Origin of the sequence: Nocardioides sp. CPCC 205120 (assembly GCF_048654585.1) — a bacterium.
Classification (GTDB): Bacteria; Actinomycetota; Actinomycetes; order Propionibacteriales; family Nocardioidaceae; genus Nocardioides.
The window spans coordinates 676,675-1,134,237 of sequence record NZ_JBMCYY010000001.1 but is presented as its reverse complement, the minus strand read 5'-3'; the positions used below and the strand labels follow the sequence as shown (position 1 = coordinate 1,134,237).

Here is a 457,563-nt window from a genome sequence, read left to right as displayed (position 1 = left end):
CGAGCGCGGTGACGCCGGCGCCCGCGCCCGCGACGACGAGCGGGCCGGCCCGGCGGCGGGGCTGCGACGCACCACCCGCGCCGTCCATCCCGCTCCCGACCCCACCACCGAGCCGCGGCCGCGACGGCGCCAGCAGCAGCACGGCCGCGCCCGCGGCGGCGCCGGCGACGAGGCCGCTCACGGCTCGCCGTCCTGGGCGCCGAGGAGCTCCTCGAGCCGCTCGGCCCCCGGGCCGAGGCGGACGCCGCCGGCCGCGTCGAACTCGACCGCGGGCCAGGCCTCGACGAGGCCGTCGGGGCGGCGCACCGGCACCGCGACCTCGGCGAGCCGGCGCCGGCCGTCCCGCCCGCGGGCGAGGTGCAGCACGACGTCGAGCGCGGCGGCCAGCTGGCTGTGGGCGGCGTCGCGGGGCAGACCGGCGGCCTGGGCGAGGGCCTCCACCCGGGGGACGACGTCCCGCGCGCTGTTGGCGTGCACGGTGCCGCACCCACCCTCGTGCCCGGTGTTGAGCGCCGCGAGGAGCTCCACCACCTCGGCGCCGCGCACCTCGCCGACCACGAGCCGGTCGGGGCGCATGCGCAGGGCCTGGCGCACCAGCGTCCTCAGCGTGACCTCGCCCGCGCCCTCCACGTTGGCCGGCCGCGCCTCCAGCGCCACGACGTGGGGGTGCTCGGGCCGCAGCTCGCTGGAGTCCTCGACCAGCACGATGCGCTCGTGCCGCGGCGCCAGCGAGAGCAGGGCGCCGAGCAGCGTCGTCTTCCCCGACCCCGTGCCACCGCTGACGAGGAAGGCGCGGCGCCGCGCCACGAGCCGGTGGAGCAGCCGGGCGCCCTCCGGGGTCACCGCCCGGCGCTCGAGCAGGTCGTCGAGACCGAGCCGGCCGGGGCGGGGCACGCGGAGGCTGACCAACGTGCCGGGCCGGGCCACCGGGGCCAGCACGGCGTGCAGCCGCGTGCCGTCGGGCAGCCGGGCGTCGACGTGGGGCACGGCGTCGTCGAGCCGGCGCCCGGCCCGGGCCGCCAGCCGCTGCGCCAGCCGGCGGACCGCCGCCTCGTCGACGAACCGGACGTCGGTGCGCTCGAGCCCGGCGCCGACGTCGATGAAGACGTCGTCCGCCCCGTTCACCAGCACGTCGGTGACGTCCGGCAGACGCAGCAGCGGCTCCAGGGGACCGGCCCCGCCGACCTCGCGCCGCAGCTCCTCGTGCACCGCCAGCACGGTGGCGTCGCCGACCGGGCGGCCGAGGTCGCGCAGGGCGGCCGCGACGCTGCGCGGCGTGAGGGCACCCGGCTCGGCCAGCTCACCGGCGAGGCGGTCGCGGACGGCGTCGACCAGGTGCGGCACGGCGCTCACGCCGCACGCCCCGCGGCGACCCCGACGGCGTCGAGCACCTGGGCCGCGACCGTCGCCAACGGGCCCCGGACGCGCAGCGGGCCCACACCGAGGAGCACGGGCTCGACCAGCCGCGGACGCGTGCGGAGCTCACCCAGCAGCGGTGCGTCGACCGCCCGGGCCACCTGCTCGGGACGGGCACCCGGGCCGCGCACGACGACGCCGACCGGCGTCGCGCCCCCGAGCCAGGCGACCACCCGGGCCGCCGAGGAGACTCCGGTGAGGGTGGGGTCGACGACCACGACCACCAGGTCGGTGCGGGCGGCGAGCTCAGCGGTGCGGTCGTCGGCCCGGCGCGGCAGGTCCAGCACCACGGTGTCGTGACCGCGGCCCGCGGCGGCCAGCACCTCCCGCACCACCTCGAGCGGAGGCTCGTCGTCCCCCGCCACCGGCAGCACCCCGCCCGCAGCCCCGCCGCCCCGCGGCCCTCCCGGACCTGCCGGACCTCCCGGGCCGCCCCACGTCAGGACCCCCAGGTCGTCCCTGCGCGGGAGCGCCTCGCGCAGCGCCCGCCCGCCGATGCGGCCGAGCGTGCCGGCGAGGGCCTCCCACCGCACGCCGTCCGCGTCGTCGAGACCGAGCACGCGGTCGGTGCCGGGGCCCCAGGGGTCGAGGTCGACCACGACGGTGGGGCCGGCCGACGCGGCCACCGCGCCCACGGCGCACGCCAGGACCGTCGCGCCCGCTCCCCCGCTGCCCCCGACGACGGCCACCGCCCGCGAGCCCCCGCGTGCGTCCTCCTGGTCCCCGAGCTGCTCGGCGAGCCACTCCGTCGCCCCGGGCAGCGCCGCGACGCTGCACGCGCCGAGCTCGACCGCCGCCCGGTAGGTGGCCGGCGGCGGGTCCGCCGCCGCGAGCAGGTGCACCGCGTCGCGGCGCGCCGGGCGCAGGTCCCCCAGGGCCGGCGCCAGGTCGGTACCGACCAGCACCAGCGGCGCCGACTGCCACCGCGCCAGCGCCGCCACCGCGTCGGCCACCACCTCGAGGCCGGCGCCCGTCGCCGCGGCCAGGCGCTCCACCGCCGCGCGCAGGTCGGGGTCGGCCGTGGCCAGCAGGGGCGGCGCCCCCGGCTCCCCGGTCTCCGTCGGGTCGGGTCGGGCCGCGCCGCTCCTCGCTCGTGTCCACATAGGGCCCACGGTGGCGGCCGCGACGGGGCCTCGGCCCCCGCACCTGCCGACCTGGGGACGACTGCGCCGCCGCCCCGACCTGGGGACGAGAAGCGGCGCGCGGGGAGCGCCGTACCCGGGGTCCCGACGTACCGGAACGTTCCACCTCCCGCACGCGCCCCGCAGGCGCCACGGTGGAGGCCACGCGTCGAAAGGGGTCCCCCGTGTCCACCGCCTCCTCCCCGCCGGGCGACCCCGGCAGCCCCGTCCCACCCGCCACACCCCCCACGCCCGGCCTGCCCGGCGTGCCCGGTCTGCCGCCGGACGCGCCGCACGTCGCCGTGCGCGTCGCCGTCACCACGGGCACGCGTACCGTCCGCAGCGACCTCGTGCTCCTCGGCAGCCGCGGGGCGCTGCGCACCCCCGTGGCCGCCGCCGCCGGCGGGCCGACCGAGCGGCCCGGCGCACCCGGTCCCCGCACGACGACGTTCCCCACCGCCGCGCTGTGGCCGACGGTCCGGGGCCTCCTGCCCGACCTGCCGCACGTCGTGGCGGATCCCGCGATCAGCCGGCCCGAGGACCGCACCGAGCCCCCGGCCGACCTCGCCGCGACGGCGCTGCACGTGGTGACGACGAGCGTCGGGGCCCACGCTCCCGCCGCGCCCGGCGCCACCCCGCCGCCGGACTCCCTCGCCGTCCGCACCTGGCTCGTCACCGCCACCGGCCTGTACGGCGTGACCGAGGGCCCGCTGGGCACGACGATCGTCACCGGCGAGCGCGCCGGGGCGCTCGCCGCGACGCTGCAGTGGGACGTCGCCGGCGCGCTCGACCACCTCGTGCGCCTCCTCGAGCAGCGGCCGGGGGCCGCGTGATGACGCTCGTGACGCACGGCATGGACGTGGCGGCGGGACTCGCCGCGGCCGACACCATGACCGACGGGGCGAGCGCCGTCCGCGACCTCGCCGCCCGTCTCGACGCGGCGCTCGAGGGCTTCACCTGGACCGGTCCGGACGCCGAGCGCGTGCGGGGCGAGTGGTCCTTCACCCGGCGGCCCCAGCTCGTGCTCGTCGCCGAGCACCTCTCCGAGCTCGCGGTGCGCCTGCGCGCCGAGGCCGACGCCCAGGAGGTGGCGTCCGGCGGGGACGGCGCGCCCGGCGGCGCGGCCGGCACCCAGGGAGGCCCGCAGGGCGAGCCGCCCGAGCCCCAGGGCCTGCTGGGCCGCATCGGCGACTGGATCGGCGACCGGCTCGTCGCCGGCGGGCAGGCGCTCGGCCGCTTCCTCGGCGCGCAGCTCGACCTCCAGGGCAAGGTGCTCGACGTCCTCCTGGGGCGCGGCGACCACAGCGTCGCCTCGATCGCCGCCAGCGCGATCACCGGCCTGGGCGCCCTCGCCGGTGTCGGCGTGAACCTGTGGACGGGCGAGGACCGGCGCTGGTTCGCCGAGGGCGGGGGCCGCGCGGGCGACCCGGTCGCCGTGCCCGCCCGGGACGGCGGCCCCTCGTCACGCCCCGCCCTGGAGCAGCCGCGCAGCCTCGACGCGATCATGCAGTCGGTCACCGACGCCTACACGAACGGCACGACCCCCGGCAGCGACGGCGAGGTGCGCATCGTCAGGGTCGACAACGGGGGCACCCCGGCGTACGTCGTCGCCGTGCCCGGCACCGAGACCTGGAGCCCCAGCGGCGGCACCATGCCCCGCGACCTCACCGCCAACCTGCAGCTCATGGCCGGCAACCCCACGGCCGCGGCCGAGTCGGTGCGGGCCGCGATGGAGCGCGCGGGCATCCCGGCCGGCGCGCCGGTCCTCATGGTCGGCCACTCCCAGGGCGGCATGATCACCGGCCACCTGGCCGCCGACCCGGCCTTCCGGGAGCGGTTCAACGTGACGAACATGGTCACCTACGGCTCGCCCGTCGACCACCTGCGCATCGAGGGCGTGAACGTCCTGCAGATGGGCCACTCCCTCGACCCCGTGCCGCGCGCCGACCTGGGCGGCTGGCAGCCCGGCGGGCTCCCGTCCGTCGGCCAGCAGGTCGAGCTGCCCAGCCCGGGGGCGTGGAGCGACGTGCTCGGCAACCACAGCCACGAGGCCTACATCCGCACCGTGCACGACGCGCTCGCGAGCGACTCCGCGCTGGGCGACCGGCTGCGCGCCTACCAGTCGGACCCCTCGATGGCGCCGTTCCTCGTCGGCCCCGACGGGTCGGCGTCGGCGGTCGACGTGCCGATCGGGCGCGACGTGCCCCGCCGGGAGGGCACGTGAGCGGGGCAGCCACGACCGCGCCATGATGGCCGGGTGACGGGAACGCGACGATGGGCTGGCTGACGCGGCTGCTCGGCGGCTCCGGCCGCTCCCCCGAGCAGGTCGAGGCCGAGCTGGCCAGCGCCCTGCTGGGGGTCGAGGGCGTGGGCCCCGTCGACCTGGCCTACCGCACCGACGCCAGCGGCGGCGGCTCCCTGCGGGGGTACGTCGAGGTGGCCGGGCCCGAGGCGTTCCGCGCCGCGCTCGGCGTGGTGGGCCGCGTGCTCGGCACCGACGGTGTCCGCGTGGCGGTCTACGTCGTCGGCCGCCTGCCCGACGGCGGCGAGGTCACCCCGTCCGACCTGGGTTTCCGCCCACGTCCCTCCGGCGCCGAGCTGCGCGAGGCTCAGTAGCGACCGGCGGTGGCCGAGAGCCACTGCTGCGTGCGACCGATCAGCGCGTCGACCTCCGCCGCGGGCCGCCCGTCGAGGACGGCGGACAGCGGGAGCTCGAGGCCGAACGTCGCCTGCCACGTCCGTGCCCGGGCGTACGTCGCCGGGTCCACGACCGCGCGCACGACGTGCCACCCGAAGGAGGCCAGGCACGCGGCGTCGACCGCCGGGTCGAAGGGCTGGGCGAGGTCCCAGTCGACGACCCCTGCCAGCCGGCCCTCGCGCCACAGCAGGTTCGGCCCGGCCAGGTCGCCGTGCACGAGCACGGGCTCGACGGGCGGGAGGGCGAGCGCGGCGTCGATGCGGCGGTGGGCCTCCCCGCGCCACGACGGCGGCAGGCGCTCCACGACGTGCCGGTCGAGCAGCTCGGCCCACTCGCCGCGGCCGGCGTACTCGTGCGGCTCGCCCAGCACGTCGGCCAGCGGCTCCAGGTCGACCGCGGCCAGCTCGCGCAGCAGTGCGGCCACGGCGGGCACGGGCGCCCGCGTCGACGGGGTGCCCTCCACCCAGCCGATCGCGACGGCGCCGTCGACCACGTCGCCCAGCACCGCGGGCGCCCCGAGCGCGGGGTGCCGCTCGCCCAGGCGGCGCAGCAGCTCGGTGCGCCGGGGCAGCAGCGCCGCGGCGCGCTCGGTGCGCGCGACGCGGACCACCGCCGTACCGGGGAGCAGCACCACGTCGTGCGACTCGCCGGACCGGTCGACCCGGGCGGCCTCGACGTCGGCGGCCGGCAGCAGGCGGGCGGCGATCTCCAGCAGGTCGGCGTTGTCCACCGTCCGACCCTAGGCGCCGGTCGAACCGGCCCCGGCCTCGCCCCCGACGCCTATCCTTGGACCCATGCCAGCCGGCCCCGCGCCCACCGCGGCGTTCTTCGACCTCGACAAGACGATCATCGCGAGGTCCAGCACGTTGGCGTTCAGCAAGCCCTTCCAGGCCGGCGGCCTCATCTCGCGGCGGGCGGTGCTGCGCTCGGCGTACGCCCAGTTCGTCTACCTCGTCGGCGGCGCGGACCACGACCAGATGGAGAAGATGCGGCAGTTCCTCTCCGCGCTCACCGCGGGCTGGGACGTGGCGACGGTGCGCGAGATCGTGGCCGACACCCTCCACAACATCGTCGACCCGCTGGTGTACGACGAGGCCGTCACCCTCATCGACGAGCACAAGCGGGCGGGCCGTGAGGTCGTCATCGTCTCCACCTCGGGCTCCGAGGTCGTCGAGCCGATCGGCGCCATGCTCGGCGCCGACCGCGTCGTCGCGACCCGCCTCGTCGAGGAGGAGGGGCGCTACACCGGCGAGATCGCCTACTACGCGTACGGCGAGGAGAAGGCCAACGCCGTGCGTGCGCTCGCCGAGGAGCGGGGCTACGACCTCACCGCCAGCTACGCCTACAGCGACTCCATCACCGACGTGCCGATGCTCGAGGCGGTCGGCCACCCCTCCGCGGTCAACCCGGACCGCGAGCTGCGCCGGTTCGCGGTCGCCAACGACTGGCCCGTCCTCGTCTTCGACGAGCCCGTCGCGCTGCGCGCCCGCCTGCGTCTCCCCCCGCCGGGCCCGACGTTCACCGCCCTCGCGCTGGGCGGTGCCCTGACCCTCGGCGGCGTCGCCTGGTCGCAGGTGCGGCGGCGCCGCCGTACCGCCTGAGGGGCGTCCTCGCCGGGGCGCGAAGTTACCGTCGAGGAACCCTTGCGTGACCCAGGTCACAGGCGTAGACAAGGAAGCACGCCGGACGCGGCGGAGGCGCACCTCGCAGGACGGTCCAGCAGGACAACTCAACAGAGCCCCACGCACCACCGGGTACCCACGCGGCGATCCACCCTTCTCACAGGGCGCCTGTCAGCGGGATCTCCCGAGGCAGCAACCAGATGCACGCTTGGTAGCCATCGGAGGTGCGTGTCAGCAACGGCCCCCGGATCTACGCGACTCCGGGGGCCGTTCGCTGCGCCCGTGCTCTGCGCCCGTGCTCTGCAACCGTGCTCCGGACCCACGTCCGCCCGAGCCCCGAGGCCCACGCGGCGCCGGTATCAGTCCGTCGCCTCGCGCCGCAGGGGGCTCGCCTCGGCGCCGGCCGCGAAGGCCTCCGCGCCGTAGAGCAACCACGCGTGCACGCCGGCCTGCCCGCCGTCGCGGTAGCCGCGCAGGTTCGACTCGTACTCCCGCCGCAGGGCCAGGTGGCCTGCCTCCGGCACGACCAACGACTTCTCGTCGAGACCGCGGGCGACGAGCACCAGCCGCTCGGCGGCGCGCGCCACGATGCCGTTGTGGGAGGCGAAGGGCGCCGACGCGGCGAGCTCGGCGTGCACCACCGCCGCCACCACCAGCGCCGGCGTCTCGCGCGAGCCCAGCAGCAGGTCCGCGATGCCCCGCAGCCGCGCCGCCGCCTCCTCGTCGCGCGGGCGGCCGAGCCGCTCGTCGGGCAGCGAGCCCGCCGCGGCCAGCGCGTGCAGCCGGGCGAAGACCATGAGGGGCGCGTGCCGCAGCTGCGGCGCCAGCCCGAGCAGCGCCGCGGAGAGCCGCAGCGCGTCCTGGGCGACGTCGTCGCCCTCCCCCTCGCGCACCTGGGTGAGCGAGGAGACCGAGCCCTCGAGCGCCGCGCTGGCGTGCGCGCCCCGCAGGAGCGACTCGGCGGTGGTCTCCGGGGAGGTGCGGCGCAACCCGCGGTCCCGCAGCATGACGTCGATGCCGTCGCGCGCGGCTGCGTACGCCGACCCGACCCCCTCGAGGGCGAGCAGGTGGGCGAGCGGGTCGGGGCTGGACGCGGTCACCCGCGCAGGCTACCGAGGCGGACGTCCCGGCCCGAACGCGCCGACCGCGACCGGGGGCCGCGGGAACGGGTGCCGCGGGAACGGCGACAGGGAGCCGACCCCCTGCGGGGCCGACTCCCTGTCGGTGGTGGAGCGGGTGGAGCGGGTGCGTCAGCGGCGGACGGGGACCTTGATCTCCGTCGCGGCGGGCGCGATGAGGCGCGTGCCCTCGGTCCACACGGCGAGGCGGTGCCAGCCGGTGGCCTTCGGCGGCAGGGTGACCCGGGCGAAGCCACGGTGCACCCAGACCTCCATGCCGGTGCCGGCGTACGACACGAACGCGCGGCCCGTGTACGGGGCGCCGCTCGAGTTGCCGACCTCGATGCCGAGCGTGCCCGTGCGGCCCGTCGGGATGGGCTGCGGCCACGCCGAGATCTTCAGGACCGAGCGGGCCTTGTTGATCGTCACGACGACGCCGACGCTGGAGGGCGCCGTGTTCCGGTCGCCGCCGTAGTAGACGCCGACCCGGTAGGTGCCCGGGGCGAAGGTCTTCGGCAGCGCGAGGACGGCGCGGCCGTTCGCGTCCACCGCGGCGCGGTGGACGTAGTTCCCCCAGCGCAGCTCGACGGTGCCGGTGCCCGTGCCCTCGGCCGTGTCCACCTGCACGGGGATCGCCGTGTACTGGTTGTAGAAGCCCGTGGCGGTGCCCGGGCCGACCAGCGTGGACGCGGGGCGGTTGTCGACGACCTCGATCGGGCCGACGACGGTGCCGCTGGCGTCGGAGACGAGGTAGACCAGGTCGCCGGCCTCGGCCTCGACCGGGATCGTCAGCTCGACGGCGGCGGAACCGCCCTCGACCGGGGACGACCCGATCTCACCGAGGTACTCGCCCTCGGCGTCGAAGAGCTCGGCGGTGAGGGCCTCGTTGGCGGGGGCGCCGCGCGAGGTCATGTCGAGGCCCGCGACCGTGAACTCGGCGGTCTCGCCGACGCCCAGCTGGGTCGGCACCGCGGGGGCGTCGACCTGGCGGACGGCGTAGTCGGGCTCGATCGGGCTGTTGTCCTCGAGGTAGGACAGCCACAGGTCGCGGTCGACGAGGCCGGTGTCGCGGCTCGTGCCGTTGGTGAAGGCCGTGAAGCTGTCACCGCCCTGCGCGAGGAAGTTGAACGTGGAGACCGTGTAGGTGTCCTCCGGTCCGACCAGCTCGCCGTCGATCCAGATGTTCTTGATCCGGTCGCCCGCGGCGCCGGCCGGGTCGACCGTCACGGAGATGTTGTCCGAGAGACCGAGGCGCAGCGTGGTGCTGCGGCCCTCGACGGGCCACTGCTGCTCGAGCACGGCCTTGAGGTCCGCGCCCGTCAGCTCGACGAGCCAGATGTTGTTGAGGAACGGCAGCACGTTGTTGGCCTCGGCCACCGTGACCACGCCGTCGGTGTTGCCCGGGACGGACGCGTTGCCCGCGAAGAGCAGGTCGTCGCGCAGGCCGCCCGGGTTGACGATGCCGATGTCGGCGGTGCCCAGGTTCGACGGGATGCCGTCGCGCAGCGCGTTGCCGACGAGGCCGCCGAGGCTCGACTGGGCGTCGCGGACCGCGGCGCCCGCGGAGTTGTAGGCACGGGTGATGTCGCCGGTGATCTCGCCGACCGGCTGGTTGCCGACCTCGGCCGCGTAGTCCAGGGCCTCGTCGGTGATCTCCTTGACCGCGGCCACGCGCGGCAGCGCGAGGTTCTCCGTGGCCGAGCGGGCCACGTTGGCCTGCTGGTAGGACACCACGTCGCCCGTCTCCGGGTCGACGCTGAGCAGGACCTGGCCGACGTTCTCGCCGTACTGGCCCGTCTGGAGGACCGGGCGCGTGCCCTCGCCACCGGGGACCGGGGCGTCGTAGGCGTACTTCTGGTGCGTGTGGCCGGTGAAGATGACGTCGACCGCGGCGGACGTGCCGTCCACGATGTCGGCGAACTCGGGCCGGTCGGCCTTGGCGGCGTCGAGGCTCGCAGCCGCGTTGGCGCCCTCGTGGTACTCGGCCACGATGACGTCGGCCTCGCCGTTGCTCTCGTCGCCGTCGCTCAGCTCGGCCGCGACGCGGTTGACCGCCTCGACGGGGTCGCCGAACTCGATGTCCGCGATGCCGGCCGGCGACACGATGTCGGCCGTCTCCAGCGTGACGGCGCCGATGACGGCGACCGACTGGCCCTGCACCTCGAGCAGCTCGTACTCCGGCAGGGCGGGCGTCGTCGTGCCCTTGTCGTAGACGTTGGCGCCGAGGAACGGGAACTCGGCCCGGTCGGCGACCCGCCCGGTCAGGTCGTCGTAGCCCTGGTCGAACTCGTGGTTGCCCGCGGCCGACGCGTCGAGGTCGAGCGCGTTCAGCACGTCGATGGTCGGCTCGTCCTGCTGCACGGCGGAGGCGAAGAGCGAGGCGCCGATGTTGTCGCCGTTCGACAGCAGCAGCGTGCTGTCGTCGCCGTGCTGGGCGCGGAGGCTCTCGACGGTCGTGGCGAGCTTCGTCGTGTTCGCGTCGATGCGACCGTGGAAGTCGTTGATGTTGAGGAGCTGGATCGTGACGGGGTCGGCCGCGGTGGCGGACGGCGCGACGGCGACCGGCACGACGACGCACGCGGTGGCGGACGCGACGGCGAGCGCCGCGAGACGGCCGACGCGCGATCGGGCGCTCGTCGGGGGGACCTGGTGAACGGACAACGCGGTACCTCTCGAGGGTCAAAGGGTGGCCTCGGCACGCTATCCCGAGAATTTCCTGAGAGCCCCGTCCCGACGGGTGAAAGTTCTGTGACGAACGGGCGTCGGGGCGGCATCGGTGGCGGCGTGGCGAGGCCGCCCGCGGGCACCGCGCCGGTAGCCTCGGCCGCACCATGGACCACCTGTCCGCGCAGACCCGTACCTCCCCGTTCCCCCCGGACGCCGCCGCCTGGCTGGCGGGTCAGTCCGGGCGCACCGTGGTGCTCGTCGGCGACCCCCGCGGCACGGCCACGCTCGCCGAGGCGCTGGCCGCCCTCGGGTACGACGTGCGCGCCAGCGAGGACGGCTCGATGAGCCTCCCGGACCGCTCCGTCGACGCGATCGTCGCGGTCGAGGAGCTCCCCGACCTCGAGGTCGCGGCGCGCGTCCTGCGCCCGGGCGGCCAGGTCGCGGTGCTCGCGCAGGAGCACGACCAGCGCATCCCGTGGGTCCGCAAGCTCGGCGCGGCGCTCCGCCTCGGCGGGGCCCCCGACCCCACCGGCCCCCTGGTCGACTCTCCCTTCTTCGGCTCCGTCGGCACGGAGTCGTTCCGCCACTGGCAGGTCGTCACCCGCGACGGCCTGGCCGAGGTCGTGCGCCGCCTGCCCGCGGTGCTCGCCCGCAGCCACTCGGAGCGGGAGCGCGCCGTCGCCGACGCGCTCGCGCTCTACGACGACTACGGCCGCGGCCCCGACGGCATGCAGCTGCCGTGGATCAGCCACTGCCACCGCGCCCCGGTGCTCGCCGAGGCCTGGGCCACCGTGACCGAGCGGGCCCGTGCCGCGGCCGAGGCCGCCGAGCTGTCCGAGCGCGCCTCGCGCGCCGCCGCCCGCCGGGCAGCCGAGGGCGACGGCACCGACACCCACGCCGCGACCGACGCCGCGACCGGCACCGACGAGCCGGGGGTCCCGGGCCCCTCGGACGAGGCGGCCGGACAGGCCACCGGGCAGTACCCCGGCGAGGACGCCGCCGCGGGCGAGGGTCGCCGTACCCTGCCGCGCCCGCAGCCCACGTTCGACATCGGCGACACCGCCGAGGGCGTCATCACCTACGTCGTCGACACCGGCGAGATGCCCCCGGTCCGCGCCCCGCTGGGCGACGACCGCGCGCGCCCGGCGTCGCGGCGCGCACCCGCCGCCCCCGCTGCCGAGGTCGACGAGCCCGACGAGGGCGACGGCGACCTGCTCATCCGCTTCCGCTGACGTGGCGCGCTGGAGCAGGCGCCGCACCCACCTGGGCACGGAGGCCGACCGCGCGACCTTCCGCACGCTCCACAACGCCTCGCTCGCCGCTCCCGCGCTGCGCGAGGGCCTGCGCGCCGACAGCGCCGAGCGGGCCGTGCGCCACCTGCGCGCCCTGCTGGGCACCCCGGCCGTCGCGCTCACGGGCGCCGGCGGCGTGCTCGCCTGGGACGGGATCGGCGCCCACCACGCCGAGCAGTGCGCCGCGCTGGCCCGCCGGGCCGTCGACGCGGGCGTCACCCTCCTCGCGGACGCCGACGAGCTGCCCTGCACGACCGACGGGTGCCTGGCGCGGGCCGCGATCGCGAGCCCCCTGGTCGTCGAGGACGACGTCGTCGGCACCCTGACCGTGCTCGCGCCCCGCTCGACGGGACGGCTGGTGCGGGCCACCGACGAGGTGGCCGTCTGGGTCTCGGGGCAGCTGGCCCTCGCCGAGCTCGACGCCTCGCGCAACCGGCTCGTCGAGGCCGAGGTGCGGGCGCTGCGGGCCCAGATCAGCCCGCACTTCGTCTACAACTCCCTCGGCGCGATCGCCAGCTTCGTGCGCACCGACCCCGACCGGGCCCGCGAGCTGCTGCTCGAGTTCGCCGACTTCACGCGCTACTCCTTCCGCCGCCACGGCGAGTTCACGACGCTGGCCGACGAGCTGCGCGCCATCGAGCGCTACCTGCTGCTCGAGCAGGCCCGCTTCGGCGACCGGCTCGCGGTGCGGCTGCGGATCGCCCCGGAGGTGCTCGGCGTGACCGTGCCGTTCCTGTGCCTGCAGCCGCTGGTGGAGAACGCCGTGCGCCACGGGCTGGCCGGCTCCCCGCGGCCCGTCACCACCGTCACGATCGTCGCCCGCGACGTGGGCCGGCTCTGCGTCGTCGAGGTCGAGGACGACGGGGCGGGCGAGGACCCCGAGCGCATCGCGCGGGTGCTCGCCGGCGAGGACGTCACGAGCAGCGGGCCCGGCGGGCGCGCGGGCGGCGAGGGCGCGCACCCGTCGGTCGGGCTCGGCAACGTCGACGCCCGGCTGCGCGCGACGTACGGCGACGAGGCCGGCCTCGTCGTGGAGACCGCGCCGGGCGCCGGGACGAAGGTGACGGTGCGCGTGCCCAAGTTCGCGCCGGGCGTGCACCCCTGAGCGGGCGCGCTCGCGCTACGGTCGTGCGGTGATCCAGGCCACTCCTCCCGGGCCGACCTCCGGGCCGACGTCGGGGACGGCTGCCGGGACGGCCCCCGGACCGGCCCCCGGCGCAGCGCCCCTCCCCGTCGCCCTCGTCGTCGACGACGAACAGCCGGCCCGCGACGAGCTGGCCTGGCTGCTCGGCCGCGACCCGCGCGTCGGTGAGGTGCGGGTCTGCGCGTCGGCGACCGAGGCGCTGCGGGTGCTGCACGAGGGCGGCGTCGACGTGGTCTTCCTCGACATCGCCATGCCGGGGCTGAGCGGCCTCGAGCTGGCCGGTGTGCTCGCGGCCTTCCGCGAGCCGCCGCCGGTGGTCTTCGTGACCGCGCACGAGGAGCACGCCCTCGAGGCCTTCGACCTCAGCGCCGTCGACTACCTGCTCAAGCCGCTGCGCGAGGAGCGTCTCGCCGAGGCGGTACGGCGGGTGCTCGCCCGCAGCGCGCCCGCGCCGGGCCCGCTCCTCGACGAGCAGGTGCGCGTCGAGCGCGGCGGGGTCACCCGCTTCCTGCCCCGCTCCGCGATCCGCTACGTCGAGGCGCAGGGCGACTACGCCCGGCTGCACGCGCGCGTCGACGGCGAGGCGGCGTCGTACCTGGTGCGGACCCCGCTGACGACGCTCGAGGAGGAGTGGGCCGACGCGGGCTTCGTGCGGGTCCACCGGTCGCTGCTCGTCGCGCTCGCGCACGTCGCCGAGGTGCGCATGGAGGCGGGCCGCTGCACGGTGCTCGTCGACGGCACCGAGCTCGGCGTGAGCCGGCGGCACACCCGGGCGCTGCGCGAGGTGCTCGCCGGGCGCGTCGGGGCCCGCTGAGCGTGGAGCCCCACGACCTGCCGGAGCCGCCGCGCCCGCTGCCGCCGTCGGCGCGCGTGCGGGTGACCGGCCCGCCGCGCCGCACGGTCCGTCGTACGACGGGGGCGGAGCAGATCGACGCGGGCACCGCGGTCGGCGAGGTCTACCTCCGCTCGCTGCTGCGCGAGCAGCTGCGCCTGGGGCTGCTGACCGTCGGGACGCTGGTGGTGGGGCTCGGCGGGCTGCCGGCGCTGTTCTACCTCGTGCCGTCGCTGGCCGACGTGCGCGTGCTCGGGGTGCCGCTGGCGTGGGCGGTGCTCGCCGGCGCCGTCTACCCGCTGCTCTTCGGCCTCGGCTGGCTGCACGTGCGGCGCGCGGAGGCCAACGAGCGTGACTTCGCCGAGCTCGTGGCCCGCCGGGCCGGGGAGGAGCAGGGGTGAGCGGCGACCTCGACCCCACGTGGGGCGCGGGGGCCGTCGCGCTCGTCGTCGTCGCGACCCTCGTGATCTCGACGTGGGGCCTGCGGTTCTCCCGCACCACGAGCGACTTCTTCGTCGCCTCGCGCAGCGTGAAGCCCGGGCTCAACGCCTCCGCGATCGGCGGGGAGTACGTCTCCGCCGCCTCGTTCCTCGGCGTCGCCGGGCTGGTGATGGCGTTCGGGGCGGAGATGCTCTGGTACCCCGTCGGCTGGACCGCGGGCTACGTCGTGCTGCTCGCCCTCGTCGCCGCCCCGCTGCGCCGCTCGGGGGCCTACACGCTGCCCGACTTCGCCGAGGCGCGGCTGGCGTCGGGCACCGTGCGCGCGGCCTGCGCGCTGCTCGTCGTCGCCGTGGGCTGGCTCTACCTGCTGCCGCAGTTCCAGGGCGCCGGCATCACGCTGACCGCGGTGACGGGGGCGCCCCGCTGGCTCGGCGGGCTCGTCGTGGCCGTCGTCGTCCTCGCCGGCGTCGCCTCCGGCGGGATGCGCTCCATCACCTTCGTCCAGGCGTTCCAGTACTGGCTCAAGCTGACCGCGCTGCTCGCCCCGCTCGCCGTCCTCGCCGTCGTGTGGCTCGGCGACGGCCGGCCCCTGCCCGACGACCTCGCGACGGGCTCCGGCACCGGCGACGACGGCTGGTCGACGCCGTTCGGCGGCGGCACGAGCGGGCTGAGCGACGGGCCGGAGGGCCTCTACCTGACCTACTCCGTGATCGTCGCGACGTTCCTCGGCGCGATGGGGCTGCCGCACGTCGTCGTGCGGTTCTACACCAACCCCGACGGCCGGGCCGCCCGCCGTACCACCCTCGGGGTGCTGGGGCTGCTGGGCCTCTTCTACCTGTTGCCGCCCGTGTACGGCGCCCTCGGCCGCGTGTACGGCGCGGACGACGGGGCCGGCGGGGCGGACACGGTCGTGCTGCGCCTGCCGGGCCTGATGACCGACGGCACGACGGCCGACGCGCTCACCGCCGTGCTGACCGCGGGGGCGTTCGCGGCGTTCCTGTCGACGTCGTCGGGCCTGACGATCGCGGTCGCCGGGGTGCTGAGCCAGGCCGTGACGCGCAGCCGCCACGCCACCCGGGGGCTCGGCCCGGTCGCGGCCTTCCGCGTCGCCGCCGTGCTGGCGGCCGGCGTGCCCTGCCTCGCCGCGCTGGCGGCGCCGGGGCTGCCCGTCGCGCGCTCCGTCGGGCTCGCCTTCGCGGTCGCCGCCTCGACGTTCTGCCCCCTGCTCGTGCTGGGGATCTGGTGGCGCGGGCTGACCGCCGCCGGGGCGCTGGCCGGCCTCGTCGTGGGAGGGATCGGCTCGTTCGTCGGCGTGGTCGCGGCGCTGGTGCTGGGCTCCGCCAGCGGGGAGGGCTGGGGCGTGGCGCTCGTGACCCAGCCGGCCGCGTGGAGCGTGCCGCTGGCCTTCGCCACGATGGTCGCCGTCAGCCGCGCGACCCGGGGGCGGGTGCCCGAGGGCGTCGACCGCTTCATGGTGCGGCTCCACACCCCCGAGGCCGTCGAGCTCGACCGGGGCTGAGCGCGGGCTCACCGGACCCGGTTCGTGGCCGGGCGCTCAGACCTCGGCGTCGACGGGCAGCTGGCGGGGGTCGTGCGCGGTGACGACGGTGACGGCCGGGTCGGCGTCGAGGCGGCGCAGGGCGGCGTGGTTGCGCCGCAGCCGCCACGGCTGGCGGCAGGCGACCGTCTCGAAGGCCCGCAGCGCCGGCAGCTTGCCGAGCACCTCCCCCGTGCCCGGGTCGCACGCCCCGAACGTGCTGGCGTCGAAGGCCGCGTCGCCCGCGTGCACGACGAGCCCGGCGTCGCCCTCGACGGCGACCGCCGCGTGGCCCCGGGTGTGCCCGGCCATCGGCACGAGCACGATGCCCGGCAGCACCTCGTGGCCGCTGAGCCCGTCGCGCCACGGCTCGCCCGGGCCCGCGTGGCGGCGTACGTCGCTCGTCGTCGCCCACTGCACCGGGCGGTAGCGCAGCCGCTCGGGGGCGTGCGTGGCGACGGTCGCGGCGGCCCACTCGGTCGCGGTGGTGTGCAGCACCGCCTGCGGGAAGTCCGACAGCCCGCCGGCGTGGTCGAAGTCGAGGTGGGTCACCACCACGTGGGTGACGTCGGTGGCGCTGTGGCCCAGGGCCAGCACGGCCGCCAGCGCCGTCGTGCTGGGGTCGCGGTCGGGCCGCAGCATCCGCCCCACCGGGCCGAGCCGGCGCGGGTCGGCGAGGTCCGCCGTACCCAGGCCGGTGTCGACGAGCACGAGGCCGGCCTCGTGCTCGACGACCAGGACGTGGCAGACCGCCGGCGCCGCGAACCGGGGACGGAGGACGCCGGCGACGGCGTGGTGCACGCGCATGCCCCGATCTTGGCACCCCGGCCCGGGGAGCCGGGGCGCGAACCGCGGAGACGGCCGCTCGGCGACCGTTCGTCGCGCGCGGGCGACCGCTCGGCGCCCGCCCACGGCCGCCCACCGACCCGCGCCGGTCGCGGGATCCCCCGCGAGCGCGACCCCACCTAGCGTGACGGTGCTCACATCCCCGCCGAGGAGGCAACGATGCCCGAACCGTCCGAGCAGAGGTACCGCTCGACGTCCGAACCGATCTACGCCGAGCTGCACTCGACGGCGCAGTTCGCCGAGCTGCGCCGGCGCTACCGCGGCTTCGCGCTGCCGTGGACCGTCGCGTTCCTCGTCTGGTACCTGACCTACGTCGCGCTCTCCAACTGGGCGCCCGACCTGATGAACGCCGAGGTGGTCGGCAACATCAACGTCGCACTCATCTTCGGCCTGCTGCAGTTCGTCACGACGTTCGGCATCGCCTGGCTCTACTCGCGCCACTCCACCCGGACCCTCGACCCCCTCGCGGCCGAGCTCCTCGACCGCTACGACACCCGCGGTGCCGCCGGCGGCTCGCACCTCCGGAAGGACGACCCGCGATGAACCAGCAGTTCCTCACCAGCGCGCTGTTCCTCGGCGTCGTCCTCCTCACCGTCGGGATCACGTTCTGGGCCTCGCGCCAGACGAAGTCCGCGACCGACTTCTACTCGGGCGGCCGCTCGTTCTCCGGCTTCCAGAACGGCCTCGCGATCGGCGGCGACTACATGTCGGCCGCCTCGTTCCTCGGCATCTCCGGAGCCATCGCCCTCTACGGCTACGACGGCTTCCTCTACTCGATCGGCTTCCTCGTCGCCTGGCTCGTCGCGCTCCTGCTCGTCGCCGAGATGCTGCGCAACGCGGGCCGCTACACGATGGCCGACCAGCTCGCCTTCCGCATGCGCCAGCGCCCGGTGCGCACGGCCGCGTCGGTGTCCACCGTCGTCGTCTCGATCTTCTACCTGCTCGCGCAGATGGTCGGCGCCGGCACGCTCGTGGCCCTGCTGCTGGGCGTCTCGAGCGAGGCGGTCAAGAACCTCACCATCGTGGGCGTCGGCCTGCTGATGATCTTCTACGTCGTCGTCGGCGGCATGAAGGGCACGACGTACGTCCAGATCGTCAAGGCCGTGCTGCTCATGCTCGGCTCCGCCCTCATCGTCTTCCTCGTCATGCTGAAGTTCGACTTCAACCTCTCGGCGCTGCTCGGCGAGGCGGCGGACAAGTCGGGCAAGGGCGACGCGTTCCTCCAGCCCGGCCTGCAGTACGGCTCGACCCTGACCTCGCAGATCGACTTCCTGTCGCTCGGCCTGGCCCTCGTGCTCGGTACGGCGGGACTCCCCCACATCCTCATCCGCTTCTACACGGTGCCGACCGCCCGGGACGCCCGGAAGTCGGTGCTGTGGGCCATCGGCCTCATCGGCGCCTTCTACCTGATGACGCTGGTGCTCGGCTTCGGTGCCGCGGCGCTCCTCGACACCTCCGAGGGCTCCACGGTCGGCGACAACTCGAACCTCGCCTCCCCGCTGCTCGCGGAGGCGGTCGGCGGCGGCGACGGCTCGACCGGCGGCGCGATCCTGCTCGCGCTCATCTCGGCGGTCGCCTTCGCGACCATCCTCGCGGTCGTCGCCGGCCTGACGCTGGCGTCGTCCTCGTCGGTGGCGCACGACCTCTACAAGGGCGTGTTCAAGAAGGAGGGCACCGTCACCGAGAAGGACGAGGTGCGCGTCGCCCGCATCGCGGCCTTCGCCATCGGCGCCGTCGCCATCGTGCTCGCCATCCCGGCGCAGCGCCTCAACATCGCCTTCCTCGTGGCGCTGGCCTTCGCGGTCGCCGCGTCGGCCAACCTGCCGGCGATCCTGTTCAACATGTTCTGGAAGCGCTTCAACACCCGGGGCGCGACCTGGAGCATCTACGGCGGCCTCATCACCAGCGTGGGCCTCGTGCTGCTCTCGCCGGTGACCTCCGGCGCCGAGACGTCGCTGTTCCCGGACAGCGACTGGGCGATCTTCCCGCTCAACAACCCCGGCATCGTGTCGATCCCGGCGGGCTTCCTGCTCGGCATCATCGGCACCCTGTCGTCGCGGGAGTCGACGTCGGAGCAGCTGTACGCAGAGCTCGAGGTCCGCGCGCTCACCGGCGCCGGCGCCGAGGGCGCGAGCCAGCACTGAGCCGAGCGGTGGGGATCCCCCGGGCGACCGGGGGGTCCCCACCGTCACGCACCGCAGCAGACCCGCAGACCCGTCGCACGACCGCAGCACCGGCCTAGGCTGACGACGACCAGCCGCCCAGCACCGACCGCCCCCGTGGCGGAGGAGGAGAGAGACGTGAGCGAGAACCTGTCGAACCTGCTCAAGGAGGAGCGGCGCTTCGCCCCGCCCGCCGAGCTGGCCCGCAACGCCAACGCCACGGCGGCCACCTACGAGCGGGCCGCGGCCGACCGCCTCGGCTTCTGGGCGGAGCAGGCCGAGCGCCTCACGTGGGGCGAGCCCTTCACCGAGGTGCTCGACTGGAGCGACCCGCCCTTCGCGAAGTGGTTCGTCGGCGGCAAGCTCAACGTCGCCTACAACTGCGTCGACCGCCACGTCGAGGCCGGCAACGGCGACCGCGTCGCCTTCCACTTCGTCGGCGAGCCCGGCGACACCCGCGACATCACCTACGCCGAGCTCAAGGACCTCGTGTCCCAGGCGGCCAACGCGCTCACCGACCTCGGCGTCCGGGCGGGCGACCGCGTCGCCATCTACATGCCGATGATCCCCGAGGCCGTCGTCGCGATGCTGGCCTGCGCGCGCCTCGGCGCCCCCCACACCGTCGTCTTCGGCGGCTTCTCCTCCGACGCCCTCGCGTCGCGGATCGAGGCCTGCCAGGCCGAGGTCGTCGTCACCGCCGACGGCGGCTACCGCCGTGGCGCCCCCTCCGCGCTCAAGCCCGCCGTCGACGACGCCGTCGCCAAGCTCCCCGACGGTGCGGTGCGCAGCGTGCTGGTGGTGCGCCGTACCGGGCAGGACCTGCCGGACGGCTCGTGGGTCGAGGGGCGCGACGTGTGGTGGCACGACGTGGTCGAGGCCGCGTCCACCGAGCACACGCCCGCGCTGTTCGACGCCGAGCAGCCGCTCTACGTCATGTTCACCTCGGGCACGACGGGCAAGCCCAAGGGCATCCTGCACACCTCGGGCGGCTACCTCACCCAGTGCGCCTCCACCTTCTGGTCGACGTTCGACCACAAGCCGGAGACCGACGTCTACTGGTGCACCGCCGACATCGGCTGGGTCACCGGGCACTCCTACATCGTCTACGGCCCGACCGCGAACGGCGCGACCCAGGTGCTCTACGAGGGCACCCCCGACTCGCCGCACAAGGGCCGCTGGTGGGAGATCGTGCAGGAGAAGAAGGTCACGACGCTCTACACGGCGCCGACCGCCATCCGCACCTTCATGAAGTGGGGCGACGACATCCCCGCGCGGTACGACCTCTCCTCCCTGCGCCTGCTCGGCTCCGTGGGTGAGTCGATCAACCCCGAGGCCTACGTCTGGTACCGCGAGAACATCGGCGGCGGCACCGCGCCCATCGTCGACACCTGGTGGCAGACTGAGACCGGCGCCCACATGATCAGCCCGATGCCGGGCGTCACCGAGGGCAAGCCCGGCTCGGCGATGCTCGCCGTGCCCGGGATCGAGGTCGCGGTCGTCGACAACGACGGCAACCGGGTCGGCAACGGCGAGGGCGGGCTGCTCGTCATCACCGAGCCCTGGCCGGCCATGCTCCGCACCATCTGGGGCGACGACCAGCGCTACAAGGACACCTACTGGTCGCGCTTCCCCGAGCACGGCTACTACTTCGCCGGCGACGGCGCGAAGCTCGACCAGGACGGCGACATCTGGCTGCTCGGCCGCGTCGACGACGTCATGAACGTCTCGGGCCACCGCCTGTCGACGACCGAGATCGAGTCGGCCCTCGTGTCCCACCCGAAGGTCGCGGAGGCCGCCGTCGTGGGCGCCGCCGACGAGACCACCGGCCAGGCCGTCTGCGCCTTCGTCATCCTCCGCGAGGAGGCCGGCGACGGCGGCGCCGACATCGTCGAGGAGCTGCGCACCCACGTGGCCAAGGAGATCGGCCCCATCGCCAAGCCCCGCCAGGTGATGGTCGTGCCCGAGCTGCCCAAGACCCGCTCCGGCAAGATCATGCGGCGCCTGCTGCGCGACGTCGCCGAGCACCGCGAGGTCGGCGACGTGACCACGCTGGCCGACTCCTCGGTGATGGACCTGATCTCGAAGGGCCTGTCGACCGACAAGGCGGACGGCTGAGCCTGACGGGCGCCACCCGCACGACCCCGCGGCCCGGCCGCGCGGCGTACCCGCTCCACGGGGTGCGCCGTGCGCGCCGGGCCGTGCCACGCCTGCGTTGTAGGGTCGGGCGAGACGCAGCTGCGCCGCCGCCCGCACCACCACGAGCCACCAGGGGATGACTCCATGACGACCGACCCGGTCAACCAGGTCAAGGACACCGAGCCCACCATCGGCCAGCTGGTGGCCGACGCGAGCCGCGACGTGTCCACGTTGCTGCAGAAGGAGATCCAGCTCGCCAAGGCCGAGCTGAAGGTCAGCGTCAGGAACGGCGGCACGGGCGCCGTGCTCTTCGCCGTCGCCGGCTTCCTCGGCCTGCTCGCGATCATCCTGCTGTCGATCGCCTTCGCGTACCTCATCCACTGGAACGGCGACGGCCTCGCCCTGCACTGGGCCTACCTCATCGTCACGGGCGCGTACCTGCTGCTCGCCGGGCTGCTCGTGCTCCTGGGCATCCGCAAGGTCAAGAAGGTCCGCGCCCCCGAGCGCGCCATCCGCCAGGGCAAGCAGATCCCCCCGGCCCTCAAGGGCAAGGTCGGCTGACCTCCCGCTCCCCTGCAGACCCCGCAGCACCCGGGCAGCCCCGCTGCCCCCGACGCGCCCCGCCGGCCCTGGCCCGCGGGGCGCTGGCGTCCCCGCCGTCGTACGACGGGAGGCTCAGGCCGCGCAGGCCCCCGTGCCGACCTCGACGGAGGAGCCGATGCCGGCCTCGCCGGCCCGCGCCACCTGCGCGGCGGTGAGCGCGTAGCCCGTGTCGGTGTCGGTCACCGACGCCGCGAAGATGACGCCGACGACCTGGCCCGCGGCGTCGACGACCGGGCCGCCGGAGTTGCCGGGCCGCACGAGGCCGCGCAGCGAGAAGACGTCGCGCACGGTGCGGCCCTCGCCGTAGATGTCGGGCGAGCGCAGCTGCTGCTGGGCGCGGATGCGGGCGGGCTGCACGTCGTACGGCCCGTCCTGGGGGTAGCCGAGGATCGCCACGCTCTCCTCGGTCGCCCCTTCGCCGAACGCGAGCGGCGCGAGGCCCTGGTCGTCGAGGGCGAGGACGGCCACGTCGACCTGGGGGTCGTAGTGCACGACGCGGGCCTCCACCCACTCGCCGTCGAGCTCGACGCGCGGCTCGTCGACGCCGGCGACGACGTGGGCGTTCGTCATGAGTCGGTCGTCGGCGTAGAGGAAGCCCGTGCCCTCGACGCCGCGGCCGCAGTCGTTGTCGCCGCGGATCTTCAGCACGCGGCTGCGGGCGTCGACGACCCCGGCCGCCTGCAGGGTGGCCCGGTCGCCCGGGGAGACCTCCACGATGCGCTCGGGCGCGAACGGTTCGAGGTAGCGCGGGAAGAAGGACGTGCCCACCACGCCGTTGAACGCCTCGAGCGCACGGTCGGCCTGCCCCGGCAGCACGGTGTCGACCTTGGCCAGCACCGCAGAGCTGCGCACGGCCTCGGTCACGCCGGCGATGCGGGTGCCCGAGACCGCGACGCCGAGCGCCCAGGCGACCAGCAAGACGGCGAGCGCGCTGAGCGCCGCCCCGCCGACGGCGTCGACGACACGCGCCGGCTGCCAGGTGACGTGGTCGCGGGCGCGGGAGCCCAGGTACTGGAAGCTGGCCTGCCCGATCGAGGCGAGCAGGATGACGATGAAGAGGGCGCCCAGGGAGACCCACAGGCCCGGCTCGGCGTCACCCAGCACCAGCGGCGCCAGCACGATGCCGGCGAGCCCGCCGACGAGCAGCCCGGCCGTCGCGAACGCACCGGTGATGAACCCCTGCCAGTAGCCCGACAGGGCGTAGGTGCCCACGAGCAGGAGCAGCACCCAGTCCAGCCAGTTCATCCGTCGCTCTCCTCGATGTCGGCCATCGGCCCCTCGATCGGGGCCTCGACCGGCTCGTCCGTGCCCTCCGTGGCCGTCAGCGGCCCGGCGCGCTCGGCGCCGCCCAGCATGTACGACGGGAGCCCCGTCGTGAGCGTGTCGTCCCAGGGCTCGCTCCACCCGAGGAAGTCGAGCAGGCGGGCGACGATGCCGCCCGTGAAGCCCCAGAGCACCACGTCGTGGTCCTCGCCGATGAGGAAGCCGGGCGAGGACCAGCCCGAGGGTCCGCGGACGGTGCGCCGCCACCGGGGGTCGACGAGGTCGGCGACGGCGACCCGGTGGATCGCGTGCACCTCGTCGGCGCTGCGCACCGACACGGTGCCGGGCGAGGCCCACCAGGCGACGACCGGCACGACGGCGAAGTTGCTGGGGGGCAGCCACAGCTCGGGCAGCCGCCCGACGACGTGCACGGAGGCCGGATCGAGCCCGATCTCCTCCCACGCCTCGCGCAGCGCGGCCTGCTCGTGGGTCTCGCCGGGGTCGAGGCTGCCGCCCGGGAACGACACCTGCCCGGGGTGCGAGCGCATGTGGTGGGCCCGCTCGGTGAGCAGCAGCTCGGGGCCGCGCTCGCCCTCGGCGAACACCATGAGGACCGCGCCGGGGCGGGCGTCGCCGCCGGGCGGGGGCGTGAACGCCGTGAGGTGCTCGGCCCGGATCGTGGCGAGCGCGTCGGTGATGGGGCGCAGCCAGTCGGGGGCACCCGCCGGGGCGACGGTCCCGTCCGTGCCGTTCCCCTCCTCGCTGCCGGGTCCCCCGCCGCCGGGCCCGCTCACCGCTGCAGCTCCAGGTGCTCGTCGACGAGGTCGAGCAGCTGCTCCGGGGACTTCAGCGCGATGGCCTCGCTGAACACGACCTGCCCGGAGGCGTCGACGAGGGTGGTGACCGGCAGGCCGCGGTTGAGGGCGAGGAACGCCTCCTGCGTGCCGAGGTACTCCTGGGTGTCGACGAGCAGCGGGTAGGTCACCCCGGAGTCCGCGACCAGCTCCATCGCCCCCTCGGGGTCGAGCTCGTTGTAGGCGACCCCCACGGTGGCGACCTGGTCGCCGTACTGCTGGTGGAAGGCCTGCAGCAGCGGCATCTCCTCGCGGCACGGGCCGCACCAGCTGGCCCAGAAGTTCAGCAGCAGCGGGCCCTCGAGCGAGCTGAGGTCGACCGGCTCGCCCCCGCCGAAGCACGGCAGCACGGCGCTCGGCAGGCCGCCGTCGACCGGCTCGCCGGTCCCCGGCACGCACGGCTCGACGCCCGCGTCGGCCTTGAGCTCGCGCAGCTCGGGGCTGTCGACCACCAGGTCGCGCGGCCCCACGCTGGGCACGACGTACGTCTCCCCGTCCCGCGCCCCCTGCTCCGCGGGCGCGCAGCCGGCGAGCGCGCCGGTGAGGGCGAGCAGGGCGGCGGCCGCCGCCGTACCCCTCACGCGCGACCCTCGGTGCGCACCAGCGCCTCCGCGAGCACCGGGTCGGTCGGGCCCTCGCCGAACGCGGGGCACCACTTGGCGACGGGGCAGGCGCCGCAGGCGGGCTTCTTCGCGTGGCAGCGGCGCCGGCCGTGCCAGATGAGGTGGTGCGACAGCATGGTCCAGTCGCTGCGCGGGAAGAGGGCGCCGATCGCGTGCTCGACCTTCACCGGGTCGGTCTCCTCGGTCCAGCCGAAGCGGCGCACGAGGCGGCCGAAGTGGGTGTCGACCGTGATGCCGGGGACGTCGAACGCGTTGCCGAGCACGACGTTGGCCGTCTTGCGGCCCACGCCCGGCAGCGTCACGAGGTCCTCGAGGCGGGCCGGCACCTGCCCGTCGTACCGCTCCACGAGGGCCTGGCTGAGCTTGAGCAGCGCGTCGGTCTTGGCGCGGAAGAAGCCGAGCGGGCCCACGATGCCCTCGAGCACGGCGCGGTCGGCGGCGGCCATCGCGGCGGGGTCCGGGTACGCCGCGAACAGCGTGGGCCGCACCGCGTTGACCCGCTTGTCGGTCGTCTGCGCGGAGAGCACGGTGACGACCAGCAGCTCGAAGGGGTTGTCGAAGTCGAGCTCGCACCGGGCGTCGGGATAGGTGTCCGCCAGCACCCGGTTGATCTTCCGGGCACGGCGGACCAGGGCGACGTCGGGCACCCCGACAGGGTACGGGTCGCCACCGACCGGCGTGCCGTGCCACGGCCTGGCGGCGCTGGAGGCGCGTCGCCGCTAGGATGCGGGGTGGTCGTGGCGCGCGCCACGACCGACACCGTCTCCCCGGGAGGATCTTGTGGACATCGACGTGCTGCGTCAGGCGCCGCTCTTCAGCGCGCTCGACGACGAGGCGATCGAGTCTCTCGTCGAGTCGCTGGCCGAGACCCGCCTGCGGCGCGGCGAGGTGCTGTTCCACGAGGGCGACTCCGGGGACAAGCTCTACGTCGTGCTCGACGGCAAGGTGAAGCTCGGCCGCACCTCCGCGGACGGCCGCGAGAACCTGCTGGCGATCCTCGGCCCCGGCCAGATGTTCGGCGAGCTGTCGCTCTTCGACCCGGGCCCGCGCTCGGCGACCGTCACCGCGGTGACCGAGTCGACCTTCGCGTCGCTCTCCCACGACGACCTGCAGGGCTGGATCGAGGGCCGCCCCAGCGTCGCCCGCGGCCTCCTGGCCCAGCTGGCCGCGCGCCTGCGCAAGGCCAACGACGTCGTGGCGGACCTCGTGTTCTCCGACGTGCCCGGCCGCGTCGCCAAGGCCCTCATCGACCTCGCCGACCGCTTCGGCCGCACCGCCGACGACGGCGTGCACGTGCACCACGACCTCACCCAGGAGGAGCTGGCGCAGCTCGTCGGCGCCTCGCGGGAGACGGTCAACAAGGCGCTCGCGGACTTCACCTCGCGCGGCTGGCTGCGCCTGGAGCCCCGCTCCGTCGTCATCATGGACATCGAGCGGCTCTCGCGCCGCGCGCGCTGAGCGAACCTCATGATTCCCCGCCTAGGTGGGGAATCATGTGCTCTACGAGCAATGCCTAGGTCGTAAAGCACATGTTTCCCCGCCTAGGCGGGGAAACCTCAGAGCCCCAGGTACGCCAGCTGGGCCCGCACGCTGAGCTCGGCGGCGCCCCAGAGCACGGGGTCGACGTCGGCGTAGACGACCTCGACCACGCGGCGCGGCAGCGCGTCGGCGTCCACCTGCTCCACCTCGCGCAGGCCGGCCACGGCCGTCTCCACCTGCTCGAGCCGGGAGCGCCGGTGGGCGATGTAGTAGTCCAGCGCGGCCAGCGCGTCGTCGATCACCGGGCCGTGCCCCGGCCACACCACGCGCGTCTCCTCGCGCTCGGCGAGCGCGTGGAGCCGGTCGAGGGAGTCGAGGTAGGCACCGAGCTGCCCGTCGGGGTGCGCGACCACCGTCGTGCCCCGCCCCAGCACCGTGTCGCCCGTCAGCACCGCCCGCTCGGCGGGCAGCACGAAGGACAGCGAGTCGGCCGTGTGGCCGGGCGTCGCCACCACGCGCACCTCCAGCCCGTCCACCTCGACGACGTCGCCGTCGCCCAGCCCCTCGGCCCCCAGCCGGTACGCCGGGTCCAGCGCCCGCACGCCGCAGCCGACCCGCTCCGCGAACGCCTTGGCGGCCTCGGAGTGGTCGAGGTGGTGGTGGGTGAGGAGCACGGCGCCGACCCGGCCGCCGGCGGCCTCGAGGACCGCGTCGAGGTGGGCCTCGTCGGGCGGACCCGGGTCGACCACCACGGCGCGGGCGGCGCCCGGCTCGCTCAGCACCCACGTGTTGGTGCCGTCCAGCGTCATCGTCCCGGCGTTGGGGGCCAGGACGCACCGGGCCCGCTCGCCGAAGGTGCCGCCGTGCCACGCCTCCACGCGGGGCCCCTCAGCCGCGGTGCGCCGCGAGGACGGGACGCATCCGGTCGGGCATCGACATGGTCCAGCCGCCGTCCGGGAGCGGCTCGACGTCCGGCTCGAACATCTCCACGGTGCGCCGGCCCGCCTCGGCGAGCACGGCCGCGGCGCTCGACTGCTGCGCGACGTCGAGGCACGTGAGGTACGTCGGGGGCATCATCGCGGTGCTCCCGGTCTCGGCAGCCGCGACGGCGTCGGCGGCCGGCACCCACTCGACCGAGGACGACTCGGTGGAGACGTCACGGGTGCGCTGGCCCGCGGGGAGCGCCGCGGTGAAGAACCAGGTGCGGTAGCGCTTCGGCTCGAAGCGGGGCGTCACCCAGGCGTCCCACACGCCGAGCAGGTCGGTGCGCAGCACCAGCCCGCGGCGGGCGAGGAAGTCGGTGAAGGCCAGCTCGTGGGTCTCGAGCGCGACGCGGTCGGCCTCCCAGTCGTCGCCGGTGGTGTCGGCGACGACCTCGTCGGCGGACGCGCCGGCCAGCAGCACGCCGGACTCCTCGAACGTCTCCCGCACGGCGGCGCAGACCAGCGCCGCGGCGCGGTCCACGTCCACGCCGAGGCGATCGGCCCACGCGGCGGGCGGCGGACCGGCCCAGCCGCCGTCACCCAGGTCGGCGTCGAAGTCGCGCGGGTCGACCCCGCCGCCGGGGAAGACCGCCATGCCGGCCGCGAACGCCATCGAGGTGTGGCGCCGCAGCAGGTAGAGCTCCGGACCGCCGGCGCCGTCGCGCACGAGCACGACCGTCGCGGCGTCGCGGGGCTCCACGGGCGTGCGCCGCCCCGCGGCGTACTCCTGCGAGAGCGCGACGACCTCGTCGGGCACGGGCACCGGCGGCAGCGGGATGCGCACGCTCAGACCTCGACGACGATCTCGACCTCGACGGGCGCGTCGAGCGGCAGGACCGGCACGCCGACGGCGGAGCGCGCGTGCACCCCGGCCTCGCCGAAGACCCGGCCCAGCAGCTCGGAGGCGCCGTTGGCGACCTGCGGCTGCCCGGTGAAGTCGGGCGTCGAGGAGACGAACGCGACGACCTTCACCACCCGCTTCACCAGCGCGAGGTCACCGATCTCGGCCTTGACGGCGGCGAGCGCGTTGAGGGCGCACTGCTGCGCGCAGGCGACGGCGTCCTCCGGGCTCACCGCACCCCCTACCTTGCCGGTCGCCATCAGCTCGCCGCCCCGCATGGGCAGCTGGCCCGACGTCATCACGTGGATGCCGGACCGGACCGCGGGCACGTACGCCGCGACCGGCTTCGCGACCTCGGGCACGGTCAGGCCGAGCTCGGCCAGGCGCTCCTCGGGGTGCGCCACGGCTCAGCCCTGGCCGGGACGCTTGAGGAAGGCGACGAGCCCGCCCTGGGCGTTGGTGTGGATGGCCACCAGCTCCCAGCCGTCCTGGCCGAAGTTGTTCAGCATCAGTGCCTCGTTGTGGAGCGGAATCGGCGCCACCTGGTACTCCCACTTCGTCATGCGGGCACCCTACTCGGCGCGCTCACCACCACCCGACGTACGGCTCCAGCGCCTTCTTCAGCTCGTTGACGGCGAGCGCCACGAACAGCGCCGCGCACACCGCCATGGCGAGGTTGGAGAACCAGCGGTTGCGCCACTCGCGGGGCACGACGGCGCCCACCACGCCGCCGGGGTCCGCCCGGCCGCCGCCGGTGCGGTTGAGCAGCACCAGCAGGGTCACGGCGAGGAACGGCATGAAGAACGCGCCGAGCACGCCGTAGGCCAGGATCAGGCCGACGGGCTCGTCGAGCAGCAGGAGCAGCATGGGCGGGAAGGTCAGCCACAGCATGTAGGCCTTGAAGTACTTGCCGCCGGTGCGCGTGTCGGGGTGGCCGGGCTCGAGGCCCCGCAGCGTGCCGACGAAGTCGGCGAACATGAGGCTCACGCCGCTCCACACGCCGATGAGCGAGGAGAACGACGAGGCCCAGAACCCGAGCAGGAAGACGTGGCCGAACACGTCGCCGTACCGGTCGGTGAGCACCTCGGAGAGGTCGAGCAGGCCCTGGTCGCCGGTGCTGATGGCGATGTTCGCGGAGTAGAGGAGCTCGGCACCGACGACGAGCATCGAGATGACGAAGATGCCGGTCACGGCGTAGGCGACGTTGTTGTCGATGCGCATGACCCGCATGAAGTGCGGGGTCGACCAGCCCTTCTCGCGCAGCCAGTAGCCGTAGGCCGCGAGCGTGATCGTGCCGCCCACGCCGCCCGCGATGCTCAGCACGTAGACGATCGAGCCGTCCGGGATGATCGGGCGCAGGCCGAGCAGCACCTCGCCCAGGTTGGGCAGCGTCAGCACCGCCGCGCCGACGACCGCGACGAACATGATGCCGACGAAGATGGTGACGACCTTCTCGAAGGTCGCGTAGCTGCCGAACCACACCAGCGCCAGGCCCAGGAGGCCGCTGGCGATCGCCACCCACCGCAGCGACAGCTCGGGGAAGAGCGCCACCACCGGCAGCGCCGACGACGACATCGCCGTCGCGCCGTAGATGATCCCCCAGACCATGATGTAGGGCGCGAAGTACCACATCGTCCAGGCGCCGAGGCTGCGCCAGCCGTCGAAGATCGAGCGGCCGGTGGCGAGCGAGTAGCGGCCCGCGCCCTCGACCAGCACGACCTTCATGATCGTGCCGAGCACCGCCACCCACAGCAGCGTGTACCCGTAGCGCGACCCCGCGACCAGCGTCGCGACGAGGTCGGCCGCGCCGACGCCCGTCGCCGCCACCACGAGGCCGGGCCCGATCACCCGCCAGCGGGGCGGTGAGCCGTCGACGGCCGCTGCGGGCCTGCCGGTCTCGGGGGTCTGGTCGGGCTGGTGCTGCTCGGCCACGGGGGGTGCTCCTCGTCGTCGGGGTCCCGGGACGCTACCAAGTGGTCCGGTCCGGCCCGACGCCCGCCGGTGTGGTCGGGGGGACGTGCCGCGGGGGCCGAGGTGACCGATGGCGCGAGGTGGCCGCGGATCCACCCGCAGGTGGACGCGGGGCGGGTGGGGCGCGCCGTACGCTCACCGGTCATGACGACCGTCGCCGTGCTGCCGCGACAGCCCCGGCGCCTCGGGCCGAAGGGGGCCGCGCTGCTCGACCTCGGGGTCGTGGGCGGCATCGGGTTCCTGGCCCTCGTGGGCGGTCTCGGGCTGGCGTCGCTGGTGGCGCTGGTGCTCGGCGTGCTGCAGACCGTCCCGCTGCTGTGGCGGCGTCGCTACCCCGTCGCGACCTTCGCGGCCGTGGCGGCGGCGAGCGCGCTGCAGGTGCCGACGTACGGCGAACCCCTGGTCAGCCAGCTCGCGTTCCCGGTGGCGGTCTACTCCGTGGCGCGGTTCTCGTCGGCGACGATGGGCTACGTCGCGCTCGGCACGGGGCTCGTGGCCGGCGTCGTGGCGGCGCTGGACTGGACGGCGACGTACTCGGCCGGCGGCGGCGCGGCCCGCAGCTACGCCGTGACGATCGGTCTCATCGTCCTCGCCGCCTGGGCGCTGGGAACCCTGGGGCGCACCCGGGCGGCGTACGTCGACGCCCTCATCGCCCACACCCAGCACCTCGCCCGCGACGCCGAGCAGCGCGCCGAGCTGGCCGCCTCCGACGAGCGCGCCCGCATCGCCCGGGAGATGCACGACGTCGTCGCCCACGGCCTGTCGGTGATCGTGGTGCAGGCGGACGGGGCGCGCTACGCCGCCGCCAAGGACCCCGACGTCGCCACCCGCACGCTGGAGACCATCGCCGCCACCGGCCGCGAGGCCCTCACCGAGATGCGGCGCCTCCTCGGCCTGCTGCGCTCGGACGACACCGGCACCGCCCCGCAGCCCGGCCTCGCCGACCTGCCCTACCTCCTCGACCAGGCCGCCGCCGACGGCCTGCCGATCGTCGCGAACCTCCCCGACCCCGCGCCCGCCGTTCCCGACGGCACGGCCCTGGTCGTCTACCGCGTGGTGCAGGAGGCCCTCACGAACGTGCGGCGGCACGCGGGCCCCGTGGGCACCGTCGAGGTCGTCGTCGCGGAGGCTCCGGGCGAGATCGTCGTGCGGGTCACCGACGACGGCCGCGGCGCCGCGGCGACCCCGGGCCGCGACGCCTCGACGGGCGGTCTCGGCCTCGTCGGGATGCGCGAGCGGGTCCGCGCCGCCGGCGGCAGCGTCACCACCGGCCCGCGCCCCGGCGGCGGGTTCGAGGTCGGTGCGAGGATCCCGGTGTGAGCGTCACCGATCCGATCCGCGTCTTCCTCGTCGACGACCAGCAGATGGTGCGGGCCGGCTTCCGCATGCTGGTCGAGAGCCAGGACGACCTGACCGTCGTCGGCGAGGCCGGGGACGGCGAGGAGGCCCTGCGCCGCCTCGGCGCGGTCGCCGCCGACGTCGTGCTGATGGACGTGCGGATGCCCCGCATGGACGGCGTCGACGCCACCCGCCGGCTCGCCGCGCAGTCCGCCGCCGGCCAGAGCGTGCCGCGCGTCATCGTGCTCACCACGTTCGACCTCGACGAGTACGCCTTCGCCGCCCTCAAGGCCGGCGCCTCCGCGTTCCTCCTCAAGGACGCCGCCCCGCCCGAGCTGCTGGAGGCCGTCCGGCGGGTCCACGCCGGCGACGCCGTGGTCGCGCCGTCCACCACCCGCCGCCTCCTCGACCACTTCGCCGCGACGCTGCCCGACGGCGACGGGTCCGGCGGGTCCGGGTCGGCGACGGGCGCACCGGCGGCGGGGGCCGCCGTGCCCGACCCGCGGCTCGCCGCCCTCACCGACCGCGAGGCCGAGGTGCTGGAGCTCGTCGGCCGCGGCCTGTCCAACGGCGAGATCGCCACCACGCTCGTCGTCGGCGAGGCCACCGTGAAGACCCACGTCAGCCGCCTGCTGGCCAAGACCGGCTCGCGCGACCGGGTGCAGCTCGTCGTCCTCGCCTACGAGACCGGCGTCGTCTCCGCCGGCTGAGCCGGGGCCCGGCGCCGGGCCCCGTCATCCCCCGGGTGGACGAGCGGTCGCCGCGGCGTCCACCCCCCGTCGTACGACGGCACCCGCCGCCCGCCGCAGGATCAACCGGTCGCCGGACGACGCGGGGACCCCGCCGTACCTAGCGTCCTGGTCATGTCCACGACACCGTTCACCGACCTCGTCCACCCGGCACCGACGGGCCCCGCGCCGGCCGCGAGCGCCCGCGGCCTGACGAAGACCTACGGCCGCGGCGACGCCGAGGTGCACGCCCTGCGGGGCGTCGACGTCGACCTGCCGGCCGGCCGCTTCACCGCCGTCATGGGCACGTCCGGCTCCGGCAAGTCCACCCTCATGCACTGCCTCGCCGGCCTCGACCAGCCGACGTCGGGCACCGTCAGCATCGCCGGCAAGCGGCTCGAGGGGCTCGACGACGACGCCCTCACCCGCTTCCGCCGCGACCACGTCGGCTTCGTCTTCCAGGCGTTCAACCTCCTGCCGATGCTGACGGCGGGGCAGAACATCCTGCTGCCGTTCGAGCTCGCGGGCCGGCGCGTCGACGCGACGGTGCGGGCCCGCTACGACGAGGTCGTCTCCACCCTCGGCCTCACCGACCGGGTCGGCCACCGGCCCGGCGAGCTCTCCGGCGGCCAGCAGCAGCGCGTCGCCATCGCCCGCGCCCTCGTCGCGCAGCCCGAGATCGTCTTCGCCGACGAGCCGACCGGCAACCTCGACTCCGACACCTCCGCCGAGGTGCTGGGGTTCTTGCGCCGCTGCGTGCGCGAGCTCGGCCAGACCGTCGTGATGGTGACCCACGAGCTCGACGCCGCGGCGTACGCCGACGACGTCGTCGTGCTCGCCGACGGCTCGGTGCGCGCCCACCTCGTCGACCCCACGCCCGAGGAGCTCGTCGCCACCCTGCGTCCCGCCGCCGCGGTCCGCACCGACGGGGGCACCCGATGAGGACCGTGCTGCTCGCGTCGCTGCGCACCCACACCCGCCGCTACGTCGCAGCGGTCCTCGCCGTGGCCATCGCGGTCGCGTTCGTGGTCGTCACCGACGCCCTCGCCTCCTCGGCCCGCGGCGGGCTGACCGGCGAGGTCGGCAAGCCCTACGAGAAGGGCGACCTCGTCGTCACCGGGGGCGGGATGGACGGCTGGCCGAACAACACCGGCGTCGAGGCCGTCGTGGACCTCGCCGAGGAGCGCGGCGACGCCGCCGTGCCCCTGGCCGAGACGTGGCTGACGATCGCGCGCCCCGACGGCTCGACCGTCGCAACGGACGCGGCGATCGGCACGTGGGCCGACGACCCGTCCCTGGTCTGGCAGAGCGTCGTCGAGGGCCGCGGTGCCGAGGCGCCCGACGAGGCCGTCGCCGGCGCGTCGCAGGCCCGCGCCCGCGACATCGCCGTCGGCGACGAGGTGGTCATCGGCAGCGGGGAGTCCGCGACCACCGTCACCGTCGTCGGCCTCGCCGACGGCACCACGCTGGCCTCGAGCGCCCTGTGGGTGCCCTTCGAGACCCTGCGCACCCTCGAGGGCTGGTGGGCCGAGACGGTCACGTACGCCGTCGCCCCCGGCGGCGACGTCGGCGCGGCCGCCGACGCGATCGCGGCGCTCAGCGACGACGGGACGGGGAGCGGCGCGAGCGCCGACGTCGAGCCCGCCGGCGTGCTGGAGACCTTCACCCCGGCCGAGGTCGCCGACGACCGGCTGCAGAAGGTCAACCAGCAGGTCGACGTCATGGCGATGCTCGTGCTGCTCTTCGCCGCCATCGCGGCGGTCGTGTCGGTGATGGTCATCGCCAACACGTTCTCCATCCTCTTCGCCCAGCGCCTGCGCGACCTCGCGCTGCTGCGCTGCGTCGGCGCCACCCGCCGCCAGGTACGCCGGGCGATCCGCGTCGAGGCGCTCGTGGTCGGGCTCCTCGCCTCGCTGGCCGGTCTCGCCCTGGGTGCGGCGCTCGGCTACGGCGGCGTCGCGGCGCTGCGGGCGAGCGTCGACTTTCCGCTCGGCGCGGTCGACCCGTCGCTGCTCTGGTGGGGCGCGGCCTTCCTCGGCGGTGTCGTGACCACCGTCGTCGCCGCGTGGGTGCCGACCCGGACGGCGACGCGGGTGAGCCCGCTGGCCGCGCTGCGCCCGGAGGCCGCGCCGTCGGTGCGCACGACCGCGGGCCGCGCCCGCATCGCGTTCGGCGGTCTCGTGCTCGCCGCGGGCTGCGCCGGGCTCGCCCTCGCGGTCGCCACCGAGGCCCTCCTCGTGATGGTCGCCGGCGGCACCGCCTTCTTCGCGGGCGTCGTGCTGCTCGGACCCGTCATCGTGCCGGCGCTGCTGCGGCTCGTGGGGCTCGCGGTCCGTCGTACCGGCCCCTCCGCCCGCATCGCGGGCGACAACGCGGTGCGCAACCCCCGTCGTACGGCGGCGACCACCGCCTCGCTGCTCATCGGCGTCACCCTCACCACCGCGGTGCTGACGGGGATGGCGAGCGCCCGGGCGGCGACCGCGGAGGAGCTCGACCAGCAGTACCCGGTCGACGTCACCGTCGCCGCCGACTCCGGCCCGCTCGCCGCGGACCTCGTCGAGCGGGTGAGCGGCATGCGCGGCACCGACGCCGCGGTCGTCGTGCCCGGCGGCCTCGCGGCCGTGGCCCCGGCGGCGGGCAGCGACACCGGCGGCCTGCCGCCCGAGGAGGTGTGGGCCAGCGACTCCCTCGCCATCGCGGCCCCGGCCGCCGCCGAGGACGCCGACCGGGCCCTCGACGAGGTCGTCCGCGGCGACCGCACCATCGCGGTCCCCGGCGACGACGAGATCGCGGTCCCCTACGACCTCGTCGGCACCGCCGGCGTGCCCGAGCGGGTCGAGGTCACCACGGCCACCGGCACCCGCACGCTCACCCCGCGGCTGGTCGACGGCGGCTGGGGCGCGGCGGCCCTCGTCTCCCCCGCGACGCTCGAGGCACTGGTCGGTGAGGGCACCGAGCCGTACGCCGTGTGGTTGCGCGCCGAGGACGGCGTCGACGTCGACGACCTCGTCGCCGACCTGGAGGCGGCCGCCAGCGGCAGCGGGGCCAGCGTCACCCCGCTCCTGCAGCAGCGGAACTGGGTCGACACGCAGCTCGACGTCGTCGTCATGGCCGTCGTCGGCCTGCTCGGGGTCGGTGTGCTCATCGCGCTCGTCGGCATCGGCAACACGCTCGGCCTCTCGGTGCTCGAGCGGGCCCGGGAGAACGCGCTGCTGCGGGCGCTCGGCCTGACCCGCCGCCAGCTGCGCCGCACCCTGGCGGCGGAGGGCGTGCTGCTCTCGGTGGTCGCGACGCTGCTCGGCACGGCCGTCGGGGTGTTCTTCGCGGTGATCGGCGTGCGGGTGATGGTGCAGCCGAGCATCGGGGACGCGGCGCTCGTGCTGCCGTACGGCCAGCTCGCCGCCGTCGTCGCGGTGGCCGCCCTGGCCGGGCTCGTCGCCTGCGTGCTGCCCGCCCGCCGGGCCGCGCGCGTCAGCCCCGCGGCGGGGCTGACGGCGGACTGAGCCCCGCGCCCCGCCGTACCCCACCCGGGGGCGGCCGGTGGGGGGTGCACCTGCGTAGTCCCTGACGTTCCCGACGTACCGACCGGCGTGTCGTGACGGGAACGTCAGGGACTACGGCGTTCCGGGGCCCGTACGGCGTTCCGGAGCGAGGGCCCGTTCGGCGTTCCGGGACTGAGGCTCAGCCCGCGAAGACGTCCTTGCCGGGGCCGAGCACGGGCTCCCAGGCGCGGACGGTCTGCTCGACGACGACGCCGACGGTGACGAAGGGGTCCTCGGCCGTGAGGGCCCGCACCTCGTCGGCGGAGGAGCCGCGGAAGAGCAGGAGGGCGCCGGGGGCCTCGTCGGCGCCCCACGGGCCGGAGACGACCATCTTCTGCTGGTCGGCGAGGCCCGCGAGGTACTCCCGGTGGGCGGCCCGGTGCTCGTCGCGCAGCGCGGCGTCGTCGGAGTAGGTGTAGGTGACGGCGTAGATCGAGGTGGACATGCCCCGATCCTCACACGCCCCCGGGCGCCCCCGGGCCCGTCCCGCAGCCCGTCCCGCAGCCCGTCCCCGCCACCCGGCCCGTGGCTAGGATCGCGGCGTGCCCCCCGCCAAGGTCCCGGACGCCACGCACTGGCGCGACGTGCAGCTCCACGTCGTCACGGGGAAGGGGGGCACGGGCAAGTCCACGGTCGCCGCGGCGCTCGCGCTCGCGCTGGCCTCGACCGGCCGCAGCGTCCTGCTCTGCGAGGTCGAGGGCCGCCAGGGCATCGCCCGGATGTTCGACGTCGACCCGCTCCCCTACGAGGAGCGCCAGATCGCCAAGGGACTGCCGGCCACGCCCGGTGCCGCCGCCCCCGACGGCTCGCCCCGCGGCCCCGCGGGCACGGTGCACGCCCTCCACATCGACGCCGAGTCGGCGCTGCTCGACTACCTGGCGATGTACTACCGCCTCGGCCGCGCCGGCCGGGCCCTCGACAAGTTCGGCGTCATCGAGTTCGCCACCACCATCGCGCCGGGCGTGCGCGACGTGCTCCTCACCGGCAAGGTCTTCGAGGCCGCGAAGCCGGGCCGCCGCGGCAAGGGCGCCCGCCAGTACGACGCGGTCGTCCTCGACGCCCCGCCGACCGGCCGGATCACCCAGTTCCTCAACGTCTCCGACGAGCTGGCCGGCCTGGCCAAGGTCGGCCCGATCAAGTCGCAGGCCGACCTGATGATGACGCTGTTCCGCTCCTCGCGCACCGCGGTGCACTTCGTGACCGTGCTCGAGGAGATGCCCGTGCAGGAGACGGCCGACGGCATCGCCGACCTGCGCCGCACCGGCCTGCCCGTGGGCGGGGTGGTCGTCAACCTGACCCGGCCCGAGGAGCTCGACGCCGACGACCTCGCGCAGGTGACGGCCGGCACCGCCGACCCCGCCGCCCTCGCCGGGGACCTGGCCGCCGCCGGGCTCGAGGGCTCCCCCGACGAGCTGGGCGCGCTCGCCGAGCACCTGCTCGCCCAGGGCCGCGACCACGCCGAGCGCCGGGCGCTGGAGGACTCGCAGCGGGCCCTCGTGGCCGGGTACGGCGTGCCCACCTACGAGCTGCCCCGCCTCGCCGGCGGCGTCGACCTCGGTGGTCTCTACGAGCTCGCCGCCCACCTGCGCCGCCAGGGCATGGCATGAGGCACGGCCGGCGACACGGGACGAGGGAGGACGCATGACGGTCAGCAGCACCGACCCCGGCGGGGCCGCCGGGCGCGCCGCGTCGCACCGCCGCAGCAGCCACCGCGTCGGCCCGCTGGCCGCCGAGGAGGGCCCCGCGCCGTACCTCGACCTCGACGCGCTCCTCGACGACCGGGGCACCGGGATCATCGTGTGCTGCGGCTCCGGCGGGGTCGGCAAGACGACGACCGCTGCCGCGCTGGCGATGCGGGCCGCCGAGCGCGGCCGCAAGGTGGTCGTGCTGACGATCGACCCGGCCCGCCGCCTCGCGCAGTCCATGGGCATCGAGGAGCTCGACAACACCCCCCGCCCCGTGACCGGTCTCGACACCTCGGCCGGCGGCAGCCTCGACGCGATGATGCTCGACATGAAGTCGACCTTCGACGAGGTCGTCGAGAGCCAGGCCAGCCCGGAGAAGGCGCGGGCGATCCTGGAGAACCCGTTCTACGTCGCGCTGTCGAGCTCGTTCGCGGGCACGCAGGAGTACATGGCGATGGAGAAGCTGGGCCAGATCCACCGGCAGGCGGAGGCGGAGGGCACCTACGACCTCATCGTCGTCGACACCCCGCCGTCGCGCTCGGCGCTGGACTTCCTCGACGCCCCGGAGCGGCTCTCCAGCTTCCTCGACGGCCGGTTCATCAAGCTCCTGCTCGCGCCCGCCAAGGGCCCGGCGCGCGTGATGAGCATGGGCTTCGGGCTCATCACGAACGCGCTGACGAAGGTGCTGGGCGCCCAGGTGCTCACCGACCTGCAGACGTTCGTGGCCGCGTTCGACACCGTCTTCGGCGGGTTCCGGCAGCGGGCGCAGCAGACCTACTCGCTGCTGCAGGACTCCCGTACGGCGTTCGTCGTCGTCGCGGCGCCGGAGCGCGACGCGCTGCGCGAGGCGGCGTACTTCGTCGAGCGGCTGGCCGACGACCGGATGCCGCTGGCCGGGCTCGTGGTGAACCGGGCGCACCCGCACCCGCCGGTCGACCTCAGCGCCGAGGAGGCCCTGGCCGCCGCGCAGCGCCTGGAGCGCCGCCGGGACGCCGGGGAGCTGCACGACCCCGAGCTGGCCGAGGGCCTGCTGCGGCTGCACGCCGACCACGTGCGCATCACGGAGCGCGAGGCGGCCCTGCGGGCACGGTTCGCGGCCACGCACCCCGAGGTGCCGACGGCTGTCGTGCCGGCACTGGCCAGCGACGTGCACGACCTCGACGGCCTGCGCCGCGTCGGCGAGCTCCTCGCCCCCGGCTGAGCCGGGCCACCGGGGGTCCGGCGGCTACCGGCGGCTACCGGCGGCTCAGACCGCGGCGGTGGTGTGCTCGTTGCGCGCCGACTCGAGCACGTCGCGCCACGACGCGGCCGGCCGGCGGCGCAGCAGGGCGCGGCGCTCGCGCTCGGTCATGCCGCCCCAGACGCCCCACTCGATCTGGTTGTCGAGCGCCTCCGCGAGGCACTCGGTGCGCACGGGGCAGCCCTGGCACAGCTGCTTGACGCGGTTCTGCTCGGCTCCACGAACGAAGAGCTCGTCCGGCTGCGCCTGACGGCACACGGCCTTCGTCGTCCAGTCCTCGACCCACATGTGACGTCCCCGCCCGTTCGCGTCAGGTGCACGGCCCCACGCCCGCACCCGACTCTCCAACCCAACGGGACCAAGGTAAAGAATCCGCGAGGTCCGCGGCAGACCCATTTGCGTCAAGACTGGTAGTCGGAAGGGACTAGGCCATAGGTCCCGGGTGGTCCCGTGACCGGGACCCGGCGCTCGTGACGGGGGGTGCGCGCGGCCGGCGGACGCGGCCGGCGACGGCGGCGTCGGGAAAGGCCCCGGGCCCGGCACGGTCCCGTACCCTTGGGACCCATGTCCCCCTCTGCACCCGAGCGTCTCACGGCGGGACGCGTCGTGAAGCACCTTCTGGTGATGCTCGCGGCCTCCGTCGTGCTGGGCGTCGTCGTCTCCGGCCTGGCCCTGCCCTTCGCGGGCATGGCCGGCATCTCGGCCCGCAACGTCTCCGAGAGCGTCAAGGAGCTGCCGGCCGAGCTGGAGACCCAGACCCTGCCGCAGCGCAGCCGCATCCTCGACGCGAACGACCAGGTCATCGCGACGATCTACGACGAGAACCGCGTGAACGTGCCGCTGACCCAGGTCAGCCCGCTGATGCGCCAGGCCATCGTCTCGATCGAGGACTACCGGTTCTACGAGCACGGGGCGCTCGACCTGCAGGGCACCCTGCGCGCGCTCATCGTCAACCAGGCCAACAGCGGCGTCGTGCAGGGTGGTTCCTCCATCACGCAGCAGATGGTGAAGCTGACGCTGGTGCAGCAGGCCGGGGACGACGAGCAGGCCCGTGCGGAGGCGACGGCGGAGACGTTCAGCCGCAAGATCCAGGAGCTGCGCTACGCCATCGCGATCGAGAACACCTACTCCAAGGACTGGATCCTGGAGCGGTACCTCAACCTCGCGTACTTCGGCAACGGCGCCTACGGGATCCAGTCCGCGGCCCGCACCTACTTCGGCACCGACGCGGCCGACCTGACCCTGCCGCAGGCCGCGATGCTCGCCGGCCTCGTGCAGAACCCGGTCGGCCTCGACCCGACGATCAACCCGGAGCGCGCACAGCAGCGCCGCAACGTGGTCATCGACCGCATGGCCCAGCTCAACGTGATCGACGACGGGGCCCAGCAGTGGGCGCGTTCCCTGGACCTCGGCCTCAGCATCAACGCGCCGTCCAACGGCTGCGTGTCGTCGGTCGCCCCGTTCTACTGCGACTACGTCCTGCGCTACCTGCTCGCCGACCCGTCCCTGGGCGAGAGCGAGGAGGCGCGGCGCTCGCTGCTCTACGAAGGCGGGCTGTCGATCAAGACGCCGCTCATCCAGACCTACCAGACGTCCGCCGACGAGGCCGTCGCCGACGCGGTGAACCCGACCGACAACGCCATCGGCGGGCTCGCCATGGTCGAGCCCGGCACGGGCTACGTACGAGGGCTCGCGCAGTCGCGCCCCATGGGCACCAACATGGAGGCGGGCCAGACCTACCTCAACTACGCGGTGCCCGAGCGCCTCGGCGACTCGAACGGCTTCCAGGCCGGCTCGACCTTCAAGACCTTCGTGCTGGCCGCCGCCATCGAGCAGGGCGTGCCGCTGAGCTGGGGCATCAACTCCCCCGAGCAGGTCGCCGTGCGCGAGTCGACGTTCCGCGACTGCGACGGCGAGCCCTACGGCGGCTCGGTGGCGTGGGAACCCTCGAACTCCACCGACTCCGGCTACATGACGATGGTGACCGGCACGCGGCTGTCGGTGAACACGTTCTACGCGCAGCTCACGCAGCGCACGGGCCTGTGCCAGCCGTTCGAGCTCGCCCGCCAGATGGGCGTGGAGCTCGACAACCCGACCGGTGAGGAGCAGCCGGGCCGCCTGGCCGAGCGGGTCCCCTCGTTCGTGCTCGGCGTCGCCGACGTCAGCCCCGTCGAGATGGCCGAGGCCTACGCGACCTTCGCGGCCCGTGGCAACCACTGCGCGGCGCTCCCCGTCATGCAGATCGCCGACTCGGCCGGCAACGTCATCAAGACCTACGACCCGACGTGCAACCAGGTGCTGACCCCTGAGACGGCCGACGCGATCAACTACGTGCTCCAGGGCGTCATCGAGGGCGGCTTCGCCCAGCGCCAGCGCCTGGGGATCGACGCTGCCGGCAAGACCGGTACGACGCAGAACGGCCGCTCCGTGTGGTTCGTCGGCTACACGCCGAACCTCGCGACGTCGGCGATGATCGCGGGCGCCAACGAGTTCGGCACGCCCATCTCGCTCGGTGGCCAGCGGGTCGGCGGCCGGCGGTTCAGCAACAGTGTCTCGGCCTCGGCGTTCGCCGCCCCGATGTGGGGCGACGCGATGCGCGGGATCCGCGACGAGCTGCCCGGGGACGACTTCACGGCGTACAGCGCATCGGCTCTGCGCGAGGCCGTGGGTCCGACCGACCTGCAGGGCTCTGTCGGTCTCGGCAGCCGCGCCACCACCCGCATCGGCGGCGGGAACGACGACTGACGGCGATTGACGCCGTACGACGACACGAGGCGCCCGTCCCCCTCGGGGGGCGGGCGCCTTCGTCGTCCTGGACCTGTCGTTGCGGACCCTGCGGCCGAACCATGTGCTCTGCGAGCCAGGCATTGGCCGTAGACCACAGGTTTCCCCGCTTAGGCGGGGAAACCTCACCAGCCCGGGTGCTGGCCCACCAGGTTGACCGAGCCACCGACCTCGCCGTCGGCCAGGGCGCGGACCTCGCCGGCGACCCAGGCCTCGACGCCGTGCTCGGCGAGCATCCGCAGCGCGGTGTCGACGGAGCCGGGGTCGGTGAGCGCCACCATGCCGACACCGCAGTTGAGCGTGGCCTCGACGTCGGCCTGGGGCAGGTCGCCGACGCGGCGCACCAGGTCGAAGACGGGCTGCGGCGTCCAGGTGCCGCGGTCGATCGTCGCGGTGAGCTCGGCCGGCATGACCCGCTCGAGGTTCGCCGCGAGGCCGCCGCCGGTCACGTGGGCCATCGCATGGGTCGCGGTGCCGCGGGCCAGCGCGAGGGCGGGCTTCGTGTAGATGCGCGTGGGCGTCAGCAGCTCGGCCCCGAGCGTGCCGCCCAGCTCGTCCACCTGGCGGTCGAGCTCCCAGCCGGCGCCGGCGAGCAGCACGTGCCGCACGAGGGAGTAGCCGTTGGAGTGCAGGCCGCTGGAGGCCATCGCGATGACGACGTCACCGGGGCGCACGCGACCGGGGCCGAGCATCTGCTCCGCCTCGACGACGCCAGTGGTGGCGCCGGCGACGTCGTAGTCGTCGGGGCCCAGCAGGCCCGGGTGCTCCGCGATCTCGCCGCCGACCAGCGAGCAGCCGGCCTCGACGCACGCCTCGGCGATGCCCTTGACGATGGCCGCGATGCGCTCCGGCACGACGCGGCCGGTGGCGATGTAGTCGGTCATGAACAGCGGCTCGGCGCCGCACACGACGAGGTCGTCGACGACCATGCCGACGAGGTCGAAGCCGATGGTGTCGTGCTTGTCCATCGCCTGGGCGATGGCCACCTTGGTGCCCACGCCGTCGGTCGACGTGGCCAGCACGGGCCGGTCGTAGGCCTTGAGCGCGCTCGCGTCGAACAGCCCGGCGAAGCCGCCGAGACCCCCGATGACCTCGGGGCGCCGGGACTTCTCGACCCAGCCCTTCATGAGGTCGATGGCGCGGTCGGCCGCCTCGATGGAGACGCCGGCGGCGGCGTACGCGTTCTCGGCGGGGTCGGTCACGTCAGCTGCTCCTGGGGGGCCGGGGGTGCGGGGGTGCAGGTGGTGCGGGTGGTCGGTCGGGGCGCGGTACGGCGGGTCAGGGCCGGCGCAGCGCGTCGGCGGCGCCGCCACCCGCGAGGGATGCGGCGAGGCCGTCGACGTCGGTCGTCGTCGCGGCCGGCGTGGCCGGGGCGGAGCGCCGGACCTCGAGGACGTCCTTGCCCAGGTGGGCGGAGTCGGGCAGGTCGATCGGGTAGACCCCGTCGAAGCAGGCCCGGCACAGGTTGTCCTTCGGCACGGCGGTGGCGTCGACCAGGTCGTCGAGCTCGATGTAGCCGAGCGAGTCGGCGTCGATGGAGCGGCAGATCTCGTCGACCGTCAGGCCGTTGCCGATGAGCTCGGCGCGCGTCGCGAAGTCGATGCCGTAGAAGCAGGGCCACTTCACCGGCGGCGAGGAGATCCGCACGTGCACCTCACGGGCGCCGGCCTCGCGAAGCATGCGCACGAGCGCGCGCTGGGTGTTGCCGCGCACGATCGAGTCGTCGACCACGACGAGCTTCTTGCCCTCGATGACGTCGCGCAGCGGGTTCAGCTTGAGGCGGATGCCGAGCTGGCGGATCGTCTGCGACGGCTGGATGAAGGTGCGCCCGACGTAGGAGTTCTTGACCAGGCCGGTGCCGTACGGGATGCCGGACGCCTCGGCGTACCCGATCGCGGCGGGGGTGCCGGACTCGGGGACGGGGATGACGAGGTCGGCGTCGACGGGGAACGTCTTCGCGAGGCGGCGGCCGATCTCGACGCGCACGCTGTGCATCCGCTTGCCCGTCATCACGGTGTCGGGGCGGGCGAGGTAGACGAACTCGAAGAGGCAGTGCTTGGGCGCGGGCTCCGCGAAGGTGCGGCTGCGCAGGCCGTCGGCGTCGACGGCGATGAGCTCGCCGGGCTCGATCTCGCGGATGAACGACGCGCCCACGATGTCCAGCGCGGCGGTCTCCGACGCCACGACCCAGCCGCGCTCGAGGCGGCCGAGCACCAGCGGGCGGATGCCCTGGGGGTCACGCGCGGCGTACAGCGTGTCCTCGGTCATCCACACGAAGGAGAAGGCGCCGCGCACGTGGGGCAGCAGCTCGACCGCGCGCTCCTCGACCGTGGTGTCGGGGTGGTCGGCGAGCAGGGCGGTGACGACGCTCGTGTCGTTCGTCGAGTTCTGCTCGGGGCGGTGGACCTTGAGGTCCAGCTCGCCGTCGAGGACGCTGCGGTCGCGCACCATCTCGGCCAGCTCGGCGGTGTTGGTCAAGTTGCCGTTGTGGGCCAGCGCGATGGAGCCGTGCGCCGTCGGGTGGAAGGTCGGCTGCGCGTTGTGCCACGTGCTCGCACCGGTGGTGGAGTAGCGCGAGTGGCCGATCGCGACGTGGCCCTGCAGCGCGTCCAGCGTCGACTCGTCGAAGACCTGGGAGACGAGACCCATGTCCTTGTAGACGAGGATCTGGCGCCCGTTGCTGACCGCGATGCCCGCCGACTCCTGGCCGCGGTGCTGCAGCGCGTAGAGGCCGTAGTAGGTCAGCTTCGACACGTCCTCGCCCGGCGCCCACACCCCGAAGACGCCGCACGCGTCCTGCGGACCCTGGTCCTGGGGGTCGAGAGCGGCGGTGAGTCGACCGTCGCCCCCCTTGCGTGTGCTCACGGAGTTGGCCACCCGTCCATGGTACGGCGCGGCGCACCGACCGGGCGACGTCGCGCCGTACCCGGACGGGTCACATCCGACGCTCGCCGGCCCGCACGGCCTCGCGGATGCGGGTGTAGGTGCCGCAGCGGCAGATGTTGCGGATGCCGTCGAGGTCGGCGTCGGTGATGGCCCGGCCCTCCCGCTTCACCTTCTTCACCAGCGCCACCGCGGCCATGATCTGGCCGGGCTGGCAGTAGCCGCACTGGGCGACGTCGCGCTCCAGCCACGCCTCCTGCATGGGGTGGAGGTCGGCGCCGACGGTCGCCGGCAGGCCCTCGATGGTCGTGACCTCGTCGTCGGGGCCGAGGTCGCCGACGGGGACGGCGCAGGGGTTGAAGGCGCGGCCGTTGACGTGCGAGGTGCACGCCTTGCAGACGTTGATGCCGCAGCCGTACTTGGGGCCGACGACCCCCAGCAGGTCGCGCAGGACCCACAGGAGGCGGACGTCGTCCTCGACGTCGACGCTGACGGTCTCGCCGTTGAGGCGGAAGGTCTGACGGGGCACGGGAGGCTCCTCGGTGGCAGTGCGGGGCGGGGCGGGGCGGGGCGGGGCGGGGTCAGTACGTGAGTCGCAGGCCGTTGGTCGGCGACGCCGGGACCGGCGGCTCGAACGACTTGGGCTCGAAGGCCAGGTCGTGGTGGTTGACCGGGAAGTGGGTCGGCATCGTGCCCGTGGCCCGGGCGTAGGCGCAGGCGACGGCCGCGAAGGTCGCCGCGACGCCGGCCTCGCCCGCGCCGCCCGGCTGCGGGCTGTCGGACGGCATGACGTGCACCTCGACCTCGGGCGGGGTGTTCCACTGCCGCGTGTAGAAGTAGTTGTCCCAGCTGGCCTCGAGGAAGTGGCCGTCGCGCAGGTGGAGGCTGGAGGTCAGGGCGAGGGCGATGCCGTCGTTGATGCCGCCCTGCATCTGCGCCTCGAGGCCGCGCGGGTTGATCGCGAGGCCCACGTCGATGGCGAAGACGACCTTCGTGACCCGGGGCCCGGTGACGGCCTCGCGGACCTGGCGGCCCACCGTCTGCGGCCGGCAGTCGGTCTCGACCAGGCAGGCCGAGGCGCCCTTGTACTCCTTGTGGATGGCGATGCCCTGTGCGGTGCCCGGCTCCATCGCCCGCCCCCAGCGCCCGGCCTGCGCCACCCGGTCGAGGACGGCGGTGACACGGGCGTTGCGGGAGAAGGCGCGGCGGAACTGGTAGGGGTCGCGCCGCATGTCGGCCGCCAGCCGGTCGACCACCAGCTCGGAGGCGGCGCGCACGTCGGGTGAGTAGATGTTGCGCATGCTGCCCGTGTTGAACCGGCCGTCCGACTCGGTGAGCGTCTGCACGACCGCGCCGAAGTTGTAGGGCATCTCTTGCGTCAGGGTGAACACCGTCTCCGCGAAGCCGAGGTTGCCGAGGCCGGCCGGCAGGTCGGCGGCGAAACCGGTGAGGGCCTCGCCCAGGCCGTGGCGGAAGTCGGTCTCGACGCTGGCGTGCGACTGCTGGAAGGCGACGACCTGGCCGCCCACGTGGGCGGCGCGGATCTTCGAGGTGCACATCGGGTGCGTGCGCCCGGCGCGGGCGTCGTCGGCGCGGTGCCACATCAGCTTCACCGGCACGCCCATCTCCTTGCTGATGAGCGCGGCCTCCCTCGCGCCGTCGAAGAACAGGCGGCGGCCGAACGACCCGCCGCTCTGCGTGACGTTGACCCGCACCTTCGAGACCGGCAGCCCGATGGCGGCGGCGATCTGCTCCTGGGCGATGACCGGGGACTTCAGCCCCGACCAGATCTCGGCGCTGTCGGCGCGCACGTCGGCGATCGCGGAGTTGGTGTCCATCGCCGAGTTGCTGCGGAAGTAGAACGTGAAGTCCGCGTTCACGGTGCGCAGCAGCGGCAGGCTCGGCAGCGACGGCAGGGGCAGCTGGTCGCGTTGCAGGCGGGCGAGCACTGTCTCGTCGGACTCGCCCGTGACGGTGCCCGGGTCCCAGTCCGCACGGACGGCGCGCACGGCGTCGATGCACTGCCCGAACGTGCGGGCGCGGACGGCGACGCCGAAGTCCATGTGCGCGACGTGGGTGACGCCCGGCATCCGTCGCACCTCGGCAAGGTTGTGCACCCGCAGGGCGCGGCCGTTGAGCTTCGGCGCGCGGCAGACCATCGTCGGCAGTGCGTCGGGCACCTGCAGGTCGGTCGTGAACTGCTTGCGGCCCGTGACGGCCTCGAGGGCGTCGATGCGGTTCTGCGGACGGCCGATCACGGGGTGGGAGGTGCGCTCCGGCAGCTCGACCTCGACCCCGCGGCTCTGGGCGGCCGCGGCAGGGCCGGCGAGCTCGCCGTACGTGACCCGGCGGCCGTCGGGGGCCTCGATGACGCCGCCGAGCTTGACCACGAGCTGGTCGACCGCGTCGCCGAGCTGCACCGACGCCGCCTCGAGGAGCGCGCGGCGCGCGACCGCGGCGGCCACCCGGATGGGGGTGTACGTCGAGATCGTCGTGTTGGAGCCGCCCGTGAGCTGGTTGAGGAGCAGCTCGGGGCGCGCGGGGGCGAGGGTGACCTCGACCTTGTCGACGGGCAGGTCGAGCTCCTCGGCGATGATCATCGCCGTCGAGGTCGTGATGCCCTGGCCCACCTCGGCGCGCGGCAGGGCGAACGAGGCCGTGCCGTCGGCGTTGATCGTGATGGAGATGAGGTTGCTCGTCGCCGCACCCGCGAGGGTGAGGAAGTCGTTGAGGTCGAGGATCTCCGGCGGCTGCGGCAGCGTCGGGATGCCGTCGGCGCTCGCGGGCGCAGCACCCACCCCGAGCGGGGCCGCGGCCACCAGCGTCGAGCCGCTGAGCACGAAGCCGAGGAAGGTGCGACGGCGCACGCCGTCACCCCCGGTGCTGCTCCCCTCCCCTGCTGCGTCGTGCGTCTGGTCGGTCGTCGGTCGAGCCACTGCGTCCTCCGGAGTGTCAGCCGGCCGAGGCCGGTGCGGTCACTCCCTCCCGCAGACCACGTTCGCATCCCGGGGAGCCGGCCCCAACCCGAGCGCGCCCACGATGTGACGGCGATCACTGGGCAGTCTGCACACCGCCGCGCTGGCGAGCGCCCCAGCGGAGTCCGCGCCCCACCAGCAGGCCGGTCGCGACGACGGCGACGCAGACGAGCTGCGCCAGCGCCGTCGCCAGGAACACACCCAGGTGGGGCAGGTGGAGGAGCGACAGGAGGAGGAGCAGGCAGAGGCCTGCCGCGACGCGCACGCACGCCGAAGCCGCTACCACCAGGAGACGGTGCGCGCCGCTCCTGCGCAGGCGACCACACCCCCACGCCACCCACGCTGCCAGGGCCAGGTGGAGCACCCCCCACCCCAGTCCCACGGCCGCGAGGAGCACCCCCGCGAGGAGGTCGCCCACGACCGCGTGAGGGCCCGGGAACCACCACATCCGGAGGCCGCACACCACGGTCACGGCGCCCACACCGGCCGAGACGACGAGCCAGCGCCACAGCAGCCGGGCCCGGGCGAGGAGGAGGAACCGCGCCTGGCGATCCGAGGAAGGCGTCGTCCGGGCCGAGATCACGGGTCGAACGGTCCTCCTCGGCCGCGCCGTCGGCCATGAGCACGGGTGCTCAGGCTCGCCTCAGCCCGCGGCGCCCAGCCGGTACGCCGCGAGCGCCAGCGACAGCTCGACCGGGGGCGTCGCGGCGCCGACGCGGCCGCCCGTGACCTGCCGGACGCGGCGCAGCCGGTTGAGCACCGTGTTGCGGTGGCACGGCAGCGCCTGCGCGGTCGCCGTCGTCGATCCGCCCAGCCGCACCCACACCTCGAGCGTCTCGACGAGCGCGCGCCCCTCGTCGCCGGGGAGCTCGAGCAGCGGGCCGAGCCAGCGGTCGACCAGGCGGGCGGCGATGTCGGGCGAGGCCAGCACGAGCGCGTCGGGCAGGGCGTCGTCGAACGCGACGGTCGGCACGCCGCGGCTCGCGGCGATGCGCTGCGCGGCGAGCGCGTGGCGGAACGCCTGCTCCACCTGCGCGAACCCCACCGCCACCCCCGACGTGCCCACCGGGCCGTCCACCAGCACGCGCAGCCCCGCCGACAGGTCGGGAGCGACGAGCGAGCCGGCCTCGACGAGACCCACGACGCCGACGGCGCGCCGTACCCAGCTGGAGCGGTAGCCCGCCGCCCGCAGGCCCGCCTCCGCGCTGCGGGCCGCGGCCGCCGTGGTGTCGCCGTGGGCGACCACGACGATGCACGGGGCTCCCGGGTGGAGGTCGAGCAGGCGGCCCGCCTCGGCGGCGAACACGGGGTCGGCGCCGCGGCCGGCGAGCAGGTCCTCCCACAGGGCGGTACGGCGCTGCTCGTGCGCGCGCAGGGCGCCGGCCTCGGTCTCGTGGTACGCCGCCGCGACCGCCGCCGACGTGCGGTCCACGACCGCCCACAGCGAGGTGCCGATCTCCCGAACGTCGTGGGCGTCGAGGGTGTCGCCGGCCTGGTCGAGGAGGTCCTCCCAGATCAGGCGACCGCCCATGCGGAACGAGCGCAGCACGTCGTCGAGCGGCAGGCCCTGCTCGGCGCGCCGGTGCCCGGTGGCGCGGGCCGCGTCGTACCGGTCGGGCCCCCCGGCGCGCGCCGGGTCGAGCTCGACCTCGAGCAGCTCGAGCACGCGGGCGACGTTGTCGAGGCAGGAGCGGCGCAGGTCGTCGTCGGCGAGGACGGGCACCTCGGCGTACCCCACGTTCTCGGCGCGGATGACGGCGAGCAGCGCCTCGGCGAGCACGGTGACCCGCTCGGCGCGGTGGCGCTCCAGGAACGCCGCGGTCGTCGCGCGCACTCCCCGCCTCCCGGCCGCCGCTCCGGAGCCGCCGTCCTCAGGCCCCCCGCTCGGCCAGGCGGGCCAGCAGGAGCGTCTCGGCGAGCAGCACGCGCTCGAACTCGGCGAGGTGCAGGCCCTCGTTCGGGCCGTGGGCGCGGGTGTCGGGGTCCTCGACGCCCGTGACGAGCACGGCGGCCTCGGGGAAGGCCTCGAGGAACTCCGCGATGAACGGGATCGAGCCGCCCACGCCCATGTCGACCGGGACCGTGCCGTCCCAGGCCTCGGCGAACGCGGCGCGGGCGACGTCGTACACCGGCCCGGTCGCGTCGATCTGCGTCGCCTCGCCGGTGTCGACGACGGTCACCTGCAGCTGGGCGCCCCACGGCACGTGGGCCTCGAGGTGGGCGCGCAGCGCGGCCAGCGCGCTCTCGGCGGTGTCACCGGGAGCGATGCGCATCGACAGCTTCGCGCGGGCGGCCGGGACGAGGGTGTTGGAGGCGCCGTCGACCTTCGGGGCGTCGAGGCCGGTGACGCTGAGCGACGGCTTGGTCCACAGCCGCTCGACCGCCGAGCCGGTGCCGACGAACGCGACGCCCTCGGCGACGCCCGACTCGGCGCGCAGGCGCTCCTCGGGGTAGTCGACGTCGGCGGCCGGGCCGGCGTGCAGCCCGGCGACCGCGACGTCGCCCGCGTCGTCGTGGAGCGTGGCCAGCAGCCGCGCCAGCGTCGTGATCGCGTCGGGGACGAGGCCGCCCCACATGCCGGAGTGCACCGCGTGCGTCAGCGTGCGCACCTCGACGTCGACCCGCACGAGGCCGCGCAGGCTGGTGGTCAGGGCGGGCACGCCGATGTCCCAGTTGGTCGAGTCGGCGATGACGATGACGTCGGCCCGCAGCGTCTCGGCGTGCTCGGCGAGCAGGGCCGGCAGCGTGTCGGAGCCGACCTCCTCCTCGCCCTCGACGAACACCGTCACGCCGACGCCCAGGTCGTCGCCGAGCGCACGCAGGGCGCCGAGGTGGGCCACGACGCCGGCCTTGTCGTCGGCGGCGCCGCGCCCGAAGAGGCGCCGGCCGCCGGGCGAGTCGGCCTCGGTCGCCTCGAAGGGGGGCGTCGCCCAGTCGGCGTGGTCGCCCTCGGGCTGCACGTCGTGGTGGGCGTAAAGCAGCACCGTCGGCGCACCCGCGGGGGCCGGTCGGGTCGCGATGACGGCGGGGGCGCCGCCGTCGGCGCTGACGATCCGGGTGTCGAGGCCCTCCGCCTCCAGCAGCGCGGCGACGGCCTCGGCGCTGCGCCGTACCTCGCCGGCCCGGGCCGGGTCGGCGCTCACCGACTCGATGCGCACGAGCGCCTCCAGGTCGCGGCGCACGCCGGGCAGGACGGCGGCCACCCGGCCGCGCAGGTCGTCGGTGGTGAGGTCAGCCATGGGTCGACACTAGCCAGCGGCGCACGCGGCGGCGGGTGGGGAACGGGCGGTGCCGCGAGGCGCGGCACCGCCCGCGGCTCACCCGGCGGACGCGGTGAAGCGGTCGAGGTCGGCGACGTGGTCCTCGTGGGAGGTGGGCACGATGCCGGAGTACACCGCCGTGAGGCACCCGGGGCACGACAGCTGCCGGAACACGATGGGCTCGTCGACGTAGATCTCGGGGTCGGACGTGACCTGGGGTCCCGCCGTGCTCGACGGTCCCTCGAAGACGGCCAGCCGGAGCTGCGCGTCGCGGGTGGTGTCCGCCAGCTCGAGCCCGCAGTGCGCGCACCCCACCTGGGTGCCGTCGACCACGAGGTTGTCGTCGACGGCCCGGGCGCGAGAGAGGTCGACACGACCGTCCCCGACCTCGGGCGACGACGACCGCTCACGGCGCTCGGCCCGCATCCGTTCGCGCGTCTCCCGGGTGCCGGGGTCGTCCACGGCACCGTCGGCGCCCAGCACCACCCCGTAGACCCGCTCGGCCCCCTCCCGGGTCACCTTCAGCTCGGCCAGGTCGTGCGCGACCGCGGCCGGCTCCCGCAGCAGCGGGTCGCCGTACCCGCCGCCGCCCTGCCAGTGCATGTACAGCACCTCGCCCGGGGCGACGTAGGACTGCGCGTAGCAGTGACCGACCTCGACCTCCGCTCCGAAGTCCTCGACGGAGGAGGGGATCCGGCCCTCGGCCAGCAGCGCGTGGGCGTCCACGCCGCGCACCACGGCGTCCAGCCCGGTGTTGCCCGGGTAGCCGCCCGCCAGCCCGCTGTTCTGCGCGACCGCCTTGCCCGCCGAGGCGAGCACGAGGCCCGCCGGGACGCTCGACCCGTGCAACGTCACGGCGAGCGAGGCGCTGACGCCACCCCGCTGCCGCCCCGGGCCACCCGAGTCGGGCTCCTCCCGGCGCCACAGCGTGAGCAGCGGGTACAGGAACTCGGTCATCTCGACGTCGGGGATCCGTCCCATCGGGATGCAGAACAGACCTCCGGTGTCCATGCCGTCCGCCTGCGGCCGCGCGCCGTACCCGCCGGCCATCGGCTCCATCATGATGTTGAGGAACGGCTGCGGGACCTCCCCTCGCTCGTCGAGCCCGGCCACCACGGCGGTGTCCCACGTGCCGCAGCACGCGGCCTGCGCGGTCGTCCCCAGGTCGGGCGAGCGATCCAGCATCTGCGAGAGGCACTCGGCGACCAGGGTGCCGGTCAACCAGGCCGGCCCGATCGGTCCCCGCCCGACCGCGGCGGGGAACGAGGCGTTGTTGATGGTGCCCTCCTCGGACACCAGGTCGAAGCAGCGCATCAGACCGCCGGCCGACCACGGGATGTCGTGGGCCAGCATCGGCAGCAGCGCGAGCATGACGCCGCCGCGCATCCCGGCGTACGTGCAGTTGATGAGGCCGGTCTGGGCGTCGGTGCCGGTGAAGTCGAAGACCAGCCTGTCGTCGGCCTTCGTCATGGCGACGGTGATCTTGTGGACCCCGCGGTCGCCCTCGTGCGACTGGTCCTGGTAGCCCGTCGCCTTCCACGTGCCGTCCGGCAGGCTGCGGAGCTTGCCCCGCAGCCGGCCCTCCGCGTCCGTCATCATCCGCTTCATCACGGCCTTGACCGTGTCGGCGCCGTACTGCCGGATCACCTCCTCCAGGCGCTTGCGACCCACCGTGTTCGACCCGACCTTGGCCCGCAGGTCCAGGTTCACGAGCATCGGCACGCGGGAGCGGCGTACCCACACGTCGGCGACGTCGTCCTGGATCTCGAAGTCCTTCACCACCTTGATCGGCGGGGTCGGCAGGGCCTCGGCGAAGACGTCCTGGGCCGCCGGGCTGAACGACCCGAGACCGACGCCCCCGAGGTCCGGCTCGTGGCAGATCGCGCTCGTCCAGGCGAACAGCTCGCCGTCGTGGAAGACGGGTTGGAAGACGATGACGTCGCTCTGGTGGAGGCCACCCCCCACCCACGGGTCGTTGCAGAGGAACATGTCGCCCTCCCGGATGCCCGGGTTGGTGGCGCGGTTCTGCAGCGTCCAGTAGATGGCGAGGTCGACGGCGCCCACCAGCATGGTGTTGTAGAGACCGACCTGCACCTCCTGCCCGACCTCGTCGCAGATGGCGAAGTCGAAGTCGTTGGCGTCGGTGACGATCGGGGAGCCCGACATGCGCTTGAGCGCCTCGCCCATCTCCTCGGTCACCGACCACAGGCGGTGGCGCACGACCTCGTAGGTGAGCGGGTCGAGGGCGTCGACCTGCTCCTGTGTGACGGTGTGGACCGGGAGGTCCGCCGGGAGACCGGCAGCCACGACCTGCGGGTCGACGGGGCGGCTCGAGAAGCGCTCGGAGCCGGGGATTGCCATGACCATCTTCTCGTCCTCAGTCCCTCGTGTGGATGTTCAGGTTGCCCAGGTGGTCGACGGTGCCGGTCATCCCCGGGGGTACGACGACCGTCGTCGTCGGCACCTCGATGACGGCCGGGCCGGCGATGCGATGCCCCGCCCGTAGCGCGCGGTAGTCGTAGACGGGGGTGTCGACGTAGCCGTGCCGGGCGTCGAGGCAGACGCTGCGCGTGGCCAGCAGCGCGTCGGCGGGGTCGGCGCTCTCCGCGTCGGCCAGCTTCGGCATCTGCGGGTCGAAGGGCAGGATGCCGGTGGCCCGCACGCGGAAGGTGATGGCCTGCACCCCCGCCGCGCTGAACCCGGTGCCCTCGCCGTACAGCTCCGCGTAGCGGCGCTCGAACGACTCCGCCACGCCGACCATGTCGGCCGGCTCGAGCTCGCCCCCGGGGACCTCCACCGACACCTCCGCGAGCTGGGCGGTGTAGCAGAGGTCCATCGAGCGCGCGTACTCGACGCGGTCGAAGCTCAGCTGCTGCCGCCCCAGGGCGCCCGCGAGCTGCGCCTCGAGCGCCCCGAAGTGCGCCGCCGCACGCTCGGGCGGCAGCGGCATCAGGCCGGGGTCGGACACCTCGGCGGTCAGGACGATGTCGGAGGAGGCCAGACCGTACGCCGAGAACGCGGAGGCCACGGGGCCGAGCGGCACCACGACCTCCTTCACGCCGACCTCGGCGGCGTACGACGCGCAGTACGCCGGACCCGCACCGCCGAACGCGTAGAGCACGAACTCGCGGGGGTCGTGCCCCGCCTCGACGACCGTCTTGCGCAGCAGGTCGCCGGTCTGGGCGTTCTGCACGGCGTAGATCGCGGCCGCCGCGTCCTCGACGCTCAGGCCGAGCGGCTCGGCGATCCGGGTGCGGATCGCGTCGCGGGCGGCATCGAGGTCGAGGGCCTTCCGGCCGCCGAGGAGGCCCGAGGTCGGCAGGATGCCGAGCACGAGGTTGGCGTCGGTGTTCGTCGGCTCCGTGCCCCCGGCCGCGTAGCAGGCCGGGCCGGGCACGGACTGCGCGCTGCGCGGGCCCACCTGCAGGTTGCCCCCGGCGTCGATCCACGCGATGGCGCCGCCACCGGAGCCGATGGCGTGCACCTCGAGGGTCGGCACGTTGATCGGGTGGTGGTTGATGATCGTGGTGCTGGTGCGGACCGGCTCGCCGTCGACCACCAGGCCGACGAGGAAGGTCGTGCCGCCCACGTCGGTCGAGATGACGTTGCGGTGGCCCAGCTGCTCGGCCAGGGACACGGCACCGACGACGCCGCCGGTGAGCACGGACCCGACGGTGCTGATCGCCGTCGCCGGCGCCTCGGCCGCCGCGATCGCGCCGCCGTTGCTCTGCATCACCAGCAGCGGCCCGGCGAGCCCGTCCGCGCGCAGCTGCCCCTCGAGGGTGCCGAGGTAGTCGCGGAGGCCGGGGCCGATCTGGGCACTCATCACGGTGGTGGCGCTGCGGGCGAACTCGCGGATGCGCGGGCTGACCTCGCTGGAGAGCGAGACGAACACGTCGGGGTCGAGCTCGTGGACGATCTCGCGCACCCGCTGCTCGTGCGCCGGGTTCTTGAACGCCCAGAGCAGCGAGACCGCGATCGACCGGATGCCCTCCGCGAGAAGCGGCGCGACCGCATGGCGTACAGACTGCTCGTCGAGGGCGACAACCACGTCGCCGTTGCGGTCGAGCCGCTCCACCACCTCGACCGCGTGGCGCTTGGGCAGCAGCGCGTGCTGCTTGCTCTGCCCGAGGACGTTCTGCAGCACCTCGGGCGAGGCGCCGAGGTAGCGGCCCTCGACGTTCATGATGAACAAGGAGTCGCGGTGACCCTGGGTGGTCACGAACCCCACGGGCGGGACGTTGCCCATGACGAGCGCGTTCAGCGACGAGGTCGTGCCGTGGGCGATGTGGTGGGTCTTGGCGAGCATCTCCCCCAGCGGCTCGCCCAGCTGCTCGGCGAGCGCGGCCAGGACGTCCATGACCCCTTGGGAGTAGTCGGGCGGCGTCGACGGCGCCTTGGCCGCAACGAGGTTGCCTGAGTCGTCGTCGAGCACGGCGTCCGTGAAGGTTCCGCCGACGTCGACCCCGATGACGTAAGCCATGTCGTCCCGTCCTTGTTGTCGGTGTGGCTGGGCTCACACACCCTAGGAGCGACCGACGTAAGCGTCAATAGATCAACACCATCGTAAATCGCCGGCAGCGAGAACGAGGCCGCCCCGCCCCGGCAGCAGCCGGGGCGGGGCGGTACGGAGCAGGTCGGGCGACACGAGCGGTCGGCGATCATCCCTCCAGCAGCCGCTGGAGACGGTCGAGCTCGGCGCGCAGCGCGCCGACGGCCTCCGCCGGCGTCGTCGCCACGGGTCGCGCCGGGTCACCGCGCAACCCGCCGACGGCGAGCCCGGCCAGCTCCTCGCACACGGCGTCGAGGTCGTCGCGCCCCCCTGGCTGGTACCACCAGGCGACCCAGTTGCTCATGCCGATGATGCCGAGCGCCGCGACCCGCGGATCGACGTCGCGGAACGACCCGTCGGCGACACCTTCGGCCACGACGCCGGCGAGCAGGCGCAGCACGGCGCGCCGTCCCGCGGCGTGGGCCGCCGCGATCTCCTCGGGGAGGTCGGCCTCGGAGCGCACGAGCAGCTGGAAGCGTGCAGCGTGCGAACCCTGGCGTCGCGCGATCGTGGCCGCGATGCCGTGCACCCGGTCGGCCGGAGAGAGGTCTGCGCGCTCGGCGACGGCGGCGATCTCGGCCGCCGCGCTCTCGGTGATCTCCGAGACCAGGCGGGCGAGCAGCTCGTCCTTGCTCCGCACGTAGTGGTAGAGCGCGGGACGCGTCAGGCCGACGGCGTCGGCGATGTCCTGGAAGCTCGTCCCGGCGAAGCCGCGCTCGGCGAACAGCCGGGTGGCGGACTCGTAGATCTCCTGCTCGACGAGCGAGCGCCGCGTGTTCGTCCGGGGGCGGCTGGGCTGGGTCTCGTCGGCGCTCACGTGCCCACGCTAGCGACCGCGGGTCGTGACGCCGCACACCACCGGGCCACGCCAGGCACCCGACGGTAGACCTGTGGCAATGGCCATCTTACGCATCCGTTGACTTTCCATCACCGGCGTTGAATGCTGGAGTGGTCGAAAGGAACCCAATGGCACCAGTACGCGTGGGGCTCGTCGTCCCCAGCTCCAACGTCACCGTCGAGACCGAGATGCCGGCCCTCCTCGGGCGGCACGCCGACGCCACGTTCTCGTTCCACTCCACCCGCATGCGGATGGCGCGGGTCTCCCCCGAGCAGCTCGCCGCCATGAACGCCCAGCGCGAGCGCTGCGTGCTCGAGATCGGCGACGCCTCGCCGGACGTGATCCTGTACGCCTGCCTCGTCGCCCTCATGGCCGTAGGCCCGGGCGAGCACCAGCGCGTCGAGGCCCTCGTCGCCGAGCAGCTCGCCACGGGCGGCAGCGACGCCAAGGTGCGCTCCAGCGCCGGCGCGCTCGTCGAGGGCGTGCGGGCCCTGGGCGCGTCCCGGATCGCGCTGGTCACGCCGTACGTGCGGCCCCTGGCCGAGAAGGTCGTCGCCTACCTGGAGGCCGAGGGCCTCGAGGTCGCCGACTGGCGCGCCCTCGAGGTCGAGGACAACCACGCCGTGGGCCGTATCCCCGGCGACCAGGTCATGGCCGCCGCACGGTCGCTCGACCTCACCGGCGTCGACGCGCTCGTGATCTCCGCCTGCGTCCAGATGCCCTCGCTCGACCTCGTCGAGACGGCCGAGCAGGAGCTCGGCCTGCCCGTGCTGTCCGCCGCGACCGCGGGCGCCTACAGCATCCTGCGCGCCACGGGCCTCCCCGTGGCGATCCCCGGCGCGGGCTCGCTCCTGCGCGCCGACCTGGCCGTCGGCGTCTGAGCCGCCCGCCCCCACCAGCCCACCCCCACCGGAAGGACATCCGATGAGCGACCTCGGTGACCAGCACCTCGTACGGGGCGTCGACCACGCCGCGTTCCCGACCTTCGACCCCGCCGGGACGGTGCGCTTCTACCGCGACACCCTCGGCTTCCCGGTCGTGCACTCGATCTGCGCAGCGGGCTGGGGTCCGGAGAACCACCCGGACTTCATCCACTTCTTCTTCGACATCGGCGGTGGCGACCGCATCGCCTTCTTCTACTACTTCGGCCTGGAGCCGCCGCAGTCCGGCGCCAAGGGCGACGTCTACGCCCGCTTCGACGCCGACGTGCCCGAGTTCTTCGTCCGCTCGCGCCACCTCGCGCTCCACGTCGACACCGAGGACCACATGCTCGAGTACCGCCGCCGCCTCGACGCCAGCGAGTGGCCGGTCGAGATGCAGATCCAGCACGAGACCATCGAGTCGATCTACACCCACGACCCGAACGGCTACATGGTCGAGATCACCCGGGCGATGCGCCCGGTGATGCCCCAGGAGGACCTCGACGCCACCCTCACGATCGACGCGCTCGTCGACATCGTGCAGCGACCCGGCGCCGGGATGGATGACCTGCTGGTGCGGAAGGCCGAGCTCATCGTCGAGCGCGCCGAGCGCTGGGAGCGCGAGCGCGTCGGCGCCACCGGCGCCGGGCACGGGATCACCGCCCCCGACGGCGCCGCCGCCCCCGGTCTCGCCGTCTCCCCTGAGGGGCCGGTGTCGTCGTGACCCACCGGCTCTTCATGCTCGACGTGCCCGAGAACGTGCCCATCGCGGGCGTGGCCGCCGACCTGCCCGACGTCGAGGTCGCCAAGGTCGGCCCCTACTTCGCCCTGACGTCCGCTGCGCCGATCTCGATCGACCGGCGCTCGACGGGAGCGCGGCACGCCGTCTGGTACAGCTGCGTCGCCGGCCTCGACGGGTGGCGGATCGCGCAGTGGGACAAGGACGCCCTGCGCACCGAGGCCCGCGCCGGAGCGGACGCCGACGCCGGGACCGACACCGACACCGACACCGACACCGACACCGACCGAGGATCGGGGGCCCGGTGAGCGCCGTGACCACCACCGTGCACGAGCTGGCCACCGTCGACCGCGCGAAGGTGACCGGCGTGCTGCGCGCGCCGGGCGGCGCGCGCACCGTGGTGACGATCATGCACCCGCGCCAGGACGTCACCCACCACGCGATGGTGCCCCACCTCCTGGAGGCCGGCCACGCCGTCTGGACGCAGGGCTCGCGCTCGCCAAACAACGACCTGAACCTGCTCCACGAGCAGGCGATCGTCGACTTCGCCGCCGGCCACGCGTTCCTGCGGGACCAGGGCTTCGAGCGGGTCGTGAGCCTGGGGCACTCCGGGGGCGCGACACTCGCCGCGTTCTACTGCGAGCAGGCGTCCCTGCCCCCGGGCGAGCGGCTGGTGGCGACCCCCTCGGGCCGGGCCGTCGCCCTCGCCGAGGCGGTGATGCCCCTGCCGGACGGCATCGTGTTCATGGCCCCCCACCCGGGCCAGGGCGCGCTCCTGGAGCGCGTCATCGATCCGTCCGTGACCAACGAGGGCGACCCGCTCTCAGTCGACCCGTCGCTCGACCCGTTCTCCCCGGCCAACGGCTTCGTGCCGGCGCCGGCCAGCTCGTCGTACGACGTCGAGTTCGTCGCGCGCTACCGCGCGGCGCAGACCGCGCGGATCCGGCGGATCGACGCCGTCGCGCGCGCCCACGTCGAGGCCACCGCGGCCGCTGCGGACGCGTACGACACCGCGCACGACGTGGCGGACCGCCGGGCGGCGCTGGTCCCGCGGGTCATCCCGGTGCACCGCACCGACGCCGACCTGCGCAACGTCGACCTGTCGCTGGACCCCAACGAGCGGCCCTACGGCTCCTTGTTCGGTCGCCGACCCGACCTCGGCAACTACGGGCTGCCGGGGTTCGGCCGCCTGTCGACCGCCGAGGCGTGGATGTCGACATGGAGCGTCACGACGACGCGCGCGGACTTCCTGCGCAACGCGCCGGCCGTGACGGTGCCGAGCATGCTGGTCGAGTTCACCGGCGACCAGGCGTCCTTCCCGGCCGATATCGCCGCGATGAGCGATGCCCTCGGCAGCGACGACCTGACGGTGACGAGCGTTGCCGGCACGCACTTCGGCGGTTCGGTCCGCAAGGGCGAACCGACCGGCAGCGAGCTGGCGGCGGCGCAGATCCGGACGTGGCTCGACGAACGGTCCTGACCCCCCGCGAGCCCCGGGCGGACGAGACGCACGCGACGCACGAGAGGGCCGCCCGACCGGGGCGGCCCTCTCGCGTGCGTGTCGGCGCTGCCTGCACCGGATCACCCCTCGGGCACCAGCTCCACCAGGTCGGCCCGCCCGCTGGCGAGCGCCGCGGCCGCCACGGACCGGTCGGCGGGGGCGACCCGCACCACCGTGAGGGCGCCGGCCTCGCGGCGCACCCGCTCGGCCAGCTCGCACACGTCGAGCGCCGCCGAGCGCGTCCCGGTGCCCGGGGCGGGCTCGACCGCCACGGCGCGACCCGCGGCGGCGGCGCCCGACGCCGCCGCCACCGCCGCGTCGCCGCCCGCCCCCCAGGCGTCGGGGACGGCGCTCAGCACCCACGGGTCGAGCCCGGCGGCGGCGGGGGCGTCGACCAGCCGTCCGGGCAGCCGGACCGGGTCGCGCCGCAGGGGCTGCTCGAGCACCCAGTCGTCGAGCCGGGCGTCCGGCACCCCGGTGGGCGCGACGCCGGCGTACTGCTCCAGCCCGGCGCGCGCGACGGCCGGCGCGAGAGCGGCGAAGCGCTGCAGGTCGACCTTGCCGGCCCGGGTCATGTACGCCACCAGGAGCCGCTCGACCGGCAGGTCCAGCCGCTCCGGGAAGGCGTCCCACCAGCGCATGCTCCGCTCTGCGGTGTCCTGGAGGTGCTCCACGGCCGGGCGGCGGCGCTCGTCGTACGCCGTCAGTGCCGCCGCGACGCTCGCGTGCTCGGCGAGGGCTGCGACGAGCGCGATGCCGTCCTCCATGGCCAGCTTGGTCCCCGACCCGATGGAGTAGTGCGCCGTGTGGGCGGCATCCCCGAGCACCACGAGGTCGTCGAGGTGCCACCGGGCGCACCGCACCGTGCGGAACCGCAGCCAGCGGGTGCGGTTGCCGACGAGCGGGCGACCGTCGAGGTCGTCGTCGAAGACCTTCGACAGGAAGGCCAGCGACTCCTCGTCGCTCGCGTCGAGGGGCGTGCGCCCCGTGGTGGCGTCGAAGCCGGCCCGCCGCCAGGTCGCGGCGTCCGTCTCGACGAGGAAGGTGCTGCGGTCGGCGGCGTAGGGGTAAGCGTGCGCGACGAACGTCCCCACCGGGGTCTCGACCGGGCGAAAGACGGCGCTGGGCAGCGCCTGCTCGGTGCCGGCCCAGAGGTAGAGGTTGTCGTGCGTCGTGACGCGCGCACCGAGCTCCGCGGCGTACCGCTCGCGCACCGTGCTGCCGATCCCGTCCGCGGCGACAACGAGGTCGACGGCGGGGTCGGAGCGCAGCTCCTCGACGTCGACCCGGCGGCCGTGCTCGATCCGCACCCCCGCTGCGAGGGCGTGGTCCCGGAGCACCTCCAGGAGCGTCGACCGGCCGATCGCGATGAGGTTGCCGACCGACAGCTGCACGCGGCTGTCCCCCACTGCCATCGCCATGTCGTGGGGGTGCGAGCGGGCGACGATGTCGTCGAAGGTGGCGGGATCGGCCGCGGAGAGGTTGCGCTGCGTGCGCGTGGCGAGCCCGACGCCGAAGCCGAACGTCGTCGCCGGCGGCGACTGCTCGTGGACCCGCACGTCGCAGTCCGGCCAGCGCAGCTTCAGCAGCCGCGCGACGTACAGACCTCCGGGCCCACCCCCGAGAACGGCCACAGATCGCAGGTCCATCGACGGTCTCCTCTCCTCTTCGAAAGCCCGACCGTACGATGGACCGACAGGTGCGTCAATCTTTTGACACCGACGTCCAGCGATGGCTAGCGTCACACTTGACCACGAGGTGCGCACGCTGTCCACGCCCACCGGACCCCGCACCACGACGAGACGACGGAGGTCCGCCATGGATGCCACCACCGACTGGGCCCGACGTGTCACCAGGCCACCCGCGGACGAGGTCGCACGGCTCCGCGAGGTCGGCGTGCTGGGACGCAGGACGATCGCCGACGAGCTGCGCGCCGTCGCCGACGCCTTCCCGGACCGCGAGGCCGTGGTGACGCCCGACGCCCGGCTGCGCTACCGCGAACTGGACCGCGCGGCCGACCGGGTGGCCGTCGGCCTGATGGACCGAGGCCTCCGGCCGGGGCAGACGGTGCTGCTCCAGGTCGGCAACCGCATCGAGGTCGTGGTGGCCTGGTACGGCCTGCTGAAGGCCGGCCTCGTGCCCGTCTGCACGTTGGCGGCGCACCGCGCCCACGAGATCGGCGCCATCTCCCGTCGTACCGGCGCGGTGGCCCACCTGGTGGAGGCCGGCGGTTCCGCCGACCTCGTCGCGTTCGCCCGGGGACAGGCCGTCGACCACCCGACCCTGCGGCACCTGCTGACCGTGGGGGCCACGGGAGACACCCCCGGTGCGCGGGTCGAGGACCTCGGCGCTGACGTCGACGCCGCCGAGGCGCGGGCACGGGTCGACCGCGTCCAGGCGACGATCAACCCCGACGACGTGGCCGTGCTGCAGCTGTCGGGCGGGACCACCGGCGTACCGAAGGTCATCCCGCGGATGCACGCCGAGTACTGGTTCAACGCGCGGGCCTACGCCGCCGGCTGGGGATGGGATGCGACGACGCGCAACGGGCACATGATCCCGCTCGTGCACAACGCCGGCATCGTCTGCGGGCTGCACGGCCCGCACAGCGTGGGCGGGTGCCTCCTGCTGACGCCCGCCGACCTCGACGTCGCCCTCCCCGTGCTTGCCGCGGAGGGCGTGACCGACCTGCTCGTCGGTCACGGGCACTACCGGGCCGTGCCGCGCGACGACTTCGCCGCCCTGGCCCCGACGCTGCGCACCGTGGTGCTCTCCGGGGCCAAGGTGCCCGACGCCCTCTTCGAGCGGCTCGAGCAGCTCGGCGTGTGGAGCGGACAGCTGTTCGGGATGGGTGAGGGGTTCTTCGCCATCACCCACCGCGACGCCCCGCGGGAGGCCCGGCTGCGCACCGTCGGCTCCCCGCTGTGCCCCGACGACGAGTACCGCGTCCTCCACCCGGGCACCGAGGAGGAGGTGCCGCCCGGCGAGGTGGGCGAGCTCGTCTGCCGCGGGCCGTACACGCTGCGCGGCTACCTGGACGCTCCGGAGCACAACGCCCGTGCCTTCACGCACGACGGCTTCCTCCGCACCGGCGACCTCGTGGCAGAGCGCACCATCGACGGCCGGACCTACCTCGGCGTCGAGGGCCGCATCAAGGACGTCATCAACCGCGGCGGGGAGAAGGTCAACGCCGAGGAGGTCGAGCTCGTCCTGCTCCGCCACCCCGCGGTCGCGGCTGCTGCCGTGGTCGCGATGCCCGACGAGCGCCTGGGCGAGCGCACCTGTGCCTTCCTCGTGGCGACCGACGCCCCGGTGGGACTCCCCGACGTACGGCACCACCTCGCCGAGATCGGCCTCGCCAAGTTCAAGTGGCCCGAGCGTCTGGAGTGGGTCGACCGGCTGCCGACGACCGCCGTCGGGAAGCTTGACAAGAAGCGGCTCGCCGCCGAGATCGCGGCACGGGTCGCGGCCGAACGGCCCCCCGCCGCCGAGCCCCACGCGGGCCTGACCGCCCCGGCGGTGGGCCCCGCCTGAGGCGGGGGGTGTCGGGCTGGCCCGACACCGGACCGTCCGGCTCACCGGCTGCCGGGCGGGGCGACGTTTCCCTAGCGTCGTCGTCATGACCGAGACTCTCGACGTGCCCCTCGCCGTGCCCCCCGACGCCGCCCTCCCCGGGGCGGCCGCACCCGCGGGGCCGGCGGGTCCTGCGGGCGCCACAGGTGCCGCCGCGCCGCCTCCGCGCGGCTGGGGCGCCCGCCTCGCCGCCGAGACCGGGTACGCCGCCTCCGCCCTGCCGCTGGCGGTCGTCACGTTCACCCTCGTGCTCGCCGGCCTGGTCGCCGGGATCTCGCTGTCGTGGCTCGTCGTCGGGCTGCCGGTCCTGGCGGGCACCGCGCTGCTGGCCCGCGGGCTCGCCCACGTCGAGCGGGTGCGCCTGCGCACGGCGCTGGGGCGCCGGGCGCCCTCACCGGCCTACGCCCGGGCGCGCGAGGACGTCGGGTGGCTGCGGCGGGTGCTGACCGTGCTGCGCGACCCGCAGTCGTGGCTCGACGTGACGTGGGCGCTGCTGTCGTCCGTCACGGGCGTGGCGATGGCCGCCGTCGTGCTCGGCTGGTGGGCGGGCGTGGCCGGCGGGCTCACCTACTGGTTCTGGCAGCGCTGGCTGCCGGACACCGAGGGCGCGACCCTCGCCGAGCTGCTGGGGATGGGCGAGGGCCGCGGCCCCGAGACCGTGCTCAACACCGTCTTCGGCGTGGTCGCGCTGCTCCTCCTGCCGTGGGTCGTGCGGATCGCCGTGGCCGCGCACGCCGGCCTCGCGGAGGCGCTGCTGTCGAGCCGCGCCAGCCTCCAGGACGAGGTACGTCGGGCGACCGGCGGCCGCGACGCCGCCCGCGACGCCGAGGCGCGCTCCCTGCGCCGCCTCGAGCGCGACATCCACGACGGCCCTCAGCAGCGCCTCGTGCGCCTCGCCATGGACCTCGGCCGCGCCCGCCACCAGCTCGACCAGGACCCGGAGCGGGCGCGCGACGCCCTCGACGCGGCGTACCAGCAGGCGCGGGACGCGATCGACGAGCTGCGGGCCCTCTCCCGGGGCATCGCCCCGCCGCTCCTCGTGGACCGGGGCCTCGGGCCCGCGCTCGAGGAGCTCATCGCCCGCGCCGACGAGCACGTCGACCTCGTCGTCGAGCCCGCCCTGGCCCACGGCCTCCCGCCGCACGTGGAGACCGCCGTCTACTTCGTGGTGGCCGAGCAGATGACCAACGTCGCCAAGCACAGCGGCGCCGGCGTGGTCGCCGTCGACGTGCTCACCGTGCCGACCCCCGACGGCGACGCCGTGCGGGTGCAGGTCGCGGACGACGGTGTCGGCGGCGCGCACCTCGGCAAGGGCTCCGGACTCGCCGGCCTCTCCCAGCGCGTGCGCGGGCTCGGCGGCACCCTGGTGCTCGACTCGCCCGCGGGCGGCCCGACGGTGCTGCGGGCGGAGGTGCCGCTGCGTGGGTGAGGTGGGCGGTCGCGGGGACGGGGCGCACGGCCTGCGGGTCGTCGTCGCCGACGACTCGGTGCTGCTGCGCGAGGGCCTGCAGCTGATCCTCGCCGACGCCGGCCACACCGTCGTCGCGACGGCGGGCGACGGCCCGGGCCTCGTGGCCGCCGTGCTCGAGCACTCCCCCGACCTCGCCCTCGTCGACGTCCGCATGCCGCCCTCCCACACCGACGAGGGCCTGCGGGCCGCGGTCGAGGTGCGCCGGCAACGGCCGGGCGCGCGGATCCTGGTGCTCAGCCAGTACGTCGAGGTGTCCTACGCCGACGAGCTGCTCGCCGCCGGTGAGGGCGGGGTGGGCTACCTGCTCAAGGACCGGGTCAGCGAGCTCGGCGCGTTCCTCGACGCCCTGGGCACGGTCGCCGGTGGCGGCACCGTGCTCGACCCCCTCGTGGTCGCGCAGCTGATGCGCCGGCGCCGCGACCCGCTCGCGGCGCTCACCCCGCGCGAGCGGGAGGTGCTCGCGGCGATGGCCGAGGGCCTCTCGAACGCCGCGGTCGCCGAGCGGCTCGGCGTCAGCGAGGGCGGGGTCGAGAAGCACACGCAGCGGATCTTCGCGAAGCTCGGCCTGCACGCCGACGACGGGCAGCACCGGCGGGTCAAGGCCGTGCTGGCGTTCCTGCGCTGACGGCTCACCGGTACGCCGCGGGGTCGGCGCCCAGGGCCGCGACCTGCTCGACGAACCACGGGCTGAGCGCCCACGGCGCGCGCTCGACGGTCGCCCAGACGTCCTCGACGCGGGCCCAGGCGTGCTCCGCCACCTCGTCGGGGTCGGGGCGCAGCGCGTCGTCGGTGCGCGCGACGAAGACGGGGCAGATCTCGTTCTCGACGACCCCGCTGGCGTCGACGGCCCGGTAGCGGAACTGCGGCAGCACCGGGCGCACGTCGTGCACGTCGACGCCGAGCTCGCGCCGGCCGTAGCGCCGCACCGCGTCGGCGACGTCCTCGCCCGGACGCGGGTGACCGCAGTACGAGTTGGTCCACACCCCGGGCCACGTCCGCTTCACCAGGGCCCGCCGCGTCATCAGCAGGCGGCCGTCGCGGTCGAGGAGGTGGCAGGAGAACGCCAGGTGCAGCGGGGTGGTCGTGCTGTGCACCCCGACGCGGGGGGCGGTGCCGCGGGGCGTGCCGTCGTCGTCGACGAGGACGACGAGGTCCTCCTCGACCGGGCTCTGCGGGGACGGGGAGACGGGCACCCTGCCATCGAACCAGGCGGGCCCAGCGGCCCGCATGCGGGCGGGCGGACGGGGGTACCGGCCACCTGATCGCGGGACGGCGCCCCGGCCGGCCGCTCGGACCGCTCCCCCTACCACCGGTCCCGCAGACTGCCAGGACGAGAGGAGAGCGATGAGCGCCTGGTTGCAGGGACCGCGGCGGGGGACGGTGCCGCGCCCCCACCTGCAGTACGACGAGGTGGCCGACGCGAGCGCGTCGCTCGTCATCTCCTCCTACTCGTCCTCCTTCGGCCTGGCGTCCCGCCTGCTCGCCGAGCCGGTGCGCGGCGACGTCCGCAACGTCTACGCCCTCGTGCGGGTGGCCGACGAGATCGTCGACGCACCCCGCCCGGACCAGGACGCCGACCAGCAGCGCGCCGCCCTCGACACCCTGGAGGACGAGCTGCACACCGCGCTCGCCTCGGGGTCGAGCAGCAACCTCGTCGTCCACGCCTTCGCCCGCACCGCCCGCCGCTGCGGCGTCGACGCCTCGCTGACCACCCCGTTCTTCGCCTCGATGCGCACCGACCTCGAGCGCACCGAGCACGACGAGGCGAGCCTCGCCGACTACGTCTACGGCTCCGCCGAGGTCGTCGGCCTCATGTGCCTGCGCGCCTTCCTGGCCGAGGACCCGCACCGCCGCGCCCGGTACGACGAGCTCGCCCCCGGCGCGCGACGCCTCGGCGCGGCCTTCCAGAAGATCAACTTCCTGCGCGACCTGGGCGAGGACAGCGACGACCTCGGGCGGCGCTACCTCGTGGGCCTCGACCCCGACCGTCCGGCGGACGCCGACCGCGACCGCTGGCTCGACGACATCGACGCCGACCTCGAGGCCGCCGCCGCCGTCGTCCCGGCCCTGCCGCGCAGCAGCCGCGTCGCGGTCTGCACGGCCCACGACCTCTTCGCCGAGCTGTCGGCCCGCCTGCGCCGCACCCCCGCCGAGGCGCTGCGCCACCAGCGGGTGCGGGTCCCCCCGGTGGTGAAGGCCCGGCTCGCCGCGGCCGCCGTGGCGCGGCGCGGCCGGCCCCGCACGCCGAGCGCCGTCGTGGCCCCGTGAGCGCCGACCCCCGCCGCGTCGTCGTCGTGGGCGGCGGCGTCGCCGGCCTGGCGACCGCCGCGCTGCTGGCCGCCGACGGCCACGACGTCGAGCTCGTCGAGAAGAACGCGGAGCTCGGCGGCCGCGCCGGCTCGTGGGAGACCGACGGCTTCCGCTTCGACACCGGCCCCTCGTGGTGGCTGATGCCCGAGGTGTTCGACCACTTCTTCCGCCTCCTCGGCACGACGACGCAGGAGCAGCTCGACCTGGTGCGCCTCGACCCGGGCTACCGCGTCTTCTTCGAGGGCGAGACCGCGAGCGTCGACGTGGCCGCCGACGAGGAGCGCAACCGCGCGATCTTCGAGGGCATCGAGGAGGGCGCCGGCGCCGAGCTGGCGGCGTACCTCGCCACGGCCCGCGAGACCTACGCGATGGCCGTCGAGCGCTTCCTCTACACGAGCTTCGACACCCCGGGCGCGTACGCCGCCCCCGCCGTGCTGGCCCACGGCCCGCGCCTGGCGGGGCTGCTGACCCGCAGCCTCCAGAGCCACGTCGCGTCGCGGTTCACCGACCGCCGGCTGCAGCAGGTGCTCGGCTACCCCGCGGTGTTCCTCGGCTCGTCGCCCGAGCGCACCCCGGCGATGTACCACCTCATGAGCTGGCTCGACCTGGCCGACGGCGTGCGCTACCCCGACGGCGGCTTCACCCGCCTCGTCGAGGCGCTCGCCCGACTGGCCCGCGAGCGCGGCGCGCGGCTGCGCACCGGGGCGACCGTGACGCAGGTGCTGACCGCGCGCCGTCGTACCGGCTCCCCCCTCGACCGGCGCCGGGCCGAGGTCACCGGCGTGCGGCTGCGCGACGCGGACGGCGAGGAGCACGTGCTGCCCGCCGACGTGGTCGTCGGTGCGACCGACCTCCACCACGTGGAGACCACGCTGCTGCCGCGTGCCCTCCAGACCTTCCCGCAGTCGTTCTGGGACAAGGCGGTGTCGGGGCCGGGCGCGGTGCTCGTCTACCTCGGCGTGCGCGGCGGGCTGCCCGAGCTGGCGCACCACTCGCTGTTCTTCACGAGGGACTGGAAGAGCAACTTCGACGCGATCTTCGAGCAGCCCACGCGGGTGCCGACGCCGGCGTCGATCTACGTCTGCAAGCCGTCGGCCACCGACGACTCGGTGGCCCCGGACGGCCACGAGAACGTGTTCGTCCTCGTGCCCGTGCCGCCCGACCCCGGGCTCGGCCGCGGGGGCGTCGACGGCGCGGGCGACCCCGAGGTCGAGGCGACCGCGGACCGCGCGATCGCCCTCGTCGCGGAGTGGGCCGGAGTGCCCGACCTGGCCGAGCGCGTCGTCGTGCGCCGCACCGTCGGCCCGGCGGACTTCGTGGCCGACGTCAACGCGTGGTCCGGCGGCGCCCTCGGCCCCGCCCACACGTTGCGACAGAGCGCGTTCTTCCGCGCGGGCAACCGCTCGCGCAAGGTGGAGGGGCTCTACTACGCCGGGCACAGCACGGTGCCGGGCATCGGGCTGCCCATGTGCGTCATCAGCGCCGAGCTGGTGCTCAAGCGCCTGCGCGGCGACCGCTCGGTCGGGCGCTCGCCCGAGCCGGCGCCCGAGCCCGCGCCCCGCGTGGGCGACCGGGTCTGAGGCCCGCTCCCCGATGGGGACGAGAGGCGAGCGCGCCGAGGAGGCCTACGCCCACTGGTCGCGCCTGCACGGCGGCCTCGACCCGCGCGGCTCGGCCTGGGTCGCGGGGTGGGTGCGCCTCACCCACGCCTGCGCGCGCCCGCTGGCCCGGCGCGGCGTGCACCCCGACGTCGTCACGCTGGCCGGGGTGCTGCTGACCGCCACCGTGCCCGCGCTGGCCGCCCTCGGCGCCGCGTGGCCGCTGGTCGCCGTGGTGCCCCTCGTGGCGGCCGCCGTGCTCGACGGCGTCGACGGGGCGCTCGCCGCGCAGACCGGCACCGACTCGACGTGGGGGCGCGTGCTCGACGCGCTCGCCGACCGCTGCGCCGACCTGCTGCTGCTCGCCACCCTCGGGGTGCTCGGCGCGCCCTGGTGGCTCGTCGCCTCGGTGGCGGGGCTGACGCTCCTGCTCGAGTACGCGCGGGCGAGCGCCCAGGCCGCGGGCATGACCGGGCCGGGGGCGGTCACCGTGTGGGAACGCCCCTCCCGGGTGCTCGTCGCCGCGTTCACCGCGGCGTCCTGCGCGGCCGAGTGGGCGGCGCGGACGACGGGGGTCGACGTGCTGCCGCGTGTCGACGGCGCGGTGCTGGCCACGACCGGCGCGGCCGTCGGGCTGGGACTGGCGCTCGTGGGCACGGGGCACGTGCTCCGCGCCGTGCGGCGCGCGCTGGTCTGAGGCCCGGCTCGCTCGGCGCCGGTCGAGACCGGATCAGCGCCGGGGCGGCCCGACGAGCCCGGCGACGATCCGCGCGGAGAGCACCACGAGCGGCAGCCCGCCGCCGGGGTGCGCGGAGCCCCCGACGAGGAACAGGCCCGGCACCGGCGAGGCGTTCGCCGGGCGCAGGAACGCGGCCCGCGCCCCGTTCGAGGAAGTGCCGTAGATCGAGCCGCCGGGCGTGAGCGTGCGGCGCTCGAGGTCCGCGGGGGTGAGGACCGTGCGGTGCCGCAGCCGGCGTCGTACGTCGAGACCGCGCTCGGCGAGCAGGTCGAGCACCGCGTCGGCGTGGGCGGCGGCGAGCCCCGGCGCGTCCCAGTCGGTGCCGTGCCCCGGGTCGTGCGGCGGGGCGTTGACGAGCACGAACCAGGCGCCCGTGCCGGGCTCCGGCACGACGCTCGGGTCGTCGGGCGCCGCGACGTACACGGTCGGGCGCTCGACCGGGCGCGGCCGTCCCCTCCGGCCGAAGACGGCGTCGAACTCGGCGTCGTAGTCCTCGGTGAAGAACACCTGGTGGTGCGGCGTGCCGACGGGCGGGTCCTCCACCCCGAGGAGGAGCGCGACGCCGGACAGCGACGGCGTGGTGCGCCGTACCCGGGTCGCGGCCCGGCGCGCCGTGGCACCGCGCACGAGGCGCTCGTAGACCTGGCGGGCGTCGGCGTTCGCGACCACGACGTCGGCCGCGCGGCGCGTGCCGTCGGCGAGCACGACCCCGTCGGCGCGACCGCCCGCGCCCGTCGTCACCTCGACGACCTCGGCGCCGGTCTCGACCTCGCCGCCGAGCGCGACGAGGCGCTCGACGAGGGCGGTGGCGATGCGGCCGAGCCCGCCGGGGACGTACCAGGAGCCCCACGCCTGCTCCGCCCACGGCACCGAGGCGAGCGCGGCCGGAGCGCGGCGGGGGTCGGAGCCGGTGTACGTCGCGTACCGGTCGAGCAGCATCACGAGCCGCGGGTCGTGCAGGTAGCGCCGCCCCAACCCGCGCAGCGAGGCCCACGGCGCGACGGTCGTGACGTGGGAGAACCGCCGCGACAGCCGCACCATGTCGCCGACGCCGATGGGCGACTCGAGGAACGGCTCGTGGGTGACGTCCCAGATCCGGCGGGCCCGGTCGAGGAACGCCGACCACTCCTCGCCGCGGCCCGGCCCGAGGGCCGCGTCGAGCGCGGCCGGCACGGCGGCGACGTCGCCGGGCAGGTCGAGCACGGTGCCGTCGGGGAACGTGTAGCGGCACGCCACGTCGAGGCGCTCGAGCGGCAGCACGTCGCGCAGCGGCGCCCCCGTGTCGGCGAACAGCTCCTCCAGCACGTGGGGCATCGTCAGCAGCGAGGGGCCGGTGTCGAAGAGGAACCCGTCGGCCTCGAGCACGCCGAGCTTCCCGCCGACCGCGGGCGCCTGCTCGAGCACGGTGACCCGGTGGCCCAGCGCCTGCAGCCGCACGGCGGCCGCGAGCCCGCCGACGCCGGCGCCGACCACGACGACCCGGCTGGTGGGGCCCGACGGGGTGCCGGTCGGGGTGTCCGTCACGCCGGCACCTCGACGGGACGGCCCTTCCAGCGCAGCACGCCGCGCCGGCGGGCCACGACCGAGTCGGCGGTCAGCGCGCCGAACGCGACCACGGAGACCGGGTGCGCGAGAGCGTCCGCGACCCTCCCGCCGGTACGACGCGCGACGAGCGCCCGGGAGGCGACGCCCGCGGCGTACCCGACGAGGCCCGCGCGCGAGCCGCCCAGCGCCGCGACCGGCGGCACGACGTAGGCGAGCGCGAAGAGGGCCGTGACGGCACCGGCACCGGCGGGCGAGCCGAACGCCGCCCACAGCGACTTGCGGTAGCCGGCGCGCACCTCGGGCCACCCGTCGTACATGCGGCACGTGGCGACCGCGCTGCCCTCCGCGACGACGCCGCGGCCGCCGGAGCGCTTGACTGCGCGGAGCAGCCCGATGTCCTCCAGCACGTCGCCGCGCACGGCCTCGTGGCCGCCGGCGCGGGCGTAGGCGCGGGCGTCGACGACGAGGAGCTGGCCGTTCGCCGCGGCCAGGGACGGGCGCGGGGAGGTCTCGGCGAGCCCGAGGGGCAGGGTGCTCATCCACGACCACTGCAGCAGCGGCTGCACGAGCCGCTCGCCGACCCCGCCGACCTCCTGGCGGGGGTAGGGGCAGACGAGGTCGAGGCCGGTGGCGCGGAGCAGGGCGACGGTCGCGACCAGGGCGTGGGGCGCGAGGCGCACGTCGGCGTCGACGAACACGAGGACCCCGTCGGGCAGTCCCGTGCCGGCGTCGGACCCGGCGCCCGCGGCGCGGGCCAGCTGGTGGCAGGCCCACGGCTTGCCCAGCCAGCCGGGCGGCGTGGGCTCACCGGCCAGCACCTCGAGGCGCGGGTCGGTCGCGGCGAGGCGGTCGAGGACCGCGCGCGTGCCGTCGGTGGAGCCGTCGTCGAGCACGAGCACCCGCACCGGGCCGGGCCAGCGGTCGGCCGCCGCGCGGACAGCGACGAGGCAGGACGCGACGGCGTCGACCTCGTCGCGCACCGGCAGCAGCACGGCGAGCGGCTCGGGCGTCGCCGTCGCCCCCGGGTCGGGCGCGCGCAGGCGGCGGAGGTTGTCGAGGGTGAGGCCCAGCGAGGCCACGGCGACCCCCGCGCCGGCGCGGACGAGCACGCGGCCCGCACGGGCCCGCCGTACCCCTCGGGTCGGGCCCGTCACGACGGGTGGCCCTGACGCGTCCGGGGGCCCTGGGGCTCCGCGACCGCCCGGGCGGCCCGCAGCTCGCGCACGACCCCGACGGCGAGCGGCACGGCGACGAGCCCCATGACGATCCCGCCGACGAGCGCGACCGGGGGCCGGCCGAAGAAGGCGAGGTGGGCGAGGACGGAGGAGAAGTAGGTCCACAGGTAGACCACGACGGGCACGGCGTCGTCGCGCAGCGGCGCCCGGTCGCCCGCATCGCGGCGGCCCGCGTCGCCGTGGCCCGCGTCGCGGCGGCCCGCGTCGCCGTGGCCGGGCAGGAGCCGGTCGAGCACCGCCACCATGAGCAGGGAGACGAGCAGCCAGCCGGCGAAGTTGGTCAGCGGGATGCCGGTGACCCCGGGGAGCGTCGGGTGCGGGTCGGCCCAGACCCAGTGGCCCGCGTCGACCATCTGCGGGTCGAGGAAGACGTCCCACGCGGTGAGCGCGAGCGCACCCACGAGCGCCGTGGCGACCGGGCCGCGGGAGCCGGCGAGGCGGCGGGCCACGACGAGCGCGGGCCACGCCATCATCACCCAGGCCAGCGGCACGAGGGCGGGCACGTCGAGCACCTCGAGCCCGAGCGTGCCCGTGTACTCGTAGGCGCCGAACGGGTAGCCCGTGCGCGTCCCGACCGCCTCGGCGACGAGGCCGCCGCCGCCCGCCACGACGAGCAGCACCAGCGCCGCGCCCGGGCCGCGGGTCGCGGCGGCGTGCACGAGCGAGGCCGCCGCGAGGAGCAGCACGCTGCCCGTCGTGAGGGCCAGCGTCCCGCCGTCGGTGAACGGGAACGCCATCTGCACCAGCACCGTCGCACCGGCCAGCACCCAGGCGAGCCGGGTCAGGGGTCGGGTCACGGGGTCCTCCCCTCGTAGGTGCCCACGACGTCGCGCACGGCGAGCCGCGCGAACAGCTCCTCGGCGTACCAGCGGGCGGGTTCGGTACGGCGGACCGCGGCGCGGTGGGCCGCCGAGCCGTGGGCGAAGCGGGTGAGGGCCTCGGTGGAGTCCCACAGCGAGAAGGTGCCCTGCAGCCCGATGGGGGCCTCACCGACGCCGAGGGCGAGCCGCAGGCCGGGCGTGCCGGTGAGGTCGGCGACGACGGGCGGGACGGCCCGCCAGAACGACGGCGCGCGCGTGGGCCGCAGCCGGGCGCGGGTGATCGAGGCGACGGGGGCGGCGGACCCGGCGTCGGGGTCGTCGCCGCGGCCGTCGTGCGGGGCCTGGAAGGGGCCGGGGCCGAACGGCTCGACGCCCGACCACAGCCCGCGCGAGGACAGCGGCGTCATCGTCACCCGCAGCTCCTCGTGGCTCGCGTCGCGCCACGACCGCAGGGGGCGGGCGTCGGCGCCCGCCGCGGCGGCCGCGGCGTCCTCCCAGACGGTCAGCAGCGCCCAGTGCCGCGGGTCGGCGTCGCGCGGGGTGAAGGTGCGGGCCGAGCCGGTGCCGAGCAGCTTCGCGAACCGCAGCCCGGGCAGGCGGCGCACGGCGCGGGGACCGACCGCCATCCGTCCGAGCGCGGGCAGCACCCGGTCGACGCCCCACACGCGCAGCTCGACGACGGGGCCGGAGCGGTCGGGGCTCACACGATCGCCTCGCGGCCACCGCGGACGCGGAGGTCGAGGGCGCGGGTCACGGTCCAGCCGAGGAGCACGACGACGTGGAGCACGTAGAGCCACAGGCCCACCGCGACCACGCCACCGACGACGCCGAGCCCGCCGAACGGGACCCCGACGTCCACGGGCAGCGCGAGGAACAGCTGGAAGCCGTGGAGGAACCCGGCGAGGAACGACCCGGTGCCGAGCGCGCCGGCGATCGCGACCCAGGTCAGGGGACGCTCGGGCATCACGACGAGGAACACCCAGGCCAGCAGCACGGCGAGCACCAGCCAGACGGCCACGAAGCCGAGCACGATCCGCAGCACGCGGTCCACCGGGCCTCCTCCGCCACCCTCGGGTGCCAGCGGCACCAGTGCGTCCCCGGTTGCCAGGAGCGCCCAGGCCAGCACCGGCAGCGCGAGGAGGGCGGGCATCAGGGCGAGGCGTGCCCGCCAGCCCGTGAGCCGGTCGGGGTGCGGGGCGAGCGCGAGGCCCGCGCGGCGCAGGCCCTCGCCGTAGAAGGAGGCCGGGAACAGCACGATGACCGCGCCCAGCAGGCCCAGGTGGGCGGCGGCGTGGACGAGGGCGTCGTACGACGGTCGCGCCCCCATGTCGGGCGGCACCAGCACCCGCAGCTCGAGGAGGCGCTCCTCCGCCGCGCCCGCGCCCGAGCCCCAGGACGACGTCCACAGCGCGAGCAGGAGCCAGGGCACGACGGCGATGCCGGAGAAGTAGGTGAGCGTGGCGGCGGCGCCCGAGAGGTCGCGGCCCTCCAGCAGGCGGCCGGTGCCTCGCAGCAGGCCACGGGTCTCGGCGACCCCGCTGCTCCAGACGCTCATCCCGCCCCTTCTCCCGGCCTCCACGACACCCGCAACAATGACGACATGGGCCAACTGACGTACGCCGCGATGCTCGTGTTCGTCCTCGTGGTCACCCTCCCACTGGAGCTGGTGCTCCGCACCCGGGTGTACGCGCGGGTGGTGCGGCTCGCGCTCACCCTGCTGTGCGTGGCCGTGCCGTTCGCGATCTGGGACGTCGCGGCGGTCCACGCCGGGCACTGGGAGTTCGACGTCGCGCAGACCCTCGGCATCGAGATCGGCCCGCTGCCGCTGGAGGAGTGGGCGTTCTTCCTCGTGGTGCCGCTCGCGTCGGTCCTCACCATCGAGGCGGTGCGCAGCATGCGCCCCGGCTGGCGCATCGGCGACGAGCGGGAGGAGCAGGCGTGACCCACACCGAGGCCTCCCTGCTGGGCATCGCGGTCACCGTCGTGCTGGACCTGTGGGTCCTGCGCACGCGGCTGCTGACCCGCAAGGCGTACTGGGCGTCGTACGCCATCGTGCTGTTCTTCCAGCTGCTGACGAACGAGTACCTCACGTCGCGCGGCGTGTTCATCTACGACGAGGACGCGATCCTCGGCTGGCGCATCGGCCACGCGCCCGTGGAGGACTTCCTCTTCGGCTACTCGCTCGTGACGCTGTCGCTGGTGTTCTGGGTCTGGTGGGGCCGCCGCGGCGTCCAGCCCGAGCCCGGCCCGGGCCCGATCCCCGCCGTCACCCGCCTGCTCGAGCGCACCCGCCGCGGCTGAGAACCCGCCGCGACCGGCCGTGGTTTCGAGGGGTGCTAGCGCACCCACCTCAACCACCAGGACGGCAGCGCACCCGCCGCGGCTGAGAACCCGCCGCGAGGCACGCCGCGCCACCGATCGGTGGTTGAGGTGGCTTGCCCTGGCAAGCCCTCGAAACCACGACCCGCCTCTCAACCACTGGTCCCTGGCGGCTGCTGCTCCGGTGGTTGAGGTGGCTTGCTCTGGCAAGCCCTCGAAACCACTGCTCCCGCGCGCCTGTCCGACCCGGTGGTTGAGGTGGCTTGCTCTGGCAAGCCCTCGAAACCACTGCTCCCGCGCGACCGGCCGTGGTTTCGAGGGGTGCTAGCGCACCCACCTCAACCACCGGGACGGCAGCGCACCCACCTCAACCACCGGGACGGCAGCGCACCCGCCGCGGCTGAGAGCCCGCCGGCCTGTCCGGCCCGGTGGTCGAGGTGGCTTGCTCTGGCAAGCCCTCGAAACCACTGCTCCCGCGCGACCGGCCGTGGTTTCGAGGGGTGCTAGCGCACCCACCTCAACCACCGAGACGCCGCGCCCTCAACCAGCGGGACGCCGCAGGCCCTCCAGCAGGTCGAGCGTGGTGAACCACGCGGGCGAGGCCTCGTCGATGACGACGAAGTGGTCGCCGTCGACCTCGGTCAGGGTGGCGTCGTCGCCGGCGGCGACGGCGCGCTCGACGTACCGCAGCGATTGCGTGATCGGCACGACCTGGTCGTCGGTGCCGTGGACGCAGCGCACGGGCACGCCGAGCGGGAGGTGCAGCGTCGGGTCGGCCTGCGCGTAGGCGTCGGGGGCGGACGCGGCGTCGCCGCCCACCAGGGCCAGCACGTGGGGTCGGGCCGTGGCGTCGTCCGCGGCCCCGGTCAGGTCGAGCACCCCGGCCTGGCTGACCGCGCCGGTGACCGGCACCCGCTCCGGCGCCCACCGCTCGAAGCGGCCGCGGGCGGCGGCCCAGACGGCGAGGTGCCCGCCCGCGGAATGCCCGAGCGTCAGCACCGTGGCGCGCTCCTCGTCGGTGAGCTCGTCGACGTCGGCGAGCGCGTCGATGCCGGCCGCGACGTCGTCGAGCGTGGTCGGGAACCCACCGCCGCCGCCCTCGCCGGAGCCGACGCGGCGGTACTCCAGGTTCCAGGCCGTCCACCCGTTCTCGGCGAGGCTGAGGGCCAGCGGGGCGCCGAGCGTGGCGTCGTACTCGGCCCGCCAGAAGCCGCCGTGGATCACCACGACGACCCCCTTCGAGGCGCGCCCGTCCACGGAGGTGCCGGGGGCGGGGCGGTAGAGGTCGGCGTACTGCGCGGGGTCGTCGCCGTACGTCACCCGGCGCGGCGTCAGCACGTCGCTGCCCGGGATCGGGGTCGCGTCGTCCGGCGGCGGCTCGTCGGCCGCCCCGGGCAGGCCGTCGTCGGCGCAGCCGCCCAGGAACGCCGCCCCGACGCCGCCCAGCGAGCCCGCCAGCACGCCGCGCCGCGACACCCACCCGGGCACCCTGCTCGCCCGCCGGACCCCTCGTTCAGTCCCACCTGCCCTGCCTCCCACGCTTGACCTCCGACCGTCGCGTCTTCGCCGCCAGGCGCCGACGCTGCGACCCCCGGGTGGGCTTCGTCGCCCGACGCGGAGCGGATGGGGGTGCCGCGGCGTCGCGCAGCAGTGCCAGCAGCCGCTCGCGGGCGGCCCGGCGGTTGTCGCGCTGCGAGCGGTGCTCGCTCGCGACCACGACGACGGCCCCGCCGACGAGGCGGGTGGCGAGCCGCTCCAGCACCCGCTCGCGCAGGTCGTCGGGCAGCGACGCGGCCCGCTCGACGTCGTACGTCAGCTCCACCCGGCTGTCGGTCGTGTTCACGCCCTGCCCGCCGGGGCCCGACGCGCGCGAGAACCGCTCCGCCAGCTCGCGGGCCGGCACCCGCCAGCGGCGGGTCACCTCGAGGTCCTCGTCCAGGTCCATCGCGGGCTCAGCGCAGCGGGAGGTACGGCGACAGGTCGGTGCGCTCGCCGCTCACCGACACGCGGGGCTCGCTGCCCCAGGGGCTGTCGCCGGTCGCGAGACGCAGCCAGGTGTCGGCGTCCGTCTCGACGACCGCCGGTGGCGTGCCCCGGGTGTGGCGGACACCCTCGATCACCTGCACCGCGGCGTACGGCGGCACGCGCACCTCCACGGACGCTCCGGGGGCGCGCTCCTGCAGGAGGGCGAGGTAGTGCTTCACCAGCAGCTTCAGGTCCGCGCGGTCGGCCCCGCCGGCGCGCCAGCGCCCGAGGGCGTCGGAGACGGCGGCGGGGTCGGCGGGCACGAGACGACGGGGCACTCGCCCATCGAAGCACGCGCCGCCGACCCCGCCGAACCCGCTCGGGCCGCCGCGGACCTCGGAGGTCAGTTCGGCTCGTTCTCCGGGTTCGGCTTCGCGTTCGGCCCGGCGGTGCCCTCCTGGGCATGGCCGCTCTCGGCCTCCGGGTAGCCGGCGGTCGCCTGGTCCGGGATGATCGGCGTGTCGGCCTCGGCCGGGTCCATGGCGCCGACCTCGGACACCTGGCCCTCGCTCTGGGCGTTGTCCTCGGGGCGGTTCTTGCTGTCGCTCACGGGTTCTCCTCGGTGGTCGACCTCGCCGCCCGCGGACGCGGACGACACCGCCCATCGTCCGGGGCGGGGGCAAACCCCCGGCCCGGCGTCAGCCCAGCGCGGCCGGCAGCGTCGCCGCCCAGGCCTCGCGGGCCTCGGCGACCGGCACCGAGAACGAGCCCTCGACGACCAGCTCGTCGCCACCGGTCCGGCCGATGACCGCGGTCGGCACGTCGTGCACCGTCGCGCGGGCCAGCAGCTCGGTGAGCCCGTCGGCCGGCACCGAGACCAGCACGCGGCCGGTCGACTCCGCGAAGAGCGCGACGAACGGGTCCTCGTGGACCGCCGCCACGTCGACGGTGGCGCCGATGCCGCGGTGGAAGGCCGACTCGGCGAGCGCCTGGGCCAGGCCGCCGTCGGAGAGGTCGTGGGCCGAGCCGGCGACACCGACGAGGTCGGCGAGCAGGGCGGCGAGCCGCTTCTCGCCCGCCAGGTCGACCTGCGGGGGCCGGCCGCCGAGGTGGCCGTGCACGACGTGCGCCCACTCCGAGCCCGACAGCTCCGCGCGGGTCTCGCCGAGCAGCACGAGCACCTCGCCCTCGGCGCCGAAGCCGGTCGGCGTACGACGCGTGACGTCGTCGATCACGCCGAGCACCGAGACCACCGGCGTGGGCAGGATCGCCGTCTCGCCGGTCTGGTTGTAGAGGCTGACGTTGCCGCCCGTGACGGGCACGCCCAGCTCGAGGCAGGCGTCCTTGAGGCCGCGGCACGCCTCGGCGAACTGCCACATGACCGCCGGGTCCTCCGGCGAGCCGAAGTTGAGGCAGTCGGAGACGGCGAGCGGCACGGCGCCGCCGGTGGCGACGTTGCGGTAGGCCTCGGCGAGCGCGAGCTGCGCGCCGGCGTACGGGTCGAGCTTCGCGAAGCGGCCGTTGCAGTCGGTGGCGACGGCGACGCCGAGGTTGGTCTCCTCGTCGACGCGCACCATGCCGGAGTCAGCGGGCTGCGCGAGCACGGTGTTGCCGCGCACGTAGCGGTCGTACTGGTCGGTGATCCACGACTTGTCGCACAGGTTCGGCGAGGCCACGAGACGCAGCAGCGTCTCCCGCAGCGCGTCGCCGCCGCTCGGGCGCTCCAGCGTCTCGGCGGCGTCGGCCTGCAGAGCGTCCTGCCAGTCCGGGCGCGCGAACGGACGCTCGTACGTCGGACCGTCGTGCGCGACCGAGCGCGGGGGCACGTCGACGACGCGCTGCCCGTGCCAGTCGATCTCGAGCCGGCCCGTGCCGGTGACCTCGCCGACGACGGTGGCCTCGACGTCCCACTTCGCGCAGATCGCGAGGAACGCCTCGACGTCGTCGGGCTCGACGACGGCCATCATCCGCTCCTGGCTCTCGCTCATGAGGATCTCCTCGGGAGCCAGGGTGGAGTCGCGCAGCAGCACCTGGTCGAGGTCGACGTGCATGCCGCCGTCGCCGGCGCTCGCCAGCTCCGACGTCGCGCAGGAGAGCCCGGCGCCGCCGAGGTCCTGGATGCCCGCGACGACGCCCGCGGCGAAGAGCTCGAGCGTGCACTCGATGAGCAGCTTCTCCATGAACGGGTCGCCCACCTGAACGCTCGGGCGCTTGGCCGGGCCGTCGGCGTCGAACGTCTCCGAGGCCAGCACCGAGACACCGCCGATGCCGTCGCCGCCGGTGCGCGCGCCGTACAGGAGCACCTTGTTGCCCGTGCCGCTGGCCTTCGCGAGGTGGAGGTCCTCGTGGCGCAGCACGCCGACGCACAGGGCGTTGACGAGCGGGTTGCCGAGGTAGGTGGCGTCGAAGACGGCCTCGCCGCCGATGTTGGGCAGGCCGAGGCAGTTGCCGTAGCCGCCGACGCCCGCCACGATCCCGGGCAGCACGCGGTGGGTGTCCTCCGCGTCGAGCGGGCCGAAGCGCAGCGGGTCCATGACGGCGACGGGGCGCGCGCCCATGGCGAGGATGTCGCGGACGATGCCGCCGACACCGGTCGCGGCGCCCTGGTAGGGCTCGACGTACGACGGGTGGTTGTGCGACTCGACCTTGAAGGTCACCGCGTAGCCCTGGCCGATGTCGATGACCCCGGCGTTCTCGCCGATGCCCGCGAGCATGCGGCCGGCCCGCGTCTCCTGGGGGATCTCGGAGAACTGCTTGAGGTGCACCTTCGAGCTCTTGTAGGAACAGTGCTCGCTCCACATGACGGAGTACATCGCCAGCTCGCTCGACGTGGGGCGGCGCCCGAGGATCTCGCGGATCCGCGCGTACTCGTCCTCCTTGAGGCCGAGGTCGGCCCACGGCTGGTCGCGGTCGGGGTCACCGGCGGCGCGCTCGACCGTGTCGAGGTTCTGCAGGGGCACGGCGGGGGCGGCAGCGTCCGTCACGCCCGGCATCGTATCGCCGCGCGGACCGGTGCCGTGCCGCCGTCCCGCCACGGGCGCTCAGCGCAGGAGCACCAGCCGGCCGTCCTCGGGGTACGTGAGCAGCCCGCCCTCGACGGGGACCGTGCCGCCGGGGCTCTCGACGGTCCACTCGGGCTCGCCGCCGAGGTCGTCGTGGAAGGAGACGTCGCCCTCGTCGTACGCGTAGAACCCGTCCGCGACGAAGCGCACCGGGCCCGGAGCAACCTCCTCCAGGTCCTCGTCGAGCACCACCGAGCCGGCGCGGCCCTGCGGCACCTCGACGACCCACCGGCCGTCGACCCGCCCGCCGAACACGGCCATCCCGGACTGGCGCTCCACCTCCGAGTCCAGGGTCGTCCGGGCCACCTCACCGTCCTCGCCGAGGAGCACCGCGGTGTCGTCGGCGAGCACCAGCACCCGGTCGGGCGCCGTCCGGGTGACCGTCGCCCGCTCCAGCCCGGCCTCCTCGAACACCTCCTCGCCGTCCTCGCCCGCGTACGCCGTCACGCCGTCGGCCCCCGCCACGACGACGACGCCGTCGGCGACGGCCACGAAGAGGCCCTCCTGGGGCCTGTCGACCCGCCAACGCTCCTCGCCGTCGGCCGCGTCGAGGGCCACGACCTCCCCGTCGAGCGAGCGCACCACCACGAGGTCGTCGCCGACCGTGGCCCCGCCGACCGCCTCCGCCCGCCAGCGCACCTCCCCGTCGTCCTGCCCCACGGCGACCAGCCCGGCCACGTCGCCCCCCTCGCCCTGCGGCGTGCCGGGACGCACGTAGACCACGTCCTCGTCAGTACCCGTCACGAGGCCGTCGACGGTCCAGGTGACCTCGCGCTCGGCGATCGAGAACCAGCTCACCGTCATCTCCTGGCCGTCGACCAGCACGAACCCGTCGGGATCGGCGTGCGGCGCGACCGTCTGGGTGCCCTCCGGCAGGTCGGCGCTCCACAGCTCCTCGCCGTCGTCCATGGAGAGCGCCCGCACCGTGCCGTCGTCGTGCACCAGCACCTCGTCGGCGTCGGAGCCGATGACCGTGCCGCCGCCCTCGACCTCCCACGCCTGCTCCGGCTCCTCCTCCACCGGCGCAGGAGCCGGGATGGCACGCCCGGCGTGGTACTGCACCGCTCCGCCACCGTCGCGTCCCCACAGCCACCACGCACCGGCTCCGCCCGCCACGAGCAGGAGGACGACCGCGACGACGGTCGGCACGACCCACCGGCGACGGCGCGGCGGGGCGCCCGGGTGGTGGGGCGGTCCGGGGTACGGCGCCTGCTGCTGCGGGTACGGCGGCTGCTGCGGGTGGGGCTGGGAGGGAATCACGCCCGAGCGGCGTACCCCCCGCGGGCCCCGCCGAACCCCCCGCCGAACCCCGGGCCGAACCCCGGGCCGGACCCCGGCGCCCGACAAGTCGACCGCCCCGCCATGCATAGACGCGCACGCACCTGGGAAAGGGAGGTCGCCGGTCCCCGGGTGGGGGGCGTCGTCACAGGGCTCGGGGGGCTCTGCGCCGCGCCCTCGACGGGGGGCCGGAATGCTACGTTGCCGAACGCACGGCTGTCGCCGCCCGCGTCCGATCCGAGGAGTGCTCGCATGTCGAACCCGTCCGATCCCTATCCGCAGCAGGGTGGGTACCCCCAGCAGCCGCCCCCGGGCGCGCCGGGGTACGGCGCACCTCAGGGCCAGCCGGGCCAGCCGGGCTACCCCCAGGGCCAGCCCCAGGGCCAGCCCCAGGGCCAGCCGGGCGGGTACGGCCAGCCCGGCCAGCCGCCGTACGGTCAGCCCGGGTACGGCCAGCAGGGCTACGGGCAGCAGCCGTACGGGCAGCAGCCCGGCTACGGCGCGCCGTCGGCCCCCGCCGTGCCCAAGGTCAACCCGCTGAAGGGCTGGCCGATCTCGGACTACGTCCGCGACGCCGGCGCCTTCCTCGCGCTCCTCGCCCCCCTGTGGATGCAGTGGGACGCGGACGACGACGGCCACGACCACTGGTGGGTCTGGATCTCCGTCATCGTCGGCATCTTCTCCCTGGCGATCCCCTACCTGGCGAAGGCGCGGATCCTGCCGCTCGCCCCGCAGCAGGTGTTCCTGGCGAAGGCGGCCCTCCTCCTGCCGTTCGCCGGCAGCGTCGTCGCGGCGCTCGTCAACGAGCTCATCTCGGGCGGTGACGCGAACGAGGGCGGCCTCGGCGTCGGCATCGCGATGGGTCTCGCGGGTGCCGTGCTCGCGCTCTCCCCCCGCGCCGCGCAGGAGAACGACGGCGCCCCGTCGCAGCCCTCCGACGGCCTGTGGTGGCGCATCACCACGATCACCGCGTTCGTCGCGATCGGCCTCGCGGTCCTGACGACCCTGCTGTGGATCGTGAAGGGCCTCATCGACGACGCGGACCTGTTCGCCTCCGTCCTCGGCTTCCTCGTGATCCTGCTGCTCTGGGTCGCGATCCCGCTCGTCTGCCTCGTGTGGCCGACCCTGGGGCTGCTCAAGCGCTCCGACGAGTCGCGCCTCGTGCTCGCCACCCTGGCCTTCACGGGCCTGGTCTGCGCCATGTTCACCGGCGACGGCGACGGCATCTTCGGCGCGATCCACGAGAAGTGGTTCTTCCCCGGCTCCAGCGTGCTGGTGCTCGGTGCCCTCGCGGCGCTGCTCGTCTCGCGCCCGGTCGTGCGCGCCACCCGCCCGCAGGAGCCCTTCTGGAGCTGGGTCGGCACCGCCAAGCTGGCGCTGCTGATCTCGGGCACGGTCATCGCCATCACCGTGGTCGCCACGCTGCTCGGCCTCATCGAGGACGACGCGTTCGGCGGCGGGACGGTCGTTCCGCTGGTCCTCGGCGTGATCGCCGCGGCGCTCGCCTTCATCCCGGCCCTCACGATGCTGTCCGACCCCCGCAAGGGCCGCCTCGTCGTGCTCGGCATGGCCGCCGGCGTCTTCGTGCTCGGCATCATCTTCATCGCGGTCCTCAACGGCTCCGACGACGCCGACGCCACCGGCATCGCCGCCCAGCTGTCGCACGCCATCTCCGGCGTCCCCGACGACTTCCGCGGCGACGTCGAGCTCAACGGCTTCGTGCAGACGTTCTTCACCGTCTACCAGGCCGGCGCCTGGCTGGGCCTGCCCCTGCTGGCGATCGTGGCGCTGACCGTGCCGCCCGCCATCCGCAGCGTGCTCGGCTCGGTCGTCCCGCAGAGCAGCGGCTCGCAGGCCCCGTACGGCGCTCCCCAGCACGGCCAGCCCGGCCAGCCGGGCTACGGCCAGCCGGGCCAGCCGGGCTACGGCGCCCCGCAGCAGGGTGGCTACGGCCAGCCCCAGCACTACGGCCAGCCGGCTGCCCCCGGCGCGCCGCAGGGCCAGCCCGGTCAGCAGTACGGCGGCGCCCCCCAGGGCGGCTACGGCCAGCCCGGTTACGGCCAGCCCGGCCAGCCCGGTCAGCAGCAGTACGGCGCCCCCCAGGGCGGCTACGGCCAGCCCGGCCAGCCCGCCCCGTACGGCGCGCCCCAGGGCCAGCCGGGCCAGCCCGGCCTCCCGGGTCAGCCGGGTCAGCCGGGTCAGCCGGGTCAGCCCGGTCTGCCGGGTCAGCCGGGTGAGGACGAGGCGACCGACCGCACGATGGTCCGTCCGCCGAACGACACCCAGCAGTTCTCGCGGCCGCAGGACCCGCCGCAGCAGCCCTGACGCAGCAGCTGCTGCACGCAGCACCGCACGACCCCGACGCGGGCCGGCGGCACCACCACGGTGACGTGGGGTGCGGCCGGCCCGCGTCCGTCGTACCGGGGGGTGCGACACGCGTCTCCCGGGCGTGCGGCGACGGCGGCCACCCCCATCCGGGACACTGGGCGGGTGAGCGACCTCTTCTGGCCGGGTGACGAGCGGGCGGGTGCCCTCTTCACCGATGCTGCGCTCCTCGAGGGGATGGTGGCGATGGAGGCGGCGTGGTCGGCCGCCCTCGCCGCCCGGGGCCTGGCGCCCGCTGCCGCGGTGGTGAGCGCCGACGAGCTGCTCGACGGCCTCACGCCCGACGACATGGCCGGCGTGGTGGTCTCCGCGGAGGCCGGGGGCGACCCGGTCGTGCCGCTGGTCGCGATGCTGCGCAACCGGCTGGTCGCGGCGGGCCGCGACGAGGCGGCGCACTGGCTCCACCAGGGCCTGTCGGGGCAGGACGTGGTCGACACCGCCCTGATGATCTGCGCCGGCACCACCCTGCGGCGCCTCGAGATCGAGCTCGGCGTGCAGGTCACCGCGATCACGGCGCTCGCCGGCGCCCACCGCGGCACCCTCATGGTCGGCCGCACCGTGACGCAGCACGCCGTGCCCACCACCTTCGGGGCGCGCGCGGCGGGGTGGCTCGCGGGGGTCAAGGACGCCCGCGCGTCCGTCGCGTTCGCCCACTCCATCCTGCCCGCGCAGGTCGGCGGCACGGCCGGCACGCTGGCCGCCACCGTCGAGCTCGCCCGCCTCCGCGGCGTCCGCGACCCGGTCGACGTGGCGTCGAGGGTCGCCGCCGACGCCGCGGCGACCCTGGGCCTGCAGCCCTCGCCGCCGTGGTTCACGAGCCGCTTCCCCGTCACCCGCGTCGGTGACGCCCTCGCGACGGCCTGCTCCGCGATGGGCCACGTCGCCGCCGACGTGGTGACCCTGACCCGTCCCGAGGTCGCCGAGGTGTCGGAGCCCGTGGCCCCGGGCCGCGGCGACTCCTCGACGACGCCGCACCAGCAGGTGCCCGTGCTCGCGACGCTGGTACGGCGGGCCGCGATCACCGCCCCCGGGCTGGCCGCGACGCTGCACACGGCGGCCGGCATGGCGAACGACGAGCGCTCCGACGGCGCGTGGCACGCCGAGTGGGCCACGCTGCGCGACCTGGCCCGCCGCACGGTCGTCGCCGCGTCCCACCTGGGCGAGCTCGTGTCCGGCCTGCGCGTCGACGTCGTGACGATGGGTGAGCGGGTGCGCGGGGCGGAGGGCGTGCTCCGCGAGCGCGACGCCGTCCGCCTCCTGCTCGAGGGCGGTGACGGCGCCCCGGCGAGCGTCCCGGACGACGCCCCGGCCGACGGCGACCCCGCGGCGTACCTCGGGATCATCGACCCCGTCGTGGACCAGCGGATCAAGCCGTGAGCGTCCCGGTCCTCGCCCCCACCGAGCTCGGCGGGTCCGGCAGCGGCCCCCTGCTGCTCCTCGGCCCGGCGCTCGGCACGTCGGCCGCGGTGCTGTGGGAGCCGTGCGCCCGACTGCTCGCCAGTGACTTCCACGTCGTGGCCTGGGACCTGCCCGGCCACGGCGCGAGCCCCGCGCCGGGCGACGCGTTCACCGTCGCCGAGCTCGCGCGGGGCGTGCTCCACCTCGCCGAGCGGCTGCTCGTCGGCCGCGGCGAGGGCGACGGCACCTTCGCCCACGCGGGCGCCGGCGTCGGCGGGGCCGTCGGGCTGCAGCTGCTCCTCGACGCGCCCGGACGCGTGTCGTCGGTCGCGACGCTCGGCGCGGCCGCCCGGATGGGCACCCCCGACGGCTGGCAGGAGCGGGCCGCGATGGCGCGCGCGTTCGGCACCGGGACGATGGTGGAGGAGGCGGCGAAGCGCTGGTTCGCGCCGGGGTTCGCCGAGCGGGAGCCCGGGCGCACCGCGGCGCTGCTGGCCTCCCTGGAGGGCGCGGACGCGCACGGGTACGCCGCGGCCTGCCGCGCGCTGGCCGCGCTCGACCTGCGCGACCGGCTCGCGGGCGTGGCTGCACCGGTGCTGGCCGTCGCGGGCGCCGAGGACCAGACCGTCCCCCGCGCGGACGTCGAGGCGGTGGCCGCGGCAGTGCCGCACGGCCACGCCGTCGTGCTCGACGACGTCGCCCACCTCGCGCCCGTCGAGGCGCCCGCGGCGGTCGCGGAGCTCCTGCGCGACACGCTGCTGACCGGACCCGTCGTCACCGAGTCCCAGCGCCGCGCGCTGGGCGCCACGGTGCGCCGCCAGGTGCTCGGCGACGCGCAGGTCGAGCGGCTCGAGGCCGCGACGACCTCCCTCACCGCCGACTTCGAGGACCTCGTCACGCAGTACGCCTGGGGCGGGGTGTGGAGCCGGCCCGGGCTGGACCGGCGTACCCGCTCGCTGGTCGCGCTCTCGGCGCTCGTGGCCCGCGGCGCCCACGACGAGCTGGAGGCCCACGTGCACGCGGCCCTCGGCACCGGGGTGAGCGTCGACGAGCTGACCGAGGTGTTCCTGCAGAGCGCCGTCTACTGCGGCGTCCCCGAGGCGCGCGCCGCGTTCCGGGTCGCCCAGCGGGCGCTCGCCGACGCCGGCGTCGAGCTCTGAGCGCGGCGGCCGCCCGCACCGGCGGCCGCCGCACCCGTCGTACCCGTCTGCCCCGTCTGGGCCTCAGTCGGGGCCTCAGTCGAGGCAGAACTCGTTGCCCTCGGGGTCGGTCATGACGATGAACCCGCCGCTCGTCGGCGGGTCCGGCTCGTGGCGCTGGACCCGGGTGGCGCCGAGGGCCACCAGCCGCTCGCACTCCGCCTCGAGCGCGGCCATCCGCTCGTCGCCCTCGAGGCCCGGCGCGGCCCGCAGGTCGAGGTGCAGCCGGTTCTTGGCGCTCTTGCCCTCCGGCACGCGCTGGAAGTAGAACCGCGGCGCCGACCCGTCGGGGTCGTGGCAGGCCGAGGCGTCGTTGCGCCGCTCGGCCGGCACGCCCCACGCGTCGAGCGCCTCGTCCCACGTCGCGAACCCGCCCGGCGGCGCGTCGAGCTCGTAGCCGACCGCGGCGCACCAGAACCGGCTCAGCGCTGCCGGGTCGGCGCAGTCGAAGGTCACCTGGATCGTCCGTGCCACCGTGCACCTCCCGTCCTCGGGGCCCGGCGCCGCCGCGGGCGCCAGTCGGCCGTGCGTCGCGCGGGCGCCGGGCCGTCCGTGGGGTCGGACGGTGGCAGCACCCCCGCCCACCACGTGTACCGCTCGTCGTAGTCCATGACCCCACCGTCGCAGGGATGCAGGACTGTTCCGGTCCGCTACCCGTGGCAGGATCCGGGCATGGCCGACGGCACCACCCACCGCGTGCTGCGGCTCCTCGGCCTGCTGCAGGCGCGGCGCACGTGGACCGGCCCGGAGCTGGCCGCCGAGCTCGGCGTCACCGACCGCTGCGTGCGGCGCGACGTCGCCCGGCTCCGCGAGCTGGGCTACCCGGTGAACGCGTCGCAGGGGGTGGGTGGCGGCTACCAGCTGGGGGCGGGTACGGCGCTCCCCCCGCTGCTGCTCGACTCCGACGAGGCGATCGCGACGACGCTGTCGCTGCTGCTCGCCGCCGGTGGCACCGTCACCGGGGCGGCCGACGCGACCCTGCGCACGCTGGCGAAGCTCGACCAGGTGCTCCCGCCGCGGCTGCGGGCGGAGGTGCGGGCGATCGCGGAGACGACGGCGATCCTCGACCGCGGCGGCACCGGCGTGGACGGGGGCGACCTCATGCTGCTGGCCCGGGCCACGCGGGACCGCGTGCGGGTGCGCTTCGCCTACGAGCGGGCCGACGGCAGCCGCGCCGAGCGCGACGTGGAGCCGTCGGGGCTCGTCGCGACCGGGCGGTGGTGGTACCTGCTCGCCTGGGACATCGACCGCGACGACTGGCGCACCTTCCGCGTCGACCGGCTCTCGGCGCTCGTCGTCACGACGTGGCGCTGCGCGCGGCCCGCCCACCCCGACCCCGCGACGTACGTGCAGGGGGCGGTGACCACCGCGCCGTACCGCCACCGCACCCGCACCCGCGTCGCCCTGCCGCCGGAGCGGCTGCGCGCGCTGGTGGGGCCGGGCACCGCGAGCGTCGAGGCCGATCCCGAGCCCGGCTGGTCGCTGCTCGTCGCCGGGGCCGACGACCTGGAGTGGATGGCGCTGCGGCTGGCGGAGATCGACGCCCCGCTCGAGGTGCTCGAGCCGCCGGAGCTGCGCACCGCTGCGGCGCGGCTGTCGGAGCGGCTGGCGGCGATGGCGGACCCGGGGAGCGCTCCGGGGGGCTCAGCGGGCTGAGCCGCCGCGCCCGTCGCCGGGGAGCCACGGTCGGTCGCAGCCGTGCCACGCGGGCCGCCGCACCTCGCGGACGCGCCGGGCGCCGGGGTGCCGCGGCGCGGGGCACCGCGGCGGGACGGCCGACGGCCGGCGGGTCCGCGGTCGACGCCGGTGGATCACGCCTGCGTCCCGTCCTCCGCGACGGTGCCCTCGGCCCGCACCACCGTCGTACCGGCGCCCGACCGCTCAGCCGGGCCCGTCTCCGCGCCGACGACGCCCGTCGCGACGGCGGCCATGACGGCGGCCGAGGCCGCCCAGCGGGAGGTGACGAGCACGGTACGGCGACGCCTCCGCCCGGCGGGACGCTGCGGGTCGGGGGTGCTGGGGTCGGTCATGCTCACCGAGGGTGCCGGGTGATCCTGAGGCGGCCCTGAGGCGCGGCTGTGCGCGTCAGCCGACCGGCGGGCCGACGACCAGCGCGACGCCGGTGAGGACGGCCACGGCGACGACGCCGGCACCGAGGCCCTGCAGCGGCTTGCGGACCAGCCACGAGACGAGCTTCTCGCCCGGGCCCGCCGGCGCGGTGCTGCGCAGGCGCCACTCGTCGGGCAGCGCGCGGCGCTTCTCCATCGCCAGGTCGAACCAGATCGTGAAGAACGGCGGGATCGCCGCGGCGAGGCCGAGCAGGGTGCGCCCGACCGACCAGCGGGCGTCGACCGCCACGACGATGGTGGTGAGGACGTAGGCGATGAACGCGACGCCGTGCACCATGCCGCCCACGCTGACGACGGCCTCGGTCGTCTCCGTGACGTACTTCAGGAACATCCCGAACAGCAGCAGGGCCCACGTGCAGGCCTCGGCGACGGCGACGACTCGGAACAGGCGACGGGGCGACATGCCGGCGATCCTACGACGCTGTGTCGTAGACAGGCCAGGGCGGGTGAGCGGCCACCAGCACGGATCGCGGCGATCCGGGGCCGAACGGGCCGATCCGGGGGCTCCGGGCGCCGGATCGCCGCGATCCGGGTCAGGCGGCGGCGCGCTCGGCCGCCCGCCGTACGCACTCCCGGACCCAGCCGGGATGGTGCATCACCTGCCACCAGGTGAACCGCAGCACCACCCACCCGTGCGCGACCAGCACCGTGTAGCGCCAGCAGTCGCGCTGGAACGCCTCCTTGTCGGAGTGGAACTCCCACGAGTCCGCCTCCAGGGCGATGCGGCGCCCCCGGTCGACGACGTCGGGGTGGACGACCTCGGGGTCGCCGCCCACCAGGTGCAGCCCGCCCACCTCCACCGCGCCCTGGGGCACCGCGTCCAGGCCCGCCTCGAGGGCGATGCCGCGCAGCACGGACTCGAACGGGTTGGCCGCGAGCGGCGAGGCCGCGGCGACGACCCGGCGTACGGCGGGCCCTCCCTTGCCCCGCACCTCCCGGCCCGCTCGCTCCAGGACCCCCCGCTCCATCCCGTGGCGCAGCGCGGAGTCGGCGACCGCCAGCGCGGTGGGAACGGGAGGCGTCGCCCGCAGTCGACGACGGTGCGCACCGGGCTCGTGGCCGGGCCGCGCTCACCGGTCAGGTCCGCGCAGAAGAGCTCGACGCCCCCGGCCGGCCCCAGCGCGTGGCGGCCGCGGTGGACCGTGACCCAGCACCGCTCGTCGGGCGGCACCTCCCAGCCGTGGGCCCGGGCCGCACTGAGGTGGGAGAGGAGGCCGCGCAGGCGCGCCGCCTCGCGACGGTCGCGGTCGAGGACCGGCAGGCGGTACACGCCGCGGCGCACCTCGACGAGGCTCCCGGCGACGATGGCGGTCTGCAGACGGTGCCGGGTCGTGAGGGTCAGGAGGTCGGGCCGCGTCGCGACGCCGCCGCGCACGGTCAGCGCCTCCACGGCGTCGAGGCGGGGTCCGTCGCTCACGCACCGAGCCTCGGTCAGCCGGGCAGCACCGCGCGACCCGTCATCCACAAGCACGGATCGCGGCGATCGAGCGCGGAGAACCCCTCCGAGAGGCTCCTCCAGGCCCGATCGCCGCGATCCGTGTCGTCGGGTGGGTCGGCTCAGGCGAAGACGCGCTCGGCGAGCGAGGTGAAGAACCCCAGCCCGTCGGTGCCGGGGCCCGTGAGGGTCTCGACGGCGTGCTCGGGGTGCGGCATGAGGCCCACGACGTTGCCGGCCGCGTTCGTCACGCCGGCGATGGCGCGCTGCGAGCCGTTGGGGTCGGCGCCGAGGTAGCGCGCCACGACCTGGCCCTCGCCCTCGAGGCGGTCGAGCGTGGCGTCGTCGGCGACGAAGGAGCCCTCGCCGTTCTTCAGCACGACGGTGATCTCCTGGCCGACCTCGAACGCCGACGTCCAGGCCGTGCTCGCGTTCTCGATGCGCAGGCGCTGGTCGCGGCACACGAACTTCTGGTGGTTGTTGCGCACCAGCGCGCCGGGCAGCAGGTGCGACTCGCACAGCACCTGGAAGCCGTTGCAGATGCCGAGCACGGGCATGCCGCGCTCCGCCGCCTCGACGATCGTGGTCATGACGGGCGAGAACCGGGAGATCGCGCCGCAGCGCAGGTAGTCGCCGTACGAGAACCCGCCCGGGAGCACGACGGCGTCGACGCCCTGGAGGGACTCGTCGCCGTGCCACAGCGCGACCGCCTCGTTGCCGCCGATGCGCACGGCGCGCTGGGCGTCGACGTCGTCCAGCGAGCCGGGGAAGGTGACGACGCCGATCCTCATGCCTGGTCCTCCACGCGCACGGTGTAGTTCTCGATCACGGGGTTCGAGAGCAGCGTCTCCGCCGCCTTCTCGATGTCGGCGAGCACCGCGTCGGTCACCTCGGCGACCTCGAGCTCGAACCGCTTGCCCTGGCGCACCTCGGTGATGCCGGTGAAGCCGAGGCGCGGGAGCGCACCGGCGACGGCCTTGCCCTGCGGGTCGAGGATCTCGGGCTTGGGCATGACGTCGACGACCACACGGGCCACGGGGCGCTCCTCGGTTCACGGGATGGGGTGCGGACCGATTCTAGGCCGGACGGGCCCGATCCCCCGCAACCGGACCATCCCGTGGAGCGCCGCCCGCGCACCCCGGGGACACGCCCGGGAGGCCGTGGCGACGTCCGCGCGCTGTGCGAGACTCGGCCGGGTCCTCGCCCCCGATCCAGGTGCTCCGACCGCTGCTCATGACGCCTCCCACCGTCACCCTCCCGCAGCCGGCCCGCCCGGCCGTGCCTCCGCGACCCCTCCCGCCGGGGCCCGGCACCGGTCCTGCCCCGGGCGGCCCCGCCGGCGACGCCGAGGCCGCCCGTCCCCGCCGCGTCCGCGCGATCGACGGGCTGCGCGGCCTGGCCGTCGCGGCCGTCGTGATCTACCACCTCTCCCCGGGCCACGTGCCGGGCGGCTACCTGGGCGTCGACGTCTTCTTCGTCATCTCGGGCTTCGTCATCACGGCCGCGCTCGTGCAGCAGCGCCGGGTCGAGGGCCGCGTGCGCCTGGGCCGCTTCTGGGTACGGCGGACCCAGCGCCTCCTGCCCGCCCTCGGCACCCTGCTCCTCGTCGTCTCGGCCGGCGCCGCGCTCGTGGGGCCGTCGGTCAGCGGGCGGCTGCGCGAGCAGGTGCTCGCGGCGCTGACGTTCACGGGCAACTGGTTCCAGGCCCGCGCCGAGTTCTCCTACTTCGACCACACCGACCCGCCGCTGCTGCAGCACCTGTGGTCGCTGGCGGTCGAGGAGCAGTTCTACCTGGTGTGGCCCCTCGCCCTGCTGGCCCTGCTCGCGCTCGTGCGCCGCCCGCGCACCCGGGTGCTCGTCGTGGCCGCCGGGGCGCTGGCGAGCGCCGGCGCGATGGCGGTGCTCCACACCCCGGGCGAGGACCCGAGCCGCCTCTACTTCGGCACCGACACCCACGGCTTCGGCCTCCTGCTCGGCGCCGCCGCCGCGCTCGCCGTTCCCCTGCTGACCGGGCCGCCGTCGTCGCCCCGGGTGGCGGCCGTGCAGCGGGCGGTGACCTCGCCCGTCGTACCGGTCGTCGCGGCGCTCGGCGTCACGGCCGCCGTCGTGCGGCTGCCCGACGACCACCCCGTCGCCTACCAGGGCGGGATCGCCATCGTCTCCGCGCTGACCGCGCTGCTGCTCGTCGGCCTGGTGGTGCGCCGCGGCGGGCCGGTGCGGGCGGTGCTCGCCACCGCCCCGGTGGTGTGGCTGGGCGAGCGCAGCTACGGCGTCTACCTGTGGCACTGGCCGCTGCTCGTGCTGCTGCGGGCCGCGTTCCCCGACGCCCCGGCGGCGCTGCGGGCGGCGCTGGTCGTCGCGCTCACCCTGCTGGCGGCGACGCTGAGCTGGCGCTACGTCGAGCGGCCCGTGCTGCGGCACGGCTTCCGCGGGGCCGCGCGGCGGGGCTGGGCCGTCCTGGCGCGCGACCTCCGCGTGCGCGGCTCGGTGGCCGGCGTCGTGCTCGTGACCCTCGTCGTCGTCGCCGGCCACGGCCTGCGCACTGCGCCCGAGCGCGGCGAGGTCGAGGACCTCGTGCGCGCCGGCCAGGAGGCGCTCGCGGGGGCGGGCACGTCGGGCGGGAACCCGGTCGGCGCGGTGCCCCTGCCCCCGTCGCTGGCGGGGGCGACGCCCGCGGAGATGGGTGCGCAGACGATCGTCGTCGGCGACTCGGTGACGCTCGCCGCGGCCCCCGGCCTGCTCGCCGAGATGCCCGGCGTCGGGGTCGACGCGGCGGTCGGCCGGCAGCTGGCCGAGGCCCCCGCGATCGTCCGTGCGCTGCGGGAGGCGGGCCGCCTGCGGCCCTACCTCGTCGTGGCGCTCGGCACGAACGGGGAGATCAGCACCGCCGACCTCCTCGGCGTGGTGCGGGAGATGGGCGAGGGTCGCCGGCTCGTGCTGGTGACCGCCCACGGCGAGCGCGACTGGATGCCGGGCGTCAACGAGACGCTGCACGCCTTCACGCAGGCCCACCCCTGGATCGGGCTCGCGCGCTGGGACGCGGCCGTCCCGCAGGTCACCGACTTCGCCGCCGACGGCATCCACCCCGGCGAGCAGGGCGGCACCGTCTGGGCCCGCACCGTGGCGGACACCCTGCGCGCCCTGCCCTGACCCGCGCCGGGGGTGCTCGCGGCCCGGCCCCCCGCTGGGACGTTCCGGGCACACTGGGTCCATGTCCCAGTCCGTGCCCCCGGTCGCCGCAGGCCGGCTCGCCCTCGAGTTCCCGCAGTCGCTGGCGGTCTACGACGACTACGCCGCTGCCCAGAAGGCCGTCGACTTCCTGTCCGACCGCGAGTTCCCGGTGCAGAACTGCATGATCGTCGGCACCGAGCTCAAGCAGGTCGAGCGCATCACGGGCCGGCGCACCTACCCGAAGGTGGCCGCCGCCGGCGCCGCCTCGGGCGTGTGGCTCGGCCTGTTCCTCGGCCTGCTCTTCTCGTTCTTCGTCGAGGAGGACCTGCTGTCGATCCTGCTCTCGACGGTGCTGCTCGGCGTCGCCTTCAGCGTCGTCTGGGCGGTGCTGGGGTACGCCGCGACCGGCGGCCGCCGCGACTTCAGCTCGGTCAGCACCGTGGTGGCCACGAAGTACGAGGTGCTCGTCGAGCACAAGCACGCCGGGCAGGCCCGCGAGATCCTCGCGGAGCTGCCCGGCGCGCTGCCGAACCCGTTCGCCTGAGCGGGCCGCTCAGCCCAGCTCGCGCTTGAGGATCTTGCCGGTCGCCGTCATCGGCAGGGTCTGCACGACCTCGACCTGGCGCGGGTACTTGTAGGCCGCGAACTGCTCCTTGCCCCAGGCCACGAGCTCCTCGGACGTCACCGAGGCGCCCTTCTCGAGGATGACGTAGGCGCGGATCTCCTCGCCGTGCGAGTCGTGGGGGACGCCGATGACCGCGGCCAGCGACACGGCCGGGTGGCTCATCAGCACCTCCTCGAGCTCACGGGGGTACACGTTGTAGCCGCCGCGGATGATCATGTCCTTGGCGCGGTCGACGATGTAGTAGAAGCCGTCGGCGTCCTTCTTCGCGAGGTCGCCGGTGCGGAACCAGCCGTCGCGGATCGCGTCGGCCGTCGCCTCGGGGCGCCCGTAGTAGCCCTTCATGACGTTGGGGCCCTTGATCGCGATCTCGCCCACGGCGTCCGGGTCGGCCGCGAGGTCGACGTCGGACCAGTCGGCGTTGACGAGCTTCATCTCGACGTCGGGGATCGGCACGCCGATCGAGCCGACGCGCGGCTCCTGGCCGTAGACGGAGAACGAGGCGACCGGCGAGGTCTCCGAGAGACCGTAGCCCTCGAGGATCGTCACGCCGAACCGCTCCTGGAACGACTTGTGCACCTCGACGGGCAGCGCGGAGCCGCCCGCGACGGCGACACGCAGGTTGGCCGCGATCGTCGCGACGTCGACCGAGTCGTCGAGCGCGCCCAGCAGGCCCCAGTACATCGTCGGCACGCCGCCGAAGAACGTGACGCGCTCCTTCAGCATCAGGCCCAGCGCCGGCGCGGCCTCGAAGCGCGGGAGCATCACGACGGTGCCGCCGTACGCGAACGCGCCGTTCTGGATGACGGTCTGGCCGAAGGAGTGGAAGAGCGGCAGCACGCACAGGTAGGTGTCGGGGTTCTCCGCGTCCGCCCCGAACAGCCGCTCGCCCGTGAGGGCGTTGGACAGCATGTTGGAGTGGCGCAGCTCGGCGCCCTTGGGCTGGCCGGTGGTGCCGGAGGTGTAGAGGATGACGGCGGTGTCGTCGTCGTCCGCCGCGTGCGACGCGAAGGTCGGCGCCTGCCCGGCCAGGCCCGCGCCCAGCGTCTCGGTGCCCTCGATCGGGGACGGCGCCGCCGGGTCGGCGGTGATGACGAAGAAGTGCTCGCAGGCCTCGGCGGCGTCGAAGCCGGCCTTGCCCTCGGTGCCCATGGGCAGCTCGGGCGTGCCCTGGAAGCAGAAGTAGGCCTTCGCGTCGGAGTCGTCGAGGTGGTAGGCGATCTCGCGCGACTTCAGCAGCACGTTGAGCGGCACGACCGTCGCGCCGGTCTTGAGGATGCCGAAGTAGACCATCGAGAAGTACGGCAGGTTGGGGCAGGTGAGCGCGACCTTGTCGCCGGGGCCGATGCCCCGCGAGGCGAGCAGGTTCGCCACCTGGTTGGCGGCGCCGTCGACCTGGGCATAGGTGAGGCGGGTGTCGCCGAGCACGATGGCGTCACGGGTCGGGTAGCGCTGCGCGGATCCCTCCAGCACGGAGGACAGGTTCGTCATGCGTCACAACCTACTGGGAGGTAGTGAGCCGCGTCACCGGGTCCGGGCGAGCACCTTCGCCGCGCGGCGCAGGTCCGAGCGCAGGGCCGCCGGAGCGACGAGCCGCAGGGCGAGGGCGACCGGCTTGAGCGCGCCCGGCACCTCGACGTGGGCGACGGCGCGGGCGTCGGTGCCGCCGTCGGGCCGCTCGACGTACGTCATGGCGAGCGTCGCGCGCACGAACCGCCAGGTGCCGCTCTCCACCCAGCGGTACGGCGGCTCGCTCGCCTCCACGCGCATCAGCGGCGCGACGCCGGGCACGGCCGTGACGTCGCGCCACGTCGTGCCCTCCGCGCCGGGGTGGTCGCCGCGGGCCTCGACCCGCTCGACGCGGCGCAGGCTCGACTGCCAGCCCGGGCGGTTCGCGGGGTCGGCGAGGTAGGCGTGGACGACGTCGACGGGGGCGGCGACCGGCACCGTCACGTCCGCGACGAGCGCCAGCTTCTCCCCCGCCACGTCAGAACCGCTCGCCCGTGAGGCGCTCGTAGGCCTCGACGTACCGCGCACGCGTCAGCGCGACGACCTCGGCGGGCAGCGGCGGCGGCTGCTCCCCCGACGTCTTGTCCCAGCCCGCGTCGGGGCCGGTGAGCCAGTTGCGCACGACCTGCTTGTCGTACGACGGCTGCGTGCGGCCCGGCTGCCAGTCGTCGGCGGGCCAGTAGCGCGAGGAGTCGGGGGTCAGCACCTCGTCGGCCAGCACGATCGTGCCGCGATCACCCTCGCCGGCGGCCCGGCCGAACTCGAGCTTGGTGTCGGCGAGCAGGATGCCGCGCTCGCGGGCCAGCTCCTCGGCGCGGGCGTAGACACGGAGCGTGAGGTCGCGCAGCGCGGCGGCGTCGTGGGCGCCGACGGTGGCCACCACCGCGTCGTACGACACGTTCTCGTCGTGGTCGCCGAGGTCGGCCTTCGTCGCGGGGGTGAAGATCGGCTCGGGCAGGCGCGAGCCGTCCTCCAGCCCCGGGGGCAGCGCGATGCCGCAGACCTCGCCGGTGGCGCGGTAGTCGGCCAGGCCCGAGCCGGTGAGGTAGCCGCGGGCCACGCACTCGACGGGGAACATCTCGAGGTCGGCGCAGATCACGGCCCGGCCCGCGACGGCGGCCGGGACGTCGGTGGACACGACGTGGTGCGGCACGAGGTCGGCGAGCTGGTCGAACCACCACAGCGACATGCGCGTCAAGATCTCGCCCTTGTCCGGGATGGTGGAGGACAGCACGAAGTCGTAGGCCGAGATGCGGTCGCTCGCCACCATCAGCAGGCGCCCGGCGTGCTCGCCGGCGTCGATGCGGTAGAGGTCGCGGACCTTCCCGGAGTGGACGTGCGTGGCGCCCTCGACGACCGGGGCCTGCGGGATGTTCGCGATCACGAGGCCCGAGCCTAGTCGGCCGGGGCCGCGCCGCGGCGGCCGCGACCGGCACGCCCGGACGACCGCCAGGGCGCGGGCCGCCCGTGCAGCCACCACTCCAGGCGGCGGGTGATCCACGGCAGGCCCAGGTAGACCATCAGCGGCGTCGCGACGAGCGTCTGCAGCAGGACGCGCCAGGCCGGCGCCACGTCGGGCAGCCACCGGGCGCCGGCGAGCGACAGCACCAGGCTGAGCGGCAGGAACACGACGAAGATGGAGACCGCCTGCTTCCAGCGCGGCGGCGGGGCCGGGGGCAGGCCGGGGTAGGCCACGTCGTGGTGCTCCGGCGGGTCGAACCAGCCCTCGATGCCCGTCATCCGCTGCACCCGGAACTCCCCCACCAGGCCCTGCGCCGCCCCCAGCCACCAGCGCCGCTGCTCCGAGGCCTCCCAGGCCGCGAGCGCCTCGGCGTCGGCGAAGCGGTAGAGCATGTGCCACGCCTCGTCGTCCTCCGCGGAGCGGACGAACCCGTGGCCGAGGAAGCCGGGGAACTGCTCCGCCAGCGCCGTCCCGGCCCGGATCCACGCCGTCATCTCCGCCGAGCGGGCGGGGTCGACGTACCGCGTCGCGGCGACCGTCACCGGCTGCGGGGCTGCGGGGGCGCTCATGGCCGCCCATGCTCCCAGGGCCCGGCACGCCGTAGGCTCGCGGCATGTCGGTCGTGAAGATCAACGCCATCTCCGTGCCGCCGCAGGCCGGTGCCCAGCTCGAGGAGCGGTTCGCCGCCCGCGCCGGATCCGTGGAGGGCCAGCCCGGCTTCCTCGGCTTCCAGCTGCTGCGGCCCACCGCGGGCGAGACCCGCTACTTCGTCGTCACCCACTGGGCCGACGAGGAGTCGTTCGCCGCGTGGCGCGACGGCGACGCGCGCACGGCGCACGCCACGCCCGAGGGCGAGGCGCCGCGCAAGCCCGTCGCCACGGGCGCCGACCTGCTCGAGTTCGAGGTCGTGCTGGACGTGGCACCGAAGGGCTGAGCCCCCGGCGCCCGGGTCCGGCGCAGGTCGGAGCCGGGTGGGTCTCAGACCGGTGCGTCAGAGGATGGCGCCGGGCACGTACGCCGCGGCGTCGGGGTGGGCCTCGACGACCCGCTCGACCTTGGCGACGACCTCGGCGACCTGCGCGACGGCGGCCCCGGTGAACTCGATCGGGTCGGCCACGAGGCCGTCGATCTGCTCGCGGGTCAGGCCCAGACGCGCGTCGGCCGCGAGCCGCTCGTAGAGGTCGTTGACGGCGAGCCCCTGGCGCATCTCGAGCGCGACGCCCACGGCGTGCTCCTTGATGGCCTCGTGGGCGCTCTCGCGGCCCACGCCGTTGCGCACCGCGCTCATCAGGACCTTCGTGGTGGCCAGGAACGGCAGGTAGCGGTCGAGCTCGCGCTGGATGACGGCCGGGAACGCGCCGAACTCGTCGAGCACCGTGAGGAACGTCTGGAACAGCCCGTCGGTGGCGAAGAAGGCGTCGGGCAGGGCCACGCGTCGTACGACGGAGCAGGAGACGTCGCCCTCGTTCCACTGGTCGCCGGCGAGCTCGCCGACCATGGAGAGGTGGCCGCGCAGCACCACCGCGAGGCCGTTGACGCGCTCGCAGGAGCGGGTGTTCATCTTGTGCGGCATCGCCGAGGAGCCGACCTGGCCCTCCTTGAAGCCCTCCGTCACCAGCTCGATGCCCGCCATGAGCCGGATCGTCGTGGCCAGGTTCGACGGCGCGGCGACGAGCTGCACGAGGGCCGAGACCACCTCGAAGTCGAGCGAGCGCGGGTAGACCTGGCCGACGCTGGTCAGCACGTCCTCGAAGCCGAGGTGGGTGGCGACGCGGTCCTCCAGCTCGGCGAGGAGCGCGGGGTCCCCGCCGAGGAGGTCGAGCATGTCCTGCGCCGTGCCGACGGGGCCCTTGATGCCGCGCAGCGGGTAGCGCGCCAGCAGCTCCTCGACCCGGCGGACGGCGACGAGCAGCTCGTCGGCGATCGTCGCGAACCGCTTGCCGAGGGTGGTGGCCTGGGCGGCGACGTTGTGCGAGCGCCCGGCCATGACCGTCGTCTCGTGCTCGGTCGCCAGGCGGGCCAGGCGGGCGAGGGCGGCGACGGCGCGGTCGCGCACCAGCTCCAGCGAGAGCCGCACCTGCAGCTGCTCCACGTTCTCGGTGAGGTCGCGCGACGTCATGCCCTTGTGCACGTGCTCGTGGCCGGCCAGCGCGCAGAACTCCTCGATCCGCGCCTTCACGTCGTGGCGGGTGACCCGCTCGCGGGCGGCGATCGAGGCGAGGTCGACCTGGTCGACGACCGCCTCGTAGGCCTCGACGACGCCGTCGGGCACGTCGACGCCGAGGTCGCGCTGCGCCTTCAACACCGCGATCCACAGACGTCGCTCGAGCACGATCTTGTGCTCGGGCGACCAGATCGCGGCGAGGTCCGCCGCGGCGTACCGGGTGGCGAGGACGTTGGGCACGGATGCGCGGGTCACGCGCCCGATCCTCCCACGACCACCCGGGACCTCCGTCCCGACGTCCCGCCCGGATGGGGGGTGACGGGCGCCGCGCCCACGGTCAGGATGGAGGGAGGTCATCGGGGACCCGCCCTCGATGACGCCCCCGGCGCACGAGGTGGTCCCATGCGGAAGTTCCTGTCCGGTCTCGTCCTCTCCCTGTCCCTGGTCACAGGGGTCCTGCTCGTCGCTCCCCCGCCGGCGAGCGCGGCGACCGCCACGACCACCCTGACCTTCGTCCCCGCGACCGTGGCGGTCGGGCAGCAGACGACCGTCGAGGTGCGCTCGTCCTTCGTCCCGGTGCGGGGGAACTTCCGGCTCCAGGAGCTGCGCGGCTCCTCGTGGGTGACGGCGGCCGAGCTGCCGTCGTACAAGAACTACGGGTTCAAGATCGCCGCGGGGACCACCCCCGGCACCCGCACGTTCCGCGTGGCCGCGAAGGCGGACTCGCGCACCTGGGTGTTCAGCCGGAACGCCACCCTGACGGTGGCCCACGGCACCACGGCGCTGACCACCACGACGCCGCGGGTGCAGCGGGGCGGCACCATCGGGTTCGAGGCGCGCTCGACGTTCCTGCCGGACCCGGGCTCGTTCCGCCTGCAGGAGCGGCGCGCCGGCACCTGGACCGACGTGGCGTCGCTGCCGTCGTACCGCAACTACGGCTTCACCCGCCCGGCCGGCTCGACCGCCGGGGTGCGCACCTTCCGCACCGTCGCGACGCTCGGCGGCACGTGGGTGGGCAGCTCGTGGGCGAACGTCTCCGTCGAGGACCCGGCGCCGCCGCCGGCCGACGACCTCACCGAGGCGCGCAACCGCATCGTGGCCGACACCAACGCCGCCCGCGCCGAGGCCGGGCTGCGCCCGCTGGGCCAGCTGGCCGGCGCCACGAACGTCGCCCAGGGCTGGGCCGGCGAGATGGCGCGCACGGGCCGCTTCGAGCACAACCCGGACTTCGCCCGGCAGATGCCGGCGGGCTGGACGCGCGTCGCGGAGAACATCGCCTACGGTTACAACGTGACGGGCGTCGTCGACGCGTGGATGGGCAGCCCGGGCCACCGGGCCAACATCCTCGGCGACTTCACCCACATCGGCGTCGGCATCGCCGCCGACAGCAACGGGCGGCTCTACTACGTGCAGAACTTCGGGAAGTACTGACGCGAGGGGCCCCGCTCAGGCCCCGACCTCGCCGCGCTCGGCGGCGAGCCCGATGTCGGTGCGGTGCTGGGCCCCGTCGAAGCCGATGCGCCCCACGCCGTCGTACGCCGCCGCGCGGGCCCCGGCGAGCGAGTCGCCCACCGCGGTCACGGCGAGCACGCGGCCACCGGCGGTCACGACCTCGGCGCCCTCGCGGGCGGTGCCGGCGTGGATGACGTGCACGCCCTCGACGGCCTCGGCGTCGGCCAGGCCGTGGATGACGTCGCCCGACGAGGACGTCTCCGGGTAGCCGCCGGAGGCCAGGACGACCGCGACCGCGGCGCCCGGCTTCCAGCGCGGCGGCTCGACGTCGGCGAGCGTGCCGGTCGCCGCGCCCATCAGCAGCGGGGAGAGCGGCGAGTCGAGCAGCGCCATCAGCGGCTGGGTCTCGGGGTCGCCGAAGCGGGCGTTGAACTCGACGACGCGGGTGCCGCGCGAGGTGAGCGCGAGCCCGGCGTAGAGCAGCCCGGAGAACGGGGTGCCGCGGCGGGCCATCTCGTCGACGGTCGGCTGCAGCACGTCGCGCAGCACCTCGTCCACGAGGTCGTCGGGCGCCCAGGCCAGCGGCGTGTAGGCGCCCATGCCGCCCGTGTTGGGGCCCTCGTCGCCGTCGAAGATGCGCTTGAAGTCCTGCGCGGGCTGCAGCGGGTAGACGCGACCGCCGTCGGTGATCGCGAACAGGGAGACCTCGGGGCCGTCGAGGAACTCCTCGATGACGACCCGCTCGCACTGCGCGGCGTGGGCCAGCGCGGCCGCGCGGTCCTCGGTCACGACGACGCCCTTGCCGGCGGCCAGCCCGTCGTCCTTCACGACGTACGGCGCGCCGAACTCGTCGAGGGCGGCCGCGGCCTCCTCGGGGGTCGTGCAGACGCGGGCCTGCGCGGTGGGCACCTCGGCGGCGGCCATGACCTCCTTGGCGAACGCCTTCGAGCCCTCGAGGCGCGCCGCCTCGGCGGACGGTCCGAAGCAGGCGATGCCGGCCTCCCGGACGGCGTCCGCGACACCCGCCACGAGGGGGGCCTCGGGGCCGACGACCACGAGGTCGACGGCGAGGCGCTGGGCCAGGGCGGCGACGGAGGCCGGGTCGAGGGGGTCGACGTCGTGGAGCGCGGCCACGGCGGCGATGCCCGGGTTGCCCGGCGCGGCGTGCACCTCGGCGACCCCCGGGTCGAGCGAGAGGGCCCGGGCCAGCGCGTGCTCGCGCCCGCCGGTGCCGATGACCAGAACCTTGAGGGGGGTCGTCACGGGCGTCGATCCTAACGGCACCCCGCGGGTGCTCCCAGGTGTGCCGCGGGGCCCGCACGGGCAGGGAGGGGCCCGTGCGCCTCGCCCCCCGCCGTACCGCCCGCCGCGACGACCGCCGGCGGGCGCCGGCGCTCCTCCTGCCCGCCGCCGCGCTCTCCCTCGTGGTGGGGGCGTGCGCCGGCGTCGACGAGGAGGCCGTCGCCGCCCTGGAGGGGCTCGACGGGGTCGAGCGCGTCGACTCCCACTGCGTCCTCGGCGAGTGCACCCTCACCGTCGACGTCGCCGACGCCGCCGGTGCCGACGACCTGGAGGAGGTGGTGGCAGCGGCGCGGGCCACGGAGGCGACCCTCGTCCGGATCCGCTCCGCGGTCGACGAGCACGACGGTCCTCCCGGCCTCGCGTTCCTGGTGGACGAGGCGAGCGACCCCGACGTCGATGACGACGTCGTGGCCGTCGGCCTCGCGGCGCGGGACACCGGCGGCGTGGACCGGGTCACCGTCGCGCACGAGGACTCCCGTACGTCGGTCGAGGTCGCCGTCGGCGGCGCCCGGCCGGTCTGGGACGTCGCGGAGGAGCTGTGGACCGACGTCGCCGAGCTCCCGGCGCCGGAGCTCGTCGCGACCCACGGCGGTGAGGAGGACGGCGGTGGCGAGCACGTCAGCCGGCTGCTGGCGGTCGGCGAGCTCCCGGCGGACGGCGTCGCGACGGTCCGCACGATCGAGGCGGAGGTCCCGCCGGGGTACACGGGCGCGCTCGTCGAGGCGGACCGGGTGCTCCTCGGCGCCCGCGACCTCGCCGCTGCGGAGGCGCTCGAGGCGCAGGTCGCGGCGCTACCGGTGGTGGACGGCCTCGACGTGAGCGTGGTGGTCGCCACCGACGTGCTCGCCTACGCGGACCAGGAGCGGCGGCGCGAGAGCGGCAGCGCGCTGCAGACCGAGGAGAGCGGCGACGACGTCGACCGTCGCGCCCTGCTCGCGGCGCTCACCACCTCGCCCGACGTGCGCGGCACGGTCGAGGGAGGGACCGTCGTGGTCCTGGCGGCCGATCTCAACGCGGCCGCGGACGCCGTCGACGCCGCCCGCGCGGCGGAGCCGGAGGCGTCGGAGAGGGTGCCCCTCGTCGTCCGGGAGGACGGCGGGGCATCGGCGGCCGCCGTCGAGCTCCGCACCACCGGCAGCGCCGACCTCGTCCGCCTCGCGGCCGCGCTGCGGACCGTTCCCGCCGTCGGCCGCGTCGAGGTGGAGGCCCCCCGCCCCAACCCGTCCCTGGAGGGCCGGGTCGACGCCGAGGTGGCGGTCGACGTCGAGGCGCCCGACCTGTCCACCGGCGTGCGGCAGGTGGCGGCCGCGGTCGGGGCGTGGCCGGGAGAGGCCGGGTCGTTGTCGATCACCACCACCGCGACCGACCCGGAGGGCCGCTCCTCGTCGGTCTCCCTCCTCGTCGAGCGCCGGGCCGGCACGTGGGTCGCGACCGGCTCCGGCGCCGCCGCGGAGACCGCGACGGGCATCGCCGCCTGGGAGGCGGGCATCGCGGGTCGGTAACGGACGGGCACGCCGCCAGGTGTGCCGGCCCGTGCGGGCGGGCATGGAGGGGCCCGTGCGCCCCTCCTCCCGCCGTACCGACCGCCGCCGGGCGGCCGCCCTCGCCATCCCCGCGGCCCTGCTCGGCGTGCTCGCCGCGGGGTGCGCCAGCGTCGACGAGGAGGCGGTCGCGGCCCTCGAGGACCTCGCCGGCGTCGAGCGCACCTCCTCCAGCTGCGACCTCGGCGGGTGCCACGTCGACGTCACCGTGGTGGGGGACATCGGGGCCGAGGACCTCGAGGTCGTGCTCACGGAGGCGCGCACCACCGACGCCGACGGCATCACGGTCCGCCTGGACCGCGACGAGGACGCCGACGACCCCGCCGTGTCGCTGTCCCTGTCGGACGAGAGCGACCCGGACGCGGACGGGGACGTCGCCGCGCTGGCGGTCGCCGCACGCGCGACCGCAGGGGTCGGGACCGTGCAGGTGGCGCTCGGCGAGGACGGCTCCGGGGTCGACGCGTCCACCGACGGCGAGCGCCCCGTGTGGGACGTCGCCGAGGACCTGTGGCGGCAGGTCGAGCCGCTGCCCGCCCCGCGGCTGGTCACGAGCGGGGCCACCCCGGACACCGGCGAGCGGAGCCGGCTGGTCGCGGACGGCGAGCTGCCCACCACAGCGCTGGAGCTGGTGCGCTCCGTCGAGGCGTCGGGGACCCCGGGGTACACCGGCGCCCTCGTCGACGCCGACAGCGTGCTCGTCGGGGCCCGCGGCCTCGACGCGGTCACCGCCCTGGAGTCCGCCGTGGCCGCGGCGCCGGGGGCGGGCGAGGTCGACGTCGAGGTGGTCGTGGCCGACAACGTGCTGGCCTACCGCGGTGACGAGGAGAGCGGCTCCGGGGGTCCCGACGGCTCCGGTCCGGGTGGGGGTGCGGGCCCGGAGGGCGCGACCGAGGAGGATCGCCGGACCCTGCTCGCCGCCCTCGGCGCCAGCCCCGAGGTGCAGGCCGGCGTCGACGGCAGCACGGTGGTGGTGCGCGGGGACGACCTCGCGACGGCCGCCGACGCCGTGGACGCCGCCCGCGCCGCCGAGCCGGAGGTGGCCGCCCGCGTGCCCGTCACCGTCGAGGTGGACGGCGACGTCGTCGAGCTCGGTACGGCGGGCAGCGCCGACCTCGTCCGCCTCGCCGCCCTGTTGCGCGCCGATCCCGCCACGACCACGGTCGAGGTCGAGGCCAACGCCCCCGAGGACGAGCTCGAACCGCCCTACGACACCGAGGCGCAGGTGATCGTCGAGGTGGCCGCGCCCGACCTGACCACGGGCGTCCGGCAGGTCGCGGCCGTCGTCGCGTCGTGGCCGGGCGAGGCGGAGTCGTTGTCCGTCGCCATCCGCGCCGTCGACCCGGAGGGCCGTTCCCCGTCCGTCCCGCTGCGCGTCGACCGCCGCGACGGCACCTGGGTCGCCACGGGCACCCGCGGCACCGAGGAGACCATCGCCACCGGCATCGCCGCCTGGGAGGCGGGCGTCGCGGGTCGGTAGGCCCGGGCGCCGTCCGTGGCCGGTGGTCGCGGTGGTCGCGGTGGTCGCGGTGGTCGCGGTGGTCGCGGTGGTCGCGGTGGTCGCGCCGCGAGGCTTGAGGTCCGGGTGGCAACCGCGTCACGCTCGGCGCATGGAACCCTCCGCGACGCCTGAGCCGGGCCTGCTGACCCTCACCGAGCTCGCCGAGCTCGGTGGGACCACGACCTCCGCGGTCCGGTACTACGAGCGCACGGGGCTCATCGAGTCCCAGCAGACAACCGGTGACCGGCGCGGCTACCCGACACGGATGGTGTTCGTCGTCCGCGCGGCCCGCCTGATCCAGCGAGTGGGGTACTCCGCCAGCGAGGCCCGCGACATGCTCGACCGGCTCCCGCAGGACCCCTCGCCGGAGGACTGGCAGGGCCTGACCGACTTCCTCGTCAGCGATGCCGAACGCCGGGTCTCGGAGCTGCAGGACGTCCTCGCCGAGCTGCGGTCAGACCGCAGGATCCACGACCTGCCCTGACCCCTCGGTGGTCGGGGTGGGTTGCTCCGGCATCCCCTGGAAGCCACGCGCGGGGTCACTCGTGGTCTCGGGGGCCGCCGGCGCGGCCACCTCGACCATCCAGCACCGCGGGGCCACCTCAGACGGCTGCGCCTCCGGCGACGGGCTCGGTGTCGAGGTCCTCGTCCGGCGCGGTGCCGCGCACGCGCAGGCCCAGGACGCCCGCGGCGGTGCAGGCGAGCGCCACGAGCACCATGAACGGGGCGAAGATGTCGGCCGCGCCCCACACCGTGGCCGCCCAGCCGGCCAGGATCGTCGGCAGGGCCATGGCGGAGTAGGCGAGCACGTAGAACGCCGACATCACCTCGCCGCGGTGCGCGGCGGGCACGACCTGGCCGAGGTGGCGCAGCGACGAGCCGAACGCCAGCCCGAAGAAGAAGCCCAGCACCGCGGACGTCACCACCAGCACCACCGGGTCGCCCCAGGCGACGGCGCCGATGCAGGCGAGCAGGCTCACCGCCGTACCGAGGTCACCCACCACGGCCGCGTGCCGCGCCGGCCAGCGCGCGCCCGCGAGCTGGCTGACCGCCGCCGTCGCCGCCGACACCGCGACGACGCTGCCGCCGAACAGCAGGTTCGTCGTGCCCGCGGCGTGCGAGGCGATCGTCGGGAACAGCGACAGGAAGACGCCCAGCACCGACCACGACGCCATGACGCCGAGCGCCGCGAACCGGAAGTCGGGCGCGATCGCCCGGGGCACCTGCGGGCGCGCGACGTGCAGCTTCGCCGCGCGGTCATCGGCATGGGGCTCCGGCATGGCCAGCACGGCCACCCCGCCGAGGGTGATGAGCACCCCCAGGGTCACGTACGGCGTGACGAGGGGCGCGAGGTCCAGCTGCGCGTCGACCGCGACGAGGAAGACCACCGACGCGATGCCGACGTTGAAGGCGACCCCGGAGTGCAGCCCCGCGCGGGCACCGGCGCCGGGGCGCAGGTCGAGCAGCGCGGCGGACCCGGCGACCACGATCGCGCCGACCCCCAGGCCGTGCAGCACCCGCGCCACCACGAGCGCGGCCACCCCGCCGGCGAGGGCGAAGACCGCGAGACCCACCAGCACGAGGCCGATGGCGCCCAGCAGCACGGGACGCCGCCCGTACCGGTCCGACAGCGACCCCGCGACGAGGACGCTGACGAGCGCGGCCACGGCGTACGCCGCGAACACGAGCGTCGTCGTGATCGGGGCGAAGTCCCACGCGTCGGCGTAGATGCCGTAGAGCGGCGCCGGTGCGGCCGAGACCCCGAGCGCGACCGCGGCCAGGCCGAGGAGCGCGGCGTACGGCCAGCGGGCGGGGGTGCTCATGCGGTGCTCCTGTAGATTCGATGACGGTCGAACGAGGGCGACAGTAGCCTACGTTCGACGAACATCGAACCCCCTGACGGAGGACGGACGTGACCGACCAGGCGACCCGCAGCACGGGCAGTTCAGGCAGCACGGCGACCGACCCCTGCACCCCTGTCCCCGGCCTGCCGTCCGTCGCCGAGGTCGCGCCCGTGCAGGTGGTGCTGGCCGCGCTCGCCGACCCCGTCCGCCTCGAGATGGTGCGCCGGATGGCCGTCGCACCCGAGCGCACGGAGCGCTGCAGCGCGCTCTACGACGACATCGGCAGGTCCACCGCGAGCCACCACTTCAAGGTGCTGCGCGAGGCCGGCCTCACGGAGCGCACCTACGTCGACGGGGCGCTGCACCAGCGCCTGCGCCTCGACGAGGTCGAGGAGCGCCTCCCCGGCCTGCTCCCCTCGGTGCTCACCGGTCTCGGCTGAGCAGCCACGGCCGCCGGTCGAGCGACCGGCTCAGCGACCGGGGTTGACGACGATCGTCTGCTCGCGGCCGGGGCCCACGCCGACGCCCCAGAACGGCGCGCCGGAGAGCTCCTCGAGCGCCTTGACGTAGGTCTGCGCGTTGGCCGGCAGCTCCTCGAACGTGCGGCAGCCGGAGATGTCGGTCTGCCAGCCGTCGAAGTACTCGTAGACCGGCGTCGCGTGGTGGAAGTCGGTCTGCGTCAGCGGCATCTCCTCGACCCGCTGGCCGTCGACCTCGTAGGCGACGCAGACCGGGATCCGCTCCCAGCTGTCGAGCACGTCGAGCTTGGTCAGGAAGAACTCGGTGAGGCCGTTGACGCGGGTCGCGTAGCGGGCGATCACGGCGTCGTACCAGCCGCAGCGCCGCGTGCGCCCGGTCGACACGCCGACCTCGCCGCCGATGCGCTGCAGGGCCTCGCCGTCGGCGTCGAACAGCTCGGTCGGGAACGGGCCCGAGCCGACGCGGGTCGTGTAGGCCTTGATGACGCCGATGACCCGGTCGATGCGCGTCGGACCGACACCGGCGCCGACGCAGACCCCGCCCGCCACCGGGTTCGACGACGTGACGAAGGGGTACGTGCCGTGGTCGACGTCGAGCATCGTCGCCTGCGCGCCCTCGAAGAGCACGGTCTCGCCGGCGTCGAGCGCCTGGTTGAGCAGCAGGGACGTGTCGGCGACCATCGGCCGCAGCCGCTCGGCGTACGACGTCAGCTCCTCGACCACCGCGGCCACCTCGATGGCGCGGCGGTTGTAGACCTTCGTCAGCAGGTGGTTGCGCGTCTCGAGCGCGGCCTCGACCTTCTGGGTCAGGATCTTTTCGTCGAACAGGTCGGCGATGCGGACGCCGACGCGGTTGACCTTGTCGGCGTAGGCCGGGCCGATGCCGCGCCCGGTCGTGCCGATCTTCTTGCTGCCGAGGAACCGCTCGGTGACCTTGTCGATCGTGGAGTGGTACGACGCGATGACGTGCGCGTTGGCGCTCACCACGAGGTCCGCCACGTCGACGCCCTGGCCGACCAGCTCGTCGAGCTCGCGGAACAGCGCCTCGGGCGAGACCACGACGCCGTTGCCGATCACGCAGGTCGCGCCCTTGGTGATGATGCCGCTGGGCAGCAGGTGCGTCGCGAACTTCTGGCCGTTGACGACGATCGTGTGACCGGCGTTGTGGCCGCCGCTCGTGCGCACGACGTAGTCGATGGAGTCGGTCGTGGCCAGCAGGTCGGTGGCCTTGCCCTTGCCCTCGTCGCCCCACTGGGCTCCGAGGATCATGATCGCGGGCATCGCAGCCCCTCTCGTCGTACGGGTGCCTGGCAGCGCCAGAGCCCCGGCCTCGGCAGCAGCGGCTCCGAGTTCACCAGGGCTCTTGCGGCGTCACGCTACCAGGCACACCGGGGCCCGATAGGGTCACCGACGATGGACCCCCTCCTGGTGATCACGAACGCGACTGCCGGCACCTCCGACGAGGAGACGCTGGAGCAGGCGCTCGCCGTGCTGCGCGCGGAGGCCTCCGTGGAGGTCCAGGCGACCTCCAACCCCGGCGAGCTCGACGGGGTGCTCCACCGCGCCGGGTCGCGCCGCATCGTGGTCGCGGGCGGGGACGGCTCGCTCCACGCGGTCGTCACGGCCCTGCACCGCCGCAACGAGCTGGGTGACCGCGTGCTCGGCCTGCTGCCCCTGGGCACGGGCAACGACTTCGCCCGCGGCGCGGGCATCCCGCTCGACATCGAGGACGCCGCCCGCGTCGTGCTGCAGGGCGAGGTGCGTCCGGTGGACCTGCTCGTCGACGAGCTCGGCGGCGTGGTCGTCAACAACGTGCACGTCGGCGCCGGCGCCCAGGCGAGCCGCCGCGGCGCCCGCTGGAAGGAGCGCCTCGGCTCCGTCGGCGTCGGCAAGGTCAACCTCGGCAAGCTGGGCTACCCGATCGGGGCCGCCCTCGCGGCCGTCAACCCGCCGCACCTGCGCCTCCACGTCGAGGTCGACGGCCGCACCGTGGCCGACCTGGACAACCCCGTCCTCATGGTGGCCGTCGGCGTGGGCAGCAGCGTGGGCGGCGGTGCCGCGCTCACCCCGGAGGCCGAGGTCGGCGACGGGAAGGCCGACGTCATGGTGGCCTACAACACCGGCGCCTTCGCCAAGGTCGGTTACCTCGCGTCGCTGGCCCTGCGGCGCCACCACGAGCGCGACGACGTGCTCTACGAGCGGGCGACCACGGTCTCGGTGGCCGGCGAGTCGTTCTGGTGCGCCGCCGACGGCGAGATCTCCGGCCCGGAGCGCCAGCGCACGTGGCGCCTCGAGCCTGCGGCGTACCGGATGACGCTGCCGCACGGCGCCACCCCCTCCCCCTGAGCGCCCGGCCCCGCGGTCGCGAGCCCGCGCCTAGAGCCAGCCGCGGCGGGCCGCCTCCACGCCCGCCTGGAAGCGCGAGTCCGCCCCCAGCTCGATGAGCAGGTCGGCGACGCGCCGCCGTACCGTCCGCAGGCTGACGCCCAGCGAGCGCGCGATCTGCTCGTCGCCGGCACCGGCCGCGAGCAGCTGGAGCAGCAGGCGCCGCCCCTTGTCCCGGGTGCCGCGCAGGTCGAGGTCGGGCACGGGAAGGGCCCGCTCCCACAGCTGCTCGAAGAGGCGGGCCAGCATGAGGACGAGGCCACGCTCGTGCACGACGAGCAGGCGGGGGGAGGCGTAGCCCGGCATGTAGGGCACCAGGGCGTGCGTGCCCGGGACGACGAAGAGCCGCGTGGGCACCTGCGCGAGCACGCGGATCTGCTCCCCCATCCGCGCCCGTTCCGCGAGGGTCCCCGGCGCGTCCTCCAGGGCCCGGGCCGGGTAGATCGCGCGGGCCGTGCGCCCCTCCGCCAGGGCCTCGGCCAGGGCGCCGACGAGGACGTCGGGCTGGCGGGTGCGCCACTGGTCGGGGCGCAGGAACATCAGCTCGCCCGACGACTCCTCGATCCACTTGGCCATGAGGTGCGGGGCGGAGACGCCCTCGACCCGCGCGCCGCTCAACGGGGTGCCGTCGGCGGCGACCTCGGGAGCGGGCGGCGAGGCGTACGGCACGGCCGCGGCCAGCTGCTCGACGCGCCGCGCGGACGCCTGCATCCGGGCGGCCTCGGCGGCCAGCAGGCGGCTCGTCGTCACCGCCATCTCCGGCACCACGAGGCGGTCGTCGGCGTCCACCTCGACGGCCTGCAGCGCCACGAGCGGCGCCAGGTCGGCGCGCAGGCGCTCGGGGGTGGTCGTGAGGAGGGCGGCGACGTCGGCCAGGGCCTCGCCGGTGCGCCCGTGCACCCGCCAGTAGAGGTCCTCCGCCTGCGGCGTCAGGCCGAGCTCGGCGAGGAAGGCGGGTCGACGGGCTGCCACCGCCCCACCGTAGACCCGGTGGCAACTTGCTGCCACTGGCTTCTCGGAGCCAGGTGACCCGATGAGGTCAGTGGGAGGATCGGGCTCGACGCACGCGTCGCGCCGCGGGGGATGCGACGAAAGCCTGTCGGGGGACGGGCGGATGTGTCACGAGGGCGCCCACCGGAAGCGGTGAGGCGCCCTCGCTCGTTCCCGGCGCCGCGGGCGCCCTCGACACGGCCCCCGGCCGCGATCACCGGTACCGTTTGCCGCGGCCGACCCGGCCCCGCACGACCCCGAGCGCGATCTCCGGACGCGACCCCCGAGCGACGAAGCAGGCGACGAAGCAGGCATGGCACGACGAACCGACTCCCCCGCCACCGAGCCGACCGACTGGGTGACGCGCGCCGCCGACGACGCGGTGCGTCACGCCGGTGGGGACCCGCGCGACCCGGGGGTCGCCGCCGCGCTCACCGAGGCCGGCACCGTCGTCACCTGCGCGTCCGGCATCAGCCCCTCGGGGCCCATCCACCTGGGCAACCTGCGCGAGTTCCTCACGGTCCACTTCGTGGTGGAGGAGCTGCGTCGCCGCGGGGTGCCGACCCGCCACCTCCACAGCTGGGACGACTTCGACCGCTTCCGCAAGGTGCCCGCCGGGGTCGACCCGTCGTGGGCCACCCACGTCGGCAAGCCCCTGTCCGCCGTGCCCGACCCGTGGGAGTGCCACGCGTCGTGGGCGGAGCACTTCAAGGCCCCGCTGCGGGCGGCACTGGCCGAGATGGGCTGCACGATGGAGGAGGTCGACCAGACCGAGCGCTACACCGCCGGCGCCTACACCGAGCAGGTCCTCCACGCCATCGAGCGCCGCGACGCCATCGAGGCGGTGCTCGCGCGCCACCGCACGAAGAAGCCCGCCGCCGGGGACGTCCCCGACGACGTGCCCGCCGAGGAGGCCGCCGTCCTCGAGGACTCGGTGGCGCAGGACGACGAGCCCACCCAGGGCGGCGACCTGGCCCGGTTCCCCTACAAGCCGTTCTGCCGCACCTGCGGCCGCGACACGGTGACCCTCACGTCGTACGACGACGACACCACCGACCTCGCCTACACCTGCGACACCTGCGGCGACTCCCACGTCACGAACGTGCGCACGCAGCCCGAGGGCAAGCTGGTCTGGAAGGTCGACTGGCCGATGCGCTGGTCGGTCGAGGGCGTCGACTTCGAGCCGGGCGGCGTGGACCACGCGTCGCCGGGGTCGTCGTACACCGTCGGCAAGGAGATCGTGAAGCTGTACGGCGGCCGCGCACCGTCGTTCGTCGGCTACTCGTTCGTCGGGGTCGCCGGCATGGCGAAGATGTCGTCCTCGAAGGGCGGGGTGCCGACCGCGGCCGACGCGCTGCGCGTGCTGGAGGCGCCGGTGCTGCGCTGGCTCTACGCCCGCCGCCAGCCCAAGCAGGCCTTCACCGTCGACTTCGGGCCCGAGGTCGTGCGCCTGTACGACGAGTGGGACGCCCTGGGCCGCAAGGCCGCCGACCCGGCGAAGCGCGACGCGCAGGTGCTGGCCTTCGAGCGGGCCTCGGCCACCTCGAGCGCGGGCACGCTGCCGACGCCGCCCGTCGTCGTGCCCTTCCGCACGCTCTCGTCGATCGCCGACGTCACCGCGGGCAGCGCCGACCAGATCAGCCGCCTCGTGGGCGACCTCGGCCACGCGCACTCCTCCGTCGCGGACCTCGAGCCGCGGCTCAGCCGGGCCATCACGTGGACCCACGAGTTCGTGCCCGCCGAGGACCGCACCACGGTGCGCACCACGCCCGACCGCGAGCTCCTCGCCGGGCTCGGCGACGACGAGCGGCTGTGGCTCCACCTTTTCCTCGAGCACCTGCCGAGCGCGTGGACCGACCGCGGCCCGGACCTCGACCGGGTCACCACGGTCGTGTACGGCGTACCCAAGCTGGCCCGCGGCCTCGCCCTGGAGGACCAGCCGACCGACGAGGTCAAGGCCGACCAGAAGGCGTTCTTCCGGCTGCTCTACCGCCTGCTCGTCGGCGCGGAGCGCGGCCCGCGCCTGCCGACGCTGGTCGTGGCCCTGGGCCCCGAGACGGTCAGCAGCCTCATCCAGGGCGCCTGAGCGGCGCCGTACCCCCGGACGCACCGGACGCACCCGGACGCGCACCACGGGACGCACACCACCGGGGGTAGTCCCTGACGTTCCCGACGCGACACGCCGTGCGGGGCGTCGGGAACGTCAGGGACTACGCGACCGGGGTCAGGACGTGGACGGTGCCGCCTCAGGCGTCGCCGAGCAGCGCGTCGTACGCCGCGGGGCTGGAGTCGCGCAGGAACTCGCTGCAGCGCTCCCACTCCTCGGTCTCGCCGATCGCCCGCGCCATGCGCGCCAGCAGGGCCAGCGAGCGGAGGAAGCCGCGGTTCGGCTCGTGGTCCCACGGCACCGGGCCGTAGCCCTTCCAGCCGTTGCGCCGCAGCACGTCGAGGCTGCGGTGGTAGCCCACCCGCGCGTACGCGTAGACGGTGACGTCCTCCGCGCCGGCCTCGTGGGCCTGCTCGGCCAGCGCGGCCCACGCGAACGGCGAGGCCGGGTGGCGTCGTACGACGGTCGCGGGCGCGTCGGCGGCCAGCTCGGCGGCGGCGGGGTCCTCGGGCAGGCGGGTCGGCGGCGGACCGGCCATCAGGTCGACGGGGCTCATGCGCCCCAGCCTCCCACGCCCGCCACGGGACCCGCGCGGGGCGGTCCGGACGCGGACGGGGCCCGGCACACGCACGACGCGCGCCGGGCCCCGTCGGGGTCGCGGGTACTCCCGCGGACGCGTCAGCGCGCCGCGGCCACCAGCTCGGCGATCTGCACCGTGTTGAGCGCGGCGCCCTTGCGCAGGTTGTCGTTGCTGACGAACAGGGCGAGACCCCGGCCGTCGTCGACGCCCTCGTCGGCGCGGATCCGCCCGACGTACGACGGGTCCTTGCCGGCCGCCTGCAGCGGCGTGGGGATGTCGGTCAGCTCGACACCGGTCGCGCCGGTGAGCAGCTCGGTCGCGCGCTCGGGCGAGAGCGGCCGGGCGAACTCGGCGTTGATCGACAGCGAGTGGCCCGTGAAGACGGGCACGCGCACGCAGATGCCGGAGACGCGCAGCTCGGGGATGCCGAGGATCTTTCGCGACTCGTTGCGCAGCTTCTGCTCCTCGTCGGTCTCGTTGAGACCGTCGTCGACGAGGTTCCCGGCGAAGGGCAGCACGTTGTAGGCGATCGTGCGGCGGTAGACGCCGGGCTCGGCGAACGCCACGGCCTCCCCGTCGTACGCCAGCTCCCGCGCCTTGTCGCCCGCCTGGGCGATGCCCGTCGCGAGCTCCTCGACGCCGGCGACGCCGGAGCCCGACACGGCCTGGTACGTCGAGACGACGAGCCGCACGAGGCCGGCCTCGTCGTGCAGGGGCTTGAGGACGGGCATCGCGGCCATCGTGGTGCAGTTCGGGTTCGCGATGATGCCGCGCCCGGCCTCGATGACGCCGGCGGCGGCCTCGGGGTTCACCTCGGAGACGACCAGCGGGATCGCGGGGTCCTTGCGGAACGCGCTCGAGTTGTCGACGACGATCACGCCCGCGTCGACGAAGCGCGGCGCCTGGGCCCGCGACGTCGTGGCCCCGGCGGAGAACAGCGCGATGTCGAGCCCCGAGGGGTCGGCGGTCGCGGCGTCCTCGACGGTGATCTCGCGGTCACCGAAGGGCAGCACCGTGCCCGCGGAGCGCGCCGAGGCGAAGAAGCGGACCTCGTCGGCCTCGAAGCCGCGCTCGAGGAGGATCTGACGCATGGCGACGCCCACCTGGCCGGTGGCGCCGACGACGCCGAGTCGCACGCCCACGTCAGCGCCCCGTCCCGGCGTAGACGACGGCCCCGCCGTCGGTGTCGTCGAGGTCGAAGGCCGTGTGCGTGGCGCGCACGGCGTCCTCGATCTGCGTGCCGTCGATGACGACCGAGATGCGGATCTCCGAGGTGGAGATCATCTCGATGTTGACGCCCGCGGAGGCCAGCGACGCGAAGAACTTCGCGGTGATGCCCGGGTGGGAGCGCATCCCGGCGCCGATGAGCGAGACCTTGCCGATCTGGTCGTCGTACAGCAGCTTCTCGAAGCCGACCTGCTCCTGCAGGGCGGCGAGCGCCGTGACGGCGGTCTGGCCGTCCTCGCGCGGGAGCGTGAACGAGATGTCGGTCAGGCCCGTCGAGGCGGCCGAGACGTTCTGCACGACCATGTCGAGGTTCGCGCCCGTGCTCGCCAGCGTCTCGAAGATGCGGGCGGCCTCGCCGACCTTGTCGGGCACGCCGACGACCGTGATCTTGGCCTGGCTCTTGTCGTGGGCCACGCCCGAGATGATCGCGTCTTCCATGGGGGCTCCCTGCTGCTCGGGGACGATCCACGTGCCCTCCTTCTGCGAGAAGGTGGAGCGCACGTGGATGGGCATGTTGTGGCGGCGCCCGTACTCGACGCACCGCAGGTGGAGGATCTTGGCGCCGTTCGCGGCCATCTCGAGCATCTCCTCGGTGGAGACGCGGTCGAGCTTGCGGGCCTTCGGCACGATGCGCGGGTCGGCGGTGAAGACGCCGTCGACGTCGGAGTAGATCTCGCAGACCTCGGCGCCGAGGGCGGCCGCGAGCGCGACGGCCGTCGTGTCGGAGGCGCCGCGACCCAGGGTCGTGACGTCCTTCGTGTCCTGGCTGACGCCCTGGAAGCCGGCCACGATCGCGATGTCGCCCGCCTGGAGCGCCTGCTCGATGCGCCCCGGCGTGATGTCGATGATCTTGGCCTTGCCGTGGGCCGAGTCGGTGATGACGCCGGCCTGCGAGCCGGTGAACGAGCGCGCCTGGAACCCGAGCTGGTTGATGGCCATCGCCACCAGCGCCATCGAGATGCGCTCGCCGGCCGTCAGGAGCATGTCGAGCTCGCGCGGCGGCGGCATCGGCGTCACCTGCTCGGCGAGGTCGCGCAGGTCGTCGGTCGTGTCGCCCATCGCGGAGACGACCACGACGACGTCGTGGCCCTTCTTCCTCGTCGCCACGATCCGCTGGGCGACCCGCTTGATGCCGGCCGCATCGGCCACGGACGAGCCGCCGTACTTCTGCACGACAACGCTCACGAGTGAATCCCTCCCGGCTGTACGACGCAGCGCGGCGTCGTCTCGACGCCTCCGCTCCTGACCGGCGCCGATCCTACCGGCGCACGGCCCCGCGCCGCCCCCGCGTCTCAGGCGGGAGGCCCGACGCTCAGCCGCGCCGCTCGAGCATCTCGTCGGCGGCGGCCACCCGCTCGACCTCGCCGGCGAAGTCCGCGTCGAGGCGGTCGTGGGCCACGATCGACTGCAGGGCCCGCAGCGCGCCCGAGGCCTCGCTGCCCCAGCTCGCGACGTACGAGAACTGCCACCACCACAGCGCCTCCATGACGCGGCCGGCCCGGAAGTGCAGCAGGCCGTGCGCGAGCGCGGAGGCGACCGACGTCAGGTCGTCGGAGAGGCTGGCCTCGACCAGCTCGGTGCGGCCCTCCGCGTCGAGCGTGTAGGGGTCGAACACCTCGGTGAACAGGTCGACGCCGTCGAGCAGGCGCGCGAGGCGCAGCCGCAGCTCGTCGAGGTCGGGGTCGGGCCCGGCGTCGGGCTCGAACTCGTCGGCCGGGTCGAAGTCGCGCTGCATGCCGAGGCGCGCGCCGGCGAGCAGCACCTGCGAGACCTCGAGCAGCAGCAGGGAGACGGCGCGACCGGCGTCCTCCTCCTGCGCGATGGCGCGCAGCGCGAGCAGGAAGCTGGCCACCTGGTCGGCGATCTGCTGGGCGAACTCGGCCGCCTCGGGGTCCACGGCCGGCGGGGCGCCGCCGGCCAGGTCGAGGACGGCGTCGCTGCCGTCACCGTCACCGGGCACGACGCCCGTCAGGTCGAAGACGACGCCGTCGCCCGCGTGCACGTCACTCATCTGCCGATCGCCTCCCAACGAACGCCCGGCCGAGGGTCACCTCGTCCGCGTACTCCAGGTCCCCGCCCACCGGCAGTCCACTCGCAAGTCGCGTCACGCGCAACCCCAGCGGCTTGAGCATGCGGGTCAGGTACGTCGCCGTCGCCTCGCCCTCGAGGTTCGGGTCGGTCGCGAGGATGACCTCGGTGACCGCCCCGTCGGCGAGGCGCACCATGAGCTCGCGGATGTGCAGCTGCTCCGGCCCGATGCCGTCGATCGGGCTGATCGCGCCGCCGAGCACGTGGTAGCGGCCGCGGAACTCACGGGTGCGCTCGATCGCGACGACGTCCTTGTACTCCTCCACGATGCAGATGACCGCGGGGTCGCGCCGCGGGTCGCGGCAGATGCGGCACTCGTCGTCGGAGGAGACGTTGAAGCAGATGCGGCAGAACTTCACCTTCACGGTGACCTCGACCAGCGCGTCGGCGAGCCGCCGCACGTCGGTCGGGTCGGCCGCGAGCAGGTGGAACGCGATGCGCTGGGCGCTCTTGGGCCCGACGCCCGGCAGGCGGCCGAGCTCGTCGATCAGGTCCTGGACGACGCCTTCGTACACCGAGGGGTTCCGCCGGTCAGAAGCCGATGCCGCCGGGCAGGCCCGGCATCGAGCCCGGCTCCTGACCGGGGGCACCGAGCCCGCCGAGGCCGCCCGCGAGCGGGCCGAGCTTCTCCGCCGCCATCTGGTCGGCCTGGGCGCGGGCGTCGCGGTAGGCCGCCACGATCGCGTCGCCGAGGTCCTCCAGGCTCTCGGCGTCGCCGCCGTCGAACGTGCCCGCGGGGATGGTGACGCCGCGCAGCTCGCCGGCGCCGGTGACGACGGCGCTGACGCCCATCGCCGTCCCGGTGACCTCGGCCGCCTCGAGCTCGGCCTGCGCCGCGACCAACTGCTCCTGCATGGCCTGCGCCTGCTGCAGCAGGGCGCCCATGTCGAGGCCGCCCATCGGGTTGCCGCCGCCGGCGGGGTCGAACGGGTTCTGGCTCATGGCGCTCTCCTCGGTGCTGGCCCCTGCACGGGGTCCGGGCTGGTAGGTGGGCTGGTCGGTGGGCTGGTCGGGACGTGGTCGCGGGCGACCCCGGTCGGGGACGCGCGGTGTCGAGCGTACGGCGGCACGCCCGCGCTCAGTCGTGGCGGATCTGCTCGATGACGGTGGCGCCGAGCTCGCGCTGCAGCAGCTCGGTGCCGGCCAGCTCGGGCGTGTCGTCGTCGGGGTCGTCGGGCGAGGCCGCCTCGTCGGGGTCCTCGTCCATCCACGCCGGCGGTTCGGGGGCCGTGCCGGCGGCGGCGCGGGCGCCGCCGGGCGACGGGAAGTCGGCCGGTCGCCGGGCGCCCCGGGTGGCAGGGGCCTCGCGCTGCGCGCCGGCGCCGTCGTCGGACCGGTCGTCGGACGCTTCCTTCGCCCGGCCCTCCGCCTGCGACCCCGTACGGCGCTCCGCACCCTGCACGGGCGCGGCGTCGGCCGGACGGGCCCAGGGGTCGTGGCCGCCGTCGGCCGCGGTGCCGCCGGCCGGGGCGCGGTCGGCGGGACGGTCCGGGGCGGAGCGGTCCGGGCCGCCGGGGGCGCCCGCACCGGCCCCGTCGGCGGGAGCGGCGGGGGCGGGCGGAGCCGGGGCGGGTGCGGCCGGGGCGGGCGGCGGGCTCGCCGGACGCTGGCCGCCGCCACCGCTCGCCCCCGGGTCGACGATGGCCTCGATGCGCCAGGTGACGCCGAGGACCTTCTCCGCCGCCTCCCGCACGATGTCGACGCTGCCGCCGGACTCGAACGAGGCGCGGGCGCCCGGGTTCTGGAACCCGAGGGTGAGCACGCCCCCGTCGAACGCGACGACCTGCGAGTTCTGGGCGAGGTGGATCCACGTGACCCGGCGCATCGCCTTCGTGGCGTCGACGACGTCCGGCCACAGACGGCGCACGTCGGCCAGCGTCATGCCACCGGCCTCGGACTGCGCCGGAGCCGCCGCGGCGGGCCGGGCCGGCGCAGGTGCGGCCGGGGCAGGTGCGGCCGGAGCCGCGGGTGCCGGCTCGGGGGTCGGCGTCGCCTCGGGCGTCGGCTCGGGGGTCGGCGTCGGTTCCGGCGTCGGCTCCGGGGCCGCCGCGGCGGGGCGGGCGGGCTCGGCAGCGGGCTCCGGCGCCTCCGGGGCGGTCTGCCGGGCGGGCGTCTCGTCGGCCCGGGCCGCGGGCGCCGGAGCCGGCGCGGGAGCAGCGGACGGCGCGGGGACAGGGGGCGGGACCGGCGCGGCCGGGGCGGGGGCGGCGGGCGGGAGCACCGGCGTACCCCCGTCGGGACGACCACCGGGCATGGCCAGGCGCCGCTCGAGGCGGTCGAGGCGGGCCATGACGCCGTCGCTCGTCGAGTCGGCGCCCGGCAGCAGCACGCGGGCGCAGATCAGCTCGAGCAGGAGGCGGGGCGCGGTGGCGCCGCGCATCTCGGTGAGGCCGGCCGCCACGAGGTCGGCGGCGCGGCTGAGCTCGACGCCGCCGAAGCGGGCGGCCTGGGCCGTGAGGCGCTCCCCCACGTCGGGCGCGACGTCGAGCAGGCCGGTCGTCGCCGCGTCGGGCACGGCGGCCAGGATCACGAGGTCGCGCAGGCGGCGCAGCAGGTCCTCGGTGAAGCGGCGGGGGTCCTGCCCCGTCTCGATGACCTTGTCGACGACCCCGAAGACCCCGCCGCCGTCACCGGCGGCGAAGGCGTCGACGACCTCGTCGAGCAGCGTGTCGGGCGTGTAGCCCAGCAGCGCCGTCGCCAACGCGTGGGTGACCCCGTCGGGACCCGATCCGCCGATGAGCTGGTCGAGCACCGAGAGGGTGTCGCGGGCCGAGCCCGCACCGGCACGCACCACGAGCGGCACGGCGGCCGGCTCGATCGGCACGCCCTCCTTGGCGCAGAGCTCCGTCAGGTACGACGACAGCAGCCGCGGCGGGATGAGGCGGAACGGGTAGTGGTGGGTGCGCGAGCGGATGGTCGGGATGACCTTGTCCGGCTCGGTGGTGGCGAAGATGAAGCGGAGATGCGGCGGCGGCTCCTCCACCAGCTTGAGCAGGGCGTTGAAGCCCTGCGTCGTCACCATGTGGGCCTCGTCGATGACGTAGACCTTGTAGCGGCTGTGCACCGGCGCGAAGAACGCCTTCTCGCGCAGGTCGCGGGCGTCGTCCACGCCGCCGTGGGAGGCGGCGTCGATCTCGATGACGTCGATCGAGCCCGGGCCGCCGCGGGCCAGGTCGGTGCACGAGCGACACTCGCCGCACGGGTCGGCGATCGGTGCGCACTCGCAGTTGAGCGCCCGGGCCAGGATCCGCGCGCTCGTGGTCTTGCCGCAGCCGCGGGGGCCCGAGAAGAGGTAGGCGTGGTTCACCCGGTTGCTCGCCAGCGCGGCGCGCAGGGGCTCGGTGACGTGGTCCTGGCCGATGACCTCGGCGAACGTCTCCGGGCGGTAGCGCCGGTACAGCGCGAGCGGTGAGTCCACGACCAGCACCCTAACGATGAGCGCCGACAACGACGACGGCGGCGACGGGCCGCGGCGACCGCGGGGGCGGAGGAGAGGCGTCCGGGGACGAAAAGGCCCCCCGCGCACCCGGTAGAGCTCGCTTGCCCTTGCTGCCTTCCGGCCCTGGGGGGATTGGGCGAGGTGCCGCCGCACGGGGGGTTGCGGGCGAGTGTAGGCGAGGCGCTCGGGCCGGTCCAAGACGGCCCCCGTCGCCGCGGCGCCTCCCCGACCCGATTTCCACGGCCCGGCCGCCACCCGCTACCCTCCTCGCGGAGGATTCGCCTAGTGGCCTATGGCGCTCGCTTGGAAAGCGGGTTGGGTTAACAGCCCTCAGGGGTTCGAATCCCCTATCCTCCGCCATCGCGCAGGACCCGGACGCCGGGACGGACCACGGTCCGTCCCGGCGTTCTGCGTTCTCGGACGGGCCGTGCGGCCCCGACGGCCCGACGGCCCGGGCGTCCCGATCCGGCTCAGCTGACCCCTGCGTCCACGATCTGCCAGCGTCCGTCGTCCCCGCGCTCCAGGAAGTAGCCCCACACGCCGTCCTCGAGGGTGCCGTCCCCGCCGGAGAAGTCCGCGGAGAAGAAGACCCACGGCCGGGTCGGGGTGCCGACCGTCTCGTGGAACTCCTGGATGTCGATGCCGCCCGCCCGGCTGAACCGGTCGTGGTCGTCGTGCGGCGCGATGGCGTTCGAGGTCGCGAAGTCGCGGGCGCTGATCGCCTCGGCGTAGGCCGCGACGACCTCCTCCGGCGTCGCGTCCGGTCCGGGGAGGGGCACGTCGTCCAGCGGCGACGTCACGATCCACACGATGCCGGCGGAGAGGGCGACGGCGAGCGCCCCGGTCTGGAGCCGCCGCGGGCCACGCCGCGTGGCGGCGAAGGGGTCGTGGCGGTCCTGCATCTGCGACAACGGTGCTCCTCGGGCGCGCGTTCGAGCCTGCAGGCTCCCACGCCGACCGGCGGTCCGGGGTCGTTTCGAGCACGCTGTGACGAGCGCGGCGGCCGCTCGGCGCTCAGCGACGCCGCAGCCGGCTGGTCGCCGGCCGCAGCACGAGCGCGAGCACCACGCCCGCGCCGGCGACGAGGCCCCACCACAGGAAGTCCTGGCGCGAGTCGTCGAGGAGGTCCTCCTGCGGCGTCGGCGCCTCGGCCTGGGTCGTCGAGCGGGGCGCGGACGCGCTGCGGGTCACCTCCCCCGTCACGGGGTCGACCTGCAGCGTGCGGGTGAGGGCGTCGTACGGCTGCACGACCCCGGCGCCGCCGTAGGCGTTCGGGGCGTCGGTGACGCCGCCCGCCGTCTCGACCAGGCGCGTGCGGACCTCGGCCGCGGTCCAGTCGGGGTTGCGCTGGCGCAGGAGCGCGGCGACGCCGCTGACGACCGCGGTCGAGTACGACGAGGCGAACCCGAGCGCGCAGGAGCTGCCGTCCGGGAGGTAGGTCACGGCACCGTCGCTCGGCGCGACGACGTCGGTGAAGTACGACGGGCGCGTCCCCGACGACGGGTCCGCGTCGACGAACGGCATCGACCCGACCGACAGCACGTTCGGCAGCACCTGGCTGTAGCCCGCCGGGTAGGCGACGACCTCGGCCGGGTCCTCGGTGGGCGGGTCGCCCAGCGTGGCTCCCTGCTCCTCCCCCTCCCCTCGCGGAGGGACGTTGGGGGCGGCCGCCACGACCAGCACGTCGAGCGCGGCCAGCGCCTCGAGCCGCGGCCGCAGGACGTCGACCCCCGCCACGCCCGGGTCGACGCTCAGCGACACGTTGACGACGCCGATGTCGTTGCCGCCGCGCACCTGCGCCGCGACCCAGTCGAGGGCCTGGGCGACCGCCTGCGGGGTGAGCGTCGTCTGGCCCTGCTGCCGCGCCTGGGCGATCTGCTGCTCGCCCTGCGCGTCGACGTCGAGCACCTTCAGGGAGATGATCTCGGCGCCCGGGGCGACCCCGACCGGCCGCTCGGCCGCGCCGCCGACCGGCGCGCCGGCGATGATGCCGGCGACCACCGACCCGTGGGGCGAGGCGAAGTCGTTCGGGGCCGCGCCGCCGAAGGCCTGCGCCGCGACCAGGTCGACGGGGACACCGGCACCGACGCCGCTGTCGACGACCGCGACCCGCACGCCGCTGCCGTCGACGCCGACCTCCTCGACGACCTGGGCGAGCCCGAGCTGCTCGACGAGGGGCGAGCCCTGGTCGGCGGTGACCGGCTGGCCGTCCTGGAAGGCCTGGCCGCAGTCCGCGGTCTCCGCGGACGCGGGGCCGACGGGTACGACGGCCGGCAGTGCCAGGCCGAGCGCGACGGCCCCGGCGGCGGTGCCCCACCTCACCCGGTGCCTCCGGACCCACCCGGTGCGGCGCCGGCCGCAGCCGCCTCGTCCTCCGGCGCCGGGCAGGACTGGGCCACCTGCCGGTCCGGGCTCAGCGTCTTGAGCGCCTCCTCGCGCGCCAGCGCGACACCGCAGTCGAAGCCCTCCACCCAGGAGGCGGGGACGGTGCGGGTGGCCCCCACGTCGTACCCCAGCTGCTTCAGGGCGTTGCCCTGCAGGGCGTAGCGGATGCCCTGGGCGTCCACGAGGAAGGCGTCGCCGGCCTCGCCACGGCCGAACCCGCCGCTCAGCACGACCGCTCCACGTCCCTGCTGCACCGCCGGGGCGACGGTGCCCACGGGGACACCGTCGGCCGCCACGGCCTCACCGGGTCGCACGGCCAGCTCCACGGTGGGCGGCAGGTCGTCGTGGGTGCGCAGCACGGCGCAGAAGGTGTCCGCGCGGTCGTTCGTCGCGACCTCGGGCAGCTCCGTGGGCCACCGGTCCTCGTCACCGGCGTACTGCCCGCGGGTGCCGGCGTCGCCCTGGATCTCCACCGGGGCGGCGCCTCCCCGGACGGCCCGGTAGGCGGCGGCCGCGAACGGCCGCAGCGGCCGGTAGCCGTCCGCGTCGAGGACGACGGGGGCGCCCTCGTAGGTCGCGAGCGTCCCCACGACCGGGGTCGAACCGTCGGCCAGCCGCGCGCCCGTCGCCACCGGGGCGGGCGGCAGCCCGGCGACGCCGAAGGTCTCGGGCGCCAGCGGGTCGGCCGCGGGGAACAGGTCGAGCCAGTCCCGGGAGACCTCGGGGAGCTCACCGGAGGTCGGACCCTCGAGCAGCCGGAGGAGCTCGTCGACCACCCCCTCGCCCGGGACCTGCATGCGGAAGACCCGCGGGTGGCCCTCCTCGTCGGTCTGGCCGAGGGCGAGCAGGTGGTACTCCTCGCCCACCCTCACGACCTGGGCCGACCCCTCGACCGTCACGTCCGGGTCGTCCTGGACCGCGAGCCGCACCCCCTGCTCGCGACCGGTGCACGCGGTCCAGCCCGAGTCCACGAGGCGGTTCGGCGACGGCAGCGACGGCGGGGCGTTGAGGATGCCGACGGACTCCGTCAGCGCGTACCGGTCGACCTCCTCCTGCGGCACCGTCGTCGGGTCCAGCTCGGGACCCAGCACGAGCCGGGCCGAGGTGGTGTTGACGACCGGCACGAGCACCGTGTCGCCCCCCTCCTCGTCGACCTGCACGAGGAACTGCTCGCCGCTCTCCTCGACGATGACGAGGCCCTCGGTGTCCGCCCAGCCGGCGTCGGCGCGCGGCTTGAGGAAGCCCACGACCGCCGCGGCGGCGAGCACGAGCACGGTGAGGGCGATGCCGCCGATGATCGCGCGGCCGGGGCGGCTGGGCTCGACCTCGCGGCCGCCCGGGGCCCCGCTGACGAAGGCGGTGACGAGGCGGCGCCGGCTGAAGCCGTAGGCCTCGACGAGGTCACGCTTGGTGGCCACGCTCAGCCCCCGACGACGTCGAGCACGTCGATGGCCAGGACGAGCAGCGGCAGCAGCGCCACGAGGGCGAGCGTCTCGGCGACGTCGCCGAGGCGGCCGCGGCGCAGCGACGGGGTGGAGGGCACGAGGGTCGTGGCGAGCACGACCCCGCCCGCGGCCGCGAGGACGACGGCGGTGGTGGGCCGCCAGTCCGGGTGGAGCACCAGCACCGCAGCCGCCGTGACGAGCAGGCCGACGATGCCGGAGGCCAGCCCCACGAAGACCTCGAGACCGGTGCGGTACTGCCGCGTGCGCAGCATGAGGGCGAGGCACGACAGCGCCGCCACGATCGTGCCGAACAGCCCCAGCGACACCTCGAACGGGATGGCGACCACGAGGAGGAGGCCCACCGAGGCGGAGACGCCGACGAGGATCTCGTGGGCCGTGCGGGCGTCGGCGAGCACGCGGTCGGCGTCGATCTCGTCGGGATCGTTGGTGATGTCCTCGACCGTGACGACCTGGTCGACGCGGGTGCTGGTCGCGCTGAGCGCCAGCCAGGGGAAGACGCTGCCGGCGATGACGACGAAGGTGGTGACGACGGTCAGCACGACCGCCGCGTCGAGGTCGGTGACGTCGACGAACCAGCCGCCGACCGCGAGCAGCGCACCCACGAGCACCGGGGGCGCCAGCAGGGGGCGCCCGTCGTCGATGCCGATGAGCACGGCCAGGGCCACGGCGAGCACGCCCACCCCGACGTACGCCGCCCCCGGCCCGGTCAGCGCGCCGTCCTCCCCGAGGAGCGCGCCGGCCACACCGCCGAAGACGGAGCCGACCAGGCCCAGCACGACCGCCGCCTGGCGCTCGCGCTGCACGCGGGAGAGCACGACCGCGCCGGCCGCGAGGACGACGGCGACCACCGCCGCCCCCACCCCCGCCAGCAGGTCGTCGGTCTGGATGAGCAGCGACCAGGCACCCACCAGCAGCAGGAGGGCCGCGGCCCCCAGGGCGGTACGACGACCCGCCTCCGGCTGCCACGGCTTGAGCTCGCGCTCCACGACGTCCGTCATGGCCTCGACGATGTCGTCGTAGACCCGCGGGGGCTCCTCGTCGACACCGGCGCTGACGGTGAGGAGGGTGCCGTCCTCGACGCCCTGGATGGTGAGGCCGGCGTCGGCGGCCAGCTGGCGGCCGTCCTGCGTGACGACCTTGTAGCCGCCGTACACGGTCGCGGCGTCGAGCAGGCCGACGCTGCGCGCCAGCTCCGGCACCAGCTCGGCGACCGGGACGGCGGCCGGGAGGACCAGGTCCACCCGTCGGCGTCCGGACGCGACGGTCACCCGGACCAGCCCCGAGGCACCGGTCTGCAACTGGCTCATCGAGCGTCTCCCCCTCTCGCGCCCGCCGCGGCGACCCCGCCGGCTCCGAGCGACCCGCATGCTACCGGTCGTGACACGGCCGGGCCGGGGAGGCGATCGCCCCTCCCCGGCCCGGCCCTCGGCGTCCCCGCCGACGTCACCTCAGGACGTCGGGCCCGGTCGCCTCGTCGTCGATCCAGTCCTCGTCGATGAGCAGGTGGTCCCGGTCCTCGGCGTTCTGCCGACCCGACCGGCCACCGCGGCCACCGGCGCCGCCCGCGGCACCCGTGGCCCCGGACATGCCCCCGCGACCGCCACGGCTGCCCACCGCTCCGGCACCGCGGCCGCCGGCACCAGCGGCTCCTCCGCGACCGGCGGCGCCACCGCCGCCACCGGCGACCATCGCACCGCCGCGGCCACCGAGCGCGCCCGGACCGGCCGCGCGGCTCGTCGCGCCGATGGCACGACCGCCCGCGCCGGCACCGCCCGCGCCGCCGGCGGAGACGAGTCCCGCGCCGCCGCGCACGGCCGCTGCGCCGAGCGCACCGCCGGCCACCCCGGCCGCCGGCGCCACGGCGCCGAGGCCACCGCCACCGCCGCCCGCTCCACCGCTGATCGGCATGCCCGGACCGCCCGCGCCGTCGGGGCCCCGGCCGAGGAGGCCGGTGTCGCCGGGCGAGGGGGACGGGAGCACACCCGGCACCGGAGTCCCGGTGATGGGCGGGTGGGGGTTGGGGACAAGGCTGCCGTTGTCGACGTCGTCCCCGTCACCGATGATCACGTGGTCGTCGCCGTCGTCGGGGCGCACCGGGTGGAAGTCGACGCGCGGCGGGTCGGCGACGACCTCGCCCCACCGGGCACGGTCGATGACGCCCGCGCTGTTGCGCCCGGCCCCGGGGGAGCTGACCGCGCCCGGCGTCGGGCTGGAGGGCCCGTCGGAGGGGCCGCGGCCCTGGTCGTCGCTGTGGTAGTCGTTGATCTGCGACCACAGCACCTGGCTCTCGCCCATGCCCCCGCGGAGGCCGGCGAGGATCTGCGCGCACTTGTTCTCGCGCTCCTGCAGCGCCTGCTGGTGGCTCGCCACGGCGGCGCTGTGCTGGCGGTCGGCCTCGGTGCGCTGGGCCTGGTCCCACTCCGGGTCGTACGGCGACTGCGTGGGCGACGACGGGATGGATGCGCCGGCGATCGGCAGGTAGGCGGCATGGGCCGTGGTGACGCTGCCGTCCGCGGTGTGGAGGGCGTCGACGCCGATCCGCATGTTCTCGGCGAGCCTCTTGAACTGGACGTCGATGCCCTCGAGGGCGGCGATCATCTTGTTGCGGCTCGCCTCGCCCAGCTGTTCCTCCGCGTCGAGCCGGACCCGCGCCGCGCGGAGGGCGTGGGCCGCGTCGGCGGCCATCTGCGAACCGGTGCGCCACCCGTTGCGCTGGTCCTCGAGCACGGCTCTGCGGGCGCGGAGGGCCTGGATGAGCTGCTGCTCGTTGGGGCCGGGAGCGCTCACGTCACACCACCATCGGTCGGTTCGGGCCGCCGGAGAGGCGGTGGACGGCGGCGACCATCGCGGTCGCGGCCATCTCGTCCGTCGCCTCGACGTCGGCGGCCATCTGGTCGAGGGTGTCGCGCAGGCCCACGAGCATCTCGTGGTGGGCGACCAGGCCCTCGGCCAGCGTGCGCTGCGCTCCCGCGTGCTCGGTGCGCACGGCGTAGCCCGGCTGCCACTCGCCGTACAGGTCCGGGTCCACGCTCACGGTGTCGACGAACGTCGACTGGTACTGGGCGATCAGCTCGATCTGCTTGTCGATGCTCTTCAGCGTGAGGTCGATGACCTCGCGCGAGACTCTGGTGGTAGCCACGTCGTCCCCTCGTGTCTGCTCGTGCGGCTGCCGCGCTCCGGTGGCGCGGTGGGTGCTGCGGCTGCAGCACGTGTCGTGCGTCGGGGGCCCGGCGGCGCGACGCCGCCCGGACCCGCAGCCGCCCCGACCACGTGGAGGCGTCGGGGCGGCTGGTGGGTGGATCAGCCCGGGAAGCGGTTCGCGCCCCGCAGGTCGGCGGCGCGGTACTCCTGGTTGGACTGGCTGACCGAGGTGCTGGTCTGCTGCAGCAGCTCGATCATCTCGGTCATGGCCGCGTCCCAGCGGGCCTTGGCGACGCGGTAGGCCTCCTGGGCCTGGCCGCTCCACTCGCTCTGCAGGGGGGCGAGCTCGCCCTCGAGGCGGTCGAGGCGGGCCTCGATGCCGCGGGCGGCGCCGACGAGATCGGCCGACGCGGTCTCGAGCGCGCCGTGGTCGACTGTGATTCCGGAGGTGTTCATGTTGTCTGTGCTCCTTCGACGTCGTGGGTGGCGCTCAGCCGAGGCGGCTGAAGCTGGAGGAGAAGGTGTCGGCCTGCGACGAGTCCGTCGAGGTCGTGTCGCGCTCGGTGTCGAGCAGCGAGCGCTCGAAGTCGTTGAGCGCGTCGTTGATGGTGCGCTGCTTCTCCTGCCAGGCCACGTGCAGCCGGTGGAACGCCGCGGCGCCCTGGCCGCCCCAGCGGGCGCCGATCCCCTGGATCTGGCCCTCGAGGCTGCGGCACTTCTGGTCGATCTCGACCTTGGCGTCGGCCACCATCTGCGCCGCGTTGGAGAGGGTGCCCTCTCCCATCTGCATGTTGTCAGCCATGCTCTTTCCCTTCTTCCCCCGGTAGCGGCGAGCAGGCCGCCCGAGAACGTCTCGTGGATGTTGTCGTGAGCCGGCTGACGTCCCGTTCACCCGGCGCGATGGGCTGTGTACCCGGGTGGTACAGGGGCGTAAACACCCTCAGCTGACGATTTCCCAGATCCGCCGGAAGAGGCCCACCGTCACCACGAACGCGGGCACCGCGAACGCTCCCGTCAGCGCCTCGGCCACCTCGGCGCGGCGCGACCACCACACCGAGCGCCAGCCGCGGCCCAGCGCCACCGCGACGGGCACCATCGCGGCGCCCAGCACGAGCGCGGCGACCCCGAGGCGGCCGGACCAGCCCTGGTCGGCGACCGTGCCGACGAGGACGCACGCGAGGCACCAGAGGCCGGCGGCGCGCAGCAGCAGGCGGGCGGCCACGTGGCGGTAGCTGCGGGCGACGAGCAGGTGGGTGGCCCCCACCAGGGCGACGAGCAGCGGCGCGCCGACGCGGTCGAGCGGGAGCCGGGTCGTGGCCAGGACGAGGGGGGCGGCCACGAGGGTGGTGGCGAGGACCGCCACGCACGCGGCGGTGACGACGCGGGCGCCCCGGGCCACCACGGCCTCGACGGCGCTGCGGCGGATCACCGTGCGCGAGCGCCGGCCCCCCGCCCGGTCGCGCGCCGACCACGCGGAGACCGCCAGCCGCTCGATGTCGATGAGGGCCTGGTCGGGCACGTCGACGGCGGAGCCGGGCACGAAGCGCCCGGCGAAGACGGTGAGGAGCAGCAGGGTCGCCCACGCGACGCGCTCGTGCCAGCCGAGCACGGCGACGACGCCCGCGACGACGAAGACGAGGATGCCGACGACGACCCACACCCGCAGGCCCTCGTCCTCCTCCTCGGTGAGGGCGCGTCCCACCGCGGCGGTGACGGCCGCGGCCAGCGCGGCCACGCCCAGCACCATCGGCAGCCGCGCGCTGGCGGTGTCGGCGACGACCACGAGCGCGGCGGCCGCCCCGAAGGCCGGCGCGGCCAGCACGCGCTGCCGGGCCGCCCCGCCGAGGGGCAGGACGCCGAGCACCGCGCAGCCCAGCAGCACGCCGCCCACGAGGCGCTCGTCGGCGGCGCCGGTGACCGCGACGCACAGGGCGGCGAGCAGGCCCGCGACGGCGGCGAGGACGAGGGCGGCCGCGGTGAGGACGGGCCCCCGCGGACCACGCTCCGCCCGGTCCGTCTCCGTGCGGTGTGCGGTCGGGGCGCCGGGGGCATCGTCCGCGACCACGACGAGCCCTCCGGTGCGCACCCCGAGGTCCCCCAGGGCGGTGGTCGGGGGCAGGGCCCGGCCGCGTCCGTCGTACAGGCGCCGGGAGGCGGGGAGGCCGGTCTGCTTCGCGTACTCCCGCAGCACGTCGGACGCGGAGGCACCGTCGGGCACCAGCAGGTCGAGGACGCCGGCCTCGCCGTGCACGCTGAGGGCGAGCGTGCCCACCGGCGCCGCACCCGCCGTGCTCTGGCTCATCGACCCGTCCCCCTCGTGCCCTGGAGCCGCGGGCCGCGGGGCCCGGGGCTGTGCCGCCGGTCAGGGTAGTCCCTGCCGGTCGGCGGCACCTATCATCGCTCGCACCGCGGTGGAGCAGCCGGGGCGAGCACGAGGGGGAGCTCTTGAGCACGACGCTGCGCAGCAGCCACCGGATCGACGCACCCGAGGTGCCCACCGGGCAGATCGTCCTCCAACCCCCGCCGCAGCTCGCGGAGCACGAGGGCGCCGGCGGCGTGCTGATGAACGCGATCCCGATGCTCGGCAGCATCGGCTCGATCGTCGTCATCGCGTCGCTGAGCAGCCAGGGCGGCAGCACGGGCGGACGCAGCATGCTGGCGGCGGGCATGTTCCTCTTCGCCACCATCGGGTTCATCGGCGTGCAGATCGACCGGCAGCGCAAGCAGCGCAACCAGCAGGTCACGGGCTCGCGCACGGAGTACCTGCGCTACCTCGCCGGGGTCCGCAAGGCCGCCCGCGACTCCGCGGACCGCCAGCGGCGCGCCCTGACCTGGCACCACCCGGAGCCCGCGGCCCTCCCGGCGGTGGCCGAGGACCGCACCCGCCTGTGGGAGCGCTCCTCCTCCGACCCCCACTTCCTGCAGGTGCGCTGGGGCAGCTGCGCGCAGCCGCTCTCGGTGGAGCTGGTGCCGCCGGAGAGCGCGCCGATCGACCAGGTCGACCCGGCCGCGGCCTCGGCCCTGCACCGCCTGCTGGTCGTGCACCGCATCCAGCCCGACCTGCCGGCCTCCGTCGACCTGCGGGCGTTCGACCGCGTCGAGGTCTGCGGCCCCGAGGACCAGGCGCGCTCGCTGGCCCGCGCGATGATCACCAGCGCCGTCGCGTTCCACAACCCCGACCAGCTCGTCGTCGCCGTGCTCAGCTCCGACGCCCACCTCGAGCACTGGGACTGGTTGAAGTGGCTCCCCCACGCGCAGAGCGCGCAGCGCGCCGACGCGGTGGGGCCGATGCGCATGGTCTCGACCTCCATCGACGACCTGGCCTCCCTGCTGCCGCCGGACCTGTCGGAGCGGCCGCGCTTCGGGGCGGACGAGCGCCCCGCCACCCCGCACGTGCTCCTCGTCGTCGACGGCGGCGCCCTGCCGCCGGGCAACCACGTCATCCCGCCCGACGGCCTCCACGGCGTCACGGTCCTCGACCTGCCCGAGCAGTGGGAGGAGCTGGAGGACCCCACCCGCCTGCGGCTCGAGATCGTCGGCCTCGACGGCCGCGGCCGGCCCCGCGTCGAGGCGTTGCGCATGCGCACCGACACCGTGCAGGGCACCGGCGACCAGTGCTCCCTGGCGACCGCGGAGGCCATGGCCCGCCGGCTCACCCCGCTGCACACCGTGACCGCCGGCGACGCGGGCGAGGGCGTCAACCCGGCCGAGATGGCCGGGCCCGCCGACTTCATGGAGCTGCTGGGCCTCGGTGACGTGCACGCGTACGACGCGACCACCGCCTGGCGGCCCCGGCCCGCCCGCGACCGCCTGCGCGTGCCGATCGGCATCGGCGACGGCGGCATGGTCCACCTCGACATCAAGGAGTCCGCCCAGCAGGGCATGGGCCCCCACGGGCTCGTCATCGGCGCGACCGGCTCCGGCAAGTCGGAGTTCCTGCGCACGCTGGTGCTCGGCCTGGCGATGACCCACTCCTCGGAGCAGCTCAACATGGTGCTCGTCGACTTCAAGGGCGGCGCGACCTTCGCCGGCATGTCCGAGATGCCCCACGTGTCGGCGGTCATCACCAACCTCAGCCAGGAGCTGACGCTGGTCGACCGCATGCAGGACGCCCTGTCCGGCGAGATGGTGCGCCGCCAGGAGCTGCTCCGCGAGGCCGGCAACTACGCCTCGATCCGCGACTACGAGAAGGCCCGGGCGGCCGGCGAGGACCTCGCGCCGCTGCCCTCGCTCTTCGTCGTCGTCGACGAGTTCTCGGAGATGCTGTCGGCCAAGCCGGAGTTCATCGACCTCTTCGTCGCGATCGGCCGGCTCGGCCGCTCGCTGGGGCTGCACCTGCTGCTCGCCTCGCAGCGCCTCGAGGAGGGTCGCCTGCGCGGCCTGGAGTCGCACCTGTCGTACTGCGTCGGCCTGCGCACCTTCTCGGCCGGCGAGTCCCGCGCCGTCCTCGGCGTGCCCGACGCGTACGAGCTGCCCGCCGTACCGGGTCTGGGCTACCTCAAGCCCGACCAGTCCACGCTGCTGAAGTTCAAGGCGGCGTACGTCTCCGGGCCGCCCGCCACGGGCAACCGGGCGCAGGTGCGCCGCGACGAGGGCGGCAACGTGCGCGGGATCCTGCCGTACACGATCTCCGAGGTGCAGACCCTCGACCCCGTCGAGGAGGAGGCGCCCGCCGAGGCCCCGCGTCCCGTCTCCCAGCAGGGCGAGCAGCCCTCGCTGCTCGACGTCGCGGTCGGTCGCATGATCGGCCGCGGCCCCGCCGCGCACCAGGTGTGGCTGCCGCCGCTCGACGTGCCCGACACGCTCGACCAGCTCATGCCCGACCTCACGACGACCCCCGAGCTGGGCCTGGTGTCCCCGCGCTGGCGCCAGCTCGGCGGGCTCACCGTCCCCCTCGGCACGGTGGACCGCCCGCGCGAGCAGCGCCGCGACACCCTGACCATCAACATGGCGGGCGCCGGCGGCCACGTCGCCGTCGTCGGCGGTCCGCGCAGCGGCAAGAGCACGCTGCTGCGCTCCATCGTCACGAGCACGGCGCTCACCACGACGCCGCTGGAGTCGCAGTTCTTCGTGCTCGACTTCGGTGGCGGCACGTTCGCGCCGCTCGCCCGCCTCCCCCACGTCAGCGGGGTCGGCACGCGCTCGGAGCCCGACGTCGTGCGGCGCATCATCGCCGAGATCCGCGGCGTCGTGGACCGGCGCGAGGCCTACTTCCGCTCGAACGGCATCGACTCGATCGAGACCTACCGCAGCCGGCGCCGCGAGGGCCGGGCCGACGACGGGTACGGCGACGTCTACCTCGTCGTGGACGGCTGGAGCACGCTGCGCTCCGACTTCGACGACCTCGAGATGGAGATCCAGCAGATCGCGGGCCGCGGCCTGACGTTCGGCCTCCACATCATCGTGGGCGCCTCGCGCTGGCCCGACTTCCGCGCCGCCATGCGCGACGTCTTCGGCACCCGTCTCGAGCTGCGCCTGGGTGACCCCATCGACTCCGAGATCGACCGCAAGGTCGCGGCGCTCGTGCCGACGGGGCGTCCCGGCCGCGGCCTCGTGCCGGGCAAGCTGCACTTCCTCGCGGCGCTGCCGCGCGTCGACGGCTCCGGGGACCCCGCCACCATCGGCGACGGCGTCGACGACCTGGTACGCCGGGTCGCCGCGGCCTGGACGGGCCCCACCGGCCCCAAGCTGCGCCTGCTCCCGGAGCGCATCGAGGTCGACCAGGTGCTGGCCCAGGCCCGCGGGGTCGTCGGCGAGGACGGGCGCTCGCTGCTCGACTCGGGCCGCATCGTGCTCGGTGTCAACGAGAAGGAGCTGGCCCCCGTCGGCCTCGACGTGGACGCGGAGCCGCACCTGCTGCTCTTCGGCGACGGGCGCTCGGGCAAGAGCTCGCTGCTGCGCACCTACGTGCGCGAGGTGATGCGCACCCGCACGCCGCAGCAGGCGCAGATCGTGGTGGTCGACTACCGCCGCTCGCTGCTGGGCGAGGTGCCCGAGGACTACCAGCTCAACTACCTCACCAGCGCCGCGCAGGCCACCCCGCTGCTGCGCGACCTCGCGAAGTACCTGGAGAACCGCATCCCCGGTCCCGACGTGACGCCCGAGCAGCTGCGCAACCGCTCCTGGTGGACGGGCGCGGAGGTGTTCGTGGTGGTCGACGACTACGACCTCGTCGCGACCGCGCAGAGCTCCCCGGTGCAGCCGCTGCAGCCGCTGATGGCCCAGGCCCGCGACGTCGGCCTGCACGTCGTGATCGCCCGGCGCTCGGGCGGCGCCTCGCGCGCCCTGTACGAGCCGGTGGTGCAGTCGATGCGCGACCTCGCGATGCCGGGCATCGTGCTCTCCGGCTCGCCCGACGAGGGCTTCCTCATCGGCAACGTCAAGCCGCAGAAGGCGCCGCCGGGCCGGGGCCGTCTCGTGACGCGCGACCGCGGCACCGAGGTGGTCCAGCTCGCCTGGTCGAGCCCGGCGGACCTGTGACGCGCGGGGACGGCCCCCGGCACGGGGCGCGGCTCGTCCGTATGATCGGCCCGTGATCTTCAAGCGCGTCGGCAGTGGACGGCCCTACCCGTCCCACGGGCTCGACGCCGCGGCGTGGGCCGCGGTCCCCCCACGGCAGATCCGTCTCGACCAGCTCGTGACCACGAAGGACACGCTCCAGCTGACGGCGCTGCTGGACGAGGACTCGACCTTCTTCGGCGACCTCTTCGCGCACGTGGTGCTCTGGCGCGGCGAGCTCTTCCTCGAGGACGGGCTGCACCGCGCACTGCGGGCGGCCCTCCAGCAGCGCAACGTGCTGCACGCACGCGTGGTGGTGGTGGAGCAGTGAGCGACCGGACCTCGGAGGGCATGTCGGCCCACACCCGCTCCGCGATCACCCTCGCGGTGCTCGTCGTCGTGCTGCTCGTCGGTCTCGTCCTGGGCTGGAACCGCGTGACGGCCCCGGTGCCGAGCGCCTCCCTGGGCGGCGGCGGCAACGACGTGTGCACCCTGCGCTCGTTCGAGCCCGGCGACGCCCTCACGACGGCGGACGTCACCGTCAGCGTCTACAACGCGAGCGGCCGCTCGCGCCTGGCCAGCCAGACGATGGGCCAGCTCACCGACCGCGGCTTCGTCGCCGGCCGGGTGGGCGACGCCCCGGAGGGCACGGCCGTCGACCGTGTCGAGATCCGCGCGGCCGAGCCGAGCTCGGCGGCCGCGATCCTCGTGCGCGAGAACGTGGGGAGCCCGGCGGCCGTGGTCGCCGACCCCGACGTGGAGGGCATCGTCGTCTACGTCGGCCCGTCCTGGCAGGGCCCGACCGGCGACGCGCGGGGCGACATCACGGTCGCCAACGCCGAGGAGGTCTGCGGTCCGCAGGAGGCCCCGCTCCCCTGACCCGGTCCGGTAGGACGGGCGTCAGTGCCGCCGTACCGCCGGGGGCCGGCTCCCCCAGCGGGCCAGCCGGCCGTTCTGCGAGACCAGCCGCAGGCGCGCCTCGGTGGCCTCGCGCTGCGCGCGGGGCGTGACGAGGATGAGGTCGTCGCCGCGCCGCAGCGCCGTCGTCGGCTCGGGCACGAGCACGACGTCGCCGCGCACGACGAGCGAGATGGACGCCCCGACGGGCAGGCGCAGCTCGGCGACCTCGACGCCGTGCAGCCGCGACTCCTCGCTGATGCGCACCTGCAGGAGGTCCGCCGCCACGCGCTCCAGCGGCGCCGCCTCGACCTCGAGGTCCCGGGCCTCCCCGTCGTCGGCCAGCCCGAGGCGCCGGGCGACCCACGGCAGGGTGGGCCCGGTGAGCAGGGTGTAGACCACGACGAGCACGAAGACGATGTCGAAGAGCTGCTCCGAGCCCGCCACCCCGCCCGCGAGCGGGATGGTCGCGAAGACGATGGGCACGGCGCCGCGCAGGCCGGCCCACGACAGGAACGCCTGGTCGCGCCACGGCGTCCTCGGGCGGGCGACCGAGCTGACCACGACCGAGACGGGCCGGGCGACCACGGTGAGCAGGAGGCCGGCCGCGAGGGCGATGCCGATGGTCTGCCACGTGAGGCGCCCGGGGCTGAGCAGCAGCCCGAGCATGACGAACAGCCCGATCTGGGCGAGCCACGCGACGCCCTCGGAGAACGACCGGGTGGCCGCGCGGTGGGGCAGGTCCGCGTTGCCGAGCACGAGCGCGGCGACGTACACCGCCGCGAAGCCCGACGCGTGCGCCGCGGCGCCCAGCCCGTAGGCGAGCACCGTCAGGCACAGCACGGCGATGGGGTAGAGACCGGAGGCGGGCAGCGCGGCCCGGCGCATCGTCCACGCGCCGCCGAGGCCGACGGCGAGACCCAGCACCAGGCCCAGCAGCAGCTCGTAGAGGATCTCGGCGACGAGGAGCAGCACCCCGTGCTCGAGCGCCGCCCCCGAGCTGACCAGCACCACGAGCACCACCGTCGGGGCGTCGTTGAGCCCCGACTCGGCCTCGAGGACACCGGTGATGCGGCGCGGCAGCGGCACGACGCGCAGCACCGAGAAGACCGCCGCCGCGTCCGTCGCCGAGGTCGCCGCGCCGAGCAGCACCGACAGCTGCCACGACAGGCCGAGCAGGAAGTGGGCCCCGAGCGCGACGACGAGCACCGAGACGCCCATCCCCACCGTCGCCAGGGTCAGCCCGAGCCGCATGCTGGGCCGGATCTCGCGCCAGTCGGTCGTCAGACCGCCCTCGGCCAGGATCACCACCAGCGCCCCGAAGCCCAGCGCGTGCGCGAGACCGGCGTCGGAGAACTGGATGCCGAGGCCCGCGTCGCCCAGGGCCACGCCCATCAGCAGGTAGAGGATGAGGCTCGGCAGGCCCGCCCGTGTCGAGACCCGGACGGCGAGGATGGCGAGCAGGGTGACCGCGGAGCCGACGAGCAGGAACCTGTCGAGGTCGTGCGCGTCGAAGGTCACGTGCACCTCGGGGGCGTCGGCGGTGGGGGCGTGGGCCCGATCCTAGTGCCCGGGGGGCCGGCGGTTCTCCACAGGAACGGCGCACCGGGTTTGGGCCACCGTGACGTCCGGGGCACCCCCGGGTCGAGGCGGGCGCGCACGGCGCCCGAGCGCACCCGAGGAGGAGACATGCTGCTGCCCGATCCCCAGGCCCTGCGGCGCCTGGCGACGACGTACGACGCACGCGCCACCGCCATCCGCACCGAGGCCGACGCCCTGCAGGGCCGGGCCGAGGCGACGCCGTGGCTCGGCGCCGCCGCGGTCGCGATGCTCGCGGGCACGTCGTGCGCGGCGGACGACCTGCGCCGTACCGCCGACGACCACGCCGAGGTCGCCCGGGCCCTGGCGGCCCACGCCCGCGACGTGGAGTCCGCGCTGGTGCTCGTCGAGGCGGCGCGCCGGGAGTTCCTCGAGGTCGCCTCGTCCGTCGGCGCCCGCGTCGTCGACGTCGGCGGGGCGGTCGTGGACCTGGCCCAGGACGTCGCCGGCGGCGTGGCCGGCGGGCTGGCCGACCTCGTCGGCCTCGGCGACGACGCAGCCGCGGCGGCCGACGACCTCCGGGAGCGGATCGAGCGCATCGACGTGCCCGCGCCCGGCGACCCCGCGTGGCTCACCTTCGACGTGCCGGGCCTGCGATGAGCGCGCTCACCCAGCCGGTCCCGCCGTACGGGCCGGTCGCACCGGGCCACGTGCCGGGCGCCGCGCAGCCCGTCGTCCCCGCCGACGGTCTGCGCACCGCGGGCGGCACGGGCAGCCTCGCGGCCACCTACGCCTCGGTGGAGCAGCTCGGCGGTCTGCTGCAGGACGCGGGCGAGCTCGTGCTGTTCTGGGGCGCGGCCGCGACGGCCACGCTGGTCGACGGCGACCTGCTGCAGTCGGCGCCGTACTCCCCCGTCTCGTTCGCCCGCGTCGAGTCCCTGCTCGTGGGGCTGACCACCGGCCGGCGGGGCCTCGCGGCGCAGGCAGCGACCTGGATGGCGCTCGGCGTCGCGGTGCGGGAGGCGGTCCGGCTCGTGCGCGCCGCCGACGAGGCCGTCGCGGTCACCATGAACGCGACCGACTACCTCTGCGCCTACGTCAACGGCTGGGCCCTGACGCGGGGCGCCCGCCTCGTCGGGTACGACGGGCCGATCCCTGGCGGCCCGGGGGACGACCTGCGGTGGCTGCGCGACGACCTCGAGGGCGGCGGCGCGGGCGCCGACGACCCCCGGGCTGCGGTCCTCGCGCGGCTGGCGGAGCGGTTGGCGCAGGACAACCCCACGGTGGTCGAGGGCCTCCTCGGACGCAGCGGCGGGTTCGTCGAGGGCGCGTGGGACGCCGACGACTCCTGGTTGCCGACCCCCTTCGGCGGGGACACCTTCGTGCCGCACGTCGGCGAGGCCGCGGCCGTCCTGTCGGACGCGTACGTCGACGGGGTCCCCGTCGTGGAGCAGGTCGGGGCTCCCCGCACGGGGGCCGCGGCCGTCGGCACGGGCGGCCTCGTCGCGGCCCTCGCGCGCACGGCCACGCTCTCGGGCCGGCCGTCGGCCGGCGGGACGATCGAGATCCAGCGCGTCGGCACGGGCGAGGGCGCGCACCACGTGGTGCTGCTGCCGGGCACGGACGACCTGGGCACGCTGCCGTGGACGCAGGACGCCGACGCGCGGGACCTCGGCACCAACCTGCGCTCGATGGCCGGGGAGAGCACCGTCTACCAGCGCGGGATCGAGGAGGCCATGCGCGCCGCCGGCATCGGCCCCGACGACCCCGTCACCCTCGTCGGCCACTCCCAGGGCGGGATGGCCGCGGCGCAGGTGGCGGCGAGCGGGCACTTCCGGGTCGAGGACGTGGTCACCCTCGGCTCCCCCGTGGCACTGATGCCGGAGACGCCGGACGGCACCCGCGTGACGTCGCTGGAGAACACGCGCGACCTCGTGCCCCTGCTCGACGGCAGGCCCAACCCCGGGGCGGTGCACCACCTGACCGTCACCTTCGAGGGCGGCGGCGACGACGTGGTGGAGGCCCACTCCCTCGACGCCTACGCCCGCGGGGCCGCGGCGATGGACCGCTCCGACGACCCGGCGGTGCGGCAGCGGCTGGAGGGCCTGCGGGCCAGCGGCGCCATCGACGGGGACGGCCCCGTCGACGTCACGACCTACCGCATCACCCGCGGCGCGCCCCCGGACCTGCCGTTCGGGCCCGACCCGGCGTGGCTGGAGGAGCCGGGTCAGGCGGGGTAGCCCTCGGGGTTCGCCTGCTGCCAGCGCCACGTGTCGGCGACCATGTCGTCGATGGTGCGGCGGGCGCGCCAGCCGAGCTCCTCGGCGGCGCGCGTCGTGTCGGCCCAGTACGCCGGCAGGTCGCCCGGGCGGCGCGCGACGACCTCGTGCGGGAGGGGGCGGCCGACGACCGCGCAGAACGCGTCGAACAGCTCGCGCACGCTCGTGCCGCGCCCGGCGCCCAGGTTGAAGGCGCGCACGGGCGTGGCCATGGTGTCGAGGTGCTCGAGGGCGGCGACGTGGCCCTCGGCCAGGTCGAGCACGTGCACGTAGTCCCGCAGGCAGGTGCCGTCGGGGGTGTCGTAGTCGTCGCCGAAGATGGCAAGCCGCTCGCGACGCCCGACCGCGACCTGCGCGACGTACGGCATCAGGTTGTTGGGCACGCCCTGCGGGTCCTCGCCCATGCGGCCGGACGGGTGCGCGCCGACGGGGTTGAAGTAGCGCAGCAACGCCACGCGCAGCCCGGGCGTGGCGGCGGCGACGTCGGCGAGCACCTGCTCGGTCATCACCTTGGTGCGCCCGTACGGGCTCGCGGCCGCCAACGGCTCGTACGTCTCGACGTACGGCACGGGGGCGTGGTCGCCGTACACGGTGGCCGACGACGAGTAGACGAGCCGCCGCACCCCGTGGCGCTCCATGGCCGCCAGGAGGCTGAAGGTCGAGTCGAGGTTCGTGCGGTAGTAGTCGAGCGGGCGCTCGGCGCTCTCGCCGACGGCCTTGCGGCCGGCGAAGTGCACGACCGCGTCGGGCGCGGCCGCCGCGACGACGGCGTCGGTGCGCCCGGCGTCCGTGAGGTCCACCACCTCCAGCGCGGCGCGGCGCCCCGCGAGCTCCGCGACGCGGTCCAGCACCGCCGGTCGCGCGTTCGAGAAGTCGTCGGCGACGACGACGTCGTGGCCCCGTTCCAGCAGGGCGACCACCGTGTGGGAGCCGATGTAGCCGGCTCCGCCGGTGACGAGGATGCGCACCTCGTCATCCTAGGGACGCACCAGGGCCTGCGTACTCAGATGTTTCGTCCTCCTGGCCACCGGGCAAGGGATCGGCCGGACGGGGAACGACCGGGAGGACGAGGAATGTACGGCGACGCCGCAGTGATCCGCAGACGTGCCGCGCAGCTGCGCGAGCAGGCGGTCGACGTGCGCGCCCTGGCGGACCGCCTGGTGGCGGGCGCGGACGGGATCGACTGGAACGGGCGCGCGGCCGAGGACCTGCGGCTGCGGATGCGGGACCGGGCCGCGCAGCTGCGGCAGGTCGCCGCGCTGCACGAGACGGCCGCCGAGTCCCTGGCCCGGCACGGCGCGGAGGTGGGCGACCTCAAGGACGCCATCGCCGACGCGGAGCGCAAGGTGGGCGCGCTCGTCGCCGAGGCCCGCAACCGCCAGGCCGAGCTGTCGTCGTACGACGACGCGGCCGGTGTCACCCGCACGCTGAGCCAGGAGGACCAGGAGCTCGTGGACGCAGACCTTCCCCCCGCCGGTCACAAGGACTGGCTCGAGCTGACCCTGCAGGGCCGCTGACATGACGACCATCGACCTCGGCACGCCGCCCGTCGCCGCGCTGCCCCTCCTCGACGGCCTCCCGCGCAGGGTCGCGCTGACCCTCCCCGAGCTGCAGCACTGCGCGGTCGCCGCCGGCGGCGCCCCGCTCCCCTTCCTCCTCGGCGGACCCGCGGCCGGTGACGCGCCGGCCGACCTGCTGGCGGACCGCCTCGGCGCGCAGCGCGCCGACACCGACGTGCAGGCGTACGTCGACGCGCTCGCCTCGCTGCACGACCCGGCGGGCACCCTGGCCCGGCGCGGGCTGCTCGGGGAGGACGGCGTGGACCCCGGCGTGCTCGGCGCGATCGGTCTGCTCGCCGCGCCCCGCATCGGCATCGACCTCGACGTCGTCGCCGGCGGCGTGCGCGCCAAGGCCTGGCACCGCCAGGCGGGCGGCGCCGTGGCCACGCTCGCCACGACCGACGGCATCGTCTTCGACCTCGCCTGGTTCCCCAGCGAGGGGTGGGCCGACGAGCTCGGCCGCGTCGCCGTCCTCCCGGAGGACGTGACGCTCGCGCCGTCGTCGGTGCCCGAGTGCGTCGACCTCCCCTACGAGCTGGTCGACGCCGCCGGCGAGGCCCTGCGCACCCACCGCGCCGACGTGCTGCCCGCCCTCGTGGCCCAGCACCTCGGGGCCGTGCACGACCAGGACGGGCGCGCCCTCGGCGAGGGCGAGGTGCTCACCGTCGTGCAGGCGCTGCACACCGAGACCCAGGGCCGGGTGCGCGCCATGCTCGCCGACATCGCCGCCGAGGCCACGACGGTCGGCGTCGTCTCCTGGCTCCTGCTGGCCGACGGCTGGCACCAGCTCCGTCCCCACCGGGACGGTGACACCCACCGGGTGGAGGTGCGCCGGGTCGACCCCGGTGACTTCCCCACCGCTCTCGCACCCGTCCTCGCGGAGGTGACCGCATGACCGTCCCCGAGACCGCACAGGACGGCACGGCCGACACGGCCGCGCCCGACGCCGAGGCCACGGAGCCCACCGACACCGCCGCCGGCCCCGCCGCCGGTCCCGACCCGGTCGCCGCCGCCGCGAAGGCCGAGGAGCGCTACGAGCGGATGCTCGCGCTGGCCGACCTCTTCGACGGCACGGGCGACGAGCTGCGGGCCCGGGCCCGCCTGGGCAGAGAGGTGCTCGAGGACGAGGCGGTCGCTGAGTCGGCCCCCCTGTCCCCGCGCACGTTCGAGACCGCGGAGGCCGACGTCCGCGCCGCCACGACGGGGCGCCACGGCCTGATGAGCCGGTCGGTCGAGCTGGACGCCGACGCCCTCGTGGTGCGCGCGACCGTGCTGACCTACCAGTGGATCGACGAGCTGCAGGACGTCGCGTTCCGCACCCTCGGCTCCGTCGCGGGCCGGGCGATCGGCTACCTGGCGCCCGAGGTGGCGCTCGGCGGCGCGATCGTCTCCGCCGGGCTCATCGAGACCGACGCGATGGACCGCGACGGGCTGGCGGCGTACCTCGGGGAGCTCGCCGAGCAGAACCCGGAGCTGCTCGACCACGTCTCCACCGGCGGCGGCGGCCTGCTCGAGAGCCTGCAGATGCGCTCCCTGCTGACCGCCTCGTTCCTCGCGGGCGACCGCGGTCCGGCGGCCGGGCGGGCCGGTCTCGCCGCAGTCGGTGCGGGTGACTTCGAGGTCGACTCGGGCGCCGCCTTCCGCGACATCGCCGTCGGGCTCGCCGACGTCGAGCAGCCGGGCGCGCCGGCGACCGTCGACGCGGACGGGCTCACCGTCCCCCGCTCGATCGAGGACCTCATGACCTCGCTGGCCACGCTGACCCGCCGCGTGCAGGTGCAGCGGGTGCGCGAGGGCCGCTACATCGCCTACCTGCCCGGCCCCGACGGCGGGGCCCGCGGCCGGCTGCGGCTCGTCGGCGGCGACCACGCGGCGTACGGCGACGAAGTCGTGGCCGCGATCGAGCGTGCGGTGGGCGACGAGCCGGACGCGCGGGTCATGCTCGTGGGCTCGGCCCAGGGGGGCCTGACGGCGGCCGAGGTGGCCGCGGCGGCCTCCTCGGAGGCGTTCACCATCGACCAGGTGGTGACGGCCGGTGCGCCCTCCTCGCAGGTGCCGCGGATCCCCGAGGGCACCCGCGTGCTGTCACTGGAGGACCGCACGGACCCCGTCGCGCTGCTCGGCTCGCTCATCAACCAGGGCCTGGCGAACCGCATCACCGTCGTGTTCGACGGCGAGCACGCGCGCCGCGAGCGCAGCGACCTCTACGTCGCCGGCGGGCGCGCCGCGGACGCGGCCACCCACCCGGCGCTGCGGGCGGAGATCGACCGGATCACGCAGCTGGGCTACCTGGCGGGCTGAGCCCGCCGGGTCACAGCACCCGCTGCACGAACTCCTCGAGCTGCACGAGGTTGCGGCACTCCACCATCGGCACCACCGCGGCGTACCGGGAGGCGGCCGAGTCGCCGCTGTCCCAGTGCCGCGGGTGCTCGGGGTTGAGCCACCACGCGGCGCGGATGCCGCTCGTCATGGCGCGCAGCTCGTCGAGGGCCAGGTCGGAGTAGTTGCTGCGGGCGTCGCCCAGCACGAGCAGGGAGGACGACGGGCCCAGCGCGTCGCCGTACCGGCTGCGGAAGCTGCGCAGCGCGGCGCCGTAGCTGGTGCGCCCGACGAGCGCGGCGTGCTGGGTGCTCGCCACCAGCTCCTCCATGACCTCCGCCGGGTCGCGGCCGGGGCGCAGCACGTGGGTGACCTCGGTGGTGCGGTCGACGAAGGTGAAGGCGCGCAACCGGCCGAGGTTCTCGCGCAGCGCGTAGGTGAGCAGCAGCGTGAACTGGGCGAAGTGCGCCACCGAGCCGCTCACGTCGCAGAGCACGACGAGGTCCGTGCGGTGGGGCCGGCGCGGCCGGTGCAGCGTGCGGATCGGCACACCGCCGGTGGACATCGAGGCCCGGACGGTGCGGCGGAAGTCCAGCGGCCCGCCGCGCTGCGCCGCCCGCTGCTTGGCCAGCCGGGTCGCCAGGCGCCGCGCGAGGGGGGCCACCTGGCGGCGCATCTCGTCGAGGTCCTCGCGCCGGGCCGCGGTGAAGGCGAGCCGGTCGATGCTGGGGCGCACGGCGACGTCGGCGACGTACTCCGGCGACTTGCGCTCGGCGATGCGGCGCCGCGCGTCGTCCTCGACGAGCCGCGCGAACCGGCCCACGCCCCGCGCGACGCTCCGCTCCGCCCGCTCGCGGGCCGCCGGGTCCATCGCGTCGGTGTCGAGGTGGCCGAGGAGCCCGGCGACGACCCGATCGGTCAGCTCGCCGGGGGCGAGGCGCCGCAGGGTCTGGTACGCCGAGTACGCCGTCTGCCCGGCGGTGCGCCCGGGCATGGCGCCGAACCGGCCGACGGCCTCGGCGGCGAGGCGGGCCAGGTCTTCCCCGGGCGGGGCGGCGTCCCCGTCGGGCTCGGCACGCTCCCCCGCCTCCGCGGCGAGCGCGTCGGCCATCGTGGTGGCGAGGCGGTCGCGGAAGGCGGCGACGGCCTCGGCGTTGTCGCGGCTCAGGTCGACGGCGCGGCTCGCCGCCGGGTCCTCCGCCGCCGGATCGAGCGTGGGCAGGCCCTCGCCGACGAGGTGGGGGAAGAAGAGGTCGAAGAGGGTGTCGAAGGTGGTCCGCTGGCCCGCCTTCTTGACCAGCGTCGCGGCGTACCCCGCGCGCACCGCGGAGCGGTCGGTCCAGTCGAGCCGGCGCAGGGCGGCGGTGGCGTCGAGCCCCTCGGCCAGGCTGACCGGCAGACCGGCCCCGCGCAGCGCCTCGACGAACGCGATGTGGCGGTCGATCAGCCCGCTGCGGGCGGCGGGCTCGGCGGGCTCGGCAGGCGGCGTGGCGGGGGGCACGGGCTCAGGCCCTCAGCCGCAGCTCGCGCACGGCGCGGTCGTGGTCGGTGGAGTGCTTGAGCACGGCGCCCAGGGTGGCGCTGATCGCGGCCTGGTCGAGCTCGCGCACCTCGAGGGCGACGAGGGTGCGGGCCCAGTCGATGGACTCGGCGATCGAGGGCGCCTTCTTGAGCTCGAGCTCGCGCAGCCGCACGACGGTGGCGACGAGCTGGCGGGCGACCGCGTCGTCGAGGTCGGGCACCTGGGCGGCGACGATCTCGCGCTCGCGCTCCGCGTCGGGGTAGTCGAGGTGGAGGTAGAGGCAGCGGCGCTTCAGCGCCTCGGAGAGCTCGCGGGCGGCGTTGGAGGTGAGCACGACCAGCGGCTTGCGAGTGGCGACCACGGTGCCGAGCTCGGGGATGGTCACCTGGAAGTCGCTCAGCACCTCGAGCAGGAGGCCCTCGACCTCGACGTCGGTCTTGTCGACCTCGTCGATGAGCAGGACGGTCGGCTCGTCGCGCCGGATGGCGGTGAGCAGCGGCCGGGTGAGGAGGAACTCCTCGGTGAAGATGTCGTCGTGCGTGGCGTCCCAGTCGGGGGCGGCGCCGTCGCCGCCACGCGCGGTCTGGATGCGGAGCAGCTGCTTGGAGTAGTTCCACTCGTACAGCGCCCGGGCCTCGTCGAGGCCCTCGTAGCACTGGAGCCGCACGAGGCCGGCGCCCGTAGCGCGGGCGACGGCCTTGGCGAGCTCGGTCTTGCCGACCCCCGCCGGGCCCTCGAGCAGCAGGGGCTTCTCCAACGCCCCCGCGAGGTACGCCGTGGTGGCCGTGGCCGTGTCGGCCAGGTAGCCGGCGTCGCCCAGGCGGGCGGCAGCGTCGGTGGGCGAGGAGAACCAGGTCATGGCGTCATCCTCACCCACCGCGCTCACCGGTGGACGGTGGGTCAGGCGTGGGTCTTGCGACGACCCATGATGCCCTCGACGAAGCCCACCAGGACGACGGCGGCGATGATCGCCACGATCGCGCCGATGATGTTGAGCTCGCCGAAGTCACCCGTGCCGAGCAGCGTCGCCACGACACCGCCGATGAGCGAGCCGATGACGCCGAGCACGAGCGTGCCGACGAGGCCGAGGTTCTGGCGGCCCGGCTTGATGAGGCGTGCGACGACGCCGACGAAGAGACCGAAGACGATGAAACCGATGATTCCCATGCCCTGACGGTACCCACGAGCCCCGCCTTGAGCGCTTCGTCGCGGGTAGCGCCCGCCACACGCGCCGAGTCGCGCTCAGCAGCGGGGTGGTGTAAGGCGGGGTGTGGCCGGCGGCGGCCGGTTTGACGTGCGCCGAGGACCCCACCAGGGTTGCACGGTTCTTCGTCGAGACCAGGAGAGGGCAAGCCGACCGTGAGCGAGACGTCCCGCACCACCGTGCCACCCACCTCAGCACCGCCCGACGACGGCCGTGCGTCGTCCATCCGCCCCACCGTGTTCTGGCCCGCGCTGCTCGTCCTCGTGGCGGTCGTCGCGGCAGCGATCGTCTTCCCCGACCGGACCGGCGAGGCGTTCGCCGCCGCCCAGGACAAGGTCATCGGGACGCTCGGCTGGTACTACACGCTGGCCGTCACCGGCTTCGTCGTCTTCGCCGTCTGGATGGCGGTGGGCCGCTTCGGCGACCTGCGGCTGGGCCCGGACGACGAGGCCCCCGAGTACCGCTTCCCCGTGTGGTTCAGCATGCTCTTCGCCGCCGGCATGGGCATCGGCCTCGTCTTCTGGGGCGCGGCGGAGCCCCTGACCTTCTTCAGCGACCCGAAGCCCGGCGTCACGGGCGACGACGCCCGCCTGGCCGACAGCGCGATGGCGCAGACCCTGCTGCACTGGGGCTTCCACGCCTGGGCCATCTACGTGGTCGTGGGCCTCGCGCTGGCCTACGCGATCCACCGCAAGGGGCGTTCGGTCTCGCTGCGCTGGACCCTCGAGCCGCTCCTCGGCAAGAGGGTCGAGGGCGGCCTCGGTGACGTCATCGACGTCGTGGCCATCGTCGGCACCGTGGCGGGCGTCGCGACCTCGCTCGGCCTCGGCGTCTCGCAGATCTCGGCCGGCCTCGTGCACCTCGGCGTGATCGAGGAGGCCACGGACCCGGTGAAGGTCGGCCTCATCATCGGCATCAGCATGCTGGCCACGCTGTCGGTGGTGTCCGGGCTCGACGTCGGCATCAAGTGGCTGTCGAACATCAACCTCGGCATCGCCGGGCTGTTCGCGCTCGCCGTCCTCGCGCTGGGCCCGACCCTGTTCATCCTGCGCAGCCTCGTCGAGAACATCGGCAGCTACCTGTTCAACATCGTGCCGCTGAGCTTCGACACCACCGCGTTCCTCGGTGCGGAGGGCGCGGCCTGGCAGGCGAGCTGGACCACCTTCTACTGGGGCTGGTGGATGTCCTGGGCCCCGTTCGTGGGGCTCTTCATCGCCCGCATCTCCCGCGGACGCACCGTGCGCGAGTTCGTCGCGGGCGTGCTGCTCGTGCCCACGGCCGTCTCGGCGGTCTGGTTCTCCGTCCTGGGCGGGGCGGCCATCCACCGCCAGATGTTCGGCGAGGGCGGCCTCGTCGGCGAGGACGACACCATCGACTCCGCCGGCGCGCTCTTCTCCCTGGTGGGCGACCTCCCCGGCGGGACGATCCTGGCCGGGGTCGCGATCGTCCTGGTCACCATCTTCTTCATCACCTCCTCCGACTCCGGCTCCCTGGTCGTCGACATGCTCGCCTCCGGTGGCGACACCGACCCGCCGCGGTGGAGCCGGGTCATGTGGGCGAGCATCTCCGGCCTCGTCGCCATCGGCCTGCTGCTCGCCGGCGGGCTGGACGCCCTGCAGACCGGCGCGATCCTCACCGCCCTCCCGTTCAGCGTCGTCATGATCGCCATGTGCGTCGCGCTCCACCGGGCGTTCAAGGCGGAGTACAACGAGATCCGTCGTCTCGACCTGAAGGCGCGGCGCAAGGTGCTCTCGGAGGAGATCAGCGAGTCCGTGACCAACGACCTCGTCGAGAACTTCGACGACCACTTCGGCCAGCCGGTCGACGACCGGATCGAGACCGCGCTGCGCAACAGCGACGAGGTGGACGAGCACCGCTGAGGGCCCGCCGTCCCCGGGACCTGATTTCTGCCCCGGGGCCGGGGTCCGATAGTGTTCCCCGCGGTGGCGTGTCCGAGCGGCCTAAGGAGAACGCCTCGAAAGCGTTTGTGGGTGCAAGCCCACCGAGGGTTCAAATCCCTCCGCCACCGCCACACCTCCCGGAAGCCCGGGCCCCACGGGGCCCGGGCTTCCGGCATCTCGCGCCACCCGTCGACGCGACACCCGGGCGAGGAGCATCATGGTCCTGTGACCCCGGTCACGGGCCGTCGCGTGCTCGCGCGCCGGCCGCGGGCAACGGTGCCCCCGGGGTCGACGGGACGGACGGGTGAGCGACGCGTGGGCATGACGAGACACCTCCGCCCGCGGCGCGACGGCGGGATGCGGTCGGCCGTGGTGGACTCCTGGCACCGTTCGGCCTCGGCGGGCGTGCGGCCCGACGACGCCACGGCGCCCATCACGCTGCCCGAGGACGCGCTGCGCGACCAGCGCGAGGCCCACCCGTTGGCGCGCGTCTTCCCGCTGCTCGACGACGTGCTCGGCCACGCCGCGCGCGACTGCGGGGCCGTCATGGCGGTGTCGGACGCCGACGGCCAGCTGCTGTGGGTCTGCGGCACCCCGACGACGCTGCGCAAGGCCGAGGCGATCGGCTTCGTCGAGGGGTCGAACTGGGACGAGCGCCTCGCCGGCACCAACGCGCCCGGCCTGGCCCTGGCCCTCGACCAGCCGGTGAGCATCGTGCGCGACGAGCACTTCCGCTCCGCCGTGCAGGGCTGGAGCTGCGCCGCCGCCCCCATCCACGACCCCGGCACCCACGCGCTGCTGGGCGTCCTCGACATCACCGGCGGCGACCAGATCGTCGTGCCCCAGACCATGGCGATGATCCGCGCCGCGGCCCGCATGGCCGAGCTCGAGCTGGCGCGCGACCTGCTGACCCGGCAGACGCCGGCGCCGGCCCCGGCCGCGCCCGGCACCCACCTCGTGCTCGAGGGGCTGGGGCGCACCGACGCGCTCCTCACCGTCGAGGGCGCCGGCGGCACGCCCCGGACGCTGCGGCTCTCGCGGCGCCACAGCGAGATCCTCCTGCTCCTCGCCTCGGCGCCGCAGGGCCTGTCCGGCGACGAGCTGGCCGTGCTGCTGTACGCCGACGAGGGCGGCGGGTCCTCGACGCTGCGGGCGGAGCTCAACCGCCTGCGCCACCTGCTGGGCGAGGACCTGCTGGCGTCGCGCCCGTACCGCCTCACCGCCCAGGTCACCGGTGACTGGCTCACCGTCGAGGCGCTGCTGGCGACGGGCGACCTGCGGGCCGCCATGCGGGCGTACGGCGGACCCGTGCTGCCCCGCTCGACCGCTCCGGGCGTGACCCGGCTGCGGGAGAACCTCGAGTCGCAGCTGCGCGGGGCGCTCCTGCGCAGCTGCGAGGCCGACCTCATGTCGCAGTGGACGCGCTCGACGTGGGGGGCCGACGACTACGAGATGTGGCAGGCGCAGCGCCGCGCGGTCGGGGCGGCGTCGCCCATGCTGCCGCTCATCGACGGCCAGCTCGCCCGGCTCGACCGCGAGCTCGGGGTCTGAGCGGGCGCCCGGTCCAGACCAGCAATCCGCGGCTCCGGGCGGGCCGAACGTGGGGTGGGACACACGTCCCCCGACCCGAAGGAACCGCCATGGCCCCCTCCCGCCGTCCTCGCCTCCCCCGCGTCGCCCTCCCGGCCCGCCTCCGCTCGGTCCGCCCCACGCCCGCCCTCCTCGTCGCCTCGCTCGCCCTCGCGGTCGCCGCCGGTGGCGGCACGGCGTACGCCGCCAGCCAGATCGGCGGGGAGAACATCCGCAACGGCTCCATCACGGGGTACGACGTGCGCGACGGCTCGCTCTACCGCGCGGACTTCGCGAAGAACCAGCTGCCGGCCGGTCCCCGCGGGGCGACGGGCGCGACCGGTCCCCGGGGCGCGACCGGTGCGCCGGGCGCCCGCGGTCCGCAGGGCGCGCCCGGCACCCCGGGCACCCCCGGGACGCCGGGCCAGCAGGGCCCTCAGGGCGACCAGGGACCGCAGGGCGAGCAGGGTCCCGCCGGCCCGGGCGTGCGCTGGTTCCTCGTCGACGCCTCCGGCGCGATCGTCGACCAGTCGGGCGGCTTCACGGTGGCCGCGGCGTACCCCGAGCTGGCCGACACCGCCGCGGCGGGCGCCCCCTCGAACGCGCTCCGGGCGGCCGGCAACGTCTACGTGGACGCGGGCGAGGACCTCACCGGGTCGGGCATCGTGGCCACCATCGCGCTGCAGAACCAGGCCGACCAGAACGGCGACGGCGTCACCAACGGCCGGGCGGCCGGCGCCGACAGCAACCCCGAGTTCTCCGGCGAGATCACCGCGACCACCTGCGGCCTGGCCGGGATCGTCGCCTGCGCGCCGACCGGCACGAACAACGCCAACCACCTCGTCGTCAGCCCGCGCCTCAGCGACGGGTCGGTCACGACCGCGACGAACCGCAAGCGCTTCTACGTCATCGTCACCGACGGCGGGATCACCATCGGCTGAGCGCCGGAGTGCGCAGGTTCAGTCCCGGCGCGCGTGCGGGGCTGGATCCACGCACTCGGCCGGGAGCGGCACGCAACGGTCCTGCAACGTGGGCGCACCTAGCGTGTGAGCGCAGTCACACACCGCCTCACGCACCGAGGAGAGCACCGCCCATGACCGTCTACGCCGCTCCCGGCTCCGCCGACTCGCTCGTCTCCGTCGAACCCCGCTACGACCACTTCATCGGTGGCGAGTGGGTCGCTCCGGTGAAGGGCAACTACTTCGAGAACATCTCCCCCGTCAACGGCAAGCCGTTCACGGAGGTCGCCCGCGGCACGAGCGAGGACATCGACGCCGCCCTCGACGCCGCCCACGCGGCCGCCGACAAGTGGGGCGCCACGTCGCCCACCGAGCGCTCGAACATCCTGCTGAAGATCGCGGACACGATCGAGGCCAACCTGCCGGCCCTCGCCGTGGCCGAGACCTGGGACAACGGCAAGCCGGTGCGCGAGACGCTGGCCGCCGACCTGCCGCTCGCGGTCGACCACTTCCGCTACTTCGCCGGCGCGCTGCGCGCCCAGGAGGGCGGCGTCTCGGAGATCGACTCGGAGACCTACGCCTACCACTTCCACGAGCCGCTGGGCGTCGTCGGCCAGATCATCCCGTGGAACTTCCCGATCCTCATGGCCGTGTGGAAGCTCGCGCCCGCCCTGGCGGCCGGCAACTGCGTGGTGCTCAAGCCCGCCGAGCAGACCCCGTGGTCGATCCTCAAGCTCGTCGAGCTGGTGGGCGACCTGCTGCCGGCCGGCGTGCTCAACGTCGTCAACGGCTTCGGCGTCGAGGCCGGCAAGCCGCTGGCCTCCTCGCCCCGCATCGCGAAGATCGCGTTCACGGGCGAGACCACCACGGGCCGGCTGATCATGCAGTACGCCAGCCAGAACATCATCCCGGTCACCCTCGAGCTGGGCGGCAAGAGCCCGAACATCTTCTTCGAGGACGTCGCCGCGGAGCGGGACTCGTTCTACGACAAGGCGCTCGAGGGCTTCGCCATGTTCGCGCTCAACCAGGGCGAGGTCTGCACCTGCCCGAGCCGCGCACTGGTGCAGCGCTCCATCTACAGCGACTTCGTGCCGGAGGCGATCGCCCGCGTCGAGAAGATCACGCAGGGCAACCCGCTCGACGACTCGACGATGATCGGCGCGCAGGCCTCCAACGACCAGCTGGAGAAGATCCTCAGCTACATGGACATCGGCAAGCAGGAGGGCGCGAAGATCCTCACCGGCGGCGAGCGCAACGTGCTCGAGGGCGACCTGGCCGAGGGCTACTACGTGCAGCCGACGATCTTCGAGGGCGACAACTCGATGCGCGTCTTCCAGGAGGAGATCTTCGGCCCCGTGGTCGCGCTGACCTCGTTCGACGACGAGGCCGACGCGCTCAAGGTCGCCAACGACACCCTCTACGGCCTCGGCGCCGGCGTCTGGTCGCGCGACGGCAGCCGCGCGTTCCGCATGGGCCGCGGCATCAAGGCCGGTCGCGTCTGGACGAACTGCTACCACGCCTACCCGGCCCACGCCGCGTTCGGCGGCTACAAGCAGTCGGGCATCGGCCGCGAGAACCACAAGATGATGCTGGACCACTACCAGCAGACGAAGAACCTCCTGGTGTCCTACTCGCAGAACGCCCAGGGCTTCTTCTGATGACGACGCCCGACACCGGCTCCGGCGGCACGCCGCTGCCGCCCGAGCCGGTGCGGGTGGCGGTCACCGACGCGGCGGCCGAGCTCGTGCGGCGCCTCACCGACATGCACGGCCCGGTGATGTTCCACCAGTCCGGCGGCTGCTGCGACGGGTCGGCGCCCATGTGCTACCCCGACGGCGACTTCATCACCGGCGACGCCGACATCCACCTCGGGGACCTCGACGTCGGCCTGGAGCGCGGCGTACCCGTGTGGATGTCGCGGGTGCAGTTCGAGTACTGGAAGCACACCCACCTCACCATCGACGTGGTGAAGGGGCGCGGGGCCGGGTTCTCGCTGGAGGCGCCCGAGGGCGTGCGGTTCCTGCTGCGCTCCCGGATCCTCACCGACGACGAGTTCCTGGCGCTCGAGAAGAAGATCGCCGACGCGTCCTGAGCCCCGGCGTCGGTACGGCGCGTGCCCGCCGCGCGCCGTACCGACGCGGAGGGCCGGAGGACGACGACAGGTGGCCGGCGCTCAGCCGACCGGTGCACCCACCTCGGCCAGGTCGACCACCTCGTCGGCGGCCGTGCCGGCCGGCAGGCGCACGACCCGCCCGGCCGACCCCTCGACGGGCGCGCACGGCCCGGCCGGGACCGCGCAGGTGGTGAGGACGCCGCCCGCCGTACCCGGGTCGGGGACCACCCCGACGAGCGTGCCGTCCGACAACCGGGACAACGCCCGCCAGCGCTCCGGGTCCACCCCCGGTGGCGCCGCGCCACCGACCTCGAGCCACGGTGCCCCAGCCGGCACGGCGTCCCGCTCGCCCTCGGCGGAGTCCCCCGTCGCCGGGTCGAACGTGCGCAGCCCCTCGGCCGTCTCGACCCAGACCCGCCCGTCGGCGAACCCCAGCACCTCGATCTCGGCGTCCGGGTAGAGCGCCGCGAGGTCGTCGCTGCGGGGGTCGCCCATCCCGTCCGCGGAGCGCAGCACCTCCGCGCCCGTCGCGGCCTCGACGACGACGACCTCGGCCAGCGGCGTGCCGTAGCGGTCCTCCGGACCCGACGTCAGGTCGATCAGCGCGACGTACCGACCGTCGGGCGAGGCCGCGAGGGAGTCGACCCCGATCCCCACCTCGGTGGCCCGCCCCGTCGCGTCAGCCACGTGCAGCGCGTCCGCCGGCCCCAGGTCCTCGGCCCCGGCCGGCACGTCGGCGGGCGTCCGGTAGCCGCGGAACCAGACCCCGCCGCCGGCGACGACGTAGTCCCCCGTCTCCCGGGTCGCGTCACCCACCACGACCCGGGTGCCGTCGGGCAGGTGCACGGTGCCGTCCGCCGCCCACACGAGGCCGTCGACGGCCAGCGGCTCGCCGGCGCTCGGCCAGTCCACGGCGTCCGGGCCGTCCGACGCATCCGGGTCGTCGGTGACCCCGGTGCCGCCCGCGCCCCCCGCGTCGCAGGCGCTGACCGCGACGGCCAGCACCAGCGCCGCCGCCGCGGTGACGAGCCGGGAGGGACGGGGGCCCCTCACCACGGGAGCATCCCGCCGAAGGTGCCGGCGACGCCGTCGTCGGTCCCCGCGTAGTCCGAGGCGGTGGCCGCGAGGCCGTCGACCACGCCGTCGACCGCGCGGGCGCCTGCCTGCAGCGACGTGGTGCCGAGGTCGACGAGCTCGTTCAGGGCGGTGCTCGCGGGGCCGGCCGACGGGACGTCGCCGAGCTGGGCCGCCGTCGATCGCACGCCGTCGATCGCACCGGCGACGGACCGCAGCAGCTCCGCCGCCGCGGCCAGCTCGGCGCCGGCCGTCTGCAGCGTCGCCGGCTCCACCTCGACCTCGTCGGCGTCGAGGCCCAGCTCGTCGAGCGGGGTGCGGGTCATGTGGGGGTTGGCCCACAGGCCGTCGGCGTCGGGCACGCCCCAGAACCAGCCGCCCCGGCCCGTGCCCGCGTCGTCGAACTCCTCGGCCCCGGACTCGTAGGTCGTGACGATCTCGCCGTCGATCTCGACGATGCCCTGCGACATGTTCGGCAGCACGTAGGGGTCGCTGCGCTCGCCGCTCTCGCGGTCCTGCACCACGAGCGCGCTCTCGTTCTGCCGCCCGTGGGAGGTGCTGAACACGAACTCGCCGTCGCGCACGACCACGCCCTGCACGTCGGCGGGCGTGTCGATCGACACCGGCTCGCCCGAGCCGTCGAGCTCGGGAACCCAACCGCCGTCGCCGTCGCTGACGTAGACGTACATGACGCCGTCGGCGTGGGACCCGACGTACAGCTTCCCGTCCGCCACGGCCGTGTACGACGCGGCCGGCACCGACGACGAGGTGCTGGCGTCCACCCGGGTGCCGGGCGGGGCGTTGCGCAGCTCCTCGAGCGAGTAGGTGTAGACCCGGCTGCCGGAGCTGACGTAGACGTGGTCGCCGTCCACGGTGACCCCGCCGACGTGACCGGGCGCGGCACCCTCCTCGTCGCCGAGCTGCACCTCGTTGACCTCGGCGCCGCCGGCCTCGTCGATGAGCGCGAGCGTCGAGTCGCCGTCCTTCGTGTAGTAGCTCTGCAGCAGCAGCCCGGTGGCGTCGCTGTAGCCCAGGCCCTGCGGGATCCACCCCCGCTCGTCGCCCGTCGCCGCCGTGTTGGGGATGAGCGGCCCGAGCGAGCTGCCGTTGTCCGCCAGCCAGTCCTCCGTGCGCTCGAGCCCGCGCTCCACCCACTCGCGCGTCTCCTCGTCGAGGGCGTCGAGGTCGAGCTCGTCCCCGTCGCCCGTCATCACGGCCGTGACGGCGGCGAGCCGGGCGTCGTGGTCGGAGGCGATCCCCGTCAGCTGCGTGCTGACCACGGCCGCCAGCAGCTGCTGCACGAACTCCGGTAGTGCCGGGTCCCGCTCGCGCCACGGCACAATCGCCGCGTCGCCGCGCGCGATCGCGTCCTCCGCCGACGCTGCGGCCTCGTCGAACCCTCCGGCGGCGTGCGTCAGCAGGTTGCGGGTGGTGTCGACGCCACCGAGCAGGCCATCGATGCGTGCGGCGAACACCGACGCCGCCAGCCCCGTCCACGTCGGCACCGCCGCGGCCGCGACGACCTGCTCGCGCGCGGCGTCGAGCCGTGCCGCCTCACTGCGCAACGTCTCCGCGTGGGCGCGCAGCGGCGCGGGCTCACCGCTGGTCACCCGCTGGTGGAGGGTGTCGGGATCGAGCACGGGCGGTCCTTCCGGTCAGGGAGTGACCGCAGGACATCCCCCGGGACGCCCCGCCGGAAACCCGGGGCCCGCCCCTCCCGCCCCGCCCCGCCTCAGCCGACGAGGAGCACGTGCAGCGTGCGGGGGCCGTGGACGCCCTCGACGCGGTCGAGCTCGATGTCGCTCGTCGCGCTGGGCCCGCTGATCCACGTCGCCGGGCGCGCCGGGTCGAGCAGCGCGACCGCGTCGGGAACGTCGTCGACGACCTGGTCGGCCCGCACGAGGCACACGTGCAGGTCGGGCACCAGGCTGATCGCGCGCCGCCCCTGGTCGGCGGTGTGGTCGAGCACGATCGTGCCGGTCTCGGCGATGCCGACCCGGGCGGCCGTGACGACGCCGTGGGTGTCGTCGAGCTCGAGCGCGCTCAGCGGCGCCCCCGGGGTGTCGACAACCGTGTCGACATCACCCGCGGCCAGCGTCGCGACCACGTCGAGGTCGAGGTCCGGCGGGACGACGACCAGCGCGGCGGGGCCGGCGTGCCGCCGTACCGCCGCGAGCACCCGCTCGCCCACCTCGGCCGCCGGGCAGCGCTCGACGACCGCCTTGTAGTCCTCGACCCGCTCGACGAAGAGGTCCAGCCGCTCCTGGGGGGAGTACGCCGGCACGCGGGGCGCGTCGGGCACCTCGCGGGTCCGCTCGACCCCGGCCAGCGCGGTGCGCACCTTGCCGAGGATCTCGTCGCGGGCGCTCATCGCTGCTCCTCCTGGTCGGGCCCCGTCGGACCCGGGGCGGGTGCGTCCGGGGCGCCGGGGCCACGGGTGCGCGCCCACCAGGCGCGGAACGACTCGCGCGGCGGGGCGGGCAGGTCGCGCGCCCCGGTCCACGCGGCGGCGCCCGGGCCCGGGATCGGTCCGGCCGCCGAGCGACCGCCGGGCAGGTGGCGCTTGCCGAAGCGGCCCAGCACCCGGCCGCCGAGGCCGGACAGCCTCTCGACGCGGGCGAGGCGACGGTGGTCGGACAGGGCCCAGGCCGCGCCCTTCATCGCCACGGCCTCCGCCTTGGGCACGCGGTCCCCGCGGTGGCCGTCGACGACCTTCGAGCGCAGGTGCACGAGCACCTCGGGGATGTCGATGCGCACCGGGCACACCTCGAAGCACGCGCCGCACAGCGACGAGGCGTAGGGCAGCGAGTCGGTCTGTTCCCCCTCGATCCCAGGCCGGCCCGTGCCCTTCATCAGCGGGTTGAGGATCGCGCCGATCGGGCCCGGGTAGACCGAGCCGTAGGAGTGGCCGCCCGTGCGCTCGTAGACCGGGCAGACGTTGAGGCAGGCCGAGCAGCGGATGCAGCGCAGCGCCTGGCGGCCGACGTCGTCGGCCAGCGCGCGGGTGCGCCCGTTGTCGAGGAGCACCACGTGCACCTCCTGCGGCCCGTCGCCGGGCGTCACGCCCGTCCACGTCGACGTGTAGGGGTTCATCCGCTCGCCGGTGGAGCTGCGCGGCAGCAGCCGCAGCAGGGGGTCGAGGTCGGCGTACGTCGGCACGACCTTCTCGATGCCCACGACGCTGACGAGCACCTCGGGCAGCGTCAGGCACATGCGCCCGTTGCCCTCGGACTCCACGACGACCAGCGTGCCGGTCTCCGCGACGGCGAAGTTCGCGCCGGAGACGGCCACCTTGGCGCGCAGGAACTTCTCCCGCAGGTGGGCCCGGGCGGCGGCGGCGAGCACGGCGGGCTCGTCGGTGAGGTCGTCCGGGGCGGGCCGGCCGACGCCGCCCATCTCGCGCAGGAAGATCTCCCGCACCTCGGCGCGGTTGCGGTGGATGGCCGGCACGAGGATGTGGCTGGGCAGGTCGCCCGCGAGCTGCACGATGAGCTCGGCGAGGTCGGTCTCCCACGCGGCGATGCCCTCGGCCGCGAGCGCGTCGTTGAGGTTGATCTCGGCGGTCGCCATCGACTTCACCTTCACGACCTCGTCGACCTCGTGGGCCCGGGCCACCTCGGCGACGATGCGGCAGGCCTCCTCGGCGTCGCGGGCCCAGTGCACCGTCGCCCCGTTGGCGACGAGGGACGCCTCGAGCCGCTCGAGCTGCACGTCGAGGTCGCGCAGGGCCGAGTCCTTGACCGCGGCGCCCGCGAGGCGCAGGTCCTCCCAGTCCGCGACCTCGCCGACGACCGCGGCACGCTTGCCGCGGATGACGCCGGTGGCGTGGGCGAGGTTGTGGCGCAGCTGGGTGTCGCCGAGCGCGGCGCGCGCGGCGGTCGGGAACGCCGGCATGCCGACGAAGGTGCCGGTCACGCGGCACCCCCGGCGGAGCGCCCGGAGGTGTGCCCGGCGCGGGCCGGCGTACCGGTCTCGGTGGCGGAGCCCGTGGGCCCGGCCTCCGTGCTGGCGAGGATCTCCGCCAGGTGCACGACCCGCACGCCGGCCTGCTGGCGCGAGAGCATGCCGCCGATGTGGAGCAGGCACGAGTTGTCGCCGGCCACCAGGACCTCCGCGTTCGTCGAGCGCACGTGGCGGGCCTTGTCGGCCCCCATGGCCACCGAGGTGTCGGCGTTCTTCACCGCGAAGGTGCCGCCGAAGCCGCAGCACTCCTCGGCGCCCGGCAGGTCCACGAGCCGCAGCCCGCGGACCTTCTCCAGCAGCTGCCGGGGACGGTCGCCCACCCCGAGCATGCGCAGCGAGTGGCACGTCGGGTGGTAGGTGACGGTGTGGGGGAAGTAGGCCCCCACGTCCGTCACCCCCAGCACGTCGACGAGGAACTCGGTGAGCTCGTAGGTGCGCGGCGAGGTCTCCGCGACCGCGGCCACCAGCCCGGCGTCACCGGAGCGGCGCGCCACCAGCGAGTGCTGGTGGCGCACCGAGCCCGCGCACGACCCCGAGGGGGTGACCACGGCGTCGTACCCGGCGAAGGCGTCGACGAACGTGCGCACGACCGGGACGGCCTCGTCGAGGTAGCCGGTGTTGACCATCGGCTGGGCGCAGCACGTCTGCGCCACCGGGAAGTCCACCTCGACCCCGAGCCGCTCCAGCAGCGTCACGACGGCCTGCCCCGTGGCCGGGAACATGGCGTCGTTGACGCAGGTGACCATCAGCGCGACGCGCACGGGACGCTCACCTGACCTCCTGCTCGACGTACGGGACCAGCCGGACCGGGCCCAGCAGACCATAGTTCTGCCGGGTGGCCACGCCGTAGACCTCGGGGGTCACGGTGCGCAGCCGGTTGAGCAGCGTCGAGGCGACCTCGACCTCGATGGTGTTGCGACCGCGGCGCAGGCGGCGGCCCAGGTCGACCGTCGTCACCAGCGGGTTGCAGGGCGGCAGCTCCTGACCGTTGACGGAGACCTTGAAGGTGTCCTCCACGGCGCCGAGCTCGAGCAGCGCGCCCGTGCCCGTCGGCCACTGCTGGCCGAGGTCGATGGTCACGCTGTAGCGGCCGATGCCCGACACGTCCTCCAGCCCGGGGATCTGCGACCACGGCCGCAGGCCCTCGACCCGGGTACGACGGATGGTGCGGGTGGTCGTCGTGGCCGAGTGGCCCGGCGTCCAGTCCTCGATCTCGAGGTCCCAGGTGCCGAGCGTCAGCGGGGCGCGGACCGAGGCGATGGTCGTCGCCTTGGTGGCGCCCCCGGCCAGCGTGACCGTGTGGCGCCCGGCGGTCGAGGACCGCACCACGATGCGGCGCTCGTCGCCCGAGACGGCCTCGGCGGTGGTGGCCACGACGGAGACCGGGCGCTCGGAGCGCGCCGGCGCGGCGAGCACCACGACGTCGGACTCGCCCGGCTGCAGGTCGACCCGCACCCGCACCTTGTTCCCCGAGCGCTCGTGGAACGCGACGGGCGTCAGGGTGCCGCTCCAGGTGTCGAGGCGGTAGGGCACCGCGTCGGCGCGGGTGGCGGTCAGCCACACGTCCTGGGTGACGGGGGTGAGCCGACGGTTCTCGGCGTGCTTGGCGTTGGCCAGGTAGTAGAGGTCGACACCCCCGCCCTCGGCGAGCACCCGGCGCACCGACATGACCGTCGAGCGCTCGTGCGTCACGTCGGGGGTGACGCCCAACGCGGCCAGGGCGCCGGGCACGTCGGCGTTGGCCGTGGCCCCCACCGTGCGGGTCGTCGGCAGCGCCGCGACCGCGGCCATCTCGGCGCGGATCTGCGCCACGACCTCGTCGGACTCGATGCCGACCGGCTCGGCGAGGTTGGCCCAGTCGCCCATGAGGACGACCTTGAGGCCCGCCTCGGCCAGCTGGCGCACCCGGCGGGCGGCGGACAGCTCGATCGACAGGCGGTTGCCGCGGAACTGGTCGGGCCCGACGATCATCACCTTGTACGCCGGACCGTCCGGCGCCAGCCGGCCGTCCCGCACCGTCGCCAGCGGCAGGTCGAGCAGCGCGGGCGTGGCGAACGAGTGGGTCCATCCCAGCGGGATGCCGTCGTTCGTCGCCCACGGGGCGCCGATGCCGGTGGACGCCCAGCCCTTGGGCCGCAGGAACACGATGTCGTACTTCGGGACACCGGTCTGCAGCACCAGCTGGGTGCGCGCGAGGTGGGCCGCGATGCCGGGCATGTGCTGCCACAGCGGGGTGCGCGGCCCCCACGCCTCGCCGAACCCGATCGCGCCGTTGTAGTACGGCGAGAACGCGGCGAAGCCGGGCCACGTCACGCCCGGCGCGGTCGCGTGGGCGAAGCCGTGGAGCACGGCCATGTTGACGCCGCCGGCGTAGATGCTGTGGATCGTCTGGAGGGCCCGCTCCCACGTCGTGCTGTAGGCCCCGCCGTTGTAGCAGGCCGCCTCGCACGACAGGACGGTGCGACCGCCGAGGTCGCGGCCGCCGGCCATCACGCGGTAGTCGTCGAGGTTCTTGAACCCGAGGGACTCGGTCTCCGGCACGTCGACGACGGCGCTGTGCTCGACCGTGTCGGTCTCCAGGCCGTAGGGCTGCACGCGCAGGCCCATGTCGAGGGTGCGGGCGAAGGCCTGGATCGGCTTCAGGTGGTGGTCGCGGTAGAGGTCCGAGATCGTCTGGTTGACGTCGTCGCGCACCCGGATCGTCGTGGTCGGGTCGAACGCGAACTGGTAGCGCTCGTGGAACTCGAGGATGCAGGCGAGGTAGGGGCGCAGGTCGTAGCCGCGGCGCTGGGCGAACTCCTCGAGGAAGCGCGGCGTCCACAGCGTCGCCTCGGTCTCGATCTCGAGGGAGTCCTCGAAGAGGTAGCCGCCGCTCTGGCGCAGCAGGCGCCGCAGCTCGTCGTCGAGGATCGTCGACTCCCACAGGTCGACGACCGCCTGGGCGCCGAGCGGGGAGAAGTGGTCGACCACCCAGCAGCGGGGGTCGGTGTGCGGGCCGGCCTCGGGCTCCTGGCCCGAGCCGCGCTGCCAGTAGGCGAGCAGCTCCCACGGGCCCGAGCCGGCGGGCGCGGTCCACGTCAGCCGGTCGTCGACGACCTGGTCGGTGAGCTCGACGACCGAGGCCAGGTCGAGGACGGCCTCCGTGCGGGCGGTGGCCGGGGTGACGACGCGGGCGGCCTGGACGCCGATGAGCGTGCGGACCGTGGCGGCCTCGACCGGCTCGACGACCGGGTCGGGCAGGGCGGCGTCGTACGTCGCGCCCGCCTCGACCGTGGCGCGGCCGTGGACGAGCTCGCTGCACGCGCCCTCGTCGTCGGGGGTGACCGTGGGGACGGCGGCGGGCCAGGAGGGGCCGACGGTGATGTCGACGCGGACGCCGCGGCGACCGGCCTCGCCGAGGGCGGCCTTGACGCCGTCCACCCAGGCGCGGGTGCCCCAGCCCTGGGTGTCCAGCGGGATCTCGATCCGGCGGGCGCGCAGGCTGTGGGTGACGTCGGCGATCTCCACGGCGCCGAAGCCGGCCGCGGCGATCTGCTGGACCTCGAGCTTGATCTGCGCCGGGTCGACCGCGCCGTGCGGCCACCACCAGCGGAACCCGGCGGCGGTCGCCAGGCCGGGCGAGGCCAGGCTCCGGCCCAGCTCCTTCGGCAGGCCCGGGTGCGGGTTGCCGGCCGCGGCGGCCGGGGACGCCCCCGCGCCCGCCGCGACCCCGGCGACGCCGGCGGTGGCGACGGCGGCCGTCAGGAGGCGTCGGCGGTCGATGCGGGGGCCGGTGGGGGTGCTGCCGGGTCCGGCGGAGGTGACGTCGTTGTCCATGGGGGGTCTCCGAGAGGGGGCGGGGCCGCGGGCGGCCGGGGAGGGATCAGCCGACGGGTGTCGGCCGAGCGGGCTGGACGCGCTGCTCGGCGGCGGCCCAGTCGAGGTGGTCGCGCGGCTCGTAGCGGCGCAGCTGGTGGGTCTCGCGCAGCAGGGCGCGCATGGCGGTCAGGTCGGGGAGGTCCGCGCCGAGGGTGCGGGCCTGGACCAGCACGTTGCCGAGCGCGGCCGCCTCGCCGGGACCGGCCAGCACGGGGACGCCGACGGCGTCGGCCGTGAGCTGGCACAGCAGGGTGTTGTGCGTGCCCCCGCCCACGACGTGGAGCACGTCGAAGCCCTGGCCGGAGGTCTCGGCCGCGGCCCGCAGGTGGCGGCGGTAGGCGACGGCGAGCGAGTCGACGATGCAGCGGGCGACCTCGGCGCGGGTGGTGGGCACCGGTTCCCCCGCGGCCTCGGCGAGCGCCCGGATGCGGGCGGGCATGTCGCCGGGCGGCAGGAGGCTCGCGTCGTCGATGTCGACGACCGTGCGCAACGCGGGCAGCTCGGCGGCCTCCGCGAGCAGGCCCGGCAGGTCGACCTTCGAGCCGTCGCGCTCCCAGGTGTGCACCGACTGCGAGAGCACCCACAGGCCCATGACGTTCTTGAGGTAGCGGACGGTGTCGTCGACGCCGGCCTCGTTCGTGAAGTTCGCGGCCCGGGCCTCCTCGGTGAGCACCGGCTCGCGCAGCTCGAGGCCGACGAGCGACCACGTGCCCGAGGAGATGTACGCCGACCGCTCGCCCGCCTCCGACGGGACGCCGACGACGGCGGACGCCGTGTCGTGCGAGCCCACCGCGACCACGGGGACGGGCGGCTCGTCGGCGCCGCGGCCCAGCGCCGCCGACACGTCGGGCAGCAGCGTGCCGACGCGGTCGCCGGCCTCGCGCAGCGGCGGCAGGATCGACCACGGGATGTCGAGGCGCGCGGCGAGGTCGGTCGCCCACGTGCCGGTCGTGGCGTCGTACAGGCCCGTGGTGGAGGCGTTGGTGCGCTCCGCGCCGATCTCGCCGGTGAGCCAGTAGCCGAGCAGGTCGGGCAGCAGGAGCAGGGTCTGCGCGGACTCCAGCGCGGCCGTGCCCCGCGCGGCAGCGAGCTGGAAGACGGTGTTGAACGGCAGGTGCTGCAGCCCGGTGCGGGCGAAGAGCTCGTCGGCGGGGACGGTCTCCCACACCTGCTCCGGCACCCCGACCGTGCGGGCGTCGCGGTGGCTGTAGGGGTTGCCGAGCAGCACGCCGTCGCGGTCGAGCAGGCCGTAGTCGACGGCCCACGAGTCGATGCCGATCCCGTCGAGCGGGCCGGTCGCCGCGATGCGGCGCAGGCCGGCGACCACCTCGCGGTGGATGCCCAGCACGTCCCAGTAGAGCGAGCCGCCGGCGCTGACGCCCCCGTTGGGGAAGCGGTGCACCTCGGCCAGCTCGAGCCGCCCGGGCCCGACGACCGCCACCATGACCCGGCCGCTGGTGGCGCCCAGGTCGACGGCCGCCACCCGCAGGTCACCGGGGCGCGGGGTGGGCAGGTCGGGGGTCACGGCTCGTCCTCTTCTCGGTGCGGGGTGCGGGGTCGTGCGGGGCGTGCGGGTCGTTGCGGGGGTGTGCGGGGTGGGGTGGGGTGGCCCGGCGGCGGGCGGGATCGGCGCCCGCCGCCGGAGCCGTCAGGGGCTCCCCGCCGTCAGCGGAGGAACGCGGCGGCGACGCCCGCGTCGACCGGCACGTGCAGCCCGGTCGTGTGGGTCATCTCCGGGCCGCAGAGCACGAACACCGCGTTGGCGATGTGCTCGGGCAGCACCTCCTTCTTGAGGATGGTGCGCTGGGCGTAGAACTTGCCGAGGTCCTTCTCCTCCACGCCGTAGACCGCGGCGCGGTTGGCGCCCCAGCCCGAGGCGAAGATGCCGGAGCCCTGGACGACGCCGTCGGGGTTGACGCCGTTGACCTTGATGCCGTGGGCGCCGAGCTCGGCGGCCAGGAGGCGGACCTGGTGGGCCTGGTTCGCCTTCGTCGCCGAGTAGGCGATGTTGTTCGGGCCGGCGAAGACGGAGTTCTTCGAGGAGATGTAGACGATGTCGCCGCCCATCTCCTGGTCGATCATCACCTTGGCCGCGGCCTTGGAGACGAGGAACGAGCCCTTGGCCATGACGCGGTGCTGGAGGTCGAAGTCCTCACCGGTCGTGTCGAGCAGCGACTTCGACAGCGACAGGCCGGCGTTGTTGACGACCAGGTCGATGCCGCCGAAGGCGAGCACCGCGGCGTCGATCGCGGCCTGCACCGCGACCTCGTCGGAGACGTCCGCCGCCACGCCGAGGGCGACGTCGGCGCCGCCGATCTCGGCGGCCGCGGCCTGTGCCTTCTCCAGGTTCAGGTCGGCGATGACGACGCAGGCGCCCTCGGCGGCCAGCTTCTTCGCGGTGGCCTTGCCGATGCCGCCCGCGGCACCGGTGATGAGCGCGATGCGCGAGGCCAGCGGCTTCGGCTTCGGCATGCGCTGGAGCTTCGCCTCCTCGAGCGCCCAGTACTCGATGCGGAACTTCTCCGCCTCGTCGATGGGGGCGTAGGTCGAGAGGCCCTCGGCGCCGCGCATCACGTTGATCGCGTTGGTGTAGAACTCGCCGGCCACGCGGGCGGTCTGCTTGTCCTTGCCGAAGCTGAACATGCCGACGCCGGGGACGAGCACGATGAGCGGGTCCGCGCCGCGGATCGCCGGGCTGTCGGCCGTGGCGTTGCGGTCGTAGTAGCCCTGGTAGTCCTCGCGGTAGGCCTCGTGCAGCTCCTTGAGGCGCGCGATCGAGTCCTCGACGCTCGCCGACGCGGGCAGGTCGAGCACGAGGGGCTTGACCTTGGTGCGCAGGAAGTGGTCGGGGCAGGAGGTGCCGAGCGCCGCCAGGCGGGGGTGCTCCGCGGCGGCGAGGAAGTCGAGGACCACGTCGGAGTCGGTGAAGTGACCGACCATCGGGCGGTCCTTGCTGGCGATGCCGCGGATGGTGCCCGCGAGCGCGGCGGCCTTCGCCCGGCGCTCGGCCTCGGGGAGCGCGCCGTACCCGTCCAGGGCGGGGCCGAAGGGCTCCGCCTTGCTGTTCTCGGCGATGTAGGCCGCGGCGGTGTCGATGATCCACAGCGAGTTGGCCTCGGCCTCGTCGCTGGTGTCGCCCCACGCGGTGATGCCGTGGCCGCCGAGGATGCAGCCGACCGCCTGCGGGTTCTTCTCCTTGATGGCCGCGATGTCGAGGCCCAGCTGGAAGCCGGGACGACGCCACGGCACCCACACGACCTTGTCGCCGTAGATCTTGCTCGTCAGCGCCTCGCCGTCCGCGGCGGTCGCGATCGCGATGCCGGAGTCGGGGTGGAGGTGGTCCACGTGCGCGGCGTCGACGAGGCCGTGCATGGCCGTGTCGATGCTCGGCGCGGCGCCGCCCTTGCCGTGGAGGCAGTAGTCGAACGCGGCGACCATCTCGTCCTCGCGCTCGATGCCCGGGTAGACGTCGACGAGCGCCCGCATGCGGTCGAGCCGCAGCACCGCGAGGCCGGCCTCCTTCAGCGTGCCCAGGTCGCCGCCCGAGCCCTTGACCCACACGAGCTCGACGGGCTGGCCCGTCACCGGGTCCGTCTCGGTGCCCTTGGCGGACGTGTTGCCGCCGGCGTAGTTGGTGTTCTTGGGGTCCGAGCCCAGGCGGTTGGACCGGGCGATCAGCTGCTGGGGGACGGTGAGATCAGTCATCTCGGGTGGTTCCTCTGGGGTGTGAGGGTGTGCGGTCGGGTCGGTGCGTCCGGTGGGTGCGGCAGGTGGTGCGGGTCAGTTCCAGCCGACCTGCGTGCCGCCGACGCGGGAGGCCTCGAGGCCCTCCTGGTGGCCGCTCGCGGCGTACGCCTTCATCGGGTGCGCCGGCAGGCCGCGCTCCTCGCGCCAGGCGGCGAGGTCGGCTCGGATGTCGGTGGAGAAGGCGTCCATGAAGATCTCGTGGGCCTCGAGCACCTCGCCCGCCTCCTGCGCGGCGGTGAGCGCCTCGCGGTCGAGGAGCAGCGCCCGGGCCGTCATCTCCTGCACGTTGAGCACGGAGCGGATCTGGCCGGGGATCTTCTTCTCGATGTTGTGGCACTGGTCGAGCATCAGCGCGACGTCGGAGTCGGCGTCGAGGCCGCCCCCGCGGATGACCTCGACCATGATGCGGAAGAGCTGGAACGGGTCGGCCGAGCCCACGATGAGGTCGTCGTCGGCGTAGAAGCGGCTGTTGAAGTCGAACGAGCCGAGCTTCCCGAGCCGCAGCAGCTGCGCCACGATGAACTCGATGTTGGTGCCGGGCGCGTGGTGGCCCGTGTCGAGGCAGACCTTCGCGCGCTCGCCCAGGGCGCTCACCTGCACGTACGACGTACCCCAGTCCGGGACGTCGGTGTGGTAGAAGGCCGGCTCGAAGAACTTGTACTCGAGCACGAGGCGCTGGTCCTCGCCGATCCGGTCGTAGATCTTCGTCAGCGACTCGTGGAGGCGGTCCTGGCGGCCGCGCATGTCGGCCTGGCCCGGGTAGTTCGAGCCCTCGGCGAGCCAGATCTTCAGGTCGCGCGAGCCCGTGGCGTCCATGACGTCGATGCACTCGAAGTGGTGGTCGACGGCCTTCTGGCGGATCTTCGGGTCGGTGTGCGTCAGGGCGCCGAGCTTGTAGTCGTCGTCCTGGAACGTGTTGGAGTTGATCGTGCCGAGCTTGATGCCCAGGTCCTCGGCGTAGCGGCGCAGGGCCGCCCAGTCGTCCACGAGGTCCCACGGGATGTGGAGGGCGACGGCCGGCGCGAGACCGGTGAAGCGGTTGACGGTCGCGGCGTCCGCGATCTTCTCCTCCACCGAGCGCGGCGTGCCCGGGGTGCCGAACACCTTGAAGCGCGTGCCCGAGTTGCCGTAGGCCCAGGAGGGGACCTCGATCGCCAGGCGCTCGAGCGTCGGCGTGATGGCGGTGAAGCTGGTCATGCGGGGTCTCCCTCGGTACGGCGGCTCGCGGCCGCCGCGCTCTCGCTGTGGTCGGTGGGGCTCGATGCGGTGGTGCCCGGTGCGGTGGTGCCCGGCGCGGTGGCGTCGGCGGTGCGGGTGGTGCTGGTGGTCGCTGCGGCGAGCTGGTCCTCCAGGTGGAAGACCTCCTCGAGCCGCAGGAAGCCGGTGTCGGGGGCGGCGCCGTCGAGGTCGACGAAGAACTCGCCCATCTCGGCCTGCCAGCGGGCGTTGACCTCGGTGGCGGCCATGGCGGCCTGCGCCTCCTCGATGGTCGTGGTCACCTCGACGTACCCGATGAGCAGGCCGTCGGGACGCACGAAGAGGGAGTAGTTGCGCCAGCCGGACTCGTGGAGGGCGGCGAGCATGTCGGGCCACACGGCGGCGTGGCGCTCGCGGTACTCCGCCAGGCGGTCGGGCTTCACCTGGAGCTGGAAGCAGACGCGCTGCACGGGACCTCCTCGAGACGGGATTGAATCGTTTTAATCGTACGCCACCGCGGGGTTCCGGCCGGTCGCGGTGCCAGCGGTAGTCCTCGACTACCGCCGGCACCGCGAGCGCAGGTGGTGCGGTGGATCAGGTGGTGCGGTGGATCAGGTGGTGCGGTGGATCAGTGCTGCGGTGCTGCGGGTGGCCGCGGGCGGCCGGGGGTCGACGTACGACCTGATCGGGGATCAGAAGTCGAAGTCGCCGATGTTCTCCGACGTGAAGACGGTCGGGTCGCCCAGGAGGACCTCGCCGTCGGCGCCGACGGTGTACTCGCCCAGGTCGCCGGCGGTGAAGGTGTCACCCTCCTCGCCGGTGATGTCGCCCTCGACGAGCGCGTGGGCGGCGTGCGCGGCCAGGTAGCCCAGGTCCTCGGGGTTCCACAGCGCGAAGGACGTCACGGTGCCGTCCTCGATGAACTCGCGCATCTGGTTCGGCGTGCCGAGGCCGGTCAGCGCGACCTGGCCCTTGTACTGCGACGTCGAGAGGTAGCGCGCCGCGGCGGCGATGCCGACCGTGGTCGGGCTGATGATGCCCTTGAGCTCCGGGTTCGACTGCAGCAGCGCCGCGGTCTTGTCGAAGGACGTCTGGTCGTCGTCGTCGCCGTAGACCGTCTCGACGATCTCGATGTTCGGGTACGTCTCGGCGGCGTAGGACTCCATGAGCTCGATCCACGCGTTCTGGTTCGTCGCGTTGGCCGCGGCGGACAGGATCGCGACCTGGCCCTCCTCGCCGATCTGCTCGGCGATGAGGTCGACCTGCGTCTCGGCGATGCCCTCGGCGGAGGCCTGGTTCACGAAGATGTCGCGGTACTCGGGGTCGACGTCGGAGTCGAAGGTGACGACCTTGACGCCCGCGTCCCGGGCCTCCTCGAGCGCGGAGCCCAGGGCGGTCGGGTCGTTCGCCGAGACGACGAGCGCGCCGACGCCCTGCTGGGCCGCCGTGTTGATGAACGGGACCTGCGCGTCGGGGGTGGCCGTGGTCGGGCCGACCTCCTCGAAGGTGCCGTCGAACTCGCCGACGGCACGCTCGCCACCGGTGCTGGAGGCGTCGAAGTAGGGGTTGCCGAGGTTCTTGGGCAGGAAGGTGATGGTCGAGGCAGAGTCGCCGCCACCACCCTCGCCGTCGTCGGAACCGCAGGCGGTCAGGGCTGCACTCGCGGCGAGCGTGAGGGCGACGAGCGCGGAGACGCGCCGGGTGTTGAACTTCATCGTTCTTGCCTTTCGATGGTGGTGACGTCGATGTGCGACGAGATCACGCGGATGGGCGCCGTCCGAGGCGGCCGAGCGGCCCCTTCGCTCCCGTGGGCATGCGCCCCGAGGCCCACGCGAGGAAGCGGGGTGCCACGACCGAGGCCACGAGCAGGAGCCCGATGACGATGGTCGTGACGTTCTCGGTCTCACCCTGGAGGCGCATGGCGCTGGAGATGACACCGATGAGCAGGACGCCGGCGACGACACCGTGGAGGGCACCGCGGCCGCCGAAGATGGAGACCCCGCCGAGGAGCACGGCGGCGATCACCTGGAGCTCCATGCCCGTGGCGGCGTCACCGCGCGCCAGGTCGTAGCGGAGCGTGTAGTACACGCCGGCCAGGCCCGAGACGGCGCCGGCCAGCAGGAACAGGACGAGCTTGGTGCGGGCCACGTCGACGCCGCTGAAGCGCGCCGCCTCGTCGTTGAGACCGATCTCGTAGACCCCGCGGCCGAAGCCGGAGAAGTGCAGCAGGGCGGCGAAGACCACGGCCAGCACGAGGAAGACCACGAGCACCTGGGGGTAGCTGGACTCGCCGAAGCGCTCCTTGACCCGGTCGGTCCACGCCTCGGGGAAGCCCGTCTTGGCCTCGGTGCCGAGCAGGCCGACCGCGATGCCGCGGTAGAGGGCGAGCGTGCCGATGGTGACCGCGAGCGAGGGGAGCCCGACGTACCCGACGAGGAACCCGTTGAAGGCGCCGCAGAGCGCGCCGACCGCGATCGCCGCGAGGGCGGCCATCGGGAACGACAGGCCGGCGTCGGCGAACAGCACGCCGGTGAGCACGCTGGTCAGCGCGACCGTGCTCGCCACCGACAGGTCGATCTCGCCGGTGATGATGATCATGGTCATCGGCAGCGCGATGAGCAGGATCGGCATGAGGTCGAGGAACAGGTAGTAGACCGTCAGCGGGCCGTCGAAGTTCGGGACGTTGACGTTGGCCCAGACGAGCACCACGACGAGCAGCGCGATGATCGCGGTCTCACGGGTGAGCAGCCAGCGCTGCCAGGCCGGGCGGGCGTACGACGGGTACGTGCGAACCGCGCTCGCTCCGGCGCCCGGGCCCGACGGGGAGGTCGGGGCCTTCGTGGGGGTGGCGGCGGACATCAGCCTTCCCTCTCTTCGTCGAACTTGCGGGCCTGGCGCAGCGCGAGGATCCGGTCGAGGACGACCGCGCCGAGGATGAGGGCACCGACGACGGCGCGCTGCCAGAAGTCGGGGATGCCGAGGATCGGCAGCGCCCGGTTGATCGTCACGAGCAGGACCGCGCCGATGGCCGCGCCCCACACCGTGCCGGAGCCGCCGAAGATCGCGACGCCGCCGATGACGGCCGCGCCGACCGCCTGCAGCTCGATGCCGTTGCCGACACCGGAGCTGACGGTGCCGTAGCGGGCGGCGTGGACGACGCCGGCCAGGCCGGCGAGCGCGCCGCACAGGACGAAGGCGGTGAGCACGCGGGTCGGGACCTTGAGGCCGTAGAGCTTCGCGGCGTCGGGGTCGGAGCCGATGGCGTAGAGCTCGCGGCCCGAGCGGGCCGTGTGCAGGTAGTACCCGACGAGGGCCACCACGGCGACCGCGACGATCGTCAGCAGCGGGATGGTGAGGAACGACTTGGTGCCCAGCGCCAGGAATCCCGAGGGCATGTCGCTCGCGTTGATCCGGTCGCTGCCGGCCCAGGTGAGCATGATGCCGCGGTAGATGTACATCGTGCCGAGCGTGATGACGAGGGCCGGCACCTGGGCGTAGGCCACGAGCACGCCGTTGATGACGCCGAGGAACGCGCCGAGCGCGACGCCCGCCAGCACCACGACGATGATCGGGATGCCGGGCACGTCGATGAAGAGCCGGCCCGTCAGGTACGCCGTGAGCGCCATCGTCGAGCCGACCGACAGGTCGACGCTGCGCGTGACGATCACCATCATCTGGCCCGCCGCGAGCAGCAGCAGGATCGACGGCGTCAGCAGCAGGTCGCGCCAGCCGTCACCGGTCAGCAGGAAGCTGTCGTTGCGCACCGTCGCCACGGCGATGACCGCCAGCAGGAAGACGGCGACGGCGATCTCGCGGGAGCGCAGCGCGGCGCCGAGGGCGCCCCGGGCAGCGGCGCCGCGTCCCGGCGTACCGGCACCCGGGCCGGGCGCGGAGTGGGGCTCCGGCTTGGTCAGGGTGGCGCTCATGCGCCCACCTCCTTCAGGAGGGCGTCGGGCAGGACGGGGGCGAGCTCGCCGGTGGACTCGTGGCCGGCGGTGGCGGCCTTCATGACCGCCTCCGGGGTGGCCTGCTCACGGCTGAGCTCGGCGGTGATCTCGCCCTCGCGGACGACGAGGACGCGGTCGGCCATGCCGAGCACCTCGGGCAGCTCCGACGAGATCATGAGGATGGCGAGGCCCTGGCCGGCGAGGTCGGAGAGCAGGCGGTGCACCTCGGACTTCGTGCCGACGTCGATGCCGCGCGTGGGCTCGTCGATGATGAGCAGCTCCGGCTCGGTGGCCAGCCACTTGGCGATGACGACCTTCTGCTGGTTGCCGCCGCTCATCGTGGTCGCGGCCATGTCGAGGGCGTTGGTCTTCACCTCGAGGCGGTCGGCCCAGGGGGCGACGGCCTTGTTCTCCGCGGCCGTGGTGAGCAGGCCCAGCTTGTCGAGCTTCGTGCGGATGACCGCGGCGACGTTGTGCGCCACCGAGTTGTCGACGACGAGGCCCTGCTTGCGGCGGTCCTCCGGGACGAAGGCCATGCCGGCGGCGATCGCGGCGCGGGGGCGGCGGGGCTTGACCGGCTTGCCGTGCATGCGCACCGAGCCGGAGTCGTAGCGGTCGACGCCGAAGACGGCGCGCGCGATCTCGCTGCGCCCGGCGCCGACGAGGCCGGCCAGGCCGACGATCTCGCCCGCGCGGACCTCGAAGGAGATGTCGCGGAACGTGCCGGCGGAGCTGAGGCCCTCGACCTGCAGGACCGGCTCGCCGATGGTGGCGGGCTGCTTCGGGAAGAGCTCGCCGACCTCGCGGCCGACCATCATCTCGACGATCGCGTCGGGCGTGGTGGAGGCGATGGCGGTGGTCGCGACGTACTCGCCGTCCCGCATGACCGTCACCTGGTCGCAGAGGGCGAAGACCTCCTCGAACCGGTGGGAGATGAAGACCAGGCCGCGACCCTCGTCGCGCAGGCTGCGGGCCACGGCGAAGAGGCGGTCGACCTCGACGCCGGACAGCGCGGCGGTCGGCTCGTCCATGATGAGCAGGCGCGCGTCGAGCGAGATGGCCTTGGCGATCTCGATGATCTGCTGGTCGGCGATCGACAGGCCGAGCGCGGGGCGCTTCGGGTCGATGTCGACGCCCAGGCGCTCGAAGATCGAGCGGGTCTCGGCGAGCATCGCCGCCCGGTCGATGCGGCGGCCGCGGCCCTGGGGCTGGCGGCCCATGAAGATGTTCTCCGTGACCGAGAGGTCGGGGAACAGCGTCGGCTCCTGGTAGATGACGGCGATGCCGGCCGCCTTCGACTCCGCGGTCGACGTGAAGTCGACGTCGCGACCCTCGAAGCGCAGCGTGCCGCCGTCGCGGCGGTGGACGCCGGCGACGATCTTGATGAGCGTCGACTTGCCTGCGCCGTTCTCCCCCACCAGGGCGTGGATCGACCCGGGGTGCACGGTGATGGTGCCCGACCGCAGCGCGGCGACGGGACCGAAGGACTTCCGCACGTCGGCCATCTCGAGCACCGGGGTCGCCGGTGTCGCGGCCGGCGCGGACGCCTTCGTCAGGGGGTCAGGCATGGGACCTGCTTCCTCGTTCGGGGGAACTCCCGCTCGGTCTTAAATCGTTTCAATATGAGCGGCGTCACGCACGCTATGACGGCAGTCACGGCACTGTCAACCGGATCGGTTGAATCGTGTTAACGTCCGCGACATGCCGGAGGCCCAGGTGCGGGACGTCGCCCGCCTCGCCGGTGTCTCCCCCGGAACCGTCTCCAACGCGCTCAACCACCCGGAGAAGGTCTCGCCCGCCACGCGCGAGCGCATCCTCTCCGCGATCACCGAGCTCGGGTTCGTGCCGAACAACGCCGCCCGCCAGCTGCGACGCGGCACCAACGCCAGCATCGGCATGATCGTGCTCGACATCGCGAACCCCTTCTTCACCGCCGTCGCCCACGGGGTCGAGCAGCGCCTCTCGGAGGTCGGTCGCCCCCTCGTGCTCGCCAACAGCGGGCAGAACCACGAGCGCGAGGTCGCCTACCTCGACCTCTTCGCCGAGCAGCGCCTCTCCGGCGTGCTCGTCACCCCCGCCGGCCAGGTGCTCGACCGGCTGCGGCGCCTGCGCGACCGGGGCACCGCGATCGTCGTCGTCGACCGCAAGACCGGCGCCCGGGAGTTCTCGTCGGTCTCCGTCGACGACTCCCTCGGCGGCACGCTCGCCACCCGCCACCTCCTCGAGATCGGCCGCCGCCGCATCGCCTTCATCGGCGGGCCCGAGGACCTCAGCCAGATCGAGCACCGCCTCGGCGCCGCCCGCGCCGCCGTCGAGGGGCACGGGTCCGGCGAGATCCTGCACCTCGACGTACCCACCCTCGACGTCGAGGCCGGCCGCACCGGCGCCCGCGAGCTGCTCGACCTCCCCGCCTCCCGGCGCCCCGACGCGGTCTTCGCGGCGAACGACCTCATCGCGCTCGGCGTGCTGCAGACGCTGACGCTGCGCGGCGTGCGCGTGCCGGACGACATCGCGCTCGTCGGCTACGACGACATCGACTTCGCCGCCGCCGCCGCCATCCCGCTGACCTCCGTGCGCCAGCCCGCCGTCGCCATGGGCGCGGCCGCGACGTCGCGGCTCCTCGACGTCATCGCCGACCCGGCCGGGTCGCAGGTCGAGCACATCGTGCTGGAGCCCGAGCTGGTCGTGCGCCGCTCCACCGTCGCCTGAGGGGTACGGCGGGACGCCGGGCGCGCCCGGGATGCACCGATCGCGGCGAACGGCGCCCGATCCGGCCCCCGGGGCGGTCCGGCGAGGTCGATCGCCGCGATCCGTGCAGGTGCTGGGCGCCCGCGGGCGTCGTACCGTCTGCGGGTGCCGCGCCGACGCCTCCCCGCCCGCACGACCGCCGCGGTGACGGCGGCGCTGGTGCTGGCCGCCTGCGCGGGGCCGACCGGCGAGCGGGACGCCACGAGCGCGCCGAGCGCCCCGGCCACCCCGGCCACCCCGACGGCCACCCCGACGGCCACCCCGACGGCCACCCCGCCGCCCACCTCGCCGGCGCCCACCGCACCCACCGCACCCGCGCCGCCCGCGCCCGGCACGCAGCCGCCCGCGTGGCTCGGCACGCGCGTGCTGCCCGCGCGGGCCGGCGGGTCGGTCGCGCCCCGGCCGACGCCGCCGGAGCTGGACCCGCGGCGCTTCACCCTCCCCGACGTGCTGCCGGCGCTCCCCGGGGACGGGTACGCCGCGGAGGTCACCGCACCCGCGCCCGCCGAGGTGCTGGCCCGGTCGACGTGGCGGCCCGGCTGCCCGGTGGCGGCGGACGACCTGGCGTGGGTGCGCCTCACCTTCTGGGGGTTCGACGACGCCCGCCACACCGGCGAGCTCCTCGTCGCCACCGAGGTGGCGGACGCGATGGTGGACGTCTTCGGGGCGCTCTACGCCGCGAGGTTCCCCCTGGAGGCGATGCGCGTGACGCCGATGGCCGCGCTCGACGCCCCGCCGACGGGGGACGGCAACACCACGGAGTCGTTCGTCTGCCGGCCCACGACCGGCGGGACCGCGTTCTCCCAGCACGCCTACGGCACCGCCGTCGACGTCAACCCGTTCCAGAACCCCTACGACAAGGGCACGGGTGCTGACCGGGTGGTGATCCCGGAGCTCGCGACGTCGTACACCGACCGCACCGTCCGCCGGCCCGGCATGGTGCTGCCCGACGACGCGGTGGTGCGCGCGTTCGCCGCCGTCGGCTGGGAGTGGGGCGGCGCGTGGCGGACGCTGAAGGACCCCCAGCACTTCAGCCGCAACGGGCGGTAGGGCGCGGCGGGCGAAGTGGTTTCGAGGGGTGCTGGCGCACCCACCTCAACCACCGGCGCGGGGTGCTGGCGCACCCACCTCAACCACCGGCGCAGGGTGCTGGCGCGGCTGCTCAGTCCGCCGGCGCGGTGACCTCGACGGTGGCGGGGAGGTCGGCGGCGCGCACGTCGACGACGAGGAGGTACGGCTCGTCGGGGTCGCACGACATCCCCACGTCGGGCCACTCGGGCGTCAGCTCGACGACGTCGCCCTCGGTGCGCACCACCACGTCGGGGGCGGGCGAGAGGGGGGCGCCCGCGTCGCACTCGGCGAGGAGCCACGCGAACCGGCGGTACGCCGGGGCGGGCGCGGCCACCGCGACCGGGCCCCACTCCGACGTCTCGGTGACGGGCACCTCGAAGGCCTCCCCCACCTCGCGGCCGGTGCCGACCCGCAGGCCCGTGGCGGCCTCGACCTGCGCGGGGTCGGCCGGCACGCGCCGACTGGTGACGCGCTCGACGAGCACGTCGGGCAGCTCCGCCCGGGCGACCTCCGGGGCGACGTCGAAGACGTAGACCTCCCACACCGGCTCCTCGCAGTGCACCCCGTCGGGGTCGTCGAGCGCCTGGTGCTCGGTGCCGCGCGGCATCGCCACGCCGACGGTGCCGGCGCGCTCCCACAGCACCGGGTCGCCGTCCCGGCCGCACGCGTCGTCGACGAGCTGGAACCGGCGTGCCCCGGGCTCGAGGGCGGGCAGCTCGGTGTCGACCTCCGGCCGCGGCCGCTCGCCGGCCCGCAGCTCGAGGGGGTGGTGGCCGGGGTCCTCCCGGTCGACGGGCTCGTCGAGCACCAGCCGCGCCTCGACCTGGCCCTCGACCCGATCCTCCCCCGGATCGCCGGCCGAGGTGCCCGGCCCGGTAGGCAGCCCCGGCTCGCCGCCCACGAGCCGCCCGCCGTCGCAGCCGGCGACCAGCGGCCCGGCCGCCCCCACCAGCACGGCGACCAGCGCCGCCGCACGCACCCGCACGTCCGTCATCCCGCCTCCTCGTCCTGCGCCGGTCCGCCCGGCCGTCGCGACTGGGACGCACGGGGCGCCCCGGCGGTTCCCTGCCCCGCACGTGCGCCGCAGAACCGCGCCACGGCCCGTCCCGACGGTCGGTTAGGGTCACCTCACATGCGCCGCCTCCGCCTGCTCCCCGACCCGGAGAGCCCGCCGCCCCCGGTGGTCGACGCCCGGCCCGCCACCGGCGGCGCGCTGCTGCGGCGCACCCTGCGGCGTCACCGCGGCCGGCTCGGCGGCGCCTTCGCCCTCATCTCCACCTGGCAGGTCTGCGAGGCCCTCGTGCCCGTCGCGATCGGCCTGACCATCGACCACGCCGTCGCCACCGGGGACCTGCGCAACCTGGCGGTCGCGGCGCTGGGGCACTGCGTGCTGTTCGCGGTGCTCAGCTTCTCCTACCGGTTCGGGTCCCAGGTCGCGTGGCGGGCGATGCAGACGGAGACGCACCGCATCCGCACCGAGGTCGCCGACCACGTGCTCGCCCCCGCCGGCGCCCGCACGGGCGCCCTGCCCGGTGAGGTGCTCTCGCTCGCCACGGCCGACGCCGACGTCGCCACCGCCGTCGTCCGCCAGGTCGCGCAGAGCTGCGCCGCCCTGTGCGGCCTCGCCGTGGCGGTCGTGCTGCTCGTCGTGATCGACCCGCTGCTGGGCCTCGTCGTGCTCGTCGGCACCCCGCTGGTGCTGCTGCTGTCGCAGTCGCTGGCGCCGCGGCTGACCCGCCGTACCGCCGTCGCGCAGGAGCGCATCGCCCGCGCGTCCGGCCTGGCCACCGACGTCGTCACCGGCCTGCGCCCCCTCAAGGGCATCGGCGGCGAGGCGGTCGCGCTGGCCCGCTACCGCACGGCGAGCGCCGAGGCCGCCCGCGCCGGCGTCGCCACGGCCCGCTCCGAGGGTCTGCTGTACGGCGCGACGGCGGGCGCCGCGATGCTCTTCCTCGCCGTCGTGGCCCTGCTCGCGGGGCTGCGGGCCGTCGACGGGCACCTCAGCGTCGGCGAGCTCGTCGCCGTCGTCGGCCTGGCCCAGTTCCTCTCCGAGCCGCTGCAGATGTGCGCCGCCACGATCGCCGCGCTGGCCGCCTCGCGCGCCTCCGCCGACCGGCTCGTCACCTTCCTCGCCACCCCCGAGCTCGAGCTGCACGGCGAGCGGCCCGCGGACGGCGGGACCGCCGTACGCCTCGACGACGTGCACGGCGGGCCCCTCGCCGGCCTCACCCTCGAGGTCGCGCCCGGCGAGCTCGTCGCCCTCGTCGTCGACGACCCGGCGGCGTCACGCACGCTGCTCGAGGTGCTGCGCGCCGAGACCGTGCCGGCCCGCGGCGCGGCCACGCTCGGCGGCGTGCCCCTCCACGACCTCGACCTCGCCGAGCGCCACCGCCACCTGCTCGTCGCAGGCCACCGCGTCGACCTCTTCGAGGGCACCCTCGCCGACAACGTCGACCCCGCCGGCGCGCTCGACGACGCCCGCCGCGACGCCGTGCTCGCCGCCTCCGCCGCCGACGAGGTGGTGGCGCTGGGGCCCGACGGCCTCGCCACGCCCGTCGCCGCCCACGGGTCCAGCCTGTCCGGCGGGCAGCAGCAGCGTGTGGCCCTCGCCCGGGCCCTCGCCGCCGACCCCCCGGTGCTCGTGCTCGACGAGCCGACGACCGCCGTCGACGCCGTCACCGAGCAGCGCGTCGCCGCGGGCCTGGCGGGCCTGCGCCACCCCCGGGGCCGCAGCGGTACGGCGCACCCCACCGCCCCGGGCCCCGCCCGCTCCACCCTCGTCGTCACGTCGAGCCCGGCGCTGCTCGACCTCGCCGACCGCGTGCTGCACCTGCGCGAGGGCCGGGTCGCCGCCGCCGGCACCCACGCCGACCTGCTGGCGACCGACGCCACCTACCGCGACGCGGTGCTGCGATGAGCGCCCCCACCGAGACCCCCGGCACCACCGAGAACCCCGGGCCCACTGGAACTCCTGGGCCCGGGGAGCGCGTGCTGCTGCCGGTCGCCGCGCCGCGGGAGGCCGCGGCGCTCGCGTGGCGGGCGCTCGACGGCCACCGCCGCCCGCTGGCCGTCGCCGCGGTCATGTTCGCCCTGTCGGGCCTCGCGGGCCTCGTCGCGCCCGTCGTGTTCGGGCTCGTCGTCGACACCGTCGCCGACCCGGGGGACGGTGCGCGCGCCGTCGTCTGGTGGGGCGCGACCGCCATCGCCGTGGCCGCGCTCGTCGAGCTCGTCGCGACCACCGCGTCGGTCACCTTCCTCGCCCGCGCCGGCGAGCCGGCCCTGGCGTCCCTGCGCGAGGACGTGCTCGACCGGGCCCTCGCGCTCGACCACGCGGTCGTCGAGGGCGCGGGCGAGGGCGACCTGCTCTCGCGCGTCGGCGACGACGTGCGGGTGCTCGCCGAGGCGGTGACGACGATCCTGCCGATGCTCGTGCGCTCGGTCGTGGCCATCGCGTTCACCGGCGTCGGGTTCTTCGCCCTCGACTGGCGCCTCGGCCTCGCCGGGCTGGCGGCCTTGCCGTTCTACGCGCTCGGCCTGCGCTGGTACCTCCCCCGCTCCGGCCCCTTCTACCGTGCCGAGCGCCTCGCGAACGGCGAGCGGGCCCAGGCGCTGGTCACCGCGGTGCACGGCAGCGCGACGCTGCGCGCCCACGGGCTGGGGGAGGCCCACCGGCGCCGCGTCGAGGACGCCTCGTGGCGCGCCGCGAGCCTGACCCTGCGGGTCTGGGAGCTGCTCACCCGGTTCGGCCAGCGCACCAACCGCTCCGAGCTGATCGGCCTGCTCATCGTGCTCGGCACCGGCTTCTTCCTCGTGCGCGGCGACCTCGGCGCCCCCGTGACGGTCGGTGCCGTCACCACGGCCGCCCTGTTCTTCCACCGCCTCTTCAACCCCATCGGCGTGATCCTCTTCGTCTTCGACGAGGTGCAGTCCGCCGGCGCCTCGATGACCCGCGTCGCCGGGGTGGCCGGGATGCCCGCGCCTCCCTCCCCGGCAGCAGCGGCAGCGACTCCCGGGGCCGAGCCCTCCCCCGGTACGGCGACGCTCGAGCTCCGCGGCGTCGACCACGCCTACGTGCCCGGCCGTCCCGTGCTCGCCGACGTCGACCTGGTGCTCGCGCCCGGCGAGCGGGTCGCCGTGGTCGGCACGAGCGGCGCCGGGAAGTCGACGCTGGGCCAGGTCGCCGCCGGCCGCATCACCCCCACCCGGGGCGAGGTGCGCGTGGGCGGCACCCCGCTCACCGAGCTGCTCGCGGCACGCGGCGGCGGTCGCCTGCCGGTCGCGCTCGTCACGCAGGAGGTGCACGTCTTCGCCGGCACCGTCCGCGAGAACCTCACGCTGGCCGCGCCCGACGCCGACGACGCCCGGCTGTGGGCCGTGCTCGAGCGGCTGGGGGCCGCCGGCTGGGTGCGCGCGCTCGCCGGGGGCGGTGCCGGCGACGGAGGCGACGGGGGCGACGGGGGCGACGGGCTGGACGTCGTCGTCGGCGCCGGCGGCACCCCGTTGACGCCCGCCCAGGCGCAGCTGCTGGCGCTGGCCCGGGTCGAGCTCGCCGACCCGCTCGTCGTGGTGCTCGACGAGGCCACCGCCGACGCCGGCTCGACCGGTGCCCGCGAGCTGGAGCGGGCCGCGACGACGGTGACCGACCGGCGTACGACGCTCACCATCGCCCACCGCCTCACCCAGGCGGAGGCCGGCGACCGGGTGCTCGTCATGGCCCGCGGACGGGTCGTCGAGGAGGGCGCCCCGGCCGATCTGGCGGCCGGGGACGGGCACTACGCCCGGCTCTCGGCGGCCTGGCACGCGCGCTCCGCCCACTGACCACCCACCCGGCATGCTGGGGGACGTGCCCGAGCAGAGCGAGAACCCGCCCGCGCCGCGCCTGCGCGTGCTGGTGACCGGTGCCGCCGGATTCGTCGGTCGACGACTGGTGCCCGCGCTCGTCGCCGACGGCCACGAGGTGCGCGCGATGACGCGCCACCCCGAGAACTACCCCGGGCAGGGGACACCGGTCTACGGCGACGTCGACGACCCCGGCTCGCTGGCCGAGCCGCTGGCCGAGGTGGACGTCGCCTACTACCTCGTCCACTCCCTCGACGCCGACGACTTCGAGGCCAGGGACGCTGCCGCCGCGCGGGCCTTCGGCCAGGCCGCGGCGGCGCACGGCGTGCGCCAGATCGTCTACCTGGGCGGCCTCGGCGCCGACGGCGAGGAGCTGTCGCCCCACCTGCGCTCGCGTCGCGAGGTCGAGCACCTGCTGGGCCAGAGCGGCGTCCCCGTCACCGTGCTGCGCGCCGCCATCGTCGTCGGCCACGGCGGCATCTCGTGGGAGATCACCCGCCAGCTCGTCGACAAGCTGCCCGCCATGGTCGCGCCCCGGTGGGTCAAGACGATGACGCAGCCGATCGCCGTCGACGACGTGACGCGCTACCTCGTCGGCGTCGCCGACCGCGAGGAGGCCCTCGACCGCGTCTTCGAGATCGGCGGGCCGGACCGGCTCGACTACCTCGGGATGCTGCGGGAGGCGGCGAAGGTCATCAAGGGCCACGCGCCGCCGATCCTGCCCGTGCCCGTGCTGAGCCCGCGGCTGTCGTCGCGGTGGCTCTCGCTCGTCACCGACGTCGACACCACGACGGGCCGCAACCTGGTGGACTCGATGGGGATCGAGGTGGTCGTCACCGACCACTCCATCCGCGAGCTCGTGCCCGGGGAGCCCCTGTCGTACGCCGAGGCCGTGCGCCGCGCGATCGCCGAGCGCGCCGCGGAGCAGGCCTCCACCACCCCGGCCGAGAGGTGACCCCGGGCGCCGTGACCGCCGACCGCACGCGCATCACAGCCATCGCGACCGTCGTGGCGGGAGCCGTCGTGCTCGCCATGATGCTGCGCACCGAGCCCGGCTCCACCGCGTTCTACGTCGTCACCGTGGTGCTCGCCGCCGTCTGGGCGGGCGGCGCGCTGCTCGCCGGACCGGTGCGCCTGGGCCGGGTCGGCCCGCCACCGGGTCGCCCGCCGGTCGTCGGACCGTTCCTGCTGGGCCTGGGCCTCGTGGGCGTCTTCGTGCTCGGCGCGCTCGTGGTGCGCGAGATCGGGCCGCTCGACGAGGCGATCCGCCGCGTCATGTCGTTCACCGGTGGCGAGGTGACCGTCGGCATCCTGCTCATCACCGTGGCCGCCGGCATCGCCGAGGAGATGTTCTTCCGCGGCGTGCTTTTCGACGTCGTGGAGCGGCACCCCGTCGTGGTCACCACGATCGTGTACGCCGTCGCGACCGCCGCGACGGGCAACGTCATGCTGGCCTTCGCGGCCGTGCTCCTCGGCGTCGTGACGGCGCTGCAGCGGCAGGCGACGCACGGCATCCTGGCGGGCGCCGTCACCCACGTCACCTGGTCGGTGGGCATGCTCCTCGTGCTGCCGCCGCTGTTCCCGCCGCTGTAGCGGTGGGGCTCGCCGACCGTCAGCCCGGGGGCGCGGCCGCCCCGTCACCGACGGCCGCGACGAGCTCGTCGGGCGGCACGATCTCGTCGTCCGCGGGCACCTCGAGGCCGAGCGGCTCGTTCTGCTCCGAGAGGGTGTACGACGCGCTCGTCTCACCCTCGGCGACGTCGGCCCGCAGCACGTACGGCTCCCCGGTCGTCGCGACCCAGAGCGTCACGGCGGACCCGGCGTCGTCGTCACCGCGCTCGAGCCGCACGGCCGGCGTGCCGTCGACCTCGTCCTCCTCGCCGACGGTCCACCCGTCCTGCTCGAAGGCCGTCGCGTCGTACGCGTCGCTGGTCAGCGCGTCCACGCCGCCGGAGCAGAGGGTGCCGAGGCTGGAGACCCCCGCGGTCTCGGAGCCGTCGATCCAGCGGTCGCCGACCAGCTCCTGCAGCGTCGCGGCGGTCGCGGCGTCGAGTCCCGAGGTCTCCCAGTAGTTCGCGCTGGGGCGGTAGAAGAAGCGGTCGTCGACGCTGAGCACGGTCGCCTCGACACCGTCGGCCTCGTAGGTGCCCTCGCACTCCCCGGCGTCGTCGACGCGCAGGTCGAGGGAGAACGCGTCCTCGCCCCCGGTCGGCGCGATGACGATCCGCACCGACGTGAGGCCGTTCATCGCGGCGTCGACCTCGGCGCCGATCTCGCCGATCGACTTCTCGGCGACCCCGTTGTCCTCGCCACCGTCGCTGCCGCCGTCACCGTCGTCGCCGCCGAACCGAGCGAGGGCCACCGCGGCGCCGGCCACGACCACGAGCGCCGCGGCACCGCCGAGCAGCACCTTGCGGTCCGGCGTCCGCCGCCGCGCCGGGCTGACGCCGCCGCGCACGAGGGTGACGCCGTCGTCGCGCGACGCTCCGCCGCTGCCCGCCTGCTCGGGCTGGTCCCGCTCCGGGTCCTGCTCCGGCTCGTCCGTCACCCTGGCTCCGATCGACCGCTCGACGTGGGCCACGTCACCTCGACGCGCCGACGGCGAACGGTACCCGCCGTACCTGAGGGGTCGCCGTACCCGTCCACGGGCTCAGCTCAGGCCGACGTCCACGGAGTCCACGACGCCACGGGCCTGGGGCTCGGGCACCTCGACCTCCGCGTCGTACACGACCTGGTCGACGACGAGGGGGCGGCCGTCGCGCAGCGTGTCCACCTGGAGGTAGTGGTGGGGGGCCGTCGCGCGCACCCGGGCGGTGGTGGTGCCCAGCTCGGGGTCCGCGCGCGACACGAGCAGCACCTGCTCGCCGTCGAGCTCGCCGAGGCCGTCGATGCTGAGCTCCGCGTCGTCGTCGGGCGAGAAGATGGCGCCGCCGAGGGCGTCGACCGCCGCCTGGCACGCGAGGCCGACGTCGGTCAGGCCGGAGGCGAGGTCGAGCAGCACCCACCGGTCGCCGGTGCGCTCGACGATCGCGGCGGCCTCGGCCGGGGAGTGGCCGAGGGTCTCGAGGAGGGGCTGGTCGAAGGACGCGTAGACATCGCCGCCGACGCGCAGCACCTCGACCGTGCCGTCGCCGATGGTCATCGACCCCGCGCAGTTGGCGTCCGGGTCCACGGCGACCTGGGCGACGACGTCGAGGCCCTGGTGGGTGGTGCGCACGCGGGCCTGCATCGTGGAGACGTCGACCATGTCGGCGAGCACCGCCGCGCCCACCGAGTCGGCCGGCAGCCGGCCGAAACGCTCGGCCGCCGCCCGGTCGGTCGGCACGCCGGCGCCGGGGACCGGCGTGCTGCCGCCGGCACCCTCACCGGTGCCGCCGCCGTCGCTCCCGCTGCCGTCGCTGCCGCCGTCGTCGCCGCTGCACGCCGTCGTCGCGGCCAGGGCCACGACCAGTGCCACCGCGCCGGTACGGCGGGCCCACCGCCCCCGCACCGGTCCACCCGGCGCCGTCTCGTCCGTCCGCCCGCTCATCGCCGCAGCTGCTCCTCGACCCAGACGGGCACGATCTCGCCCGCGCGCCCGTGGCGGGCCTCGTGGAACATCGAGCGCCCCTCGCTCGGCACCAGGTTGAGCTCGAGGGTGTGCGCGCCGTACGCGCGGGCGACCTGAACGAACCCGGCCGCGGGGTAGACCGCGCCGGAGGTGCCGATGGAGACGAAGAGGTCGGCCTCGGCGAGCGCGTCCTCGATCTCCCGCATCCGGTAGGGGATCTCGCCGAACCACACGACGTCGGGCCGCAGGTCGCACTGGCCGCAGCGCGGGCACGGCGGCAGGTCGGCGAGGTCGCCCAGCCACTGCGAGCGCTGCCGGCAGCTGCTGCACAGCGCCGACCTCAGCTCGCCGTGCATGTGGATGAGGCGCGTGCTGCCGGCGCGCTCGTGGAGGTCGTCGATGTTCTGGGTGACGAGGAGGAAGTCGTCGCCGAGGTGCTCCTCCAGCCGCGCGAGGGCGCGGTGGGCCGGGTTGGGCTCGACCGTGGCCAGCGCCTCGCGCCGGGCGTCGTAGAAGGCCTGGACCACCCCGGGCTGCATCTCGTAGGCCTCGGGGGTGGCGACGTCCTCGATCCGGTGCCCCTCCCACAGACCGTCGGAGTCCCGGAAGGTCGGGACACCCGACTCGGCGGAGATGCCCGCCCCCGTCAGCACCACGATGCGCATGGCCGCCATTCTCCACCCGGGCGCAGTGACCACGGTCACCGGAGGGTCGCGCCTCAGCCCTGGCGCGCGATGGAGCCCGCCAGCGCGACGAGGTGACCCATGCGCGCGAGCTCGGAGTCGAGGAAGTCGGGGCCGCCCCGGCGCCCGACGACGATCTGCTCGCGCTCCCCCAGCGGGACGCCGCACAGCACGTTGATCTCGTCACCCGGAGCCTCGAGACGGGCCGGGCGGTCGTGCAGCGGGAACCACGCCACCGTGCCGGGCGCCGCCCCCGTGGCGTGCACGAGGTCGGCGCTGCCGTCCCGGGCGCGGCGCGTCCGGACGGCCCAGTCGGCGCGGAACGTGATCGGGAGCAGGTCGACCAGGCGGTCGAGGGCCTCGTGGGGGTGGGCCGTCAGGTCCTCCACCGCCTCGAGGTCGAGGAACAGGTTGCCGCCCGCCGCGTAGCGGCTGATCCACACCACCTGCACGCCGTCGAGGGCGTTGCAGGCCGACACGATCGAGTCGGGCATCGCGCCGGGCGCGGTCTCGAGGAGCACGTCGTCGACCGCGGTGCCGTCGCCGCGGTGCTCGACGATCTCGATGGCCTCGATGTCGCCCCCCGCCTCGCCGATCGCGCTCGCGACACGGCCGAGCGAGCCCGGGACGTCGGGCAGCTCCACACGCAGCAGGAAGGGCATCTGTCGGGCCTGTCGGTCGGGGTCGGGCCGGACGCCACGATAGTGGCTGGCGCCCCCGACCACCCCCGTGTCCGACGACCGGTCGCGCAGCCGGCCGCCCGGACGGGCGTGCGGGAGGGCGTGCGGGAGGGCGCGCGGCCGGGCGCCGGGCGGGCGCCGGGCGGCTGGCATGATGGCCGCGCTCACCACCCGACAGCAGAGCGGAGACCCATGCGCCGCCGCGCCCTCGCCGCGCTCCTCGCGGCCGGCCTGATGCTGGCCGGCTGCTCGGCCGAGACCCCCACCGAGCCCGACGAGCCGCACGAGCTCGCGCCGTCGCAGCCGCCGGTGGACGACCCCGTCGTGACCGTCGACACCTACCCCGCCGTCGTGGACCCCGCCGTCCTCGAGGACGCCCCCGGCGCGGGCACCCGCCTGGTCGTCGACGAGGCCGGGCAGGTGGCCGTCGCGTGGCCCGAGCTGGGGCTCGCCCCCGTCGACGCGGTCCTCGCCGAGCGCGTGCGGGCCGGTGTGACGGCGTACCGCAGCGCGCACCCCACCCCCGCCGCGGGCACGCCCGCGGCCACCGAGCTCAACGGCACCTGGAGCCTGGTCGGCTCCTCGCGGGACGTGGCCGGGGTGCTGCTCGACACCTACGTGCACGCCGACGGCACGACCACCGACACCTGGGCCACGACCTGGTACGACGCGCAGACCGCCGCCGTCGTGCCCAACTCGGCGCTGCTGGCGGACCCGGTGCGCTTCGCCGACGCGGTCACCGAGGCGCTCGCCGGCCAGGACGCCGTCGACCCCGTCTCCCTCACCACCGTGCTCACGGCCGGCGTGCCCGTGCTGGCCTTCACCGAGAACGGCGAGCTGTTCGTCGGCTTCGACGAGCACCAGCTGGCCGGCGGCCGGACGGGCCGGATCACCGTCGTGCTGACCGTCGACCAGACCGAGGAGCTGCTGTCCCCGCTCGGCGAGCGGGCCCGCGACGCGCTCGTCGAGCCGACCCTGCCGCCCGCGCCCGACGGGGCCGCGCCCGCCGGCGAACCCGCGACCGACGGACCCGCGACCGACGGTCCCGCGCCGTCGCCCTCGCCCAGCGAGTCGTCGGAGCCGACCGAGCCGGGCGGGTCGACCGGGCCCGCGGAGCCCGCCGTGGACTGTGCCGTCGAGCAGTGCGTCGCCCTCACGTTCGACGACGGGCCGGGCCCGGAGTCGGCCGACCTGCTCGCCACGCTCGAGGCGGTCGACGCCCCCGCCACGTTCTTCGTGGTGGGCCAGCAGGTCGCGACGTACCCCGAGGCCACCGCGGCCATCGCGGCCGCCGGGCACGAGATCGGGGTCCACACGTGGGACCACAAGAACCTCACCCGGCTCGGCGCCCGGCACGTCGAGCGCGAGATCGACCGCACGGCGACGGCCGTCGAGGACGCGACGGGCACCGCACCGGTGCTCTTCCGCCCGCCGTACGGCGCGACCGAGCCCGCCGTGCTCGCCCGCGCCGCCGCCGCGGGTCTCGCCCAGGTGCTGTGGTCGGTCGACCCCGACGACGCGGCGCCCGTCGAGCTGGGCGCGGCGGCCGACGCCGCCGAGCTCACCCGCCGGGTGGTGGACCGCAGCCGCCCCGGCGACGTCGTGCTGCTGCACGAGCAGCGCCCCGTGACGCTCGCGGCGCTGCCCGGCATCGTCGCGGGCCTGCGCGAGCGCGGCCTCGTGCCCGTCACGGTGTCCACCCTGCTCGGCGCCCCCGAGCCGGGTGTCACCTACACGCAGCGCCCCGCCGGCTGAGCCGTCGCGCTCGGGCGGGGTCAGGGCCGGGCGGGGGCCGGGGGCAGAGGTCAGGGCCGGGCGGTCCGCAACCGGTCGCGCAGGCCGCTGGCGCGCTGCACGTGCCGCGTCGCCGCGGCGGCGAGGGAAGCCTCTGCGCCGACCAGCCGCACCACCCGCTCGGCGCGGGTGACGGCAGTGTAGAGCAGCTCGCGCGTCAGCAGCCGCGACGCCGCGTCGGGCAGCAGCACGGTGACCTCCTCGGCCTGGGAGCCCTGCGCCTTGTGGATCGTCATCGCGTGCATCGTCTCGACCTCGCCGACCCGGCTCACCGCGAGGTCGCGCACCCCGTCCGTGGTGGCGAACACCGCCCGCAGCGACCCGTCGGCGGCGCGCACCACGACCCCGGTGTCGCCGTTGTAGAGGCCGAGCTGCCGGTCGTTGCGCACCACGATGAGGGGGCGTCCGGCGTACGTGCCGCCCGGCACCACGCCCGGGTCGTCCTCCGCCAGCCACCCCTCGACCCGCCGGTTGTGGGCGGCGACCCCGTGGGGTCCGGACCGGTGGGCGCACAGCACCCGGTGGCGGGCCAGGAGCCGGAGCGCCCCGGCGGTGTCCCCCGCCAGGGCGGCGGCGCGGATGTCCCGGGCGAGCGGGTGGAGCAGCGGGCGGAGCCGCTCGTCGAGCGTCGCCTCCGGGCGCGGGTCGTCGGCGGGGGTCTCCCACAGCTCGACGGCCGTGCCGTCCGCGCCGCGGCCCTCGGCGGCCAGGGCCCGGGTCACGGTCACGACGTCCTCCGCCGGCGTGCCCGCGTCGTCGGGGAGGCGCAGCGCCGCGGCCAGCCGCCCGATGCGCGCGCCGAAGCGGTGGGACGTGCGCAGCCGCACCACGGGTCCGGCGCCCCGGGTGGCACCGTCCACGGCGGCACCCTCCTCGGCGGCACCGGCGTCGGCGGCACCCACCTCGGCAGCACCGGCGTCCGCGAAGCCGGCGACGAGGTCGGCGAGCACCGCGCCGGCCTCGACCGAGGCGAGCTGGTCGGCGTCGCCCACGAGCACGAGCCGCGCCTGGGGCCGCACGGCCTCGAGCAGCCGCGCGGTCATGGTCAGCGACAGCATCGACGCCTCGTCGACGACCACCACGTCGTGGGGCAGGCGGTTGCCGCGGTCGTGGCGGAAGCGGGTGGAGGAGCCGGGGCGCCAGCCGAGCAGCCGGTGCAGCGTCGTGGCCTGGACGCCCCGCACCACCTCGTCGAGCACGGCGCGCTCCGCCGGGTCGAACGCCTCCGCGGACGCCGCGATCGCCTCGCCGAGCCGGGCAGCCGCCTTGCCCGTCGGCGCCGCCAGCGCCACGCGCAGCGGCGATCCCGCCGGCGCCTGGCCCGCGAGCAGCACGAGCAGGCCCGCGACCGCGGTGGTCTTGCCCGTGCCGGGTCCGCCGGTGAGCACCGTCGTACGGCGGGTGACCGCGTGCCGCGCGGCCTCCCGCTGCTCGGCGTGGGTGGCGGCGGGGAAGACGCGCTCGAGCCCGGCCTCGAGCACGGCGCGATCGACCGCCGGGGGCGCCGCCTCCTCGCGGGCGAGCAGGTCGGCGGCGACCTGCTGCTCCTCGCGGCGGTAGCGGTCGAGGTGCACCAGGTGGCCCGACCGGTGCAGGACGCCCTGGGCGACCAGCGCGCTCGCGTCGATCGCGGCGCACCAGGCCTCGTGCTCCGGCAGCGCGACGCCCGCGGCCCCGGCGGTCGTGGCCTCGGCGGTCGTGGCCTCGGCATCCGCCGCCTCCACCACGTCCCGGACGCCCACGAGGTCGAGGCACACGGAGCCGCCGCGCAGGGCGCGCACGCAGAGCGCGAGGGCGAGGAGGGCGTGCTCGTCCTCGGCCGTGCGCCCGGACGCCGCGGCGGCGAGGTCGCCCACGCGCCGGGCCACCTGCACGTCGGCGGCGCTCAGCACGCCCGCGGCGTTGAGGTCGCGCAGCACGCCGGGCCCCGCGGTGCGGGCGACGCGGTGGTCGTCGGGCCCCTCGGGCTCGAAGAGCTCGGTCACGCCGCACCTCCGTCCAGCAGGTCGCTCGCGGCCTCGACGAGCGCCACGGGCGGGCGCCAGGAGAAGACGCCGCACGGCGAGCCGTCGACGACCGGCGTCGCCGGGCCGCACATACCGCGCAGGTAGAGGTAGAGCACCCCGCCCAGGTGGACCGCGGGGTCGTAGTCGCGCAGCCGCCAGCGCAGGAAGCGGTGGGCGACGACGGCGTACAGCAGCGCCTGCAGCGGGTAGTCCGACCCGCCCATCGCCGCGTCGAGGGCGGCCGGGGCGTACGCCGAGGCGCGCAGCGCCGGCGGCTCGTCGGGCTCGGGCACGGGCCCGAGCCAGTTGGTCTTGTAGTCGACGACGAGGTAGGCGTCCCGCCCGCCCGCCGCCGCACCGCGCACGCGCAGCAGCACGTCGACGGAGCCGCCGAGGTAGCCCCGCAGCGCCTGGTCGGCCAGCTGGGGGTCGCCGTCGAGCACCGCCGCGTAGGCCCGCACCGGGTCGGCCTCGGGCAGGTGCGCGCGCAGGATCGGGGCGAGGTCGCCGAGGCGGGGGCCTCCCGTGCGGCCCCGCGCGAGGTCGCCGCCCGCGAGGGGCAGCTCGAAGTCCAGCTCGCGCAGGGTGTCGGCGGGCGGCACCTCGCGCAGCGTGCGTCCGGCGGCCAGCGGCCCCAGCGACGTGGTCGCGACGGCCTCGAGGGCGCCGACGAGCACCTCCTCGTCGAGGCCGGTGACCGGCCACCACGTGCGCTGCTCGGCGACGTGGCCTGCCAGCTCGGCGGTCAGGTCGGGCACGGTGAGGTCCGCGTGCTCGAGCACCCCGTGCACCAGGGAGCCGAAGGTCGCGCCCACCGGCAGCGTGGCCATCGGCGACACCGGGTCCTCGCCCGGCACCCCGCCCGGGTCCCCCGCCGCGCCCACGGGGAGGTCGGGCTCGTCCTCGCGGGGGGTCAGCTCGGGCTCGCTCGTGGCGGTCGCGGGGTCGGGTCCCCCCGCGTGACCGCCGCCGTGACCCGCCCCGTGGCCCGCGCCCGCCGCGGACAGCGACGAGTACGACGTGCGCCGCCACGCCACGTCGACCTCCCGGTCGAAGGTGCGCACGGCGAGCGGCGGCTCGGCCACCGCGGGCAGCACGACGCGCGGCGGGGCGGCGACGGACTCCTCGACCACCGGCCCGCCCGCGGCCTGCAGCGCACCCAGCCGCGACAGCGCCTCGTCGTCGCCCGGCAGCCCGGCGGGGTCGGCGACCTCGCTCGAGCCCGCGGTGCGACCGAAGAGCACGCGGTGCAGCGGCGCGCTCGGCGCGTTCGTCGTGGGCGCCCACCACGCCACCACCTGCGACTGGGCCCGGGTGAGGGCCACGTAGAGCAGGCGCAGCGACTCGCCGGCCTCCTCGTGGGCGTGCTCGGAGAGGCTGCGTGCCCAGTGCGGGCCGCTGCGCCCGCCCACGTCGACGGCGCGGCGGCGTACCCCGTCGCCGTCGGGCGGCAGGTGGAAGCGCGGCACCGTCGGCTCCCGCACCCAGCGGTCGGCGAGGTAGGGCAGGTAGACCACCGGGTACTGCAGCCCCTTGCTGCCGTGCACCGTCACGAGCTGGACGGCGGCGGCGTCGCTGTCGAGGCGGCGCGTGCGCTCGCTGATGCCCTCGCCCGCGTCATCGCGCATCTCGCGGCGCAGCCACGCCACGAGACCGGCGAGGCCCAGGCTCTCCCCGCGGGCGCCCTCGCGCCCGCCGCGCGCCTCGCCGCGGGACGCCAGGTGGAGCGTCTCGGCCAGGTGGCGCAGGTCCGTCAGGTGGCGCTCGCCGTCGTCGCGGCCCAGCACGCGGGCGAACAGGCCGTGGCGCACGGCGGCCTCGAAGACCGCCGCGACCCCGCGCCGGCCCAGCAGGGCCGACCAGCCGCGCAGGAGGTCGGCGACGCGCTCGGTGGCCCGGTCACCGTCGCCCTCGAGCGTCGTCGGCGTCTCCCCCACGAAGCAGGTGAGGGCCGCCGCGCGCACGAGGGCGGAGCGGTGGGGCGCCTCCATGGCCTCGAGCAGGGTGGCCCACTCCTCGGCGGCGGGCGAGGCGAACACGCTGCCCCCGCCGGCGAAGACCGAGCGCACGCCGACGGCGTCGAGCGCCTCCTGCAGCGACTCCAGCTGCCAGCGGGTGTGGGCGAGGATCGCGACGTCGCCGGCGCGGATCGGCCGGCCGTCCCACTCGGCGCCCGAGGCCAGCAGGGCCGCGACGTCGTGGGCGCAGTCGGCCTCGAGGTGGGGACGCACCGTGCCCACCCGCAGCGCCGCGCGGGGCCGAGCGCCCGGGTCGACCGTCGTACGACGGACCACCCGCAGCCGGAAGGGGTCGCCGTGCGGGGCGCCCTGGAGGCGGCGCGCCTGGTGGTGGGCCCGGACGGGGCGCACCGTGATGCGCTCGTCGCCGAGCGCGGCGCCCTCGAGCAGCCGCTGCACCGCCGCGACGAGGCCGGCGTCGGAGCGCCAGTTGGTCGCGAGCGTCTGGTGGGTCGTCGCCGTCGCCGCGGCGTCGAGGTAGGTCACCACGTCACCGCCCCGGAAGCCGTAGATGGCCTGCTTGGGGTCGCCGATGAGCACCATCGTCGCGTGGCCGCTGAACGCCCGGTCGAAGACCTGCCACTGCACGGGGTCGGTGTCCTGGAACTCGTCGACGAGCACGACCTTCCAGCGCAGGCGCATCCGCGCGCGGGCGGCCGCGTCGTCGGCCTCCAGGGCGGTCGCGAGCTGGCTGAGCAGGTCGTCGTACCCCAGCAGCCCGGCCCGGCGCTTGCGCCGTTCCAGCTCGGCGCGCACGGCGCGGGCGAACCGGGTGCGCCGCAGGGCGGGCGCCTCGTCGGCGGGGTGCTCGGGCACCACGAGCGCCTGGGGGTCGCCGACCACCGCGGCGCCGATCTCGCGGGCCTCGGCGACGGTGAACGCCGGGGCGGGGTCGTCGGCGAAGCCGCGGACGTAGAGGTCCTCGACGACCTCGTCGCGCAGGTCGTCCACGTCCTCCACCAGTCGCGCCGAGGGGTCGGTGTCGCCCGCGACGCCGAGGCTGCGCAGCACCTGCTGGCAGAACTGGTGGATCGTCGCGATGGTCGCGCCGTCGAAGTGGGCCAGCGCCGCGGTCACCCGCTCGCGGCGGGCGCGCAGCTCGTCGGGCGGGCCGGTGCACAGCAGCGCGACCACCTCGTCGGCCGGGCCGGGGACCTCGGCGTCGTCGGCGTGCTCGGCGCCCGCGACCCCCTCGCCGGTCGCGGCGGCCAGCCCGTCGGCGACGGCCTCGAGCTGGCTGCGCACGCGCTGGCGCAGCTCCTGGCTCGCGGCGCGCCCGAAGGTGACGACGAGCAGCTCGTCGAGGCGGGCGTGGCCCTCGGCGACGTACCGCGCCACCAGCGCGCCGATCGTCCACGTCTTGCCCGTGCCGGCGCTCGCCTCGAGCAGGGTCGTGCCGGTCGGCAGCCGTGGGGCGAGGATGTCGAACTCGTCGACGACCTCGTGCGGCATCGCCGCCTGGCCCCAGTCCTCCGCGCCGCTCACAGCGGAGCCACCTTCTCCGCGCCCTCGACGAGCGGCGCCCAGACCCGCCAGGCGTACTGCCCCAGCCGCGTGCGGAAGCCCTCGCCCTCGGTGGTCGGCACCCAGGTCTCGTCGGGACGCGGCGGGGCGAGGAGCACGTCCACGCCGGCGCGGGGACCGTGGAGCAGCACGTGCTCGGCGGCGTCGGCCTCGCCCGGCACCTGCGCACCCCGCTGCGTCACCCAGGAGCGCGTCACGACCTCGTCGAGGCTGGCCTCGTCGCCGTGGCGCTGGCGGTGCAGCGCCTCGGCGTACGCGCACGCCGTGCCGACCGGCAGGGGCAGCGGCTCGCGCATCCCGCGGTCGCGCACGTCGACCAGCTGCCGCAGCCACTCGAGCGCGCGGTGGTCGAGCGGGCCGGCCAGCGCCCGCCGCGGCCCCGCCCGCCCGGCGCGGCCGACGGTGTGGGCGGTGAAGGACTCGTCGGGGTACGCCGCCGCGAGCGCCAGGAGCCGCACCCACGCCGCGATGCGGTGCTTCGCGCGCAGGGAGGAGAACTCGACGGAGACCAGCCGCGAGCCGTGGAGGCCGCCGACGGTGCCGACGAGGCGACGCCCGTCGCCGAGGTCCACGTCGACGTCGACGGTGCGCGGGTCCCCGGCGCGCAGCTCGAGCGTGCCGGCGTAGAGCCGACGCACGTCCGACTCGGCCTGGGCGAGGACGCCGGCGCCCAGCGCGCGGGGCGGCAGCTGCCCGCGGCGGCGCTCGGCCTCGATCGCGTCGCCCGGGGCGACGCCCGCGAGCGCGTCGGCGAGCACGCGCGACCCGACGCCCCACTTCTCGAGCGCGTCGAGGTCGAGCGGCACCGCGTCGGCCACCTCGTCCTCGTCGAAGCGGGTGGCGACGTCGAGCCGGCTGCGCAGGAACTCCCGGGCCGGCGAGACGAGGAAGCGCACGAGGTCGTCGAGCGACACCACCTCGTCCTTCACCGCCGGCAGCGGCGCCGCCAGCAGCGGGTACGGCGAGCGGCGCGGCCCGCGCGCCGCCTTCGCGCCGGCCAGGGCGGCGGTGTCGAAGCTGAAGGGCGGGCGGCCCGAGCCGTCGTCGGCCGCCACGAGGTTCGAGGGGTGGAAGGGCTGGAGCGGGTGGCGCACGAGCACCGGCTGCTCGACCACCGCCGTGCGCTCCAGCGCGGAGAGCAGCTCCCCCAGCGGCACGGCGGGCGGGCGGGGGGCGCCCGTGTGCTCCCCCGCTCCCGTGTAGGTCACGACCAGGTGCTCGGTCGCCGCCATCACCGCGTCGAGGAGGAGCTGGCGGTCCTCGCTGCGCGGGTCGCGCTCGCCGACCAGCGGCGAGCGCGCGAGCACGTCGTCGCCGTCGGTGATGCCGGCGCGCGGGAACACCCCGTCGTCGAGGCCCAGGAGGCACACCACGCGGTGGGGCACCGAGCGCATCGGCACGAGGGTCGAGACCGTCAGCGTGCCCGTGCGGAAGTTCGCCCGCGTGGGGCGCCCCGACCACGCACGGGTGAGCATCGCCCGCACCTCGGGCAGCCCCAGCGGCGCGCGGTCGACGCCCGGGACGCCCGCGGGGGCCAGCCGGCGCAGCTCGCGCTCCAGCTCGGCCGCCTGCCAGGCGTCGCGGGGCGGCACCGCGGCCAGCGAGGTGACGACCTCGCCGATCGCGGCGACCCACTCCTCGGCCGGCGCCGGGCCGTGCAGCCGGTCGAGACCGTGCTCGAGGCGGTCGACGAGCTCGGCGAACCGGCCGGCGAGGTCGGCGTCGCCGCTGCCCACGTCGTCGAGCGGGAGCGCGCTGCCCACCCAGCGGGGGACGTCGCCAGCCACGGCCACGCCGAGCAGCACGCGGTCGAGCCCGGCGCGCCACGTGTTCTGCGCGACGTGCCCGAGCCCGTAGTCGGCCCGGTGCTCCGCGTCGAAGCCCCAGCGCACGCCGGCGTCGCGCACCCAGCGCTCGACCCGGGAGAGGTCGTCCTCGTCGAGGGCGAAGCGCCGGCGCACGACGGGCCGGCCCGCCAGGTCGAGCACGTCGGAGGCGGTGACCCGCGAGCCCGCCAGGGCGACGACGCGCTCCGCGAGGGCGAGCAGCGGGTTGACGCTGGAGAGGGCGCGGTCGGCCAGTCGCACCCGCAGGCGGTGGGCCGGGTGCTGGTCGGACGCCGAGGCCAGGGGGTCGTCGGGGTCCCCCGACGCCAGTCCGAACCCGGCCTCGACCAGCGGCGCGTAGGCCTCCACGTCGGGGCACATGACGAGCACGTCGCGCGGCTCCAGGGTCGGGTCGTCGGCGAGCAGGCCCACGAGCACCTCGCGCAGCACCTCGACCTGGCGGGCCGGGCCGTGGCAGGCGTGCACCTGCACCGACGTGTCGACCGTGCGGGTGCGCTCCGCCCGCTGCGCCGGGGTGGGCAGCCGGTCGGCGCGGACGTCGGCCTGCAGCAGCGTCAGCAGCGGCGCAGAGGGGGGCGGGGCGGGCACGTCGCCGAGCTGCTCGACGCGGGCGTCGAGGCGGGCCAGCTGCTGCTGCAGCTCGCGGGCGTCGCGCCCCAGGGCGGCGAGCAGGGGGTGGCCGACCGCGCCGGTCGTGTCGGCGTCGGCGCGCCGCGGTACGGCGCGGCCCGCCGTACCCCCGGTCGCGGCTGCCGGGGCGGGGCCGCCCGCGGCGTCCAGCCGCGCGGCCAGCGCGGGCGAGGCCACCGGCAGCCACAGGTGCACGTCGCGGCGGGTCGCGAGCGCCTCCAGCAGCTCGACCTCCGCCACCGGCAGCCGCGTGTGGCCGAACAGGGAGAGCCGGCCCGGCAGGTCGAGCCCGTCCGCGCCGGAACGCAGGGCCGCCAGCGTCGCCGCGTGCCGCTCGTCGGGCGCCGGCGCGTCCACCCGCTCCACGACCCGGCGCCACAGCTCGGCCTGCCACCGCAGGTCCTCGGCCAGCGTCCCGCCGGCACCGTCGGTGTCGCGCCCCGCCCGCCAGTCGGCGACGAGCCCGGGCCGCTGCGCGGCGTACGACGCGAACGCGGCCGCCAGCCGGCGCGCCACGGCCCACCGGCGGGTACGGCGCAGCTCCCCCAGCTCGGCGGGCTCGCCGGGCGCGAGGACCGCACCCAGGTGGCGGGCCAGGGGCAGGGCCCACGCCTCGTCGAGGTGGGCGTCGACGGCCTCGAGCACGGGCCAGGCGAGCCGCCCGGGCTCCCACGGGTCCTCCCGCTCGCGACCCAGGAGCACCGAGACGAGGGAGTGGGGGGTGAGGAACCGGACACCCGCGCAGACGCCGTCACCGCCGCGCGGGCCCGTGCCCAGCCGGTGGGAGAGCCGCTGCGTCAACCACCGCTCGACCCCGCGGGCCGGGACGACCACGACCTCCTCGGCGAAGGGGTCCTCCACCGGCTGCGCGAGCAGCTCGCCGAGGGCGTCGGCGAGCAGGTCGGTGCGCGGCGCGCGGTGGACGGTCAGGCTCACCCGGCGAAGCCTGCCACGCGTCGCCGACGGTCCGCGGGCCTGCCTCCCGGCCCTGGGGACAGCGGGCCGACGAGGCGGGGCGGCGTCACATCCCCGCCCGCCGCCTCACGCGCCGTCGGCCTGCTCGCCCGACGTGAGGGCCGCGCCGACGAGCTCGGCGATCTCGAGGAAGGCCGTCGCCTTCCGGGTCGGGCGCGCGTTCCCGATGCGCACCGCGACCACGTCCAACGGGGGCAGGTCGTCCTTGAGCGCCAGCGTGACGAGCGGGGTGCCCGCGTAGGTCGTGTCGTCGGTGGGCTTCTGGTTGAGAACCGAGTAGCCGTGGCCCGCGGCGACCATCGACCGCACCGTCTCGTAGCCGGCGGTCCGGTGCCGGATGCGCGGCTCGACGCCCACGGCCTCGAACAACGACCGGAAGTAGGCGGACGTGTGCGGGAGCTCGAGCATGACGAAGGGGTCGTCGGCGAGCTCGCGGAGGTGGATCTCCCGCTGCTGGGCCAGCGGGTGGTGCGCCGGCACGAGGGCGTACGGCGGGACGGAGGCGACGGGGGTGGCCTCTAGGTCGCTGTCCAGGTCGTAGGCGTACATGAGCGCCACCTCGCAGGCCCCGGACCGCAGGTGCTGCTTCAACGCGGCGTGCTCGGCCTCGAGCGCGTCCACGCTGACCGACGGGTACCTCCGCTGGTACGCCGTGACCAGGCGCGGGAGCCAGAAGGGCGCCAGGGTGTCGAAGCACCCGACGACGAACCCGCCCGCCAGCTCCTGCCCGGCGTTCGTCGCGCTGTCGGCGAGCTCCTGGGTGTGCGCCAGGAACGTGCGCAGCTCGGCGTGGAACGCCCGGCCGGCCGGCGTCAGCGCGAGACCGCGCGCGTGGTGGCGCAGGAGCAGCTGGACGCCCAGCTCCTTCTCCAGCTGGGCGACCGCCGTCGACACCGCGGATTGCGAGACGTTCAGGTCCCTCGCGGCAGCCGTCATGCTGCCGAGCTCGGCGGCCGCCGCGAAGTAGCGCAGCTGGACGAAGGTGAACGCCGGGTTCCGCATGCGCCCATCCTGCCGCGTCACCTGCGCGTCCACGTGCGACGACGACCGCAGACCTGGCACCGGGGGCGGGGCGTCAGTCGGTCCGCTGCGCCGCAGCGGGCGCGACGACCGGTGGACGGGGCAGGCCCGCGAGGGTCTCGGGGTCGAGCAACCGGTCGAGGAGCGCCTCGTCGACACCTGCGTCGCGCAGCAGGAGGCTGCGGACGTCGCCCTCGCCGGCCAGCGCGGCTTTCGCGATCGAGCTCGCGGTGGCGTACCCGACGTACGGGATCAGTGCCGTCACCACCCCGACGCTGCGCGACGTCAGCTCCTCGAGGTGGTCTCGGTCGACCTCGATGCCGTCCACGCAGAGGTGAGCGAGACCGGTGAACGCGCGTGCCATCCAGTCGATGCTCTGCAGCAGGCCGTGCGCCATGATCGGCTCGAACGCGTTCAGCTGCAGCTGTCCGGCCTCCGCCGCCATCGTGATGGTCAGGTCGTTGCCGATGACGCTGAACGCGACCTGGTTGACCATCTCCGGGACGACCGGGTTGACCTTGCCGGGCATGATGCTGGACCCGGCCTGGCGGGGCGGCAGGCGGAGCTCGCCGAGACCGGCCTGCGGCCCCGAGGACAGCAGTCGCAGGTCGTTGCAGATCTTCGAGACCTTCACCGCGGTGCGCTTGAGGACGCCGGAGAGCTGGACGAAGACGCCGGTGTCGGCCGTCGCCTCCACCAGGTCGCCGGCCGTCTGGAGCGGCAGGTCCGTGATCCGTCGCAGGTGGGCGAGCACGCACGACGCGTACGCCGGGTCCGCGGTGATCCCGGTCCCGATCGCCGTGGCGCCGAGGTTGATCTCGCTGAGGAGGTTGCGTGCGTCCCGCAGCCGCGCCTGCTCCTCGACCAGCGTGGCGGCCCACGCCGCGAACTCCTGGCCCACCGTCATCGGGACGGCGTCCTGGAGCTGGGTCCGTCCCACCTTCGGGACGCCGCGGAACTCCTGGCCCTTGGCGGCGAACGACCCGGACAGCTCGCTCACCGCGCTCGCGAGCCGACGCAGCGCGACGAGCAGGGCGACCTTGATCGCCGTGGGGTAGACGTCGTTCGTGCTCTGGCTCGCGTTGACGTGGTCGTTCGGATGCACCTCGGCGTAGGTGCCGGGCGCGAGGCCGAGCACTTGGAGCGCCCGGTTGGCGATGACCTCGTTGGCGTTCATGTTCGTGGATGTGCCGGCGCCGCCCTGGACCACGTCGACGACGAACTGCTCGTCGTGGTGGCCGAGCATGACCTCCTCGCAGGCGACCGCGATGGCTGCAGCACGACGTTCGTCGAGGACGCCGAGGTCCGTGTTGGCGCGGGCCGCCGCCAGCTTGACGGCCCCGAGGGCGTAGGTGAGGTCGCGGTGGGTGCCGACGGCGGTGCCGCTGATCGCGAAGTTCTCCAGCGCGCGGGAGGTGTGCGCGCCCCACAGGGCGTCCCTCGGGACCGCTCGCTCCCCGAGGGGGTCCCGCTCGAGCCTGACCTGCTCGTCCGTCGTCATGACCTTCGTCCTCCGTCGTGGGTGGCTCAGCGGACGTGCCCGCGGCTGCTGAGGTCCACCGCGGTCCACGCCAGTGCCGTCGCCGCGTCGAGCAGGGCACGTTCCGCGTCCGGGCCGACGCAGTGCGCGGCGAACTCGGGCTGGTGGTTGAGCGCCGGCGACGAGCCGATGCCGACGTAGGGATGGATCGCCGGGACCACCTGCGACACGTTGCCCATGTCGGTCGACGCCCGGTTCATGCGACGCGCCGGCGTCCCGGGGTCGAAGACCCGCCCGAGGGCCTCCGCGTTGGCCCGGTACGCCCCGAGTGCCGCCTCGTCGGCGCGGAGCTCGGCGTACGGCTTGCTCTCGGCCTCGATCCGCAGCTCGCAGCCCGTCGCCAGGGCGCCCGCCTCGAAGCACCTCCAGACGCGCTCCTCGGTCTCCGCGAGCTGCGCCAGGGTCTCGGCGCGGACGTACCACCTGCCCTCCGTGCGGGCCGGGATGGCGTTGGGCGCCTCACCACCGTTCGTCATCACCCCGTGCACCCGCACGGTGGGCGGCAGCTGCTGCCGCAGGAGACCCACGGCGACCTGCGCGATGGTGAAGGCGTCGGCCGCGTTGACCCCCTGCTCGGGGTACGCCGCCGCGTGGGACGCCTTGCCCCGGTACTCCACGTGCGAGTGCGAGACCGCGAACGGCTCCGCCTCGGCCACGTCGACCGGGGCGGGGTGGGCCATCATCGCGATGTCGAGGCCGGCGAACGCGCCGCGCTCGAGCATCTCGATCTTGCCGCCACCGCCCTCCTCCGCCGGCGTGCCGTACACCTCGATCGTCAGGCCCAGGGTGTCGGCGACCCGCGCGAGGGCGCGGCCCGCGCCGACCGAGATGGCGGCGATGAGGTTGTGCCCGCACGCGTGCCCCAGACCGGGCAGCGCGTCGTACTCCGCACACAGGCCCACCCGGAACGGGCCGGAGCCGTAGGTGGCGTGGAACGCGGTCTCCAGCCCGAGGTACGCCGGCGTGATGGCGAATCCCGACTCCTCCAGCGCCTCGGCGACCCACCGGGAGGCCCGGTGCTCCTCCCAGGCGGTCTCGGGGTGGGCGTGCAGGAGCTCGGACAGCGTGATCAGGCGTTCGGCGTCGCCCGCCACGACCTCGGCCACGAGCTGCTTGTCACCCGACGTCATCGGTCCCCCGGGACGCCGTACGACGGGGCCGCGCTGGGGTCGAGGCCCCGGGTCACGTAGTCGTCGCGCTGCGGGAGCCACACGTCGAGGAGCGCGGCGAGGTCCTCCACCGGGGTGTCGCTCCAGTCGATGCGCAGGTCGGTCTCCCGCCACGGCACGCTCCGCACGACGGCGAGGCCGGCGGAGCGAACGGGCCCCTCCTCGCCACCGGCCTCGAGACCGCTGCGCAGGGAGGCGAGCAGGCGCTCCTCCAGCTGCCCCGTCGAGGCCCGGAAGGCGGTCACGATGGCGTCCACGACGCCCTCGTCCGCGAGCATGTTGCCGGCCGCGACGACCTGGTCCGCCGCCAGGTGGTGGTGGGTCCCCAGGGACCGCTCGCCGGAGTAGGCAGCCGTGGCGCCGTCGAGCGAGAGCACGGTCAGCTGACGGAACTCGATGAGGTCACGACCACGGGTGACGGCGTCGAGGGCCTCGGCGGCGCTCATGCCGCCGTCGAGGTGATCGAGGAGCTCCGTGCCGAGCCGGGGATCGGTGATGTTCTGCGACGATGCCCCACCCACCCCCGCGCGCAGGTTGACGCAGCGCGCCGCGACGGCCGGGCTCGAGGAGCTCACCGCCATCCCGACCGCGCCGGTGCCGTCCGTGGCCAGGATCGAGAAGGTCACTGCTCGCCCTCCGGGATCACTGCGACGGCGTCGACCTCGACGAGCCACTCGGGTCGGGCCAGGGCGCTCACGACGATGCCGGTGGAGATGGGGTGGACCCCGCGGGTGTGCCGGCCGATCGTCCGGTACACCGTCTCGCGGTAGCGCGGATCGACGATGTAGATCGTCAGCTTGACCAGGTGCTCGATCTTCGAGCCGGCCTCGCCCAGGAGCATCGCGATGTTCCTCATCGCCTGCTCGGTCTGGGCCTCGACGTCGCCGATGCCGACGGACTCGCTGGTGTCCAGGTCCTGACCGATCTGCCCGCGCACGTAGACCGTGTTGCCGGCGACCACCGCCTGGCACAGGTCGTTGTCGAGGTTCTGCTCGGGGTAGGTGTCACGCGTGTTGAAGGGACGGATCCGGGTGTGGCCGCCGGCCATCTTCGGGTCGTTCATGCGCTGTCCTTCTCCGGGGTGCGGTCGATGGGGGTGGGATGCGACCCGGCGGCGTCGGCGGGTGCTTCGTACTGCAGGTAGCTGCGCTGGGTCGACAGGTGGTCGGCGACGAACTTCGCGTCGTGCCACACGCCCCAGATGAAGCTCGAACCACGGCGCGAGAGCCATGGAAGGCCCAGGAAGTAGACGCCCGGCTCCGTTGAGACCCCGCGCCGGTGTCGCGGGCGGCCCGTCTCGTCGAACGCGTCGACCTGCAGCCAGCCGTAGTCGGGCCGGAAGCCGGTGGCCCACACGATGCTGGTGACGCCGGCCGACGCGAGGTCGAGGGACCGGAGCGGGTCGCGGACGCTGTCGGGATCCGGGCCGAGCAGCCGCGCGTCGGGCTCGGTCGGCAGGTCGAGCCCGTTCTTCCCCACGTACTCGTCGGCGGCGTCGAGCAGCGCCAGGTACTTGGCGTCACCCTCGGCGATGTTCGCCCCGAGGTCGTCGGCGAAGGACAGCACGCCGTCGTCGTAGGAGGAGGTCATCCCGACGAGGTGGATGCCCGACTCCGCCAGGGCGCGGAAGTCGACGGTGTGACCACCGCGCGCCCCGCTCACCGCGATGGTGACGTGCTCGGCCCCCTGCGGCGGCGTCTCGGCGTCCCACATCCCGAGGACGCCCAGCCACCAGCAGAAGTCGCGTCCCCGGTAGCTGCGCGGCGGCCTGTCGTGCGGGCCGACGGACAGGTACACCTCGCGCCCGGCACGTCGCAGCTCGTCGGCGATCTGCACGCCCGAGGACCCCGCCCCGACGACCAGGACCGCGCCGTCGGGCAGCTGCCCCGGGTTGCGGTAGGCGCTCGAGTGGATCTGCGTGACGCCGTCGACCTCGGGGACGATGGGCGGGACGACCGGCCGCTGGAACGGCCCCGTCGCGGCCACGACGTACGTCGCCCGGATGGTGCCGGTCGAGGTCTCGACGGTGAAGCCCGCCCGGCCCTCGCGGCGGCGCACCGAGGTCACCTCGACGCCGCACTCGATCGGCGCGCCGATCTTCTCGGCGTAGGCGGCGAAGTAGTCGGCCACCTGCTCCTTGCCCGCGAACTCGTCCGGGCCCACCGTGTCGAAGTGCAGACCCGGGAACCGGTCATGCCACGCGGGCCCGTTCGCGACCAGCGAGTCCCAGCGCTCCGAACGCCAGCGCTCGGCGATGCGGTGGCGCTCGAGGACGAGGTGGGGCACGCCCAGGTTGCCGAGGTGCTCGCTCATCGCCACCCCCGCCTGTCCTGCCCCCACCACCACTACTTCCGTGTCGCGCACAGACATGTCCACCTCCGGGTCGACGACCGCTCCGATTGCCAGCGCACCCAGCGTGACCGCCACCACGCCTCCTGTCCAACAGATGCTTTCGACTCAAGGCATCTGTAGATCAGATGACTCCACACCGCCGTACTGGTCTACAACCGGCCTCTCGCCGCCCCCGGTTCCATCAACAAATCCGATGACTGCGTCCAGTAGAGAATGTTTTACAGATCCCCGTGGTACGCATCACTATCTACCGAACAGCGGGTGACAGCGACCTCTCTCGACGCGGAGCGAGGCAGCGGCGCCCACTACCCCCCGACCCTGCGGGCCACGTCCTGCCCCGGCGCGCGGCACTGCCCCAAGGAGACGCCATGAACAACAGCACCCTGGTCGAAGAACCGCCCCGGGAGGGCCTGCGGAAGAGCCTGGTCGCAGGCTCCGTCGGGGTCTTCGTGCACTGGTTCGACTGGGCGGTCTACGCCTACCTCGCCACGACGATGGCCAAGATCTTCTTCCCCGAGCAGGACGGCAACGCCGGACTCCTGTCGGTCTTCGCGGTCTTCGCCGTCGCCTTCCTGGTGCGCCCGCTGGGGTCCGTGCTCTTCGGCTACATCGGCGACCGCTACGGACGGAAGAAGACGCTGTCCATCGTCATCGTGACGATGGCGGCGGGGACCCTGATGCTCGGTCTCCTGCCGTCGTACGACTCGGTCGGCATCGCGGCGCCCATCCTCCTCGTCGTCGCCCGCATCATCCAGGGCCTCGCCGCCGGCGGCGAGTTCGGCTCCGCGGCCGCCTTCCTCGCCGAGTACTCCCCCCGGAAGCGACGCGGCTTCGGCTGCTCGTGGATCGAGTTCGGGTCCGTCCTTGGCTTCCTCGCCGCATCTTTCGCGGTCTGGCTCCTGCAGACCCTGCTGACCGAGGCGGAGGTCCTGGAGTTCGGCTGGCGGATCCCGTTCCTGCTCACCGTTCCGATGGCCTTCGTGGGCCTCTACATCCGCCTGCGGATCGAGGACACCCCGGAGTACCGAGCTCTCGAGCGGCTCCAGACGGTCGCGAAGCAGCCGATCCGCGAGGTGTTCCGGCTCAACGGCAAGCAGTTCGCGCAGACCGTGGGTATCGAGACGTTCATGAACGCGACCTTCTACGTCGTGCTCGTCTACCTGCTCACCTACCAGGAGGAGATCGTCGGTCTCGCGCCCTCCGAGGCGGCCCTCCTGTCGACGGTCGCCTCCCTCGTGGCCATCGGCATCATCCCCGTCTCGGGCGTCGCCTCGGACAAGTTCGGCCGCAAGCCGGTGCTCCTCGGCGCGGCGGGCCTGCTGATCGTGGGCTCGGTGCCGCTCTTCGTGCTCATGCAGGCCGGGACATTGGCCGCAGGCTTCGCCGCCACCTTCGGCCTCTCGGTCATCCTGGCGATCATCTTGGGCAGCCACGCCGCGACAGTGGCCGAGCTGTTCCCCACCCGCACCCGGCAGAGCGGTCTCTCCATGGGTTACAGCGTCGCCGGAGCGTTCTTCGCCGGCACGCTCCCCTACCTCAACACCTGGCTGATCGGTGTCACCGGGAACGACCTCGTCCCGGCCTTCGCCCTCGTGGTGATCGGGGTGATCGGACTGCTCACCGTCCTCACGATCCCCGAGACCAAGGGCATCGAGCTGCTGCACGCGTCCGACCTGCAGGGCGCACAGGTCGACGTGCCCGCGGCTCCGGCCCGCACCTGAGGGTCGACAACAGCACGAGGGCGGTGACCTGCACGTCTGGTCACCACCCTCGGTGCGTCTCGGCCGCCCGCGCCGCACCACGGGAGCACCGGAGCGGGCCCGCTCAGGCGGCGCCGAGGGCGGCGGCGATCTGCGCGTAGCGGTCGGCGGGGTCGAGCGCGAGCCCCGATTTCACGAACTTCGCCCACTCGTCGCCCAGGACCTCCTGGGCGCCCGACTCGATCGCGTCGAGGCCCGCGCCCGCCAGGTCGGCGGGGCTGATCTTGGGGGCCGGCACCCCCTTGGCCATGTCGGTGTCGACCAGGCCCATGTGCACCCCGACGACGTGCGTCCCCTGGGCCGCGAGCTCGAGCCGGGTGCTGTCGGTCAGCATCCACGCCGCCGCCTTCGACGCCGCGTACGCGCCGGCGCCCGGAGCGGTGAACCACGACAGGGCCGAGACGACGTTGAGGACGGCGCCGCCGCCGTTGGCCCGGAGGACCGGGGCGAAGGCGCGCGTCATCAGCAGCGGGCCGTAGAAGTTGGTGTCCATCTCGCGCCGGATGGCCGCCTCGTCGCCCGTCATCAACGCGGTGCCCGTCGAGATGCCCGCGTTGTTGATGAGGACCTGCACGTCACCCGCGGCCCGGGCCGCGGCCTCGACCTGGGCGGCGTCGGTGACGTCGAGCGCGATCGGCTCGACGCCGGCGGCCTCGACCGAGGACGCGTCGCGGGCCGCGGCGTACACCTTGGTGGCCCCGCGCTCCTTGAGCAGCTCGACGAAGGCAGCTCCGATGCCCCGGTTGGCTCCGGTGACGAGCACGACCGCGCCCTTCAGCTCCATGACGACCTCATTCTGTAGTGATCACTATTGATTGCTGCTCGACCGTAGCACATTCCGTAGCGACCACTACGTTATGCTGGCGGCATGGCCGGCCGACCGCGGAGCTTCGATCGCGACGCAGCCCTCGCCGCCGCCGTCGAGCAGTTCTGGCGGGCGGGGTACGAGGAGACGTCCGTGGCGGCGCTGACGGCGGCCATGGGCGTGTCTCCGCCGAGCCTCTACGCGGCGTTCGGCGACAAGCACCGCCTCTTCGAGGAGGCCTCGGCCACCTACTTCCGCCGCACCTGCGAGGGCCTCGACGCCGCGAGCGCGCTGCCGACGGCGCGCGAGGCCGTCACGCGCATGCTCGACGACACCGCCCGCGCCCACACCGACGCGGCGACCCCGCCCGGCTGCCTGATGCTCACCGAGCCGCGGCTCACCGCGCAGCGCGAGGAGCTCCACCGGCGACTCCAGGAGCGGCTCGACCGCGGGGTGCGCGACGGCGACCTGCCGCCGGACACCCGCACCGAGGCCCTGGCCTCGTTCCTCGTGGCGGTTCTGCGCGGCATGTCCGGCTGCGCCCGCGACGGCGGGACCATCGACGACCTGCTGGCGATCGCCGAGACGGCCATGGCCGCCTTCCCCGCTCCGCCCGGAGGTCGAGCGGGACCCCTGCGACAGTTGTAGACGCAACCCGCCGGTTCCGGGTGGAAGCTTGGCACCGGAAGTGGCGGGTTCCCCGGTGCACCGGGGAACCCGCCAGATGCGGGCTGAGGAGCACTCCGGCCCGGTCGAGCGCCCCCGGTCAGCCCGCGAGCGCCGAGGACAGCCAGCCCTGCGCGAAGCGCTGCCACTCCTCGGTCTGCCCGCGCCACGCCTCCCACACCTCGCGCGGGGTCATGCCGGGCGTCAGCAGCGCGGCCCGCGAGGCGTCGGCGCTGACGAGCACGACCCGGCCGGGCGCGTCGTACGGCACCCGCGAGCGGGCCCACGTCGCGAACCAGATCTGCTGCACGTGGTCGCCGTCGGTCAGCAGCTGCGTGCCGTCCGCCGCGAGCCGCACCTCGAACGGTCGCTGCCCCGGCTCCTCGATCCGCACGGCCACTCGCCGGCTCCGCGGGAGCCGCCGGCGCACGTCGACCGCGACAGCCTCGGGCCACCACAGCAGGGCGGCCTCGAGGAAGGCGTCGGGCGTCAGCCGGATCGCCCCGTCGGGGGAGTAGATGCACGCGGTCACGTCCACCGCACCAGTCTGCGGTACGGCGGGGAACCGGCCGGGCACCGCGGGTCCGGCGATCCCCCCGCGCCCCCCTCAGCCCGCCGCCAGCGCCGTGCGCCGGTACGCGCTCGGGCTCACGCCGTGCTGCCGCTTGAAGGCGACGCTGAAGGTGAACGGGCTGTCGTAGCCCACCCGGCGGCCGACGGCGGCGACGCTCGCAGCGGGGTCGGCGAGGTACTCGCTCGCCAGGCCCATCCGCCACTCCGCCAGGTAGCGCATCGGGGGCACACCGACGCGGCGGCTGAACCGCGCAGCCAGGGTCGCCCGGGAGACCGAGAGCCGCCGGGCCAGGCGCTCGACGGTCCACGGCTCCGCCGGCGCGTCGTGGAGGAGGCCCAGCGCGGCCGCGACCAGCGGGTCGTCCCCGACCAGCCACGACGCGGGCCGGTCGTCGGACTGCCCGGCCAGCCAGCCCCGCACGGCGGCGACCACGAGCAGGTCGACGAGCCGGTCGAGCACCGTCGTACGCGCGACCTCGTCGCGACCGAGCTCCGCGCCGAGGAGGTCCACGACCGCCGCCTGCGACGGGTCCGCCGCCCCGCTCCGCACGACGGCCAGCGGCGGCAGCGCCGTCGTGGCGAGCCGCCCCACGTCCCCGGCGCGCTCGTAGGTCGCGAGGAGCAGTTCGGTCGTCGCCGCGGCCGGGTCGGCCGTGTTGCCCCACCGCTGCAGGCCCCGGCTCCAGGTCGTGCGCACCGGCCCCCCCCGCGACCGTCGTGCACTCCTGCCCCGGCCCGATCACGACGGTGGCGGGCGCCCCCGCCGCGTGGCCGACCCGGTACGGCGCGGGGCCCCGCGCCAGCACGACGTCCCCGGTGCCCAGCGCCTCGACCACCGGCCGGCCCGCCTCGTCCACGCCCTCGACCACGGCCTCGCCGCGCGTGACGACGAGCAGCGTCAGGGCGGCGCCGTCCCGCACGTCCACGACCCAGGGCGGCGCCATCGTCACGCCGAGGGTGAAGGCCCGCACGGCGCGCGGGCCGTCGAGGAACTGCGCGAGAGGGTCCACGACCGGCGACGCTAGACGAAACGGCAAGGATCCGCGAGCAACAGCCATTCAGCGTCTCGTCGCGAGACGGTTCACTCGAGCCATGACCTACCTCGTCCTCGGCGGCACGGGCCGCACCGGCCGCCGCGTCCTCGACCGTCTCCACGCCCGCGGGCTGCCCGCGCGGGCCGCGTCCCGCCGTACCGGCTTCGACTGGGACGACGCCGCCACCTGGCCCGGCGCCCTCGACGGCGCCACCGCCGTCTACGTCTGCTTCAGTCCCGACCTCGCGTTCCCGGGCGTCCCCGAGAAGATGCGTGCCCTCGCCGCGCTCGGCTCCTCGCTCGGTGTCGAGCGCTTCGTGCTGCTCTCGGGCCGGGGCGAGGAGGGCGCCCGGCGTGCCGAGGACGCCCTGCGTTCCGCGGGCGTGCCGGTGACGGTGCTGCGCTGCTCGTGGTTCCAGCAGAACTTCTCGGAGCACTTCCTGCTCGGCCCGGTACGCCGCGGCGCGCTGCGCCTGCCCGCCGCCGACGTGCCGGAGGCCTTCGTCGACCTCGACGACGTCGCCGACGTGGCCGTGGCCGCCCTCACCGCCCCGTCCGGCGGACCGCTGACCGACGCCACGCTCGAGCTGACCGGGCCCGAGCTCCTCACCTTCGCCGACGTCGCCGCGATCCTCGCCCACCGCACCGGCCGGCCCGTGACCTTCGAGCCGGTCGACGCCGCGGGGTTCGTGGCCGACGTGGCCCACGACGGGGTGCCCGCCGAGGAGGCCGCACCCCTCGCGGAGCTCTTCGCGGAGGTGCTCGACGGCCGCAACGCGTCGGTGACCGGGGACGTCGAACGGGTGCTGGGTCGACCCGCCTCGCCCTTCGCGGCGTACGTCGCGCGCACCGCCGCGTCGGGCGTCTGGGCCCCGGTCGCGGAGGTCCCGGTCACGGAGGTCCCGGCGTGAGCGCCCTCGGCGCGGCGGCGCTCGCCACCGGTGTCGCCGCCGCGGCCGTCGGGGGCGTCTACGCCGCGTTCTCCGTGATGGTGATGCCGGCGCTGCGGCGCCTCGACGCCCCCGCGGCGGTCGCCGTCATGCAGGAGGTGAACGTGCGGGCCGAGCGCGGGCCCTTCATCGCGCTGTTCGCCGGCGGCGCGCTGGCGGCGGTGGCGCTGGGGACCCTCGCCCTCCGCGCGCCCGGGACGGACCCGCGCCACGTCGTCGCCGCCGCCCTGCTGCTCGGCAGCGTGGCGGTCACCGTCGTCGGCAACGTGCCGCTCAACCAGCGCCTCGCGTCCGAGGGCGCCGAGGCGTGGCCGCACTACGCCGAGGTGTGGACCCGCCTCAACACCCTCCGCACGCTCCTCGCGCTCGGCGCCGTCGGGGCGCTCGTGCGCTGAGCGCCGGGCTCGGTCGAACCCGGCGCCCAGTGCCCCGCTCGGTGCCCGCTCAGTGCCCGCTCAGTGCCCGCTCAGTGCCCGACGACCGCGCCCTGCGGCGCGGCGTCGGGCTTGCGCACCAGCGGGGCGATCGCGACGAGCAGCAGCGACACGCACGCGCCGACGAGGAAGGCCGTGTGCACGCCGTCGGTCGTGGCCGCCGCAGCGGACGCGCCGTCCTCGGCGGAGCGCGTCGCCACGACGGTCATCACGGTGACGAACAGCGCCGTCCCGGCCGCGCCGGCGACCTGCTGGAACGTGCCGAGCACCGCCGAGCCGTGGGCGTACAGCTCCGGACGCACCGCGCCGAGGCCCGAGGTCATCAGCGGCGTGAACGTCGCGGCGAGTCCGAGGCACAGCACCACGTTGGCGCCGATGAGCCACCCCATCGTGGTCTGCTCGTCCACCGCGGTCAGCATCCACAGGGCCGCGCTGACGAGGATCGTGCCCGGCACGAGCAGCACGCGGGGGCCGCGGGCGTCGTACACGCGTCCCACGAGCGGACCCGCCAGGCCCATGAGGAGACCGCCGGGCAGGGTGATGAGGCCCGTGCGCGTCGGCCCGTAACCGAGCACCGTCTGCGCGAAGTAGGGCACCAGGATCAGGGTGCCGAGCATCGCCGCCATGGCCACGAGCATCGCCGCCATCGCGACGCAGAACTGGTACGACGCGAACACCCGCAGGTCGAGCAGCGCCCGGTCCTCGCGGGCCAGGACGAGCTGCCGGGCGACGAACGCGGCGAGCGCGGCGGCACCGACCACGAAGGGCAGCGCGACCGGCACCGCCTGGTCGGAGCCCTCGGCCGCGTGGCCCAGGCCGACGAGGCCGTAGACGAGGCCGCCGAAGCCGAGCACCGCGAGCGGCACGGAGACGAGGTCCACCGACGCCTTGCTCGTGGGCGCGACCGAGCGCACCATCCGCAGGCCCACGACCAGCGCGGTCAGCGCGATCGGCAGCACGAGGCCGAAGACCCAGCGCCACCCGAGGTGGTCGAGCACCAGCCCCGAGACCGTCGGGCCGAGCGCAGGCGCCACCGCGATGACGATCGAGATGTTGCCCATCATCACGCCGCGGCGCGCGGGCGGGACGATCGTCATGACCGTGGTCATCAGCAGCGGCAGCATGATCGCGGTGCCGCTGGCCTGCACGACGCGGGCGAGCAGCAGCACGCCGAAGCCGGGCGCGAGCGCCGCGATCGCCGTACCCAGGCTGAAGAGCGACATCGCGAGCCCGAACAGCGGACGGGTGCCGAGCCGCTGGATGAGGAACCCGGTCAGCGGGATGACGACGCCCATCGTCAGCAGGAACGCCGTCGTCAGCCACTGGCCGGTGCTCGGCGCCACGCCCAGCTCCGACTGGAGCACGGGCAGCGCGACGCTCATGACCGTCTCGTTGAGGATGACGACGAAGCTCGCGACGAGCAGTACGCCGATGACCACGAGGTCGTGGCGGGCCAGTCCGGCCTCGGCCTCGGTCGCGACCGCTGAGGTCTCGACGGCGTGCGACTGCGTCATGGTGGTGCTCCTGCCTCGGTTCCCGGTCGCCTCGGTCGAGGCCCGGTGGGGGTACGCCGGCCGTCACCGCCGCGGGTGGCGGCGGGGACGCGCGGTGGCGTCGGTGGTACGTCGGGGGGTGTCGACCCGCTACGTTCCCAGAACTCATCGTCCGGAGCGACCGAGTTGTTCCCTTGCGCCTTCCTTGAGGAAGTCTCGACGCCGGCCCGACGGATCGACTAGGGTCGCACCGCCTCCCCGCCGCTGCCTGCGCACCGCCGGACGGGGCGGCCCATGACGCCTTCTCGTCCGACACGGGGGACAGAAAGACGACGCCATGACCTTCCCCCGCGGTCCCCTCGTGCTCGGCGCGCTCGTCGGCGCCCTCGCCCTCGGCGCGGTCGGCGCCCGAGCCGGCGGCATCCTCCCCTCCGACGACGACGCTCCCGCCGCCGTCACCACCGCGGCCCGGGCCGGCACGTCGACCGAGTTCCGGGCCGACCTCGGCGGCACGGCCATCCGCGACGCGCTCCCCGCCACGTCCGTCACCACCTACACGTGGACGCCGGGCGACGCGACGGTCGCCTCGTGGCGCACGGTCGCCGACGGGGACGGGCTGCCGCAGTCGCTCGCCCCCCAGCCCGCGCTGCCCGCCCGTCCCGTCGTGGGCGGCGAGGAGCTCGTCGTCGGCCCCGAGGTGCCCGGCGCCTACCCCGTGGTCGGGTTCGGCGGCGCGCTCACCGACTCCGCGGCGTACCTCATCGACACCTCCCCGCAGCGCGACGCCCTCCTGGCCGAGCTGTTCTCCCCCGAGCGCGCCGGTTTCGACGTCGTGCGGGTGCCGATGGGCGGGAGCGACATGGTCGCCGACGGCGAGCACCGCAGCTACGCCCACACCCCCGAACCCGACCCCGAGCTGCGCAGCTTCTCCATCGCCCGCGACCTCGAGCACGTCGTGCCGGTGCTGCAGGACGCCCTCGCGCTCAACCCCGACCTCGTCGTCGTGGCGGCGCCGTGGTCGGCCCCCGGCTGGATGAAGATCGGCGGCCGCTACACCGGCGACTGCTGGGGCAACCGCAACCACCTCCGCGACGACGCGTACGGGGTGTACGCGCAGTACTACGTGCGGTTCCTGCAGGCGTACGCCGAGCAGGGCGTGGACGTCCACCAGGTCTCCCTCGGCAACGAGCCGCAGCACTGCAACGGCTCCTACCCCACGATGACGATGTCGTCGGCCGAGCAGGCCCGGCTCGCCCGGGAGCTGCGGCCCGCGCTGGACGCCGCCGGCTTCGCCGACGTCGAGGTGCTCGGCTGGGACCACAACTACGTCGACCAGGGCACCGACCGCCCCACCGCCTACCCCGCCGAGCTGCTCGCCGCCGCCGTCGGCACGGTCGACGCCATCGGCTACCACTGCTACGAGAGCGGCCGGCGCCGGGAGCCGGCCGCGACCCAGACCCGCGCCGTACCGGCGTGGATGACCGAGTGCACCGGCAGCCTCCGCTGGCGCGACACGCGGCACAACCTCGTCAACGAGATGCACCTCGCGCTCATCGACCCGCTGCGGCACGGCGCCGTGTCCTCCCTCTACTGGAACCTGGCGCTCGACGCGTCGGGCGGCCCGCGGCTCGGCGGCTGCACCGCCTGCCGCGGGATGCTCGAGGTGCGCTCCGACGGCTGGCGGCCCAACGAGGACCTCGTGTACTGGTCCCACCTGTCGCGGTTCGTGCAGCCGGGGGCGGTGCAGCGCAGCTCCACCAACCGCGACCGGGTGGAGACCGTGGCCTACGCCAACCCCGACGGCAGCCAGGTGCTCGTCGTGCTCAACGGGTCCTACTCCTCGCAGGACTGGCGCGTGCCGCCCGAGCCGGCGCCCACCCAGGCTCCGACCACCGCGCCCACCACCGCGCCCACCGGGACTCCGACCACGGCGCCCACCACTGCGCCCACCACCGCGCCCACCACCGCGCCCACCACCGCGCCGACCGGGACTCCGACCGGACCCCCGACGCCGACCCGTCCGGGGACGTCGGCGCTGGACGACGTGGTCGGCAGGGTCCTCGGCCTGCTGCGCGGACTGCTCGGCCCGTGAGGCCCCCGCGCGCCCTAGACTCGACGGCCGTGACCTCCGCCCCCGTCCCGCCCGTCCCGCCCGAGCTGGCCGCACTGCGCTCGAGCATCGACAACATCGACGCCGCCCTCGTGCACCTGCTGGCCGAGCGCTTCAAGTGCACCCAGCAGGTCGGGGTGCTCAAGGCGCGCGAGGACCTGCCGGCGGCCGACCCGGCCCGCGAGGAGCGCCAGATCGCGCGGCTGCGCGAGCTCGCCCTGACCGCCGGGCTCGACCCGGTGTTCGCGGAGAAGTTCCTCAACTTCGTCATCGCCGAGGTGATCCACCACCACCAGCGGATCGCCGAGGAGTCCTGAGCCCCGCGCCGCTCCCGGCGTACCGCCTCAGTCGGTGAGCGCCTGCACGACGAAGGTCGCGAGCTCCGCGTAGGCCTCGGCGTCGGCGAGCTCGAGGCGCTCGAACATGCGCCCCCGCTGGATCTCGAACATCGTCGCCGCGACCATCTCGCCGACGAACGCGGCGTGCACCTGCCGCAGCTCCCCCGAGGCGACACCGTCGGCGATCAGCCGGCGGATGCGCTCGGCCGCGGCCTGGGTGTTGCGGCGGTAGACGGCGTCGGTGGCGGGCAGGCGGGCGATGTCGGCGAGGAACGCCTCCGAGAGCGACTGCAGCCGGTCGGCCACGGCGCGCAGGTAGGTCTCGATGCGGGCCGCGGCGCCCTCGACGCCCTCGAGGCGCGTCTCCACGATGTCGACCGCGCGTCGGAACGACTCCCGCACGACCACGACCGCGAGGTCCTGCTTCGAGCCCGCGAGGGAGTAGAGCGTCGTCTTCGAGCAGCCGAGGCGAACCGTCAGCTCGTCGAGGGTGAACGCGGCGAAGCCCTCGGCCTCGCAGAGGTCGACCAGTCGGTCGAGCAGCTGCTGCTGCCGCGCCGTGCGCTGCTGCCGAGCAGTCGCTCCCGCCATCCCCTCGCCCCCTCCGCAGTCCGTGCCGTACGCTCGACGATACCGCAGGACCCCGCGCAGTATCACCGTGCCGTATCGTCCGGTCCGTCGTCATCCGAGGACCGGGACCCCAGGAGGAAGCCATGCCCGCCCGCCGTCTGCTCCCCGACCAGGAGTCCGCCGACCTGCTCGCCCTCGTCCGCGAGCTCGTCGCCAAGGAGCTCGCCCCCCGCGCCGCGCAGGCCGAGGAGGACGCCGCCTTCCCCCGCGACGTCTTCCGCCTGCTCGGCCAGGCCGGCATCCTCGGGCTGCCCTACCCGGAGGAGCACGGCGGCGGCGGGGTCGGCTACGAGGTCTACCTGCAGGTGCTCGAGGAGATCGGGCGGGCGTGGGCGAGCGTCGGGGTCGGCGTCTCGGTGCACGCGCTCTCCTGCTTCGGCCTGGCCACGCGGGGCACCGAGGAGCAGAAGGCGCAGTGGCTGCCCGACATGCTCGGCGGCGACCTGCTGGGCGCCTACTGCCTCTCCGAGGCGCACGCGGGCTCCGACCCCGCGGCCATGCGCACGACGGCGCGCCGCGACGGCGACGAGTACGTGCTGGACGGGGCCAAGGCCTGGACGACGCACGGCGGCCAGGCCGACTTCTACAAGGTCATGGCGCGCACCTCCGACGACCGCAACGGCATCTCGTGCTTCCTCGTGCCGGCGGACACGCCCGGCCTCGTCGCCGACAACCCCGAGCGCAAGATGGGCCTGATGGGCTCCACCACCGCCACGATGCTGCTCCAGGGCGTGCGGGTGCCGGTCGAGCGGCGCCTCGGCGAGGAGGGCGACGGGCTCCGCATCGCGCTCGCCGGCCTCGACTCGGGCCGCCTCGGCATCGCCGCCGTCGCGACCGGCCTCGCCCAGGGCGCCCTCGACGCCGCCCTCGCCTACGCCCAGCAGCGTGAAGCCTTCGGCCGCCGCATCATCGACCACCAGGGGCTCGGCTTCGTGCTCGCCGACATGGAGGCCGCCGTGCACGCGGCCCGCGCCGTCACGCTCCACGCCGCCCGCCTGCGCGACCAGGGCCTGCCGTTCAGCCGTGAGGCCTCGGTCGCCAAGCTCGTCGCCACCGACAACGCCATGAAGGTCACCACCGACGGCGTCCAGGTGCTCGGCGGCGTCGGCTACACCCGCGACTTCCCGCTCGAGCGCTACATGCGGGAGGCCAAGGTGATGCAGATCTTCGAGGGCACCAACCAGATCCAGCGCATGGTGATCGCCCGCTCGCTCGACGCCAAGCCCGACGCCGGGCTGGTCGTCACCCGCTGACGCGGGTACCGCTCACCCGCCTGCCCGTCCCACCCGTACGCCGTACCCCCCCGACCCCGAGGAGAGACCCACCCATGCAGCTCGCCGACACCGCCGCGATCGTCACCGGCGCCGCCTCCGGGCTCGGCGCGGCCACCGCCGCCGCCCTCGCCGCGAAGGGCGCCCACGTCTTCGGCCTCGACCTGGGCTCCGCGGTCCAGGCCGCGCCGTCGGTCGACGGCGTGACCTACGTGCCCACCGACGTCACCGACGCCGAGCAGGTCGCGGCCGCCGTGGCCACGGCCGCGGAGGGCGCGCCGCTGCGCACGGTGGTCAACTGCGCCGGCATCGGCCCCTCGGCGCGGATCCTCTCCCGCAAGGGCACCCACGACCTCGGGCTCTTCGCGAAGGTCGTGCAGATCAACCTGGTCGGCACCTTCAACGTGCTCACGCTGGCGGCCGAGCGCATCGCCGCCACGCCCGAGCTCGAGCACGGCGCGCGGGGCGTGGTCGTCAACACCGCCTCGATCGCCGCGTTCGACGGCCAGGTCGGGCAGGCGGCGTACTCGGCCTCCAAGGGCGGCGTCGTCGGCCTCACGCTGCCCGCGGCGCGCGACCTCGCGCAGCACGGGATCCGCGTCAACGTCATCGCCCCCGGCATCGTCGAGACCCCGATGCTGGCGACGGTCTCGGAGGAGTTCCGCGCCGGGCTCGCGGCCGGCGTGCCGTTCCCGCAGCGCCTCGCCCGCCCCGACGAGTTCGCCCAGCTCGCGATGGCGATCATCGACCACGACTACCTCAACGGCGAGGTCATCCGCATGGACGGCGCGCTGCGCATGGCGCCGCGCTGACCACTCGGTCGAACGCCTGCAGGTGGGGGAGCCCCTCGACGTGCTCCCCCACCCGTGGCGCGGCCGACGCTGTCAGCTGCCGCCGGCCGTGCCCGGCTTGGGCAGCTGCGGGATCAGCCAGCCCAGGAACGCCTCCTCGCTGCGCGTCTGCAGGTAGATGCGCCCCGGCCCGGTGAAGTCGCAGACCATCCCCTCCCCGGAGAACAGCGTCGACTTCCAGTTGCCGGCCCGCCGCAGCTCGTAACCGACCCCCTCGGTCCAGCCGACGGTGTGACCCGTGTCGACCGTGTAGGTCTGTCCCGGCTGCAGGTCGATCGCGTGGAGGGCGCCGTAGGACGACAGCACGAGCTCGCCCTCGCCGGCGACACGCAGGACGAAGAGCCCCTCGCTCGAGAAGAAGGACCGACCGCCGCCCCACTGGGTGTCGACCTCGACGCTCGCGGACGAGGCCAGGAACGCGCCCGAGCGCAGGTAGAGCGGCCCACTGATGGGCCAGGACACCACGTCGCCGGGCAATGACGGCGCGACGTACAGCTCGGCGCCGTCGACCTGGGCGGTGAACGCGTTCATGAAGAACGACTCCCCGCCGAGCACGGCGCGCCGGAGCCCCTTCATCACCCCGCCCTGGGCGGAGGTCTTCATCTCCAGGCCGGCCGACATGGCGAGCATCGCCCCGGACTCGGCACGCACGGACTCACCTGCGGCGAGCGTCAGCCTGGCTGCCGGGTACGCCGGCCGGTAGAGCACTTCGGACTGCATCTGGTCCCCACTACGGTCACCCTCGAGCGCGGTCGCCCGAGGCCCGCGACCAACCTGCCGCGCCGGGGTGTGCGCCAAACCACGCGGGCGCCGCGCTAGTCGCGGCCGTTGACGATGCCCCGGGCGAGCGTCAGGTGGCGCACCACCAGCTCGTCCGGGCTCAGCGCCCCGTCGGGGCGATACCAGGACGCCACGCCGAGGCACAGCGTCGCGACGCCGCGGCTCGCCGCCTTCGGGTACGGCGTGGTGAACGTGCCGTCGGCGGCGCCGTCCTCGACCACGTCGTCGAGGAGCCGCTGGAGCTCGTCGCGCAGGCCCACCACGTGCTCGCGGTTGGCCGGCGTCAGGCTCCGCAGCTCGCTCGTGGCGACGAAGGCGTGCTCGGTGCGGAACATGTGGAAGCGCAGGAGGCACTCGACGAGGACGTCGAAGCGCTCGGCGGGGCGGTCGCCGACGCTGGCGAGCGCGTCGGTGCAGCGCCGCAGCAGCTCGGTGAGCACGGCGTCGAGGAGCGCGCGCAGGATGTCCTGCTTCGACGCGTAGTGGTGGTAGAGGCCGGGCACCGACAGTCCGGCGCGCGCGGCCAGCTCCCGGATCGAGGCGCCGTGGTAGCCCTGCTCGGCGAAGGCCTCGAGGGCGCCCTGGAGCACCCGCGGCAGCTCCACCGCGTCGTACTCGCGCCAGGTCCCGTCCCCCGCTGCCATGACGAGCACCCTAGACGGGCGCTCAGCGGTCCACCCGGGCACTCACGTCGGCCGGCGCGGGGCCCCTCCTGAGCGCCCGGCGAAGTGACGTACACGACACCGCGACGCACTTGCGGGTTCGCGGAACCAGACCTCACAGTGGACGGCTGTAAGTCCTCGCCGTGTCGGCGGGGCCGCCCAGGACGCGCCGAGGCCCGCCACGACCTGGGGAGAAACTGATCGCGTACAGCGCGTGGTGGGCACGGGAGACCCAGCAGTGCGCCGCCCCTCGGGGGTGCGGCTAGGGGTGAAGGTCGGCAGTCGCAGCCATGCGGCCCGGCCCGGACAACGGCAGGTCCGAACCCGACAGGTCATCTTTCGCAGGCGTCGCCGAGGAAACCCGAGATGTCTCTCTCCCCCGTCATGCCTGCGCGCGTCCCCGCCGCCGGCGTCCCCGCCTCCACCGACTCCGCCGTGGCCCCCCGCCACCGCGCCGACGGCCGCGCCCGTCTCACGGCCCCCCGCACGACGGCCGGCCCCGGTGTCGTCCGCCGCTCCGCCACCGCGACCGGCCTGGCCGTCGCGGCGGTCGTCTCCACCGCCGCGCTCAGCGTCGGCGTGACGGCCGAGCCCGCCGCCGCCTACCCGGCCGGCATGAGCTCCTCGGCGAAGGCCTCCTACGAGCGCCAGATCGACCAGCGCAACTACCGCGTCCTCAAGGCCGCGCAGTCGCTGCAGGGCGTGAAGTACCGCTACGGCGGCACCACCCCGAGCGGCGGCTTCGACTGCTCCGGCTTCGTGCGCTACGTCTACGCCAAGGTGAACAAGCCCCTGCCGCGCACCTCGGGCCAGATGGCGTCGGCCGTCCACCAGATCAGCCGCGCCTCGGTGAAGACCGGCGACCTGGTGTTCTTCCGCAGCGGTGGCCGCGTCTACCACGTCGCGATCTACGCGGGGAACAACAACGTGTGGCACGCCCCGGGCACGGGCGAGCGCGTCAAGCTGGAGCGCATCTGGACCTCGAACGTGACCTTCGGCCGCGTCTGAGCGACACCCCCGCACTGCTCCGCCCTGTCGGCGGCACCCCCTAGGGTGCCGCCGACAGGCGTCTCACGACGTCGTCGCCAGTTCTGCTGACCGGGAGGGTCCGTGCGGGGTCGAGGTGTGGGCGTGGTGCTGACGGCGATCGCCGTGCTGGCCGTGTGGCTGGCGGGCCGCTCCGCCCAGGACGGCACGGGGAGCGGTGGCCCGGGCGGCGCGGACCCCGGTGCCGGTACGGCGCTCCCCGCGACCTCGGCGGTCCTCGTCGCCGTCACCGACGGCGACACCCTGCGCGTGCGCACCGACACCGGCGCGGAGGAGCGGGTGCGCCTCGTCGGCATCGACACCCCCGAGGTGCACAACCAGGTCGAGTGCGGCGGCCCGGAGGCCTCGGCGCTGATGGGCGAGCTGGTGCGGCCCGGCGACGCGCTGCGCCTGGTGGCCGACCCGACGCAGGACGACGTCGACCGCTACGACCGGCTGCTGCGCTACGTCGAGACGGCCGACGGCACCGACCTCGGCGAGGCCGTCCTGGCCGCCGGCTGGGCCGAGGTCTACGTGTTCGACACCGAGCCGCAGCGGTTCCCGGCGTACTCGGCGGCGCAGTCGGCCGCCCGCGACGGCGACCGCGGGGTCTGGGGCGCCTGCTGACCCGCCCGGCGGCTCAGGTCCCGAGGTAGCGCCCGGGCCGGTGGTTGAGCGCGAGCACGAGGTTGAGCACCGCCGCACCCACCGCCGAGAGCACCACGTTCTCCACCGGCACGACGGTGAGACCGCCGAGCACGACGGCGACGTCGAGCACCATCTGCACGTAGCCGGCGCGCCACCCGAGCCGCTCCTGCAGCAGCAGCGCCACGACGTTGAACCCGCCCAGGCTCGCGCCGTGCCGGAAGACGATGAGCAGCCCGATCCCGATGAGCAGGTTGCCGGCGACGGCGGCGTAGGGGGCGGCGAGGTCGTCGAACGACGCCATCCGCTCGTGCAGCTCGGAGAAGGAGCTGACGAGCACGACGCAGGCGAGGCTGCGCAGCGTGAACCCCCAGCCCTTCTTGGCGACGGCGAGGGCGAAGAACGGCAGGTTCACGCCCACGAAGAGCAGCCCGAACGGCACGGCGACGGCGTAGCTGAGGAGGAGCGCGAGTCCTGCCGTGCCCCCGGTGACGGCGTCGACCTCGCGCAGGAGCAGCAGGCCGAGGGACACGACGAAGGTGCCGGTCAGGACGCCGAGGACGTTCTCGGCGGTCGAGTGGGGCACGGGCTCGACGGCGTTCACGGGCTGGACTGTGCTGGGCGCGGGCACCTGCTGGCAAACCGGGACGGAGTATCACCTGCAGGGGCCGGGGTCCCGCACGCCCGGAGGTGTGCGAGCATCAGCGGCACACTGACGCAGCGCACTTACGCAGTGCGCCGACGGAGAGGATCCGGGCATCATGGTGAACGTGGCAGCGGCGCTCGACGAAGCCGGCCTGACCAACCCGCACGTGCGCGAGTACGTCGAGCACTGGGCGGAGGTGACCGGAGCCGCGCGCATCGAGGTGGTCAGCTCGTCCGACGACGCCCGCCTGGTCGCCGAGGCCCTCGAGGCCGGCGAGCTCCAGCCCGCCGGCGAGGGCCGCTACTACTCCCGGAGCTACCACAAGGACACGGCGCGCTCGGAGGAGCGAACGATCGTCGCGACCAACGACGAGGCCCACAAGGGCGTCTACAACAACTGGCGGCCCGCGGCGGAGATGAAGGAGCTGCTGACCTCCAAGATGCGGGGCCAGCTCGAGGGCCGCACGATGTACGTCGTCCCCTACCTCATGGCGCCGCAGGGCTCGCCGCTCGAGCGCTTCGCCGCCGGCGTCGAGCTCACCGACACCCGCACCGTCGTGCTCCACATGATCCGCATGGCGCGCGTCGAGGTCTCCTACATCAACGAGCTCGCCGACCCGGACTCGTTCGTCCGAGCCGTCCACGTCGCCGGCGACCTCGAGAGCCACGGCCAGGGCACGCCCGAGGACCAGCGCTACTTCGTGACGGTCGCCGACGAGCGCACGATCCTGCACTTCGGGTCCTCCTACGGCGGCAACGCCCTGCTCGGCAAGATCGCCCACGGCCTGCGCCAGGCGGCGTTCGACGGCTGGGCCTCGGGCGAGTTCCTCTCCGAGCAGTTCATGCTGCTGGGCATCACCGACCGCGAGACGGGCCGCCGCTACCACGTGGCGGGCGGCTTCCCGAGCGCCTCGGGCAAGACGAACCTGGCGATGACGCTGGCCCCCGACGCGCTCGGCGACCGCTACCACGTCGAGTTCTACGGCGACGACATCGCGTGGATCTGGCCCGGGGCCGACGGGCGGCTCTACGCGATGAACCCCGAGAACGGGGTGTTCGGCGTCGCGAAGGACACCAACGAGCTGACGAACCCCACGGCGCTCGAGTCGATCGCGGACGGCACCGGCACGATCTTCACCAACGTGGCCTACAACCCCTCCACCCAGGAGGTGTGGTGGGAGGGCAAGACCCCCGAGCCCCCGGCCGACACCACGGGCTGGCTCGACTGGAAGGGCGACGCGATCGCGGACCGCTCCGAGAGCGAGGCCGGCGCCCCGTGGGCCCACCCGAACAGCCGGTTCACCACGACGCTGGCCAACGTGCCCAACGTGGCGCCGGACTTCGAGGCGCCCGAGGGCGTGCCGCTCGACGCGATCATCTTCGGCGGCCGCACCCGTGACCGCGAGCCGCTCGTGCGCGCGATCACCGACGTGGCGGAGGGCGTGTACGACGGCCTCACCCTCGGCGCGGAGGCCACGTTCGCGGCCGACGGCCTCGACGGCCAGCTGCGCTACGACCCCATGTCGATGCGCCCCTTCATGTCGTACGCCGAGGCCGACTACGCCAAGCACTGGCTCGACATCGTCGGCCGCGCCAGCGACCAGCCGATCTTCGCGCACGTCAACTGGTTCCAGCGCGACGCCGAGGACGGCCACTTCCTGTGGCCCGGCTACCGCGAGAACCTGCGGGCGCTGCTGTGGCTCGTGCAGCTGAAGAACGGCGAGGTCTCCGGCGAGCAGACCCCGGTCGGCGTCATCCCGACGCGCGAGGAGCTCGACCTCACGGGGCTCGACGTGCCCGAGGCCGACCTCGAGCGCATCCTGTCGATCGACACCGAGCGGTGGCGCCAGGAGATCGGGTTCCGCGAGGAGCACCTGCGCCAGTTCACCGGCCTGCCCGAGGAGATCTGGGAGGCCCACCGCCGCGTGGCCGCCGACCTCGGCGAGGGCTGATCCCCGCCGTACTCTCCCGCTCGTGGTGGGAGCGCCAGGACTTCCCTGGCGCTCCCACCACGTTCCACGTCCGGCCCGGTACGGCGCCGCTCACCCCCGCAGCGCGGGCACCCCGCACTGCATGGCGGGCGCGCTGTCGAGCGAGAGGCGCGCGCCGGCGACCTCCGTGCCCGCCAGTGCGAGCAGTGGGTTGATGAGGCCGTTCGTGAGGCTCTTCGGGTTCAGCGGGTCGAGCAGCGCGTTGACGGCGCCCTTCACGGACGCGTCGAGGAACGCGGCCGCCTCCGCCGTGCTGAGGCCCACCCACGCGCCGACGGTGCCGTTGAGCAGCCCGAGGTGCGCGACGACGCTGGCGCCGGCGTTGACGGTCGGCGGGGCGGCGGAGATGCCGCCGGTGGTCGTCGGGTAGGCGGTGTCGAACTGCTGCGGCGGCACGCTGATGGTGAAGTCGGCGTTGCCCGACGGGCTGATGGTGGCGGTGACGTTGACGGTGGCGTTGACGTCGACCTGCACCTCGGCGAGCGACAGCATCCCGAGCAGGCGCGCCCTGACCCGCAGCGAGGTGCGGATCGGGGTCTGGAACCTCACGGTCGCGAGGCCGTTGCGCACCGCGAAGGTCGCGCTGCGCGGGTCGCCGCACACGATGCGCTTCAGCGTCGTCTCGGTGGGCGCGAGGGAGAGGTCGAGCCCGAGGTGGTTGGGCTGGTAGACCGTGAGGTCGACCGGCGCGGCCACGATGCCGGGGATCGAGGCCAGCCCGACGACCACGTTGGACGGGTTGAGCGACGTGTCGACGTGCACGCCGAGCTGCTCGGTGTCGCCCGGCCGCGCCGTCGACCGGGGCTCGCCCGGACGGCCGCAGAACTGCCGCGGGCCCTGGACCAGCTTCAGCGCGATGTTCGTGTTCGCCAGGCCCGGCAGCAGCGACCCCGTGTAGAGGTTGAGGGTGTTCTGGCCGTTGATGAGCAGCATGGACCCGGCGACGAGGTCGAGCGCGTTGTAGCGCGCCCCCAGCACCGCACCGGATCCGGAGGTGACACCGAGGATCCGGCCCACGTCGAGCGTCACGTTCGCGTTGACCCACGTGCGGAGGGCGTTGAGCGCGGTGACGGTCGTGCCGCTCGTGCCGGCGGGCAGCGCGTTGAGCACGGCGAGGTAGTAGCTGCGGGCGTTCACCGTCGCCGTCGCGAGCTGGTTGAGCGTGCCGACGCCGAGCCCGGCGGCCAGGCGGTCCAAGGAGACCTGGACCCCGGCGAGCCCGGAGTAGTCGAGCGCCGACAGCGTCGCGTTGCTCTGCCCGATCCGGCGCAGCACCGGGTTCAGCAGCGGCGAGCGGCCCGAGCGGACGAGCGCGGCGTACGAGCCGACCTGGTAGCACGCCGAGGAGGTCGAGGCGGCCACCGCCGAGCGGGAGGCGCGGCCGTCGCCGTCCGCCACGACGTACCCGACCTCCGACGTCGCGGTCACGCGCACGGCGGTGGGCACCGCTGCGTCGGCGACCGGGCGGAAGGTGCCGGTGACCGTCATCTCGCCCAGCTCGAAGGAGAGCGTCGGGGGCTCGCCCAGGGAGTCGTCGTTGCGGGTGAGCGCCCGGCCCACCTCGTCGGCGACCAGGGAGCGCACCTGCGTGCCGGTGCGGCCGTCGAGGTGGCGCGAGGCGTCGAGCGCGGCGACGTCGGCGACGGCCTGGAGGTCCTGGCGCAGGACGCGCTGCATGCCGATGTCGACGACCAACGAGGTGATGGCGAGCACCAGTGCGACCAGCAGGCCGACCATGACGGCGACCGCGCCGCGCTGGTCGTCCCGTCCTCGGCCACGCCGGTCCACCAGGCGACGACGATCCAGGCCGCGGTTCATGGGCGCCTCCACTCCGATGACGACGGGCTCGCGGGTCGGGGGTCCCGCGAGCCACGACGTCCCATCGGCGGCGGCGGGCGCCACCTGAGCGGAACCGCTCCCCCGACCCGCGCCCCCGGTCGAACGTTTTGGGTAGGTCGACGGACTACCGGACCTCGGTGCGGCGAGGCAGGCTTTCCTCGACCGGCCGACACCCGGTCCCCTCGGCGAAAGGACGCGGCGATGACTGCGACCGACCCCTCTCCCGACACGGCGCTCGACGGCGCGGTCGACGACGCCCTCGGCTCGTACGGCGCGGTCGACGCGCTGCTGGCGCGCTACGACGCGGTGCGGGCCCACACCGAGCGGCTCGCGGAGCCGCTGTCGCCGGAGGACCAGACGGTGCAGTCGATGCCCGACGTCTCCCCGACGAAGTGGCACCGGGCGCACGTGACCTGGTTCTTCGAGACGTTCCTGCTGGCCGACGCGGAGCCGGGCTTCGCGCCGTACGAGGACAGGTACTGGTTCCTCTTCAACAGCTACTACGAGTCGCTGGGGCCGCGCTACTCCCGCCCCGACCGCGGGCTCGTGACGCGCCCGGGGGCCCACGAGGTGGGCGAGTTCCGTCGCAACGTCGACGAGCGGGTCCGCGCCGTCCTCGCGGGCGCCGACGAGGGCACGCTGCGGCGGCTGCTGCCGACCGTCGAGCTCGGGTTCCACCACGAGCAGCAGCACCAGGAGCTGCTGCTCATGGACATCAAGCACGTGCTGTCGCGCAACCCGCTGGAGCCGGTGTACGCCGGCGCTCCCCTCGGCGGGGCGGCGGGGGCGGCGGGGGCGCTCGGCGCGGTCGACCCCGGGCCGATGGGCTGGGTCGAGGTCGAGGGCGGGCTGGTCGAGGTGGGGCACACCGGCGACGGCTTCTGCTTCGACAACGAGCTGCCGCGCCACCGGCAGTGGCTGGAGCCCTACCGCATCGCCGACCGCCTCGTCACGAACGGCGAGTGGATGGCGTTCATGGCCGACGGCGGGTACGGGCGGCACGAGCTGTGGCTCTCCGACGGCTGGGGGCGCGTCAAGGCGGAGGGCTGGCGCGCGCCGTTCTACTGGACCGAGCGCGACGGGGCCTGGTTCGAGCACACGCTGCACGGCACCCGCCCGGTCGACCCGACGCTGCCCGTGGCGCACGTCAGCTTCTACGAGGCCGACGCGTTCGCGACCTGGGCCGGGGCGCGGCTGCCGAGCGAGGCCGAGTGGGAGCACGCGGTCGTCACCGACGGCCAGGCCGAGGTCGTGGCGGGCAACCTCGCCGACACCACGACGTGGCACCCGCGCCCGGCGGCGCCCGCGGCCCCCGGCGGTCCGCGGCTGCGGCAGGTGCACGGCGACTGCTGGGAGTGGACGTCGTCGGCGTACCACGCCTACCCGGGATTCCACCCGCCCGAGGGCGCGATCGGGGAGTACAACGGCAAGTTCATGTCCAACCAGATGGTGCTGCGGGGCGGTTGCGCGCTGACCCCGCCGGGCCACGCCCGCACGACGTACCGCAACTTCTTCCCGCACGCCTCGCGCTGGGCGCTGTCGGGGGTGCGGCTCGCCGACGGCGGCGCGCCGGTCGGGATGGGCCGATGAGCACCGCCACCGAGGCCCTCGTCGCCGACGTGCGCCGGGGGCTCGGCGCCCGGCCGCTGCGGCTGCCGCCGCGCTGGCTGTACGACGACGTCGGCTCCGACCTGTTCGACCAGATCACCCGGCTGCCGGAGTACTACCCGACCGAGGCCGAGCGGGCGATCCTCGCCGCGCACGCCCCCGCGATCGCCGACGCCTGCGACGCGGCGACCCTCGTCGAGCTGGGGTCGGGCACGAGCGACAAGACCCGGCTGCTGCTCGACGCGCTGACCGACCCCGGGCGCAGCCACGGGCCGCTGCGGCGCTTCGTGCCGCTCGACGTCGCCGAGGCCACGCTGCAGGACGCGGCCGTGCGCATCGCCGAGCGCCACCCCGGGCTGGAGGTCACCCCGGTGGTCGGCGACTTCACCACCCACCTGGCCCGGCTGCCCCGCGGCCCGGAGGTGGGGCGGCGGGTGGTCGCCTTCCTCGGCAGCACGATCGGCAACCTGTACGTCGAGGAGCGCGGCGCGTTCCTCGGCGCCCTCGCCGACTCCCTCGACCCGGGCGAGTGGCTGCTGCTCGGCACCGACCTGCTCAAGCCGGTGGAGCGGCTGGTCGCGGCGTACGACGACGCCGGCGGCGTCACCGAGAGGTTCGTGCTCAACACGCTGCGCGTGCTCAACCGCGAGCTGGGCGCCGACTTCGACCTCGACGCGTTCTCCTACGCCCCGCTGTGGGACCCGCGGCTGGGCCGGATGGACCTGCGGCTGCGCAGCGACCGGCCGCAGCACGTGCGGATCCCGGGCGCGGGGCTCGAGCTCGACCTGGGCTCCGGGGAGGAGATCCAGGTGGAGATCTCGACGAAGTTCAGCCCCGAGGGCGTCGCCGACGAGCTGGCCGGCGCGGGGTTCGCGGTCGAGACGGCCTGGACGGACGCCCCGGGCGACTTCGCGCTGACCCTGGCGCGGCGGGTCTGACCGCTCCCCGGGACCCCCGCCGGCCCCCGGGGAGCGCGTCCTAGGCTGCGGGGGTGCTCGCCACCTCCCGCGACGGATCCGTCTCGCTCCTGACCCTGCAGCGCCCCGAGCGCCGCAACGCCCTCTCGCTCGAGCTGTGCCGCGCCATCGCCGCGGCCGCGCAGCAGGAGGTCGACGCCGGCGCCCGCGTGCTCGTGCTGACGGGCGAGGGGTCGTCGTTCTGCTCCGGCGCCGACCTGACGGGCGTGTACGGCGAGGAGTTCCTCGAGGCGCTCTACGGGATGCTCCACGGCCTCACCCGGCTGCCGGTGCCGGTCGTGGCGGCGGTGAACGGCCCGGCCATCGGCGCCGGCACCCAGCTCGCGCTCGCGGCCGACCTGCGCGTGGCGGACGCGGGGGCGCGCTTCGGCGTACCGACCGCGCGCAACGGCATGGCCGTCGACGCCTGGACGATGCGCACCCTGCAGACCGTCGCCGGCGGCGGGCTCGCGCGGCGCCTCATGCTGGCCGCCGAGACGGTCGACGTCGACGAGGCCGTCCGCTACGGGCTCGTCGACCGCACCGGCACCCTCGACGACGCCCTGGTGTGGGCCGCAGAGATCGCCACGCTGGCCCCGCTGACGCTGGCGCACAACAAGCTGGTGCTCAACGGCGGCAGCGACGAGGAGGTCGCGCGCACCTTCGCCGCCTGCTGGGCCAGCGAGGACGTCCGCGAGGCCGCCGCCGCCCGCAGCGAGAAGCGCCCGCCGGTGTTCCGCGGGGTCTGAGCCCGGTCCCCGTCCGGCCGTTCGTGGTAGCAGCGCCAGGGTTTCCGCGGCGCTGCCACCACGAACCGCCGGGCGCTCAGGCGCGGCGCGGGAACTGCGTGAAGTCGGGGGTGCGCTTGGCCTTGAACGCCTCGCGACCCTCCTGCGCCTCGGCCTGGCCGTAGAACAGCAGGTTGGCGTCGTGGGCGAGCTGCTGGATGCCGGCGTAGCCGTCCTCGTGGGCGTGGAACGACAGCTTCGACAGGCGCAGCGCCCACGGCGAGAGCGCCAGCATCTCGCGGCACCACTTCAGGGTCTCGGCCTCGAGGTCGGCCAACGGCACCACGGTGTTGATCAAGCCCATCGACAGGGCCTCCTGCGCGTCGTACTGACGGCAGAGGAACCAGATCTCCTTGGCCTTCTTCGGCCCGACGAGGTCGGAGAGGATGCTCGCGCCGTACCCGCCGTCGAAGGAGCCGACCTTCGGCCCGACCTGCCCGAAGCGGGCGTTGTCGGCGGCGATGGTGAGGTCGCAGACGAGGTGGAGCACGTGGCCGCCGCCGATGGCCCAGCCGGCGACCGAGGCCACGATCGGCTTGGGGCAGCGGCGCATCTGCACGTGCAGGTCGGTGACGTGGAAGCGGCCCGTGGCACCCGGGTCGGTCTTGTAGCCCGAGTCGCCGCGCACCCGCTGGTCGCCGCCGGAGCAGAACGCCTTGCCGCCCTCGCCGGTCAGGATGATCGCGCCGACGCCCTCGTCCTCGCGCGCGACGTCGAGGGCGTGGGAGACCTCGATCAGCGTCTGCGGGCGGAACGCGTTGTGCACCTCGGGGCGGTTGATCGAGATCTTCGCGATCCCGTCCTCCGTCGTGGAGTAGATGATGTCCTCGTAGTCGCCCGACGTCGTCCAGGTGGTCTCGCTCATGGGCGCCATTGTGGCCCGGGGCGCCGAACCCCGGCTCCCTCGGGTACGGCGGAGCCGCGCCGGGCCCGAACGCACGACCGCCCCCGACGCCGTGGCGTCGGGGGCGGTCGTCCGTGCGGGTGCTGCTCGTGCGGGTGCGCTCAGGCGGAGGCGCGCAGGCCGCCGTCGCCCGGGTCGCCGCCGTCGTCGTCGAGGCCGAGGGCCTGGGAGGTGGCGACCATCAGCTCTCGGGCGCGCTGCGGGTCGGACGCCAGCGGGGCACCGTTGCTGGGCACCATCGCGCCCAGCGTCGGCTCCCAGGTGGCCCAGCGGTCGGGGAAGCACTGCTCGAGCAGGTCGAGCATGATCGCGACCGCGGTCGAGGCGCCCGGGGAGGCGCCGAGCAGGCCGGCGATGGAGCCGTCGGCGGCCGCCACCACCTCGGTGCCGAACTGCAGCACGCCGCCCTTCTCCGGGTCCTTCTTGATGACCTGCACGCGCTGGCCGGCGACGATCTTCTCCCAGTCGCCCGGCTGGGCGGCGGGGTAGAACGCCTGCAGCTCGGCGAACTTGGTGCTGCGGCGCGCGACGAGCTGGCCGAGGAGGTAGCGCACGAGGTCGAGGTTGCGCACCGCGACCTGGAGCATCGGCACCAGGTTGTGCAGGCGCACCGACTTCAGCAGGTCGAAGAGCGAGCCGTTCTTCAGGAAGCGCGGGCTGAACCCGGCGTACGGACCGAACATCAGGCTGGGCTCGCCGTTGACGACGCGGGTGTCGAGGTGCGGCACCGACATGGGCGGCGCGCCGACGGCGGCCTTGCCGTAGACCTTGGCGTGGTGCTCGCCGACGACCGCGGGGTCGCGTGTGCGGAGGAACTCGCCGCTGACGGGGAAGCCGCCGAAGCCGCGGATCTCGGCGATGCGCGACTTCTGCAGGAGCGTGAGCGCGCCGCCGCCGGCCCCGACGAAGACGAAGCGGGAGCGCAGCTCGAACTTCTCGCCGCGCTGCTTGCCGCGCACGATCCAGGTGCCGTCCTCGGCCCGCTTGAGCGAGCGCACGTCGGCGCCGGTGCGCAGCTCCGCGCCCCCGTCGACGAGGGAGGAGGTGAGGAGCCGGGTGAGCGAGCCGAAGTCGACGTCCGTGCCGGCGGCGGCGTACGTCGCGGCGACGGGCTCGTCGCCCTGGCGGCCCTCGATGAGCGCCGGGGCCCACTTGCGGATGATCTCCGGGTCGTCGGAGAACTCCATGCCGGAGAAGAGCGGGTGGTCGCAGAGCGCGTCGTACCGCTTGCGCAGGTAGTCGACGTTCTTCTCGCCCCACACGAAGCTCATGTGCGGCGTGGGGGTGATGAAGGCGCGGGGCTCGGGGAGCCGGCCGCTCTGCACCAGGAACGTCCAGAACTGGCGGGAGAGCTGGAACTGCTCGTTGACCTTCACCGCGGAGGTGATGTCGATCGAGCCGTCGGCCTTCTCGGGGGTGTAGTTGAGCTCGCACAGGGCCGAGTGGCCGGTGCCCGCGTTGTTCCACGCGTCCGAGCTCTCCTGGGCGAGCGAGTCGAGCCGCTCCAGGACCTTGATGTCCCACTCCGGCTCCAGCTGCTGCAGCAGCGACCCGAGGGTCGCGCTCATGATGCCGCCACCGATCAGCACTACGTCGACTGGTTCGCTCACCCTCCCGATTAGACCGACTGCGGGTGCGCGACGCACATCGAGAGGGCCTCACCGGGCCGTTTGGAGACGAACGTCACACGCGGGACGCGGCGTGCACCGCTGCGCCGTCCGCCCCCGCGCTGGTAGACGCGCGGGGGCGGACGGGACAGGCGGGGTCAGGCGTCGGCGTACCCCGCGGCGGGAGCCGTGACGTACCCCTGCGCGGGCTGCGTGCCCACCCGGCGGGCGACGTCCATGACCCGGTGGGCCATGGAGCCCTCGGGGGCGTGGACGACGACGAGCGCGCCGCGGTCGCGCACGATGCGCAGACCCGCGTCGAGCTCGCGCAACCCCGCCGCGAGGAGGACCTGCACGTCGGTCAGGTCGACGGTGAGCTGGTCGACGTCGCCGACCTGGGACTGGAGGAAGCCGCGCAGGTCGGGCCCGCTCAGCTGGTCCACGATGCCGCGGACGTGGATGGTGGAGCCGTCCGGCTCCATGCGTATCTCGAGGTCGTTCTTCGCCGTCATCGGTCGTTCCCCTCGACGGGCATGCGCCGTCCCCGGGCTCTCGAGGGCGATTTCCCTCGACGGTACGCGCGTGCGGGCCATCCGTCACCCCCCGCGCGCACCTGGCACCCGTACGGGTGAGGGGCGGACGGCGCGGCGTTGCGCGCCGCGCCAGGATGGGTCCATGACCTACGCGCCGGCCCCGGACCGCTACGACGCCATGCCCTACCGCCGTACCGGTCGCAGCGGCCTCGACCTCCCGGCCGTGAGCCTCGGCCTGTGGCACAACTTCGGCGACGACGTGCCGTTCGACCGGCAGGGCGAGATCCTGCGCACCGCCTTCGACCTCGGCGTGACGCACTTCGACCTCGCCAACAACTACGGGCCGCCCTACGGCGCGGCGGAGGAGAACTTCGGCCGCCACCTGCGCACCGACTTCCGCGACCTGCGCGACGAGCTCGTCATCTCCTCCAAGGCGGGCTGGGACATGTGGCCCGGCCCCTACGGCCAGGTGGGCGGCTCGCGGAAGTACCTCGTCTCCAGCCTCGACCAGTCGCTGAAGCGCATGGGCCTGGACTACGTCGACGTCTTCTACCACCACCGCCCGGACCCGACCACGCCGCTCGAGGAGACGATGGGCGCCCTCGACCAGATCGTGCGCAGCGGCAAGGCGCTCTACGTCGGGGTGTCCTCCTACTCCGCCGAGCGCACCCGCGAGGCCGCGCGCATCCTCGCCGAGCTGGGTACGCCGCTGCTCATCCACCAGCCGTCGTACTCGATGCTCAACCGCTGGATCGAGACCCGCGGCCTGCTCGACACGCTCGGCGAGCTCGGTGTCGGGTGCATCGCCTTCTCGCCGCTGGCTCAGGGGATGCTGACGGACAAGTACCTCGGCGGCGTGCCCGCGGGCTCCCGCGCGAGCCAGGGCAAGTCGCTGTCGACCGACCTGCTGACCGAGGAGGCGCTCGAGCACATCCGCGCCCTCGACGCGATCGCGCAGGACCGCGGCCAGACCCTCGCCCAGCTCGCGCTCGCGTGGGCGCTGCGCCGCCCCGAGGTGACGTCGGTGCTCGTCGGGGCCAGCAGCGCCGAGCAGGTGCGGGCCAACGTCGCCGCCACCGAGCGCCTCGGCTTCTCCGACGACGAGCTCGCGGCCATCGACCGGCACGCCGTGGACTCGGGCATCGACCTCTGGGCCGCCGCGCGCGACTCCGACGGCGTCGCCTGAGCGACCCGGCCACCCCGGACCGCTCGGACCGATCTGCACAGAACCTCCACAGGTCGTCCCCCGCTCCCGCGCCCTCGCGCTCCTAGCCTTCAGGGCATGAGCAGCAACCGACGGGTCCTCGTCGTCGAGGACGACCCGGTCATCAACCAGGCGGTCACCGACCGGCTCCAGGCCGAGGGGTACGACGTCGTCCGGGCCTTCGACGGCCCGGGCGCCGTCGCGGCCCACGCCGAGCACGCGCCCGACGCGGTGGTGCTGGACGTGATGCTGCCCGGGTACGACGGGCACGAGGTCTGCCGGCGCATCCAGGCCGACCGGCCCGTCCCGGTGCTCATGCTCACCGCCCGCGCCGACGAGGCCGACGTGCTCGTCGGGCTCGGCGTCGGCGCCGACGACTACCTGACCAAGCCGTTCCGGATGCGGGAGCTCGTCGCCCGCGTCGGGGCGCTGCTGCGCCGCGTCGACCGGGCCGGCGAGCTGGCCGGGCGCCGGGCCCTCGAGCTCGGCGACCTGCGCGTCGACCCGCGGGCGCGCCGTACCTGGCGGGGAGGCGAGGAGGTCCGCCTGACTCCCACCGAGTTCGACCTCCTGCTCTGCCTCGCCGCCGACCCCGGCGCCGTCGTCACCCGCGAGCGCCTGCTCGCCGAGGTGTGGGGCTGGGCCGAGGCGTCGGGCACCCGCACGGTCGACAGCCACGTGAAGGGACTGCGGGCGAAGATCGGGGCCGACCTGGTGCGCACGGTGCACGGCGTCGGCTACGCGCTCGAGACGGGCGGCCCGGCGTGAGCCCCGAGGGCACCGGCCGGCCCGCGCGCCCGGCCCGTCCAGAGCCGCTCGCCCGCGTGCGATCGGTGAAGGTCAAGCTCGGACTTCTCGTCGCGGTGAGCGTGACCGTCGCGGCGGTCGTCGCCTCGCTCGGACGGGCGGCCGACGTGCCCGCGTGGCTGAGCATCCCCGTGACGGTGCTGCTCGCGCTCGCCCTCACCCAGCTGCTCGCGGTCGGCATGACGTCGCCGCTGCGGCAGATGACGGCCGCGGCGCGGCGGATGGCCCGCGGCGACTACGACGTGCGGGTCGACGCGACGTCGCGCGACGAGGTCGGCGAGCTGGCGCGGGCCTTCAACACGATGGCCCACGACCTGGCCGGCGTCGACCGCCGCCGGCGCGAGCTGGTGGCCAACGTGAGCCACGAGCTGCGCACCCCCCTCGCGGGCCTGCGCGCCGTGCTCGAGAACGTCGTCGACGGCGTCGCGCCCCGCTCCCCCGACGCGCTCGCCGCCGCCCTCGCCCAGGCCGAGCGGATGAGCGACCTCGTCGAGGACCTGCTCGACCTCGCCCGCGTCGACGCCGGCAAGGCGCCCCTCTCGCCCGAGCCCGTCGACGTCGCCGACCTCCTCGACGCCGCCGTCACCGAGGCGCGGGTGCTGGGCCGCGAGGTGGCGTACGCCGTGCACGTCGCCCCGCCCGGGCTGGTCGTGCGGGCCGACCCGGCGCGGCTGCACCAGCTCGTCGCCAACCTGCTCGACAACGCGTCGCGGCACAGCCCGGCCGGCGGCACCGTGCGGGTCGAGGCGGCGGCCGAGCCCCCTGGCGGGGCCGGCGGCACCGCCGGGCGGTGGCGTCTCGAGGTCCGCGACGCCGGACCCGGCCTGGGGCCCGCGGACCGCGAGCGGGTCTTCGAGCCCTTCGGCACCCTCCGCACCACCGAGGGCGGGGGCGGCACCGGGCTCGGCCTGGCCATCGCCCGCTGGGTGACCGACCTGCACGGCGGCGAGATCGGCTTCGTCGACCCACCCCCCGGCGAGGGCGGCGCGCGGGTGCGCGTCGACCTCCCCCTCACCCCGCCCGACCGTCCCGCGGCGCCGGCTGCCGCCGTACCGGCGCCCGTCCCGTCCCCCGACCGTCCGGAGGTTCCCGTGCCTGCGTCCCCCGTGCCGACGACCCCTGCGCCCACCCCTGCGTCCACCGCGACCGACCCCGCGGCCCCGGCTGCCGCCGTACCCGCCCCCGGCCTGCTCGACGAGCTCCTCGGCGGGTTCTGGCCCGACCGCGGCGTGCCCGCCCGTCCGGCCGTGCTGCTGGGCGCGCTCGGCGCCGGGCTCCTCGGCGGGCTGGTGCTGCCGTTCTCCACGTGGGGGCTCGGCACGTTCCTGGTGCTCCTCGCCGCCGGCGCCGTGGTGCTGCTGGCCGCCCGCGACCGGCGCGACCCGTTCACGCTGACCTGCGGGGCGCTGTGCGCGCTGCTCGCCTCCACGGTCGCGGTGCGTGACGCGGAGTGGATCGTCGTGCTCTGCCTCCTCGCCGGGGCGGCGCTCTGCGTCGTCGGGGTCACCCGCGGGCGCACCCTGCCCGGGTTCCTGCTCGCCGGCATGGCGTGGCCGCTCGCCGGGCTGCGGGGGATGCCCTGGCTCGGGCGCACCCTCGGGGCGCTGACCGGGCGGGGCGGGGCGCTGCTGCGCACGGTCGTGCTCTCCGCGCTGGGTCTCGTCGTCTTCGGGGCCCTGCTCGTCTCGGCCGACGCGCTGCTGGCGGAGTGGGCCGACGCGGTGCTGCCCGACCTGACGCTCGACACCTTCGTGCTCCGCGCCTTCGTGACCGTCGCCGTGGGCGGGACCGTGCTGGCCGCGGCGTACCTCGCCCTCAACCCGCCCCGCGTCGACGGCGAGCGCACCCCGCCGCGTCCCGTCGCCCGCCGGTTCGAGTGGCTGGCCCCCGTGCTCGTCGTCGTCGCGGTGCTGGCCGCGTTCCTCGCGGCCCAGGCCACCGTGGCCTTCGGCGGGCACGACTACCTGCGCCGCACGACGGGGCTGACCTACGCCGAGTACGTCCACCAGGGCTTCGGCCAGCTCACCGTCACCACCGCCCTCACGCTGGTCGTCGTCTGGGCGGCCGCCCGCAAGGCGCCCCGCGACACCGCCGCCGACCGGGCCTGGCTGCGTGGCACCCTCGGGCTGCTCTGCCTGCTCACGCTCGTCGTGGTCGCCTCGGCGCTGCACCGCGTGGACCTCTACCAGGACGCCTACGGCTACACCCAGCTGCGTCTGCTCGTGACCGTCTTCGAGGGCTGGCTCGGGCTCGTCGTGCTCGCGGTGGTCGTCGCCGGGGTGACCCTGCGCGGTGCCTGGCTCGCGCGGTTCGCCCTGCTCAGCGGGGTCGTCGCGCTGCTGGGACTCGCGGCGATCAACCCCGACGCCTGGATCGCCGAGCGCAACCTCGAGCGGTACGACGCGACCGGCCGCATCGACTGGCTCCACCTCGGCGGGCTGTCCGACGACGCCGTGCCGGTGCTCGCCGACGCCGACCTGTCGGACGACGATCGGGACTGCGCCCTGGCCGGCCGATCCGTGCCGGACGACTCCTGGATCGAGTGGAACCTGGGACGGGCCCGCGCGGCCGACGCGCTGGACGGCGAGACGGCGCTGCCGCAGCGCATGGCCTGCGACAGCACGTTCTGACCGGGCTCGAAACCACGCGTCCCGGGCGTGGTTTCGAGGGGTTGCCAGAGCAACCCACCTCAACCACCGGACGTGGGCCCCAGTTGACGGTCCGGTGGTTGAGGTGGCCGCCCCGGCGGCCCTCGGGACCACCCGGCGGCGCGGCAGGATGGGTGCCGCCACCATCCCCGACTCACAGGAGCGCACCGTGCAGCTGGACCTCTCGGGCCGGACGGCCCTCGTCACCGGATCGAGCCAGGGCATCGGCCTGGCCATCGCCACCGGGCTCGCCCGCGCCGGTGCGCGCGTCGCTCTCAACGGCCGCCGGGCCGAGGCGCTCGAGGAGGCGGCCGCGGCGGTGCGGGACGCCGTACCCGGGGCGGAGGTGCTGCAGGTGGCGGCCGACCTGTCCACCGGCGCGGGCGCGGACGACGCGGTGCGCCAGCTGCCCGACGTCGACGTGGTCGTCAACAACCTCGGCATCTTCGGCTCGCTCGACCCGTTCGAGGTCGACGACGCGACGTGGGAGCACTACTTCCAGGTCAACGTGATGTCGGCCGTGCGGATGCTGCGGGCCTACCTGCCCGGCATGCAGCAGCGCGGGTGGGGACGGGCGGTGACGATCGCCAGCGACTCCGCCGTCGCGATCCCGGCCGAGATGATCCACTACGGCGTCACGAAGACCGCCCTGCTCGGCGTGACGCGCGGCTTCGCGAAGGCCGTCGCGGGCAGCGGCGTCACCGTCAACACGGTCATCGCCGGCCCGACCCACACCCCCGGCGTCGAGGACTTCGTCGCCGAGATGGTCGGCACCGACGGCTCGTGGGACGAGCGCCAGCGGCAGTTCGTGAAGGAGCACCGGCCGTCCTCGCTCGTGCAGCGCCTGCTGGAGCCCGAGGAGATCGCGAACATGGTGGTCTACCTGTGCTCCGACCTCGCCTCGGCGACGACGGGCGGGGCGCTGCGCGCGGACGGCGGGTACGTCGACGCGATCCTGCCGTGAGGCGCTGACGCCACCCCGCCCGCCGGGCCGGCGCCGGCGCTCAGTCGAGGACGGCGGTGGCCTCGACCTCCACGAGCACGTCGGGCTCGAAGAGGAAGTCGACGCCGATGAGGGACGCGGGCGGCATCGGCGACGGCAGCCCGATCTCGTCGGCGACAGCCTGGACGCCGGTCATGAAGGCCTCGATCCTCTCGGGCGCCCAGCCGGTGACGTAGAAGGTCAGGCGCACCACGTCGGCGAAGCCCGCGCCGGCGCTCGCGAGCCCGGCGTGGGTGTTGCGCAGGGCCGCCGCGACCTGGCCGGCGAGGTCACCGGGCGCCAGCGGCGTGCCGTCGGCGTCGCGGGCGATCTGGCCGGAGACATGGACTTGGCGGGTGCCGGTGGCGACCGCGACGTGGTGGTAGGGGACGGGCTGCATCAGGGACGCGGGGGACGAGAGACGGACGGACACGGGGTGCTCCTCGGGATTGCCGGATTCGGTTTCCCATGGATACCTGGTGCTCTCAGGACACTTCAACGAGACTAGGTCTCGTGACGGATACCGACACCCCCGCTCCGCACCGCCTTGAGATCGGCGCCGCGCACCGCGAGCTGCTCGACCAGGTGCTCGACACCTGGTCGCTGCACGTGCTCAACGAGCTGTGCGAGCGCCCCTGCCGCTTCAACGAGCTGCGGCGGGCGATCCCGGCCGTGACCCAGAAGTCGCTGAGCGCCACGCTGCGCCGCCTCGAGCGCAACGGCATCGTCGAGCGGACGGTGCTGTCGACCCGCCCCGTCGCGGTCGAGTACCGCATCACCCCGCTCGGCAAGACGCTGCGCGCACCGGTCGACGCGATCCTGGACTGGGCGACGGCGCACCTGCCGCGCATCGACGAGGCCCGCGACCGCTACGACGACGCGGAGGCCGAGCGCCCGGCCCCCGGGATCACCGGGGTCACCGACGTCGCCGCGGCCGCCTCGACGCACTGAGCCCCCCGCACGCGGCACGAGCCGGTACGCCGGACCCGCAGGTCCGCCGTACCGGCTCGCGACCGGTGCTGCGAGGAGCTCAGTGCACGGCGGGCCGGTCCGCCGCGGCGGCCTCCCCCACGACCGCAGGCGGCCGGCGCACGAAGAGCGCGACGACGACCGCGAGCGCGGAGATGATGCCGCCCCACAGGAGCGCGGCGTGCACGCCCTCGGCGGTCGCGGCGGCGACGTCGAGACCGGCCTCGAGCTCGGCGGTCGAGCGGCGCGTCATCACGGTGATGAACAGGGCGGTGCCGGCGGCGCCGGCGACCTGCTGGACGGTGCCGACGATGGCGCTGCCGTGCGAGTAGATCTGCGGCGGCAGCGAGCCGAGCGCGGAGGTGAGCAGCGGCGTGAACATGAGCGCCAGGCCGATGCTCAGCACCACGTGGATCGCCACGACCATGCCGAGCGAGGTGTCCTGGCCCAGCATCGACATCGACCACAGGGCGACCGACGCGATGACGGCGCCGGGAGCGACGAGCGGGCGCGGGCCGTGCTCGTCGAAGAGGCGGCCGACGATCGGCGCCAGCAGACCCATGACGAGGCCGCCGGGCAGCAGCACGAGGCCGGTCTGCAGGGTCGACTCGCCGAGCACCGTCTGCAGGTAGATCGGGAGCAGGATGAGCGTGCCGAACAGCGCCATCATGCTGACCGCGACGAGCGCGACCGCGATGGAGAAGGTCGGGGTCGCGAAGGCGCGCAGGTCCATCAGCGCGCGCTCCTTCAGCGCCAGCTGCCGCGTGACGAACGCGGCGAGCGCGACGCCACCGACGACGAGCGGGATCCACGGCGCGACCGGGGCGTGGCCGCCGGCGGACTCGCCGATGCTCGACAGGCCGTAGATGAGGCCGGCGAAGCCGAGCGCGGAGAGCACGACGGAGAGCACGTCGAGGCTCGGGCGGGTCGGGGTCGTCACGTTGCGCACCCAGATCGCGCCCAGCAGCAGCGAGGTCAGCGCGATCGGCAGCACGATCCAGAACATCCAGCGCCAGCTCAGCGACTGCAGGATGAGGCCGGAGACCGTCGGGCCGATCGCGGGGGCGACGGAGATGACGATGGAGATCGTCCCCATCATCCGGCCGCGGCGCTCGGGCGCGACCGTGGTCAGGATGGTCGTCATCAGCAGCGGCATCATGATCGCCGTGCCGACCGCCTGCACGACGCGGCCGACGACGAGCACCTCGAAGCCGGGCGCCAGCGCGGCCAGCAGCGTGCCGGCCGAGAAGGTCGACATCGCGAACAGGAAGACGGTGCGCACGTGCAGGCGCTGCAGCAGCCAGCCCGTGAGCGGGATGACGACGGCCATCGTCAGCAGGAACGCCGACGTCAGCCACTGCGCACGCGCCGCGGTGATGTCGAGGTCCTGCATCAGCTCGGGCAGCGCGACGCCCATGATCGTCTCGTTGAGGATCACGACGAAGGCCGACACGACCAGCAGGGGTACGACGGCACGCGGCACCGCGGGCGGCGCGGCGGAGGCGTTGGTGGTGGGGCCGGCGGCGGGGCCGGAGGTGGGGCTCGGGGTGGGGTTCTGCGGGGGCACGGTCTGCTCGGTGGTCACACGGGTCCTTTCTCGACCGGCCTATTCTGGCAGTCACTGCCAAGAAGGCACGAACTGCCGTCGACTACAGTCCGTCGACGAGGAGGCGTGATGACGACCGAGGTGACCGGCACGACGCCCGTGGGCGAGGAGCCGTTGCGCCGTCGGCGGCGGCGCCAGACCGAGCAGGACATCTGCGAGGCCGCGCTGACCCTCTTCGAGGAGCACGGGGTCGCGGGCTGCACCGCCGACGACATCGCGCGGGCCGCGGGAGTCTCGTCGCGCACGTTCTTCCGGTACGCCGTGACGAAGGAGCGCGCCGCACTGGTCGTGACCGGCGACATCGAGGACGCGTTCGAGCAGGGGGTGGCCGCGCTGCGCCCCGACGAGCCGCTGCTGCCGCAGCTCGAGGCGCTGTGGGTCGAGGTGCTGCGCCGCCACGAGAACGGGCGGAGCCCGTCGGGGCGCCAGCTGCGGCGCGTCTACCGGCTGCTGCGCACCGAGCCGAGCCTGCGCGCGGCGGCCGTGGCGGTCGACGACGAGCGGCGGGCCGGGTTCGCCTGCGCGCTCGCCGAGCTGACCGGCGCGGCGCCCGACGACCCGACGCCCCACATCCTGGTGGAGACCACGACGGCCGTGGTGCGCGTGGCGATGGACCGGTGGGCCGAGCAGCTCGAGGCCGCCCCGGGCGGGCCGGGCGGGCCCGAGCCCGACCTGGTCGCGCTCTACGAGCAGGCCGTGGCGGCGTTCCGCGCCGTCACGATCCCGGTGGCCTGAGCCCGGTCGCTCCCGCGTCGCGGGCGGCGTCCCAGGTGTCGACGTCCTCACCCTCCCGCTCGCGCGCGGGCACCTCGACGAGGCGCAGGCCGCCGACGAGCACGTGCACCGGCAGTCCCGCCCGGTCCCCCGGCGGCGGCGCGGCCGCCCGCACGGCAGCCACGTCGAGCGCCATCGCGAGCTGACGCCGGCCGTCCGGCGCCAGCAGCACGGCGCCATCGGCACCGCCGTCGGCGCCGTCAGCACCGTCCGGTCCCGCCGGCCCGCCCGCGCCGCCGAGTGCTGCGACGAGCCGCGTCACCGTCGCCGCGGTCACGTGGGGCATGTCGACGGCGAGCACGACGACGCGGTCGACCGCGTCCCCGAGCGCGGCCACCCCGGCGAGCAGGCCCGCGGCGGGTCCGCCGTACGCCGGCTCCTCCCGCACGAAGGTGACCGGCCGCTCCGTCGGCACGACGGGCCCGACCACCACGACCTCGGTCGTCGCGGCGCAGGCGTCGAGCGCCCGGTCGAGCAGGGTGCGCCCGCCGACGACGAGGCGCGCCTTCTCGACGCCCCCGAGCCGGCTGCCCCGGCCCCCGGCCAGCACGACGCCCGCGAGGTCACCCACGACGCCCAGCCTGCCAGTCCGGGCCCGGACGCCCGACGGGGCCGGGACCTCGTGGGTCCCGGCCCCGCCGGTGGTGGTGCGGTCCAGCCCGGTCGCGGCCCGGCCGGGCCCCGGGTCAGGGGCGCCCGGTCGGGGTCGCCCAGATCCAGAAGTGACGCTGGCTCACCCGGTAGGTGTCGTCGTCCGGGACGAACACGACGCCGACCTGGTAGCTGCCCTTGGTGCGCGGCAGCACGGGGGTGGCCACCTGGCGGCGGGCGCCGTCGTACGCGAACGCGGTCGCGGTGACCTGCGCCGTGCCCGCGCGGCGGATGGTGACGAACACCGTGCCGGAGACCGCCGAGCCGTCCTCGCCCTCGAAGAACACCGAGATGGGCTTCGCGGTGCCGAGGCGGCCGTAGTTCCACGGGCTCTGCGGCGCCACGTTCGAGCCGGTGCCGTAGAGGCCCGGTCGCGGCGCGGGGGCCACGTCCAGGCTGCCCGCCGGGGCGGTGTTGCCCGCGAGGTCGGTGACCTCCCACGTCACCGTGGTGCGCTCGTCGCCGACGGGGAACGGCTCGGTGTAGTCGGTCCACTCGCCGTCGCCGACCCGGTAGCGGACCGAGGCGACGCCCGACGGCCGGTCGGCCGCCGCGATCGTGACCCGCCGGTCGGCGCCCAGCGTGGCGGTGGCGGTCGGCAGCGTGGCGTCGACCTTCACCGCCAGCGAGCCCTCACCGCCGGTGACGTCCCCGCGGACCTTGCGCCAGCGCACGTCGTACGAGCCCTCGGCCAGGGCGACCGGGGCGGTGTAGGCCGTCCACGCGCCGTCACCGACGGCGTACTGCACCTCGACGCCCTCGGGCACCTCGGCGGTGAGGGTCAGCTCGGCGTCCGCGCCGTACCAGCCGTCCTGGCCCGCGTCGGAGACGCTCGCCTCGACCGGGCCGCCCGTGTCGGCCTCCTCGGCGAAGGTCCACGTGCCCGACCCGATGCGGTAGACCGCCCGGCCGTCCGCGACCGAGACGCGCTCGGCCTCGACGGCGCCGTTGCGGGCGGCGAAGGCGTTGCCCTCCGCCACCGGCAGCGAGACGGTGGCCGTGGCGTTGACCGGCACCGTGACGGTGGCCGCCGTGCCGGCGCCGCTGCGGTCCCAGGCCACGCTGACCGGCCCGCGCTGCGTGTGCACCGTGCCGGAGGCCTCCTCGAGGCTGATGTCGGGCACCACGACCTCGAGCGCGGCGGCGCCGGGCTCGGCCAGGCGGATGCCGACGATCTGCTCGACGACGTCGGCCATCGTGTTGGTGCTCCAGCCGTGCGAGAGGCTGTTGGCCGAGCTGTCCTGCACCCACGACTCGGGGGTGAAGGTGTTGCCCTCGGCGAGCGTGCGGGCCCAGCCGTGGTCGTCGGGGTTGGTGAGCAGGCGCAGCAGCGCCTCGTCCTGCCCGTTCTCGCCCAGCGCCTGCGCGAGCCAGTGGACCGTCATCGGGCCCTGGCGCATGCCCATCCCCGCGATCGCCTCGGCGAGCGCGGGCCGGTCGGCCTCGGGGGCGACGTCGAACGCGAGGGCGTACGAGGTGGCGTGCTGCCCCGCGACCGGGCTCTGCGAGCCGTCGGCCAGCAGACCGTCGACGTAGCGCCCGTCCTCGCGGCGGAGCGTGGCGTTCATCCGGTCGACCAGCTCGTCGCGCGCCGTGCGCAGGGCCGCGACGTCCGCCGCGTCCTCGCCGAGCAGCTCGCCCATCTCGGCGACCCGCGTGAGCACGTCGACGGAGAGCGCGTTGACGGTGGTGCGCGCCGTGGCGGTCATGTCGTATCCGAAGCGGCCGTGCTCGGGCCAGTCGACGATGCCGTGCAGGTAGGGGCCGCTGCCGCCCGAGAGCTGGGTGACGAGGCCCGCCGTGGGCCCGGTCTCGGGGATGTGGCGCAGCACGTAGCCCGCGGTGGCGCGGAGCTCGTCGTACGTCTCGGCGAGCATCGCGCGGTCGCCGGTCTGGCGGTAGTAGTTCCAGATCCAGCCCGGCACCGTCAGCGTGAAGTCGGGGATGTCCCGCTTGCCGTCGCCGTTGGGGTAGACCGCGTTGTAGCGGCCGGCGTCGTTGCCGGTCGTCCAGTAGCGGGCCTGCGAGTTCATGAACTCGCGGATCGCCTGGCGGCTGTGGGCCCGCTCGCCGAACGCGAGGGTCGTGGCCGCCGACAGGTTCACGGTGTCGTGGAGGAACTGGCCCTTCTCGCGGGTCGGGGTGTCGACGAACTGCTCCTGCACGGAGTAGAGGGCCGAGCGCTCCATGAGGTCCCAGACCGCGTCGAGGGTCTCGTCGGAGCTGTCGAAGTCGGCGTCGCGGCCCTCGGGCACGCTGCTGTGCACGACGGTGGCCGACACGTCGTCGACGGTGATCTCCTCGTCCGCCCCGGGGATCTCCAGGTAGCGGAACGCGAGGTGGGTGAAGGCGTCGAACTGCTGCTCGCCCGCGACCTGCGTGTAGGGGAACGACATGTTCGTGCCCTGCGTGGCGACGCGGTCGGTGGCGACGCGCCCGTCCGCGGCGAGGCGGTAGCTGGCCCGCAGCGGCAGGGTGCGCCCGGCGACGCCCTCGTCGAACGCGACCGAGGGGCGGGCGGGCACGACGGTGCCGAAGTCGGCGACCTGCGTGCCGTCGTCGGCGGTGAGGATCGCGACGGGATGCACGACCGTCTCGGTGATGCGGGGCTCCTGGCCGGTGAGGTGCGTGAACGGCGCGACCGGGTGGGCGCCGATCTCCTCGGCGGGGGCCCAGCCGCTGTCGTCGTAGCCGTACGACGTCCAGTCGCCGATGGCGGCCGCGAGGGTGGCGTCGTAGTGCTCGAGGTACTCACCCTCGCCGTTGCGGGTGCCGGCCGGGACGTACGGACCGCGGCGGGCGCGCCAGGTGTCGTCGGTGGTGATGACCTGCTCGGTGCCGTCGGCGTACTCGACGACGACCTTCGCGAGCAGACCGGGCACGCCGGCGGGACGGCCCTGGCCGCTGCTGTACCAGTGCAGCGTCGCCCCGAGCGCGAGCTGCGTCTTGCCGCGCACGAGGTCGGTGACGTCGGCGGCCTGGTAGTAGCCCTCGCCCGGGTAGGAGAACGACTGGCCGCGGTCGGCCCGCTCGCCGTCGATCGTCAGCTCGTAGGTGTGGCTGCCGGCGACGTAGCTGCGGGCGCGCACGACCTCCTTGTCGGCGAGCTCGACGTCGGTGCGCAGCAACGTGTAGTCGTCGGCCTCCTGCGTGCCGCCCGTGGGCACCACCCACTGCGCGAGGTCGCCCGAGAAGTCGTCGGCGAGCAGCACGGTCGCGCCGTCGAGGGAGGTGACACGCACGTCGTCGAACTCGCCGATGTCGGCGCCGCCCGAGTTCGCGGTGTGGCGGAAGCCGATCGTGCCCGCGGTCGAGCCCGCCGTCGACGGGTCGGTCCAGTCGTCGACGAGCCGGTCGTCGATGAAGGTCTGGATCCGCCGGCCCTCGACGCGGATGCGCACGTCGTACGTCGTGCCGAGGGTGATGGCGGGCGTGACGGGCACGGTACGGCGCGCGTCCTGCGGGTAGGAGCCGCCGGTGCGGCGGTGGGTCTTGAGCCCGTCCGGCGAGAGCTGCCACATGTAGCCGTTGGCGGCGTCGGGCGAGCGGAAGAGGATGCCGGCGCCCCGCGCGACCGGGGTGACCTTCATGGACACCTCGTAGTCGGTCCACTCGGCGCCCGAGCGGGCGCGGACGAACTCGTTGGCCGACGTGCCGCGGATGCGCAGCCGGTCCTCGTCGGTGATCATCACGTCGTTCGAGGCCGACGGCGTGCGCTTGATCCACGACGCGCCGCTCCACTCGGCGTCGGAGATGCCGGTGTCGAACGGCGCCGTCGCCGACCACGGCGAGGCCAGGTCGGTGGCGTCCCACGTGCGGACCCGCCAGGCGTAGCTGCTGCCCGAGGCCAGCGGGTCACCGGCGTACGCGACGTTCGACTGCTCCGCGGAGGCCTGCTGCCCGCTGTCCCAGACGACCTCCCCCGCGTCGTCGAGCACCTGCAGCTGGTAGGCGGTCTGCGTCTCGTTGGCGTCCGCGTCCTGCGGCAGCCAGGCGAAGCGCGGGGCGCCCTCGACGTTCATCGGGTGGTCGAGGTCGTTGGTGAGCAGGCCGACCGGGGCGGTGGGGGCCGTCCCGATCGCGGCCCCCAGCGCGGTGGTGGCTGCCTGCGGCAGCGGGACGGGTACGGCGCTCGCGGGCGCGACCGCGGTGGCGGCCAGACCGGCGGAGAGCAACGCGATGGTCGCGACAGCGGATCCGAGGCGCTGGGCGGAGGGAGAGGTCGTCATCGACTTCCTTCGATCGAGGGATGTGATGCAGAGCACGTCGAAGGTATAAAACGATTCAATCCGTGCGCAAGGTTCTGGCTTGAATCGTTTTGAGGGGTGGGAGGGGGTCGGGTGGGGCCTCGACGGTGGGTGACACCGCACCGGCCGCGTGCCCGCGAGCTCGCTCGCCGCGCGACAGGAGGGTCGCCGGGTGGTTGACTGGCGGAGGCGACGAACGGGGGACGAGCGTGCGGAAGACATGGGTGGCGGGTGTCGCGCTGGCTGCGGCGGCGGGGCTCGGCTGGGCGCCGTCCGTCGCGGCGCCGCAGTCGTCGTACACCTTCACCGACCCCACCCGCGACGTCGCCGCCGACCGGACGGTGGGCTTCGGCAGCAGCTTCACCCCGCGCATCGATCCCCAGGCCGTGGACGTGACACGGGTGGAGGTCGCCCTCACGGAGACGACGGTCTACGCACGCATCGACGTGCGGGACTTCTACGGGGCCGGTCGGGTCAGCGGCCGTCAGCAGGGCGAGCAGTACTTCTCGTTCGAGATGGGGTTCAACAACTTCCCCCTGATGGCCGGCAACGTCTTCTTCGGCGTCGACCAAGCGCCGCACGTCTACGCCGCGACCCACGCGGTGGCCTTCGCCTGGTCGGAACCCCCGCCGTTCGACGGCGGCCCGTGCCGCCACCCCGCGTCCGTCACGGCGTCTCCGGCCGACGACTGGGTCCTGCTGCGGTTGCCGGTGGCCTGCGCGACCAGCCCGATCCTCGAGGTCGACTACCTGTGGGGCCACGCCGGGCAGAACCTCGAGCTGCACGACGCGAACGGGCGCGTGCTGTCACGCCGCCTGTTCCGGGACTGGGCCCGGCCGGCCGACAGCAACTAGCCGGGGGCGGTCGGCACTAACGGTGGCCGGGGTGTCCGCGCGCAGGACCGGCGGTCGAGGTGGTCCAGGTGGCCGCATCCCCGGTGGTTGAGGTGCTCGCGCCAGCGAGCCTCGAAACCAGGACGCAGCGGTTCTGACCTGCGGAAACTCGTTCTGTGGAGAACCGTCGATCGTGGCCGGAAGTGTCGGTGGTCGCTGGTGTGATGGATCCATGACCGAGACAGCGCTGCACCCCATCGCCGGGGTCGCCGCGCGTCTGCACGAGGACCTCGACGACGGTTTCGACCTCGGTCTGCTGACCCTCGGCCCGACCGAGACCGGCGCGGCGCTCGTCGAGCTCGAACGGGCGGCGAACCGTCTGGCAGCGCTCCAGTCGCGGCTGCTGGCCCACGCCAGCGAGGCGCGTGTCGAGGACGAGGACGGCTCACCGTCGACTGCCGTGTGGTTCGCGAACGCGACGCAGGTGACGCGCGCGGAGGCCCACCGCCGCGTCCGCGTCGCGGTCGCCACCGACGAGCGGTACGACGCCCTCGCCGCCGCTTCCACCTCCGGCTCCGTGACGCCCGGCCAGGCCGACGTCATCGTGCGAGCGCTCGACGACCTCGGAGGCGACGTCGACGCCGGCGTCCGTGACGACGCGGAACGAGCCCTGGTCGGGTTCGCCGCCGACCACGACGCCCGGGACCTGCGGGTGCTGGGGCGCCGGATCCTCGACATCGTCGCGCCCGCGATCGGTGAGGCGCGTGAGGCGGAGCTGCTGGCGAAGGAGGAGCGCGAGGCGGCTGCGCGGGTCCGGCTCACGATGCGCGAGGACGGTCACGGGTGCGTCCACGGCCGGTTCACGGTGCCGGAGATGCACGGCGCGATGTTCGCCAAGATGCTCGACGCCATCGCCTCGCCCCGCCGCAACCACCTCCGCGTTGACGACACTGCCGACGTGCGGCCGTTGTGGGAGCGGCGCGGACAGGCGTTCGTCGAGCTCATCGAGCGGATGCGTGACGCCGACCTCCCCGATGCGGCCGGTGCGGGCGCGACGGTGGTGGTGACCATGTCGGTCGACACCCTGACGGGCGGCCTGGCCGCGGCTTCGCTGGACACCGGTCACCGCATCTCCCCGGGCGAGGCCCGACGGCTGGCCTGCAGCGCGGACCTGGCCCCGGCGGTCTTGGGCACCAAGAGCGAGGTCCTGGACCTCGGCCGTGCCGCGCGGTTCCACAACAAGCCGCAGCGCATCGCGCTGATCCTGCGCGACCAGGGCTGCACCGCCGAGGGCTGTGACGCCCCGCCCCATCGCTGCGAGGCCCACCACGACGACCCGTGGTCACGCGGCGGGAACACCTCCGTCGCACGGGGGCGGTTGCTGTGCTGGCGCCACCACCGCGTCGCGCACGACCCGACCTACCTCACGGAGAGACTCGGCACCGGCAAGCTCAGGTTCACGCGGCGGAACTGAGGAGCGCCCGCACCTGCGCCGATCCGTGGTTTCGAGGGCCGCTGGCGCGGCCACCTCAACCACCGAACCAGCGCGGCCACCTCGAGCCCCTCGGTGGTTGAGGTGGGTTGCTCTGGCAACCCCTCGAAACCACACGCGACCATCGCCGGGGTTTCGAGGGCCGCTGGCGCGGCCACCTCAACCAGCGGGCCAGCGCGGCCACCTCAACCACCGGGCCAGCGGGGCCACCTCAGCCACCGGACCCGCGCGGCCACCTCGACCACCGAACCCGCGCGGCCACCTCAACCACCGGATACGAGCGCCGCACCTCAGCCGGGGCGCTGGGACGGGTCGTCCACCCATCCCAGGAACACGGGCGTGCCGTGCGCGACGTCGTGGATGCAGTACGCGAACGGGCGGTCGAACGTGACGCTCGGCGGGGCCATCGCCGACATCGCCTCCACCCCCACCGCCGTCGCCGCGGCCGCCTCGGTGCCGGCCTCCGTCACCTCGATCCAGCCCTCGTGCACCACCGCACCGATCGCGAGGGCGACCTCGGTCGTCATGCCCGAGAGGTCGGCGGCGGGCGTGAACGCCGTCGGCATGCCGGCTGCGGACAACGCGTCCCCCAGCATCGCCGGCGTCCGCGTCTCCCACCGGGGCAGCACGACCTTCACTCGGTCGGCGGACTGCGCGGCGTCGAGCAGCTCGTCCAGCCCTCCGCCCGCGATCCGCTCGACCAGCGCCGCCGCCTCCCCGATCGCCGGCAGCATCACCGTCATCGCCAGCCGGCCGTCGGCGTAGGGCAGCCGCACCACCTCGACGCCGTCGCTGACGCCGTGCCCGTCCGCGACGGAGCTGCTCGACATCAGCGGCACCGTCACCTCCTCGCCGGCGCCCGTGGTGAACACCCCGTCCTCCGTGGCGTCGGCCTGGAACGCCGCCGCCCACGGCGCCTTGAAGTAGACCGCGTTGACGAGCACCAGCCGCGTGGCCGCCGTGATGGCACCGGCGGGCACGAGCTCGGGGATGCGGTCCTCGGTCCGGTCCGCCACCCAGCCGTTGACGGCGACGCGCCCCGCCTCGGGGTCGGCCTCGAAGTCGGCGAGCTGCAGGCCCGCGCCGTACGACGTCGCGAGCGCCTCGAGGAACGCCTGCTCCCACGTCACGCCCTGCTGGCCGAAGAGGCGGTTGGCGACAGCGAGGAGCACCTCCCCCTCCTCGCCGTCCGGCAGCGTCACCGGGCCCGCCAGGCCCTCGACGTGGAGGGTCAGCGCGTTCAGCCCGTCGCCCAGCGCGGCCGCGTCCCCGCCGAGCACGGCCTCCATCTCCGCGGCGGTCGCGCCCCGGGCGCCGGCCAGGGTCATCGCGAGCGCGACGGCCACCGAGTACGGCGAGACCACCGTGTTGCCGAGCCGCCCGTCCACGGTCAGACCGGCCTCCTCGGCGTGCGTCAGGAGGGCCGCCCCCACCGCGTGGACGCTCGCCGCGCCGACGGCGGCGAGCGCCGGGTCGACCTCGGCGCGCGGCACGTCGGCCGCCGCCAGGTCGAGGCCGCCGGTCGGGGCGGGCCCCTCCCCGCAGGCGGCGAGGGTCGGCGTGCCCGCCAGCAGGGCGAGCAGGCCCGCCAGTCGCAAGGTGTCCCGTCGAGTCAGCTCCATGCCCCTCGGACGCACGAGGGTCCGGAACGGTTCCGTCAGAGGTTGATCATGTGCCCCTGCAGGCCGTGGAACGCCTCCTGCAGCGCCTCCGACAGGGTCGGGTGCGTGTGCACGTTGCGGCTGAGCTCGAACGAACCGAGGTCCCACCGCTGCGCCAGGGTGAGCTCGGGCAGCAGCTCGGAGACGTCCGGGCCGACGAGGTGGGCGCCGAGCAGCTCGCCGTGCGGCTGGGCGGCGATCACCTTCACGAACCCGACCGGCTCGCCGAGGCCGTGGGCCTTGCCGTTGGCCGAGAAGGGGAACTTCGCGACGAGCACGTCGTGGCCCTCCTCGCGGGCCTGCGCCTCGGTGAGCCCGAACGACGCGACCTGCGGGTGGCAGAAGGTGGCGCGCGGCATCATCCGGTAGTCGCCGAGTTCCATGGTCGTCGCGCCCGCGATGGTCTCGGCCGCCACGACGCCCTGGGCCTCGGCCACGTGGGCCAGCGCCAGCTTCATCGTCACGTCGCCGATGGCGTGCACGTGCGGGGCGCTGGTGCGCATCCGCTCGTCGATCACGATCGCCCCGCGCGCGTCCACCTCGATCCCGGCCGCCTCGAGCCCGAGACCCTCCGTGTTGGGCGTGAACCCGGTCGAGAGCAGCACCCGGTCGACGACGACGGTCTCCGTCGCGTCGCCGCGGCGGTAGGTCACCTCGACGTCGTCGCCGCGGTCGACGACGGTCTCCACGGCCGCGCCGGTCACGGTGGTGACGCCGAGCTTGGCGTAGGCCCGCGCGATCTCCTTCGACACGTCGGCGTCCTCGGCGGGCAGCAGGCGGTCGGCGTACTCGACCACGGTGACGGCCACGCCGTACGCCTGCAGCACGTAGGCCATCTCCATGCCGATCGCGCCGGCGCCGACGACGAGCATCGAGCCGGGCAGGTCGCGGGCGAGGATCTGCTCCTCGTAGGTCACCACGTTGGCGCTGGTGGTGACGCCGGGCAGCATCGCGACGCGCGAGCCGGTGGCGACGATCGCGTGGGCGAAGCGCACCACCCGCTCGGCGCCGCCCTCGCCCGTCACCGTCAGCACGTGGCTGCCGGTGAACCGCGCGCGGCCGGCGATCTCTGTGATGCCGTTCTTCCTCATCAGGTAGTGCACGCCCTTGACCCGGCCCTCGGCCACGGTGCGGCTGCGGTCGAACGCGGCGCCGTAGTCGAAGGTCAGGGCGCCGCCGTCCACGCCGATGCCGAGCGCGGCCGCGTCGTGGCTCAGCGTGCTGACGAGCCCGGCGTTGTGGAGCAGCGCCTTGCTGGGGATGCAGCCCACGTTGAGGCACACGCCGCCCCAGTAGCGCTCCTCCACGACCGCGACGCGCTTGCCGAGCTGGGCCGCGCGGATCGCCGCGACGTACCCGCCCGGGCCCGCGCCGATGACGACGACGTCGAGCTCGTCCACGGGCTGCTCCCGGGGGTCGGGGCGGCCGCTCACAGCAGCGCCAGCCCGGGGTCGGTGAGGATCGCGGCGGTGTCGGCGAGCAGCTCGGAGCCCTGCTGGCCGTCGAGCACGCGGTGGTCGAACGACAGCGCGAGCTGGGTGACCCAGCGCGGCTCGATGCGCTCGGTGCCGTCCGCGTCGGTGACGACCCAGGGGGTACGGCGGACCGCGCCGAACGCGAGGATCGCGACCTCCCCGGGGTTGAGGATCGGGGTGCCGGTGTCGACGCCGAAGACGCCCACGTTGGTGATCGTGACGGTGCCACCGGCCTGGTCGGCCGGCGACGTCTTCCCGGCCCGCGCCGTGGCGGCCAGGTCGTTGATGGAGGCGCTGAGCTCGCGGAGCCCGAGCCGCTGGGCGCTCTTGATGTTCGGCACGATGAGCCCGCGCGGCGTGGCGGCGGCGATGCCGAGGTTCACCTCGCGCAGCTGCACGATCTCCTGCGCCTCCTCGTCCCAGCGCGAGTTCGCCTCGGGGGTGCGGGCCAGCGCGAGCAGGAACGCGCGGGCCACGAACGCCAGCGGGCTGACCTTCACGTCGCGGAACTCGCGCCGCTGCGTGACGGCGTCGCGCAGCTCCATCGTGCGCGTCATGTCGAGCGTGACGAACTCCGTCACGTGCGGCGCCGTGAACGCCGAGCGCACCATCGCGGCCGCCGTGTGCTTGCGGACGCCCTTGATGGGGATGCGCAGGTCGCCCTCGCCCGTGGCGACCGGCACCTCGGTCGGTACGGCGGCAGCACCGGCCGCCGCGCCCGCGGGGGCCGCGGGGCTCATCGGGTCGGGGTCAGACGTGCCGTCCGGGGCACCGCTCGGGGCACCGCCCGGCGCGCGACCCTCCGCCGCGTCGAGCACGTCGGCGCGGGTCGTGCGGCCCTCCGGGCCGCTGGGGGTGACCGCGGCCAGGTCGACGCCGAGCACCTTGGCGAGCTTGCGCACCGACGGCTTGGCGAGCACGGGCCGCTCGGCGGCGGGGGCCGTCGTACCGGCGCCCGCTCCCCCGCGGCGCCGCCGGCGGCGGCCGCCGGTGTCCTCGCGCGCGCCGTACCCGACGAGCAGCTTCGGCTCGGGCTCCCCGGCCTCCTCGTCCGCGGCGGTGTCCTCCGCGGCGGGGGCGGGGCTCGGGACCTCGGCGGGGACGTCGGCCTCGGCCGGCGCCTCCGTGGCGATGCTGATGATCGCCACGCCCACGTCGACCGTCTCGCCGACGGCGGCGTGCAGCTCGACGACGGTGCCGGCGAACGGGCTGGGCAGCTCGACGACCGACTTGGCGGTCTCGATGTCGACGAGCGGCTGGTTCACCTCGACGACGTCACCGACGGCGACGTGCCAGACCACGATCTCGGCCTCGGTGAGGCCCTCGCCCACGTCGGGGAGGAGGAAGCGGGAGACACCGGCCGGGGCGGGTGCGGAGACAGGGGACAACGGGAGGACCTTCCGGTGCTCAGGTGCTGACGTACGGGGGGTGGCGCGGGTCGGTGCTCGCGTCAGTGCTCGAGGCTGCGGTCGACGGCGTCGACGAGGCGGTCGACGTTCGGCAGCCAGTCCTCCTCGAGGCGGCTGGCGGGGTACGGCGTGTCGTAGCCCGTCACCCGGAGCACCGGCGCCTCGAGGGAGTAGAACGCCTCGTCCTGCACGCGCGCGGCGATCTCGGCGCCCAGCCCGGCGGTGCGCGAGGCCTCGTGGGCCACGACCAGGCGACCGGTGCGGCGGACGGAGTCCAGGATGGTCGCGTCGTCGATCGGGGAGAGCGAGCGCAGGTCGACCACCTCGACGCCGACGCCCTCCTCGGCGTACTGCTGCGCCGTCCTGAGCGCGGCCGGCACGAGCGCGCCGTACGTCACGATCGTGACGTCGTCGCCGGGGTGCACGACCCGGGCGCGGTCGAGGGCGGGGACGGTGGCGGCGGGGTCGACGTCGCCCTTGAGCCAGTAGGAGCGCTTCGGCTCGAGGAAGATCACCGGGTCGTCGCTGGCGATGGAGGCGCGCAGCAGGTGGTAGGCCTCGTGGGCGTTCGACGGGCTGACGACGCGCAGGCCGGCGGTGTGCGCGAAGTAGGCCTCGGGCGACTCGGAGTGGTGCTCGATCGCGCCGATGCCGCCGCCGACGGGGATGCGGACGACCACCGGCAGGGAGACGGCCCCGCCGGAGCGGTGCCGGTACTTCGCGAGCTGCGTGATGATCTGGTTCATCGCCGGGAAGACGAAGCCGTCGAACTGGATCTCGCACACGGGGCGGTAGCCGGCCATCGCGAGGCCGATGGCGCTGCCGACGATGCCGGCCTCGCCGAGGGGCGAGTCGACGACGCGGAGGTCGCCGAAGTCCTTCTGCAGGCCGTCGGTGACCCGGAAGACGCCGCCGAGCCGGCCGATGTCCTCGCCGATCAGCATGACCTTGTCGTCGCCGTCGAGCTCGTCGCGCAGGGCGCGGTTGAGCGCGTGGGCGATGGGGAGGCGCACGGGGCCGGCCACGGGCTCGTCGGCCTGCACGGGCGGGGTGACCATCGTGGGGGTGCTCATCGGTCCTGCTCCTCTCCGGCGGCCACGAACTCGAGGTGCTCGTGCATCTGCCGGGCCAGCTCGTCGGGCATGTCGGCCAGGGTGTTCTCGAACGGCGACGCGGCGGTCGGCACGGGTAGCGCGCGGCAGCCGGCCCGCAACCGCTCGGCCAGCGCCTGCTCCTCGACGGCCAGCGCGGACTCGGCGGCCTCGTCGAGCACGCCGGCGCCCGCCAGGTAGGAGCGCATGCGGGTCAGCGGGTCGCGGGCCTCCCACTCCTCGTTCTCCGTCACGGGGCGGTAGCGACCGTCGTCGTCGGAGGTCGTGTGGGGGTTGCGGCGGTAGGTGAACGCCTCGATGAGCGTGGGCCCGCCGCCGTCGCGCGCCGAGGCGAGCGCCGCCTCGGTGACCTGGCGGACGGCCAGCACGTCGTTGCCGTCGACCCGCACGCCGTCGAAGCCGAAGCCCTGGGCCCGCTGGGCCACCGGCACGCGGCTCTGCACGCTGTACGGCGAGGAGATCGCCCACTGGTTGTTCTGCACGAAGAAGACGACCGGCAGGTTCTGCGCGGCGGCCCACACGAACGCCTCGTTGCTCTCGCCCTCGCTCAGCGCCCCGTCGCCGAGGAACACCAGGACGGCGCGGTCGCGCTCCGGGTCGCCGGTGCCGACGTCGCCGTCCCGCACGATGCCCATCGCGTAGCCGACCGCGTGCAGGGCCTGCGCGCCGATGACGATCGTGTAGAGGTTGAAGTTCCGCTCCCGCGGGTCCCAGCCGCCCATCGTGGTGCCGCGGAAGAGGCCGAGCAGGTCGACCGGGTCGACGCCCCGGCACCAGGCCATGCCGTGCTCGCGGTACGTCGGGAACACGACGTCGCGGGGACGCAGCGCGTGACCGGCGCCGACCTGGGCGCCCTCCTGGCCGAGCAGCGAGGGCCACAGGCCCAGCTCGCCCTGGCGCTGCAGCGCGATGGCCTCGGTGTCGATGCGCCGCGCCATGACCATGTCGCGGTAGAGCGCGAGACCCTCGGCGGCGGTGGGTGCGGCGGTGGCCGCGTCCAACCGGCCGTCGGGCCCCAGGAGGGACAGGAGCGGGTGGTTCATGACGCCTCCGGCGGGTCGGGCGGGCAGGTGCGGTGGGTCAACGGTGGGACCGCTGCGCAGGGTGGTCAACAAGACCGCGGACAACTGAGCAGGTCGACCAGTAGACTGGCCCGGAGGCACGCGTGGACTGACCGAGATGCGCAGCCCGGAGGCGACCGACGTGACGCCGGTCACGATGAGAGGGTGCACCGTGGCCGACCTGGACCGACTGGACGCCGAGATCCTGGGCCGCCTCAGCGTGAACGCGCGGATGGGCGTCGCCGAGCTGGCCGGCGCCCTCGGGGTCGCCCGCAACACCGTGCAGGCGCGGCTGCGGCGCCTGGAGGACGAGGGCGTGCTGCGCGGCTACGGCACCGACGTCGACCTGCGCGCGGCCGGGCTGCACGTGCAGGCGTTCGTGGCGATCGAGCTCGACCAGAAGCGGCTGCCCGAGGTCATCGCGGCCCTGCGCGACACCCCCGAGGTGGTCGAGGTCGTCACCCAGGCGGGGCGCGAGGACCTGCTGGCCCGCGTCGCCGCCCCCGACCACCCGGCGCTCCAGGCCGTCGTGACGGGCATCATCGCGCTGCCCGCCGTGCGGCACACGACGACCACGCTCGCCGTCGGCACGCCCGTGCGCTACCGCGTGCAGCCGCTGCTGGAGAAGATCACCCGCACCCGCGGCTGGGGGCGCTCCACGCCCGCCCCGGACCCGAACGGCGGTTGAGGTGGTTTCGAGGGGTTGCCAGAGCAACCCACCTCAACCACCGGGCCGGCTCACGCCAGCGGCCCGGCCCGGTGGTCGAGGTGGCCGCGCCAGCGGCCCGGCCCGGTGGTTGAGGTGGCCGCGCCAGCGGCCCTCGAAACCACCCGGGAGCTGCCGAGCGTGGTTTCGAGGGGTTGCCGGAGCAACCCACCCCGACCACCGGGCCGGCTCACGCCAGCGGCACGTCGTCCATCAGCCGGCGCAGCTTCAGCGCGAGCTGGATCTCCAGCACCCGCTCGGGGTCGCGCCAGTCGGGGCCGAGCACCTCGGCGAGGCGGTCGAGCCGCTGGTAGAGCGTGTTGGCGTGCACGTGCAGCTCGGCGCAGGTGCGGGCGTGGTGCTGGGCCAGGCGCAGGAACGCCTCGAGCGTGCCTGTCAGGTCCCGCCCGCGCTCGGCGTCGTGGCGCAGCACCGGACCGACGGTCGCCTCGACGAAGGCGCCGATCTCGCCCCGTCCCGCCCGGCTGAACAGCGACCGGTAGACCCCGAGCTCGGCCGGCTGGGCCACGGCGGACTCCCGGCCGAGCGCGAGCAGCAGCGTCGCGGTCTGGCGGGCCTCCTCGTGGGCCGCCCGGATCGCCGCCCCTCCGCCACCGCAGGGGGCGACGCCGACCGCGGCCGGGGGCGCGTCCTCCACGAGGGCCAGCAGCCGGGTCCGGGCCTCCGCCGGCCCGATCCGCGGCACGAGCACCACGGCGTGGCCGGCGTGCTCGGCCGACCAGCCGCCGGTCGCGGCGGCGAGCCGCGTGGCGAGACGTACGGCGGGCCCGTGGTCGCGTACGCCCGCGTCGAGCACGACCACGGCGGTGACCGCGTCCAGGGCGATGCCGGCCGCCCGCGCACGCCGCCGGATGCTGGCGTCGTCGGCGTCGGGGGCCAGGAGCGCGCTGACCAGCTCGCCGCGGGTGCGCAGCTCGGCCTCGGCGACGGTGCGCTCCGACGACACCACCAGCGCGACCGAGGTGGCACCGATCTCCAGGAGCCGCACCTGCTGCTCGTCGACCGGGGACGCTCCGGCGGCGACGACGCAGCCGGCGTACCCGTCGCGGAGCGTCACCGGTGTGAGCGCGAGGTGGCGGCCGTCGGCCTCGGCGCGGCGCGTGCGGCCCCCGCCCCCGGCGAACCAGGCGGCGTCGGGCACGGCGCCGACGACGGCGGCCACCTCGGCGTCCGGGCCGGGCCGCTCCCCCGCGGCGTCGGCGACCCGCCCGTCGGCGACGAGCACCCGCACGTCGACCCCGACCGCCCGGCCGATGGCGGCCGCGACCTCGACGAGGCCCCCGCCGCGGATGACGACGTCGGTGAGGTCGGCCCGCAGGTCGGTGGCGCGCTGCCGCTCCGCGCTCGTGCGCCGCAGCGCGTCGTTGACGACCCGCTGCTCCTCGACGGCCGCCTGCACCTGCTCGAAGAGCGCGGCGTTGCGCAGCGCGATGGCGGCGTGGGAGGCGAGGCCGGCCAGCAGCTCGACCTCGTGCTCGGAGAACCGGCGGGGCCGCCGGTCGGCTGCGAGGAGCACGCCGATGGTGTCCTCCCCGACGCGCAGCGGGACGCCGAGGATGCCGCCGAGCTGCTCGCTCACCGCCACCGCGTCGGCGGTGCTGACGCGGCGCAGCCGGTCGTCCTCGAGGTAGGCCTCGGTCCACATGGGGCTCCCGCCGCGCAGCACCATGCCGCCGATGCCCTCGCCGTCGCGCAGCACGACGCCGCGCAGCGCGCTGCCCATCGACCCGTCGGCGACCTCGATGCGCAGGTCGGTCTCCTCGAACCGCAGCATGATGTAGGCGACGTCGACGCCGAGCAGGCGGCGCGCCTGGGCCGCGACCTCCTGCAGCACCTCGGAGGTGTCGCGCAGGTGGGCGAGGCGGCGCGCGAGGTCGTTGAGCACCGCGAGCTCCCGGGCGGCCTGCCGGCGCTCGGCCAGCAGCCGGCGCAGGACCTCGGCCTCCTCGGCCTCGGCCTCGATGCGGGCGCGCTCGTCCTCCCCGGCGTCCGCCAGCAGCGCGGAGCGGTGGGCGCGCAGCGCCTCGGCCGAGCCGTCGTCCGCGAGCAGGCCGAGCCAGGACGTCATGGGGCCCATGGTGCCTCCCACCGTCTGCTCCCGCCCGTTCCTCGGCTTCAGGCCCGTCGGCCGCGCGCGAGGCGGCGCAGCGCGGCGTACCGCGTGGCGTGCACCTGGCGGGAGACGGCCGCGCGGGGCGCGACGACGTCGAAGGCGTGCACCGCGCCGGGCACGACGTGCAGCTCGAGCGGCACCCCGGCGGCCGCGAGCCGGGCGCCGAACGCCAGCACCTCGGCGCGGAAGAGGTCGAGGTCGCCGGTGTCGAGGTACGTCGGGGGCAGCCCGGCGAGGTCGCTCGCGCGGGCGGGCGCGACGTACCCGTCGGGGCCGGCCTCCGCGCCGCCGAGCACGGCGTCCCAGGCGCGGCCGTTGGCGACGTGGGTCCAGGTGACGACCGGCCCGAGCGCGGGGTCGGGCTCCCGCGTGCGGTCGTCGAGCATCGGGTAGGCGAGCACCTGGCCCGCGAGGGGCCGGCGGCCCTGGTCGCGCCACGCCAGGGCGGTGGCGGCGGCGATCCCCCCGCCGCCCGAGTCGCCCATGACGCCGACCGCGTCCGGGTCGACGCCGAGCTCGTCGGCGCGCGCGTGGAGGAAGGCGAGCGCGGCCAGGCAGTCCTGCTGCGCCGCGGGGGCCGGGTGCTCCGGGGCCAGGCGGTACTCGACCGCCAGCAGCGGCACGCCGCTCTCGCCGGCGTAGCGGCGCACGACCGGGTCGTAGTCGTCGAGGTCGGCCGCGACCTGCCCGCCGCCGTGCACGAACACCGCGGCAGCGGTGCGTCCCGGGGTCGGCGCGGGCGCGGCGTCGTGCGGGGCGTACCAGCGCAGGGAGAGCACGGTGCCGTCGTCGCGCAGCACGTCGTACTCCGTCACCGTGACGTCGTCACGGGCCGGGATCAGGCTGCCGTAGTGGCGGAACGAGGGTGCCGCGCCGGCCCGCAGGGAGGCGACGTCGACCTGGTCGGGCGGGGTCGGGGGCAGCGCGTCGGCGAGCGCCGTGAACGCCGCGGTGAGCCCGGCGAGCACCTCGGGGTCGACGGCGGGCACCGTCGGCGCCACCTCGGCCGCCGCACGACCCTCCTGCTGCGTCGTCACGTCGGCAGCCCGGCGACGAACTCGACGAGGGCCTCGTTGAACCGCTCCGGCTGGTCGAAGTTGGCGGCGTGGCCGCAGTCCTCCAGCACGACCGCCCGCCCCTGCGGCGCGAGGGCGGCGGTCGCCGCGGCGTGCTCGGCGGGCCAGTACTGGCTGTCCCGCCCGGCCACCACGAGCACGGGCACGGCGGTGCGGGCCACGACGTCGCGCCAGTCCTGCAGCGCGTGGTCCTGCAGCAGCGGCAGGGTGGTCGGGTGCAGGCCCGGCATGAGGGTGGCGATCGCCTCCGCCGGGTCGCCGCCGACCCGCGCGGCGAGCACCTGGAGGGTGGCGAGGGTGCGCTCCGGCCCGGCGCCGCGACCGGTCTGCGGGATCGACTCCGCGAAGTACGTCGCCGCGTCGGCCCGCTCGTAGCCGTAGAACCCGAGGTCCCAGCCGTCGCCGTTGAGCATCCGCGGGGTCTGGTCGATGCTGACCACGGCCCGCGCCCGCGCGGTGCCGTGCAGGTCGAGCGCCGCCCAGATCGTGCTGGCGCCCTGGGAGCCGCCGACGAGCACGGCGTCGCTGATCTCGAGCTGCTCGAGCGCCTCGTGGAGGTCCTGGCCGTGGCGGCCCATCCGCTGCCCGTGGTCGGGGAAGTCGGAGAGGCCGTGGTTGCGCCGGTCGAGGCACACGACGCGGTGCCCCGCGGCGACGAGGGCGTCGACCTGCAACGCCCACGTCGCCGCGGAGGCCATGTAGCCCGCCACGAGGACCACCGTGGCACCACCGGGGGCCGACGCCGGCCCGGAGTCGGTGTGGTGCAGACGCACTCCGTCGGACGTGCGGATGGTGGTGGTCACGGTGGTCCTCCTGCGGGGGCTGCGACGGGGCTGCGGCGGGTGGAGCGGTACGGCGGTGCCGCGGGTCAGGACGCGGGCGTCCAGGACAGCACGTCGAGCGCGCCCGCGTTGCCGACGGTGCCGACGTCCTCCAGGCCGCGGGTGAACACGTACGACGAGCTCTGGATCAACGGCACGAACCAGGCCTGCTCGACCACGGCGCGGTTGAGCTCCACCGCGGCGTCCTCCACCTCGTCCTCGGGGGCGACGGCCAGGGCGTCGAAGGCGCCCATGACCTCCTCGCCCTGGCTGGCGAACGGGTTGAGCGGGGAGGCCGGCGAGGCGAAGTTCTGCAGCGCGTTGGTGAACATGTTCGTGCCCGCGTTGAAGAACACCGCGGCGTACTCACGGGTCGCCATGTCGGAGATGAGCTGGTTGATGTCGGCGCCCTCGCTCTTGATGTTCAGCGTCACGCCCACCTCGGCGAGCTGGGAGGCGACCGCCTGGGCCAGCGTGTCGGTCTGGAAGAGGCTGATGGAGAGCGCGTCGATCTCGAAGCCGTCGGCGTAGCCGGCGTCCGCGAGCAGCTCGCGGGCCCGGTCGGGGTCGTACTCGTAGGTCGACTCGAGGCTCTCGTCGTGCGCGTCGGTGCCGACGGGCGCGATCTGCGCCGTCGGGGTGTAGTCGCCACCGAGGGCGGTCGCGATCGACTCGCGGTCGACGGCGTGGTTGAGCGCCTGGCGCACCCGGACGTCGCCGAGGGGCTCGGTGACCTCGCCGGCACGGTCCATGAGGAACATGGCCTGCACGGCGCCCGGACCCTCGGCCACCTCGACGCCCGCGGCCTGGCGGGCCTGCTCGACGACCTCGGCCGTGGTGTTCATGTCGACCTGGACCTGGCCGCTCTGCAGGGCCTGGAGCGCGGCGTTGGTGTCGGGCAGCACCCGCACGACGACCTTCTCCCAGTGGATCGCCTCGGGGTTCCAGTAGTTCTCGTTCGGCACGAACGTGTAGTGGTCGCCGTCGACGGTCTGCGCGGTGTCCATGACGTAGGCACCGGCACCGAAGGTCTCCGACGTCAGCTTCTCCGGGTTGGCCAGCCCCGCCGGGCTGATGACGTTGCCCCAGTTCGACGACTGGCTGAAGACGACCGGGAGGATCGGGTTGGGCGCGGACAGGTTGACCGCGACGGTCTGCTCGTCCTTGACCTCCGCGCCGTCGACCCCGGTGAGGAAGTGGCTGAGCGGGCCCGGGTTGGCGACGTAGTGGTTGATCGTGTCGACCACCGACTGCGCGGTGACCGGCGTGCCGTCGGCGAACTCCGCCTCGGTGCGGATCGTCATCTCGAAGGCCTGGTTGCCCTCCCCGACGTACCCCCACTCGGTCGCGAGGCCGGGGCTGAAGGTGCCGTCGCTGTTGAGGCGGATCAGCGGCTCGTAGGACAGCCACTGCACGATGTTCTGCCCGCCGTTGCCGTTCTTGCCCGGGTCGAGGCTCTGCGGCTTGAGCGGCAGCGCGATCGTCAGCGTGTCCGTGGCGCTCGCCGAGCCGCCGGAGCCACCGCCGCCGCACGCGGCGAGCAGGGAGGCGCCGAGCGTCAGGGCGACGGTCGAGCAGGCGACGCGCCAGCGACGGCGGGTACGACGGGTGGGTGCGGACATGGTGGCTCCTCGGGTGGGTCGGGTGGTGACGAGGGGGACGCGGGCGGGAGGGGCCGGCTCAGGCGAGCCGGGCGGCGGGGACTGCGGTGACTGCAGGGGCTGGGGGGACGAGGTGGTGGGCCCGGGGGTCGGCGACGGGCGCCGAGGCCAGGAGCGCGCGGGTGTAGTCGTGCGCGGGCGCGGCGCAGACGGCGGCGGTGTCGCCGGTCTCCACGAGCTCGCCGCGCCGCAGGACCGCGACGCGGTGGCACAGGTGCCGCACCACGGCGAGGTCGTGGGTGATGAAGAGGTAGGTGAGCCCGAGCTCGTCCTGCAGGTCCACGAGCAGGTTGAGCACCTGCGCCTGGATCGAGAGGTCGAGGGCGCTGACGGCCTCGTCGCACACGACCACGTCGGGGCGCGGGACGAGGGCCCGCGCGATGGCGATGCGCTGGCGCTGCCCGCCCGAGAAGGCCCCCGGGTAGCGCTCGACCGCGGCCGGCGGGACCCCGACGCGCTCGAGCATCTCGATGCTGCGGGCGCGGGCCTCGTCGCGGGACACCTCGGGGCTGCTGGTCAGCGTCTCCATCACCGACTGCAGCACCGTGCGCTGGGGGTTGAGCGAGAGGTACGGGTTCTGGAACACGACCTGGATCCGCTGGCTGAGCGCCCGCCGGGTCCGGCGGTCGGCCCGGGTGATGTCCTGGCCGTCGAACCGGATGGTGCCCCCGGTGACGGGCACGAGCCCGAGCACGGCGCGACCGAGGGTGGTCTTGCCCGAGCCGGACTCCCCCACGAGCCCGAGGGTCTCGCCCCGGCGCAGGTCGAGGCTCACCCCGTCCAGCGCCGCCTTCCCGGTGCGGCGGCGCCCGCCGTACACGACCGAGAGGTCGTCGATCTCAACGAGCGGCATCGGCGTACGCGCCCTTCTGGTCGGGGGAGGTGGCACCCGGGTCCGGGCGCCCGACGGGGTGCAGGCAGCGGACGCTGCGCGCGGGCCCTCCCCGGGGCGCCCCGAGGAGCACCAGCGGGACCGGCGTGGCCGTGCAGTCGTCCTGGCGGCGCTCGCAGCGGTCGGCGAACGCGCAGGCCGACGACCGCTCCTGCGGCGACGGCACCTGGCCGGGGATCGAGCGGAGGCGCTCGCGGAACCGGGCGCCCGTCGGGTTCGCCGCCATCAGCGCGCCCGTGTAGGGGTGCGCGGGGTGGTCGAAGAGGTCGAGCACCGTGCCCTCCTCGACGACGCGGCCGGCGTACATCACGACCGCCCGGTCGCACAGCTCGGCGACGACGCCCCAGTCGTGGGTGACGATGACGATCGCGAGCCCGGTGCGCTCGCGCAGGTCGCGGAGCAGGGCGAGGATCTCGGCCTGCACGGTGACGTCCAGCGCCGTGGTGGGCTCGTCGGCCAGCAGCACCCGGGGACGGCCGGCGAGGGCGCGGGCGATCGCGACCCGCTGGGCCATGCCGCCGGAGAGCTCGTGGGGGTACGCCGCGAGCACCCGGTCGGCGTCGGGGAGCTGGACCTGCTCGAGCAGCTCCCGCACCCGGGCGTCGGTCGCGGCCCGGCCGCCGCCGTCGCGCAGCCGCACGACCTCGCGCAGCTGGGCCCGGACCGTGAAGGACGGGTCGAGGCCGGCGACGGGCTCCTGGGGGACGAAGGCGACGGCCGTGCCGCGCAACGCGGCCATGCGGCGCTCGGGCAGGTCGAGCGCGTCGGCGCCGTCGACCTCGAGGCGCTCCGCCTCCAGCACGAGGCCGGGCGGCAGCAGCCGCAGCAGGGCCGAGAGCGTGAGGGTCTTGCCGCAGCCGGACTCGCCGACCAGGCCGACGACCTCGCCGGGCAGCACCCGCAGGTCGACGTCGTCCACGAGCGCCGTGCCCTGGTGCAGCACCCGGAGGCCGCGCAGCTCGAGGACGGCGTCGCCGGGAGCCTCCGGGGAGGCGGGAGCGTCCGGGGAGGCGGGGGTGGCCGGGCCGGCCGGGGTCGCGGCGGCGCCCGCCGGGGTGGTGCGGCGCACGCGGGTCCGCAGCTGGCGCCACGAGCTGGGCGCCGTGGCGCTGCGGTCGGCGCTGACGTCGCGGACGACGTCGCCGAGCACGCCGAAGGCCAGGGCGGTCAGCACGATGACGCCGCCGCTGGGCACGAGCAGCCACGGGTGGCTGGTGATGGCGGCCGAGGCGTCGGTGACGAGGCCGCCCCAGCTCGGGGTCGGGGGCTGCACACCGAGGCCGAGGTAGTTGATGCCGGACTCCACCAGCAGCGCGGAGCAGGCGAGCAACGAGGCCTGCACCAGCACGGGCGGGAGCACGCGGGGCAGCACGTGGCGCACGACGACCTGGTGGGCGCGCAGGCCGGCGACCTCGGCGGCCAGCACGTAGTCGTCGGTGCGCACGGTCATCGCTGCCGCCCGCACCACCCGGCCGAGGCCGGCGGAGGCGAGGAAGCCGAAGGTCAGCATCGCGGCGGTCTCGTTGCGGCTGAACACCGCGAGCACGACGAGGAGCGTCACGACCAGCGGGATCGCGAGCATGACGTCGCACACCCACATGAGGAAGCGGTCGGTGCGGCCGCCGCGGTAGCCGGCCACGAGACCGGTCAGCGTGCCGACGACCACGAAGACCACGACCGCCTGGGCCACGGCGAGGAGGCTGACCTGGCCGCCGTGCAGGATGCGGCTGAGCACGTCGCGGCCCAGCTGGTCGGCGCCCAGCAGGTGGTCGCCGCCGGGGCCGGCGAAGCTCGAGGAGAGGTCCTGCTCGAGGGGCCCGTACGGCGCGACGACGTCGGCGAGCACGGCGCCGCCCACCATCAGGGCGATCCACACCAGGGAGAGGACGCCGGCGGGGCGGCGGAGCACCCGGGCCCAGAGCCGCCGGCGACGGGGAGCGGCGGCCGGGGCGGCGGCCGGGAGGGTGACGAGCTGCTCGGTCATCGGGAGACCTCCACACGGGGGCTGAGCCAGGCGTAGCCGAGGTCGGTCAGCAGGTTCGAGCCGAGCACGACGAGCGTGTAGACGGTGACCACCCCGACCAGGACGGGCAGGTCGTGGCTCAGCGTCGCCGAGACCGCGAGCTGGCCGAGGCCGGGGAGCGCGAAGACCTGCTCGACGAGGATCGTGCCGCCGAGGAGCCCGATCATCACGAGCCCGACGACGGTGGTGACGGGCACGGCGGCGTTCTTGAGGCAGTGGGTCAGCACGATCCGGCGGTCCGGCACGCCGTTGGCGCGCAGCGCCCGGACGTGCTCGGTGGCCATCGCGTCGAGCACCGCGCCGCGGGTCTGCTTGGCGATCGTGGCGACACCGCCCACCGAGAGCGCCAGCACCGGCAGCGTGAACGAGCGCAGCCAGCCCGCGGGGTCCACCCCGAACGGCACGAACCCGGTCGCGGGGAACCACCCGAGCCGGGTGGCGAAGAGCAGGATGAGGAGGAGGCCGAGCCAGAACGTCGGCACCGCCATGCCCAGCATCGCCAGGCCGTCGGTGACGCGGCCGGCAATGCCGCCGCGCACCGCGCCGACGAGCCCGAGCGTGACGCCGACGACGGCGGCGAGGAGGGTCGCGGACAGGATGAGCGTGAGGGTGACACCGAGCCGCGCCCCGATGATGTCGAGCACCGGCTCGCCCGTGAACAGCGACTGCCCGAGGTCGCCCCGGAAGGCGCCGGCGAGCCAGTCGCCGTACTGCGACCACAGCGGCTGGTCGAGCCCGAGCTGGTCCCGCACGCGGTCGTAGGCGGCGGGGTCGGTGTTGGTGCCCAGGACGACCCGGGCGGCGTCGCCCGGGGTGAGGGACGCGAGCACGAACGTCAGCGCGGAGACGATGCCGAGCGACGGCAGCGACCACGCGAGGCGACGGAGCACGAGCAGGTGCACGGTCTCCTCCTCTCGGTGGGATCGGGGCGGGACGGGGCCGAGCGGGGTGGTGCCGGGGTGCAGCTGGGGGCGGTCCGGCCGGGTGACGGCCGTCACAACGCACTCATCGGACCACGCCCGGCGGGGGGCTGGAACGGATCTTCCGTCCACTGCCCCGCCGCGGTCAGGGAGAAGTCCTCCACCGGTCGTCGGCGGTGAGGCTGCGCAGCAGCCCACGGGGTCCCCCGGAGCGGAGGAGCGCCTCGGCCGCGCGCACCTCGTCGCCGAACCGCGGGTCGCCGGCGAGGCCGCCGAGCACGCCGGGGTCGGCGAGGAACGCGTCGAGGGCCTCGCCGTCACCCCCCGCGGCGGCGAGGTCGGGCGCGGCGACGAGCGTCGGCGTACCGCTCGCGTGCGCGCGCCGCAGCGTCGTCCACCACAGCGCGACCACGGCCGCGGTGACGGGCACGGGGCGCCCGGCGACGACCGACCCGGCGGCCGCGGCGAGCACGAAGCCGGGCACGCGGTCGGCGGAGTGGGCGGCGAGCCGCTCGAGGGTGTCGGGCAGCTCGGCCTGCGCGAAGCGGGCCAGCACCGTCTCGGCGTACGCCGCGGGGTCGGTGCCCGGCACGGGGTCCAGCGTCGGCAGCACCTCGGCGTGGAGGAAGCGGCGCAGGAACGCGACGACGTCGGGGTCGGTCGCGGCCTCGTGCACCGCGCGGTGGCCCAGCAGCAGGCCGGCCCAGGCGAGCGCCTGGTGGCCGCCGTTGAGCACCCGCAGCTTGAGCAGCTCGTACGGCGCCACGTCGGCGACGACCTGCACGCCGACCTCCTCGAGCGGGGGCCGGGGCACGCCCGGCACGTGCTCGAGCACCCACTGCCGGAAGGGCTCGGCGACGACCGGGCAGGCGTCGTCGCGGCCGGTGGCGCGACGGATGCGGGCCACGTCGTCGGGGGTGGTCGCGGGGGTGATGCGGTCGACCATGGAGGAGGGGAAGGCCACCTCGTCGGCGATCCAGCGCGCCACGTCCGGGTCGGCGGGGTCGGCGGGGTCGGCCGCCTCGGCGGCCGCCACGACGGCGGCGCGGGCCACCTGCCCGTTGTGCTGGAGGTTGTCGCAGGAGACGACGGCGAAGGGTGCCGTGCCCGCGGCGCGGCGGTGCCGCAGCGCTGCGACGAGCACCGCGAGCGTGGGCGACGGCGGGCCGTCGACCGGGTAGCCGCCCTCGGTGACGGTCAGCGTCACCCAGCGCGTGGTCGGGCGCACGAGGCGATCGAGCACGGCGGCGGCGCCCGCGGGGTCGGTCAGCAGGAGGTGCTCGAGGTGGGAGCCGACGACGACGTGCTCGGCGCCGGTGGGCGTCCGCGTCTCCACGGTCCACAGGTGGTCCTGGGCGTGCAGCGCGGCGTGCAGGCGCGCGTCGTGCTCCGTCGTGCCGACGCCGACGACTCCCCAGTCGTGGGCGACGCCGCGCTCGAACAGCTCGTGGAGGTAGACCGCCTGGTGGCTGCGGTGGAACCCGCCGACCCCGAGGTGCACCACGCCATGGACCAGGTGGGCGCGGTACGCCGGAGCGACGAGCGCGCTCACCCCCGGTCCGCCGGGTCGCCGGCGTCCGCGGCGACGACCTTGCCCGGGTTGAGGATGAGGCGCGGGTCGAGCGCCCGCTTCACGGCGCGGTGCATCGCCATCACGGCCGGGTCGAGCTCGCGCTCGAGGCCGCCGCGCTTGAGGATGCCGACGCCGTGCTCGCCGGTCACGGTGCCGCCCAGCGCGATCGCCGCGTCGAGGATCTCCTCGAAGGCGGCCTGGGCGCGCACCCGCGCCGCCTCGTCGCCGGGCGGCGTGATGATGAGGGGGTGCAGGTTGCCGTCGCCGGCGTGCGCGATGTTGGCGATGCGCACGTCGTGGCGCTCGGCCAGCTTCTCGATGCGCGCCAGCATCTCGGGCACGTGCTCCTTGGGGACGCAGACGTCCTCGGTCAGCACCGGTCCGAGCCGCTCGAGCGCCGGGTAGGCGAGGCGGCGGGCCTCGAAGAGCGCCTCGGCCTCCTGCTCGTCGGTCGAGCGGTCGGCCCAGGTGGCACCGGCCCCGGTGAAGCAGTCGACGACGCGGTCGGCGATCTGCTCGCCGACCGCGCCGGGCTCGTCGACGCGGGCGAGGAGCACGGCGTCGGCCTCGACCGAGAGGCCCATCTGCTTCCACGCGTCCACGGCCTCGAGGCAGTGCCGGTCGACGAGCTCGAGCGCCGCGGGCGTGAGGCCGGCGGCCGCGACGGCCCGCACGGCGGAGCCCGCGTCGACCACGGAGGAGAAGTAGCCGGCCACGGTGATCGACGCCGGCGGCAGCGGCTTGAGCCGCACGGTCACCTCGGTGACGATGCCGAGCGTGCCCTCCGAGCCCACGACGAGGCCGGCGAGGTCGTAGCCGGCCACGCCCTTCGCCGTACGCCGCCCGAGGCGCACCACCTCGCCGGTGCCGGTGACGACCTCGAGGGCGAGCACGTAGTCGCGGGTCACGCCGTACTTCACGCAGCACAGGCCGCCGGCGTTCGTGGCGACGTTGCCGCCGATCGTCGACCAGGGCGAGCTGGCGGGGTCGGGCGGGTACCAGAGGCCCTGCGGCGCGACCGCCGCCCGGAGGTCGTCGTTGACGACGCCGGGCTGCACGACCGCGAGCCGCTCCAGCGGGTTGACCTCCAGCACCGCGTCCATCGCGGCGAGCGACAGCACCACGCAGCCGTCGACGGCGTTGGCGCCGCCCGACAGGCCGGTGCCCGCGCCGCGGGGCACGACGGGTACGCCGTGGCGGTGGCAGGCCGCGACGACCGCCTGCACGTCCGCGGTGGACCGGGCGCGCACCACGGCCAGCGGCGTGCCGACCGGCGCCCACTCCGCGTGGTCGTGGCTGAGCGGCTCGGTGGAGACCGGGTCGACGAGCACCTGGTCGGGCGCGAGCGCGGCGCGGAGCTCCGCGAGCACGGACTGGCCGGCGGGGGTGGCGGTCATGCCTCCCATCGTGCGCCCGCTGTGACCTGGCCCACCATGGAGGATCCGTCCGTGCCCGGGCGGCGGGGGTGGAGGTTCGCCCCGCCCCTGGAGCGCTCAGTCGATCCGGCGGACGCCCTCGCGGTGGGCGCGGGCGAGCTCCCGGTAGCCCGGCGCGTTGCGCTCGAGGATGCCGGCGGCGGTGCTGCCGGGCTCGACCGTGCCGGTCACCTTCGCCGGCGAGCCCTTCGCCAGGGCGCCGTCGGGGATCTCGGTGCCGGGCGTGACGAGCGAGCCCGCGGCGACGAACGCGCCCGAGCCGATGACGGAGTCGTCGAGCAGCACGCTCCCGTTGCCGACGAGCGAGCCGTCGCCGATCGACAGTCCGTGCACGATGCAGCCGTGGGCGATCGTGCTCGACGCCCCGATGTGCAGGTGGGCGCCGGTGCGCACGTGCAGCACCGAGTTGTCCTGCACGTTGGTGCCCGCCCCGATGACGATGGGGCCGACGTCGGCGCGCAGCACCGCGCCGTACCAGATGCTGACCCCCGGCCCGAGACGTACGTCGCCGATCAGCGTCGCGGTCTCCGCGACCCACGCGTCGGGGTCGATGGTGGGGGCGACGCCCTGGAACTCGAACAGCGGCACGACTGACCTCCTCGGTGCGGGTCCGGCCAGCCTAGGGGCGCCCAGGGGGACGAGGGGACCAGGCGGAGGTGCGGGTGTCGCCCCGCCCGCCACCGGGTAGGCGGCCGGCGTCACCGCACCCAGGGGGAGAACATGGTCGGACCACGATCCAGGCCCGTCTCACGCGAGCGCTCGCCCGCACGCAGGCTCGCGCTGGCGGGGGTGGTGCTCGGGGGCCTGCTCGTCGTCGTGCCGTGGGTGGTGCTCGCGCTCGACGCGGACGGCCCGGCCTGGGTCTCGGTCGTGGCGGTCGCCGCCGGGTTCGTGTCGCTGTTCCTCGGCGCGGTCGTCGGCCCACCGCTGGGGGTGCTGCTGGGGGTGCTGCGCGAGCGCCGGTGGGGGGCGCGCCACCCCTCCGGCGCCCTGCGGCCCGTGGACGTGCCCGGCGTCGCGGTCGTCCCGGCGTCCGACGACGTGCTCGTCCTCGACCCGTTCGACCGCCACGGCCTCGGCGGCGTCGCGGGGGTGACCCTGCGCCCGTACGACGTGCCCCGCGACCGCTGGCCGCGCGGCGTCGTGCTGTCCGCGACCGGCTGCGCACCGATCGTCGTGCCCGGCACGTTCGAGGCGGGCGAGGTGGCGGCGTTCTGCTCCGCCCACGGGATCCGGCTCGGCCCGCCGGTCAGCGACCCCGGCCACCTGCCCCGGCTGTCGGAGCCGGCGTACCAGGACCTGCGGCGGTACGGCGGGCACCACGTGCGGTCGCTCTCGCCGCGGTGGGTGCGGCTGCGGTTCCTGCCGCTGGCCGTCCTCGCCGCCGGCGCGGCCGCCCTGGCGCTCGGCGCCTCCGCCCTCGTGGGCCCGGCGCTGCCGGTGGCGCTCACCGGGACGGGGCTGGTGCTGCTCGTGGCCGCGTCCTGGGCGCTCGCCCGGATCGACTGCGCGTGCGAGTTCACCTCGCCCGCCACTGCTCCCGAGCCGGCGCCCGTGCGGGGTTGAGGCGGCCGCCTCAGCCCAGGAGACCCCGGCGCCGCGCGACGAGGCTGGCGTGGAACCGGTTCTCGGCGCCCAGCTTGGCCATGGCGCTCTTCATGTAGGACTTCACCGTGCCCTCGGTCAGACCGAGCCGGGCGGCGATGCGGGCGTTCGAGAGACCCTCGCCCGCGCCCCGCACGACGTCCGCCTCGCGCGGGGTGAGCACGCCGGCCTCGCCCGGCCCGTCGAAGAGCCCGGCGGGCCCCGCGCCGCCCGGCCCGGCCAGGATGCGCGCGAGCTCGTCGCGGGTGCGGACGTCGGTCGTCGACGCCATGAGGGCGCTGAGCCGGGCGTGCAGCCCCGGGTCCATGGCCCGGTCGCCGGCACCCGCGTCGCCCGCGGACCGCGCGGCCCCCAGCGGTCCGGCCTCGCCGACGCGGCGGGCGACCTCGAGCTCCACGTGCAGCTCGTGGGCGAGCCGCCCGAGCGCCGGCCGCAGGCGGTCGTGGAGCCGGCCGCCGAACTCACCGTCCCGCCGCTCGGCGAGGTAGAGGACGGCGAGCGGCGGGTCGCCCGGCAGGGCGACCGGCAGGCTGACGATGGGCTTGAGCCCCTCGGGCACCACGGCGTAGTCGTAGCGCCGCGTGATGCCGCGGGCGGTGTGGTAGTCCGCGACGGTGGCCGGGCGGGCCATCGCGAGCGCCTTGCCGCCGAGGCCCTCCCCGGCCCGCACCGTCACACCGTGGAGCGAGTTGGTGCGCGTTCCGCGCAGGGAGGAGATGACGAACTGGCGGCGGTCGGCGTCGACCAGGCCCCCGAACCCGACGGACACGCCCGTCACCCGCAGGGCCCGCGCGAGACCCCGGTCGAGGGTCGCCGCGACCGCCGACGAGCCGACTGCTTCCACGTGGCACCTCCTGCACCGAACCCCGTCGCGACAGGGTGCCGGGGAGTGACGTGGGTCACCACCCCCGAAAGAGGGGGTGGGGCGCTCCCCCACTTCAGGGGGTGGTCGACGTGTGACCGGGACCACAACCATTCCGCGGCAGGCGACGCTGGGTCGCCGGATCGCCAGGAGGAGCCATGTCAGCCCTTTCTCCGGACGGCAGCGCCCGCACCGTCCCCGCACCCCCGCCGAGCCCGGGGGCGTCGCGCCCGACCTCGATGCGCCGCGTCGCCGTCGCCAGCTGCGTCGGCACCACGATCGAGTACTACGACTTCTTCATCTACGGCACCGCCGCCGCGCTGGTGTTCCCGACCGTGTTCTTCCCCGCGCTCGGCTCGACCGCCGGCACCGTCGCGTCGTTCGCGACGTTCGCGGTCGCCTTCGTCGCCCGCCCCCTCGGCGCGGTCGTCTTCGGCCACTTCGGCGACCGGCTCGGACGCAAGGGCACCCTCGTCACGACGCTGCTGATGATGGGCCTCGCCACCGTCGCCATCGGCCTGCTGCCGACCGCGGGCGCCATCGGCGTGCTCGCGCCGGTGCTGCTCATCGCCCTCCGGTTCGTGCAGGGCCTGGCGGTCGGCGGCGAGTGGGCGGGCGCCAACCTGCTGACGGCCGAGTACGCACCACCGGGCAAGCGGGGCTTCTACGCGGTGTTCCCCCAGCTCGGGCCGGCGTTCGCCTTCGCCCTGTCGAGCGCCACGTTCCTCGTCAGCGACCTGGTGCTCGGCACGACGGACGACGCGTTCCTCACCTACGGCTGGCGGGTGCCGTTCCTGGCGAGCGGCCTGATGGTCGTCGTCGGGCTCTACATCCGGCTCAACATCGACGAGACGCCCGCCTTCAAGGCCGAGCAGCGGCGCGCGGGCACCGCCCCCGTCGCCCGGCGCTCCCCGTTCGCCGACGTCATCCGCACGCAGCCGCGGGAGATCCTGCTGTCGGCGGGCCTGATGGGCGTGCTGTTCGGCTTCTTCTACATGGGTACGGCGTACCTCACCGCCTACGGCACCGCCCCCGACGGCGCGGCGCTGGACCGGCAGTACGTCCTGTCGGTCGGAATCGGCGCCGCCCTCGTGCTCGGCCTGGCGACGCTCGCCGGCGGTGTCCTCTCCGACCGGGTGGGCCGCCGTCCCGTCATCATCGCCTCCGGCGTCGCCGCGCTCGTCTGGTCGCTCGCGCTCTTCCCCGTGCTCGACACGGATGCTCCGGTGGCGTTCGCGATCGGCCTGACCGTCACCCTCGCGATCTTCGGCTTCGCGTTCGGGCCCGTCGGCGCCTACCTGCCGGAGCTGTTCGAGACGCGGTTCCGCTACACGGGGGCCGGGGCCGGCTACAACCTGGGCGGCGTCGTCGGCGGCGCGGTCCCGCCGCTGCTCGCGCCGGGGCTCGCGGCGGCCTACGGCAGCATCGCCATCGGCGTCATGCTCGCCGTGCTCGCGCTCGTCAGCATCGGCTGCACCGCGGCCCTGCGGGGCCGTCGCCGGATGGACGCCGCGCCCGTCGCCGCCTGAGGGCGGCGACCGCGCCCCGGACACACCCCGGACGCACGAGAGGCCCCCGACCGTGTGGTCGGGGGCCTCTCGTGTGCTGCGCGCCCGTAGGGATTCGAACCCCAAACCTTCTGATCCGTAGTCAGATGCTCTATCCGTTGAGCTACGGGCGCATGCCGCTCACTCCAGCGAGCGACCAGTGAACAATAGCCGACGCGCCGGGCGAGACGAAATCGGCTTCCGGCCGACTTCCGGCCGGCGTCCGGTCGGGCACCGCGGGCGGCGCGGCTCAGTCCTGGCGCAGCACCCGGGCCACGAAGGCGTCGAGGTTGCGCCGCAGCCGCTCGACCTTCTCCTCGACGGTGAGGGTCTCGTAGGTCCGCGGACCGCCCGAGACCAGCTTGTCCCGCACCAGCAGGGAGCAGGCCAGGTCGCTGCAGATGTAGGTGCCGACCGTGTGCCCGGCCTTGCCCGCGCGGCCGGCACGGGGTGCCACGAGGAGCGCGACGTCGCCCGAGCGCACCGTCGTGCACAGCGAGCACATGCCCTGCTGCCGGGCACCCGTCCCGCTCGGAGCGCGGAGCTGGATGCCTCGCCGTACCCCGTCGTGGACGGTCACGAGGTAGGCCCGCGCCAGCGCCTGCGGGTCGCGCCACCCGAGGTAGTCGAGGTCGTCCCACGGCCGGTCGGCGAGGTCGCGGGGGACACCGAGGCGCGCCGCCTCGCCCTTCGTGCAGTTGACGAAGGAGGAGCGGATCTGGGGTTCGGTGAGCGGTTCCACGACGACCACGCTAGGTTTCCTACGAGTCGTAGGCAAATGCTTAACATCAGGAGGCGACATGGCACGGGCAGGGGTGACGGCCGAGCGGGTGGTCCGGGAGGCCGCCGACCTCGTCGACGCCGAGGGGCTGGGCGCCCTGCGGGTGGCCGCGGTGGCGGAGCGGCTGGGGGTGCGACCGGCGAGCGTCTACGCCCACGTCGCCGGGCTCGACGAGATCCGCACCGCGGTCACCGCCCTCGCGCTGGGCGAGCTGGCGGACCGGGCGGGCGACGCGGTGGCCGGCCGGGCGGGCCGCGACGCCCTGGTCGCCTACGCCGACGTCGTGCGCTCCTACGCCCAGGCGCACCCGGGGCGGTACGCCGCGACGCGGCTGCGGGTGGCGCCCGGCTCCCCGGCGGTCGCCGCGGGACGCCGCCACGCCGAGCTGACGCGGGCGGTGCTGCGCGGCTACGACCTGCCGGCCGAGGCCGAGGTGCTCGCCGTGCGGCTGCTCGGCAGCGTCGTGCACGGGTACGTCGACCTCGAGCTCTCCGGCGCCTTCGACCACAGCGACCCGCCGCCCGCCGCCACCTGGCCGGGCGCGCTCGACGCCCTCGACGCGGCGCTGCGCGGCTGGGCCGCCTGACGCCGCTGGTCCGCCTGACGCCCGGCCGACGGCGGACTCTGCGGTCGAACCCTGTGCTCTGCGACCCAGGCATTGGCCGCAGACCACAGGTTTCCCCGCCTAAGCGGGGAAACCCCACGGTGACTTGTGAGGCCGTGAGCGAAAAGTGACGCACCCGTGAAACACGGGCACGGCTCGGCGTAACACGAGCGACCCAGTGTCAGAGGAGTCCGAGAACAGGCCCACGCAGGCCCACCAGGAGGCCCCCGTGACCATCACCGCTCCCCCGCCCGGCCCGGCCGCGGCGACCGACGCCCCGGCGGGCCCGCAGCGCCGCACCCGCCGCTGGATCGACGACTGGCGCCCCGAGGACCCGCAGTTCTGGTCCGAGACCGGCCGCCCGGTGGCCCGCCGCAACCTCGCGTGGTCGATCTTCGCCGAGCACCTCGGCTTCTCGGTCTGGCTGATCTGGAGCGTGAGCTCGGCCTACCTGGTCGCGATGGGCTTCGCCTTCTCGGCCCAGCAGCTGTTCCTGCTCGTGGCCATCCCCAACCTGGTCGGCTCCCTGCTGCGCATCCCCTACACGTTCGCGGTGGGCCTGTTCGGCGGGCGCAACTGGACCATCATGTCGGCGGCGCTGCTGCTCGTGCCGACCCTCGGGTTCGCGCTGGCGGTGACGCACGCGGGCACGCCGTACTGGGTCTTCTGCGCCATCGCGGCCACCGCCGGCTTCGGCGGCGGCAACTTCGCCAGCTCGATGGCCAACATCAACTACTTCTACCCGACCGCGCGCAAGGGAGCCGCGCTCGGCCTCAACGCCGCGGGCGGCAACCTCGGCGTCGCGCTCATCCAGCTGCTGCTGCCCGTCATCGTCGGCGGCGCCGGCCTCTTCGGGCTGGTGCAGGCCTCGCAGGGCGGGATCCACCTCGAGCGGGCCGCGCTCGTGTACGCCGCCCTCGCCGTCGTCGCGACCCTCGCCGCGTGGCTGCGGATGGACAACCTCGGCACCGCGGTCGCCAAGCCCCGCGAGCAGCTGCGGGTGGTCCGCGAGCCGCACACCTGGGTGATGTCGGTGCTCTACATCGGCACCTTCGGCTCCTTCATCGGCTACTCCGCCGCGATGCCGCTGCTCATCAAGCTCAACTTCTGGGTGCCGGAACCCGCGCCGCTCGGCACGGGCATCTACTTCGCCTACTTCGCGTTCCTCGGCGCGGCCGTCGGCTCGGTGGCCCGCCCGATCGGCGGCTGGCTGGCCGACCGGTACGGCGGCGCCCGCATCACCCTCGTCGCGTTCCTCGGCCTGGCCGCCAGCACGCTGGCCGTGCTCTGGACGGTCTTCCAGCTCACCCCGAACCCGACCGCCGACCCGGCGATCGCCACCGAGAACGAGAGCCTCTTCCCGCTCTTCCTCGGCTTCTTCCTCGTGCTCTTCGCCTGCACCGGCATCGGCAACGGCTCGACGTACAAGATGATCCCCGCCATCTGGCGCCGCGGCGCCGAGGCCGCCACCCCCGCCGGTACGCCGGAGCGCACCGTCGCGCTGAGGGCCGCGGCCCAGCAGGCCTCGGCCGCCCTGGGCGTCATCGGCGCGATCGGCGCGATCGGCGGCTTCCTCATCCCGCTCGCGTTCAGCGCCCCCTGGGTCGCTGACCCGCTGACGGCCACCAAGGGCGCCTTCATGGTCTTCGCCGGCTACTACGCGCTCTGCGTCGTCGTGGTCTGCGCCGTCTACCTGCGCCGCGGCCGCACCGCGTCGCACGTCTGACCCGGCCGCAGCCTGCCGCCCCGCGGTACCCGCCGCCGCACGCCGCCGTACCCCACCGACGCGAGGAGCCGCCCGTGACGACCTCCCACTGCCCCTACTGCTCCCTGCAGTGCGGCATGACGCTCACCCGCGAGGGGCGCTCCCTCACGGTGGGGCCGTGGGAGTCGTTCCCGGTGAACGAGGGCGCGCTGTGCCGCAAGGGCTGGACGAGCGCCGGCCTGCGGGGGCACCGCGAGCGCCTGACCACCCCCCTGGTGCGGGACCGCGCCGCCGACGGCACGCGGGGCGAGCTGCGCCCCGCGACCTGGGACGAGGCGCTCGACCTGGTCGCCGCCCGGCTCACCGCGATCCGCGCCGAGGACGGCCCCGACGCGGTGGCCGTCTTCGGGGCCGGCGGGCTGACGAACGAGAAGGGCTACCAGCTCGGCAAGCTCGCCCGCGTCGCGCTCGGCACCAGCCAGATCGACTACAACGGCCGCTGGTGCATGAGCTCGGCCGCCTCCGCGGGCCTGCGGGCGCTCGGCCTCGACCGCGGCCTGCCGTTCCCCCTCGCCGACGTCGAGCGCGCCGACGTGCTCGTGCTGGCCGGCTCCAACCTCGCCGAGACCGCGCCGCCGGCCGCGCGCCACCTCGACCGCCTCCGCGAGCGCGGCGGGCGGGTCGTCGTGGTCGACCCCCGCCGTACCCCCACCGCCGACCGCGCCGACCTGCACCTCGCCCCGGTGCCCGGCACCGACCTGGCGCTCGCGCTCGGGGTGCTCCACCTCGTCGTGGCCGCCGGTGCGGTCGACGAGGACTACGTCGCCGCCCGCACGAGCGGCTTCGAGGCCGTGCGCCGCAGCGTCACCTCGTGGTGGCCCGAGCAGGTGGAGCGGGTCACGGGCATCGCCGCCGCCGAGGTGCGCGCGCTGGCCGACCTGCTGATCGCCACGGCCGCCCGCGGCGGGCGCGTCATGGTGCTCACCGCCCGCGGGGTGGAGCAGCACAGCCAGGGCTCCGACACGGTGCTGGCCTGGATCAACGTGGCGCTCGCGCTCGGCATGCCGGGCCGCGAGGGCGCCGGCTACGGCTGCCTCACCGGCCAGGGCAACGGGCAGGGCGGGCGCGAGCACGGGCAGAAGGCCGACCAGCTTCCCGGCTACCGCCTCATCACCGACCCCGCCGCCCGCGCCCACGTCGCCGGGGTGTGGGGCGTCCACCCCGACTCCCTGCCCGGCAAGGGCCGCTCGGCCTACGAGCTGCTCGAGGCCCTGGGTACGCCGGGCGGCCCGCGGGCCCTGCTCGTGCACGGCTCCAACATCGTGGTCTCGGCGCCCAACGCCACCCACGTCACCGAGCGCCTCGCCGCCCTCGACCTCCTCGTCGTCGCCGACCTCGTGCTGTCGGAGACGGCCGCGATCGCCGACGTCGTGCTCCCCGTGACGCAGTGGGCGGAGGAGACGGGCACGATGACGAACCTCGAGGGCCGCGTCGTGCTGCGCCAGCGCGCCGTGACGCCGCCCGCGGGGGTGCGCACCGACCTCGAGGTGATCGCCGCGCTCGCCGAGCGCCTCGGCTCCCCGGTGCCGTTCGCGACCGACCCCGAGGAGGTCTTCGCCGAGCTCGGGCGGGCCTCCGCCGGCGGCCCGGCCGACTACTCGGGCATCACCTACGACCGCATCCGCGCCGAGCACGGCGTCTTCTGGCCCTGCCCCGCGACCGACGCGGCCCCCGACGGCACCGCCGGCGCCCCGCACCCCGGCACGCCGCGGCTGTTCGCCGAGCGCTTCGGCCACCCGGACGGGCGGGCGCGCTTCCTCGTCACCGAGTTCCGCGGCGCGGCCGAGCAGCCGTGCGCCGACTTCCCGCTGCACCTCACGACCGGCCGCGTCCTGGGCCAGTACCAGTCCGGCGCCCAGACCCGCCGCGTCGCCGGCCTGCCCGACACCGGCCCGTTCGTCGAGCTGCACCCCCAGCTGGCCCGCCGCCTCGGCACCGCCGACGGCGAGCTGCTGACGGTCCGCACCCGGCGCGGCGCGATGCGCGCCCCGGCCCGCGTCGTGGAGACGATCCGCCCCGACACCGTCTTCGTCCCCTTCCACTGGGTCGGCGCCAACCGGCTCACCAACGACGCGCTCGACCCGGCCAGCCGGATGCCCGAGTTCAAGGTCTGCGCCGCGGCGGTGAGCGCATGAGCGCCGGGGAGCACCTCGTCGTCGTCGGCCACGGCATGGCCGCGGTGCGCCTCGTCGAGACCCTCGTCGCCGGCGGTTGGGTCACCGGCGGCGGTCGCCTGACGGTGCTCGGCGAGGAGCCGGGGCCGGCGTACAACCGGATCCTGCTCTCCGCCGTGCTCGAGGGCACCCACGACCCGCGGGCCACGGTGCTGCGCGACGAGGAGTGGTACGCCGAGCACGGCGTCGTCCTGCGCACCGGCGTCCGTGTCGCCCAGGTCGACCGCGACGCCCGCGAGGTCGTGCTCGTCGACCGCGACCGCGTGCCCTACGACCGGCTCGTGCTGGCCACCGGCTCGATCCCGACGCTCCCGCCGATCCGCGGCCTCGTGCGCCCCGACGGCACCCTGCACCCGACGGTGCACGCCTTCCGCTCGCAGGCCGACTGCCGCGGCCTCCTCGCCGCGCTGGCCCGCCGCGACAGCCCGGTGCGCCGCGCGGTCGTCGTCGGCGGCGGGCTGCTCGGCCTGCAGGTGGCCCGGGCCCTCAGCAGCCAGGAGGGCTCGCGCACCGGCCGGTCCGCCGTCGTGACCGAGATCGTCGAGGGCGCGCCCCACGTGCTGAGCCGCCAGCTCGACCGCAGCGGCGCGAGCATCCTGGCCCGCGACCTCGCGCGGCTGGGCACCACGACGTACGCCGGGGCCCGCGCCACCGGCCTCGTGCCCTCCCCGATGCCCGAGCACGCCGTCGGCGTCCGCCTCGACAACGGCCACGTGCTCGCCACCGACCTCGTCGTCCTCACCGCCGGTGGCCGCCCGTCGGTGGCGCTCGCGCGGGGCGCCGGGCTCGAGGTGCGCCGTGGCGTCGTCGTCGACGACCTCCTCACCACCAGCGACCCCCGCGTCCACGCCGTCGGCGACTGCGCGCAGCACGCCGGGCGCGTCTCCGGGTTCGTCGGGCCCGCGTGGGACCAGGCCGGCGCGCTGGCCGCCCAGCTGCTCGCGCGGCGCACCGGCGGCGAGGTCGCGCCGTACCCCGGCAACCGGGAGGTCGCCCGCCTGCGCGCCACCGGCCTCGACGTGGCGGTCATCGGCGACCCCGAGGCGGAGGCCGCGGCCGGCGGCGAGGTCGTCGCCGTCACCAACCCGATCACCCGCTCGCACCGCAAGCTCGTCGTCCGCGGCGGCCGCATCGTCGCCGCCGCCCTCGTCGGCGACCTGGCGCGGGTGGGCCTGCTCACCCAGTACGTCGAGCGCGGCACCGTGCTCGGCCCCCACGAGCCGGGCGACCTGCTGCTGCCCGAGGCCCGCTCGGCCGCCACCGGCCCGGCCGACCTGCCCGACGACGCCGAGGTCTGCGCGTGCGCCGGCGTCAGCGCCGGGGCGGTGCGGGCCTGCGCCTCCGTCGAGGACGTCCGCGCCACCACCCGCGCCACCACCGGGTGCGGGGGCTGCGCGAGCAGCGTCCGCGCCCTGCTCGCCGCCCGGCCCCCCGTGCCCGCACCCGCCTGACCCGCACCCGCCTGACCCGCACCCGCCCGAAGCCCGCCCCGCACCACCCGCCGTACCCCGAGGAGAACCCATGAGCCCCACGACCGAAGGCCGCCGGCCCCGCATCGTCGTCGTCGGCCACGGCATGGTCGGCCACCGCTTCGTGGCCGCCGCGATCGAGCGCGGTCTCACGGAGACCCACGACGTGGTCGTCTACGGCGCCGAGCCGCGCGCCGCCTACGACCGCGTCGCGCTCACCTCCTTCTTCGAGGTCGGCGCCGAGGCGCTGTCGTTCCTGCCGGGCGGCGCGTACGACGACCCCCGCGTCGCGCTGCACCTCGGCACCGAGGTCACCGGCGTCGACCGGGCGGCCCGCACGCTGGCGCTGTCGGACGGCAGGACGACCACGTACGACGAGCTGGTGCTCGCCACGGGCGCCGCTCCGTTCGTGCCGCCGGTCCCGGGCAAGGACCTCGACGGCTGCTTCGTCTACCGCACCATCGAGGACCTGGAGGCGATCCGCGACGCGGTCGCGCCCGGGCCCGACGGCGCCCGCAAGCGCGGCATCGTCATCGGCGGCGGCCTGCTCGGCCTGGAGGCGGCGAACGCGCTGCACCAGCTCGGCGCCGAGACCCACGTCGTGGAGATGGCGCCCCGGCTCATGCCCGTGCAGCTCGACGAGGTGGGCGGCGCGACGCTCGTGCGCCACGTCGAGAAGCTCGGCCTGACGGTCCACTGCGGCGTCGCCTCCACGGAGGTGCTCGACGACGGCACCGGCCGGGTCGCGGGCCTCGGGCTCCGCGACGCCGAGCCGATCGCCGCGGACGTGGTCGTCTTCTCCGCCGGCATCCGCCCCCGCGACGCCCTCGCCCGCGCCGCGGAGCTCGAGGTCGCTCCCCGCGGCGGCGTGCTCGTCGACGAGCATCTGCGCTCGGTCACCGACCCGCACGTGTGGGCGATCGGCGAGTGCGCGGCGCCCGCCGGGGTCGTGTACGGCCTCGTCGCCCCGGGCTACGCGATGGCCGAGATCGTCGTCGACACCCTCCTCGGCGGCACCGCCGGCGCCTTCACCGGCGCCGACATGTCCACCAAGCTCAAGCTGCTCGGCGTCGACGTCGCCTCCTTCGGCGACGCGTTCGCCACCACCCCCGACGCCCTCGAGCTGGTCTTCGCCGACGCCGTCGCGGGGCTCTACAAGAAGCTCGTCGTGGGCCCCGCGGGCCCGGCCGAGGACGGCACCCCCCGCGAGGACGCCTACGTGCTGCTCGGCGGCGTGCTCGTCGGCGACGCGTCGGCGTACGGGCTGCTGCGGCCGATGGTCGCCAGCGGCATGCTGCTGCCCGACAACCCCGAGGAGCTGATCCTCCCGGAGAGCCGCGGCGCGCTGCAGCTGGGACTGCCCGACGAGGCCGTCGTCTGCTCGTGCAACAACGTCAGCAAGCGCGACCTGCTCGACGCCGTGGACGTCGACGGCGAGCACGCGTGCGCCGACCTCGCCGCGGTCAAGACGTGCACGAGCGCCGGCACGACCTGCGGCTCCTGCGTGCCGACGGTGAAGGGGATCGTCGAGGACTACTTCGCCTCCGTCGGCAAGGAGGTCGACCGCAGCCTCTGCGAGCACTTCGCGCTCACCCGCCAGGAGCTCTTCGACGTCGTCGCCGTGCACGGCCACCGCACCTTCACCGAGGTCGTCGAGGCCCACGGCACCGGCCGCGGCTGCGACGTCTGCAAGCCGACCGTCGCCTCCGTGCTGGCCAGCCAGTTCAACGGCCACGTGCTCGAGGGCGAGACCGGCGCGCTGCAGGACACCAACGACGCCTACCTCGCCAACATCCAGCGCAACGGCACCTACTCGGTCGTGCCCCGCATCCCCGGCGGCGAGATCACCCCCGAGAAGCTCATCGTCATCGGCGAGGTCGCCCGCGACTTCGGGCTCTACACGAAGATCACCGGTGGCCAGCGCATCGACCTCTTCGGCGCCCGCATGGAGGAGCTGCCGGCCATCTGGACCCGCCTGGTCGACGCCGGCTTCGAGTCCGGCCACGCCTACGGCAAGTCGCTGCGCACCGTGAAGTCGTGCGTCGGGTCGACCTGGTGCCGCTACGGCGTGCAGGACTCGGTGCAGCTCGCCATCGACCTCGAGCTGCGCTACCGCGGCCTGCGCAGCCCCCACAAGCTCAAGGGCGGCGTGTCGGGCTGCGCCCGCGAGTGCGCCGAGGCCCGCGGCAAGGACTTCGGCGTCATCGCGACCGAGAAGGGCTGGAACCTGTACGTCGGGGGCAACGGCGGCGCGACCCCGCGGCACGCGGAGCTGCTGGTCGGCGACGTCGACACCCCCACGCTGCTGCGCTACCTCGACCGGTTCCTCATGTACTACATCCGCACCGCCGACCGCCTCCAGCGCACCGCCGCCTGGGTCGAGTCGCTCGACGGCGGCCTGGAGCGGGTGCGGGAGGTCGTGGTCGAGGACGCCCTCGGCCTCGGCAGCGAGCTGGAGGCGGCGATGGAGCGGCACGTCGCGACGTACGCCGACGAGTGGCGCGCGACGCTGGAGGACCCCGAGAAGCTGTCCCGCTTCGTCTCCTTCGTCAACGCGCCCGGCACGCCCGACCCCAACATCACCTTCACCACCGAGCGCGGCCAGATCCGCCCGCTCGCCGTCGACGACCCGGCCACCCTGGACCCCTCGGGGCCGGGGGCACCGGTCGACCTCGGCGCGACGATCCCCGTGGGAGCCCCCCGATGACCCCGACCACCACCCCGGCCACCCCGACGACGACCCCGGCGACCACCTGGACCCCCGTCTGCGCCACCGACCGGCTGGGCCGCGAGCGCGGCGTCGCGGCCCTGGTCGGCGGGCGGGCGGTGGCGGTGTTCCGCACCTACGACGACGAGTGGTTCGCGCTCGACAACCACTGCCCGTTCGCCCGGGCCTCCGTGCTGGCCCGTGGCATCGTGGGCACGCGCGGCGACGTACCCTTCGTGGCCTCGCCCATGCTCAAGCAGCCCTTCGGCCTGCGCGACGGCGTCTGCCTCGACGACCCGGGGGTCCGGGTCGCGACGTACCCCGTCCGCGTCGTCGACGGCGTCGTCGAGGTGGGCACGCCGCACGAGACCCAGGGAGTCGCAGCCACATGACCGACGAGGCCACCGGCATTGCCGACGGCACCGGCCCTGCGGACGGCACCGGTACGGCGGACGGCACCGGGCCGCTCGCCGGCTTCACCGTCGGCGTCACGGCGGCGCGGAAGGTCGAGGAGCAGGTCGCACTGCTGGAGCGGCGCGGCGCCGCGACCGTGTGGGCACCCGCCCTGTCGATGCACCCCCGGCGGGTCGAGGACGCCGAGCTGCGGGCGGTCACCGAGCAGGTGCTGGCCACGCCCGTCGACGTCTTCCTCGCCACGACCGGCATCGGCATGAAGGCGTGGTTCGACTCCGCCGAGGAGTGGGGCCTGCTGCCCGCGCTGGTGGAGCACCTGGGGCGCGCCGAGATCCTGGCCCGCGGCCCGAAGTCGGTGGGGGCGCTGCGCCGCCGCGGCCTGCGCGAGCTGTGGGCGCCGGACTCCGAGCGCTTCGACGACGTGCTGCGCCACCTGCGCGGCCGCGACCTCTCCGGGGCGCACATCGTCGTGCAGGAGCACGGGCAGTCGCTGTCGATGGTGGCGCACGCGCTGCGCCGGCTCGGCGCGACGGTGACCTCGGTGGCCGTCTACCGCGTCGAGCCCGCGGAGGACCCGACCCCGATGTTCACGCTCATCGACCGCGTCGCCGACCGCTCGCTGCACGCCGTCACCTTCACCTCCGCGCCCGCGGTGGCCGCCCTGATGGAGGCGGCCGCCTCGGTCGGGCGCCGCGACGACGTCGTCGCCGCGTTCCAGGCCGACGTGCTCGCCACCTGCGTCGGCCCCGTCACCTCGGCGGCGTTCGAGCTGTGGGGGGTGCCGACCGTCGAGCCCGAGCGCGCCCGGCTCGCCGCGATGGTCAAGCTGCTCGAGCAGGAGCTGCCGCTGCGCCACGCGGGCCTGGTGCTCGAGGCGGGCGGGCACGTGCTGCGGCTCGTGGGCGACACCGTCATCGTCGACGGCGCCGAGGCCCCGCTGACCCCGGCGCCGCTCGCGATCCTGCAGGCGCTCGCCGAGCGGCCCGGCGCGGTGGTCTCGCGCCGCGAGCTGCTGGGCGCCCTGCCCCGCGGCGCCGCGGGCGCGGGGAGCTCCGACCACGCGGTCGACATGGCCGTCGCGCGGCTCCGCGCGGGCGTGGGCACGAAGGTCGTCCAGACCGTCTACAAGCGGGGCTACCGCCTCGCCGTCGACCTGTGAGCCCAAGGAGCGCCGTGACCGTCGCCGTGAGCGCGTCCGCAGCCGCCCCGGTCCACGGGCGGGCCCACCTCGTGACCGTCGCCCACGGCACCCGCGACGGCTCGGGCAGCCCGGTGGCCGAGGCCCTCACCGCCGCCGTCGGGGCGCGCCTCGGCGTGCCGGCCACCGCGTCGTACGTCGAGCTCGCCGCCCCGCTCCTGACCGACGTGCTGGCCGCCGCGACCCGCATGGTCGTCGTCGTCCCGCTGCTGCTGTCGTCGGGGCTGCACGTGGACTCCGACGTGCCCGAGGCCGTCACCGTCGCGCCCGTGCCGACCGCGCTGGCCGCCGCCCTGGGGCCCTCACCGCTGCTGGCCGACGCGATGTGCGACCGGCTCGTCGAGGCGGGCGCCGGGCCCGGGCAGCCCGTGACGATGGTGGCCGCCGGCTCGCGCCGCCCCGGCTCGAGCGCCGACCTCGCGGCCGCGGCCCGGATGCTCGGCGTCCTGCGCGGCGCCCCGGTGCGGGTGGCCACCCTCTCCGGCCTCGGCGAGCGCCCGGAGGACGTGGTGCGTCCCGGTGACGCCGTGGTGCCCTACCTCCTGGCTCCCGGGTTCTTCGCGCGCCGCTGCGCCGCGCTCGCCCGCGCCGCCGGCGCGACGGTCGTCGCCGACGTCATCGGGGCCCACCCGGCCGTCGTGGAGCTCGTCGCCCACCGCGCCCGCGTGGCGCCGCGCTCCGCCGTACCGGCCGCCTGACGGTCGCCGACGCGGTATCGTGACGCCCGCGCCGAGCGATCACTCGGCCGGTGACCTGCGGAAACACCCATAGCGGGCACGTTCGGGCACGTTCGGAACCGGAACCATGCCCCGTAGATCGATCCAATAGGGCGGCAGCCGATCGTGTGCCAGCCTCGGTGACGCCCGGCCAGCCGGGCGCCCAGAAGTCCTCCCCGGGGTGCAGCCGCGCCACGGGAAGGCATCGCCGCCGACGTCGCCGCGCGATCAGCACACTCCGACCACACCGTCGACACGCTCGACGGCCGGCGTCGACCCACCGGGGTCGGCGTCGCGATGCGCGAGAGGGAACCCCGCAGGCATGACCGCCACCGCAGCACCCGCCAGCACCGACCAGCCGACCAGCCACGAGGGCATCCTCGCCTGGGTCACCGAGGTCGCCGAGCTCACCCAGCCGGAGCGCATCCACTGGGTCACCGGCTCCGACGAGGAGTGGACCGAGCTGACCGACGCGCTCGTCGCGACCGGCACCTTCACCCGGCTCAACCCCGAGCTCAAGCCCAACTCGTTCCACGGCGCGTCGGACCCCATCGACGTCGCCCGGGTCGAGGACCGCACCTACATCTGCTCCGTCGACGAGCGCGACGCCGGCCCCACCAACAACTGGATGGAGCCGGAGAAGATGAAGGAGCTCATGCGGGGGCTCTACGCCGGCTGCATGCGCGGACGCACGATGTACGTCATCCCCTTCGTGATGGGTCACCTCGACGCGGAGCAGCCGATGTTCGGCGTCGAGATCACCGACTCCGCCTACGTCACCGTCTCGATGCGCGTCATGGCGCGCCTCGGCACGCCGGTGCTGCGTCGCATGGAGGAGCTGGACGCCGCCGGCCAGGAGGTCCGCTGGGTCCCCGCGCTGCACTCGGTCGGCCACCCGCTCGCGCCGGGCGAGGCCGACGTGGCCTGGCCGTGCAACGAGACGAAGTACATCGTGCAGTTCCCCGAGGAGCGGGCCATCTGGTCCTTCGGCTCCGGGTACGGCGGCAACGCGCTGCTGGGCAAGAAGTGCTACGCCCTGCGCATCGCCAGCGTCATCGCCCGCGACGAGGGCTGGCTGGCCGAGCACATGCTCATCCTCAAGCTGACCTCGCCGCAGGGCGTCGTGAAGTACATCGCCGCCGCGTTCCCCAGCGCCTGCGGCAAGACGAACCTCGCGATGCTCGAGCCCACCATCCCGGGCTGGAAGGTCGAGACGCTGGGCGACGACATCGCCTGGATGCGCATCGGCCCCGACGGCCGCCTGTGGGCCGTCAACCCGGAGTACGGCTTCTTCGGCGTGGCGCCGGGCACCAACGAGCACACGAACCCCAACGCGATGCGCACGATCAACAAGGGCAACTCGCTCTTCACGAACGTGGCGCTCACCGAGGACGGCGACGTGTGGTGGGAGGGCCTCGAGAACCCGCCCGCCAAGGCGACCTCCTGGAAGGGCGAGCCCTGGACGCCCGACAGCGAGGAGCTGTCGAGCCACCCCAACAGCCGCTACTGCACCCCCATCAAGCAGTGCGACATCCTCGCGGCGGAGTACGACGACCCCCGCGGCGTGCCGATCGACGCGATCCTCTTCGGCGGTCGCCGCAAGACGACCGTCCCGCTGGTCTTCGAGGCCCGCGACTGGACCCACGGCACGTTCCTCGGCGCGACGCTCTCCTCGGAGACGACCGCCGCGGCCGTGGGCGCGGTCGGCGTCGTGCGTCGCGACCCGATGGCGATGCTGCCCTTCATCGGCTACAACGCCGGCGACTACTTCAGCCACTGGATCAACGTGGGCAAGGAGAACGACGCGGCGAAGCTCCCGCGCGTCTTCTACGTCAACTGGTTCCGCCGCGACGACGAGGGCGGCTTCCTGTGGCCCGGCTTCGGCGAGAACAGCCGCGTGCTCAAGTGGATCGTCGAGCGCATCGACGGCCAGGCCGCCGCGGTCGAGACGCCCATCGGCCACGTGCCGGAGATCGGCTCGTTCGACATCGACGGCCTCGACATGACGACCGAGGCGCTCGAGCAGGCCCTCTCGGTCGACGTCGACGAGTGGCAGGCCGAGGTGCCGCAGATCCAGGAGTGGTTCGAGAAGTTCGGCGACGACCTGCCGGGCGTGCTGTGGACCGAGCTCGACGGCCTCAAGGCCCGCCTGGGTCTCTGACCAGTACGCCGCGGCGCGTCAGCGCGCCCGCGACGGGGACGGCCCCGGGACCCCGTGGTCCCGGGGCCGTCCTGCGTCCCGGGCCGTCCCGTCGTCATCGCCCGCGCGGAGCAGGCGCGCGGCCACGCCGACCCGCACGAGCGCCAGCAGCCCGGTGAGCCCGAGGCCGCCCTGCACGAGCCACGCGAGGTCGGGCGCCCACAGCACGAGCTGCCCGAGCTCCACGCCGAAGATCCCCGGCAGGGCGAGGTACGCCGCCGCGAGGGCGGCGAGGGCGACCAGCGCGAGACCGGTGGTCACCGCGACCCGGCGGCGGGTCGCCCGGCGGGCCCGCGAGCCCGGCCGCGCCAGCACCCACGCGCCCCGCGCGACGAGGGCGAGCAGCGCGAGCGCGAGCCCACCCAGCACGGCGAGCAGCACGACGTACGTCGGATCGGTCCCGGCGCGCTGCGGCTCGCCGCCCTCGAACAGCGCCGCGAGCCCCCAGGCGGTCGTGAGCAGGGCCGGCTCCTGGAAGCTGCCGTAGGCGTTCTGCAGCACGACGATCGCGCGGTCGAGGTCGGGCAGCACCACGACGGAGGCGAAGTAGCCGGGGCTCGCGCCCGAGACCCACACCATCCGCTCGCCGTCGCCGCCGGGGACGTCCCACTGCCGCCACCCCAGGCCGTAGGTGCGGCCCTCGCCCTGGTCGACGTCGCCGCGCACCATGTCGTCGCGCTGCTCGGGCGAGAGCACCGGGCTCCCGCTCAGCTGCAGCCGGGCGAAGGCGACGGCGTCCCCCAGGTCGCCGCCGACGTAGCCGTAGCCCGCACCGGCGGGGTCGAACCCGGTGGTGAACGGCACCGCACGGCCCGCGACGTAGCGGTGCCCCGGAGGGACCGCCTCGGCCGCCTCGGCGGTGGTGACGGCGTCGGTCATGCCCGCCGGCTCGAGCACCCGCTCGGCGACGACCTCGGCGTAGGACTGCCCGGTCACCTCCTCGACGAGGGCGGTGAGCACGAGGTAGCCGACGCTGGAGTAGACGTGGCGCTCCCCCGGCTCCGCGGCGGCCTCCCGCCCGGCCAGCTCGGGCAGCACGTCGGCGGGTCGCCGCCCCGCGTCGTACGCGTCGGTGAGGTCGTACGCCGGGGGGACGCCGCCCGTGGAGGACATGAGCTGGCGGACCGTGACGGTGTCCGACGCCGCCTCGTCCTGCATCCGGAAGTCGGGCAGGTAGGCCACGACGGGGGCGTCGAGGTCCACCGCACCGTCCGCGGCGAGCGTCACCAGCACCGTCGAGGTGAGCGGCTTCGCGACCGAGCCCCACCAGAACGGGGTCGCGGGCGTGACCGGGTCGCCGGCGCCGTCCTCGCCCAGCACCCCCTCGACCTCGACGTCGTCGGGGCCGACCACCGCCCACGCCGCGCCGGGCACGCCGGCCGCCTCGGTGCGCTCACGCACCCACGCCTCCACCTCCTCGGCGTCGACGGCCGCCGCCGCACCGGCCGCCGGGGGGCTCGCGGCCCCGGCAGGCAGGGCCGGCACGGCGTGCGCGACCGGGGCGGCGGCGCCCAGGAGGAGGGCGCCCGTGAGGACCGGTCGTAGCCATACAGTCATACGGGAACCGTAGCCGTATCGGTGTACGGTCGTCGACGTGCCCCGCACCGCCGACCACGACCAGCGCCGCCGCTCCATCGCGGCGGCCTTCCAGGCGCTGCTGGCCGAGGGCGGGCTGGGCAGCACGACGTACCCGCGCCTCGCGGCCCGTGCCGGCATCTCCGTGGGCCTGATCCAGCACTACTTCGCGAGCAAGGAGGAGCTGCTGCGGTTCGCGTACGCCGACTGCCTGGCCCGCCGCGACACCCGGATCGCCGCGCTGGTCGACGCCGGCGAGGCCGCCGGGCGCCCGGTCTCCGCGATGCTGACCGACTCCCTGCTCGAGCTCGTCCCCCTCGACGACGAGCGCCGCACGGAGCACGCGGTCGTGCAGAGCCTGCTCACCGGCGCGCTGCACGACCCGGCGCTCGCCGACGTCGCCCGCGCGGCGTCGCGGGAGACGCACCACCGCGTGCGCGTCGCCGTGGAGAACGCGAAGCGGTGCGGCGAGGTGGAGCCCGCCGTCGACGCGGCGGCGACCGCCACCGTCCTGCTCGCCACGACCCGGGGGATCGCCACGGGCGTCGCCCTGGGCGAGCCCGGCACCCCGCCCGGCACGGCCGCCGACGCCGCCGCCGCGCTGGCGCCCGTCGTCGCGCTCTCCTTCACCGGCCGCTGCCGCCACCACGACCGCCCCGCCGACTGACCGGGCGGCCGACCCACGGCCGTCCCCGTGGCGGACGCGTCACGACGGTGGGGGCGCTGCCGCGTCCGTCCACCACCCGCGTGCGCGGGGTGGGATGATCGTCCTCGGGGGTCGGGTGTGTCGTCGGGGAGGCGGGGTGCGGTGGTCGAGGTGGGTCCGGGGGCGCGTGCGCTCTTCGAGGAGGCGGGCAGCCGCCTGTACGAGGAGGCGCTGGACGCGAACGGCCTGAGCGCCGACGACCCGCGCCTGCAGCCGGACGGCGAGCTCGCGGAGGCGCTGGCGCTCCTGCTCGAGCTCGGCCTGCTGGGCCGCGAGGGCAACCGGTACGTCGCGATCGACCCCACCGCCGCGCAGTCGCAGGTCGTCTCCCCCCTGGGTCAGCGGGGTGCCGAGCTGCTGGCGGAGTCCTCGGCCTGGGCCCGCACGTTCGGCACGCTGGCCCACGCCTGGCGGCGGGCGCCCCAGCCCGCGTCGGGTCCCGTCACCGAGATCCGCGGCGACGCCATCGACCCGTTCATCGGCGCGATCGTGGCGGACGCGGAGACCGAGCTGCTGACCGCGCAGCCGCAGGTCGGCCGCAACGCCACCGCGCTCGCGAAGGCCGCCGAGCGCGACAGCGCCGCGCTGGAGCGGGGGGTGCGGATGCGCACGCTCTACCAGCACGCGGCGCGGCGCAGCTCGATCACGCACAAGTACGTCGCGACCGTCACCGAGCGCGGCGCCGAGGTGCGCACGCTCGACGAGTTCTTCAACCGCCTCATCGTCGTGGACCGCCGCCTCGCGATCATCCCGGGCCGCGAGGGGCACTCGGTCGCGATCGCGATCCGCGAGCCGTCGCTGGTCGCGTACCTCGTCGACGTGTTCGAGCGGCACTGGGAGCGGGGCCGGCCCTTCGCCAACAACGAGTCGTCGATGCTGCGCGACATCGCCGCGGAGCAGCGGGCCATGACGATCCGGATGCTGATCGAGGGCCACGCCGACCCGGTGAGCGCCAAGCGCCTGGGCGTCAGCCCCCGCACGTACGCCGGCTACGTCGCCGACCTCAAGGAGGAGTTCGAGGCGCAGACCCGGTTCCAGCTCGGCTACACGATGGGCCAGCGCGGCGTCTCGGGCAACGAGAGGCCACCGACCGACGCGTAACGCCGAAATGGCCTCACGGGCCGCCACGACGGAGCACACTGTTCACGGCCCGGGTGCGCGCACCTCGGACCCACCCTCGGCGGCCCAGGCCGTCACCTGCGGAGTCTCGGACCGCGACCGCCGCTGATCGTCTCGACGACCCAGGAGCCACGCGCTTGCCGAGAACCCGAGTGCCCACGGACGCCCGCCGGGCCACGTCCCGAACGGACGCGGCCCGCGACACGACCCTCCCCCGCGGCCCCCGGGCCGCCGGCGGTCCGGGTCCCACCCACGAGTCGTGGGTCCTCCGCGACGTGCACGCGCTGCTCGCGCAGATCCGCGACCACGCCGTCATCACCCTCACCGTCGACGGCACGGTGCTGAGCTGGAACCCGGCCGCCGAGCAGGTCGCGGGCTACCGCAGCGCCGAGGTGGTCGGCACCTCCTTCACGCGCTTCTACACCGAGGCCGACCTGCGTGCCGACCTGCCGGCCCGGCTGCTGCGCCAGGCCGCCGACGAGGGCGTGGCCCACTGCGTCGGCTGGCGGGTGCGCCGGGGCGGCGCGCGCTTCCGGGCCGACGTCACCATCAGCGCCGTCCGCGAGGCCGACGGGGGCCTCGCCGGCTTCGTCGAGGTCACCCGCGACGTCACCGACCAGCACCTCGCCGAGCTCGCCCGCGAGCAGCAGCACGCCGCCTTCACCCACGACCTGCGGGCCCCGCTCACCGCGGCCCTGGGCTACGTCGACCTCGCCCTCGAGGAGCTCGACGCGGCCGGCGTCCCGGCGGCCATGCTGGAGCGCGCCGTGCGCAGCCTGCGCCGGCTCGACACGATGATGGAGCGCCAGCTCGACGCGCCGCGCGCGCCGGGCTCCGCCTCCGCGGACGTCCTGGAGCTGGAGGCGCTGCGCATCGACCAGGTCGTCCCGGCCACCGTCCGCGCCGCGCTCGAGGCCACCGCGGCCGACCGGGTGCGGCTCCGGCTGTCCACGACGGCCCGCTCCGTGCTGGCCGACCGCCAGGCGATGGAGCGCGTGCTCGCCAACGTCGTCGGCAACGCGCTGCGCTACTCCGACGGCGAGGTCGTCGTCGCCACCGAGGCCGTCCCGGCGGACCCGACGGACGCCCCCGGGTCGGGCACGGCCATGGTCCGGATCAGCGTCACCGACTCCGGACGCGGCATGCACCCCGACGATCTCGAGCGGATCTTCGAGCCCGGTGAGCGGGGGCGTCTGGCCACCGACGACGGCGGGCACGGCCTGGGCCTCGACAGCGTCCGCCGGCTCATGGCGCGCCAGCAGGGCGACGTGCGGATCGAGAGCACGCTGGGCGAGGGGACGACCGTCTTCCTCGACCTGCGCGCAGCCGGCTGAGGCGTCACCCAGCGCCCCGCCGGCATGCCGCTGACGGGGTGAGGACGTACCGAGGGCGGTGGACGCAGAACCGCGTCCACCGCCCTCACCACCTGAGGCGAGCCGGGGGGGCAGGGACCGAACTGTGGGGGTTGGGTTGGCCCTCGCCTCAGGAGTCTGTGGAGTTGTGTCGTGCGTGAGCGGCTCAGCCGATCACTTCATGCCCCAGCTGGTGTCGAGGGGCTGGACCTCGACGGTCTCCGTGGGAACGGTCTTCTTGAACTTCTGACCCCAGCTGGTGTCGGCGTGCGCCGTGGTCGATGCGGCCCCGAGAAGCCCGATGCTCACCGCAGTCGCTGCCAGCGCGAGGCCAGCTCGACGAACGAATCTCATCCAGGTCTCCATCCTGCTCGTGCGCCGCGGGCCTCGCGGCGCTCCGTGGTCAATACTGCGACACCCCGAGGGGCCCGCAGTGCCGAATGCTGGCTCAACTCTGTGCAATGCAGATATATGCAGGACCAGGTGAGAAGTGCGCGCAACGGGCCCCGGGGCCGGGCGTCGGGCCGGGCGTCGGGGGCCGGCACCGTACCCAGGGACGACGAGACCCCGCCCGGACCAGGTCCGGACGGGGTCTCGTCACGTCCGGGTCCCGGGACGAGCCGGGACCCTGCTGCGGAGGCGGAGGGATTTGAACCCTCGATGGAGTTGTAGCTCCAAACCCGCTTAGCAGGCGGGCGCCATAGACCGGACTAGGCGACGCCTCCCCGACAGCCCGGACAGGCTACAAGGAACCCGCGGGGAGTGCGCAATCAGGTCGCGCCCGGGGCCGACGGGGCTCACTTCAGGCGGCGCAGCCCGTGGCCGCGGTCCAGCGCCGCCTGCACGACGTGGATCAGCTCCTCGCGGTCGCCCGCCAGCACGTCGACGGGGATCGTCGTCGACCCGCCGTCGCGCAGGCGCAGCACGATGCAGGGCGAGCCCGCGACGTGGGTGGTCACGGCGTCCTCGACGTCGGCCCACCGGGCGCGGGTCACGCCGGCGCCCCGCACGAAGCGCAGCCGGTAGCCCTGGTCGGTGAAGCGCAGGACCGTGGCCCGGGTGAGCAGGTGGAGACCGACGGCGCCGAGGACGAACAGCAGGACGGCGGCGGGGAGCACGGCGTACCCGAGCGGCAGGTCGAGCAGCCACGCCACGAGCAGGAGGACCAGCAGGACCACCCCGAGGCCGGCGAGGGCGAGGCCCATCAGTCGGGCGACGAGGGCGGGGGCCGGGCGGTAGTCGTGCTGCACCCCGCCATTCTCCCCCGCCGGGCGCGGGACCCGGGAGCGGGGACCGCCCGCGGGACGGGCGCGTGATGGCGGTCACAAGCCGCTACGATGGCCGTCCGTCCGCCCGGACGCCCGATGGAGGTGACCCTGTGCGCAGCTCCGCCCCCGCGCTGCACGCGCTGCACGTGGCGCTCGACGCCCTCCCGCCGCCGCACAGCCGCCAGGGTCCCGCCCTCGGCAACTGGCGCTGGACGGTCCGCCAGCGGCTCGGCGCCGTCCGCAACATGCTCGTCAACGAGACCGACGGCTACGGCCCCGGGTGGCGCAGCAGCGGCGAGGGCGGCCTCCTCGACCAGCGCAACCACCTCATCGAGCGGGCCCGGGCGTTCGACTCCCTGGTGCTGCAGAGCCCGGAGCCCGACACCGTGCGCCGCGAGCTGATGCGCCTGCTCATCGACGTCGACCACCACGTGGTGCGCGTCCGTGAGGCCGGCCGGGTCGGCACCGAGCAGGCCACCGCCCCGCCTGCCTAGACTGACGCCCGCGCGGGCCGGTGCGCCGCCGCGCACGGAGGGGTGCCGGAGTGGCCGATCGGAACCGCCTTGAAAGCGGTCGCTGGCAGTGATGTCAGCCGCGGGTTCGAATCCCGCCCCCTCTGCCGTGCCCGGCCCGTCCGCCGCCCGCTCGTTCGCCCCTGGGACGATCACCGCCGTGGACGTCCCCGAGCAGCCCGAGCAGTCCCGCCCCGCCGGGCCCCTCGACGTCGCCGCGGCGGAACGGATGTGGGCGGAGTACGCCGCCGCGTCGCCCGCCGCCGTCCGCGCGGCGCCGGAGCTCGTCGTGGACCGGTTCGGCGACACCGAGCGGCTCGCCGACGAGCTGCTGGCGCTGGTCCTGTCGGGCCGCAAGCGCGCCACCGCCGAGCTGGTCGCCGAGTTCGTCGCGCGCAGCGAGGAGCTGCCCCGGGTCGGTGGGCACTGGGTCGTCTGCGACGGGCGCGGAGCCCCCCGCGCCGTGCTGCGCAGCACCGGGCTGCGGCTGGCCGCGTTCACCGAGGTCGACGCCGCCTTCGCCCACGACGAGGGCGAGGACAACCGGACGCTGGAGAGCTGGCGCCGCGAGCACCGGCGCTACTTCACGCGCACGAGCGCGGCGCGGGGCGCGGCGTGGGACGAGCGGGACGAGATCGTGCTCGAGCGCTTCGCCGTCGTCTGGCCGCCGGAGCACGCGGACCCGCCCGCGGCGCACTGAGAGCGGGACGCGGGGGCCGCCGACCGGGGCTCAGGCGGGGTCGAGCACCACCAGCACGTCACCCTCCTGGATGACGTCGCCGGGGGCGACCTTGATCTCCCGCACGCGCCCGGCGTGCTCCGGGTGGACGGGGATCTCCATCTTCATCGACTCGAGCAGCAGCACCGTGCTCGTCGGCGTCACGTCGTCCCCGACGGCGCAACCGACCTCGACCACCGACGCCACCATCTCGGCGACGACCTCCACGAACTGCTTGCGAGCCATGGGCCCGACGCTAGTCGTTACCGGGAGGTAGGACGCTCCCCGCGGTGCGCATCACAGCAGCGGCCGGGTGCGCGAGGGCTCGGGACGCACGGCGCTGCGCTCCTCGGCCCGGCGGGCGCGGGCACCGCGCGAACCGGTGAGCGCCAGGTCGGCGCGGATCACGCCGTACGCCACCACGAGGCCCACGACGACGGAGTAGACGACGCTCAGCAGGGCCTCGAGCAGCGTGGCGGAGGGGTTCATGACGCCGTTGGCGACGGGCGCGGTGGCGGCGACGCCGAACACGCAGAGCCACCAGCCCTGGCGCCGGCGGGCGCGCATGTAGACGCCCCAGGCCAGCGCGGGCACGCCCAGCACGGCCTGGATGGGCCGGGGCACGCCGCCGAGGGTGTCGAGCATCCACGAGGCCGTGTCGAGCACGCTCGTGACGAGCGAGCTGGCGCCGTAGCGGCGCAGGGCCTCGGCGTACGCGAGGATCACCGCCAGCACGAGCGTGCCGACCACGACGCCCACGAGGCCGCGGCGCCCGAGCCCGTGCAGGCCGGCGCCGAGCCGGTGCACGAGCACCGCGACGACGACGAACGACAGGGCGAGCACCGCGTACTCGAACCGGGCCAGCGAGATGGTCGGGCCGTAGCCGACCGCCCCGACCGCGGCCCCGCCGGCGAGCACGAGGGCGATCGCGACCTCGCGGACGCAGGCGAGGAAGCGGCGCGCCGGGACCGTGGCCATCACGCCCAGCACCGCGCCGACCGTGCAGGTCATGACGGCCGCGCCGGTGCGCAGCGTCTGGGTGTCGACCACGAGCGCCGTCAGGCCCAGCGCCGCGGCGAGGACGCCGGCGATGACCGGGCGGCCACCGGTGCGGGCCGCGAGCGCCCACGAGTAGGCCGCGGACACCGCGACGGCGCCCAGGCCCTCGGTGACGGCGGGCAGCCAGCCGACGCCGCCGCCGACGAGCAGCGCGAGACCGCCGAGGACCAGCAGCCACCACGCGGACAGCCGCTGCTCCCGCGGGGTACGGGGGACGGCGGAGGCTCTCGACACGGCCGCCAACGCTACAGCCGCCGGTTCGCGAGCGACGGATTGGTGCGCCGCGCCTCGTCGAGCACCTCGCGGCGCAGCTCCGCGCGCAGCACCTCGGGGCCGTCGCCGGCCTCCGCCACGGTGCGCCCCAGCGGGTCCACGACGACGGAGCGGCCGGTGTAGCGGGGCGCCGGCTGGCCGGTCGCCACGACGTACGTCGTGTTCTCGATCGCGCGGGCCGCGGCCAGCGTGCGCCAGTGGTGGGCCTTGCCCTCGCCGGCGAGCCAGGCGGCCGGGCAGACGAGCACCTCGGCCCCGTGGTCGACGACGAGCGTGCGCGCCAGCTCGGGGAAGCGGAGGTCGTAGCAGGTGAGCAGGCCGACCGCGAAGCCCCCGACCGGCACCACGACGGGCGCCGGCTCCCCGGCGCTGAGCCGGTCGGACTCGCGGTAGCCGAAGGAGTCGTAGAGGTGGATCTTCCGGTACGACGCGCGCACGCCCCCGGCGTCGACGAGCACCAGCGTGTTCCAGGGGCGGTCCGGGTCGTCGGAGGTCTCGAAGAGACCGGCGAGCACCGTCGTGCCGGCCGCGGAGGCCGCCGCGACGGCGGCGGTCACGAACGGCCCGTCGAGGGGCTCGGCGAACGCCGACACGTCGGAGCCCGCCGTGCCGAAGTCGCGGGCGAAGGCCTCGGGGAGCACGACGAGGTCCGCGCCCGGTCCGGCGTCGGCGACGACCTCGGCGAGGCGGCGGCGGTTGTCGGCGGGGTCGAGCCCGGACGCCTCCTGCACGAGGGCGACCCGCAGGGAGGCGGACGGGGCGGCGGCGGGACGGGCGGCGGCCGCGTCGGGGCCGGGGGAGGACATGCGAGCCAGCGTAGGGTCGGAGCCATGCGTGCCGTGACAGCTCCCGAGCCCGGCGGTCCCGAGGCCCTCGTCCTGTCCGAGCTGCCCGACCCCGAGCCGGGGCCCGGCGAGGTGCTCGTCGAGGTGGCGGCGAGCGCGGTCAACCGCGCCGACCTCCTCCAGCGCCGCGGCTTCTACCCGCCCCCGCCGGGCGCCTCCGACGTGCTCGGCCTCGAGTGCAGCGGCCGGGTCGCCGCGCTCGGCGAGGGCGTCGACGGCTGGGCGGTCGGCGACGAGGTCTGCGCGCTGCTGGCCGGCGGCGGCTACGCCTCCCACGTCGTCGTGCCCGCGGGCCAGCTCATGGCCCCGCCGCCCGGCGTCGACCTCGTGACGGCCGCGGCCTTCCCCGAGGTCGCCTGCACCGTGTGGTCCAACGTCGTCATGACCGCCGGCCTGCGCGAGGGCGAGACGTTCCTCGTGCACGGCGGCGCCGGCGGCATCGGCACCTTCGCGATCCAGCTCGCCGCCGCCCGCGGTGCCCGCGTCCTCGCGACCGCCGGCAGCCCCGAGAAGCGCGCCCTGTGCGTCGAGCTCGGCGCCGAGCGCGCCATCGACTACCGCGAGGAGGACTTCGTCGAGGTGCTCCGCGAGCTCGGCGGCGCCGACGTCGTCCTCGACAACATGGGCGCGAAGTACCTGTCGCGCAACGTCGACGCCCTCGCCACCGGCGGCCGACTGGTGGTGATCGGCATGCAGGGCGGGAGCAAGGGCGAGCTCGACCTCGGCAAGCTGCTGACCAAGCGCGCCTCGGTCGCCGCCACCTCTCTGCGGGCGCGCCCCGTGGAGGAGAAGGCCGAGATCTGCGCCCAGGTCGCCGAGCACGTCTGGCCGCTCGTCGGCACGGGCGCGGTGCGCGCCGTCGTCCACGCGACGTGGCCGCTCGAGCAGGTCGCCGACGCCCACGCGGTGCTCGAGGAGTCGTCGCACTCCGGCAAGGTGCTGCTGACCCTCTGACGGCTCGGGCCGCACCGGCCGAGCACCGGCCGCTGGCTAGGGTGGAGAGCATGAGCCAGCAGCCCGAGCAGACCGCGACCCCGGCCGGCGACCCCGCGGGGGACAACCCCGACGACGGGCAGCGCGTCGTCATCATCGGCCCCGACGGCCAGCCCGTCGCGACCGTGCCGGCCAGCGCGCTCGCCGGCGTCGGCGGCGAGGGCGACGACGCGGAGGGCGAGGGCGGCGAGCGCCACCCCGCCGAGCTCGTGGAGCAGCCCGCGAAGGTCATGCGGATCGGCAGCATGATCCGCCAGCTCCTCGAGGAGGTGAAGGCCGCGCCCCTCGACGAGGCCAGCCGCAACCGCCTCAAGGAGATCCACGAGTCCTCCATCAAGGAGCTCGAGGAGGGCCTGGCGCCCGAGCTCGTCGAGGAGCTGCAGCGTCTCTCCCTGCCGTTCGCCGACGGCACGCCCAGCGAGGGCGAGCTGCGCATCGCGCAGGCCCAGCTCGTCGGGTGGCTCGAGGGCCTCTTCCACGGCATCCAGACCGCGATCCACGCCCAGCAGATGGTGGCCCGGGCCCAGCTCGAGCAGATGCGCCGCGCGCTGCCGCCCGGCCAGGGCCAGCCCGGCGCGGCCCCGCAGGCGGGCCTCCCCGCGCAGGCGCGCCCGGCGCAGCCCGGCGAGTCGGGCGGGATGTACCTCTAGGTCGCCGTCACCCCGGCCGGGGTGACCGGGCCGCCGTCAGTGGCGGCGGCCCACCACGCGGCCGAGCAGCGCCGTACCGGCGAAGCCGACGAGCCCGATCGCGACGACGAGCAGGCCGGGGAGCATGGCGCCGAGGTACGCCGGCGGCTGCCCGGCGCCCGCCGAGGTGAGGGTGGGGCTCGCGGCGTCGATGCCCGCGACGGCCTCCTCGACCGTCTCGTCCGGCAGCTCGGCCGCGGGCACGAGGCCGCACAGGTCGGTGGTGAGCACGTAGGACTCCACCGCGCCGCCCTGCGGCGACAGGAACATGACGTACGGCGCGCCCGTCTGCGGCTCCGGCGTCGCGGCCGACGCCGTGCCGGAGACCTGCACCTTGAGCGGCGCCCCGCCCTCCTCGACGCCACCGCGGAAGACCCGCTCGGCGACGACGACCACGTCGCGCACCGGCTCACCCGCGGCGTCCGCGTCGCCCGAGCCCTTCGGGGGCACGCCCGGCGCGCCGGCGGTCTGGACGACCCCGCGCAGCACGACCTGGGCGTCGCGCGTCTGCTCCTCGACGTCACCGGCGCACTGCTCGGCCGCAGCCGTCGTGCTGGCCGGGAAGGTCGTGGCGGGGGAGGTCGTGGCGGCGCCCACGGGGGCCACCAGGCCGGCGGCCAGCACCCAGCCGCCCAGCACCGAGCCGCCCAGCACGGCGGCACCGACGCGGTGCCGCGCCCGTCGCTCGGTCATCGTGCGCCCTCCTCGGTGTCGGTTGGTCCCTCGGCCGCGGGCCATCCTGCCAGACCGAACAGGTCCGCCAGGGCGGCCGCGACGCCGTCCTCGTCGTGCCGGCCCGCGCGGTGCCCGGCCACCGCGACGAGCGCCGGGTGGGCGTCGGCCATGGCGTACGACGTGCCCGCCCAGCTCAGCAGCGGGATGTCGTTGGGCATGTCGCCGAACGCGACGACCTCCGCCGGGGCGACGCCCAGCTCCTCGCAGAGCACCGCCAGCGTCGAGGCCTTGGTGACCCCGGCCGCGCTCATCTCCACCAGGGCACCGGTCGAGGACCAGGTGACGGTGACGAGGTCGCCGACCGCCTCCTCGACCTCGCCCCAGTAGACCTCCGGGGTGCGGGTCGAGTGCCGGGCCAGCAGCTTCACGCAGGGCGCCGGGCCGTCGGAGCGCTCGGCCAGCTCGGGGAACGGGGCGACCAGCGGGGCCGCGTCGCGCGGGTCGCGCGGGCCCCCCGGGCGGGGCGCCCACGCGGGCTCGTAGGCCAGGCCCTCGGTGGTCTCCAGCGCCAGCACCGTGCCGGGCACGGCGGCGCGCAGCCGCTCGGCGACCTCGAGGAGGACCGCGCCGGGCACCGGCCGGGCGGTGCGCACCGCGCGGGCGGCGACGTCGTACACGATCCCGCCGTTGGAGCAGACCGCGAGCCCGTGCCCGCCGACGTCGGCCCAGAGCTCCTCCATCCAGCGGACCGGGCGGCCCGTCACGAACACGACCGGCACGCCCCGCCCGTCGAGCTCGAGCAGCACCGCCCGGGTGCGGTCGCTGACCCGGCCGTCGGCGCCCAGGAGGGTGCCGTCGAGGTCGGTCGCGACCAGGCGCGGCAGCGGCGCCCCCGCACGGCCCGTGTCGCCCGTGCCACCCATGTCCGCCACGGGGCCGGTCAGCCGAACCAGCGGTCGAGCTCGACGGCCGCGCCGTCGTCGGCCACGGTGTCGGTCACGGCGTCGGCGGCCTCCCGCACGATCTCCACCGCCTGACCCATGGCGACGCCACGACCCGCCCACTGGAGCATCTCGACGTCGTTGCGGCCGTCGCCGATCGCGAGCACGTCGGCCGCGGTCAGGCCGAGGGCCTCGCAGACGTGGGCGAGGCCCGACGCCTTGTGGACCCCGACGGGGGTGAGGTCGAGCCAGGCGGTCCAGCCGACGACGTAGTCCGTGCCCTGCAGGCCCAGCTGCGCGCCGAGGGCGACGAAGTCCTCGGCCGTGGCCTCGGGGTCGCGGACGATGACGCGGCTGACCGGCTCGGCCACCATCGCGTCCAGCTCGGTGACCCGCAGCTCGCCGTCGAGCTCGCCGGGCGGGAACGGCGCGTTGACGTGGTAGCCCCCGCCGTCCCGGTCCTCCACCGCGACGAGCGCCGTGGGGTGGTGCTCCAGCACGGCGCGCACCGCCTCGCGGGCGTCGAAGGTCGCCTCGTGCACGATCTCCAGCGGCGCCCAGCGGGTGAGCACGGCGCCGTTCGAGGCGACCACCCACAGCCGGTCGTCGCCGTCGGGCGTCGGCTGCCCGCGCAGGCCGAGCAGCTCGGCGACCGGCGTCATCGAGTTCACCGAGCGGCCGCTGGCCAGCACCACGTGGGCGCCGGCGTCGAGCGCGCGCTGGACCGCGGCGCGCACGGCGGGGCTGACCTCCTCGTGGGTGGTGCCCGAGCCGTCGACCCACTTCAGCAGCGTGCCGTCGATGTCGAGCGCGACGAGGCGGGGACGCCAGCCGTCCCCCGGCGTGGGGCCGGCCACGTCAGGCACCGACCGGCTCGAGCAGCTCGCGGCCGCCGAGGTACGGGCGGAGCGCGACCGGGACCCGGACGGAGCCGTCGGCCTGCTGGTGGGTCTCCAGGATCGCGACGATGGTGCGCGTCATGGCGCAGAGCGTGCCGTTGAGCGTCGCGACCGGCGCGGTGCCGTCGGGGAAGCGACCGCGGGTCTCGAGGCGGCGCGTCTGGAAGTCGGTGCAGTTCGACGTCGACGTCAGCTCGCGGTACTTGCCCTGCGTGGGGATCCAGGCCTCGCAGTCGAACTTGCGCTGCGCCGACAGCCCGAGGTCGCCCGCCGCCACGTCGATGACGCGGTAGGCCAGCTCCAGCTTGTCGAGGAAGTCCTTCTCCCACTGCAGGAGGCGCTGGTGCTCGGCGTAGGACTCCTCGATCGTCGTGTAGACGAACATCTCGACCTTGTCGAACCAGTGCACGCGGATGATGCCGCGCGTGTCCTTGCCGTGCGACCCGGCCTCCTTGCGGAAGCAGGGGCTGAACGCCGCGTAGCGCAGCGGCAGCGACGCCCCGTCGAGGATCTCCCCGGAGTGGTACGCCGCCATCGGCACCTCCGAGGTGCCGACCAGGTACAGGTCCTGGCCCTCGATCCGGTAGACGTCGTCGGCCGCCTGGCCGAGGAAGCCGGTGCCGGCCATCGCCTCGGGCTTCACGAGCGCGGGGGCGATCACCTCGGTGAAGCCGGTGGCGTGCGCCTGGTCCATCGCCATGTTCACCAGCGCGCGCTCCAGCTGCGCGCCGATGCCGGTGAGGAAGTAGAACCGCGACCCCGACACCTTCGCGCCCCGGTCGAGGTCGATGGCCCCCAGCATGCGGCCGAGCTCGACGTGGTCGCGCGGCTCGAAGCCCTCCGCCGCGAAGTCGCGCGGGGTGCCGACCGTCTCCAGCACGACGAAGTCGTCCTCGCCACCGGCGGGCGACTCCTCGGCTGCCGGGTTCGGGATGGAGAGCAGCGCCTCCTGCCACGCCGCCTCGGCCTCGGCCTGCGCCGCCTCGGCGGCCTTGACCTCGGCGGACAGCTCGCGGGTGCGGGCGAGCAGCTCCTGCTTCTCCTCCGGCGCCGCCTTCGGCACCAGCTTGCCGAGCTGCTTCTGCTCGGCCCGCTTCGCCTCGAACGTCGCGATGGCGGTGCGTCGCGCGCGGTCGGCGGCGAGGGCCTCGTCGACGACGGAGTCGGACAGCCCGCGCTTCGCCTGCGCGGCGCGGATCCGGTCGGGGTCGTCACGGAGGAGGCGGGGATCGATCATGGGGCGAGGCTATCGGGCCCGCCCGCCCGCGCGGCTCCGGAGCCCGCAGCAGGCATACTCTCCACGGCCCCCGTGCGCGCCGGTCCCCGCAGCGGGGAGGCCCGACGTACCCGCCCGGAAGCCCGCCCGGAAGCCCGCCCGACACCCGCCCGACACCCGCCCGAGGAGGCCCCGTGCTCGACCGTTCCCGCACCCTGCAGCTGGGTTGGGCACTCACGTGCTTCCTGCTGCTGGCGCTGGTCGGCACCCTGGCGGTCGGCGGGTGGGGACCGGTGGCGGAGCTCGACAACCGCGGCGAGGGCGCGCAGTCGTGGCGCACCGAGGTCGCCTGGCTGCGCGACGTGCTCGCCGCGGTCGAGGTGGTGTTCGGCACGGTCGGCCTGACGATCATGACCGCGGTGCTGGCGCTGCTGCTCGTGCGGGCGCACCGCCGGGCGGCGATCTACGTCGTCGTCGTCATGCTCGCCACCGCGTTGGCGACCACGGGCATCAAGCTCGCGGTCGGTCGCCCGCGGCCCGAGTGGCAGGACGTGGTCGGCACGCTGGGCTCGAACTCGTTCCCCTCGGGCCACGTCTCGGGCGTGACCGCGCTCGCCGGCGTCGGTCTGGTGCTCGCCGTCATGCTCGCCCGCCGGGCGGGGCTGCGGCGCCTGGTCGCCACGCTCGGCGTGCTCGCCGTCGTGGCCGTCGCCGCGGACCGGGTGCTGCTGGGCCGGCACTACCCCACCGACGTGCTCGGCGGTGCGCTGCTGGCGGCCGGGATGGTGCTGCTCGGCATGGTCGTCGTCTCGCCGCTGCCCCGCAGCACCGCCGGGAAGGTGGAGCCGCTGCCGGAGGTCTTCACCTCGACGCGGCGCCTCGCCGTCGTGCTCAACCCGATCAAGGTCGAGGACGAGGGCGCGTTCCGGGCCGTCGTGACCCGCCTGGCCGTGGAGTCGGGCTGGTCGGAGCCCACCTGGTACCTCACGACGATCGAGGACCCGGGCACCGGCATGGCCGAGCAGGCCGCCCTCGCGGGCGCCGACCTGGTGCTGGTGTGCGGCGGGGACGGCACCGTGCGCGAGGTCTGCGCCGAGCTGGCCGGCACGGGCATCCCCGTCGGGATCATCCCCGCCGGCACCGGGAACCTGCTGGCCCGCAACCTCGACATCCCGCTCTACCTGCGCTCCGCCATCGACGTCGGCCTCAACGGCCAGGACCGGGCCATCGACCTCGTCGCGGTCTCCGGTGACGGCATCGAGGACACCCACTTCATGGTGATGGCCGGCATGGGCTTCGACGCCGCGATCATGGAGGGCGTCAACGAGGACATCAAGAAGAAGGTCGGCTGGCTGGCCTACGTCATCTCCGGGCTGCGCTCGCTGATGTTCCCGGCGGTGCGCGTCGAGATCACCGTCGACGACGGGGAGCCGACCGTCCACCGCGCCCGCACCGTCGTCGTCGGCAACGTCGGCTCGCTGCAGGCCGGCATGCCGCTCCTGCCGAGCGCCGCGATCGACGACGGCCTGCTCGACGTGGTGCTGCTGCACCCCCAGCGCTTCGTGTCGTGGATCCCGCTCGCGCTGCGCATCCTGGCCAAGCTGTCGCGGATCGACGACACCATCAACCGGTTCACCGGGCAGCGCATCGTCGTGCGGGCCCACACCGACACGCCCCGCCAGCTCGACGGCGACTCCGTCGGGTCCGGGCGCGAGCTGCGGATGGAGTGCATCCACGGTCGCGTGCTCGTGCGCGTCCCCCGCTGAGCCCTGCTGGCGGGCCGGTGCTCGGGCCGCTGCTGGGCCGGTGCTGGGCCGCTGCTGCCCGGCCCCGTCAGTCGTCGGCGGGCGCGGGGGCGCCGAGCCCCTCGACCTGGCGCTCGCGCACGAGCTCCTCGGCGATGTCGAACAGCTTGCGGTTCTGCTCCTGCGACAGGCGCCGGAGCACCTCGAAGGCCACCGGCTCCTCGAGGTCGTAGCGCTCCATGACGATGCCGATGGCGGCACCGATGGTGGTGCGCCGGTTCATCGCCTCGAGCATCCGGTCGACGTTGCGGACCGCGGCCAGGGCCACGGCGCCGTGCGCCGCGATCGCCTGCGCGCTCTCGCGCTCCTCGTGGTCGAAGCCGCCGACCGCGTCGGAGTAGAGGGTCAGGACGCCGATCTGGTCGCGGTTCGTCCGCAGCCGCACGCTCAGCAGCGAGCGGGCCCCCACGGAGCGGACGACCTCGGCCGACCAGCGGGGCCAGCGGGTCTCGGCGGCGAGGTCGTAGGAGTGCACGAGCGACACCTCGCCGACGGCGTCCACGCACGGACCCTCCCCGAGGTCGCGCTGGAGGTCGTCGAGGACCTGCAGGCGGGGGTCCGTGACGGTCGAGGCGGTCGGTCCCTCGGCAGGCAGCGACGCCACGAGGCTCGCGCTGGTGCAGGACTCGACGAGGTCGACCGCCGCTGCCACGACGTGCTCCTGGATGGCGTCGACGCTGCGCAGGGAATCGAGCTCCCGGGCCAGCTCCGCCATCCGACGCCCCAGCTCGGAGACACGCACGTCGAGCACCTTCGTCTTCGTCCGCCGACCAGGGCAGGGTTCACCCTCGGCTGCCTGCTCAACCGCAGGGGGGAGTTTCCCAGCGACGCCCCGCCCAGGCAAATGCCCCGACCCCCCGACGGTCGTTCTCACCCGGACGGGTGGGGCGTTCGCCTCAGGGGCGGGCCGCCCCGATGGCCTCGAGCTCCTCGGGGGACAGCTGCTGCTCGCTCGTCCAGCCGGTCACCGTCTTCGCGTACGTGCGGGCCTCGCTGCGCCCGTGGATCGAGGTCACGACCGTGCCGTGGCCCTGGTCGTCCAGCAGCGCCAGGCTCCACGACAGGTGCCCGCCCATGTCGCCGTGCGCGTCGTACCGCACCACCGCGAGGTGGCGCAGCGCCCCGGCCCCCTCGGCCCGCAGCGCCGCCACCTCCTGCCGGAGGCCGAGCACGTCGGCCGGCACGCCCTCGACGGGCGCCGGGCGAGCGGTACGGCGCAGCGCCGCCACCGCCGTACCGAGGGCGGCGAGGGCGACGAGCAGGGCGAGGGCGGCGACGATCCACACGCCCGCGACCCTAGCCGCCGGAGGTCTCCTACTCGGCGAGGTAGAGACTCACGCCGAACCCCGGGTCGTCGACGTCGCCCGCCACTGCGGCGACCTCCACGTCGTACGTGCCGGGCACGGCGGCGAAGTCGCAGTACTCGTCCCCGTACTCCCCGACGCGGTCGCCCTCGCAGACCACGGTGCCCGCGGCATCCCGGACCACGACGGCGACGTCGCCGGACGTCTGGTGGTTCATCACGTTGAGCAGCACGGTCCCGGCCGCGGTCACCTCGATCGCGGCGGCGACCGTCGAGGCGCCGTCGGCGAAGGGCAGGTCGAGCCAACCCTCGTCGCTGCCGACGAGCGTCGCCTCGGCGACCTCGACGTCGTAGCCCGCGTCGGGTCGGTACTGCTCGGCGTCCGCCGGGCCCTCCTCGAAGGAGTCGGCCACCACCGTGACCCCCTCCTCGACAGCGAGGACCAGGTCGGCGTCGCAGCGGTCGGGTGCGCAGTACGTGATGGAGGCGGCCCCGGTGACGCTGTACCCGTACTCGGCCGCCGCGCCGTCGGTGAGGTCGACGAGGGCCAGCCCGTAGGTGCCGTGCTGCAGGGCGACCGGCTCGTCGTACCCGACGCTCGGCAGGGTGTCGTCGAGGTGCACCGCGACGGTGAGCTCCGCCGGCAGGTCGCCGCCGCCGAGCCACAGGTGCACCGTGTGGGCGCCGGTCTCCGTGACGAGGAGCGCGCCGGCCGCGGTCGTCGCGTCCTCGTCCCACACGCCCCAGGTGGCGGAGCGCTCGCCGTGCTCGGGCTCCTCGGAGCCCGGGGAGTAGAAGTCGAGGGTCTCGAGCGTGCGGTCGACGCCGACGGAGAGCACCTGGCCGGCGGTGGCCTCCACCTCGAGCAGCACGTGGCCGGTCCCGTCGACCGGCACCGCGGTCTCCCCGCCCGGGGTGACGGCGACCGGGTCGGTGACCGAGCGGGGGTCGACGAAGCCGTCGAGGAAGCCACCGAGACCGGCGTCGACCGCCCGCGTGGCGTAGCCGAGGAGGGTCGCGACCGGGTCGACCTGGTAGCCGCCGTCGACGGCGCGCACGTCGAGGACGAGCCCGTCGACCCCGAGGTCGTCGGCCGCCCACGCGGGCAGGCACGTCTCCTCCCCGCCGAGGGTCAGGCAGCCGCCGTCGACCACGAACGGACCCTCGAGGGCCTCGTGCCCGTCGTCGAGCGTGCCGTCCACGACGAGCCGGTCGACCCGCAGCCGCACGCGGTCGCCGTCCTCGGCGATGGTCGAGGTGGCCAGGTCGGTGACGGTCAGGTCCGCGACCACGCCCGCGTCGTCGAGGTCGGCCTGCAGCAGCGGCGCGAACGGGTGGAGCACCGCGGCCAGGTCGGCGGGCAGCGCCGCCAGCACGTCGGTGACCTCCCCGGAGGCCGGCGACTCGACGAGCACGCGCACTGCGTCCTCGGGCGTCTCGCCCACGACGCCCTCGGCGGCCAGCGCGTCGCCGTACCCGTCCAGGTCGGGCGGGTCCTGGCCCGACGAGCCGGCCACGAGGTCGGCGACGGTGCCGACGAGGCTGACGTGCCACCCGCCGTCCTGGCGCACCACCACGAAGCTCGGGTCCCCCGGGTCGGTCGCGATCCCGCCGTCCTCGCCGAACGCGAGGTCCTCGGCCGCGACCGTCCAGGTCAACGCGGTCCACAGGTCACGGATCGCGAGGTCGAGCGAGGGGCCGACCTCGCCGGCCACGGCCGTCTCCGTCGCCGGGGCGACGCCGGTGCCGTCCACCGCCGGGTCCTGGGCGTCCGTCCCCTCCTGCCCGTCGGGGTCCACCTCCTCGCTCACGACGGCGCCCGGCTCGCCCGACTCGTCCCACTCGATCGAGAGGTCGGACTCGAAGGCGCCGTCCCCCGGCGCGTAGGCGTACCAGCCGTGGTCGTCGTCGGAGGAGGCGGACGTCTCGCCCATCCCCGCGAAGGCGAACACGTCGAGCATCCCCAGCATCCCGGCGACCGGCAGGTCGTCGAGGTCGCCGCCGTCCTCGCGGGCGATGCGGTACGCCCCGTCGGTGACCCGCACGCGGTAGGCGTCGTCCCCGGCCTCGTCGGCCGCGAGCTCCAGGCCCTCCAGGGTCACCTCGAGCTCGGGGGAGGCCTCCCCGGTGTCGCCCTCGAGGCTCGTGAGCGCGTCCTCGAGGGCGGTGAGCAGCTCCTCCGCGCCGGCGGTCTCCGCGGGCACGACGGTGTCGAGCGCCGCGACGCCGTCCTCCGCCGCGAGGGCGGTGAGCAGCTGCTCGACGGCCTCGGCGGGTGTGGCCGCGCCGCTCGTGGGCGCGTCCGCCACCCGCACGAGCACGACGCCGAGCAGCCCGACCGCCGCGGCGGTGGAGGCGGCGACCAGCCACCCACGCCGACGGCCACCGCGCGACGGCTCGTCGAGGTCTCCCGGCGCCGCCGCGACGGCGACCTCGGCGGCCTCGGCGGCCTCGGCGTCCTCGGCATGCCGGCCCGGCGGGTGCGGCCGGGGCGGCAGGGGCGGCGGCTGGTGGGTCATCGGTTCTCCTTCCGGGGCGCGGCGAGCGCCTCGACGGTGAGGGCGGCGAGCGCGAGCAGCGCGCCGGCGGCGGCGGTGAGGGCGCCGGGCCCCGGCCGCGCGGACGCGGTGCCGAGGCCCGCGACGCGCACGAGCAGGACGGCGGTGAGGGCGACGGCCGCGAGGCCCGCGACCGCCCGCACCCGCCGTACGACGGGGTGGCCCACCCCCGCGGCCGCGAGCAGGACGGCGCCGAGCACGGGCAGGGCGAGGAGCGCGGCGACCTCGGGGGCCGGGACCGTCACGAGCCGGTCCGCGAGCGCGAGACCCAGCACGTCGGCGGGGGTGGACATCGACAGGGCACCGCGGCTGGTCCACGCCAGCAGCGCCTGCGCCAGCGCGGCGGCCCCGGCGAGCGCCCACGCGACGGGGGCGACGTGCACGAGGGGACTCGGCGACGACCGCACGACGTACCTCCCCCGGTCTGCTCCCGGGGGCCTCCGCCCCCACCGCGGAGGGTAGGTCCGCACGCGCGCCCTACGAGGCAGAACGCCCCGCGCCGACCCGCGGCGCGCCCACCGGTCCAGACCGGCCGCCCCGGTGCCGCCCCGGTGCCGCCCTAGGCTGGCGCGCATGAGCACGACGCCGAGCGCCGCCCCGTCCGCCGCACCGTCCGGCGCTCCCGCGTGGGGCGCCGACAGCGAGGTCGGCCGGCTGCGCACCGTGATGCTCCACCGCCCCGGCAACGAGCTGAAGCGCCTCACCCCGCGCAACAACGACAAGCTGCTCTTCGACGGCATCCCGTGGGTGGGCCGCGCCCAGGAGGAGCACGACGCCTTCGCGGAGGCGCTGCGGGCGCGCGACGTCGAGGTGCTCTACCTGACCGAGCTGCTCACCGAGACCCTCGCCAGCCCCGAGGCCCGCGAGCAGGCCATCACCTCGGTGCTGACGAGCCTCCACCTCGGCGACACGCTGCGCGCCTACCTCGCCGACGCGCTCGCCGACGCCAGCCCCGAGGAGCTGACGACCACCCTCACCGCCGGCATCCGCAACGACGAGGTGCGCGGCGGCCACGGCCTCGTCACCTCGCTGCTGGCGCCCGACGACTTCCTCGTCGACCCGCTGCCCAACCTCCTCTTCACCCGCGACTCCAGCGTGTGGGTGCGCGACCGGGTGGCCGTCACCAGCCTCGCGATGCCCGCCCGGGCCCGCGAGACGCAGCTGACCGAGCTGATCTACGGCCTGCACCCGCGGTTCGCGGGCACGCGGCGCATCCACGGCTGGCACAACGAGTACGTCGAGGGCGGCGACGTGCTGCTCCTCGCCCCGGGCGTCATCGCGGTCGGGGTCGGCGAGCGCTCCACCCCCGCGGGCGTCGAGCGCCTGGCCCGCCAGGCGTTCTTCGCGGGCCTCGCCCACACGGTGCTCGCCGTGCCGATCGCGCAGGAGCGGGCGACCATGCACCTCGACACCGTCTGCACGATGGTCGACGTCGACAAGGTCGTCATGTACCCCAACGTCGCGGACAGCCTGCGGGCGCACGCCGTCACGCTCGCCGGCGGGCCCGACGCGGCCGCCGGGGCCGCGGACGAGGCCGCGCTGGAGCTGCGGGTCGCGCCGCCCGAGCCGTTCCTCGTGGCCGCCGCGCGAGCGATGGGCATCGACGTGCTCCACCAGATCGACACCGGCCTCGACCCCGTGACCGCCGAGCGCGAGCAGTGGGACGACGGCAACAACACCCTGGCCCTGGCCCCCCGGGTGGCGGTGGCCTACGAGCGCAACGACGAGACCAACGCGCGGCTCGAGGCGGCCGGCATCGAGGTCGTCCGGATCGCCGGCTCCGAGCTGGGCTCGGGCCGCGGCGGGCCGCGCTGCATGAGCTGCCCGGTGCTGCGCGACCCGCTCGGCTGAGCTGACCCCCGGCGGTCGGCCGACCGGCCACCGGGACCGGACGCTGTGACCGAACACTGCTTTACACCGACCGTTCGCTCCGCGAAGATCCGGCGGAGTGCTCCGCGAGGATCCGGCGGAGGGAGCACGGACCGGCGCCGATCCTCGGCGCCGGCGAAAGCGAGAGGTAGCCGCATGTCTGTCTTCGACGCCCTGAGCCCGGCCGAGATCGAGAAGGTCAAGGCCGCCGGGACGACGCTCCCGCTGCCCGCGGGCTGGTCGCCCATCAGCGAGCGCACCGGCGCCGACAAGGCCTACGTCATCCTCGAGGGCGAGGTGTCCGTGCGGAAGAACGGCACGGAGATCGCGACGCTCGGCGCCGGCGACATCATGGGCGAGATGGCGATCATCAACCACACGCTGCGCAGCGCGACCGTCGTCGCCCTGACCCGCCTCAAGGTCGTGCACCTCTCCCCCGAGGCGATCGAGCGGCTGAGCACGTCGGTGCCCGCGTTCGGCGAGGCCGTCCGCGCCGCCGCGGCCGCCCGCGTCGGGGACGACGGCTGAGCGCACCCGGCCCCGTGCCCCCCGGCGAGGACGGCCCCCACACCCCCGAGGTCGCCGAGGTCTCCGATGTCTCCGAGGTCTCCGAGGACCCGGACGCCCCCGGCGTCCCCGACATCCGGGCCCAGGTGCGGGCGGTCGAGACCGGGCTGCTCGGGGGCGAGCCGCACCTCACCCGCCGCCAGGTGGCCGAGCGGGTGGGCGTGCCGCTGAGCCTCGCCGAGGAGCTGTGGCACCGCCTCGGCTTCCCGCACCACGCCGACGACGACGTCGCGTTCACCGACGCCGACGTCGAGGCCCTGTCGCTGGCCCGCGACCTCGTGATGCTGGGCATCCTCGACGCGGGCTCCCAGGCCGCGATGGTGCGCACCTGGGGCCGCAGCTTCGCCCGCCTCGCCGAGTGGCAGACCGACCTGCTGGCCCGTCTCGCGCTCTCCGCGGAGGACCCCGGGCAGCGGATCACCGAGCTCACCGACGAGGTGCTGCCGCGCCTGGAGGTGCTGCAGAGCTACGTCTGGCGCCGCCACCTCGTCAGCGCCGCCAACCGCATCCTCACCCCGACCGGCCCGGACCCGGACGCGACCCGCGCGGGCGACCCCACGGCGTACCTGGCCGTCGGGTTCGTCGACATCGTCGGGTACACCAGCCGCAGCCGCACGCTCTCGGAGCCGGAGTTCGTCACCTGGATCGAGTCGTTCGAGGACGTCGCGACCACCGAGGTGACCGACCGCGGGGGCCGGGTCATCAAGGCGATCGGCGACGAGATCCTCTACGTCACCGACGACCCCGTGCAGGCCGCCGAGGTGGCCCTGGCGCTCACCGCCCGCGGCGCCGACGCCGACGACCCGTTCCCCGAGGTGCGGGCCGGCCTCGCGTACGGCGAGGTGGTCATCCGCCTCGGCGACGTCTACGGCAGCACCGTCAACATCGCCGCCCGCCTCACCTCCATCGCCCGGCCCGGCACCGTCGTGGTCGACAGCGGCCTGCAGGAGGTGCTGACCAGCCTCGCCGCGGCGGCCGACGATCCTGACGACCCTGACCACGACGACCCGGACGACCCCGACGAGGGCCACGAGGACCACGACGGCTCCCGGGACGCCGGGCGCGACGACGTGCTCCGCCTCGCCGCGCAGCTGACCGACGAGGCCCGCCACCGCGCGCAGGAGGCGCTCGCGCTGCTGACGGGCGAGGCCGCGCCGGCCCACCTCCCCTACCGCTTCCGCCGGATCCGCCGCGCCACCCTCAAGGGGTTTCCCGGGGTGCGCGGTCGGGTACTGCGCAGGGCCGAGCCCGGACGCTAGGCTCGCGGCGGCCTCGAGGCCGAGCGGGTCGTGCGGCGGGTGCGGTGACGTGCGTCGAGACGGGCCCCCCGGGGTCGTGAGAGCCAGGGCTCCTGGCGGCAGGAGGGACGAATGGCCCAGCTGGTGGCCCAGAAGCGGGTGCTTCTCGCGGACCTCGCGGGCGACTCGATCCGGGCGATGTCCGGCTCGATGGTCGCCTACCAGGGCCAGGTCGAGTTCAAGAGCGCCGGCATGGGCGGGGGCGGCGGCTTCCGGGCCGCGATCCGCCAGCGCGTCGCCGGCGAGTCGATCTCCCTCATGGAGTGCACCGGCCACGGCCGGGTCCACCTCGCCTACCAGGCGCAGGACGTGACGGTCATCGGCGTGCAGAACGACACCGTGACGGTGGAGTCGGAGCACGTCCTGGCGGTGACCCGCGACCTGCAGCTCGACGTGCAGTTCGCCGGGCTGCGCGGCATGACGACCGGCCAGGGCCTCGCGACCACCAGGATCAGCGGCTCCGGCCAGCTCGCCATCGTCTCCGACGGGCCGCTCATCGGGCTCGAGGTCGCGCCGGGCCGGCCGGTCGTCGTCGACCCGGACGCGTACGTCGCGGGGCTGGGCCAGCTGCAGATGTCGCTGGTCTCCGGGGTCACGTGGCGCTCGCTCGTCGGCGAGGGCGGCGGCGAGCCGTTCTCGCTGCGGTTCGAGGGCCACGGCCGCGTCTACATCCAGCCGGCCGAGCGCTGAGGGGGGCGTCGTGACGTACGAGCAGGTCAACTCCAAGGTCGTGCGGGTGCCGGTGACGCAGGCGCGTCCCGTGCTGGCCCGCCGCGGCTCGATGCTGGGCTACTCCGGCCAGGTCTCCTTCCGCCCCGTCGCGGGGCAGGGCCAGGGCGTGCGGTCGATGGTCGGCGCCGCGCTGGCGGGCGAGTCGACCAAGATGATGGTCACCGAGGGCGACGGGTCGGTGCTCTACGGCTTCCGGGGCCTCTACACCACCGTGGTGCAGCTGACGGGCGACTCGATGGTGGTGGAGGCCGACCGCCTCCTCGTCCACGACGCCCACCTGCAGACCGGCATCGAGATGGTGGGCCAGGGCGGGGTGCGGCAGATGGCCCGCGGCGCCGTGACCGGCCAGGGCCTCTTCACCACGCGCGTGTCCGGCCAGGGCACGGTCGTGCTGCTCTCCCACGGCGGCACCTTCCCGATCCAGCTCAACGGCGACACCGTCGGTGTCGACCCGCAGGCGTACGTCGCGCACACCGGCGCCCTGCAGGTCGAGCTCAAGCAGTCCCTCGGCATGCGGGACCTCATCGGCCGCGGCTCGGGCGAGGCGTTCCAGCTCCACGTCTCGGGCCACGGCGTCGTGCACGTGCAGGCCTCGGAGGAGAAGTTCTGATGATCGACGGACTCGGCACCGCGTCGTTCGACGCCCACAGCCTCCCGGTGGACGACAACGTCAACCCCTACGCGTTCTCCATCGCCCTGGCGGGCGAGTGGTTCGTGGCGAAGGGCGCGATGATCGCCTACTACGGCAACGTCGACTTCGCCGGCGTCAGCCAGTACGCGTCGCGGGCCAGCTGGGTCGCCGCGCGCTTCTCCTCCCCGATGTACGCCGACGAGTGGGTCGTCGCGAACGGTCAGGGCAAGGTGGTGGTCGCCGACCGCGGCCACGACGTGAACTCCTACGACCTCGAGGACGGCAACCTCACCATCAAGCAGGCCAACCTGCTGGGGTTCGCGCCGACGCTGGAGCTGAAGCAGTCGATCGTGCCGGGGTTCGTCACCCTCATCGGCACCGGCAAGTTCCTCGCCTCCTCCAACGGGCCCGTGATCTTCGTCGAGCCGCCGTTCCGCGCCGACCCGGAGGCGCTGCTCGGCTGGTCCGACTGCCCGTCGCCCAGCCAGCACTACGACCACCACTGGATGGCGCAGTCGTTCATGGCCGGGATGCAGGGGATGCTCGGGCGGGAGTCCGGCGAGGAGCGCCAGTACGACTTCACCGGCGCCGGCACGATCCTGCTGCAGAGCTCCGAGAAGCTCGTCGTCGACGCGGCCCTACTGCGCACGGTGGAGAGCCACACGAACCTGCTCGACGCGCAGTCGGCCGGCGCGCTCGGGCAGCGGTTGATCGCCCGCTCCCAGCAGGGCGGGCGCTGAACGGGGCACTTCCGTGCCCACCGGTCCGTTAGAACTGGCACAAGGGAGACCCGGGTCGACCGACCCGGGTCACGCAAACGCGAAGGGAACCGCAATGGGAGTCTCGCTCAGCAAGGGCGGCAACGTCTCACTGTCGAAGGAGGCCCCCGGCCTCACCGCCATCGACATCGGTCTCGGCTGGGACGTCAACACGTTCTCCGGCGCCGACTTCGACCTGGACGCCTCGGCCATCCTGGTCGGCTCCAACGGCAAGGTCGTCTCCGACCAGCACTTCATCTTCTTCAACAACCTCGCCTCCCCCGACGGCTCCGTGAACCACGCCGGCGACAACACCACCGGCCAGGGCGAGGGCGACGACGAGGTCATCAAGGCCAACCTCGCCTCGGTCCCCGCCGAGATCGAGCGCATCGTCGTCGCGGTGTCGATCTACGACGCCGAGGGCCGCAGCCAGAACTTCGGCGCCGTGCGCAACGCGTTCATCCGCGTGGTGAACCAGGCCAACGGCTCCGAGATCGCCCGCTACGACCTCACCGAGGACGCCTCCGTCGAGACCGCCATGGTCTTCGGCGAGGTCTACCGCAACGGCGCCGAGTGGAAGTTCAAGGCCGTCGGCCAGGGCTACGCCTCGGGCCTGCGCGGCATCGCGTCGGACTTCGGCGTCAACGTCTGACCCTGCGCCACCGGCGCACGAGGAGCACCCCCGGCGCGGCGTCCGCCGTACCGGGTCAGGAGCCGGCGATCCCACCCACGTGGTCGGGGTCGTCGGCTCCTGCGTCGGGGGGCCGACACGGGCCCGTCCCGGAAATGTAGAAGTCCGGCCGCTGCTGACGGGGGATACAGCAACGACCGGACGTAGGAGAATCTACTGACCTCGGGGCGCCGAGGCAACTTCCGCGCGCAACGTTCCGCATGCCGGTCCAGACGTGTCGGGACCGCACGGGACGCCGGGAATCGGTCGGTCCCCGCTCAGCGAATGGTGACCTGGCGGCCCGCGAGGGCCGAGCGCACGGACCGCTGCTCGGTGGTCAGCGGGGTGCTCTCCGCGAGGGCGTCGTCGAGCCGCGCGGCGAACGCGGTGGCCGCCTCCTCGAGCACGTCGGCGCCCGTGCCCGACGGCAGGTCCCACACCGGCGTCAGCAGGCCGTGGGCCCGGAACATGCCGACGAGGCGCGAGCCCTCGGCGACCTCGTCGGCGCCCGCGGCGTGCAGCCGGGCGAGGGCGTCGAGCAGCTCGTCCTCCGGCTGGGGCATGGCCCAGCGCAGGTGCTCCTTGGTGCGCACGTCGGTCCAGTACGCCGCCGTCACGCTCTCCAGGCGCCGCGTGGGCGTCATCTGGGCGTCGGCCTGCTCGGCGGCGGCCGCGACGGCGCCCGACTCGTCGTCGACCACGTCGGCCCAGTAGCCGAACGTCGGGTGCACCGTGATGTCGAGCGGACCGTCGGCCAGCAGGTCCTGCAGCCGCGGGCCCTCCCCCGGGTCGCTCGTGAGCCCCACCGTGCCCGAGTCGCCGGCCTCCGCGTAGGCGAGCGCGTCGGTCAGCACCGCGCCGAGGTCGCGCGAGGGGTCGCCGAAGCCGTGGAGCACCTGCAGGGCGAGCACGACGCGGCCGTCGGCCCCGACGTACGCCGGTGCGGCCCCGGGCAGCAGGGTGGCGAGGAGCACCTCGCGGTCGCCGCCGTCACGCAGCGTCAGCGGGGCGGTCGCGGCCGGGACGAGCTCGCGCAGGGCGACGAGGTCGCACTCGGAGGCGAGGCCCTCGAAGGGGCGGCGCACGAACACCGGCGGCGGGCCGTCGGGCGAGCCGTGGCAGGCCTTGTAGCGCCGGCCCGAGCCGCAGGGGCAGGGCTGTCGGGGCCCGACCTCGCCGGGGGTCGTCTGCTGGTCGCGGGCCTTGGTGCGGGAGCGTTTCGCCATGCGGGCCACCCTAGGACGTGGGTCACGACGGGGCCGCCGGCGGGCGCCGCACCGTCACGCCGGTGCCGCGTCCACCATCTCCCGCAGCGCGCCGGGCCGGTCGGTGATGACGGCGTGCGCGCCGATGTGGCGGCACAGGTCGAGCTGGGCGCGGTCGTTCACGGTCCACACGTGCACCTCGTGCGGCCCCAGGGCCAGGCGCTCGGCGAGGCCGGGGTGCTCGCTGAGCTCGTCGATGCCGGGGCCCACGCCCCAGTCGGTGCCGATCATCCGGCGCAGCGCGGGCCAGTAGTGGGCCTGCTCGAAGAGCTGGACGACGCGCAGGTCGGGGGCGAGCCGGCGTACCCGCTGCAGGGCGGTGTGGGAGAAGCTCAGGACCCGGACGGGGGCGTCCGCGCCGTCCCAGCCGAAGTCGCGCAGCAGCTCGACGAGGCGGCGCTCCACGAGCCCGCCGTACCGGGTCGGGTGCTTCGTCTCGATGGCGAGCTCGACGGGGCGGGGGTGCTCGGCGGCCACCTCCATCAGCCGGCGCAGGGTGAGGACGCCGTGCTCGGCGGGGTCGAGGTCGGGCGCCTCGTCGTCGAGGGCGGCCCAGGGCCGGTGGCGGGCGAGGACGTCGAGCTGGTCGAGGTCCGCGAGCTCCATCGTGGAGACGATGCCCGGCCGGCGGCCCACGCGCGGCAGGAACCGGTCGTGGACGCAGACCAGGTGGCCGTCGGCGGTGAGCCGGACGTCGCACTCCAGGCCGTCCGCCCCCGCGTCGAGGGCGGCGACGAAGGCGCCGAGGGTGTGCTCGGCGGCCACGTCCGTGGCACCCCGGTGGGCGACGACCAACGGCCTCATGCCGCCATTGTTCACCCGGCGGGTCGGCGCGGGGTGTGTCGTCCGCCGCACACCGGCGCCCGCGGTCGCTAGTGTCGGCTCCCAGCGACCACACGAGGGGGGCCCATGTCGGGAGCAGGCACGACGTCCGTCGAGCAACGCGTGAACCGGTACGTCGAGGAGGGCCTGGGCGCCGTCACGGGCTGGTTCGAGACCGAGTCCGCGGAGGTGATCGCGTCGCTGCTGCGCCACCAGATCGCCGCCGGGACGCGGGGCGACGTGGCCGAGATCGGCGTGCACCACGGCAAGTCGTTCCTGCTGCTCGCCAACGGCGTCCGCCCCGACGAGCGGGCCGTGGCCCTCGACGTGTTCGACGACCAGCACCTCAACGTCGACCAGTCCGGCAAGGGCGACCGCGCCGTCTTCGAGCGCAACGTGGCCGCGTGGGCCGACCCGGACCGCGTCGTCGTCCTGCAGGGCTCGAGCACCGACGTCGCGCCCGACCGGGCGACCGACACGTTCGGCCACGTGCGCCTGTTCTCCATCGACGGCGGTCACACCAGCGGCATCACCTGCCACGACCTGCGGCTGGCCGAGGCGTGCCTGGTCGACGACGGCGTCGTGGTGCTCGACGACATCTTCAACCCGGCCTGGCTGGGCGTGCTGTCGGGCCTGCGCGACTACCTCGCCACCAGCAGCGCGCTGCGCCCGTTCGCGGTCTCGGCCAACAAGCTCTACCTGGCGCGGCCGGACGCGACCGCCGCGCTGGTGGCGCACCTGCGCGAGGACATGGCCGACCTGCTCGGCAAGCCGGAGGTCGAGTTCTTCGGCGCGCTCGTCGACGTCTACGGGATGGGCTCGCCGCGCCGTCGCCGCGCCGTCGCCGAGGCGGCCGCCCGCCAGCGTGACGACTCGGCGCAGGCCGAGCAGCTGCGCAGCGACCTGCAGGAGACCCGGGGCCGCCTGGCCGCCGCGCAGCGCGAGTCGGAGGAGACCCGGCGCGCGTTGGAGGAGGCGCGTCGCGCCCTCGTGGCGAGCCGGCAGGCGGCGGTCGACGCGCAGCGCCGCGTCGACGCGATGACGGGCTCGACCTCGTGGCGCGTCACCGCGCCCGTGCGGGCCGCCGGCGGCTGGGTGAAGGCGCGGCGCAAGGGCTGAGGGACGCCGTACCCCGCGGGTCTCCCGGTGGGGGTACGCCGCGCCCGCCCTCAGGCGTCGCGGCCGCGGAGGAACCGCGCGAAGTGCGGGACCGTGAAGGCGATCTGGCCGCGCTCGGCGGAGTAGACGAGGCCCTTCTTGATGAGGCCGTCGCGGGCGGGGCTGAGCGACTGGGGCTTGCGGCCGAGGTGCCGCGCGATGTCGGCGGTGGCGACGGGGCCGTCGCCGGTCTCGAGCGCGAGGTCCGCCATGGCGACCATGTAGTCACGCTCGGCGGGCGTGGCGCGCTCGTAGCGCACGCCGAAGAACCCGCGCCCCAGCTCGGCCTCCGCCTCCGGGGCGGCGGCGTGCACGTCGGCGAGGCGCACCGGGTCGGCGACGGCGGCGTCCCAGGTGACCTTGCCGTAGGCCTGCACGAAGTAGGGGTAGCCGTCGGTGAGGCGGTAGAGCTCGTCGAGCGCCTCGGGCTCGAAGGTGACGCCCTCCCCCGCCGCCGGGACGGTCCAGGCACGCTCGGCCATCGCGCGCGGCAGGCGGTCGACCTCGACGTACGCGAAGAGGCGCTCCGCGTAGGACCGCGACGCCGCGAGGGCGGCCGGCAGGTGCGGCAGGCCCGCGCCGACCACGACGAGGGGCGCGCCCTGCTGGCTGATCTCGTGGCAGGCGCCGCAGAGCGCGGTGAGCTCGGGCAGCGGCACGTCCTGCATCTCGTCGAGGAACAGGCCGATGCCGACCCCGAGGTCGCGGGCCAGCGCGGCGACGTCGGTGAACAGCTCCAGCAGGTCGAGCTCGAGGTCGCCGGAGTCGGCGCGGCCCTTCGTGGCCGGCACGTCGGCGAGGTGGGCCCCGGGCACCCAGCGGCTGCCGGCGCGGTCGCCGCGGCCGGTGGCCAGCGCGAACGACTTGAGCACGCCCGCGACGTCGTCGACCCGGTCGGGGTCGCGGTGGCGGTGGGCGACCTCGCGCACCGCGGCGTGGACGGCCTGGGCGACCTGCAGCCGGATGCTGACCTCGGGCCGGGCCTCGATCTTGCCGGTGCCCCAGGCGCGGTTGACCGCGGCGGAGCGCAGGGCGTTGAGCAGGACCGTCTTGCCGACGCCGCGCAGGCCGAAGAGCACCATGCTGCGCTCGGGGCGGCCGGCGGCGACCCGCTCGAGGGTGACCTCGAACTGCTCCAGCTGCCGGTCGCGGCCGGCGAGCTCGGGCGGCCGCTGGCCGGCGCCGGGGGCGTAGGGGTTGCGCACCGGGTCCATGGCGAGGAACGTATCGGGGCGTCTAGGCGGATCCGTAGAGACGCGCCGGGGTGAGCGGTCGGCCGCGATCCGGCGTACGACGTGGGGTGCGGCACTAGTCTCGTCGGCATGCCCGAGCTGCCCGAGGTGGAGGCGCTGGCGCTCGACCTGAGCAGCCGGCTCGAGGGGCGCGCGGTCGCGACCGTGCACCTCGCCGCGTTCAGCGCCCTCAAGACGTTCGACCCGCCGCTCAGCGCCCTCGACGGCTCCTTCGTGGAGGGCGTGTCGCGGCACGGGAAGTTCCTCGACATCGGCGTCGGCGGGCTGCACCTGGTGCTGCACCTCGCCCGCGCGGGGTGGGTGCGGTGGCGCGACGAGGTGCCGAGCATCCCGCCGCGGCCCAGCGCGAAGTCGACGCTCGCGGCGCGCATCGTGCTCGACGACGACTCGGGTCTCGACGTGACCGAGGCCGGGACCCGGAAGAGCCTCGCGATGTACGTCGTGCGCGAGGTCGCCGACGTCCCCGGCATCGCCCGGCTCGGGCCCGACCCGTTGTCGGCCGAGTTCACGCGGGACTCGCTGGCGGACATCCTCACCGCGGCCGGGCGGGCGCAGGTCAAGGGCGTGCTGCGCGACCAGTCGACGATCGCGGGCATCGGCAACGCCTACTCCGACGAGCTGCTCCACGCCGCGCGGCTCTCACCGTTCAAGCCCGCGAACAGCCTGACGCCCGAGCAGGTCGACGAGCTGTTCGCCGCGATCGACGCGGTCGTGGGCGACGCGGTGCGCCGCTCCCGCGGCCTCGCCGCCAGCGAGCTCAAGGGCGAGAAGAAGTCGAACCTGTCGGTCCACGGCCGCACCGGCGAGAAGTGCCCCGTCTGCGGGGACGTCGTGCGCGAGGTGTCGTTCGCGGACTCGAGCCTGCAGTACTGCCCCACCTGCCAGACCGGCGGCAAGCCGCTCGCCGACCGGCGGATGTCGAAGCTGCTGAAGTAGCCCCCGACCCCGCGGGGGCACCTGCGGACCGGCCGGGTGGCCCGCGGGTCGTACCGTTGCCGCATGGTCTCCATCCCCACCGTCGGCATCGACGGCGTGCCCCACCCGCTGCCCGAGGGCCTGCCCGTCCTGGACGTGCGCGAGCCCGCCGAGTGGGCGGCCGGGCACATCGACGGCGCGCTGCACATCCCGCTGAGCGAGCTGCCCGCACGGCTCGACGAGGTGCCCACCGAGCAGACGCTCGTCGTGTGCAAGGTGGGCGGCCGCTCCTCGCAGGCCGTGGCGTGGCTGACGCAGCAGGGCCGCGACGTCGTGAACCTCGACGGCGGCATGCTCGACTGGGAGGCCGCCGGCCGCCCCATGGTCGCCGAGGGCGACGCCCCGCCGTACGTGGCGTGAGGTGAGGTGCCGGCCCGCCCCGGGTGGGCCGCTGGCGCGGTGTTGAGGTGGCCGCGCCTGCGGCGTCGGTCCGGTGGTTGAGGTGGCCGCGCTAGCGGCCCTCGAAACCACGTCCGTCACGCCGGCGGTCAGGCGCCAGATCCGCCCTGACCTGCGGAAACTCGACCTGTGGAGAACCGCCGCTGGCGGCCAGGAATGTCGGTGGCCGCTGGTGTGATGGACCCATGACCGAGACCGCGCTGCACCCCATCACCGGGGTCGCCGCGCGTCTGCACGAGGACCTCGACGACGGCTTCGACGCCGGTCTCCTGACCCTCGGCCCGATTGAGACCGGTGCGGCGCTCGTGGAGCTGGAGCGGGCGGCGAACCGTCTCGCCGCGCTGCAGTCGCGGCTGCTGGCCCACGCCACGGAGGTGCGCGTCGAGGACGAGACCGGCGCCCCGTCGACCGCGGCGTGGTTCGCGAACGCCGCCCAGGTGACGCGGGCCGAGGCCCACCGCCGGGTCCGCACCGCGGTCGCTGTCAGCGAGCGGTACGACGCGCTCGTCGCCGCCTGTGTCTCCGGCGAGGTGTCGCCCGGCCAGGCCGAGGTGGTCGTGCGTGCCCTGGACGATCTCGATGACGGACCGCCAGAGTCGGTCGACCCCGAGGTGCTCGCCGACGCGGAACGAGCCCTTGTCGGGTTCGCCGCCGAGCACGACGCCAGGGGCCTGCGGGTGCTGGGGCGCCGGATCCTCGACATCGTGGCTCCCGCGATCGGTGAGGCCCGGGAGGCCGAGCTGCTCGCGAAGGAGGAACGAGAGGCGGCTGCGGGGGTCCGGCTGACGATGCGCGAGGACGGGCACGGGTGCGTGCACGGGAAGTTCTCGGTGCCGGAGATGCACGGCGCGATGCTGACGAAGATGCTCGACGCCATCGCTTCGCCCCGCCGCGACCACCTCCGCGACCACCCTGCTGCTGACGCTGCTGACGCTGCTGACGCCGCCGACGCCGCCGACGTCCGGCCGGTGTGGCAGCGGCGCGGCCAGGCGTTCGTCGAGCTGATCGAGCGGATGCGCGACGCCGACCTCCCCGATGCGGCCGGTGCAGGCGCGACCGTCGTGGTGACGATGCAGCTCGACACCTTCACCGGCGGCCTGGCCGCGGCGTCGCTGGACACCGGTCACCGCCTCTCGCCCGGCGAGGCCCGGCGCCTCGCCTGCGGCGCGGACCTGGTCCCGGCGGTGCTCGGCACGAAGAGCGAGGTGCTCGACCTCGGCCGTTCCGCCCGGTTCCACAACAAGCCCCAGCGCATCGCCTTGATCCTGCGCGACGGAGGTTGCACCGCTGAGGGTTGCGACGCCCCGCCGCAGCGCTGCGAGGCCCACCACGACGACCCCTGGTCACGCGGGGGGAGGACCTCGGTGGCCCGTGGACGACTGCTCTGCTGGCGCCACCACCGTGTGGCCCACGACCCGACGTACCTCGCCGAGAGCCTCGGCACCGGCAAGCTCAGGTTCACCCGGCGGATCTGATGAGACCCCGTCCCTGCTCGCACGATCGTGGTTTCGAGGGCCGCTGGCGCGGCCACCTCAACCACCGGACACGCGGGGCCACCTCAACCACCGCCCCCCCCGCACGGCCACCTCAACCACCGGACCCCCGCGCGGCCAGCTCAGCCACCGCACCAGCGCGGCCACCCGGCTTCGGCGGTGGTTGAGGTGGGTTGCTCTGGCAACCCCTCGAAACCATGCTCGGTGCCGGACCACCGCCTCAGCGGTCGGGCTCGTCCTGCACGTCCCAGGCGATGCGGGGGTAGAAGAGCCTGTCGAGGTCCTCGAGGGTCCCGCTCCACGAGATGCCGCACACCGACGTGACGGTCAGCAGCTCGTCGACTCCGCGGACGCCCACCACGGTCACCGTGCCGTGGGCGGGCACGGCCAGCTCGCGCGTACCCACCCGGACGCTGACGACGTCGTCACGCAGCCGGAGGACGTCGGAGCGCAACCGCCCCATGGTGGAGTTGCCGTGCGGCGCGCAGATCGGCGCGAACGGTGAACCGCCCAGGCTCGGTCGGGTCGCGGGATCGGACAACCGGGGTCCCGGCCCGCTGCCCGCGCCCCAGCCACCGGGGCTGCTGTGCCCCTCCGGGTCAACGGTGAAGTCGACCGTCATCAGGGACACCTCGTCATCGACGACCACCTCCGCCGCCACGCAGCCCGTCGCGGCGAGGTCGCGGCCCTCGAAGCCCGCTCCTTGGAGACCGGGCCCGTCGTACCGGTCTTTCGCCAGCAGCGCCACGTCCGCCGGGAGGTCGTCGACGACCGACTCGTCGCCGTCGAACCAGCGCGGCGCGAGATCCCAGGCGACCAGGTCGAAGAGCGGATGGATGGGGGGCACGAGGGTCAGTGTGCCCGGCGACCCGGGAACGTGGGCGTGGTTTCGAGGGCCGCTGGCTCGGCCACCTCAACCACCGGCGTGCCCGCGCTACGTCCCCATTCGTGGTGGCAGCGCCAGACATTCCGTGGCGCTGCTACCACGAACCGCGACCGGCGACCGGCGACCGGCGCGCGGTGGGTGACGGGTCAGGCGGGGGTGCGGGTCGCCGTACCGAGGCCGTGGCGGCGCAGCCAGGCGTCGACGCGGTCGTAGGCCACGCGGCGGGGCTCGGCCAGCGACAGGAAGATGTCGTGGCGGGCGTCGGGGATCGGGACGACGGTCGTCTCGTTGCCGAGGCACCCGGCCCAGCGGGCGATCTGGCGGACGTCGAGCACGGTGTCGGCGCGGTCGCTGGCGTCGGTGTAGCGCCGCGAGTAGTGCGTCTTGTCCGAGCGCAGCACCAGCGACGGCACCCCGACGTCGAGGCCCCGGTGGAGCCGGGCGTGGCCGCGGCGTACCGCGTTGAGCCAGCCCACCGTGATGGGGAAGGCGTCGATGGGCTTGAGCTCGAGGTCGAAGTCCCACTCGCCGGTGCCGGTGGTGTGGAGCGTGGAGCCGTAGACGCTGCCGGGCAGGTCGAGGGCCCGGAACGGACGCACCTGCGCGACCGCCCGCAGCGCCCACGTCACCGGACCGCGCATCCGCGGCTTGCCCTGCAGGTCGAACCACGGGCTGTTGAGCACCAGCCCGGCCACGGGGTCGAGCCGGCCTGCGCGACGCCGCCGGTCGAGCCACAGCGGCGTGATGAGCCCGCCGGTCGAGTGCGCGAGCACGACGACCGGGAGGTCCGGGTACGCCTGCGCCACGAGGTCGAGCGTTCGGTCGAGCTCCGCGTCGTACTGCTCGAGGGTGGACGCGTAGTGCGCGGTCTGCCCGGGCCGCCGGGAGCGGCCGCACTTGCGCAGGTCGAGCCCGTAGAAGGCGAGGCCGCGCTCGGCGAAGAAGTCCGCCAGCTCGGTCTGGAAGAAGTAGTCCGCGAAGCCGTGCACGTAGATCACGGCGCCCACGACCTGCTCCTCGGGCCGCACCACGCGCCGCACGACGACGGACGCGATCTCGCCCTCGCCGTCGGGGTCGGCGCCCAGCTCGATGGTGTGGCGCTCGTAGCCGTCGCCCAGCAGGTCCGGCTCCCACGTCACCGCGCTCACGCCCCGACCTCCACGAGCTCGCCCTGCTCGCCCGCGTCGGCACCCGCGCCGGCACCCGCGCCGCCAGCACCCGCACCCGCCCCGGTCACCGGCGCCAGCGTCCGGTCGAGGTCGGTGCGCAGGGTGGTCAGCGAGTCGAGCACGTAGTTCTGCCGCACCTGCCACGGCCGGCGGTCGCCCTGGCGGGGGAACGCGCCGATCGAGCGCTGCACGTAGCCCGCGGCCAGGTCGAGCAGCGGCTGCGGCTCCAGGTCGCCGTCGGGGCGCGGCGCCACGGCGGCGTGCCCGCGGCGGTCCATCCAGCCCAGCACCTTGCACACGAGGCGGTGCGTGAGGTCGGCGCGCAGCGTCCACGACGCGTTGGTGTAGCCGATGCAGACCGCGAAGTTCGGCACGCCCGTGATCATCGCGCCGTTCCACACGAACTGCTCCGACAGCTCCACCCGCTCGCCGTCGACGTGCGGCTCGATGCCGCCGAACGCCAGCAGCCGCAGCCCGGTCGCGGTCACGATGACGTCCGCCTCCAGCACCTCCCCGGAGCGCAGCAGCACGCCCTCGGGCACGAACCGCTCGACGTGGTCGGTCACCACGTCGGCGTCGCCCGCCTTGATCGCCCGGAACAGGTCGCCGGACGGGATGGCGCACAGGCGCTGGTCCCACGGGTCGTACGGCGGGGTGAAGTGGTCGGCGACCAGCCGCGGGTCGCCGAGCACCTTGGTGGCCATGCCGGTGAGCAGCTTCCGCGCGGTCTCCGGGCGCCGGCGGCAGAACTGGTAGAACGCCGTGCTGAACGCGATGTTCTTGGCGCGCACGACGTGGTGCGCCATCGCCTCGGGCAGCACCGCCTTGATGCGGTCGGCCTTCTTGTCACGGCTCGGTACGGCGCTGATCCACGTCGGCGTGCGCTGCAGCATCGTCACGTGCGCGGCGGCGCAGTCGCCCTTGAGCATCGACGGCACGAGCGTCACCGCGGTCGCACCGGAGCCGATGACGACGACGCGCTTGCCGCTGAAGTCGAGGTCCTCGGGCCAGAACTGCGGGTGCACGACCTGCCCGGCGAAGTCCTCCTGGCCGACGAACTCGGGCGAGTGCGGGTCGTCGTAGTCGTAGTAGCCCGCACACGAGTAGAGGAACCGGCACGTCGTGGTGCGGCGCTCGCCGGTGCGCGGGTCCTCGACGCTCAGCGTCCACAGCCCGGCCGCGGTGTCGAAGTCGGCCCCGACGACCTTGCTCGAGTAGCGCACGCGCTCGGCGAGCCCGAACTCCTCCGCGGTCTCGCGGATGTAGTCGAGGATCGACTCCCCGTCGGCCAGCGAGCGGCCGTCGCGCCACGGCTTGAAGGAGTAGCCGAGCGTGTACATGTCCGAGTCCGAGCGCACGCCGGGGTAGCGGAACAGGTCCCACGTGCCGCCCATCCGCTCGCGGCCCTCCAGCACGACGTACGACAGCTCGGGGCGCTCGGTGCTCAGGCGGTACGCCGCGCCCACCCCGGACAGCCCGGCACCCACGACGACGACGTCGACGTGCTCGGTCACGGGGTCCGCGGCGGGGGTGGGGGAAGTGCTCATCCCCCGATGATGACGGGCCCGACGACGCCGTTCTTGACCCGGCGCGACATAGTCTTGCCCCAACGCGACACGAGTACGACGGGAGGCGGCCACCGTGGGCCACATCCGCTCCGCCTGCCTGCGCGGCCTGCGCGCGACCGTGGCCGAGCTGGGCGGCGACGCCGAGGCGCTCGCCCGCAGCGCCGGCGTACCGGTCGAGGCGCTCGACAGCGACGACCTGCTCATCGACGAGCGGGCGGCGGCGACCGTGCTCGAGCTGGCCGCCGCGACCCTCGGCTGCCCCGACCTCGGCCTGCGGATCGCGTCGCGGCAGGACATCACGATGCTGGGCTCGCTGGCCGTCGCGATCCAGCACTCGCCGACGCTGGGCGACGCGCTGGAGTGCACGTCGCGCTACCTCTTCGTGCACAGCCGGTCGCTGTCGCTGGGCGTCGGCCCGGACCCGCACGGCGAGCGCGGCGTGGCGGCGCTGCTCTACGGCCCGGCCGACGCGTCGGGACCGGTGCAGGGCACCGACAGCGGGCTGGGGTTCCTCCACCGCACGATCACCTACCTGCACGGCGGGCCCTACGGGCTGCGCAGCGTCGAGCTGCCCTACCGCCCGGCCGCGCCGCTCGCCGTCCACGAGGCGTTCTACGGCACCGTCGTGCGCGCCGAGCGCAACGTGCCCGCCGCCGTGCTGCGCGTGCCCACCCACCTGATGCACCACGCCATGGGCGCGGTGAACGAGAACCTGCGGCGGCTCGCGCTCGCCTTCCTCGCCGAGCAGGCGCCCGTGGTGGTCTCCGAGGTCACGCCGCGGGTGCGCGCGGCCGTGCAGGAGTCGCTGGGCACCGGGCCCGTCGAGGTGCCCGCCGTGGCCGCGCTGCTGGCGCTGCACCCGCGCACGCTGCAGCGCCGGCTCGAGGCCGAGGGCACGACGTTCGGCGCCGTGGTCGACGACGTGCGCCGCCGCACCGCCCGCCGGCTGCTCACCACCACCGACCTGTCGATCGGCCAGGTGGCGCACCTCGTCGGGTTCGCCGAGCAGTCCGCGCTGTCCCGAGCGGCCCGCCGCTGGTGGGGCGCGTCGCCCCGCGCGGTGCGCCGGGGCGCGCCGACGCCGGCCTGAGGTCAGCCCAGCGGCTCGAGCGTGGTCGGCGGGTCGGTGAGCTGGGGGCACCGCTCGAGGTAGGTGGAGTACGCCTCGAGCTGGGCGACCTGCTCCGGGGAGTACGCCGGCTGCTCCAGCTCCGCGGCCACCGCGTCGGGCGGCACCGACGCGGCGTACTCGCGCAGCAGCTGCAGGCCCGCGGCCGCGTCGCCCGTCAGGTCCTCGGGCTGGGCCCGCTCGCCGATCGTGCGTGCCCACAGGCGCAGGTCGTCGCCGGACTCCATGAACTTCACGAGACCCGCCGCGAGGCAGAACTCCTCGAGCACCTGCTCGGGGCCGGGCGTCGCGGCCCCGTCCGTCGCGCTCTGGCCGGCGTCCGGCGCCGCGGCCGACGACGTCGCGCCGCCCGTCGGCTCCGCCTCGTCCTCACCGCCGCAGCCCGCCAGCGCCACGGCGGCCACCAGGGCCACGGCCGGCAGCAGGCGGCCGGGGCGGGCACGGCGTCGCAGGGAGGTCACGGTCGCCGATCCTCGCACGGAGGGGCAACCGGGCAGGGGGCCTCGCGCCTCCCGGACGCGCACGAGGGCGACGGTGGCCGGAGCCACCGCCGCCCTCGTGGAGCGGGCGTCAGGAGGCGCAGGTCTCCGTGTAGTACGTGCCCAGGGCCTCGCCGGCGTCGGCGTCGTCACCCTCGCCGAAGGGGTCCTGGACCTCGTCCTCGACCTCCTCGACGGTCTTGCCGTCGGCGTCGTTGAGGGCCTCGAGCAGGCTCTCGTAGCCCTCGCGGGCGTCGTCGGGGATGTCCTCGGGCGTGCCGGTGCTCTCGAGCTCGTCGATCGCGTCGCCGAGGTCGACCTCGTCGTCGGCCTCGAGCTCGGCCTGGTCGCCCAGCGACGACATCGCCGAGTCGAAGGACGAGCAGAAGTCCTCCTCGCTCGCGTCGGTCGGGGCGCCACCGCCGCACGCGGACAGCGTGCCGCCGGCCAGGACCAGCGCGGCGATGGAAAGAACTCGCTTCATCAGAAGAAACTCCTCGGGTCTCGGGTGCCACCGGACGTCCTCGACGAGGCCTTCGACCCGGCGACCGCGGGCACCCTGCCCATGCGCCCGGGCGGCAAAACCCTGCCGCTCAGGTTCCTCTCAGCGCCGCCGCGGCGGACGGGGCCGGCGGGTGCGTCAGTCCCGGAACGCCGCGGGCAGCGGCAGCCCCAGCGCGGCGTCGAGCCGGTCGGCGTACTCGTGCCGGTCGATCTCCACCACCCCGAGGCTCGCCAGGTGCGGCGTCTGCCACTGCACGTCCAGCAGCCGGGGCGCGGGCAGCTCGTCGGCGTCGCGCGCCAGCAGCTCGACGAGGGCCACCAGCGCCACCTTCGACGCGTCGCGGCGCCGGTGGAACATCGACTCCCCGGCGAACAGCCCGCCGGTGGCGACGCCGTACAGCCCGCCGACCAGCTCGCCGTCCTGCCACGCCTCGACCGAGTGGGCCCAGCCCAGCTCGTGGAGACGCTGGTACGCCGCGGCGATGCGGTCGTCGATCCACGCGCCGGTACGACGCGGGTCGGCGCACGCCTCCACCACCTCGGCGAACGCGGTGTCGACGCGCACCTCGAAGTCGCGCATCGAGCGGCGCAGCGACCGGCTGACCCGCAGCCCGTCGAGGGGCAGCACGCCCCGGCGTACCGGGGAGAACCACCAGACGTCGTCCTCGTGCGGCATCGGGAAGAGCCCCGTGCGGTACGCCGCGAGCAGCGTCCCCGGCTCGAGGTCCGCCCCGGCGCCCACCAGGTCGTCGTCGGGGGCCGTGCGGGGGTCGCCGAAGTCCCAGAAGGAGGGCGGGGGTTCGACGGGCACCCGTCCAACCTAGCCATCCGTAGGATCCGGACCATGGGGATCAAGCAGAAGCTCGGCTCGGCGGCGGCCGCCCAGGTGCCGGCCGTGGCGCCCAGGCTCACGTCCAACTTCGTCCGCCAGGCGCTGGCCCGGGCCGTCGACGGCGTGGGGCCGCTGAAGCCCGCCTCGGTCACCGCCCAGCAGGTGCTCGACGAGCACGACGGTGACGTCGAGGCCGCCGTGAAGGCGGTCATCGAGAAGCACGTCCGACTCGCCGGCGCGCAGGGGTTCCTCACCAACATCGGCGGTCTCGTGACGGTCGCCGTGACCATCCCGGCGAACATCACGGGCCTCGCCGTCATCCAGTGCCGGATGATCGCGACCCTCGCCCACCTGCGCGGCTACGACCTCGCCGACCCGCGGGTGCGCAACGCGATCCTGGCCTGCCTCATGGGCCCGGCCGAGGTGGACCGGATGCTCAAGAAGAAGCGGCTGCCGGCCCCGCCGATGGCGCTCGCGACCGCGCCCCACCACGACCCCGAGCTCGACCTGAAGATCTCGAACGAGGTCGCGACCGACCTCATCTCCCGCGTGGTCGGCAAGCGCCTCGCCGTCACGATCGGCCGGCGCGTCCCCGTCGTGGGCGGCGCGGTGGGCCTCACCGCCGACGGCATGTCGACGTGGAAGATCGGCCGCTACGCCGCCAAGGAGCTGCGCCCGCGCCCCGGCGGGTCGGCCACCGGCGGGTCCGCTCAGAAGGCGTAGATCGCGACCCACCCCTCCCGGCCACCGGCCGGGACGTCGGTCGTGGCCGTGTCGGTCACGGTGATCGCGTAGGTGCGCACCTCGGCCTCGAACGCGCACGTCTCGGAGTCGTAGGGGCCGGCCGCGGCGTCGGCCGAGCACACCACGGCACCCGACGGGTCGCGGACCTCGACGGCGAGGTCGCCGTCGTACAGAGAGATGACCTCGAGGCTCAGGGTGCCGGCGCTCGCGACCGTCACCGTGCCGGTCCACGTGCCGGGGGCGCCGTCGGCGTACGTGAGCTGCTCCTGCGGCAGGTAGTACTCCCCGTCGAAGGTCGCCCGCGCCGGGGTGCCCGGCGTCTCGCCCGCGTCCTCCTCGACCTCCTCGAGCGCGAGGTCGGGGGCCTCGACCACGACGAGCTGGTCGCCGTGCAGCGGGCACTCGTCGCCGTCGCCGCACCCGCCGGCGACCATCCCCGCCGGCAGCGCGTAGGTGCCGCCGAGGTCCTGGTAGACCGCCACGCCGGCCTCGCGCCCGTCCGCGATCCCCACGGGGTCGCCCGGGGCGAGGCGCTCGGCGTCGACGACGTCCACGAGGACGGGCAGCGTCGCCGGCGCCCCCGGCCCGTCGACGGGCACGACCACCACCTGCTCGCCGTCCGCGGGCACGGTCCACGCGACGTACCCGTCGCCCTCGCCCCACCCCGCGAGCAGCTCGAGGCCGCCGTGCTCGTAGTCGGGCGAGGCGACGCCCTCGGCCTCCGTGTGCAGCAGGACGACCTGCCCCTTGTCGGCCTCCAGCACCAGCTCGGCCTCGCCGTCGACGACCTCCAGCTCGTTGACCGCGCCCAGCTCGATGCCGCCGTCACCGTCCGCGGCGACCGGCCGCTCGTCACCGTCCGCGGCGTCGTCCTGGCCGAGGACGAGCCACACCGCCCCGCCCGCCACCGCCGCCAGCACGACGGCGAGCGCGACCCAGCCCGCCACCCAGCGGGCGCCGACGCCCGAGCCGCGGGGCTGCGGCTGCGGGGGCACCGGGAACGCCGGGGACTGCGGGTACGCCGGGGGCTGCGGGTGGGCCGGCTGCGGCGGTGCCCAGGCGGGCGCCGGCGTGGGCTGGCGCCGCACGTTCGTCGCGTCCGTCGGCGTCCCGCACACGGCGCAGAACGCCGAGGACAGGGGCCGCTCGCTGCCGCAGACCGGGCACGTCTCCATCGGTCGTCCTCCCGCACACCGGGCCCGCCGCGCCCTCCGGCGGCCGTCACCCGGGCGGCACCGTCCCCCGGCGCGCCCCCGCTGACACCTCGCGCGGCGGTGAGGCACGTCGCTGGTGAACGAGCACTAACCTGACCCCGTGACCGCCGCCCCCACCCGCCGCGAGCAGATCCTCGCGACCGCCGCCGAGCTGTTCGCGGCCCGCGGTTTCCACGGCGTCTCGGTCACCGACATCGGCGCCGCGTGCGGTGTCTCCGGGCCCGCGCTCTACAAGCACTTCGCCTCGAAGGACGCCGTGCTCGCCGAGATGCTCGTCTCGATCAGCGAGGAGCTGCTGGCCAACGGCCGCGCCCGCTCCGACGGCGCACCCGACGCCGCCGGCGCCCTGGCCGCGCTCGTCGAGCACCACCTGGCGTTCGCGCTCGGCAACCGGGCGCTCATCGTCGTGCAGGACCGCGACTGGTCGTCGCTGCCGCCGGAGGCCCGGGAGCGGGTGCGCACCCTGCAGCGGGCGTACGTCGACGTGTGGGCCGCGCGGCTGCGGGAGCTCGACCCCCGCCGTACCCACGACGCGGCCCGCGCCACCGCCCACGCCGCGTTCGGCCTGCTCAACTCGACGCCGCACAGCGGCCTGCTCGACGACGAGGCGATGCGCGCGCTCCTGCGGGCGATGGCCCACCGCGCACTCGGGCTGCCCGCGGCCTGAGGCCCTCACCCCGCGACGCGTCCGTCCCGGAACCGGCTCGCGCGCGGGGGCGCGGACGGCGCACACTGCGGGCATGCCGTCGCAGCACCAGTGGGTCGCGTTCCTCGTCGCCGCCCTGCTCTTCATCCAGCTGCCGGGCCCGAGCCTGCTCTTCACCATCGGCCGCGCCCTCACCGTGGGCCGCCGCGACGCGCTGCTCTCCGCGCTCGGCAACGGGATCGGCGTGCTCGCCCAGGTGCTGCTCGTCGCCGTCGGCCTCGGGGCGGTCGTCGCCGCGAGCGCCACCGCCTACACGGTGGTCAAGGTCGCGGGCGCGGGGTACGTCGTGTGGCTGGGCGTGCAGGCCGTGCGCCACCGCGCCGACGCGCGGCGGGCGCTCGAGCCCTCCGCGGACGGACCGGCCGGGGCGTCCGCGGTGCCCGTGCGGGCCTCGGCGCTGCGGTCGCTACGCATCGGCGTCGTCGTCGGCGCGACGAACCCGAAGACGCTGGTCTTCTTCGTCGCGTTCCTGCCCCAGTTCACCGGCGCCGGGCCCGCGGGGCCCCAGGTGGCGCTGCTCGGCCTCGCCTTCTGCGTGCTCGCCGCGGCGTCGGACTCGGTGTGGGTGCTCGTAGCCTCGCAGACGCGCACGTGGTTCGCGCGCCGCCCCGAGCGGCTCGACGGGCTGGGCGCCGCCGGCGGGGCGCTGATGATCGGGCTCGGCACGTCGATGCTCGTCGCGGAGCGCTGAGGTCCACCCGCCCCCGGGCCCTCACCAGCTCTCCGGCACCCGCCCCGCCTCGATCTCGCGCAGCAGCCGCGCGGCACGCAGGGCCGCGTCGGCCGCCACGTCGAGCACGTCGGGGTCCTCGCCGCCGCTCGCCCCGCCGCTCCCCTCGTCATCTGACGCGTCCCCGGACCCCGTGCGGGCGTGCAGCCGCGCGAGCAGGTCCTCGCGGTCCAGTCCGCGCAGCGCCAGCAGCACCAGGGGGTCGTCGGCCACCAGCCACCCGACCTGCACGAGCACCGCGAGGGCGTGGGCGCAGGGGTCGAGGGAGTGCGGGCAGGTGCAGGTGGCGGCGAGCTCCCCGCCGTACGGGAGCAGCTCGACGCCCAGCTCCTCCGCGTCCTCGACCAGCCGGTGCGGCAGGTCCCCGGCGAGCAGCGCCGCGACCCGGCCCGACTCCGCCGCGACGGCGTCGACGAGGGCGTCGCGCTCCGGCGTGGCGAGCACCGGGACGTCGACGGTGACCGTCCAGGCGTCGTCGTCCTCCCGCACGGCGGCGAGCACCGAGCCGGCCCCGACGGTGATGCCGCCGACCTGCCCGGCGCGGGCGAGGCGCTGGCCGGCCCGCAGGTCCCGCTCGGAGAACGCGGCCTCCTCCACCGCCCGCGTCCACGCCTTGGCCCACCACGGCTGCCGACCGCCGGCGCGACGCGGCGCCAGCCGCGGGTGGGTCGTGCGGGCGGTGGTCACCCCGGCTCCCCCACGGCGCCGGCCTCGGGGGTACGCCGCAGCGTGACGAGGTCGCGCAGGTCGGCGTCGTCGAGCTCGGTGAACGCGGCCTCGCCGCGGGCCAGGACCGCGTCGGCCAGCGCCCGCTTGCGGGTGAGCAGCTCGGCGACGCGCTCCTCCACGGTGCCGCGCGTGACGAGGCGGTGCACCTGCACCGGCCGGGTCTGGCCGATGCGGTAGGCGCGGTCGGTCGCCTGGTCCTCGACCGCCGGGTTCCACCAGCGGTCGAGGTGCACCACGTGGTCGGCGCGGGTGAGGTTGAGCCCGGTGCCGCCGGCCTTCAGCGACAGCAGGAACACCGGTGGTCCGCCCGCCTCCGGGCCGGCCTGGAAGGCGGCGACCATCCGCTCGCGCTCCTTCACCGGGGAGCCGCCGTGGAGCAGCTGGTGCGGCACGCCGGTGGCGGCCAGGTGCTGCTCGACGAGGCGGGCCATCGCGACGTACTGGGTGAAGACCAGCACCGACGACCCCTCGGAGACGATCGTTGCGACCAGCTCGTCGAGCAGCTCCAGCTTCTCCGAGCGCCCGGCGATGCGGCCGTTCGACTGCTTGAGGAAGTGCGCCGGGTGGTTGCAGATCTGCTTGAGCCCGGTGAGCATCGCGAGCACGAGGCCGCGGCGGGCCTCGGTGTCGGAGCGCTCGATGCGCTCCATGCAGTCGCGCACGTAGGCCTCGTAGAGGACCACCTGCTCGCGGGTGAGGTCGAGCAGGTGGTCGGTCTCGGTCTTCGGCGGCAGCTCGGGCGCGATGCCCGGGTCGGACTTGCGCCGGCGCAGCAGGAACGGGCCGATGAGGTCGGCGAACTGGCGCGCCTTGCTCGGCTCCGCGCCCGACTCGATCGGCGCCGCCCACACCTTGCGGAAGGCGTTGCGGCTGCCGAGCAGGCCGGGGATCGCCCAGTCGAGGATCGCCCACAGCTCGGTGAGGTCGTTCTCCACGGGCGTGCCCGTGAGGGCGACGCGGGCGTCGCTGGTGAGCTGGCGCAGGGCGCGGGCCGTGCCGGAGGCGGGGTTCTTGACGTGCTGCGCCTCGTCGGCGACGACGAGCCCCCAGTGCTGCCCCGCCAGCGTCCGCGTGGGGCCGGTGACGTCGCTGCGCAGCGTGCCGTACGTCGTGAGCACGAACCCCGGGTCGTCGCCGAGCCCGGCCTCGAGCGAGCGCGCGCTCCCGTGGAAGCGGCGGACCGGCACGTCGGGGGCGAAGCGGCGGATCTCCGCCTCCCAGTTGCCGAGCAGGGAGGTGGGGCAGACGACGAGGGTGGGCCCGGTGGCCAGGCCCTGCTCGACGCGGTGCAGGTGGAGCGCGATGAGGGTGAGGGTCTTGCCGAGCCCCATGTCGTCGGCGAGGCAGGCGCCGAGCCCGAGGCCCGTGAGCTCGGCCAGCCAGGTGAGGCCGTGGCGCTGGTAGTCGCGCAGGGTGGCCCGCAGCCCGGCGGGCGGGTCGACGGGCTCGCGGGTCGCGGCCTCGAGCAGCCGCTCGCGCACCTTCAGCAGCGTGGCGCCCACGACCACCTCGGCGGGCGCGTCGTCGACCTCCACCACGCCGGTGAGCGCGGCCGCCAGCGCCTGGGCGGGCTTGACGGTGCGCACGAGGCGCTTGCGGGCCCGGCGTGCCACCGTCGGGTCCACCACGGTCCAGGAGCCGCGCAGCCGGATGATCGGCGACGCGGCCCGGGCCAGCTCGTCCATCTCCTCGTGGGTCAGCGCCTCCCCGTGGAGCGCCACCTGCCAGGAGAACGCGAAGAGCGCGTCGGGCCCGAACAGGCCGTCGTGGAGCAGCTCCTCGCGGGGGCCGGTCGAGCGGGGCCGGTGGTCGAGCACCGCCCGCGTCGTGAGGTCGGTGCCGAGGCTGCGGGGCCACAGCACGTCGACCCCGCGCTCGCGCAGCGCGGCCACGCCGTCCTCCAGCAGGCTCGCGATCTCGTCGGCGTCGAGCGTGATCTCGTCGGGCACGGCCAGCTGGGCGAACCGCTCGAGCACCGGCCAGGCGGTCGCCGCGTCGCGCAGCGCGATCGTCGCGTGGGTCCGGGCGCGGGAGCCGAACCCGTGCTGGCCGCCCTCCCCCGCCCACAGCAGGGCGGCGTCGCAGAAGCGCAGCGGGTCGCGCTCGTCGTGCACCTGCAGCACGAGGCGCACGGCCCCGGCGACCAGCTCCTCCTCGTCGGCCTCGACGCGCAGCGACAGGGTCACGAGCTGGGCGAGCGACGTGTCCTCGGCGCGGGCCGAGCGGGCCTCCGCGATGCGCGCGCGCAGGCGCTCGGAGAAGTCGCTGCGCCGCGGCGGCGGGCCGGGCGTGGTCGTCGGCGTGCCCACCCCCGGCGAGCGCGGGCTCCCGGAGCCACCCGGGCTTCCGGGACTGCCGGGGCTGCCGGGCCGGCCCGACGCGCCGCTCGGCGGGGTGCGCGGCAGCGTGTCGGTGACGGCGTCGAGCACGGAGCGGGCGAGCGCGAGGGCGTCCTCGGGCGCGAGGTCGTCGTGGGCCCGGGAGCGGGCGAGCATGACGAGCCGGTCGTGGTCGTCGGCGTCGGGGTCGGCGCGCCAGGCGTCGCCCCGCTCGTCGGGGGCGAAGCGACCGGCGGCGACCATCCGGACCGCGAGCAGCGCCGCCCCCGCCAGCAGCCCCACGCTGGGGTGGGCGGCGGCGTCGGACTGCGCCCGCGTCAGCACCGGCAGCGCCGCCCGCAGCGGCAGCTCCACCTCCCGCCCGCGCCCGGTGAACACCACCGCGCTCGCCCGCGGCGGCTCGGCGGCGCGGAACGTCGCCGGGCCGGACAGGGGGACGAAGCTCAACGCAGACCTCTCGGGCGCTCGCGGTGCAGGGCCCGTCGAACCTAGCGGGGGGCGCCGACAGGCGGCGTACGCTCACCGGCATGAGCCTCCTCGACACCCCGATCGCCCGCCTGGACGGCACGCCCGCCACCCTCGGCGAGCTCACGGGCGGGCGCCCCGCCCTGCTCGTCAACGTGGCCAGCAGGTGCGGTCTCACGCCGCAGTACTCGGCGCTCGAGCAGCTCGCGGAGACGTACGCCGACCGCCTCGCCGTCGTGGGCCTGCCGTGCAACCAGTTCGGCGGCCAGGAGCCCGGCAGCAGCGAGGAGATCGCGGAGTTCTGCTCGGCCACCTACGGCGTCTCGTTCCCCCTCACCGAGAAGGTGGAGGTCAACGGGGCGGGCCGGCACGCCGTGTACGAAGCGCTCGTGGGCGCGCCGTACGCCGACGCCGGCGGGTTCAAGGAGAGCCCCGAGCCGGGCGACGTGCAGTGGAACTTCGAGAAGTTCCTCGTCGACGCCGACGGCTCCGTGGTCGCGCGCTTCTCGCCGACCACCACCCCCGACGACCCGGCGGTGCTGGCCGCGGTCGACGGGCTCGTCGGCTGACGTCACGCCCCGGGGGCGTGGTGCTCGTCACCGTCGGTCCCCTTTACCCGCACAACGGCGCGGTATTCGCGTTCGACCTCAAGAATCTGTCTAGACCGAGCAAAGAAATCCCGTTCCGACCCCGAACCTCCGCTCAACTGCTCCGTTGATCCGTCCGGTGGCCGTGTGCCGCGCCCGCGACGAGGCGGGTCCCTGAGGGAGCAGGGCCGGTTCGAGCCGAGCGTGATCCGCTCGTCGACCCGGGTGGCCGCAGGGCGCCACGACTCGGGGAGGTCCACAGATGTCGAACGACGTCGACACCTCGGCGATCGCCGAGGATCGGCTCCGCCAGCACCTGCAGGTGCTGAGCGGCAGGTTGGTCCCGGTGGACGCCGACACCGTGCACGGCGAGCGGCCGGAGCCGCGACCGGCGGCTGCGCCGCGCTGGCTCGACCGCGTGCCGGGCATCCCCTGGCGCCGGTCCGGTGAGTCCCTCGTCGCGGTCATCGACCCCGTCTGGGTCGCCCCCGGCACGACGTCGGCCTCGCTGCACGCGAGCCAGGAGGTCATCGCCGACGTCGCGGAGCAGCTCGGCGTGCACCTCATCGAGGGCGAGCGCATCCAGGCCACCCCGGACGGCCTGCTCGTGCTGCGCCTGCACCACACCGGTCACGGCGCCCGCCCGATCCGCCTGCAGGAGATGGCGTACCACACCCTCGAGGTGCTGAACCGGCTCGGCCACAGCACGCGGCGCATCGAGCTCGGCGTCGGCTGGGCCCCGATCACGCCCCGCAGCCCGGAGGAGCGCGCCGTACGGATGGCCACCGAGGGCGCCCGCCACTCAGTGCGCCAGCGCGACTTCCAGCCCGTGCGCCGCCACGCCGACGAGCGCGAGCCCGTCATCTCCCGCCGGACGTTCACCATCCAGATCCTCATCGCCACGGTCGGCGCGTTCCTGCTGCCGCTGGGGCTGCTGTTCCTCACCTACGGCCTGGGCCTCGACATCTCGGGCGTCGTCTACTGGGTGGTCGTCGCCTCCCTGACCCTCACCGCGACGGCGATCTGGGCGGAGTGCTTCACCGCGCTCGACCCGCCGATGCTGCCCGAGCTGCCCGAGGAGCTGCGGGACGTGACGCCCCCGCCCGCGACGGCGATCATCGCGGCGTACCTGCCGAACGAGGCCGAGACGATCCTCGACACCCTCGACTCGTTCCTGGACCAGGAGTACGCCGGGGGGCTGCAGGTGATCCTGGCCTACAACACCCCGGAGGACCTGGCGGTCGAGGACGTGCTGGCGACCCTCGACGAGCAGCACCCGAACCTGACGGTGCTGCGGGTGCACGACAGCACCTCGAAGGCGCAGAACGTCAACGCCGCCCTGCGCTTCGCCACCGGCGAGTTCGTCGGCATCTTCGACGCCGACCACCACCCCATGCCGGGCGCCTTCTCCCGGGCCTGGCACTGGATCGCGAACGGCGCCGACGTCGTGCAGGGCCACTGCGTCATCCGCGAGGCCGACACGCTGCTCGCGCAGACCGTGGCGGTGGAGTTCGAGCAGCTGTACGCCGTCGCCCACCCGGGCCGCACGATCCTGCACGGCTTCGGGATCTTCGGCGGCTCCAACGGCTACTGGCGCCGCGAGACCCTCGAGCAGATCCGGCTGCGCGGGTCCTACCTGACCGAGGACATCGAGTCGTCGATGCGGCTGCTGCTGGCCGGCGGCAAGATCGTCAACGACCCGGGCCTGGTCAGCCGCGAGCTGGCCCCGGCCGACGTCACCGGCTGGTGGCGCCAGCGGCTGCGCTGGGCGCAGGGCTGGTTCCAGGTCTCCCTGCGGCACCTGTGGCCGCTGCTGACGAGCCGGGAGCTCGGCTGGCGCCGCCGCCTCGGCGTGCTGTTCCTGCTGGCGTGGCGCGAGGCGTACCCGTGGCTGGTGCAGCTGGTGTGGCCGCTGATGGTCTTCCTCGCCTGGCGCGACCAGGGCATCGACCTCAGCTCGCCCATCTTCTTCTTCCTGTCGCTCTACATCATCAGCTCCGGCGCGGTGCAGACGATGGTGGCGTGGCGCGTCTCCGTGCCCGAGGTACGCCGGCACGGCTGGTGGTTCGTGCGTGCGGCGCTGCTCAACGTCGTCATCTACACGGGCGCGAAGAACCTGGTGAACCGGGTGGCCCACCTCAAGCAGATCCGCGGCGAGCGCGTCTGGGTCGTCACGGCCCGCAGCGCCGCCACCGACCCGTCCCGTCCTCTCTCCCACGACCGGAGCGCCGCATGAGCACGCAGACCCCGGCCGCACCCGGCTCCCAGGGGCTGGCCAGCCCGACCCAGACCGGATTCGAGAAGGCCGACGCGTCCGCCGGCATCGGCAAGACGCGCGGCACGAGCGGCGGCGGCCGCGCCATGTACCCCCTCGGCTGGCTGCGCGGCATCGCCGCGCTCGCCGTCGTGCTGGTGCACGCCTACATGTGGAACCGGACCGGGCCCACGCAGGCGTGGCCGCTCGAGGGCGTCGGGCACCAGCTCATGTACGGCGTCGACATGTTCGTCGACATGTTCTTCGTGCTGTCCGGCTTCGTCATGTGGCTGCCGCTCGCGGCGGCGGCGCTGTCGGGGCGGCCCGGCCGCTCGGGCGCCCTGACGCTCGCCAAGCGCCTGGCGCGGATCCTGCCGCTCTACTGGGTGCTGACGATCATCGTGTGGTCGTGGAGCAACCCGAACCTCCCGGGCCACTGGAAGGACCTCGTCCTCCACCTGACCTTCACCCACGTCTACAGCGACGAGTACATCTTCTGGACCAACGGCCCGGCGTGGACGCTCGCGGTCGAGTTCCACTTCTACGTGCTGGTCGCGCTGCTGACGCCGCTCATCCACCGTGCGGTGACGAAGGCCCGCACGAAGGACGACCGCATCGCGCTCGCCCTCGGCGTGCCCCTGCTGATGATCGTGGTCGGCCTGCTCTACATCGCGTGGCTGACCCAGGTCCGCCGCCCGGAGGTCACGGACTGGTCGCTGGTGTTCTCCCCCGTCGGCAAGGCGACCGACTTCGGCATCGGGATGCTGCTCGCGGTGTTCACCGTGGCCGGCATCCGGCTGAGCCGGCCGGTGCGCGCAGCGTGCGCCATCCTCGGCTCGACCTTCGTGCTGGCGCTCGTCATCGTGCGGCCGATCGACACGCTGCAGCAGGAGTGGTGGCACCCGGCGTACGCCCTCGGCGTGGCCGTCTTCATGGCCTCGATCGTGCTGCACGGGGGGCCGTGGCCGCGGGTGCTGTCGTGGGGTCCGCTGGCCTGGGTCGGTGGCCTGGGCTACGCGATCTACCTGACCCACGAGCCCGTCATGCGGTGGGTGGGGAGCATGGGCCTGCTGCCCGACCGGGCCCCGGGCTACGTCTTCCTCCTGACGGCGGTGATCGTCGCGATCCCGACCATCTTCGTGTCGTGGCTCAGCGCCCACACCGTGGAGCTGATCGGCGTACAGCTGCTGGCGACCGTGGACAAGAACGGCCGGCCGCGCAACTACTACCCGCACCTGCCGGCCGAGCCGCCGGCGCCGCGTCGCGCGAAGGTGCCCGCGGTGGTCAAGCAGCGCCCGCGCACGTCCCCGGCGGCCGCGCTGGCGCGGCAGTCGCTGGCGCCGCAGCGCTGAGCGACGCCGCGTCGATCCGGTGAGCCGGGCCCGGCGACGGGCCCGGCTCGCTCAGGACTGCCCCGCTCAGGACTGCGTGGCCAGCACCAGCGGTACGACGGCGCTCGCCCCCGCCTCGAGCAGCGCGGCGGCGGCGAGCGTGAGGGTCCACCCGGTGACGACGCGGTCGTCGACGAGGAGGACGCGGCCGAGCCGCGCGTCGTCGGTGAGGTCGAGGTCGAGCCGGGAGCGGCGACGCACCGCGGCGACGCGCTGGGCGGAGTTCGCGGCGCCGGCGCCGGTCGGGATCGACGGGTCGGCGATCGTCCAGCTGCCGACGACGGGGACGCCGAGGTAGCGCGACAGGCCGGACGCGAGGTCGCGCACCAGAGTGCCGTGGGTCATCGAGTCGACGACGACGATCTGGTCCACCGCGGGGCGCCACTCGCCGAGCACCTCGACGACGGCCTGCACGAGCGGGACGGGGACGGCTCCGTCGTACGCGCCCTCGGGGCCCTCGCGGAACAGGTCGCGCAGCGCCTGGCCGTGGCCGAGGTCGGTGAGCCGGGCGACGGCGCGGCCCTCCTCGGCGGGGTTCTTGATGCGGCCCTTGAGCTCGACCCCGAGCCGGTCGAGGCCGCTGGGCCACATCTTGCGGGGCTCGATGACGACGCCGGGGCGGTCGAGGCGGGCGCGGGCCTGCTCGACGGCGGCCTCGTCGAGGCCGGAGTCGAGGGAGAGGCCGCCGCAGTTGTCGCAGCGCCCGCAGTCGCCCTCGGGGCCGTCGGGGACCGGGTCGTCGAGCTGGGAGCGCAGGAAGCGCATGCGGCACACGTCGGTCTCGAGGTAGGCGAGCATCGCCGCCTGCTCGCGCTCGCGGGCCTCGGCGACCCGCGCGTAGCGCTCGGCGTCGTAGGTCCACGGCTGGCCGGTGGACTCCCAGCCGCCCTTCGTGCGGCGTACCGCCCCGTCGACGTCGAGCACCTTGAGCATCGTCTCCAGCCGGTTGCGCCCCAGCTCGACCTCGGTCTCGAGCACGGCGGTCGACAGGGGGCGGCCGGCGGCGTCGAGGGCGTCGATCGTCTGGCGCACGAGCCGCTCGGGCGGGAACGCCAGCGAGCCGAAGTAGGCCCAGATGTCGCGGTCCTCGCGGCCGGGGAGGAGCACGACCTCGGCCTGCTCGGTGCCGCGGCCGGCGCGGCCGACCTGCTGGTAGTAGCTGACCGGGGAGCTCGGCGCCCCGAGGTTGACGACGAACCCGAGGGTCGCGTCGAAGCCCATGCCGAGTGCGCTGGTGGCGACCAGCGCCTTCACCTCGCCCGCGGCGAGCGCGGCCTCGAGGGAAGCGCGCTCGGTGGGATCGGTCTGACCGGAGTACGCCGCCACGTGGTGCCCCTGCTCCCGCAGGTGCTGCGCGACCTCCTGGGTGGCGGCGACCGTGAGGCAGTAGATGATCCCGGAGCCCGGCAGGGTCCGCAGGTGGTCGGTGAGCCAGGCGAGGCGCTGCTCGCTCGTCGGGAACCGCACGACGCCGAGGTGGAGCGACTCGCGGTCGAGCGAGCCGCGGAGCACGAGGACGGGCGCGCCGCCGGCCTCGAGCTGCTCGGCGACGTCGCGGGTCACGCGGGCGTTCGCCGTCGCCGTGGTCGCCAGCACGGGCACGCCGTCGGGCAGCTCGGCCAGCAGCGTGCGGATGCGGCGGTAGTCGGGCCGGAAGTCGTGGCCCCAGTCGGAGATGCAGTGGGCCTCGTCGACCACCAGCAGACCGGCGCTGGCCGAGAGGCGCGGCAGCACCTCGTCGCGGAACGTGGGGTTGTTGAGCCGCTCGGGCGACACGAGCAGCACGTCGACCTCGCCGGCGGCGACGCCGGTGTGGATCTGCTCCCAGTCCTCCGGGTTGGTCGAGTTGATCGTCACGGCCCGTACGCCGGCCCGCTGCGCCGCCGCGATCTGGTTGCGCATCAGCGCGAGCAGCGGGGAGACGATCACCGTCGGGCCCGCACCCTGGGCGCGCAGCAGCAAGGTGGCGACGAAGTAGACCGCCGACTTGCCCCAGCCGGTGCGCTGCACGACGAGCGCGCGGCGCCGGTCGACGGCGAGCGCCTCGATGGCCGTCCACTGGTCGTCGCGCAGCCGCGCGTCCTCGCGGCCGACGAGCGCCTGCAGGTGGCGCTCCGCCTCCTCGCGGGCGGCGGCGCGGTCGACGGTGGCGCGGTCGACGGTGGGGGCGCCCGCGGGCTCGGAGGTCATGGGTTCTTCCTAGCAGGGGTCGCCGACGGTGGTGGGGTCGCCGGGGTGCCGAGGGTCTCGCGTGCGGGCCGCCCGACGGCGGTCGGCCGCCCGGATGTCACCACTCCTCCCGGCCGGGGCCCGTCGCGGCAGGGTGGCGGCGTGGGGAGTGGTGACATCCGGCACGCGAGCGACCGGCTGACCCGCTGGCCCGATCGGGCGGCTCCGCTCAGCCGCGCGCCAGCACCGCCGCGTCGGGCACGTCGAGGTCGAGCCGGTGGCCCCGGGCCGCGAGGACGTCGAACAGCCAGTCCTCGCCGCCGTCGTCGCGCCGTACCCCGGCCTCCTCGGGCAGGGCCTCGCCCCGGTCCTCGACGACCTCGCCCTCCTGCAGCACGACCAGGCGGGAGACGTCGGGGCCGTCGACCTGGTAGGCGTGCACCTCCGCCGTGCTGCCGAAGGTCGCGGAGACCACCGTGGTGCCGAGCGAGGTGGCGAGGTCGGCGGTCTGCCCGGCCAGCTGCATCGCCGGATCGAGGAGCACGACGTGGCCGCCGGACTCGTACGCCGCGATGCCGTCGTACCAGGAGTGCGACGCCTCGTCGGTGCTGACGCTCGCGCCGGAGGGCAGCCAGCCCGCGACCGCGAGCCGGTCGACGGAGGAGTGCTCGAGGACGACGACGTGCAGGTTGAATCCCATGCCGCCCGTCCTGCCCGGCCGTGCCCGGCGGAAACCGGGAGGCGGCGAGCCGCTCGTCCACCTAGCCTCGCCGCATGGACGAGGAGACGCTGCTGGCCGCGGTCGGTGCGGCGTACGCCGTGACCGGCGCCGGCCTGCCCTCGTGGCCCGACCCGTGGACGGACGGGCCGGCGGAGGACGCCTACAGCCGAATCACGGACCCCGAGCGCTACCGCATCGTCGGGGCACGGGCCGCCGCCTGGGTCCGGGCGCTGACCGACCTGGGGCTGATGGAGGTCGCGGGGACGGACGAGGGCCCCCTCGCCTGGACCCCGGTCGACAGCCGCTGGACGGCGACGCACCTCCGCCCCCACGAGGAGGGCGCGCTCCCGCTGGTCGTCGCCGTCCGCGCCGTCGACGTGGAGCACGACAGCGTCGCGGTCGGCGTCGGAACGCCTCCCGTCTCGGTCGGGCTCGTCCCGCAGTGCGGGTGCGACGCCTGCGACGACGGTTCCGTGGCGCTGCTCGACGAGGTGGACCGGCTCTTCCTGTAGGTCGCGGCCAGCGACTACCAGCGGACCGCCGGCCGCGGCTGGTTCGTCACCACCAGCCGCTACCGGCCGGGGACGCCGGCACGACCGGCGTCGTCAGCCGCGCCTGCCGGTGCCGCCAGATGCGCCACACGATGCGGGATCGGCGGGCCCGAGCGCCTAGAATCGCCAGGTCATGCCCGTGACCGCCACCCCCCTCCGCACCCCCCGCGCGCTGAGCGCGGGCGTGCTGTGCGGCGCCGGTGCGGTCACCGCGCACGTCCTCGCCGGCGGCGCGGCACCCCCGGCCTGGCTGGCGGCCCTCGCCGTGCTGGTCGGCGTCGCGACCGCCCTCCCCCTGACCCGCCGCCGTCTCGACGTCGCCGGCCTCGCCGGTACGGCGCTGCTCACCCAGGCGGGCCTCCACCTGGCCCTGGGCCTCACGGGCCCCGCGCCCGCCCACGACCCGCTCACCATGGCGCTCGCCCACGGCGCGGCCGGGGCGGTCACCGTCGCCGCCGCGCTCGGCGCCGAACGCGCGTGGTGGCGCCTCGTCCGCGCGGCCCTGCTGCGCCTGCTCCCCCCGCTCCCGCAGCGGTACGGCGTGCCCGCCCACCCCGCGCCCCTCGCCGTCGCCGTGGGCGCGACCCCCGCGACCGCGCCCCGCCGCGACCCGCAGCTGACGCGCGGGCCGCCGCGCTTCGCCGTACCCGTTCCCACGGCCTGAGCCCCTGCAGGGGGCGGCGGGCCGCCCCTCCGCGCGTCACCGACGCGCCCCCTCACCAGGAGCAACGCACGTGAAGCGATCCACCACCACCCCGGCCCGCACCCACCTGACCCGCGCCGGCGTGGCCGCCGCGGCGGTCCTGCTGCTCGCCGGCTGCGGCAGCGACGGCAGCTCGGCCTCCGCGTCCGACGACACGTCGGCCGACGCTGCGAGCAGCAGCTCCCCGGCCGGCGACGACGCCTCCGCGACGGGCCTCAGCGTCACCGACCCGTGGGTGAAGGCCACCGACGGGGGCATGACCGCCGCCTTCGGCACGTTCGTCAACGAGACGGGCGCCGACATCACCGTCGTGGGCGCCTCCTCCGACGTCGCGGGCGTCGTCGAGCTGCACGAGGTCTTGACCGGCGACGGCGGCGCCATGGTCATGCAGCCCAAGGAGGGCGGCTTCACGGTCCCCGCCGGCGGCACCCACGAGCTGACCGCGGGCGGCGACCACATCATGTTGATGGAGCTCACCGGCCCCCTCGAGGCCGGCCAGGACGTGGCCATCGAGCTCGAGCTCGCCGACGGCGCGACCGAGACGATCACCGCGGTCGTGAAGCCCTACACGGGCGCCGACGAGGAGTACGCCGGCGGCGACCACTCCCAGCACTCCGACCACTCCGACCACGACGGCGCCGGGCACGAGCACGGCGACGACACGGGAGACCAGTGACCCGCTTCGACCGACGCCGCCTGCTGGCGACCGGTGCCGCCGCGATCGGCGGCACCGCGGTCGGCTGGGGCTCGCGCGGGGTCCGCGAGGACACCGGCGGGCCCCGGTCGGGCACGTCCGCGGACGTCATGGAGGCGTCGGGGCCGACCGGTCGCCCGACCGGCGCGGAGACGGTCGACTTCCACGGGGTGCACCAGGCGGGCATCACGACGCCCGCGCAGGCCCACCTCAGCCTGGTCGGCCTCGACCTGCTCGAGGGGCTCGGCACCGAGCACCTGGGGCGCATGATGCGGCTGCTCAGCGACGACGCCGCCCGGCTGTCGTCAGGCTCCGGGGCGCTGGCCGACACCGAGCCCGAGCTGGCGGCCGAGCCGTCGCGGCTCACCGTCACCTTCGGGTTCGGGCCCCGGGTGCTGCGGATGCTGCAGCCGGCGTACGACCCCGGCCTGGTCGACCTCCCGGCCTTCAGCCGCGACGAGCTCGACCCGGCGTGGGGCCAGACGGACGTCGTGGTGCAGGTCTGCTCCGACGACCCGGTGACGCTGGCGCACGCCCGCCGCATGCTGCTCAAGGACGCGGCGCCGTTCGCGACGACTCGCTGGGTGCAGGAGGGCTTCCGCCGCGCCCGCGGCACCGAGGCCGAGGGCACGACGATGCGCAACCTCATGGGCCAGGTCGACGGCACGGTCAACCTGCCGGCCGCCGACCACGGCCGCCTGCTGTGGAGCACCGGCGCGGCCTCGGGCTTCGACGGGGGCACGTTCCTCGTGGTGCGCCGCATCGCGATGGACATGACCGACTGGGACCGCACCGACCGCGTGGCCCGGGAGTTCACCGTCGGGCGCCGGCTCTCCGACGGGGCGCCGCTCACGGGGTCGGCCGAGCACGACGAGCCCGACTTCGCGGCCACCGACGCCACCGGCTTCCCGGTCATCGACCCGGCCAGCCACGTGGCCCGCATGCGCAGCGCCGACACCGACCAACGGTTCCTGCGCCGGGCCTACAACTACACGACGCCCGACGGCGGGGCCGGCCTCGTCTTCCTCGCCTTCGCGGCCGACGTGGAGAAGCAGTTCGTGCCCGTGCAGCAGCGGATGGACGAGCTCGACCTGCTCAACGAGTGGGTCACCACCATCGGCTCCGCCGTGTACGCCGTGCCCCCCGCCTGCGCGGAGGGCGACTTCGTCGGCCGGGAGATGCTCGGGTGGGCGCCCCCGACCGCCACGACCCCCGCGGACACCGCCGTGGGGAGCGGGGCGGACACTGGGCAGAGAGAGGAAGGTGACGCATGACCGGCTCCCGCACGGCCGTCCTGCGACTGCTGGCCGCCGCGCTCCTGGTGCTCGCACCGCTGGCGCTCGCCGCCCCGGCGCAGGCCCACGCGTCGCTCGTGTCGTCGACGCCCGAGGACGGCGCCACGCTCGACGGCGCGCCCACCGAGGTGGCGCTGCAGTTCAGCGGCGAGGTCCGCGCCCCGGCGTACGTCGTGGTGACCGGCCCCGCCGGTGACGTCGTCGACGGCGACCCGGTGATCGACGGCGACACCGTCACCCAGCCGCTCGGCGACGGGATCGAGGGCGGCTACACGATCGCCTACCGCGTCGTCTCCGAGGACGGCCACCCGATCTCGGGGCAGCTGACCTACCAGGTCGGGACGGGCGGCCCGGCCGCCCAGGACCCGGCCGCCGGCGGGGCCGCGGAGCCGGGGGCCGACGCGACCGCGACGGTCACCGTCGAGGCGGCCGCCGATGACGAGGAGGGCTGGTGGCAGCGCCACGGCGAGCACGTGTGGGTCTTCGGCGGCCTGCTCGTGGTCGCCGCCGCCCTGCTCGCGGTGGCCCTGCGGAGGGAGCGGACGTGAGCACCGACCAGGCCGGACCCCGCACCGAGCGCCCCCCGGGCGCCGGCGCGACCGGCACCCCGGAGACGCCGGGCACCCCGGGCACCCCCGGCACCCCCGGTACGCCGCAGCGCGAGCGCCGCGGCCTGCTCCCGGCGGCCCTCGGCGCGCTCGTGGTGGGCGCGGCGGCGATGTGGCTGCTGCTCGAGCTGGCCGGCGGGGCCCCGCAGGCGCCGCCCGCAGGCATCCCCGACCCCGGCGCCCTGACGGGCTGGGCCATCCCGGCGCTCGAGATGGTCGGTCACGTGGCCGCGGTGGCGGTCGTCTCCTGCTTCCTCGTGCCCCTGCTGGTGGCGAAGCGGCTGGGCGACGAGCTCGGCCGCGTCGGCCACCGCGCCACCCGCGCGGCGACCTGGGCCGGCCTGGTCTGGCTCGTCGCGGGCCTCGTGCAGGGCGTCTTCACCGTCTCGGACCAGCTGGCCGTCCCCGTCGGGGACCTCGCCTGGATCGACGTCCGCAGCTGGTTCACCCAGGTCAGCCAGGGCCAGGCCGCCGCCACGCAGGCGGTGATGCTCCTGGTGCTCGTCGTGCTGTCCCGCTGGGTCGCGACCGCGCGGGAGGTGGGCGGCCTGCTGGGCCTGGCCCTGCTCACGCTGGTGCCGCCCGTGCTCACCGGCCACTCGGCGTCGTCGGGCTCGCACGACCTGGCCGTCGTCTCCATGGTCGTGCACGTGCTGGCCGCCGTCGTGTGGGTCGGCGGCGTCGTGGCCCTGTGGTGGCACCTCGCCGACGCCCCCAAGGTGCGCGGCCGCGCGGCCCGCCGCTTCTCCGCCATCGCCGCATGGTGCTTCGGCGCCACCGCCGCCTCGGGCGTCGTCAACGCCTGGGTGCGCGTCGACGGCGACTTCCTCGGCACCGGCTACGGCCGCGGCGCCCTGGCCAAGATCGCCGTCCTCGTCGTGCTCGGCGTCGTGGCGTGGGCCGCCCGGCGCCGCGTGGTGGCGGGCATCGACGACGACGCCGCGGGCCGCCGTACCTTCTCCCTGCTGACCGGCGTCGAGCTCGTCTGGATGAGCGTCGCGTTCGGCCTCGGCGTCGCGCTCTCGCGCACGCCGCCGCCCGTCGGCGAGCCCTACGCCTCCGGCGCCGAGGCCCTGCTCGGCGGCCCGCTGCCGCCCGCCCCCGACGCCGCGAACCTGCTGTGGTCGTTCAACGCCTCCGGCGTGGGGCTGCTCGTGGTCGTCGGCGGCCTCGTGGCGTACGGCGTGGGGCTGCGCACCCTGCACCGGCGCGGCGACGCCTGGCCCGTCCTGCGGACCGTCGCGTTCGTGGCCGGCATGCTCGTGATCGCCTACGCGACGCTCGGCGGACTCGGCACCTACAGCCACGTCCTGTTCAGCGCCCACATGGTCAGCCACATGCTGCTGTCGATGGTGGCGCCGATCCTGCTCGTCGCCGGCGCTCCGGTGAACCTCGCTCTGCAGGCGCTGCCCGGCAGCGACGTGCGCGGCGGGCAGGGGCCCCGGCAGATCCTCGCGGCCGTGCTGCAGAGCGGGCCGGCGCGCGTGCTGTCCCACCCCGTCGTCACCGCGCTGCTGTTCGTCGCCAGCCTGTACGGCGTCTACTTCACCGGCCTCTTCGGCTGGATGATGGACAACCACCTCGGCCACGCGTGGATGGAGCTGCACTTCCTCATCTCGGGCTACCTCTTCTACGAGTCGCTCGTCGGCATCGCGCCCGTCCCGCACCGCCTGCCCTACCTGGGCCGGCTGGGGATGCTGCTGGTGGTCGCCCCGTTCCACGCGTTCTTCTCGATCGCGCTCATGTCGAGCACCACCCCGGTCGGAGGGGACTTCTACTCCCGCCTCAAGCGGCCCTACGCCACCGACCTCGTCGCCGACCAGGAGCTGGGCGGCTCGCTCTCGTGGGCCATCGGGGAGATCCCCATCCTCATGGTGGTGCTGATCGTGCTGGCCCAGTGGTTCCGCCACGACCGGGTCGAGTCGAAGCGGCACGACCGCCGCGAGGCGAGCAGCGACGACGCGGAGCTGCGGGCCTACAACGAGCGCCTCGCGCAGATCCGCGAGCACGACGGGTCGCGCTGACGCGCGGCTGGTAGCGCTCCTCCTGCGCTATTGGACGGTCGGCTCAGAAACGACGGGGCCCTGCACTTGTGATCCGTAGATTGCGGTCACGGGTTCTGACCCGTGTTCTGAACGGTCCCGAGGCGGCGATAGGAGGAGGGTCAGAAACGAACAGAACTGACCCTCTGTTAGACCTCTACAAGGTCCGCCCGGGCGGAGGTCTACGCGACCGCTCATCCCGCTCGACGGGGCCGACGCAAGGACTGCGGGAACATCGACGAGTTCGCTGTCGCCGGGCGCTGGCTCAGCTCAGCCGGGGTATGGCAGCGACTCGAACCACTCCCTTGCCGAGTAGAGATCTGTGCCTGGGGCATCCCGCAACAGGATCCAGCGGTCGACGTGAGTAGGCCAGATGTGATCGATCTCGAAGCCGTCAAGCTCGTCGGCAGGGACAGCGAAGACGTACTGCTCCTCGAACTGGGCCAGCGAAGTGTCGAACGGCGGAGCGACGACGATCTGCAGGTAGGAGTCGACTCGGGTTTGGCGCTTGCCCCAGGGGCCGCGGGTTGTCGGGAGGTTGATAGCTCGTACCGCGCCGACCGGGCGTCTGTCTCGTCGGTCTCCCAGGTAGTAGAAGGTTGGTGGATCGGCCGACGTCATGGCCCGAGGCTAGGCCCGGAGCGGCTGAACAGCTTTCCTGTGCCCCCGGGGACGCGCGAGCGCCCAGCGTTTGGGGGTCTCGACCCTCGCCGACCGGCGGGCGGCTCAGAACCCTCGATCATTGAAGGCGGCTCAGAAACGGGTAGTCCTAGGCGCACGAGTTGAGAGCCGCGCACTGGTGCCCGATCCGGGCGCGAGTCAGAATCGAACGATTCTGGCCTCGGAAGGCACGACCGTTCCCGAACTTGGTGCGACGGACTTGTTGACCGCCGGAAGGTCGAACCAGCAAATCTCGGCGCCCTGATCTGGCTGCGTTCCCGGCTAGAAACAGCTAGCGAAGGCCCCGATCGGAGCGAGGTCTCCCTGATCGCGCCCGTCCAATCTCGATCGCGATGATCACGAGCGCAATAGCAGCTAGAGCACCTGCCATCCATCTGCTCAGCGAGCTCTCGCCGTAGAAAGCCAAGACCACACCGATCACGAGAATCACTACCTGCCCGCCGATTCTCAGCTTCTGTCCATCGGACACGTCAAGACCCCCTAAGTCGTGTCGAACGCAACCTCGGACGGATCTTGCCACGAGCAGTGCAGGCGGCTAATTGGCAACATCGATACCCCGCGAGAGAGAACCTGCCCGAGCCAAGTTGCACTGCGGCTCACAAACCACCGTTTGTGAAGCATGCTTGGCTCAACACACGTGGTTGGGGCTAGCGCCCCTCTAGGGTCCAGACGTGCCTGCTGTTGTCCATGTTCACTCCCCAATACCCGTACACACCCGGGCGCGTCTTGCGCTCTCATCGGTGGAGACCGTCGGTATCACCGAGCCGCTCCTCGATCGGGACTACCAGTGGCTAGGAAGCTGGTTCAAGAAACACCCGAAGACGGAGCTGTGGGCGCACGACGCAGGCGGTCCCGACCTCACTGACCTAGCGTTTCTGCGGTGGTTCCACGACCTGAACCGGCTGCGGCTGGACTTGGCAAATCTGACCGACCTCAACCAGCTCGACCACTTGCCCGACACTCTCGGGGCGCTCGACGTTGGACGTTCTCGACGGGAACCTTCGCTACGCCCTCTGCGGCGGTTCGCGCAGTTGCGGCGCCTTGGCCTCGAACGCCAACACCGCGACATCGACACCGTGCGCGAACTGCGTCAGCTGGAGGACATCAGGCTCCGCTCACTCACCCTCGACACGCTTGACACGCTGGGCGAGATGAACCACCTCCGCCGCCTTGAGATCGCTTTCGGCGGAACGAAGAACATCACGGCAGTCCAGGACATGTCATCACTGCGCGATCTCGAGCTCGTCCAAATTCGTGGCTTCACTGACCTGGGTCCAGCGGCCAACAACGAGCATCTCGGCACACTCAGTGTCTTCGGAATGCCGCACGCCGCGCTCCCCCAGGATTGGACCCGCGCCCGGGGACTCCGGACTCTCACGATTAACACCATGAAAGGCGTCGCGGACCTGCGACCGCTCACGACGGCCCCATCCCTCGTCGAGGTCAACCTGATCGCCATGCAGCACCTACGTCCCGAGGATCTCCGGCCGCTGCTCGACGTCCCCGGCCTTCAACGGGTCTGGTACGGCCTCGGATCGGACAAGAAGAACCACCAAGCCGCCGCTGTCTTGGGTCACCTTGCTCCCCGGCAGTGGCGCTGACCCGCCCCTAGTCCGTCCGACTCCGCCCCCGCCGACAGCCCGGCACACGGCACCCTAGGACGACTCTCAGGTCCTTGCCGCAACTACCCCGCCCCACCCCAGGAGCTGATCGCCCGTGACAACTGATCACAACCTTCCACCGCACTCCTGCGTTCCGATGACCAGGAACCTCGAAGAGGGACCTCTCAGGTACGACTCGAAGGAGCGTGCCTACTTCTTCGTCGTGCGCGCCCCAGGGGCCGAGGGTGCGTTCTCGGTCGTGCAAAACATCTTCTTCTGCCCGTGGTGCGGACAACGCTTGCCAACGGATCTGCGAGATCAGTTGTACGACGAGCTCGAGGAGCTGTTTCCTTCTGAGGACCTGGACTTCTGGAAGCGGCAGCGCCTGGCGCCCGCGAGGTTCCACAGCGGCGAGTGGTGGTACGGACGATACGACGACTCGGGGCGGCGTCTGTGACCTGACTGCGAGCCGAGCGCTGGGGCAAGCCCCGGCGCGGGTCAGAAACCAACGATTTCGAACCGCGCTGCGCTGGACCGTTGAGACCTACCTGTTCCAGCAGGGGTCGTCCAGCCATTCGTCGATGCTGCCGGCTTGAACCACTGTCTCGCCCGACCCGTCGATCTTCATGACCTGCCCGGGCTCGATGGCCCGCCACACAGCCACGGAGCCTTCCGGACCATCGAGGGACTCTTGGTTCGAATCGGTCCAGCCGTAGATCCCCACAAGCCTGTTCGGCGTCACCTCGTCGAAAGCAAGAGGCGCTCCCGCCCGGTCTTCCAAGATCCAGCTACTGGCATCCGTGACCTCGCCTGCGGCATCGATCTCGAGGAGGACGTTCTCGCTCGCGCCTTCCGCGTCGCTGTCCTCAAAGCCGTAGACGGTGACGCCATCTAGCGGCCCGCCACCGTCGCACAGCTTGACGTGGGCCTGCAGGGTGCCATCGTCGCCGCGCACAACGGCAACTTCCCCGACCGAGGGCACCGAGCACCCTTGGACGGACGCAGTTGCTGCAACAACGAGAACGCCTGTCCGGATCCATCGCACCAGAGTGATCACTACGTTCCCCACGCCCAGCGGCAGTCGTCGGACTGGTCCTTCCAAGGTAGTCGGCGCTACGGCTCGCCGTGCTCACAACCGACCAGTTCTGGACCAGGCCGGTTGCTGACCGGAATTAAGGGCGCAAGGCCGTAGGTAGGTGGCGGGCTTGTTTGAGTGGAATGGGGAGCTCACTCCCGTCGTAGCCAGGCTCGACGCAAGCGAAGAGATCGGCGGGGACCCATTGATCGAGCGCCTTGAGCTCGACGCCTCGACGAGGCGAGTCGGAAGCCTCGTACATCAACCCGCTGCTGTACTGCGTCACGCGGTCCTGCGGCAGTGACGCCGCTGCGTCACGGTAGTGCGCACCGAACCAGGTCCACCATGCGGGGACTGGTGAGAGCCCCAGCCAGCGCTCGTTCCGAAGTGGGCTGATGCGCTGCTCGGTGGCACTGTCGGACATGAGCGACCGGCCAGACCAGATGTGTCCAGCCGTGACCTCAGCTGTGGCGTAGAAGGCTGGAAGGTCGCTAGCCAGAGCGGTGAACAGCCGACGCACGGCGGATCGCCAACCGGGCTCTTCGAGCGGGTCCGCCAAGAACGTCAACGACATGCTCCAGAACGGCTCGCGGGCGCCGCGATCGCCGCCGCTCTCGAGGTAGCCACCAGTGCACGGTGGCGAGCCGGAGGTGAACAGCGCCCAATCTGCTTCCCGCCACGCGGTGATGAAACCGCTTGCCCCCACCTTGGCGAGCTTCCCGCGGAGAGGCTCGTAGTCACCAAACCGCTGGGGCAGAGCTTCAGGCAGAAGACGCTCGGCCGCCGCGATGAACACTTCGGCCGGTTCAGCAGCAAAGTCTTCACGCAGGCAGTACCAACCCAAGTCAACGGCCCGGATGCGCGATTCGCGTTGAGGGCGTTCCACGGTTCGCGTCCCGGCGGGCGCCCACATCTCATCTGTCTGCAGGTCCAGAACTGCTCCACCGCAGTGGCGCGCCAGACGTCGAGCGAAACGTACTGCGTGAGGGATATCGGCTGCTGCCGAGCCTTCCACCAGGATGTCGTAGCGATAGCTGACGCTCAGAACCGCGACGTCGACCTCACTGGGAACGTCGTCAGCGTCGATATCGTGCGGACCCTCGACCGAGAAGGCGTACCGCCCGCGTCCACCCCGCACGACCGTGACCTGGCCAGCAGCCACCTGACTAACGGCCAGCCCGCGCCCCTCCCCCACCAGTCCAACGAACGCGTCGCCCTCGGCCGTGTGAGGAACAAAGACCTGCAGGTCGTAAGACATGACCGAAATCCTGCCAGCCTTCACCGCCGAAGATCCCCGCAAAGCGATGTACCTGTAGGCGCAATTGCGCGGCGCCACCGGCACGTCCGAGGCTGCGCACCGGCCCCAGAACGAACGAATACGGACCACCTGCCACGCGCCCATCGACCTCACAGAGCGTGGTCGGCCAGCGGGGGCCCGTTTCACCTTCCGTCGTCTGGGAGCGTTAGTGGTCGCCTACGAAGTAGAGAAGGACGGCTCCGGACTCGGACTCCCACACACGTCCGACCCACTGCAGGTCCGTCGCTGGGGGCGGCGCGCCCGTCACGAGACGAGGCTCGATCTCGTTCCAGGTCGACACTGCATCGCTGCCGTCGAACCAGGTCAATCCGTCGGGATAGACGTCAGTGACGACGTCGGCACCCGCCCCCACTAGCTCGCGGCCGTTCTTGCGCTTCACTCGCACCGAGGTTCGGCGATAGACCATTCCGGCCCGGGATCGCAAGGCGCCGTCTGGAAGAACTTCTACCGTCTGGTGGCTGGGCACCCGGCGACCGTAACGGCTCACAACCCTCGTTCATCCGCGCCGGATCGGAACTGCCTTGTCTTAAGCACATGAGTTTCGAACCGCACGCCGAGACAAGCCCCAACGTGGGTCAGAAACGAACGATCGAGAGCCGGTCGCCCAGACTGTCGGAACCCCACAATCGAGGCCCGGTGCAGGGGCGTCTACCTTGTGCTCACGTCGGTGATCGCGCAGGGCTCGGCCCAGCGAATGGTCACGAGGACCTCGGTGTTCGAGGTCAGATCGATGGTGCGCTGGCATGAGTCGGTCGGCGGGTCCAGGTAGTCGCAGTTGCCGTGGCAGGGTCGAGTTGCGACGGTGATGAGGTAGGAGCCTGCAGTCAGGTCGGTCCACGACATCGTGGAGCCCACCTCGACAGGGTCGCCGCCCCTCGGCGCTCCGGCGTCTGGTGCAGCGGGAACGACGGCCACCTCGATCAGGGCTCCTTCCGTGTAGGCGAGGGGGAGATCGGCCAGTGTGGAGCGCACCGTGAGCGTGTGCGTCGCCACGGCCCCGTCGCCCGTCGAGGCGGCGCCATCCGCGGGGCCGAGCGGGGCGCCGCTGCTCTGGAGGAATTGAACCGAAGTCACCCCTCCGGCGAGGACGAGCGCGGTGGCTGCCGCGATGCCCGTGATCGTGGCGCGTCGCCGCCGGCGGCGGGCGGCGCGCCCGGCAACCAGCAGCTCACCGATGGGGGCCGGTCGGACCGGAATCTCCTCGAGCAGACGATCCAGTGCCGGCTGTGCGTTGTCGTTCATCGCGTGCGCCCTTCTGAGAAGTCGTCGAAGTGCGAGCTGACGGCGAGCTGTGCCAGGGCTCGCGACAGTCGGCTCTTCACCGTGCCGGGCGCCACGCCCAGGATCTCGGCAGTCTGCTGCTCGCTCAGGTGGCCGTAGTAGCGCAGAACGATCACCTCGCGGCTGATCTTGTTGAGCTCGCCGAGCGCGCGGCGAACTGCGTCAACCGTGTCGATTCCGCTGGCGAAGTCGGGGGCAGCAACTTCGGGAAGCACCTCGGTGGGACGTTCACCCCACCACCGGCGCCGGCGATTGTCGCGGTGAGAGTTCAACAGCATGCGGTAGACGTAGGCGTCGCGGTCGCCTGCCTCCTGTAGCTTGCGCCACCCCTTGTAGCACTTCAGGAGCGTCGTCTGGGCCAGGTCGTGGGCCTCCTCCACGTCGCAGCCCAGCATCACTCCCGATCGGACGAGGACGCCCCACCTCGCAGCGACGAACTCGGAGAAGTCTCGATCCCGCTCCACCGCTCCCCCTCGCCCTCAGCCGTCGTTCGTACGACGAGGTGTCAGACCCGCCGGTTCCATCACCGACGCGTCTTGGTCAGTGTGATCACGGCAGACTTCGTCGCGTTCCCGAGGATCAGCAGCTCCGAGTCAGCCGCACCAGATCAGCTCAACGGCTACGGCAGCTGCTGCTCGGCTCACAAACCACCGATTCTCCCCGGGCCACGTCGACGTCACATGTGAGATATGGGTCCCGACACCACGTGGGCGGGTGCGCCGCCCCCAGTGCTCAGCTCGTCGGCGACCGACACGACCAGGCCTCCGAACATGAAGGCGGCGATGACGCCCACCAGCACCGGTGTCTCCAGGGAGGGGATGTAGCGACGCGCGCCGGTCACCTCGCCGGCGGCGTGGTGATAGCGGTGGGTGAGGGCGTGACCCTTGCCGCGCGCCAGCAGGTAGCGGTTGACCGGGTACGCGGCGAAGAACGCCACCGTGAGCGCAAACATCATCGCGAGCCAGAACGTGCTGTTGACGAGGCCCGTGTCCATCGCCCCGGGAACGAGCGCCATGACGGCGTTGTCGACGAGCTCCATCGTGGCGATCGAGAGGGTGTCAGCGGCGAGCACGACACCGAGCGCGGTCCCCACCCCGAGGCCCGCCTTGAGCAGCGGGAGCGTCGAGAGCAGGTAGCCGAACAGGAACGCGAGACTGACGGCGAGCACGATCGTCCACCCGGCGCTCAAGCCGACCGCCGTACCGATCATCAGTCCGGCGATCTCCCCGATGGCGCACCCGGTGAGGCAGTGCAGGGTCGCGCTGACCGCCATCGACCGCGAACTCCCAGACCCACCCTGGTGGTCGTGGTGGTCGTGGTGGTCGTGGTGGTCGTGGTGGTCGTGGTGGTCGTCGTGGTCGTCGTGGTCGTGGTGGTGCGGCGCTTCGCTCATCTCTTCTCCAACCTCAGCGATTGAGTCGTCCTCACTCTACATACCCCCCGGGGGTATCCTCTCGAGTGTGTGAGCGGTTCCGTAAACTGCGGGGTGGAGGAGGTGAGCCCCATGACGAGCGCCGGCGGGTGCCTTCTTCGTCGCGGCCCTCGTCCCGGCGGGTCTCGGAGCCGGCTGACTCAGCGGCACACCCCTTCCCCGCTTCGACGCCGTCGCCTGGCTCTTGTCGTGATCGCTGCAATCGCGTTCGGGATCCTGGGCATGCACGCCCTCACCACCAAGGACATCGACGGGCCACCAGGGCACACGACAGCCCCAAGCGCAACGCACGCGCCGCTACCCGCCCTCGACACGACTCACCACAGTGCCTCCTCGACAACAATTTCAGGGCCATCGCAGGTCACCATGGCCGCCCAACACGCAGAGGAGACACACGCCCCCACCGCCGGCCAAACCGACCGCGACGCCGGTCACGGGGCACATGGGGACGGCGGGGCGGAACACGTCATGATGCTCTGCGCCGCGATGCTCGCAGCCGCTGCTCTCCTCGCCCTGGGCGCTCTCGCCTGCAGGCTCCCGCGGTTGTTGGCGGTACTGGCCCCCGCCGTCATCAGGCAGATCACCCGCAGGGTCACACCAACAGGCACGGGCCCGCCTGCGGTGTGGAGGTTCTCGATCATCAGGTGCTGACAGGCGTTGCGTCACCCCGGCCCTCGGGTACTCCCCTGCGCCGGCGGTGACGACGACCGACCACCGTCAGACCTGAACCAGGAGAACCTCCATGCGCAACCGCTACACCACCCGTCGAGCCGTCACCGCTCTCGGGCTCGGCCTGTCCCTCAGCCTCACCGCAGCAGCGTGCGGCACCGACGACGGAGGATCCGAGAGCTCCTCCGAGACCTCGACCACCGAGCACAACGACGCCGACATCGCATTCGCCTCCGCCATGCTCCAACACCACGCCCAGGCCCTCGTCATGGTCGACCTCACCGAAGGCCGCAACCTCGATCCCGCGGTCCACCAGCGGGCCGAACAGATCCGGGCAGCCCAGGCCCCGGAGATCGAGACCTTCACCGACTGGCTCGTCAACTGGGGCGAGGAGGTTCCGGAGACGATGCGCGACCACGTCAACGGCGGCCACAGCGACCACGATTCCGGCGATGCGACGGACTCGATGGAGGGCATGGACCACGAGATGCCCGGCATGATGTCGGCCGAGGAGATGAGCGCCCTGGAGGCCGCACCCGACGGCCAGTTCCAGACACAGTGGCTGGCGATGATGGTCGAGCACCACACCGGCGCAGTAGAGATGACCGAAGCCGAGCAGGAGAACGGCCAGTTCCAGCCCGCCATCGACCTCGCCGCCGACATCGTCGCGTCCCAGACCGCCGAGATCGAGACCATGCGGGCCCTGCTCAACTCCTGACCCAAAGCGGCAACAAGTCCGCACCGCCACGAGGGTGCGGTCCGGGATGTGACGAAGGGCGCGGCACGATCACCACACACGCGATCGTGCCGCGCCCCCCGCACCTGGCCACCGGGCCGGTCGCCCGGACCCACCGGCTATGGGCTCACAACCCCCGACCATTCCCGCCGGCTCACGACCTGCCCACCGGCAGGACACCAGCTCCGAACCGGGCAACTCAGGGCCTTCAATCTCTCCCGGCCACCGCGTCGTCAGGCGCAGATCGCGATGAGGTCGCAGCCCTCGTCGCCGGCGATGACGTAGCGGGTGGCCTCCTTCGACACGGAGACGAAGTCGCCGACACCGATCGGGGTCGGTTCGTCGTCGACCACGACCCAGCCGGACCCCCGCACGACCGCGTAGACGTCCTCGGCCCCGTCGTCCAGGTGGTCGTGGGGCACGGTCCGCTCACCGGCGGGCAGCTCGACCTGGTACACCCCGAACGCCGACACCCCGAGGTGCTCGGTGATGCGCTTGTCGAACGCGCTCGTCGCTGGGTGAGGGCCGCGACCCGGGGCGATCGATGACGCGTTGACGATGGAGAAGGCCATGCCGGCCAACCTAGCCGTCACCGCCATGCCTCTCGACGCACGACGACGCCGACCGCAGCGTGTGCGGTCGGCGTCGAGTCGTGGGTGGTGCGGCGAGGTCGTGGAGCCGACCCGCGGCTCGCCGGCGTCGCGTCGTACGCACTTCACCGTGGGCGGGACCGGCGAACCCGAACGGGATCGTCAGCCGTCGGTGCGCGCGGCGTCGGTGGCGTCGTGCTCCGACGTGGCGCCCGTGGTGGAGAGGCGGCCGCCGATGTCCTCGAGGTGCGCCCGCACGAACCACTGGAACTTCTCGAGCTCGGCCGTCTGGCCGATGAGGAGGTCCTCGGTGATGGGGTCGAGCTCGCCGGCGAGGGCGATCGCCTTGCGGTTGTCCTCCACCACGCCGTTGTAGACGAGGTCGAGGGCGCCGAGGTGGGCCAGCGCGGTGTCGCGGCCGACCGAGTAGTCGTCCCACGTGCGGTCGGCGACGACGGAGCCGGGGGTGCCCTTCGGCGAGCCGCCCAGCGTCGCGATGCGCTCGGCGACGTCGTCGGCGTACCCACGAACGAGCTCGACCTGCGGGTCGATCATCTCGTGGACGGCGATGAAGTGCGGGCCCACGACGTTCCAGTGGACGTGCTTGAGGGTCAGGTGGAGGTCGTTGTAGGCCGACAGCCGGGCCTGGAGCGAGGCGACGAGGTCGTTGACCTGGTCGGTGGACAGGCCGGGGACGGTGTACTTCACGTTCATGCGCGTTCCTCTCGGTGAGGCCGCGCCGTCGTACGACGACGCGGGGGGTCCGTTGCTCTCCTCCACCGTGCCACGAGGGGCCAAGATCTCCACAGGAACCTCAACAAGCTGGGGAGAAGAGGTCGCGCGACCGGTACCCGAGGGACCGCCGGCCACCCGGCCCGTCACCAGATCCGCACGCGCTCCGACGGCTCGAGCCACAGCCCGTCGCCCGGCTGCGTGCCGAACGAGGCGTGGAACTCGTCGAGGTTCCGCACGATGTTCGCCCGGAACTCCGGCGGGCTGTGCGGATCGATCGTCAGGTACTGCCGCTCCTGGGCCTCGCGACGCTTCGTGCGCCACACGTGGGCCCAGCTGAGGAACAGGCGCTGCGAGCCGGTCAGCCCGTCCGCGTCGAGCTCGGTCGCCGGCCCGCCCTCGGGGTCGAGCCCGAGGGAGATCAGGTAGGCCTTGTGGGCGATCGTCAGCCCGCCGAGGTCGCCGATGTTCTCGCCGACGGTCAGCGAGCCGTTGACGTGCTCCTCGGGCATGTTGCGGGGGCTGAAGCCGTCGTACTGCGCGATCAGCGCCCGGCTCTTCACCTCGAACGCCGCACGGTCGTCGGCGGTCCACCAGTCCTCGAGGTTGCCGGCGCCGTCGTACTGCGAGCCCTGGTCGTCGAAGCCGTGGCCGATCTCGTGGCCGATGACCGCGCCGATGCCCCCGTAGTTCTCCGCCGGGTGGGCGTCGGGCGAGAAGAACGGCGGCTGCAGGATCGCGGCCGGGAAGCAGATCTCGTTGGTGCCCGGGTTGTAGTAGGCGTTCACCGTCTGCGGGAGCATGAACCACTCGTCGCGGTCGACGGGGGCGCCGATCTTCGCGAGCTCGCGGTCGGTCTCGAACGCGGCCGCGGCGGCCACGTTGTCGACGAGGTCGTCGGGGACCACGACGAGGTTCGAGTAGTCGCGCCAGCGCACCGGGTAGCCGATCTTCGGCGTGAACTTGCCCAGCTTCTCCAGCGCCCGCTGCTTCGTGCCGTCCGTCATCCAGTCGAGCGTGAGGATCGAGCGGCGGTACGCCTCGACGAGGTTCGCGACCAGCTCGTCCATCTTCTCCTTCGCCACCGGCGGGAAGTGGCGCGCGACGTACTCGCGGCCCACCGCCTCGCCGAGCGCGCTCTCCGTGAAGGAGACGCCGCGCTTCCAGCGGGCCCGCAGCTCCGGCGTACCGGACAGGGTGCGGCCGTAGAAGTCGAAGTTGGTGCGCACCATCTCGTCGTGGAGGTAGGCGCCGAAGGCGCGCAGCACGCGCGTCGTCAGCCAGGTGCGCCAGCTCTCGATCGGCACCGCCTCGAGCACGTCGGACAGGTGCGCGAGGTACGACGGCTGCTTGACGACCGTCTCGGCCAGCAGCTCGTCGGCGCCGCTCGCCGCGCCCGAGAGGTTCCGCGCGTAGACCTCCCAGTCGAAGGCCGGGCACAGCTCGGTCAGCTCGGCGAAGGTCAGCCGGTTGTAGGTCTTCTGGATGTCGCGCGTCTCGGCCCGCTCCCAGTGGCCGTGCGCGAGGCGCCGGTCGAGCGCCAGCACCGTCTCGGCCGCCTCCTCGGGGGCCTCGTGGCCGACGAGGGTGAGCACGCGGGTCAGGTAGGCCAGGTAGGCCTCGACCTGAGGCGCGAACTTCTCGTCGCGGTAGTAGGACTCGTCCGGCAGCCCCAGCCCGCCCTGGTAGACGTGGAAGAGGTAGCGGTCGGAGTCCTTCGCGTCGGTGCTGACGTAGGCCCCGAAGAACCCGGTGCCGCCCACCCGCTCCAGCTCGCCGACGAGCGCGGCCAGCTCGCGCAGGTCGCGCAGCCCGGCGACGGCGTGCAGGTAGGGCTGGATCGGGTCGAAGCCCTTGGCCTCCACCGTGTCGGTGTCCATGAACGAGCGGTAGGCCGCGCCGATCTTGGCCGCGTCCGGGTCGAGCGTCGCGGGGTCGGCGGCGGCGTACTCCTCCACGATCGCCCACACCTGCTCCTCCGCGGTGTCGGCGAGCGCGACGAACGGGCCCCAGCTCGAGCGGTCCTCCGGGATCTCGCTCTCCACGAGCCACCGACCGTTGACGTGACCGAAGAGGTCGTCGGTCGGTCGGACGGCGGGGTCCATGCCTGCACGGGCGGCGTCGAGCATCGTCACGGGCCCACCCTAGCCACGGGGGCTCAGCGCCCCCGGTCAGCGCACGCGGACGACGACCTTGCCGGTCGCGCGCCGCTCGTCGAGGTCGCGCAGGGCCTGCGCGGTCTCCTCGAGGGGGTACGTCGCGCCCACCGGCGGCTTGAGCGCGCCGCTGCGCAGGTGGGGCAGGAGGTCGGCCCACTGCTCGGCGACGTACGCCGGGTGGAACATCACGAACGCGCCCCAGCCGACGCCGCGCACGTCGGTGTTGCCCAGCAGCAGCCGGTTGACCTTGATCTCGGGGATGCCCTGGCCGGCCGCGAAGCCCACCACGAGCAGGCGGCCCTCGGGGGCCAGGGAGCGGACGGAGTCGAGGAAGGCGTCGCCGCCCACGACGTCCACGACGAGGTCGACCCCGCGCCCGCCGGTCAGCTCCTTCACCGCGTCCTTGAAGCCGTCGAGGAGCACGACGTCCTCGGCGCCGGCCGCGCGGGCGACCTCGCCCTTCGCCTCGGTCGACACGACGGCGATCGGGCGGGCCCCGAAGGCACGCGCGACCTGGATGCTCGCCGTACCGACCCCGCCGGCCGCGCCGTGCACCAGCACCGTGTCGCCCGCCTGCAGGCCGCCGCGGCGCAGCAGCGCGAAGTGGGCCGTCAGGTAGTTCATCGGCAGCGCCGCGCCCTCCTCGAAGGAGAGCTCGCCGGGCAGCGCCATCACGAACGGCGCGGGCGCCACGAACAGCTCGGCGGCAGCCCCGTGCCCGGCGACGGCCACGACCCGCTGGCCCTCGGTGAAGCCGGAGCCCTCCGGGGCGCTGACGACCGTGCCCGCCACGTCGGTGCCGAGCGCGAACGGCGGCTCGGGCCGCACCTGGTACTCCCCCCGGCTCATCAAGAGGTCGGGGAAGGCGATGCCGGCCGCGTGCACGGCGATCAGCACGTCGTCGGGTCCGGGGGTCGGGTCGGGCAGCTCGCCCGCGGTGACGTCGTCGGGGCCGGTGGGCGTGGTCACGATCGCTGCGCGCATGGTCCGGAGGTTACCCACGGGTCCGGGTGGGGAGGGAGGGGTCCATGTCGACGGACCTCCACCTCCCGGTCGCGGACACGAGCACCGGGACCACCGCCGCGCAGGTGCTCGCCGGGATCGCCGGCGCCGCCGCCCTCCCCGCCGTCGTGCTCGTGGGCGCGCCGGCGGGCCGCACCGGCGTCGTGATGACCGGGATCGCGGTCGTCCTCACCACGCTCGCGGTCGGCTACCTGGTCGGTCGCCTCGACGTGCCCGGCGGCGGGACGCTGGCCGGGCTCGCCCTCGTCGTCGCCGTGCCGCTCCTGGCCCTCGCCGTGACCCTGGCGGTCGTGCTCACCCCCGCCGACCCCGGTACGGCGGCCCTCGCCGCCGCCGCCCCGGTCGCCGTGCTCGCCTCGCTGGTCGCGACGCTGGGCGTGCGCACCCTCGTGGTGGTGCCCGTCGGGCCGGCCTTCCTCTCGTGCGTGGGCTGGGCGGGCGTCGCCGTCGTGCTCGGCGCGGCCTGGACGCCGCTGCTGCTGGGCCAGCAGGTCGCCGCCGAGCACCGCGCGACGCTCACCGGGCAGGTGCAGGCGACGGGGGTCACGCCGTACCTGCCCGAGCTGGAGGGGTACGACGTGGTGGACGTCCGCGTCAGCACGCCCCCGCCCGGGGCGGACGGCGCCGTCACGGTGGCGATGGACTACCGCTCCGAGGACCGGACGAGCCCCGGGGGGACCCTGTCGTCCTACGTCTCCATCCAGCTCGAGCCGTCGGGGCGCGACGCCTGCGCCGCGCTGACCCCGCTCGCGGAGGACTGCGTGGACGGTCCCGACGACAGCGTGGTCCTCGAGGACCACGGCCGGGTCGAGGTGGCCCTGGAGCGCGACGGCGCCCTCGTCCTCGCGAGCAGCGAGGACGTCGACCGCGACACCCTCGTCGAGGCCCTGGTCGACGCGCGCGCCCTCACGCCCGCCCGGCTCGTGCGTGCCGCGTGCCCCGGCGTCGACGGCGAGGCCGGCGCGACGACGTGCGTCGCGGACTGAGGCCCCGCGGGCCTCAGCGGGCCTCGACGAGCTGCGCGAGCTCGAAGTGCATGGGGTCCGTGTAGCCCCAGTCGCCACCCCAGGCGAAGCCCCACTTCTTGAAGATCTGCACGACGGAGCGGTCGATGTCGCCGACCATCCCGCGCTGGTTGCCCGAGACGTTGAGGTCGACGGCGATGCCGAAGGAGTGCAGCGACGGCTGGGTGGAGCCGGCGATGAAGCGCGGGTAGTAGCACCCGGCGTACTCCTCCGGGTCGATCTTGTCGGCCAGCCCCCGCTCGACGACCTCGCGGAGCGCGGCCTCGAGCTGCGGCAGCATGACGCGGTGGCAGGTGACGCTGCCGAGGATCGGTACCTGGGCGGTGCGGATGTTCTCCGCCACCCACGACGGGTCCGGGGCGAGGCGCCCACCGTCGAGCACCCGGTAGTTGAACGTGCCGACGGCCGCCGCGACCGAGCCGCCGGTCAGCACCGCGGTCTGCTGCACCGACACGTCGAGGTCGGGGCCGAGCACCTGAACCGAAGCGCCGTCGCCGGCCGCCTCCTGCAGCGCGGCACGCACCTCCTGCGGCGACGTCAGGCCGGTCGCGACGAGCACCGCGTTGTCGTCGGGGATGCCCAGCGTCTCGCCCCAGCGCTTGTTGACCACCGCCTGCACGCGGGTGACCTGCGGCGCCAGCGCGCCCACGTGCAGGTCGGGGGCGTCGTCCTCGTTGCCGAGGCGCACGAACCCCTCCTCGTCGCGCAGCAGCTCTCCGACGTCGGCCTGCAGCGCGACCTCGCCGGCCGCCACGCGCGTCCAGATGGTCTCGAGCTGGGCACTCTCGGCCGGGGTGAACCGCCGGTACGACGCGGGGTCGACCGCCGCGACGGTCAGCACCTGGTCCTCCACCGGCACCTGGGCCAGGCCGATCGGCTCCGCGGCCTCGACGCCGGGCAGCGCGCGGATCTCCTCGAGGGTCTCCTCGTCGATCGCGCCCTGGGTGGAGACGAGCATGTCGGCGCCCAGGAGGCTCTCGCCGAGCGGGCCCGGCGGGTCGACGGCGTGCTCGGCCATCGTCGCGAGGCGCGGGTCGGGGCCCGCGTCACCGGCGGACGACGCGGCGGACGGCTCCGCGCTCGGGTCGTCGGTGGGCGTGCCCGCCACGGCCTCGGTCTCGGTCTCGGCCTCGGAGCTCCCCGCGCAGCCCGCGAGCACGACGGCCAGCGCCAGCCCCGCCGCTCCCGCGGCGACCCGGCGTGGCCGCACGCGGCGTGACCTCGTCATCTGCTCCCCTCCCGACCCTCGAGAGTACCGCCCGGTAACGCGCGTCACACGCGGTTCGCGGAACGGCCCTGCGGCCCCACCCGGCTCAGGGCAGCGGCGGCGGGTCGACCGCCTGGGCCGGCTCGGCGGGCGCCTCCGGACCGGCGTCCGCCGAGGTGCCGTCGACGGTGCCGCCGCGCTCGTCGCTGTCGAGCACCGCGTCCAGCACGACCCGCACGGCGCGGGCGAGCTCGGGGCGGGGCACCACGTCGTACGACGGCACGTGGACGAAGCCGGTGCGGGCGGCGGACGGGTCGTCGAGGCGGCCGTGGGCGTGCTGCAGCAGGAAGAAGACGTGGTTGCAGACGAAGCGGCCGGCGTCTTGCGAGGGGGCCTCGGGCACCCCGGCCGCCCGGAGCGCGGCGTGCACGGCGGCCAGCGGCAGCGACGACGGCTCGGTCGGGGCGGCGCCGGGCACCACCGGCTCGCCCTGCGGCTGGTCGCCGGCGTTGTCGGGGATGCGGGCGCTCTGCTCGTTGACGGCCAGCGTCTCGGGGGTGACCGCGTCGCGGCCCAGCGCGAGGCCGAGGGCGACGACGACGTCGGGGCGGTGCTCCGCGAGCAGCGCCTCGAGCGCGGTGCGCGACCCGGCGTACTCCACCGGCAGCACGGCACTCACGAGCCGCTCGGGGCGGTCCCATGCCTCGGCGACGAGCGGCAGCACGTCGCCCGACGGGTTGACCGGCTCGTCCGCGAACGGCTCGAAGCCGGTGAGGAGGACGGTCGTCACGGAGCGGGTCACCGGGCCCGTCACGGCGCGGCGGGGGCCGGGTCGATCGCGAGCACCCGCGAGGCCACCCAGACGACGTCGGCGGCGGTCTCGGCCGGGGTGCCGCTCGGCTGCATGACGTGGCTCAGCATCGAGCGCACGACGACGTCGACGACGACCTCGCGCTGGCGGGGGGTGAGGTCGAGGTCGTACGGCGCGATCCGGTCGCCCAGCATCGTCTTGGCCGTGGTGAGCAGCGACTCCGCGTGCGTCGTCAGCAGCGGCAGCAGCTCGGTCTCCGCGCCGTGGGTGGCCGAGACGACGGCGTGCAGCAGCTCGTTGTCCTGCGCCAGCTCGAGGATCCCGCGGCAGGCCTCGCCGACGGCGGCGAGCAGGTCGTCGGGGTGGGCCTCGAACGCGCGGTCGACCTCGGCGAGGAAGCGGGCCAGCTCGTTGAGCACCATCGCCTCGGCGAGGTCGGGCTTGCCGCCCACCTCGTTGTAGACGGTCTGGCGGCTGACGCCGACGGCGGCCGCGAGGCGCGCCATCGTGACCTTCGCCCACCCGTCGGTGCTCGTCAGGTGGGCCGCGGCCGCGAGGATCCGGTCGCGCAGCGTCGGCGCGCCCGCACCGGTGCCCGGGGACTCCCAGCTGGGTGCGGCGGCCATGCGTCCGATCCTAGGCGGCGGGGGCCCTGCGGCCACGGCCGGCGGGGGCAGCCCGGGTCACCCACCAGGCCACGACGAGCAGCACGAGCGCGACCGCGGCAGCCGCCCCGCCCCCCTTCACCGCGTGGGTCAGCACCACCTCGGGGCCGCCGAAGGCGTCGAGGCCGATCTCCCCCACGTCGCGGGTGGCGAGCGCCGCTCCTGCCAGCCCGGCCGCGACGAGGAGACCGGACGCGGCCAGCACCCGCCGGCGGTACGGCGGCACGAGGGCCCCGCGGGGACGCCGCAGCACGACGTACCCGAGGACAGCGAGGAGGCCGACGACCGTGCTCGCGTGCTGCAGCCAGCGGGCGAGGTCGGTGAGCGCGTCCCACGCCAGGTGGGTGGCGACGCCGAGCGCCGCCGACACGACGAGCCAGCCGGCGGTGGCCAGCCGGGAGCGCGGGGCGCCGGTGGACCCGGCCGTCCCCGCCCCGGTCGTCCACAGGAGCGCCGGACGAGCGACGAGCCACGCCACCCACAGGACGAGCGACACGGGCAGGGTGACCGTCAGCGCGCCCAGCACGTCGTGGGTGGTGGTGGCGTTGGTCAGCGGCTCGTACCAGGACCCAGCCGAGACGCCGACGCCGCTCGCGCGGACGAAGTAGGGCACGTCGGGCGCGACGGCCCCGGCGACGAGCGCGGCGGGGACGAACGGGGGTCGCAGCAGCGGCAGCACCGCCGCCGGGTGGGCGAGGGTGAACGGCACGTCAGGCGCGGGCGCGGGCGGCGGCGGCCGTGGTGGTGGCGAACTCGACCGCCTCGTCCCACGGGCCGCGGTCGGCGATGCGCTTGCGCAGCTTCATCACCTGGCGCGGCAGGTCGATGACGAAGGCACCCGCGACCACGTCGCCGCGGCGGTAGAGCGCCACGAGGCCCCCGCCGTCGGCGAGGTCGTCGACGACGACCCGCACCTCGTCGGCGCGGGGGGTGCCGACGAACTGGAGGCGGTGGTCGTACCAGTCCGACCAGAAGTACGGCACGGTCACGACCGGCTGGGCGGCCGCCGGGTCGAGGGCGTGGCGCGCGGCGGCGGCGCCGTGGTCGGCCGCGTTCGTCCAGTGCTCGAGGCGGTGGTGCTCGCCGTCGTACAGCGGGTTGGCCACGTGCGCCACGTCGCCCGCCGCCCAGACGCCGGGCACGTTCGTCGCCATCGTCGCGTCGACCACGACGCCACCGTCGGCCTCGTGCAGCGCGACGCCGCTGCCCTCCAGCCACTCGGTGGCCGGCCGCACGCCGATGCCGAGCACCACGAGGTCGGCGGGCAGCACCTCGCCGTCGTCGAGCCGTACGCCGGTCACCCGCCGCCGCCCGTCGTGCTCCTCGGTCGCGAGCCCGGCGACCCCGGTGCCCAGGCGCAGGTCGGTGCCGGCGGCGCGGTGGATCTCGGCGCACGCGGCGCCCACGTCGGGCCCGATCGAGCGGGTCAGCGGGAGGTCGAGCGCCTCGACGACCGTCACGGGCAGGTCGCGCTTGCGGGCGGCCGAGGCGACCTCGGAGCCGATGAAGCCGGCCCCCACCACGACCACGCGGGCGCCGGCCTCGAAGGCGTCGCGCACCGTGCGGGCGTCGTCGAGCGTGCGCAGCTGGGTGACGCCCTCGACGGGACCGTCGACGGCCGGGTCGGTGCCCGGGAGCCAGCGCGGCCGCGAGCCGGTGGCGACGACGAGCGCGTCGTACGGCACCCGGTCCTCGCCGAGCAGCACCTCGCGGGCGCCGGTGTCGAGGCCGGTGGCACGCACGCCGAGGCGCAGGTCCACGCCCAGCTCGGTGCGCAGCACCTCCTCGGTGCGGAAGTGCGCCGCCTCGCCTGCGCCGCGCTCGCCCTCGACACCCAGGAACGCCTTGGAGAGCGGCGGACGGTCGTACGGCGGGTGCACCTCGTCGCCGATCAGCACGACCTCGCCGTCGAAGCCGGTGCGGCGCGCGGCCTCGACCGCGCGGAGACCGGCCAGCGAGGCGCCGACGACGACGAGACGGCGTACCGGGGTGGGGGTGCTCACCGGGTCAGTCTGGCAGCCGGGCCGGTGCGGACGGGCCGGCCCGCTCAGCCCTGCAGGCTGAGGGCCAGGACCGGGCAGGCGTCGACGGCGGCGGTCAGGTCGCCCCGGTGCTCCTCGCCGGGCGCGTCGTCGAGCACCTCGACGGTGCCCTCCTCGTCGACCTCGAAGAAGTCGGGGGCCATGGCCTCGCACATGCCCAGGCCCTCGCACTTCGTCAGGTCCGCGACGATCCTCATGCTCTTCTCCTCCATCGGGGGTCTCGTGGTGGCAGCGCCAGGCATTCCGTGGCGCTGCCACCACGAACGGGGGACGGGTCGGACGGGGGTCGAACGGGGGTCAGACCGCCTCGGCGCCGAGCGGCACGAAGTCGACCTTGTCGCGCACGCCGCAGTCGGGGCAGGTCCAGTCGTCGGGGATGTCGTTCCAGGCCGTGCCGGCCGCGAAGCCCTCGCGCTCCTCGCCGGCCGCGACCTCGTAGGTGTAGCCGCAGCCGGGGCAGCGCGCGGCCAGCACCTCGTCGACGCCCGCCAGGTCGACCCGCGCGGTGTCCTCGAGGATGCGCTCGGCCTCCGCGACCGCGTCGGCCTCGGCCTGACGGATCGCGGCGGCGCGCGCGCCGTACCGCCGCTCGATCGCGGCCCGCTTGCCGGGCTGGATGTTGATCCGGTCGAGGTCGCCGCCGACGTGGATCAGCACCCGCTCGTCCATCACGCGGCGCCACAGCGGGGGCACGGCGGCGAGCACGATCATCCCGGCGTACCCCGTCGGGAGCACCGGGGACTCCTCGAAGTCGCGCAGCGTCTGGTAGCGCCGCGTCGGGTTCGCATGGTGGTCGCTGTGGCGCTGCAGGTGGTAGAGCAGCACGTTGGTCGCGATGTTGTTGGAGTTCCACGAGTGCTGCGGCAGCACGCGCTCGTAGCGCTGCTTGCCGGCGCGGCCGACGGTGGCGCGCAGCATCCCGTAGTGCTCCAGGTAGTTGACGACCTCCAGCAGCGAGAAGCCGATCACGGCCTGCAGCACGAGGTAGGGCAGGATCCCGACGCCGAGCCAGGCCACGAGGGCGCCCCACAGCACGACCGACATGAGCCACGCGTTGAGCACGTCGTTGCCGAGGTGGAACGGGTGCGTGCCCTTGCGGCGGTAGCGCTTCGCCTCGACCTCCCACGCGCTGCGCAGCGAGCCGAGCACGGTGCGCGGCCAGAACCGGTAGAAGCTCTCGCCCATCCGCGAGCTCGCCGGGTCCTCCGGCGTCGCGACGCGCACGTGGTGGCCGCGGTTGTGCTCGATGTAGAAGTGGCCGTAGAAGCTCTGCGCCAGCGCGATCTTGCTGAGCCAGCGCTCGTTGGCCTCCTTCTTGTGGCCGAGCTCGTGGGCGGTGTTGATGCCGATCCCGCCGATGCAGCCGATGGAGACGGCGATGCCGACCTTGTCCCACGTGTCGAGCGAGCGGCCGAACAGCTCGCCGCCGGCGATCATCCACATCGCCGCCACGAACCCGGCGTACTGGATCGGCAGGAAGAGGTAGGTGATCCAGCGGTAGTAGCGGTCCTGCTCCAGCTGCTCGATCACGTCGTCGGGCGGGTTGGAGCGGTCGAGGCCGGTCATCAGGTCGATCGCCGGGACGATGACGAGGATGACGACGGGCCCGAGCCACAGCCACACGCCCCAGCCGGTCACCAGCCACGCCGCGATGGCGACGAACGCCAGCGACGGCACCACGAGGCCGATGAGCCACAGGTACCGCTTCCGGTCCCGCCACTGCTCCGTCGAGCCCTCCGGGACGGTCCCGGTCACCCTGCCCACGTCGGTCATCTGGCCGCTCCTCACGCTGGTCCGAGGCGTCGGTGTGGTCGCGCTCACATCCGACGGTTGACAAACCTAGGACAGATGTAAAGCGATTGACAAGAGGGGACCGGATGTAAAGCCGGGCCGTCCGTGCCCGAGCGGCCGCCGTGGTGGGATGACGACAGGTACGACGGAGGGAGCGGGCCGTGGGCACGGTCGCGGTGGTCACGACGGGCGGCACGATCGCGAGCGTGCGGGACGCCGACGGCACGAGCGCCCCGGCGCTCGCCGCCGCCGAGCTGCTGGCCGGCGTCGCGGTGCCCGCCGGCACCGAGGTGCGCGTCGTCGACCTGCTGGCCGCCGACTCGTCGGTGCTGACGCTCGCCGACATGCAGGCGATCAGCGACGCGGTGGGCACCGAGCTGGCACGCCCCGAGACGGTCGGCGTCGTGGTCGTGCACGGCACCGACGCGATGGAGGAGACGGCGCTGCTCCTCGACCTGCAGCACCGCGACCCGCGCCCCGTGGTCGTCACCGGGGCCCAGCGCACCGCGGACGACCCGGACGCCGACGGGCCCGCGAACCTCCGCACCGCTCTCGCCCTCGCCGCAGGGGCCCCCGAGACCCGCGGCGTGCTCGTCACGATGGGCGGTCGGGCGCTCCCCGCGGCGGGCACGACGAAGCGCAGCACGGTCGCGGTCGACGGCTTCGCCCACGAGCCCGGCGGCGCGCCGCTGCCCCACCTGCCCGCCCCGGTCGGCGGCGTGCGCGTCGACCTCGTCGCCGTGCACCCCGGCGGCGACGCCACCCACCTCGACGCGAGCCTCGCGGCCGGCGCCCACGGCGTCGTGCTCGCGGGGCTCGGCTCGGGCAACGCGACCCCGGCGGTCGTTGCGGGCGTGGCGCGCTGCACCGCGCGCGGCGTACCGGTCGTCGTCTCCACCCGCGTGCCCGAGGGGCCGCTGTCCCCGGGGTACGGCGGCGGTGGCGGCGGGCACGACCTCGTCGCGGCCGGCGCGGTGCACGCGCACGTCCTGCGGCCCGGGCAGGCCCGCGTCCTGCTGGCGGCGCTGGTGGCCGCGGGCGCCCCGGACGCGCAGGTGCGGGCGGCGTTCGGCCCGCCCGCCCCGCGCGGCTAGGGCGCCCGGCCCGTCAGGAGTTCTCCTTCCGGAACACCGCGGTGCCCCACCACAGCCCGACGGCGAGCAGGCCCAGGGCCCAGCCGGTGCCCCACATGACGCCGCCGGCGGAGAAGTCGCCGAGGAACGTGTGGCGCACGGCGTCGGTGATCCAGCGGAACGGCATGAAGTCGCTGACCGTCTCCAGCCACGCGGGGCCGAGCGTCATCGGCAGCATGATCCCGCTCAGCAGGAGCACCGGCATCATCACCATGTTGATGAGCGGGGCCATGACGTCCTCGCTCTTGGTGGTGAGCGCGAGCGCGTTGGACGCGGCCGCGCAGGCGCCGCCCACGGCGAGGGTCAGCAGGATGCCGGCGACGATCCCGACGGCGTCGCCGCGCATGCCCATCCACCAGCCGAGCCCGACGAGGATGAGCGCCTGCACGAGGAGCAGCACGAGGTCGCGCGCCAGCCGCCCGACGAGCAGCGCCGCCCGGTTGGCCGGGGTCACGCGCTCCGCCTCGACGACGCCCTCGCGCCACTCGGCGATGAGGCCGAAGCCGGCGAAGAACGCGCCGAACATGCCGAGCTGCACGAGCAGGCCGGGCACCAGGAACGTGTACGGGTTGTCCGTCGGCAGGTCGAACGAGCCCACCAGCGGCTTCAGCAACGGCCCGAACAGCAGCAGGTAGAGCACCGGCTGCATGATCCCGATCAGCACCCACGCGGGGTTGCGCAGGTTCATCCGGATCTGACGGCGGAAGACGATCGTGGCGTCGCGCACCATCCCGTTCGGCCGCAGCGCGTCGCCGGCCGGGACGGGGGCGGCCGGGCTCGTCGGGGTGGCGGTGGTGGCGCTCATCGGCCGGCTCCTTCCAGGGTGGTCCCGGGCTCCGCCGGGTCGTCGGGTACGGCGGACCCCTCCGCCGCCTCGTCCGCCGCGGCGTCGCGCAGCGAGCGGCCGGTGAGGGTGAGGAAGACGTCGTCGAGGGTGGGGCGCAGGACCTCGATGGAGTCGAGGGTGACCCCGGCGGCGTCGAGGTCGCGCAGCAGACCGGGCACGGCGCGTCCCGCGCGGCGGACCCGGGCGCGGACGCGGCGGTCCACGACCTCGAGGCCCTCGCCGATGGCGCCGAGCCGCTCGGCGGCGACCGCCACCTGGTCGGCGCCGGCGACCTCGAGGTCGACGAGGTCGCCCGCCACCTGCGCCTTGAGGTTGTCGGCGGTGTCGGAGGCGACGATGCGGCCCTTGTCGATGATGACGATGCGGTCGGCGAGCGCGTCGGCCTCGTCGAGGTAGTGCGTCGTCAGGAAGACGGTGGCGCCGCGGCGCTCGCGCAGCCCGCGGATGTGCTCCCACAGGTTCGCCCGTGCCTGCGGGTCGAGACCGGTCGTGGGCTCGTCGAGGAAGACGAGGCCGGGCTCGTGGACGAGGCCCATGACGATGTCGAGGCGCCGCTTCTGCCCGCCCGACATGTTCTTCGGCATCCGGCGCCAGAGCCCCGGCAGGTCCAGCTGCTCGAAGAGCTCCTGGCCCTTGGCGACCGCGGCGCGCCGCGTCATCCCGTAGAGCATCGCGTGGTCGACGACCTCGTCCCCGGCGTACGCACCGGAGAAGGTCGAGCCCACCTGCGAGACGTAGCCGATGGAGCGGCGCACCTGCACCGCCTGGGTGGCCACGTCGTAGCCGGCGACGCGGGCGGTGCCCGCGGTCGGACGCAGCAGCGTGGTCAGCATGCGCAGCGTGGTGGTCTTGCCGGCGCCGTTGGGGCCGAGGAACCCGACCACCTCGCCCTCCGCGACGTCGAGGTCGACGCCGTCGACGGCGCGCACCTCCGTCTTGCGCGACCCCTGCCCCGTCATGAAGGTCTGCACGAGCCCCCGTGCCTCGATCATCTCTCTCCTCCGGCCGTTCGGGTGGACGCGGGCAGTCAACCGCGACGAGGTCGCCGGGTCACCTGATTTCCCGCGGGTGCCCCCGCGGCGCGGGGGTCCCGGGAAGCACCGACCCGGACCGGCCACCGAACTCATCGGCGCGGTGCCGGCCCCGGGCTCCTAGGATCGGCGCATGGACCTCCCCCTCGGCATCGACTTCGGCGGCAGCGGCATCAAGGCGGCCCCGGTCGACCTCGACTCCGGGGAGTTCGCCGCCGAGCGCGTGCGCATCCCGACCCCGGAGGCCTCGACCCCCCAGAACGTCACCGCCGTGCTGGAGGAGCTCGCCGAGTCCTTCCCCGCGAGCGACGCGCCCGTGGGGGTCGCGGTGCCCGGCATCGTGCGGCACGGCGTGATCGGCTCGGCCGCCAACATCGACCAGAGCTGGATCGGCACCGACGCGGCCGCCGTCTTCGGCGACGCGCTGGGCCGTCCCGTCCACGTGCTCAACGACGCGGACGCGGCGGGCCTCGCCGAGGTGCGGTACGGCGCGGCCAAGGGCCACGACGGCGTGGTGCTCGTGACGACGCTCGGCACCGGGATCGGCGCCGCGATCGTGCACGACGGCGTGCTCGTGCCGAACGCCGAGCTGGGCCACCTGTGGATCGACCTCGGCGAGGGCTCCGAGCCGCGGGCCGTGCACGCCGAGTCGTGGACCGCCAACAGCGCCCGCGAGCGGGAGGACCTGTCGTGGGGGGACTGGGCCGAGCGGCTCACCGTCTTCTACCGCACCCTCGAGCGGCTCTTCTCCCCCGACCTCTTCGTGGTGGGCGGCGGCGTCAGCAAGAAGGCCGACAAGTTCCTGTCGCTGATCGACGTCGAGACCCCGCTCGTGCCGGCGACGCTCCGCAACTCCGCCGGCATCGTCGGCGCGGCGCTCGCGGCCAGCCGGGCCTGAGCGCCCGGGCCGCCCCGGGCGCCGCTTCCGCCGCTCCCGGCCGGTCAGTGCGGCGCGGGGCCCGCGACGGCCTCGAAGGCCTCGACCGCGCCGCGCAGGTAGCGCGCCACGACGGTCCGCTCCGCCTCGTCGAACTCGCCGTCCACGCGGGCGAGGGTGAGGAACATCGGCAGCAGGTGGGCCCGCACCTCGGCGCGCCCGGAGTCGGTCACGTGCACCTCGGTACGCCGGCGGTCGGCCGCGTGCGGACGCCGCTCGGCGTGCCCGCGGGCGACGAGGCGGTCCACGATGCCGGTCGCGGCCGGGGCGGTGACGTCGAGGAGCCGGGCCAGCTCGGCCGGACCCATCGGCGTGCGGGAGATCGCCTCCAGCGCCGTCATCTCGTGGTCGCCGAGCCCCGCGTTCCGCGCGACCAGGCGGTGCACGGCCGTCCCCCGGTCGAGCAGCCGGCGCAGGAGCAGGAGCGTCTCGGTCTCCGCCCAGCCCGGCCGGAGCTCAGGCGCAGCCTCACCCATTTTGTTTCACCTGCTTAATCATTAAGGTGGCGAACGTTCCTCTCCCCCGATCCTGGCACAGGAGTGTTCCTTGTCCTCCACCCTCGAGCGCCTCCGGGCCCTCATCGTCGGCCGCCGCACGGCGTGGGTCGTCGCCCTCCTGCCTCTCCTGCTCGCCGGGGCCGTGATCGGTCTCGTCGGCGAGGGCGAGCGCGAGCGGACGCCGCTCGACGCCGTACCGGCCGGGGCGGACAGCACCGCCGCGATCGAGCTCGCCGAGCAGCTGCCCGAGCAGGAGGGGTCGACCGCGATCGTGGTGTTCACGGCCGGCGAGGCGGGCTCGGACGCCGACCTCGCGCCGTACCTGCCCGACCTCGAGGCCGCGGTGGGTGAGCTGGTCACGACGTACGGCGGGAGCGGCGGCGCCCCCAGCGGTGAGGAGCAGGGCGGGCAGGAGCAGGGCGGGGGCGGCGGCCCCGGCGGTCCCGGTGTCGTGCCCGCGGAGGACGGCACGGCGGCGATCGGCATCGTGCCGCTCGACGCGTCGACGTCGACCGAGGTGGCCGACGCGGTGGAGGACCTGCGCGCCGACCTCGACGAGCTCGTGCCCGACGGCGTGGAGGCCCAGGTGACCGGGCCCGCGGGCATCCAGGCCGACCTCGCCGCGGTCTTCGCCGGCGCCGACACGCGCCTGCTGCTCGTCACCGCGCTGGTGGTGGCGGTGCTGCTCGTCGCGACCTACCGCAGCCCCGTGCTGTGGATCGTGCCGCTGCTCGTCGTCGGCGCGGCCGACCGGCTGGCCGCGATCCTCGCGACCCAGGTGATGGCCGCGCTCGACGTGGCGTGGGACGAGTCGACGGTCGGCATCCTGTCGGTGCTCGTGTTCGGCGCGGGCACGAACTACGCGCTGCTGCTCATCTCGCGCTACCGCGACGAGCTGCGCACCCACGAGGACCGCCGCGAGGCGATGGCGCTGGCGCTGCGCCGCACCGCGGAGGCCGTGCTGACCAGCGCGTTCACCGTGGTCGCCGGCGTGCTGACCCTGCTGCTGTCGCTGACCCCGACCACCCGGGGCCTCGGGCTCGCGTGCGCGGTGGGCATCGCGGTCGCCGCCGGGTTCGTGCTGCTCGTGCTGCCCGCGGCCCTCGTCTGCTTCGGCCGCTGGGTGTTCTGGCCGCAGGTGCCGCGCCACGGCGACCGCGTGCTCGCCGAGACCCGGTCGACCTGGCGTCGCGTCGGTGACGCGGTGGCCCGCCGGCCGCTGGCGTACGTCGCGGGCGCTCTCGCGCTGCTCGCCCTCATGGCCGTCGGCACGTTCCGCATCTCCACCGGGCTCGACACCGCCGAGCAGTTCCTCGACCAGCCGGAGGCGATCACGGCGAGCGAGCGGCTGGCCGAGTCGTTCCCGGCCGGCGCCGCCGAGCCCACCCAGGTCGTCACGCGCGCCGACGCCGACGAGGTGCTCGCCGCGGTCGAGGGCGTCGACGGCGTGGTGCAGGTCGTGCCGTCCGCCGAGGGCGACGGCATCACCCAGCTCGACGTCACGCTCGCCGCCACCCCCGGCGGCGACGAGGCGGAGCGGACCGTGCGCGACCTGCGGTCGGCGCTGGCGTCGTACGACGACACCCACGTCGGCGGCGCGTCCGCCGACTCCCTCGACGAGGCGGAGGGCAACGCCCGCGACCGGCTCGTCATCCTGCCGCTCATCCTGCTGCTGGTGCTCGGCGTGCTCGTGGTGCTGCTGCGCTCGCTGGTCGCGCCGGTGGTCCTCGTCGCCACGGTGCTGGCGACGTGCGTCGCGGCGCTCGGCGCGTCGTGGTGGGTGTTCACCGGGCTGCTGGGCTTCGACAACCTGGCCGGCAACGTGCCGCTCTTCGCGTTCCTGTTCCTCGTCGCGCTGGGCGTCGACTACAACATCTTCCTCGTCACCCGTGCCCGCGAGGAGGCGGCGGCGCACGGCACCCGCGAGGGCGTGCTGCGCGCGCTCGGTGCCACCGGCGGCGTCATCACGAGCGCCGGCATCCTGCTCGCGGCCGTCTTCGCCGTGCTCGGCGTGCTGCCCCTCGTGGTGCTCGCCCAGCTCGGCGTCGTCATCTGCCTCGGCGTGCTGCTCGACACCCTGCTCGTGCGCACCGTCGTCGTGCCCGCCATCGCGCTCGTGCTCGGCGAGCGGTTCTGGTGGCCGCGGAAGGTGCACGCGTGAGATGGGCCGGCGGCAGCGTTCCCGGTCCACGTCCAGCTCGAGCCCGCCCCGATCCGCGGAGTCGTCGTTCTCCCGGCCCGTCGCAGGGCGCTTCGCCCGAGCCGGTCGAGCACCGCGAGGGCGCGGTGTCGGCCCGGGCGCGCGCCCGTCACCAGGGCACGGCGACGCCCTCCCACGTGGTGAAGGTGCCGGTAGGCCCGCCCGGTCCGAGACGAGCCACGCGCACGATCTCGCGCGCGGCCTCCTCCACCGTCTCGGTGCCCTCGAAGTTGACCAGCGCGGTCCGCGCGAACCCCGGCGAGACCAGGTTGACGCAGATATCGGTGTCCTCCAGCTCGACCATCATCGCCAGCGTGAGGGCGTTGAGGGCGGTCTTCGACGCGGCGTAGACCGGTTCGTACGCCGCCCGGGTTCCGGCGTCCGGGTGCGCGGCGAGGGTCAGCGACCCCAGGGCACTCGTCACGTTGACGATGCGCGCGTCGGAGGAGCGGCGCAGCAGCGGCAGCATCGCCTGGTAGACCGCGAGCACCCCGAAGACGTTCACCTCCCACACGGCGCGGACGTCGTCGATGCGCACCCGGCTCGGGTGGGCCCCGGCCCGGGCCTCCGCCAGGCTGCGTCGCTCGCCGCCGGCGGACGAGGCACCGGCGTTGTTGACGAGGAGGTCGAGGTGGCCGAGCTCCTGCTCGATCCACTGCGCGGCCGCGCCGACGGACGCCGGGTCGGTCACGTCCAGGTGCACGGCGGTCGCGCTGCCGCCGACCTCGGCGGCCGCCCGCCGGCCGCGGTCGAGGTCACGGCACCCCATCAGGACTCGCACGCCGTCACGGGCGAGCTCCGTCGCGACCTGCTTGCCGAGCCCCTGGTTGGCTCCGGTGACGAGTGCGATGCGTTCGGTGGACATGGCGGTGCTCCCTGCGGTGGTGGTGGGGTGGAGGGTGAAGGGGGCGGGACGATCAGGCACGTGCCGTCGGCGCCGCGGCGGCGGGGCGTCGCTGGTCCTCGTCCTCGCCGTCGGCCCAGGGGTCCGTGGCCACCTCGGCCTCGATGGTGGGCAGCAGGCGGTCGAGCCAGGCCGGCAGCCACCAGTTCCAGCGACCCATCATCGTCATGGTCGACGGGACGAGCACGAGCCGGACGACCGTGGCGTCGAGCAGCACGGCCACGGCCATGCCCAGCCCCAGCTGTCGTACGACGAGGTCGATCTCGGTGGCGAAGCCGAGGAAGACGGCCACCATGACGGCGGCGGCGGTCGAGATGACCCGCCCGGTGCCGGCCACCCCGCGGACCACGCTGCCCGCGGCGTCACCGGTCGCGAGCCAGTCCTCCCGGATCCGGGAGAGCAGGAAGACCTCGTAGTCCATCGACAGCCCGAACAGGATGGCGAACATCAAGATGGGCAGCCAGCTCGAGACCGGCATCGCGTGGTCGAGGCCCAGCAGGTCGGTGCCCCAGCCCCACTGGAACATGGCCACCACCACGCCGTACGCGGCGCCGATCGAGAGCATGTTGAGCGCGGCCGCCTTGAGCGGCACCAGCACCGAGCGGAACATCGCGGCGAGCAGCAGCATCGAGACCAGCACCACGAAGCCGACCACCAGCCACATGCGTTCCGAGAGCAGCACGGAGATGTCGGACATCAGGGCCGTGTTGCCGGTGACCTCCACGTCGTCCAGCCCGGCCCGCACCCGTTCGAGCAGCTCGGGCACCCGCTCGTCGGACGGCGCGTAGGCGGGCTGCGCCTCGAGCACCGCCACCTCGCCACCGGGGGAGACCACCGGTGCGCCGACCGCCACGATGCCGTCGGTGTCCCGCAGCTGCGCCGCCACGCCCTCGACCCCCGCGTCGCCCACGGCCTCGCGGTCCACGACCACGGTCAACGGAGCGTTGGCGCCGGCGCCGAACTCGGCCGCGATGATGTCGTAGGCCTGGCGGGTGGTGCTCTCGGCGGGGTTGTTGGCCACGTCGCGGGGCCACGTGCGCATCGCCAGGGTGGGCGCGGCCAGGGCCACCAGGAGGGTGACGGCCAGCAGCGTCCACGCGACCGGGCGACGGGCGACGGTGGCGGCCCAGCGCGCGGTCAACGGCTCCCGCGCGGGGCGCTCACGTCGGGGCGGCAGGCCCAGACGCTCGCGGCGCGGCAGCATCCGACGTCCGAGCAGGCCGGAGGCTGCGGGCACCAGGGTGAGGGCGGCGGAGGCGACCGACACGACCGCGATGCCGGTGGCGAAGCCGAACGAGGAGTAGATCGGCAGGCCGGCGAGGGGGAGGCCCATCAGCGAGACCAGCACGATGGCCGACGCGAACACCACCGAGCGGCCGGCTGTCGCCGTGGTCCGCCCGGCGGCCTCGACGACCGGGACGCCGGCGCGCAGGAACTCCTGGTGGCGGGTCACGAGCAGCAGGGCGTAGTCGATGCCCACGCCGAGGCCGACCATGATGGCGACCGTCGGTGCGGTCGTGCTGACGTCGGTCACGGCGGCCAGCAGGGTCACGCCCATCGCGGAGACCGCCAGACCGACGATCGCCACCAGCAGGGGCAGGCCGGCGGCGACGATCGTGCCCAGCACGAGGGTCATCAGGACGAGCGCGACGACCACACCGATCAGCTCGCCCGTGCCCTGGATCTCCGCGGCGGCGGTGTTGGCCAGCTCGCCGCCGAGCTCGACCTGCAGACCGGCGTCATCGACCGCCGCGACGTCGGCCACGGCCTCCTCGAGCGACGCCAGCCCGGCGCCGGCGAACAGGTCCGGATGGGTGACCGGCACGTCGAGCACGACGCTCAGCACCGCCGTGTCCCGGTCGTCGGAGAAACGCGGCGGCGACACCGACGTGACGTGGTCGATCCCCGCGAGGCTGCTGCTCAGGTCGGCCAGCGCGGCCTCGGTCACCTCGTCGCCGCCGGGGTGGTGCACCACGGCCTGCGCCGAGCTGCCGGCGACACCCGAGGCGGGGAAGCTCTCGCGCAGCTGCTCGACGCCGGCCTGCGCCGGGGCGCCGTCGATGTTGAAGTTGTCCTGGGGCGTGCCGCCGAAGGCGCCGGCGGTCGTCACGGCGACGACGGCGACCAGGAGCCAGGCGGCGAACGTGCGCCAGGGATGGGCTGCGGCGCTGCGGCCGAGCAGGTGCAGGAAACGGGTCATGGCGGGGTCCTCGAGGGGAGTGGTGGGCCCCTGGCGCGGGCGTCGGGGCAGTGCGGATCGGGGGCAGTGCGGATCGGGGGCAGTGCGGATCGGGGGCAGGGCGGATCGGGGGCAGGGCGGATCGGGCCCGGGAGCCGATGGGGGCAGGTGCCGATCGCGTCAGGGCAGGGCGCAGCCGGGCGCCGGCATGGCCGGTGCCGGGTGGGCGGGTCAGGAGTGCGTCAGGAGGAGGTCATGCGCTGCGTGCCGATGACGGTGAGCATCTGCAGCTTCTCGTAGCTCTCGGTGCCGGGGTCGGCGGTGTAGACCAGCAGGCGGTTGGACTGGTGGGGGTCGAGCAGCACCTGGCAGTTGAGGTCCATCCGTCCGACCTCGGGGTGCTGGTAGCGCTTGACCTCGTCGGGCTCGATGCCGATCTCGTGGTCGGCCCAGAGCGTGGCGAACTCCTCGCTCCGCGTCAGGAGCAGCTCGGCCAGCTCGGCCGCGCGGGACCCGGGTCCACGCACGGCGGCGATGCCGCGCAGCCCGGCGGCGTACATGCGGGAGAGGAACTCGTGGTCCTCCGGCACGTAGATGTCGCGGGAGGACAGATCGGTGAACCAGCGGTAGCCGTTGCTGCGCTCCGGGCCGGTGAAGACGGTCCAGTCACCCACGAGCGCGACCCTGGGCGGCGTCTGGCGCAGGGTGTCGCCGAGCTCGGTGACGATCTCGGCCGGAGTGTCCGTGAGCCGGTCGAAGATGCGCAGCATGCCGGGGCTGACGTGCTCGCTGCTGGCTCCCCGGGCCGGCGGCTGGTGCCCGGCCAGGCGGTAGAGGTGGTCGCGCTCGGCGACGGTCAGGTGCAGGCCCTGGGCGATCGAGGCGATCATCTGCTCGGAGGGCTGGGGGCCGCGCTCCTGCTCGAGGCGCGAGTAGTAGTCGGTCGACATGTGGCACAGCACGGCGACCTCCTCGCGGCGCAGGCCGCGGGTACGGCGCCGCTGGCCGCGGGGCATGCCGACGTCCTCGGGCTGCAGCGCCTCGCGTCGGCGGCGGAGGAACTCCGCCAGCTGGGGCCGGTCGATCATCGTCTGTCTCCTTCGTGGGCGTCGCTGCGAGGCCGCAGACCCGTTCTACCCGGAGCGGCCGTCGGGGTCATCAGGCGGCGGGATCGCGCCGCGGGATCCGCGTGGTCGACGGGCGGTCCTGTCGGCCCGCCTGGTCGCCGACCTGACGAGTGTCGTGCTGCGGGTCGCCCTCCGGGCCGACGGGGAAGGAGACGCCGGCCAGTCCCTCGGACTCCCGCCAGACGCGCTGCGCCTCGTCCTCGTCACGCAAGGGCTTGTAGAGCTTCTGCTCTGCCGGGGCGCCGCCCATGTGCTGGAACCCGCGAGGGCCGTAGAGCAGCCCGCCCCGGGCGTCGGGCGAGGTGGCGGCCATCAGCGCCGGCAGCCCGGCGGTCACGGCAGTGCCGGCGATGATGCCGTGCCGGGAGAGCCAGCGGATCAGCCGGACGCTGGTCGTGTCGTCGGTGCGGCCGAGCTCGGGCCGCGCGGACAGCAGGCTGGTGGGGGCGATGCCGGGGTGGGAGAGGTTGCTGGAGATGCCCCAGCCGTGCGCAGTGCTGCGACGCTCGAGCTCGAGCCCGAACAGCCCGAGCGCGATCTTGGACTGCCGGTAGGCCTTCATGCCGTCGTAGGACCGCTCCCAGCCGAGATCGTCCCAGTTGATGGTGCCACTGGCCGCGGCCACGCTGACCTGCGAGGTCACCCGGGCTCGACCCTCCCGCAGCAGAGGCATCAGGTGGGCCACCAGTGCGACGTGGCCCAGGTGGTTGGTGCCGAGCTGCAGTTCGAACCCGTCGGCGGTGGTCTGCCGATCCGGCGGCGTCATCACGCCAGCGTTGTTGATCAGGAGGTGGATCGGGGCGCCGTCGGCGCGCAGGGTCTCGCCGAGGGCCTCGACGGACTCGAGCGAGGACAGGTCGAGGTCCCGGAGCATCACCGTGGCGCCCGGGGCGGCGGCCCGGATCGCGGCGGCCGCCGCCTGGCCCTTGCCCGGGTTGCGCACGGGCAGCACCAGCTCGGCGCCGGCAGCGGCGAGCCGCTTGGCGATCCCGAGGCCGATGCCGTCGCTGCCTCCCGTCAGCACGGCGCGGCGGCCGGAGAGGTCCGGGACGGCGAGGTCGATGTCGGTACGAGGCATGGCGGTGACTCCTCCTGGTGCGGGGTGCGCCCGGTGGCTCCGGGTTGCACCTACCGTCGCGCAGTTCCTCAGCCTTATTCAGGGTCTAGCGCTCCTACCCTCGGGAGCACGTCAGCCGCCGCTCGGGAGGTGCTGGTGTGACGCGGCCATGGGGGACCGACAAACCCCCTGAAGACGGTGGGTCCCGTCGACCATCGTGGGGGCATGCGCCGTACCGGACCCCACCCCGACACCGACCGCCACCACCCTGACCAGCGCGTCGCCACCGAACAGCCGGGCGGCGCAGCACGAGCCGGACGCGCGACCCGCCGGGCGGCGAGCTGGTGGCCTGCTGCGACGCGGCCGCCAGGCAACCAGGAACGCCGACCGCGCGGCAGCGCCTGTCGTACCAGGTAGCGGCAGGCCCCCTCGCCTCGGTGGGCAACGCTTCGTCCGTCGCCTGCCGCGCCGTCATCTGGCGGCGACACCCGCTGGCGTGGGCCCCCTGCAACCCCCGTCAGTCGAAGCCGATGTGCACGTGGTCGCGGTGCAGGGCGTTGGCGAAGTGCGCTCCTCCGGGCCCGTCGCGGTCGACGGGCCCGCCGACCTCGTCGCTGCCGGTCGCCCGGGCGGCGTCCAGGAAGCCCGTCAGCACGGGGTCGTCCCGGCGCATCGACACGACCGGGGTGCCGTCGACCGCCCAGATGTCGACGGCCCGTCCGCGGGTGTGGTTGCTCGTCGTACCCGTGCCGAACACCTCCTCCGGGTGGCCGGAGCGGAAGACCGAGACGGAGAGCCGGTACGACGCGGAGAGCGTCAGCAGGGCCTCGACGACCGACCGGTCGACCTGTCCCCCGGCGAGGTCGGACGCCGCCGCGTGCGGCAGCTCGACGTTCGGCTCCGCCAGCAGCCGGGGCACGGCGTCGTCCACCCGGACGGGGTCCGCAGCGGACGGGACGAGCACGTCCTCGACCCGCCAGGAGGACCCCTCGCGCCGCACCCGCACGTCGGCCGTGAGGGTCCGTCGCGCGAGCCCCACCTCCGTCACCCAGCTCTGCTCGGCGACGACCATGACGCTGGCGCGCCGGTCGGTCAGTCCGCCGTACTGGGGGTAGACGACGTGGGTGACGCCGGACGTCGACGGGGGGACGAGCGGCGCGCCCGCGCCCGCGAGCCGGGGGTCGGCGCCGATCCGCGCCAATCGCTGCCGCACCGACGCCCCGTCCGTGCCGGTGCTGCCCAGGGCCTCGACGACCCGGACCGCGGCGATCTTCGCCTCCGGCTCGACCTCGCGTCCCGAGGGCACCCACGGCTCGGCGGGGGGCAGGGACGCCGGAGCCAGGGCCCCCGCGGGAGGGCCGGGTGTGAGCGTGTGCACCGTGGGGGCCCCGAGGGCCTGTCCCGGCACGAGGGTCGCCGCGCCGTCGCGGCCGCACCCGGCGAGCAGGACCCCCGCCACCGCGGTGACCACGGTCCGTCGCCCGAGGCGAGCGCGGCTCATCGAGCGGGCGCCAGCCGGAGGGTGGGCCGCCCCGTGGTGGTGCGGTGGTCCGCGGTGAGGTCGACGCGGAAGGTGACGACCTCCTCGCCGTCGCGGTCGGTGTGGCTGCCCGTGCGGGTCCAACCGCGCCGCTCGTAGAAGCCGGCCGCGCCGGCGGCACCGGCCTTGGTCACGAGCTCGGCGCGCTCGGCGCCCGCCTCGACGGCGCGCCGCAGGAACGCCTCCACGAGGGCGGTCCCCACCCCGCGACCGCGGGCGAACTCCTCGACGACGATCGCGTCGAGCACGGCGACCGCGGTCGGCGGCGCGGCGGCCGCGGCGGGGCGGGCGCCGCGGCCCGCCAGCCGACGGGCGTAGCGGGCGCCGCGGGTCCGGAGGAAGTCCACGGCGAGGCGGGGGCGCCGGAGCAGGGCGGCGGCGGCGGGCAGCGCCAGCTCCCGGCGCCGGTGGGCGAGGAGCCAGTCGACGTGGGCGCGGCGGTCGAGGGAGCAGAGGGCGAACCCGACGGGGACCCCGCCGACGCGGGCGACCAGGCACGTCCCGTGGGGGGAGGCGAGGTGCGCCCGGTGCCAGCGGCGCACGAACGCCACGCCCAGACGCGGGAACAGCCCGTGGGGCAGGTCGGTGACGTGCAGCTCCGCGACCCAGTCGCGCTCGTGGCCCTCGACCTCGCCGACGTCCTCGTCCCGCAGGTCGGGCCGCGCCGCGCCGGCGGGGCCGACGACACGGACCCGGCTCGGCCGGGGGGAGGCGGAGGTGGGTGCGGGGTGACCGGTGCGGCGGGTGAGGGCGAGCTCGTGACTCAGGCTCATGGCGGGGCCTCCTGGTGGTGTCCGGGTTCGGCGCGGGAGATCGGGACCGATCCCGCCGCGATCACCATGGTTCGGCGCCAATCTCAGAGGAACCTCAGAAGCCGCGTGCGAGCATCGGTCCGTGACCACCGCGCCGACCGACGGGATGCCCCCGAGCGCCGACCCGCGGCTCCTCCTCGTCGAGGACGACGCCAAGCTCTCCGGCCTCCTGTCCCGGCTCCTCACCGTCGAGGGGTACGCCGTCGACCTGGCCCGCGACGGGCAGGCCGGCCTGCACCGCGCGCTCACGCGTGAGTACGACGTGATGGTCATCGACCGCGGGCTGCCCGCCATCGAGGGCGTGGACCTGGTCCGACGCCTCCGCTCCGGTGGCGTCGTGTCCCCCGTCCTGGTGCTCACCGCCCGCGGCACGACGGAGGACCGGGTCGAGGGCCTCGACGCCGGCGCCGAGGACTACCTGGTGAAGCCGTTCGAGATCGACGAGCTGCTCGCCCGGCTCCGCGCGCTCCTGCGCCGCCACACCGAGACCTCGGCGACCATCGACCTCGGCGGCGCGCTCCTCGACGTCGCCGCCCGGCGCGTCGTCCTCGACCGGGCGCCCGAGCCGGTCGAGCTCTCCGGCCGCGAGTGCGAGCTCCTCCACCTGTTCGCCAGCCACCCGCGCCAGGTCTTCACCCGCGACGAGGTGCGGCGCCAGGTCTTCGAGGACGCCGACAGCCCCAACGCCGTCGACACCTACGTCTACTACCTCCGGCGCAAGCTCGGTCGAGGGGTCATCCGCACGGTGCGCGGCATCGGCTACCAGCTGGGGTCGGTGTGACGCCCCGCCCCCGCCGCGAGACCCCCGCGCTCGCCGACCAGCGGCTGCTGCGGCGCGCGTCCGTCGTGATCGCCCTGCAGACCGGCGTCGCCGCCGCGGCGGTCATCGCCGTGGTCATCGGGCTCGTCTACACCGTCAGCCTCCAGGCACGGCTCGACGCCACCGAGCGCAAGGTGCGGGACAAGGTGGAGAACGCCGAGGCCTTCGGCCACGCCGGCGAGGACCTCATCGCCGACGGCCTGCTCGACGGCTGCACGCAGGAGGACGCGCGCGCGGCCACGGACGACCTGCCCGCCGGCGTGCAGGAGGTCCAGGTCTGCGACGCACCCTTCCTGGCGTACGTCGCGGAGACCGACGGGTCCCGGGTCGTGGCCGTCACCAGCTTCGTCGAGCAGCAGGAGGAGACCGAGCGTCTCGCCTGGCTCTCGATGCTCGCCGGCCTCCTCGGAGCCCTCGCCGCCGGCGGCCTCGGCTGGGTCGTCGCCCGCCGCGCCGTGCGCCCGCTGGGGGACGCGCTCACCTCGCAGCGCCGCTTCGTCGCCGACGCCAGCCACGAGCTGCGTACCCCGCTGGCCATCTTGCTGACCCGCGCCCAGCTCCTGGCCCGGGGCCCGACCACGGACCCCGACCAGCGTGAGGAGCTCGGCCAGCTCGTCGACGACGCCCGCACCATGAGCGGGGTGGTCGACGACATGCTGCTCAGCGCCGAGCTGCAGCACCGCCGTCCCCCACCCGAGACCGTCGACCTCGTCACCGTGGTCGAGGACGTGCGCCGCTCTTTCGCCGCCACCGCGAACGAGCACCACGTCGACCTCGTCGTCGACGTGCCCGCCGGGGCGTCGTACCCCGTGACGGGCATGGCGGGGGCGCTGCGCCGCGCCGTCGCCGCCCTGGTCGACAACGCACTCGCCCACGTCGAGGAGGGCGGGACGGTCGTCATCACCCTCGACCGGTCCGACTCGACCGTCACCGTGGCGGTCGTCGACGACGGGTCGGGCCTCGACCCCGACCTGGCCGCCGAGCTGACGCAGCGGTTCCGCCGCGGGGCCGAGCCGCGGTCTGCGACGGAGGGCACCAGCCACCGCCTCGGGCTCGGCCTCGCCCTCGTCGACGAGATCGTCACCGCCCACGGCGGCTCCCTCGCCATCACGGGCAGCCCCGGCGAGGGGGCGACGGTCTCGTTCACCCTCCCGGCCGCGCCCCGGCCGCTCTGAGATCCCTCTGAGATTCGTGCCCGAGCATCGCTGCGTCGGTCGTCGACCCAGCGGTCCGGTCGGCGACGCAGCCAAGCCCGAGGAGCACGATGGCCACCAGCAGCCCGCCGCCGCACGGGGACGACCCGACCCCGCACCACGACGAGCACCAGGTCACCGACCCGTCCGACCTGCTCGACCCCGCCCCGGAGGCCGAGCAGCTCGAGCAGCCCGAGGACCCCGAGGAACCCGGTGGGGGACGGCTGACCCCCGGCCGCGTCGCGCGACACCTGGGCGTCATGCTCGCGGCGTCCGTCGTGCTCGGTGTCCTCACGGCCGGCCTGGCCCTGCCCCTGGCCGGGGTCGCGGGGGTCTCGACCGCCCGGGTGGCCGCGAGCACCGCGGACCTGCCGCTCGACCTCGAGAGCGACCCCCTCCCGCAGCGCACCGTGGTGCTCGACGCCGACGGCACCACCTTCGCCACCTTCTACGCCCAGAACCGGGTCAGCGTCCCCCTGACGCAGGTGGCACCGGTCATGCGGCAGGCGATCGTGTCGATCGAGGACTACCGGTTCTACGAGCACGGGGCCATGGACGTGCGGGGAACCGCCCGGGCGCTCCTGATGAACCAGGCCAACGGGGGCGTGGTGCAGGGCGGCTCGTCCATCACCCAGCAGATGGTGAAGCTGACGCTGGTGCACCAGGCCGGGGACGACGAGCGGGCCCGCGCGGCGGCGACGGAGGAGACGGTCAGCCGCAAGATCCTGGAGCTGCGCCACGCCATCGCGATCGAGGACGCCTACTCCAAGGACTGGATCCTCCAGCGCTACCTCGACCTGGCCTACTTCGGCAACGGCGCCCACGGCATCCAGTCCGCGGCCCGCACCTACTTCGACGTCGACGCCGCCGACCTGACCCTGCCGCAGGCCGCCCTGCTCGCCGGCCTCGTGCAGAACCCCGTCGGTCTCGACCCGACGATCAACCCCGACCGTGCGCTGCAGCGCCGCAACGTGGTCATCGACCGCATGGCGTCGTGACCGCCGCGGACCAGCAGGCAGCGCGCGCCACCGGCCTCGACCTGCGGCTGAGCACGACCAGCAACGGCTGCACCAGCTCGATCGCGGCGTTCTACTGCGACTACGTGCTGCGCCACCTGCTCGCCGACCCCTCGCTCGGCGAGACCGAGGCGGAGCGCCGCGCCCTGGTCTACGAGGGCGGGCTGACCATCCGCACGCCGCTGCGCCTGGGTCACCAGGCCGCCGCCGACGACGCCGTCGCCGAGGCCGTCGACCCCACCGACGACGCGATCGGCGGGCTCGCGATGGTGGAGCCCGGCACCGGCGACGTGCTCGCCGTCGCCCAGTCGCGCCCCATGGGCGACGACGTCGACGACGGCGAGACCTACCTCAACTACACGATCCCCCAACGGCTGGGCGACTCGGCCGGCTTCCAGGCGGGCTCGACCTTCAAGGCCTCCGTGCTCGCCGCCGCCATCGAGCAGGGCGTCCCGCTCTCCTGGGGCATCGACTCCCCCGCCCGGATCTCCGTGCCCCAGTCCACCTTCACCGACTGCGGGGGCGAGCGCTACAGCGCCTCCGCGCCGTGGGAGCCGGGCAACCTCTCGGAGTCGGACTCGGGCTTCATGACCCTCGTCACCGGCACCCGGCTCTCCGTCAACACGTTCTACGCCCAGCTCACCCAACGCACCGGGCTGTGCGCGCCGTACGAGCTCGCCCGCAGCATGGGGGTCGAGCTCGACAACCCCACCGGCGTCGAGGAGGCCTCCGGTCTGGCCGAGCGGGTGCCCTCGTTCAGCCTCGGCGTCGCGAACGTCAGCCCCGTCGAGATGGCCGAGGCCTACGCGACCTTCGCCGCCCGCGGCACCCACTGCAGCGCCCGCCCCGTCACGGCCATCGCCGACGCGGCCGGCAACGTGCTGAAGGAGTACGCGCCCCGGTGCGAGCGGGTCATGCAGCCCGAGACCGCCGACGCGGTCAACGAGGTGCTCTCGGGCGTCATCGACGGCGGGTTCGCCAGCGCCCAGGACCTCGGCATCGACGCGGCCGGCAAGACGGGCACCACGCAGAGCGCCCGGTCGGTCTGGTTCGTCGGCTACACCCCCGACCTCGCCACCTCCGCCATGGTCGCCGGCGCCAACGAGCTCGGCAGCCCGGTGCCGCTCGACGGTGTGCGGGTCGGCGGCGCCACCGTCACCGGCGCCTCCGCCTCGCGCTACGCCGCGCCGATGTGGGGCGACGCGATGCGCGGCGTGCGGGGCACCCTGAGCGGCACGGCGTTCGTGCCCAGCGACCCGGCCTCGCTGCGCGCGGCCGTCGGGCCCACGCGGCTCCAGGGCTCCGTGCCGCTGGACGCGCCCGGCGGTCCTCCCGACCCGCGGGTACGCCGGTAGGCGGGCTTACGCGTCCCGGGGTGTCGTAGGACGACTTCACGGGGTCGGAGGCGGCAGCAGGCGCTGGCCGGAGAGCTCGAGCAGCAGCTCGAGGGTGGGGGCCGACGGCACCCAGAGCTGCTGGTCGACGTAGAAGTCGCGGCAGTCGCTCCACACGGTGACGGGCTCGCCCCAGAGGTCACGACCGGTAATCCGCACCTGGGTCCACGACGGGCAGGCGTAGCCGCCGGCACGCAGCGGGGTGTCGCGCAGGTTCGCGGAGAGGTCGGCGAGCATGACCTCGGTCTGCTCGGGCGTGAGCGGCACCGACGCGAACGGTCCCCCCGGCGTCGTGGCCCAGCACAGCGTCGCCGACGTCAGCCGCGAGGGGTCGGACCACGGCATGACGGCACCGCCCGCGTCGAGGGCGTCGCAGGCCACGGAGTCGTCGGGTACGTCGGGAGGCGGCGTCGCGTCGCGGCGCTGGGCCGCCAGGCGGTCGACGAAGAGGTCGACGACGGCCGCGGCGATGCCCTGGACCTCGACGTCGCCGAGGGCGACGTCCTCGCAGCCGCCCTCGTCGCCGGCGAGGGACCGGACGCTGCCGTCGGGGTACTGCAGCGCCATCGTCCACCGAGGCCCCGCGTCGTCGTTGCACGCGCGGTCGCCGTCTCCGACCCGGCGGGCGCCGTTGACCATCCCGACGAGGTCGGCGGTGCCGGCGGTCAGGGCGTCGAGGGGGACGGAGTACGTCTCGGAGTCGATGTGCCCGTAGGTGCACAACCGCGCAGCGATCGCGCCCTCCGGAAGCAGCCCATCGGGGAAGTCGGCTCGAGTGCTGCTGGCCTCGGCGCAGGTGAAGTCCCCGGCGACGGCGTCGCCCGCGCTGATCACCTGCGGGTCGGGTCCGCCGAGCACCTGCCACACGCCGTACCCGGCGGCGACCACCGCCAGCACACCCGCCGCGGACACCGCGTTGCTGCGGATCGCCCGCCTCGTCGACCGTTGCACCGCTCCCCCTCGCCCAGCCTGCCGGGACGTCGTGCGGACCGAGCGGCCCGCACGTCGATCGGTACGACGTCCCGGGCGGCGCCGCGGTTCCGCCGCGCTTCGGACGCCGTCGCCCAGGCTCGCACGATGCCCACGGCTAGCCCCGCCACTCGACGCGACTGGTCCTCGCCGGTGGACCGTGACGGAGAGGAGATACCGCCCCGCCGCGCGGCGGGTCGACACCCGGCCGCTCGTCGTACGCGACCGTGGGCCAGCATCGGGGGGAGGGTCGGAGCGAGCGGGAGCAAGCGGTGTCGGACGAGCAGAGCTACTGGACCAGGAACACGCGCGCCCTGCGGTGGTACCCCCTCGTCGGGTACGTCGCCTTCGTCGTCGGCACCACCTTCCCGGTCGGCGTGTGGTGGACGTACTCGTACGGGCTCGATCGGGACCTCGCACGGGCGACGGCTTTCGTCCTCGTGTTGGGTCTCGTCTTCGGACTGACCAGGTCCGTTGAGCTGCAGTGGGCCAGCCGCGGGTCGGCGGTGCGCCTGGAGGAACACGTCCTCGTGCTGACCGGGGGCTCGCACGAGCATCGGGTCGACGTGGACTCGGTTGTCAGGATCACGGTGGAGCAGGGCTACTCGTGGTGGGACCTGGTGTGCGCGTTGGGCGCCGAATCCCTGCCACGGGTGCTGGTCATCGCCGACGACGGTCGCATCTGCCGGTCGGGTGCCCTGGGCTACTGGGGCGACCCGGAGCGCGAGGCCATCCGGCTACGGCACGACGTGCGGGAGCGCCGTGGGGACACGCGGGGCTAGCCCCGCGCGCCACGGGCACCGGCCTCCCGTGAGCGACCCCACCGACCCCCGCCGCGACGACCGTCCCGCGGGTCCCCCGCCGTGGGAGGACCCCGGCCCGCCCGGCTACGGCGCCGGCATCGGCGGGCGGCGCCCGCCGAACCCGAAGGCGCTGCTCGTCGCGCTGCTCATCACCGTCGTGCTGCTCCCGGTGGCGGCCTGGTTCATCGTCGCCCGCACCGGTAGCTGAGCGCGGACCCGGTCTGCTTGCACGACTCGGTTGGCGGGAGCCACCCGCGTGCGCCCGCCGCTCCCGGCCGCGATGTGCCTGCGGGGTGGCGACGCCCCAGCTCGCCGTCATGACCGTCACCGTGGGGCGTGCTGTTCCCCGGACGGGCGAGCACCACGTCGTCGCCGGATGAGACCCGGCTTCGGCCTCGACCCTGTCACGGCTGTGGCGCGGCGCGACTAACGTCGGGGACGTGAGCGACGAGCCGCCCTGGGAGATGAGACAGGTCAAGCGCAAGCCCGGCGCGCGGTCCTACGCACTGCAGGTGTTGGTGTTCGTCTGCGTCGTCGTCCCCGCCGCGCGACGGCTGGGCGACAACGATGCGCGGGGCGTCGGGGCCCGGATCGACCAGGCGCTCCTCGTGGTCGGGCTGTGCGGCGTCGTCGGGATGCTGGTGATGGTGGTCGTGAGCCTGCGGGCCGGCCGACGCGGGTGGGTGCACGACGTGTCGGAACCGCCGGGCTGACCGACCCGATCGGGCTCGGACAGGTCCCCTGGCCACGGACGCCGTCGGCCGAAACATGGCGCGCCGGGCCACAAGCGCGGAGGAGGCCACCTCCAGTAGCGTCTCCCTCAGCCGAGAGGGGGACCCCATGGCAACCACCACCGTGTTCGATGGTGTGGTCGACACGGACCATCACCAGTTCCTGCTGGTGGACCCGTCGAAGCCTTTCGACCCGGGACCGGAGGCCTACGGCAATGCGGTCGTCGGCGTCGTCGACGACACCGCCCTCATCGTGCACACCGGGTGCGCGTACGGGCCGGTGCGGGTCACCCTGCGCATGCATGACGAGCAGCCGTCCGGACTCGACCACACCTGGGAGGTGGAAGAGCTCGTCAGCATCACCATCGACGACCCGCTCGACCTCGTCGAGCTGGCGATGGAGCCGCGGCGACACATCCCGTACCCGACCGTGGTCCCGTCGCGGCCAGGCGTCCACCGGGTGCGAGTCAGCGCGCGCGGTGATCGGAAGGTCAACTACGACCTGGCCGTCTGGGAGCCGAACGAGGAGTACCTCATCGACCTGTGGCCGGACACCGAGTTCCGGACGCGGGTGACTGTTCGCGACGACGGCCTCGCCGACCTCTAGCCGAACGGCCGGACGTGCCATGAGCCCGGGAAGAGGACGGCCTGGTTCATCGTCGCCCGCACGGGCGGCTGAGCGCCCAGGCGCAGGACGACGAACGGGCCCGGCCCCCCGCAGGGGACCGGGCCCGTCGTCGTACCGGCAGGTGGGGCTCAGCCCTTCGGCGACGGGTCCCCGACGATCGCGGCGGCGACGGCCTTCGGCACGGCCGGGTCGAACACCGACGGGATGATGAAGCTCGGGTTCAGCTCCTCGTCGGTGACGACGTGCGCGATTGCCTGGGCGGCGCGCAGCAGCGCCTCCTGGGTGACCTCGTGGGCGCGGGCGTCGAGCAGGCCGCGGAACACGCCCGGGAACGCGAGCACGTTGTTGATCTGGTTCGGGTAGTCCGAGCGGCCCGAGGCGACGACCGCGGCGTACTGACCGGCCACCGACGGGTCGATCTCCGGGTCGGGGTTCGCCAGCGCGAAGACGATCGGGTCGGCCGCCATGTCCTTGATCCACTCGGCCTTCAGCAGGCCGGGGCCCGAGACGCCGATGAACACGTCGGCGCCGCGGAGGCCGTCGGCGAGCGTGCCGGTCACCTTGCGGGGGTTCGTACGACGCGCCAGCTCCAGCTTGGCGGGCGGCAGGGACGTGTCCTCGCCCGACAGGCAGCCCTCGCGGTCCCAGACCACGACGTCGCTGACCCCGGCGGCGAGCAGCAGCCCGACGATCGCCGTACCGGCCGCGCCGGCGCCGGCGACGACCACGCGCACGTGCTCCATCTGCTTGCCGACGCAGCGCAGGGCGTTGGTCAGCGCGGCGAGCACGACGATGGCGGTGCCGTGCTGGTCGTCGTGGAACACGGGGATGTCGAGGCGCTCGCGCAGGCGGGCCTCGATCTCGAAGCAGCGGGGGGCCGCGATGTCCTCGAGGTTGATGCCGCCGAAGCCCGGCGCGATCATCTCGACGGCCTTGACGATCTCGTCGACGTCCTGCGTGGCCAGGCAGATCGGCCACGCGTCGATGTCGGCGAAGCGCTTGAACAGCGCCGCCTTGCCCTCCATCACCGGCAGCGCGGCGCCCGGGCCGATGTTGCCCAGACCCAGCACGGCGGAGCCGTCCGTGACGACGGCGACCGAGTTGCCCTTGATCGTCAGGCGCGGCACGTCCTCGGGGTTGTCGGCCAGCGCCTTCGACACGCGGCCCACGCCCGGGGTGTAGGCCATCGAGAGGTCGTCACGCGTCTTCAGCGGCACCTTCGAGGAGACCTCGATCTTCCCGCCGATGTGCAGCAGGAAGGTGCGGTCGGAGACCTTGTGCACGGTCACGCCGTCGATCGCGTCCACCGCGGCCACCAGCTCCTGGGAGTGGTCGGCGTTGCTGGCCGAGCACGTCACGTCGAGCACGATGCGGTCGTGGCGCGACTCCGCGACGTCGATCGCCGTGACGATCCCGCCCCCGGCGGCGATCGCGGTGGCGACCGTGCCGATGTGGCTGTTGTCGGGCGTCGTGTGCAGACGCATGGTGATCGAGTACGACGACGCGGTCGCCGGGGTGGGTGCGCTGACGGGGGCCATGCTCGCAAGCGTCCGGCCACGCGAGGGTTACGGGCAAGTCACCTCCGACCGCAACGACCGAAAGTGGCACGCGCCACACGCTTCCCCGAACATCCCGCGACCCGGGCCGGGTACCCCGCCTAGGGTTCCTCGCATGGCCACCCCCACGGACCCGTCCGCCGTCACCGTCGTCGACGCCCCCGAGGAGTCCCGCTTCGAGATCCGCGTCGACGGCGCGCTGGCCGGGTTCGCGACGTACCGGCTGAAGGACCACGGCGCGCTCGTGTCCGTGCTCCACACCGAGATCGACGAGGCGTACGCCGGCCAGGGCCTCGCCAAGCGCCTCGCCGAGCAGGTGCTGGCGGACCTGCGCGCCGACGGCCGCCGCATCCTCCCGTTCTGCCCGTTCTTCCGGGGCTACCTGGCGAAGCACCCCGACCAGGTCGACCTCGTCCCCGCGGAGCGCCGCGCCGACTTCGACCTCTGAGGGGTACGCCGTGCCGCAGGTCGTCGCCGAGCAGTGGGTGCCCGTGCCCCCGGCCACCGCGTTCGCGGTGTCGCAGACCACCGGGGAGGCGCGGCTGCGCTGGGACCCGTTCGTGCGCTGGCAGCGGCTGGTCGACGCCGACCGGCCGGCGAAGGGGGTCCGCACGGTGACCCGCGCCCGCGTCGGCCCACGGATGGTGAGCGAGTACGTCTCCTACCGCCCACCCACCTCGGTCGGGATGACGATGGTCCGGGGGCCGTGGTTCTTCGCCTCGTTCGGCGGTGGGTGGCGCTTCGTGCCCGACACTCGCGACCTCGCCGGCACGGAGGTCGAGGGCACGCGGGCGGTGTGGAAGTACACGTACGCCGTGCGCCCCGCCTGGCTGCGCCCCGTCGCCGAGCCGATCGGCCAGTGGCTGCTGGGCCGCGAGATCCGGGCCCGGATCCGGGCGTTCGCGCTCGCGTGCACCGACCCCGTCGTGCTGGCCGCGGCCGCCGACGACTGAGCGGGGTCGCTCCCCGGGGTGCGCTGCGGCGAGGAATGCCCAGGCGCGTGCCACGTTGGAGGACGGAGTACGCCACGCCGACCCCTCGGAGGAGCACCTGTGAGCACCACCCCCTCGACCGCGTCCACGCTCGACCTCGGCCCGCTCGTGCTGGGCGGCAACGTCTTCGGCTGGACCGCCGACCGTGAGACCGGGTTCGCCGTGCTCGACGCGTGGCTCGCCGCCGGCGGCCGCTCCATCGACACCGCCGACGCCTACCCCCAGTGGGTGGAGGGCCGCGAGGCCGGCGACTCCGAGCGGATCATCGGCGACTGGATGGCCGACCGCGGCGTGCGCGACCAGGTCGTCGTCGCCACCAAGGTCGGCCAGGGCGACGGCCGCGTGGGCCTCGCGCCCGACAACCTGCGCGCCGCGCTCGAGGACTCGCTGCGCCGCCTGCGCACCGACCGCGTCGACCTCTACTACGCGCACGTCGACGACGCGTCCGTCCCGCAGGAGGAGTACGTCGCGGCCTTCGGCGCCCTCGTCGCCGAGGGCAAGGCCCTCCACCTCGGCGCCTCCAACTTCTCCGCCGACCGGCTGCGCTCCGCCGTCGCGCTGGCCGCCGACGCCGGCGTCGCCGGGTTCACGGTCAGCCAGGACCGCTGGAACCTCCTGGCCCGCGACATCGAGACCGACCTCGTGCCGACGCTCGCCGAGCTGGGCGTCGCGGAGACGCCGTACTCGGCGCTGGCCAGCGGCTACCTCACCGGCAAGTACGCCCCCGGCGCGACCGTCGACTCCCCGCGCGCCGGGGCCGCGGCGTCGTACGCCGAGAAGCCCGGCGCCGAGCGGGTCCTCGCCGCCCAGGCGGAGATCGCCCGCGACCGCGGCGTCTCCCCGACCGCCGTCGCCCTGGCCTGGCTGCGCGCCCAGCCCGTCGTCTCCGCGCCGATCGCGAGCGCCCGCAACGCCGAGCAGCTCTCCGCCCTTGTCGAGTCGTTCACCCTCGACCTCACCGCCGACGAGGTCGCCGCCCTGTCCTGAGGTGGGTGCGGCGCCGCACGCGCAGGTTTGGCGCGCGGGGCCGCGGCGCAGACTGCGCGCCGTGACCGTCGACGGGGCGTACCGAGCACCTCGCGGGCCCGCCGGGCTCGCGGGGACGGCCGTGGCATGGCGCCGGCCGGTGGCCGGGCTGCTGGCGTCGTGGGCGGCCGCCGGCGACCTCACCTTCACGGAGGTCGTGGCGGAGAACGTCGACCCCCGCGCCCTGCCCGCCGAGCTGCTGGCGCTGCGCGAGCACGGGGTGACCGTCGTGCCGCACGGCGTCACCCTCGGGATCGCCGGGGCCGAGCGGCCCGACCCCGCCCGCCTCGACCGCCTGGCCTCCCTCGCCGAGGCCCTCGGCTCGCCGGTCGTCAGCGAGCACGTGGCCTTCGTGCGCGCCGCCGGCAGCCCCGACCCGCTCCACGGCGACGTGCTCGAGGCCGGCCACCTCCTGCCCCCGCCCCGCACCGCAGAGAGCCTGGACGTGCTCGTCGAGAACGTGCGGGCGGCGCAGGCGGCGCTCCCCGTGCCGCTCGCGCTGGAGAACATCGCCGCGCTTCTCACCTGGCCCGAGGACACGATCGACGAGGCCGACTTCGTCACCGCGCTCGTCGAGCGCACCGGCTGCCGGCTCGTGCTCGATGTCGCCAACCTCCACGCGAGCGCGGTGGCCCGCCGCTCCGACCCCGTGGCGGACCTGCTGCGCTTCCCGCTCGAGGCGGTGGCCTACGTGCACGTCGCCGGCGGCGTCGAGGACGCGAACGGTCTCTTCCTCGACACCCACGCGCACCCGATGACCCCGCCCGTGCTCGCGCTCGTGCGCACGCTCGTGACGGCGTACGACGACCGCGCCCTGCCGGTGCCCGGCATCCTGCTCGAGCGCGACGAGGACGTCACCGTCGCGGCGATCGAGGGCGAGTACACCGCGCTCCGCACCGCCGTCGCCACGGCTCGGACGGGTGTGACCGCGTGACCACCACCGACGCCACCACCGACGCCCGGGCGCGCCTGGCTGCCCGGCAGCAGGAGGTGCTCGACGCGCTCCTGCACGGCGTCGTGCCGCCCGGGTTCGACCCCGCGGGCGCGGCGACGACGACCCGGGTGCTGCTGCGCAAGCGCAGCGACGCCGCGGTCCGCGCGGCCCCCGAGCTGGCGCTGCTGCCCGACTGGCGCCCCCGCTTCCACACCTGGGCCGCCACCCGGCCCGCCCAGGGCTGCGGCCACGACGACGTCGACGCCTTCGCCGCCGCGCTGCGCGCCGACGGGCCGCCCGCAGCGCCGGGGACGGCGGACTGGCTGCGGCTCCACGACGTGCACGCCGGTCGCCGCCGGGTGGCGTCGGTGGACCTCGCAGGAGAACGCCTCGTGGTGGTGGGCCTCGGCCGCCGCACCTGGCACCTGACCCGCCGGCGACGCCGGCGACCTACGGAAGGCAGGGCATGAGCGTCGTCGTCGGAGTCGCCCTCGTGGCGACCGTGTTCTTCCTCGTCACGGCGGTCGCCACTGCGGTCGTCGTGGCGTTCCTCAAGGTCACGCGCCATCCCGGGCGCAAGCGCGACGGCTCCGCCGGGTGCGGCGCGTCGTGCGGCACGTCGTGCGGCGGTGGGTGCGGGGGTGGTGACTGATGGTCATGGTCGCCGTCACCGCGTTCCTGCTGGCCTTCGCCGGCCTCCTGGTGCTGGTGCTCACCCTGGTCGTCGGCGTCGCACGGGGCTCCGCCCGACGTCGGCCCCGTCGCGGCGGGCGCCGCGGACGGGGTGACGGCTGGGCCGGTGCCTGGGGCGGCTCGGCGGGTGCGAGCTGCGGCTCGTCCTCCGACCACGGCGGCTCCGGCGGCTCCGACAGCTCCTGCGGCTCGTCGGGAGGGTCGTCGTGCGGCTCCTCCTGCGGGGGCGGCGGGGGCTGCGGCGGGGGGACCTGAGCCGGTCAGCCGCCGAACGGCACGCCCCACGCCCCGTCGTACGCCGACTCGGCCAGGGCCCGGCGCACCCGCTCCTTGCGGTGCCGGGCCACGTCCTCGTCGCGCGCGGCGGCGAGGTGGTCGTCGGTGCCGACGTACCCGACCGCGATCCCGACGACGACCCGGAAGGCGTCGGGGATGCCGAGGCCCCGCGCGACCGCGGCGCCGTCCACCCCGGCGAACTGGTGGGTGTGGAGGCCGACGGCCTGCGCCTGCAGCGTCAGGTGGGCGACCGACTGGCCGAGGTCGTAGAAGGTGTAGTCGCCCTTCGGCGAGCGGCCGTCGTGCTCGCCGACGAGGGTGGCGCCGACGATGACGACGGGCGCGGTGGGCACCCAGCCGCGGTTGCCCTCGCTCAGCGCGTCCAGCACGACGTCGTGCGCGGGGGTGCCGCGGCGGGTCACGACGTACGCCCACGGCTGCGTGTTGCCCGTCGACGGCGCCCAGGCGGCCGCCGCGAGCAGCCCGCCCACGGTCGCGTCGTCGACCGGGCGGTCGGTGGCGAACACGGCGGGGCTCCAGCGCGAGCGCATCGGCTCGGCGACGAGGTCGGCGGCGGGGCTGGGCTGGGGCAGCGGCGAGGAGGGGGCGGTCACCGCGCCATTGTGGCCAGCCGGCACGGCGCGACCCCGCCCGGGCGGGTGAGGCGGGACTCACAGGCCCGGCCCCTGTGCACTCTTGGGGGCACAGTGCAAGATTGCACTTCGTGACCACGAGTGCATCGAACGCCTTCCCGCGGGGGCGTGCCGGCAAGCGGGAGGAGACCGCCCGCCGCATCGTGGTGGCCGCTCAGGAGCTGGTGCTGGAGCACGGCCTGGACGGGTTCACGATGGACGACCTGGCTGCGGCCACCGGTGTCTCGCGGCGCACCCTCTTCAACTACTTCCCGTCCAAGCTGGACGCCTGCCTGGGGCCGCCGCCGACGATCCCGCAGGCCGACCTGGACGTCTTCCGCGCCGGCGGCCCGACCGGCGTGCTGATCTCCGACCTCGAGGTGCTGGCCCGCCAGGTGCTCCACCACGAGGAGCCCACCCAGGAGGAGCTGGTGCTGGGCCGCCGGCTGCTGCAGATCCCCCGGTTCCACGAGGCCGCCCACGAGCGGTTCGAGGACCTCGCCGAGCAGCTGCAGGAGGCGCTCGCCGAGCGCGACGGCCACGCCGCCGACCCCGGCACCGCGCGGCTGATCATCCGGCTGCTGGTCGCCGTCGTCGACTCCGCCCTCGACGCCAGCATCGGCGGGGACGACACCCCGCTGCCCGACCTCTTCTCGCGCTACCTCGCGACCGCCCGGTCGCTGCTGGCCTAGGGCCGGCCCCACGGACGAACCGCACGACCCGCACCACCCGACGTACGACCCGCGCAGGACCCGCCCGCACCACCCGAACAGGAGCCCCGCATGGCCATCCTCCTCCACCGGCTCGGCAGGACCGCCTTCCGGCGGTGGCCGATCTTCCTCGGCGTGTGGGTCGTGGCGCTCGTCGCCGTCGGCGCCACCGCGCTGGCGATCGCGAAGCCGACGACCAGCGCGTTCACCATCCCGGGCATCCCCTCGGAGCGCGCCAGCGAGCTCCAGCAGGAGCTGTTCCCCGACGCCGAGGACGCGCTCAACGACACCTCGGTGACCGTGGTCGTCGCGGCGCCGGAGGGCTCGACCCTCACGGACGAGCCGTACGCCGACCGCATCGCCCAGCTGGTGCAGGACCTCTCCGAGAGCCCGCAGGTGCTGAGCTCGGAGGAGGCGCCGATCCTCGACCCGACGACGGCGGCCGCGGCGCAGGAGGAGGCGCTCGTCGCCGGCGGCGCGACCCCCGAGGACGTCGCGAACCTCGCGCCGGTCGACCCGGACGGGCGGGTCGGGCTCATCACGCTGGAGTTCGACGTCGACGAGCCCACGGACATCGAGCCGGCCAGCCAGGAGGCGATCATGGAGCTGGCCGACGAGGCCAGCGGTGACGGCCTCCAGGTCGAGGCCAACGGCCCGGGCCTGCAGCTGATGGAGATCAGCGGCGCGTCGGAGCTCATCGGCATCGCGGTCGCCCTCGTCGTGCTCGTGCTGACCTTCGGCTCGCTGGTGGCGGCCGGCCTGCCGATCGTGACGGCCATCGTCGGCGTCGCGCTCACCTCGCTCGGCGTCACCGGCATGACCGCGTTCGTCGACGTCAGCGACATGACCCCGATCCTGGCGGTGATGATCGGCCTGGCGGTCGGCATCGACTACGCCCTCTTCATCCTCGCCCGCTACCGCAGCGAGCTGCAGCACACCGACGACCGGGAGGAGGCCGCGGGCGTCGCGGTCGGTACGGCGGGCTCCGCCGTCGTCTTCGCCGGCCTCACCGTGCTCATCGCCCTGGCGGCCCTGGCCGTCGTCCGCATCCCGTTCCTCACGGCCATGGGTCTCGCGGCCGCGACGGGCGTGGCCCTCGCCGTGCTCGTCGCGCTCACCCTGCTGCCCGCCGTGCTCGGCATGCTCAAGGGCAAGGCGTTCGGCGGCGTCGTGCGCCGCTACGACCCGAAGCGCGACTCCTCGGGCCGCGTGCTCAACAACGGCGTCCGCTGGGCCCGCACCGTGGGCCGCTCGCCGATCGCCGCCGTGCTGCTCGTGGTCGTCGCGCTCGGCGCCCTCGCCATCCCGGCGAAGGACCTGCAGCTCGCGCTGCCGAGTGACTCCACCAGCCCGAGCGACACCACCCAGCGCCAGGCCAGCGACCTCATCACCGAGGCGTTCGGCGAGGGCCGCCAGGCCCCGCTGCTCGTCGTGGTCGACGGTCGCGGCATCGAGGACGACGCCGCCCGTCAGGCGGCGTTCGGCGAGGTCGTCGCCTGGGCCGCGGAGAAGGACGACGTCGCCCACGCCCAGATCACCGGCACCAACGCCGACCCCGCCGGCGACCCCGCGACGGCGACGGGCGCCACGGTGCTCGTCACGCCGGAGTCGAGCGCCGAGGACGTGGCGACGACCGACCTGCTGGCCGACATGCGCGCCACCCAGGGCGACCTCGAGGAGTCGACCGACGTCGAGGTCGGCGTCACCGGCATGACCGCCATCGCGGTCGACGTGTCCGACCGCCTCAACGACGCGCTGCCGATCTACCTGCTCGTCGTGATCGGCCTGGCGTTCCTGCTGCTGGTGCTCGTCTTCCGCTCGCTGCTGGTGCCGCTCACCGCGACCCTGGGCTTCCTGCTGACGGTGCTCGCGACGCTCGGCATCACGGTGCTCGTCTTCCAGGAGGGCGCGCTCGGTCTCGTCGAGGGCCAGCCGCTGGTCAGCTTCATGCCGATCTTCCTCGTCGGCGTGGTGTTCGGCCTGGCGATGGACTACCAGGTCTTCCTGGTGACCCGCATCCGCGAGGCCCACGTGCACGGCGCCGACTCGGTGGCCGCGGTGGTCGACGGGTTCCGCAACTCCGCCCGTGTGGTCGCGGCCGCTGCCGTCATCATGATGTCGGTCTTCGCCGCCTTCATGCTGATGGACATGTCGTTCATCAAGGCGATGGGCTTCGCCCTGGCGACGGCGGTCTTCATCGACGCCTTCGTCGTGCGGATGACGCTCATCCCGGCCCTGATGTACCTCATGGGCGAGAAGGCCTGGTGGCTGCCGGGCTGGATCGACCGGTTCCTGCCGCGCGTGGACGTCGAGGGCGAGAGCCTCGAGCGCGCCCACGCCCGCCACGACGACGACCGGCACGACGACGACCGGGAGCCCCAGACCACCGGCGCCTGACCGCGGCGCCCGGCTCCCGCCGTACCGCACGACGGCCCCGCACCCCTCGAGGGTGCGGGGCCGTCGGCGTTCCCGGACGTACGCCGGGCGTCATGCGGACCGTGGGCCGGGGGGCTCGGTCCGCATGACGTCCGCGGGTGGCGTCAGTTGAGCGGCGACTCGCCCAGCGTGACCTCGGCGCTCTGCTCCGCGCCCGAGGCGTCGGTCCAGGTCACGTCGACCTCGTCGCCGGGCTCGTGCTCGGCGACCGCGGCGGCGAGCTCGTCGTACGACGCGACCTCCTCGCCGTCGACCGAGGTGATGGCGTCGCCGGCGGCGATCCCGGCGTCCGCCGCGGGGGTGCCCGGCTCGGCCTGCGCGACGAGCACGCCGTCGGCCGTGGGGTCGATGCCGACGCCGAGGTAGGCGGCCGGCCCGATGACGACGCCGTCGCCCTCCTGGTCGCTCACGACGAGCTCGACCACGTCGAGCGCCTCGTCGATGGGGCGGGCGTAGCTCGTGCCGCCGCCGTCCTCGTCCTGCAGGGCCGGGGTCGCCATGGGGCTGCGCTGCCCGTTGGTCGCGGCGGCGGCGGTGCTGATGCCGACGACCTCGCCCTCGTCGTCGAACATCGGGCCGCCGGAGTAACCGGGCACGACGTCGGCCGTCGTCTCGATGAGCCCGGTGATCGCGGTCTCGGAGCCGGTGGCCTGGTCGGTGGTGGTGATGTCCTCGTCGAGGCTGGTGACCTCGCCGCTGACGGCCGAGAGGTACCCCTGGCCCGACGCGTTGCCGAGCGCCGTGATCTGGTCCCCGAGCTCGACCCCGCCGTCGTCGTCGAGCGTGACGGTGTCGAGGCCGCTCGCGTCGTCGAGCTGGAGCACGGCGACGTCGGCCTCCTGGTCGTAGCCGACGACGTCCGCGTCGTACTCCTCGCCCGTGGAGGCGACCGTCACGCGCACCGTGCTGGAGCCGTCGACGACGTGGTAGTTCGTCACCGCCACCCCGTCGTCGGTCAGCACCATCGCCGTGCCCGCGCCCGCGCCGCCCGGCACGAGGGTGTCGACGACGAGCACGCCCGCGTCCGAGGGCTCCTCGCCGTCGGCCGTGCTCTCCGTGCCGGAGCTGCCGCGGTCGAGCAGGTCGGCGAAGCCGCCGCTCGTGGGAGCCTGCTGCGACGAGGTCCCCGAGCTCGGGGTGTCGGGGCCGTCCGCGTGCAGCGCCACCGGCACCGCGACCGCCGCACCGAGCGCCGCACCCGCCAGGCCACCGCCGACCGCCGCGAGCCACCCGCGCGGGCGCCGGCGCTGCGGCGCGGCAGCCGGGTACGGCGGGAACCCGCCCTGGGGCGCGCCGTACAGGGACTGCTGGGGTCGGTCGGGGTGCGGCGGGAGCGGACGCGTGTCGTTCATGTCCCCCAGTTGACCTCGCGGGCCTGCACGGGGGGTGAGTGCCGGCTGTGAAATGGGTGTGAGAGCGCGACCCCGAGACGCCCGGGGGTCGACTCCCGCAGTGACGTGGAGCACACTCGACCGGACGCGGCCACCCTCACCGCGTCGTACCGGGCGGGCCCACGAGGCCCCGAGACACAGGAGTCACACATGCGCATCGGCGTCCCCACCGAGGTCAAGAACCACGAGTACCGCGTCGCCCTCACCCCTGCCGGAGCCACCGAGCTCGTCGCCCACGGCCACGAGGTGCTCGTGCAGTCCGGGGCGGGCCTCGGGTCGGCGCTGCCCGACGAGGCGTACGCCGCGGCCGGCGCCAGGCTCGTCGACGTCGCCGACGACGTGTGGGGCGAGGCCGACCTGGTGCTGAAGGTGAAGGAGCCGGTGGCGGAGGAGTACCACCGCCTGCGCCCCGGCCTGCAGCTCTTCACCTACCTGCACCTCGCCGCCGACAAGGCGCTGACCGAGGAGCTCGTGGCGCGCGAGGTGACCTCGCTGGCCTACGAGACGGTGCAGACCGCCGACGGCGCGCTGCCGCTGCTGGCCCCGATGTCGGAGGTGGCGGGGCGGCTGGCGCCGCAGGCCGGCGCCTACCACCTCATGCGCGCCGGGGCCGGCGTGCTCGGCGGCCGGGGCGTGCTGATGGGCGGGGTGCCGGGGACGTACGCCGCGAACGTCGTCGTCATCGGCGCCGGCGTCGCCGGGATGAGCGCGGCGCGCGTGGCTCTCGGCCTCGGGGCGCGGGTGCTGCTGCTGGACAAGAACGTGGGGGCGCTGCGCGCCGCCGACCGGGCGTTCGGCGGACAGGTGCAGACCGTGGCGTCCTCGACGCTGGCGCTCACCGAGGCGGTGCTCGAGGCCGACCTCGTGATCGGCGCCGTGCTCGTGCCGGGCGCGAAGGCCCCCACGCTCGTCTCGAACGACACCGTCGCCCGCATGCGGCCCGGCGCCGTGCTCGTCGACATCTCGGTCGACCAGGGCGGCTGCTTCGAAGACTCGCACGCGACGACCCACGACGACCCGACGTACCGGGTGCACGACGCGACGTTCTACTGCGTCGCGAACATGCCCGGCGCGGTGCCGCACACCTCGACGTACGCCCTGACGAACGTGACCGTGCCCTACGCGCTCGCCGTCGCCGACCAGGGCTGGCGCGACGCCTGCGCCGCCGACCCCGCACTCGCCCACGGCCTGTCGACCCACGCCGGCGCCGTCACGAGCGCGCCCGTCGCCGAGGCGCACGGGCTGACGAGCGTCGACGTCGCCGAGGTGCTGGGCTGAGGGGACCGGTCAGTCGGTGGCGAGGAGGCTGGGCGGGAGGTCGATGTCAGGGACCAGCTCGACCACGAGGTCACGGACCCGGCTGTCGATGTCGGCGATGATCCGTCGGACCTCGGCCTCGTCCTGGCCCTTGGGGTCGTCGAGGGGCCAGTCGCGGTAGCGCGCGCCGGGGACGTAGGGGCAGTTCTCGCCGCAGCCCTGGGTGATGGCCAGGTCGCTCGCGGCGATCATCTCCGTGGTCAGGAGCTTGGGCGACTCCCGGGAGGTGTCGAGGCCGAGGGACTCCAGGACGCGGGCCACCTCGGGGTGGATGTGCTCGCCGGGCTCGGTGCCGGCGGAGATCGCAACCACGCGGCCTGCGGCGTAGTGCTCGGTCAGCAGCCGGGAGGCGACCGAGCGGCCGCCGTTGGCGCGGCAGGCGAACACGACCTGCGGGCGGGACTCCCCGCCGGGGGCGTCGTCGCGGAGGGCGTCGGGTGCGTCTGCGTTCGTCATGCGAGGGGCTCCTGGAGTCGGGTCGGCACGGGGTCAGGCGGAGAGCCGGCGAGCGGCCGGCAGGTCGGGCTCGCGGATCACGTCGTGGTCCGCGAGGCGGCCGGATCGTGGCCGCGGTCGCGCAGCCACAGGGCGACGTAGACGAGGGCGACGAGGACGGGGACCTCGATGAGCGGGCCGACGACGCCGGCGAGGGCCTGGCCGGAGGTGACGCCGAACGTGCCGATCGCCACCGCGATCGCGAGCTCGAAGTTGTTGCCGGCCGCGGTGAAGGCCAGCGTCGAGGTCTTGGCGTACCCGAGGCCCAGGCGTGCGCCCACGGCCCAGGAGACGGAGAACATCAGCACGAAGTAGGCCAGCAGCGGCAACGCGATGCGGGCCACGTCCCAGGGCTGGGAGGTGATCGCGTCGCCCTGCAGGGCGAAGAGCATGACGATCGTGAACAGCAGCCCGTAGAGCGCGACGGGGCCGATCTTCGGCAGGAAGCTGCCCTCGTACCAGTCGCGGCCCTTGGTCCGCTCGCCGATGAGGCGGGTCAGGAACCCGGCGACCAGCGGCACGCCCAGGAAGATGAGCACGCTGAGCGCGATGGCTCCCACGGAGAACTCCGCCGAGGTCGTCTCCAGGCCCAGCCACGCGGGCAGGGTCTGCAGGTAGAACCAGCCCAGCGCGGCGAAGGCGACGATCTGGAACACCGAGTTCAGCGCGACGAGCACGGCGGCCGCCTCGCGGTCCCCGCAGGCCAGGTCGTTCCAGATGAGCACCATGGCGATGCAGCGCGCCAGGCCCACGATGATGAGCCCCGTGCGGTACTCCGGCAGGTCCGGGAGCAGCAGCCACGCGAGCGCGAACATCAACGCCGGACCGACCACCCAGTTCAGCACCAGCGAGGAGACCAGCAGCCGGCGGTCGGAGGTGACGCGGGAGGTCTCGGTGTAGCGGACCTTGGCCAGCACCGGGTACATCATCAGCAGCAGACCGATGGCGATCGGCAGGGAGACCCCGCCGATCTCGACGGCCTCGAGGGCCTCGTCGATCCCGGGCACCGTGCGACCCAGCAGCAGCCCGAGGGCCATCGCCGCGATGATCCACACCGGCAGGAAACGGTCGAGCAGAGAGAGCTGGGCGACCACGCCCGCCTCGCCGGTGGCGCCCTCCTCGCGCTGCGGTGCGGGGGTGCGGGGGGTGGACGTGCTCATGCCGTCTCCGATCGTGTGCGGGTGGCGCGGACGACGGCCGCGGCGGCCTGGTCGTGGACGCGGTGGGTGGTCTCGATGGTGACCTGCTCCCAACCGGTCGCGGTGAGGGTGTCGCGGTACTCCGCCTCGGTCAGCGCTCCGGCGATGCAGCCGGTGAAGGCGGCCATGTCGGCGCGCGTCGCCTCGTCCATGCCCTCGTCGGCGATCACGTCGGAGACGGCGAACCGGCCACCGGCGCGGGTCACGCGGGCGGCCTCGGCCAGCACCACGCGCTTGTCGGCGGCCAGGTTGATCACGCAGTTGGAGATCACCACGTCGACCGAGGAGTCCGGCAGGGGGACGTCCTCGAGGTAGCCCTCCAGGAACTCCACGTTGTCCACCCCGGCGGCAGCGGCGTTGCTGCGCGCGAGCTCGAGCATCTCGGGCGTCATGTCGAGCCCGTACGCCTTGCCCGACGCGCCGACGCGACGCGCCGAGATCAGCACGTCGCCGCCGGCACCCGAGCCCAGGTCGAGCACGACCTCGCCCTCCGCGAGGTCGGCCACCGCCGTCGGCACCCCGCACCCCAGGGAGGCCTCGAGCGCGGTGGCGGTCGCCTGGTCGGCCTGCTCGCTGCCGTCGTAGAGCCCGGCACCGAACACGGTGGCGCCGTCGCGCTCGTTGCCGCGGTAGAGGCCGGTCTCCGAGAGCAGCACCGGGTCGGGGCCGCAGCAGCCGGCCGCCTGGGACGACCGCGCCGCCTCCGCGTAGCGGGCTCGCACGGTCTCCCGCAGCTCCTCCGCAGCGACCGCCTCCGCGTAGCGGGCTCGCACGGTCTCCCGCAGCTCCTCGGTCATCAGCGCCTCCACAGGTGGGGGGACGGCCCTCACGCTCGACCGTCGGCGAGACGAACGGCTGGTTAGACGTCCGTCGATGCAGCAACAGTGGTGCACTGGTTCGACGTCTGTCAATATGAACTGCGTGAACACCGTCGCGCCCGTCCTCGACCAGGCCCCCGACGTCTCGCCCGCGTGCTGCGAGACGGACGAGAGCGGCGCCCCGGGCATGAGCGCGGCCCGAGCGACGGCGGTCGCCGCGATCCTCAAGGCCCTGGCCGACCCCGTGCGGCTCCGCCTCTACTCCCGGATCGCTGCGGCCGCCGAGCCCGTCTGCGTGTGCGACATCGACGACGTCGGCGTGTCCCAGCCGACGGTCTCCCACCACCTCCGCAAGCTGCGCGAGGCCGGGCTCATCGCGTCCGAGCGCCGCGGCACCTGGGTCTACTACTCCCCCGTGCCCGGAGCCACCGCAGTCGCGTACGACGCCCTCCAGCCCGGCGCCCGGGCCGACCGGTCCCCGGCGCCCAGCCACCCGTGACCGACCGTCACGTCCGGGCGCCTCGCCTGTTGCGTCAGGGAGTGCGACCATCCCGGCCATGGGTTCCCGCTACGACGTCGCCGTCTTCCGCAGGACGTCCTTGTCCGAGTTCGGCCGGGCGGTGGGCGGCACGCTGACCGTCGGCGACCAGGTCGTGGAGCCCTGGGCAGGACCCTCGGCGGTCACCGTGGCGCAGGTCGACGTCGCGGCCGAGAGCAACGTGGTCGTGCTGGCGGCGCCCATGAAGTCGCCCCGCGGTGTCGACGCCCGCCTGGCCAGGAGGCTCGGGACCGAGGCCCTGTTCGCCACGGTGTGGGACTCCGTCTCGGTGTACGCCCTGCACGTCGTCGGCGACGGGGTCGACCGCGAGATCGCCGCCGACCCCGAGGAGGGGGCGTACAGCCGCGGAGCCCCGCTGCCCGAGGAGCCCTCGTGGCCCGACCTCGACGAGGCCTACGTCCAGACCGTGCTGGTGGCACGCTGCGGGATCGACCCCGGCGCCATCGGGGCCCACCCGGCGACCTGGTTCGCGTTGAGCCCGGCACCGGCGTCCGACGCCTAGCCCCACCGGAAGGATCCACGTGCACGACTTCATCGCCGGCCTGCCCAAGGCCGAGCTCCATGTCCACCACATCGGCTCGGCGTCCCCCCGCATCGTGGCCGAGCTCGCCGCGCGTCACCCGGGCACCGTGCCCAGCGACCCCGCCGAGCTCGCCGAGTTCTTCGCGTTCCGCGACTTCGCCCACTTCATCGAGGTCTACCTCGCCGTCGTGGCGCTGGTGCGCACGCCCGAGGACATCCGCTACCTCACCTACGAGGTCGCCCGGGAGATGGCGGAGGGCCAGCACCTGCGGTACGCCGAGCTGACGTGCACGCCGTACACCTCGGTGCGTCCCCACGACGAGGGCGTGGGCATGCCCATCGAGGCCTACACGGAGGCTCTCGAGGACGCCCGCGTCGCGGCGGAGCGGGACTTCGGGCTGGTGCTGCGCTGGATCTACGACATCCCCGGCGAGTCGGGCCTGCCCGCGGCGGACGCGACCCTCGGGTTCGCCCTCGACCACCCTCCGGACGCCCTCGTCGCCTTCGGGCTCGGTGGGCCGGAGATCGGGGTGCCCCGACCGCAGTTCCAGCCCCACTTCGACGCCGCCCGCGCGGCGGGCCTGCACAGCGTCCCCCACGCGGGCGAGACCACCGGGCCCGAGACGGTGTGGGACGCGCTGCGGCTGCTGGGCGCCGAGCGGATCGGGCACGGCACCTCCTCGGCCCAGGACCCCGCGCTGCTGGCCCACCTGGCCGCCACGGGGGTCCCGCTCGAGGTGTGCCCGTCGTCGAACGTGGCCACGCGGGCGGTCCCCTCGCTCGACCTCCACCCGCTGCGCGCCTTCCGCGACGCCGGGGTCACGGTCACGATCAACTCCGACGACCCGCCGATGTTCGGCACGACGCTGAACCGCGAGTACGCGATCGCCGCCGAGATCCTGGGGCTCGACGAGGCCGGCACCGCCGACCTCGCCCGCGCCGCGGTCCACGCGTCCTTCGCCGACGACGCGACCAAGGACCGGGTGCTGGGCGAGATCGACGCCTACGCGAGCGGCCGCCCAGCGTGACGAGGCTGGCCGCACCCACGCGATCGTCGGACGACCGCGCCCGACGACGCGAGCGCCTCGCGCAGCTGGGCGAGGCAGTGCCGGGAGCGGCGGCTGCGACCCGGGTGCGACCATCGGCCCATGACCGACGCCGCTCCCGACGCAGTGCGACGAGGGCGCGGGCGACCGAGGGGCGTCGGCGGCAGCCGTAGGGACGACATCGTCGCCGCGGCGACCGCCGACTTCGCGGAGCACGGCTACCGCGGCGCCACCGTGCGGGGCATCGCGGCCCGGGCCGGCGTCGATCCCGCTCTCGTCCACCACTACTTCGGCACGAAGGCGGACCTGTTCGCGAGCGTGCTCCGAGCGCCCGTGCGCCCCGATCGCGACGCGCACGAGATCCTCGACGGCCCCGTCGACTCGATCGGGTGGCGGCTCGTGCGGCACGTGCTCACCGTCTGGGACGACGGGGAGACACGGTCGGACGGCGTGCAGCTCCTCCGTGCGGCACTGAGCGACGGCGCAACCAGCTCGATGGTGGCCTCGTTCCTGCACGCCGAGCTCCTCGAGCCGGTGGCCGCGACGCTCGAGGCGGGCGACGCCGAGCTGCGCGTGTCGCTCGTCTCCAGCCAGGTCCTCGGCCTGCTGCTCGGGAGGTACGTCCTCGCCCTGCCGGCGCTGCGCGACGCCACCGTCGACGATCTGGTCGCGCGCGTCGGCCCCACGATCCAGCGTCACCTCACGGGCGACCCGGTCGAGCAGCCTCTGCCCTCGACGCCTGCAGACCGTTGACGGGCCCTGCCGGTCCCGCCACTATTCATCCGTGATGAATTCTGACCGGCGCCCGGTGCACCGAGCCCCCCGGGTGCACTGACGTGCACAGCCGCACCCGTGCGAGCGTCGCGTCGGTGACCGTCGCCCTCCTGCTCATCGCGGTCTTCGCGGTCGTCTCGCCCGGGCCGGCGATGTGGTGGACGTTCATCCCCGCCATGGTCCTCGCGTGCGTGCTGCACCTGATGAGCACGGCGGTGGCGGCACCCGACCCGGCCGAGGTGCTCCCGATCTACCTGATCGCGCTCGCCTGGCAGTTCCTGCACTTCGCGGAGGAGTACCTGGGTGAGTTCCACCGGAGATGGCCCGAGGACGTCTTCGGCGCTCGGCCGATGAGCGTGGACTTCTTCGTCGGGGGCAACATGGCCGCCTACGCGGCCTTCACGGTCGGGGCCCTGGCGCTGCTGGCGGGCTGGCGCGTCCCGTTGCTCGTCGTCTGGTTCTTCGCCGTCATGGGTGTCCTCGGCAACGCCGTCGGACACCTCGTCTACGCGATCGTCTCGGGCGACGCCCTCTTCCCGGGGACGCTCACGTCGCTCGCCTACTGGATCATCGGGCCCGTCCTCCTCGTGAGGCTCTGGCGGTCCTCCCGCGGGAACCGGGCGCACCCGGACGCGGCCGACCGGGCCCTCTGAGGGCTCCGGCGGCCGCGTCCCCGTCAGCTCCCGTGCACCAGCGCGGCGATGTGCTTCTCGACCGCGTTGAAGTCGGGGGCGTTGACGTCGCGCTCGGGGCCCAGGTCGACGGGCACGACCTCGGCGATGTGGCCGGGCACGCCGTGCGAGGCGCCGCCGGCCATGACGACGACGCGGTCGGCGAGGTAGACGGCCTCCTCGATCGAGTGCGTCACGAACAGCACGGTCGCGCCCGAGGCGGCCCGCAGGCGCCCGAGCTCGTGCTGCATCGTGGTGCGGGTGAGGGCGTCGAGCGCGCCGAACGGCTCGTCCATCAGCAGCACCGCGGGGTCGTTGGCGAGCACCCGGGCGATGGCGACGCGCTGCTGCATGCCGCCCGACAGCTCGCCGGGGTAGCGGTCCGCGAACCGCGTCAGCCCGACCACCTCGATGTACTCCGCGGCCCGCGCCCGCGCCCGGGCACGCGACATCCGCTGCTGCCGCGGCCCCCAGCGCACGTTCTCCGCGACCGTCAGCCACGGGAACAGCCCGTAGTCCTGGAACACGACACCGCGGTCCGGCCCCGGCCCGCGCACGGGCCCGCCGCCGACCTCCACGACGCCGCTGGTGTGCTGCTCGAACCCGGCGAGGATCCGCAGCACCGTCGACTTGCCGCAGCCGCTGGCTCCGACGACCGCCACGAACTCCCCGGGCGCGACCTCGAGGTCGACCCCCGCGACGGCGTCGACGGGCCCGCGCCGCGTCGCGTACTGCTTGCCGACGCCGCGCAGCACGATCCGGCCGCCCTCGTCGGGCTCCCGGGTACGGCGGGTGCTCCCGGCGGTCTCGAGCGTCGTCGTCCCTGCCACCACGGCCTGGTCCCCCCTCATGCCCGCACCAGCGGGCGTCGTCCGAACAATCCCTTGAGGCCGAGCACGAGCACGCGGTCGGAGAGGTAGCCGGCGATGCCGATGACGATCATCCCGACCACCACCCGGTCGGTGCGCACCTGCTCGCGGGCGATCATGATCATCGAGCCGAGGCCCGTGTCGATGCCGTTGGCCTCGCCGAGCACGAGGATCACCCAGCCGAGGCCGAGCCCGATCCGCAGCCCGGAGACGATGCCCGGCGTCGCGGCCGGCACGACCACCTTGAGCAGCACGCCGAGCCGGCTCGTGCCGAGCATCCGCGCCGCCTCGACGAGCCGCGGCGACACCTCCCGCGTCGCCGTGATCGTGTTGAGCAGGATCGGGAAGAACGCCGAGAGCACGATGAGGAAGATCGTCGCCTGGCTGCCGAACCCGATGATGAGCAGCACCAGCGGCACCCACGCGGTCGCGGGGATGGGCCGGAACAGGTTGACGGCCGGGTCGAGCGTGGCCCGGACGATCTCCGAGCGCCCCATCAGCACCCCGATCGGGATCGCCAGGGCCGCCGCGAGGGCGAACCCGGCGAGCACGCGGAACGCGCTGGCGCCCAGGTGGCTCCACAGCGTGCCGGAGTAGGCGTCGTCGTACACCCCGCCGAAGGCGAAGTCCCACATCAGCTTCGCGACCTCCAGCGGCGGCGGCAGGAAGCCCATCTTGATGTCGAAGAGCAGCACCCACTCCCCGCGCACGCCGAGGTCCCACAGCAGCACCAGGAGGGCGATGAACCCGATGCCGAGGGCCGCGTGGCCCACGCGCCGCCCCAGGCCGCGGGTGCGGGCGGGGCGCGCCGTACGGGCGGGGGCGGGCGCGGTGGCGGGCACCGGGGCCGGGGTCGGGGCGGTCACGGTGGCCGGGGGGTCGGAGGTCGCCTCGGTGACGGGCGTCGGGGCGCTCACGCGTCCTCCGGCTCGTCGCGGGAGGCGTAGGTGGTGTCGACGACGTCCTCGACGGCCGGCTCGCTGCTGATCATGCCGAGGCGCGCCATCTGGGTGATGAGGTTCGCGACCTGCTCCTCGTACGACGGGGAGAGGTCGGAGCGCAGCCAGAAGTTCTCGAGCGCGGTGGCGAAGACGTCCTCGTCGCCGCCGTACTCCTCGACCATCTCGGGCAGCCACTCGTCCTGGTTCGCGAGCATGTAGTCGGTCGTGGCCGCGTGGGTGTCGACGACCTCCTGCACCGCGTCGGGCTGGTCGTCGATGAACTCCTGGCTGGCGAGCAGGCCGATGTTGACGCGGCCGATCTCGGTCTCGTACGGCGACGCGATCTCGTGGCCGCCCGACGCCAGCGCCAGCGACACCCCGATCTCGGGCGCCAGGAACGCGTCGATCTGGTCGGTGTCGAAGGCATTGAAGAACTCGGGCGCCGAGAGCGAGACCAGCTCGAGCTCGTCGACGTCGATGCCGGCCTCCTCGAGCATCAGCTGGAGCACGACGTACTGCGAGCTCGACTCCAGGTAGCCGACGCGCTTGCCGACCAGGTCGTCCATCGTCTGCACCGACTCGTCGCCGACGAAGCCGCTGCCGCCGTCGGAGGCGGCCGCGACGACCTTGACGTCGCGGCCCTGCGCGGCGCCCGCGATGGTGGCCGTGATGGAGCCGACCGCCATGTCGACGGTGCCCGAGAGCAGGGCGTCGTTGAGCGCCGGGGCCGTGTCGAGGGTGACGACCTCGTACTCGATGTCGCCCGTCGCGTGGTCGCCGTAGAGGAACGGGGCGTAGAAGTGCGGCTGGCCGCGCAGCGTGCCGACGGTCACCGTCGTGACCTCCTCGTCGTCACCGCCGCCCGTCGAGGTGCAGGCGCTGAGGCCGCCGGCGGCGACGAGCAGGGCGGCCGCGGCCGCCGCGAGGCGGACGGGACGCACGGAACGCACGGGGCGGGTGCGGGGGACGACGGGCACGGGGGGCCTCCACGGGTTGGTACGGCGGGTCGAGCGCTCACCTTCCGGCACGCGTTTTTCACGGCGGTGACATCGGTGTTTCAGGGACCAGCCGGTTGCGGCAGGGCCCACCCGGTGGTGGAGGTGCGAGCGCCAGCTCGCCTCGAAACCACGCCGTCCGGGAATGTTCTGGGCCGCGGGGGCACTGTGCTGGGTATGGCTTCCACGAACATCCCCACCGTCAGCCTCAACAACGGGACGTCCATCCCGCAGCTCGGCTTCGGCGTGTACCAGGTGCCGCCGGAGGAGACCGAGCGCGCGGTGAGCACCGCGTTCGAGGTCGGCTACCGCCACATCGACACGGCGCAGATGTACGGCAACGAGCGCGGCGTCGGCCAGGCGATCAAGGCGTCGGGCATCGCGCGCGACGAGCTCTTCATCACCACCAAGCTCAACAACGGCTTCCACCGCCCCGACGACGCGAAGCGGTCGTTCGACCAGTCGCTCGCCGACCTCGGCCTCGACACCGTCGACCTGTTCCTCATCCACTGGCCGCTGCCGACGCGCTACGACGGCGACTACGTCTCGACGTGGCGCGCGCTGGCCGACCTCGCGTCCGACGGTCGCGCCGCCGCGATCGGCGTCTCGAACTTCCAGCCCGACCACCTCAAGCGCATCACCGACGAGACCGGCGTCGTGCCGGCCGTCAACCAGATCGAGGTGCACCCGTACCTGACGAACGAGGCGGCCCGCACGGCCAGCCTCGACCTCGGCATCGCCGTCGAGGCGTGGTCCCCCATCGCCCAGGGCGCGGTGCTCGACGACCCGGTGCTGGTGGAGCTCGCCGAGAAGTACGGCAAGACCACCGCCCAGGTCACCCTGCGCTGGCACGTCGAGCGCGGCGACATCATCTTCCCGAAGTCGGTCACCCCGCAGCGGGTGAAGGAGAACTTCGAGATCTTCGACTTCGCGCTCACCTCCGACGAGGTCGACCGCGTCTCGGGCCTCGACAAGGGCGAGGAGGGCCGCACCGGCCCGAACCCCGACACGTTCGACTACATCCCCGGCTGATCGGGGCCCCGCCCCCGGGCGGACGAGTACGACGTCACGCGGCGCCGACGGTGAGGTCACCGTCGGCGCCGTGTCGCGTCGTACGAGGTGGTGCCGGGTCGTGCTCGGGCCTCAGCGGAGCCCGAGGTGCTTCTCGAGGTTGCCGGCGAACCCGTTGCCCATGGTCCCCACGACGCCCTTCATCGCGGCCTTCACTGCGGGCGCGGACACGCGCGGCAGCGGCAGGTCGACCGTGATGGCGAGGCTGATGGCGAGGTGCGTGGCGGGACCGTCGTCGGTGGAGGCGTCCTCGAGGGCGTACCAGCCCTCCGCGCCCGCGTCCTCCTCCGCCCCGGCCGGCGGGTCGTGGCGGAACTCGATGCGCTCGAGCTCGGTGAACGTCATCCGCTCGGTGAACTCGGGCGCCACGGCCGTGCTCAGCGCCGGCACCTTGGTCATGCGCCAGCGCCAGTGCTGCCCCTCCTCGCCGTACGGCTCGATGCTCGTGAGCATCGGCGTCAGCGACGCGAGCTGGTGGGGGTCGGTGAGCACGTCCCAGATGCGCTGCCGCTCCACGGGCAGCACCTCGGTCGCCTCGTGCGTGACGGTGAACTTGGTCATCGGACCTCCTGGGTACGGCGGGGGGCACGGGGAGCACGTCGAGGTGCCAGCAGCGCCGCGGCGACCACGCCGCCGAGCGCGCCGAAGAGGTGGCCCTGCCACGAGACGCCGGGCTGGCCGGGCAGCACGCCCCACAGCGCGCCGCCGTACACGAGCAGGACGACGACGCCGAAGGCGACCTGGCCGGGGCTGCGGCTGAAGAAGCCCCGCAGCACCAGGTAGGTGATGAACCCGAAGACGAGCACCGAGGCGCCGATGTGGTTGGTCGCCGACGGCGCGACGAGCCACGTGCCGAGGCCGCCCACCGCCCACACGACGCCCGTCGCGGCGAGCGCGCGGCCGATGCCCGACAGGGCGATCACGAAGCCGAGCACGAGCAGCGGCAGGGTGTTGGAGATCAGGTGCCCGAAGCCGAGGTGCAGCAACGGTGCCGACAGGATGCCGACGAGCCCCTCGTCGCTGCGGGGCTGCACCCCGTAGGCGTCGAGGCGGTTGCCGAGCACGGTGTCGACGATCTCGAGCACCCACAGCAGCGCGACGAAGCCGCCCACCAGCACGGCGGCGTCGCGCACCGGCTCGGCAGCGGCCGGGCCGCGGTCGGGCGAGGACATGCGGACAGGCTAGCCAGGGGCGGTCAACGTCGCGGCCGACCGCCCCCGGACGGCTCAGCCCTGGGGCGCTCCGGTCCCCCACATCGGGGAGGGCTGCGGCGCGGCCCGGCGGGCCTGCACGCCGGAGGGCCCGAACGGGACGGCCGGGGGGTTGGTCACGACGGCCGGAGCCGGAGCCGTCAGGGTCAGGGTGCTGGTGCCGTGAGCCGTCGACGGGAGATACATCGTGGCGTCCGGCAGCGGCGCCCCCGATCCTGCGGCGATGACCCGGTCCCCGGACCACCGCGCCGCCTTCTGGCCGGTGCCGTCGACCCAGTTGAAGTAGGTCAGCGTCCAACCGTTCAGGTCGTTGTACGAGCCGTTGGTCACCGTGTCGGGGCTGGCCGGGTCGACGGCGACGTCGAACGAGGCGGTGACCAGCAGGTCGCTGGGCGAGCTGTTCGTGACCAGGCCGGAGAGCAGCACACCGGTGGACGTGCGGGTCGGCGTGAAGACCGCGGTGACGTCGCCGGCGACCGACGCCGCGAAGGCCGGCGCGGCGCTGACGACGACGACGGCGGGTGCCGTCCAGGCGGTGGCGCGCAGGACGGTGCGGCGGGAGGGGCTGAGCGGAGTCGTCATGGTGTTCCGTTCTACGGGGGCGCGGAGACGCGGGTGCGGGGTGCGGGGGGGCGCGGGGGTGAGGCGAACCCTACGGCGCGCCCCCTCCCCGCGTGGCGGAACGCGCGGACCGAGGGTGACCGGCAGGCGCCCCGCGCCGCCCTGTCTAGGCTGACGGGCGTGACCGCGCTGCCCGAGGACGCCACCGCCGCGTGGTCGCGTCGGCGCTCGCACCGCTGGGACGCGTGGACGCTCGACGCCCTCCTCGAGGCCCGCCGCGCGACCGGCGCGACGGTGAGCCTCGTCGTACCGGCCCGCAACGAGGCGGCGACCGTCGGCGACGTCGTCACCCGCGTGCGGGAGCGCCTCGTCGAGACCGTCTCCCTGCTCGACGAGGTCGTCGTCATCGACTCCGACTCGGTCGACGACACCGCGGCCGTCGCCGCCGACGCGGGCGCGGTCGTGCACCGCGCCTCCGACATCCGCCCCGACCTCGGCTGGGCGCCCGGCAAGGGCGAGGCCATGTGGAAGTCGCTCTTCGTCACCCGCGGCGACCTGCTCGTCTTCATGGACGCCGACCTGCGCGAGTGGGACACCCACTTCGTGCCCGGCCTGCTCGGCCCGCTGCTCACCGACCCGTCGGTCGCGCTGGTCAAGGGCTTCTACGCGCGCCCGCTCGACGTGGAGGGCGGCGGACCGTACGACGGGGGCCGCGTCACCGAGCTCGTCGCCCGCCCGCTCATCGCCCTGGCGTTCCCCGAGCTCGCGGGGATCGTGCAGCCGCTGGCCGGCGAGTGGGCGGTGCGCCGGGAGCTGTTCGGGTCGCTGTCGGTGCCGACGGGGTACGCCGTCGAGCTCGCCGCCCTCGTCGACACGCTGCGGACCCGCGGCCTCGATGCCATCGCGCAGGTCGACCTCGGCCGCCGCTCCCACCGCCACCAGGCCCTCGCCGACCTCGGGGCGATGGCCACCCAGATCCTCGCCGCGGCCGCCCGGCGCACGGCCCCCGTGGCCGGCGTCGACACCGTCGCGTTGCGACAGTTCGACCAGTCCGACGGCGGCGCCCACGCGGCCGTGCGGGCGGTCACCGTGGGCGAGCGTCCGCCGTACTCCTCGCTGGTCGGCGCAGGCCCGAGCCAGGCGGACCGCCCGTGACGCTGCGCCTGGGCCGGCACTCCTTCGCCGACGACGCCACGCTCGTGATGGCGATCGTCAACCGCACCCCCGACTCGTTCTTCGACCGCGGCGCCACGTGGGCCGAGGACCAGGCGTTCGACCGCGTCGCCCAGGTCGTCGACGAGGGCGCGGAGATCGTCGACATCGGTGGCATCAAGGCCGCGCCGGGCGTCGAGGTCGACGAGACGGAGGAGCGCCGTCGCGTCGTGTCGTTCGTGGCGCGGGTGCGGGCGGCGTACCCCGACCTCGTCATCTCCGTCGACACCTGGCGCGCCTCGGTCGGCCGCGCCGTGTGCGCCGAGGGCGCCGACGTGCTCAACGACGCCTGGGGCGGGGCCGACCCCGAGCTCGTCGACGCCGCCGCCGAGCACGGCGCCGCGATCATCTGCACCCACACCGGCGGGGTCACGCCGCGCACGCGGCCGTTCCGGATCACCTACGACGACGTGGTCGCCGCCGCGATCGCCGACACCACGGCGTACGCCGAGCGGGCGCTCGCGGCCGGCGTGGCCCGCGAGTCGATCGTCATCGACCCGGCCCACGACTTCGGCAAGAACACGTTCCACTCCCTCGAGGTCACCCGCCGCCTCGGGGAGATGGTCGCCACCGGCTGGCCCGTGCTGGTGAGCCTCAGCAACAAGGACTTCGTCGGCGAGACGCTCGACAAGCCCGTGGGCGAGCGGCTGCTCGGCACGCTGGCGGCGACCGCGATCTGCGCGCAGGCGGGGGCCCGGATCTACCGGGTCCACCAGGTGCCCGAGACCCGTCAGGTCGTCGACATGGCGTGGAGCATCGCGGGCCGCCGTCCGCCCGCCCGCCCGATCCGGGGCCTGGCCTGAGGGGCAGCCCGAGGGTTGGCTGAGGGCCGGCCTGAGGGTCGCTGCCCCCCAGGCGGCCCGGACCTGGATAGCCTCGGGCCCGGACCGGTGCGCGTACCTCCCGCGCGCACCCCGACCGGGAGGTACACCCGCATGAGTACGTCGAGCTCCGTCCTGCGGCAGGTGCTGCCGTCGTCCGGACCCACGCGCCCCCTCCTCGGCCTGGTCGCGCTCGTCGCGCTCGTCGGCCTGCCGGTGCTCACCGGCCTGGTCGTCGACCTCGACGGCGCCTGGGTGCTCGGCCTCCTCGCCGGCATCGTCCTGCTCGCCACGACCCTCGCGGCGCTGTCGGCCATCGGCACCAGCCGGCTGCTGCACGCCCAGCACGCGCGCTCCGACGAGCTGGAGGCGGCGCGCACCGCGGAGCTCGCCGAGCTCGTCCGCACCCGCACCGACGGCCTGCGCCGCACCTTCGAGCGCAGCACCGACCGCCTCGCCGGCCACGTCGCGGGCGAGATCGCCGAGGCCACCCGCACGACCACGACGGTCTCCGACCGCAACCGCGACGGCTTGCGCAACGAGATCGAGCGCCTGCTGCTCGTCGAGTCGATCGGCGACGTGCGCCAGACCCAGGCGCTGCTCCAGCTGTTCGCGGCGGTGCGCATCGAGCGCCCGCTGCCCGGCCTCAGCGGCTTCGCGGCCTCGCCCGACCTGCTGCTCTTCCTCGTCCACCTGCTGCGCGAGGAGCGCCCCGCGGTCGTCGTCGAGTGCGGCTCCGGCTCCTCGACCCTGCTGATGGCGCTCACCGTCAAGCAGTACGGCCTGCCGACCCGCATCATCTCGATCGACCACGAGGCGTTCTACGGCGAGCAGACCCGCCGCACCCTCGTCGAGAACGGCGTCGACGACGTCGCCGAGGTGCGCATCGCCCCCCTGGCCCCCTCGCCGGTGCCCGACCACGAGCCGCAGTGGTACGACGTCGACGCCCTCGGCGACCTGCCTCCGATCGACCTCCTGATCGTCGACGGCCCGCCCGGCTCGGGCGGCCGCGAGGCCCGCTACCCGGCGTTCCCCGTGCTGCGCGACCGCCTCGCGCCCGGCGCGATCGTGCTGATGGACGACTACGACCGCGACGACGAGCGCGTCACCGGCGAGCGCTGGCAGGCCTCCGCCCCCGGCAGCACGCTGGAGCGCGTCGACCTCTACAAGGGGCTCGGCGTCCTGCGCATGCCCTGATCCGGGTACGGCGGGGCCCGCCCCGCTCACTCCGCGAACGCCAGCAGCACGGCGACGTCGGCGAGGGCCCGCTCCCGCTCCCCCGGTACGCCGAGAGCGGCCGCCGCGGTCCGCAGCAGGTCGGCGACCCGCAGCAGCCCCAGTCCCTCGGCCTCCCGGCTCGCCTCGAGGAGGTCGCGGGTCGCGGCCGGGCCGCCCCTGCGCACCCCCAGCACGAGCAGGCGGCCGAGCGCCTCGACGACCGCGGCCCGCAGGGCGTCCCACGGGTCGGCGGTGCCCGAGCTCCTGGGGGAGGTCGGGGTGGGCTCGGCGCCGGGTCCCGCCGGCTCCGCGAGCGGCCCCACCAGGGCGCCGCCCGCGCCCCAGACGGCGGTGAGGTGCACGACGAGGCCGTCGGCGCGCCGTACCCAGCGACCGGCGACCACGTCGACCTCGCCGGAGAGCAGGGCGGCACCGATCGCGCCGGCGGCCCCGGCGGCACGGGGCGCCCAGCCGAGGTCAGCGAGCACCGTCGCCCCGTCCGCGTCGCGCAGCTGCGCCCGGACCCGCCGGCGGACCGGGTCGAGGTCCACGTCCTCGACCGCGACCACCCGGGCCGCAGCGACCCCCGCGACCGGAGCGCGCGGGCCCAGGACGGCGGGCAGGTCGGCGACCGGCGCGAGGTCCGCGAAGCGGGCGGCCAGCACGGGCGAGCCGTCGGGCACCTCCAGGGTCGTCGTCGCCCGCACGGCGACCCGCCCGCGCGGCACCACCAGCTCGTGGCCCCGGCGCCGGCTGGGCGGGAGCACCACCGCGCCCCGCGCCCAGTCGACGAGGCGCGCACCGCCCCGGCTGGCACGACCCAGCTGCTGCGGCGTGACGGGCGCCTGCTCCCGGTCGGCCGCCTCGGCCGTCAGCGTGTGGACGCTGCCGGTGCGCACGTCGGCGACGAGCACCCGCAGCGTGCTCCAGCCCCCCACGTGGGCGTGCTCGGCCCCGAGCCCCACGAGGCGACGCTGCTGCGTCGTCTCCTCGACGGGCGGTTGCCCGGCCACGAGCGCGGTGGGCACGCCACCGGGGGCCGGACCACGTTCGAGCCGGCGCAGCCGGGCCTCGAGCTCGCCGACGAGCAGCACGAGCCGCTCGGGGGCGACCTGCGCGTCGCGCGCCGTCTGGTGGGTCAGCTGGTCCGCGAGGTCCCGCGCCACGGCCGCCGGATGGGGCAGGCCCGCCGCCTCGAGGTCCCCGGCCAGCCGCACCGCGGAGCCCGTCAGCTCGGCCGCCGCCCCCAGCCCCAGCTCGACGAGCAGCGCCCACCAGGCGTCGGCGTCGGCGCGCAGCCGGTCCGGTACGACGCCCGCGCGCCCCTCGACCCCCGGCCCACCGTCCCCCGGGGCGCCGACCGTCGGCTCGAGGACCACCAGCCCGTCGGAGTCCGGGGACGCGGCGAGCACGGCGAGGGCGTGGTCGACGTGGGCGCAGCCGGTGCGGCCGCACTCGCAGAGCGCGAAGCGCGGGTCCGCGTCGGCACCGAACCGGACGGTCAGCTCGACGGGCACGTGGAGCACGACACCGACCCGCGTCCCGCGGGTGAGCGTGGCGACGAGACCCCGCTCGGCGCGCAGCCGCTCCGCCGCGCGCCGGACCCGCGGCTCGACCACCTCGACCACCCCGACCGGCGCAGCAACCGGCGCAGCAGCCGGCGCGACGGCCGGCCCCGCGGCCTGACTCGCGGCCTGACCCGCGGCCTGACTCGCGGCCGGGGCGGGCTCCGTCTCACCGCGCTCCGCCTCGGCACGCGCCCGCCAGGCGAGGACGGCGCGCACGAGGTGCCGGCACGCGGAGCCGGCGAGGCAGTCGCAGGTCCAGGTGGCGAACGGGCCGGTGCCGACGAGGCAGCGGGTGCCGTCGTCGCCGGCGACCTCGAGCCCGTGGTCGGTCTCGGTGAACGTGAGCGCCACGCTGCCGGACTCCACCTCGCGGGTGGCCCGGCGGACCGTGCCGACGTTGGTGAGGTCCACGAGCACCTCGGGCGTCAGGCCGCCGAGGTCGGGGATCACCGGTCGCCCCCGCCGTACGGGCCCGACGGCCCGGTCGGCTCGGCGGCGCCGGACGGACGCGTCCCGGCGACCACCTCGGCGACCCAGGCGGCGAGCCGGTCCGGCGTCATGGCGGCGACGTGCGCGCCGCGGCGGGCCAGGGCCGCGCCGGTGGACGGCGGGACGGTCGAGCGGCCCCCCGCGTCCAGGGCCGCCAGCGCCAGCACGGTCACGCCGGCGGCCGTCAGCCGCTGGACGGTGCCCAGCATCCCCGAGGGGTCGCCGCCCTCCACGAAGTCGCTGATGACCACGACGACGGCGCGGCGCGGCGCGCTCACGAGGCTCTCGCAGTAGCGCAGCGCCCGGTCGATGTCGGTGCCGCCGCCGAGCTGCACCCGCAGGAGCACCTCGACGGGGTCCGCCACGTCGGCGGTCAGGTCCACGACCTCGGTGTCGAAGGCGACGAGGTGGGTGCTCAGCTCGCCCACCTGGTGGAAGATCGCGGCGGTCACGGCCGAGTGGATGACGGACTCGCCCATCGACCCCGACTGGTCGACGGCCACGACGACCTGCCAGCGGTCGGCAGCGCGGCGTACCCGGGTCGCGAACAGCGGCTCCCGGATCACCAGCCGCCCCGAGGCCGGGTCGACGTGCTTGAGGTTGGCCCGCACCGTGGCCCGCGGGTCGAAGTTGGCGGCCACCTGGTGGCGGGTGCGGCGCCGCGGGTCGCGGGCGCCCCGGAAAGGCGTGCGCACGGGCGCCGCCAGGGCCTCCATCATCTCGGCGACGACGGTGGCCACCACCCGGCGGGCGAGGGCCAGCACCCGCTCGTCCATGAGGTGCCGGGTCGCGAGGACCGCGGTGAGCAGCGCCGGGCTGGGGGTGACCCGCTCGAGGAACACGGGGTCGGTGACGGCGTCCTCGATGCCGTGACGCTCGATCGCCTCGGTCACCATCCGGTCGGCCACGCTGCGCGGGAACAGCTCGTGGACCGCGTTGATCCACTCGGTGGTGGTCATCAGACCGGAGCCCTCGGTGCTGCCGCTGCCGGCGCCGGTGCCGTCGGGGTCCCGGCCGTGGAGGAAGTCCAGCGTGCGCTCCAGCCGGGCGTCCCCGGGGCCCAGCCCGCCCAGCGCAGGCTCGGCGGCGCGACCGAGCACGAGCCGCCAGCGCCGTCGACGCTCGGCCTCCTCGCCGTCGCCCCCGACGCCCCCGACTCCCCCGCTGGCCCCGACTCCCTCGTCGGCGCTCATCCGGCGTCCCCGCCGCGTGCGACCGGCGCCCCCAGCGGCCCGACGTGCCGCTCGACGAGCCCGAACAGCTCCGCCTCCCGCGCGACGAGGGCGGCCAACGCCGCCGGGTCGGCCTGCAGCGGGGCCCGCGCGGCCAGCGGGACGGCGTCGGTCGGCACGAGGTGGCGCAGCAGCGCCTGGCGCTCGGCCGGCACGAGCTCGGCGGTCGCGCGCCGCAGGTCGGGGAGGGCCTGCACGAAGTCGTCCGCCGACCAGGCGCGCAGGGCGGCGTCGAGCGGGTCGAACAGCTGGGGGGCCGCGAGCGCGAGGTGCCCGGCGACGGCCATCAGTCCGGCGTACCAGGCGCCCGTCGCCACCGGGTCCGGCGCACCGGCGGGCCCGACCCCCGGACGGTCGGCGGCGGGCACCACCGAGTCGAGCAGCCACCGCGCCCCGGTGAGCGCCCCCTCGACCTCGGGGGCGTGCCGCTCCTCGGCCGTCCGCCGGGTACGGCGTGCCGCACCGCCCCGGGCGTCCCCGAGCTGCGCGTCGACGGCGGCCCGCAGCTGCTCCTCGAGCCCGGCGGCGTGCAGCTCGGGCGAGCTGAGCACGGCTTCGGTGACCTGGCGCAGCACGGCCGCGCAGGACGACGCGGCCGCCCCGCCGCCCACCGGCGGCAGCCGCTCGACGAGCTCGACCGCCCGCGTGGCGACGACGACGAGCAGCGCGCCGAGGTCGGCGCGGCCGGTGACGCCGTACCAGCGGTCGAAGCGGTGCAGCCGCAGGAGCAGCCCGAGGCAGTCGCGCAGGTCGAGCAGCTCGTCCGTCGCGCGCACGGCGGAGGTGATGCGATCGGCGAGGTCGCCGCGCAGGTCCTCGACGCCGCAGCGCACGGCGTCCTCGAGCACGCCGGTCAGCGCGGCGATCCCCTCGCGCGCCTCCTCGGCCAGCCGCGCCCGCAGCGCCTGGTCGAGCAGCGCGCCGTACCGGCTCGCCGTCACCGACGCGGTCGCCACCCGCTCGCTCCAGCGCACCCGCCAGACCTGGGTCGAGCCGAGCCGACCGGTCGGCCGCGCGCCGCCGGGACGGCCGGACCCGGTCGGGCGTCCCGCGTCACCGGTCGTGGCGTCCCGCTCGAGGACAGCGGCGGGGATGTCGAGCACCGCCAGCGTGTGCAGCAGCCGGGAGCGCCGCCGGTCGGCCGCGTCGTCGAGGTCGAGGTGGACCACCCGCGCGGTCGGCTCGAGCGGGATCCCGGCGGCCTCGCAGCGCCCGAGCACGTCGGCGACGAGCGGTGGCTGGTCGGTGCCGGGCGCGAGCCGGCCCACCGCGTCGCCGCGCAGCGAGTGCCGGAGCCGGCCGACGAGCGGGTGGCCGCCGTCGGCCGCGTGGTCCCCGCCGACGAGCACGTCCTTGACGAGCGCGGAGGTGAGCCCGTCGACCAGGTCGTCGCGCCAGACGCGGGCGTGGTCGCGCACGGCCGCGAGGCCCCGGGCGGTGGTGGTCGCCGCGATCGCGTCGGCGGCCGAGACCACCACGCCGGCCCCGCGCAGGGCCGTGACGGACTCGGCGAGCAGGCCGGCGGCGACGTCGTCCCGGTCGGTGGCGCCACCGCGCCGGGCCAGGCCCGCGTCGTACACCCGGTCGTAGAACCCGGGGCTGGGCTGGCCGGCGAGGTAGCCGGCGTGGGCGTCGAGGACCGCGTACGACGTGGGCAGCAGCGCGTGCCCCGACTCCAGCCGACCGGGCGGCACGTGCGTCGGCGGCGGAGCCGGGGGCCGGGCCGACGCACCCGCCGCCACCAGGCGCTGCAGCCCGGTGGTGTGGAAGGCGCCGGTGACGACGAGCACCACGCCCGACGGGTGGTCCGCGCGGGCGCGCAGCACCTCCGCCGCCATGTGCTGCTCGCGGGCCCGGTTGAGCCGGTCGCGCTCCTCGCCGGCCACGGCGTCGGCCCGCATGCCGGCACCGAGCACCGCGGCCCGCCGCAGGTAGGTGGCCGCGTCGACGTCGGGCTCGACCTCGACGAACTCGTCCCACACCGCGCTGAGGTCGTGGCGCCCGGTGTAGGCGGCGAGGCGGTCGTAGAACGCCTCGCCCACCTCGTCGGGCGGCAGGAGCGCCGCCGCCTCGTCGCGGCCGCGCTGCTCGAGCCAGAACTGCTCGTGCCAGGGCAGGTCGACGAACCGCACGTCGGCCCCGGCCCGCGCGCCCTGCGTGATCGCCTGCCACTCCGGGCTGAACCGCGCGAACGGGTAGAGGGCGTGGGCGAGCACCGGGTGCTCGTCGTCGTCCTCCGGCTCCCAACGCAGCCACGCCATCAGCGAGACGGGCAGGCGGTGGTCGAGCAGCAGCTGGTCGATGCGCGTGTAGTCGGCCGGGCCCTCGACCAGCACGGCCGCGGGCCGGTACGCCGCGACCAGGTCGCGCACCGCGAGCGCCGCCGCCGGCGAGTGGTGGCGCACCGGCACCCAGAGCAGGTCGCGCGCGTCCGGCCGGTCGGGCGCGTCGGGCTCCCCGGGTCCGTCGGGTCCGTCGGGTCCGTCGGGGTCAGCCATCGAGGCGGTCCCGCGCGGCGTACAGCTCCTCCCACCGACCGGGGCGGCCCTTCACCACGCGGGAGAGGTAGCCCCGCAGCCGCGAGCGGTCCTCCTCGGAGTCCTTCAGCGCCGTGCCGAGCAGCGCCTCGACGAGGTGGCCGCCGTGCGGGGGCCGGTCGGAGAACCACGCGGCCTGGAGCCCGGTGGTCACCGCGACCTGCACCGCCTCGGCCGTCGACATCGCCGTCGACAGCTGCTCGACGGGTGCACCGGCCTCCGTCCGGCCGGTGCGCAGCTCGCCGAACAGCGTCACCAGCACCTCGGTGAGGTCGGCCGGCAGCCCGCTCGCGATCCCGGCCTGGGCGAGGATCGCGTCGCTCTGCTGCTGCACGAGCCGGACCTCGCGGCGGGGGTCGCGGATCGGCTGCACCGTCTCGAAGTTGAACCGCCGCTTGAGCGCCGCGCTCATGTCGTTGACGCCGCGGTCGCGGATGTTGGCGGTGGCCAGCACGGCGAACCCGCGCCGCGCGTGCAGCACGCGGTGGGGGTCGGACAGCTCGGGCACGACGAGCACCCGGTCGGAGAGCACCGAGAGCAGCGAGTCCTGCGTCTCGATCGGGCAGCGGGTGATCTCCTCGAAGCGCACCACCTTGCCCTCGCTCATGCCCCGGTGCACGGGGGCGGGCACGAGCGCCTCCGGCCCCGGCCCCTGGGCCAGCAGCAGCGCGTAGTTCCACGAGTACTTGATCGCGTCGTCCGTCGTCGAGGCCGACCCCTGGATCGTGAGGGTGGAGTCGCCCGAGACCGCGGCGGCCAGCAGCTCCGACAGGTACGACTTCGCGGTGCCCGGCTCGCCCACGAGCATCAGCCCGCGGTCGGTGGCCAGCGCCACCACGCACCGCTCGACGAACGCCCGCTCGCCCACGAACTTCGGCAGCAGGCCCAGGCCGTCGGGGCGTCCCGCGTCGCCCAGCACGAAGTCGACGACGCTGCGCGGCGCCAGCGCCCACCCGTCGGGCACGGTGGCCCCCGTCGCCGCGTCGCGCTCGCGCAGGCGGACGAGCTCGGCGGCGTGCAGCGTCTCGGCGGAGGGCCGCTGGACCCGGTCGGGGCCGGGCGGGACGGTGGCTGCGCTCACCCCTCCACCTTCTCCTGCAGGGCGGCGAACGCGCGGCGCACCTCGGAGACGACGATCGGGTCGACGGTCGTCCAGTCGTGGGCGCCCCGCGTGTCGTAGTACCAGCGCGCACCCCCGCCGAGGGCGAAGACGCCGGCCTCCGTGACCTCCTGCGGACCGGACTCGTGGATCATCCCCGTCCACAGGCCGTCGCGGATCTCGACGACGACCTCGAGCCCCCGGTCGGGGAACGGCAGGCTCAGGGTGCCGATGACGCCCGCGTCGGCCGGCGTGCCCCGCACCCAGCCCATCCGCTCCAGGGTGCTGACGAGGGTCCCGGGGTTGATGCGTCCCTGCGGCAGGCCGGCGAAGTCGCTGCCGGGCCGCTGCCCGTCGGGCAGCCCGAACGTCGCCCGGTCGAGCTGGTCGACGGGGGCCACGAGCTCGTAGTCGGCGAGGTGCGCCCGCCAGGCGTCCCGCACGTCGTCGGCCAGGTGGAGCGGGTGGGCCAGCGTGACCGTGGCGCCGTCGGGCGCGTCGTACGGCTCTTCGTCGATCGTCAGGTACTCGCGGTCCTCCGTGACGCGCACCAGCACCGGCGCACCGCCGGACCCGGCCGGCCCGGCCTGCCCGGGCTCGACGGCCCACACGAGCGGCCGGACGAGGGAGTTGAGCACCGGGTGCTCGACCACGTACGCCCGGTGGTCGGCGACCGGCCAGCGCCGACCCGTGACCATCGCCTTCTCGAGGCGCACGGTCTGGATCTTCGCGAGGTCGCTCAGCTGCTTGCGGGCCAGCGTGAACTCGGCCTTCGCGGCGGCCGCCAGGTCGGCGTCGTCCCCGGCGTTCGGCGCGGGCAGGGCCGTGCGGGGCCTGCCGGTCGGGCGGCCGTCGGCGTCGAGGGCCGTGACGACCAGCCCGCCCTGCGGGCTCAGCGCGACACGGAACCGGCGCGGACCGAAGTCGAGCACCCGCACGCCCCGCTCGTCGAGGCCACCGTCGGGCACGACGCGGTCCTCGAGCTCGTCGACGGTCAGGCCCTGGAGCGCGGCCAGGCGCGCGAGCGACTCCTGCGCGGCCTTCTGCACGCCCTTGAACTTCGACTTGGCCGCGATCCCCGAGATGGCCTGCAGCGCCGACGTCGTCCCGGTGGCCGCCAGCACGTCGAGGCCGGTCACGGCCCGCTGGTGCTGGCTCTCGCCGGGCCAGGCCCGCACCCGCGGCGCCAGCTCCAGGACGAGACCGTCGGCGCCGAGGAACCCGGCGGCGAGGAAGACCGCCTTGTCCGGCGCCTTCGCCCCCGCCCCGAGGTAGCCCTCGAGGAGGCCGAGCCCGATCGCGTCCCGGGCCGGCCCGCTCATCCGCTCGCGCACCGCCGCGACGAGCGGGCGGGGCGCGAGCGTCTCGTCGCGGGCGCTGCGCAGCGCGGACCACAGCACCGCCGCGACCTGCTCGTCGTCCAGCCGGGCGTCGGCGACCCGCAGCGGGGGCAGCGCGGCGGCGTACGCCGGGAGCCGCGCCGGCAGCTTGAGCGGCCCGTCGGGCACCGGGGTGGCCTCCTCGGCGGCCGTGGCGTCGTTCCACCACGCGGGGAGGCCGCCGTCGGCCCCGAGCACGGGCAGGGCCGCCTCGTCGCCGACGCGGGCGACGAGCGCCGCGACGTCGGGGTGCCGGGCGTCGGCCAGTGCGACGGCGAGCGCGCCGGGGGCCGTCGCGAGCACCTCGCGCACGACCGACTCCAGCGCGCGCAGCTGACCGCGCGACAGGGGCCCGTCGTACGCCGCGAGCGCGCCCGCGTGCGCCACGAGCCACTCGCGGGCGGCGACGACGGCCTTCGAGTCGGTCGCCAGGCGCAGCACGAAGGGCACCGCGCCCGCGCCGGAGAGGCGGGCGAGCAGCGGGCGGGTCTCGAAGTTGGCGCGCTCCGCGTTCGTCTCCGCGCACACCCGGTCGACCGCCACCGCCAGGGCACGGGTGCCGAACAGCTCCAGCTCCAGGGCGCCGGGCGGGCGGCGCCCCCGGAGCTGCTCGGTCTCGCCGAGGGAGGTCAGCAGGTCGACCACGCCGTCCCAGAGCTCCGCGCGGCTCTCGGCGTCGGGGAGGGCCACGGCGGCCGCGACCAGCACGGCGTCGTGGAGGCCCACGTCGGCGCCCACCGACCGGCCGGAGGCGAGCGTCCGCGGCGGGCGCTGCTCGACGACGGCGTCGGGCCCGACGGCGGCGACGAGAGCGGCGTGCTCGTCGGGCTCGGCCACGAGCGCGCTCAGCACGACCCGGGTGCGGAGCGGGGTCTCCGGCGACCGAGCGGCCGCGCGCAACCGCTCGACGTCGGCCGGGGCCAGCTGCGGCACGACGAGGGCCCGCAGCGCGGGGACGTCGCCCGCCCGCAGGTCTCCGGCGACCGCCGCGTCCACGTCGAAGGCGGCCGCGAGCCCGCCGAGCGCGATCCAGGCGGCGACCCGCAGCCCGTCGGGGAGGTCGTGGCCCACCCAGGCGCGGGGCGGGAGCGGGGCGTCGGGGTCGCTCGCGGCGGCCCGGGCGCGGCGACGGCGCTCCGGCAGGTCGAGGTCCATGGCCGTGACCCGCGACCGCTCGGCGGCTTCCTGGGCGGCCCACTGCTCCCACGTCAGGGGGACCCAGCGACTGTCCACGGCGATCTGCGGCACCCGGTCGCACTCGAACGCCACCCACCACGCCGCCGTCCGCCGGTCGGGGACCCCGTCGACCGGCGGGAGCAGGTAGGTCTCGATGCGGGCGTAGTAGCTCGTGTCCACCACCGCGTTCGCCCGCTGCCAGGCCTCCCAGTGCTTCGCCGTCGCCGGCCCGTCCCGCGGCGGCTCGGGCACCTCCAGCGAGTCGAGCGGCCGCCCGACGGGCAGCGCGGCCTCCTCCGTGCGGGTCAGCAGCACGCCGAGGTCGGCAGGCGCTGTGGCGGGCGTGGCGTCGGGTGCGGCGACCGGCGCGGCGTCCGGCGCGGCGTCCGGGCGGACGTCATCCCCACCGTGGGTCGGGGCGCTCGGCACGGATGACGTCCCGGGGTCCGGTACGGCGGGCGCCGGCGGGTCCGGTACGGCGGGCGGGCGGGGCGCCGGCAGCGCGGTGCCCGTGGTGGCCGCGCCCTCGACGTACCCCTTCTTCTCCTTCGCCGCGACCTGCTTCGCGGCCTCCGCGGCGGCGGCCGCCGGGTCGGCGTACGTCTTGCGGGTGACCTGCCCCTTCGTGCCGTTGCGGCCGTAGTGGACGGTCACGTCGGCGCCCTCGACGCCGATCGACCAGAACTTGTCCGACGTCCCTGCCGTCAGGGTGAACGTGCGCATCTCCACGGGGTCCCCTCCTCGCTCCGGCGCGCTCCCTACCCCGTCGGGGCGTTCCTCACGCCGCGCGGGACGGACCCGTTCGGCCGGCGCGCCGGTCCGCGCCGGTCCGCGCCGGTCCGCGCCGGTCAGTCCGCGTCGTGCTCGGCGTTCCGCTCCCGCCACCTGCGCTCGAACGGCAGGCGCCAGGCGCGGGGGGCGATGAGCTGGTGGATCTGGTTCGGTCCCCAGGTGCCCGGCTCGTAGGGCCGCACCGGCGGCGGGGAGTCGATGAGGGGCTGCGAGATCTCCCAGAGCCGCTCGACGCCCTCGGCGGTGGTGAAGAGCGTGTGGTTGCCCTTCGTCGCCTCGAGGATGAGCCGCTCGTAGGCCTCCAGCACGGAGCCCGCCCAGTTCGTGTCCTCCACCGAGAACTGCATCGACACCTTGTCGAGGCGGAACCCCGGGCCCGGCCGCTTGCCGTAGAACGACAGGCTGACCTTGGCCTGGTCGGCGAGGTCGAAGGTCAGGTGGTCGGGGCCGTGCTGCCCGATCCCCGAGCCCTCGGGGAACATCGACTTGGGCGGCTCCTTGAACGCCACCGAGATGATCCGCTGGCCCTCGGCGAGCTTCTTGCCGGTGCGCAGGTAGAACGGCACGCCCGCCCACCGCCAGTTGTCGACGTAGCAGCGCAGCGCGATGAACGTCTCCGTCTCCGACTCCGGGTCGACGCCGGGCTCCTCGCGGTAGCCCAGGTACTGCCCGCGCACCACGTCCTCCGGGTGGATCGGCAGCATCGAGCGGAAGACCTTGCCCTTCTCCTCCGTGATCGACTGCGGGTCGAGCGCGGTCGGCGCCTCCATCGCGGTGAACGCGAGCACCTGGAAGAGGTGCGTGACGACCATGTCGCGGTAGGCGCCGGTGGACTCGTAGAACGACGCCCGCTGCTCCAGGCCGAGCCGCTCCGGCACGTCGATCTGCACGTGGTCGATCATGTTGCGGTTCCACACCGGCTCGAACAGGCCGTTGGCGAAGCGGAACGCCAGGATGTTGAGCGCCGCCTCCTTGCCGAGGAAGTGGTCGATGCGGAAGACCTGCGACTCCTCGAACACCTCGTGCACGGCGGCGTTGAGGGCCTTCGCGCTCTCGAGGTCGACGCCGAACGGCTTCTCCATCACCACGCGCGAGCGCTCCACCAGCTGCGCCTCGGCGAGCGTGTGGATGACCGCCATCGCCGCCTTGGGCGGCACCGACAGGTAGTGCAGCCGGTGCTGCGGCTCGACGCACTCCGACTCGGCCTCCGCGACCGCGGCCCGCAGCGACTCCGCCGTACCGCCCGGGGCCCAGTAGAGCCGCTTGGCGAAGTCGTCCCACTCCCCCTCGGTCACGTCGGAGGCGAACTCGCGGATCGCGTCGTGCGCGAACTCCACGAAGGTCTCGCGCGTGTGCGGGTCCAGCGAGGTGCCCACGATCTGCACGTGGGGCAGCAGGCCGGTGCGCCGCAGGTGCAGCAGACCAGGCAGCAGCTTGCGGCGCGACAGGTCGCCGGTGGCGCCGAAGAGGATGACCGTCGTGGGCGGTCCGGGAGTGCCCTGGGGGTGCGCGGTCGACATGCCTCCCAGCCTGCCACGCCCGCGTGACGCCCGCGTGTCGACCTCGGCCCGGATCGAGGGGGGTCGGTCAGGTGGTCGGGTACGGCGCGGCGAGCCCCACCCGCTGCCCGGTCCACCGGGCGCGCAGCCACCGGTCGTGGGAGGTGACGACGACGGTCCCCGGGGCGACGCCGACCGCCTCCTCCAGCTCGCCGGCCAGGCGCAGCGACAGGTGGTTCGTCGGCTCGTCGAGCAGCAGGAGGTCGGGGGCAGCGGCGACCGCGACCGCCAGCGTGAGCCGGCGCCGCTGGCCGACGCTGAGGGCGCCGACCGGGGTGCCGAGGTCGCGCGGGTGCAGCAGCCCCAGCGAGCGCAGCGGTACCCGCTCGGCCGCCTCGGGGCCGACGAGGTCGCGGTACGCCGCCCGCGCGGTGCGGTCGGGCGGCCCGACGTCGGGGTCCTGCGCGACGAGCCGCACGCGGCGGGCCCGCACGTCGACCCGGCCCGCGTCCGGGGCCAGCCGCCCGGCCAGCACGTCGAGCAGCGTCGTCTTGCCCGACCCGTTGGGTCCCGTGACGAGGAGGTGCTCACCGGTGGCGACGTCGAGCCGGTCGAGCACGAGCCGCGGCCGACCGGCCCCGCCGCCCTCGCCGTCGACCCGCAGGTCCCGCACGGCGACCGCGACGCCGCCTCCCGTCGTACCCGCACCGGCGGACGCGTCGGTGCCCGCGGTCCCGCCTCCCGTGAGCGGTACGGCGAACCGCAGCGGCCGCGGCGGCTTCGCCACGGCCTCGCGCTCGGCGACCTCGAGCCGCCGCTCGGCGTCGTGGACGCGCCGGGCGCGGGTGCGCTCGACCTTCGCCCCCTTGAAGGCGTGGATGAACTTGTCGTTGTCGGTGGGGCCGCGGCCCGGCGCGATGCTGGCGAGGTCGACGCGGGTGCGCGCGCGCAGGTCGGCGATCTCGTCCTGCTGGCGCTGCCAGGTCTCCTCCCAGCGGCGGCGCACCGCCGTCTGGTGGGCCAGGTAGTCGCTGAAGCCGCCGCCGAAGCGCCGCCCGCCGCGGCCGTCCGCGCCGAGCGCCCCGGCGTCGAGGTCGAGGAGGTCGGTGCAGACGCGGTCGAGGAACGTGCGGTCGTGGCTGGCGGCGACGACGACGCCCGGCAGCTCGACCAGCGACGTCTCGAGGAGGTCGAGCGCCTCGGCGTCGAGGTGGTTCGTCGGCTCGTCGAGCAGCAGGCAGGCGGGGCGCCGCACGAGCGCCGCGGCCAGGGCCAGCCGCGTGCGCTGCCCGCCCGACAGCGTCGCGACCGGGCGGGCCCGGTCGAGGTCGGCCACGCCCAGCGTGGTGGCGGTGACCTCGACGCGGCGCTCGGCGTCCCAGGCGTCGTGGTGGGTCGCCCAGGCCAGCACGGCGTCGTACGCCGCCCCCACCTCGCCCGCCGCCTCCGGCGGCAGGTCGGCGGCGAGGCCCACCGCGAGGCGCTCGAGGAGCCGGACGGCCGCGTGCAGGGGGCGCAGGGCGTCGTCGAGGAGGTCGCCGACGGTGCCGGCGCCGGGGTCGGGCTCCTGGGCGAGGTGGACGACGTCGGCGGGCACCCGGACCGTGCCGGCGTCCGGGCGGTCGAGGCCGGCGAGCACGCGCAGCAGCGTGGACTTGCCGGAGCCGTTCTCGCCGATGAGGCCGAGACGGGTGCCGGGGGCGGCCACGACGTCGACGCCGTCGAGCACGGGGCCGCCGGCCCGGCCGGGGTAGGAGCGCACGACGCCGTGCGCCACGAGGGGCGCCAGCGGGGCGGTCAGCTCGGCGAGATCGCCGCCGAGCGAGCGGAGGGCGGGCAGGGAGGAGTGGGCAGGCATGACGACGCGTCCGTCCGGGTCGGGGATCGACCGCGCGGGCGGGGCCGCAGCGCGATCGGGGGCGTCGTCAGAGCTCCATGGTGCACCCGACGGTACGCCGTGGGCGCCCGCCGGCCAACGGGTTTTCCACCGCTCGCCCGGTACCGGCAGCGCCACCCGTCCCCGTCGTGAGAGGGTGACGGTGGCCCCGCCCATCGAGCCTGTGCCCGCGAACATCCGGAGGAGGCGCCCGTGACGCCGTTCCTGGTGATCGGACTGTGCGGCGCCGTCGTGCTCCTCCTCTCCCTCGTCCTCGGTGACCTCTTCGACATCGAGGCGCTCGCCGGCGACTGGTTCTCCACCGCCGCCCTGGGCGGCTTCGTCTCCGCGCTCGGCTTCGGCGGCGCGACCGCCCAGGCCTTCGGCCTCGGTCAGCTCTCCTCCTCGCTCGTCGGCGTGGCCGCCGGGCTGGTCGTCGGCTGGTTCGCGGCGTGGCTCACCCGGCTCGTGAAGACCGGCGGCACCGACGCGACCCCAGGCGCCCGCGACGCCGTCGGCTGGGACGCGACCGTCGTGACCGCCATCCCCGAGAGCGGGTACGGCGCGATCACCGTCCGCCGCGGCGGCCACGTGCTGCGCTACAACGCCCAGGCCGACCGGGCCCTGCCCGCCGGGACCGCGGTGCACGTCACCGGTGTCCTGTCGCCCACCGCCGTCACCGTCGCCGCGACGTACGACGAGCTCACCTGACCCCCAGCACCACCCGCACCACCGCTCCCCCGCACGACCGCTCCGCCCACCACTGAGAGGCCCATCCCCATGGACCCGGTCCTGACCCCGATCATCGGCTTCGTCGTCCTGCTCGTGCTGCTGGTGCTGCTCATCACCAGCCGCTACAAGGTCGCCGGCCCCAACGAGGCGTTCATCGTCACCGGCCGCAAGGGCAAGGCGGTGATCAACCCGGAGACCGGGGAGCTCACCACCGACCTGTCCGGCCAGAAGGTGGTCATGGGCGGCGGCGTGTTCGTCATCCCGTTCGTGCAGAAGCTCGGCAACCTCGACCTGTCGTCGCGGCGCATCTCGGTGCAGATCCGCGGCGCCGTCTCCGGCCAGGGCATCAAGCTCAACGTCGAGGGCGTGGCCATCGTCAAGGTCGGTGGCAACGCCGACCAGATCCGGCTGGCCGCCCAGCGCTTCCTGTCGCAGCAGGGCGACATCGAGCCCTTCACCCAGGAGGTGCTCGCCGGCGCGCTGCGCTCCATCGTCGGCGGCCTCACGGTCGAGCAGATCATCCGCGACCGCGCGGCCTTCGCCCAGCGGGTGGCCGACGAGTCGGAGAACTCGCTGACGGGCCAGGGCCTCATCCTCGACACGTTCCAGATCCAGGACGTCACCGACGACGGCTCCTACCTCGCCGACCTCGGTCGTCCCGAGGCCGCGCGCATCGGCCAGGAGGCGTCGATCGCGGAGGCCAACGCCCGCCGGGCCGCCGAGCAGGCGCGGATCGCGGCCGAGGAGGAGATCGCGGTCTCCCAGCGCGCCCTCGCGCTGCGCCAGGCCGAGATCAAGATCGAGACGGACGCCGCGCAGGCCCGCGCGGCCGCGGCCGGCCCGCTCGCCCAGGCCGACCAGGACCAGGCCATCCTCCTCGAGCAGGAGAAGGTCGCCGTCCGGCAGGCCGCGCTGACCGAGCGCGAGCTGGAGACGAAGGTGCGCAAGCCGGCCGACGCCGAGCGCTACCGCGTCGAGCAGGACGCCGAGGCCCGGCGCTCCGCCGAGATCGCCGCCGCCGACGCCCGCAAGGCCTCCACCATCGCGGCCGCCGAGGCCAAGGCCCAGGAGGTCCGGCTCTCCGGTGAGGCCGAGAAGGCCCGCCGCGCCGCGCTCGCCGAGGCCGGCGCCATCGAGGGCGAGCGCCGCGGTGCGGCCGAGCGCTCCCGCCGTGTGGCGGAGGCCGAGGCCGTCCGCGCCGAGGGCGAGGCCCAGGCCGCCGCGGTGCTGGCCGTCGGCCAGGCCGAGGCCGAGGCGATGGACAAGCGTGCCGAGGCGTTCGCGCACTACAACGACGCCGCGGTGCTGCAGATGCTCATCGAGGTGCTTCCGCAGATCGCCAAGGAGGTCGCGGCCCCGATCGGCGCGATCGACCAGCTCACCGTCGTGTCGACCGACGGCGCCGGCGCCCTGCCCAAGCAGGTCACGGCCAACATGGTCGAGACGCTCAACATGCTGAAGACGAGCACCGGCCTGGACCTGGATGCGCTCATCAAGCGCTCCGTGGGCCAGGCGGCCGACGGTCTCGGCCTGCGCGGCGAGACCGTGCCGGGCGAGACCACCGACCACTGACCCGGCTGGGCCCCGCCCCCACGCGTCACCACCAGCTCGGCGCTCCACCGCACCACCACCCCGCGGACGTCATGCGTCCGGTGGCCCTCGGCCTCCGGTTCGCATGACGTCCGCGGTCGTTCGTGGGGAGCGGCGGGGCGGGGCCGCCCCGCCGTCGGGTCAACCGGTGGCCAGCTCCTTCTCGCGATCGCCGGTCTGCGTCCCGGTCTGCGTCCCGGTCTGCGTCCCGGTCCGTGTCCCGTCCCGGGGGTCGGTGCCTCCCGGGACCTCGGGCGGCGCGGAGGACGTCCCACCCGCCCGGCGCCCGCCCGGCCACCAGTTGGCGGAGCCCATGAGCCGCATGGTGGCCGGCACGAGCAGCGTGCGGATGAGCAGCACGTCCACCGTGATCGCCACCAGCATCCCCACGCCGATCATCTGGATGAAGGAGATCCCGGCGAACGAGAAGGCGCCGACCACCACGAGCAGCAGGGCGGCCGCCGCGGTGATGAGGCCTGCGCTCTGCTGCAGACCTGTGGCGACGGCCTGCTCGTTGTCACCGGTGGCGTCGTACTGCTCCTTGATGCGCGCCAGCATGAACACCTCGTAGTCCATCGACAGCCCGAAGAGCAGGCAGAAGACCAGGATGAGGTTGGACGGGTCGAGGGTGCCGGTCGCGGTGAAGCCGAGCAGGTCGGAGAAGTGGCCGTCCTGGAACACGAACACCATCACGCCCAGCGCGACGGCCACCGACAGCGTGTTGAGCAGGATCGCCTTCAGCGGGAGCACCACCGAGCGGAACGCGGCGAAGAGGAGCAGGAACACCGCGAGCACCAGCAGGCCCAGTGCGATCGGCGCGCGGTCGTAGATGGCGTCGAGCTGGTCGACCATCTCCGCCGACGCCCCACCGACGCCGACCTCGGCCCCGGCCGGGGGGTCGAGGGCACGCACGTCGGCCACCGCGTCCTCCGCGCCCGCGCTCTGCCAGTCGTCCTCGAGGTGCACCTGGAGGTAGTGGCCGTCGTCGTCGACGCCCGCCACGTCCACCCCGCTCACGCCGTCGACGCCCTCCAGCTCCTCGATGTACGCCGGTGCCACCTCCGCGCCGTCGACCAGCACCGTGAGCGGGCGGGGGTCGATGCCGCTGAAGCCGTCCTCCAGGTCCTCGGCCGCCTGGTGCACCGCGTCGGAGGGGGGCAGCACGCGGTGGTCGACGCTGCCGAGCTTGAGGCCGAGCACCGGCGCGACGAGCGGCGTCAGGGCGATCACCACGACCAGCAGGGTCAGCACCGGTCGGCGCATCACCGCCCGGGCGACGACGGCGAGCAGCCCGGTCGAGCCCCGCTCGGCGGGGTCGCGACGCAGCCGGCCCGGCACGCGCAGGGCGTCGACCTTGGGGCCGAGGATCGCGAGGAACGCGGGCAGGACGACGAGGGCGAACGCGAGCGCGACGGCCAGTGTCGCGAGACCGCCGTACGCCATCGAGCGCAGGAAGTCCTGGGGGAAGAGGAGGAGCACCGACAACGAGACCGCCACCAGCGTCCCGGACACGGCCACCGTCTCCCCGGCGGTGCGCAGCGTGGCCTCGAGCGCGTCGACCCCGCGCCGGCCCCTGGCCAGCTCCTCGCGGTAGCGCGAGACGACGATGAGGCCGTAGTCGACGGCGAGCACGAGCGCCAGGATGCTCGCGATGGTCACGGCGAAGATCGACACGTCGGTCACGCCGGCGATCAGGCGGAGGGCCGCGAACGAGCCCATCGTCGCCGCGCCGGCGATCAGCACCGGCAGCAGGGACGACACCACGCTGCCGAACACGACGATCAGGAGCACCGAGAGCAGCGGCATCGACCACATCTCCGCGTTCGTGACGTCCTTCTTGCTCTGCTCGCCCACGGCCGCCTCGGTCGGCACCGCGCCGGCGTACTGCACGGTGAACGCGTCCGACGTCGCGTCCTCGGCGAGGGCGACGAAGTCGTCGTTGCGCTCCTGGGCGCTCGCGCCCGCCATCGTGACCAGCACGACGAGCTGGGTGCCGTCGTCCGCGACGAGCCGTGGGTCCGGCCCGCCCTCGGGCGCCGACCACGGCGTGACGACGCTGCGGACGGCGTCCTCGGGCAGGGCGTCCGCCCACGCCTCCACCTCGGCCCGGACCCCGGGGTCCTCCGCGCTCGCGCCGTCCGTGGGGCTCAGCACGGCGAGCACGTCGGGATCGCTCTCGGGGAAGCGGTCCGCGACGCGCTCGGCCGTCCGCTCGCTCTCGCTGTCGGCCACGACGAAGCTGCCCGCGGTCCGCACCTCGCCGAAGACCCCGGGGCCCCAGACGGAGCACACGATCGTGACCAGCAGCGCGAAGCCCACGACGGGCCACCTCGCTGCCTGAATGAGTGCCGCTGTCGTCCGCATCTCCCTGCCTCTCGTCGCGTTGTGTTAGACCGTGTAACGTCTGGAACGTTACAGTGTCTAACCAGTGCTCGTCACCCCTTGTCGCGAGCGGATCGGAGAAGTACTGATGGACGACGTGCGATACGAGCGACCCGCGCCCGGGAGCACCGTGGCCCCTGATGCGCCGATCGGCGAGGAATCCTGGGCGGCCGACCCGGGCCGCCTCCTACGATGAGTGGGTGGCTCGAGCAGTGACATCGGGGACGCGCTCCCCGCGACTCTCCCCGGACGTGATCTCGCAGCGCGCGCGCGAGGTCCTGCACACCGAGGGCGCCCGTGCCATCACCACGAACGGCCTGGGCCGGGAGCTCGGTGTCAGCGGGCCGGCGATCTACCGGCACTTCACCAGCGTCGCGGACCTGCTGGACCACGTGGTCGGGCGGGTGTACGACGAGCTGTGCGACCAGCTGGAGGCCGTGGTGGTCGCGCCCGACGGCTCCGGGCTCCTGGCCGCCGCGCGCGAGCTGCGGCTCTGGGCCCTCGCCAACCACCACGAGTTCGCCCTGCTGTTCTCCTCGCCGCTCGTGCGGCAGGACTGGACCGACGACAATCCGGCCCACCGTGGCGGCAAGCGGTTCGGCACCATCTTCCTCGGCGAGTTCGTGCGCCAGCTCGCGAGCCGCCCCGGCGTCCTGGAGCGCCAGGCGCCCTGCCCACCGGACCTGCGGCCGCGGCTCGACGGCTACCTGGCCTGGACCGGCGTGGACCTGCCGGCCGAGGGTGCCCTGCTGTTCCTCGAGACCTGGGTGCGCATCTACGGCCACATCGCCATGGAGGCCATGGGCCAGCTGTCCTACGCACTGCCCGACATGGAGGTGCTCTACGAGCGGTGCCTGGCGGACATCGCGGCGACGCTCGGCCTGGAGCACCAGCCACCGCAGCGGTGACGGAGCCCGCCGCGCCCATGCACCGACTCACGCGCGCTCCTGGCTCGCCCGCGAACAACCTCCTCCGTCTGCGCCGAGGGGGTGCGGTCACCTCGTTCGACGTGCCGCCGAGTTCCTGCATGCCTTTGCGGCCGTCGCCGTTCCCCCGGTAGACCTCAACGGAGAGAAGTCTTCGGTGCCCCCCGGGTCCTGTCGTGGCCGGGGGAGGACGTCATCCGTCGTGGCGCTCCTGCGCGACGTCGGCGAGCTCCTGTGCGGTCGGCTCGGGCGGCAGCGTGGGACGCGGCCGGCTGTCGTCGAGCAGGTCGGCGAGGAACGCCTTGTAGCGCGGGCAGTTCGTGACGTCGTGCGCGCGGCAGCGCAGCGCGTGCTCCGTCATCGCCCGCCACAGCTCCATCGAGCGCATGCGCGCGGCGATGTCGTCGAGGTGCGCCTGCAGCACCGCCTGCCGGCCCTCCGCCTCGCTGTCGAGCAGGATCCGGATCTGCTCCAACGACATCCCCGCCGCCTTGTTCCGCACGATGGCGGCCACCCGCACCACGTCGGCCTCGCCGTACCGGCGCCGGCCGGCACCGTCCCGCTCGGGAATCAGCAGGCCCTCGTCCTCCCAGAACCTCAGCACGTGGGTACCGAGATCGAAACGGCTTGCCACGTCTCCGATGCTCCACCACGGGCTTGACTTCATGTCGACATGAAGTCACACGCTGGTGACCTGCACAAGTCCTGAACCGAGAAGGAGCACCATGTCCGAGATCCGTGACGCGCTCGTCGTCGGCGGCGGCCCCGCCGGCCTCCAGGCGGCCCTCACCCTGGGCCGCATCCACCGCAGCACGACCCTGGTCGACTCCGGCAGCTACCGCAACGCCCAGGTCGACCACATGCACAACGTCGCCACCCACGACGGTCGGCCGCCCGCGGAGTTCCGCGCCCAGGCCCGCGCCCAGCTCGACGAGTACGACGTCGTCATCCGCGAGGCGACCGTCCAGACCATCGAGGGCGACGTCGTCGGCGGGTTCACCGCGACCCTCGACGACGGGAGCACCGTGCGCGCCAAGCGCGTCGTGCTCGCCACCGGCCTCACCGACGAGCTGCCCGACGTGCCCGGGCTGGCGGAGCTGTGGGGCACCGCGGCCGCGCAGTGCCCCTTCTGCCACGGTCACGAGTTCTCCGACGGCCACCTGGTGGTGCTCGGCGCCGCGAAGCAGATGAGCCACGCCGTGGGGCTCATGCGCGGCATCGCGGGCGAGATCACCGTGCTCGCCAACGGCGAGGAGGTGGACCCCGAGGCCCGCACGGTGTTCGCGGCGTTGGATGCCGCCGTTGTCGAGGCGAAGGTCGAGCGGTTCGAGCGGCAGGGCGACGGCGCCCGCGTCGTGCTGTCGGACGGCTCCGAGATCGACGCCGTCGGCGTGCTCCTCGCCCCGACCTTCCGCCAGTCGGCGCCGTTCGCGGCCCAGCTGAACCTCGAGCTGCTGCCGTCGGGCTGCGTTGAGATCGACGACATGGGGCGCACCAGCGTCGCGGGCGTGTACGCCGGGGGCGACCTCGCCCACCGCTCGGTCTTCCCGATGCCGATGGCGTCCGTGATCTTCGCGCTGGCGGCGGGCCAGATGGCCGCCACGGCCTGCTCGGCCGACCTGCTCGGCGAGGAGATGGCCGCGATCGGCGCCGGCGGTCACTGACGGGAGCGGCGCTCGGCGGCGAGCCACGGCGTACCCGTCGAAGGGTTGACACCGCAACCCGCCACTTCCGGTGGGAAGTTTGCACCCTGAAGTGGCGGGTTCCCCGGTGCACCGGGGAACCCGCCACCCTCCGGCTCACCCCCCGGTCGAGATCCCGACGTAGGTGGTCTCGAGGTACTCCTCGATGCCCTCGAAGCCGCCCTCGCGGCCGAAGCCCGACTGCTTGACGCCGCCGAAGGGGGCGGCGGGGTTCGACAGCAGGCCCGTGTTGATGCCGAGCATCCCGGCCTCGAGGCGCTCGGCGAGGCGGATGGTGCGGTCGAGGTCGCGGGTGAACGCGTAGGAGGCGAGGCCGTACTCGGTGGCGTTGGCCCGGCGCACGGCGTCGTCCTCGTCGGTGAAGGTCGAGATCGGCGCGACCGGCCCGAAGATCTCGGTGTTCACGATCGCCGACTCGTGGGGCACGTCGGCGAGCACCGTCGGCGGGTAGAAGTACCCCGCGCCGTCGGGCGCCTCGCCGCCCACCAGCACCCGGGCGCCGTCGTGCACTGCGTCGGTGACGAGCTGGTGGACGTCCTCGACCGCGGAGGCCTGCACGAGCGGGCCGACGTCGACGCCGTCGTCCTGGCCGCGGCCCACGCGCATCGCGCCGAGACGCTCGGCGAGCCGGCGGCTGAACTCGTCGGCGACGCTCTCGTGCACGAGGAACCGGTTGGCGGCGGTGCAGGCCTCGCCCATGTTGCGCATCTTGGCCAGCACGGCGCCCTCGACGGCCGCGTCGAGGTCGGCGTCCTCGAAGACGAGGAAGGGTGCGTTGCCGCCGAGCTCCATCGAGAGGCGCTGCAGGTGGTCGGTCGACTGGCGCACCAGCACCTTGCCCACCGGGGTGGACCCCGTGAACGACACCTTGCGCAGCCGCTCGTCGGCCATCAGCGCCTCGGAGACGTCCGCCGAGTGCGTCGACGTCACCACGTTGAGCACGCCCGCGGGCAGCCCGACCTCCTCGAGGACCTTGGCGACGGCGAGCGTCGTCAGCGGCGTCAGCGCGGCGGGCTTGACCACCATCGTGCAGCCGGCGGCGATCGCCGGCGCGATCTTGCGGGTGGCCATGGCGATCGGGAAGTTCCAGGGCGTGATGAGCAGGCAGGGGCCGACCGGCTTCTTCACCGTCAGCAGCCGGGACCCGCCGGCCGGGGCGCCCATCCAGCGACCGTGGATGCGCACGGCCTCCTCGGAGAACCAGCGCAGGAACTCCGCGCCGTACGCCACCTCGCCCGCGGCCTCGCCGAGCGGCTTGCCCATCTCGAGGCTGATCAGCCGGGCGAAGTCGTCGCTGCGCGCGGTGATCGCCTCGAAGGCGGCCCGCAGGATCTCGGCGCGGTCGCGGGGCGCCGAGCGCGCCCACTCCTCCTGCACCCCGGCCGCCGCGTCGAGGGCGGCCACGGCGTCGCCGGCCGTGCCGTCCGCGACGCTGGCGAGCACGGACTCGTCGGCGGGGTCCAGCACGTCGAAGGTGGCCCCGTCCTCGGCGTCACGCCACGTGCCGCCGATGTGGAGCTGGGGGACGAACAGGTCGTCGGGCAGAGCGCTCATGGGTGTCAGCGTGCCACTCGCGCCGAACCCCGCCAACGGGCGCTGCGCACAACGGCTGCGCACGACCGCGGGTACGCCGACGGCCCCCGGCTCGGGAGCCGGGGGCCGTCGGTGCGGTGCGGGTGGTGCGGTGGTGCAGCCGGTGCGTGACCGGCGGACCGGGCGGGTCAGTCGCGGGTGCGACCGCCCTCGGTGGCGGTGCCGCCGCGGGCCGCGTGCACCCGGGCGAACAGCTCGTCGAGCTCCGCGCGCTCCTGCGCGGTCGGGCGGTGCTTCTCCGGCAGGTCGTCGATCTGCTGCTGCTTGGCGACGACGATGCCGAACTGGCGCTCGTGCTCGTCGACGTCGTGGGTGTAGGTGCCGTCGAGGTAGTGGTCGGCGGCCGCCTTCGCCGCCTTGATCGTGGACTCCGCCTTGCCCTTGGGGCTGAGCAGCGACGCGATGACCGTGACGGCGAGGACACCGAGGATGACGCTGAGCGACATCGCGATGCTGACCTCCGGGATGGCGGTCACGTGCTCGCCACCGTTGATGAAGGGCAGCTCGTTCTCGTGCAGGGCGTGGATGAAGAGCTTGACGCCGATGAACGCCAGGATGATCGCCAGGCCGTAGGACAGGAAGACCAGGCGGTCGAGCAGGCCGTCGATGAGGAAGTACAGCTGGCGCAGACCCATGAGCGAGAACGCCGTGGCGCCGAAGACGATGTAGGTCTCCTGCGTGAGGCCGAAGATCGCGGGGATCGAGTCGAGCGCGAACAGCAGGTCCGTGCCGCCGATGGCGACCATGACGAGCAGCATCGGGGTGAGCATCTTCTTGCCGTCCACGACGGTGAACAGCTTGTCGCCGTCGTAGTGCTCCGAGGTGTGGAAGAAGCGCTTCGCGAGGCGGATGACGAAGTTGTCGGCCTCCTCGCCGCCCTCGTCGTCGTCCTCCTTCAGCAGCGAGACCGCCGTGTAGAGCAGGATCGCGCCGAAGAGGTAGAAGACCCAGCTGAACTGGTTGATCGCGGCCGCGCCGACGAGGATGAACGCGGTGCGGGCGAACAGGGCGAACACGATGCCGAAGAGCAGCACCTTCTGCTGGTCCTCGCGCGGCACCTTGAAGCTGGCCATGATCACGAGGAACACGAACAGGTTGTCGACGCTCAGCGCCTTCTCCGTGATGTAGCCGGCGAAGTACTCACCGCCGTACTGGCCACCCCAGTTCCAGAGCACGAACAAGCCGAACACGATCGCCAGGCCCACGTAGATGGCCGACCAGATCGCTGCTTCCCTCAGGGTGGGGATGTGCGCCTTGCGCACGTGGAAGAAGAAGTCGAACAGCAGCAAGCCGGCGATGACGGCGATGGTGAGGCCCCAGATCAGCGGGGTGACCTCCATGGACGGACTCCTTCTGCATTGCGGTGGTGCACGTGGGCGCGGCGACCGGCCGGTCGCCGCGCCGCACGGCGTCGTCGGGGAGAAGAACGTGCACAGGGGTCGCACAAGTTCCCTGCTGCGACGTGGATCTCCCCCGCGCTCACTCCGCCGCGGGGTCCGCGGTCCCGTCGGCGATCGCCCGCTGGGCCGCGTGGAGGGGCGCCGTCTCGACGACCCGCGGCGCGATGGTGCGGTCGTACGCCGCGTACGGCGCCTGCTGCGCGACGTACGTCCCCGCGTGCGCCTCGGCGTCGGCGACGACCTCCGGGGTGACCGCGAGCGCGCTGCCCGTGGCCGCGGCGGAGACGAGCGGCACGTAGCCCTGCGCGTGCCCGAGGGTGTTCGGGTGGTAGCTCTCCACGACGGGGTACGCCAGCCCGTTGAGCCACGCCGGCTCGTCGCAGACGGCGTGGCCGGTGAAGGCGGCCGTGGGGTCGACGAAGCGGAAGCCGGCAGCCCGGGCGGCGGCCGCCGTGCGGGCGTTCAGCTGGTCGGCGGTGGCGTTGAGGCGCGTCATCTCCGCGGGCGAGATGAAGGTCAGGAGGTCGCAGTCCTCGCCCTGGAACAGCCGGGGGTAGCCGGCGACGACGACGTCCGCGTTCGGCGCGGCGGCGTCGACCTCGGCGTACAGCCCCGAGAGCCGCGCGGGCAGCGTCGAGCCGATGAAGGCCTGGGCACCGTCGATGGCGGCGTCGCAGTCGCTCATCCACCCCGGCTGCGCGCACTCGGTGATGACGTCGGTGAAGCCGGCGTCGTTGCCGCCCACGGAGAGGGTGACGAGGTCGGTGGCGGCGGAGAGCGCCCCGAGCTGGTTGGCGCGCACGTCCGCGACGACGGCACCGGAGCAGGCGCGGAAGTCGAGGTCCCAGCCGCCGGCGGAGGCCAGCAGCGACGGGAAGGCGTGCACGGAGCGCAGGCACTGGGTGCCGTCCGCCAGGTACTGCCGGGTGCCCGTGCCGGAGGAGTAGGAGTCGCCGAGGGCCACGTACGAGCCGCCGGCGGCCAACGCGGCCGCCGTGGGCGCCGGGCCCGGGTCGGCGCCCACCGGGGCGGCAGCGCCGGCGAGGGCGAGCCCCGCGGCCAGGGCGCCGGCGGCGGGCAGCGCCACCCACCCCCGGGTACGACGTCGTGCGGGCGTGCGGACAGGTGAGGTCGCCATGGTTCCTCCCGAGGGTGCCGGCGATCGGTGGCGCCCGAGCGGCACCGGCCTCACCGTAGGTCGGCCCGCGCGGCGGTGACCACCCCCGCGCGGCGGAGATCGGAGGGTTCCGCATTCACCCTTCGTTCACCTTCGCCGAGCCCCGGAACGGCTCCGGAAGTGGAGCGCCGGGCGACGATCAGTACGCATTCCTGGGCCCAGGTGGAGCGTGACCACGGGGATTCCGGCAGAAATCTCAGTCGACGACTACCGATCCATCGATCGGTGCGCTACTTTGGGTAAACGGAAAGTGAACAGGAGGTGTCTCATGCTCTACTCGACGTCGACCCACCGCAACGGCCTCGTCCTCACCTGGACCAAGGTCGTCGACGCGTCCGGCCGTGCTCGCATGGAGGCTCGCTGGACCTCGGCCTCGACGGCCGTCGCCCGACCCGCCGCCGCCTGACAGCCGGACACTCACGCGCCACCCGGCGCCCACCGTCCTCCGGACGGCCCCGCAGAGCCGCCATCCCCCCGGGGTGGCGGCTCTGCTGCGTCCTGACGTGCCGACCGTCACAGAGCTGCCCGCCCGACCGATGGTTGACTCTGCAAGTAGATGCCCGTACAGTCCTCATTGAAAGTTCAACTTACTTCTTCGGAGGACAGCACCATGGGCATCTTCAGCCGCACCAAGGACTCGGCCCCGGCCGAGCAGACGTTCGACGCTCCCACCACCGCCGTCGACGACATCACGGGCTCCTACGCCCTCGACGTCACCCACACCCGCCTCGGCTTCTCCGTGCGCCACGCGATGGTGACGACGGTCCGCGGCTCCTTCAAGGAGTTCGACGGCACCGCCACCATCAACACGACCGACCCGGCCGCCTCGACGGTCGCGCTGACGATCAAGGCCGCCAGCATCGACACCGGCAACGCCGACCGCGACGGTCACCTGCAGACCGGCGACTTCTTCGAGGCCGAGAAGTACCCGAACATCACCTTCGTCTCGACCAAGGTCGAGCGCGAGGACGCCGACACCTGGCTGGTCACCGGCGACCTCACGATCAAGGACGTCACGAAGTCCGTCACCGTCGAGCTCGAGCAGACCGGCTCGGCCCGCGACCCGTTCGGCAACCTGCGCATCGGCTTCGAGGGCGGCGTCGCCATCAACCGCAAGGACTGGGGCCTCACCTACAACGCCGCGCTCGAGACCGGCGGCGTCCTCATCTCCGAGAAGGTCAAGCTCGAGTTCGACGTCTCGGCGATCCAGAGCGCCTGAGCACGCACTCCCCCAGCGCGCCGGGCGACCCCCGACGCACCCGACGCCCCCGCCCCCGGTCATCACCGGGGTGCGGGGGCGTCGTCGTTCCCGGTCCTCAACCGCGGTACGGCGCGCCTCCCCGCCCCGGGAGCGTCCCGTGCGGGCCGACCCCGCCCCGCCGGCCGAGCCGGCGGACCACGAGGAACGCCAGTCCGCCGAGCAGGAGGAGCGGCACCACGGCGAGCAGCACCCGCAGCACGGCGATGCCGAGGAGCACGCCCCCGACGAGCAGGGCCACGAGCACGGCGGTCGGCACGAAGGCCGGCGGCCCCTCACCCCGGGGGCGCCGGGCACGCCGGCTCCGCGGGTTCGGGCGCGGGGCGTTCCAGTCGCTCGCCCGCACCGGGGCGAGCGCACCGGGGTACGGCGCCGGCAGGTCCTCGAACACCGGGCGCAGGTCGTCGGCGAAGCGCGCCGCCCACACCGCGGTGGAGCGCTCGTCGTGCTCGACGGGGTCCAGCCGGCCCTCGGCGAAGTGGGTGCCGAGCGCGGCGGCGGCGTCCTGCCGCTCCGCGTCGGAGAGCCGCACCCGACCGGACCCGCTCACTCGTCGCCCTCGGCGAGGATGCCGTAGAGGCGGCGTCGGGCCTCGGCGAGCACCGTCAGGGCCTCCTTGCGCTGCGCGTCGGTGCCGGTCGACACGATCTGCCACAGGGCGTTCATGACCTGACCGATCTCGGGGAGCGCGCCCTGCGGTCCCTCCGCGCGCGGGGCGAAGGGACGCCACACGGCGGCCAGCTCCTCGGTGTGGCGCGCGACGTACTCCTGCCCCTCGTCGCTCAGGGTGAGGGTGCGGCGACCCCGGGCGTCGTCGGCCACGACGAGGCCCTCGTCCTCGAGCTGCTGAATCGTCGGGTAGACCGAGCCGGGCGACGGCTTCCACGCGCCGTGCGAGCGCTCCGCGATCTCGCTGATCACCTGGTAGCCGTTGCGCGGCCCCGAGGCGAGCACGTCGAGGATCGCCGCCCGCACGTCGCCACGGCGCACCTTGGGCCCGCCACCGTGACCGTGCTGGGGCGGGGCGTCGAAGCCGAGGAGCCCGGCGACCCACGGCGGCACGGGCTGCCCGTGGCGCCCGCCGCCGCGCCGCGGACCGAAGGCCGCGCCGAAGGCGGCCGGACCGAAGGGGCCCCCGAGCCCGGGCCACGCGGGGAAGTCACCGCGCCGGCCGCCGTCGCGCGGGTGCGGTCGGCGTCCGCGCCCGTTCTCCTGCTCGTCGTCGTCGAACCCCTCGACCTTGTCGGCGTCCCACATGCCGTGCCCCCTCCGTAGACGTGGCCGACCGTTCGTCGACCGCTCGCGATATATCGCGACAGTACGCCGGGGGCCGGCTCAAGCCAAGCGCTGTTTCTCCGCAGGGTCCCGCCCATCGCCCGTGCGGCGGCGGCCGGCCGCCCTACGCTGCGGCCGTGCCCCCCACCCCGTCCACGCGGACGCCTGCCCGCGCCGCGCACCTCGTCCTCGTCCCCGCCGCGCTCGCCGTCGTGCTCCTCGCGACGCTGCTGACCGGCCTGACGGGGTCGGCCCGCGCGGCGACGCCCGCCGTGGACGCGCCCGCGGTCCAGGCGGCCCAGGCGGCCCAGGCGGCCCAGGCGGCCCACGCGGTCCAGGCGGCCGCGGCCGTCGACATCCGGCTGCGACGCGGCGTGCTCGTCGACCCGTCCAGCCCGGCCATGGGGGCGGCACGCCGGGACGCGACGTACACCCCCGTCGCGGCGAACACCCACACCCGCTGGTTCACCGAGGCGGTGCCCGTCGACCGGGCGCGCGCGGCGGCGGCGTCGTGGGCGGACTACGGCCGGCAGAAGAACCGGACGCCGATGATCGCCGTCTACGGCCTCCCGAACCGCGACTGCGGCAGCCACTCGTCGGGCGGGTTCGACCCCCGCTCCTACCGCCTGTGGGTCGAGCAGATCGCCCTCGGCCTCAAGGGCAAGGGCGCCGTCGTGGTGCTCGAGCCGGACGCGCTCGGCCTGCTCGGCTCGTGCGCGGGCCAGGAGCTGTGGACGTCGCTCATCCGCTACGCGACCTACACGTTCGCGCGCAACGGCACGTGGGTCTACGTCGACGCGGGCCACTCGTCGTGGCACCCGGCGAACGTGATGGCCGACCGCCTGGCCCAGTCGGGCGTGCAGTGGGCCCGCGGCGTCGCGACCAACGTCAGCAACTACCGCACCACCAACGACGAGCTCGCCTACGGCCGCTCCCTGGTCGCGGCGCTCGCCACGCGGGGGTACGCCGGCAAGCGCCAGCTCGTCGACACCTCCCGCAACGGCGTCGGCCCGGCCCGCGACGGCACCTGGTGCAACACCCCCCACGCGCGCCTGGGCAGCAAGCCGCGGGTCGTCAACGCGGGTGGCGTGGACTTCTACGCGTGGGTGAAGCGCCCCGGGGAGTCCGACGGCACGTGCAACGGCGGCCCCGGCGCCGGCCAGTGGTGGCCGACCGGCGCCCGCCGGCTGCTCGGGCGCTGAGGGAACACCCCAGCTGCGCGGCGGCCGGGCGTGGTTTCGAGGCTCGCTAGCGCGAGCACCTCAACCACCGGACCGCGCGAGCACCTCAACCACCGGACCGCGCGAGCACCTCAGCCAGCGGCGGCGAGCGCGTCCTCGATGTCGGCGGCGATGTCGGCCGGCTTGGTCGTGGGGCCGTAGCGCTTCACGACGCGGCCGTCACGGCCGACGAGGAACTTGGTGAAGTTCCACTTGATCCGGCCGCCGAGCAGGCCGCCCTTCTCCTTCTTGAGCCAGTCGAAGACCGGGTGGGCGTCGGAGCCGTTCACGTCGACCTTGTCGAACATCGGGAACGAGACGCCGTAGTTGCGCTGGCAGAACTCGCCGATGTCGTCCGCGCCCCCGGGCTCCTGGCCCGCGAACTGGTTGCACGGGAAGCCGAGCACGACCAGGCCCTGCTCGCCGTACGTGCGGTAGAGCTCCTCGAGGCCCTCGTACTGCGGCGTGAAGCCGCAGTTGCTGGCCGTGTTGACGACCAGCACGACCCGCCCGGCGTACGTGTCCAGCGGCTCCTCGGTGCCGTCGAGCCGCGTGGCGGTGAAGTCGTGCAGGGTGCTCATGGTGCTCCTCGGGGTCGTCCGGGTGTCGGCAGGGGTTCGGCGCCGCAGGCCGGCCGGATGGAACGCCTCCCGACGCGACGACGGGCCCCCCGGATCATCGGGGAGCCCGTCGTGGTGCGTCGAGACGTCAGGACTTGAAGGCGTCCTTGACGTTCTCGCCGGCCTGCTTGAGCGAGGACTTGGTCTGGTCCTTCTTGCCCTCGGCCTTGAGCTCGTCGTCGTTGGTGGCGTCGCCCACGTGCTCCTTGGACTTGCCGCCCAGGTCGTCGACGGTGTTCTTCGCCTTGTCCGCGATACCCATGTCGTTCCCCTTCCGTGCTTCGTCGTCCGGTCGCCCCCCACCGTAGGCAGCAGGGGCAAGAACGCCGTTCGCACGCGGCGGGGCGGCCGCCGGGTCGATGATGCCCCCGTGGACGTGGTGGACCCCCGGGGGCGGCAGGTGCGGGTACGGCGACGGTTGCTGCCCTGGCGCCCGCGGCGCCGGGTCGGTTACGAGCCCGCCCAGCCCGACTGGATCGGCGACGACCTGGCCGGCCTGGTGCTCGGCGTCGTGGTCGGGCTCGTCGTGCTCCCGCTGCTGCTGCTCACCGGCGTGCTCGTGCTGGAGGTTGCGCTGTTCCTCCTCGTGCTCCCGCTCTACTGGCTCACGCGCGTCGTGCTCCGACGCCCGTGGACCGTCGACGTGCTGGTGGAGCGCCGGGCCGTGCACTCCGAGGCCGTGCGGGGCTGGCGTGCCTCCGGGGACCTCGTGGCGTCGCTCGCCGAGCGGGTGCGGCACGGCGACCTGGTCCTGCCCGGCGCGTCGCCCCCCACGGACGGCACCGGGCCGGTGCCCCCTGGGGAGGGGCACCGGCCCGGTGATGGATCGCGGAAGGCCGTCAGACCGGGAAGGACTCCCCGTTGGCGGCCATCTTCCGAAGGTGGTCGGTCGGCCGGAAGCGGTCGCCGTACTGCTCTGCCAGCTCGTCGGCGCGCTTGACGAAGGCGGCCAGGCCGATCTCGCCGTCGGCACCCTCGTAGCCGGTCATGAACTGGGCCGCGCCACCCGTGTACGGCGGGAAGCCGATGCCCATGATCGAGCCGATGTTCGCGGCGGCCGCCGAGGTGATGACGTCCTCCTCGAAGCACTTGGCCGTCTCGAGCGCCTCGAGCACGAGGACGCGGTCCTGCACGTCGCGCAGCGGCGGCTGCTGCTCCGCGACCGGGAACACCTCGGACAGGCCCTTCCACAGGCCCTGGCGCTTGCCGGACTCGTCGTACTCGTAAAAGCCGGCGCCCTTGAGGCGCGAGGGACGACCGATCTCGATCATCTTCTCGACGACCTTCAGGCCCGGGTGCGGCACGTAGTCGAGGCCGTCGCGCTCGGCGGCGTCCGCCGTCGCCTTGGCGATCTTGGCCATGAGCTCCATGTTGAGCTCGTCGGAGAGCTGCAGGGTGCCCACCGGGTAACCGGCCTGGGTGACCGCGCGCTCCAGGGTCTGCGGGTGCACCCCCTCGGCGAGCAGCTGCAGGCCCTCGTTGACCATGAAGCCGATGACGCGCGAGGTGTAGAAGCCGCGGCTGTCGTTGACGACGATCGGCGTCTTCTTGATCTGCTGCACCAGGTCGTAGGCCTTCGCCAGCGCCGCGTCGTCGGTCTCCTTGCCGCGGATGATCTCCACGAGCGGCATCTTGTCGACGGGGCTGAAGAAGTGCAGGCCGATGAAGTCCTTCGGGCGGTCGACGCCCTCGGCGAGCTCGGTGATCGGCAGCGTCGAGGTGTTCGAGCACAGGAGCGCGTCGGGGTTGACGTGCTCCGCGATCTCGGCGAACACCTTGGCCTTGAGCGACGGGTCCTCGAAGACGGCCTCGACGACCACGTCGACGCCCGCGAAGTCGGCCGGGTCGGCGGTGGCGTGGATGCGCGAGAGGAACTCGGCCTTGCCCTCCTCGGTCTCACGACCACGGGAGATCGCCTTGTCGAGCAGCTTCTCCGAGTAGGCCTTGCCGCGATCGGCGGCCTCGGTCGTGACGTCCTTCAGCACGACCTGCGCGCCCGACTTGGCGAAGACGTAGGCGATGCCCGCGCCCATCATGCCGGCGCCGAGGACGCCGACCTTGCGGCCGACGTACTTCTCGTGGCCGTCGGGACGCAGCGAGCCGCCGTTGATGGCCTGCAGGTCGAAGAAGAACGCCTGGATCATGTTCTTGCTCTGCTGGCCGACGACGAGGCCGGCCAGGTAGCGCGACTCGATGCGCGAGGCGGTGTCGATGTCGACCTGCGCACCCTCGACGGCGGCGGACAGGATCGCCCGCGGGGCCTTGTACGGCGCGCCCTTGACCTGCTGGCGCAGCAGCGCCGGGAAGGCCGGGAGGAACTGGGCGAGCTTCGGGGTGGACGGCGTGCCGCCGGGCATCTTGTAGCCGGGGCGGTCCCACGGCTGCTTCGCGGCGTCCGCGTCGCCCTCGACCGACGCCAGCCACGCCTTGGCGGCGGGCACGAGGCCGTCGAGGTCGGCGACGAGCTCGTCGACGAGGCCCTTCTCCTTCGCCTGGGCCGGCTTGAAGCGCGTGCCCTGGAGCAGGATGTCCATCAACGCGGTCTGCAGGCCGAACATGCGCACGGTGCGGGTGACGCCGCCACCGCCGGGCAGGAGGCCCAGCTGCACCTCGGGCAGGCCGATCTGCACCTTCGGGTTGTCCCACGCGATGCGGTGGTTGGCCGCGAGCGCGATCTCGAGCCCGCCGCCCAGCGCGGCGCCGTTGATGGCGGCGACCACGGGGGCGGGGTAGAGCTCCAGCTTGCGCAGCGGGGCCTTGACGTCCTCGACCATCGCGAACACGTCCGCGGCGTCCTCCGGCGTGGCCTGCACCATGCCCTTGAGGTCGCCGCCCGCGAAGAAGGTCTTCTTCGCGCTGGCGATGATGACGCCCTTCACCGAGCCCTCCGGCTCGGCGTACAGCTTCTCCACCGCGTCGATCATCGACGTGCGGTAGAGGTCGTTCATGGTGTTGGCGCTCTGGTTCGGGTCGTCCAGCGTCAGGGTGACGATCCCGTCGGCGTCCTTGTCGTAGCGGACGGCGGTCTGCTCGGTCATGGGTTCCTCTCTCGATGTCCGGTACGACGCTCAGACGAGCTCGACGATGGTGGCGATGCCCATGCCGCCGCCGACGCACAGCGTGGCGAGGCCGCGCTTGAGCTCGCGGCGCTCGAGCTCGTCGATCAGCGTGCCGAGGATCATCGCGCCGGTCGCGCCGAGCGGGTGGCCCATGGCGATGGCGCCGCCGTTGACGTTGGTGATCTCGGGGCCGATGCCCATGTCGCGCATGAAGCGCATCGCGACCGCGGCGAACGCCTCGTTGATCTCGAACAGGTCGATGTCGTCGACCGTCAGGCCGGCCTTCGCCAGCGCCTTGCGGGCGGCGGGGGCCGGACCGGTCAGCATGATGACCGGGTCGGCGCCGGAGACGGCGGCCGAGACGATGCGGGCGCGGGGCGTCAGCCCGGCGCGGGTGCCCGCCTCCTCGGTGCCGATCGCCATGAGGGCCGCGCCGTCCACGATGCCCGAGCTGTTGCCGGCGTGGTGGACGTGGTCGATCTTCTCCAGCCAGTGGTACTTCTCGAGCGCCACGTCGTCGAAGCCGGCGCCCTTGCCGATGTCGGCGAAGGAGGGCTTGAGGCCCGCCAGGCTCTCGACCGTCGTGCCGGGGCGGATGAACTCGTCGTGGTCGAGGACCGTGAGGCCGTTCTCGTCGACGACGGGGATGACCGACTTCTTGAAGTAGCCGGCCTCGCGGGCGCGGGCGGCACGCGCGTTGGACTCGGCGGCGTAGGCGTCGACGTCCTCGCGGCTGAAGCCCTCGACGGTGGCGATGAGGTCGGCGCCGATGCCCTGGGGCACGAAGCTGGTCTGCAGGGCGGTGCGCGGGTCCATCGCCCAGGCCCCGCCGTCGGAGCCCATCGGCACGCGGCTCATCGACTCGACGCCGCCGGCGAGGATGAGGTCCTCGAACCCGCCGCGCACGCGGGAGGCGGCCTGGTTGACGGCCTCGAGGCCCGAGGCGCAGAAGCGGTTGAGCTGCACGCCGGCGACCTCGTCGGGCAGGCCCGCCTTCAGCGCCGCCGCCTTGGCGATGTCGCCGCCCTGGTCGCCGATCGGGCTCACGACGCCCAGCACGACGTCGTCGACGAGGGCGGGGTCGAGGTCGGGGTTCCGCTTGCGCGTCTCGTCGATCAGGCCGACGACCAGGTCGATGGGCTTCACCTCGTGGAGGGAGCCGGTCTTCTTGCCCTTGCCGCGCGGCGTACGAACGTGGTCGTACACGAATGCTTCTGCCATGTCGGTCCTTGCCTGCCTCGATGGTCGTGTGGGATCTGCACCCGCGTCTGGGGCCGGGGAGATCCGGGTCCGGATCCGATAATGACACCATTACTGTCATCGTGGGAACGGGGGCACGTGATTTAGGTGACTCGCGGGTAACAAGGTGGGCTCGAACGCTCCCGCTCCCCAGGCGACACCTAGGCTGGTGCGCGTGACGAGCCCTGCGCCCGACCTCCATCCCCGCGCCGTGCCCGACCGGGCGGACGTGATCGACCGCGGCCTGTCCCGCGTCAACGTCTGGGGCGTGCGCGTCGTCGTCGGCGCGGCCGCCCTCTTCATCATCGGCTGGGCCGTCGGCCACACGTGGATGGTGTGGTTCCCCGTCTCGCTCGCCCTCGTGCTGTCGACGGTCCTGGCCCCGCCGGTCACGTTCCTGCGCAGGCGGGGGGTGCCCGCGGCCCTCGCGGCGGCCTCGGTGATGATCGGGTTCCTCGGGAGCCTGGTGCTCGTCGGGTTCCTCCTCGCCCCCCAGATCGCGGGGCAGTCGAACGAGATCGCGGACTCCGCCGTCGACGGCGTCGGGCAGATCCGCACCTGGCTCAGCGACGGTCCGCTCGGCATCAGCGACGGACAGATCACCGACGCCCTCACCACGCTCCAGGACGAGCTCTCGTCGCAGGCCTCGGCGATCAGCTCCGGGGTCCTCACGGGCGTCACGGCCGTCACGAACGCCCTCATCAACCTCGTGCTGATGCTCATCCTGACCTTCCTCTTCATCAAGGACGGGCACCGCTTCCTGCCGTGGGTCTCCGCCATCGGCGGCCACCGGGTGGGCGGTCACTTCGTCGAGGTCAGCGCCCGGGCGTGGAACACGCTCGGCGGCTTCATCCGCACCCAGGCCCTCGTCTCGCTCATCGACGCGATCCTCATCGGCCTGGGGCTCGTCATCATCGGCGTGCCCCTGGCGATCCCGCTGGCGATCCTGACCTTCTTCGCCGGCTTCATCCCGATCGTCGGCGCCGTCGCCGCCGGCGCGCTGGCCTGCCTCGTCACGCTCGTGACGAACGGCCCGGGCGACGCCCTGATCGTCCTCATCATCATCGTGGCCGTGCAGCAGCTCGAGGGGAACGTGCTCTCCCCCTGGCTGCAGGGCAAGTCGATGAACCTGCACGCCGCGATCGTGCTGATGTCCGTCACCGCCGGCTCGTCGCTGTTCGGCATCACCGGCGCCTTCCTCGCCGTCCCGGTCGCCGCGACGGTGGCCGAGGTGCTCCGCTACCTCAACGAGCGGATCGACGACGCCGTCGCCGAGGACACGCACCCGCAGGACGCGGCCGGCACCGACGGCCCGGAGGGACCGGCGGGCGCGCACCCGTCGCTGCCCGACGTGCCCCACACCGAGGACGGGCGCACGCCGACCGACCTGCGCAAGGAGGGGCCGGCCACCACGTGAGCCGGACGGGGTTTGAGCCCGGTCCCCGCGGCGTAGGCTGCACCGCCGTGCCCGAGTCCACCGCCCTTCCCGTCCCGCCCGCCGTCGCCGCGGTCGTGACGGCGCCCTCGGGCGACGAGATGTGCTCCTACGCGCTGGACGTGTGGACCGACCACCCGACGGTGCTCACCGACGAGGTCGCCCTCCGCGCCCTGCTGCGCGCCGCGGCCGCCGCCGGCGGGGCGGTCGTGCTCGGCGAGGCCGGCCACGTGTTCCCCAACGGCGCGGTCACCGCCTCGCTGGTGCTCTCCCAGTCGCACCTCGCGGTGCACACCTGGCCCGAGCACCGGCTCGCCAACGTGGACCTGCTGACCTGCGGGGTGCTCGAGGGCGAGGCCATCGTCGCCGCCGTCAGCGCCGGGCTCGCGGCGTCGCGCACGCGGCTGACCCGCACCATGCGTCCGGTGCACGCCACCGACTGACCCTGGCTCCCGGGCCACCCCCGGCTGCTGTCCAGAGGGTTCGGGGGGGCCTCAGACGACGTCGACGAGACGCGAGTGCACCGCGCGGCGGGCGGGCTCGAACGCCTGCGCCACCTCGCCCAGGCCCACGATCACGCAGTCGCGGTCGTCGGGGCCGAGGAAGACCGACTCACCGCGGGCCAGCGCGACCCGCTCCCCGTCGGCGGAGCGGACCTCGACCTCGCCGCCCGTGCAGATCAGCAGGGACTGCTTGGCGCTGACGACCGCGACGCCCTCGGGGTCCGCGTGGGAGACCTGCGTGACGGCGAGCGCGAACTCGACGTCGGCCGGGCTGAAGACCTCGGTCTCGGCCAGCACGAACTCGGGGTTCACGCGGGCGATCCGGGCCATGCCCGTCGCGCCCAGGCAGGCCACCAGGCCCGCGGCGTCGACGTGCTTCTTCGTCAGGCCGGCACGCAGCACGTTGTCGGAGGACGCCATGACCTCCAGGCAGAGGCCCTTCAGGTGGGCGTGGATGATGCCCGCCCCGAGGTACGCCGCCTCGCCCGGCTGCAGCGTCATCCGGTTGAGCATGAGGGAGAGGACCACGCCCACGTCGTCCGGGAAGTACTCCGAGATCTCCACGGCCGTGGAGTAGGCGCGCTTGATGTCCATGCCCATCTTGCCGAGGGCGCGGCAGGCGCCGACGACCTCGCCGACCTGCGCCGGGGTGACCTGCTGCGACAGCAGCCACTCGACGCGACGCACGATGCCGGCGAAGCCGGGGTCGGCGCGCAGGTCCTCCGCGAGCCGCTGCGTCAGCGGCGTCTCCAGCGGGGCGAGCACGCGGAGGATCTCCACGGTCGGGCGGAACCCGATGAGGCTGTCGAAGGTCGTCAGCGCGTAGACCATCTCCGGCTTGTGGTTCGCATCCTTGTAGACCCGGTTCGGCGCGTCCAGCGGGATGCCCGCGCGCTCCTCCTCGGCGTACCCGTCCTCGGCCTGCGACTTGCTCGGGTGCACCTGCAGCGAGAGCGGCTGCGCGGCGGCGAGCACCTTGAGCATGAAGGGCAGGTCGCCCGTCAGGTCCGACAGCGGCTTCGCGTCGCCGGCGGCGTCGACCGCGGTCGAGGGCTGCAGCGGGTGCGTGCCGATCCAGACCTCCGCGACCGGCGTGCCGTCGGGGCGCTCGCCGAGGAACCGCGGGATGGCGTCCGGGGAGCCCCAGGAGTAGGTCTGCACACCGTTGCGGAGTCGGTACATGGGCGCCAGCCTAGGCAGCGCCTCACCCGAACGCGGCGATACCCGTCTCGGCGCGGCCGATGAGCAGCTTCTGGATCTGGCTCGTGCCCTCGTAGAGGGTCATGACGCGGGCGTCGCGCATGTACTTCGACACCGGGTACTCGTCGACGTACCCGTACCCGCCGAAGGCCTGGATGGCGTTGTTCGCCGCCCGCACCGCGGCCTCGGAGGCGAACAGCTTCGCCTTGGAGGCGGCCGTCGAGAAGGGCTCGCCGCGCATCGCCAGGTCGGCCGCGCGCCACACCAGCAGCCGGGCGGCGTCGGCGTCGACCGACATGTCGGCGACGAGCTCCTGCACCAGCTGGTGCGCCGCCACCGGCTTGCCGAACTGCTCGCGCTCGCCCGTGTAGGCCACCGTCGCGGCCAGGCAGCCGGCGATGATGCCGGTGCAGCTCGCGGCGATGCCGATGCGGCCCGTGTCGAGCGTCGACATCGCGATGCGGAAGCCGCCGCCCTCCTCGCCCAGCAGCGCGTCGCCCGGCACCCGGACCCCCGAGAACGACAGGGCGGCGGTGGCCTGGCCGCGCAGCCCCAGCTTCCCCTTGACCTCGCGGCGCTCGAAGCCGGGCGTGTCGGTCGGCACGAGGAACGCCGAGACCCCCCGCGGACCGGGGCCGCCGGTGCGGGCGAAGACGAGGCAGACGTCGGCCCACGTGCCGTTCGTGATGAAGATCTTCTCGCCGTCGATCACCCAGTCGTCGCCGTCGCGCACCGCGCGGGTGCGCAGGTTCGCGGCGTCCGAGCCGTGCCCCGGCTCGGTCAGGCCGAAGCAGCCGAGCAGCTCCCCGCTGGCGATGCCCGGCAGCCAGCGCTGCTTCTGCTCCTCGGTGCCGTGCGCCAGCACCGGCTTGCCGACGAGGCCCGCGGAGACCGAGACGATGCCGCGGATGGCGGAGTCGGCGCGCCCCAGCTCCTCTATCGCCAGGCAGTAGGTGAGCAGGTCGAGCTCGAGCCCGCCGTACTCCGCGGGGATCATCAGCCCGAGGAAGCCGTGCTCCCCCAGCTTGGGGACGATCGCGAGGTCGACGGCCTCCGCCCGGTCCCACTCGGCGCGGAACGGCACGACCTCCCGGTCGCAGAACTCGCGGGCGGCGGCGCGGAACGCCTCCTGGTCGGGGCTGAGGGTGAGGTCCACGTCACCTCTCTACCAGCCCGGGGTGCCGCCTGTCCCGGTCTGGCGGTGGAGCTGACCGGTGAGCGAGAGGGCCACGACCGTGTCGAGCACCTGCACGTTGCCCGCCTCGAAGGCGCCGCCGAGCACCGGCGCGATCGTGAACGCGTAGGACTGGCCGGGCCCGGGCTCGACGCCGCGGCGGGCCGCGCCCTCGGCGAGCCAGGCGTAGAGGAACCGGTCCTGCTCCTCCACGTCGTCCAGCGCGCGGCGCAGGCCGTCGAGGTCGTCCCAGCAGCGCTCGAGCGTTGCCTCGACCGTCGACAGGAACCACAGCCCGTCGTCGCCGGCGAGGACGACGTCGGCGAAGGCGGTCACCAGCAGGGGCTGGTGGGTGGTCAGGCCGGGCAGCCAGGTCCAGTCGGCGAGACCCCGGACGTCGTCGGGGGTGGCGGGACGCAGCAGCTCGACGGGCACGTGGTGTTCCTACCAGAGACCACGCCTCAGGCCTGGACGAACGCCCCCGACGCGATGAGCTCGTCGACGCCCTCGACGCCCCAGGCCGCGAGCGCCTCGCGGGTGTGCTCACCGGCGCGCGAGGGCGCGAGGGTGAGCGTCGGCTCCGTGCGGGAGAAGCGCGGGGCGGGGGCCGGCTGCACGACGCCCTCGTGCTCCACGAACACGCCGCGCGCCACCATGTGGGGGTGCTCGGCCGCCTCGCTGAGCCGCAGGATCGGTGCGACGCAGGCGTCGCTGCCGTCGAACACCTCGGCCCACTCGTCGCGGGTGCGGGTGCGGAACGCGTCCGCGAGCGCCTCGCGGAGGTCGTCGTACTCGTCGAAGTCGGCCTGGCCGGGCGCGGACTCCTTGATGCCGAGCGTGGTCACGAGCGCGTCGAAGAACTGCGGCTCGAGCGCCCCGACCGCGACGTGCTCGCCGTCGGCGGTCTCGTAGACGTCGTAGTAGGGGATGCCGCCGTCGAGGAGGTTGGCGGCGCGCTCCTCCTTCAGCGCCCCGCCGGCGAGCATCGCGGAGGTCATCGCGTTGAGGTGGGCGGTGCCGTCGACGATGGCGGCGTCGACCACCTGGCCCTTCCCGCTGACCCCCCGCTCGAGCAGCGCGGCGAGGATGCCGATGACGAGGTACGTCGAGCCCCCGCCGAAGTCGCCGACCAGGTTCGCCGGGAAGTGCGGCCGGCTCCTGTCCTGGCCCAGGCCGTGCAGCGCGCCGGCGATCGCGACGTAGTCCATGTCGTGGCCGGCCACCTGGGCCAGCGGGCCGGTCTGGCCCCACCCGGTCATGCGGCCGTAGACGAGGCGGGGGTTGCGCGCGAGGCAGTCGTCGGGGCCGAGCCCCAGGCGCTCGGTGACGCCGGGGCGCAGGCCCTCGACCAGCACGTCGGCGCCCGCCACGAGGTCGAGCACCGTGTCGCGGGCCACCGGGTCCTTCAGGTCGGCCGCGACGCTGGGTCGCCCGCGCGTCAGCAGGTCGTGGCGCGGGTCGGCCACGACGCTCAGCGCGCCGCCGCCCGGACGGTCGACGCGGATCACGTCGGCGCCGAGGTCCGCGAGGATCATGCAGGCGTGCGGGCCCGGGCCGATGCCGGCCAGCTCGACGACCTTGAGGCCCGCGAGGGGGCCGGTTCCGTGTCCGAGGGAGAGCGCCATGGGCCGGATCATGACAGATCCACTGTCAACGTCGCGAGGGGTGGCCGAGCGATCGCTCGGTGGAGGTGGACACCACGCGACACCTCCCCGTGACACGCGCACGGCAGGATGCGGGGGCATGGCGTGGATCGTGCTGGTGCTGTCGGGATGTCTCGAGGCGGTCTGGGCGACCGCGCTGTCGCGGTCGGAGGGACTGACGCGCCTCGTGCCCAGCGTCGTGTTCGGCGTGTCGGTCGTGGCCAGCATGGCCGGGCTCGCGTGGGCGATGCGCACGCTGCCGGTGGGCACGTCGTACGCCGTGTGGGTGGGGATCGGCGCGGCGCTCACCGCGTCGTACGCGATGGTGACCGGCGCCGAGGCGTTCTCGCTGGTCCGCGCGCTCCTGCTGCTCGGCATCGTCGCCTGCGTGATCGGGCTCAAGCTGGCGCACTGAGCGCCGCCCCGCGGCTGGGAGGCGGGTCTACGCTCCGTCGCGGGCGCCGGGGGTCGACGCCGACGACGAGCAGGAGGCGCGACGTGGCCAACCACGGCGACTGGCAGTTCGGCATCTACCTCGAGGGCCTGGGCGGCACGAGGCCGAGCCTGCCGATGGACTTCCGCACCCTCGAGGCCGCGGCCGAGGAGGCGATGTCGCCCGAGGTGTGGTCGTACGTCGCGGGCGGCGCCGGCGACGAGCACACCCAGCGCGCGAACGTGCGGGCCTTCGAGCGGTGGGGCCTCGTGCCGCGCATGCTCGCCGGCGCGGCCGAGCGGGACCTGGGGGTCGAGATGTTCGGCCAGCGGCTGGCGACGCCCCTGATGCTGGCGCCGGTGGGCGTCCTCGGCATCTGCGAGCCCGAGGGTCACGGCGACCTCACGACCGCCCGCGCGGCGGCCGCGACCGGCGTACCCATGATCGCCTCCACCCTGTCGCAGGACCCGATGGAGGACGTCGCGGCGCAGCTCGGGGACACGCCCGGGTGGTTCCAGCTCTACCCGCCCAACGACCGCGAGCTGACCGAGAGCCTGGTGCGGCGCGCGGAGGCGGCGGGCTACACCGCCCTCGTCATCACCCTCGACACCCTCACGCTGGGGTGGCGCCCGCGCGACCTCGCCCTCGCCAGCTTCCCGCAGCTCAAGGGGCTGTGCCTGGCCAACTACACCTCCGACCCCGTGTTCCGCTCCCGCCTCGCGGCGCCGCCCGAGGAGGACCCGCAGGGCGCCGTCGGCCACTGGGCGATGATCTTCGGAAACCAGAGCCTGGGCTGGGACGACCTGGCGTGGCTGCGCTCGCTGACCGAGCTGCCGATCCTGCTCAAGGGCATCTGCTCCGCCGACGACACCCGGCGCGCGGTCGACGCAGGCGTCGACGGCATCTACTGCTCCAACCACGGCGGGCGGCAGGCCAACGGCGGCCTCCCCGCCCTCGACGTGCTCGACGAGGTGGTCGACGCCGCGGGCGACGCGCCGGTCGTCTTCGACTCGGGCGTGCGGGGCGGGCCCGACGTCGTCAAGGCGCTCGCCCTCGGGGCGCGGGCGGTGGCGGTGGGCCGCCCCTACGCCTACGGCCTCGCCGTCGGCGGCCAGGCCGGCGTCGAGCACGTGCTGCGGTGCCTGCTCGCCGAGACCGACCTGACGATGGCGATCAACGGCTACCCGACCGTCGCCGACCTGTCACGTCAGGCGCTGCGTCCCGTGGCGGCCCTGCCCTAGGGTCGGTCCCGGCGCCCACCTGTGCGGCTGGGCGCGACTCTCGGGAACGCACAAGGAGCCTCCATGCCCTCAGCACGACGTACCGTCTCCGCCCTGCTCGGCGCGGCGACCCTCTCCACCACCGTCCTCCTCGCGGGCGCGCCGGCCACGGCCGCGCCCGCCGGGCCGGCCCCGACCAGCGTGTCGGCCCCGGCCCCGGCCGGCGTGTCGACCCAGTCGGTCTCGACGCAGGCGGTCACCGTCCGGGTCGTGACCGGCGGCGTGCCCGCGGTCGTGCGCGCCAGCGCCACCACGGCCTCCGGCGTCGTGCGCACCCTGCCGGACGGCTCGTCCGTCAGCCTCGAGTGCCACGTGCGGGGCCAGACGGTGTCCGGCGGCGTCTACGGCGTGACGTCGAACGTCTGGAACCGCACCAGCGGCGGCTACGTCTGGGACGGCCTGCTCGACACGGGCAGCAACGACCCCGTCGTACCGGCCTGCGGCAGCACCGGCGCCGCCCGGGCCGCCGCCGCGGCCCAGGCGTTCCGCAACGCCTACGTGGGTCGCGCGGTGGACGTCGACGGCTACTACGGCGCGCAGTGCTGGGACCTCGCCGCCCGGTTCACGCTCGACAACGGCATCGGCACCGTCTACACCGGCGGCAACACGGGCGCCGCGAACGCCTACCTGCTCTACGGCAGCAACGGCAACGCCCGCGCCTTCGAGCGCCACGCCAACGTCTCGACCGACCCGAGCTCGGTGCCCCGGGCCGGCGACCTGCTGGTGTGGGACACGAGCTGGGGCGGCGGCTACGGCCACATCGCGATCGTGCTCTCGGCGAACTGGAACACCGTCACCGTGCTGCAGCAGAACCCCGGTGCCGCCAACGTCGCGACGTACGACTACCGCGGCGTCATGGGCTGGCTCCGCCCGCGGGTGTGGGCCTGAGCCCTGGGGGGCCGGCCGCCTGAGCGGCTGACCTGACCCGGTCGCGGTGTCAGCGGTAGTCCTCGACTATCGCTGGCACCGCGACTGGCGTCGTGGAGCCGAGCACCGGCTCAACCCATGCAACTCGTTGCACTGCAACTCGTTGCATGCCATGCTGCGGCCATGGCCCTCGAGCACGTCCTCCTCGTCGCGCTGCGCGAGCGCAGCGGGTCCGGTCTCGAGCTGGCGCAGCGCTTCGAGCGCACCATCGGGTTCTTCTGGCACGCGAGCCACCAGCAGGTCTACCGGACCCTCGCCCGCATGGCCGACGACGGCTGGGTGAGCGTCGAGACCGTGGTGCAGGCCGGCAAGCCGGACCGCAAGGTGTACGCCGTCTCCCCCGCCGGCGAGGAGGTCCTCGCCGCCTGGCTCGGCGAGCCCAGCCCGCCCGAGCGGCTGCGCACCGAGATCGCGGTGAAGATGCGCGCGGCGTCGTACGGCGACCGCCGGGCCCTGCTCGCCCACCTGGCCGCGCGGCTCGCCGACCACCGGGCCCGGCTCACCACCTTCCGCGGGATGGCCGCGGAGCAGTTCCCCGACCCGGCCGCCCTCACCGGCGCCGCCCTCGACCGCTGGCTCGTGCTGCGCGGCGGCCTCCTCATGGAGGAGTTCTGGGTCACCTGGCTCACCGAGTACCTCACCGCGCACGACGCGGCCCCCGCCGCGCCCGCGGCACCCGAGTACGTCCCGACCTCGACCCCCGCCGACCCGGAGGAGACCCGATGACCGGCCCCACGCCGTACCCGACGTTCCTCAGCCCGCTGACGATCCCGACCGCGCACGGCGCCGGGAGCGTCACGCTGCGCAACCGCAGCGTCATGGGCTCGATGCACACCGGGCTCGAGGACGCGCCCTGGAACCTGCCGAAGCTGGCGGCGTACTTCGCCGAGCGGGCCCGCGGCGGGGTCGGGCTCATCGTCACGGGCGGCTACGCGCCGAACAAGCGCGGCTGGCTCAAGCCGCTCGCGTCCGAGATGACGAACCGGCTGCAGGCGGCGCGGCACGTGCAGGTCACCGACGCCGTGCACGAGCACGGCGCGAAGATCGTGCTGCAGGTGCTGCACGCGGGCCGCTACGGCTACCACCCGCTCAGCGTCAGCGCCTCCTCCCGCAAGAGCCCGATCACCCCGTTCAAGCCCGCCACCCTCAGCACGAAGGCGGTGGACCGCACCGCGAGCGACTTCGCGCGGGCGGCGCGGCTGGCGCAGAAGGCGGGGTACGACGGGGTCGAGGTGATGGGCTCCGAGGGCTACCTGATCAACCAGTTCCTCGCCGCCCGCACCAACGACCGCACCGACCGCTGGGGCGGCAGCGCGGAGAAGCGGATGCAGTTCCCGCTCGAGGTCGTGCGCCGCACCCGCGAGCTGGTGGGGGACGACTTCCTCCTCGACTACCGCATCTCGCTGCTCGACCTCGTCGAGGACGGGCAGACGTGGGAAGAGACCGAGGAGCTGGCGCTGCGCCTCGTCGAGGCCGGCGTCGACGTGCTCAACACCGGCATCGGGTGGCACGAGGCGCGGGTGCCGACGATCATCACGCAGGTGCCGCGGGCGGCGTGGCGCGACTCGACGGCCCGGCTGCGGGCGGCGCTGCGGGCGGCCGGCGTCGACGTGCCCGTCTGCGCGTCGAACCGCATCAACACTCCCGAGATGGCCGAGGAGATCCTCGCCGCCGGGGAGGCCGACCTCGTCTCGATGGCCCGGCCCTTCCTCGCCGACGCCGAGCTCGTGGCCAAGGCCGCCGAGGGCCGCGGCGACGAGATCAACACGTGCATCGCCTGCAACCAGGCGTGCCTCGACCACGCGTTCAGCAACCAGAAGTCCTCGTGCCTGGTGAACCCGCGGGCCTGCCGCGAGACCACGCTCGTGCTCGCGCCGACCCGGCGGCGGCGCACCGTCGCCGTCGTGGGCGCGGGCCCCGCCGGCCTCGCCGCCGCGACCTCGGCCGCCGAGCGCGGCTTCGCCGTCACCCTCTTCGAGCGCAACACCCACCTCGGCGGGCAGTTCCGGCTGGCGATGCAGATCCCCGGCAAGGAGGAGTTCGCCGAGACGCTGCGCTACTACACCCGCCGGCTCGAGGTGCTGGGCGTCGAGGTGCGCCTCGGCACCGAGGCCCGCCCCGGCGACCTGACCGCCTTCGACGAGGTCGTCGTCGCCACCGGCGTCGAGCCCCGCCTGCCCGACATCGCCGGCATCGACCACCCCAAGGCCGTCTCGTACGCCGACGTCCTCGCCCGCCGCGTCACCTGCGGCCGTCGCGTCGCGGTGATCGGCGCCGGGGGCATCGGCGTCGACGTCGCCCACTTCCTCACCCACGACCCCACCGAGACGCCTCACGACGTCGAGGCGTGGAAGTCGCACTGGGGCGTCGGCGACCCGGCGCTCGACCGGGGCGGGCTCACCGACCGCAAGCCGCGCGCCGTACCCCGCGAGGTGTACCTCCTGCAGCGCAAGACCACCCCGATCGGCGTCGGCCTCGGCAAGACGTCGGGCTGGGCGCACCGCGCCGTGCTCAAGCAGTCGGGCGTCGTGCAGGTCTCCGGCGTCACCTACGACCGCGTCGACGACGACGGCCTGTGGGTCACCGTCGACGGGGAGCAGCGGCTCTACGCCGTCGACCACGTCGTCGTGTGCGCCGGGCAGGAGTCGGTGCGCGGGCTGTACGACGCGCTCGCCGCCGCGCCCGCCTCACCCGCCGCGACCGCCGCCGCGGCCGGCCGCCACCTCGTCGGCGGCGCCGACGTCGCGGCCGAGCTCGACGCCAAGCGCGCCATCGAGCAGGCCACGCGCGCCGTGGCGGCGCTGCCGGGCTGAGGGCGAGGCGTGGTGGGCGCTCCGGTCAGCGGTCGATGTCGAGGCTGCGGGTGTCGCGACCCACGGCCAGCGCGACGAGCGTGAGCAGGCCCATCACCGAGAGGTAGACCCCGACGAGGAACGGGCTGCCGTCCCCCAGGCCCCACAGCCACACCGCGATGAACGGGGCGACGGCGGCGCCGAGGATCGAGCTGACGTTGTAGGACAGCCCGGAGCCCGTGTAGCGCACGTTCGTCGCGAAGAGCTCGGGCAGCAGCGCGCCCATCGGGCCGAAGGTGAGCCCCATCAGGCTGAACCCCAGGATCAGCCACGCCATCACGCCGACGTCGCCCGCCTCCAGCAGCGGCACCCAGCACAGGCCGAACACGATGATGCCGGCGGTCACGACGAGCAGGTGCGCGCGCCGCCCGAAGCGGTCGGCGACCGGGCCGGAGACCATGGTGAAGATGCCGAAGAAGACGACGCCCACGATCATCATCAGCACGAAACCGTTGTAGGTGTAGCCCAGACCGGGCACCGCGGCGTCGGTGGCGGCGCGGCCGTAGCTCAGCGAGTACGTCGTCATCAGGTAGAAGAGCACGTAGGTGGCGAGCATGTAGAACGTGCCGAGCACCAGCTCTCGCCAGTGCGTGCGGACGACCTCGCCCAGCGGCAGCTTCGTGACCTTCCCCTCCTCCACCGCGCGCTGGAACGCGGCGCTCTCGACGAGGCGCAGCCGGACGTAGAGACCGACCACGACCATGAAGGCGGAGAAGAGGAACGGGATGCGCCACCCCCACGACAGGAACATGTCGGACGGCGTGGACGGGTCGTCCGACGGCATCAGCGCGGCGATGGCCAGGAACAGCCCGTTGGCGAGGATGAAGCCGAGCGGGGCGCCGAGCTGCGGGAAGGTGCCGTACCAGGCGCGCTTGCCGGCTGGTGCGTTCTCCGTGGCCACGAGTGCGGCGCCGCTCCACTCGCCGCCGATCGCGAAGCCCTGCGCGAGGCGCATCAGCACCAACAGGAGCGGCGCGAACCAGCCGACGAGCGCGTACGTCGGGAGCAGGCCGATCGCGAAGGTGGCGACGCCCATCGTGAGCAGCGAGGCGACGAGCGTGACCTTGCGTCCCTTCCGGTCGCCGAGGTGGCCGAAGAAGACCGCGCCGAGGGGGCGGGCGACCATCGCGGCGCCGAAGACGGCGAACGAGGCGAGCAGGGCCGTGGTGTCGTTCCCCGCCGGGAAGAACAGGTGCGGGAAGACCAGCACCGCGGCGGTGGCGTAGATGTAGAAGTCGTAGAACTCGATCGTCGTGCCGACGAGGCTCGCGACCAGCACGCGGGAGCGCGGGTTGGCAGGGGCGTCGGTCGCGGAGGGGGCGTGTGCGGTGGACATGGGTCTTTCCGTGACAGCGGTGGGGGACCGGTGAAGGCTACGCCTGGCGTCTCAAAGGATGGGAATCGCGTCTCACGAGTCGGTGGGGCACGCGTTCGAGCCCGCGTCCGGCGGCCGTACCCTGAGCGCATGCGTGCTCGGGGGATCGAGGTGGCTGCGGCCGCCGCGGCGGTGCTGGTGCTGGTCGGCTGCGGTACGACGGAGGACCGCGCCCGCGACACCGGCGCGTCCGACGCCGCCCCGTCCGACACCGTTCCCTCCGACGAGGCCCCGCGCGACGGCTCGGGGTTCACCGGCGAGCCGTCCCCGCTCCCGACGGCGCCCCCGCAGCCGGACCCCGTCAGCGACCCCGACGGCGCGGCACCCGCCGCTGGCGCGACCTGCCAGCCCTCCCAGCTCAGCGCCGCGGCGGGCATCGTCGACGCCGCGACCGGCTACCGCCAGACGGGCATCACGGTCACCAACACCTCGACCCTCCCCTGCGTGCTCGACGGCTTCCCGGGCGTCGACGCGACCGGGATCTCCGGCTCCGACCTGACCCTCGTGCGCACCGACGGCACCTGGAACGACCCGGCCGACGGCCAGGCCCGCACCGTGCGCCTCGAGCCGGGCGCGGCCGCCCAGGTGCTCGTCGGCTGGCGCGGGGACCAGGTGGGCACCTGGGACGGCGAGAAGTACCTCGACGAGACCACCGCCCAGCTGCAGCTCGTTCCGGACGGCACCGCCGACGGCCCGGGGGTGGGCGTGGCGCTCGACCCCGCGGCGTACCCCCTCGACGTCGTCGACGGCCAGGAGGTCAG

Annotated in this window: 411 protein-coding genes, 5 tRNA genes, 1 other RNA gene and 2 pseudogenes (2 of these 419 cut by a window edge); 186 read left to right on the top strand and 233 right to left on the bottom strand. The window is 74.7% G+C overall.

The window, feature by feature from the left end; all coding sequences use genetic code 11:
* The 3 genes in view from ACOACO_RS05260 to ssd are tightly spaced (each overlapping or abutting the next) and all read right to left on the bottom strand, a layout consistent with a single transcriptional unit that may run on beyond the window.
* A protein-coding gene (locus ACOACO_RS05260; protein WP_420295190.1) for a type II secretion system F family protein crosses the window boundary here: on the bottom strand, positions 1-181 show its 5' end (the start). The gene continues 638 nt to the left of window position 1, outside the view; the window shows 181 of its 819 coding nt (coding positions 1-181); its start codon is at positions 179-181; its stop codon lies off the left edge, out of view.
* Positions 178-1,353 (bottom strand): TadA family conjugal transfer-associated ATPase, encoded by a 1,176-nt coding sequence (locus ACOACO_RS05255; protein WP_420295189.1) that lies wholly within the window; start codon positions 1,351-1,353, stop codon positions 178-180. Before ACOACO_RS05255 ends, ACOACO_RS05260 begins: the two co-directional genes overlap by 4 nt.
* Complete coding sequence (gene ssd / locus ACOACO_RS05250) at positions 1,350-2,519, bottom strand: septum site-determining protein Ssd (protein ID WP_420295188.1); 1,170 nt, start codon at positions 2,517-2,519, stop codon at positions 1,350-1,352. The genes ACOACO_RS05255 and ssd overlap by 4 nt, the downstream gene beginning before the upstream one ends.
* 203 nt (positions 2,520-2,722) lie before the next feature.
* On the opposite strand from ssd, the gene ACOACO_RS05245 reads away from it, so the two are divergent.
* Genes ACOACO_RS05245 through ACOACO_RS05235 form a run of 3 tightly spaced genes read left to right on the top strand, consistent with a single transcriptional unit; the run spans position 2,723 to position 5,153 of the window.
* Positions 2,723-3,370, top strand: coding sequence for a hypothetical protein (locus ACOACO_RS05245; protein ID WP_420295187.1), 648 nt, complete (start codon positions 2,723-2,725; stop codon positions 3,368-3,370).
* Positions 3,370-4,761: a hypothetical protein gene (locus ACOACO_RS05240; RefSeq protein WP_420295186.1), complete on the top strand. Its 1,392-nt coding sequence runs from the start codon at positions 3,370-3,372 to the stop codon at positions 4,759-4,761. Before ACOACO_RS05245 ends, ACOACO_RS05240 begins: the two co-directional genes overlap by 1 nt.
* Before the next feature lie 50 nt (positions 4,762-4,811).
* Complete coding sequence (locus ACOACO_RS05235) at positions 4,812-5,153, top strand: hypothetical protein (RefSeq protein WP_420295185.1); 342 nt, start codon at positions 4,812-4,814, stop codon at positions 5,151-5,153.
* Here the strand turns inward: ACOACO_RS05235 and ACOACO_RS05230 are convergent.
* Positions 5,147-5,965: a phosphotransferase gene (locus tag ACOACO_RS05230; protein ID WP_420295184.1), complete on the bottom strand. Its 819-nt coding sequence runs from the start codon at positions 5,963-5,965 to the stop codon at positions 5,147-5,149. The genes ACOACO_RS05235 and ACOACO_RS05230 overlap by 7 nt on opposite strands.
* Positions 5,966-6,029: 64 nt before the next feature.
* Between ACOACO_RS05230 and ACOACO_RS05225 the strand changes: the two genes are divergently transcribed.
* Positions 6,030-6,836, top strand: coding sequence for an HAD family hydrolase (locus ACOACO_RS05225; protein ID WP_420295183.1), 807 nt, complete (start codon positions 6,030-6,032; stop codon positions 6,834-6,836).
* Positions 6,837-7,216: 380 nt separating this feature from the next.
* Here the strand turns inward: ACOACO_RS05225 and ACOACO_RS05220 are convergent, their stop codons facing one another.
* Together ACOACO_RS05220 and ACOACO_RS05215 are read right to left on the bottom strand one after the other, a co-directional pair.
* Positions 7,217-7,957, bottom strand: a complete 741-nt coding sequence (locus tag ACOACO_RS05220; RefSeq protein WP_420295182.1) for an oxidoreductase — start codon at positions 7,955-7,957, stop codon at positions 7,217-7,219.
* A 150-nt stretch (positions 7,958-8,107) separates the two neighbouring features.
* Positions 8,108-10,636, bottom strand: a complete 2,529-nt coding sequence (locus ACOACO_RS05215) for a 5'-nucleotidase C-terminal domain-containing protein (RefSeq protein ID WP_420295181.1) — start codon at positions 10,634-10,636, stop codon at positions 8,108-8,110.
* Between the two features lie 170 nt (positions 10,637-10,806).
* On the opposite strand from ACOACO_RS05215, the gene ACOACO_RS05210 reads away from it, so the two are divergent.
* Genes ACOACO_RS05210 through ACOACO_RS05190 form a run of 5 tightly spaced genes read left to right on the top strand, consistent with a single transcriptional unit; the run spans position 10,807 to position 15,870 of the window.
* On the top strand, positions 10,807-11,874 hold the full coding sequence (locus tag ACOACO_RS05210; protein ID WP_420295180.1) for a hypothetical protein: 1,068 nt from the start codon (positions 10,807-10,809) through the stop codon (positions 11,872-11,874).
* 1 nt (position 11,875) lies between these two features.
* Complete coding sequence (locus tag ACOACO_RS05205; protein ID WP_420295179.1) at positions 11,876-13,039, top strand: sensor histidine kinase; 1,164 nt, start codon at positions 11,876-11,878, stop codon at positions 13,037-13,039.
* Between the two features lie 28 nt (positions 13,040-13,067).
* Positions 13,068-13,892 carry a LytR/AlgR family response regulator transcription factor gene (locus tag ACOACO_RS05200; protein ID WP_420295178.1) on the top strand — a complete coding sequence of 275 codons (825 nt, stop codon included), beginning with the start codon at positions 13,068-13,070 and terminating at the stop codon, positions 13,890-13,892.
* A 2-nt stretch (positions 13,893-13,894) separates the two neighbouring features.
* A complete protein-coding gene (locus tag ACOACO_RS05195; RefSeq protein WP_420295177.1) occupies positions 13,895-14,311 on the top strand; it encodes a hypothetical protein in 417 nt (138 codons plus the stop codon).
* Positions 14,308-15,870, top strand: coding sequence for a cation acetate symporter (locus ACOACO_RS05190; protein ID WP_420295176.1), 1,563 nt, complete (start codon positions 14,308-14,310; stop codon positions 15,868-15,870). The genes ACOACO_RS05195 and ACOACO_RS05190 overlap by 4 nt, the downstream gene beginning before the upstream one ends.
* A gap of 36 nt (positions 15,871-15,906) precedes the next feature.
* Here ACOACO_RS05190 and ACOACO_RS05185 read toward each other — a convergent pair whose 3' ends face one another.
* Positions 15,907-16,695, bottom strand: coding sequence for an MBL fold metallo-hydrolase (locus ACOACO_RS05185; protein ID WP_420295175.1), 789 nt, complete (start codon positions 16,693-16,695; stop codon positions 15,907-15,909).
* 198 nt (positions 16,696-16,893) lie between these two features.
* Here ACOACO_RS05185 and ACOACO_RS05180 point away from each other — a divergent pair, with 198 nt between their 5' ends.
* From ACOACO_RS05180 to ACOACO_RS05165, 4 genes are all read left to right on the top strand, one after another.
* Complete coding sequence (locus ACOACO_RS05180; RefSeq protein ID WP_420295174.1) at positions 16,894-17,277, top strand: DUF485 domain-containing protein; 384 nt, start codon at positions 16,894-16,896, stop codon at positions 17,275-17,277.
* Positions 17,274-18,878, top strand: a complete 1,605-nt coding sequence (locus tag ACOACO_RS05175; RefSeq protein WP_420295173.1) for a cation acetate symporter — start codon at positions 17,274-17,276, stop codon at positions 18,876-18,878. The genes ACOACO_RS05180 and ACOACO_RS05175 overlap by 4 nt, the downstream gene beginning before the upstream one ends.
* Positions 18,879-19,034: 156 nt before the next feature.
* Positions 19,035-21,011: an acetate--CoA ligase gene (gene acs / locus ACOACO_RS05170; protein ID WP_420295172.1), complete on the top strand. Its 1,977-nt coding sequence runs from the start codon at positions 19,035-19,037 to the stop codon at positions 21,009-21,011.
* 165 nt (positions 21,012-21,176) lie between these two features.
* Positions 21,177-21,593 (top strand): phage holin family protein, encoded by a 417-nt coding sequence (locus ACOACO_RS05165; protein ID WP_420295171.1) that lies wholly within the window; start codon positions 21,177-21,179, stop codon positions 21,591-21,593.
* Positions 21,594-21,707: 114 nt separating this feature from the next.
* Here the strand turns inward: ACOACO_RS05165 and ACOACO_RS05160 are convergent, their stop codons facing one another.
* Genes ACOACO_RS05160 through nth form a run of 4 tightly spaced genes read right to left on the bottom strand, consistent with a single transcriptional unit; the run spans position 21,708 to position 25,022 of the window.
* On the bottom strand, positions 21,708-22,880 hold the full coding sequence (locus ACOACO_RS05160; RefSeq protein ID WP_420295170.1) for a MarP family serine protease: 1,173 nt from the start codon (positions 22,878-22,880) through the stop codon (positions 21,708-21,710).
* Positions 22,877-23,692 carry an NUDIX hydrolase gene (locus ACOACO_RS05155; RefSeq protein ID WP_420295169.1) on the bottom strand — a complete coding sequence of 272 codons (816 nt, stop codon included), beginning with the start codon at positions 23,690-23,692 and terminating at the stop codon, positions 22,877-22,879. The genes ACOACO_RS05160 and ACOACO_RS05155 overlap by 4 nt, the downstream gene beginning before the upstream one ends.
* A complete protein-coding gene (locus tag ACOACO_RS05150) occupies positions 23,689-24,333 on the bottom strand; it encodes a TlpA family protein disulfide reductase (protein WP_420295168.1) in 645 nt (214 codons plus the stop codon). Before ACOACO_RS05150 ends, ACOACO_RS05155 begins: the two co-directional genes overlap by 4 nt.
* On the bottom strand, positions 24,330-25,022 hold the full coding sequence (gene nth, locus ACOACO_RS05145; protein WP_420295167.1) for an endonuclease III: 693 nt from the start codon (positions 25,020-25,022) through the stop codon (positions 24,330-24,332). Before nth ends, ACOACO_RS05150 begins: the two co-directional genes overlap by 4 nt.
* A 133-nt stretch (positions 25,023-25,155) precedes the next feature.
* Here nth and ACOACO_RS05140 point away from each other — a divergent pair, with 133 nt between their 5' ends.
* Positions 25,156-25,833: a Crp/Fnr family transcriptional regulator gene (locus ACOACO_RS05140; protein WP_277498834.1), complete on the top strand. Its 678-nt coding sequence runs from the start codon at positions 25,156-25,158 to the stop codon at positions 25,831-25,833.
* A 98-nt stretch (positions 25,834-25,931) separates the two neighbouring features.
* On the opposite strand, the gene ACOACO_RS05135 is transcribed toward ACOACO_RS05140, so the two are convergent.
* The 5 genes from ACOACO_RS05135 to ACOACO_RS05115 are packed head-to-tail and all read right to left on the bottom strand — an operon-like array spanning position 25,932 to position 29,610.
* On the bottom strand, positions 25,932-26,732 hold the full coding sequence (locus ACOACO_RS05135; RefSeq protein ID WP_420295166.1) for an MBL fold metallo-hydrolase: 801 nt from the start codon (positions 26,730-26,732) through the stop codon (positions 25,932-25,934).
* A 10-nt stretch (positions 26,733-26,742) separates the two neighbouring features.
* Positions 26,743-27,621: an NUDIX hydrolase gene (locus ACOACO_RS05130; RefSeq protein ID WP_420295165.1), complete on the bottom strand. Its 879-nt coding sequence runs from the start codon at positions 27,619-27,621 to the stop codon at positions 26,743-26,745.
* Between the two features lie 2 nt (positions 27,622-27,623).
* Positions 27,624-28,082, bottom strand: coding sequence for a RidA family protein (locus ACOACO_RS05125; protein WP_277498829.1), 459 nt, complete (start codon positions 28,080-28,082; stop codon positions 27,624-27,626).
* Between the two features lie 3 nt (positions 28,083-28,085).
* Positions 28,086-28,241, bottom strand: coding sequence for a hypothetical protein (locus ACOACO_RS05120; RefSeq protein WP_172268980.1), 156 nt, complete (start codon positions 28,239-28,241; stop codon positions 28,086-28,088).
* 22 nt (positions 28,242-28,263) lie between these two features.
* Positions 28,264-29,610: an Nramp family divalent metal transporter gene (locus ACOACO_RS05115; RefSeq protein ID WP_420295164.1), complete on the bottom strand. Its 1,347-nt coding sequence runs from the start codon at positions 29,608-29,610 to the stop codon at positions 28,264-28,266.
* 183 nt (positions 29,611-29,793) lie between these two features.
* Between ACOACO_RS05115 and ACOACO_RS05110 the strand changes: the two genes are divergently transcribed.
* The 4 genes from ACOACO_RS05110 to ACOACO_RS05095 all read left to right on the top strand — a co-directional run bounded on the left by ACOACO_RS05110 (position 29,794) and on the right by ACOACO_RS05095 (position 35,218).
* A complete protein-coding gene (locus ACOACO_RS05110; RefSeq protein ID WP_420295163.1) occupies positions 29,794-30,969 on the top strand; it encodes a sensor histidine kinase in 1,176 nt (391 codons plus the stop codon).
* 44 nt (positions 30,970-31,013) lie between these two features.
* Positions 31,014-31,697, top strand: a complete 684-nt coding sequence (locus ACOACO_RS05105) for a response regulator (RefSeq protein ID WP_420296300.1) — start codon at positions 31,014-31,016, stop codon at positions 31,695-31,697.
* Positions 31,698-31,850: 153 nt separating this feature from the next.
* Positions 31,851-32,657, top strand: a complete 807-nt coding sequence (locus ACOACO_RS05100; RefSeq protein WP_420295162.1) for an ABC transporter ATP-binding protein — start codon at positions 31,851-31,853, stop codon at positions 32,655-32,657.
* The gene (locus ACOACO_RS05095) at positions 32,654-35,218 is read left to right on the top strand and encodes an FtsX-like permease family protein (RefSeq protein ID WP_420295161.1); all 2,565 of its coding nucleotides are present in this window, start codon (positions 32,654-32,656) and stop codon (positions 35,216-35,218) included. Before ACOACO_RS05100 ends, ACOACO_RS05095 begins: the two co-directional genes overlap by 4 nt.
* Positions 35,219-35,396: 178 nt before the next feature.
* Here the strand turns inward: ACOACO_RS05095 and ACOACO_RS05090 are convergent, their stop codons facing one another.
* Entirely contained in the window at positions 35,397-35,702 is a 306-nt protein-coding gene (locus tag ACOACO_RS05090; protein WP_420295160.1) for a YciI family protein, read from the bottom strand.
* Positions 35,703-35,799: 97 nt separating this feature from the next.
* Between ACOACO_RS05090 and ACOACO_RS05085 the strand changes: the two genes are divergently transcribed.
* Together ACOACO_RS05085 and ACOACO_RS05080 are read left to right on the top strand one after the other, a co-directional pair.
* Positions 35,800-36,864: an ArsA-related P-loop ATPase gene (locus ACOACO_RS05085; protein ID WP_420295159.1), complete on the top strand. Its 1,065-nt coding sequence runs from the start codon at positions 35,800-35,802 to the stop codon at positions 36,862-36,864.
* 34 nt (positions 36,865-36,898) lie between these two features.
* Positions 36,899-38,143: an ArsA family ATPase gene (locus ACOACO_RS05080; protein ID WP_420295158.1), complete on the top strand. Its 1,245-nt coding sequence runs from the start codon at positions 36,899-36,901 to the stop codon at positions 38,141-38,143.
* Between the two features lie 45 nt (positions 38,144-38,188).
* Here ACOACO_RS05080 and ACOACO_RS05075 read toward each other — a convergent pair whose 3' ends face one another.
* Positions 38,189-38,470, bottom strand: a complete 282-nt coding sequence (locus ACOACO_RS05075) for a WhiB family transcriptional regulator (protein ID WP_420295157.1) — start codon at positions 38,468-38,470, stop codon at positions 38,189-38,191.
* 276 nt (positions 38,471-38,746) lie between these two features.
* On the opposite strand from ACOACO_RS05075, the gene ACOACO_RS05070 reads away from it, so the two are divergent.
* Positions 38,747-40,927 (top strand): transglycosylase domain-containing protein, encoded by a 2,181-nt coding sequence (locus tag ACOACO_RS05070; RefSeq protein WP_420295156.1) that lies wholly within the window; start codon positions 38,747-38,749, stop codon positions 40,925-40,927.
* Between the two features lie 164 nt (positions 40,928-41,091).
* Here the strand turns inward: ACOACO_RS05070 and purM are convergent, their stop codons facing one another.
* The 10 genes from purM to ACOACO_RS05020 all read right to left on the bottom strand — a co-directional run bounded on the left by purM (position 41,092) and on the right by ACOACO_RS05020 (position 55,453).
* Positions 41,092-42,168 (bottom strand): phosphoribosylformylglycinamidine cyclo-ligase, encoded by a 1,077-nt coding sequence (purM, locus tag ACOACO_RS05065; RefSeq protein WP_420295155.1) that lies wholly within the window; start codon positions 42,166-42,168, stop codon positions 41,092-41,094.
* 76 nt (positions 42,169-42,244) lie between these two features.
* Positions 42,245-43,843 carry an amidophosphoribosyltransferase gene (gene purF / locus ACOACO_RS05060; protein WP_420295154.1) on the bottom strand — a complete coding sequence of 533 codons (1,599 nt, stop codon included), beginning with the start codon at positions 43,841-43,843 and terminating at the stop codon, positions 42,245-42,247.
* A 58-nt stretch (positions 43,844-43,901) separates the two neighbouring features.
* Positions 43,902-44,378 carry a (2Fe-2S)-binding protein gene (locus ACOACO_RS05055; RefSeq protein ID WP_420295153.1) on the bottom strand — a complete coding sequence of 159 codons (477 nt, stop codon included), beginning with the start codon at positions 44,376-44,378 and terminating at the stop codon, positions 43,902-43,904.
* A gap of 52 nt (positions 44,379-44,430) precedes the next feature.
* Positions 44,431-46,716: a molybdopterin cofactor-binding domain-containing protein gene (locus tag ACOACO_RS05050; RefSeq protein ID WP_420295152.1), complete on the bottom strand. Its 2,286-nt coding sequence runs from the start codon at positions 46,714-46,716 to the stop codon at positions 44,431-44,433.
* A gap of 184 nt (positions 46,717-46,900) precedes the next feature.
* Positions 46,901-47,407, bottom strand: coding sequence for a hypothetical protein (locus ACOACO_RS05045; protein WP_420295151.1), 507 nt, complete (start codon positions 47,405-47,407; stop codon positions 46,901-46,903).
* 60 nt (positions 47,408-47,467) lie between these two features.
* Positions 47,468-48,658, bottom strand: coding sequence for a PucR family transcriptional regulator (locus ACOACO_RS05040; protein ID WP_420295150.1), 1,191 nt, complete (start codon positions 48,656-48,658; stop codon positions 47,468-47,470).
* A 37-nt stretch (positions 48,659-48,695) separates the two neighbouring features.
* Positions 48,696-50,063 (bottom strand): dipeptidase, encoded by a 1,368-nt coding sequence (locus ACOACO_RS05035; protein WP_420295149.1) that lies wholly within the window; start codon positions 50,061-50,063, stop codon positions 48,696-48,698.
* Positions 50,064-50,141: 78 nt separating this feature from the next.
* The gene (locus ACOACO_RS05030) at positions 50,142-52,445 is read right to left on the bottom strand and encodes a hydantoinase B/oxoprolinase family protein (RefSeq protein ID WP_420295148.1); all 2,304 of its coding nucleotides are present in this window, start codon (positions 52,443-52,445) and stop codon (positions 50,142-50,144) included.
* 16 nt (positions 52,446-52,461) lie between these two features.
* Entirely contained in the window at positions 52,462-54,567 is a 2,106-nt protein-coding gene (locus tag ACOACO_RS05025; RefSeq protein WP_420295147.1) for a hydantoinase/oxoprolinase family protein, read from the bottom strand.
* A 178-nt stretch (positions 54,568-54,745) separates the two neighbouring features.
* Positions 54,746-55,453 carry a TetR/AcrR family transcriptional regulator gene (locus tag ACOACO_RS05020; RefSeq protein WP_420295146.1) on the bottom strand — a complete coding sequence of 236 codons (708 nt, stop codon included), beginning with the start codon at positions 55,451-55,453 and terminating at the stop codon, positions 54,746-54,748.
* A gap of 149 nt (positions 55,454-55,602) precedes the next feature.
* Between ACOACO_RS05020 and ACOACO_RS05015 the strand changes: the two genes are divergently transcribed.
* Genes ACOACO_RS05015 through ACOACO_RS05000 form a run of 4 tightly spaced genes read left to right on the top strand, consistent with a single transcriptional unit; the run spans position 55,603 to position 58,613 of the window.
* On the top strand, positions 55,603-56,355 hold the full coding sequence (locus tag ACOACO_RS05015; RefSeq protein ID WP_420295145.1) for a maleate cis-trans isomerase family protein: 753 nt from the start codon (positions 55,603-55,605) through the stop codon (positions 56,353-56,355).
* 43 nt (positions 56,356-56,398) lie between these two features.
* Positions 56,399-57,118 carry a VOC family protein gene (locus ACOACO_RS05010; protein ID WP_420295144.1) on the top strand — a complete coding sequence of 240 codons (720 nt, stop codon included), beginning with the start codon at positions 56,399-56,401 and terminating at the stop codon, positions 57,116-57,118.
* Complete coding sequence (locus ACOACO_RS05005) at positions 57,115-57,441, top strand: hypothetical protein (protein ID WP_420295143.1); 327 nt, start codon at positions 57,115-57,117, stop codon at positions 57,439-57,441. The genes ACOACO_RS05010 and ACOACO_RS05005 overlap by 4 nt, the downstream gene beginning before the upstream one ends.
* A complete protein-coding gene (locus tag ACOACO_RS05000; RefSeq protein WP_420295142.1) occupies positions 57,438-58,613 on the top strand; it encodes an alpha/beta hydrolase in 1,176 nt (391 codons plus the stop codon). The genes ACOACO_RS05005 and ACOACO_RS05000 overlap by 4 nt, the downstream gene beginning before the upstream one ends.
* A 101-nt stretch (positions 58,614-58,714) precedes the next feature.
* Here ACOACO_RS05000 and ACOACO_RS04995 read toward each other — a convergent pair whose 3' ends face one another.
* Positions 58,715-60,283 (bottom strand): FAD-dependent monooxygenase, encoded by a 1,569-nt coding sequence (locus ACOACO_RS04995; protein WP_420295141.1) that lies wholly within the window; start codon positions 60,281-60,283, stop codon positions 58,715-58,717.
* A 169-nt stretch (positions 60,284-60,452) separates the two neighbouring features.
* Here ACOACO_RS04995 and ACOACO_RS04990 point away from each other — a divergent pair, with 169 nt between their 5' ends.
* The 3 genes from ACOACO_RS04990 (at position 60,453) to ACOACO_RS04980 (ending at position 64,303) form a co-directional block, all read left to right on the top strand.
* Positions 60,453-62,168 (top strand): (2,3-dihydroxybenzoyl)adenylate synthase, encoded by a 1,716-nt coding sequence (locus ACOACO_RS04990; RefSeq protein WP_420295140.1) that lies wholly within the window; start codon positions 60,453-60,455, stop codon positions 62,166-62,168.
* An 85-nt stretch (positions 62,169-62,253) separates the two neighbouring features.
* A complete protein-coding gene (locus tag ACOACO_RS04985) occupies positions 62,254-63,636 on the top strand; it encodes a sensor histidine kinase (RefSeq protein WP_420295139.1) in 1,383 nt (460 codons plus the stop codon).
* Positions 63,637-63,667: 31 nt separating this feature from the next.
* Positions 63,668-64,303, top strand: a complete 636-nt coding sequence (locus tag ACOACO_RS04980) for a response regulator (RefSeq protein ID WP_420296299.1) — start codon at positions 63,668-63,670, stop codon at positions 64,301-64,303.
* Between the two features lie 4 nt (positions 64,304-64,307).
* On the opposite strand, the gene idi is transcribed toward ACOACO_RS04980, so the two are convergent.
* Positions 64,308-64,871, bottom strand: coding sequence for an isopentenyl-diphosphate Delta-isomerase (gene idi, locus ACOACO_RS04975; RefSeq protein ID WP_420295138.1), 564 nt, complete (start codon positions 64,869-64,871; stop codon positions 64,308-64,310).
* Positions 64,872-65,022: 151 nt separating this feature from the next.
* Here idi and ACOACO_RS04970 point away from each other — a divergent pair, with 151 nt between their 5' ends.
* Genes ACOACO_RS04970 through ACOACO_RS04960 form a run of 3 tightly spaced genes read left to right on the top strand, consistent with a single transcriptional unit; the run spans position 65,023 to position 68,283 of the window.
* A complete protein-coding gene (locus tag ACOACO_RS04970; protein ID WP_420295137.1) occupies positions 65,023-65,946 on the top strand; it encodes a phytoene/squalene synthase family protein in 924 nt (307 codons plus the stop codon).
* On the top strand, positions 65,943-67,568 hold the full coding sequence (gene crtI, locus ACOACO_RS04965; RefSeq protein ID WP_420295136.1) for a phytoene desaturase family protein: 1,626 nt from the start codon (positions 65,943-65,945) through the stop codon (positions 67,566-67,568). Before ACOACO_RS04970 ends, crtI begins: the two co-directional genes overlap by 4 nt.
* A gap of 13 nt (positions 67,569-67,581) precedes the next feature.
* Positions 67,582-68,283 carry a CDP-alcohol phosphatidyltransferase family protein gene (locus ACOACO_RS04960; RefSeq protein WP_420295135.1) on the top strand — a complete coding sequence of 234 codons (702 nt, stop codon included), beginning with the start codon at positions 67,582-67,584 and terminating at the stop codon, positions 68,281-68,283.
* Between the two features lie 33 nt (positions 68,284-68,316).
* Here the strand turns inward: ACOACO_RS04960 and ACOACO_RS04955 are convergent, their stop codons facing one another.
* From ACOACO_RS04955 to ACOACO_RS04935, 5 genes are read right to left on the bottom strand one after another with little or no spacing between them, the layout of a single operon-like run.
* Positions 68,317-69,849, bottom strand: a complete 1,533-nt coding sequence (locus ACOACO_RS04955; protein WP_420295134.1) for a phytoene desaturase family protein — start codon at positions 69,847-69,849, stop codon at positions 68,317-68,319.
* Positions 69,846-71,024 carry a glycosyltransferase gene (locus tag ACOACO_RS04950; protein WP_420295133.1) on the bottom strand — a complete coding sequence of 393 codons (1,179 nt, stop codon included), beginning with the start codon at positions 71,022-71,024 and terminating at the stop codon, positions 69,846-69,848. Before ACOACO_RS04950 ends, ACOACO_RS04955 begins: the two co-directional genes overlap by 4 nt.
* Positions 71,021-71,902: a carotenoid biosynthesis protein gene (locus tag ACOACO_RS04945; RefSeq protein WP_420295132.1), complete on the bottom strand. Its 882-nt coding sequence runs from the start codon at positions 71,900-71,902 to the stop codon at positions 71,021-71,023. The genes ACOACO_RS04950 and ACOACO_RS04945 overlap by 4 nt, the downstream gene beginning before the upstream one ends.
* Positions 71,899-72,630, bottom strand: coding sequence for a hypothetical protein (locus ACOACO_RS04940; protein WP_420295131.1), 732 nt, complete (start codon positions 72,628-72,630; stop codon positions 71,899-71,901). Before ACOACO_RS04940 ends, ACOACO_RS04945 begins: the two co-directional genes overlap by 4 nt.
* Positions 72,627-73,481: a YhjD/YihY/BrkB family envelope integrity protein gene (locus ACOACO_RS04935; RefSeq protein WP_420295130.1), complete on the bottom strand. Its 855-nt coding sequence runs from the start codon at positions 73,479-73,481 to the stop codon at positions 72,627-72,629. Before ACOACO_RS04935 ends, ACOACO_RS04940 begins: the two co-directional genes overlap by 4 nt.
* Positions 73,482-73,526: 45 nt before the next feature.
* Here ACOACO_RS04935 and ACOACO_RS04930 point away from each other — a divergent pair, with 45 nt between their 5' ends.
* Positions 73,527-73,868 carry a lycopene cyclase domain-containing protein gene (locus ACOACO_RS04930; protein ID WP_420295129.1) on the top strand — a complete coding sequence of 114 codons (342 nt, stop codon included), beginning with the start codon at positions 73,527-73,529 and terminating at the stop codon, positions 73,866-73,868.
* Positions 73,865-74,227, top strand: a complete 363-nt coding sequence (locus tag ACOACO_RS04925) for a lycopene cyclase domain-containing protein (RefSeq protein WP_420295128.1) — start codon at positions 73,865-73,867, stop codon at positions 74,225-74,227. Before ACOACO_RS04930 ends, ACOACO_RS04925 begins: the two co-directional genes overlap by 4 nt.
* A gap of 558 nt (positions 74,228-74,785) precedes the next feature.
* Here ACOACO_RS04925 and ACOACO_RS04920 read toward each other — a convergent pair.
* From ACOACO_RS04920 to ACOACO_RS04895, 6 genes are all read right to left on the bottom strand, one after another.
* Positions 74,786-75,721 (bottom strand): alpha/beta hydrolase family protein, encoded by a 936-nt coding sequence (locus tag ACOACO_RS04920; protein ID WP_420295127.1) that lies wholly within the window; start codon positions 75,719-75,721, stop codon positions 74,786-74,788.
* Positions 75,722-75,758: 37 nt separating this feature from the next.
* Entirely contained in the window at positions 75,759-76,190 is a 432-nt protein-coding gene (arfB, locus tag ACOACO_RS04915) for an alternative ribosome rescue aminoacyl-tRNA hydrolase ArfB (RefSeq protein ID WP_420295126.1), read from the bottom strand.
* Positions 76,191-76,197: 7 nt separating this feature from the next.
* On the bottom strand, positions 76,198-76,548 hold the full coding sequence (locus ACOACO_RS04910) for a sterol carrier family protein (RefSeq protein ID WP_420295125.1): 351 nt from the start codon (positions 76,546-76,548) through the stop codon (positions 76,198-76,200).
* Between the two features lie 65 nt (positions 76,549-76,613).
* Positions 76,614-76,820: a hypothetical protein gene (locus ACOACO_RS04905; RefSeq protein WP_420295124.1), complete on the bottom strand. Its 207-nt coding sequence runs from the start codon at positions 76,818-76,820 to the stop codon at positions 76,614-76,616.
* A gap of 88 nt (positions 76,821-76,908) precedes the next feature.
* On the bottom strand, positions 76,909-79,194 hold the full coding sequence (gene purL / locus ACOACO_RS04900; protein ID WP_420295123.1) for a phosphoribosylformylglycinamidine synthase subunit PurL: 2,286 nt from the start codon (positions 79,192-79,194) through the stop codon (positions 76,909-76,911).
* Positions 79,195-79,251: 57 nt separating this feature from the next.
* The gene (locus ACOACO_RS04895) at positions 79,252-80,532 is read right to left on the bottom strand and encodes a PQQ-binding-like beta-propeller repeat protein (RefSeq protein WP_420295122.1); all 1,281 of its coding nucleotides are present in this window, start codon (positions 80,530-80,532) and stop codon (positions 79,252-79,254) included.
* A gap of 270 nt (positions 80,533-80,802) precedes the next feature.
* Between ACOACO_RS04895 and ACOACO_RS04890 the strand changes: the two genes are divergently transcribed.
* The 3 genes from ACOACO_RS04890 (at position 80,803) to ACOACO_RS04880 (ending at position 85,493) form a co-directional block, all read left to right on the top strand.
* Positions 80,803-82,875 carry a hypothetical protein gene (locus ACOACO_RS04890; protein ID WP_420295121.1) on the top strand — a complete coding sequence of 691 codons (2,073 nt, stop codon included), beginning with the start codon at positions 80,803-80,805 and terminating at the stop codon, positions 82,873-82,875.
* A gap of 165 nt (positions 82,876-83,040) precedes the next feature.
* Positions 83,041-84,312, top strand: coding sequence for a lyase family protein (locus tag ACOACO_RS04885; protein WP_420295120.1), 1,272 nt, complete (start codon positions 83,041-83,043; stop codon positions 84,310-84,312).
* The gene (locus ACOACO_RS04880) at positions 84,309-85,493 is read left to right on the top strand and encodes an alpha/beta fold hydrolase (protein ID WP_420295119.1); all 1,185 of its coding nucleotides are present in this window, start codon (positions 84,309-84,311) and stop codon (positions 85,491-85,493) included. Before ACOACO_RS04885 ends, ACOACO_RS04880 begins: the two co-directional genes overlap by 4 nt.
* Positions 85,494-85,568: 75 nt before the next feature.
* Here the strand turns inward: ACOACO_RS04880 and ACOACO_RS04875 are convergent, their stop codons facing one another.
* Positions 85,569-86,006: a VOC family protein gene (locus tag ACOACO_RS04875; RefSeq protein ID WP_420295118.1), complete on the bottom strand. Its 438-nt coding sequence runs from the start codon at positions 86,004-86,006 to the stop codon at positions 85,569-85,571.
* Positions 86,007-86,204: 198 nt separating this feature from the next.
* Here ACOACO_RS04875 and ACOACO_RS04870 point away from each other — a divergent pair, with 198 nt between their 5' ends.
* A complete protein-coding gene (locus tag ACOACO_RS04870; RefSeq protein WP_420295117.1) occupies positions 86,205-87,188 on the top strand; it encodes a helix-turn-helix transcriptional regulator in 984 nt (327 codons plus the stop codon).
* Positions 87,189-87,343: 155 nt separating this feature from the next.
* Here the strand turns inward: ACOACO_RS04870 and ACOACO_RS04865 are convergent, their stop codons facing one another.
* The 5 genes from ACOACO_RS04865 to purS all read right to left on the bottom strand — a co-directional run bounded on the left by ACOACO_RS04865 (position 87,344) and on the right by purS (position 90,132).
* Positions 87,344-87,562 carry a hypothetical protein gene (locus ACOACO_RS04865; protein WP_420295116.1) on the bottom strand — a complete coding sequence of 73 codons (219 nt, stop codon included), beginning with the start codon at positions 87,560-87,562 and terminating at the stop codon, positions 87,344-87,346.
* A 55-nt stretch (positions 87,563-87,617) separates the two neighbouring features.
* Positions 87,618-88,064: a DUF3817 domain-containing protein gene (locus ACOACO_RS04860; protein ID WP_420295115.1), complete on the bottom strand. Its 447-nt coding sequence runs from the start codon at positions 88,062-88,064 to the stop codon at positions 87,618-87,620.
* A gap of 130 nt (positions 88,065-88,194) precedes the next feature.
* The gene (locus ACOACO_RS04855) at positions 88,195-88,593 is read right to left on the bottom strand and encodes an endonuclease domain-containing protein (protein WP_420295114.1); all 399 of its coding nucleotides are present in this window, start codon (positions 88,591-88,593) and stop codon (positions 88,195-88,197) included.
* Positions 88,594-89,218: 625 nt separating this feature from the next.
* Entirely contained in the window at positions 89,219-89,887 is a 669-nt protein-coding gene (gene purQ / locus ACOACO_RS04850; RefSeq protein ID WP_420295113.1) for a phosphoribosylformylglycinamidine synthase subunit PurQ, read from the bottom strand.
* Positions 89,884-90,132 (bottom strand): phosphoribosylformylglycinamidine synthase subunit PurS, encoded by a 249-nt coding sequence (gene purS / locus ACOACO_RS04845; RefSeq protein WP_277501209.1) that lies wholly within the window; start codon positions 90,130-90,132, stop codon positions 89,884-89,886. Before purS ends, purQ begins: the two co-directional genes overlap by 4 nt.
* A 197-nt stretch (positions 90,133-90,329) precedes the next feature.
* On the opposite strand from purS, the gene ACOACO_RS04840 reads away from it, so the two are divergent.
* Together ACOACO_RS04840 and ACOACO_RS04835 are read left to right on the top strand one after the other, a co-directional pair.
* Entirely contained in the window at positions 90,330-92,246 is a 1,917-nt protein-coding gene (locus ACOACO_RS04840) for an acyltransferase family protein (RefSeq protein ID WP_420295112.1), read from the top strand.
* A 61-nt stretch (positions 92,247-92,307) separates the two neighbouring features.
* Complete coding sequence (locus ACOACO_RS04835) at positions 92,308-92,811, top strand: general stress protein (RefSeq protein ID WP_420295111.1); 504 nt, start codon at positions 92,308-92,310, stop codon at positions 92,809-92,811.
* Positions 92,812-92,820: 9 nt separating this feature from the next.
* Here the strand turns inward: ACOACO_RS04835 and ACOACO_RS04830 are convergent, their stop codons facing one another.
* The 4 genes from ACOACO_RS04830 to ACOACO_RS04815 are packed head-to-tail and all read right to left on the bottom strand — an operon-like array spanning position 92,821 to position 96,429.
* Positions 92,821-94,380 carry a long-chain-fatty-acid--CoA ligase gene (locus ACOACO_RS04830; protein WP_420295110.1) on the bottom strand — a complete coding sequence of 520 codons (1,560 nt, stop codon included), beginning with the start codon at positions 94,378-94,380 and terminating at the stop codon, positions 92,821-92,823.
* A 33-nt stretch (positions 94,381-94,413) separates the two neighbouring features.
* The gene (locus tag ACOACO_RS04825; protein ID WP_420295109.1) at positions 94,414-94,875 is read right to left on the bottom strand and encodes an SRPBCC family protein; all 462 of its coding nucleotides are present in this window, start codon (positions 94,873-94,875) and stop codon (positions 94,414-94,416) included.
* 1 nt (position 94,876) lies between these two features.
* Positions 94,877-95,779: a phosphoribosylaminoimidazolesuccinocarboxamide synthase gene (locus ACOACO_RS04820; protein WP_420296298.1), complete on the bottom strand. Its 903-nt coding sequence runs from the start codon at positions 95,777-95,779 to the stop codon at positions 94,877-94,879.
* A gap of 14 nt (positions 95,780-95,793) precedes the next feature.
* Positions 95,794-96,429, bottom strand: coding sequence for an antibiotic biosynthesis monooxygenase (locus tag ACOACO_RS04815; RefSeq protein ID WP_420295108.1), 636 nt, complete (start codon positions 96,427-96,429; stop codon positions 95,794-95,796).
* A 44-nt stretch (positions 96,430-96,473) separates the two neighbouring features.
* Here ACOACO_RS04815 and ACOACO_RS04810 point away from each other — a divergent pair, with 44 nt between their 5' ends.
* Positions 96,474-96,794 (top strand): antibiotic biosynthesis monooxygenase family protein, encoded by a 321-nt coding sequence (locus tag ACOACO_RS04810; protein ID WP_420295107.1) that lies wholly within the window; start codon positions 96,474-96,476, stop codon positions 96,792-96,794.
* Between the two features lie 57 nt (positions 96,795-96,851).
* On the opposite strand, the gene purB is transcribed toward ACOACO_RS04810, so the two are convergent.
* Positions 96,852-98,279, bottom strand: coding sequence for an adenylosuccinate lyase (gene purB, locus ACOACO_RS04805; protein ID WP_420295106.1), 1,428 nt, complete (start codon positions 98,277-98,279; stop codon positions 96,852-96,854).
* Positions 98,280-98,426: 147 nt separating this feature from the next.
* Here purB and ACOACO_RS04800 point away from each other — a divergent pair, with 147 nt between their 5' ends.
* Positions 98,427-99,455: a CAP domain-containing protein gene (locus ACOACO_RS04800; RefSeq protein ID WP_420295105.1), complete on the top strand. Its 1,029-nt coding sequence runs from the start codon at positions 98,427-98,429 to the stop codon at positions 99,453-99,455.
* A 15-nt stretch (positions 99,456-99,470) separates the two neighbouring features.
* Here the strand turns inward: ACOACO_RS04800 and purD are convergent, their stop codons facing one another.
* The gene (purD, locus tag ACOACO_RS04795) at positions 99,471-100,739 is read right to left on the bottom strand and encodes a phosphoribosylamine--glycine ligase (protein WP_420295104.1); all 1,269 of its coding nucleotides are present in this window, start codon (positions 100,737-100,739) and stop codon (positions 99,471-99,473) included.
* Between the two features lie 74 nt (positions 100,740-100,813).
* On the opposite strand from purD, the gene ACOACO_RS04790 reads away from it, so the two are divergent.
* The 3 genes from ACOACO_RS04790 (at position 100,814) to ACOACO_RS04780 (ending at position 104,301) form a co-directional block, all read left to right on the top strand.
* A complete protein-coding gene (locus tag ACOACO_RS04790; RefSeq protein WP_420295103.1) occupies positions 100,814-102,280 on the top strand; it encodes a hypothetical protein in 1,467 nt (488 codons plus the stop codon).
* 55 nt (positions 102,281-102,335) lie between these two features.
* On the top strand, positions 102,336-103,796 hold the full coding sequence (locus tag ACOACO_RS04785) for a hypothetical protein (protein ID WP_420295102.1): 1,461 nt from the start codon (positions 102,336-102,338) through the stop codon (positions 103,794-103,796).
* 130 nt (positions 103,797-103,926) lie between these two features.
* Positions 103,927-104,301: a MerR family transcriptional regulator gene (locus tag ACOACO_RS04780; RefSeq protein ID WP_420295101.1), complete on the top strand. Its 375-nt coding sequence runs from the start codon at positions 103,927-103,929 to the stop codon at positions 104,299-104,301.
* 118 nt (positions 104,302-104,419) lie between these two features.
* Here ACOACO_RS04780 and ACOACO_RS04775 read toward each other — a convergent pair whose 3' ends face one another.
* Positions 104,420-105,640, bottom strand: a complete 1,221-nt coding sequence (locus ACOACO_RS04775) for an MFS transporter (protein ID WP_420295100.1) — start codon at positions 105,638-105,640, stop codon at positions 104,420-104,422.
* A gap of 89 nt (positions 105,641-105,729) precedes the next feature.
* On the opposite strand from ACOACO_RS04775, the gene ACOACO_RS04770 reads away from it, so the two are divergent.
* On the top strand, positions 105,730-106,101 hold the full coding sequence (locus ACOACO_RS04770) for an ArsR/SmtB family transcription factor (protein WP_420295099.1): 372 nt from the start codon (positions 105,730-105,732) through the stop codon (positions 106,099-106,101).
* A gap of 30 nt (positions 106,102-106,131) precedes the next feature.
* Here ACOACO_RS04770 and ACOACO_RS04765 read toward each other — a convergent pair whose 3' ends face one another.
* Entirely contained in the window at positions 106,132-107,421 is a 1,290-nt protein-coding gene (locus ACOACO_RS04765; RefSeq protein WP_420295098.1) for an adenylosuccinate synthase, read from the bottom strand.
* A gap of 132 nt (positions 107,422-107,553) precedes the next feature.
* Here ACOACO_RS04765 and ACOACO_RS04760 point away from each other — a divergent pair, with 132 nt between their 5' ends.
* Positions 107,554-108,486, top strand: a complete 933-nt coding sequence (locus ACOACO_RS04760; RefSeq protein ID WP_420295097.1) for a diacylglycerol/lipid kinase family protein — start codon at positions 107,554-107,556, stop codon at positions 108,484-108,486.
* Between the two features lie 30 nt (positions 108,487-108,516).
* Here the strand turns inward: ACOACO_RS04760 and ACOACO_RS04755 are convergent, their stop codons facing one another.
* On the bottom strand, positions 108,517-109,497 hold the full coding sequence (locus ACOACO_RS04755) for a DNA-binding response regulator (RefSeq protein WP_420295096.1): 981 nt from the start codon (positions 109,495-109,497) through the stop codon (positions 108,517-108,519).
* 331 nt (positions 109,498-109,828) lie between these two features.
* Here ACOACO_RS04755 and lysS point away from each other — a divergent pair, with 331 nt between their 5' ends.
* A complete protein-coding gene (gene lysS, locus ACOACO_RS04750; RefSeq protein WP_420295095.1) occupies positions 109,829-111,601 on the top strand; it encodes a lysine--tRNA ligase in 1,773 nt (590 codons plus the stop codon).
* 160 nt (positions 111,602-111,761) lie between these two features.
* Here the strand turns inward: lysS and ACOACO_RS04745 are convergent, their stop codons facing one another.
* From ACOACO_RS04745 to ffs, 8 genes and pseudogenes are all read right to left on the bottom strand, one after another.
* On the bottom strand, positions 111,762-112,178 hold the full coding sequence (locus tag ACOACO_RS04745; RefSeq protein ID WP_420295094.1) for a DUF3151 domain-containing protein: 417 nt from the start codon (positions 112,176-112,178) through the stop codon (positions 111,762-111,764).
* A 122-nt stretch (positions 112,179-112,300) separates the two neighbouring features.
* On the bottom strand, positions 112,301-113,338 hold the full coding sequence (locus ACOACO_RS04740; RefSeq protein WP_420296297.1) for an aspartate-semialdehyde dehydrogenase: 1,038 nt from the start codon (positions 113,336-113,338) through the stop codon (positions 112,301-112,303).
* 7 nt (positions 113,339-113,345) lie between these two features.
* A complete protein-coding gene (locus tag ACOACO_RS04735) occupies positions 113,346-114,614 on the bottom strand; it encodes an aspartate kinase (RefSeq protein ID WP_420295093.1) in 1,269 nt (422 codons plus the stop codon).
* Positions 114,615-114,741: 127 nt separating this feature from the next.
* Positions 114,742-115,440, bottom strand: coding sequence for a DUF5063 domain-containing protein (locus tag ACOACO_RS04730; RefSeq protein WP_420295092.1), 699 nt, complete (start codon positions 115,438-115,440; stop codon positions 114,742-114,744).
* Positions 115,433-116,032, bottom strand: a complete 600-nt coding sequence (gene recR, locus ACOACO_RS04725) for a recombination mediator RecR (RefSeq protein ID WP_420295091.1) — start codon at positions 116,030-116,032, stop codon at positions 115,433-115,435. Before recR ends, ACOACO_RS04730 begins: the two co-directional genes overlap by 8 nt.
* A gap of 16 nt (positions 116,033-116,048) precedes the next feature.
* Positions 116,049-116,459, bottom strand: coding sequence for a YbaB/EbfC family nucleoid-associated protein (locus ACOACO_RS04720; protein WP_420295090.1), 411 nt, complete (start codon positions 116,457-116,459; stop codon positions 116,049-116,051).
* Positions 116,460-117,282: 823 nt separating this feature from the next.
* Positions 117,283-118,926 (bottom strand): annotated as a pseudogene (locus tag ACOACO_RS04715) (DNA polymerase III subunit gamma and tau); the annotation flags it as partial.
* Positions 118,927-119,026: 100 nt separating this feature from the next.
* Positions 119,027-119,117, bottom strand: an RNA gene (gene ffs / locus ACOACO_RS04710) — signal recognition particle sRNA small type.
* A gap of 110 nt (positions 119,118-119,227) precedes the next feature.
* Here ffs and ACOACO_RS04705 point away from each other — a divergent pair.
* Positions 119,228-119,316: transfer RNA gene (locus ACOACO_RS04705), tRNA-Ser, on the top strand.
* A gap of 110 nt (positions 119,317-119,426) precedes the next feature.
* Here ACOACO_RS04705 and ACOACO_RS04700 read toward each other — a convergent pair.
* The 9 genes from ACOACO_RS04700 to ACOACO_RS04660 all read right to left on the bottom strand — a co-directional run bounded on the left by ACOACO_RS04700 (position 119,427) and on the right by ACOACO_RS04660 (position 128,250).
* Positions 119,427-119,867, bottom strand: coding sequence for a hypothetical protein (locus tag ACOACO_RS04700; RefSeq protein WP_420295089.1), 441 nt, complete (start codon positions 119,865-119,867; stop codon positions 119,427-119,429).
* 103 nt (positions 119,868-119,970) lie between these two features.
* Positions 119,971-121,278: a S8 family serine peptidase gene (locus tag ACOACO_RS04695; protein ID WP_420295088.1), complete on the bottom strand. Its 1,308-nt coding sequence runs from the start codon at positions 121,276-121,278 to the stop codon at positions 119,971-119,973.
* Positions 121,275-122,759 carry a type VII secretion protein EccB gene (locus tag ACOACO_RS04690; RefSeq protein ID WP_420295087.1) on the bottom strand — a complete coding sequence of 495 codons (1,485 nt, stop codon included), beginning with the start codon at positions 122,757-122,759 and terminating at the stop codon, positions 121,275-121,277. Before ACOACO_RS04690 ends, ACOACO_RS04695 begins: the two co-directional genes overlap by 4 nt.
* 2 nt (positions 122,760-122,761) lie before the next feature.
* Positions 122,762-124,114: a type VII secretion integral membrane protein EccD gene (eccD, locus tag ACOACO_RS04685; protein WP_420295086.1), complete on the bottom strand. Its 1,353-nt coding sequence runs from the start codon at positions 124,112-124,114 to the stop codon at positions 122,762-122,764.
* A gap of 136 nt (positions 124,115-124,250) precedes the next feature.
* Positions 124,251-125,594 (bottom strand): hypothetical protein, encoded by a 1,344-nt coding sequence (locus tag ACOACO_RS04680; protein ID WP_420295085.1) that lies wholly within the window; start codon positions 125,592-125,594, stop codon positions 124,251-124,253.
* A gap of 1 nt (position 125,595) precedes the next feature.
* Complete coding sequence (locus ACOACO_RS04675; protein ID WP_420295084.1) at positions 125,596-125,946, bottom strand: hypothetical protein; 351 nt, start codon at positions 125,944-125,946, stop codon at positions 125,596-125,598.
* A gap of 161 nt (positions 125,947-126,107) precedes the next feature.
* Entirely contained in the window at positions 126,108-126,404 is a 297-nt protein-coding gene (locus ACOACO_RS04670; protein WP_420295083.1) for a WXG100 family type VII secretion target, read from the bottom strand.
* 34 nt (positions 126,405-126,438) lie between these two features.
* Positions 126,439-126,750, bottom strand: a complete 312-nt coding sequence (locus ACOACO_RS04665) for a WXG100 family type VII secretion target (protein ID WP_420295082.1) — start codon at positions 126,748-126,750, stop codon at positions 126,439-126,441.
* 138 nt (positions 126,751-126,888) lie between these two features.
* Positions 126,889-128,250: a hypothetical protein gene (locus ACOACO_RS04660; RefSeq protein ID WP_420295081.1), complete on the bottom strand. Its 1,362-nt coding sequence runs from the start codon at positions 128,248-128,250 to the stop codon at positions 126,889-126,891.
* Positions 128,251-128,393: 143 nt separating this feature from the next.
* Between ACOACO_RS04660 and eccCa the strand changes: the two genes are divergently transcribed.
* The 3 genes from eccCa to ACOACO_RS04645 are packed head-to-tail and all read left to right on the top strand — an operon-like array spanning position 128,394 to position 133,325.
* Positions 128,394-132,428, top strand: coding sequence for a type VII secretion protein EccCa (eccCa, locus tag ACOACO_RS04655; RefSeq protein WP_420295080.1), 4,035 nt, complete (start codon positions 128,394-128,396; stop codon positions 132,426-132,428).
* A 52-nt stretch (positions 132,429-132,480) separates the two neighbouring features.
* Complete coding sequence (locus ACOACO_RS04650; protein WP_420295079.1) at positions 132,481-132,777, top strand: type II toxin-antitoxin system VapB family antitoxin; 297 nt, start codon at positions 132,481-132,483, stop codon at positions 132,775-132,777.
* Positions 132,774-133,325 carry a LytR C-terminal domain-containing protein gene (locus tag ACOACO_RS04645; RefSeq protein ID WP_420295078.1) on the top strand — a complete coding sequence of 184 codons (552 nt, stop codon included), beginning with the start codon at positions 132,774-132,776 and terminating at the stop codon, positions 133,323-133,325. Before ACOACO_RS04650 ends, ACOACO_RS04645 begins: the two co-directional genes overlap by 4 nt.
* Positions 133,326-133,346: 21 nt before the next feature.
* On the opposite strand, the gene ACOACO_RS04640 is transcribed toward ACOACO_RS04645, so the two are convergent.
* Entirely contained in the window at positions 133,347-134,864 is a 1,518-nt protein-coding gene (locus tag ACOACO_RS04640) for a potassium/proton antiporter (RefSeq protein WP_420295077.1), read from the bottom strand.
* Positions 134,865-135,032: 168 nt separating this feature from the next.
* On the opposite strand from ACOACO_RS04640, the gene ACOACO_RS04635 reads away from it, so the two are divergent.
* Both ACOACO_RS04635 and ACOACO_RS04630 read left to right on the top strand, forming a co-directional pair.
* Positions 135,033-135,542: a hypothetical protein gene (locus ACOACO_RS04635; RefSeq protein WP_420295076.1), complete on the top strand. Its 510-nt coding sequence runs from the start codon at positions 135,033-135,035 to the stop codon at positions 135,540-135,542.
* On the top strand, positions 135,539-137,122 hold the full coding sequence (locus ACOACO_RS04630) for an alpha/beta hydrolase (protein WP_420295075.1): 1,584 nt from the start codon (positions 135,539-135,541) through the stop codon (positions 137,120-137,122). Before ACOACO_RS04635 ends, ACOACO_RS04630 begins: the two co-directional genes overlap by 4 nt.
* Here ACOACO_RS04630 and galE read toward each other — a convergent pair.
* Complete coding sequence (gene galE / locus ACOACO_RS04625; RefSeq protein ID WP_420295074.1) at positions 137,110-138,129, bottom strand: UDP-glucose 4-epimerase GalE; 1,020 nt, start codon at positions 138,127-138,129, stop codon at positions 137,110-137,112. The two genes, ACOACO_RS04630 and galE, sit on opposite strands and share 13 nt — an antisense overlap.
* Positions 138,130-138,234: 105 nt before the next feature.
* On the opposite strand from galE, the gene ACOACO_RS04620 reads away from it, so the two are divergent.
* From ACOACO_RS04620 to ACOACO_RS04610, 3 genes are read left to right on the top strand one after another with little or no spacing between them, the layout of a single operon-like run.
* Positions 138,235-138,678 carry a hypothetical protein gene (locus ACOACO_RS04620; protein ID WP_420295073.1) on the top strand — a complete coding sequence of 148 codons (444 nt, stop codon included), beginning with the start codon at positions 138,235-138,237 and terminating at the stop codon, positions 138,676-138,678.
* Between the two features lies 1 nt (position 138,679).
* A complete protein-coding gene (locus ACOACO_RS04615; RefSeq protein ID WP_420295072.1) occupies positions 138,680-139,615 on the top strand; it encodes a hypothetical protein in 936 nt (311 codons plus the stop codon).
* Complete coding sequence (locus ACOACO_RS04610; RefSeq protein WP_420295071.1) at positions 139,612-141,021, top strand: hypothetical protein; 1,410 nt, start codon at positions 139,612-139,614, stop codon at positions 141,019-141,021. Before ACOACO_RS04615 ends, ACOACO_RS04610 begins: the two co-directional genes overlap by 4 nt.
* A gap of 10 nt (positions 141,022-141,031) precedes the next feature.
* Here ACOACO_RS04610 and ACOACO_RS04605 read toward each other — a convergent pair whose 3' ends face one another.
* Genes ACOACO_RS04605 through ACOACO_RS04595 form a run of 3 tightly spaced genes read right to left on the bottom strand, consistent with a single transcriptional unit; the run spans position 141,032 to position 143,728 of the window.
* Positions 141,032-142,540 carry a VWA domain-containing protein gene (locus tag ACOACO_RS04605; RefSeq protein WP_420295070.1) on the bottom strand — a complete coding sequence of 503 codons (1,509 nt, stop codon included), beginning with the start codon at positions 142,538-142,540 and terminating at the stop codon, positions 141,032-141,034.
* 4 nt (positions 142,541-142,544) lie between these two features.
* Complete coding sequence (locus ACOACO_RS04600) at positions 142,545-143,420, bottom strand: AAA family ATPase (protein WP_420295069.1); 876 nt, start codon at positions 143,418-143,420, stop codon at positions 142,545-142,547.
* A 41-nt stretch (positions 143,421-143,461) separates the two neighbouring features.
* Positions 143,462-143,728: a GlsB/YeaQ/YmgE family stress response membrane protein gene (locus tag ACOACO_RS04595; protein WP_277500818.1), complete on the bottom strand. Its 267-nt coding sequence runs from the start codon at positions 143,726-143,728 to the stop codon at positions 143,462-143,464.
* A gap of 192 nt (positions 143,729-143,920) precedes the next feature.
* Here ACOACO_RS04595 and ACOACO_RS04590 point away from each other — a divergent pair, with 192 nt between their 5' ends.
* From ACOACO_RS04590 to ACOACO_RS04565, 6 genes are all read left to right on the top strand, one after another.
* Positions 143,921-145,645 (top strand): BCCT family transporter, encoded by a 1,725-nt coding sequence (locus tag ACOACO_RS04590; RefSeq protein ID WP_420295068.1) that lies wholly within the window; start codon positions 143,921-143,923, stop codon positions 145,643-145,645.
* A gap of 62 nt (positions 145,646-145,707) precedes the next feature.
* Positions 145,708-145,797, top strand: a tRNA-Ser gene (locus ACOACO_RS04585).
* A 190-nt stretch (positions 145,798-145,987) separates the two neighbouring features.
* Positions 145,988-147,217: a GAF domain-containing protein gene (locus tag ACOACO_RS04580; RefSeq protein ID WP_420295067.1), complete on the top strand. Its 1,230-nt coding sequence runs from the start codon at positions 145,988-145,990 to the stop codon at positions 147,215-147,217.
* An 89-nt stretch (positions 147,218-147,306) separates the two neighbouring features.
* Positions 147,307-148,176 (top strand): hypothetical protein, encoded by an 870-nt coding sequence (locus tag ACOACO_RS04575; RefSeq protein ID WP_420295066.1) that lies wholly within the window; start codon positions 147,307-147,309, stop codon positions 148,174-148,176.
* A 152-nt stretch (positions 148,177-148,328) separates the two neighbouring features.
* Complete coding sequence (locus ACOACO_RS04570; protein WP_420295065.1) at positions 148,329-149,852, top strand: aldehyde dehydrogenase family protein; 1,524 nt, start codon at positions 148,329-148,331, stop codon at positions 149,850-149,852.
* Positions 149,852-150,286: a DUF779 domain-containing protein gene (locus tag ACOACO_RS04565; protein WP_420295064.1), complete on the top strand. Its 435-nt coding sequence runs from the start codon at positions 149,852-149,854 to the stop codon at positions 150,284-150,286. The genes ACOACO_RS04570 and ACOACO_RS04565 overlap by 1 nt, the downstream gene beginning before the upstream one ends.
* Positions 150,287-150,367: 81 nt before the next feature.
* On the opposite strand, the gene ACOACO_RS04560 is transcribed toward ACOACO_RS04565, so the two are convergent.
* From ACOACO_RS04560 to ACOACO_RS04495, 14 genes are all read right to left on the bottom strand, one after another.
* Complete coding sequence (locus tag ACOACO_RS04560; RefSeq protein WP_420295063.1) at positions 150,368-151,360, bottom strand: hypothetical protein; 993 nt, start codon at positions 151,358-151,360, stop codon at positions 150,368-150,370.
* The gene (locus ACOACO_RS04555; protein ID WP_420295062.1) at positions 151,357-153,021 is read right to left on the bottom strand and encodes a type VII secretion target; all 1,665 of its coding nucleotides are present in this window, start codon (positions 153,019-153,021) and stop codon (positions 151,357-151,359) included. Before ACOACO_RS04555 ends, ACOACO_RS04560 begins: the two co-directional genes overlap by 4 nt.
* 92 nt (positions 153,022-153,113) lie before the next feature.
* Positions 153,114-153,752: a LutC/YkgG family protein gene (locus ACOACO_RS04550; RefSeq protein ID WP_420295061.1), complete on the bottom strand. Its 639-nt coding sequence runs from the start codon at positions 153,750-153,752 to the stop codon at positions 153,114-153,116.
* A complete protein-coding gene (locus tag ACOACO_RS04545) occupies positions 153,749-155,275 on the bottom strand; it encodes a lactate utilization protein B (RefSeq protein ID WP_420296296.1) in 1,527 nt (508 codons plus the stop codon). The genes ACOACO_RS04550 and ACOACO_RS04545 overlap by 4 nt, the downstream gene beginning before the upstream one ends.
* A 17-nt stretch (positions 155,276-155,292) precedes the next feature.
* Positions 155,293-156,090: a (Fe-S)-binding protein gene (locus ACOACO_RS04540; RefSeq protein WP_420296295.1), complete on the bottom strand. Its 798-nt coding sequence runs from the start codon at positions 156,088-156,090 to the stop codon at positions 155,293-155,295.
* 22 nt (positions 156,091-156,112) lie between these two features.
* Complete coding sequence (locus ACOACO_RS04535) at positions 156,113-159,160, bottom strand: glycosyl hydrolase (protein WP_420295060.1); 3,048 nt, start codon at positions 159,158-159,160, stop codon at positions 156,113-156,115.
* 46 nt (positions 159,161-159,206) lie between these two features.
* A complete protein-coding gene (locus tag ACOACO_RS04530) occupies positions 159,207-160,727 on the bottom strand; it encodes a rhamnulokinase (RefSeq protein WP_420295059.1) in 1,521 nt (506 codons plus the stop codon).
* Between the two features lie 140 nt (positions 160,728-160,867).
* Positions 160,868-162,907 carry a bifunctional aldolase/short-chain dehydrogenase gene (locus tag ACOACO_RS04525; protein ID WP_420295058.1) on the bottom strand — a complete coding sequence of 680 codons (2,040 nt, stop codon included), beginning with the start codon at positions 162,905-162,907 and terminating at the stop codon, positions 160,868-160,870.
* A 75-nt stretch (positions 162,908-162,982) separates the two neighbouring features.
* Complete coding sequence (gene rhaI / locus ACOACO_RS04520) at positions 162,983-164,146, bottom strand: L-rhamnose isomerase (RefSeq protein WP_420295057.1); 1,164 nt, start codon at positions 164,144-164,146, stop codon at positions 162,983-162,985.
* Entirely contained in the window at positions 164,143-164,616 is a 474-nt protein-coding gene (locus tag ACOACO_RS04515; RefSeq protein WP_420295056.1) for an L-rhamnose mutarotase, read from the bottom strand. Before ACOACO_RS04515 ends, rhaI begins: the two co-directional genes overlap by 4 nt.
* Before the next feature lie 222 nt (positions 164,617-164,838).
* Positions 164,839-165,861, bottom strand: coding sequence for a rhamnose ABC transporter substrate-binding protein (gene rhaS, locus ACOACO_RS04510; protein ID WP_420295055.1), 1,023 nt, complete (start codon positions 165,859-165,861; stop codon positions 164,839-164,841).
* A gap of 43 nt (positions 165,862-165,904) precedes the next feature.
* On the bottom strand, positions 165,905-167,005 hold the full coding sequence (locus ACOACO_RS04505) for an ABC transporter permease (RefSeq protein ID WP_420295054.1): 1,101 nt from the start codon (positions 167,003-167,005) through the stop codon (positions 165,905-165,907).
* On the bottom strand, positions 167,005-168,072 hold the full coding sequence (locus tag ACOACO_RS04500) for an ABC transporter permease (protein WP_420295053.1): 1,068 nt from the start codon (positions 168,070-168,072) through the stop codon (positions 167,005-167,007). The genes ACOACO_RS04505 and ACOACO_RS04500 overlap by 1 nt, the downstream gene beginning before the upstream one ends.
* Positions 168,069-169,661 carry a sugar ABC transporter ATP-binding protein gene (locus tag ACOACO_RS04495; RefSeq protein WP_420295052.1) on the bottom strand — a complete coding sequence of 531 codons (1,593 nt, stop codon included), beginning with the start codon at positions 169,659-169,661 and terminating at the stop codon, positions 168,069-168,071. Before ACOACO_RS04495 ends, ACOACO_RS04500 begins: the two co-directional genes overlap by 4 nt.
* 133 nt (positions 169,662-169,794) lie before the next feature.
* On the opposite strand from ACOACO_RS04495, the gene ACOACO_RS04490 reads away from it, so the two are divergent.
* On the top strand, positions 169,795-170,802 hold the full coding sequence (locus ACOACO_RS04490) for a LacI family DNA-binding transcriptional regulator (protein WP_420295051.1): 1,008 nt from the start codon (positions 169,795-169,797) through the stop codon (positions 170,800-170,802).
* A 144-nt stretch (positions 170,803-170,946) separates the two neighbouring features.
* Positions 170,947-171,891, top strand: coding sequence for a M15 family metallopeptidase (locus ACOACO_RS04485; RefSeq protein WP_420295050.1), 945 nt, complete (start codon positions 170,947-170,949; stop codon positions 171,889-171,891).
* A 112-nt stretch (positions 171,892-172,003) separates the two neighbouring features.
* Here ACOACO_RS04485 and ACOACO_RS04480 read toward each other — a convergent pair whose 3' ends face one another.
* Entirely contained in the window at positions 172,004-172,906 is a 903-nt protein-coding gene (locus ACOACO_RS04480) for a hypothetical protein (protein WP_420295049.1), read from the bottom strand.
* A gap of 138 nt (positions 172,907-173,044) precedes the next feature.
* Between ACOACO_RS04480 and ACOACO_RS04475 the strand changes: the two genes are divergently transcribed.
* From ACOACO_RS04475 to ACOACO_RS04460, 4 genes are read left to right on the top strand one after another with little or no spacing between them, the layout of a single operon-like run.
* Positions 173,045-174,829 (top strand): ABC transporter transmembrane domain-containing protein, encoded by a 1,785-nt coding sequence (locus ACOACO_RS04475; RefSeq protein WP_420295048.1) that lies wholly within the window; start codon positions 173,045-173,047, stop codon positions 174,827-174,829.
* The gene (locus tag ACOACO_RS04470) at positions 174,826-176,730 is read left to right on the top strand and encodes an ABC transporter ATP-binding protein (RefSeq protein WP_420295047.1); all 1,905 of its coding nucleotides are present in this window, start codon (positions 174,826-174,828) and stop codon (positions 176,728-176,730) included. The genes ACOACO_RS04475 and ACOACO_RS04470 overlap by 4 nt, the downstream gene beginning before the upstream one ends.
* A gap of 25 nt (positions 176,731-176,755) precedes the next feature.
* Positions 176,756-177,706, top strand: coding sequence for an NAD(P)H-binding protein (locus tag ACOACO_RS04465; RefSeq protein WP_420295046.1), 951 nt, complete (start codon positions 176,756-176,758; stop codon positions 177,704-177,706).
* A gap of 11 nt (positions 177,707-177,717) precedes the next feature.
* Entirely contained in the window at positions 177,718-178,344 is a 627-nt protein-coding gene (locus ACOACO_RS04460; RefSeq protein ID WP_420295045.1) for a CPBP family intramembrane glutamic endopeptidase, read from the top strand.
* A 19-nt stretch (positions 178,345-178,363) separates the two neighbouring features.
* Here ACOACO_RS04460 and ACOACO_RS04455 read toward each other — a convergent pair whose 3' ends face one another.
* From ACOACO_RS04455 to ACOACO_RS04440, 4 genes are all read right to left on the bottom strand, one after another.
* The gene (locus tag ACOACO_RS04455; RefSeq protein WP_420295044.1) at positions 178,364-179,299 is read right to left on the bottom strand and encodes a hypothetical protein; all 936 of its coding nucleotides are present in this window, start codon (positions 179,297-179,299) and stop codon (positions 178,364-178,366) included.
* A gap of 102 nt (positions 179,300-179,401) precedes the next feature.
* A complete protein-coding gene (locus ACOACO_RS04450; protein WP_420295043.1) occupies positions 179,402-180,280 on the bottom strand; it encodes a hypothetical protein in 879 nt (292 codons plus the stop codon).
* Positions 180,277-180,966, bottom strand: coding sequence for an NAD-dependent deacylase (locus tag ACOACO_RS04445; RefSeq protein WP_420295042.1), 690 nt, complete (start codon positions 180,964-180,966; stop codon positions 180,277-180,279). Before ACOACO_RS04445 ends, ACOACO_RS04450 begins: the two co-directional genes overlap by 4 nt.
* A gap of 53 nt (positions 180,967-181,019) precedes the next feature.
* Positions 181,020-181,637, bottom strand: a complete 618-nt coding sequence (locus tag ACOACO_RS04440) for an ACT domain-containing protein (protein ID WP_420296294.1) — start codon at positions 181,635-181,637, stop codon at positions 181,020-181,022.
* A 219-nt stretch (positions 181,638-181,856) separates the two neighbouring features.
* Here ACOACO_RS04440 and ACOACO_RS04435 point away from each other — a divergent pair, with 219 nt between their 5' ends.
* On the top strand, positions 181,857-183,419 hold the full coding sequence (locus tag ACOACO_RS04435; protein WP_420295041.1) for a polysaccharide deacetylase family protein: 1,563 nt from the start codon (positions 181,857-181,859) through the stop codon (positions 183,417-183,419).
* 50 nt (positions 183,420-183,469) lie between these two features.
* Here the strand turns inward: ACOACO_RS04435 and recD are convergent, their stop codons facing one another.
* The 9 genes from recD to ACOACO_RS04390 all read right to left on the bottom strand — a co-directional run bounded on the left by recD (position 183,470) and on the right by ACOACO_RS04390 (position 198,557).
* Positions 183,470-185,443: an exodeoxyribonuclease V subunit alpha gene (gene recD / locus ACOACO_RS04430; RefSeq protein ID WP_420295040.1), complete on the bottom strand. Its 1,974-nt coding sequence runs from the start codon at positions 185,441-185,443 to the stop codon at positions 183,470-183,472.
* Positions 185,440-188,967, bottom strand: coding sequence for a UvrD-helicase domain-containing protein (locus ACOACO_RS04425; RefSeq protein WP_420295039.1), 3,528 nt, complete (start codon positions 188,965-188,967; stop codon positions 185,440-185,442). Before ACOACO_RS04425 ends, recD begins: the two co-directional genes overlap by 4 nt.
* A complete protein-coding gene (recC, locus tag ACOACO_RS04420) occupies positions 188,964-192,419 on the bottom strand; it encodes an exodeoxyribonuclease V subunit gamma (protein WP_420295038.1) in 3,456 nt (1,151 codons plus the stop codon). The genes ACOACO_RS04425 and recC overlap by 4 nt, the downstream gene beginning before the upstream one ends.
* 105 nt (positions 192,420-192,524) lie before the next feature.
* A complete protein-coding gene (locus ACOACO_RS04415; protein ID WP_420295037.1) occupies positions 192,525-193,460 on the bottom strand; it encodes a LysR family transcriptional regulator in 936 nt (311 codons plus the stop codon).
* 73 nt (positions 193,461-193,533) lie between these two features.
* Positions 193,534-194,979 (bottom strand): aspartate ammonia-lyase, encoded by a 1,446-nt coding sequence (locus ACOACO_RS04410; RefSeq protein WP_420295036.1) that lies wholly within the window; start codon positions 194,977-194,979, stop codon positions 193,534-193,536.
* Positions 194,980-195,005: 26 nt separating this feature from the next.
* The gene (locus tag ACOACO_RS04405; RefSeq protein ID WP_420295035.1) at positions 195,006-196,148 is read right to left on the bottom strand and encodes a M20 family metallopeptidase; all 1,143 of its coding nucleotides are present in this window, start codon (positions 196,146-196,148) and stop codon (positions 195,006-195,008) included.
* The gene (locus ACOACO_RS04400) at positions 196,145-196,813 is read right to left on the bottom strand and encodes a DUF1028 domain-containing protein (protein WP_420295034.1); all 669 of its coding nucleotides are present in this window, start codon (positions 196,811-196,813) and stop codon (positions 196,145-196,147) included. The genes ACOACO_RS04405 and ACOACO_RS04400 overlap by 4 nt, the downstream gene beginning before the upstream one ends.
* Entirely contained in the window at positions 196,810-197,250 is a 441-nt protein-coding gene (locus ACOACO_RS04395) for a RidA family protein (protein WP_420295033.1), read from the bottom strand. The genes ACOACO_RS04400 and ACOACO_RS04395 overlap by 4 nt, the downstream gene beginning before the upstream one ends.
* Positions 197,247-198,557, bottom strand: coding sequence for a flavin-containing monooxygenase (locus ACOACO_RS04390; RefSeq protein ID WP_420295032.1), 1,311 nt, complete (start codon positions 198,555-198,557; stop codon positions 197,247-197,249). The genes ACOACO_RS04395 and ACOACO_RS04390 overlap by 4 nt, the downstream gene beginning before the upstream one ends.
* Positions 198,558-198,907: 350 nt before the next feature.
* Here ACOACO_RS04390 and ACOACO_RS04385 point away from each other — a divergent pair, with 350 nt between their 5' ends.
* Entirely contained in the window at positions 198,908-200,260 is a 1,353-nt protein-coding gene (locus ACOACO_RS04385; RefSeq protein ID WP_420295031.1) for an MFS transporter, read from the top strand.
* Between the two features lie 103 nt (positions 200,261-200,363).
* On the opposite strand, the gene ACOACO_RS04380 is transcribed toward ACOACO_RS04385, so the two are convergent.
* On the bottom strand, positions 200,364-201,083 hold the full coding sequence (locus ACOACO_RS04380; protein WP_420295030.1) for an SDR family oxidoreductase: 720 nt from the start codon (positions 201,081-201,083) through the stop codon (positions 200,364-200,366).
* A gap of 84 nt (positions 201,084-201,167) precedes the next feature.
* On the opposite strand from ACOACO_RS04380, the gene ACOACO_RS04375 reads away from it, so the two are divergent.
* The gene (locus tag ACOACO_RS04375) at positions 201,168-201,752 is read left to right on the top strand and encodes a TetR/AcrR family transcriptional regulator (RefSeq protein ID WP_420295029.1); all 585 of its coding nucleotides are present in this window, start codon (positions 201,168-201,170) and stop codon (positions 201,750-201,752) included.
* Positions 201,753-201,870: 118 nt separating this feature from the next.
* Here ACOACO_RS04375 and ACOACO_RS04370 read toward each other — a convergent pair whose 3' ends face one another.
* The 3 genes and pseudogenes from ACOACO_RS04370 to ACOACO_RS04360 all read right to left on the bottom strand — a co-directional run.
* Positions 201,871-202,308: a hypothetical protein gene (locus tag ACOACO_RS04370; protein WP_420295028.1), complete on the bottom strand. Its 438-nt coding sequence runs from the start codon at positions 202,306-202,308 to the stop codon at positions 201,871-201,873.
* 69 nt (positions 202,309-202,377) lie between these two features.
* Positions 202,378-202,764 carry a helix-turn-helix transcriptional regulator gene (locus ACOACO_RS04365; protein WP_420296293.1) on the bottom strand — a complete coding sequence of 129 codons (387 nt, stop codon included), beginning with the start codon at positions 202,762-202,764 and terminating at the stop codon, positions 202,378-202,380.
* Between the two features lie 42 nt (positions 202,765-202,806).
* Positions 202,807-203,401: pseudogene (locus ACOACO_RS04360) on the bottom strand (cupin domain-containing protein); the annotation flags it as partial.
* Positions 203,402-203,435: 34 nt separating this feature from the next.
* On the opposite strand from ACOACO_RS04360, the gene ACOACO_RS04355 reads away from it, so the two are divergent.
* Together ACOACO_RS04355 and ACOACO_RS04350 are read left to right on the top strand one after the other, a co-directional pair.
* Complete coding sequence (locus ACOACO_RS04355) at positions 203,436-204,287, top strand: NmrA family NAD(P)-binding protein (protein WP_420295027.1); 852 nt, start codon at positions 203,436-203,438, stop codon at positions 204,285-204,287.
* A complete protein-coding gene (locus tag ACOACO_RS04350) occupies positions 204,284-204,721 on the top strand; it encodes an anthrone oxygenase family protein (protein ID WP_420295026.1) in 438 nt (145 codons plus the stop codon). Before ACOACO_RS04355 ends, ACOACO_RS04350 begins: the two co-directional genes overlap by 4 nt.
* Before the next feature lie 71 nt (positions 204,722-204,792).
* Here ACOACO_RS04350 and ACOACO_RS04345 read toward each other — a convergent pair whose 3' ends face one another.
* Complete coding sequence (locus ACOACO_RS04345; RefSeq protein WP_420295025.1) at positions 204,793-206,274, bottom strand: MDR family MFS transporter; 1,482 nt, start codon at positions 206,272-206,274, stop codon at positions 204,793-204,795.
* A 316-nt stretch (positions 206,275-206,590) separates the two neighbouring features.
* Here ACOACO_RS04345 and ACOACO_RS04340 point away from each other — a divergent pair, with 316 nt between their 5' ends.
* Together ACOACO_RS04340 and ACOACO_RS04335 are read left to right on the top strand one after the other, a co-directional pair.
* On the top strand, positions 206,591-208,345 hold the full coding sequence (locus tag ACOACO_RS04340; protein WP_420295024.1) for a glycoside hydrolase family 30 protein: 1,755 nt from the start codon (positions 206,591-206,593) through the stop codon (positions 208,343-208,345).
* Between the two features lie 29 nt (positions 208,346-208,374).
* Positions 208,375-208,680, top strand: coding sequence for a chorismate mutase (locus ACOACO_RS04335; protein ID WP_420295023.1), 306 nt, complete (start codon positions 208,375-208,377; stop codon positions 208,678-208,680).
* 27 nt (positions 208,681-208,707) lie between these two features.
* On the opposite strand, the gene ACOACO_RS04330 is transcribed toward ACOACO_RS04335, so the two are convergent.
* Positions 208,708-209,292, bottom strand: coding sequence for a TetR/AcrR family transcriptional regulator (locus tag ACOACO_RS04330; RefSeq protein WP_420295022.1), 585 nt, complete (start codon positions 209,290-209,292; stop codon positions 208,708-208,710).
* Positions 209,293-209,414: 122 nt separating this feature from the next.
* On the opposite strand from ACOACO_RS04330, the gene ACOACO_RS04325 reads away from it, so the two are divergent.
* Positions 209,415-210,584 (top strand): acyl-CoA dehydrogenase family protein, encoded by a 1,170-nt coding sequence (locus tag ACOACO_RS04325; RefSeq protein WP_420295021.1) that lies wholly within the window; start codon positions 209,415-209,417, stop codon positions 210,582-210,584.
* 74 nt (positions 210,585-210,658) lie between these two features.
* Positions 210,659-211,414 carry an SDR family NAD(P)-dependent oxidoreductase gene (locus tag ACOACO_RS04320; protein ID WP_420295020.1) on the top strand — a complete coding sequence of 252 codons (756 nt, stop codon included), beginning with the start codon at positions 210,659-210,661 and terminating at the stop codon, positions 211,412-211,414.
* A 72-nt stretch (positions 211,415-211,486) separates the two neighbouring features.
* Here the strand turns inward: ACOACO_RS04320 and ACOACO_RS04315 are convergent, their stop codons facing one another.
* Positions 211,487-212,173: a TIGR00266 family protein gene (locus ACOACO_RS04315; protein ID WP_420295019.1), complete on the bottom strand. Its 687-nt coding sequence runs from the start codon at positions 212,171-212,173 to the stop codon at positions 211,487-211,489.
* A gap of 95 nt (positions 212,174-212,268) precedes the next feature.
* Entirely contained in the window at positions 212,269-212,877 is a 609-nt protein-coding gene (locus tag ACOACO_RS04310; RefSeq protein WP_420295018.1) for a TetR/AcrR family transcriptional regulator, read from the bottom strand.
* A gap of 384 nt (positions 212,878-213,261) precedes the next feature.
* Here ACOACO_RS04310 and ACOACO_RS04305 point away from each other — a divergent pair, with 384 nt between their 5' ends.
* The gene (locus ACOACO_RS04305; protein WP_420295017.1) at positions 213,262-213,903 is read left to right on the top strand and encodes a C40 family peptidase; all 642 of its coding nucleotides are present in this window, start codon (positions 213,262-213,264) and stop codon (positions 213,901-213,903) included.
* A gap of 123 nt (positions 213,904-214,026) precedes the next feature.
* Positions 214,027-214,548, top strand: coding sequence for a thermonuclease family protein (locus tag ACOACO_RS04300; protein WP_420295016.1), 522 nt, complete (start codon positions 214,027-214,029; stop codon positions 214,546-214,548).
* A gap of 13 nt (positions 214,549-214,561) precedes the next feature.
* On the opposite strand, the gene ACOACO_RS04295 is transcribed toward ACOACO_RS04300, so the two are convergent.
* Positions 214,562-215,170 (bottom strand): YitT family protein, encoded by a 609-nt coding sequence (locus ACOACO_RS04295; RefSeq protein ID WP_420295015.1) that lies wholly within the window; start codon positions 215,168-215,170, stop codon positions 214,562-214,564.
* A gap of 157 nt (positions 215,171-215,327) precedes the next feature.
* Between ACOACO_RS04295 and ACOACO_RS04290 the strand changes: the two genes are divergently transcribed.
* Positions 215,328-217,163 carry a phosphoenolpyruvate carboxykinase (GTP) gene (locus tag ACOACO_RS04290; RefSeq protein WP_420295014.1) on the top strand — a complete coding sequence of 612 codons (1,836 nt, stop codon included), beginning with the start codon at positions 215,328-215,330 and terminating at the stop codon, positions 217,161-217,163.
* Between the two features lie 90 nt (positions 217,164-217,253).
* Here ACOACO_RS04290 and ACOACO_RS04285 read toward each other — a convergent pair whose 3' ends face one another.
* Positions 217,254-219,020: a pilus assembly protein TadG-related protein gene (locus ACOACO_RS04285; protein WP_420295013.1), complete on the bottom strand. Its 1,767-nt coding sequence runs from the start codon at positions 219,018-219,020 to the stop codon at positions 217,254-217,256.
* A gap of 222 nt (positions 219,021-219,242) precedes the next feature.
* Between ACOACO_RS04285 and egtB the strand changes: the two genes are divergently transcribed.
* Genes egtB through ACOACO_RS04270 form a run of 3 tightly spaced genes read left to right on the top strand, consistent with a single transcriptional unit; the run spans position 219,243 to position 222,354 of the window.
* Positions 219,243-220,631, top strand: a complete 1,389-nt coding sequence (gene egtB / locus ACOACO_RS04280) for an ergothioneine biosynthesis protein EgtB (RefSeq protein ID WP_420295012.1) — start codon at positions 219,243-219,245, stop codon at positions 220,629-220,631.
* On the top strand, positions 220,628-221,587 hold the full coding sequence (egtD, locus tag ACOACO_RS04275) for an L-histidine N(alpha)-methyltransferase (RefSeq protein ID WP_420295011.1): 960 nt from the start codon (positions 220,628-220,630) through the stop codon (positions 221,585-221,587). The genes egtB and egtD overlap by 4 nt, the downstream gene beginning before the upstream one ends.
* Positions 221,588-221,640: 53 nt before the next feature.
* Positions 221,641-222,354, top strand: coding sequence for an enoyl-CoA hydratase (locus tag ACOACO_RS04270; protein ID WP_420295010.1), 714 nt, complete (start codon positions 221,641-221,643; stop codon positions 222,352-222,354).
* Between the two features lie 76 nt (positions 222,355-222,430).
* On the opposite strand, the gene menB is transcribed toward ACOACO_RS04270, so the two are convergent.
* The 3 genes from menB to ACOACO_RS04255 all read right to left on the bottom strand — a co-directional run bounded on the left by menB (position 222,431) and on the right by ACOACO_RS04255 (position 225,416).
* Positions 222,431-223,258 carry a 1,4-dihydroxy-2-naphthoyl-CoA synthase gene (gene menB / locus ACOACO_RS04265; protein WP_420295009.1) on the bottom strand — a complete coding sequence of 276 codons (828 nt, stop codon included), beginning with the start codon at positions 223,256-223,258 and terminating at the stop codon, positions 222,431-222,433.
* A 140-nt stretch (positions 223,259-223,398) separates the two neighbouring features.
* Positions 223,399-224,907 (bottom strand): malate:quinone oxidoreductase, encoded by a 1,509-nt coding sequence (locus tag ACOACO_RS04260; RefSeq protein ID WP_420295008.1) that lies wholly within the window; start codon positions 224,905-224,907, stop codon positions 223,399-223,401.
* Positions 224,908-225,062: 155 nt separating this feature from the next.
* Positions 225,063-225,416 carry an STAS domain-containing protein gene (locus tag ACOACO_RS04255; protein WP_420295007.1) on the bottom strand — a complete coding sequence of 118 codons (354 nt, stop codon included), beginning with the start codon at positions 225,414-225,416 and terminating at the stop codon, positions 225,063-225,065.
* Between the two features lie 163 nt (positions 225,417-225,579).
* On the opposite strand from ACOACO_RS04255, the gene mgrA reads away from it, so the two are divergent.
* From mgrA to ACOACO_RS04235, 4 genes are all read left to right on the top strand, one after another.
* The gene (gene mgrA, locus ACOACO_RS04250; protein WP_420295006.1) at positions 225,580-226,623 is read left to right on the top strand and encodes an L-glyceraldehyde 3-phosphate reductase; all 1,044 of its coding nucleotides are present in this window, start codon (positions 225,580-225,582) and stop codon (positions 226,621-226,623) included.
* A gap of 96 nt (positions 226,624-226,719) precedes the next feature.
* On the top strand, positions 226,720-227,409 hold the full coding sequence (locus tag ACOACO_RS04245; protein WP_420295005.1) for a response regulator: 690 nt from the start codon (positions 226,720-226,722) through the stop codon (positions 227,407-227,409).
* Positions 227,410-227,474: 65 nt separating this feature from the next.
* Positions 227,475-230,078, top strand: a complete 2,604-nt coding sequence (locus tag ACOACO_RS04240) for a DUF4153 domain-containing protein (RefSeq protein WP_420295004.1) — start codon at positions 227,475-227,477, stop codon at positions 230,076-230,078.
* A gap of 187 nt (positions 230,079-230,265) precedes the next feature.
* On the top strand, positions 230,266-231,060 hold the full coding sequence (locus ACOACO_RS04235) for an SDR family NAD(P)-dependent oxidoreductase (RefSeq protein ID WP_420295003.1): 795 nt from the start codon (positions 230,266-230,268) through the stop codon (positions 231,058-231,060).
* A 40-nt stretch (positions 231,061-231,100) separates the two neighbouring features.
* Here the strand turns inward: ACOACO_RS04235 and ACOACO_RS04230 are convergent, their stop codons facing one another.
* Positions 231,101-231,511: a RidA family protein gene (locus tag ACOACO_RS04230; RefSeq protein WP_420295002.1), complete on the bottom strand. Its 411-nt coding sequence runs from the start codon at positions 231,509-231,511 to the stop codon at positions 231,101-231,103.
* A gap of 80 nt (positions 231,512-231,591) precedes the next feature.
* Here ACOACO_RS04230 and ACOACO_RS04225 point away from each other — a divergent pair, with 80 nt between their 5' ends.
* Positions 231,592-232,029 carry a winged helix-turn-helix transcriptional regulator gene (locus tag ACOACO_RS04225; RefSeq protein WP_420295001.1) on the top strand — a complete coding sequence of 146 codons (438 nt, stop codon included), beginning with the start codon at positions 231,592-231,594 and terminating at the stop codon, positions 232,027-232,029.
* A gap of 79 nt (positions 232,030-232,108) precedes the next feature.
* Here ACOACO_RS04225 and ACOACO_RS04220 read toward each other — a convergent pair whose 3' ends face one another.
* A complete protein-coding gene (locus ACOACO_RS04220; protein ID WP_420295000.1) occupies positions 232,109-233,632 on the bottom strand; it encodes a DHA2 family efflux MFS transporter permease subunit in 1,524 nt (507 codons plus the stop codon).
* A gap of 90 nt (positions 233,633-233,722) precedes the next feature.
* Between ACOACO_RS04220 and ACOACO_RS04215 the strand changes: the two genes are divergently transcribed.
* A complete protein-coding gene (locus tag ACOACO_RS04215; protein ID WP_420294999.1) occupies positions 233,723-234,388 on the top strand; it encodes a TetR family transcriptional regulator in 666 nt (221 codons plus the stop codon).
* Here ACOACO_RS04215 and ACOACO_RS04210 read toward each other — a convergent pair.
* Entirely contained in the window at positions 234,369-234,998 is a 630-nt protein-coding gene (locus tag ACOACO_RS04210; protein ID WP_420294998.1) for an NTP transferase domain-containing protein, read from the bottom strand. The genes ACOACO_RS04215 and ACOACO_RS04210 overlap by 20 nt on opposite strands.
* A 115-nt stretch (positions 234,999-235,113) precedes the next feature.
* Positions 235,114-239,307, bottom strand: a complete 4,194-nt coding sequence (locus ACOACO_RS04205) for a family 78 glycoside hydrolase catalytic domain (RefSeq protein WP_420294997.1) — start codon at positions 239,305-239,307, stop codon at positions 235,114-235,116.
* A gap of 227 nt (positions 239,308-239,534) precedes the next feature.
* On the opposite strand from ACOACO_RS04205, the gene ACOACO_RS04200 reads away from it, so the two are divergent.
* Together ACOACO_RS04200 and ACOACO_RS04195 are read left to right on the top strand one after the other, a co-directional pair.
* Positions 239,535-240,179, top strand: a complete 645-nt coding sequence (locus ACOACO_RS04200) for a hypothetical protein (protein ID WP_420294996.1) — start codon at positions 239,535-239,537, stop codon at positions 240,177-240,179.
* 211 nt (positions 240,180-240,390) lie between these two features.
* The gene (locus tag ACOACO_RS04195; RefSeq protein WP_420294995.1) at positions 240,391-241,632 is read left to right on the top strand and encodes a DUF222 domain-containing protein; all 1,242 of its coding nucleotides are present in this window, start codon (positions 240,391-240,393) and stop codon (positions 241,630-241,632) included.
* Between the two features lie 308 nt (positions 241,633-241,940).
* Here ACOACO_RS04195 and ACOACO_RS04190 read toward each other — a convergent pair whose 3' ends face one another.
* From ACOACO_RS04190 to ACOACO_RS04170, 5 genes are all read right to left on the bottom strand, one after another.
* Positions 241,941-243,272, bottom strand: coding sequence for a serpin family protein (locus ACOACO_RS04190; protein WP_420294994.1), 1,332 nt, complete (start codon positions 243,270-243,272; stop codon positions 241,941-241,943).
* A gap of 35 nt (positions 243,273-243,307) precedes the next feature.
* On the bottom strand, positions 243,308-244,711 hold the full coding sequence (lpdA, locus tag ACOACO_RS04185; RefSeq protein WP_420294993.1) for a dihydrolipoyl dehydrogenase: 1,404 nt from the start codon (positions 244,709-244,711) through the stop codon (positions 243,308-243,310).
* 29 nt (positions 244,712-244,740) lie between these two features.
* Positions 244,741-246,174, bottom strand: a complete 1,434-nt coding sequence (locus ACOACO_RS04180; protein ID WP_420294992.1) for a dihydrolipoamide acetyltransferase family protein — start codon at positions 246,172-246,174, stop codon at positions 244,741-244,743.
* A 62-nt stretch (positions 246,175-246,236) separates the two neighbouring features.
* Positions 246,237-247,268, bottom strand: a complete 1,032-nt coding sequence (locus ACOACO_RS04175) for an alpha-ketoacid dehydrogenase subunit beta (protein ID WP_420294991.1) — start codon at positions 247,266-247,268, stop codon at positions 246,237-246,239.
* A complete protein-coding gene (locus ACOACO_RS04170) occupies positions 247,265-248,350 on the bottom strand; it encodes a thiamine pyrophosphate-dependent dehydrogenase E1 component subunit alpha (RefSeq protein WP_420294990.1) in 1,086 nt (361 codons plus the stop codon). The genes ACOACO_RS04175 and ACOACO_RS04170 overlap by 4 nt, the downstream gene beginning before the upstream one ends.
* Positions 248,351-248,540: 190 nt before the next feature.
* On the opposite strand from ACOACO_RS04170, the gene ACOACO_RS04165 reads away from it, so the two are divergent.
* Entirely contained in the window at positions 248,541-249,056 is a 516-nt protein-coding gene (locus ACOACO_RS04165) for an Lrp/AsnC family transcriptional regulator (RefSeq protein WP_420294989.1), read from the top strand.
* Between the two features lie 208 nt (positions 249,057-249,264).
* Here the strand turns inward: ACOACO_RS04165 and ACOACO_RS04160 are convergent, their stop codons facing one another.
* From ACOACO_RS04160 to ACOACO_RS04115, 10 genes are all read right to left on the bottom strand, one after another.
* The gene (locus tag ACOACO_RS04160; RefSeq protein WP_420294988.1) at positions 249,265-251,163 is read right to left on the bottom strand and encodes a helix-turn-helix domain-containing protein; all 1,899 of its coding nucleotides are present in this window, start codon (positions 251,161-251,163) and stop codon (positions 249,265-249,267) included.
* A 47-nt stretch (positions 251,164-251,210) separates the two neighbouring features.
* Positions 251,211-252,245: an alpha/beta hydrolase fold domain-containing protein gene (locus ACOACO_RS04155; protein WP_420294987.1), complete on the bottom strand. Its 1,035-nt coding sequence runs from the start codon at positions 252,243-252,245 to the stop codon at positions 251,211-251,213.
* Positions 252,242-253,087, bottom strand: a complete 846-nt coding sequence (locus ACOACO_RS04150) for an alpha/beta fold hydrolase (RefSeq protein ID WP_420294986.1) — start codon at positions 253,085-253,087, stop codon at positions 252,242-252,244. Before ACOACO_RS04150 ends, ACOACO_RS04155 begins: the two co-directional genes overlap by 4 nt.
* A 65-nt stretch (positions 253,088-253,152) precedes the next feature.
* Positions 253,153-254,727, bottom strand: coding sequence for an ABC transporter substrate-binding protein (locus ACOACO_RS04145; protein WP_420294985.1), 1,575 nt, complete (start codon positions 254,725-254,727; stop codon positions 253,153-253,155).
* 58 nt (positions 254,728-254,785) lie between these two features.
* Complete coding sequence (locus ACOACO_RS04140; RefSeq protein WP_420294984.1) at positions 254,786-255,619, bottom strand: ATP-binding cassette domain-containing protein; 834 nt, start codon at positions 255,617-255,619, stop codon at positions 254,786-254,788.
* On the bottom strand, positions 255,606-257,642 hold the full coding sequence (locus ACOACO_RS04135) for a dipeptide/oligopeptide/nickel ABC transporter permease/ATP-binding protein (RefSeq protein ID WP_420294983.1): 2,037 nt from the start codon (positions 257,640-257,642) through the stop codon (positions 255,606-255,608). Before ACOACO_RS04135 ends, ACOACO_RS04140 begins: the two co-directional genes overlap by 14 nt.
* On the bottom strand, positions 257,639-258,679 hold the full coding sequence (locus ACOACO_RS04130; protein ID WP_420294982.1) for an ABC transporter permease: 1,041 nt from the start codon (positions 258,677-258,679) through the stop codon (positions 257,639-257,641). Before ACOACO_RS04130 ends, ACOACO_RS04135 begins: the two co-directional genes overlap by 4 nt.
* A 67-nt stretch (positions 258,680-258,746) precedes the next feature.
* The gene (locus ACOACO_RS04125; RefSeq protein ID WP_420294981.1) at positions 258,747-260,153 is read right to left on the bottom strand and encodes a mannitol dehydrogenase family protein; all 1,407 of its coding nucleotides are present in this window, start codon (positions 260,151-260,153) and stop codon (positions 258,747-258,749) included.
* Positions 260,150-261,571 carry an FAD-binding oxidoreductase gene (locus tag ACOACO_RS04120; protein WP_420294980.1) on the bottom strand — a complete coding sequence of 474 codons (1,422 nt, stop codon included), beginning with the start codon at positions 261,569-261,571 and terminating at the stop codon, positions 260,150-260,152. Before ACOACO_RS04120 ends, ACOACO_RS04125 begins: the two co-directional genes overlap by 4 nt.
* Positions 261,572-261,667: 96 nt before the next feature.
* The gene (locus tag ACOACO_RS04115; protein ID WP_420294979.1) at positions 261,668-262,198 is read right to left on the bottom strand and encodes a gamma carbonic anhydrase family protein; all 531 of its coding nucleotides are present in this window, start codon (positions 262,196-262,198) and stop codon (positions 261,668-261,670) included.
* 201 nt (positions 262,199-262,399) lie between these two features.
* Between ACOACO_RS04115 and ACOACO_RS04110 the strand changes: the two genes are divergently transcribed.
* Positions 262,400-263,176: a hypothetical protein gene (locus tag ACOACO_RS04110; protein ID WP_420294978.1), complete on the top strand. Its 777-nt coding sequence runs from the start codon at positions 262,400-262,402 to the stop codon at positions 263,174-263,176.
* Positions 263,177-263,186: 10 nt separating this feature from the next.
* Here ACOACO_RS04110 and ACOACO_RS04105 read toward each other — a convergent pair whose 3' ends face one another.
* Complete coding sequence (locus tag ACOACO_RS04105; protein ID WP_420294977.1) at positions 263,187-264,059, bottom strand: LuxR C-terminal-related transcriptional regulator; 873 nt, start codon at positions 264,057-264,059, stop codon at positions 263,187-263,189.
* Positions 264,060-264,235: 176 nt separating this feature from the next.
* Between ACOACO_RS04105 and ACOACO_RS04100 the strand changes: the two genes are divergently transcribed.
* Positions 264,236-265,606: an MFS transporter gene (locus tag ACOACO_RS04100; RefSeq protein ID WP_420294976.1), complete on the top strand. Its 1,371-nt coding sequence runs from the start codon at positions 264,236-264,238 to the stop codon at positions 265,604-265,606.
* 79 nt (positions 265,607-265,685) lie between these two features.
* Here ACOACO_RS04100 and ACOACO_RS04095 read toward each other — a convergent pair.
* Positions 265,686-265,758, bottom strand: a tRNA-Arg gene (locus ACOACO_RS04095).
* Positions 265,759-265,874: 116 nt separating this feature from the next.
* Positions 265,875-266,366 carry an FBP domain-containing protein gene (locus tag ACOACO_RS04090; RefSeq protein WP_420294975.1) on the bottom strand — a complete coding sequence of 164 codons (492 nt, stop codon included), beginning with the start codon at positions 266,364-266,366 and terminating at the stop codon, positions 265,875-265,877.
* Between the two features lie 58 nt (positions 266,367-266,424).
* Between ACOACO_RS04090 and ACOACO_RS04085 the strand changes: the two genes are divergently transcribed.
* The 9 genes from ACOACO_RS04085 to ACOACO_RS04045 all read left to right on the top strand — a co-directional run bounded on the left by ACOACO_RS04085 (position 266,425) and on the right by ACOACO_RS04045 (position 279,613).
* The gene (locus tag ACOACO_RS04085) at positions 266,425-266,991 is read left to right on the top strand and encodes a TetR/AcrR family transcriptional regulator (RefSeq protein ID WP_420294974.1); all 567 of its coding nucleotides are present in this window, start codon (positions 266,425-266,427) and stop codon (positions 266,989-266,991) included.
* 247 nt (positions 266,992-267,238) lie between these two features.
* The gene (locus ACOACO_RS04080; protein WP_420294973.1) at positions 267,239-268,735 is read left to right on the top strand and encodes an MFS transporter; all 1,497 of its coding nucleotides are present in this window, start codon (positions 267,239-267,241) and stop codon (positions 268,733-268,735) included.
* A 74-nt stretch (positions 268,736-268,809) separates the two neighbouring features.
* Positions 268,810-270,909: a molybdopterin oxidoreductase family protein gene (locus tag ACOACO_RS04075; protein ID WP_420294972.1), complete on the top strand. Its 2,100-nt coding sequence runs from the start codon at positions 268,810-268,812 to the stop codon at positions 270,907-270,909.
* Positions 270,906-272,399 carry an FAD-dependent oxidoreductase gene (locus tag ACOACO_RS04070; RefSeq protein WP_420294971.1) on the top strand — a complete coding sequence of 498 codons (1,494 nt, stop codon included), beginning with the start codon at positions 270,906-270,908 and terminating at the stop codon, positions 272,397-272,399. Before ACOACO_RS04075 ends, ACOACO_RS04070 begins: the two co-directional genes overlap by 4 nt.
* 70 nt (positions 272,400-272,469) lie before the next feature.
* On the top strand, positions 272,470-275,124 hold the full coding sequence (nirB, locus tag ACOACO_RS04065; RefSeq protein WP_420294970.1) for a nitrite reductase large subunit NirB: 2,655 nt from the start codon (positions 272,470-272,472) through the stop codon (positions 275,122-275,124).
* Positions 275,121-275,516, top strand: a complete 396-nt coding sequence (gene nirD, locus ACOACO_RS04060; protein ID WP_420294969.1) for a nitrite reductase small subunit NirD — start codon at positions 275,121-275,123, stop codon at positions 275,514-275,516. Before nirB ends, nirD begins: the two co-directional genes overlap by 4 nt.
* A complete protein-coding gene (locus ACOACO_RS04055) occupies positions 275,513-276,697 on the top strand; it encodes a uroporphyrinogen-III synthase (protein WP_420294968.1) in 1,185 nt (394 codons plus the stop codon). The genes nirD and ACOACO_RS04055 overlap by 4 nt, the downstream gene beginning before the upstream one ends.
* A gap of 14 nt (positions 276,698-276,711) precedes the next feature.
* Positions 276,712-277,434 (top strand): sirohydrochlorin chelatase, encoded by a 723-nt coding sequence (locus ACOACO_RS04050; protein ID WP_420294967.1) that lies wholly within the window; start codon positions 276,712-276,714, stop codon positions 277,432-277,434.
* Between the two features lie 340 nt (positions 277,435-277,774).
* Entirely contained in the window at positions 277,775-279,613 is a 1,839-nt protein-coding gene (locus ACOACO_RS04045; RefSeq protein ID WP_420294966.1) for a phosphoenolpyruvate carboxykinase (GTP), read from the top strand.
* A gap of 18 nt (positions 279,614-279,631) precedes the next feature.
* Here ACOACO_RS04045 and ACOACO_RS04040 read toward each other — a convergent pair whose 3' ends face one another.
* A complete protein-coding gene (locus ACOACO_RS04040) occupies positions 279,632-281,209 on the bottom strand; it encodes a serine hydrolase domain-containing protein (protein ID WP_420294965.1) in 1,578 nt (525 codons plus the stop codon).
* 37 nt (positions 281,210-281,246) lie between these two features.
* Here ACOACO_RS04040 and ACOACO_RS04035 point away from each other — a divergent pair, with 37 nt between their 5' ends.
* The 3 genes from ACOACO_RS04035 (at position 281,247) to ACOACO_RS04025 (ending at position 284,386) form a co-directional block, all read left to right on the top strand.
* Positions 281,247-281,894 (top strand): TetR/AcrR family transcriptional regulator, encoded by a 648-nt coding sequence (locus tag ACOACO_RS04035; RefSeq protein WP_420294964.1) that lies wholly within the window; start codon positions 281,247-281,249, stop codon positions 281,892-281,894.
* Positions 281,895-282,035: 141 nt separating this feature from the next.
* Positions 282,036-283,034 carry a LuxR family transcriptional regulator gene (locus ACOACO_RS04030; protein WP_420294963.1) on the top strand — a complete coding sequence of 333 codons (999 nt, stop codon included), beginning with the start codon at positions 282,036-282,038 and terminating at the stop codon, positions 283,032-283,034.
* 155 nt (positions 283,035-283,189) lie between these two features.
* Entirely contained in the window at positions 283,190-284,386 is a 1,197-nt protein-coding gene (locus ACOACO_RS04025) for an ATP-binding protein (protein ID WP_420294962.1), read from the top strand.
* A 192-nt stretch (positions 284,387-284,578) separates the two neighbouring features.
* Here the strand turns inward: ACOACO_RS04025 and ACOACO_RS04020 are convergent, their stop codons facing one another.
* The 3 genes from ACOACO_RS04020 to ACOACO_RS04010 all read right to left on the bottom strand — a co-directional run bounded on the left by ACOACO_RS04020 (position 284,579) and on the right by ACOACO_RS04010 (position 285,654).
* Entirely contained in the window at positions 284,579-284,713 is a 135-nt protein-coding gene (locus ACOACO_RS04020) for a hypothetical protein (RefSeq protein ID WP_420294961.1), read from the bottom strand.
* Positions 284,714-285,038: 325 nt separating this feature from the next.
* Positions 285,039-285,129 (bottom strand) — tRNA-Ser (locus ACOACO_RS04015).
* A 72-nt stretch (positions 285,130-285,201) separates the two neighbouring features.
* Positions 285,202-285,654, bottom strand: a complete 453-nt coding sequence (locus ACOACO_RS04010) for a hypothetical protein (RefSeq protein WP_420294960.1) — start codon at positions 285,652-285,654, stop codon at positions 285,202-285,204.
* Between the two features lie 128 nt (positions 285,655-285,782).
* On the opposite strand from ACOACO_RS04010, the gene ACOACO_RS04005 reads away from it, so the two are divergent.
* The 3 genes from ACOACO_RS04005 to ACOACO_RS03995 all read left to right on the top strand — a co-directional run bounded on the left by ACOACO_RS04005 (position 285,783) and on the right by ACOACO_RS03995 (position 286,884).
* Complete coding sequence (locus tag ACOACO_RS04005) at positions 285,783-286,166, top strand: hypothetical protein (RefSeq protein WP_420294959.1); 384 nt, start codon at positions 285,783-285,785, stop codon at positions 286,164-286,166.
* Between the two features lie 36 nt (positions 286,167-286,202).
* Positions 286,203-286,291, top strand: a tRNA-Ser gene (locus tag ACOACO_RS04000).
* A 53-nt stretch (positions 286,292-286,344) separates the two neighbouring features.
* Entirely contained in the window at positions 286,345-286,884 is a 540-nt protein-coding gene (locus tag ACOACO_RS03995; protein ID WP_420294958.1) for an ASCH domain-containing protein, read from the top strand.
* 30 nt (positions 286,885-286,914) lie between these two features.
* Here ACOACO_RS03995 and ACOACO_RS03990 read toward each other — a convergent pair whose 3' ends face one another.
* From ACOACO_RS03990 to ACOACO_RS03980, 3 genes are read right to left on the bottom strand one after another with little or no spacing between them, the layout of a single operon-like run.
* A complete protein-coding gene (locus ACOACO_RS03990; protein WP_420294957.1) occupies positions 286,915-287,148 on the bottom strand; it encodes a biotin/lipoyl-binding carrier protein in 234 nt (77 codons plus the stop codon).
* A 51-nt stretch (positions 287,149-287,199) separates the two neighbouring features.
* Positions 287,200-288,195 (bottom strand): hypothetical protein, encoded by a 996-nt coding sequence (locus tag ACOACO_RS03985; protein ID WP_420294956.1) that lies wholly within the window; start codon positions 288,193-288,195, stop codon positions 287,200-287,202.
* 11 nt (positions 288,196-288,206) lie between these two features.
* On the bottom strand, positions 288,207-289,040 hold the full coding sequence (locus tag ACOACO_RS03980) for a carbon-nitrogen hydrolase family protein (protein WP_420294955.1): 834 nt from the start codon (positions 289,038-289,040) through the stop codon (positions 288,207-288,209).
* A gap of 24 nt (positions 289,041-289,064) precedes the next feature.
* Between ACOACO_RS03980 and ACOACO_RS03975 the strand changes: the two genes are divergently transcribed.
* Positions 289,065-290,033, top strand: a complete 969-nt coding sequence (locus tag ACOACO_RS03975; protein ID WP_420294954.1) for an NAD(P)H-quinone oxidoreductase — start codon at positions 289,065-289,067, stop codon at positions 290,031-290,033.
* A 50-nt stretch (positions 290,034-290,083) separates the two neighbouring features.
* On the top strand, positions 290,084-290,722 hold the full coding sequence (locus tag ACOACO_RS03970; RefSeq protein ID WP_420294953.1) for a bacterial proteasome activator family protein: 639 nt from the start codon (positions 290,084-290,086) through the stop codon (positions 290,720-290,722).
* Positions 290,723-290,758: 36 nt separating this feature from the next.
* Here the strand turns inward: ACOACO_RS03970 and ACOACO_RS03965 are convergent, their stop codons facing one another.
* From ACOACO_RS03965 to serS, 4 genes are read right to left on the bottom strand one after another with little or no spacing between them, the layout of a single operon-like run.
* Positions 290,759-291,454, bottom strand: coding sequence for a hypothetical protein (locus ACOACO_RS03965; protein ID WP_420294952.1), 696 nt, complete (start codon positions 291,452-291,454; stop codon positions 290,759-290,761).
* Positions 291,451-292,359 carry an HAD family hydrolase gene (locus ACOACO_RS03960; protein ID WP_420294951.1) on the bottom strand — a complete coding sequence of 303 codons (909 nt, stop codon included), beginning with the start codon at positions 292,357-292,359 and terminating at the stop codon, positions 291,451-291,453. Before ACOACO_RS03960 ends, ACOACO_RS03965 begins: the two co-directional genes overlap by 4 nt.
* 17 nt (positions 292,360-292,376) lie before the next feature.
* Positions 292,377-293,234, bottom strand: coding sequence for an HAD family hydrolase (locus ACOACO_RS03955; protein ID WP_420294950.1), 858 nt, complete (start codon positions 293,232-293,234; stop codon positions 292,377-292,379).
* Position 293,235: 1 nt separating this feature from the next.
* On the bottom strand, positions 293,236-294,513 hold the full coding sequence (gene serS / locus ACOACO_RS03950; protein ID WP_420294949.1) for a serine--tRNA ligase: 1,278 nt from the start codon (positions 294,511-294,513) through the stop codon (positions 293,236-293,238).
* Positions 294,514-294,686: 173 nt separating this feature from the next.
* Here serS and ACOACO_RS03945 point away from each other — a divergent pair, with 173 nt between their 5' ends.
* The gene (locus ACOACO_RS03945) at positions 294,687-296,258 is read left to right on the top strand and encodes a diacylglycerol kinase family protein (RefSeq protein WP_420294948.1); all 1,572 of its coding nucleotides are present in this window, start codon (positions 294,687-294,689) and stop codon (positions 296,256-296,258) included.
* Between the two features lie 67 nt (positions 296,259-296,325).
* On the opposite strand, the gene ACOACO_RS03940 is transcribed toward ACOACO_RS03945, so the two are convergent.
* From ACOACO_RS03940 to ACOACO_RS03925, 4 genes are all read right to left on the bottom strand, one after another.
* Positions 296,326-297,039, bottom strand: coding sequence for a GAF and ANTAR domain-containing protein (locus ACOACO_RS03940; RefSeq protein WP_420294947.1), 714 nt, complete (start codon positions 297,037-297,039; stop codon positions 296,326-296,328).
* A 154-nt stretch (positions 297,040-297,193) separates the two neighbouring features.
* Positions 297,194-297,583, bottom strand: coding sequence for a DUF4446 family protein (locus ACOACO_RS03935; RefSeq protein ID WP_420294946.1), 390 nt, complete (start codon positions 297,581-297,583; stop codon positions 297,194-297,196).
* 28 nt (positions 297,584-297,611) lie between these two features.
* Positions 297,612-300,119 carry a hypothetical protein gene (locus tag ACOACO_RS03930; protein WP_420294945.1) on the bottom strand — a complete coding sequence of 836 codons (2,508 nt, stop codon included), beginning with the start codon at positions 300,117-300,119 and terminating at the stop codon, positions 297,612-297,614.
* Entirely contained in the window at positions 300,116-300,565 is a 450-nt protein-coding gene (locus tag ACOACO_RS03925; RefSeq protein ID WP_420294944.1) for a hypothetical protein, read from the bottom strand. The genes ACOACO_RS03930 and ACOACO_RS03925 overlap by 4 nt, the downstream gene beginning before the upstream one ends.
* A 166-nt stretch (positions 300,566-300,731) precedes the next feature.
* Between ACOACO_RS03925 and ACOACO_RS03920 the strand changes: the two genes are divergently transcribed.
* The 7 genes from ACOACO_RS03920 to ACOACO_RS03890 all read left to right on the top strand — a co-directional run bounded on the left by ACOACO_RS03920 (position 300,732) and on the right by ACOACO_RS03890 (position 306,665).
* The gene (locus ACOACO_RS03920; RefSeq protein ID WP_420294943.1) at positions 300,732-302,009 is read left to right on the top strand and encodes an arginine deiminase; all 1,278 of its coding nucleotides are present in this window, start codon (positions 300,732-300,734) and stop codon (positions 302,007-302,009) included.
* Between the two features lie 174 nt (positions 302,010-302,183).
* Positions 302,184-302,555 carry a cyclic nucleotide-binding domain-containing protein gene (locus ACOACO_RS03915; protein WP_420294942.1) on the top strand — a complete coding sequence of 124 codons (372 nt, stop codon included), beginning with the start codon at positions 302,184-302,186 and terminating at the stop codon, positions 302,553-302,555.
* Positions 302,556-302,569: 14 nt separating this feature from the next.
* On the top strand, positions 302,570-303,853 hold the full coding sequence (locus tag ACOACO_RS03910) for an adenylate/guanylate cyclase domain-containing protein (protein ID WP_420294941.1): 1,284 nt from the start codon (positions 302,570-302,572) through the stop codon (positions 303,851-303,853).
* A gap of 111 nt (positions 303,854-303,964) precedes the next feature.
* A complete protein-coding gene (locus tag ACOACO_RS03905; protein ID WP_420294940.1) occupies positions 303,965-304,582 on the top strand; it encodes an AIM24 family protein in 618 nt (205 codons plus the stop codon).
* Between the two features lie 10 nt (positions 304,583-304,592).
* The gene (locus ACOACO_RS03900) at positions 304,593-305,234 is read left to right on the top strand and encodes an AIM24 family protein (protein WP_420294939.1); all 642 of its coding nucleotides are present in this window, start codon (positions 304,593-304,595) and stop codon (positions 305,232-305,234) included.
* Entirely contained in the window at positions 305,234-305,995 is a 762-nt protein-coding gene (locus tag ACOACO_RS03895; RefSeq protein WP_420294938.1) for an AIM24 family protein, read from the top strand. Before ACOACO_RS03900 ends, ACOACO_RS03895 begins: the two co-directional genes overlap by 1 nt.
* 94 nt (positions 305,996-306,089) lie before the next feature.
* Positions 306,090-306,665: a TerD family protein gene (locus tag ACOACO_RS03890; protein ID WP_277497697.1), complete on the top strand. Its 576-nt coding sequence runs from the start codon at positions 306,090-306,092 to the stop codon at positions 306,663-306,665.
* A 296-nt stretch (positions 306,666-306,961) separates the two neighbouring features.
* Here the strand turns inward: ACOACO_RS03890 and ACOACO_RS03885 are convergent, their stop codons facing one another.
* Both ACOACO_RS03885 and ACOACO_RS03880 read right to left on the bottom strand, forming a co-directional pair.
* Positions 306,962-307,909: a DUF5926 family protein gene (locus ACOACO_RS03885; protein ID WP_420294937.1), complete on the bottom strand. Its 948-nt coding sequence runs from the start codon at positions 307,907-307,909 to the stop codon at positions 306,962-306,964.
* Positions 307,910-307,963: 54 nt separating this feature from the next.
* Positions 307,964-308,752 (bottom strand): glycerophosphodiester phosphodiesterase, encoded by a 789-nt coding sequence (locus ACOACO_RS03880; RefSeq protein WP_420294936.1) that lies wholly within the window; start codon positions 308,750-308,752, stop codon positions 307,964-307,966.
* 105 nt (positions 308,753-308,857) lie between these two features.
* Between ACOACO_RS03880 and ACOACO_RS03875 the strand changes: the two genes are divergently transcribed.
* Positions 308,858-309,889, top strand: a complete 1,032-nt coding sequence (locus ACOACO_RS03875) for a class I SAM-dependent methyltransferase (RefSeq protein ID WP_420294935.1) — start codon at positions 308,858-308,860, stop codon at positions 309,887-309,889.
* Between the two features lie 50 nt (positions 309,890-309,939).
* Here ACOACO_RS03875 and ACOACO_RS03870 read toward each other — a convergent pair whose 3' ends face one another.
* A complete protein-coding gene (locus tag ACOACO_RS03870; protein ID WP_420294934.1) occupies positions 309,940-311,142 on the bottom strand; it encodes an AAA family ATPase in 1,203 nt (400 codons plus the stop codon).
* Positions 311,143-311,250: 108 nt separating this feature from the next.
* On the opposite strand from ACOACO_RS03870, the gene ACOACO_RS03865 reads away from it, so the two are divergent.
* The 3 genes from ACOACO_RS03865 (at position 311,251) to ACOACO_RS03855 (ending at position 314,030) form a co-directional block, all read left to right on the top strand.
* Positions 311,251-312,117 carry an Fpg/Nei family DNA glycosylase gene (locus ACOACO_RS03865; RefSeq protein WP_420294933.1) on the top strand — a complete coding sequence of 289 codons (867 nt, stop codon included), beginning with the start codon at positions 311,251-311,253 and terminating at the stop codon, positions 312,115-312,117.
* Positions 312,118-312,180: 63 nt separating this feature from the next.
* Positions 312,181-312,516, top strand: coding sequence for a rhodanese-like domain-containing protein (locus ACOACO_RS03860; protein WP_420294932.1), 336 nt, complete (start codon positions 312,181-312,183; stop codon positions 312,514-312,516).
* A 224-nt stretch (positions 312,517-312,740) separates the two neighbouring features.
* Complete coding sequence (locus ACOACO_RS03855; protein WP_420294931.1) at positions 312,741-314,030, top strand: DUF222 domain-containing protein; 1,290 nt, start codon at positions 312,741-312,743, stop codon at positions 314,028-314,030.
* Positions 314,031-314,268: 238 nt separating this feature from the next.
* Here the strand turns inward: ACOACO_RS03855 and ACOACO_RS03850 are convergent, their stop codons facing one another.
* From ACOACO_RS03850 to ACOACO_RS03840, 3 genes are all read right to left on the bottom strand, one after another.
* Complete coding sequence (locus ACOACO_RS03850; protein ID WP_420294930.1) at positions 314,269-314,895, bottom strand: hypothetical protein; 627 nt, start codon at positions 314,893-314,895, stop codon at positions 314,269-314,271.
* 185 nt (positions 314,896-315,080) lie between these two features.
* Entirely contained in the window at positions 315,081-316,082 is a 1,002-nt protein-coding gene (locus ACOACO_RS03845) for an alpha/beta hydrolase (protein WP_420294929.1), read from the bottom strand.
* Positions 316,079-317,650 carry a flavin-containing monooxygenase gene (locus tag ACOACO_RS03840; protein WP_420294928.1) on the bottom strand — a complete coding sequence of 524 codons (1,572 nt, stop codon included), beginning with the start codon at positions 317,648-317,650 and terminating at the stop codon, positions 316,079-316,081. Before ACOACO_RS03840 ends, ACOACO_RS03845 begins: the two co-directional genes overlap by 4 nt.
* 94 nt (positions 317,651-317,744) lie before the next feature.
* Between ACOACO_RS03840 and ACOACO_RS03835 the strand changes: the two genes are divergently transcribed.
* The gene (locus ACOACO_RS03835; protein WP_420294927.1) at positions 317,745-318,761 is read left to right on the top strand and encodes an AraC family transcriptional regulator; all 1,017 of its coding nucleotides are present in this window, start codon (positions 317,745-317,747) and stop codon (positions 318,759-318,761) included.
* Positions 318,762-318,763: 2 nt separating this feature from the next.
* Here ACOACO_RS03835 and ACOACO_RS03830 read toward each other — a convergent pair whose 3' ends face one another.
* From ACOACO_RS03830 to aat, 3 genes are all read right to left on the bottom strand, one after another.
* Positions 318,764-319,261, bottom strand: coding sequence for a hypothetical protein (locus ACOACO_RS03830; protein WP_420294926.1), 498 nt, complete (start codon positions 319,259-319,261; stop codon positions 318,764-318,766).
* Positions 319,262-319,370: 109 nt separating this feature from the next.
* On the bottom strand, positions 319,371-319,763 hold the full coding sequence (locus ACOACO_RS03825; protein WP_420294925.1) for a hypothetical protein: 393 nt from the start codon (positions 319,761-319,763) through the stop codon (positions 319,371-319,373).
* Positions 319,764-319,919: 156 nt separating this feature from the next.
* On the bottom strand, positions 319,920-320,594 hold the full coding sequence (gene aat, locus ACOACO_RS03820) for a leucyl/phenylalanyl-tRNA--protein transferase (protein ID WP_420294924.1): 675 nt from the start codon (positions 320,592-320,594) through the stop codon (positions 319,920-319,922).
* Between the two features lie 33 nt (positions 320,595-320,627).
* Between aat and ACOACO_RS03815 the strand changes: the two genes are divergently transcribed.
* Positions 320,628-321,338, top strand: a complete 711-nt coding sequence (locus ACOACO_RS03815; protein WP_420294923.1) for an EcsC family protein — start codon at positions 320,628-320,630, stop codon at positions 321,336-321,338.
* Here the strand turns inward: ACOACO_RS03815 and ACOACO_RS03810 are convergent.
* Positions 321,326-322,534 carry a hypothetical protein gene (locus ACOACO_RS03810; protein WP_420294922.1) on the bottom strand — a complete coding sequence of 403 codons (1,209 nt, stop codon included), beginning with the start codon at positions 322,532-322,534 and terminating at the stop codon, positions 321,326-321,328. The genes ACOACO_RS03815 and ACOACO_RS03810 overlap by 13 nt on opposite strands.
* A 139-nt stretch (positions 322,535-322,673) precedes the next feature.
* Between ACOACO_RS03810 and ACOACO_RS03805 the strand changes: the two genes are divergently transcribed.
* Both ACOACO_RS03805 and ACOACO_RS03800 read left to right on the top strand, forming a co-directional pair.
* A complete protein-coding gene (locus ACOACO_RS03805; protein WP_420294921.1) occupies positions 322,674-323,240 on the top strand; it encodes a TetR/AcrR family transcriptional regulator in 567 nt (188 codons plus the stop codon).
* A 73-nt stretch (positions 323,241-323,313) separates the two neighbouring features.
* The gene (locus ACOACO_RS03800; RefSeq protein WP_420294920.1) at positions 323,314-323,970 is read left to right on the top strand and encodes a LysE family translocator; all 657 of its coding nucleotides are present in this window, start codon (positions 323,314-323,316) and stop codon (positions 323,968-323,970) included.
* Positions 323,971-323,991: 21 nt separating this feature from the next.
* Here the strand turns inward: ACOACO_RS03800 and ACOACO_RS03795 are convergent, their stop codons facing one another.
* Both ACOACO_RS03795 and ACOACO_RS03790 read right to left on the bottom strand, forming a co-directional pair.
* The gene (locus ACOACO_RS03795) at positions 323,992-324,696 is read right to left on the bottom strand and encodes an SWIM zinc finger family protein (protein ID WP_420294919.1); all 705 of its coding nucleotides are present in this window, start codon (positions 324,694-324,696) and stop codon (positions 323,992-323,994) included.
* Entirely contained in the window at positions 324,693-327,524 is a 2,832-nt protein-coding gene (locus tag ACOACO_RS03790) for a DEAD/DEAH box helicase (protein WP_420294918.1), read from the bottom strand. Before ACOACO_RS03790 ends, ACOACO_RS03795 begins: the two co-directional genes overlap by 4 nt.
* An 80-nt stretch (positions 327,525-327,604) precedes the next feature.
* Here ACOACO_RS03790 and ACOACO_RS03785 point away from each other — a divergent pair, with 80 nt between their 5' ends.
* The 3 genes from ACOACO_RS03785 to ACOACO_RS03775 all read left to right on the top strand — a co-directional run bounded on the left by ACOACO_RS03785 (position 327,605) and on the right by ACOACO_RS03775 (position 331,735).
* On the top strand, positions 327,605-328,111 hold the full coding sequence (locus tag ACOACO_RS03785) for a glutathione peroxidase (protein WP_420294917.1): 507 nt from the start codon (positions 327,605-327,607) through the stop codon (positions 328,109-328,111).
* A gap of 280 nt (positions 328,112-328,391) precedes the next feature.
* Positions 328,392-330,365 carry a glycosyltransferase gene (locus ACOACO_RS03780; RefSeq protein WP_420294916.1) on the top strand — a complete coding sequence of 658 codons (1,974 nt, stop codon included), beginning with the start codon at positions 328,392-328,394 and terminating at the stop codon, positions 330,363-330,365.
* The gene (locus ACOACO_RS03775; RefSeq protein WP_420294915.1) at positions 330,362-331,735 is read left to right on the top strand and encodes an acyltransferase family protein; all 1,374 of its coding nucleotides are present in this window, start codon (positions 330,362-330,364) and stop codon (positions 331,733-331,735) included. The genes ACOACO_RS03780 and ACOACO_RS03775 overlap by 4 nt, the downstream gene beginning before the upstream one ends.
* A gap of 66 nt (positions 331,736-331,801) precedes the next feature.
* Here the strand turns inward: ACOACO_RS03775 and ACOACO_RS03770 are convergent, their stop codons facing one another.
* The gene (locus tag ACOACO_RS03770; RefSeq protein WP_420294914.1) at positions 331,802-333,964 is read right to left on the bottom strand and encodes a RecQ family ATP-dependent DNA helicase; all 2,163 of its coding nucleotides are present in this window, start codon (positions 333,962-333,964) and stop codon (positions 331,802-331,804) included.
* A 208-nt stretch (positions 333,965-334,172) separates the two neighbouring features.
* Complete coding sequence (locus ACOACO_RS03765) at positions 334,173-334,643, bottom strand: hypothetical protein (RefSeq protein ID WP_420294913.1); 471 nt, start codon at positions 334,641-334,643, stop codon at positions 334,173-334,175.
* Positions 334,644-334,717: 74 nt separating this feature from the next.
* Between ACOACO_RS03765 and ACOACO_RS03760 the strand changes: the two genes are divergently transcribed.
* The 6 genes from ACOACO_RS03760 (at position 334,718) to ACOACO_RS03735 (ending at position 340,539) form a co-directional block, all read left to right on the top strand.
* Positions 334,718-335,176: a DUF6226 family protein gene (locus ACOACO_RS03760; protein ID WP_420294912.1), complete on the top strand. Its 459-nt coding sequence runs from the start codon at positions 334,718-334,720 to the stop codon at positions 335,174-335,176.
* A gap of 178 nt (positions 335,177-335,354) precedes the next feature.
* The gene (locus ACOACO_RS03755; RefSeq protein ID WP_420294911.1) at positions 335,355-335,879 is read left to right on the top strand and encodes a hypothetical protein; all 525 of its coding nucleotides are present in this window, start codon (positions 335,355-335,357) and stop codon (positions 335,877-335,879) included.
* 70 nt (positions 335,880-335,949) lie between these two features.
* Complete coding sequence (locus tag ACOACO_RS03750; protein ID WP_420294910.1) at positions 335,950-336,594, top strand: copper chaperone PCu(A)C; 645 nt, start codon at positions 335,950-335,952, stop codon at positions 336,592-336,594.
* On the top strand, positions 336,591-337,886 hold the full coding sequence (locus tag ACOACO_RS03745; RefSeq protein WP_420294909.1) for a Dyp-type peroxidase: 1,296 nt from the start codon (positions 336,591-336,593) through the stop codon (positions 337,884-337,886). Before ACOACO_RS03750 ends, ACOACO_RS03745 begins: the two co-directional genes overlap by 4 nt.
* Positions 337,883-338,455, top strand: coding sequence for a copper resistance CopC family protein (locus ACOACO_RS03740; RefSeq protein WP_420294908.1), 573 nt, complete (start codon positions 337,883-337,885; stop codon positions 338,453-338,455). Before ACOACO_RS03745 ends, ACOACO_RS03740 begins: the two co-directional genes overlap by 4 nt.
* Entirely contained in the window at positions 338,452-340,539 is a 2,088-nt protein-coding gene (locus tag ACOACO_RS03735; protein WP_420294907.1) for a cytochrome c oxidase assembly protein, read from the top strand. Before ACOACO_RS03740 ends, ACOACO_RS03735 begins: the two co-directional genes overlap by 4 nt.
* Positions 340,540-340,827: 288 nt before the next feature.
* Here ACOACO_RS03735 and ACOACO_RS03730 read toward each other — a convergent pair whose 3' ends face one another.
* Complete coding sequence (locus ACOACO_RS03730; RefSeq protein WP_420294906.1) at positions 340,828-341,178, bottom strand: hypothetical protein; 351 nt, start codon at positions 341,176-341,178, stop codon at positions 340,828-340,830.
* A gap of 800 nt (positions 341,179-341,978) precedes the next feature.
* Between ACOACO_RS03730 and ACOACO_RS03725 the strand changes: the two genes are divergently transcribed.
* Both ACOACO_RS03725 and ACOACO_RS03720 read left to right on the top strand, forming a co-directional pair.
* A complete protein-coding gene (locus tag ACOACO_RS03725) occupies positions 341,979-342,839 on the top strand; it encodes a hypothetical protein (RefSeq protein ID WP_420294905.1) in 861 nt (286 codons plus the stop codon).
* 157 nt (positions 342,840-342,996) lie between these two features.
* Positions 342,997-343,296, top strand: coding sequence for a DUF6980 family protein (locus tag ACOACO_RS03720; protein WP_420294904.1), 300 nt, complete (start codon positions 342,997-342,999; stop codon positions 343,294-343,296).
* An 87-nt stretch (positions 343,297-343,383) separates the two neighbouring features.
* Here the strand turns inward: ACOACO_RS03720 and ACOACO_RS03715 are convergent, their stop codons facing one another.
* From ACOACO_RS03715 to ACOACO_RS03690, 6 genes are all read right to left on the bottom strand, one after another.
* Positions 343,384-343,821, bottom strand: coding sequence for a hypothetical protein (locus ACOACO_RS03715; protein WP_420294903.1), 438 nt, complete (start codon positions 343,819-343,821; stop codon positions 343,384-343,386).
* Between the two features lie 190 nt (positions 343,822-344,011).
* Positions 344,012-345,172 carry a hypothetical protein gene (locus ACOACO_RS03710; protein WP_420294902.1) on the bottom strand — a complete coding sequence of 387 codons (1,161 nt, stop codon included), beginning with the start codon at positions 345,170-345,172 and terminating at the stop codon, positions 344,012-344,014.
* Between the two features lie 205 nt (positions 345,173-345,377).
* Positions 345,378-345,698 (bottom strand): hypothetical protein, encoded by a 321-nt coding sequence (locus ACOACO_RS03705; RefSeq protein WP_420294901.1) that lies wholly within the window; start codon positions 345,696-345,698, stop codon positions 345,378-345,380.
* A gap of 182 nt (positions 345,699-345,880) precedes the next feature.
* Complete coding sequence (locus tag ACOACO_RS03700) at positions 345,881-346,474, bottom strand: hypothetical protein (RefSeq protein WP_420294900.1); 594 nt, start codon at positions 346,472-346,474, stop codon at positions 345,881-345,883.
* Positions 346,471-346,977: a SigE family RNA polymerase sigma factor gene (locus ACOACO_RS03695; protein ID WP_420294899.1), complete on the bottom strand. Its 507-nt coding sequence runs from the start codon at positions 346,975-346,977 to the stop codon at positions 346,471-346,473. The genes ACOACO_RS03700 and ACOACO_RS03695 overlap by 4 nt, the downstream gene beginning before the upstream one ends.
* A gap of 212 nt (positions 346,978-347,189) precedes the next feature.
* Positions 347,190-347,786 carry a DUF4396 domain-containing protein gene (locus ACOACO_RS03690; RefSeq protein WP_420294898.1) on the bottom strand — a complete coding sequence of 199 codons (597 nt, stop codon included), beginning with the start codon at positions 347,784-347,786 and terminating at the stop codon, positions 347,190-347,192.
* A 901-nt stretch (positions 347,787-348,687) separates the two neighbouring features.
* Here ACOACO_RS03690 and ACOACO_RS03685 point away from each other — a divergent pair.
* Positions 348,688-349,332 carry a DUF305 domain-containing protein gene (locus tag ACOACO_RS03685; protein ID WP_420294897.1) on the top strand — a complete coding sequence of 215 codons (645 nt, stop codon included), beginning with the start codon at positions 348,688-348,690 and terminating at the stop codon, positions 349,330-349,332.
* Between the two features lie 251 nt (positions 349,333-349,583).
* On the opposite strand, the gene ACOACO_RS03680 is transcribed toward ACOACO_RS03685, so the two are convergent.
* The 4 genes from ACOACO_RS03680 to ACOACO_RS03665 all read right to left on the bottom strand — a co-directional run bounded on the left by ACOACO_RS03680 (position 349,584) and on the right by ACOACO_RS03665 (position 353,815).
* Positions 349,584-349,922: a cupin domain-containing protein gene (locus tag ACOACO_RS03680; RefSeq protein ID WP_420294896.1), complete on the bottom strand. Its 339-nt coding sequence runs from the start codon at positions 349,920-349,922 to the stop codon at positions 349,584-349,586.
* Positions 349,923-350,102: 180 nt separating this feature from the next.
* Complete coding sequence (locus tag ACOACO_RS03675; protein ID WP_420294895.1) at positions 350,103-350,654, bottom strand: Dps family protein; 552 nt, start codon at positions 350,652-350,654, stop codon at positions 350,103-350,105.
* Positions 350,655-350,818: 164 nt separating this feature from the next.
* Complete coding sequence (locus tag ACOACO_RS03670; protein ID WP_420296292.1) at positions 350,819-352,801, bottom strand: M13 family metallopeptidase; 1,983 nt, start codon at positions 352,799-352,801, stop codon at positions 350,819-350,821.
* Between the two features lie 42 nt (positions 352,802-352,843).
* Positions 352,844-353,815, bottom strand: a complete 972-nt coding sequence (locus tag ACOACO_RS03665) for an NADPH:quinone oxidoreductase family protein (RefSeq protein WP_420294894.1) — start codon at positions 353,813-353,815, stop codon at positions 352,844-352,846.
* 44 nt (positions 353,816-353,859) lie between these two features.
* On the opposite strand from ACOACO_RS03665, the gene ACOACO_RS03660 reads away from it, so the two are divergent.
* The gene (locus ACOACO_RS03660; RefSeq protein ID WP_420294893.1) at positions 353,860-354,840 is read left to right on the top strand and encodes a hypothetical protein; all 981 of its coding nucleotides are present in this window, start codon (positions 353,860-353,862) and stop codon (positions 354,838-354,840) included.
* Positions 354,841-354,853: 13 nt separating this feature from the next.
* Here ACOACO_RS03660 and ACOACO_RS03655 read toward each other — a convergent pair whose 3' ends face one another.
* From ACOACO_RS03655 to ACOACO_RS03625, 7 genes are all read right to left on the bottom strand, one after another.
* Complete coding sequence (locus tag ACOACO_RS03655; RefSeq protein WP_420294892.1) at positions 354,854-356,107, bottom strand: M15 family metallopeptidase; 1,254 nt, start codon at positions 356,105-356,107, stop codon at positions 354,854-354,856.
* 85 nt (positions 356,108-356,192) lie between these two features.
* Complete coding sequence (locus ACOACO_RS03650) at positions 356,193-356,876, bottom strand: hypothetical protein (RefSeq protein ID WP_420294891.1); 684 nt, start codon at positions 356,874-356,876, stop codon at positions 356,193-356,195.
* Between the two features lie 20 nt (positions 356,877-356,896).
* Positions 356,897-357,523, bottom strand: coding sequence for a TetR family transcriptional regulator (locus ACOACO_RS03645; RefSeq protein WP_420294890.1), 627 nt, complete (start codon positions 357,521-357,523; stop codon positions 356,897-356,899).
* A 10-nt stretch (positions 357,524-357,533) separates the two neighbouring features.
* Positions 357,534-358,271 (bottom strand): DUF4184 family protein, encoded by a 738-nt coding sequence (locus ACOACO_RS03640; RefSeq protein ID WP_420294889.1) that lies wholly within the window; start codon positions 358,269-358,271, stop codon positions 357,534-357,536.
* 1 nt (position 358,272) lies between these two features.
* Complete coding sequence (locus tag ACOACO_RS03635) at positions 358,273-359,565, bottom strand: NAD(P)/FAD-dependent oxidoreductase (RefSeq protein ID WP_420294888.1); 1,293 nt, start codon at positions 359,563-359,565, stop codon at positions 358,273-358,275.
* Between the two features lie 44 nt (positions 359,566-359,609).
* The gene (locus tag ACOACO_RS03630; RefSeq protein ID WP_420294887.1) at positions 359,610-359,801 is read right to left on the bottom strand and encodes a ferredoxin; all 192 of its coding nucleotides are present in this window, start codon (positions 359,799-359,801) and stop codon (positions 359,610-359,612) included.
* A 100-nt stretch (positions 359,802-359,901) separates the two neighbouring features.
* Entirely contained in the window at positions 359,902-361,377 is a 1,476-nt protein-coding gene (locus ACOACO_RS03625; protein WP_420294886.1) for a fatty acid desaturase, read from the bottom strand.
* Between the two features lie 179 nt (positions 361,378-361,556).
* On the opposite strand from ACOACO_RS03625, the gene ACOACO_RS03620 reads away from it, so the two are divergent.
* Complete coding sequence (locus ACOACO_RS03620; RefSeq protein WP_420294885.1) at positions 361,557-362,489, top strand: asparaginase domain-containing protein; 933 nt, start codon at positions 361,557-361,559, stop codon at positions 362,487-362,489.
* A gap of 13 nt (positions 362,490-362,502) precedes the next feature.
* Here ACOACO_RS03620 and ACOACO_RS03615 read toward each other — a convergent pair whose 3' ends face one another.
* Together ACOACO_RS03615 and ACOACO_RS03610 are read right to left on the bottom strand one after the other, a co-directional pair.
* Positions 362,503-363,333: an ABC transporter permease gene (locus ACOACO_RS03615; RefSeq protein ID WP_420294884.1), complete on the bottom strand. Its 831-nt coding sequence runs from the start codon at positions 363,331-363,333 to the stop codon at positions 362,503-362,505.
* Positions 363,330-364,367, bottom strand: a complete 1,038-nt coding sequence (locus ACOACO_RS03610) for an ATP-binding cassette domain-containing protein (RefSeq protein WP_420294883.1) — start codon at positions 364,365-364,367, stop codon at positions 363,330-363,332. Before ACOACO_RS03610 ends, ACOACO_RS03615 begins: the two co-directional genes overlap by 4 nt.
* Before the next feature lie 172 nt (positions 364,368-364,539).
* On the opposite strand from ACOACO_RS03610, the gene ppgK reads away from it, so the two are divergent.
* Positions 364,540-365,304 carry a polyphosphate--glucose phosphotransferase gene (gene ppgK, locus ACOACO_RS03605; protein WP_420294882.1) on the top strand — a complete coding sequence of 255 codons (765 nt, stop codon included), beginning with the start codon at positions 364,540-364,542 and terminating at the stop codon, positions 365,302-365,304.
* Positions 365,305-365,348: 44 nt separating this feature from the next.
* On the opposite strand, the gene ACOACO_RS03600 is transcribed toward ppgK, so the two are convergent.
* Positions 365,349-365,819 (bottom strand): MarR family winged helix-turn-helix transcriptional regulator, encoded by a 471-nt coding sequence (locus tag ACOACO_RS03600; RefSeq protein WP_420294881.1) that lies wholly within the window; start codon positions 365,817-365,819, stop codon positions 365,349-365,351.
* Between the two features lie 70 nt (positions 365,820-365,889).
* Between ACOACO_RS03600 and ACOACO_RS03595 the strand changes: the two genes are divergently transcribed.
* Positions 365,890-368,001: an MMPL family transporter gene (locus ACOACO_RS03595; RefSeq protein ID WP_420294880.1), complete on the top strand. Its 2,112-nt coding sequence runs from the start codon at positions 365,890-365,892 to the stop codon at positions 367,999-368,001.
* 148 nt (positions 368,002-368,149) lie between these two features.
* Here the strand turns inward: ACOACO_RS03595 and ACOACO_RS03590 are convergent, their stop codons facing one another.
* The 6 genes from ACOACO_RS03590 to ACOACO_RS03565 all read right to left on the bottom strand — a co-directional run bounded on the left by ACOACO_RS03590 (position 368,150) and on the right by ACOACO_RS03565 (position 375,620).
* Positions 368,150-368,905: an SDR family NAD(P)-dependent oxidoreductase gene (locus ACOACO_RS03590; RefSeq protein ID WP_420294879.1), complete on the bottom strand. Its 756-nt coding sequence runs from the start codon at positions 368,903-368,905 to the stop codon at positions 368,150-368,152.
* Positions 368,906-368,957: 52 nt separating this feature from the next.
* Positions 368,958-371,144, bottom strand: a complete 2,187-nt coding sequence (locus tag ACOACO_RS03585) for an MMPL family transporter (RefSeq protein ID WP_420294878.1) — start codon at positions 371,142-371,144, stop codon at positions 368,958-368,960.
* A gap of 221 nt (positions 371,145-371,365) precedes the next feature.
* Entirely contained in the window at positions 371,366-372,211 is an 846-nt protein-coding gene (locus tag ACOACO_RS03580) for a helix-turn-helix transcriptional regulator (RefSeq protein ID WP_420294877.1), read from the bottom strand.
* 70 nt (positions 372,212-372,281) lie between these two features.
* Positions 372,282-373,328 carry an SDR family oxidoreductase gene (locus ACOACO_RS03575; RefSeq protein WP_420294876.1) on the bottom strand — a complete coding sequence of 349 codons (1,047 nt, stop codon included), beginning with the start codon at positions 373,326-373,328 and terminating at the stop codon, positions 372,282-372,284.
* A 496-nt stretch (positions 373,329-373,824) separates the two neighbouring features.
* Positions 373,825-374,808 (bottom strand): hypothetical protein, encoded by a 984-nt coding sequence (locus ACOACO_RS03570; protein ID WP_420294875.1) that lies wholly within the window; start codon positions 374,806-374,808, stop codon positions 373,825-373,827.
* Entirely contained in the window at positions 374,805-375,620 is an 816-nt protein-coding gene (locus ACOACO_RS03565; RefSeq protein ID WP_420294874.1) for a GNAT family N-acetyltransferase, read from the bottom strand. Before ACOACO_RS03565 ends, ACOACO_RS03570 begins: the two co-directional genes overlap by 4 nt.
* Positions 375,621-375,741: 121 nt before the next feature.
* Between ACOACO_RS03565 and ACOACO_RS03560 the strand changes: the two genes are divergently transcribed.
* The 4 genes from ACOACO_RS03560 to ACOACO_RS03545 all read left to right on the top strand — a co-directional run bounded on the left by ACOACO_RS03560 (position 375,742) and on the right by ACOACO_RS03545 (position 380,043).
* A complete protein-coding gene (locus tag ACOACO_RS03560) occupies positions 375,742-376,440 on the top strand; it encodes a response regulator transcription factor (protein WP_420294873.1) in 699 nt (232 codons plus the stop codon).
* A complete protein-coding gene (locus ACOACO_RS03555; protein WP_420294872.1) occupies positions 376,437-377,654 on the top strand; it encodes a sensor histidine kinase in 1,218 nt (405 codons plus the stop codon). The genes ACOACO_RS03560 and ACOACO_RS03555 overlap by 4 nt, the downstream gene beginning before the upstream one ends.
* A gap of 89 nt (positions 377,655-377,743) precedes the next feature.
* Positions 377,744-378,670 carry a transglycosylase domain-containing protein gene (locus tag ACOACO_RS03550; protein WP_420294871.1) on the top strand — a complete coding sequence of 309 codons (927 nt, stop codon included), beginning with the start codon at positions 377,744-377,746 and terminating at the stop codon, positions 378,668-378,670.
* On the top strand, positions 378,667-380,043 hold the full coding sequence (locus ACOACO_RS03545) for a transglycosylase domain-containing protein (RefSeq protein WP_420294870.1): 1,377 nt from the start codon (positions 378,667-378,669) through the stop codon (positions 380,041-380,043). Before ACOACO_RS03550 ends, ACOACO_RS03545 begins: the two co-directional genes overlap by 4 nt.
* Before the next feature lie 36 nt (positions 380,044-380,079).
* Here ACOACO_RS03545 and ACOACO_RS03540 read toward each other — a convergent pair whose 3' ends face one another.
* Positions 380,080-381,033: a hypothetical protein gene (locus ACOACO_RS03540; protein ID WP_420294869.1), complete on the bottom strand. Its 954-nt coding sequence runs from the start codon at positions 381,031-381,033 to the stop codon at positions 380,080-380,082.
* Between the two features lie 290 nt (positions 381,034-381,323).
* Between ACOACO_RS03540 and ACOACO_RS03535 the strand changes: the two genes are divergently transcribed.
* The 4 genes from ACOACO_RS03535 to ACOACO_RS03520 all read left to right on the top strand — a co-directional run bounded on the left by ACOACO_RS03535 (position 381,324) and on the right by ACOACO_RS03520 (position 383,192).
* The gene (locus ACOACO_RS03535; RefSeq protein WP_420294868.1) at positions 381,324-381,833 is read left to right on the top strand and encodes a hypothetical protein; all 510 of its coding nucleotides are present in this window, start codon (positions 381,324-381,326) and stop codon (positions 381,831-381,833) included.
* Between the two features lie 28 nt (positions 381,834-381,861).
* Positions 381,862-382,062 (top strand): hypothetical protein, encoded by a 201-nt coding sequence (locus ACOACO_RS03530; protein WP_420294867.1) that lies wholly within the window; start codon positions 381,862-381,864, stop codon positions 382,060-382,062.
* Positions 382,063-382,294: 232 nt separating this feature from the next.
* Positions 382,295-382,567, top strand: a complete 273-nt coding sequence (locus tag ACOACO_RS03525; RefSeq protein WP_420294866.1) for a hypothetical protein — start codon at positions 382,295-382,297, stop codon at positions 382,565-382,567.
* Between the two features lie 127 nt (positions 382,568-382,694).
* Complete coding sequence (locus ACOACO_RS03520; protein WP_420294865.1) at positions 382,695-383,192, top strand: hypothetical protein; 498 nt, start codon at positions 382,695-382,697, stop codon at positions 383,190-383,192.
* Between the two features lie 149 nt (positions 383,193-383,341).
* On the opposite strand, the gene ACOACO_RS03515 is transcribed toward ACOACO_RS03520, so the two are convergent.
* Complete coding sequence (locus tag ACOACO_RS03515; RefSeq protein ID WP_420294864.1) at positions 383,342-384,751, bottom strand: NAD-dependent malic enzyme; 1,410 nt, start codon at positions 384,749-384,751, stop codon at positions 383,342-383,344.
* Positions 384,752-384,884: 133 nt separating this feature from the next.
* On the opposite strand from ACOACO_RS03515, the gene ACOACO_RS03510 reads away from it, so the two are divergent.
* The 7 genes from ACOACO_RS03510 (at position 384,885) to ACOACO_RS03480 (ending at position 388,669) form a co-directional block, all read left to right on the top strand.
* The gene (locus ACOACO_RS03510; protein ID WP_420294863.1) at positions 384,885-385,217 is read left to right on the top strand and encodes a GNAT family N-acetyltransferase; all 333 of its coding nucleotides are present in this window, start codon (positions 384,885-384,887) and stop codon (positions 385,215-385,217) included.
* A gap of 10 nt (positions 385,218-385,227) precedes the next feature.
* On the top strand, positions 385,228-385,722 hold the full coding sequence (locus ACOACO_RS03505; protein ID WP_420294862.1) for an SRPBCC family protein: 495 nt from the start codon (positions 385,228-385,230) through the stop codon (positions 385,720-385,722).
* A 99-nt stretch (positions 385,723-385,821) separates the two neighbouring features.
* The gene (locus ACOACO_RS03500) at positions 385,822-386,748 is read left to right on the top strand and encodes an aldo/keto reductase (protein WP_420294861.1); all 927 of its coding nucleotides are present in this window, start codon (positions 385,822-385,824) and stop codon (positions 386,746-386,748) included.
* A gap of 61 nt (positions 386,749-386,809) precedes the next feature.
* Positions 386,810-387,721 (top strand): DUF692 family multinuclear iron-containing protein, encoded by a 912-nt coding sequence (locus tag ACOACO_RS03495; protein ID WP_420294860.1) that lies wholly within the window; start codon positions 386,810-386,812, stop codon positions 387,719-387,721.
* Positions 387,718-388,191 (top strand): hypothetical protein, encoded by a 474-nt coding sequence (locus ACOACO_RS03490; RefSeq protein WP_420294859.1) that lies wholly within the window; start codon positions 387,718-387,720, stop codon positions 388,189-388,191. The genes ACOACO_RS03495 and ACOACO_RS03490 overlap by 4 nt, the downstream gene beginning before the upstream one ends.
* Positions 388,188-388,373 carry a hypothetical protein gene (locus tag ACOACO_RS03485; protein ID WP_420294858.1) on the top strand — a complete coding sequence of 62 codons (186 nt, stop codon included), beginning with the start codon at positions 388,188-388,190 and terminating at the stop codon, positions 388,371-388,373. The genes ACOACO_RS03490 and ACOACO_RS03485 overlap by 4 nt, the downstream gene beginning before the upstream one ends.
* Positions 388,373-388,669, top strand: coding sequence for a hypothetical protein (locus ACOACO_RS03480; RefSeq protein ID WP_420294857.1), 297 nt, complete (start codon positions 388,373-388,375; stop codon positions 388,667-388,669). The genes ACOACO_RS03485 and ACOACO_RS03480 overlap by 1 nt, the downstream gene beginning before the upstream one ends.
* Before the next feature lie 5 nt (positions 388,670-388,674).
* Here the strand turns inward: ACOACO_RS03480 and ACOACO_RS03475 are convergent, their stop codons facing one another.
* Positions 388,675-389,304: a nitroreductase family protein gene (locus tag ACOACO_RS03475; protein ID WP_420294856.1), complete on the bottom strand. Its 630-nt coding sequence runs from the start codon at positions 389,302-389,304 to the stop codon at positions 388,675-388,677.
* A gap of 110 nt (positions 389,305-389,414) precedes the next feature.
* Between ACOACO_RS03475 and ACOACO_RS03470 the strand changes: the two genes are divergently transcribed.
* Entirely contained in the window at positions 389,415-390,014 is a 600-nt protein-coding gene (locus ACOACO_RS03470; RefSeq protein ID WP_420294855.1) for a TetR/AcrR family transcriptional regulator, read from the top strand.
* A gap of 90 nt (positions 390,015-390,104) precedes the next feature.
* Positions 390,105-392,429: an MMPL family transporter gene (locus ACOACO_RS03465; RefSeq protein ID WP_420294854.1), complete on the top strand. Its 2,325-nt coding sequence runs from the start codon at positions 390,105-390,107 to the stop codon at positions 392,427-392,429.
* Between the two features lie 143 nt (positions 392,430-392,572).
* Here ACOACO_RS03465 and ACOACO_RS03460 read toward each other — a convergent pair whose 3' ends face one another.
* Complete coding sequence (locus tag ACOACO_RS03460) at positions 392,573-393,820, bottom strand: S1C family serine protease (protein ID WP_420294853.1); 1,248 nt, start codon at positions 393,818-393,820, stop codon at positions 392,573-392,575.
* A 189-nt stretch (positions 393,821-394,009) separates the two neighbouring features.
* Between ACOACO_RS03460 and ald the strand changes: the two genes are divergently transcribed.
* Entirely contained in the window at positions 394,010-395,137 is a 1,128-nt protein-coding gene (ald, locus tag ACOACO_RS03455; RefSeq protein WP_420294852.1) for an alanine dehydrogenase, read from the top strand.
* Positions 395,138-395,146: 9 nt separating this feature from the next.
* Here ald and ACOACO_RS03450 read toward each other — a convergent pair whose 3' ends face one another.
* The 3 genes from ACOACO_RS03450 to arsM all read right to left on the bottom strand — a co-directional run bounded on the left by ACOACO_RS03450 (position 395,147) and on the right by arsM (position 397,667).
* Complete coding sequence (locus ACOACO_RS03450) at positions 395,147-395,632, bottom strand: low molecular weight phosphatase family protein (RefSeq protein WP_420294851.1); 486 nt, start codon at positions 395,630-395,632, stop codon at positions 395,147-395,149.
* A 77-nt stretch (positions 395,633-395,709) separates the two neighbouring features.
* On the bottom strand, positions 395,710-396,831 hold the full coding sequence (arsB, locus tag ACOACO_RS03445) for an ACR3 family arsenite efflux transporter (RefSeq protein ID WP_420294850.1): 1,122 nt from the start codon (positions 396,829-396,831) through the stop codon (positions 395,710-395,712).
* On the bottom strand, positions 396,828-397,667 hold the full coding sequence (gene arsM / locus ACOACO_RS03440) for an arsenite methyltransferase (RefSeq protein WP_420294849.1): 840 nt from the start codon (positions 397,665-397,667) through the stop codon (positions 396,828-396,830). Before arsM ends, arsB begins: the two co-directional genes overlap by 4 nt.
* Positions 397,668-397,791: 124 nt before the next feature.
* On the opposite strand from arsM, the gene ACOACO_RS03435 reads away from it, so the two are divergent.
* The 5 genes from ACOACO_RS03435 (at position 397,792) to ACOACO_RS03415 (ending at position 401,242) form a co-directional block, all read left to right on the top strand.
* Positions 397,792-398,187 (top strand): ArsR/SmtB family transcription factor, encoded by a 396-nt coding sequence (locus tag ACOACO_RS03435; protein WP_420294848.1) that lies wholly within the window; start codon positions 397,792-397,794, stop codon positions 398,185-398,187.
* A gap of 58 nt (positions 398,188-398,245) precedes the next feature.
* The gene (locus ACOACO_RS03430) at positions 398,246-398,749 is read left to right on the top strand and encodes a hypothetical protein (protein ID WP_420294847.1); all 504 of its coding nucleotides are present in this window, start codon (positions 398,246-398,248) and stop codon (positions 398,747-398,749) included.
* Positions 398,750-398,768: 19 nt separating this feature from the next.
* The gene (locus ACOACO_RS03425) at positions 398,769-399,797 is read left to right on the top strand and encodes an adenosine deaminase (protein ID WP_420294846.1); all 1,029 of its coding nucleotides are present in this window, start codon (positions 398,769-398,771) and stop codon (positions 399,795-399,797) included.
* Between the two features lie 120 nt (positions 399,798-399,917).
* The gene (locus ACOACO_RS03420; RefSeq protein WP_420294845.1) at positions 399,918-400,568 is read left to right on the top strand and encodes a TetR family transcriptional regulator; all 651 of its coding nucleotides are present in this window, start codon (positions 399,918-399,920) and stop codon (positions 400,566-400,568) included.
* A 116-nt stretch (positions 400,569-400,684) separates the two neighbouring features.
* The gene (locus ACOACO_RS03415; protein ID WP_420294844.1) at positions 400,685-401,242 is read left to right on the top strand and encodes an HXXEE domain-containing protein; all 558 of its coding nucleotides are present in this window, start codon (positions 400,685-400,687) and stop codon (positions 401,240-401,242) included.
* Between the two features lie 23 nt (positions 401,243-401,265).
* On the opposite strand, the gene ACOACO_RS03410 is transcribed toward ACOACO_RS03415, so the two are convergent.
* The 3 genes from ACOACO_RS03410 to ACOACO_RS03400 are packed head-to-tail and all read right to left on the bottom strand — an operon-like array spanning position 401,266 to position 404,047.
* Positions 401,266-402,111 (bottom strand): ABC transporter ATP-binding protein, encoded by an 846-nt coding sequence (locus tag ACOACO_RS03410; RefSeq protein ID WP_420294843.1) that lies wholly within the window; start codon positions 402,109-402,111, stop codon positions 401,266-401,268.
* Positions 402,108-403,046, bottom strand: a complete 939-nt coding sequence (locus tag ACOACO_RS03405; protein WP_420294842.1) for an ABC transporter permease — start codon at positions 403,044-403,046, stop codon at positions 402,108-402,110. The genes ACOACO_RS03410 and ACOACO_RS03405 overlap by 4 nt, the downstream gene beginning before the upstream one ends.
* Positions 403,043-404,047 (bottom strand): ABC transporter substrate-binding protein, encoded by a 1,005-nt coding sequence (locus ACOACO_RS03400; RefSeq protein WP_420294841.1) that lies wholly within the window; start codon positions 404,045-404,047, stop codon positions 403,043-403,045. The genes ACOACO_RS03405 and ACOACO_RS03400 overlap by 4 nt, the downstream gene beginning before the upstream one ends.
* A gap of 195 nt (positions 404,048-404,242) precedes the next feature.
* Here ACOACO_RS03400 and ACOACO_RS03395 point away from each other — a divergent pair, with 195 nt between their 5' ends.
* Positions 404,243-405,097 carry an aldo/keto reductase gene (locus ACOACO_RS03395; protein WP_420294840.1) on the top strand — a complete coding sequence of 285 codons (855 nt, stop codon included), beginning with the start codon at positions 404,243-404,245 and terminating at the stop codon, positions 405,095-405,097.
* 111 nt (positions 405,098-405,208) lie between these two features.
* On the opposite strand, the gene ACOACO_RS03390 is transcribed toward ACOACO_RS03395, so the two are convergent.
* From ACOACO_RS03390 to ACOACO_RS03380, 3 genes are read right to left on the bottom strand one after another with little or no spacing between them, the layout of a single operon-like run.
* Positions 405,209-405,697 carry a hypothetical protein gene (locus tag ACOACO_RS03390; protein WP_420294839.1) on the bottom strand — a complete coding sequence of 163 codons (489 nt, stop codon included), beginning with the start codon at positions 405,695-405,697 and terminating at the stop codon, positions 405,209-405,211.
* Entirely contained in the window at positions 405,694-406,308 is a 615-nt protein-coding gene (locus ACOACO_RS03385) for a rhomboid family intramembrane serine protease (RefSeq protein WP_420294838.1), read from the bottom strand. The genes ACOACO_RS03390 and ACOACO_RS03385 overlap by 4 nt, the downstream gene beginning before the upstream one ends.
* A gap of 54 nt (positions 406,309-406,362) precedes the next feature.
* Complete coding sequence (locus ACOACO_RS03380) at positions 406,363-406,929, bottom strand: hypothetical protein (protein ID WP_420294837.1); 567 nt, start codon at positions 406,927-406,929, stop codon at positions 406,363-406,365.
* 159 nt (positions 406,930-407,088) lie between these two features.
* Between ACOACO_RS03380 and ACOACO_RS03375 the strand changes: the two genes are divergently transcribed.
* The 3 genes from ACOACO_RS03375 to ACOACO_RS03365 all read left to right on the top strand — a co-directional run bounded on the left by ACOACO_RS03375 (position 407,089) and on the right by ACOACO_RS03365 (position 410,138).
* Complete coding sequence (locus tag ACOACO_RS03375) at positions 407,089-408,063, top strand: glucosyl-3-phosphoglycerate synthase (protein WP_420294836.1); 975 nt, start codon at positions 407,089-407,091, stop codon at positions 408,061-408,063.
* A complete protein-coding gene (folP, locus tag ACOACO_RS03370; protein ID WP_420294835.1) occupies positions 408,060-408,923 on the top strand; it encodes a dihydropteroate synthase in 864 nt (287 codons plus the stop codon). The genes ACOACO_RS03375 and folP overlap by 4 nt, the downstream gene beginning before the upstream one ends.
* 132 nt (positions 408,924-409,055) lie before the next feature.
* Positions 409,056-410,138 carry a class I SAM-dependent methyltransferase gene (locus ACOACO_RS03365; protein WP_420294834.1) on the top strand — a complete coding sequence of 361 codons (1,083 nt, stop codon included), beginning with the start codon at positions 409,056-409,058 and terminating at the stop codon, positions 410,136-410,138.
* 26 nt (positions 410,139-410,164) lie between these two features.
* Here the strand turns inward: ACOACO_RS03365 and ACOACO_RS03360 are convergent, their stop codons facing one another.
* The 7 genes from ACOACO_RS03360 to ACOACO_RS03330 all read right to left on the bottom strand — a co-directional run bounded on the left by ACOACO_RS03360 (position 410,165) and on the right by ACOACO_RS03330 (position 423,788).
* Complete coding sequence (locus ACOACO_RS03360; RefSeq protein WP_420294833.1) at positions 410,165-412,177, bottom strand: hypothetical protein; 2,013 nt, start codon at positions 412,175-412,177, stop codon at positions 410,165-410,167.
* Complete coding sequence (locus tag ACOACO_RS03355; RefSeq protein ID WP_420294832.1) at positions 412,174-413,409, bottom strand: VWA domain-containing protein; 1,236 nt, start codon at positions 413,407-413,409, stop codon at positions 412,174-412,176. Before ACOACO_RS03355 ends, ACOACO_RS03360 begins: the two co-directional genes overlap by 4 nt.
* Complete coding sequence (locus ACOACO_RS03350; RefSeq protein ID WP_420294831.1) at positions 413,406-415,946, bottom strand: DUF5682 family protein; 2,541 nt, start codon at positions 415,944-415,946, stop codon at positions 413,406-413,408. Before ACOACO_RS03350 ends, ACOACO_RS03355 begins: the two co-directional genes overlap by 4 nt.
* Positions 415,939-417,066 carry an ATP-binding protein gene (locus ACOACO_RS03345; RefSeq protein ID WP_420294830.1) on the bottom strand — a complete coding sequence of 376 codons (1,128 nt, stop codon included), beginning with the start codon at positions 417,064-417,066 and terminating at the stop codon, positions 415,939-415,941. The genes ACOACO_RS03350 and ACOACO_RS03345 overlap by 8 nt, the downstream gene beginning before the upstream one ends.
* Positions 417,063-420,362: a DUF4132 domain-containing protein gene (locus ACOACO_RS03340; RefSeq protein ID WP_420296291.1), complete on the bottom strand. Its 3,300-nt coding sequence runs from the start codon at positions 420,360-420,362 to the stop codon at positions 417,063-417,065. The genes ACOACO_RS03345 and ACOACO_RS03340 overlap by 4 nt, the downstream gene beginning before the upstream one ends.
* 125 nt (positions 420,363-420,487) lie before the next feature.
* Complete coding sequence (gene zwf / locus ACOACO_RS03335; protein WP_420294829.1) at positions 420,488-421,951, bottom strand: glucose-6-phosphate dehydrogenase; 1,464 nt, start codon at positions 421,949-421,951, stop codon at positions 420,488-420,490.
* A gap of 67 nt (positions 421,952-422,018) precedes the next feature.
* On the bottom strand, positions 422,019-423,788 hold the full coding sequence (locus tag ACOACO_RS03330; protein ID WP_420294828.1) for an ABC-F family ATP-binding cassette domain-containing protein: 1,770 nt from the start codon (positions 423,786-423,788) through the stop codon (positions 422,019-422,021).
* 231 nt (positions 423,789-424,019) lie between these two features.
* Between ACOACO_RS03330 and ACOACO_RS03325 the strand changes: the two genes are divergently transcribed.
* Both ACOACO_RS03325 and ACOACO_RS03320 read left to right on the top strand, forming a co-directional pair.
* Entirely contained in the window at positions 424,020-424,517 is a 498-nt protein-coding gene (locus ACOACO_RS03325) for an NfeD family protein (RefSeq protein ID WP_420294827.1), read from the top strand.
* A gap of 69 nt (positions 424,518-424,586) precedes the next feature.
* Positions 424,587-426,110 (top strand): flotillin family protein, encoded by a 1,524-nt coding sequence (locus ACOACO_RS03320; RefSeq protein WP_420294826.1) that lies wholly within the window; start codon positions 424,587-424,589, stop codon positions 426,108-426,110.
* A gap of 159 nt (positions 426,111-426,269) precedes the next feature.
* Here the strand turns inward: ACOACO_RS03320 and ACOACO_RS03315 are convergent, their stop codons facing one another.
* Positions 426,270-428,447 carry an MMPL family transporter gene (locus tag ACOACO_RS03315; RefSeq protein ID WP_420294825.1) on the bottom strand — a complete coding sequence of 726 codons (2,178 nt, stop codon included), beginning with the start codon at positions 428,445-428,447 and terminating at the stop codon, positions 426,270-426,272.
* A 314-nt stretch (positions 428,448-428,761) separates the two neighbouring features.
* Here ACOACO_RS03315 and ACOACO_RS03310 point away from each other — a divergent pair, with 314 nt between their 5' ends.
* Positions 428,762-429,418, top strand: a complete 657-nt coding sequence (locus ACOACO_RS03310; protein ID WP_420294824.1) for a TetR/AcrR family transcriptional regulator — start codon at positions 428,762-428,764, stop codon at positions 429,416-429,418.
* A gap of 211 nt (positions 429,419-429,629) precedes the next feature.
* Here ACOACO_RS03310 and ACOACO_RS03305 read toward each other — a convergent pair whose 3' ends face one another.
* Positions 429,630-430,070: a MerR family transcriptional regulator gene (locus tag ACOACO_RS03305; RefSeq protein WP_420294823.1), complete on the bottom strand. Its 441-nt coding sequence runs from the start codon at positions 430,068-430,070 to the stop codon at positions 429,630-429,632.
* Positions 430,071-430,161: 91 nt separating this feature from the next.
* Between ACOACO_RS03305 and ACOACO_RS03300 the strand changes: the two genes are divergently transcribed.
* Positions 430,162-431,100, top strand: coding sequence for an NAD(P)/FAD-dependent oxidoreductase (locus ACOACO_RS03300; RefSeq protein ID WP_420294822.1), 939 nt, complete (start codon positions 430,162-430,164; stop codon positions 431,098-431,100).
* Between the two features lie 135 nt (positions 431,101-431,235).
* On the opposite strand, the gene ACOACO_RS03295 is transcribed toward ACOACO_RS03300, so the two are convergent.
* The 3 genes from ACOACO_RS03295 to ACOACO_RS03285 all read right to left on the bottom strand — a co-directional run bounded on the left by ACOACO_RS03295 (position 431,236) and on the right by ACOACO_RS03285 (position 435,270).
* On the bottom strand, positions 431,236-432,693 hold the full coding sequence (locus ACOACO_RS03295; protein WP_420294821.1) for an NAD-dependent succinate-semialdehyde dehydrogenase: 1,458 nt from the start codon (positions 432,691-432,693) through the stop codon (positions 431,236-431,238).
* A 167-nt stretch (positions 432,694-432,860) separates the two neighbouring features.
* Positions 432,861-434,072 carry a TerC family protein gene (locus ACOACO_RS03290; RefSeq protein WP_420294820.1) on the bottom strand — a complete coding sequence of 404 codons (1,212 nt, stop codon included), beginning with the start codon at positions 434,070-434,072 and terminating at the stop codon, positions 432,861-432,863.
* Between the two features lie 139 nt (positions 434,073-434,211).
* The gene (locus tag ACOACO_RS03285) at positions 434,212-435,270 is read right to left on the bottom strand and encodes an SGNH/GDSL hydrolase family protein (protein WP_420294819.1); all 1,059 of its coding nucleotides are present in this window, start codon (positions 435,268-435,270) and stop codon (positions 434,212-434,214) included.
* A gap of 307 nt (positions 435,271-435,577) precedes the next feature.
* On the opposite strand from ACOACO_RS03285, the gene ACOACO_RS03280 reads away from it, so the two are divergent.
* Positions 435,578-435,715: a hypothetical protein gene (locus ACOACO_RS03280; protein WP_277499474.1), complete on the top strand. Its 138-nt coding sequence runs from the start codon at positions 435,578-435,580 to the stop codon at positions 435,713-435,715.
* A 204-nt stretch (positions 435,716-435,919) separates the two neighbouring features.
* Entirely contained in the window at positions 435,920-436,528 is a 609-nt protein-coding gene (locus ACOACO_RS03275; protein WP_420296290.1) for a YceI family protein, read from the top strand.
* 97 nt (positions 436,529-436,625) lie between these two features.
* On the opposite strand, the gene ACOACO_RS03270 is transcribed toward ACOACO_RS03275, so the two are convergent.
* Positions 436,626-437,117: a DUF1707 SHOCT-like domain-containing protein gene (locus ACOACO_RS03270; RefSeq protein ID WP_420294818.1), complete on the bottom strand. Its 492-nt coding sequence runs from the start codon at positions 437,115-437,117 to the stop codon at positions 436,626-436,628.
* Positions 437,114-437,824, bottom strand: a complete 711-nt coding sequence (locus tag ACOACO_RS03265) for a PadR family transcriptional regulator (protein WP_420294817.1) — start codon at positions 437,822-437,824, stop codon at positions 437,114-437,116. The genes ACOACO_RS03270 and ACOACO_RS03265 overlap by 4 nt, the downstream gene beginning before the upstream one ends.
* A 155-nt stretch (positions 437,825-437,979) precedes the next feature.
* Here ACOACO_RS03265 and ACOACO_RS03260 point away from each other — a divergent pair, with 155 nt between their 5' ends.
* On the top strand, positions 437,980-439,044 hold the full coding sequence (locus tag ACOACO_RS03260; RefSeq protein WP_420294816.1) for a glycoside hydrolase family 6 protein: 1,065 nt from the start codon (positions 437,980-437,982) through the stop codon (positions 439,042-439,044).
* A 110-nt stretch (positions 439,045-439,154) separates the two neighbouring features.
* On the opposite strand, the gene ACOACO_RS03255 is transcribed toward ACOACO_RS03260, so the two are convergent.
* Together ACOACO_RS03255 and ACOACO_RS03250 are read right to left on the bottom strand one after the other, a co-directional pair.
* On the bottom strand, positions 439,155-439,643 hold the full coding sequence (locus ACOACO_RS03255; protein ID WP_420294815.1) for a glutathione peroxidase: 489 nt from the start codon (positions 439,641-439,643) through the stop codon (positions 439,155-439,157).
* Positions 439,644-439,770: 127 nt separating this feature from the next.
* Positions 439,771-439,944 carry a CsbD family protein gene (locus tag ACOACO_RS03250; RefSeq protein ID WP_420294814.1) on the bottom strand — a complete coding sequence of 58 codons (174 nt, stop codon included), beginning with the start codon at positions 439,942-439,944 and terminating at the stop codon, positions 439,771-439,773.
* Positions 439,945-440,052: 108 nt separating this feature from the next.
* On the opposite strand from ACOACO_RS03250, the gene ACOACO_RS03245 reads away from it, so the two are divergent.
* On the top strand, positions 440,053-440,622 hold the full coding sequence (locus tag ACOACO_RS03245) for a hypothetical protein (RefSeq protein ID WP_420294813.1): 570 nt from the start codon (positions 440,053-440,055) through the stop codon (positions 440,620-440,622).
* On the opposite strand, the gene ACOACO_RS03240 is transcribed toward ACOACO_RS03245, so the two are convergent.
* The gene (locus ACOACO_RS03240) at positions 440,522-442,720 is read right to left on the bottom strand and encodes a 3-hydroxyacyl-CoA dehydrogenase NAD-binding domain-containing protein (protein WP_420294812.1); all 2,199 of its coding nucleotides are present in this window, start codon (positions 442,718-442,720) and stop codon (positions 440,522-440,524) included. The genes ACOACO_RS03245 and ACOACO_RS03240 overlap by 101 nt on opposite strands.
* A gap of 30 nt (positions 442,721-442,750) precedes the next feature.
* Complete coding sequence (locus ACOACO_RS03235) at positions 442,751-443,962, bottom strand: acetyl-CoA C-acetyltransferase (protein ID WP_420294811.1); 1,212 nt, start codon at positions 443,960-443,962, stop codon at positions 442,751-442,753.
* Between the two features lie 193 nt (positions 443,963-444,155).
* On the opposite strand from ACOACO_RS03235, the gene ACOACO_RS03230 reads away from it, so the two are divergent.
* On the top strand, positions 444,156-445,397 hold the full coding sequence (locus ACOACO_RS03230) for an AI-2E family transporter (protein WP_420294810.1): 1,242 nt from the start codon (positions 444,156-444,158) through the stop codon (positions 445,395-445,397).
* Between the two features lie 47 nt (positions 445,398-445,444).
* Entirely contained in the window at positions 445,445-445,858 is a 414-nt protein-coding gene (locus ACOACO_RS03225) for an S-adenosylmethionine decarboxylase (protein ID WP_420294809.1), read from the top strand.
* Positions 445,859-445,909: 51 nt separating this feature from the next.
* Here ACOACO_RS03225 and manA read toward each other — a convergent pair whose 3' ends face one another.
* Genes manA through ACOACO_RS03205 form a run of 4 tightly spaced genes read right to left on the bottom strand, consistent with a single transcriptional unit; the run spans position 445,910 to position 449,917 of the window.
* Positions 445,910-447,100, bottom strand: a complete 1,191-nt coding sequence (gene manA, locus ACOACO_RS03220; protein ID WP_420294808.1) for a mannose-6-phosphate isomerase, class I — start codon at positions 447,098-447,100, stop codon at positions 445,910-445,912.
* A 22-nt stretch (positions 447,101-447,122) separates the two neighbouring features.
* Positions 447,123-448,274, bottom strand: a complete 1,152-nt coding sequence (locus tag ACOACO_RS03215; RefSeq protein ID WP_420294807.1) for an acyl-CoA dehydrogenase family protein — start codon at positions 448,272-448,274, stop codon at positions 447,123-447,125.
* A 9-nt stretch (positions 448,275-448,283) separates the two neighbouring features.
* Complete coding sequence (locus ACOACO_RS03210; protein WP_420294806.1) at positions 448,284-448,727, bottom strand: hypothetical protein; 444 nt, start codon at positions 448,725-448,727, stop codon at positions 448,284-448,286.
* Positions 448,728-448,753: 26 nt separating this feature from the next.
* Positions 448,754-449,917 (bottom strand): CaiB/BaiF CoA transferase family protein, encoded by a 1,164-nt coding sequence (locus ACOACO_RS03205; protein ID WP_420294805.1) that lies wholly within the window; start codon positions 449,915-449,917, stop codon positions 448,754-448,756.
* A 118-nt stretch (positions 449,918-450,035) separates the two neighbouring features.
* Between ACOACO_RS03205 and ACOACO_RS03200 the strand changes: the two genes are divergently transcribed.
* The 5 genes from ACOACO_RS03200 (at position 450,036) to ACOACO_RS03180 (ending at position 455,388) form a co-directional block, all read left to right on the top strand.
* A complete protein-coding gene (locus ACOACO_RS03200; RefSeq protein WP_420294804.1) occupies positions 450,036-450,350 on the top strand; it encodes a DMT family transporter in 315 nt (104 codons plus the stop codon).
* An 83-nt stretch (positions 450,351-450,433) separates the two neighbouring features.
* Entirely contained in the window at positions 450,434-451,609 is a 1,176-nt protein-coding gene (locus ACOACO_RS03195; protein WP_420294803.1) for a lactate 2-monooxygenase, read from the top strand.
* Between the two features lie 63 nt (positions 451,610-451,672).
* On the top strand, positions 451,673-452,536 hold the full coding sequence (locus ACOACO_RS03190) for a CHAP domain-containing protein (protein WP_420294802.1): 864 nt from the start codon (positions 451,673-451,675) through the stop codon (positions 452,534-452,536).
* A 162-nt stretch (positions 452,537-452,698) separates the two neighbouring features.
* Positions 452,699-453,301: a PadR family transcriptional regulator gene (locus ACOACO_RS03185; protein ID WP_420294801.1), complete on the top strand. Its 603-nt coding sequence runs from the start codon at positions 452,699-452,701 to the stop codon at positions 453,299-453,301.
* A complete protein-coding gene (locus tag ACOACO_RS03180) occupies positions 453,298-455,388 on the top strand; it encodes an FAD-dependent oxidoreductase (RefSeq protein ID WP_420294800.1) in 2,091 nt (696 codons plus the stop codon). The genes ACOACO_RS03185 and ACOACO_RS03180 overlap by 4 nt, the downstream gene beginning before the upstream one ends.
* A 25-nt stretch (positions 455,389-455,413) precedes the next feature.
* Here the strand turns inward: ACOACO_RS03180 and ACOACO_RS03175 are convergent, their stop codons facing one another.
* Positions 455,414-456,763 (bottom strand): MFS transporter, encoded by a 1,350-nt coding sequence (locus ACOACO_RS03175; protein WP_420294799.1) that lies wholly within the window; start codon positions 456,761-456,763, stop codon positions 455,414-455,416.
* A 129-nt stretch (positions 456,764-456,892) separates the two neighbouring features.
* Here ACOACO_RS03175 and ACOACO_RS03170 point away from each other — a divergent pair, with 129 nt between their 5' ends.
* Positions 456,893-457,563, top strand: the 5' portion of a protein-coding gene (locus tag ACOACO_RS03170; RefSeq protein ID WP_420294798.1) for a DUF4232 domain-containing protein. It continues 37 nt past the right edge of the window; 671 of the gene's 708 nt are visible here — the first part of the coding sequence; it begins with the start codon at positions 456,893-456,895; its stop codon lies beyond the right edge, outside the window.

Bases quoted from the DNA above. Each gene is read 5' to 3' on its own strand.
- arsB (WP_420294850.1), bottom strand. From the start codon at position 396,831: ATGAGCACGTCCACCCCCCGCACCCCCGCACCGCAGCGCGAGGAGGGC.
- ACOACO_RS04305 (WP_420295017.1), top strand. From the start codon at position 213,262: ATGTCTCTCTCCCCCGTCATGCCTGCGCGCGTCCCCGCCGCCGGCGTC.
- ACOACO_RS04245 (WP_420295005.1), top strand. From the start codon at position 226,720: ATGAGCAGCAACCGACGGGTCCTCGTCGTCGAGGACGACCCGGTCATC.
- zwf (WP_420294829.1), bottom strand. From the start codon at position 421,951: ATGTCGACCGCGCACCCCCAGGGCACTCCCGGACCGCCCACGACGGTC.
- ACOACO_RS03480 (WP_420294857.1), top strand. From the start codon at position 388,373: ATGGTCATGGTCGCCGTCACCGCGTTCCTGCTGGCCTTCGCCGGCCTC.
- ald (WP_420294852.1), top strand. From the start codon at position 394,010: ATGCGCATCGGCGTCCCCACCGAGGTCAAGAACCACGAGTACCGCGTC.
- ACOACO_RS04505 (WP_420295054.1), bottom strand. From the start codon at position 167,005: ATGTCCGCCGCCACCCCCACGAAGGCCCCGACCTCCCCGTCGGGCCCG.
- ACOACO_RS03825 (WP_420294925.1), bottom strand. From the start codon at position 319,763: ATGAAGCGAGTTCTTTCCATCGCCGCGCTGGTCCTGGCCGGCGGCACG.
- ACOACO_RS04575 (WP_420295066.1), top strand. From the start codon at position 147,307: ATGGCCCCCTCCCGCCGTCCTCGCCTCCCCCGCGTCGCCCTCCCGGCC.
- ACOACO_RS03930 (WP_420294945.1), bottom strand. From the start codon at position 300,119: ATGACCCACCAGCCGCCGCCCCTGCCGCCCCGGCCGCACCCGCCGGGC.
- ACOACO_RS03645 (WP_420294890.1), bottom strand. From the start codon at position 357,523: ATGGCCGCCGCACCCAGCTGGGAGTCCCCGGGCACCGGTGCGGGCGCG.
- ACOACO_RS03770 (WP_420294914.1), bottom strand. From the start codon at position 333,964: ATGACCTCCGAGCCCGCGGGCGCCCCCACCGTCGACCGCGCCACCGTC.
- ACOACO_RS03675 (WP_420294895.1), bottom strand. From the start codon at position 350,654: ATGAACGTGAAGTACACCGTCCCCGGCCTGTCCACCGACCAGGTCAAC.
- ACOACO_RS04495 (WP_420295052.1), bottom strand. From the start codon at position 169,661: ATGCCTGACCCCCTGACGAAGGCGTCCGCGCCGGCCGCGACACCGGCG.
- ACOACO_RS03430 (WP_420294847.1), top strand. From the start codon at position 398,246: ATGGGTTCCCGCTACGACGTCGCCGTCTTCCGCAGGACGTCCTTGTCC.
- ACOACO_RS03915 (WP_420294942.1), top strand. From the start codon at position 302,184: ATGTCTGTCTTCGACGCCCTGAGCCCGGCCGAGATCGAGAAGGTCAAG.
- ACOACO_RS04535 (WP_420295060.1), bottom strand. From the start codon at position 159,160: ATGGACAACGACGTCACCTCCGCCGGACCCGGCAGCACCCCCACCGGC.
- ACOACO_RS05110 (WP_420295163.1), top strand. From the start codon at position 29,794: ATGACGACCGTCGCCGTGCTGCCGCGACAGCCCCGGCGCCTCGGGCCG.
- ACOACO_RS03780 (WP_420294916.1), top strand. From the start codon at position 328,392: ATGTCGAACGACGTCGACACCTCGGCGATCGCCGAGGATCGGCTCCGC.
- ACOACO_RS04865 (WP_420295116.1), bottom strand. From the start codon at position 87,562: ATGACCGACCCCAGCACCCCCGACCCGCAGCGTCCCGCCGGGCGGAGG.
- nirB (WP_420294970.1), top strand. From the start codon at position 272,470: ATGAGCCCCACGACCGAAGGCCGCCGGCCCCGCATCGTCGTCGTCGGC.
- ACOACO_RS05080 (WP_420295158.1), top strand. From the start codon at position 36,899: ATGACGGTCAGCAGCACCGACCCCGGCGGGGCCGCCGGGCGCGCCGCG.
- ACOACO_RS04670 (WP_420295083.1), bottom strand. From the start codon at position 126,404: ATGAACACCTCCGGAATCACAGTCGACCACGGCGCGCTCGAGACCGCG.
- ACOACO_RS03670 (WP_420296292.1), bottom strand. From the start codon at position 352,801: ATGCTCGACGCCGCCCGTGCAGGCATGGACCCCGCCGTCCGACCGACC.
- ACOACO_RS03785 (WP_420294917.1), top strand. From the start codon at position 327,605: ATGAGCCTCCTCGACACCCCGATCGCCCGCCTGGACGGCACGCCCGCC.
- ACOACO_RS03625 (WP_420294886.1), bottom strand. From the start codon at position 361,377: ATGACCGACGTGGGCAGGGTGACCGGGACCGTCCCGGAGGGCTCGACG.
- ACOACO_RS05015 (WP_420295145.1), top strand. From the start codon at position 55,603: ATGGCACCAGTACGCGTGGGGCTCGTCGTCCCCAGCTCCAACGTCACC.
- ACOACO_RS04830 (WP_420295110.1), bottom strand. From the start codon at position 94,380: ATGACGAACCTGTCCTCCGTGCTGGAGGGATCCGCGCAGCGCTACCCG.
- ACOACO_RS04190 (WP_420294994.1), bottom strand. From the start codon at position 243,272: ATGGAGCTGACTCGACGGGACACCTTGCGACTGGCGGGCCTGCTCGCC.
- ACOACO_RS04660 (WP_420295081.1), bottom strand. From the start codon at position 128,250: ATGAGCCAGAGCACGGCGGGTGCGGCGCCGGTGGGCACGCTCGCCCTC.
- ACOACO_RS04390 (WP_420295032.1), bottom strand. From the start codon at position 198,557: ATGTCTGTGCGCGACACGGAAGTAGTGGTGGTGGGGGCAGGACAGGCG.
- lysS (WP_420295095.1), top strand. From the start codon at position 109,829: ATGGCACGACGAACCGACTCCCCCGCCACCGAGCCGACCGACTGGGTG.
- menB (WP_420295009.1), bottom strand. From the start codon at position 223,258: ATGAGCGAGACCACCTGGACGACGTCGGGCGACTACGAGGACATCATC.
- ACOACO_RS03690 (WP_420294898.1), bottom strand. From the start codon at position 347,786: ATGGCGGTCAGCGCGACCCTGCACTGCCTCACCGGGTGCGCCATCGGG.
- ACOACO_RS04620 (WP_420295073.1), top strand. From the start codon at position 138,235: ATGTACGGCGACGCCGCAGTGATCCGCAGACGTGCCGCGCAGCTGCGC.
- ACOACO_RS03510 (WP_420294863.1), top strand. From the start codon at position 384,885: ATGGCCACCCCCACGGACCCGTCCGCCGTCACCGTCGTCGACGCCCCC.
- ACOACO_RS04470 (WP_420295047.1), top strand. From the start codon at position 174,826: ATGAGCGCCCCCACCGAGACCCCCGGCACCACCGAGAACCCCGGGCCC.
- ACOACO_RS05240 (WP_420295186.1), top strand. From the start codon at position 3,370: ATGACGCTCGTGACGCACGGCATGGACGTGGCGGCGGGACTCGCCGCG.
- ACOACO_RS03970 (WP_420294953.1), top strand. From the start codon at position 290,084: ATGAGCCAGCAGCCCGAGCAGACCGCGACCCCGGCCGGCGACCCCGCG.
- ACOACO_RS03285 (WP_420294819.1), bottom strand. From the start codon at position 435,270: ATGGCGACCTCACCTGTCCGCACGCCCGCACGACGTCGTACCCGGGGG.
- nirD (WP_420294969.1), top strand. From the start codon at position 275,121: ATGACCCCGACCACCACCCCGGCCACCCCGACGACGACCCCGGCGACC.
- ACOACO_RS04285 (WP_420295013.1), bottom strand. From the start codon at position 219,020: ATGAACCGCGGCCTGGATCGTCGTCGCCTGGTGGACCGGCGTGGCCGA.
- ACOACO_RS03365 (WP_420294834.1), top strand. From the start codon at position 409,056: ATGAGTACGTCGAGCTCCGTCCTGCGGCAGGTGCTGCCGTCGTCCGGA.
- ACOACO_RS04665 (WP_420295082.1), bottom strand. From the start codon at position 126,750: ATGGCTGACAACATGCAGATGGGAGAGGGCACCCTCTCCAACGCGGCG.
- ACOACO_RS04810 (WP_420295107.1), top strand. From the start codon at position 96,474: ATGTCGGTCGTGAAGATCAACGCCATCTCCGTGCCGCCGCAGGCCGGT.
- ACOACO_RS03980 (WP_420294955.1), bottom strand. From the start codon at position 289,040: ATGTCCTCCCCCGGCCCCGACGCGGCCGCCGCCCGTCCCGCCGCCGCC.
- ACOACO_RS03295 (WP_420294821.1), bottom strand. From the start codon at position 432,693: ATGAGCGCTCTGCCCGACGACCTGTTCGTCCCCCAGCTCCACATCGGC.
- ACOACO_RS03520 (WP_420294865.1), top strand. From the start codon at position 382,695: ATGGCAACCACCACCGTGTTCGATGGTGTGGTCGACACGGACCATCAC.
- ACOACO_RS04475 (WP_420295048.1), top strand. From the start codon at position 173,045: ATGCGCCGCCTCCGCCTGCTCCCCGACCCGGAGAGCCCGCCGCCCCCG.
- ACOACO_RS05095 (WP_420295161.1), top strand. From the start codon at position 32,654: ATGAGGACCGTGCTGCTCGCGTCGCTGCGCACCCACACCCGCCGCTAC.
- ACOACO_RS04840 (WP_420295112.1), top strand. From the start codon at position 90,330: ATGACGCCTCCCACCGTCACCCTCCCGCAGCCGGCCCGCCCGGCCGTG.
- ACOACO_RS05105 (WP_420296300.1), top strand. From the start codon at position 31,014: ATGGTGCGGGCCGGCTTCCGCATGCTGGTCGAGAGCCAGGACGACCTG.
- ACOACO_RS04615 (WP_420295072.1), top strand. From the start codon at position 138,680: ATGACGACCATCGACCTCGGCACGCCGCCCGTCGCCGCGCTGCCCCTC.
- ACOACO_RS03570 (WP_420294875.1), bottom strand. From the start codon at position 374,808: ATGAGCCGCGCTCGCCTCGGGCGACGGACCGTGGTCACCGCGGTGGCG.
- ACOACO_RS04565 (WP_420295064.1), top strand. From the start codon at position 149,852: ATGACGACGCCCGACACCGGCTCCGGCGGCACGCCGCTGCCGCCCGAG.
- ACOACO_RS04745 (WP_420295094.1), bottom strand. From the start codon at position 112,178: ATGAGCCCCGTCGACCTGATGGCCGGTCCGCCGCCGACCCGCCTGCCC.
- ssd (WP_420295188.1), bottom strand. From the start codon at position 2,519: ATGTGGACACGAGCGAGGAGCGGCGCGGCCCGACCCGACCCGACGGAG.
- ACOACO_RS03855 (WP_420294931.1), top strand. From the start codon at position 312,741: ATGACCGAGACCGCGCTGCACCCCATCACCGGGGTCGCCGCGCGTCTG.
- ACOACO_RS04315 (WP_420295019.1), bottom strand. From the start codon at position 212,173: ATGCAGTCCGAAGTGCTCTACCGGCCGGCGTACCCGGCAGCCAGGCTG.
- ACOACO_RS04630 (WP_420295075.1), top strand. From the start codon at position 135,539: ATGAGCGCGCTCACCCAGCCGGTCCCGCCGTACGGGCCGGTCGCACCG.
- ACOACO_RS04135 (WP_420294983.1), bottom strand. From the start codon at position 257,642: ATGACCGAGCAGCTCGTCACCCTCCCGGCCGCCGCCCCGGCCGCCGCT.
- ACOACO_RS04340 (WP_420295024.1), top strand. From the start codon at position 206,591: ATGACCTTCCCCCGCGGTCCCCTCGTGCTCGGCGCGCTCGTCGGCGCC.
- ACOACO_RS04320 (WP_420295020.1), top strand. From the start codon at position 210,659: ATGCAGCTCGCCGACACCGCCGCGATCGTCACCGGCGCCGCCTCCGGG.
- ACOACO_RS04780 (WP_420295101.1), top strand. From the start codon at position 103,927: ATGGAACCCTCCGCGACGCCTGAGCCGGGCCTGCTGACCCTCACCGAG.
- egtB (WP_420295012.1), top strand. From the start codon at position 219,243: ATGACTGCGACCGACCCCTCTCCCGACACGGCGCTCGACGGCGCGGTC.
- ACOACO_RS03450 (WP_420294851.1), bottom strand. From the start codon at position 395,632: ATGACGAACGCAGACGCACCCGACGCCCTCCGCGACGACGCCCCCGGC.
- ppgK (WP_420294882.1), top strand. From the start codon at position 364,540: ATGGACCTCCCCCTCGGCATCGACTTCGGCGGCAGCGGCATCAAGGCG.
- ACOACO_RS04330 (WP_420295022.1), bottom strand. From the start codon at position 209,292: ATGGCGGGAGCGACTGCTCGGCAGCAGCGCACGGCGCGGCAGCAGCAG.
- ACOACO_RS04730 (WP_420295092.1), bottom strand. From the start codon at position 115,440: ATGAGTGACGTGCACGCGGGCGACGGCGTCGTCTTCGACCTGACGGGC.
- ACOACO_RS03630 (WP_420294887.1), bottom strand. From the start codon at position 359,801: ATGAGGATCGTCGCGGACCTGACGAAGTGCGAGGGCCTGGGCATGTGC.
- ACOACO_RS03870 (WP_420294934.1), bottom strand. From the start codon at position 311,142: ATGGACCCGGTGCGCAACCCCTACGCCCCCGGCGCCGGCCAGCGGCCG.
- ACOACO_RS03175 (WP_420294799.1), bottom strand. From the start codon at position 456,763: ATGTCCACCGCACACGCCCCCTCCGCGACCGACGCCCCTGCCAACCCG.
- ACOACO_RS05075 (WP_420295157.1), bottom strand. From the start codon at position 38,470: ATGTGGGTCGAGGACTGGACGACGAAGGCCGTGTGCCGTCAGGCGCAG.
- eccD (WP_420295086.1), bottom strand. From the start codon at position 124,114: ATGAGCCAGTTGCAGACCGGTGCCTCGGGGCTGGTCCGGGTGACCGTC.
- manA (WP_420294808.1), bottom strand. From the start codon at position 447,100: ATGTACCGACTCCGCAACGGTGTGCAGACCTACTCCTGGGGCTCCCCG.
- ACOACO_RS04380 (WP_420295030.1), bottom strand. From the start codon at position 201,083: ATGGAGCTGAAGGGCGCGGTCGTGCTCGTCACCGGAGCCAACCGGGGC.
- ACOACO_RS05100 (WP_420295162.1), top strand. From the start codon at position 31,851: ATGTCCACGACACCGTTCACCGACCTCGTCCACCCGGCACCGACGGGC.
- ACOACO_RS04610 (WP_420295071.1), top strand. From the start codon at position 139,612: ATGACCGTCCCCGAGACCGCACAGGACGGCACGGCCGACACGGCCGCG.
- ACOACO_RS03615 (WP_420294884.1), bottom strand. From the start codon at position 363,333: ATGAGCGCCACCACCGCCACCCCGACGAGCCCGGCCGCCCCCGTCCCG.
- ACOACO_RS05175 (WP_420295173.1), top strand. From the start codon at position 17,274: ATGAACCAGCAGTTCCTCACCAGCGCGCTGTTCCTCGGCGTCGTCCTC.
- ACOACO_RS04045 (WP_420294966.1), top strand. From the start codon at position 277,775: ATGACCGCCACCGCAGCACCCGCCAGCACCGACCAGCCGACCAGCCAC.
- ACOACO_RS03975 (WP_420294954.1), top strand. From the start codon at position 289,065: ATGCGTGCCGTGACAGCTCCCGAGCCCGGCGGTCCCGAGGCCCTCGTC.
- ACOACO_RS04870 (WP_420295117.1), top strand. From the start codon at position 86,205: ATGGCCGACGGCACCACCCACCGCGTGCTGCGGCTCCTCGGCCTGCTG.
- ACOACO_RS04775 (WP_420295100.1), bottom strand. From the start codon at position 105,640: ATGAGCACCCCCGCCCGCTGGCCGTACGCCGCGCTCCTCGGCCTGGCC.
- ACOACO_RS03685 (WP_420294897.1), top strand. From the start codon at position 348,688: ATGCGCAACCGCTACACCACCCGTCGAGCCGTCACCGCTCTCGGGCTC.
- ACOACO_RS03265 (WP_420294817.1), bottom strand. From the start codon at position 437,824: ATGTGGGACGCCGACAAGGTCGAGGGGTTCGACGACGACGAGCAGGAG.
- ACOACO_RS05025 (WP_420295147.1), bottom strand. From the start codon at position 54,567: ATGGCTTACGTCATCGGGGTCGACGTCGGCGGAACCTTCACGGACGCC.
- ACOACO_RS03740 (WP_420294908.1), top strand. From the start codon at position 337,883: ATGACCGGCTCCCGCACGGCCGTCCTGCGACTGCTGGCCGCCGCGCTC.
- ACOACO_RS04990 (WP_420295140.1), top strand. From the start codon at position 60,453: ATGGATGCCACCACCGACTGGGCCCGACGTGTCACCAGGCCACCCGCG.
- ACOACO_RS03390 (WP_420294839.1), bottom strand. From the start codon at position 405,697: ATGACCAAGTTCACCGTCACGCACGAGGCGACCGAGGTGCTGCCCGTG.
- ACOACO_RS04375 (WP_420295029.1), top strand. From the start codon at position 201,168: ATGGCCGGCCGACCGCGGAGCTTCGATCGCGACGCAGCCCTCGCCGCC.
- ACOACO_RS03485 (WP_420294858.1), top strand. From the start codon at position 388,188: ATGAGCGTCGTCGTCGGAGTCGCCCTCGTGGCGACCGTGTTCTTCCTC.
- ACOACO_RS03180 (WP_420294800.1), top strand. From the start codon at position 453,298: ATGACCGGCCCCACGCCGTACCCGACGTTCCTCAGCCCGCTGACGATC.
- ACOACO_RS03575 (WP_420294876.1), bottom strand. From the start codon at position 373,328: ATGCCTCGTACCGACATCGACCTCGCCGTCCCGGACCTCTCCGGCCGC.
- ACOACO_RS03320 (WP_420294826.1), top strand. From the start codon at position 424,587: ATGGACCCGGTCCTGACCCCGATCATCGGCTTCGTCGTCCTGCTCGTG.
- ACOACO_RS03610 (WP_420294883.1), bottom strand. From the start codon at position 364,367: ATGATCGAGGCACGGGGGCTCGTGCAGACCTTCATGACGGGGCAGGGG.
- ACOACO_RS03860 (WP_420294932.1), top strand. From the start codon at position 312,181: ATGGTCTCCATCCCCACCGTCGGCATCGACGGCGTGCCCCACCCGCTG.
- ACOACO_RS03380 (WP_420294837.1), bottom strand. From the start codon at position 406,929: ATGACGACTCCGCTCAGCCCCTCCCGCCGCACCGTCCTGCGCGCCACC.
- ACOACO_RS04570 (WP_420295065.1), top strand. From the start codon at position 148,329: ATGACCGTCTACGCCGCTCCCGGCTCCGCCGACTCGCTCGTCTCCGTC.
- ACOACO_RS05180 (WP_420295174.1), top strand. From the start codon at position 16,894: ATGCCCGAACCGTCCGAGCAGAGGTACCGCTCGACGTCCGAACCGATC.
- ACOACO_RS03515 (WP_420294864.1), bottom strand. From the start codon at position 384,751: ATGGCCCCCGTCAGCGCACCCACCCCGGCGACCGCGTCGTCGTACTCG.
- ACOACO_RS04435 (WP_420295041.1), top strand. From the start codon at position 181,857: ATGCGCCGCCGCGCCCTCGCCGCGCTCCTCGCGGCCGGCCTGATGCTG.
- ACOACO_RS05160 (WP_420295170.1), bottom strand. From the start codon at position 22,880: ATGAACTGGCTGGACTGGGTGCTGCTCCTGCTCGTGGGCACCTACGCC.
- ACOACO_RS03585 (WP_420294878.1), bottom strand. From the start codon at position 371,144: ATGACCCGTTTCCTGCACCTGCTCGGCCGCAGCGCCGCAGCCCATCCC.
- ACOACO_RS03760 (WP_420294912.1), top strand. From the start codon at position 334,718: ATGGACGAGGAGACGCTGCTGGCCGCGGTCGGTGCGGCGTACGCCGTG.
- ACOACO_RS03250 (WP_420294814.1), bottom strand. From the start codon at position 439,944: ATGGGTATCGCGGACAAGGCGAAGAACACCGTCGACGACCTGGGCGGC.
- ACOACO_RS04445 (WP_420295042.1), bottom strand. From the start codon at position 180,966: ATGCGCATCGTGGTGCTGACGGGGGCGGGCATCTCCGCCGAGTCGGGT.
- ACOACO_RS03395 (WP_420294840.1), top strand. From the start codon at position 404,243: ATGGCTTCCACGAACATCCCCACCGTCAGCCTCAACAACGGGACGTCC.
- ACOACO_RS04415 (WP_420295037.1), bottom strand. From the start codon at position 193,460: ATGCGGAACCCGGCGTTCACCTTCGTCCAGCTGCGCTACTTCGCGGCG.
- ACOACO_RS03280 (WP_277499474.1), top strand. From the start codon at position 435,578: ATGCTCTACTCGACGTCGACCCACCGCAACGGCCTCGTCCTCACCTGG.
- ACOACO_RS04500 (WP_420295053.1), bottom strand. From the start codon at position 168,072: ATGAGCGCCACCCTGACCAAGCCGGAGCCCCACTCCGCGCCCGGCCCG.
- ACOACO_RS03200 (WP_420294804.1), top strand. From the start codon at position 450,036: ATGGCGTGGATCGTGCTGGTGCTGTCGGGATGTCTCGAGGCGGTCTGG.
- ACOACO_RS03565 (WP_420294874.1), bottom strand. From the start codon at position 375,620: ATGAGCCTGAGTCACGAGCTCGCCCTCACCCGCCGCACCGGTCACCCC.
- ACOACO_RS04930 (WP_420295129.1), top strand. From the start codon at position 73,527: ATGGGCCAACTGACGTACGCCGCGATGCTCGTGTTCGTCCTCGTGGTC.
- ACOACO_RS04405 (WP_420295035.1), bottom strand. From the start codon at position 196,148: ATGACGTCGGGTGACAAGCAGCTCGTGGCCGAGGTCGTGGCGGGCGAC.
- ACOACO_RS05210 (WP_420295180.1), top strand. From the start codon at position 10,807: ATGGACCACCTGTCCGCGCAGACCCGTACCTCCCCGTTCCCCCCGGAC.
- ACOACO_RS04480 (WP_420295049.1), bottom strand. From the start codon at position 172,906: ATGACGGACGTGCGGGTGCGTGCGGCGGCGCTGGTCGCCGTGCTGGTG.
- ACOACO_RS04120 (WP_420294980.1), bottom strand. From the start codon at position 261,571: ATGACCGCCACCCCCGCCGGCCAGTCCGTGCTCGCGGAGCTCCGCGCC.
- ACOACO_RS03700 (WP_420294900.1), bottom strand. From the start codon at position 346,474: ATGAACGACAACGCACAGCCGGCACTGGATCGTCTGCTCGAGGAGATT.
- ACOACO_RS04100 (WP_420294976.1), top strand. From the start codon at position 264,236: ATGTCAGCCCTTTCTCCGGACGGCAGCGCCCGCACCGTCCCCGCACCC.
- ACOACO_RS03840 (WP_420294928.1), bottom strand. From the start codon at position 317,650: ATGAGCACTTCCCCCACCCCCGCCGCGGACCCCGTGACCGAGCACGTC.
- ACOACO_RS04525 (WP_420295058.1), bottom strand. From the start codon at position 162,907: ATGACTGATCTCACCGTCCCCCAGCAGCTGATCGCCCGGTCCAACCGC.
- ACOACO_RS03810 (WP_420294922.1), bottom strand. From the start codon at position 322,534: ATGGAGACGTGCCCGGTCTGCGGCAGCGAGCGGCCCCTGTCCTCGGCG.
- ACOACO_RS04985 (WP_420295139.1), top strand. From the start codon at position 62,254: ATGACCGAGACTCTCGACGTGCCCCTCGCCGTGCCCCCCGACGCCGCC.
- ACOACO_RS05070 (WP_420295156.1), top strand. From the start codon at position 38,747: ATGTCCCCCTCTGCACCCGAGCGTCTCACGGCGGGACGCGTCGTGAAG.
- ACOACO_RS04890 (WP_420295121.1), top strand. From the start codon at position 80,803: ATGTCGAACCCGTCCGATCCCTATCCGCAGCAGGGTGGGTACCCCCAG.
- ACOACO_RS03720 (WP_420294904.1), top strand. From the start codon at position 342,997: ATGACCAGGAACCTCGAAGAGGGACCTCTCAGGTACGACTCGAAGGAG.
- ACOACO_RS03350 (WP_420294831.1), bottom strand. From the start codon at position 415,946: ATGGCTGACCCCGACGGACCCGACGGACCCGACGGACCCGGGGAGCCC.
- ACOACO_RS03205 (WP_420294805.1), bottom strand. From the start codon at position 449,917: ATGGCGCTCTCCCTCGGACACGGAACCGGCCCCCTCGCGGGCCTCAAG.
- ACOACO_RS04140 (WP_420294984.1), bottom strand. From the start codon at position 255,619: ATGCCGCTCGTTGAGATCGACGACCTCTCGGTCGTGTACGGCGGGCGC.
- ACOACO_RS04205 (WP_420294997.1), bottom strand. From the start codon at position 239,307: ATGACGACCTCTCCCTCCGCCCAGCGCCTCGGATCCGCTGTCGCGACC.
- ACOACO_RS03710 (WP_420294902.1), bottom strand. From the start codon at position 345,172: ATGTCTTACGACCTGCAGGTCTTTGTTCCTCACACGGCCGAGGGCGAC.
- ACOACO_RS04325 (WP_420295021.1), top strand. From the start codon at position 209,415: ATGCCCGCCCGCCGTCTGCTCCCCGACCAGGAGTCCGCCGACCTGCTC.
- ACOACO_RS05225 (WP_420295183.1), top strand. From the start codon at position 6,030: ATGCCAGCCGGCCCCGCGCCCACCGCGGCGTTCTTCGACCTCGACAAG.
- ACOACO_RS04255 (WP_420295007.1), bottom strand. From the start codon at position 225,416: ATGACGGCGAAGAACGACCTCGAGATACGCATGGAGCCGGACGGCTCC.
- ACOACO_RS04450 (WP_420295043.1), bottom strand. From the start codon at position 180,280: ATGAGCGGGCGGACGGACGAGACGGCGCCGGGTGGACCGGTGCGGGGG.
- ACOACO_RS05035 (WP_420295149.1), bottom strand. From the start codon at position 50,063: ATGGCTGACCTCACCACCGACGACCTGCGCGGCCGGGTGGCCGCCGTC.
- rhaI (WP_420295057.1), bottom strand. From the start codon at position 164,146: ATGACCAGCTTCACCGCCATCACGCCGACGCTCGAGCGCCTGGCGATC.
- ACOACO_RS04385 (WP_420295031.1), top strand. From the start codon at position 198,908: ATGAACAACAGCACCCTGGTCGAAGAACCGCCCCGGGAGGGCCTGCGG.
- ACOACO_RS04580 (WP_420295067.1), top strand. From the start codon at position 145,988: ATGACGAGACACCTCCGCCCGCGGCGCGACGGCGGGATGCGGTCGGCC.
- ACOACO_RS03340 (WP_420296291.1), bottom strand. From the start codon at position 420,362: ATGCGCACGTTCACCCTGACGGCAGGGACGTCGGACAAGTTCTGGTCG.
- ACOACO_RS03385 (WP_420294838.1), bottom strand. From the start codon at position 406,308: ATGTCCTCGCCCGACCGCGGCCCGGCCGCTGCCGAGCCGGTGCGCGAC.
- ACOACO_RS04070 (WP_420294971.1), top strand. From the start codon at position 270,906: ATGAGCGCCGGGGAGCACCTCGTCGTCGTCGGCCACGGCATGGCCGCG.
- ACOACO_RS05235 (WP_420295185.1), top strand. From the start codon at position 4,812: ATGGGCTGGCTGACGCGGCTGCTCGGCGGCTCCGGCCGCTCCCCCGAG.
- ACOACO_RS03550 (WP_420294871.1), top strand. From the start codon at position 377,744: ATGGCCACCAGCAGCCCGCCGCCGCACGGGGACGACCCGACCCCGCAC.
- ACOACO_RS03275 (WP_420296290.1), top strand. From the start codon at position 435,920: ATGGGCATCTTCAGCCGCACCAAGGACTCGGCCCCGGCCGAGCAGACG.
- ACOACO_RS04550 (WP_420295061.1), bottom strand. From the start codon at position 153,752: ATGAGCGCCCGCGACGAGATCCTCGGCAAGGTGCGCACCGCGCTGGCC.
- arfB (WP_420295126.1), bottom strand. From the start codon at position 76,190: ATGGACCTGGACGAGGACCTCGAGGTGACCCGCCGCTGGCGGGTGCCG.
- ACOACO_RS03300 (WP_420294822.1), top strand. From the start codon at position 430,162: ATGTCCGAGATCCGTGACGCGCTCGTCGTCGGCGGCGGCCCCGCCGGC.
- ACOACO_RS03905 (WP_420294940.1), top strand. From the start codon at position 303,965: ATGGCCCAGCTGGTGGCCCAGAAGCGGGTGCTTCTCGCGGACCTCGCG.
- ACOACO_RS03965 (WP_420294952.1), bottom strand. From the start codon at position 291,454: ATGACCGAGCGACGGGCGCGGCACCGCGTCGGTGCCGCCGTGCTGGGC.
- ACOACO_RS03255 (WP_420294815.1), bottom strand. From the start codon at position 439,643: ATGAGCACCCTGCACGACTTCACCGCCACGCGGCTCGACGGCACCGAG.
- ACOACO_RS03655 (WP_420294892.1), bottom strand. From the start codon at position 356,107: ATGACGAGGTCACGCCGCGTGCGGCCACGCCGGGTCGCCGCGGGAGCG.
- ACOACO_RS03765 (WP_420294913.1), bottom strand. From the start codon at position 334,643: ATGGGATTCAACCTGCACGTCGTCGTCCTCGAGCACTCCTCCGTCGAC.
- ACOACO_RS03875 (WP_420294935.1), top strand. From the start codon at position 308,858: ATGTCGGGAGCAGGCACGACGTCCGTCGAGCAACGCGTGAACCGGTAC.
- ACOACO_RS04175 (WP_420294991.1), bottom strand. From the start codon at position 247,268: ATGAGCACCCCCACGATGGTCACCCCGCCCGTGCAGGCCGACGAGCCC.
- ACOACO_RS03815 (WP_420294923.1), top strand. From the start codon at position 320,628: ATGGGGATCAAGCAGAAGCTCGGCTCGGCGGCGGCCGCCCAGGTGCCG.
- ACOACO_RS03460 (WP_420294853.1), bottom strand. From the start codon at position 393,820: ATGAACGACACGCGTCCGCTCCCGCCGCACCCCGACCGACCCCAGCAG.
- ACOACO_RS04170 (WP_420294990.1), bottom strand. From the start codon at position 248,350: ATGAACCACCCGCTCCTGTCCCTCCTGGGGCCCGACGGCCGGTTGGAC.
- ACOACO_RS03465 (WP_420294854.1), top strand. From the start codon at position 390,105: ATGGCCATCCTCCTCCACCGGCTCGGCAGGACCGCCTTCCGGCGGTGG.
- ACOACO_RS04085 (WP_420294974.1), top strand. From the start codon at position 266,425: ATGGCACGGGCAGGGGTGACGGCCGAGCGGGTGGTCCGGGAGGCCGCC.
- ACOACO_RS04635 (WP_420295076.1), top strand. From the start codon at position 135,033: ATGCTGCTGCCCGATCCCCAGGCCCTGCGGCGCCTGGCGACGACGTAC.
- ACOACO_RS04800 (WP_420295105.1), top strand. From the start codon at position 98,427: ATGCGGAAGTTCCTGTCCGGTCTCGTCCTCTCCCTGTCCCTGGTCACA.
- ACOACO_RS03235 (WP_420294811.1), bottom strand. From the start codon at position 443,962: ATGGCAGAAGCATTCGTGTACGACCACGTTCGTACGCCGCGCGGCAAG.
- ACOACO_RS03990 (WP_420294957.1), bottom strand. From the start codon at position 287,148: ATGGCTCGCAAGCAGTTCGTGGAGGTCGTCGCCGAGATGGTGGCGTCG.
- ACOACO_RS04860 (WP_420295115.1), bottom strand. From the start codon at position 88,064: ATGTCGCCCCGTCGCCTGTTCCGAGTCGTCGCCGTCGCCGAGGCCTGC.
- egtD (WP_420295011.1), top strand. From the start codon at position 220,628: ATGAGCACCGCCACCGAGGCCCTCGTCGCCGACGTGCGCCGGGGGCTC.
- ACOACO_RS03190 (WP_420294802.1), top strand. From the start codon at position 451,673: ATGCCCTCAGCACGACGTACCGTCTCCGCCCTGCTCGGCGCGGCGACC.
- ACOACO_RS04290 (WP_420295014.1), top strand. From the start codon at position 215,328: ATGGTGAACGTGGCAGCGGCGCTCGACGAAGCCGGCCTGACCAACCCG.
- ACOACO_RS03665 (WP_420294894.1), bottom strand. From the start codon at position 353,815: ATGCGCGCAGCGATCGTGACCACGCCCACCGGCCCCGACGACGTCACC.
- ACOACO_RS04310 (WP_420295018.1), bottom strand. From the start codon at position 212,877: ATGGCAGCGGGGGACGGGACCTGGCGCGAGTACGACGCGGTGGAGCTG.
- ACOACO_RS04355 (WP_420295027.1), top strand. From the start codon at position 203,436: ATGACCTACCTCGTCCTCGGCGGCACGGGCCGCACCGGCCGCCGCGTC.
- ACOACO_RS04545 (WP_420296296.1), bottom strand. From the start codon at position 155,275: ATGCCGGCGTTCCCGACCGCCGCGCGCGCCGCGCTCGGCGACACCCAG.
- ACOACO_RS03890 (WP_277497697.1), top strand. From the start codon at position 306,090: ATGGGAGTCTCGCTCAGCAAGGGCGGCAACGTCTCACTGTCGAAGGAG.
- ACOACO_RS04055 (WP_420294968.1), top strand. From the start codon at position 275,513: ATGACCGACGAGGCCACCGGCATTGCCGACGGCACCGGCCCTGCGGAC.
- ACOACO_RS03775 (WP_420294915.1), top strand. From the start codon at position 330,362: ATGAGCACGCAGACCCCGGCCGCACCCGGCTCCCAGGGGCTGGCCAGC.
- purQ (WP_420295113.1), bottom strand. From the start codon at position 89,887: ATGAGGATCGGCGTCGTCACCTTCCCCGGCTCGCTGGACGACGTCGAC.
- ACOACO_RS05090 (WP_420295160.1), bottom strand. From the start codon at position 35,702: ATGTCCACCTCGATCTACGCCGTCACCTACACCTACTCCGACGACGCC.
- ACOACO_RS05030 (WP_420295148.1), bottom strand. From the start codon at position 52,445: ATGGCAATCCCCGGCTCCGAGCGCTTCTCGAGCCGCCCCGTCGACCCG.
- ACOACO_RS03865 (WP_420294933.1), top strand. From the start codon at position 311,251: ATGCCCGAGCTGCCCGAGGTGGAGGCGCTGGCGCTCGACCTGAGCAGC.
- ACOACO_RS03920 (WP_420294943.1), top strand. From the start codon at position 300,732: ATGAGCACGACGCCGAGCGCCGCCCCGTCCGCCGCACCGTCCGGCGCT.
- ACOACO_RS03680 (WP_420294896.1), bottom strand. From the start codon at position 349,922: ATGGCCTTCTCCATCGTCAACGCGTCATCGATCGCCCCGGGTCGCGGC.
- ACOACO_RS04195 (WP_420294995.1), top strand. From the start codon at position 240,391: ATGACCGAGACAGCGCTGCACCCCATCGCCGGGGTCGCCGCGCGTCTG.
- ACOACO_RS03420 (WP_420294845.1), top strand. From the start codon at position 399,918: ATGACCGACGCCGCTCCCGACGCAGTGCGACGAGGGCGCGGGCGACCG.
- ACOACO_RS04145 (WP_420294985.1), bottom strand. From the start codon at position 254,727: ATGTCCGCACCCACCCGTCGTACCCGCCGTCGCTGGCGCGTCGCCTGC.
- ACOACO_RS04935 (WP_420295130.1), bottom strand. From the start codon at position 73,481: ATGAGCGTCTGGAGCAGCGGGGTCGCCGAGACCCGTGGCCTGCTGCGA.
- ACOACO_RS03880 (WP_420294936.1), bottom strand. From the start codon at position 308,752: ATGAGGCCGTTGGTCGTCGCCCACCGGGGTGCCACGGACGTGGCCGCC.
- ACOACO_RS04765 (WP_420295098.1), bottom strand. From the start codon at position 107,421: ATGCCCGCGATCATGATCCTCGGAGCCCAGTGGGGCGACGAGGGCAAG.
- serS (WP_420294949.1), bottom strand. From the start codon at position 294,513: ATGATCGATCCCCGCCTCCTCCGTGACGACCCCGACCGGATCCGCGCC.
- ACOACO_RS03410 (WP_420294843.1), bottom strand. From the start codon at position 402,111: ATGAGGGGGGACCAGGCCGTGGTGGCAGGGACGACGACGCTCGAGACC.
- ACOACO_RS04835 (WP_420295111.1), top strand. From the start codon at position 92,308: ATGTCCCAGTCCGTGCCCCCGGTCGCCGCAGGCCGGCTCGCCCTCGAG.
- ACOACO_RS04490 (WP_420295051.1), top strand. From the start codon at position 169,795: ATGCCGGAGGCCCAGGTGCGGGACGTCGCCCGCCTCGCCGGTGTCTCC.
- ACOACO_RS05120 (WP_172268980.1), bottom strand. From the start codon at position 28,241: ATGACGAAGTGGGAGTACCAGGTGGCGCCGATTCCGCTCCACAACGAG.
- ACOACO_RS04595 (WP_277500818.1), bottom strand. From the start codon at position 143,728: ATGGGAATCATCGGTTTCATCGTCTTCGGTCTCTTCGTCGGCGTCGTC.
- ACOACO_RS04995 (WP_420295141.1), bottom strand. From the start codon at position 60,283: ATGGACCTGCGATCTGTGGCCGTTCTCGGGGGTGGGCCCGGAGGTCTG.
- ACOACO_RS05185 (WP_420295175.1), bottom strand. From the start codon at position 16,695: ATGCGCGTGCACCACGCCGTCGCCGGCGTCCTCCGTCCCCGGTTCGCG.
- ACOACO_RS03885 (WP_420294937.1), bottom strand. From the start codon at position 307,909: ATGGCGAAACGCTCCCGCACCAAGGCCCGCGACCAGCAGACGACCCCC.
- ACOACO_RS04815 (WP_420295108.1), bottom strand. From the start codon at position 96,429: ATGAGCGCCCCCGCAGCCCCGCAGCCGGTGACGGTCGCCGCGACGCGG.
- ACOACO_RS04760 (WP_420295097.1), top strand. From the start codon at position 107,554: ATGGACCCCCTCCTGGTGATCACGAACGCGACTGCCGGCACCTCCGAC.
- ACOACO_RS03330 (WP_420294828.1), bottom strand. From the start codon at position 423,788: ATGCCTGCCCACTCCTCCCTGCCCGCCCTCCGCTCGCTCGGCGGCGAT.
- ACOACO_RS03240 (WP_420294812.1), bottom strand. From the start codon at position 442,720: ATGACCGAGCAGACCGCCGTCCGCTACGACAAGGACGCCGACGGGATC.
- ACOACO_RS04970 (WP_420295137.1), top strand. From the start codon at position 65,023: ATGAGCGCCTGGTTGCAGGGACCGCGGCGGGGGACGGTGCCGCGCCCC.
- ACOACO_RS03185 (WP_420294801.1), top strand. From the start codon at position 452,699: ATGGCCCTCGAGCACGTCCTCCTCGTCGCGCTGCGCGAGCGCAGCGGG.
- ACOACO_RS04160 (WP_420294988.1), bottom strand. From the start codon at position 251,163: ATGACGTCCTGGCTCGGCCTGCTCGCGGACGACGGCTCGGCCGAGGCG.
- ACOACO_RS03895 (WP_420294938.1), top strand. From the start codon at position 305,234: ATGATCGACGGACTCGGCACCGCGTCGTTCGACGCCCACAGCCTCCCG.
- ACOACO_RS04600 (WP_420295069.1), bottom strand. From the start codon at position 143,420: ATGACCTGGTTCTCCTCGCCCACCGACGCTGCCGCCCGCCTGGGCGAC.
- ACOACO_RS04040 (WP_420294965.1), bottom strand. From the start codon at position 281,209: ATGACTGTATGGCTACGACCGGTCCTCACGGGCGCCCTCCTCCTGGGC.
- ACOACO_RS05010 (WP_420295144.1), top strand. From the start codon at position 56,399: ATGAGCGACCTCGGTGACCAGCACCTCGTACGGGGCGTCGACCACGCC.
- ACOACO_RS03800 (WP_420294920.1), top strand. From the start codon at position 323,314: ATGCCGTCGCAGCACCAGTGGGTCGCGTTCCTCGTCGCCGCCCTGCTC.
- ACOACO_RS03590 (WP_420294879.1), bottom strand. From the start codon at position 368,905: ATGTCCACCGAACGCATCGCACTCGTCACCGGAGCCAACCAGGGGCTC.
- ACOACO_RS03355 (WP_420294832.1), bottom strand. From the start codon at position 413,409: ATGAGCGCCGACGAGGGAGTCGGGGCCAGCGGGGGAGTCGGGGGCGTC.
- ACOACO_RS04540 (WP_420296295.1), bottom strand. From the start codon at position 156,090: ATGGTCACCTGCGTCAACGACGCCATGTTCCCGGCCACGGGGCAGGCC.
- ACOACO_RS03960 (WP_420294951.1), bottom strand. From the start codon at position 292,359: ATGGGTGGCACGGGCGACACGGGCCGTGCGGGGGCGCCGCTGCCGCGC.
- ACOACO_RS05165 (WP_420295171.1), top strand. From the start codon at position 21,177: ATGACGACCGACCCGGTCAACCAGGTCAAGGACACCGAGCCCACCATC.
- ACOACO_RS04215 (WP_420294999.1), top strand. From the start codon at position 233,723: ATGACGACCGAGGTGACCGGCACGACGCCCGTGGGCGAGGAGCCGTTG.
- rhaS (WP_420295055.1), bottom strand. From the start codon at position 165,861: ATGAAGTTCAACACCCGGCGCGTCTCCGCGCTCGTCGCCCTCACGCTC.
- arsM (WP_420294849.1), bottom strand. From the start codon at position 397,667: ATGACCGAGGAGCTGCGGGAGACCGTGCGAGCCCGCTACGCGGAGGCG.
- ACOACO_RS04410 (WP_420295036.1), bottom strand. From the start codon at position 194,979: ATGACGACGGACGAGCAGGTCAGGCTCGAGCGGGACCCCCTCGGGGAG.
- ACOACO_RS04345 (WP_420295025.1), bottom strand. From the start codon at position 206,274: ATGACGCAGTCGCACGCCGTCGAGACCTCAGCGGTCGCGACCGAGGCC.
- ACOACO_RS03580 (WP_420294877.1), bottom strand. From the start codon at position 372,211: ATGATCGACCGGCCCCAGCTGGCGGAGTTCCTCCGCCGCCGACGCGAG.
- ACOACO_RS04720 (WP_420295090.1), bottom strand. From the start codon at position 116,459: ATGAGCCAGAACCCGTTCGACCCCGCCGGCGGCGGCAACCCGATGGGC.
- ACOACO_RS03660 (WP_420294893.1), top strand. From the start codon at position 353,860: ATGTCGACGGACCTCCACCTCCCGGTCGCGGACACGAGCACCGGGACC.
- ACOACO_RS04395 (WP_420295033.1), bottom strand. From the start codon at position 197,250: ATGAACGACCCGAAGATGGCCGGCGGCCACACCCGGATCCGTCCCTTC.
- mgrA (WP_420295006.1), top strand. From the start codon at position 225,580: ATGACCTACGCGCCGGCCCCGGACCGCTACGACGCCATGCCCTACCGC.
- ACOACO_RS03600 (WP_420294881.1), bottom strand. From the start codon at position 365,819: ATGGGTGAGGCTGCGCCTGAGCTCCGGCCGGGCTGGGCGGAGACCGAG.
- ACOACO_RS03730 (WP_420294906.1), bottom strand. From the start codon at position 341,178: ATGACGTCGGCCGATCCACCAACCTTCTACTACCTGGGAGACCGACGA.
- ACOACO_RS04960 (WP_420295135.1), top strand. From the start codon at position 67,582: ATGGGGACGAGAGGCGAGCGCGCCGAGGAGGCCTACGCCCACTGGTCG.
- ACOACO_RS03290 (WP_420294820.1), bottom strand. From the start codon at position 434,072: ATGGAGGTCACCCCGCTGATCTGGGGCCTCACCATCGCCGTCATCGCC.